At 58.1% G+C, this 456,462-nt stretch carries 435 protein-coding genes, 4 tRNA genes, 6 pseudogenes and 1 riboswitch (2 of these 446 only partly in view); of the genes and pseudogenes, 156 read left to right on the top strand and 289 right to left on the bottom strand.

The genetic code is table 11. From position 1 onward, the window contains the following. The 3 genes in view from QMK58_RS09800 to paaZ are tightly spaced (at most 58 nt apart) and all read left to right on the top strand, a layout consistent with a single transcriptional unit that may run on beyond the window. A protein-coding gene (locus QMK58_RS09800; protein WP_053157061.1) for a cation acetate symporter crosses the window boundary here: on the top strand, positions 1-237 show its 3' end. 1,410 nt of this gene lie to the left of the window's left edge; 237 of the gene's 1,647 nt are visible here — the last part of the coding sequence; its start codon lies beyond the left edge, outside the window; it ends in the stop codon at positions 235-237. 34 nt (positions 238-271) lie between these two features. Further along, the gene (locus QMK58_RS09795; RefSeq protein ID WP_320396192.1) at positions 272-1,525 is read left to right on the top strand and encodes an OprD family porin; all 1,254 of its coding nucleotides are present in this window, start codon (positions 272-274) and stop codon (positions 1,523-1,525) included. A 58-nt stretch (positions 1,526-1,583) separates the two neighbouring features. Continuing rightward, entirely contained in the window at positions 1,584-3,653 is a 2,070-nt protein-coding gene (gene paaZ, locus QMK58_RS09790) for a phenylacetic acid degradation bifunctional protein PaaZ (protein ID WP_053157055.1), read from the top strand. Positions 3,654-3,711: 58 nt separating this feature from the next. On the opposite strand, the gene prmB is transcribed toward paaZ, so the two are convergent. Then, positions 3,712-4,620, bottom strand: coding sequence for a 50S ribosomal protein L3 N(5)-glutamine methyltransferase (gene prmB / locus QMK58_RS09785; RefSeq protein ID WP_053157052.1), 909 nt, complete (start codon positions 4,618-4,620; stop codon positions 3,712-3,714). Positions 4,621-4,859: 239 nt separating this feature from the next. Here prmB and QMK58_RS09780 point away from each other — a divergent pair, with 239 nt between their 5' ends. From QMK58_RS09780 to QMK58_RS09760, 5 genes are all read left to right on the top strand, one after another. Then, entirely contained in the window at positions 4,860-5,450 is a 591-nt protein-coding gene (locus tag QMK58_RS09780; protein ID WP_053157049.1) for a cysteine hydrolase family protein, read from the top strand. A 131-nt stretch (positions 5,451-5,581) separates the two neighbouring features. Next, complete coding sequence (locus tag QMK58_RS09775; RefSeq protein WP_320396191.1) at positions 5,582-5,902, top strand: hypothetical protein; 321 nt, start codon at positions 5,582-5,584, stop codon at positions 5,900-5,902. A 75-nt stretch (positions 5,903-5,977) separates the two neighbouring features. Next, the gene (locus tag QMK58_RS09770) at positions 5,978-6,535 is read left to right on the top strand and encodes a Smr/MutS family protein (RefSeq protein WP_053157045.1); all 558 of its coding nucleotides are present in this window, start codon (positions 5,978-5,980) and stop codon (positions 6,533-6,535) included. Between the two features lie 77 nt (positions 6,536-6,612). Further along, positions 6,613-7,158 carry a GTP cyclohydrolase I FolE gene (folE, locus tag QMK58_RS09765; protein ID WP_003204506.1) on the top strand — a complete coding sequence of 182 codons (546 nt, stop codon included), beginning with the start codon at positions 6,613-6,615 and terminating at the stop codon, positions 7,156-7,158. A 104-nt stretch (positions 7,159-7,262) separates the two neighbouring features. Beyond that, positions 7,263-7,634, top strand: a complete 372-nt coding sequence (locus tag QMK58_RS09760) for a glutathione S-transferase N-terminal domain-containing protein (RefSeq protein WP_053157042.1) — start codon at positions 7,263-7,265, stop codon at positions 7,632-7,634. Positions 7,635-7,816: 182 nt separating this feature from the next. Here the strand turns inward: QMK58_RS09760 and QMK58_RS09755 are convergent, their stop codons facing one another. Next, positions 7,817-8,983, bottom strand: a complete 1,167-nt coding sequence (locus QMK58_RS09755; protein ID WP_320396190.1) for a PLP-dependent aminotransferase family protein — start codon at positions 8,981-8,983, stop codon at positions 7,817-7,819. 82 nt (positions 8,984-9,065) lie between these two features. On the opposite strand from QMK58_RS09755, the gene QMK58_RS09750 reads away from it, so the two are divergent. The 3 genes from QMK58_RS09750 to QMK58_RS09740 all read left to right on the top strand — a co-directional run bounded on the left by QMK58_RS09750 (position 9,066) and on the right by QMK58_RS09740 (position 11,833). Next, a complete protein-coding gene (locus tag QMK58_RS09750) occupies positions 9,066-9,512 on the top strand; it encodes a MarR family winged helix-turn-helix transcriptional regulator (RefSeq protein WP_053157036.1) in 447 nt (148 codons plus the stop codon). A gap of 272 nt (positions 9,513-9,784) precedes the next feature. After that, positions 9,785-11,134, top strand: coding sequence for an NCS2 family permease (locus tag QMK58_RS09745; protein WP_053157033.1), 1,350 nt, complete (start codon positions 9,785-9,787; stop codon positions 11,132-11,134). A gap of 72 nt (positions 11,135-11,206) precedes the next feature. After that, positions 11,207-11,833, top strand: a complete 627-nt coding sequence (locus tag QMK58_RS09740; protein WP_053157031.1) for a LysE family translocator — start codon at positions 11,207-11,209, stop codon at positions 11,831-11,833. Between the two features lie 186 nt (positions 11,834-12,019). Here the strand turns inward: QMK58_RS09740 and uraH are convergent, their stop codons facing one another. Then, complete coding sequence (gene uraH / locus QMK58_RS09735; RefSeq protein WP_053157028.1) at positions 12,020-12,373, bottom strand: hydroxyisourate hydrolase; 354 nt, start codon at positions 12,371-12,373, stop codon at positions 12,020-12,022. 435 nt (positions 12,374-12,808) lie between these two features. On the opposite strand from uraH, the gene puuE reads away from it, so the two are divergent. From puuE to QMK58_RS09695, 8 genes are all read left to right on the top strand, one after another. Beyond that, positions 12,809-13,735, top strand: coding sequence for an allantoinase PuuE (gene puuE, locus QMK58_RS09730; protein ID WP_053157025.1), 927 nt, complete (start codon positions 12,809-12,811; stop codon positions 13,733-13,735). Next, positions 13,732-14,247: a 2-oxo-4-hydroxy-4-carboxy-5-ureidoimidazoline decarboxylase gene (gene uraD / locus QMK58_RS09725; protein WP_320396189.1), complete on the top strand. Its 516-nt coding sequence runs from the start codon at positions 13,732-13,734 to the stop codon at positions 14,245-14,247. Before puuE ends, uraD begins: the two co-directional genes overlap by 4 nt. An 86-nt stretch (positions 14,248-14,333) precedes the next feature. Further along, positions 14,334-15,329 carry an allantoicase gene (alc, locus tag QMK58_RS09720; protein WP_053157019.1) on the top strand — a complete coding sequence of 332 codons (996 nt, stop codon included), beginning with the start codon at positions 14,334-14,336 and terminating at the stop codon, positions 15,327-15,329. Between the two features lie 123 nt (positions 15,330-15,452). Continuing rightward, positions 15,453-15,956, top strand: a complete 504-nt coding sequence (locus tag QMK58_RS09715; protein ID WP_053157016.1) for an ureidoglycolate lyase — start codon at positions 15,453-15,455, stop codon at positions 15,954-15,956. A gap of 50 nt (positions 15,957-16,006) precedes the next feature. Further along, positions 16,007-17,311 (top strand): urate hydroxylase PuuD, encoded by a 1,305-nt coding sequence (locus tag QMK58_RS09710; RefSeq protein ID WP_053157013.1) that lies wholly within the window; start codon positions 16,007-16,009, stop codon positions 17,309-17,311. A 148-nt stretch (positions 17,312-17,459) separates the two neighbouring features. Further along, a complete protein-coding gene (locus tag QMK58_RS09705) occupies positions 17,460-18,818 on the top strand; it encodes a nucleobase:cation symporter-2 family protein (protein ID WP_053157010.1) in 1,359 nt (452 codons plus the stop codon). Between the two features lie 168 nt (positions 18,819-18,986). Next, a complete protein-coding gene (locus QMK58_RS09700) occupies positions 18,987-19,772 on the top strand; it encodes an outer membrane protein OmpK (RefSeq protein WP_053157005.1) in 786 nt (261 codons plus the stop codon). 378 nt (positions 19,773-20,150) lie between these two features. Beyond that, complete coding sequence (locus QMK58_RS09695) at positions 20,151-20,936, top strand: outer membrane protein OmpK (RefSeq protein WP_053157002.1); 786 nt, start codon at positions 20,151-20,153, stop codon at positions 20,934-20,936. Positions 20,937-20,983: 47 nt separating this feature from the next. Here the strand turns inward: QMK58_RS09695 and QMK58_RS09690 are convergent, their stop codons facing one another. The 3 genes from QMK58_RS09690 to QMK58_RS09680 form a co-directional block, all read right to left on the bottom strand. Further along, entirely contained in the window at positions 20,984-23,524 is a 2,541-nt protein-coding gene (locus tag QMK58_RS09690) for an RHS repeat-associated core domain-containing protein (protein WP_320396188.1), read from the bottom strand. A gap of 264 nt (positions 23,525-23,788) precedes the next feature. Further along, entirely contained in the window at positions 23,789-24,958 is a 1,170-nt protein-coding gene (locus QMK58_RS09685) for a patatin-like phospholipase family protein (RefSeq protein ID WP_053156996.1), read from the bottom strand. Positions 24,959-25,046: 88 nt separating this feature from the next. Beyond that, entirely contained in the window at positions 25,047-25,979 is a 933-nt protein-coding gene (locus tag QMK58_RS09680; protein ID WP_053156993.1) for a lipid A biosynthesis lauroyl acyltransferase, read from the bottom strand. Positions 25,980-26,097: 118 nt separating this feature from the next. On the opposite strand from QMK58_RS09680, the gene minC reads away from it, so the two are divergent. The 9 genes from minC (at position 26,098) to QMK58_RS09635 (ending at position 35,082) form a co-directional block, all read left to right on the top strand. Further along, entirely contained in the window at positions 26,098-26,835 is a 738-nt protein-coding gene (minC, locus tag QMK58_RS09675; protein ID WP_053157096.1) for a septum site-determining protein MinC, read from the top strand. Between the two features lie 201 nt (positions 26,836-27,036). Continuing rightward, on the top strand, positions 27,037-27,849 hold the full coding sequence (minD, locus tag QMK58_RS09670) for a septum site-determining protein MinD (RefSeq protein WP_008056976.1): 813 nt from the start codon (positions 27,037-27,039) through the stop codon (positions 27,847-27,849). A 3-nt stretch (positions 27,850-27,852) separates the two neighbouring features. Further along, positions 27,853-28,107 (top strand): cell division topological specificity factor MinE, encoded by a 255-nt coding sequence (gene minE / locus QMK58_RS09665; RefSeq protein ID WP_007974947.1) that lies wholly within the window; start codon positions 27,853-27,855, stop codon positions 28,105-28,107. Between the two features lie 191 nt (positions 28,108-28,298). Next, positions 28,299-28,934 carry an RluA family pseudouridine synthase gene (locus QMK58_RS09660; protein WP_053156990.1) on the top strand — a complete coding sequence of 212 codons (636 nt, stop codon included), beginning with the start codon at positions 28,299-28,301 and terminating at the stop codon, positions 28,932-28,934. 156 nt (positions 28,935-29,090) lie between these two features. Continuing rightward, positions 29,091-29,933: a lipopolysaccharide kinase InaA family protein gene (locus tag QMK58_RS09655; protein WP_053156987.1), complete on the top strand. Its 843-nt coding sequence runs from the start codon at positions 29,091-29,093 to the stop codon at positions 29,931-29,933. Between the two features lie 104 nt (positions 29,934-30,037). After that, positions 30,038-31,129 (top strand): hypothetical protein, encoded by a 1,092-nt coding sequence (locus QMK58_RS09650; RefSeq protein ID WP_053156984.1) that lies wholly within the window; start codon positions 30,038-30,040, stop codon positions 31,127-31,129. A 97-nt stretch (positions 31,130-31,226) separates the two neighbouring features. After that, positions 31,227-32,516 carry a M18 family aminopeptidase gene (locus QMK58_RS09645; protein WP_053156979.1) on the top strand — a complete coding sequence of 430 codons (1,290 nt, stop codon included), beginning with the start codon at positions 31,227-31,229 and terminating at the stop codon, positions 32,514-32,516. Positions 32,517-32,670: 154 nt separating this feature from the next. Beyond that, complete coding sequence (locus QMK58_RS09640; protein WP_172681805.1) at positions 32,671-32,847, top strand: hypothetical protein; 177 nt, start codon at positions 32,671-32,673, stop codon at positions 32,845-32,847. 78 nt (positions 32,848-32,925) lie between these two features. Continuing rightward, positions 32,926-35,082 carry a mechanosensitive ion channel family protein gene (locus QMK58_RS09635; protein WP_053156973.1) on the top strand — a complete coding sequence of 719 codons (2,157 nt, stop codon included), beginning with the start codon at positions 32,926-32,928 and terminating at the stop codon, positions 35,080-35,082. Between the two features lie 102 nt (positions 35,083-35,184). Here the strand turns inward: QMK58_RS09635 and QMK58_RS09630 are convergent, their stop codons facing one another. Next, positions 35,185-35,898: a UTRA domain-containing protein gene (locus tag QMK58_RS09630; protein WP_053156970.1), complete on the bottom strand. Its 714-nt coding sequence runs from the start codon at positions 35,896-35,898 to the stop codon at positions 35,185-35,187. Between the two features lie 353 nt (positions 35,899-36,251). Between QMK58_RS09630 and QMK58_RS09625 the strand changes: the two genes are divergently transcribed. From QMK58_RS09625 to QMK58_RS09600, 6 genes are all read left to right on the top strand, one after another. Next, positions 36,252-37,316, top strand: coding sequence for an ABC transporter substrate-binding protein (locus QMK58_RS09625; protein ID WP_053156967.1), 1,065 nt, complete (start codon positions 36,252-36,254; stop codon positions 37,314-37,316). Positions 37,317-37,451: 135 nt separating this feature from the next. Next, a complete protein-coding gene (locus QMK58_RS09620) occupies positions 37,452-38,258 on the top strand; it encodes an alkaline phosphatase family protein (protein ID WP_053156965.1) in 807 nt (268 codons plus the stop codon). Positions 38,259-38,263: 5 nt separating this feature from the next. After that, positions 38,264-39,100 carry an ABC transporter permease gene (locus QMK58_RS09615; protein WP_172681804.1) on the top strand — a complete coding sequence of 279 codons (837 nt, stop codon included), beginning with the start codon at positions 38,264-38,266 and terminating at the stop codon, positions 39,098-39,100. Continuing rightward, a complete protein-coding gene (locus QMK58_RS09610; RefSeq protein ID WP_053156960.1) occupies positions 39,087-39,887 on the top strand; it encodes an ABC transporter permease in 801 nt (266 codons plus the stop codon). The genes QMK58_RS09615 and QMK58_RS09610 overlap by 14 nt, the downstream gene beginning before the upstream one ends. Continuing rightward, on the top strand, positions 39,884-40,873 hold the full coding sequence (locus QMK58_RS09605) for an ABC transporter ATP-binding protein (protein WP_053156957.1): 990 nt from the start codon (positions 39,884-39,886) through the stop codon (positions 40,871-40,873). The genes QMK58_RS09610 and QMK58_RS09605 overlap by 4 nt, the downstream gene beginning before the upstream one ends. Before the next feature lie 34 nt (positions 40,874-40,907). Next, positions 40,908-41,561 carry an HAD family hydrolase gene (locus QMK58_RS09600; protein WP_053156955.1) on the top strand — a complete coding sequence of 218 codons (654 nt, stop codon included), beginning with the start codon at positions 40,908-40,910 and terminating at the stop codon, positions 41,559-41,561. Positions 41,562-41,672: 111 nt separating this feature from the next. Here the strand turns inward: QMK58_RS09600 and QMK58_RS09595 are convergent, their stop codons facing one another. Further along, complete coding sequence (locus QMK58_RS09595; protein WP_053156952.1) at positions 41,673-42,635, bottom strand: zinc-binding dehydrogenase; 963 nt, start codon at positions 42,633-42,635, stop codon at positions 41,673-41,675. A 138-nt stretch (positions 42,636-42,773) separates the two neighbouring features. Here QMK58_RS09595 and QMK58_RS09590 point away from each other — a divergent pair, with 138 nt between their 5' ends. Continuing rightward, positions 42,774-44,855: a carboxy terminal-processing peptidase gene (locus tag QMK58_RS09590; RefSeq protein ID WP_172681811.1), complete on the top strand. Its 2,082-nt coding sequence runs from the start codon at positions 42,774-42,776 to the stop codon at positions 44,853-44,855. Between the two features lie 221 nt (positions 44,856-45,076). On the opposite strand, the gene QMK58_RS09585 is transcribed toward QMK58_RS09590, so the two are convergent. From QMK58_RS09585 to QMK58_RS09545, 9 genes are all read right to left on the bottom strand, one after another. Beyond that, the gene (locus QMK58_RS09585; protein ID WP_053156946.1) at positions 45,077-45,508 is read right to left on the bottom strand and encodes a sel1 repeat family protein; all 432 of its coding nucleotides are present in this window, start codon (positions 45,506-45,508) and stop codon (positions 45,077-45,079) included. Then, a complete protein-coding gene (locus QMK58_RS09580; protein WP_007898892.1) occupies positions 45,509-45,880 on the bottom strand; it encodes a hypothetical protein in 372 nt (123 codons plus the stop codon). Next, positions 45,877-46,218, bottom strand: a complete 342-nt coding sequence (locus QMK58_RS09575; protein WP_320396187.1) for a helix-turn-helix transcriptional regulator — start codon at positions 46,216-46,218, stop codon at positions 45,877-45,879. The genes QMK58_RS09580 and QMK58_RS09575 overlap by 4 nt, the downstream gene beginning before the upstream one ends. Positions 46,219-46,332: 114 nt before the next feature. Beyond that, positions 46,333-46,788, bottom strand: coding sequence for a YkvA family protein (locus QMK58_RS09570; protein ID WP_053156941.1), 456 nt, complete (start codon positions 46,786-46,788; stop codon positions 46,333-46,335). 293 nt (positions 46,789-47,081) lie between these two features. Then, a complete protein-coding gene (locus QMK58_RS09565; protein ID WP_053156940.1) occupies positions 47,082-47,798 on the bottom strand; it encodes an FKBP-type peptidyl-prolyl cis-trans isomerase in 717 nt (238 codons plus the stop codon). A 476-nt stretch (positions 47,799-48,274) separates the two neighbouring features. Further along, positions 48,275-48,351: transfer RNA gene (locus QMK58_RS09560), tRNA-Asp, on the bottom strand. 19 nt (positions 48,352-48,370) lie between these two features. After that, positions 48,371-48,446 (bottom strand) — tRNA-Val (locus tag QMK58_RS09555). A gap of 199 nt (positions 48,447-48,645) precedes the next feature. Next, positions 48,646-48,722 (bottom strand) — tRNA-Asp (locus QMK58_RS09550). A 19-nt stretch (positions 48,723-48,741) separates the two neighbouring features. Next, positions 48,742-48,817 (bottom strand) — tRNA-Val (locus QMK58_RS09545). A 160-nt stretch (positions 48,818-48,977) separates the two neighbouring features. Here QMK58_RS09545 and rdgC point away from each other — a divergent pair. From rdgC to sugE, 3 genes are all read left to right on the top strand, one after another. Beyond that, a complete protein-coding gene (rdgC, locus tag QMK58_RS09540; RefSeq protein ID WP_053156939.1) occupies positions 48,978-49,898 on the top strand; it encodes a recombination-associated protein RdgC in 921 nt (306 codons plus the stop codon). Positions 49,899-50,080: 182 nt separating this feature from the next. Continuing rightward, on the top strand, positions 50,081-51,046 hold the full coding sequence (locus tag QMK58_RS09535; RefSeq protein WP_320396186.1) for a bile acid:sodium symporter family protein: 966 nt from the start codon (positions 50,081-50,083) through the stop codon (positions 51,044-51,046). Between the two features lie 119 nt (positions 51,047-51,165). Next, positions 51,166-51,480: a quaternary ammonium compound efflux SMR transporter SugE gene (sugE, locus tag QMK58_RS09530; RefSeq protein ID WP_027922462.1), complete on the top strand. Its 315-nt coding sequence runs from the start codon at positions 51,166-51,168 to the stop codon at positions 51,478-51,480. A gap of 96 nt (positions 51,481-51,576) precedes the next feature. Here sugE and QMK58_RS09525 read toward each other — a convergent pair whose 3' ends face one another. Continuing rightward, complete coding sequence (locus QMK58_RS09525) at positions 51,577-53,451, bottom strand: MFS transporter (protein ID WP_320396185.1); 1,875 nt, start codon at positions 53,449-53,451, stop codon at positions 51,577-51,579. Positions 53,452-53,544: 93 nt separating this feature from the next. Continuing rightward, complete coding sequence (locus QMK58_RS09520) at positions 53,545-54,696, bottom strand: TDT family transporter (RefSeq protein WP_320396184.1); 1,152 nt, start codon at positions 54,694-54,696, stop codon at positions 53,545-53,547. Between the two features lie 413 nt (positions 54,697-55,109). Here QMK58_RS09520 and QMK58_RS09515 point away from each other — a divergent pair, with 413 nt between their 5' ends. After that, the gene (locus QMK58_RS09515; RefSeq protein WP_320396183.1) at positions 55,110-58,580 is read left to right on the top strand and encodes a NahK/ErcS family hybrid sensor histidine kinase/response regulator; all 3,471 of its coding nucleotides are present in this window, start codon (positions 55,110-55,112) and stop codon (positions 58,578-58,580) included. A gap of 72 nt (positions 58,581-58,652) precedes the next feature. Here the strand turns inward: QMK58_RS09515 and rmuC are convergent, their stop codons facing one another. Beyond that, the gene (rmuC, locus tag QMK58_RS09510) at positions 58,653-60,017 is read right to left on the bottom strand and encodes a DNA recombination protein RmuC (protein ID WP_320396523.1); all 1,365 of its coding nucleotides are present in this window, start codon (positions 60,015-60,017) and stop codon (positions 58,653-58,655) included. A gap of 175 nt (positions 60,018-60,192) precedes the next feature. Further along, positions 60,193-60,516 carry a hypothetical protein gene (locus QMK58_RS09505; RefSeq protein ID WP_082344436.1) on the bottom strand — a complete coding sequence of 108 codons (324 nt, stop codon included), beginning with the start codon at positions 60,514-60,516 and terminating at the stop codon, positions 60,193-60,195. Between the two features lie 975 nt (positions 60,517-61,491). Here QMK58_RS09505 and QMK58_RS09500 point away from each other — a divergent pair. The 3 genes from QMK58_RS09500 to QMK58_RS09490 all read left to right on the top strand — a co-directional run bounded on the left by QMK58_RS09500 (position 61,492) and on the right by QMK58_RS09490 (position 63,906). Continuing rightward, positions 61,492-61,716: a hypothetical protein gene (locus QMK58_RS09500; RefSeq protein ID WP_007898912.1), complete on the top strand. Its 225-nt coding sequence runs from the start codon at positions 61,492-61,494 to the stop codon at positions 61,714-61,716. Between the two features lie 273 nt (positions 61,717-61,989). Next, on the top strand, positions 61,990-62,472 hold the full coding sequence (locus QMK58_RS09495; RefSeq protein WP_034146385.1) for a hypothetical protein: 483 nt from the start codon (positions 61,990-61,992) through the stop codon (positions 62,470-62,472). Between the two features lie 147 nt (positions 62,473-62,619). Continuing rightward, positions 62,620-63,906, top strand: a complete 1,287-nt coding sequence (locus tag QMK58_RS09490; RefSeq protein WP_053156914.1) for an OmpP1/FadL family transporter — start codon at positions 62,620-62,622, stop codon at positions 63,904-63,906. 89 nt (positions 63,907-63,995) lie between these two features. On the opposite strand, the gene QMK58_RS09485 is transcribed toward QMK58_RS09490, so the two are convergent. From QMK58_RS09485 to cobO, 14 genes are all read right to left on the bottom strand, one after another. Further along, a complete protein-coding gene (locus QMK58_RS09485; RefSeq protein ID WP_053156911.1) occupies positions 63,996-64,547 on the bottom strand; it encodes a glutathione peroxidase in 552 nt (183 codons plus the stop codon). Positions 64,548-64,603: 56 nt separating this feature from the next. Next, positions 64,604-64,726 carry a hypothetical protein gene (locus tag QMK58_RS09480; RefSeq protein WP_256220596.1) on the bottom strand — a complete coding sequence of 41 codons (123 nt, stop codon included), beginning with the start codon at positions 64,724-64,726 and terminating at the stop codon, positions 64,604-64,606. Then, the gene (locus QMK58_RS09475; RefSeq protein ID WP_053156908.1) at positions 64,723-65,931 is read right to left on the bottom strand and encodes an MFS transporter; all 1,209 of its coding nucleotides are present in this window, start codon (positions 65,929-65,931) and stop codon (positions 64,723-64,725) included. The genes QMK58_RS09480 and QMK58_RS09475 overlap by 4 nt, the downstream gene beginning before the upstream one ends. Positions 65,932-65,983: 52 nt before the next feature. After that, positions 65,984-66,388, bottom strand: coding sequence for a MarR family winged helix-turn-helix transcriptional regulator (locus QMK58_RS09470; protein WP_053156905.1), 405 nt, complete (start codon positions 66,386-66,388; stop codon positions 65,984-65,986). Positions 66,389-66,442: 54 nt separating this feature from the next. Next, a complete protein-coding gene (locus QMK58_RS09465; RefSeq protein ID WP_053156902.1) occupies positions 66,443-67,174 on the bottom strand; it encodes an adenosylcobinamide-GDP ribazoletransferase in 732 nt (243 codons plus the stop codon). Between the two features lie 2 nt (positions 67,175-67,176). Further along, the gene (cobC, locus tag QMK58_RS09460; protein WP_053156899.1) at positions 67,177-67,752 is read right to left on the bottom strand and encodes an alpha-ribazole phosphatase family protein; all 576 of its coding nucleotides are present in this window, start codon (positions 67,750-67,752) and stop codon (positions 67,177-67,179) included. Continuing rightward, positions 67,749-68,804, bottom strand: coding sequence for a nicotinate-nucleotide--dimethylbenzimidazole phosphoribosyltransferase (cobT, locus tag QMK58_RS09455; RefSeq protein WP_053156896.1), 1,056 nt, complete (start codon positions 68,802-68,804; stop codon positions 67,749-67,751). The genes cobC and cobT overlap by 4 nt, the downstream gene beginning before the upstream one ends. After that, positions 68,801-69,322 carry a bifunctional adenosylcobinamide kinase/adenosylcobinamide-phosphate guanylyltransferase gene (cobU, locus tag QMK58_RS09450; protein ID WP_320396182.1) on the bottom strand — a complete coding sequence of 174 codons (522 nt, stop codon included), beginning with the start codon at positions 69,320-69,322 and terminating at the stop codon, positions 68,801-68,803. The genes cobT and cobU overlap by 4 nt, the downstream gene beginning before the upstream one ends. Positions 69,323-69,444: 122 nt before the next feature. Then, the gene (locus tag QMK58_RS09445) at positions 69,445-70,896 is read right to left on the bottom strand and encodes a cobyric acid synthase (protein ID WP_320396181.1); all 1,452 of its coding nucleotides are present in this window, start codon (positions 70,894-70,896) and stop codon (positions 69,445-69,447) included. Next, complete coding sequence (gene cobD / locus QMK58_RS09440; protein WP_053156891.1) at positions 70,893-71,885, bottom strand: threonine-phosphate decarboxylase CobD; 993 nt, start codon at positions 71,883-71,885, stop codon at positions 70,893-70,895. The genes QMK58_RS09445 and cobD overlap by 4 nt, the downstream gene beginning before the upstream one ends. Beyond that, positions 71,878-72,786, bottom strand: a complete 909-nt coding sequence (gene cbiB, locus QMK58_RS09435; RefSeq protein WP_053156888.1) for an adenosylcobinamide-phosphate synthase CbiB — start codon at positions 72,784-72,786, stop codon at positions 71,878-71,880. The genes cobD and cbiB overlap by 8 nt, the downstream gene beginning before the upstream one ends. After that, on the bottom strand, positions 72,783-73,433 hold the full coding sequence (gene bluB / locus QMK58_RS09430) for a 5,6-dimethylbenzimidazole synthase (protein WP_053156885.1): 651 nt from the start codon (positions 73,431-73,433) through the stop codon (positions 72,783-72,785). Before bluB ends, cbiB begins: the two co-directional genes overlap by 4 nt. Then, a complete protein-coding gene (locus QMK58_RS09425; protein WP_053156881.1) occupies positions 73,430-74,812 on the bottom strand; it encodes a cobyrinate a,c-diamide synthase in 1,383 nt (460 codons plus the stop codon). The genes bluB and QMK58_RS09425 overlap by 4 nt, the downstream gene beginning before the upstream one ends. Beyond that, positions 74,809-75,420 carry a cob(I)yrinic acid a,c-diamide adenosyltransferase gene (cobO, locus tag QMK58_RS09420; RefSeq protein ID WP_053156879.1) on the bottom strand — a complete coding sequence of 204 codons (612 nt, stop codon included), beginning with the start codon at positions 75,418-75,420 and terminating at the stop codon, positions 74,809-74,811. Before cobO ends, QMK58_RS09425 begins: the two co-directional genes overlap by 4 nt. An 81-nt stretch (positions 75,421-75,501) precedes the next feature. Beyond that, positions 75,502-75,736: riboswitch (cobalamin riboswitch) on the bottom strand. A gap of 137 nt (positions 75,737-75,873) precedes the next feature. Here cobO and QMK58_RS09415 point away from each other — a divergent pair. After that, positions 75,874-77,187: a PQQ-dependent sugar dehydrogenase gene (locus QMK58_RS09415; RefSeq protein WP_053156876.1), complete on the top strand. Its 1,314-nt coding sequence runs from the start codon at positions 75,874-75,876 to the stop codon at positions 77,185-77,187. 92 nt (positions 77,188-77,279) lie between these two features. Here QMK58_RS09415 and QMK58_RS09410 read toward each other — a convergent pair whose 3' ends face one another. From QMK58_RS09410 to QMK58_RS09385, 6 genes are all read right to left on the bottom strand, one after another. Then, the gene (locus QMK58_RS09410; protein WP_320396180.1) at positions 77,280-77,933 is read right to left on the bottom strand and encodes an O-methyltransferase; all 654 of its coding nucleotides are present in this window, start codon (positions 77,931-77,933) and stop codon (positions 77,280-77,282) included. A gap of 18 nt (positions 77,934-77,951) precedes the next feature. Further along, positions 77,952-78,488 (bottom strand): C40 family peptidase, encoded by a 537-nt coding sequence (locus tag QMK58_RS09405; RefSeq protein WP_053156870.1) that lies wholly within the window; start codon positions 78,486-78,488, stop codon positions 77,952-77,954. Between the two features lie 166 nt (positions 78,489-78,654). Further along, positions 78,655-79,302, bottom strand: a complete 648-nt coding sequence (locus QMK58_RS09400; protein ID WP_053156867.1) for a C40 family peptidase — start codon at positions 79,300-79,302, stop codon at positions 78,655-78,657. A gap of 223 nt (positions 79,303-79,525) precedes the next feature. Beyond that, positions 79,526-80,230 (bottom strand): DnaA regulatory inactivator Hda, encoded by a 705-nt coding sequence (hda, locus tag QMK58_RS09395; RefSeq protein ID WP_038979708.1) that lies wholly within the window; start codon positions 80,228-80,230, stop codon positions 79,526-79,528. A 183-nt stretch (positions 80,231-80,413) separates the two neighbouring features. Beyond that, positions 80,414-81,481, bottom strand: a complete 1,068-nt coding sequence (locus tag QMK58_RS09390) for an AI-2E family transporter (RefSeq protein ID WP_053156864.1) — start codon at positions 81,479-81,481, stop codon at positions 80,414-80,416. Positions 81,482-81,518: 37 nt separating this feature from the next. After that, on the bottom strand, positions 81,519-82,580 hold the full coding sequence (locus QMK58_RS09385) for a DUF2066 domain-containing protein (RefSeq protein ID WP_053156861.1): 1,062 nt from the start codon (positions 82,578-82,580) through the stop codon (positions 81,519-81,521). A gap of 384 nt (positions 82,581-82,964) precedes the next feature. Here QMK58_RS09385 and purM point away from each other — a divergent pair, with 384 nt between their 5' ends. The 6 genes from purM (at position 82,965) to QMK58_RS28925 (ending at position 86,975) form a co-directional block, all read left to right on the top strand. Next, entirely contained in the window at positions 82,965-84,023 is a 1,059-nt protein-coding gene (gene purM, locus QMK58_RS09380) for a phosphoribosylformylglycinamidine cyclo-ligase (RefSeq protein ID WP_053156858.1), read from the top strand. Beyond that, entirely contained in the window at positions 84,023-84,673 is a 651-nt protein-coding gene (gene purN / locus QMK58_RS09375) for a phosphoribosylglycinamide formyltransferase (protein WP_053156855.1), read from the top strand. Before purM ends, purN begins: the two co-directional genes overlap by 1 nt. An 8-nt stretch (positions 84,674-84,681) precedes the next feature. After that, complete coding sequence (locus QMK58_RS09370) at positions 84,682-85,395, top strand: DUF3108 domain-containing protein (protein ID WP_053156852.1); 714 nt, start codon at positions 84,682-84,684, stop codon at positions 85,393-85,395. A 442-nt stretch (positions 85,396-85,837) separates the two neighbouring features. Next, positions 85,838-86,320, top strand: coding sequence for an Hcp family type VI secretion system effector (locus tag QMK58_RS09365; protein ID WP_320396522.1), 483 nt, complete (start codon positions 85,838-85,840; stop codon positions 86,318-86,320). A 128-nt stretch (positions 86,321-86,448) separates the two neighbouring features. Beyond that, positions 86,449-86,781 carry a DUF4225 domain-containing protein gene (locus tag QMK58_RS09360; RefSeq protein WP_256220594.1) on the top strand — a complete coding sequence of 111 codons (333 nt, stop codon included), beginning with the start codon at positions 86,449-86,451 and terminating at the stop codon, positions 86,779-86,781. Then, positions 86,688-86,975, top strand: a complete 288-nt coding sequence (locus QMK58_RS28925; RefSeq protein ID WP_371259773.1) for a DUF4225 domain-containing protein — start codon at positions 86,688-86,690, stop codon at positions 86,973-86,975. The genes QMK58_RS09360 and QMK58_RS28925 overlap by 94 nt, the downstream gene beginning before the upstream one ends. Positions 86,976-86,997: 22 nt before the next feature. Here the strand turns inward: QMK58_RS28925 and QMK58_RS09355 are convergent, their stop codons facing one another. Further along, complete coding sequence (locus tag QMK58_RS09355; protein ID WP_082344435.1) at positions 86,998-87,207, bottom strand: hypothetical protein; 210 nt, start codon at positions 87,205-87,207, stop codon at positions 86,998-87,000. 166 nt (positions 87,208-87,373) lie between these two features. Between QMK58_RS09355 and QMK58_RS09350 the strand changes: the two are divergent. After that, positions 87,374-87,763: pseudogene (locus QMK58_RS09350) on the top strand (DUF3108 domain-containing protein); the annotation flags it as partial. A gap of 660 nt (positions 87,764-88,423) precedes the next feature. On the opposite strand, the gene QMK58_RS09345 reads toward QMK58_RS09350, so the two are convergent. Continuing rightward, positions 88,424-88,639, bottom strand: a complete 216-nt coding sequence (locus QMK58_RS09345) for a hypothetical protein (RefSeq protein ID WP_156322317.1) — start codon at positions 88,637-88,639, stop codon at positions 88,424-88,426. Between QMK58_RS09345 and QMK58_RS09340 the strand changes: the two genes are divergently transcribed. Then, positions 88,638-89,054 carry an OsmC family protein gene (locus QMK58_RS09340; RefSeq protein WP_053156847.1) on the top strand — a complete coding sequence of 139 codons (417 nt, stop codon included), beginning with the start codon at positions 88,638-88,640 and terminating at the stop codon, positions 89,052-89,054. The two genes, QMK58_RS09345 and QMK58_RS09340, sit on opposite strands and share 2 nt — an antisense overlap. A 62-nt stretch (positions 89,055-89,116) precedes the next feature. After that, positions 89,117-89,977, top strand: a complete 861-nt coding sequence (locus tag QMK58_RS09335; RefSeq protein WP_320396179.1) for a pirin family protein — start codon at positions 89,117-89,119, stop codon at positions 89,975-89,977. Between the two features lie 99 nt (positions 89,978-90,076). Here QMK58_RS09335 and QMK58_RS09330 read toward each other — a convergent pair whose 3' ends face one another. From QMK58_RS09330 to QMK58_RS09315, 4 genes are all read right to left on the bottom strand, one after another. Next, positions 90,077-90,805 (bottom strand): dienelactone hydrolase family protein, encoded by a 729-nt coding sequence (locus QMK58_RS09330; RefSeq protein ID WP_320396178.1) that lies wholly within the window; start codon positions 90,803-90,805, stop codon positions 90,077-90,079. A gap of 68 nt (positions 90,806-90,873) precedes the next feature. Beyond that, a complete protein-coding gene (gene htpG / locus QMK58_RS09325) occupies positions 90,874-92,778 on the bottom strand; it encodes a molecular chaperone HtpG (protein WP_053157090.1) in 1,905 nt (634 codons plus the stop codon). Between the two features lie 81 nt (positions 92,779-92,859). After that, positions 92,860-93,312: a PaaI family thioesterase gene (locus QMK58_RS09320; protein WP_053156839.1), complete on the bottom strand. Its 453-nt coding sequence runs from the start codon at positions 93,310-93,312 to the stop codon at positions 92,860-92,862. Next, entirely contained in the window at positions 93,309-93,785 is a 477-nt protein-coding gene (locus QMK58_RS09315; RefSeq protein ID WP_053156836.1) for a PaaI family thioesterase, read from the bottom strand. The genes QMK58_RS09320 and QMK58_RS09315 overlap by 4 nt, the downstream gene beginning before the upstream one ends. A gap of 158 nt (positions 93,786-93,943) precedes the next feature. Here QMK58_RS09315 and QMK58_RS09310 point away from each other — a divergent pair, with 158 nt between their 5' ends. Continuing rightward, entirely contained in the window at positions 93,944-94,180 is a 237-nt protein-coding gene (locus QMK58_RS09310; RefSeq protein WP_053156833.1) for a hypothetical protein, read from the top strand. A gap of 80 nt (positions 94,181-94,260) precedes the next feature. Here QMK58_RS09310 and QMK58_RS09305 read toward each other — a convergent pair whose 3' ends face one another. From QMK58_RS09305 to sdhC, 12 genes are all read right to left on the bottom strand, one after another. Continuing rightward, positions 94,261-94,662, bottom strand: a complete 402-nt coding sequence (locus QMK58_RS09305; protein WP_053156830.1) for an MAPEG family protein — start codon at positions 94,660-94,662, stop codon at positions 94,261-94,263. Then, positions 94,662-95,399: a DUF599 domain-containing protein gene (locus QMK58_RS09300; protein WP_053156826.1), complete on the bottom strand. Its 738-nt coding sequence runs from the start codon at positions 95,397-95,399 to the stop codon at positions 94,662-94,664. The genes QMK58_RS09305 and QMK58_RS09300 overlap by 1 nt, the downstream gene beginning before the upstream one ends. Positions 95,400-95,673: 274 nt before the next feature. Continuing rightward, positions 95,674-96,987 carry a branched-chain amino acid transport system II carrier protein gene (gene brnQ, locus QMK58_RS09295; RefSeq protein WP_053156823.1) on the bottom strand — a complete coding sequence of 438 codons (1,314 nt, stop codon included), beginning with the start codon at positions 96,985-96,987 and terminating at the stop codon, positions 95,674-95,676. Positions 96,988-97,360: 373 nt separating this feature from the next. After that, positions 97,361-98,242, bottom strand: coding sequence for a succinate--CoA ligase subunit alpha (sucD, locus tag QMK58_RS09290; RefSeq protein ID WP_053156820.1), 882 nt, complete (start codon positions 98,240-98,242; stop codon positions 97,361-97,363). Next, positions 98,242-99,408, bottom strand: a complete 1,167-nt coding sequence (sucC, locus tag QMK58_RS09285) for an ADP-forming succinate--CoA ligase subunit beta (protein WP_007919879.1) — start codon at positions 99,406-99,408, stop codon at positions 98,242-98,244. The genes sucD and sucC overlap by 1 nt, the downstream gene beginning before the upstream one ends. A gap of 196 nt (positions 99,409-99,604) precedes the next feature. Then, positions 99,605-101,041 (bottom strand): dihydrolipoyl dehydrogenase, encoded by a 1,437-nt coding sequence (gene lpdA, locus QMK58_RS09280; RefSeq protein WP_053156817.1) that lies wholly within the window; start codon positions 101,039-101,041, stop codon positions 99,605-99,607. Positions 101,042-101,139: 98 nt separating this feature from the next. Continuing rightward, entirely contained in the window at positions 101,140-102,360 is a 1,221-nt protein-coding gene (odhB, locus tag QMK58_RS09275; protein ID WP_320396177.1) for a 2-oxoglutarate dehydrogenase complex dihydrolipoyllysine-residue succinyltransferase, read from the bottom strand. A gap of 42 nt (positions 102,361-102,402) precedes the next feature. After that, on the bottom strand, positions 102,403-105,234 hold the full coding sequence (locus QMK58_RS09270; RefSeq protein WP_053156810.1) for a 2-oxoglutarate dehydrogenase E1 component: 2,832 nt from the start codon (positions 105,232-105,234) through the stop codon (positions 102,403-102,405). Between the two features lie 252 nt (positions 105,235-105,486). Then, a complete protein-coding gene (locus tag QMK58_RS09265; RefSeq protein ID WP_008063297.1) occupies positions 105,487-106,191 on the bottom strand; it encodes a succinate dehydrogenase iron-sulfur subunit in 705 nt (234 codons plus the stop codon). 11 nt (positions 106,192-106,202) lie between these two features. Continuing rightward, positions 106,203-107,975, bottom strand: coding sequence for a succinate dehydrogenase flavoprotein subunit (sdhA, locus tag QMK58_RS09260; protein ID WP_053156807.1), 1,773 nt, complete (start codon positions 107,973-107,975; stop codon positions 106,203-106,205). Positions 107,976-107,978: 3 nt separating this feature from the next. After that, a complete protein-coding gene (gene sdhD / locus QMK58_RS09255; protein WP_053156804.1) occupies positions 107,979-108,347 on the bottom strand; it encodes a succinate dehydrogenase, hydrophobic membrane anchor protein in 369 nt (122 codons plus the stop codon). After that, positions 108,341-108,715 carry a succinate dehydrogenase, cytochrome b556 subunit gene (sdhC, locus tag QMK58_RS09250; protein ID WP_032829628.1) on the bottom strand — a complete coding sequence of 125 codons (375 nt, stop codon included), beginning with the start codon at positions 108,713-108,715 and terminating at the stop codon, positions 108,341-108,343. Before sdhC ends, sdhD begins: the two co-directional genes overlap by 7 nt. 364 nt (positions 108,716-109,079) lie before the next feature. Between sdhC and gltA the strand changes: the two genes are divergently transcribed. Next, the gene (gene gltA / locus QMK58_RS09245; protein WP_053156800.1) at positions 109,080-110,369 is read left to right on the top strand and encodes a citrate synthase; all 1,290 of its coding nucleotides are present in this window, start codon (positions 109,080-109,082) and stop codon (positions 110,367-110,369) included. 714 nt (positions 110,370-111,083) lie between these two features. Here the strand turns inward: gltA and QMK58_RS09240 are convergent. From QMK58_RS09240 to QMK58_RS09230, 3 genes are all read right to left on the bottom strand, one after another. Continuing rightward, entirely contained in the window at positions 111,084-112,742 is a 1,659-nt protein-coding gene (locus tag QMK58_RS09240; RefSeq protein ID WP_053156796.1) for a cation acetate symporter, read from the bottom strand. Then, the gene (locus QMK58_RS09235) at positions 112,739-113,050 is read right to left on the bottom strand and encodes a DUF485 domain-containing protein (RefSeq protein ID WP_053156791.1); all 312 of its coding nucleotides are present in this window, start codon (positions 113,048-113,050) and stop codon (positions 112,739-112,741) included. Before QMK58_RS09235 ends, QMK58_RS09240 begins: the two co-directional genes overlap by 4 nt. A gap of 284 nt (positions 113,051-113,334) precedes the next feature. Next, complete coding sequence (locus QMK58_RS09230; RefSeq protein ID WP_320396176.1) at positions 113,335-114,186, bottom strand: glycine betaine ABC transporter substrate-binding protein; 852 nt, start codon at positions 114,184-114,186, stop codon at positions 113,335-113,337. 287 nt (positions 114,187-114,473) lie between these two features. Here QMK58_RS09230 and QMK58_RS09225 point away from each other — a divergent pair, with 287 nt between their 5' ends. Beyond that, the gene (locus tag QMK58_RS09225; protein WP_053156786.1) at positions 114,474-116,069 is read left to right on the top strand and encodes a beta (1-6) glucans synthase; all 1,596 of its coding nucleotides are present in this window, start codon (positions 114,474-114,476) and stop codon (positions 116,067-116,069) included. A gap of 126 nt (positions 116,070-116,195) precedes the next feature. Here the strand turns inward: QMK58_RS09225 and QMK58_RS09220 are convergent, their stop codons facing one another. Then, a complete protein-coding gene (locus QMK58_RS09220) occupies positions 116,196-116,564 on the bottom strand; it encodes a hypothetical protein (protein WP_053156783.1) in 369 nt (122 codons plus the stop codon). Between the two features lie 226 nt (positions 116,565-116,790). On the opposite strand from QMK58_RS09220, the gene QMK58_RS09215 reads away from it, so the two are divergent. Then, a complete protein-coding gene (locus tag QMK58_RS09215; protein ID WP_053156778.1) occupies positions 116,791-118,089 on the top strand; it encodes a serine/threonine protein kinase in 1,299 nt (432 codons plus the stop codon). Beyond that, positions 118,082-118,870: a VacJ family lipoprotein gene (locus QMK58_RS09210; protein ID WP_053156775.1), complete on the top strand. Its 789-nt coding sequence runs from the start codon at positions 118,082-118,084 to the stop codon at positions 118,868-118,870. Before QMK58_RS09215 ends, QMK58_RS09210 begins: the two co-directional genes overlap by 8 nt. A gap of 134 nt (positions 118,871-119,004) precedes the next feature. Here QMK58_RS09210 and QMK58_RS09205 read toward each other — a convergent pair whose 3' ends face one another. Continuing rightward, positions 119,005-119,919 (bottom strand): DUF808 domain-containing protein, encoded by a 915-nt coding sequence (locus QMK58_RS09205; RefSeq protein WP_053156772.1) that lies wholly within the window; start codon positions 119,917-119,919, stop codon positions 119,005-119,007. Positions 119,920-120,053: 134 nt separating this feature from the next. On the opposite strand from QMK58_RS09205, the gene QMK58_RS09200 reads away from it, so the two are divergent. Beyond that, complete coding sequence (locus QMK58_RS09200; protein ID WP_053156767.1) at positions 120,054-120,659, top strand: TetR/AcrR family transcriptional regulator; 606 nt, start codon at positions 120,054-120,056, stop codon at positions 120,657-120,659. A gap of 135 nt (positions 120,660-120,794) precedes the next feature. Here the strand turns inward: QMK58_RS09200 and QMK58_RS09195 are convergent, their stop codons facing one another. After that, complete coding sequence (locus QMK58_RS09195; protein WP_053156764.1) at positions 120,795-121,235, bottom strand: GlcG/HbpS family heme-binding protein; 441 nt, start codon at positions 121,233-121,235, stop codon at positions 120,795-120,797. A gap of 268 nt (positions 121,236-121,503) precedes the next feature. On the opposite strand from QMK58_RS09195, the gene gcl reads away from it, so the two are divergent. The 8 genes from gcl to QMK58_RS09155 all read left to right on the top strand — a co-directional run bounded on the left by gcl (position 121,504) and on the right by QMK58_RS09155 (position 131,153). After that, entirely contained in the window at positions 121,504-123,279 is a 1,776-nt protein-coding gene (gcl, locus tag QMK58_RS09190) for a glyoxylate carboligase (protein WP_053156761.1), read from the top strand. Between the two features lie 137 nt (positions 123,280-123,416). Next, on the top strand, positions 123,417-124,199 hold the full coding sequence (hyi, locus tag QMK58_RS09185) for a hydroxypyruvate isomerase (protein WP_053156758.1): 783 nt from the start codon (positions 123,417-123,419) through the stop codon (positions 124,197-124,199). A 123-nt stretch (positions 124,200-124,322) separates the two neighbouring features. Further along, the gene (locus QMK58_RS09180) at positions 124,323-125,210 is read left to right on the top strand and encodes a 2-hydroxy-3-oxopropionate reductase (protein WP_320396175.1); all 888 of its coding nucleotides are present in this window, start codon (positions 124,323-124,325) and stop codon (positions 125,208-125,210) included. Positions 125,211-125,387: 177 nt separating this feature from the next. Then, a complete protein-coding gene (locus tag QMK58_RS09175; protein WP_320396174.1) occupies positions 125,388-126,662 on the top strand; it encodes a glycerate kinase in 1,275 nt (424 codons plus the stop codon). Next, positions 126,659-128,074, top strand: a complete 1,416-nt coding sequence (pyk, locus tag QMK58_RS09170; RefSeq protein WP_320396173.1) for a pyruvate kinase — start codon at positions 126,659-126,661, stop codon at positions 128,072-128,074. Before QMK58_RS09175 ends, pyk begins: the two co-directional genes overlap by 4 nt. Before the next feature lie 148 nt (positions 128,075-128,222). Beyond that, positions 128,223-129,137 carry an urea transporter gene (locus tag QMK58_RS09165; RefSeq protein WP_320396172.1) on the top strand — a complete coding sequence of 305 codons (915 nt, stop codon included), beginning with the start codon at positions 128,223-128,225 and terminating at the stop codon, positions 129,135-129,137. A 21-nt stretch (positions 129,138-129,158) separates the two neighbouring features. Beyond that, positions 129,159-129,983 (top strand): ion transporter, encoded by an 825-nt coding sequence (locus QMK58_RS09160; RefSeq protein WP_053156743.1) that lies wholly within the window; start codon positions 129,159-129,161, stop codon positions 129,981-129,983. Between the two features lie 171 nt (positions 129,984-130,154). After that, entirely contained in the window at positions 130,155-131,153 is a 999-nt protein-coding gene (locus QMK58_RS09155; RefSeq protein ID WP_053157084.1) for a sulfate ABC transporter substrate-binding protein, read from the top strand. A gap of 180 nt (positions 131,154-131,333) precedes the next feature. Here QMK58_RS09155 and QMK58_RS09150 read toward each other — a convergent pair whose 3' ends face one another. After that, the gene (locus tag QMK58_RS09150; protein ID WP_053156740.1) at positions 131,334-131,777 is read right to left on the bottom strand and encodes a hypothetical protein; all 444 of its coding nucleotides are present in this window, start codon (positions 131,775-131,777) and stop codon (positions 131,334-131,336) included. A gap of 308 nt (positions 131,778-132,085) precedes the next feature. On the opposite strand from QMK58_RS09150, the gene QMK58_RS09145 reads away from it, so the two are divergent. Beyond that, positions 132,086-133,291, top strand: coding sequence for an MFS transporter (locus QMK58_RS09145; RefSeq protein WP_053156737.1), 1,206 nt, complete (start codon positions 132,086-132,088; stop codon positions 133,289-133,291). 177 nt (positions 133,292-133,468) lie between these two features. Here QMK58_RS09145 and phnP read toward each other — a convergent pair whose 3' ends face one another. The 23 genes from phnP to ccmA form a co-directional block, all read right to left on the bottom strand. Then, positions 133,469-134,218: a phosphonate metabolism protein PhnP gene (gene phnP / locus QMK58_RS09140; protein WP_320396171.1), complete on the bottom strand. Its 750-nt coding sequence runs from the start codon at positions 134,216-134,218 to the stop codon at positions 133,469-133,471. Continuing rightward, a complete protein-coding gene (gene phnN / locus QMK58_RS09135) occupies positions 134,209-134,778 on the bottom strand; it encodes a phosphonate metabolism protein/1,5-bisphosphokinase (PRPP-forming) PhnN (protein ID WP_053156732.1) in 570 nt (189 codons plus the stop codon). The genes phnP and phnN overlap by 10 nt, the downstream gene beginning before the upstream one ends. Then, positions 134,778-135,923 (bottom strand): alpha-D-ribose 1-methylphosphonate 5-triphosphate diphosphatase, encoded by a 1,146-nt coding sequence (locus QMK58_RS09130; protein ID WP_053156729.1) that lies wholly within the window; start codon positions 135,921-135,923, stop codon positions 134,778-134,780. Before QMK58_RS09130 ends, phnN begins: the two co-directional genes overlap by 1 nt. Beyond that, positions 135,913-136,632, bottom strand: coding sequence for a phosphonate C-P lyase system protein PhnL (gene phnL / locus QMK58_RS09125; protein WP_320396170.1), 720 nt, complete (start codon positions 136,630-136,632; stop codon positions 135,913-135,915). Before phnL ends, QMK58_RS09130 begins: the two co-directional genes overlap by 11 nt. 28 nt (positions 136,633-136,660) lie before the next feature. Next, positions 136,661-137,467 (bottom strand): phosphonate C-P lyase system protein PhnK, encoded by an 807-nt coding sequence (gene phnK / locus QMK58_RS09120; RefSeq protein ID WP_320396169.1) that lies wholly within the window; start codon positions 137,465-137,467, stop codon positions 136,661-136,663. Further along, entirely contained in the window at positions 137,464-138,336 is an 873-nt protein-coding gene (locus tag QMK58_RS09115; protein ID WP_053156719.1) for an alpha-D-ribose 1-methylphosphonate 5-phosphate C-P-lyase PhnJ, read from the bottom strand. The genes phnK and QMK58_RS09115 overlap by 4 nt, the downstream gene beginning before the upstream one ends. Then, positions 138,329-139,405, bottom strand: a complete 1,077-nt coding sequence (locus tag QMK58_RS09110; protein WP_053156716.1) for a carbon-phosphorus lyase complex subunit PhnI — start codon at positions 139,403-139,405, stop codon at positions 138,329-138,331. The genes QMK58_RS09115 and QMK58_RS09110 overlap by 8 nt, the downstream gene beginning before the upstream one ends. After that, positions 139,405-139,995, bottom strand: a complete 591-nt coding sequence (gene phnH / locus QMK58_RS09105) for a phosphonate C-P lyase system protein PhnH (protein ID WP_320396168.1) — start codon at positions 139,993-139,995, stop codon at positions 139,405-139,407. The genes QMK58_RS09110 and phnH overlap by 1 nt, the downstream gene beginning before the upstream one ends. After that, positions 139,995-140,444 carry a phosphonate C-P lyase system protein PhnG gene (phnG, locus tag QMK58_RS09100; protein ID WP_053156711.1) on the bottom strand — a complete coding sequence of 150 codons (450 nt, stop codon included), beginning with the start codon at positions 140,442-140,444 and terminating at the stop codon, positions 139,995-139,997. The genes phnH and phnG overlap by 1 nt, the downstream gene beginning before the upstream one ends. 11 nt (positions 140,445-140,455) lie before the next feature. Further along, positions 140,456-141,160, bottom strand: a complete 705-nt coding sequence (gene phnF, locus QMK58_RS09095) for a phosphonate metabolism transcriptional regulator PhnF (protein WP_172681803.1) — start codon at positions 141,158-141,160, stop codon at positions 140,456-140,458. A 39-nt stretch (positions 141,161-141,199) separates the two neighbouring features. Then, a complete protein-coding gene (gene phnE, locus QMK58_RS09090; RefSeq protein ID WP_053156703.1) occupies positions 141,200-141,982 on the bottom strand; it encodes a phosphonate ABC transporter, permease protein PhnE in 783 nt (260 codons plus the stop codon). A 149-nt stretch (positions 141,983-142,131) separates the two neighbouring features. Next, positions 142,132-143,145: a phosphonate ABC transporter substrate-binding protein gene (gene phnD, locus QMK58_RS09085; RefSeq protein ID WP_053156701.1), complete on the bottom strand. Its 1,014-nt coding sequence runs from the start codon at positions 143,143-143,145 to the stop codon at positions 142,132-142,134. A 43-nt stretch (positions 143,146-143,188) separates the two neighbouring features. Then, positions 143,189-144,022: a phosphonate ABC transporter ATP-binding protein gene (gene phnC, locus QMK58_RS09080; RefSeq protein WP_320396167.1), complete on the bottom strand. Its 834-nt coding sequence runs from the start codon at positions 144,020-144,022 to the stop codon at positions 143,189-143,191. Between the two features lie 937 nt (positions 144,023-144,959). Continuing rightward, a complete protein-coding gene (locus tag QMK58_RS09075; protein ID WP_053156696.1) occupies positions 144,960-145,367 on the bottom strand; it encodes a hypothetical protein in 408 nt (135 codons plus the stop codon). Positions 145,368-145,381: 14 nt separating this feature from the next. Beyond that, positions 145,382-146,584, bottom strand: a complete 1,203-nt coding sequence (gene ccmI / locus QMK58_RS09070) for a c-type cytochrome biogenesis protein CcmI (RefSeq protein ID WP_053156694.1) — start codon at positions 146,582-146,584, stop codon at positions 145,382-145,384. Next, a complete protein-coding gene (locus tag QMK58_RS09065; RefSeq protein ID WP_053156691.1) occupies positions 146,581-147,051 on the bottom strand; it encodes a cytochrome c-type biogenesis protein in 471 nt (156 codons plus the stop codon). The genes ccmI and QMK58_RS09065 overlap by 4 nt, the downstream gene beginning before the upstream one ends. Then, positions 147,048-147,584 (bottom strand): DsbE family thiol:disulfide interchange protein, encoded by a 537-nt coding sequence (locus QMK58_RS09060; protein ID WP_053156687.1) that lies wholly within the window; start codon positions 147,582-147,584, stop codon positions 147,048-147,050. The genes QMK58_RS09065 and QMK58_RS09060 overlap by 4 nt, the downstream gene beginning before the upstream one ends. Then, entirely contained in the window at positions 147,581-149,569 is a 1,989-nt protein-coding gene (locus QMK58_RS09055) for a heme lyase CcmF/NrfE family subunit (protein WP_053156684.1), read from the bottom strand. Before QMK58_RS09055 ends, QMK58_RS09060 begins: the two co-directional genes overlap by 4 nt. Before the next feature lie 3 nt (positions 149,570-149,572). Then, the gene (gene ccmE / locus QMK58_RS09050; RefSeq protein WP_053156681.1) at positions 149,573-150,028 is read right to left on the bottom strand and encodes a cytochrome c maturation protein CcmE; all 456 of its coding nucleotides are present in this window, start codon (positions 150,026-150,028) and stop codon (positions 149,573-149,575) included. Beyond that, positions 150,025-150,201 carry a heme exporter protein CcmD gene (gene ccmD, locus QMK58_RS09045; protein WP_007980758.1) on the bottom strand — a complete coding sequence of 59 codons (177 nt, stop codon included), beginning with the start codon at positions 150,199-150,201 and terminating at the stop codon, positions 150,025-150,027. The genes ccmE and ccmD overlap by 4 nt, the downstream gene beginning before the upstream one ends. Next, the gene (locus QMK58_RS09040) at positions 150,198-150,953 is read right to left on the bottom strand and encodes a heme ABC transporter permease (RefSeq protein WP_053156678.1); all 756 of its coding nucleotides are present in this window, start codon (positions 150,951-150,953) and stop codon (positions 150,198-150,200) included. Before QMK58_RS09040 ends, ccmD begins: the two co-directional genes overlap by 4 nt. A gap of 73 nt (positions 150,954-151,026) precedes the next feature. Beyond that, positions 151,027-151,695, bottom strand: coding sequence for a heme exporter protein CcmB (gene ccmB / locus QMK58_RS09035; RefSeq protein WP_007980754.1), 669 nt, complete (start codon positions 151,693-151,695; stop codon positions 151,027-151,029). Then, on the bottom strand, positions 151,692-152,327 hold the full coding sequence (gene ccmA / locus QMK58_RS09030; protein ID WP_053156674.1) for a cytochrome c biogenesis heme-transporting ATPase CcmA: 636 nt from the start codon (positions 152,325-152,327) through the stop codon (positions 151,692-151,694). Before ccmA ends, ccmB begins: the two co-directional genes overlap by 4 nt. A gap of 198 nt (positions 152,328-152,525) precedes the next feature. Between ccmA and QMK58_RS09025 the strand changes: the two genes are divergently transcribed. Together QMK58_RS09025 and QMK58_RS09020 are read left to right on the top strand one after the other, a co-directional pair. Next, positions 152,526-154,100 (top strand): flagellar hook-length control protein FliK, encoded by a 1,575-nt coding sequence (locus tag QMK58_RS09025; protein ID WP_320396166.1) that lies wholly within the window; start codon positions 152,526-152,528, stop codon positions 154,098-154,100. Continuing rightward, positions 154,097-154,426 (top strand): EscU/YscU/HrcU family type III secretion system export apparatus switch protein, encoded by a 330-nt coding sequence (locus QMK58_RS09020; protein WP_053156668.1) that lies wholly within the window; start codon positions 154,097-154,099, stop codon positions 154,424-154,426. The genes QMK58_RS09025 and QMK58_RS09020 overlap by 4 nt, the downstream gene beginning before the upstream one ends. A gap of 85 nt (positions 154,427-154,511) precedes the next feature. On the opposite strand, the pseudogene QMK58_RS09015 reads toward QMK58_RS09020, so the two are convergent. From QMK58_RS09015 to QMK58_RS08745, 55 genes and pseudogenes are all read right to left on the bottom strand, one after another. Continuing rightward, positions 154,512-155,003, bottom strand: a pseudogene (locus tag QMK58_RS09015) (hypothetical protein); the annotation flags it as partial. 356 nt (positions 155,004-155,359) lie between these two features. Further along, the gene (locus tag QMK58_RS09010) at positions 155,360-155,752 is read right to left on the bottom strand and encodes a DUF2802 domain-containing protein (RefSeq protein ID WP_053156665.1); all 393 of its coding nucleotides are present in this window, start codon (positions 155,750-155,752) and stop codon (positions 155,360-155,362) included. Continuing rightward, positions 155,753-156,238 carry a chemotaxis protein CheW gene (locus QMK58_RS09005; RefSeq protein ID WP_007946765.1) on the bottom strand — a complete coding sequence of 162 codons (486 nt, stop codon included), beginning with the start codon at positions 156,236-156,238 and terminating at the stop codon, positions 155,753-155,755. Between the two features lie 76 nt (positions 156,239-156,314). Further along, positions 156,315-157,271 (bottom strand): CheW domain-containing protein, encoded by a 957-nt coding sequence (locus QMK58_RS09000; RefSeq protein ID WP_053156662.1) that lies wholly within the window; start codon positions 157,269-157,271, stop codon positions 156,315-156,317. 120 nt (positions 157,272-157,391) lie between these two features. Continuing rightward, positions 157,392-158,180 (bottom strand): ParA family protein, encoded by a 789-nt coding sequence (locus QMK58_RS08995; protein ID WP_053156657.1) that lies wholly within the window; start codon positions 158,178-158,180, stop codon positions 157,392-157,394. 43 nt (positions 158,181-158,223) lie between these two features. Next, a complete protein-coding gene (gene motD / locus QMK58_RS08990) occupies positions 158,224-159,114 on the bottom strand; it encodes a flagellar motor protein MotD (RefSeq protein ID WP_053156653.1) in 891 nt (296 codons plus the stop codon). Positions 159,115-159,129: 15 nt separating this feature from the next. Continuing rightward, positions 159,130-159,870 (bottom strand): flagellar motor protein, encoded by a 741-nt coding sequence (locus QMK58_RS08985; protein WP_053156650.1) that lies wholly within the window; start codon positions 159,868-159,870, stop codon positions 159,130-159,132. After that, positions 159,870-161,006: a chemotaxis response regulator protein-glutamate methylesterase gene (locus tag QMK58_RS08980; RefSeq protein ID WP_320396165.1), complete on the bottom strand. Its 1,137-nt coding sequence runs from the start codon at positions 161,004-161,006 to the stop codon at positions 159,870-159,872. Before QMK58_RS08980 ends, QMK58_RS08985 begins: the two co-directional genes overlap by 1 nt. Positions 161,007-161,055: 49 nt before the next feature. Further along, complete coding sequence (locus QMK58_RS08975) at positions 161,056-163,302, bottom strand: chemotaxis protein CheA (RefSeq protein WP_053156643.1); 2,247 nt, start codon at positions 163,300-163,302, stop codon at positions 161,056-161,058. Between the two features lie 54 nt (positions 163,303-163,356). Further along, positions 163,357-164,145, bottom strand: coding sequence for a protein phosphatase CheZ (locus QMK58_RS08970; protein ID WP_053156640.1), 789 nt, complete (start codon positions 164,143-164,145; stop codon positions 163,357-163,359). 19 nt (positions 164,146-164,164) lie between these two features. Next, positions 164,165-164,536, bottom strand: coding sequence for a chemotaxis response regulator CheY (locus tag QMK58_RS08965; RefSeq protein WP_003183998.1), 372 nt, complete (start codon positions 164,534-164,536; stop codon positions 164,165-164,167). Between the two features lie 167 nt (positions 164,537-164,703). Next, positions 164,704-165,444, bottom strand: a complete 741-nt coding sequence (gene fliA / locus QMK58_RS08960; protein WP_018925059.1) for an RNA polymerase sigma factor FliA — start codon at positions 165,442-165,444, stop codon at positions 164,704-164,706. Then, positions 165,441-166,271, bottom strand: coding sequence for a flagellar synthesis regulator FleN (gene fleN, locus QMK58_RS08955; RefSeq protein ID WP_007975361.1), 831 nt, complete (start codon positions 166,269-166,271; stop codon positions 165,441-165,443). The genes fliA and fleN overlap by 4 nt, the downstream gene beginning before the upstream one ends. Positions 166,272-166,387: 116 nt before the next feature. Further along, positions 166,388-167,713: a flagellar biosynthesis protein FlhF gene (flhF, locus tag QMK58_RS08950; RefSeq protein ID WP_053156636.1), complete on the bottom strand. Its 1,326-nt coding sequence runs from the start codon at positions 167,711-167,713 to the stop codon at positions 166,388-166,390. Between the two features lie 11 nt (positions 167,714-167,724). After that, complete coding sequence (gene flhA / locus QMK58_RS08945; protein ID WP_053156633.1) at positions 167,725-169,854, bottom strand: flagellar biosynthesis protein FlhA; 2,130 nt, start codon at positions 169,852-169,854, stop codon at positions 167,725-167,727. Between the two features lie 261 nt (positions 169,855-170,115). Continuing rightward, positions 170,116-171,255 (bottom strand): flagellar biosynthesis protein FlhB, encoded by a 1,140-nt coding sequence (flhB, locus tag QMK58_RS08940; protein ID WP_053156630.1) that lies wholly within the window; start codon positions 171,253-171,255, stop codon positions 170,116-170,118. A gap of 3 nt (positions 171,256-171,258) precedes the next feature. Continuing rightward, positions 171,259-172,044 (bottom strand): flagellar biosynthetic protein FliR, encoded by a 786-nt coding sequence (gene fliR, locus QMK58_RS08935; RefSeq protein WP_053156627.1) that lies wholly within the window; start codon positions 172,042-172,044, stop codon positions 171,259-171,261. Between the two features lie 3 nt (positions 172,045-172,047). Continuing rightward, complete coding sequence (gene fliQ, locus QMK58_RS08930; RefSeq protein ID WP_008077662.1) at positions 172,048-172,317, bottom strand: flagellar biosynthesis protein FliQ; 270 nt, start codon at positions 172,315-172,317, stop codon at positions 172,048-172,050. Further along, positions 172,314-173,072 carry a flagellar type III secretion system pore protein FliP gene (fliP, locus tag QMK58_RS08925; RefSeq protein WP_053156624.1) on the bottom strand — a complete coding sequence of 253 codons (759 nt, stop codon included), beginning with the start codon at positions 173,070-173,072 and terminating at the stop codon, positions 172,314-172,316. Before fliP ends, fliQ begins: the two co-directional genes overlap by 4 nt. Next, positions 173,072-173,518, bottom strand: a complete 447-nt coding sequence (gene fliO, locus QMK58_RS08920) for a flagellar biosynthetic protein FliO (RefSeq protein WP_320396164.1) — start codon at positions 173,516-173,518, stop codon at positions 173,072-173,074. Before fliO ends, fliP begins: the two co-directional genes overlap by 1 nt. Beyond that, complete coding sequence (gene fliN / locus QMK58_RS08915; protein WP_053156620.1) at positions 173,519-173,962, bottom strand: flagellar motor switch protein FliN; 444 nt, start codon at positions 173,960-173,962, stop codon at positions 173,519-173,521. Positions 173,963-174,029: 67 nt separating this feature from the next. Beyond that, positions 174,030-174,998, bottom strand: coding sequence for a flagellar motor switch protein FliM (gene fliM / locus QMK58_RS08910; protein ID WP_053156617.1), 969 nt, complete (start codon positions 174,996-174,998; stop codon positions 174,030-174,032). A 9-nt stretch (positions 174,999-175,007) separates the two neighbouring features. Then, positions 175,008-175,511, bottom strand: coding sequence for a flagellar basal body-associated protein FliL (fliL, locus tag QMK58_RS08905; protein ID WP_320396163.1), 504 nt, complete (start codon positions 175,509-175,511; stop codon positions 175,008-175,010). 185 nt (positions 175,512-175,696) lie between these two features. Then, the gene (locus QMK58_RS08900; protein WP_053156612.1) at positions 175,697-177,031 is read right to left on the bottom strand and encodes a flagellar hook-length control protein FliK; all 1,335 of its coding nucleotides are present in this window, start codon (positions 177,029-177,031) and stop codon (positions 175,697-175,699) included. A gap of 101 nt (positions 177,032-177,132) precedes the next feature. Then, positions 177,133-177,483, bottom strand: a complete 351-nt coding sequence (locus tag QMK58_RS08895) for an Hpt domain-containing protein (protein ID WP_320396162.1) — start codon at positions 177,481-177,483, stop codon at positions 177,133-177,135. Between the two features lie 30 nt (positions 177,484-177,513). Next, the gene (locus QMK58_RS08890) at positions 177,514-179,220 is read right to left on the bottom strand and encodes a fused response regulator/phosphatase (RefSeq protein WP_053156608.1); all 1,707 of its coding nucleotides are present in this window, start codon (positions 179,218-179,220) and stop codon (positions 177,514-177,516) included. Between the two features lie 5 nt (positions 179,221-179,225). Beyond that, positions 179,226-179,525 (bottom strand): STAS domain-containing protein, encoded by a 300-nt coding sequence (locus QMK58_RS08885; protein ID WP_053156606.1) that lies wholly within the window; start codon positions 179,523-179,525, stop codon positions 179,226-179,228. Positions 179,526-179,695: 170 nt separating this feature from the next. Then, positions 179,696-180,145: a flagellar export protein FliJ gene (fliJ, locus tag QMK58_RS08880; RefSeq protein ID WP_053156603.1), complete on the bottom strand. Its 450-nt coding sequence runs from the start codon at positions 180,143-180,145 to the stop codon at positions 179,696-179,698. Positions 180,146-180,151: 6 nt separating this feature from the next. Continuing rightward, entirely contained in the window at positions 180,152-181,510 is a 1,359-nt protein-coding gene (fliI, locus tag QMK58_RS08875; protein ID WP_053156600.1) for a flagellar protein export ATPase FliI, read from the bottom strand. Next, complete coding sequence (fliH, locus tag QMK58_RS08870) at positions 181,500-182,303, bottom strand: flagellar assembly protein FliH (RefSeq protein WP_053156597.1); 804 nt, start codon at positions 182,301-182,303, stop codon at positions 181,500-181,502. Before fliH ends, fliI begins: the two co-directional genes overlap by 11 nt. 4 nt (positions 182,304-182,307) lie before the next feature. Continuing rightward, complete coding sequence (gene fliG / locus QMK58_RS08865; RefSeq protein ID WP_053156594.1) at positions 182,308-183,327, bottom strand: flagellar motor switch protein FliG; 1,020 nt, start codon at positions 183,325-183,327, stop codon at positions 182,308-182,310. Beyond that, complete coding sequence (gene fliF, locus QMK58_RS08860) at positions 183,320-185,107, bottom strand: flagellar basal-body MS-ring/collar protein FliF (protein WP_053156589.1); 1,788 nt, start codon at positions 185,105-185,107, stop codon at positions 183,320-183,322. Before fliF ends, fliG begins: the two co-directional genes overlap by 8 nt. A gap of 16 nt (positions 185,108-185,123) precedes the next feature. Beyond that, positions 185,124-185,453: a flagellar hook-basal body complex protein FliE gene (gene fliE / locus QMK58_RS08855; RefSeq protein WP_053156587.1), complete on the bottom strand. Its 330-nt coding sequence runs from the start codon at positions 185,451-185,453 to the stop codon at positions 185,124-185,126. A 233-nt stretch (positions 185,454-185,686) separates the two neighbouring features. Further along, positions 185,687-187,072, bottom strand: a complete 1,386-nt coding sequence (locus QMK58_RS08850; protein WP_320396161.1) for a sigma-54 dependent transcriptional regulator — start codon at positions 187,070-187,072, stop codon at positions 185,687-185,689. A gap of 5 nt (positions 187,073-187,077) precedes the next feature. Next, positions 187,078-188,271: a sensor histidine kinase gene (locus QMK58_RS08845; RefSeq protein WP_172681809.1), complete on the bottom strand. Its 1,194-nt coding sequence runs from the start codon at positions 188,269-188,271 to the stop codon at positions 187,078-187,080. Positions 188,272-188,399: 128 nt separating this feature from the next. Then, on the bottom strand, positions 188,400-189,875 hold the full coding sequence (locus tag QMK58_RS08840; protein WP_053156578.1) for a sigma-54 dependent transcriptional regulator: 1,476 nt from the start codon (positions 189,873-189,875) through the stop codon (positions 188,400-188,402). Between the two features lie 175 nt (positions 189,876-190,050). Continuing rightward, the gene (gene fliT / locus QMK58_RS08835) at positions 190,051-190,347 is read right to left on the bottom strand and encodes a flagellar protein FliT (RefSeq protein WP_053157081.1); all 297 of its coding nucleotides are present in this window, start codon (positions 190,345-190,347) and stop codon (positions 190,051-190,053) included. Between the two features lie 17 nt (positions 190,348-190,364). Beyond that, entirely contained in the window at positions 190,365-190,760 is a 396-nt protein-coding gene (fliS, locus tag QMK58_RS08830; RefSeq protein WP_053156575.1) for a flagellar export chaperone FliS, read from the bottom strand. Positions 190,761-190,891: 131 nt separating this feature from the next. Beyond that, positions 190,892-192,256 carry a flagellar filament capping protein FliD gene (fliD, locus tag QMK58_RS08825; RefSeq protein WP_053156572.1) on the bottom strand — a complete coding sequence of 455 codons (1,365 nt, stop codon included), beginning with the start codon at positions 192,254-192,256 and terminating at the stop codon, positions 190,892-190,894. Between the two features lie 81 nt (positions 192,257-192,337). Further along, positions 192,338-192,682 carry a flagellar protein FlaG gene (locus QMK58_RS08820; RefSeq protein ID WP_053156571.1) on the bottom strand — a complete coding sequence of 115 codons (345 nt, stop codon included), beginning with the start codon at positions 192,680-192,682 and terminating at the stop codon, positions 192,338-192,340. Between the two features lie 73 nt (positions 192,683-192,755). Then, entirely contained in the window at positions 192,756-194,519 is a 1,764-nt protein-coding gene (locus QMK58_RS08815; protein WP_320396160.1) for a flagellin, read from the bottom strand. A 241-nt stretch (positions 194,520-194,760) separates the two neighbouring features. Continuing rightward, entirely contained in the window at positions 194,761-195,687 is a 927-nt protein-coding gene (locus QMK58_RS08810; RefSeq protein WP_320396159.1) for a ketoacyl-ACP synthase III, read from the bottom strand. A 348-nt stretch (positions 195,688-196,035) separates the two neighbouring features. Then, on the bottom strand, positions 196,036-197,625 hold the full coding sequence (locus QMK58_RS08805) for a flagellar hook-associated protein 3 (RefSeq protein ID WP_053156564.1): 1,590 nt from the start codon (positions 197,623-197,625) through the stop codon (positions 196,036-196,038). 14 nt (positions 197,626-197,639) lie between these two features. Then, positions 197,640-199,664, bottom strand: a complete 2,025-nt coding sequence (gene flgK, locus QMK58_RS08800; RefSeq protein ID WP_320396158.1) for a flagellar hook-associated protein FlgK — start codon at positions 199,662-199,664, stop codon at positions 197,640-197,642. A 10-nt stretch (positions 199,665-199,674) separates the two neighbouring features. Beyond that, positions 199,675-200,961: a flagellar assembly peptidoglycan hydrolase FlgJ gene (gene flgJ, locus QMK58_RS08795; RefSeq protein ID WP_053156559.1), complete on the bottom strand. Its 1,287-nt coding sequence runs from the start codon at positions 200,959-200,961 to the stop codon at positions 199,675-199,677. Between the two features lie 11 nt (positions 200,962-200,972). Continuing rightward, on the bottom strand, positions 200,973-202,046 hold the full coding sequence (locus QMK58_RS08790; RefSeq protein WP_256220598.1) for a flagellar basal body P-ring protein FlgI: 1,074 nt from the start codon (positions 202,044-202,046) through the stop codon (positions 200,973-200,975). Between the two features lie 54 nt (positions 202,047-202,100). Continuing rightward, on the bottom strand, positions 202,101-202,796 hold the full coding sequence (gene flgH, locus QMK58_RS08785) for a flagellar basal body L-ring protein FlgH (RefSeq protein WP_053156556.1): 696 nt from the start codon (positions 202,794-202,796) through the stop codon (positions 202,101-202,103). A 52-nt stretch (positions 202,797-202,848) separates the two neighbouring features. Beyond that, on the bottom strand, positions 202,849-203,634 hold the full coding sequence (gene flgG / locus QMK58_RS08780; RefSeq protein ID WP_053156553.1) for a flagellar basal-body rod protein FlgG: 786 nt from the start codon (positions 203,632-203,634) through the stop codon (positions 202,849-202,851). Between the two features lie 45 nt (positions 203,635-203,679). Continuing rightward, entirely contained in the window at positions 203,680-204,420 is a 741-nt protein-coding gene (locus QMK58_RS08775) for a flagellar basal body rod protein FlgF (RefSeq protein ID WP_053156550.1), read from the bottom strand. A 203-nt stretch (positions 204,421-204,623) separates the two neighbouring features. Next, on the bottom strand, positions 204,624-205,220 hold the full coding sequence (locus tag QMK58_RS08770; protein WP_053156547.1) for a cytochrome c3 family protein: 597 nt from the start codon (positions 205,218-205,220) through the stop codon (positions 204,624-204,626). Between the two features lie 9 nt (positions 205,221-205,229). Next, positions 205,230-205,721 carry a nitrate reductase cytochrome c-type subunit gene (locus QMK58_RS08765; protein WP_053156543.1) on the bottom strand — a complete coding sequence of 164 codons (492 nt, stop codon included), beginning with the start codon at positions 205,719-205,721 and terminating at the stop codon, positions 205,230-205,232. A gap of 11 nt (positions 205,722-205,732) precedes the next feature. After that, positions 205,733-208,237: a nitrate reductase catalytic subunit NapA gene (napA, locus tag QMK58_RS08760; protein ID WP_053156540.1), complete on the bottom strand. Its 2,505-nt coding sequence runs from the start codon at positions 208,235-208,237 to the stop codon at positions 205,733-205,735. Beyond that, positions 208,228-208,494, bottom strand: a complete 267-nt coding sequence (locus QMK58_RS08755) for a chaperone NapD (protein ID WP_053156535.1) — start codon at positions 208,492-208,494, stop codon at positions 208,228-208,230. Before QMK58_RS08755 ends, napA begins: the two co-directional genes overlap by 10 nt. 39 nt (positions 208,495-208,533) lie before the next feature. Continuing rightward, positions 208,534-208,701 (bottom strand): periplasmic nitrate reductase, NapE protein, encoded by a 168-nt coding sequence (locus QMK58_RS08750; RefSeq protein WP_172681808.1) that lies wholly within the window; start codon positions 208,699-208,701, stop codon positions 208,534-208,536. A 129-nt stretch (positions 208,702-208,830) separates the two neighbouring features. Then, positions 208,831-210,402 (bottom strand): sigma-54-dependent transcriptional regulator, encoded by a 1,572-nt coding sequence (locus QMK58_RS08745; RefSeq protein WP_053156529.1) that lies wholly within the window; start codon positions 210,400-210,402, stop codon positions 208,831-208,833. Positions 210,403-210,763: 361 nt separating this feature from the next. On the opposite strand from QMK58_RS08745, the gene phhA reads away from it, so the two are divergent. The 6 genes from phhA to QMK58_RS08715 all read left to right on the top strand — a co-directional run bounded on the left by phhA (position 210,764) and on the right by QMK58_RS08715 (position 215,113). Then, positions 210,764-211,555 carry a phenylalanine 4-monooxygenase gene (phhA, locus tag QMK58_RS08740; protein ID WP_053156525.1) on the top strand — a complete coding sequence of 264 codons (792 nt, stop codon included), beginning with the start codon at positions 210,764-210,766 and terminating at the stop codon, positions 211,553-211,555. Between the two features lie 104 nt (positions 211,556-211,659). After that, positions 211,660-212,016, top strand: a complete 357-nt coding sequence (locus tag QMK58_RS08735; protein ID WP_053156522.1) for a 4a-hydroxytetrahydrobiopterin dehydratase — start codon at positions 211,660-211,662, stop codon at positions 212,014-212,016. Continuing rightward, positions 212,016-213,209, top strand: coding sequence for an amino acid aminotransferase (locus tag QMK58_RS08730; protein WP_053156519.1), 1,194 nt, complete (start codon positions 212,016-212,018; stop codon positions 213,207-213,209). The genes QMK58_RS08735 and QMK58_RS08730 overlap by 1 nt, the downstream gene beginning before the upstream one ends. Positions 213,210-213,422: 213 nt before the next feature. Beyond that, positions 213,423-213,554 carry a hypothetical protein gene (locus QMK58_RS08725; RefSeq protein ID WP_256220589.1) on the top strand — a complete coding sequence of 44 codons (132 nt, stop codon included), beginning with the start codon at positions 213,423-213,425 and terminating at the stop codon, positions 213,552-213,554. A gap of 73 nt (positions 213,555-213,627) precedes the next feature. Beyond that, a complete protein-coding gene (locus QMK58_RS08720; protein ID WP_053156516.1) occupies positions 213,628-213,813 on the top strand; it encodes a hypothetical protein in 186 nt (61 codons plus the stop codon). A gap of 100 nt (positions 213,814-213,913) precedes the next feature. Next, complete coding sequence (locus tag QMK58_RS08715; RefSeq protein WP_053156514.1) at positions 213,914-215,113, top strand: MFS transporter; 1,200 nt, start codon at positions 213,914-213,916, stop codon at positions 215,111-215,113. Here QMK58_RS08715 and arfB read toward each other — a convergent pair. The 11 genes and pseudogenes from arfB to QMK58_RS08660 form a co-directional block, all read right to left on the bottom strand. Further along, positions 215,110-215,523, bottom strand: coding sequence for an alternative ribosome rescue aminoacyl-tRNA hydrolase ArfB (gene arfB, locus QMK58_RS08710; RefSeq protein WP_008021374.1), 414 nt, complete (start codon positions 215,521-215,523; stop codon positions 215,110-215,112). The two genes, QMK58_RS08715 and arfB, sit on opposite strands and share 4 nt — an antisense overlap. A 605-nt stretch (positions 215,524-216,128) precedes the next feature. Continuing rightward, the gene (locus tag QMK58_RS08705; RefSeq protein ID WP_256220588.1) at positions 216,129-216,578 is read right to left on the bottom strand and encodes a DUF4225 domain-containing protein; all 450 of its coding nucleotides are present in this window, start codon (positions 216,576-216,578) and stop codon (positions 216,129-216,131) included. 80 nt (positions 216,579-216,658) lie between these two features. Next, positions 216,659-217,159 (bottom strand): Hcp family type VI secretion system effector, encoded by a 501-nt coding sequence (locus QMK58_RS08700; RefSeq protein WP_053156511.1) that lies wholly within the window; start codon positions 217,157-217,159, stop codon positions 216,659-216,661. Positions 217,160-217,960: 801 nt separating this feature from the next. Beyond that, positions 217,961-218,638, bottom strand: a complete 678-nt coding sequence (locus QMK58_RS08695) for a DUF4225 domain-containing protein (RefSeq protein ID WP_320396157.1) — start codon at positions 218,636-218,638, stop codon at positions 217,961-217,963. Next, a pseudogene (locus QMK58_RS08690) lies at positions 218,635-219,125 on the bottom strand (Hcp family type VI secretion system effector). The gene QMK58_RS08695 and the pseudogene QMK58_RS08690 overlap by 4 nt, the downstream one beginning before the upstream one ends. A gap of 138 nt (positions 219,126-219,263) precedes the next feature. Further along, on the bottom strand, positions 219,264-220,685 hold the full coding sequence (locus tag QMK58_RS08685; protein ID WP_053156506.1) for an amino acid permease: 1,422 nt from the start codon (positions 220,683-220,685) through the stop codon (positions 219,264-219,266). An 851-nt stretch (positions 220,686-221,536) separates the two neighbouring features. Next, complete coding sequence (gene rluB / locus QMK58_RS08680) at positions 221,537-222,757, bottom strand: 23S rRNA pseudouridine(2605) synthase RluB (protein WP_053156504.1); 1,221 nt, start codon at positions 222,755-222,757, stop codon at positions 221,537-221,539. A gap of 276 nt (positions 222,758-223,033) precedes the next feature. After that, positions 223,034-224,023 (bottom strand): SMC-Scp complex subunit ScpB, encoded by a 990-nt coding sequence (scpB, locus tag QMK58_RS08675; protein ID WP_053156500.1) that lies wholly within the window; start codon positions 224,021-224,023, stop codon positions 223,034-223,036. 11 nt (positions 224,024-224,034) lie between these two features. Continuing rightward, on the bottom strand, positions 224,035-224,733 hold the full coding sequence (locus tag QMK58_RS08670; RefSeq protein ID WP_172681807.1) for a segregation and condensation protein A: 699 nt from the start codon (positions 224,731-224,733) through the stop codon (positions 224,035-224,037). Between the two features lie 120 nt (positions 224,734-224,853). Next, on the bottom strand, positions 224,854-225,483 hold the full coding sequence (locus tag QMK58_RS08665; protein ID WP_156322316.1) for an L-threonylcarbamoyladenylate synthase: 630 nt from the start codon (positions 225,481-225,483) through the stop codon (positions 224,854-224,856). A 13-nt stretch (positions 225,484-225,496) separates the two neighbouring features. Beyond that, the gene (locus tag QMK58_RS08660; RefSeq protein WP_053156490.1) at positions 225,497-226,360 is read right to left on the bottom strand and encodes a PHP domain-containing protein; all 864 of its coding nucleotides are present in this window, start codon (positions 226,358-226,360) and stop codon (positions 225,497-225,499) included. 87 nt (positions 226,361-226,447) lie between these two features. Here QMK58_RS08660 and QMK58_RS08655 point away from each other — a divergent pair, with 87 nt between their 5' ends. The 6 genes from QMK58_RS08655 to QMK58_RS08630 all read left to right on the top strand — a co-directional run bounded on the left by QMK58_RS08655 (position 226,448) and on the right by QMK58_RS08630 (position 230,742). Then, positions 226,448-227,044 (top strand): septation protein A, encoded by a 597-nt coding sequence (locus QMK58_RS08655; protein ID WP_053156487.1) that lies wholly within the window; start codon positions 226,448-226,450, stop codon positions 227,042-227,044. 1 nt (position 227,045) lies between these two features. After that, positions 227,046-227,345 (top strand): YciI family protein, encoded by a 300-nt coding sequence (locus tag QMK58_RS08650; RefSeq protein WP_053156484.1) that lies wholly within the window; start codon positions 227,046-227,048, stop codon positions 227,343-227,345. 110 nt (positions 227,346-227,455) lie between these two features. Next, positions 227,456-227,869, top strand: coding sequence for a translation initiation factor 2 (locus QMK58_RS08645; protein WP_053156480.1), 414 nt, complete (start codon positions 227,456-227,458; stop codon positions 227,867-227,869). Positions 227,870-227,876: 7 nt separating this feature from the next. Continuing rightward, positions 227,877-228,554 (top strand): response regulator transcription factor, encoded by a 678-nt coding sequence (locus tag QMK58_RS08640; protein WP_320396156.1) that lies wholly within the window; start codon positions 227,877-227,879, stop codon positions 228,552-228,554. Between the two features lie 215 nt (positions 228,555-228,769). Beyond that, positions 228,770-229,219 carry a Spy/CpxP family protein refolding chaperone gene (locus QMK58_RS08635; RefSeq protein WP_053156475.1) on the top strand — a complete coding sequence of 150 codons (450 nt, stop codon included), beginning with the start codon at positions 228,770-228,772 and terminating at the stop codon, positions 229,217-229,219. 179 nt (positions 229,220-229,398) lie between these two features. Next, a complete protein-coding gene (locus QMK58_RS08630) occupies positions 229,399-230,742 on the top strand; it encodes a sensor histidine kinase (RefSeq protein ID WP_053156470.1) in 1,344 nt (447 codons plus the stop codon). A gap of 34 nt (positions 230,743-230,776) precedes the next feature. Here the strand turns inward: QMK58_RS08630 and QMK58_RS08625 are convergent, their stop codons facing one another. Then, positions 230,777-231,346 carry an NAD(P)H nitroreductase gene (locus QMK58_RS08625; RefSeq protein WP_053156467.1) on the bottom strand — a complete coding sequence of 190 codons (570 nt, stop codon included), beginning with the start codon at positions 231,344-231,346 and terminating at the stop codon, positions 230,777-230,779. 120 nt (positions 231,347-231,466) lie between these two features. Between QMK58_RS08625 and QMK58_RS08620 the strand changes: the two genes are divergently transcribed. Next, positions 231,467-232,921 (top strand): TrkH family potassium uptake protein, encoded by a 1,455-nt coding sequence (locus QMK58_RS08620; protein WP_053156464.1) that lies wholly within the window; start codon positions 231,467-231,469, stop codon positions 232,919-232,921. Here QMK58_RS08620 and QMK58_RS08615 read toward each other — a convergent pair. Then, entirely contained in the window at positions 232,878-233,939 is a 1,062-nt protein-coding gene (locus QMK58_RS08615) for an AraC family transcriptional regulator (RefSeq protein WP_082344434.1), read from the bottom strand. The two genes, QMK58_RS08620 and QMK58_RS08615, sit on opposite strands and share 44 nt — an antisense overlap. Positions 233,940-234,101: 162 nt before the next feature. On the opposite strand from QMK58_RS08615, the gene QMK58_RS08610 reads away from it, so the two are divergent. Together QMK58_RS08610 and QMK58_RS08605 are read left to right on the top strand one after the other, a co-directional pair. Continuing rightward, positions 234,102-234,413, top strand: coding sequence for a DUF962 domain-containing protein (locus QMK58_RS08610; RefSeq protein WP_053156458.1), 312 nt, complete (start codon positions 234,102-234,104; stop codon positions 234,411-234,413). A gap of 24 nt (positions 234,414-234,437) precedes the next feature. Beyond that, positions 234,438-235,028: a phosphohydrolase gene (locus QMK58_RS08605; protein ID WP_320396155.1), complete on the top strand. Its 591-nt coding sequence runs from the start codon at positions 234,438-234,440 to the stop codon at positions 235,026-235,028. Between the two features lie 75 nt (positions 235,029-235,103). On the opposite strand, the gene QMK58_RS08600 is transcribed toward QMK58_RS08605, so the two are convergent. After that, positions 235,104-235,919, bottom strand: coding sequence for a UDP-2,3-diacylglucosamine diphosphatase (locus QMK58_RS08600; RefSeq protein WP_320396154.1), 816 nt, complete (start codon positions 235,917-235,919; stop codon positions 235,104-235,106). A gap of 134 nt (positions 235,920-236,053) precedes the next feature. Here QMK58_RS08600 and QMK58_RS08595 point away from each other — a divergent pair, with 134 nt between their 5' ends. Together QMK58_RS08595 and QMK58_RS08590 are read left to right on the top strand one after the other, a co-directional pair. Next, the gene (locus tag QMK58_RS08595; protein ID WP_053156451.1) at positions 236,054-236,818 is read left to right on the top strand and encodes a helix-turn-helix transcriptional regulator; all 765 of its coding nucleotides are present in this window, start codon (positions 236,054-236,056) and stop codon (positions 236,816-236,818) included. 159 nt (positions 236,819-236,977) lie between these two features. Continuing rightward, a complete protein-coding gene (locus QMK58_RS08590) occupies positions 236,978-237,871 on the top strand; it encodes a DMT family transporter (protein WP_053156448.1) in 894 nt (297 codons plus the stop codon). Here QMK58_RS08590 and QMK58_RS08585 read toward each other — a convergent pair. From QMK58_RS08585 to recQ, 4 genes are all read right to left on the bottom strand, one after another. Continuing rightward, positions 237,865-238,152, bottom strand: a complete 288-nt coding sequence (locus QMK58_RS08585; RefSeq protein WP_053156445.1) for a SelT/SelW/SelH family protein — start codon at positions 238,150-238,152, stop codon at positions 237,865-237,867. The two genes, QMK58_RS08590 and QMK58_RS08585, sit on opposite strands and share 7 nt — an antisense overlap. 33 nt (positions 238,153-238,185) lie before the next feature. Further along, complete coding sequence (locus tag QMK58_RS08580) at positions 238,186-239,466, bottom strand: hypothetical protein (RefSeq protein ID WP_320396153.1); 1,281 nt, start codon at positions 239,464-239,466, stop codon at positions 238,186-238,188. Positions 239,467-239,593: 127 nt separating this feature from the next. Continuing rightward, positions 239,594-240,028 carry a MarR family transcriptional regulator gene (locus QMK58_RS08575; RefSeq protein ID WP_053156439.1) on the bottom strand — a complete coding sequence of 145 codons (435 nt, stop codon included), beginning with the start codon at positions 240,026-240,028 and terminating at the stop codon, positions 239,594-239,596. Between the two features lie 119 nt (positions 240,029-240,147). Next, complete coding sequence (gene recQ, locus QMK58_RS08570) at positions 240,148-242,274, bottom strand: DNA helicase RecQ (RefSeq protein ID WP_320396152.1); 2,127 nt, start codon at positions 242,272-242,274, stop codon at positions 240,148-240,150. 364 nt (positions 242,275-242,638) lie between these two features. On the opposite strand from recQ, the gene QMK58_RS08565 reads away from it, so the two are divergent. From QMK58_RS08565 to lapD, 4 genes are all read left to right on the top strand, one after another. After that, a complete protein-coding gene (locus tag QMK58_RS08565) occupies positions 242,639-243,226 on the top strand; it encodes a YecA family protein (protein ID WP_053156432.1) in 588 nt (195 codons plus the stop codon). A 10-nt stretch (positions 243,227-243,236) separates the two neighbouring features. Further along, complete coding sequence (locus tag QMK58_RS08560; protein ID WP_053156429.1) at positions 243,237-243,632, top strand: YbaN family protein; 396 nt, start codon at positions 243,237-243,239, stop codon at positions 243,630-243,632. A 102-nt stretch (positions 243,633-243,734) separates the two neighbouring features. Continuing rightward, on the top strand, positions 243,735-244,442 hold the full coding sequence (gene lapG / locus QMK58_RS08555; RefSeq protein ID WP_053156426.1) for a cysteine protease LapG: 708 nt from the start codon (positions 243,735-243,737) through the stop codon (positions 244,440-244,442). Positions 244,443-244,465: 23 nt separating this feature from the next. Next, positions 244,466-246,406, top strand: coding sequence for a cyclic di-GMP receptor LapD (gene lapD, locus QMK58_RS08550; RefSeq protein WP_320396151.1), 1,941 nt, complete (start codon positions 244,466-244,468; stop codon positions 246,404-246,406). Positions 246,407-246,526: 120 nt separating this feature from the next. On the opposite strand, the gene QMK58_RS08545 is transcribed toward lapD, so the two are convergent. After that, positions 246,527-253,657, bottom strand: a complete 7,131-nt coding sequence (locus QMK58_RS08545; RefSeq protein WP_320396150.1) for a retention module-containing protein — start codon at positions 253,655-253,657, stop codon at positions 246,527-246,529. Between the two features lie 590 nt (positions 253,658-254,247). Between QMK58_RS08545 and QMK58_RS08540 the strand changes: the two genes are divergently transcribed. The 3 genes from QMK58_RS08540 to QMK58_RS08530 are packed head-to-tail and all read left to right on the top strand — an operon-like array spanning position 254,248 to position 259,161. Next, positions 254,248-255,606, top strand: coding sequence for a TolC family outer membrane protein (locus QMK58_RS08540; RefSeq protein ID WP_053156402.1), 1,359 nt, complete (start codon positions 254,248-254,250; stop codon positions 255,604-255,606). Positions 255,607-255,624: 18 nt separating this feature from the next. Beyond that, positions 255,625-257,784 (top strand): type I secretion system permease/ATPase, encoded by a 2,160-nt coding sequence (locus QMK58_RS08535; RefSeq protein WP_320396149.1) that lies wholly within the window; start codon positions 255,625-255,627, stop codon positions 257,782-257,784. Positions 257,785-257,793: 9 nt separating this feature from the next. Next, a complete protein-coding gene (locus tag QMK58_RS08530) occupies positions 257,794-259,161 on the top strand; it encodes an HlyD family type I secretion periplasmic adaptor subunit (RefSeq protein WP_053156398.1) in 1,368 nt (455 codons plus the stop codon). A gap of 67 nt (positions 259,162-259,228) precedes the next feature. Here the strand turns inward: QMK58_RS08530 and QMK58_RS08525 are convergent, their stop codons facing one another. Together QMK58_RS08525 and QMK58_RS08520 are read right to left on the bottom strand one after the other, a co-directional pair. After that, on the bottom strand, positions 259,229-259,822 hold the full coding sequence (locus QMK58_RS08525) for a tRNA-uridine aminocarboxypropyltransferase (RefSeq protein ID WP_053156395.1): 594 nt from the start codon (positions 259,820-259,822) through the stop codon (positions 259,229-259,231). A 5-nt stretch (positions 259,823-259,827) separates the two neighbouring features. After that, positions 259,828-260,721 (bottom strand): LysR family transcriptional regulator, encoded by an 894-nt coding sequence (locus QMK58_RS08520; protein ID WP_053156392.1) that lies wholly within the window; start codon positions 260,719-260,721, stop codon positions 259,828-259,830. A 343-nt stretch (positions 260,722-261,064) separates the two neighbouring features. Here QMK58_RS08520 and speB point away from each other — a divergent pair, with 343 nt between their 5' ends. From speB to QMK58_RS08495, 5 genes are all read left to right on the top strand, one after another. Then, entirely contained in the window at positions 261,065-262,015 is a 951-nt protein-coding gene (speB, locus tag QMK58_RS08515) for an agmatinase (protein WP_047532133.1), read from the top strand. Positions 262,016-262,024: 9 nt separating this feature from the next. Then, positions 262,025-262,447 carry a YybH family protein gene (locus QMK58_RS08510; protein ID WP_053156388.1) on the top strand — a complete coding sequence of 141 codons (423 nt, stop codon included), beginning with the start codon at positions 262,025-262,027 and terminating at the stop codon, positions 262,445-262,447. 54 nt (positions 262,448-262,501) lie between these two features. Then, the gene (locus tag QMK58_RS08505) at positions 262,502-264,013 is read left to right on the top strand and encodes a purine-cytosine permease family protein (RefSeq protein WP_053156385.1); all 1,512 of its coding nucleotides are present in this window, start codon (positions 262,502-262,504) and stop codon (positions 264,011-264,013) included. A gap of 128 nt (positions 264,014-264,141) precedes the next feature. After that, positions 264,142-265,521: a sodium:solute symporter gene (locus QMK58_RS08500; RefSeq protein WP_053156382.1), complete on the top strand. Its 1,380-nt coding sequence runs from the start codon at positions 264,142-264,144 to the stop codon at positions 265,519-265,521. Between the two features lie 158 nt (positions 265,522-265,679). After that, positions 265,680-265,931: an acyl carrier protein gene (locus tag QMK58_RS08495; RefSeq protein ID WP_053156378.1), complete on the top strand. Its 252-nt coding sequence runs from the start codon at positions 265,680-265,682 to the stop codon at positions 265,929-265,931. Between the two features lie 138 nt (positions 265,932-266,069). Here the strand turns inward: QMK58_RS08495 and QMK58_RS08490 are convergent, their stop codons facing one another. Then, positions 266,070-266,198, bottom strand: coding sequence for a PA1414 family protein (locus QMK58_RS08490; protein WP_007914492.1), 129 nt, complete (start codon positions 266,196-266,198; stop codon positions 266,070-266,072). Between the two features lie 136 nt (positions 266,199-266,334). Next, a complete protein-coding gene (gene ptrR, locus QMK58_RS08485; RefSeq protein WP_053156374.1) occupies positions 266,335-267,228 on the bottom strand; it encodes a putrescine utilization regulator PtrR in 894 nt (297 codons plus the stop codon). A gap of 104 nt (positions 267,229-267,332) precedes the next feature. Here ptrR and QMK58_RS08480 point away from each other — a divergent pair, with 104 nt between their 5' ends. Beyond that, positions 267,333-268,514 (top strand): MFS transporter, encoded by a 1,182-nt coding sequence (locus QMK58_RS08480; protein ID WP_320396148.1) that lies wholly within the window; start codon positions 267,333-267,335, stop codon positions 268,512-268,514. Here QMK58_RS08480 and QMK58_RS08475 read toward each other — a convergent pair. Together QMK58_RS08475 and QMK58_RS08470 are read right to left on the bottom strand one after the other, a co-directional pair. Next, positions 268,459-269,391, bottom strand: coding sequence for a DMT family transporter (locus QMK58_RS08475; RefSeq protein ID WP_053156368.1), 933 nt, complete (start codon positions 269,389-269,391; stop codon positions 268,459-268,461). The genes QMK58_RS08480 and QMK58_RS08475 overlap by 56 nt on opposite strands. A gap of 180 nt (positions 269,392-269,571) precedes the next feature. Then, positions 269,572-270,408 carry a S1 RNA-binding domain-containing protein gene (locus QMK58_RS08470; RefSeq protein WP_053156365.1) on the bottom strand — a complete coding sequence of 279 codons (837 nt, stop codon included), beginning with the start codon at positions 270,406-270,408 and terminating at the stop codon, positions 269,572-269,574. Positions 270,409-270,759: 351 nt separating this feature from the next. On the opposite strand from QMK58_RS08470, the gene QMK58_RS08465 reads away from it, so the two are divergent. The 3 genes from QMK58_RS08465 to QMK58_RS08455 all read left to right on the top strand — a co-directional run bounded on the left by QMK58_RS08465 (position 270,760) and on the right by QMK58_RS08455 (position 272,825). Next, on the top strand, positions 270,760-270,948 hold the full coding sequence (locus QMK58_RS08465) for a hypothetical protein (RefSeq protein WP_015096330.1): 189 nt from the start codon (positions 270,760-270,762) through the stop codon (positions 270,946-270,948). A gap of 207 nt (positions 270,949-271,155) precedes the next feature. Next, complete coding sequence (locus tag QMK58_RS08460; RefSeq protein ID WP_053156362.1) at positions 271,156-271,878, top strand: TorF family putative porin; 723 nt, start codon at positions 271,156-271,158, stop codon at positions 271,876-271,878. 77 nt (positions 271,879-271,955) lie between these two features. Continuing rightward, positions 271,956-272,825: a DUF6279 family lipoprotein gene (locus QMK58_RS08455; protein WP_053156359.1), complete on the top strand. Its 870-nt coding sequence runs from the start codon at positions 271,956-271,958 to the stop codon at positions 272,823-272,825. Positions 272,826-272,911: 86 nt separating this feature from the next. Here the strand turns inward: QMK58_RS08455 and QMK58_RS08450 are convergent, their stop codons facing one another. After that, positions 272,912-273,301 (bottom strand): hypothetical protein, encoded by a 390-nt coding sequence (locus QMK58_RS08450; RefSeq protein ID WP_053156356.1) that lies wholly within the window; start codon positions 273,299-273,301, stop codon positions 272,912-272,914. A gap of 174 nt (positions 273,302-273,475) precedes the next feature. On the opposite strand from QMK58_RS08450, the gene QMK58_RS08445 reads away from it, so the two are divergent. Both QMK58_RS08445 and QMK58_RS08440 read left to right on the top strand, forming a co-directional pair. Next, entirely contained in the window at positions 273,476-274,219 is a 744-nt protein-coding gene (locus QMK58_RS08445; RefSeq protein WP_053156353.1) for a DUF899 domain-containing protein, read from the top strand. A gap of 148 nt (positions 274,220-274,367) precedes the next feature. Beyond that, positions 274,368-274,643, top strand: a complete 276-nt coding sequence (locus QMK58_RS08440; protein WP_053156350.1) for a hypothetical protein — start codon at positions 274,368-274,370, stop codon at positions 274,641-274,643. 66 nt (positions 274,644-274,709) lie between these two features. Here QMK58_RS08440 and QMK58_RS08435 read toward each other — a convergent pair whose 3' ends face one another. Continuing rightward, positions 274,710-276,050: a DEAD/DEAH box helicase gene (locus QMK58_RS08435; protein WP_053156346.1), complete on the bottom strand. Its 1,341-nt coding sequence runs from the start codon at positions 276,048-276,050 to the stop codon at positions 274,710-274,712. 191 nt (positions 276,051-276,241) lie between these two features. Here QMK58_RS08435 and QMK58_RS08430 point away from each other — a divergent pair, with 191 nt between their 5' ends. Beyond that, on the top strand, positions 276,242-277,540 hold the full coding sequence (locus QMK58_RS08430; protein ID WP_320396147.1) for a mechanosensitive ion channel family protein: 1,299 nt from the start codon (positions 276,242-276,244) through the stop codon (positions 277,538-277,540). A 78-nt stretch (positions 277,541-277,618) separates the two neighbouring features. On the opposite strand, the gene QMK58_RS08425 is transcribed toward QMK58_RS08430, so the two are convergent. The 3 genes from QMK58_RS08425 to QMK58_RS08415 all read right to left on the bottom strand — a co-directional run bounded on the left by QMK58_RS08425 (position 277,619) and on the right by QMK58_RS08415 (position 279,969). After that, entirely contained in the window at positions 277,619-278,485 is an 867-nt protein-coding gene (locus tag QMK58_RS08425; RefSeq protein WP_053156340.1) for a carboxylate/amino acid/amine transporter, read from the bottom strand. Positions 278,486-278,825: 340 nt separating this feature from the next. Further along, positions 278,826-279,425, bottom strand: a complete 600-nt coding sequence (locus QMK58_RS08420; RefSeq protein WP_053156337.1) for an FMN-dependent NADH-azoreductase — start codon at positions 279,423-279,425, stop codon at positions 278,826-278,828. A gap of 229 nt (positions 279,426-279,654) precedes the next feature. Next, entirely contained in the window at positions 279,655-279,969 is a 315-nt protein-coding gene (locus QMK58_RS08415; RefSeq protein ID WP_053156334.1) for a hypothetical protein, read from the bottom strand. A gap of 49 nt (positions 279,970-280,018) precedes the next feature. Between QMK58_RS08415 and QMK58_RS08410 the strand changes: the two genes are divergently transcribed. From QMK58_RS08410 to aqpZ, 5 genes are all read left to right on the top strand, one after another. Next, positions 280,019-280,942, top strand: a complete 924-nt coding sequence (locus QMK58_RS08410) for a LysR family transcriptional regulator (RefSeq protein ID WP_053156331.1) — start codon at positions 280,019-280,021, stop codon at positions 280,940-280,942. Between the two features lie 14 nt (positions 280,943-280,956). Further along, complete coding sequence (locus tag QMK58_RS08405) at positions 280,957-281,760, top strand: alpha/beta hydrolase (RefSeq protein WP_320396146.1); 804 nt, start codon at positions 280,957-280,959, stop codon at positions 281,758-281,760. A 3-nt stretch (positions 281,761-281,763) separates the two neighbouring features. Further along, entirely contained in the window at positions 281,764-282,321 is a 558-nt protein-coding gene (locus QMK58_RS08400) for a peptidylprolyl isomerase (RefSeq protein ID WP_053156325.1), read from the top strand. A gap of 93 nt (positions 282,322-282,414) precedes the next feature. After that, entirely contained in the window at positions 282,415-284,247 is a 1,833-nt protein-coding gene (locus QMK58_RS08395) for an ABC transporter ATP-binding protein (RefSeq protein ID WP_053156419.1), read from the top strand. Between the two features lie 298 nt (positions 284,248-284,545). Continuing rightward, entirely contained in the window at positions 284,546-285,244 is a 699-nt protein-coding gene (gene aqpZ, locus QMK58_RS08390) for an aquaporin Z (protein ID WP_053156322.1), read from the top strand. Positions 285,245-285,256: 12 nt separating this feature from the next. Here the strand turns inward: aqpZ and QMK58_RS08385 are convergent, their stop codons facing one another. Next, entirely contained in the window at positions 285,257-286,381 is a 1,125-nt protein-coding gene (locus tag QMK58_RS08385; RefSeq protein ID WP_320396145.1) for a GNAT family N-acetyltransferase, read from the bottom strand. 283 nt (positions 286,382-286,664) lie between these two features. Between QMK58_RS08385 and QMK58_RS08380 the strand changes: the two genes are divergently transcribed. Further along, positions 286,665-287,987: a putative porin gene (locus QMK58_RS08380; protein ID WP_053156315.1), complete on the top strand. Its 1,323-nt coding sequence runs from the start codon at positions 286,665-286,667 to the stop codon at positions 287,985-287,987. Between the two features lie 229 nt (positions 287,988-288,216). Here QMK58_RS08380 and QMK58_RS08375 read toward each other — a convergent pair whose 3' ends face one another. From QMK58_RS08375 to aceK, 3 genes are all read right to left on the bottom strand, one after another. After that, positions 288,217-289,338: a beta-ketoacyl-ACP synthase III gene (locus tag QMK58_RS08375; RefSeq protein WP_053156312.1), complete on the bottom strand. Its 1,122-nt coding sequence runs from the start codon at positions 289,336-289,338 to the stop codon at positions 288,217-288,219. A gap of 319 nt (positions 289,339-289,657) precedes the next feature. Next, positions 289,658-293,569 carry an ATP-dependent RNA helicase HrpA gene (gene hrpA / locus QMK58_RS08370; protein ID WP_053156308.1) on the bottom strand — a complete coding sequence of 1,304 codons (3,912 nt, stop codon included), beginning with the start codon at positions 293,567-293,569 and terminating at the stop codon, positions 289,658-289,660. A gap of 170 nt (positions 293,570-293,739) precedes the next feature. After that, positions 293,740-295,458 carry a bifunctional isocitrate dehydrogenase kinase/phosphatase gene (aceK, locus tag QMK58_RS08365; RefSeq protein ID WP_053156305.1) on the bottom strand — a complete coding sequence of 573 codons (1,719 nt, stop codon included), beginning with the start codon at positions 295,456-295,458 and terminating at the stop codon, positions 293,740-293,742. Between the two features lie 159 nt (positions 295,459-295,617). On the opposite strand from aceK, the pseudogene QMK58_RS08360 reads away from it, so the two are divergent. Together QMK58_RS08360 and QMK58_RS08355 are read left to right on the top strand one after the other, a co-directional pair. Further along, positions 295,618-295,923, top strand: a pseudogene (locus tag QMK58_RS08360) (EamA family transporter); the annotation flags it as partial. Between the two features lie 54 nt (positions 295,924-295,977). Next, positions 295,978-297,591, top strand: a complete 1,614-nt coding sequence (locus QMK58_RS08355) for a recombinase family protein (RefSeq protein WP_320396144.1) — start codon at positions 295,978-295,980, stop codon at positions 297,589-297,591. Positions 297,592-297,679: 88 nt separating this feature from the next. Here the strand turns inward: QMK58_RS08355 and QMK58_RS08350 are convergent, their stop codons facing one another. From QMK58_RS08350 to QMK58_RS08315, 8 genes are all read right to left on the bottom strand, one after another. Beyond that, entirely contained in the window at positions 297,680-298,600 is a 921-nt protein-coding gene (locus QMK58_RS08350) for a DUF6236 family protein (protein ID WP_320396143.1), read from the bottom strand. Positions 298,601-298,753: 153 nt separating this feature from the next. Then, positions 298,754-298,972: a hypothetical protein gene (locus tag QMK58_RS08345; RefSeq protein WP_320396142.1), complete on the bottom strand. Its 219-nt coding sequence runs from the start codon at positions 298,970-298,972 to the stop codon at positions 298,754-298,756. Beyond that, positions 298,962-299,189, bottom strand: a complete 228-nt coding sequence (locus QMK58_RS08340) for a hypothetical protein (protein WP_320396141.1) — start codon at positions 299,187-299,189, stop codon at positions 298,962-298,964. Before QMK58_RS08340 ends, QMK58_RS08345 begins: the two co-directional genes overlap by 11 nt. A 327-nt stretch (positions 299,190-299,516) precedes the next feature. Then, positions 299,517-300,071 carry a tyrosine-type recombinase/integrase gene (locus tag QMK58_RS08335; RefSeq protein ID WP_320396140.1) on the bottom strand — a complete coding sequence of 185 codons (555 nt, stop codon included), beginning with the start codon at positions 300,069-300,071 and terminating at the stop codon, positions 299,517-299,519. Positions 300,072-300,544: 473 nt separating this feature from the next. Next, positions 300,545-300,964: a hypothetical protein gene (locus QMK58_RS08330; protein WP_320396139.1), complete on the bottom strand. Its 420-nt coding sequence runs from the start codon at positions 300,962-300,964 to the stop codon at positions 300,545-300,547. 92 nt (positions 300,965-301,056) lie between these two features. Then, on the bottom strand, positions 301,057-302,589 hold the full coding sequence (locus QMK58_RS08325) for a hypothetical protein (protein WP_320396138.1): 1,533 nt from the start codon (positions 302,587-302,589) through the stop codon (positions 301,057-301,059). 523 nt (positions 302,590-303,112) lie between these two features. After that, entirely contained in the window at positions 303,113-303,646 is a 534-nt protein-coding gene (locus QMK58_RS08320) for a hypothetical protein (RefSeq protein WP_320396137.1), read from the bottom strand. 17 nt (positions 303,647-303,663) lie between these two features. Beyond that, positions 303,664-304,173 carry a hypothetical protein gene (locus tag QMK58_RS08315; protein ID WP_320396136.1) on the bottom strand — a complete coding sequence of 170 codons (510 nt, stop codon included), beginning with the start codon at positions 304,171-304,173 and terminating at the stop codon, positions 303,664-303,666. Positions 304,174-305,004: 831 nt separating this feature from the next. Here QMK58_RS08315 and QMK58_RS08310 point away from each other — a divergent pair. Then, positions 305,005-305,610: pseudogene (locus QMK58_RS08310) on the top strand (DMT family transporter); the annotation flags it as partial. Between the two features lie 104 nt (positions 305,611-305,714). On the opposite strand, the gene QMK58_RS08305 reads toward QMK58_RS08310, so the two are convergent. From QMK58_RS08305 to QMK58_RS08280, 6 genes are all read right to left on the bottom strand, one after another. Then, a complete protein-coding gene (locus tag QMK58_RS08305; RefSeq protein WP_053156295.1) occupies positions 305,715-307,295 on the bottom strand; it encodes an aldehyde dehydrogenase (NADP(+)) in 1,581 nt (526 codons plus the stop codon). Between the two features lie 121 nt (positions 307,296-307,416). Further along, on the bottom strand, positions 307,417-308,412 hold the full coding sequence (gene araD1 / locus QMK58_RS08300) for an AraD1 family protein (protein WP_053156292.1): 996 nt from the start codon (positions 308,410-308,412) through the stop codon (positions 307,417-307,419). Between the two features lie 52 nt (positions 308,413-308,464). Beyond that, the gene (locus tag QMK58_RS08295; RefSeq protein WP_015096352.1) at positions 308,465-309,640 is read right to left on the bottom strand and encodes an L-rhamnonate dehydratase; all 1,176 of its coding nucleotides are present in this window, start codon (positions 309,638-309,640) and stop codon (positions 308,465-308,467) included. A gap of 320 nt (positions 309,641-309,960) precedes the next feature. After that, positions 309,961-310,965 (bottom strand): 4-hydroxythreonine-4-phosphate dehydrogenase PdxA, encoded by a 1,005-nt coding sequence (locus tag QMK58_RS08290; protein ID WP_053156286.1) that lies wholly within the window; start codon positions 310,963-310,965, stop codon positions 309,961-309,963. Then, a complete protein-coding gene (locus tag QMK58_RS08285; RefSeq protein WP_082344433.1) occupies positions 310,962-311,933 on the bottom strand; it encodes an amidohydrolase family protein in 972 nt (323 codons plus the stop codon). The genes QMK58_RS08290 and QMK58_RS08285 overlap by 4 nt, the downstream gene beginning before the upstream one ends. After that, positions 311,926-313,263: an MFS transporter gene (locus QMK58_RS08280; RefSeq protein ID WP_053156282.1), complete on the bottom strand. Its 1,338-nt coding sequence runs from the start codon at positions 313,261-313,263 to the stop codon at positions 311,926-311,928. Before QMK58_RS08280 ends, QMK58_RS08285 begins: the two co-directional genes overlap by 8 nt. Positions 313,264-313,710: 447 nt before the next feature. On the opposite strand from QMK58_RS08280, the gene QMK58_RS08275 reads away from it, so the two are divergent. The 6 genes from QMK58_RS08275 (at position 313,711) to QMK58_RS08250 (ending at position 318,995) form a co-directional block, all read left to right on the top strand. After that, positions 313,711-314,724 (top strand): tripartite tricarboxylate transporter substrate binding protein, encoded by a 1,014-nt coding sequence (locus QMK58_RS08275; protein ID WP_320396135.1) that lies wholly within the window; start codon positions 313,711-313,713, stop codon positions 314,722-314,724. Positions 314,725-314,775: 51 nt separating this feature from the next. Continuing rightward, a complete protein-coding gene (locus QMK58_RS08270) occupies positions 314,776-315,309 on the top strand; it encodes a tripartite tricarboxylate transporter TctB family protein (RefSeq protein WP_053156276.1) in 534 nt (177 codons plus the stop codon). Further along, positions 315,306-316,835 (top strand): tripartite tricarboxylate transporter permease, encoded by a 1,530-nt coding sequence (locus tag QMK58_RS08265; RefSeq protein WP_053156273.1) that lies wholly within the window; start codon positions 315,306-315,308, stop codon positions 316,833-316,835. Before QMK58_RS08270 ends, QMK58_RS08265 begins: the two co-directional genes overlap by 4 nt. A gap of 69 nt (positions 316,836-316,904) precedes the next feature. Next, the gene (locus QMK58_RS08260) at positions 316,905-317,846 is read left to right on the top strand and encodes a LysR family transcriptional regulator (RefSeq protein WP_053156270.1); all 942 of its coding nucleotides are present in this window, start codon (positions 316,905-316,907) and stop codon (positions 317,844-317,846) included. A 238-nt stretch (positions 317,847-318,084) separates the two neighbouring features. Then, positions 318,085-318,648, top strand: coding sequence for an SUMF1/EgtB/PvdO family nonheme iron enzyme (locus QMK58_RS08255; protein ID WP_320396134.1), 564 nt, complete (start codon positions 318,085-318,087; stop codon positions 318,646-318,648). An 11-nt stretch (positions 318,649-318,659) separates the two neighbouring features. Beyond that, a complete protein-coding gene (locus QMK58_RS08250) occupies positions 318,660-318,995 on the top strand; it encodes a formylglycine-generating enzyme family protein (RefSeq protein WP_320396133.1) in 336 nt (111 codons plus the stop codon). A 341-nt stretch (positions 318,996-319,336) separates the two neighbouring features. Here QMK58_RS08250 and QMK58_RS08245 read toward each other — a convergent pair. The 3 genes and pseudogenes from QMK58_RS08245 to cysK all read right to left on the bottom strand — a co-directional run. Continuing rightward, positions 319,337-319,594 (bottom strand): annotated as a pseudogene (locus QMK58_RS08245) (type VI secretion system tip protein VgrG); the annotation flags it as partial. 449 nt (positions 319,595-320,043) lie between these two features. Continuing rightward, positions 320,044-320,982, bottom strand: coding sequence for an aspartyl/asparaginyl beta-hydroxylase domain-containing protein (locus QMK58_RS08240; RefSeq protein WP_053156265.1), 939 nt, complete (start codon positions 320,980-320,982; stop codon positions 320,044-320,046). A gap of 226 nt (positions 320,983-321,208) precedes the next feature. Beyond that, positions 321,209-322,183: a cysteine synthase A gene (gene cysK, locus QMK58_RS08235; protein WP_053156261.1), complete on the bottom strand. Its 975-nt coding sequence runs from the start codon at positions 322,181-322,183 to the stop codon at positions 321,209-321,211. 137 nt (positions 322,184-322,320) lie between these two features. On the opposite strand from cysK, the gene QMK58_RS08230 reads away from it, so the two are divergent. Then, positions 322,321-323,397, top strand: a complete 1,077-nt coding sequence (locus QMK58_RS08230) for a DUF748 domain-containing protein (protein ID WP_053156258.1) — start codon at positions 322,321-322,323, stop codon at positions 323,395-323,397. Here QMK58_RS08230 and QMK58_RS08225 read toward each other — a convergent pair. Then, the gene (locus QMK58_RS08225; protein WP_320396132.1) at positions 323,394-323,894 is read right to left on the bottom strand and encodes a DUF2442 domain-containing protein; all 501 of its coding nucleotides are present in this window, start codon (positions 323,892-323,894) and stop codon (positions 323,394-323,396) included. The genes QMK58_RS08230 and QMK58_RS08225 overlap by 4 nt on opposite strands. Continuing rightward, positions 323,882-324,112: a DUF4160 domain-containing protein gene (locus QMK58_RS08220; RefSeq protein ID WP_320396131.1), complete on the bottom strand. Its 231-nt coding sequence runs from the start codon at positions 324,110-324,112 to the stop codon at positions 323,882-323,884. Before QMK58_RS08220 ends, QMK58_RS08225 begins: the two co-directional genes overlap by 13 nt. A 204-nt stretch (positions 324,113-324,316) precedes the next feature. Here QMK58_RS08220 and QMK58_RS08215 point away from each other — a divergent pair, with 204 nt between their 5' ends. Next, positions 324,317-325,162 (top strand): AAA family ATPase, encoded by an 846-nt coding sequence (locus tag QMK58_RS08215; protein ID WP_053156248.1) that lies wholly within the window; start codon positions 324,317-324,319, stop codon positions 325,160-325,162. Positions 325,163-325,173: 11 nt separating this feature from the next. Then, positions 325,174-326,352, top strand: coding sequence for a vWA domain-containing protein (locus QMK58_RS08210; RefSeq protein ID WP_053156245.1), 1,179 nt, complete (start codon positions 325,174-325,176; stop codon positions 326,350-326,352). 100 nt (positions 326,353-326,452) lie between these two features. Here the strand turns inward: QMK58_RS08210 and QMK58_RS08205 are convergent, their stop codons facing one another. From QMK58_RS08205 to QMK58_RS08190, 4 genes are all read right to left on the bottom strand, one after another. After that, positions 326,453-327,373: a biotin-dependent carboxyltransferase family protein gene (locus tag QMK58_RS08205; RefSeq protein WP_320396130.1), complete on the bottom strand. Its 921-nt coding sequence runs from the start codon at positions 327,371-327,373 to the stop codon at positions 326,453-326,455. Then, positions 327,370-328,074 (bottom strand): 5-oxoprolinase subunit PxpB, encoded by a 705-nt coding sequence (pxpB, locus tag QMK58_RS08200; RefSeq protein ID WP_053156239.1) that lies wholly within the window; start codon positions 328,072-328,074, stop codon positions 327,370-327,372. Before pxpB ends, QMK58_RS08205 begins: the two co-directional genes overlap by 4 nt. After that, the gene (locus QMK58_RS08195; RefSeq protein WP_320396129.1) at positions 328,071-328,823 is read right to left on the bottom strand and encodes a 5-oxoprolinase subunit PxpA; all 753 of its coding nucleotides are present in this window, start codon (positions 328,821-328,823) and stop codon (positions 328,071-328,073) included. Before QMK58_RS08195 ends, pxpB begins: the two co-directional genes overlap by 4 nt. Positions 328,824-328,889: 66 nt before the next feature. Beyond that, a complete protein-coding gene (locus QMK58_RS08190; protein ID WP_053156234.1) occupies positions 328,890-330,176 on the bottom strand; it encodes an MFS transporter in 1,287 nt (428 codons plus the stop codon). A 146-nt stretch (positions 330,177-330,322) separates the two neighbouring features. On the opposite strand from QMK58_RS08190, the gene QMK58_RS08185 reads away from it, so the two are divergent. Then, positions 330,323-331,237: a LysR family transcriptional regulator gene (locus tag QMK58_RS08185; RefSeq protein WP_053156231.1), complete on the top strand. Its 915-nt coding sequence runs from the start codon at positions 330,323-330,325 to the stop codon at positions 331,235-331,237. A 68-nt stretch (positions 331,238-331,305) separates the two neighbouring features. Here QMK58_RS08185 and QMK58_RS08180 read toward each other — a convergent pair whose 3' ends face one another. Genes QMK58_RS08180 through QMK58_RS08170 form a run of 3 tightly spaced genes read right to left on the bottom strand, consistent with a single transcriptional unit; the run spans position 331,306 to position 333,167 of the window. Continuing rightward, a complete protein-coding gene (locus QMK58_RS08180) occupies positions 331,306-331,848 on the bottom strand; it encodes a DUF2937 family protein (protein ID WP_053156228.1) in 543 nt (180 codons plus the stop codon). 12 nt (positions 331,849-331,860) lie between these two features. Continuing rightward, the gene (locus tag QMK58_RS08175; RefSeq protein ID WP_053156224.1) at positions 331,861-332,637 is read right to left on the bottom strand and encodes a class II glutamine amidotransferase; all 777 of its coding nucleotides are present in this window, start codon (positions 332,635-332,637) and stop codon (positions 331,861-331,863) included. 32 nt (positions 332,638-332,669) lie between these two features. Continuing rightward, positions 332,670-333,167: a hypothetical protein gene (locus QMK58_RS08170; protein ID WP_053156221.1), complete on the bottom strand. Its 498-nt coding sequence runs from the start codon at positions 333,165-333,167 to the stop codon at positions 332,670-332,672. A gap of 103 nt (positions 333,168-333,270) precedes the next feature. Here QMK58_RS08170 and QMK58_RS08165 point away from each other — a divergent pair, with 103 nt between their 5' ends. Continuing rightward, entirely contained in the window at positions 333,271-335,325 is a 2,055-nt protein-coding gene (locus QMK58_RS08165; RefSeq protein ID WP_320396128.1) for a S9 family peptidase, read from the top strand. Between the two features lie 141 nt (positions 335,326-335,466). Continuing rightward, positions 335,467-335,940, top strand: a complete 474-nt coding sequence (locus QMK58_RS08160; RefSeq protein WP_053156214.1) for a cyclic nucleotide-binding domain-containing protein — start codon at positions 335,467-335,469, stop codon at positions 335,938-335,940. On the opposite strand, the gene QMK58_RS08155 is transcribed toward QMK58_RS08160, so the two are convergent. Further along, positions 335,937-336,227, bottom strand: coding sequence for a hypothetical protein (locus tag QMK58_RS08155; RefSeq protein ID WP_320396127.1), 291 nt, complete (start codon positions 336,225-336,227; stop codon positions 335,937-335,939). The two genes, QMK58_RS08160 and QMK58_RS08155, sit on opposite strands and share 4 nt — an antisense overlap. Positions 336,228-336,322: 95 nt before the next feature. Between QMK58_RS08155 and QMK58_RS08150 the strand changes: the two genes are divergently transcribed. Together QMK58_RS08150 and QMK58_RS08145 are read left to right on the top strand one after the other, a co-directional pair. Then, a complete protein-coding gene (locus QMK58_RS08150; RefSeq protein WP_053156208.1) occupies positions 336,323-337,009 on the top strand; it encodes a spermidine synthase in 687 nt (228 codons plus the stop codon). 49 nt (positions 337,010-337,058) lie between these two features. After that, the gene (locus QMK58_RS08145) at positions 337,059-337,430 is read left to right on the top strand and encodes a YajD family HNH nuclease (protein WP_053156205.1); all 372 of its coding nucleotides are present in this window, start codon (positions 337,059-337,061) and stop codon (positions 337,428-337,430) included. Between the two features lie 126 nt (positions 337,431-337,556). Here QMK58_RS08145 and QMK58_RS08140 read toward each other — a convergent pair whose 3' ends face one another. Beyond that, a complete protein-coding gene (locus QMK58_RS08140; RefSeq protein ID WP_053161666.1) occupies positions 337,557-338,126 on the bottom strand; it encodes an elongation factor P in 570 nt (189 codons plus the stop codon). Between the two features lie 48 nt (positions 338,127-338,174). Beyond that, entirely contained in the window at positions 338,175-339,317 is a 1,143-nt protein-coding gene (earP, locus tag QMK58_RS08135; RefSeq protein ID WP_320396126.1) for an elongation factor P maturation arginine rhamnosyltransferase EarP, read from the bottom strand. A gap of 124 nt (positions 339,318-339,441) precedes the next feature. Here earP and QMK58_RS08130 point away from each other — a divergent pair, with 124 nt between their 5' ends. Then, the gene (locus QMK58_RS08130; RefSeq protein WP_053161670.1) at positions 339,442-339,852 is read left to right on the top strand and encodes a hypothetical protein; all 411 of its coding nucleotides are present in this window, start codon (positions 339,442-339,444) and stop codon (positions 339,850-339,852) included. A 2-nt stretch (positions 339,853-339,854) separates the two neighbouring features. Next, positions 339,855-340,337, top strand: coding sequence for a GreA/GreB family elongation factor (locus QMK58_RS08125; protein ID WP_053161672.1), 483 nt, complete (start codon positions 339,855-339,857; stop codon positions 340,335-340,337). A 6-nt stretch (positions 340,338-340,343) separates the two neighbouring features. On the opposite strand, the gene cysB is transcribed toward QMK58_RS08125, so the two are convergent. From cysB to QMK58_RS08100, 5 genes are all read right to left on the bottom strand, one after another. Continuing rightward, on the bottom strand, positions 340,344-341,318 hold the full coding sequence (gene cysB / locus QMK58_RS08120; RefSeq protein ID WP_053161674.1) for an HTH-type transcriptional regulator CysB: 975 nt from the start codon (positions 341,316-341,318) through the stop codon (positions 340,344-340,346). A gap of 113 nt (positions 341,319-341,431) precedes the next feature. Continuing rightward, complete coding sequence (locus QMK58_RS08115; protein ID WP_053161676.1) at positions 341,432-341,935, bottom strand: universal stress protein; 504 nt, start codon at positions 341,933-341,935, stop codon at positions 341,432-341,434. A gap of 95 nt (positions 341,936-342,030) precedes the next feature. Beyond that, a complete protein-coding gene (locus tag QMK58_RS08110) occupies positions 342,031-342,936 on the bottom strand; it encodes a 5'-nucleotidase (protein ID WP_053161677.1) in 906 nt (301 codons plus the stop codon). Positions 342,937-342,962: 26 nt separating this feature from the next. Beyond that, entirely contained in the window at positions 342,963-343,916 is a 954-nt protein-coding gene (locus QMK58_RS08105; protein ID WP_172681849.1) for a putative 2-dehydropantoate 2-reductase, read from the bottom strand. Next, entirely contained in the window at positions 343,913-344,299 is a 387-nt protein-coding gene (locus QMK58_RS08100; protein WP_053161682.1) for a thioredoxin, read from the bottom strand. The genes QMK58_RS08105 and QMK58_RS08100 overlap by 4 nt, the downstream gene beginning before the upstream one ends. Here QMK58_RS08100 and QMK58_RS08095 point away from each other — a divergent pair. Both QMK58_RS08095 and QMK58_RS08090 read left to right on the top strand, forming a co-directional pair. Further along, positions 344,298-344,741: a PilZ domain-containing protein gene (locus QMK58_RS08095; RefSeq protein WP_053161684.1), complete on the top strand. Its 444-nt coding sequence runs from the start codon at positions 344,298-344,300 to the stop codon at positions 344,739-344,741. The genes QMK58_RS08100 and QMK58_RS08095 overlap by 2 nt on opposite strands. A gap of 128 nt (positions 344,742-344,869) precedes the next feature. Next, on the top strand, positions 344,870-345,946 hold the full coding sequence (locus tag QMK58_RS08090) for a 3-deoxy-7-phosphoheptulonate synthase (RefSeq protein ID WP_053161686.1): 1,077 nt from the start codon (positions 344,870-344,872) through the stop codon (positions 345,944-345,946). Positions 345,947-346,018: 72 nt separating this feature from the next. Here QMK58_RS08090 and QMK58_RS08085 read toward each other — a convergent pair whose 3' ends face one another. Further along, positions 346,019-346,306 (bottom strand): GNAT family N-acetyltransferase, encoded by a 288-nt coding sequence (locus QMK58_RS08085; protein WP_008057026.1) that lies wholly within the window; start codon positions 346,304-346,306, stop codon positions 346,019-346,021. A gap of 639 nt (positions 346,307-346,945) precedes the next feature. Here QMK58_RS08085 and oprI point away from each other — a divergent pair. Next, a complete protein-coding gene (gene oprI, locus QMK58_RS08080; protein WP_003183784.1) occupies positions 346,946-347,197 on the top strand; it encodes an outer membrane lipoprotei OprI in 252 nt (83 codons plus the stop codon). Positions 347,198-347,320: 123 nt separating this feature from the next. On the opposite strand, the gene QMK58_RS08075 is transcribed toward oprI, so the two are convergent. From QMK58_RS08075 to QMK58_RS08065, 3 genes are all read right to left on the bottom strand, one after another. After that, positions 347,321-348,292 (bottom strand): L,D-transpeptidase family protein, encoded by a 972-nt coding sequence (locus tag QMK58_RS08075; RefSeq protein ID WP_053161688.1) that lies wholly within the window; start codon positions 348,290-348,292, stop codon positions 347,321-347,323. A gap of 1,195 nt (positions 348,293-349,487) precedes the next feature. Then, the gene (locus QMK58_RS08070) at positions 349,488-349,781 is read right to left on the bottom strand and encodes a hypothetical protein (protein WP_053161691.1); all 294 of its coding nucleotides are present in this window, start codon (positions 349,779-349,781) and stop codon (positions 349,488-349,490) included. A 56-nt stretch (positions 349,782-349,837) separates the two neighbouring features. Then, on the bottom strand, positions 349,838-350,443 hold the full coding sequence (locus tag QMK58_RS08065; RefSeq protein ID WP_053161693.1) for an arylesterase: 606 nt from the start codon (positions 350,441-350,443) through the stop codon (positions 349,838-349,840). A gap of 10 nt (positions 350,444-350,453) precedes the next feature. Between QMK58_RS08065 and QMK58_RS08060 the strand changes: the two genes are divergently transcribed. From QMK58_RS08060 to greB, 3 genes are read left to right on the top strand one after another with little or no spacing between them, the layout of a single operon-like run. After that, entirely contained in the window at positions 350,454-351,137 is a 684-nt protein-coding gene (locus QMK58_RS08060) for an ABC transporter ATP-binding protein (RefSeq protein WP_053161695.1), read from the top strand. Further along, a complete protein-coding gene (locus QMK58_RS08055; RefSeq protein ID WP_320396125.1) occupies positions 351,137-353,641 on the top strand; it encodes an ABC transporter permease in 2,505 nt (834 codons plus the stop codon). Before QMK58_RS08060 ends, QMK58_RS08055 begins: the two co-directional genes overlap by 1 nt. A 34-nt stretch (positions 353,642-353,675) precedes the next feature. Continuing rightward, positions 353,676-354,173 carry a transcription elongation factor GreB gene (gene greB, locus QMK58_RS08050; protein WP_017339816.1) on the top strand — a complete coding sequence of 166 codons (498 nt, stop codon included), beginning with the start codon at positions 353,676-353,678 and terminating at the stop codon, positions 354,171-354,173. A 2-nt stretch (positions 354,174-354,175) separates the two neighbouring features. Here greB and QMK58_RS08045 read toward each other — a convergent pair whose 3' ends face one another. The 3 genes from QMK58_RS08045 to QMK58_RS08035 all read right to left on the bottom strand — a co-directional run bounded on the left by QMK58_RS08045 (position 354,176) and on the right by QMK58_RS08035 (position 356,692). Continuing rightward, positions 354,176-354,484 (bottom strand): hypothetical protein, encoded by a 309-nt coding sequence (locus QMK58_RS08045; RefSeq protein WP_053161699.1) that lies wholly within the window; start codon positions 354,482-354,484, stop codon positions 354,176-354,178. A 248-nt stretch (positions 354,485-354,732) separates the two neighbouring features. Beyond that, positions 354,733-355,167, bottom strand: coding sequence for a DoxX family protein (locus QMK58_RS08040; RefSeq protein ID WP_320396124.1), 435 nt, complete (start codon positions 355,165-355,167; stop codon positions 354,733-354,735). Between the two features lie 103 nt (positions 355,168-355,270). Next, a complete protein-coding gene (locus QMK58_RS08035; RefSeq protein WP_320396123.1) occupies positions 355,271-356,692 on the bottom strand; it encodes a transglycosylase SLT domain-containing protein in 1,422 nt (473 codons plus the stop codon). A 260-nt stretch (positions 356,693-356,952) separates the two neighbouring features. Between QMK58_RS08035 and QMK58_RS08030 the strand changes: the two genes are divergently transcribed. The 3 genes from QMK58_RS08030 to QMK58_RS08020 all read left to right on the top strand — a co-directional run bounded on the left by QMK58_RS08030 (position 356,953) and on the right by QMK58_RS08020 (position 359,946). Further along, the gene (locus QMK58_RS08030; protein WP_053161705.1) at positions 356,953-357,762 is read left to right on the top strand and encodes a TatD family hydrolase; all 810 of its coding nucleotides are present in this window, start codon (positions 356,953-356,955) and stop codon (positions 357,760-357,762) included. A gap of 180 nt (positions 357,763-357,942) precedes the next feature. Next, a complete protein-coding gene (locus QMK58_RS08025) occupies positions 357,943-359,424 on the top strand; it encodes a methyl-accepting chemotaxis protein (protein ID WP_053161707.1) in 1,482 nt (493 codons plus the stop codon). A gap of 156 nt (positions 359,425-359,580) precedes the next feature. Then, positions 359,581-359,946, top strand: coding sequence for an Mpo1-like protein (locus tag QMK58_RS08020; RefSeq protein ID WP_053161709.1), 366 nt, complete (start codon positions 359,581-359,583; stop codon positions 359,944-359,946). Here the strand turns inward: QMK58_RS08020 and QMK58_RS08015 are convergent, their stop codons facing one another. The 3 genes from QMK58_RS08015 to QMK58_RS08005 form a co-directional block, all read right to left on the bottom strand. Next, positions 359,947-360,744 carry an acyl-CoA thioesterase gene (locus QMK58_RS08015; RefSeq protein ID WP_053161710.1) on the bottom strand — a complete coding sequence of 266 codons (798 nt, stop codon included), beginning with the start codon at positions 360,742-360,744 and terminating at the stop codon, positions 359,947-359,949. Positions 360,745-360,968: 224 nt separating this feature from the next. Further along, the gene (locus QMK58_RS08010) at positions 360,969-361,727 is read right to left on the bottom strand and encodes a CHAD domain-containing protein (protein WP_053161712.1); all 759 of its coding nucleotides are present in this window, start codon (positions 361,725-361,727) and stop codon (positions 360,969-360,971) included. A 117-nt stretch (positions 361,728-361,844) separates the two neighbouring features. Then, positions 361,845-362,123 carry a hypothetical protein gene (locus QMK58_RS08005; RefSeq protein ID WP_053161714.1) on the bottom strand — a complete coding sequence of 93 codons (279 nt, stop codon included), beginning with the start codon at positions 362,121-362,123 and terminating at the stop codon, positions 361,845-361,847. A gap of 222 nt (positions 362,124-362,345) precedes the next feature. Between QMK58_RS08005 and QMK58_RS08000 the strand changes: the two genes are divergently transcribed. Continuing rightward, positions 362,346-363,392: a patatin-like phospholipase family protein gene (locus QMK58_RS08000; protein WP_053161716.1), complete on the top strand. Its 1,047-nt coding sequence runs from the start codon at positions 362,346-362,348 to the stop codon at positions 363,390-363,392. A gap of 35 nt (positions 363,393-363,427) precedes the next feature. On the opposite strand, the gene QMK58_RS07995 is transcribed toward QMK58_RS08000, so the two are convergent. The 6 genes from QMK58_RS07995 to kdpF form a co-directional block, all read right to left on the bottom strand. Beyond that, on the bottom strand, positions 363,428-364,126 hold the full coding sequence (locus QMK58_RS07995; RefSeq protein WP_320396122.1) for a response regulator: 699 nt from the start codon (positions 364,124-364,126) through the stop codon (positions 363,428-363,430). A 48-nt stretch (positions 364,127-364,174) separates the two neighbouring features. Continuing rightward, positions 364,175-366,826: a sensor histidine kinase gene (locus QMK58_RS07990; RefSeq protein ID WP_053161720.1), complete on the bottom strand. Its 2,652-nt coding sequence runs from the start codon at positions 366,824-366,826 to the stop codon at positions 364,175-364,177. 131 nt (positions 366,827-366,957) lie between these two features. After that, a complete protein-coding gene (kdpC, locus tag QMK58_RS07985) occupies positions 366,958-367,503 on the bottom strand; it encodes a potassium-transporting ATPase subunit KdpC (RefSeq protein WP_053161722.1) in 546 nt (181 codons plus the stop codon). 143 nt (positions 367,504-367,646) lie between these two features. After that, positions 367,647-369,704, bottom strand: a complete 2,058-nt coding sequence (kdpB, locus tag QMK58_RS07980) for a potassium-transporting ATPase subunit KdpB (RefSeq protein ID WP_053161723.1) — start codon at positions 369,702-369,704, stop codon at positions 367,647-367,649. Positions 369,705-369,714: 10 nt separating this feature from the next. Continuing rightward, complete coding sequence (gene kdpA / locus QMK58_RS07975) at positions 369,715-371,409, bottom strand: potassium-transporting ATPase subunit KdpA (RefSeq protein ID WP_320396121.1); 1,695 nt, start codon at positions 371,407-371,409, stop codon at positions 369,715-369,717. A gap of 8 nt (positions 371,410-371,417) precedes the next feature. Further along, on the bottom strand, positions 371,418-371,507 hold the full coding sequence (gene kdpF / locus QMK58_RS07970) for a K(+)-transporting ATPase subunit F (protein ID WP_007963673.1): 90 nt from the start codon (positions 371,505-371,507) through the stop codon (positions 371,418-371,420). Positions 371,508-371,702: 195 nt separating this feature from the next. Here kdpF and rfbC point away from each other — a divergent pair, with 195 nt between their 5' ends. The 3 genes from rfbC to QMK58_RS07955 all read left to right on the top strand — a co-directional run bounded on the left by rfbC (position 371,703) and on the right by QMK58_RS07955 (position 373,404). Beyond that, a complete protein-coding gene (gene rfbC, locus QMK58_RS07965; protein WP_053161728.1) occupies positions 371,703-372,248 on the top strand; it encodes a dTDP-4-dehydrorhamnose 3,5-epimerase in 546 nt (181 codons plus the stop codon). 240 nt (positions 372,249-372,488) lie between these two features. Next, a complete protein-coding gene (locus tag QMK58_RS07960) occupies positions 372,489-372,656 on the top strand; it encodes a DUF2897 family protein (protein WP_079246726.1) in 168 nt (55 codons plus the stop codon). Between the two features lie 190 nt (positions 372,657-372,846). Then, the gene (locus tag QMK58_RS07955; protein WP_053161730.1) at positions 372,847-373,404 is read left to right on the top strand and encodes a TetR/AcrR family transcriptional regulator; all 558 of its coding nucleotides are present in this window, start codon (positions 372,847-372,849) and stop codon (positions 373,402-373,404) included. On the opposite strand, the gene fabF is transcribed toward QMK58_RS07955, so the two are convergent. The 37 genes from fabF to mtnA form a co-directional block, all read right to left on the bottom strand. Next, positions 373,401-374,675, bottom strand: coding sequence for a beta-ketoacyl-ACP synthase II (gene fabF / locus QMK58_RS07950; protein WP_053161731.1), 1,275 nt, complete (start codon positions 374,673-374,675; stop codon positions 373,401-373,403). The genes QMK58_RS07955 and fabF overlap by 4 nt on opposite strands. 32 nt (positions 374,676-374,707) lie before the next feature. After that, positions 374,708-375,502 (bottom strand): SDR family NAD(P)-dependent oxidoreductase, encoded by a 795-nt coding sequence (locus QMK58_RS07945; protein ID WP_053161733.1) that lies wholly within the window; start codon positions 375,500-375,502, stop codon positions 374,708-374,710. 463 nt (positions 375,503-375,965) lie between these two features. Further along, positions 375,966-376,298: a ComEA family DNA-binding protein gene (locus QMK58_RS07940; protein ID WP_053161735.1), complete on the bottom strand. Its 333-nt coding sequence runs from the start codon at positions 376,296-376,298 to the stop codon at positions 375,966-375,968. 500 nt (positions 376,299-376,798) lie between these two features. After that, on the bottom strand, positions 376,799-377,824 hold the full coding sequence (locus QMK58_RS07935; protein WP_320396120.1) for an acyltransferase: 1,026 nt from the start codon (positions 377,822-377,824) through the stop codon (positions 376,799-376,801). 451 nt (positions 377,825-378,275) lie between these two features. Further along, positions 378,276-378,758 carry an acyltransferase gene (locus tag QMK58_RS07930; RefSeq protein ID WP_053161738.1) on the bottom strand — a complete coding sequence of 161 codons (483 nt, stop codon included), beginning with the start codon at positions 378,756-378,758 and terminating at the stop codon, positions 378,276-378,278. 214 nt (positions 378,759-378,972) lie between these two features. After that, entirely contained in the window at positions 378,973-380,970 is a 1,998-nt protein-coding gene (locus QMK58_RS07925) for a polysaccharide biosynthesis protein (RefSeq protein ID WP_172681850.1), read from the bottom strand. A gap of 201 nt (positions 380,971-381,171) precedes the next feature. Next, positions 381,172-381,732: a sugar transferase gene (locus QMK58_RS07920; protein WP_053161740.1), complete on the bottom strand. Its 561-nt coding sequence runs from the start codon at positions 381,730-381,732 to the stop codon at positions 381,172-381,174. A gap of 31 nt (positions 381,733-381,763) precedes the next feature. Next, positions 381,764-382,849 carry an acyltransferase gene (locus QMK58_RS07915; RefSeq protein ID WP_320396119.1) on the bottom strand — a complete coding sequence of 362 codons (1,086 nt, stop codon included), beginning with the start codon at positions 382,847-382,849 and terminating at the stop codon, positions 381,764-381,766. A 20-nt stretch (positions 382,850-382,869) separates the two neighbouring features. After that, positions 382,870-383,649 (bottom strand): NAD-dependent epimerase/dehydratase family protein, encoded by a 780-nt coding sequence (locus QMK58_RS07910; protein WP_320396521.1) that lies wholly within the window; start codon positions 383,647-383,649, stop codon positions 382,870-382,872. 378 nt (positions 383,650-384,027) lie between these two features. Then, positions 384,028-384,972, bottom strand: a complete 945-nt coding sequence (locus QMK58_RS07905; RefSeq protein ID WP_320396118.1) for a DUF1972 domain-containing protein — start codon at positions 384,970-384,972, stop codon at positions 384,028-384,030. Continuing rightward, entirely contained in the window at positions 384,962-385,522 is a 561-nt protein-coding gene (locus QMK58_RS07900; RefSeq protein WP_320396117.1) for a glycosyltransferase family 4 protein, read from the bottom strand. The genes QMK58_RS07905 and QMK58_RS07900 overlap by 11 nt, the downstream gene beginning before the upstream one ends. Before the next feature lie 66 nt (positions 385,523-385,588). Continuing rightward, on the bottom strand, positions 385,589-386,056 hold the full coding sequence (locus QMK58_RS07895; protein WP_320396116.1) for a hypothetical protein: 468 nt from the start codon (positions 386,054-386,056) through the stop codon (positions 385,589-385,591). After that, positions 386,053-386,760: an acyltransferase gene (locus QMK58_RS07890; protein ID WP_053161750.1), complete on the bottom strand. Its 708-nt coding sequence runs from the start codon at positions 386,758-386,760 to the stop codon at positions 386,053-386,055. Before QMK58_RS07890 ends, QMK58_RS07895 begins: the two co-directional genes overlap by 4 nt. 10 nt (positions 386,761-386,770) lie before the next feature. Next, positions 386,771-387,619: a hypothetical protein gene (locus QMK58_RS07885; RefSeq protein WP_320396115.1), complete on the bottom strand. Its 849-nt coding sequence runs from the start codon at positions 387,617-387,619 to the stop codon at positions 386,771-386,773. Then, on the bottom strand, positions 387,567-388,826 hold the full coding sequence (locus tag QMK58_RS07880) for a hypothetical protein (RefSeq protein ID WP_053161755.1): 1,260 nt from the start codon (positions 388,824-388,826) through the stop codon (positions 387,567-387,569). Before QMK58_RS07880 ends, QMK58_RS07885 begins: the two co-directional genes overlap by 53 nt. 56 nt (positions 388,827-388,882) lie before the next feature. After that, positions 388,883-389,704, bottom strand: a complete 822-nt coding sequence (locus QMK58_RS07875; protein WP_320396114.1) for a hypothetical protein — start codon at positions 389,702-389,704, stop codon at positions 388,883-388,885. Positions 389,705-389,979: 275 nt separating this feature from the next. Next, entirely contained in the window at positions 389,980-390,339 is a 360-nt protein-coding gene (locus tag QMK58_RS07870) for a hypothetical protein (RefSeq protein ID WP_320396113.1), read from the bottom strand. Positions 390,340-390,364: 25 nt separating this feature from the next. Beyond that, the gene (locus tag QMK58_RS07865) at positions 390,365-390,952 is read right to left on the bottom strand and encodes a hypothetical protein (protein ID WP_320396112.1); all 588 of its coding nucleotides are present in this window, start codon (positions 390,950-390,952) and stop codon (positions 390,365-390,367) included. A 369-nt stretch (positions 390,953-391,321) separates the two neighbouring features. Further along, on the bottom strand, positions 391,322-391,612 hold the full coding sequence (locus QMK58_RS07860; protein WP_320396111.1) for a hypothetical protein: 291 nt from the start codon (positions 391,610-391,612) through the stop codon (positions 391,322-391,324). A 3-nt stretch (positions 391,613-391,615) separates the two neighbouring features. Continuing rightward, positions 391,616-392,743, bottom strand: coding sequence for a DegT/DnrJ/EryC1/StrS family aminotransferase (locus QMK58_RS07855; RefSeq protein ID WP_320396110.1), 1,128 nt, complete (start codon positions 392,741-392,743; stop codon positions 391,616-391,618). Between the two features lie 577 nt (positions 392,744-393,320). Beyond that, positions 393,321-393,731, bottom strand: coding sequence for a sugar 3,4-ketoisomerase (locus QMK58_RS07850; protein ID WP_053161763.1), 411 nt, complete (start codon positions 393,729-393,731; stop codon positions 393,321-393,323). 155 nt (positions 393,732-393,886) lie between these two features. Further along, the gene (locus QMK58_RS07845) at positions 393,887-394,375 is read right to left on the bottom strand and encodes a transcription termination/antitermination NusG family protein (RefSeq protein ID WP_172681852.1); all 489 of its coding nucleotides are present in this window, start codon (positions 394,373-394,375) and stop codon (positions 393,887-393,889) included. Positions 394,376-394,644: 269 nt separating this feature from the next. Next, positions 394,645-395,709, bottom strand: a complete 1,065-nt coding sequence (locus QMK58_RS07840) for a Wzz/FepE/Etk N-terminal domain-containing protein (RefSeq protein WP_053161765.1) — start codon at positions 395,707-395,709, stop codon at positions 394,645-394,647. A gap of 115 nt (positions 395,710-395,824) precedes the next feature. Beyond that, entirely contained in the window at positions 395,825-396,715 is an 891-nt protein-coding gene (gene rfbA / locus QMK58_RS07835) for a glucose-1-phosphate thymidylyltransferase RfbA (RefSeq protein ID WP_053162102.1), read from the bottom strand. After that, complete coding sequence (gene rfbD / locus QMK58_RS07830) at positions 396,715-397,608, bottom strand: dTDP-4-dehydrorhamnose reductase (protein ID WP_320396109.1); 894 nt, start codon at positions 397,606-397,608, stop codon at positions 396,715-396,717. Before rfbD ends, rfbA begins: the two co-directional genes overlap by 1 nt. After that, positions 397,605-398,681, bottom strand: coding sequence for a dTDP-glucose 4,6-dehydratase (gene rfbB / locus QMK58_RS07825; RefSeq protein WP_053162104.1), 1,077 nt, complete (start codon positions 398,679-398,681; stop codon positions 397,605-397,607). The genes rfbD and rfbB overlap by 4 nt, the downstream gene beginning before the upstream one ends. A 225-nt stretch (positions 398,682-398,906) precedes the next feature. Continuing rightward, positions 398,907-399,146, bottom strand: a complete 240-nt coding sequence (locus QMK58_RS07820; RefSeq protein WP_053161769.1) for a lipopolysaccharide assembly protein LapA domain-containing protein — start codon at positions 399,144-399,146, stop codon at positions 398,907-398,909. Between the two features lie 27 nt (positions 399,147-399,173). Beyond that, entirely contained in the window at positions 399,174-399,470 is a 297-nt protein-coding gene (ihfB, locus tag QMK58_RS07815) for an integration host factor subunit beta (protein WP_003369729.1), read from the bottom strand. A gap of 149 nt (positions 399,471-399,619) precedes the next feature. Further along, the gene (locus tag QMK58_RS07810; RefSeq protein WP_082344540.1) at positions 399,620-399,898 is read right to left on the bottom strand and encodes a hypothetical protein; all 279 of its coding nucleotides are present in this window, start codon (positions 399,896-399,898) and stop codon (positions 399,620-399,622) included. A 212-nt stretch (positions 399,899-400,110) separates the two neighbouring features. Further along, positions 400,111-401,805 carry a 30S ribosomal protein S1 gene (rpsA, locus tag QMK58_RS07805; RefSeq protein WP_047527094.1) on the bottom strand — a complete coding sequence of 565 codons (1,695 nt, stop codon included), beginning with the start codon at positions 401,803-401,805 and terminating at the stop codon, positions 400,111-400,113. 120 nt (positions 401,806-401,925) lie between these two features. Continuing rightward, complete coding sequence (gene cmk / locus QMK58_RS07800; RefSeq protein ID WP_053161771.1) at positions 401,926-402,615, bottom strand: (d)CMP kinase; 690 nt, start codon at positions 402,613-402,615, stop codon at positions 401,926-401,928. After that, positions 402,612-404,819, bottom strand: coding sequence for a bifunctional prephenate dehydrogenase/3-phosphoshikimate 1-carboxyvinyltransferase (locus tag QMK58_RS07795; protein WP_053162105.1), 2,208 nt, complete (start codon positions 404,817-404,819; stop codon positions 402,612-402,614). The genes cmk and QMK58_RS07795 overlap by 4 nt, the downstream gene beginning before the upstream one ends. 28 nt (positions 404,820-404,847) lie before the next feature. Next, entirely contained in the window at positions 404,848-405,960 is a 1,113-nt protein-coding gene (gene hisC / locus QMK58_RS07790; RefSeq protein ID WP_053161773.1) for a histidinol-phosphate transaminase, read from the bottom strand. A 12-nt stretch (positions 405,961-405,972) separates the two neighbouring features. Next, positions 405,973-407,067 (bottom strand): prephenate dehydratase, encoded by a 1,095-nt coding sequence (gene pheA, locus QMK58_RS07785; protein WP_027620100.1) that lies wholly within the window; start codon positions 407,065-407,067, stop codon positions 405,973-405,975. Next, the gene (gene serC / locus QMK58_RS07780) at positions 407,067-408,152 is read right to left on the bottom strand and encodes a 3-phosphoserine/phosphohydroxythreonine transaminase (RefSeq protein WP_053161775.1); all 1,086 of its coding nucleotides are present in this window, start codon (positions 408,150-408,152) and stop codon (positions 407,067-407,069) included. Before serC ends, pheA begins: the two co-directional genes overlap by 1 nt. Positions 408,153-408,400: 248 nt before the next feature. Continuing rightward, a complete protein-coding gene (gene gyrA / locus QMK58_RS07775; RefSeq protein WP_053161777.1) occupies positions 408,401-411,055 on the bottom strand; it encodes a DNA gyrase subunit A in 2,655 nt (884 codons plus the stop codon). A gap of 373 nt (positions 411,056-411,428) precedes the next feature. Continuing rightward, complete coding sequence (gene mtnA, locus QMK58_RS07770; protein ID WP_053161779.1) at positions 411,429-412,505, bottom strand: S-methyl-5-thioribose-1-phosphate isomerase; 1,077 nt, start codon at positions 412,503-412,505, stop codon at positions 411,429-411,431. Positions 412,506-412,612: 107 nt separating this feature from the next. Between mtnA and QMK58_RS07765 the strand changes: the two genes are divergently transcribed. The 5 genes from QMK58_RS07765 (at position 412,613) to QMK58_RS07745 (ending at position 417,525) form a co-directional block, all read left to right on the top strand. After that, entirely contained in the window at positions 412,613-413,947 is a 1,335-nt protein-coding gene (locus QMK58_RS07765; RefSeq protein ID WP_320396108.1) for a TRZ/ATZ family hydrolase, read from the top strand. Positions 413,948-414,006: 59 nt separating this feature from the next. Continuing rightward, positions 414,007-414,705, top strand: a complete 699-nt coding sequence (ubiG, locus tag QMK58_RS07760; RefSeq protein ID WP_053161783.1) for a bifunctional 2-polyprenyl-6-hydroxyphenol methylase/3-demethylubiquinol 3-O-methyltransferase UbiG — start codon at positions 414,007-414,009, stop codon at positions 414,703-414,705. A gap of 4 nt (positions 414,706-414,709) precedes the next feature. After that, complete coding sequence (mupP, locus tag QMK58_RS07755) at positions 414,710-415,381, top strand: N-acetylmuramic acid 6-phosphate phosphatase MupP (protein WP_053161785.1); 672 nt, start codon at positions 414,710-414,712, stop codon at positions 415,379-415,381. Positions 415,382-415,486: 105 nt separating this feature from the next. Next, positions 415,487-416,227 carry a YciK family oxidoreductase gene (locus QMK58_RS07750; RefSeq protein ID WP_320396107.1) on the top strand — a complete coding sequence of 247 codons (741 nt, stop codon included), beginning with the start codon at positions 415,487-415,489 and terminating at the stop codon, positions 416,225-416,227. 371 nt (positions 416,228-416,598) lie between these two features. After that, complete coding sequence (locus QMK58_RS07745; RefSeq protein ID WP_053161788.1) at positions 416,599-417,525, top strand: GGDEF domain-containing protein; 927 nt, start codon at positions 416,599-416,601, stop codon at positions 417,523-417,525. Positions 417,526-417,658: 133 nt separating this feature from the next. On the opposite strand, the gene QMK58_RS07740 is transcribed toward QMK58_RS07745, so the two are convergent. The 7 genes from QMK58_RS07740 to QMK58_RS07710 form a co-directional block, all read right to left on the bottom strand. After that, positions 417,659-418,420: a TenA family transcriptional regulator gene (locus QMK58_RS07740; RefSeq protein WP_371259830.1), complete on the bottom strand. Its 762-nt coding sequence runs from the start codon at positions 418,418-418,420 to the stop codon at positions 417,659-417,661. Positions 418,421-418,498: 78 nt separating this feature from the next. After that, entirely contained in the window at positions 418,499-420,958 is a 2,460-nt protein-coding gene (locus QMK58_RS07735; RefSeq protein ID WP_053161792.1) for an EAL domain-containing protein, read from the bottom strand. A 164-nt stretch (positions 420,959-421,122) separates the two neighbouring features. Then, a complete protein-coding gene (locus QMK58_RS07730) occupies positions 421,123-422,940 on the bottom strand; it encodes an ABC transporter ATP-binding protein (protein ID WP_053161794.1) in 1,818 nt (605 codons plus the stop codon). Then, the gene (locus QMK58_RS07725; RefSeq protein WP_053161796.1) at positions 422,933-423,568 is read right to left on the bottom strand and encodes a DsbA family protein; all 636 of its coding nucleotides are present in this window, start codon (positions 423,566-423,568) and stop codon (positions 422,933-422,935) included. The genes QMK58_RS07730 and QMK58_RS07725 overlap by 8 nt, the downstream gene beginning before the upstream one ends. A 3-nt stretch (positions 423,569-423,571) precedes the next feature. Then, positions 423,572-424,513, bottom strand: coding sequence for a rhodanese-related sulfurtransferase (locus QMK58_RS07720; RefSeq protein WP_053161798.1), 942 nt, complete (start codon positions 424,511-424,513; stop codon positions 423,572-423,574). 178 nt (positions 424,514-424,691) lie between these two features. Then, positions 424,692-424,991, bottom strand: a complete 300-nt coding sequence (locus tag QMK58_RS07715; RefSeq protein ID WP_053161799.1) for a BolA family protein — start codon at positions 424,989-424,991, stop codon at positions 424,692-424,694. Positions 424,992-425,003: 12 nt separating this feature from the next. Then, positions 425,004-425,528 carry a DUF2059 domain-containing protein gene (locus tag QMK58_RS07710; RefSeq protein ID WP_053161801.1) on the bottom strand — a complete coding sequence of 175 codons (525 nt, stop codon included), beginning with the start codon at positions 425,526-425,528 and terminating at the stop codon, positions 425,004-425,006. 193 nt (positions 425,529-425,721) lie between these two features. On the opposite strand from QMK58_RS07710, the gene QMK58_RS07705 reads away from it, so the two are divergent. Beyond that, positions 425,722-427,116 carry a class II fumarate hydratase gene (locus QMK58_RS07705; protein ID WP_053161803.1) on the top strand — a complete coding sequence of 465 codons (1,395 nt, stop codon included), beginning with the start codon at positions 425,722-425,724 and terminating at the stop codon, positions 427,114-427,116. A gap of 94 nt (positions 427,117-427,210) precedes the next feature. Here QMK58_RS07705 and QMK58_RS07700 read toward each other — a convergent pair whose 3' ends face one another. The 3 genes from QMK58_RS07700 to pap form a co-directional block, all read right to left on the bottom strand. Then, positions 427,211-428,164, bottom strand: coding sequence for a DMT family transporter (locus QMK58_RS07700; RefSeq protein ID WP_053161805.1), 954 nt, complete (start codon positions 428,162-428,164; stop codon positions 427,211-427,213). Positions 428,165-428,426: 262 nt separating this feature from the next. Further along, the gene (locus QMK58_RS07695; RefSeq protein ID WP_053161806.1) at positions 428,427-429,611 is read right to left on the bottom strand and encodes a thiolase family protein; all 1,185 of its coding nucleotides are present in this window, start codon (positions 429,609-429,611) and stop codon (positions 428,427-428,429) included. Between the two features lie 111 nt (positions 429,612-429,722). Beyond that, positions 429,723-431,237 carry a polyphosphate:AMP phosphotransferase gene (pap, locus tag QMK58_RS07690; RefSeq protein ID WP_053161808.1) on the bottom strand — a complete coding sequence of 505 codons (1,515 nt, stop codon included), beginning with the start codon at positions 431,235-431,237 and terminating at the stop codon, positions 429,723-429,725. 160 nt (positions 431,238-431,397) lie between these two features. Here pap and mnmC point away from each other — a divergent pair, with 160 nt between their 5' ends. Then, positions 431,398-433,377 carry a bifunctional tRNA (5-methylaminomethyl-2-thiouridine)(34)-methyltransferase MnmD/FAD-dependent 5-carboxymethylaminomethyl-2-thiouridine(34) oxidoreductase MnmC gene (mnmC, locus tag QMK58_RS07685; RefSeq protein WP_320396106.1) on the top strand — a complete coding sequence of 660 codons (1,980 nt, stop codon included), beginning with the start codon at positions 431,398-431,400 and terminating at the stop codon, positions 433,375-433,377. 5 nt (positions 433,378-433,382) lie between these two features. Here the strand turns inward: mnmC and QMK58_RS07680 are convergent, their stop codons facing one another. Then, positions 433,383-438,227, bottom strand: a complete 4,845-nt coding sequence (locus QMK58_RS07680) for an NEL-type E3 ubiquitin ligase domain-containing protein (RefSeq protein ID WP_320396105.1) — start codon at positions 438,225-438,227, stop codon at positions 433,383-433,385. Positions 438,228-438,523: 296 nt separating this feature from the next. Here QMK58_RS07680 and QMK58_RS07675 point away from each other — a divergent pair, with 296 nt between their 5' ends. The 4 genes from QMK58_RS07675 to QMK58_RS07660 all read left to right on the top strand — a co-directional run bounded on the left by QMK58_RS07675 (position 438,524) and on the right by QMK58_RS07660 (position 443,783). Beyond that, positions 438,524-440,296, top strand: a complete 1,773-nt coding sequence (locus QMK58_RS07675; protein WP_053161814.1) for an N-acetylglutaminylglutamine amidotransferase — start codon at positions 438,524-438,526, stop codon at positions 440,294-440,296. Positions 440,297-440,299: 3 nt separating this feature from the next. Next, positions 440,300-442,048, top strand: coding sequence for an N-acetylglutaminylglutamine synthetase (gene ngg / locus QMK58_RS07670; protein WP_320396104.1), 1,749 nt, complete (start codon positions 440,300-440,302; stop codon positions 442,046-442,048). Positions 442,049-442,204: 156 nt separating this feature from the next. Next, positions 442,205-443,395, top strand: a complete 1,191-nt coding sequence (locus tag QMK58_RS07665) for an osmoprotectant NAGGN system M42 family peptidase (RefSeq protein WP_053161817.1) — start codon at positions 442,205-442,207, stop codon at positions 443,393-443,395. Between the two features lie 160 nt (positions 443,396-443,555). Beyond that, a complete protein-coding gene (locus QMK58_RS07660) occupies positions 443,556-443,783 on the top strand; it encodes a YheU family protein (protein ID WP_053161819.1) in 228 nt (75 codons plus the stop codon). Positions 443,784-443,788: 5 nt separating this feature from the next. On the opposite strand, the gene csrA is transcribed toward QMK58_RS07660, so the two are convergent. From csrA to QMK58_RS07645, 3 genes are all read right to left on the bottom strand, one after another. Further along, the gene (csrA, locus tag QMK58_RS07655) at positions 443,789-443,974 is read right to left on the bottom strand and encodes a carbon storage regulator CsrA (protein ID WP_053161821.1); all 186 of its coding nucleotides are present in this window, start codon (positions 443,972-443,974) and stop codon (positions 443,789-443,791) included. 154 nt (positions 443,975-444,128) lie between these two features. Further along, the gene (locus QMK58_RS07650) at positions 444,129-444,461 is read right to left on the bottom strand and encodes a YnfA family protein (protein WP_053161822.1); all 333 of its coding nucleotides are present in this window, start codon (positions 444,459-444,461) and stop codon (positions 444,129-444,131) included. Between the two features lie 64 nt (positions 444,462-444,525). Continuing rightward, a complete protein-coding gene (locus QMK58_RS07645) occupies positions 444,526-445,341 on the bottom strand; it encodes an SDR family oxidoreductase (protein ID WP_053161824.1) in 816 nt (271 codons plus the stop codon). 287 nt (positions 445,342-445,628) lie between these two features. On the opposite strand from QMK58_RS07645, the gene QMK58_RS07640 reads away from it, so the two are divergent. Next, a complete protein-coding gene (locus QMK58_RS07640; RefSeq protein ID WP_018606531.1) occupies positions 445,629-445,781 on the top strand; it encodes a DUF3309 family protein in 153 nt (50 codons plus the stop codon). A 59-nt stretch (positions 445,782-445,840) separates the two neighbouring features. On the opposite strand, the gene QMK58_RS07635 is transcribed toward QMK58_RS07640, so the two are convergent. The 10 genes from QMK58_RS07635 to QMK58_RS07590 all read right to left on the bottom strand — a co-directional run bounded on the left by QMK58_RS07635 (position 445,841) and on the right by QMK58_RS07590 (position 455,395). Next, positions 445,841-447,934, bottom strand: coding sequence for an LTA synthase family protein (locus tag QMK58_RS07635; protein ID WP_320396103.1), 2,094 nt, complete (start codon positions 447,932-447,934; stop codon positions 445,841-445,843). 376 nt (positions 447,935-448,310) lie between these two features. Then, complete coding sequence (locus QMK58_RS07630; protein ID WP_320396102.1) at positions 448,311-448,916, bottom strand: START domain-containing protein; 606 nt, start codon at positions 448,914-448,916, stop codon at positions 448,311-448,313. A gap of 41 nt (positions 448,917-448,957) precedes the next feature. After that, a complete protein-coding gene (locus tag QMK58_RS07625) occupies positions 448,958-449,212 on the bottom strand; it encodes a YkgJ family cysteine cluster protein (RefSeq protein WP_053161832.1) in 255 nt (84 codons plus the stop codon). A gap of 165 nt (positions 449,213-449,377) precedes the next feature. After that, positions 449,378-449,854 carry a hypothetical protein gene (locus QMK58_RS07620; RefSeq protein ID WP_053161834.1) on the bottom strand — a complete coding sequence of 159 codons (477 nt, stop codon included), beginning with the start codon at positions 449,852-449,854 and terminating at the stop codon, positions 449,378-449,380. Between the two features lie 87 nt (positions 449,855-449,941). Continuing rightward, complete coding sequence (locus tag QMK58_RS07615; RefSeq protein ID WP_053161835.1) at positions 449,942-451,381, bottom strand: PLP-dependent aminotransferase family protein; 1,440 nt, start codon at positions 451,379-451,381, stop codon at positions 449,942-449,944. Between the two features lie 201 nt (positions 451,382-451,582). Further along, positions 451,583-452,395 carry an OmpA family protein gene (locus QMK58_RS07610; protein WP_053161837.1) on the bottom strand — a complete coding sequence of 271 codons (813 nt, stop codon included), beginning with the start codon at positions 452,393-452,395 and terminating at the stop codon, positions 451,583-451,585. Beyond that, entirely contained in the window at positions 452,392-452,748 is a 357-nt protein-coding gene (locus QMK58_RS07605; protein ID WP_053161840.1) for a DUF4398 domain-containing protein, read from the bottom strand. Before QMK58_RS07605 ends, QMK58_RS07610 begins: the two co-directional genes overlap by 4 nt. A gap of 9 nt (positions 452,749-452,757) precedes the next feature. Then, a complete protein-coding gene (locus QMK58_RS07600) occupies positions 452,758-453,585 on the bottom strand; it encodes a substrate-binding periplasmic protein (protein WP_320396101.1) in 828 nt (275 codons plus the stop codon). Positions 453,586-453,713: 128 nt separating this feature from the next. After that, positions 453,714-454,643 carry an electron transfer flavoprotein subunit alpha/FixB family protein gene (locus QMK58_RS07595; protein ID WP_053161844.1) on the bottom strand — a complete coding sequence of 310 codons (930 nt, stop codon included), beginning with the start codon at positions 454,641-454,643 and terminating at the stop codon, positions 453,714-453,716. 2 nt (positions 454,644-454,645) lie between these two features. After that, the gene (locus QMK58_RS07590; RefSeq protein ID WP_053161846.1) at positions 454,646-455,395 is read right to left on the bottom strand and encodes an electron transfer flavoprotein subunit beta/FixA family protein; all 750 of its coding nucleotides are present in this window, start codon (positions 455,393-455,395) and stop codon (positions 454,646-454,648) included. Positions 455,396-455,942: 547 nt separating this feature from the next. On the opposite strand from QMK58_RS07590, the gene QMK58_RS07585 reads away from it, so the two are divergent. Then, positions 455,943-456,462: the 5' portion of an electron transfer flavoprotein-ubiquinone oxidoreductase gene (locus QMK58_RS07585; RefSeq protein WP_053161848.1), read on the top strand. The gene runs 1,145 nt beyond the window's last position; the window shows 520 of its 1,665 coding nt (coding positions 1-520); it begins with the start codon at positions 455,943-455,945; the stop codon falls past the right edge of the window.

Raw genomic sequence — 456,462 nt, 5'->3', positions numbered from 1 at the left:
GCGATTGTCCTGCTGATCCTCAGCCCGGCGGTGTGGGTCAACGTGATGCATCACGATAAGGCGCTGTTCCCCTACTCCAACCCGGCGCTGTTTTCCATGAGCCTGGCGTTCTTCAGTGCCTGGCTGTTTTCCGTCACGGACAAATCACCCCGTGCCGTCCTGGAGCGTGGTCGTTATCTGGCGCAGTTCATCCGTTCGATGACTGGCATTGGTGCCTCTGGCGCCAGCAAACACTGAATAACGACCGATGAGTTGGCAGGGAATAAAAATAATGAAACCCGCATGCACCGCACGTTGTGAATCACTGTTTTCGCTGGCCGTCGTATTGAGCCTGCCCATGATCGCGCCCTGCGCCATGGCCGATTTCATCGACGACAGCAAAGCCCGCATCGATATGCGTAACCTCTACATCAATCGCGACTTCCGTCAGGACAACGCGCCGCAGTCCAAGGCTGAAGAATGGACCCAGGGATTTACCGCGCGCATCGAATCCGGATTCACCGATGGCGTGTTCGGTATCGGCCTGGACGCATTGGGAGAACTGGGGCTGAAACTCGACTCCAGCCCCGATCGCCGCGGCACCGGTTCGCTGCCATTTGGCTCGCAAAGCCACGAGCCCGACGACGAGTACAGCGAACTGGGCCTGACCGGCAAAATGCGGGTATCCAAAAGCGTGTTGAAACTCGGCACCTTGCAACCCTTGCTGCCGGTAGCGACCTACAACGACACACGCTTGTTGAGCTCGACCTTTGAGGGCGGCTTGTTGACCAGTCAGGACATCAATGGCCTGACCCTCAATGCCGGACGCCTGACCAAGGCCAACCTGCGGGACTCTTCCAGCAACGATGACATCGGCTACGCCGCCGCCAGCAGCGATCACTTCGACTTCGGCGGCGGCAGTTACGCGTTCAGCCCGCAACTGAACCTGAGCTACTACTACGGCAAGCTCGAACAGATCTACCGTCAGCAATTCGTCGGTCTGGTGCACACCCAAGCGCTGGGCAATGGCTTCAACCTGCGCAGCGACCTGCGTTATTTCGACAGCCGCGGCGACGGTGCGCAAAAGGCCGGGGGCATCGACAACCGCAACTTCAACAGCATGTTCACCCTGTCCCAGGGTGCCCACAAAGTCAGTGCGGCCTACCAGCAATTGTCCGGCGACAGCGCCTTTCCGTTCTTGAACGGGGGCGATCCGTACGTCGTCAATCTGGTGACCTTCAACACCTTTACCCGCGCCGACGAAGACTCGTGGCAACTGCGTTACGACTATGACTTCGCGGCGCAAGGCATTCCCGGCCTGACCTTCATGACCCGCTACACCGACGGTCGCCACGTCAAATCGGGGACCGTCGACAACGGTCGCGAGTGGGAACGCGACACCGATATCAGTTACGTGATCCAGAGCGGCCCGTTCAAAGACGTCAGCCTGCGCTGGCGCAACGTGACCTTCCGCTCCGGCAACGGTTTGAGTACCGCCATCGATGAGAACCGACTGATCGTCGGTTACACCGTGGCGCTTTGGTAATCCCTGAATCGCACGGCTGCGGCCGCGCCAACACTTTTCATCTCCAGGAGCAATCGTGATGTCCTCCTCACCTACACTGCATGCCCCTACCCTGCAGAGTTTCATCGCTGGCCGCTGGATCGGCCAGCAAGGCGCACAAGTACTGCGCAGCGCCATCGACGGCCATGAAATCGCCCGTACCCACGAAGAGCGCCCGGACTTCGCCGAAGCCATCGAGCACGGTCGTCGCCAGGGCATCAGCGGCTTGATGGCGCTGGACTTCCAGCAGCGCGCACAGCGTCTGAAGGCCCTGGCCCTGTACCTGAGCGAGCGCAAAGAACAGCTCTACGCGATTTCCCACCACAGCGGCGCCACCCGCGCCGACAGCTGGATCGACATCGAAGGCGGCAACAGCACACTGTTCACCTACGCCAGCCTCGGTTCCCGTGAACTGCCGTCGGGTAACGTCGTCCACGAAGGTCCGGCGATGCAGCTGAGCAAACTGGGCACTTTCGCCGGCACGCACATCCTGGTGCCACGCGGCGGCCTGGCCGTGCACATCAATGCGTTCAACTTCCCGATCTGGGGCATGCTGGAAAAGTTCGCGCCAAGCTTCCTCGCGGGCATGCCGTGCATCGTCAAGCCGGCCAGCGCCACCAGCTACCTGACTGAAGCCGTGGTCCGTCTGATGGACGAATCCGGCCTGTTGCCGGCAGGCAGCCTGCAACTGATCATCGGCGGCACCGGCGACCTGCTCGACCGCCTGCAAGGCCAGGACGTGGTGACCTTCACCGGTTCCGCCGACACCGCGGCCAAGCTGCGGGTCAACCCGAACCTGATCCGCAATTCGGTACCGTTCAACGCCGAAGCCGACTCGCTGAACTGCGCGATCCTCGCCCCGGACGTGACCCCGGACGACGAAGAATTCGAGCTGTTCATCAAGGAAGTCGCCCGGGAAATGACCACCAAGGCCGGGCAGAAATGCACCGCCATCCGCCGCGCCATCGTCCCGGCCAAGCACATCGACGCCGTGGCTACCCGCCTGCGCGATCGCCTGGCCAAAGTCGTGGTCGGCGACCCGTCGGTGGAAGGCGTGCGCATGGGCGCGCTGGCTTCCCACGATCAGCAGAAAGACGTGACCGAACGTCTGGAATCCCTGTTGCAGAGCAGCGACATGCTGTTCGGTGCCCGCGACGGTTTCGAACCGCGTGGTGTAAATGTCGACAAAGGTGCGTTCTTTGCCCCGACCCTGTTGCAGGCCCGCGACCCGCACGCCGAAGGCGGTGCCCACGACATCGAAGCATTCGGCCCGGTCAGCACCCTGATGGCCTACGATGATCTGGACGAAGCCTTGGCCCTGGCCGCACGCGGCAAAGGCAGCCTGGTCGCGAGTTTGATCACCAAAGACCCGCAAATCGCCGCCAAAGCCATTCCGGTAGCGGCTGCTCTGCACGGTCGTCTGTTGGTGCTGGATCGCGAATCGGCAGGTGAATCCACCGGCCACGGCTCGCCACTGCCACAACTCAAGCACGGCGGCCCGGGTCGTGCCGGCGGCGGTGAAGAACTCGGCGGTCTGCGTGCGGTGAAGCACTACCTGCAACGTGCCGCGGTACAGGGTTCGCCGACCATGCTGGCAGCGGTCACCGGTGAATTCGTCCGTGGCGCCAAAGTGATCGAGACCGAAGTCCATCCGTTCCGTCGCTACTTCCAGGACCTGCAGATCGGCGAGTCACTGCTGACCCACCGTCGCACCGTGACCGAAGCGGACCTGGTGAACTTTGGCTGCCTGTCGGGCGACCACTTCTACATGCACTTCGATGACATCGCAGCCAAGGAATCACAGTTCGGCAAGCGTATTGCCCACGGTTACTTCGTGCTGTCGGCAGCGGCGGGTCTGTTCGTCTCCCCCGGCGTCGGCCCGGTGCTGGCCAACTACGGTCTGGACACCTTGCGTTTCATCAACCCGGTGGGCATCGGCGACACCATCCAGGCGCGCCTGACCTGCAAGCGCAAGATCGATCAGGGCAAGAAGAGCCCACAAGGCATCCCGCAAGGGGTGGTGGCGTGGGACGTGGAAGTCACCAACCAGTTGGGAGAGTTGGTGGCCAGCTATGACATCCTGACGCTGGTGGTCAAGCGCGAGGACTAAGCCCGCCTCAGAGATCGTTCCCACGCCGTGGGAACGATCCTTCTACGCGGAACGGCGATTAAACCCGTGAAGCAAACAACGCCTGATGATCGCGGCACTGTTCCGCGCTCAGCATAAACACGCCATGCCCACCGCGCTCGAAATCCAGCCAGGCGAAATCGACTTCCGGGTACAACGCCTCGACATGCACCTGACTGTTGCCCACTTCGACAATCAACAAGCCCTTCTCCGTCAGATGATCCGCCGCTTCGGCGAGCATGCGTCGCACCAGGTTCAAACCGTCATCACCGCAGGCCAGGCCCAGTTCCGGTTCATGCTGGTATTCGTCCGGCATGTCGGCAAAGTCTTCGGAATCGACATAAGGCGGGTTCGACACGATCAGGTCGAAACGCTGGCCCGGCAAACCGTCGAAGCCATCGCCCTGAACGGTGTACACGCGCTCATCGACACCATGACGCTCGATGTTCTGATTGGCCACTTCCAGCGCTTCGAACGACAGGTCGGCCAGCACCACTTCGGCCTTCTGGAACTCGTAGGCACAGGCGATACCGATGCAGCCGGAGCCGGTGCACAGGTCGAGAATCCGTGCAGGCTCGGTGGCCAGCCACGGCGTGAAGCGGTTTTCGATCAGTTCGCCAATCGGCGAGCGCGGGATCAGCACGCGCTCATCGACAATGAACGACAGGCCACAGAACCAGGCCTCACCCAGCAGGTAAGCGGTCGGCACGCGCTCTTCGATACGGCGCTTGAGCAACAGTTGCAGGTGAACCAGTTCGTCTTCTTCCAGGTTGCAGTCGAGATAGCTGTCGGCGATTTCCCACGGCAATTGCAAGGCACCCAACACCAGTTGACGGGCTTCGTCCCAGGCATTGTCGGTGCCATGGCCGAAAAACAGATCCTCCCCATGGAAGCGGCTGACGGCCCAACGGATATGGTCACGCAGGGTACGAAGGCGGGAAGTGATCACGACGGTTAACTCCAGAAAAATCGATGGGCGATTCTACCAGCCAAACGTCGCGTCGACGACGCAGGAAAGACGCCGGCGAGAATGTAGGACTAATCTCTTTTTTAAGCGTGGTATTGAACAAATCGGGATACTTGACAACGCTGCACGCCAGTAACGACGGTGCCTACGATGGTAGCGATTCACAGAAGCGCTCAGCCAGAGGACAATGTCGCAAAAGCCCCACTCGAAGGAGCCCCAGAATGTCCGTTCCAAAAACGATGTTTCAACTCAGCGGCCGCGGTTACGCAGCAGCCAACCTGAGCCACGCAACCCTCGTCATCATCGATGCCCAGAAAGAATACCTGAGTGGCCCCCTGGCCCTGAGCGGCATGGATGAAGCGGTTGCGAACATCAAGCAATTGCTCGCCGCTGCCCGTGCTGCCGGCCGCCCAATCGTGCACGTACGCCACCTGGGCACGCTCGGTGGCATGTTCAACCCGCAAGGCGTCGGCGGTGAATTCATTCCCGGTCTTGAGCCAGAGAGCGACGAAACCGTCATCGGCAAACTGCTGCCGAGCGCATTTCACGGCACCGAACTGGCCAAGCGCCTGGAAGACCTCGGTGCCCTTGACCTGATCGTTTGCGGTTTCATGAGCCATTCGAGTGTCAGCACAACAGTCCGTGCGGCGAAAAACCTGGGTTTCCGCTGCACCCTGGTGGAAGACGCCTGCGCCACCCGCGACCTGCCTTACAAGGGCGGCGTCCTGAGCGCAGAGCACGTTCACCAGACCGAAATGGCGATCATGGGGGACAACTTCGCTACCCTCGCCCTGACTCGCGAGTTGATCTGATCGACGTTCAATGAGCGGTCTGCACCACCGCTCATCCGCAAAAACCTCTCATTCGCCGTAATTGTCTTAGCCTCAGGAACATCCCGGTCAACTCCCGGTCGAAGGGCCGATACCCATTGAGGAAGGTCGGAATGAAGATATCCGATGGTTTTGACGCTCGCCGCTTGCGGCCCAAAGGCCAAAGCAACTGGCGTTTTCGAATCGCCGCGACGTTCGCGGCGTTGCTGGCGATGTGCGGTGTACTGCTCACCATGGCCGGCATTGCCGGCCTGCTGGGTCAGGTGCCAGGCCTGGGCGAGCTCAACAGCAACCGGGCCGGTGCGGCCGTGGTTATAGTGATCGGCCTGTTTGTCCTGTACATCGGCGTCTGGCTGTGGCGCCGTTGCCGTCGTCGTGCACGGCAATCGATGGCGTTGAACATTTCTCCGCACCTGATGAAAAAACACGACTGAGCCATCGCAGCGCTGTTTTGTCGCGCCCGATTCGCTGCGAGTTGGGTAAACTGGCCGCCCTTCGCGGAGGCTGACATGCAAGACGACGATTTTTCCCTGTTCAAAAGTGCGATCCAAGGCGTCAAGCCGATCAAGCACGATCGCGCCGAAACCGGCAAACCCAAAGCTGACCGCGCGCAGATCGCCAAGCTGCGCCGGGCCGCCACCGTGCGCACAGATGCCACCACCGTCGACGGGCTGTCCGATCAGTTCGTCATCGACGTCGGCCCCGAGGACGAGCTGATGTGGGCGCGTGATGGCGTTCAGGAAAGCCAGATGCGCAAGCTCAAGATCGGCCAGATTCCGTTCGAAGGCAGCCTCGACCTGCACGGCATGAACGTGGAAAAGGCCCGGGAAACCCTTTGGGCATTCCTCGCCGAAGCCACCAAGTTCGAAATCCGCTGCGTGCGCGTCACCCATGGCAAAGCCGTGCGTCTGGACGGCAAACGCCCGATGATCAAAAGCCACGTCAACACCTGGCTGCGCCAGCATCCGCAAGTGCTCGGCTTTACTTCGTGCCAGGCCAGACATGGCGGTGCCGGTGCGGTGTATGTAATGCTGAAAAGAACCATGATGGAAGGTCGCGACGAGTAAAGCTGATGCATCGCGCTTGCAGCGCCGTGTTTGCCACCGTACCCTTGCCCTTTGCGTAAAATCCCACAGGTAGTTTCATGTCCCTGGAACAGAATTACACCGCGATCCTTGGCCAATTGGGCGAGGACGTCTCCCGCGAGGGCCTGCTCGACACGCCAAAACGTGCCGCCAAAGCCATGCAGTACCTCTGCCGCGGCTATGAACAAACGCTGGAAGAAGTCACCAACGGTGCCTTGTTCAGCTCCGACAACAGCGAAATGGTGCTGGTCAAGGACATCGAGTTGTACTCGTTGTGCGAACACCACCTGCTGCCGTTCATCGGCAAGGCGCACGTTGCCTACATTCCGAGCGGCAAGGTTTTGGGCCTGTCGAAAGTCGCGCGGATCGTCGACATGTACGCCCGCCGCCTGCAGATCCAGGAAAACCTCAGCCGCCAGATCGCCGACGCGGTCCAGCAGGTCACCGGTGCCCTGGGTGTTGCGGTGGTGATCGAGGCCAAGCACATGTGCATGATGATGCGCGGTGTGGAAAAGCAGAATTCGTCGATGATCACCTCGGTGATGCTCGGTGAGTTCCGCGAAAACGCCGCGACCCGCAGCGAATTCCTCAGCCTCATCAAGTAATTCGCCGCACGAAGAAAACCGGCATTCATCGCCGGTTTTTTTTCGTCTGCAAAAAATCAGGTAAGCTGCGCGCCTTTCTTCATTAGCACCGTGAGGCTTTCAACGTGTTCGTAAAAGCGCTTCGTGTCGGCCTTGGCCAACTGATCATCTTCATCGACTTCCTGACTCGCCCAGGCAAAAAGAAGCGTCCCGCCGCGGCCCAGGCTCAAGTCGAATCCGCTGCCAAGGGCCTGACCCTGTATCAATTCCACGCCTGCCCGTTCTGCGTGAAAACCCGCCGCACCCTGCGCCGCCTGAACGTGCCGGTGGCGTTGCGTGACGCCAAGAACAACGAGCTGGATCGCCAGGCACTGCTGGAGCAAGGCGGCAAGATCAAGGTGCCGTGCCTGCGGATCGAAGAGAACGGACAGACCACCTGGATGTATGAGTCCAAGGTGATCATTGATTATCTGGACAAGCGGTTCGCGGCAGCCTGAGGTTTTGCGGTGTCCTTGCGGACGCAATCGCCAGCAAGCCGACTCCTACAAAGTGGCGGCGCATGCAAGTTTCGTGGCCGCTGCCCGGCCCTGTGGGAGGCGGCTTGCTGGCGATGAGGCCGGTCCAGACACCATAAAACCCAGACAAAAATAAACCGGCCCTTGCGCCGGTTTATTCGTTTTCAGGCGGCTTGCGACGCTTGCGCCTGACGCACAACGCCCGCCAATCGCCCAAGCCCTTCATCGAGCCGTGCCGGATCGATATGGCTGAAGTTCAACCGCAGATACCCGTGATGGTTGTCCGGCTCAGGGAAAAATGGCTCACCCGGCATGAACGCCACATCATTGGCCAACGCATCATCGAGTAAAAGCCGCGTGTCTATCGGTTGCTTGAGTTTCAACCAGAAAAACAATCCACCCTGCGGCACATCCCAGTCCGCCAGATCGGAAAAGTGCGTCTCCAGCGCCACCTGAAACGCATCCCGCCGCCGTCGGTAAAAATCGCGCAACTCACTACGGTGCTGCTGATATTTCTCGCTGCCGATCCATTGCAGCGCCTGCCACTGACCGACCCGATTGGTGTGCAAGTCCGCCGACTGCTTGAGCTTGAGCAAATGCGGGAACAGGTCGGGGCTGGCGATCAGGAAGCCGACCCGCAAACCCGGCAGCAGGGTTTTCGACACGGTGCCGGTGTAGATCCAGCTGGCTTTCTTCAGACGGCTGACAATCGGCGTGGCGTTGGCGCCATCGAAGGTCAGCTCCCGGTAAGGTTCGTCTTCAATCAGGGTAACGCTGAACTCATCGAGCAAAGCCGCCACGGCATCGCGCCTGGCCTCGCTGTAACGCACGGCCGACGGATTCTGGAACGTCGGGATCAGATAGATAAACGCCGGGCGGTGTTTTTCCAGGCGAATGCGCAACTGCTCGAGGTTCGGGCCATCGGCCTCCAGTGGCACGGTCAGGCAATCGGCACCGAACAACTGGAAAATCTGCAACGCCGCCAGATACGTCGGCGCCTCCAGAAGGATTTCCGTTCCTTTGTCGATGTACAGCTTGGCGGCCAGGTCCAGGGTTTGCTGGGAGCCGCTGACCACCAGCACCTGACTTGCCTCACATGGCACACCCAGGGCCCGCGCCTCTGCCGCCAAAGCCTCGCGCAGCGCCGGCTCACCTTCGCTCATGCCATATTGGCCAATGGAAACCGGCATGTCGGCCCATTCGACCTTCGGCAACATGGCTTCGGCCGGCAAGCCACCAGCAAACGACATCATCTGCGGACGCTGGGCAGCAGCAAGGATTTCACGGATCAAAGAACTTTTAAGGCGCGAGACACGTTCGGAAAAAGCCATGGTGGTCACCGGTAGCTTGGCATGAGGAAAATGAGTCAAACTTGTTGACTGAAATTACGACAGCTCGAATGGAAACGTCAACATGCTTGACCTTAAAAATCCAATTTCCCAGCAACAGGCCATGGAAGCGTTTTTCTTCGGCTATCAGGCCTTCACCGCCAAGGCCGATGAAATGCTCGAACGCCGAGGCTTGAGCCGAGTGCATCAACGCATCGTGTTTTTTATCGCCCGCTATCCGAACCTGAGCGTCAAGGAGTTGCTGGCGTTGCTCGGCGTGAGCAAGCAGGCGTTGAACATGCCGTTGCGACAATTGCTGGAGATGCATCTGGTGGAGAGCATTGCGTCCGAGACGGACAAGCGTAAGCGCTTGCTCGAGCTGACCGATGAAGGCGCACGATTTGAGCAGGCGTTGCGGCGTGAGCAGGTGAAGTTGTTGGAGCGGGTGTTCGCCGAGGCTGGGGAGATGGCAGTGAACGGGTGGTTGGCGGTGAATCTGGCCCTTGGGAAAAGTCAGGCAGTTGTTGGCTGACTGTCCTGGCCCTATCGCCAGCAGGCTGGCTCCCACTGTGGGAGCCAGCCTGCCGGCGATGAGGCCCTCGATGGCGATATATCCCTATCGCCAAACTTTTCGTAAACAAAATCAAAAACATTATTTGCTTTCTTTGTATACAAAAGCATAATCCACTTCGTGCGAGTTCCTGACCAACAGGTCAACAAATTCGCAAGTGCCTCAAAGGGCCGCTGCCACCCTCATGGGTCCGGCCCTGGAAATAAAAATAAAACTCTTGAGGAGTACTCGCTGTGGAAAGCCGCAAATCCGAAGCATCGACGCTGGATCTTTCGCCGCCAGCACGCAATGGCTTGCTGGAACGCCTGTTCAAACTCAGCTTGCATGGCACCACGGTGAAGACCGAGCTGATTGCCGGTCTGACAACCTTCATCACCATGGCCTACATCATTTTCGTCAACCCCAACATCATGGCTGACGCCGGGATCGATCATGGCGCGGCGTTTGTCGCCACCTGCATCGCCGCTGCTCTGGGTTGCCTGTTGATGGGCCTGTACGCCAACTGGCCGGTCGGTTTGGCACCGGGCATGGGCTTGAACGCGTTTTTCACTTACACCGTCGTCGGCACCATGGGCTACAACTGGGAAACCGCACTCGGCGCGGTGTTTGTGTCCGGTGTGTTGTTCATGATCCTGACCTTCTCGCGCATCCGCGAGTGGCTGCTCAACAGCATCCCGGTCAGTCTGCGCTTTGCGATGGGTGCCGGCGTGGGTCTGTTCCTGGGGCTGATCGGCCTGAAAACCGCTGGCATCGTCGTCGATAGCCCGGCCACACTGATCAAGCTCGGTTCCCTGCGCGAGCCTGGCCCGCTGTTGGCTGCCGTATGTTTCCTGATGATCGCGATCCTCAGCTATCACAAAGTGTTTGGCGCGATCCTCATCAGCATCATCACTGTGACCCTGGCCGGCTGGGGCCTGGGCCTGGTGCACTACGAGGGCATCATGTCGGCCCCGCCGAGCCTGGCTCCGACCTGGATGGCCATGAACGTTGCGGGTGTATTCAACATCAGCATGGTCAGCGTGGTCCTGGCATTCCTTTTCGTGCACATGTTCGACACCGCCGGCACCCTGATGGGCGTTGCCCAGCGCGCCAACCTGGTGGGCGCTGACGGCAAGATCGAAAACCTCTCCCGCGCAATGAAAGCCGACAGTGCATCCAGCGTGTTTGGTGCAGTGGTCGGTGTGCCGCCAGTCACCAGCTATGTGGAAAGTGCGGCCGGTGTCGCGGCGGGTGGTCGGACTGGTCTTACCGCAGTGACCGTAGGTGTGCTATTTATTGCAGCCATGTTCTTCGCACCGCTGGCCGGCATGATCCCTGCCTACGCCACCGCCGGCGCGTTGATTTATGTAGCGATGCTGATGATGGGCGGCATGGCCCACATCGAGTGGGACGAAGCCACCGACAGCATTCCGGCGATCGTGACCGCAATCATGATGCCGCTGACCTTTTCGGTCGCCGACGGCATCGCGCTGGGCTTCATCACTTACGTGGCGATGAAGGCCGGCACCGGCAAGTACAAGGAAATTTCGGTGAGCCTGTGGGTGCTCTGCGCGATCTTCATCGCCAAGTTCATCTTCTTGTAAACCACACGCCGTACACGCTTGGAAACAGCCTCACCCCGTCGGGTGAGGCTTTTGTGCAAATGGAGGAAAGTGATGAGTCTGGAAACCTGGCTGCTGTTCAGCGGCGCTGCGCTGATAGTGATCCTGATCCCGGGGCCGCTGTCGTTGTTGATGATCAGCAACAGTCTGAATTACGGGTTGCGCCGTTCCTATCCGGCGTTTCTCGGTGGGGTTTCGGCTTCGATCTGCCTGCTGAGTGCTTCGGCGCTGGGCCTGGGCGCCCTGCTGCTGGCTTCGGAACAACTGTTCAGCGCCCTGAAGATCCTTGGCGCGCTGTACCTGTTCTATCTTGCATGGCAGAGCTGGCAGCAATCGCGCCTGCCTTCCCACGGCGCCGAAGTCCCTCAGGCGGCGCCGGTGCCACGTTTTCGTGCACTGTTCGGCCGGGCATTCATGCTGGGCGCGAGCAATCCGAAGGACATTCTGTTCTTTGCCGCTTTCCTGCCGCAGTTCTTGAGTGCTGAACAGCCGTTCTTGCCGCAGTTGCTGGTGATGATCGTCACATGGACACTGCTGGATCTGGCCTGCAAGCTGGCTTATGGCCTCGGCGCCCATGGTGCAGCGCGGTATCTGCGCAGTGGTAAGGGCCAGAGCTGGTTCAACCGGATCAGTGCCGGGTTGTTCAGCGGTGCGGGTGCGGCGTCTCTGTTGAGCCGCTAACCGCAAGAGCAAAAGATCGCAGCCTTCGGCAGCTCCTACATGGTTTGTGTGAACCTGTAGGAGCCGCCGAAGGCTGCGATCTTTTCACATTCATCAAGACGAAAAAAAGCCCGCAGTGTGAGCGGGCGAAAAACCAAAGAAGCTATATGCGCAGTCGCTTCCAGGGTGAGGCAGCTGCTTGGGGGATCAGCTGCCGCGGTACGTGGAATAGCTGTAAGGCGAAATCAGCAGTGGCACATGGTAGTGATCCTGCTCGGCAGAGATGCCGAAACGCAGCACCACCACATCCAGGAACGCCGGTTCCGGCAACTGAACGCCACGGGCGCGGTAGTAATCGCCCGCGTGGAACTGAACCTGATAGACCCCGGTGCGATAGTCATCGCCCTGCAGCAGCGGTGCATCGACACGGCCATCGCTGTTGGTTGTCGCGCTGGCGACCAATTCCAGCCGAGAACCTTCAACACGGTACAACTCGACTTTGATCGAGCTGCCCGGGCAACCGTGTGCTGCGTCCAAAACGTGTGTAGTCAAACGTCCCATTGATTCTGCGCGCCTGCCTGCGTGGAGCAGTCAGACTTCGCGCCTCCCGAAGTCAAAGTGAAAAGGAGACCGCACCGATTCGGAGCACGAAAAGCTGCGGCGAGCGACTGATTAAGACACTTTTCAAAAAAATTGTACACAATAAAAACGACATTTTTCGTCCTTCTCCCGCCCTCCAACGGATTTTCGCCAATTCAACGCAAAACCCCGCAGAATATGCCTCATCAAATCATTAACTGACGGGTCAGGCAGGTTTCTTGCAGACGCCTGCCAATAACAGCAAAAGATGACAGTCGGTGAAAAATGCGAAAATTCGGGCTTACAAAGTGAATATAAAGTTGTATACAATCATCCCATTGCAGTGACGCCAGCCTTTCATTCAAACCCCGGGCGCGTCACACCAACCGTTTTCACCGAACAAGAAGGAAGACTGCAGTGAGCGCTGACTACCCACGCGACCTGGTCGGTTACGGCAGTAACCCTCCCCATCCACACTGGCCGGGCAACGCCCGCATCGCCCTGTCGTTCGTGCTCAATTACGAAGAAGGCGGCGAGCGCAATATCCTGCACGGCGATAAAGAGTCCGAAGCCTTCCTCTCGGAAATGGTTTCTGCGCAGCCGCTACAAGGCGCGCGCAACATGAGCATGGAATCCCTATACGAGTATGGCAGCCGTACCGGCGTCTGGCGGATCCTGAAACTGTTCAAGGAATTCGACATTCCGTTGACCGTCTTCGCCGTGGCCATGGCCGCCCAGCGCCATCCAGACGTGATCCGCGCCATGGTCGATGCCGGTCACGAGATCTGCAGCCACGGCTATCGCTGGATCGACTACCAGTACATGGACGAAGCCCAGGAACGCGAGCACATGCTCGAAGCGATCCGCATCCTCACCGAAATCACCGGCGAACGCCCGCTGGGCTGGTACACCGGCCGCACCGGCCCGAATACCCGTCGCCTGGTGATGGAAGAAGGCGGTTTCCTCTACGACAGCGATACCTACGACGACGACCTGCCCTACTGGGAACCGAACAACCCGACCGGCAAGCCGCACCTGGTGATCCCGTACACCCTGGACACCAACGACATGCGCTTCACCCAAGTCCAGGGCTTCAACAAGGGCGACGACTTCTTCGAATACCTCAAAGACGCGTTCGACGTGCTGTACGCCGAAGGCAGCGACGCCCCGAAGATGCTGTCGATCGGCCTGCACTGCCGCCTGATCGGCCGTCCGGCGCGTCTGGCTTCGCTCAAGCGCTTTATCGAATACGCTAAAAGTCATGAACAGGTGTGGTTCAGCCGTCGCGTCGACATCGCGCGCCACTGGCAAGAAACCCACCCGTACACAGGGGCTGCCCAATGAGCACCTTTCAAACCGTAAAACCCTCGACCCTGAGCCGCGACGCCTTCGTCGCCGCTTTCGCCGACATCTACGAACACTCGCCATGGGTGGCCGAGAAGGCCTTCGACCTGGGCCAGGACCCTTCGATCGACGAGATCGAAACCCTGCACCAGCGCATGAGCGACATCCTGTTGAGCGCCGATCACGAAAGCCAGCTTGAGCTGGTCGTCGCTCACCCGGACCTGGCAGGCCGTGCGGCCGTCCAGGGCCAATTGACCGAAGCCAGCACCAATGAACAGGCTGGCGCCGGTATTCACCAATGCACGGCCGAAGAGTTCCAACGCTTCACCGAGCTGAACGACGCCTACAAAGCCAAGTTCAAGTTTCCCTTCATCATGGCGGTAAAAGGCAGCAACCGGCATCAGATCCTCGCAGCGTTCGAAACGCGCATTCACAACTCGGTCGAGACCGAATTCAAATGCGCGCTGGCGGAGATCAACAAGATCGCCCTGTTCCGATTACTGACCCTATAGCAAGCCTTGCCCGAGTGTTAAAAACGCGAAAACACCCAGGGCACTGCAAGCATCCCAAGCCACTTATTTAAAGGCAGACAAGAAGAATGAAAGCTTACGCCGTACCTTTCGAGAAGTTCGTCAACCTGGCCGACGCCCGCCTGGGCACCAAAATCATCTCGGTCACCGATGACTGGTTCGCAGACGCCAACCGTCTGTTCCAACCGACCCCGGCCGTATGGAAGGAGGGCGTGTTCGATGACAACGGCAAGTGGATGGACGGCTGGGAGTCGCGCCGCAAGCGCTTCGAAGGCTTCGACAGCGCAGTGATCCGCCTGGGCGTACCGGGTTCGATCAAGGGCGTCGACATCGACACTTCATTCTTCACCGGCAACTTCCCGCCATCGGCATCCCTGGAAGCCTGCTTCCTGGCCGAAGGCGAGCCGAACGAAAACACCCAGTGGACTGAAGTGCTGTCCGCCGTCGAGCTGCAAGGCAACAGCCACCACTTCCACGAAATCAACAACGACCAGGCGTTCAGCCACCTGCGCTTCAACATCTACCCGGACGGTGGTGTTGCCCGTCTGCGCGTGTACGGCATTCCGTTCCGCGACTGGTCCGCTGTCGGTGACAACGAGCAAGTCGACCTGGCCGCAGCCCTCAACGGCGGCCGCGCCCTCGCCTGCTCCGATGAACACTTCGGTCGCATGAGCAACATCCTCAACCCGGGCCGTGGCATCAACATGGGCGACGGCTGGGAAACCGCACGTCGTCGTACGCCAGGCAATGACTGGGTCATCGTCGCGCTGGGTCACCCGGGCGAGATCGAGAAAATAATCGTCGACACCCTGCACTTCAAAGGCAACTACCCGGACACTTGCTCGATCCAGGGCGCGTTCGTGAAGGGCGGTACCGACAGCCAGATCGAAACCCAATCGCTGTTCTGGCGCGAACTGCTGCCAAGCCAGAAGCTGGAAATGCACGCCGAACACACCTTCGCCGAGCAGATCAAGGCACTGGGCCCGATCACCCACATCCGCCTGAACGTGTTCCCGGACGGTGGTGTGAGCCGCCTGCGCGTTTTGGGCAAGGTCGCTAAATAAGCGCTGATGGAAAACCTGTAGGAGCCGGCTTGCTGGCGATGGCGCCCTTACCGACGCCATCGCCGGCAAGCCGGGCTCCTACAAAAGCTGCACACCAACACATTTGAGATTAAGTAGAACAGCATGCGCACATTAACGATTGAACCGCTGACCAAAGAAGCCTTCGCCCCTTTCGGTGACGTAATCGAAACCGACGGTAGCGATCACTTCATGATCAACAACGGTTCGACCATGCGCTTCCATAAACTGGCCGTGGTCGAAACCGCAACGCCAGAGGACAATGCGATCATCAGCATCTTCCGCGCCGACGCACAGGACATGCCGCTGACCGTTTGCATGCTGGAGCGCCATCCGCTGGGCAGCCAGGCTTTCATTCCGCTGCTCGGCAACCCCTTTCTGATCGTGGTCGCGCCCGTTGGCGATGCACCTGTATCAGGCTTGGTCCGCGCCTTCGTCACCAACGGCAGGCAGGGCATCAATTACCATCGCGGCGTTTGGCACCACCCGGTGCTGACGATCGAAAAGCGGGATGACTTCCTGGTGGTTGATCGCAGTGGCACAGGCAATAACTGCGATGAGCATTTTTTCAAAGAGGAAGAGCGTTTGGTCCTCGCCCCCCACCAATAAGAGAAGGTCTGATCACTCGACGACAGAGTGACAGGCGAGAGGTAAAGACTGTGGAAGCACATCTGTTGGAATGGCTGAACCTGAGCGTGCGCTGGGTTCATATGATTACTGGCGTGGCCTGGATCGGCGCATCGTTCTACTTCGTCTGGCTGGAAAACAACCTCAATCGGGTCAACCCGAAAAGTGGTCTGGCCGGTGACTTGTGGGCGATCCACGGCGGCGGTATCTACCACCTGGAAAAATACAAACTGGCTCCACCGACCATGCCGGACAACCTGCACTGGTTCAAATGGGAAGCCTACTTCACCTGGATGTCGGGTATCGCGCTGCTGTGCGTGGTGTTCTACTCCAACCCGACGCTCTACCTGCTGGCTCCGGGCAGCACCCTGAGCGGTCCTGAAGGCGTGGCCATCGGTATCGGCTCGCTGTTCATCGGCTGGTTCATCTACTCCTTCCTCTGCGACTCGGCCCTGGGCAAACGCCCTGCCCTGCTTGGCGCCATCCTGTTCGTTCTGATCATCGCCGCAGCCTATGGCTTCAGCAAAGTGTTCAGCGGTCGCGGTGCGTACCTGCACGTTGGCGCGATCATCGGCACCATCATGGTCGGTAACGTGTTCCGCATCATCATGCCGGCGCAACGCGCACTGGTAGCGGCCATCGCCGAGAACCGCACGCCGGACCCGGCACTGCCGGCCAAAGGCCTGCTGCGTTCGCGTCACAACAACTACTTCACCTTGCCCGTGCTGTTCATCATGATCAGCAACCACTTCCCGAGCACCTACGGCAGCCAGTACAACTGGTTGATCCTGGCCGGGATCGCGGTGCTGGCGGTGTTGGTGCGTCACTACTTCAACACCCGTCACGACAGCCACAAGTTTGCCTGGACCCTGCCGGTGGCAGCGGTGGGCATGATCTGCCTGGCTTATGTGTCCGGTCCGAAGCCGATGTCCAGCGCTCCTGAAGTGGCCAAGGCACCTGCTGCGATCGAATACCAACCGCTGCCGGAAACTGCAGTGGGCGGTGGTTTGAAGCCTGCCCAAGCCAAACCAGCAGAAGCTGCCGCTGCTGCACCAGCACAAGCGTCCAACGCCGGCCCCGGCTTCGACAAAGTCCACAGCGTGATCCAGGAGCGTTGCGCGGTTTGCCATTCGGCCAAACCGACCAGCCCATTGTTCAGCGCGGCTCCGGCCGGTGTGATGTTCGACACCCCCGAGCAGATCCGCCAGAACGCCGCGCGTATTCAGGCTCAAGCCGTCGCCAGTCAGATCATGCCACTGGGCAACATCACGCAGATGACCCAGCAGGAACGTGACCTGATCGGTGCCTGGATTGTGCAGGGAGCTCCGACCAACTGATCGTTGAAAGCATCGCCAGCAAGCCGGCTACTACGGGTTTACGTCGTTCGCAAACCCCAACCTGTAGGAGCCGGCTTGCTGGCGATCAACCGCGCAGCGGTTGCCTGATGCACAAAATCACAAGAATAAAAAAGATCCGAGGTGTTGCATGTCCGAGCTCTCCAAAGCGCGCATCCCCGACGCACCCGCCATTCAGCGTTTGCCCCTTTTGCAGCTGATCCTGGTCGGTCTGCAACATGTTCTGCTGATGTACGGGGGTGCCATCGCGGTGCCGCTGATCATCGGACAGGCCGCAGGCCTTAGTCGTGAAGAAATCGCCTTCCTGATCAACGCCGACCTGCTGGTCGCCGGGATCGCCACTATCGTTCAATCCCTCGGCATCGGCCCAATGGGCATTCGCATGCCAGTCATGATGGGCGCCAGTTTCGCCGCCGTCGGCAGCATGGTCGCCATGGCCGGTATGCCCGGTATCGGTCTGCAAGGGATCTTCGGCGCAACCATCGCCGCCGGGTTCTTCGGCATGCTCATCGCGCCGTTCATGTCCAAAGTCGTTCGCTTCTTCCCACCTCTGGTCACCGGCACAGTCATCACCTCGATCGGTTTGTCGCTGTTCCCCGTGGCTGTGAATTGGGCCGGTGGCGGTGCGAGCGCCGCCCAATTCGGCTCACCGATTTACTTGGCCATTGCCGCACTGGTTCTCGGCACCATCCTGCTGGTGCATCGCTTCATGCGCGGTTTCTGGGTCAACATTTCCGTACTGATCGGCATGTGCCTGGGCTACGTGCTTTGCGGTCTGATCGGGATGGTTGATCTGAGTGGCATGGACCAGGCGCCATGGCTGCAATTCGTCACACCGCTGCACTTCGGCATGCCGAAATTCGAACTCGCGCCAATCCTCTCGATGTGCCTGGTGGTGGTCATCATTTTCGTCGAGTCCACCGGAATGTTCCTCGCGCTGGGCAAGATCACCGGCCAGGAAGTCTGCCCGCGGATGCTGCGTCGCGGCTTGCTCTGCGATGCCGGCGCTTCGTTCTTCGCCGGTTTTTTCAACACCTTCACCCACTCCTCCTTCGCCCAGAACATCGGCCTGGTGCAAATGACCGGCGTGCGCTGCCGTTCGGTGACCATCGTCGCCGGCGGATTGCTGATCGTGCTGAGCCTGCTGCCGAAAGCCGCCTTCCTGGTGGCGTCGATTCCACCGGCGGTATTGGGTGGTGCGGCCATTGCGATGTTCGGCATGGTCGCGGCCACCGGGATCAAGATCCTGCAAGAAGCCGACATCGGTGACCGTCGCAACCAATTGCTGGTGGCGGTGAGCATCGGCATGGGCCTGATCCCAGTGGTACGCCCGGAGTTTTTCGCACACTTGCCGGTGTGGATGAGCCCGATTACCCACAGCGGCATCGCCATGGCCACTATCAGTGCACTGGTGCTGAACCTGCTGTTCAACATCCTTGGCGGCGCTGAACGCGCGGCCATCAATGAGTGCCAAGCCCACACGCATTAATTCATTAGGCAATGACCCCTGTAGGAGCGAGCTTGCTCGCGATGGATTCAAGAACAGCGCGTTTTTCCAGATAACACGCGTAATCGTTTACGACCATCGCGAGCAGGCTCGCTCCTACAGGGGCGGCGGTGCCTGCGCCTGAAAAATAAAAACAAGAGGGAGCAACAGATGATTCGGACACAAACCAACTTGCTGTTGAGTGCCGGCCTGCTGGCCGCGAGTCAAGCCATGGCCGGCGATTTATTGCTGTGGCAGACCAACAGCCTGAGCTATCTGTACGGCAAGGACTTTGCGGTGAACCCGTCGATCCAGCAGACGATCACCTTCGAACACGCCGACCGCTGGAAGTACGGCGATAACTTCATGTTCATCGACAGTACCTACTACAACGGCGAGAAAGACCGGAACAAGGGCGTTCACGCCTATTACGGCGAATTCAGCCCGCGCCTCTCCTTTGGCAAGATCCTCGACCGCCGCTTCGAATTCGGCCCGATCAAGGACGTGCTGCTGGCCATGACCTACGAGAACGGCGAAGACGACACCGAGGCCTACCTGATCGGCCCCGGGTTCGACCTTGCGATTGCGGGCTTCAATTTTTTCACCTTGAACTTCTATAACCGCCAGACCGAGGGCTCGCGCCCCGGTGACGATGTCTGGCAGATCACTCCGGCCTGGTCCTACACCCTTCCATTGGGCAATTCGAACCTGCTGATCGATGGCTACATCGACTGGGTCGTGGATAACGACGAGAACTCACACGGCACCTATCACGCCAACGTGCACTTCAACCCGCAGATCAAATACGACCTGGGCAAAGCCCTCGGCTGGCGCGAAAAACAGATCTATGTCGGCGCCGAGTACAGCTACTGGAAAGACAAGTACGGCATCGAAAACACTAACAATTTCGACACCAATGAAAACACCACCAGCCTGCTGGTGAAGGTGCATTTCTAAGATGACCCGCAACCGTGCCCCAAACCTGTCGTCGGTGCGCTGTTGCGGGGCACTTGAGACCTGGCCAAGGAGTCAGTATTCTCCGCGACCGCCTGAATCCGCTTTAAAAAAAAGCCCGGATATAATTCCTGACCAGAAAGCCAACTTATCCCGGCTCTGGACGGTACCAAGGCACTCCAATACCCCTCTCAATCGACTGTTCTTGAGCCGTCGAACGGGAGTTTTTTTGCTTTCTGAAAGCCTTGGCGCAGCTCTTGCTTACTGCATTAAAGCTGACCGATTGGATGATTTTTTACCGCTACAGAAAAAGGCGCCACACCAGAGCGCAGACCTTAAAAAAATAAACGTGGAACACACCTACATTTTGGGAGCAACCGAATGAAACGTACGTGCACTAGCCTGATGCTGGCGGGATCAATGCTGGCCGGGGGCCAAGCCATGGCCGGCGAATGGCTGCAATGGCAGGACAACAGCCTGACCTACCTTTACGGCAAAGACTTCCAGGTCAACCCGCGCATCCAGCAGACGGTGACCTTCGAGCACGCCGATGGCTGGAAATACGGCGACAACTTCTTCTTCATCGACAAGATCTTCTACAACGGCAAGGAAGACGCTTTCGCCGGTGAGAACACTCACTACGGCGAATTCCAGCCGCGCCTGTCGTTCAACAAAATCTTCGACCAGAAGTTCGAGTTCGGTCCGATCAAAGACGTGCTGCTGGCCATGACCTACGAGTTCGGCGAAGACGACACCGAGTCGTACCTGGTCGGTCCAGGCTTCGACCTGGCCATCCCGGGCTTCGATTACTTCCAGCTGAACTTCTACAACCGTCACACCGAAGGCGACCGCCCGGGTGACGATGTCTGGCAAGTCACACCTGTATGGTCCTACACCGTTCCAGTGGGCGATTCGAACATCCTGATCGACGGCTACATGGACTGGGTCGTCGACAACGATGTGAACGACAAAGGCGAATACCACGCCAACCTGCACTTCAACCCACAGGTCAAATATGACCTGGGCAAGGCGCTGAATCTGGGCGCCAAGCAACTGTACGTCGGTGTCGAGTATGACTACTGGAAAAACAAGTACGGGATTGAAGACAGCCAGGGCTTCAAGACTGATCAGAGTGTGACCAGCTTCCTGGTCAAGGTTCATTTCTGATGATTCTTTGATCGTTCTGCGCCTCACTAATGAGGCGCAGCTCGGTTTTATCGCGAAGCCATACTCAGCACTTCTCCCGGAAACCGCGTGTAGGACCTTCTTTTGCTGACAACCGAAGGAGGTTCAACTGACTTCAACCCCCTATCCACCATTGGTATGGGTCTCACGCTAACAAAACGCTTGGATACAGACTTTTCTGGAGTAATTTCCACGCTCAAATACTGATAAATTGCAGCTGTTGTTAGCGCGCCACTCAAACCAACCTGTATCTCGAGCAGCCTCTCTTTATGGGTATTTTCTCGTGTGATAATTGACGGCACGTCATGCACCTCAATAGCGAGTGTCCCTCCATTCCTGGAAAGATAGTTCCGCACAGATTTAGACTTTTCTTCATTCCCTGAAACTTCTGCTCCCAAATCGGCGAGACTCACATTATTCCCCCGCAAATCACGCAAGACTACTGCGCCTCTGACCAGAGTGGGCTGACCGGCCGCCGAATTAAATACCTCAATGTACCTTCTAGGCCAAAGCTCCATTGTTCGGCTTGACGGGTTATGCTGAAGCATATCCGCCTTAAAGCTCCAAGACTGATTTTTTGAAAAATCATTAAGCGTTATTCTTTCCTTCCATCTTAAGTTCGGCATTTCCTGAAATACGCCTAGCACACTATCTTTCCAATCCGGCTTATAGGAAAGCTCAATATTGGCGACAATGTTATTCCCGACAGCCTCATCTGAATTCAGATCAGAATAAGAAAATTGCAATTTTTCAAGCTTCCATTTTCCAATTTTCTCAGGCAACTTCAAATTCACGTCCCCCCCTGTCAGTCCTTGCTCATCTTTCAACGACACAGGGCGATTATTTACCATTAAAAACAGGTTCAAACCGTCTACGCTGCCGATAGGATCCGCACTCGCCCACCGCTGCAACCACGGTGCGTAATACCGAAACCCATAGCAATAAAGCCCCGTCGCATCCCGTTCTTTACCCGAGTAGCGAATCGTCTTGTACTTGACCTCGTTGTCACTGCCACCCGCCCACAACGCCGTCCCGCCAAACGGGTAATAGACTTCCTGACTCAGCAGCGCTCCCTGCTCATCCAGTTCCAGCGTGCAGGAGTTAAGGTGGTCGCTCAGGCAATAACGCAGTTGGTCGTTACGTACTCCACTGGGCAGTTTTTCAACCCAGTGCAAGGCCTGTACATGGCTGAGCCCCGCCTCGACACTCAGCACATGCCGCTCTTCACCAGTAGCCGTATCTCTATGGATTTCCAGCCCTGGCAAATAACGAACTTCAGCACGCAGCGTGCGACGAGAAGCCTCCGTGAGTCGGACTTTTCTCAGTCGATGCCCGGGACTGTCGTAGAAATAACACTCGGTATCGTCAGATCCATCTTCACGCCGGACCATCGTCACGCGACTCAACTGATTACGAATGCCCCAACTCATTTCCTGGCCGCGCAACAGCTCCCGCTGATTGCCGTTGGAATCAAAGCCATCCGCCAGATTGCCTTCTTGCGCAACGCTGCGATTGCTGTCGGTCGAGGTAAACATCTCGAAGGTTTCCACACCGCTATGGTGACGGGTTTGCAGATTCCCGGCGGCGTCGTAATTGAAGGTCTGGGTGTAATTGCGCAACTGGTTGGGATCCAGCGGCGTGGTTTTCCAGGCAGGCAATGCAGGGCCATAAGCGGGCTGGCTCACTTCCCGGCCGGTGGCTTCGACCAGTTGATAAAGGCTGTCATAACGATAGCGGTTGATCGGGTCGATGCGCTGTTGATTGAAATAGCGTGTCAACGCCACCTTGTCTTCGACACTAGAAATGTTGCCAACCGGATAATAGGCATATTCGAGGTGCTGAAGCGGCGTGCCTCGGGCATCGCAAGACAGCAATCCGATCAGCCGCCCATCTTCAGGCGCGTATCGGGCTGTGGTTACGACACCATTAGCGGCTCGTTCACGCTCAATCCTGCCAACGGCATCGTAACGGATGTCACCCACCAGCACTTGAGGAGGGCCAGATGCGTCAGCCAACCTCAGTCGGGTTTCCTGCAACTCACCGGCCTGGTTGTAAGCGAATGCCCTGAGGTTAACCTTGGCGTCCGTATGGCAGAGCATTTCCCCTGCAGGCCCATACTGTTGAGCCGTCCTGAAAACATCCTTCTCCAGGCGAGCATCAGCAGATTCGGAAGACCAATCCACCGGGGCCAGATCGAGCAAAAAACGGGTCTCTTCCGCCAGAAGCAAACCACCCACACCATATTCACAAAGGCTACGCCTGCCCGCCGGATGGTCATGACGGATCGATTGGCCGCACTGGTTATGCACCGCGAACTCATCACCCGCCCCTGCGTAAGCAAAACGCTCGGAGACGCTCGGCGACTCATCCTTCATCTGCTCCGTCACGGTCGTGGGACGCTGAAGCTCATCGTACTCAGTGTGCCGCTGACTCCCACGACCGTCCCAGAATGAGCGCGCCATACCGGCCTGATCCAGCAAGCTCAGTTGCCAACCGGCATCGACGCTATCCACCAGCAGCGGCTGATTCTGTAGATCGCGCGTCCTGGCGAGGTTCGGTTTTGGCGTCATGCCCCACAATCGTGGATCCCAGGAAGCCACCTGCCGTCCGGCAGCGTCAAAGTGATTGCGGGTGATGCGAGTTTCCACGGAGGACGGGGTAAGCGGATGACGAAAATACGCGACACTTCGCACAGCCAAACCGCGCGAATCCACCACCGACACGCTCGGTGTGTGAGCATCAATCCATTGCGCAGGCGCCATCTTCGAACCCTCTGCCAAAGGGGTTCAATCTGATGGAAATACCTGACGACATCTACTGTCAGATCTGACAGTTCAAACAGTCTCTGCCACCGAGAGCCCGAGAAACCGGCACAACTCCCCGCGCTTGGCCAACGCATCGCGTCGCCCCAGCTCGATCAATTCGCTGCAATACCCCGATTCGAACAACAGATAGCTCAACACCCCTGCCCCGCTAGTCTTGGTCGCACCCGGCCCGCGCAGAAAAAGGCGCAAAGCCGCCGGCAGCTCCTGGCGATGGCGTGCGGCAATCTCGTCGATTGGCTGGCTCGGTGAAATCACCAATACGTCCACCGGTGCCACGCCCAATGCGCGGGTCGGCGTGCCGTCGGGTATCAGGTGACTGAACTGGTTCAGGCGTTGCAGCAATTCGATATCGCTTTCCAGGCTGTCAATGAACGTACTGTTGAGCATGTGCCCGCCGATCTGCGCCAGGGTGGGCTGCTGACCGGTGCAGGTGCGCTGCAAGGGTTGCTCAGGGTCGACGCCACGCGGGTTGCCGCTGACACCCACCACCAGCACCCGACTGGCACCCAGGTGCAGCGCTGGGCTGATCGGCGCCGATTGGCGTACGGCGCCATCACCGAAGTACTCCTCACCGATTTTCACCGGGGCGAACAACAGTGGAATGGCTGAACTGGCGAGCAAATGCTCAACGGACAACCGCGTGGGAACGCCGATCCGACGATGACGCAACCAGGCGTCAATCTTGCCGCCACCCTGATAGAAGGTGACGGCTTGACCAGACTCATAGCCGAATGCAGTCACCGCCACGGCCTGCAATTGCTGTTGCGCGATGGCTTCGGCGATGCCGTTCATGTGTAACTTTTCGTTGAGCAAATCCCGCAGCGGCGAACTGTTGAGCAACGCCACCGGCACTTGGGCGCCGATGCCCAACAAGCTATGACTGACAAATCGAGTGGCCTGACGGATTACCCCGGGCCAGTCGCTGCGCAACACCCGATGACTGCGAAAGCCCTGCCAGAACGCCGTCAAACGTTCGATGGCACCGCGAAAGTCCATCGCCCCGCTGGCGAGGCTGACGGCATTGATCGCACCTGCCGAGGTGCCGACAATCACCGGAAACGGATTGCTCGCACCCGGCGGCAGCAATTCCGCAATCGCCGCCAGTACACCCACCTGATAGGCCGCCCGAGCCCCGCCGCCGGAAAGAATCAAACCCGTGACCGGTTCGCTTGGACTCATGCGCAACTCTCCATGGTGCTTGATGGGGTTTCGTTGTTTCGACCTCTTCCCCTGTAGGAGCGAGCTCGCTCCTACAGGGTCTCGGCATTCAACCGCGCTTGGCGTACAACTTGGGTTCGCCCGGCGGACGGCTCTTGAAGCGGCGATGGGCCCACAGGTATTGCTCGGGGTGCTCGCGCAGAACACTTTCGATCCATTGGTTGATGCGCAGGCAATCGTCCTCTTCGGTTTCGCCGGGGAAGCCTTCGAGAGGGGCATGGATCACCAGGCGATAACCACTACCGTCGGCCAGACGCTCCTGGGTGAAAGGCACCACCAACGCCTTGCCCAACCGCGCAAACTTGCTGGTGGCCGTCACTGTAGCGGCCTGAATGCCGAACAGCGGAACGAAGATGCTTTGTTTGGCGCCGTAGTCCTGATCCGGTGCGTACCAGATCGCTCGGCCCGAACGCAGCAACTTGAGCATGCCGCGCACGTCCTCGCGCTCTACAGCCAGCGAGTCGAGGTTATGCCGTTCACGCCCCTGGCGCTGGACGTAGTCAAACAGCGGGTTCTTGTGCTCGCGGTACATGCCATCGATGGTGTGCTTCTGACCAAGTAGCGCCGCACCAATTTCCAGCGTGGTGAAATGCAGCGCCATCAGAATTACGCCCTTGCCCTCGCGCTGGGCCTTCTGCAGATGCTCCAGTCCCTCGATGTGAGCCAGGCTCGCCAGGCGCTTGCGCGACCACCACCAGCTCATCGCCATCTCGAAAAAGGCGATGCCCGTAGAGGCGAAGTTTTCCTTGAGCAGACGTTTGCGCTCGGCAGCGGTCTTTTCAGGAAAGCACAGTTCCAGATTGCGCTTGGCGATGCGCCGTCTGTCGCCGGCCACTCGATACATCAGAGCGCCCAGGACACGACCGATCCACAGCAATGCCGGATACGGCAACTGAACGATCAGCCACAAAAGCCCCAGACCACACCACAGCGGCCAGAAACGTGGAGCTAGAAATGCTTTTTGAAAACGCGGGCGGTCCATTAAAGCTTCCGGAATGACAATGGCCGCGCATTCTACATCGTTCGACCCGGCTTGCGGCCTGCGGGCGTTCTCGTTATAAGTCTCGGCACTTTTAGTGACAAGTCGTTGTATGCCGACCATGAGCCAAACCGAACCGCTAGACCAAGATCCCGTGTTCCAGTTGAAGGGCAGCATGCTGGCCATTACGGTGCTGGAACTGGCCCGTAACGACCTGGAAAGCCTTGATCGGCAACTGGCCGCCAAGGTTGCCCAAGCGCCCAACTTCTTCAGCAACGCGCCGCTGGTACTGGCCCTGGACAAGCTCCCGGCCAACGAAGGTGCTATCGACCTGCCAGGGCTGATGCGCGTTTGTCGCCAGCATGGTCTGCGTACCCTGGCGATCCGTGCCAGCCGCATCGAAGACATCGCCGCCGCCATCGCAGTCGACTTGCCGGTGCTGCCCCCGTCCGGTGCACGGGAGCGCCCATTGGACCTGGCGGAGGGCGAACCGAAGAAAAAACCGGAAAAACCGCCCGAGCCCACCATCAAGCCGACAAAAATCATCACCTCGCCCGTACGGGGTGGCCAGCAGATTTACGCCCAGGGCTGCGATCTTGTGGTCATCTCCTCGGTCAGTCCGGGGGCGGAACTTCTCGCCGATGGCAACATCCATGTATACGGCCCGATGCGTGGTCGCGTGCTGGCTGGGGTCAAGGGCGACAAGAAGGCCAGGATTTTCTGCCAGCAAATGAGCGCTGAACTCATCTCGATTGCAGGTCATTACAAGGTTTCCGAAGATCTGCGCCGCGACCCTTTGTGGGGTTCGGGCGTGCAGGTCAGCCTGTCGGGCGATGTGTTGAACATCATTCGGCTTTAACGGATACTGCCGCATTTTCCAAGCATCTCTGAAACGTAGCGAAAACGGCTCAAACGAAGTAGGAAAAAGGCCGAAAGCAGTGTTTACCGGGGGTAAACGCCGCTCAAAACCGGATTCCAGCCAAGGCTGTCCGACTGCAGTAGTTTTTCAAGAGATGTTTTTCAGGGGCTAAAAGTCCTTTTTCCTTAGGGGTGAAACACCTTGGCCAAGATTCTCGTGGTTACATCCGGCAAGGGTGGTGTGGGTAAGACCACCACCAGTGCCGCTATCGGTACCGGCCTCGCTCTGCGCGGCCACAAAACAGTGATCGTCGACTTCGACGTGGGCCTGCGTAACCTCGACCTGATCATGGGTTGCGAGCGCCGCGTGGTGTATGACTTCGTCAACGTGGTCAACGGCGAAGCCAACCTGCAACAGGCCCTGATCAAAGACAAGCGTCTGGAAAACCTCTACGTCCTGGCCGCCAGCCAGACCCGCGACAAAGACGCGCTGACTGTCGAAGGCGTGGAAAAAGTCCTGATGCAACTCAAGGAAGACTTTGAGTTCGTGGTCTGCGACTCCCCGGCCGGCATCGAGAAAGGTGCCCACCTGGCCATGTACTTCGCCGATGAAGCGATCGTCGTGACCAACCCGGAAGTCTCCTCGGTACGTGACTCGGACCGCATGCTCGGCCTGCTGGCCAGCAAGTCCCGTCGCGCCGAACGCGGCGAAGACCCGATCAAGGAACACCTGCTGATTACCCGTTACCACCCTGAACGTGTGAGCAAAGGCGAAATGCTCGGCGTGGAAGACGTCAAGGAAATCCTCTCGGTGGCCCTGCTCGGCGTGATCCCTGAATCCCAGGCGGTGCTCAAGGCATCCAACCAGGGCGTTCCGGTGATTCTCGACGACCAGAGCGATGCCGGCCAGGCCTACAGCGATACCGTAGACCGCCTGTTGGGCAAAACCGTGGAACATCGTTTCCTCGACGTACAGAAGAAGGGATTCTTCGAGCGCCTGTTTGGAGGCAACTAAGCAATGAACCTTTTTGACTTCTTTCGTGCCAACAAAAAGCAAAGCACCGCGTCGGTAGCGAAAGAGCGTCTACAGATCATCGTGGCGCACGAACGCGGCCAACGCAGCACCCCGGACTACCTGCCAGCCTTGCAGAAGGAACTGGTCGAGGTGATTCGCAAGTACGTCAATATCGGGTCCGATGACGTGCACGTCGCACTGGAAAGCCAGGGCAGCTGCTCGATTCTGGAACTCAATATCACCCTGCCAGATCGCTGAGTCGATCCGGCTGGAGCCACGGCGGCTCGATCATTTGGGCGCCCCTTTTTTGTAGGAGCCGGCTTGCCGGCGATGCAAACAGCGCGTTGTAACTCTTACAACGCATTGATGCCATCGCTGGCAAGCCAGCTCCTACAAGCAGGGCGTCAAATGATCGAACCGCCGTTGGCGTTTGTTACGAGGCTGTTTTAATGCCGCTGTCCAATATCCATATCCTCCATGAGGACGCCGCCGTACTGGTGGTGAACAAACCAACCCTGTTGCTCTCCGTCCCTGGCCGGGCTGATGACAACAAGGACTGCCTGATTACCCGTCTGCAGGAAAACGGCTACCCGGAAGCGCGAATCGTCCACCGGCTTGACTGGGAGACTTCCGGCATCATCCTGCTGGCCCGCGACCCGGACACCCATCGCGAACTATCCCGGCAATTTCACGACCGTGAAACCGAAAAGGCCTACACCGCCCTGTGCTGGGGTCAACCGGAACTGGACAGCGGCAGTATCGACCTGCCCCTGCGCTACGACCCGCCGACCAAACCACGTCACGTGGTCGATCATGAGTTCGGCAAACATGCCCTGACGTTCTGGCGAGTACTGGAGCGTTGCGGCGATTGGTGCCGTGTCGAGCTGACTCCGATTACCGGCCGCTCCCACCAGTTGCGCGTGCACATGTTATCCATTGGCCATCCGCTGCTGGGCGACGGTCTCTATGCCCATGAGCAAGCATTGGCTGCCTGGCCGCGCCTGTGTCTGCATGCGAGCATGCTCAGCTTCACGCACCCGCAAAGTGGCGAACGCTTGCGCTTCGAGTGCCCCGCGCCTTTTTGATTAGCACTTGAGCCCTACCCGCAAACGCCCTTCCATTGAAGGGCGTTTTGATTGGCCAGGACTGACTGCCAAAAATGAAAACGGCGTGAAAAAATTGTCATAATTTTGTAATAATACGTAAAATGATGGCATCCAGACATCACGCAGGATGCCCTAGTGTTCAGCAGTAAAACGCTTCAATGCCATTACCCCGTCACCTTCGTTTTCGGCAACACCACCCTTCATTTGAGTGAACAGCCCAGCTGCGAAGCGCGGTTGGCTTTCGAACAACTCATCAAAAAACGACGCGCGCAAAAACTCAATCGTGCAAGCGCACCGCTGGCCATCGGTAAGAAGCCGTTATTTGCGAAAGTCCAGCCGCTGGATTCATTCAAGGCGAAAGTCCGGGTAACCTTGGGCAAAGCGCAACGCAATGGTCGATTCGACTGGCCACTTGAAGAACTGATCAATACTCATGAAGCGCAGCGTCGAGGCGTGGAAATGCCACCGCTGGAAGGCTTTGGATATACCAGAAACAGACTGGGTCTAACCCAGGAATACTTCATTATCACTCGCCTGCTCAATGACTATATCGACGGCGCGCAATGGCTCAAACGCCATCCTCAATACGTCGAAACCTTCATTCGCAGTGCATTCGAACTGTTGCACTCCCTGTCCCGAAAAAACATCACGCACATGGATTTCTGGGTGGGCAACGTCATGATCCCGGAAAAGTCGCAGCACTCGCTGAAAGCCATTGACTTCGAAAACTGTTTCGCCGGACAGACCGCTCACTTCAGCGAAACGCTAGGCTTCCAGCTAGGTTTTTTTTACAGTCGAGAGATCTACAAACTCATTACCGAAGCCGACTATGATCGCCTGGTAGATGAATATATCCGAAAGTTTCCGGATCTCTCACGGCGCAAATTCGACGAAATCTACCACCCAAGCAAACATGAACATGTCGGACGCAAGCAACGTCGAGACATATTCCTCCATGGCAACCTGATCACCGGTTGAAGGAAGCTCCGGGGCTTTTTCCCTTACAAACTACAAACAGTTGTACACCTGCAATGCAACAGGCAGATACGCTAAACTCCGGCATTCGCTGCCAGGAGCTGCTTATGCATGAAGCACTGAGTCCCCTCAAAAAGTCACCATCCCAGTTGCTTTACCTCATCTACGGCAACCAGGATGTGTACCGGCGCGAAGCCAAATTCAGCATGCTCACGGCACTCTCGCACCTCAAGCGTGGGGAATCGCTGTGCATCCGGATCATGACGGATCGCCCGCAGGACTACGACGGCTGGCCGGTCGATGTCATTACTCTGAGCGATCAGACCATGATCGACTGGCAGGGTGAAAACGGCTACCACCATCGACGCAAGGCCTGCGCCATCGCGCAGGGGCTGAAACTGGCTGAAAAGACGCTGTTCGTCGACACCGATACGCTGTTTCTGGAGTCGCCCCATTGCGTCTTCGAGCGTATCGAGCCGGGCCAGTATGTAATGGACCGTTTCGAATACGACTGGCATTACGTCTGCGAGCGCCCGGACTACATCAAGCTCGGCCGCTGCCTGCAAGCTTACGGGATCTCATCCGAAAACAGCTTCAAGCTTTACAACAGCGGTCTGTGCGGTGTCACGAGCAGCGATACGCCGCTGCTCGAGGAAACGATCAGGCTGATCGATGAATGGACTGTGGACACTTTCGACATCCATACCATCGAGCAAATCGCCCTGTCATTCGCAATGCGCGACAAGCCGGTTCGGGAAGCGAAAAAATTCGTTTATCACTACTTCGCCGAAAAACGCTTCTTCCATGCGATGCAGAAGCATTTTTTCACCCGCCATGGTGAACAGTTCCGTGCCGAGCTTGCGATTCTTTGCACGGAAGTACCACGTTGCAAACCTATCCCGTCACCATGGCAGCGCCTGCGCATCAAATGGAAGTTGCGCAATAAACGCGATGGCATGAAAAAAGTCGGTCGCCACCTGTTGTACGGAAGCGCTGCCCCCGACCATCCATATTACGAAGTGTGCCGCCATGAATGGTGGGAGTCTGCCTCCCGAGAAATTCTGCGCTGGGATGAACAACAGCAGAAAAGGTTCTTCGGCCCGGAAAAGGATCGCTGGCCAAAACACCTGCCCAAGCCAACCAAGGCCGCCGACGAACAGACCATCATCGCCTACCTGCGCGAGCGAATGAAACAGTAACCGACTCGAGACACGTGCGCTAAACGGTTGCGAAAGCTCTTGCCCAATGCCCCGGGCCAATGCGTTAAACTGGCACCATTGCTGTCTGGAGCTATTTATGCGCGAAGAGTTGAACCAAGGCCTGATCGATTTTCTCAAGGCCTCCCCTACCCCTTTCCATGCCACCGCCAGCCTGGTTCAGCGACTGGAAGCGGCAGGCTATCAACGCCTCGACGAACGCGAACCGTGGCACACCGAAGCCAATGGTCGCTATTACGTCACCCGTAACGACTCTTCAATTGTCGCGATCAAAATGGGCCGCCACTCGCCGCTGCACGATGGCATTCGCCTGGTCGGCGCCCACACCGACAGCCCATGCCTGCGCGTCAAGCCACAGCCAGAGCTGCAACGGCAGGGATTCTGGCAATTGGGCGTCGAAGTCTATGGCGGTGCGCTGCTGGCCCCGTGGTTCGACCGCGACCTGTCCCTGGCGGGCCGCGTGACCTTCCGCCGTGATGGCAAGGTCGAGAGTCAGTTGATCGACTTCAAAGCCCCCATCGCGATCATTCCGAACCTGGCCATCCATCTCAATCGTGAGGCCAACATGGGTTGGGCGATCAATGCCCAGACCGAGCTGCCACCGATACTCGCGCAATTTGCCGGTGACGAACGCGTGGACTTCCGCGCTGTGCTCACTGATCAACTGGCCCGTGAGCACGGTTTGAACGCTGACGTGGTGCTTGATTACGAGCTGAGCTTCTACGACACCCAAAGTGCCGCGGTGATCGGCCTGCACGGTGACTTCATCGCCGGTGCGCGCCTCGACAACCTGTTGTCGTGCTACGCCGGCCTGCAAGCGCTGCTCACGGCCGATACCGACGAAACCTGCGTGCTGGTCTGCAACGACCACGAAGAAGTCGGCTCGTGCTCGGCCTGCGGTGCCGATGGCCCGATGCTCGAACAAACCCTGCGTCGCCTGCTGCCTGAAGGTGACGAATTCGTACGCACCATTCAGAAATCCCTGCTGGTTTCGGCCGACAACGCCCACGGTGTACACCCCAACTACGCCGACAAGCATGACGCCAACCATGGCCCGAAACTCAACGCCGGCCCGGTGATCAAGGTCAACAGCAACCAGCGCTACGCCACCAATAGTGAAACCGCTGGCTTTTTCCGCCACCTGTGCATGGCTGAAGAAGTACCGGTGCAAAGTTTCGTGGTGCGCAGCGACATGGGTTGCGGCTCGACCATCGGCCCGATCACTGCCAGCCACCTGGGCGTTCGCACCGTAGACATCGGTTTGCCGACGTTTGCGATGCACTCGATCCGTGAACTGTGCGGCAGCCACGACCTGGCTCACCTGGTCAAAGTGCTGAGCGCGTTCTACGCCTGCCAAGAGTTGCCGTAATACCTGTAGGAGCTGCCGTAGGCTGCGATCTTTTGATTTTGTTGTTCCGATAAAGATCAAAAGATCGCAGCCTACGGCAGCTCCTGCACACATCATCACCCGTTGTTTAAAAGCCACCTAGACTTTCAAATATACCTTCGACAAGGCTGTCTTCATGATCTCGATGTCTACCTTTCAAGCCATGCTGATCCCGATTCTTGCCGGGATGCTCATGCTGGCTATCGGCTTCAACTTTCGCGACAAAAATGCCGGCGTGTTCGCCATGTGGATCGGCATGCTAACGATTCTGGCCACGGTCATTTTCAAGATCCTCGCCAAACTCAACGAATAAATCCTCCCACCCGGCTCGCATTGATTTAGACGGGCTCGTACACTCGGTCGATCCGCTCCTTGCGAGGTTGACCGCCTAGTGTTCGCTCGTCTTTTCGCCCTGCCCTGCTTCTTCCTTGTCTGCCTGATGACGCTGCTGCCGATGGCGCCTGCCAATGCGGTCGGTTTGCCCGGCCTGCTCAACAGCCAGGCCAAGGCCCAGCCCGAAGCACAGGAGCCGCTGGGGCAATCCCTGGATGAAGTGATCAAGTCACTGGAGAACGATCAGCAGCGAACCAAGCTGCTGGCGGACCTGAAAAAACTTCGGGACGCCACCAAAAAAGCCCAGCCTGTCGCCGAAGAAGGCGTACTGGGTTTGATTGGTGGAACCCTGGCCGATCTCGAGAAGAAACTGTCAGGTGAGGACAGTCCTCTGACTCGCTGGTCCAGCGAGCTCGATCTGGCCAGTGAAGAGCTGAGCGCACTGGCACTCCCGGCCAATGAGTGGCTGCCCGTGTTTTTTGCCTTTGCCATGATTCTGATGGTCTGGAGCCTTTTGGCTGCCGCATTGATCTGGCTCAGCCATCGCGTGCGCATGCGCTTTGGCCTGACCGAAGAGTTGCCGCAGCACCCAAAGGCCCTGGACATGTTGCGCTTTGCGTTGCGCAAGCTCGGTCCGTGGCTGGTCGCCCTGGTCATCACGGTCTACATGAGTTACGCCCTGCCCTCGTCCCTGGGTAAAAGCCTGGCCATGGTGCTCGCTTATGCACTGGTAGTCGGCACCTGCTTCTCGGCGATCTGCGTGATTGCCTTTTCCCTGCTCGACGGCCCGCACCGCCACCGTGCCTTGTATATCCTGCGGCACCAGGCCTTTCGGCCTTTGTGGTTGATCGGCAGCTTCGCCGCTTTTGGTGAAGCCCTGAGCGATCCGCGATTGATCGACAGCCTCGGCAGCCATCTGGCGCATACCGCCGCAACCATCGCCAACGTCCTGGCCGCATTATCCACGGGCTTGTTCATCTTGCGTTTCCGCCGACCCATTGCCCATTTGATCCGCAATCAGCCGCTGTCACGACGTCTGACCCGCCGAGCCCTGAATGACACCCTCTCGATTCTCGGCACCTTCTGGTACGTGCCTGCCCTTGTGCTGGTAGGTATCTCACTGTTCGCCACATTCATTTCGGCGGGCGATACCAGCACAGCACTGCGTCAATCGCTTATCTGCACGGTGTTGCTGGTGCTGTGCATGGTCATCAACGGACTCGTGCGCCGCCATGCCTTGAAGCCGCAGCGCGGCATCAAGCGTCATGCGTTTTATTCCGAACGCCTGAAAAACTTCTTCTACACCATCGCGCATATGCTCGTATGGCTGAGCTTCATCGAACTCGGCCTGCGGGTCTGGGGCATGTCGTTGATCCGCTTCACCGAAGGCGACGGCCATGAAGTCAGCGTTAAGCTGTTCAGCCTCGCCGGTACGTTGCTATTCGCTTGGCTGATCTGGATTCTCAGCGACACTGCGGTGCATCACGCCCTGACCCGATCGCGCAAAGGCCTTGCCAATGCCCGCGCGCAAACGATGATGCCGCTGATCCGCAACGTGCTGTTCGTGGCAATTTTCATCATCGCGCTGATCGTTGCCCTGGCGAACATGGGCATGAACGTCACGCCACTGCTGGCCGGTGCCGGCGTGATCGGCCTGGCCATCGGTTTTGGTGCCCAGTCGCTGGTAGCTGATCTGATCACCGGTTTGTTCATCATCATTGAAGACTCCCTGGCCATCGACGATTACGTGGATGTCGGCGGCCACCTCGGTACTGTCGAGGGCCTGACCATCCGCACCGTGCGCCTGCGTGATATCGATGGCATCGTCCACACCATTCCATTCAGCGAAATCAAAAGCATCAAGAATTACTCGCGAGAATTCGGCTACGCGATTTTCCGGGTAGCGGTGCCGGCCAACATGGACATCGATAACGCAATCAAAATGATGCGCGACGTCGGCCAGAAGATGCGTACCGACCCGCTGCAGCGACGCAATATCTGGTCGCCACTGGAGTTTCAGGGCGTGGAAAGCTTCGAATCCGGCAATGCGATACTTCGCGCCCGGTTCAAGACGGCGCCGATCAAGCAATGGGAGGTATCGCGAGCGTTCAACCTGTCACTCAAACGGCACATGGATGAAGCCGGACTGGATCTGGCGACACCGCGGATGAGTATTCAGGTGATCACGGCCGGTGGCGGTCCGCAGAATGAGTAACGCTGTAGGAGCTGGCTTGCCAGCGATGACGGTTTAACGTCCAACGAAGAGGTTGAATGTTATGGCCTCATCGCTGGCAAGCCAGCTCCTACAAAAGCAGCGTCAGACCACATCGACACCGACATGAATCGCATCATGCCGCCAGAACTCCAGATCGCAGTCGATCAAGCGTTCATGCTGGTCATAGTTGACCCGGGCGATCCGCAGGCCGGGGCTGCCGACCGACACTTTCAATGCCGCCGCCGCGTCCACCGACAACGCCGTCGGTACAATTTCAAACCGCACCCGCCCGTAATGCAAATCGTAGTGCCGTGCATACAGCTCGGTGATCGATTGATTCAAATCGAAATCGAGAATCCCCGGAAAATACTGCGGATTGAGGTAATGCTCCACGTATAGCACCAGTCGCCCATCGATACGCCGTGAACGGCAAACCTGGATTACGCTCGACAGCGCCGGCAATTGCAGCCAGGCACAGACTGCCGCCGACGCTGGCTGCAAGCGCGCCGAAATCACTTCCGTTGACGGTTCACGCCCCTGCGCACTGACCATCGCGTGAAAGTGACTGCGCTGCATCAGGTTGTACGCCAGACGCGGAGGCGACACGAACCAGCCCCGGCGCTCTTCGCGATAAATCTGCCCTTGCGATTCCAACTGCAACAACGCTTCGCGCACCGTGATGCGCGTGGTGCCGAACAACTCGCTGAGTTTACGCTCGGCCGGCAACTTGCTGCCGGGCGCCAGCAAGCCATGGTCGAGTTGCTCCTGAAGCACTTGGCCGATGGCTGTCACCGCTTTTGTTGCCTCATCGCGCATCAACGTTACCTATCTGGACTAGACCAGCACTGTTTCGGGGCGGAACCGCACTGAGATCGGGGTTCATTTAATAGGGTGCAAGCGTAGGCAGTGCAGATGACCGAGAGATGACAAAGCCGCCCGACGGTCGCATCAAGGACCTGCAATAGATCGGCCAAGTCCCTTGTACTCCGGGGCCTTGGCCATGGTCTACGCTTAGCTGGCCCCTAGTGATACCTGGCGATAAGAGTCCTGCCCGGACGACGAGCGACATCAAAGTGTCATCCAGGCTCCTTAGATTGGCTCAGGTATTGCTGACCTAGACCAACACGAACCGCAATCGCATCGTTGAATACGACCCAAGGAGCTTCGGAATGAAAAAGCTTTTCCTGGCATCACTGTTAGGCTCGACCATCGCAATGTGCACCGCCGCCATGGCGGCAGATGACTTGAAAACCCTGGAAGCCGCTGCGAAAGCGGAAGGCGCCGTCAACAGCGTTGGTATGCCTGACGACTGGGCAAACTGGGCCGGCACCTGGAAAGACCTGAGCGACAAATACGGCCTCAAGCACATCGATACCGACATGAGCTCGGCCCAGGAAATCGCCAAGTTCGCAGCCGAAAAAGATAACGCCAGCGCCGACATCGGTGATGTGGGCGCCGCGTTCGGTCCGATCGCGGTCAAGCAAGGCGTGGTCCAGCCATACAAGCCTTCGACCTGGGATCAGGTGCCCGCCTGGGCCAAGGACAAGGATGGCAACTGGGCGCTGGCCTACACCGGGACCATCGCATTCATCGTCAACAAGAAGCTTCTGCACGGCTCCGAAGCACCGACCAAATGGGCTGACCTCAAGACCGGCAAATACAAGGTTTCCATCGGCGACGTGAGCACCGCTGCACAGGCAGCCAATGGTGTTCTGGCGGCGGCACTGGCCAACGGCGGCGATGAGAAGAACCTTCAGCCAGCTTTGCTGATGTTCGCTGACATCGCCAAGCAAGGTCGCCTGTCGATGGCCAACCCGACCATCGCCACCATGGAAAAAGGTGAAATCGAAGTCGGCGTGGTCTGGGACTTCAACGGTTTGAGCTACAAGGCCAAGATGGCCAACCCCGATGACTACGTGGTACTGATCCCGTCCGACGGCTCGGTGATTTCCGGCTACACCACCATCATCAACAAGTACGCAAAAAACCCGAACGCCGCCAAGCTGACCCGCGAATACATCTTCAGCGACGCCGGCCAGATCAACCTCGCCAAAGGCAACGCCCGTCCGATCCGGGCCGAGCACCTGACCCTGCCAGCCGAGGTGCAGGCCAAACTGCTGCCTAACGAGCAGTACAAGAAGGTCACGCCGATCAAAGACGCGGACGCATGGGAAAAGACCTCCAAGGCCCTTCCTCAGAAGTGGCAGGAAGAAGTCATTATCAACATGCAGTAATGCTGCATCTGTAGGAGCCGGCTTGCTGGCGATCCAGACACTGCGGTCTGTTTGATCACCGCGGCGATGCATTCGCCAGCAAGTCGGCTCCTACAGGCTTGACGATTTTTCACGTTTTGCGGAGTCCCATTCCCCATGAAGCACAACGTCATCCTTGTCGTGCTCGACGGCCTCAACTACGAGGTCGCCCGCCACGCCATGGGACACCTGCAGGCCTACGTCGGCGCAGGACGCGCAGCACTCTACAAACTGCAGTGCGAACTGCCGGCCCTGTCACGGCCGCTGTACGAATGCATCCTGACCGGTGTCACCCCAATCGACAGCGGCATCGTCCACAACCATGTCTCGCGCCTGTCCAATCAACGCAGCATCTACCATTACGCCACCGAGGCCGGTCTGACGACTGCGGCGGCGGCCTACCACTGGGTCAGCGAGCTGTATAACCGTTCGCCTTTCGTGGCTGCGCGGGACCGTCATACCGACGATCCGACACTGCCGATCCAGCACGGGCATTTCTATTGGAGCGATCACTACCCGGACGCGCACCTGTTCGCCGACGCCGAGAACCTGCGCCTGCGCCATGCTCCGAACTTCTTGCTGATCCATCCCATGAACATCGACGACGCCGGGCACAAGCACGGCCTCGACACCCCGCAGTACCGCAACAGCGCCCGATCGGCCGACATTATTCTGGCCGACTACCTGCAAGGCTGGCTCGACGCCGGTTATCAGGTATTGGTGACCGCCGACCACGGCATGAACAACGACCGCTCCCACAATGGCTTGCTCCCGGAGGAGCGCGAAGTGCCGTTGTTTGTCCTCGGGGATGCCTTCAGTTTCGATGCCGAGGCCGAACCGAAGCAGACCGACATCTGCGGTACTGTTTGCGAACTGTTGGGTGTGCCCCACGACAAACCGGTCTGCCGGGAGCTTGTGAAGTGAGTCCCATGACCCGCAGCAAATACCTGGCAGCCCTGTGCCTGGTACCTTTTGCACTGTTCTTTATCGTGTTCGAAATCGCCCCGCTGATCTGGGTCATGGTCAACAGCCTGGAATCGGAAGAGTTCGGCTGGGGCCTGGCTAATTTCACCAGGATCTTCAGTTCAAAGTTTTACCTGCAGGCGATCCAGTACAGTCTCGAGATCAGCCTCTGGTCCAGCGTGTTCGGGATCATCATCGCAGTGCTCGGCGCTTATTCTCTGCGCCGGGTCGATTCGAAGCTGCGCAATTTCGTCAACGCTTTCGCCAACATGACCAGCAACTTCGCCGGCGTGCCCCTGGCCTTCGCATTCATCATCCTGCTCGGTTTCAACGGCAGCTTCACCATCATGCTCAAGCAGGCCGGAATCATTCAGGATTTCAACCTGTACTCGAAAACCGGGCTGATCATTCTCTACACCTATTTCCAGATACCACTCGGCGTGTTGCTGCTCTATCCAGCCTTTGATGCCCTGCGCGAGGACTGGCGCGAGTCCGCCGCGCTGCTCGGTGCCAGCGGCTGGCAGTTCTGGCGGCACATCGGCCTGCCGGTGCTGACCCCGGCGTTGCTCGGCACCTTCGTGATTCTGCTGGCCAACGCCCTTGGGGCTTACGCCACGGTGTACGCCCTGACCACCGGTAACTTCAACGTGCTGCCGATCCGAATCGCGGCGATGGTCTCGGGGGACATTTCACTGGACCCGAATCTGGCCAGTGCCCTGGCCGTGGTGCTGGTGGCCTTGATGACCCTGGTAACCATCGTGCATCAGTTGCTGCTGAAGAGGAGCTACCATGTCTCGCGCTGAACTGGGGCCTGCCGGCGTCTACCACCGCATCGTGGTGTATCTGCTGTTTGCGATCCTGCTAATGCCACTGCTCGGCACGCTGATCTACTCGGTCGCCAGCAGTTGGTCGGCGACCATCCTGCCCAGCGGATTCACCTTCAAGTGGTATGTCCAGTTGTGGAGCGATCCGCGCTTTCTGCATGCGTTCGGTCAATCATTGCTGGTCTGCGTTGGCGCGCTGATTCTGTCGGTGGTGCTGATTCTGCCGCTGCTGTTCGTCGTGCACTACCACTTCCCGAAACTCGACGTGCTGATGAATATCCTGATTTTGCTGCCCTTCGCCGTACCGCCCGTAGTGTCATCGGTTGGACTGTTGCAGCTCTACGGATCGGGGCCTTTCGCAATGGTGGGTACACCGTGGATCCTGATCGGTTGTTACTTCACGGTGGCTTTGCCGTTCATGTACCGGGCGATCACCAATAACCTGCAGGCGATCAACCTGCGCGACTTGATGGACGCCGCCCAATTGCTCGGTGCCAGCACCTTCCAGGCGGCTTTCCTGGTGGTGTTGCCCAATTTGCGCAAGGGCCTGATGGTCGCCCTGCTGCTGTCGTTCTCGTTTCTGTTTGGTGAATTCGTGTTCGCCAACATCCTCGTCGGCACCCGCTACGAAACCCTGCAGGTCTATCTCAATAACATGCGCAACAGCAGCGGCCATTTCACCAGTGCGCTGGTGATTTCCTACTTCTTCTTTGTGCTGGTTCTGACCTGGATCGCCAATATCTTGAACAGGGACAAAAGCGAATGAGCTATGTCAGCGTCCAACATCTTCAGAAAAATTACGCGGGCACCACGGTGTTCAGCGACATCAATTGCGAAATACAAAAAGGCGAATTTGTCACCCTGCTCGGCCCATCCGGCTGCGGCAAGTCGACGCTGCTGCGCTGCATTGCCGGTCTGACTTCGGTCGATGGCGGCAAAATCCTGCTCGATGATCTCGATCTCGTGCCGTTGAGCCCGCAAAAACGCGGAATCGGCATGGTGTTCCAGAGCTATGCGCTGTTCCCCAACATGACCGTGGAGCAGAACGTCGCCTTCGGTCTGCGCATGCAAAAGGTCAATGCCGATGACAGCCAGAAACGCGTCGCCGAAGTGCTCAGACTGGTGGAGCTCAATGAGTTCGCCGCGCGTTACCCTCATCAGCTCTCGGGCGGCCAGTGCCAACGCGTCGCCCTCGCCCGCTCGTTGGTGACCCGACCACGCCTGTTGCTGCTGGATGAGCCGCTGTCGGCCCTGGATGCGCGAATTCGCAAACACTTGCGCGAACAAATCCGTCAGATTCAGCGCGAGCTGGGCCTGACCACGATTTTCGTCACACACGATCAGGAAGAAGCCCTGACGATGTCTGACCGGATTTTCCTGATGAATCAGGGAAAGATCGTACAAAGCGGCGATGCTGAAACCCTCTACACTGCCCCCGTGGATGTGTTCGCGGCAGGCTTCATCGGCAACTACAACCTGCTGGACGCCGACAGTGCCTCGAAACTGCTGCAACGACCGATCAGCAAGCGCATCGCGATTCGCCCGGAGGCCATCGAGTTGAGTCTTAACGGCGAACTGGACGCGCAAGTGCGCAGCCATAGCTTGCTGGGTAACGTGATTCGCTACCGGGTAGAAGCCCGGGGCGTGGAATTGGTCGTGGACGTACTCAATCGCTCGGCGGCCGACCTGCATCCCGACGGTCAGCGCCTGGCGCTTTCCATCGATCCGACGGCCCTGTGTGAGGTAGCCTGATGACTTTGCTGACGCTGAAGAGAGAACTGCACTGATGGCCCTGGCAATTTTTGATCTGGACGAAACCCTGATCCACGGCGACTGTGCTTCGCTGTGGAGCGAACAAATGGTCCGCCTCGGCTGGGTCGACGGTGAATCGTTCCTGAGTCGCGACAAGGAATTGATGGACGCCTACGGCCGGGGCCACCTGGCGATGGAGGACTACATGGCCTTCAGCCTGGAACCGTTGATCGGACGTACCCCCGCCGAAGTAGAGCATTTGGTTGGGCCTTGGGTTGAAGACTTCATCGAACCGATCATTTTCAGCGACGCCACCAAAACCATTGCGGCGCACCGCAAGGCTGGTGACCGGATTCTGGTGATCTCCGCTTCGGGCACCCACCTGGTCGGCCCCATCGCCGAGCGCCTGGGTATCGACGAGATCCTCGGCATCGAACTGGAAGTCGCCCACGGGGTTTACAGCGGCCATACCGTCGGCACCCTGACCTACCGCGAAGGCAAGATCACCCGTTTGCTGGAATGGCTGGATGCAGAAGAGGAAAACCTTGAAGGCGCGAGTTTCTATTCCGACTCACGCAATGATCTACCGCTGTTGCTGAAGGTGGATTACCCGCATGTGGTCAACCCTGATCCGGTGTTGCTCGAGCACGCCGAAAAAGCTGGCTGGCCGATCCATCACTGGAAGTAACCCGAAACCTGTAGGAGCTGGCTTGCCAGCGAAAGCGGTGTGTCATTCAACGATCCATTGACTGACACGACGTCTTCGCGGGCAAGCCGCGCTCCTACAGGTCCAGTGTTGTCAGCTCAGGCTTTCATCAATCACCAACACCACTTTCCCCGCCACGTTGTTACTCGCCAACTCGGCAAACGCGGCCTCCGCATCCTTGATCGCAAAAGTCCTGGCCAATTGCGGACTCAACCGCCCTTCGGCAAACAACGGCCAGACATGCTGGCTCAAATCACTGAACAGATCAGCCTTGAACTGATCATCGCGAGTGCGCAAGGTTGAGCCCAGCAATTGCACACGCTTGGCCAGCACCTGAGCAAGATCGAGCTTGGCCTCGCGCCCGCCCATCAATCCGATCAGCACCCAACGCCCGTCCTGAGCCAGGAGTTTGAGGTTCAGCGACGCGTAATTGCCGCCCACCGGGTCGAGGATCACATCGAACGGTCCGAGATCCCTGAGACTTTCCAGATCACCGTTGCGCACCACACCGCCCTGCGCCCCCAGTGCCTCGCAATACGCCAGACGCTCTGCGGACCCGACGCTGACCCAACACGGGTTACCAAACGCCTTGCACAGCTGAATGGCCGCTGAACCGATTCCACTTGCCCCGGCGTGCAGCAGAACTTTCTGACCGGGTTTGAGCGCAGCCAGTTGAAACAAATTCAGCCAGACTGTTGCATAAACCTCAGGCAATGCCGCCGCCTCGATCAATGTCATTGCGTCGGGAACCGGCAGCACATGCCGCCCGTCGACAACCACCTCTTCGGCCATCCCACCCCCGGCCAGCAAGGCGCAAACCCGATCGCCCACCTTCCATGACGTTCCCGGGCCGACCTCGCTGATCACCCCCGAACACTCTAGACCGAGCACTTGGCTTGCCCCTGGCGGGGGCGGATAAAGGCCTGCTTTCTGCAACAAATCGGCGCGATTGAGACCTGCTGCCGACACTCGAATGCGAACTTGCCCTACATCGCACGTAGGACTCGGCTCATCAACCCACACCACTTGACCGTCAACGCCTTGCAATGCTTTCACAGTGCCTCCATAGTGAGTCTGGACTGAGCCCGAAGCTATAGCGCCGGGCTTTTTGCATTATGCGACCGGCTCCCAAAGAACCGGCGACTTCAAAGACGGCCTAATATGCGTTATCAATTGTCCCCGCGTCGAATCAGCATGAAGCATTTGTTCCCCAGCACCGCCCTCGCCTTATTCATTGGTATCGGCTTGCTGCCGATGTCGAGCAATACATTCGCAGCCAATAGCTGGGACAAGCTTCAGCCCGATCGTGACGAAGTGATCGCCAGCCTGAACGTCGTGGAGTTGCTCAAGCGCCACCACTACAGCAAGCCACCACTCGATGACGCGCGCTCGGTGATCATCTACGACAGCTACCTCAAGCTGCTGGATCCGTCGCGCAGCTATTTCATGGCCAGCGACATTGCCGAATTCGACAAGTGGAAGACGCAGTTCGACGACTTCCTCAAAAGCGGCGACCTCAACGCCGGCTTCACCATCTACAAGCGCTATCTGGACCGCGTCAAGGCGCGTCTGGACTTCGCCCTTGCCGAGCTGAACAAAGGCGTCGACAAGATCGACTTCACCACCAAGGAAACCTTGCTGATCGACCGCAAGGACGCCTCGTGGCTCAAGTCCACCGCAGAGCTCGATGACCTGTGGCGCAAACGCGTCAAGGACGAAGTCCTGCGCATGAAGATCGCCGGCAAAGACTCCAAGCAGATCCAGGAAACCCTGACCAAGCGCTACAAGAACCAGTTGGCGCGCCTGGACCAGACTCGCGCGGAAGACATCTTCCAGGCGTACATCAACACCTTCGCCATGTCCTACGACCCGCACACCAACTATCTGTCGCCGGATAACGCGGAAAACTTCGACATCAACATGAGCCTGTCCCTGGAAGGCATCGGCGCGGTGTTGCAGAGCGACAACGACCAGGTGAAAGTCGTGCGCCTGGTGCCGGCAGGCCCTGCCGACAAGACCAAGCAGGTTGCTCCGGCCGACAAGATCATCGGCGTTGCCCAGGGCAACAAAGAAATGGTCGATGTGGTGGGCTGGCGTCTGGACGAAGTGGTCAAGCTGATCCGTGGCCCGAAAGGCACCGTGGTCCGCCTGGAAGTGATCCCGGCCAGCAATGCGCCGAACGACCAGACCAGCAAGATCGTGCCGATCACTCGCGAAGCGGTAAAACTTGAAGACCAGGCCGTGAAGAAGTCGGTGCTGAACCTGAAACAGGACGGCAAGGACTACAAGCTCGGCGTCATCGAGATCCCGGCCTTCTACCTGGACTTCAAAGCCTTTCGCGCTGGCGACCCGGATTACAAGAGCACCACCCGCGACGTCAAGAAGCTGCTGACCGAGTTGCAGAAAGACAAAGTCGACGGCGTCGTCATCGACCTGCGCAACAATGGCGGCGGTTCCTTGCAAGAGGCCACCGAGCTGACCAGCCTGTTCATCGACAAAGGGCCGACCGTGCTCGTGCGTAACGCCGATGGGCGCGTCGATGTACTTGAAGATGAAAACCCGGGGGCGTTCTACAAGGGCCCGATGGCGTTGCTGGTCAACCGCTTGTCCGCCTCGGCTTCGGAGATTTTCGCCGGCGCCATGCAGGACTATCACCGCGCATTGATCATCGGCGGCCAGACCTTCGGCAAAGGCACCGTGCAGACCATTCAGCCGCTCAACCATGGCGAACTGAAGCTGACCCTGGCCAAGTTTTACCGGGTTTCCGGCCAGAGCACTCAGCATCAAGGCGTCTTGCCGGACATCGACTACCCGTCGATCATCGACACCAAGGAAATCGGTGAAAGTGCCCTGCCGGAAGCCATGCCGTGGGACACCATCCGCGCCGCCATCAAGCCAGCGGCCGACCCGTTCAAGCCGTACCTTTCGCAGCTCAAATCCGAGCATGACGTACGTACAGCCAAGGACGCGGAGTTCGTGTTCATCCGCGACAAACTGGCACTGGCGCAGAAGCTGATGTCCGAGAAAACCGTCAGCCTCAACGAAGCCGAACGTCGTGCCCAACACGCCGACATCGAAGCCAAGCAACTGGTCATGGAAAACATCCGTCGCAAGGCCAAGGGCGAAGAACCGCTCAAAGAGCTGAAGAAAGAAGACGAGGATGCGATCGCGGCCGAGGATGACAAGACCAAGCCAGAAGACGATGCCTACCTGAGCGAAACCGGGCGGATCCTGCTGGACTACCTGAAACTCAATACGGCAGTGGCCAAGCACTAACGGCAATTGATGTCGACGCTCCTCGGAGCGTCATCAAATAATCATCGTTGTGCTGTGTAATACGGGACTGGGCGTGCTTTTGATATCAAAGGCACCCCCGGTCTTTTTTTTGCCAGAAATCGCCATGCCCCCACCGAACAGCTGAGTGCTTGAGCTCAATCCTGGCTCAGCGGTTTGCACAGCCTGCTCCAGCCGATCAGCAGCCTTTCTGAACAGACCGGTTAGAGAGGGGGCACTGATTTCAGGTCATCGTCGGAGCAGAAAGTTTGCAGCTCTTTCAATTTGATTGGCGCCAAGGGATGTCCGGCCTTTGCAGCCAACGCCCAGAACCGCGCCGCCTCACCCGGATCCGGTGCCTTGGCCGGCGTCCCCGCCAAGCTGATCACGCCCATCTGATAAGCCGCCTTGCCATCCCCCGCCAGGGCCGCCAGACGCAACAAGCGCACCCCTTCCTCACGAGCACCGAGGCCAACACCGCGAAAGGTCAGGATGTGCCCATAGAAGCTCTGAGCGCCGACATCACCCAGATTGGCCATACGGGCGAACTGGCCTTCGAGCCAGCGCCAGCCTCGCGGCTGACGAACCAACCACGACCAGTGAAACAGCCTGCGCGCGAGCCAATAGCCGGCTCGTGCCTTTAATTGCAGAAACACTCAGGCCTCTGCCGATTCCGGGTATTCGTATTCAAATACCCGCACCACTTCCGACGCATGCCAGGACGCTGCGGCAACGCCGTCGGAGGGACCTGAAAAACGCCCCAGGCGCTCGACACACTCGAAGAAACCGGTACGCGGCAAACGGCTGGCACCCTGGCTGATCACCAACGAACTGCGCAGCGGCTGTTCGGCCCGGGCATCGAGCGCCGCCAAATGCTCAAGGGCTGCCGTCAGGGTTTGCATGGCTGGGGTCGGCAACTGCAAACGCTCCAGCAGTGCCCGATAAGTCAGGAGATGGCGCTGACGGCGCGCCTGATCCAGCTCCCCCAGCAATCCGTCCCAATGTTGACGACTGATGCGTACGCTCACGATTCATCCCTCCACCCTGGCACCGTCAACTCCCAGGCCAGGCTGCGGCGAATCGCGGCGTCGGGCAGACGCTCGCCACTCTCGATCAAGGCCAGATAAGACGGGCTGATGCCTACCGTGCGGGCCAGCGCCTCAATGGCGATGCCCTTCCCTTCGCGCAAACTGCGTAGTTCTTCCAGGCCCGGAAGAACCTGATCGGGTGCTGCCTTTTGAAGCTTCGAGACTTCAGGCGACGGTTGCTCCTTGATGCCTGCCGCTTTGAGTAAAGCCTGATACTGAGCCCATGGCAGAACCGCATATTCGGGTTCGCCTTCGCGTGTAATTATCTGAATATCCATGACTACCCCGTAGGACAACAACACTTAGCGAGTCGGCACTTTTCCCTAGAAGTGTAATCCTAACAGCGGCCAAGGTCGCGGGGGGCATCAATCTATGGGCGAGACGGGGTCAGCTCATTTTTTTTTCGGGCCTTGAAGGTGCAACTGCTCCGGGTTGTCGGGCAGGCGCTCGACCACTGCGAGCTTCTCTGGCCCCTGACGCTTGCGCCAGGCGCGGAAGGCATTGAGTTCATCGTCGAGCACTTTCATCAACCAGGCCAGCACGGCAATGTCATCGATCATGCCGAACAGCGGCAGAAAGTCCGGTATGGCGTCGACCGGACTGAGGAAATACATCAGACCGGCGACGACCGAAACCAGGGCCTTCGGGCTTATGGCACGATATTCACCACGCCAATAAGCCAGACAGAGCGCCTGCAACAAGCGCAGGTCATCCTTGATCTTGCCCAGGCGATTGCCTTGGCTAGCGCCTTTGCTGGCTACGGCGAACAACAAAGTCGGCAAACGCCCGCGTGCGAGCAGGCGCCCGGCCAATGGCAGGAAACGAGCGAAACTCCAGGGTGCTTTCATCATTCCTCCCGTTGAAATGTTATCCACACAAATTGTGGATAACCTTGTGAACAGAGCTGATTTTCAGGGCTGCAAGCCCCGTTTCACAAGGCCCCGGCTCAGATCGGGCGTTTTTTGCCCATCGAAAAAATCCCATAATTTCATTGACTTGGCACGCCGAGGCAGCTAGCCCCGTTGCCTACATTGGCTATGACTCTCGCTTGGGACATCTGTTCGCTTTGTTTACCTGCGCTGAACGCCAGATGCAACAACGCCCCGCATGAGCGAGGCGTTGTACTTGAAGCAGTCGCTGATTATTTGGCAGCGGCGTCTTCTTTCGTCGGATCCTTGATCGCCAGCAGTTCCAGGTCGAACACCAGCACCGAGTTGGCTGGGATCGCCGGGCTCGGGCTTTGTGCGCCGTACGCCAGGTCCGCAGGGATGTACAGTTTGTACTTCTCGCCAACGTGCATCAGTTGCAGGCCTTCGACCCAACCCGGGATCACACCACTGACCGGCAGATCGATCGGGCTGCCGCGCTCGACGGAGCTGTCGAATACGGTGCCGTTGGTCAGCTTGCCGGTGTAGTGAACGGTCACTACGTCAGTCGGCTTTGGCTGAGCGCCTTCGGCTTTCTGCACAACCTCGTACTGCAGACCCGACGCAGTGGTCGTCACGCCGGCTTTCTTGCCGTTTTCTTCGAGGAATTTCTTGCCGGCAGCTGCCGACTCTTCGCTCATTTTGGCCATGCGCTCTTCAGCACGCTTTTGCAACGCGGCGAACGCTTCAACCAGTTCCTCATCTTTGAGCTTCTGCTCTTTCTTGCCGACGGCGTCTTCGATGCCCTGGGCTACAGCTTTGGAATCCAGGTCATCCATGCCTTCCTGAGCCAGGCTCTTGCCCATGTTCAGGCCGATTCCGTAGGAAGCTTTTTGCGCCGGAGTTTTCAGCTCTACGCTGGTCTGCGAGTCACAACCCGCGAGTACCAGGCTAACCAGGGCTACCGCCGCCGCCAACCGATGCTGTTTCATGCTATTTCCTTGTTCATGCGCCTAAAGGGCAATCGAGTAAAGCCGCGAGCTTATCAGGCCGCCACGACCAATGGCTACCGGCATGAGAGCTGAAAAGCTCCGATAAGTTCAGGTGTTTAAACGCATTTCAGGAATCGGGTAATGAAGTTTCATTCATCTTCCCCTCATGCAGGCAATTTCTGAACCTGCAACATATTGCGTAATGGCCTCCTGCCGCTCTTTGGACGCACAGGCATAAAAGAATGACAACTGGACAAGGACGCTCATCTTGCGCTCGATTTTCAGCCTGCCGGGCTTGCTGGCAGTTCTGCCCGGGCGTCGACCCAGCGCGGGAACCAGATGCCTGGCGTCAGCTTTGAGTTTTTCGCGAGCAGGTTCGCCCCTACACAGGAAAGCCAAACACCAGACAGCAAAAAGCCCGCATTTAGCGGGCTTTCTGTGGTGACCTGGCGTTCAGTGGTCCAGGTAACCGAATATGGCGCAGCGGACGGGACTCGAACCCGCGACCCCCGGCGTGACAGGCCGGTATTCTAACCGACTGAACTACCGCTGCGCGTAGCGTTGAAAGTAAATGGTGGGTGATGACGGGATCGAACCGCCGACATTCTGCTTGTAAGGCAGACGCTCTCCCAGCTGAGCTAATCACCCTTTACCTTCGTTGCGGGGCACATTATGCCACAGGTTTTTATAAAGTGTTGATTTAATTGAAGTTTTTTTCAAATAAATCTAAAAACCGGTGAAACGATGCGACCCGCAGGAACAACATACAAACTTGGAGCAGAAAAAAACCCGCGTTAGCGGGCTTTTCCGTGGTGACCTGGCGTTCAGCGTTCCAGGTTACCGAATATGGCGCAGCGGACGGGACTCGAACCCGCGACCCCCGGCGTGACAGGCCGGTATTCTAACCGACTGAACTACCGCTGCGCGTAACACTGAAAACGAATGGTGGGTGATGACGGGATCGAACCGCCGACATTCTGCTTGTAAGGCAGACGCTCTCCCAGCTGAGCTAATCACCCTTCGCTTCGGTGTGGCGCGCATTCTACGGAGCGACCCCACCTCTGGCAAGCACTTTTTTAAATAATTTTCTTAGCCCTTCCAAAGGCTTAGAGAAAGGTTGGCCTATGGCACGGCGAAGACAATAATGCCCCCCTTTGCATATAAGGAGAGACTTACCCCATGTGGTTCAAAAACCTGCTTATCTATCGCCTGACCCAAGATCTGCCTGTTGATGCCGAGGCGTTGGAAACTGCACTGGCCACCAAACAGGCGCGTCCATGTGCAAGCCAGGAGTTGACCACCTACGGTTTCGTCGCGCCGTTCGGCAAAGGCGAAGATGCTCCGCTGGTGCATGTCAGCGGCGACTTCCTGCTGGTTTCCGCGCGCAAAGAAGAACGCATCCTGCCGGGCAGCGTCGTGCGTGACGCGGTCAAGGAAAAGGTCGAAGAGATCGAGGCCGAGCAAATGCGCAAGGTCTATAAGAAGGAACGCGATCAGATCAAGGATGAAATTATCCAGGCCTTCCTGCCTCGCGCCTTTATCCGCCGCTCGTCGACCTTCGCTGCCATCGCGCCGAAGCAAGGTTTGATCCTGGTCAACTCGGCCAGCCCGAAACGGGCCGAAGACTTGCTGTCGACGCTGCGTGAAGTGATCGGCACCTTGCCGGTGCGCCCACTGACCGTGAAGATGTCTCCAACCGCGACCATGACCGAGTGGGTCACCACTCAGAAAGCCGCGGATGACTTCTTTGTGCTGGACGAATGCGAACTGCGTGACACACACGAAGACGGCGGCATCGTGCGCTGCAAACGTCAGGACCTGACCAGCGAAGAAATCCAGCTGCACCTGAGCACCGGCAAAGTCGTGACTCAATTGTCGTTGGCCTGGCAGGACAAACTGTCGTTCGTTCTCGACGACAAAATGGTGGTCAAGCGCCTGAAGTTCGAAGACCTGCTGCAAGACCAGGCAGAACAGGACGGTGGTGATGAAGCCCTGGGTCAACTGGATGCCAGCTTCACCCTGATGATGCTGACCTTCGGCGACTTCCTGCCGGCGCTGGTTGAGGCGTTGGGCGGGGAAGAGACGCCACAGGGCATCTGATTGCCTTGATCGGCGGCGCTTGGAAAAGATCGCAGCCTTCGGCAACTCCTACGTTGATTCGGTTGGCCGCAAATAATGCGGATTGACCTGATTCCTGTAGGAGCTGCCGCAGGCTGCGATCTTTTTTTGTAAGCCGCGTATGCTTAGCTCCCTAACGCTTTCACTCTAATAAGGAACAAGCCATGCGCGCACTGGCTGCTTTAAGTCGTTTTGTCGGCAACACTTTCGCTTACTGGGTTCTGATTTTCGCCGTCGTGGCCTTCTTGCAACCGGCATGGTTCATCGGCCTCAAAGGCGCCATCGTGCCCTTGCTGGGGCTGGTGATGTTCGGCATGGGCCTGACCCTCAAACTCGAAGACTTCGCCGAAGTCGCCCGCCATCCATGGCGCGTGGCACTGGGCGTGGTTGCGCATTTCGTGATCATGCCCGGAGTAGCGTGGCTGCTCTGCCAGGCGTTTCATTTACCGCCGGAAATCGCTGTCGGTGTGATTCTGGTCGGCTGCTGCCCGAGCGGTACTTCTTCTAACGTAATGACCTGGCTAGCGCGCGGGGATCTGGCGCTGTCGGTGGCGATTGCCGCGGTCACTACACTCCTCGCTCCATTGCTGACACCCGCGCTGATCTGGCTGCTGGCTTCGGCCTGGTTGCCGGTGTCTTTCATGGAGCTGTTCTGGTCGATCCTGCAAGTGGTGTTGCTGCCGATCGTGTTGGGTGTGGTTGCCCAGCGCGTGCTCGGCGACAAGGTTCGTCATGCGGTGGACGTATTGCCGTTGGTGTCCGTGGTCAGCATCGTGATCATTGTTACCGCCGTGGTCGCCGCCAGCCAGGCGAAGATCGCTGAGTCCGGCCTGCTGATCATGGCCGTGGTCATGCTGCACAATAGCTTTGGCTATCTGCTGGGTTACTTCACTGGCCGTGTATTCAAGCTGCCATTGGCGCAGCGAAAATCCCTGGCACTGGAAGTCGGCATGCAGAACTCCGGATTGGGCGCCGCGTTGGCCAGCGCACACTTTTCACCACTGGCGGCGGTACCGAGCGCGCTGTTCAGCGTCTGGCACAATATTTCCGGGGCGTTACTCTCAACGTATTTCCGCCGCATGAGCGAAAAAGAAGATCGCGAAGTCGCTGCGCGGCAAGCGACTGACTGATTCGCGAACTTGATCCCCGGGTTAATGCTGGGCACTATATTGCGCAACGCGAGGACGACCTCGCGGCTCAATCGAGTCATTAATCTGGGGACGACCCCGTCAATCGATGGAGGTCTCTCTTGTCCTGGATCATTCTGTTTTTCGCCGGTCTGTTCGAAGTGGGCTGGGCCGTCGGCCTGAAATACACCGACGGCTTCAGCCGCCCGCTCCCCACTGCACTGACCGTGGCGGCCATGGCCATCAGCCTTGGCTTGCTGGGCCTGGCCATGAAGGAACTGCCGCTGGGCACGGCCTATGCGATCTGGACCGGGGTCGGCGCTGTCGGCACGGTGATCGCCGGGATCATTCTGTTTGGCGAGTCGATGGCGTTGTTTCGGTTGGCCAGTGTGGCGTTGATTATTGCCGGGTTGGTTGGGCTCAAGGTCAGCGCTTAGGCCACTGACGCTATCGCTGGCAGGCTAGCTCCCACATCGGAATGCATTCCCCTGTGGGAGCTAGCCTGCTAGCGATGAGGTCCGCACAGACACCTGTTATCTGACTGCCCCACGCAACTCACCGACCAATGCCTGCAACTTCGCCGGCTCTGCTGCATTAACCGCCACTGCCGGGCCTGCCACCAGCGTCACCCGTGACCACAATCGGCGAAACACCCCTTTGCCCGGATCACGACTGAAAAAACTCCCCCACAACCCCTGCAAGGCCAACGGAATCACCGGCACCGACGTCTCTTCGAGAATCCGCGTGAGACCGCCTTTGAACTCATTGATCTCGCCATCAGCCGTCAACTTGCCCTCAGGGAAGATGCACACCAGCTCCCCATCCTTCAGATAACGGGCAATACGCGTGAAGGCCTGTTCGTAGATCTGGATGTCTTCATGACGCCCGGCGATAGGAATCGTCCCCGCCGTGCGAAAGATGAAATTGAGCACCGGCAGATTGTAGATCTTGTAATACATCACAAAGCGAATAGGCCGACGCTCCGCGCCGCCAATCAACAGCGCATCGACGAACGACACGTGGTTACACACCAATAACGCGGCACCTTCGTCCGGAATCAGATCCAGATTGCGATGCTCCACGCGGTACATGGAATGGCTCAGCAGCCAGATCATGAAACGCATGGTGAATTCGGGGACGATCTTGAATATGTAGGCGTTGACGCCGATGTTCAGTAACGACACCACCAGGAACAGCTGCGGGATCGACAGCTTGGCGATACTCAGCAAAACGATCGAAACAATCGCCGAGACCACCATGAACAGTGCATTGAGAATGTTGTTCGCGGCAATCACCCGCGCCCGCTCGTTCTCGGCGGTACGCGACTGGATCAACGCATACAACGGCACAATATAGAATCCACCGAACACACCCAGACCCAGGATGTCGAACAGCACCAGCCAGGTGTGGCCGAAGCCGAGAATCTCGATCCAGCCGTGCCCCGTTGCACTGTCCGGAATCCCACCGGAATGCCACCACAACAGCAAGCCAAAAACGGTCAGACCGAACGATCCGAAGGGCACCAATCCGATCTCGACTTTGCGCCCGGAAAGCTTCTCGCAAAGCATCGAGCCCATCGCAATGCCTACGGAGAACACGGTCAGAATCAGGGTGACCACGGTCTCGTCACCGTGCATCCACTCCTTGGCATACGCCGGGATCTGCGTCAGGTAAATCGCCCCGACAAACCAGAACCACGAGTTGCCGACAATTGAACGAGACACTGCCGGGGTTTGCCCCAGGCCCAGTTTCAGCGTGACCCAGGACTGGCTGAAAATATTCCAGTTCAGGCGCATTTCCGGCGTGGCGGCTGCGGCGCGGGGAATGCTGCGACTGGCCAGGTAACCGAGCACGGCGATACCAATGATTGCGGTGGAAACGATGGGGGCGTAATGCCCGGACGACATCATGATCCCGGCGCCGATGGTGCCGGCGAGGATCGCCAGGAATGTGCCCATTTCCACCAGGCCATTGCCACCGACCAATTCATCTTCGCGCAAGGCCTGAGGCAAGATCGAATACTTCACCGGCCCGAACAGTGCCGAGTGGGTGCCCATGGCGAACAGCGCCACCAGCATCAGCGACAGGTGATCAAACAGGAAGCCGACCGCTCCGACCGCCATGATGGCGATCTCACCGAGCTTGATCAGGCGGATCAACGCATCTTTGGCGAATTTTTCCCCGAACTGTCCGGCCAGGGCCGAAAACAGAAAAAACGGCAGAATAAACAGCAGTGCGCACAGGTTGACCCAGATCGAGCGATCACCCTCGATGGACAACTTGTACAAAATGGCCAGGATCAACGACTGCTTGAAGACGTTGTCGTTGAATGCTCCCAGGGACTGGGTAATGAAGAACGGCAGGAAGCGCCGGGTGCGCAGCAAGGTGAACTGTGAGGGGTGACTCATTCCATGTGTCTCTGATGTGGGTAAGAGTGGCCTGGATTCTTTACAGGATTATCAAACGTCGATCCAGGCCACACATTACCCAATCTTTGCGGCTTATTTCTTTAATCCGGCAATGCATGGCGATACAAACAACTCTCCGCGCCATGCGCCCAACACCGTTCGCTTGCCAACGATCAGCCACATGACCGCCAGTAACGTCACCAGTATGCAACCCGCAACACTGAAAAACGTCAGGTTCAAGGTGCTGGCCAGTTTCAATGTCGCCAGTGAGTAGACACCCAACGGGAAGGTGAACCCCCACCAGCCGAGGTTGAACGGAATCCCGTCGCGCAGATAACGCACGGTGATCAGCACCGCCATCAGCATCCACCACAAGCCGAAGCCCCACAGCGTAATCCCGGCCACCAGCCCCAACCCGGCAGCGACTTCCCCGACACCCGGCATCCCATTGGCCGCGAAAATCAGCGGCGCATCGCCTCCGAGCAACAACATACCCAACGCCCCGGTGCCGATAGGACCGAGCGCCAGCCAACTCGACGCTGCCATGTTTTCATGGGGCAATTTATGCAGGGCCATTCGCAGCAGAAGAATTGTCAGAATGCTGAACGCCACCGGCAGGGAAAATGCCCACAGCACGTAGCTGGTCACCAACACCACCAGTTGCGAATGTGCGTCGGCCAAATGCGGTGCCAGCAATCCACCGCTGGCCGCCGCCACTTCGGCCGCGACCACAGGAAGCAACCAGACTGCGGTCATCTGATCAATGCTGTGCTCCTGACGGGTGAACATCATGTAAGGAATAAGCACGCCGCAGGCCACAGACATTGCCACATCCAGCCACCACAACACCTCAGCCACGTGAATCACGCTATCGCCCCAGCGTGGCAATCCGAACACCAGAAAACCGTTGATGATGGTCGCCAACCCCATCGGGATCGTGCCGAAAAACATCGAAACCGTGGAGTGGCCGAAAATTCTCCGCGCCTCGTCAAAAAACAGTACCCAACGCGCCGCATAGACCGCGGTGAACACCAGGAACAATACGATGTTGAACAGCCAGAGTGCTTCGGCGATGGCGTACAGGCCGGGCATCGCAACGGGCAGTTGCGCCAGCGCCAACGCCAGTACGCCGGTGCCCATGGTGGCGGCGAACCAGTTCGGGGTGAATTGGCGAATCACTTCGCGCGGGTGCTGCAAGTGGCTGAAAGGCTTTATTCCGGGCTTGATGCTATTGGCGCATGTCATGACGAACTCCTGTCCTCACGTGAGGTAGAGCCCATGTTAGATTCGAATAGAATATCTATATAACGGGTAATATCTCTATATGTTATCTGTTTTGCAGATATTCTCCCGAAACTCACTCCTACATACACAGGCTGAACGCAGGCGCAGCAGGCGTGCCACGCGATAACGGACAGCACAATCAGCGCTGCTGCGTAGCCGCTTTCGCGTACAGGCTCGCTGCCACATTGGATCGCGTTTAATGGTGGGAGAGAGCTCGCTCGCGATGAGGCCTGCCCAAACAGCGAAAATCTCCCTCATTTCAACCTGCGACACCCCGCCACGCCACGACCTTGGTCGACACTGACTAACCGGGGCGGCCGTGCGAGACTGTCAGTCCGGGCGGGAGGCCCGGAAGTCTTTTGCCGGGAGTTTCCATGTCGTTGTCCACCGGGCTGATCGCCGCCGTCGCCCTGGCCTATATGGCCATCATGTTCGCCATCGCCTTCTACGGCGACCGTCGCAGCGCGCCCTTGCCGCCGCGAGTGCGGGCGTGGGTGTACAGCCTGTCGCTGGCAGTCTATTGCACCAGCTGGACCTTTTTCGGCGCAGTGGGTCAGGCCGCCGAACAACTCTGGTCATTCCTGCCGATCTACCTCGGGCCGATCCTGCTGTTGCTCGGCGCGCCGTGGGTCCTGCAAAAAATGGTGATGATCAGCAAGCAGGAGAACATCACCTCCATCGCTGACTTCATCGCCGCCCGCTATGGCAAATCCCAGTCATTGGCGGTGGTGGTCGCGCTGATCTGCCTGGTCGGCGTGCTGCCTTACATCGCCCTGCAGCTCAAAGGCATCGTGCTCGGGGTGAATCTGCTGATCGGCGCCGGGGCCGACGCGATGGGAACCCGCGCCCAGGACACCGCGCTTATCGTGTCGCTGGTACTGGCGCTGTTCACCATCGTTTTCGGTACCCGCAACCTCGACGCCACGGAGCACCACCGCGGCATGGTGCTGGCGATTGCCTTCGAATCACTGGTCAAGCTGTTCGCCTTTCTCGCTGTCGGCGCGTTCGTCACCTACGGCCTCTACGACGGTTTCGACGATCTGTTCGACCAGGCGATGCTCGCGCCGCGCCTTGAAGAGTATTGGAAGGAAACCATCAACTGGCCGTCGATGGTGGTACAGACCGGCGTCGCGATGATGGCAATCATCTGCCTGCCACGGCAGTTCCATGTCACGGTCGTGGAGAACATCGACCCACAGGATCTGCGCCTGGCCAAATGGGTGTTCCCAGCCTACCTCGCACTGGCGGCATTGTTCGTTGTGCCTATCGCCCTCGCCGGTCAAATGATGCTGCCCAGCTCGGTGTTGCCGGATTCGTTTGTCATCAGCCTGCCGCTGGCCCAGGCGCATCCGGCACTGGCCTTGCTGGCGTTTATCGGTGGCGCTTCCGCCGCTACCGGCATGGTGATCGTGGCCAGCGTGGCGCTGTCGACCATGGTCTCCAATGACATGCTGCTGCCATGGCTGCTGCGGCGTAACAATGCCGAGCGACCATTCGAAGTGTTTCGCCAGTGGATGCTGTCGGTACGACGGGTCAGCATCGTAGTCATTTTGCTGCTGGCCTACGTCAGTTATCGGCTGCTGGGTTCTACCGCGAGCCTGGCGACCATCGGTCAGATCGCCTTCGCCGCAGTGACCCAATTGGCCCCGGCCATGCTCGGCGCCTTGTACTGGAAACAGGCCAACCGCCGTGGCGTATTTGCCGGTCTCGCTGCCGGTACGTTCCTGTGGTTCTACACTTTGGTTCTGCCAATTGCCGCCCACAGCCTTGGTCTGTCACTGAACACTTTCCCGGGCCTGGCATGGCTTCACTCAAATCCGATGAACCTGCCGATTACCCCGCTGACCCAAGGCGTAGTGCTGTCCCTGGCGGGCAACTTCACGCTGTTCGCCTGGGTCTCGGTATTGTCACGCACCCGGGTTTCCGAACACTGGCAGGCTGGGCGCTTCATCGGCCAGGAGATCAGCGCCCGCCCCAGCGCCCGCTCCCTGCTGTCGGTGCAAATCGATGATCTGTTACAACTGGCCGCACGTTTCGTTGGCGAGGAACGTGCTCGACAGAGCTTCATCCGCTTTGCCTATCGTCAGGGCAAAGGTTTCAATCCCAACCAGAATGCCGACGGTGAGTGGATCGCCCACACCGAACGCTTGCTGGCAGGCGTGCTCGGCGCATCTTCGACTCGCGCCGTCGTAAAAGCCGCCATCGAAGGTCGTGAAATGCAACTGGAGGACGTTGTAAGAATCGCCGACGAAGCCTCGGAGGTGCTGCAATTCAACCGCGCCCTGTTGCAAGGGGCGATCGAGAACATCACCCAGGGCATCAGCGTGGTCGATCAGTCTCTGAAACTGGTGGCCTGGAACCGTCGCTATCTGGAGTTATTCGACTATCCGGACGGTTTGATCAGCGTCGGCCGGCCGATTGCCGACATCATTCGCCACAACGCCGAGCGCGGACTGTGCGGCCCCGGCGAAGCGGAAGTGCATGTCGCCCGACGCCTGCACTGGATGCGCCAAGGTCGCGCGCACACGTCCGAGCGACTGTTCCCCAACGGTCGGGTGATCGAGCTGATCGGCAACCCGATGCCCGGTGGCGGCTTTGTCATGAGCTTCACTGACATCACCCCGTTCCGCGAGGCTGAGCAGGCACTGACCGAAGCCAACGAGAGCCTCGAGCAGCGAGTCACCGAGCGCACCCAGGAACTGTCGCAACTCAACGTCGCCCTGACCGAAGCCAAGGGCAATGCCGAGGCGGCGAACCAGTCTAAAACCCGTTTCCTTGCAGCAGTCAGCCATGACTTGATGCAACCGTTGAACGCAGCGCGGCTGTTCTCCGCTGCGCTCTCCCATCAGGACGACGGCCTGTCGCTCGACACGCAGAAACTGGTGGCGCATCTGGACAGCTCACTGCGTTCGGCCGAGGACTTGATCAGCGACCTGTTGGATATTTCCCGCCTGGAAAACGGCAAGATCAATCCGGACCGCAAGCCTTTTGTCCTCAACGAACTGTTTGACACCCTCGGAGCGGAGTTCAAGGCGCTGGCGCAGGAGCAAGGACTGATCTTCCGCGTTCGTGGCAGCGCACTGCGTGTCGACAGCGACATCAAACTGCTGCGACGGATTCTGCAGAACTTCCTGACCAATGCTTTCCGCTATGCCAAAGGCCCTGTATTACTGGGCGTACGTCGACATAAAGAAGCATTGTGCCTTGAAGTCTGGGACCGTGGCCCGGGCATTCCGGAAGATAAGCAGCAAGTGATTTTCGAAGAATTCAAGCGCCTCGACAGCCATCAGACCCGCGCTGAAAAAGGACTCGGCCTGGGCTTGGCAATTGCCGACGGACTGTGCCGGGTCCTCGGTCACACCCTGCGCGTGCGCTCCTGGCCGGGGCGCGGCAGCGTGTTCAGCGTGAGCGTGCCATTGGCCCTTGCACAAACGGCGATGCCGACCCAAGTCACCGAACTCAATGGCAAATTGCTGAACGGCGCTCAGGTGCTGTGTGTCGACAACGAAGACAGCATCCTGATCGGCATGAACAGTTTGCTCTCGCGCTGGGGCTGCCAGGTCTGGACCGCGCGCAACCGTGAGGAATGCTCAACGTTGCTTGATGAGGGCGTGCGTCCGCATCTGGCGCTGGTGGATTACCATCTGGATCACGGCGACACCGGGACCGAACTGATGGCCTGGTTACGCACCCGATTGGGCGAGCCGGTGCCAGGGGTGGTGATCAGCGCCGATGGGCGTCCGGAGACGGTGGCGCAGGTGCATGCGGCGGGGCTGGATTACCTGCCAAAACCGGTGAAGCCTGCGGCGTTGAGGGCGTTGTTGAGTCGGCATTTGCCGTTGTAACGATCGCAGCCTGCGGCAGCTCCTACATAGATCGGCACTGTAGGAGCTGCCGCAGGCTGCGATCTTTTGATTTTATTCTGGCAACTCGACCAAGCCATCCACATCCGTCATCGCCCGCTCCAGCAAGTCTGCCGGCAGGCTTTTGCTCGCACGGGCACCCAGCAACTTGAGCTGCTCACTGCGACTGACCAGATTGCCGCGGCCTTCTGTCAGTTTGTTGCGAGCCGAGCTGTAGGCCTTGTCCAATTGCTGCAAGCGATTGCCGACCTCATCCAGATCCTGAATGAACAGCACGAACTTGTCGTACAGCCATCCGGCTCGTTCAGCGATTTCCCGGGCATTCTGGCTCTGACGTTCCTGTTTCCACAAACTGTCGATCACCCGCAGGGTCGCCAACAACGTGGTTGGGCTGACAATCACGATATTGCGGTCAAACGCTTCCTGAAACAGCGTGGGCTCAGCCTGCAACGCGGCCGAAAACGCCGCTTCGATCGGCACGAACAGCAAAACGAAATCCAGACTGTGCAAGCCGTCGAGTCGCTTGTAATCCTTGCCGGCCAACCCCTTTACGTGATTACGCAACGACAGCACATGCTGCTTGATCGCAATCTGTCCTATGGCCTCGTCTTCGGCCGCGACGTATTGCTGGTAGGCGGTGAGACTGACTTTCGAGTCGACCACCACCTGCTTGTCGCCCGGCAGATAGATGATAACGTCTGGCTGGAATCGCTCGCCGTCCGGCCCCTTGAGATTGACCTGGGTCTGGTACTCGCGGCCTTTTTCCAGCCCGGCATGTTCCAGTACCCGCTCCAGGATCAGCTCACCCCAGTTGCCTTGGGTTTTCTGCCCTTTCAAGGCGCGAGTCAGGTTAGTCGCTTCGTCGCTCAAGCGCAGGTTCAGCTGCTGCAAGCGCTCAAGCTCCTTGGCCAGGGAGAAACGTTCACGGGCCTCTGCCTGATAGCTTTCTTCGACGCGTTTTTCGAAGGACTGGATGCGCTCCTTCAATGGATCGAGCAATTGCCCCAGGCGTTGCTGACTGGTTTCGGCAAAACGCTGCTCACGCTCATCGAAGATTTTCCCCGCCAATTCCGCGAACTGAGCACGCAGTTCGTCTCGCGAGCCTTGCAGGTCGTTGAGGCGTTGCTGATGGCTGTCCTGTTGTTCACGCAACTCGGCGCTCAGCGAAGCTGTCTGTGCATCCAGACGACGCAACTCGGCTTCTTTGCCGGCTCGCTCGATATTCCAGGCGTGGGCGGCGTCCCGAGCATCGTCTCGTTCTACCTGCAGTAATTCGACTTCCCGGCGCAAGGCGGCCAGGTCTGCCTGCTTGGCAGCATTGGCCTGAGTCAAATCACCGATTTCATCGCGACTCGATTCAAGTTGCGCGCTCAGTCCATCCTGGGCCAATTGCGACATGGCCAATCGCTCCTGCAGCAGTGTGACCTCTGCCTGCGCAGTACCGGCTCGTCGCTGAAGTTGCCAGGCCAATACCAGCAACGGCAGCGCAGCACCCGCCAAACCAAGCAATGCGCTGGTCAAGTCCATCGCCATAGTCACTCCTGCCATCCGGATAAAGCCTGAAGGTTAACCAAGGCATCAGGTCTTGGACAGCTCAGTCTTCAATCAGCCCCAGTTCCTGTTGAGCACGCCGATCGCCTGCCCGAGCGGCCTGACGCAGAAGGTCCTGGCCGATCCGGCGGTCCCGGGCATTTCCACATTCACGGCACATCAACTGGCCGAGGCGGCTTTGCGCGGCCACGACGCCTTCACGAGCCGGCTGCTTGAGCAAACGCCCGGCGATGTGTTTGACGTTAGTGTTTTCACCCAGCCGCGGGCTGTCCAAAAGCCACTCGGCTACCCGCATCGAGAAGCGTTTGGTAGGAGGACCAGAAGGAGGTGCGGAGGATGTGGAATCAGAGGTTGAACGAAACTTCATAAAGCACTGTGGGGTAGATCGGAAGGCGCGCAACTTTACTCTCTTTTTCTTACAGGTAAAGCTGAAAATAACCCGGCACGCCCGTGCTAGAGCAAGCGCTCGGGACAATCCACAGAAGCTGTGGATAACTCAGTGGACAACCACCCGTGAACTCCCGCAAAGCCCTGTGGAATGGGGCTTGCAGTCAAACTGACGATTTTTTCACCAGTAAAAAAAAGCGATGTTTTTCATTGACTTAAATTTTGGATACAGGCAGCCATGCTGCTTGAACGTGAGATGACAGCACAGTGACAAACTGCGCAACTAATGTGCACAAGTGCCTTTGCGACGGTTATATCGATGCACTTTTTCGGCGCATTTTGACGCCAGACCTGGGGATAAATGCCTGTATCTGCGGATTCCCATGTTACAGCTTCGGTTACCGGCAGTCGGATTTCGTAGAGTTTCCGGGGGCCTTGACCGCTCGCTGGCAGGGTACAAAGGCCTGCCCTGAAGTCATCTGCGACTCTTTTTTGCTAACACACTTCCCTTCTCCGGTTCAATCCGTTAGTATCCGCGGCGTTAGTACCAAGCTGAAAGTCAATTCTGGTCGAACAAATCCCCCCGGTCAGCCTTCTCCATGGAAGCTTTCACCGAACAAGCGGGATCGGCCACCTCGATGGTTTCCAGGTATATCTTGCGCCAACACTTCCTTTGAATCGAAAGCAAAGGGTGTTGCCAAGCGCTATTACTCTGACCGAACCAACCTGCAAATTGATCAGGATCTTCACCCCGGGCCCAGAACCTTTGCCCTTGATGTGTTGCCTGCCCTCCTAAGTACCTACCTGCCGGCCCAAGCGCGCAAAAATTCATAGCGCTTCAAACTGGCTGCTTTGTTCCAGTCGGGTTCTTCGTTCGACCAATGGTGGTCGACGTTACTGGAACGTTTTAACGTTGCACGGTTCTTATCCGTGTCATTTGCAGGAACACCCAACAATGTCTACTCAAATCCATACACAGGATGCCATCCGCACCCTAACCAATGCTTTTGCACCAATGAACTGCCTGATCATGGCCGCTCGCAAAGGCTGCTTCAGTTTCACTCTGGTGAACGAACACGGCATCGCCCGCCACAGCGAGCGCCTGTACCCCGATCAATACTCCAGCGCCGAGCCGCTGCAGGCCGTAATCGAGCGTACCCGTCAGGCACTGGTTGCCTGATACCAGAACGCTGATAGCCAAAGGCCCCGCTAATAAAAAGCGGGGCTTTTTTATTGCCCGATATTTCCCATTGACAGGGTTCAGGCTAAGTACAAACCGGTATAACGATTATAACTGGCAGCCAGAAATATTTTAAAAACAGAACTTTACGGCGCGAATATGACACTACACTTCAACTCAAGCGGCTTGACCCGCTTGCGGCGATCCTGAGTAGATTCACTGCTGCCAAAGCCCCTTCAGGTTTCGCCGCCCATTTAAGGTTTCGAGGGTTTTATGGGTATCGCTGCCAGCGAACTGTGCCGTTATGTCATTCGTCCTACCCTGATCTACCTGGGACGTCATAGCGCTACTGCCGAATCCCTGCTGCTGGGCATCGCCGCCAGTCAGTCTGCCCTTGGATCCGCCCTGCATGACCGCCGTGGTCACGGCCTGTACCGAATCGCCGAGCCCCGCCACCAGGCTCTCTGGGATCACTACCTGGCGCTGGACCCGGAGCGCGCAAGCCTGGTCCGCGGGCTGGCCAGCCAACACGCCTTTCTGAGCGGCCCGCACCTCGAATTGACCGTCAACCTGCGTTACGCCACTGCCATCGCCTGGCTGCTGGTGGAAGAACAAAACACTCCCCTTCCCGAAGCTGATGACTTGTTGGGTATGGCCAGAATTTGGCGCCAGACATTTCATCCCCAGGGTCGTCTGCGTGATTTCACCTGCGCATGGCAAACCTGTGTTTCACCCCTGAATCAGGTCGCCTGCTGAAAAAATTTGTATCCAAAGATCGCGCAACGCGTCGGCATTTTGGTCGGATTGTCCTACAAAACCGCTCTAAATCAAGCATTACAGCCTATGGCGCTGGGACGAAAATGTTGGTAATTTTCGCCCCGGTGATCACCAGGAGTTCTAATAATGAAAAAAGTAATGCTCAAATCCACCATTAGCCTCGCCGTTGCCATGGCATCCACCCAGATCTTTGCGAGTGGCTTTGCCCTTAACGAGCAGAGCATCAGCGCAATGGGGACTGGTTTTGCAGGGCGCTCTTCATCTGCCGACGATGCAAGTACAGTATTTGGCAACCCTGCCGGTATGGCCCGCCTCAATGGCCAGCAAATCACTGGCGGTATTGCAGCGATCGACGCCTCGACCGACATCAGCGATACCAGCGGTCGCTCAACCGGGACCAACAAAGGCGACATGGTTCCGTTCACCGCAGTACCGATGGGTTTCTACACCAATAAACTCAACGATGAATGGGCTGTCGGCTTTGGTGTCTATGCTCCGTTCGGGCTGGTCACCGACTACGAAAGCGGCTTTCAGGGCCGTGCTTTCGGCAGCAAGAGCGAAGTCAAAGTCATCACTTTCCAGCCAACCGTCAGCTACGCGTTCAACGATAAAGTATCGATTGGTTTCGGCCCTACCATCAACCGGATCTCCGGCACCCTGGAATCGGACATTGCTCTCCCTGTCCGCGGGACTGGCGACAACAATATCCAGATCAAGGGCGACGATACGGCCTGGGGCTTCAACGCCGGTATCCTGGTGCAAGCCACCGACACCACGCGCCTGGGTCTGACCTATCACTCGAAAGTGAAGTACGAGCTCGATGGCCACACCGAAGTGACGGCCGGCACCAACGTGCCACCACAGTTACTCAGAAGCAACCGTTACGATGCCTCGCTGAAGATCGATACACCTGAGTCCTGGGACCTTTCCATGACTCAAGATATCAATGAGGCCTGGAAGCTCTATGCCGGTGCCACCTGGACTCGCTGGAGCCGCCTGAAAGACATCACGGTCAACAACGAAGGTGTAACCGCCGCTGGCGGTGGTGCCCTCGCCCCACAAATCGTGGGCTCCATCAAGGAAGACCAGAACTGGCATGACACCTGGGCCTACGCCGTGGGTACTTCCTACCAGTTGAACAAGCAGTGGGTACTGCGTACCGGTCTGACCTTTGACCAGTCGCCCACCAACAACACTGATCGCTCGCCACGCATTCCTACTGGCGACCGGACGATCTTCAGCATCGGTGCTGGCTTCAGCCCAACCGACGACTGGACCATTGATGTGGCTTACTCCTACCTTCAGGAAGAAGATGTCACTGTCAAACGCTCCAACGCTTTGGGTCAGTCCTACAACGCGAAGTACGAAAACAGTGCAAACGGTTTTGGTGTCGGTGCGACCTACCGCTTCTGATGATTGCCGGCGAGCCTGAACCGCTCGCCGACAGCATCAAAAAAGCCCCGCTCTCTTGTAAAGAGGCGGGGCTTTTTAGTGGGCGTTTATCAAGGTTTCGACGCCAGGGCTTTCTCCACCGCCGCGATGAACTCGGGATCATCCGGCTTGGTCAGGCTGGAGAAGCTGGCGATAACCTTACCCTGGCGATCGACCACGTACTTATAGAAATTCCACTTCGGCGCACTGCTCTGTTCGGCAAGCACTTTGAACAGGTGCGTCGCCTCGTCGCCACGAACCTTCTGCGGCTCGGTCATGGTGAAGGTCACGCCGTAATTCACGTAGCAGACCTTGGCGGTTTCGGCTCCATCCCCGGATTCCTGCTTGAAATCATTGGACGGCACGCCGATCACTTCCAGGCCTTGATCCTTGAAACGCTGATTCAGTGCCTCCAGGCTTTTGAATTGCGGAGCAAAGCCACAGAAGCTCGCGGTATTGACCACCACCAGCGGCTTGCCGGCGAAGCGCTCGCACAGGTCGATCGTTTCCTTGGCCCGCAGCTTCGGTAACGAGCCTTGCAACAGATCCGGACATCCTGCCGCTTGAGCCCACCCGGTAAACGCGATCAGTAACGCGGGAACTGCCAGCCAGCGTATCGGCATATCGGGATATCCTTGAAAAGTCGTCAGGGTTGGACGTTACTCGCCCCCACATCCCGCTAGCAAGTCCCCATACCCAACTGCATCAAGGCCAACCCGCCCTGCTGCCAGCCCCACCACACGGCGGCGAGCAGCATCGCGCCAACAGCAAAAATCGTGATCCGTGGCCAAAGACTGTTCATGTCGCACTCATACTGGTTTGAAGACGCTCCACCGGACGCTCACGCACCGGCCAATTCAGCGCAGCGGCAACGAGACTCAAGAGAATCGCCACCTGCCAGATCAAGTCATAGCTCCCTGTGCGGTCGTACACCACCCCGCCCAACCAGCCGCCGAGGAACGAGCCGAGCTGGTGAAACAGGAAAACAATCCCACCGAGCATGGACAGGTTCCGCACGCCAAACAAGGTGGCGACCGTACCGTTGGTCAACGGCACCGTCGACAACCACAGGAACCCCATGGCCATACCGAACAGATACGCGCTAGTGGTCGTCACCGGCGCCCACAGGAACAGTGCGATGACCACTGCCCGCAACAGATACAACCCCGTGAGCAAACGCGGTTTGGACATGCGTCCGCCCAGCCAGCCGGCAGTGTAGGTTCCGAAAATATTGAACAGGCCGATCAGTGCCAGCACCGTCGTCCCAACCGTGGCCGGCAAATGTTGATCCACGAGATAGGCCGGCAGGTGCACACCGATAAACACGACTTGAAAGCCGCACACAAAGAAGCCGAACGCCAGCAACCAGAAACCCGAATGGGAACAGGCTTCACGCAACGCTTCACCCAGGGTTTGTTCATGCCCCAGCACTGGCAGAGGTTTGTCCTTGAGCATCGTCACCAGCGGCACGATCAACGCTACCAGCAGACCCAGCGCCAGCAACGCGGCCGACCAACCCAGCCAACCGATCAAACCCAAGGTACCGGGCAGCATGGCGAACTGGCCGAACGAGCCGGCAGCACTGGCAATCCCCATGCCCATGCTGCGTTTTTCCGGCGGCACCGCACGGCCGACCACACCCAGAATCACCGAGAACGAGGTGCCGGACAGGCCAATCCCGATCAGCAGGCCTGCACTCAGGGACAGGGTCGCCGGTGAGTCGGAAAGTCCCATGCAAATCAACCCTGCCGCGTACAGGACGCCCCCGATCAGCACGACTTTCGCCGCACCGAAGCGGTCGGCGAGCGCACCGGTAAACGGTTGTGCCAGGCCCCATATCAGATTCTGCAAGGCGATGGCAAAGGCAAAGACCTCACGCCCCCAGCCGAACTCGGCGCTCATGGGCGCCAGAAAAAGCCCGAAACCGTGTCGCACACCCAGTGACAACGCAAGGATCAGCGCACTTCCCAACAAAACCCAACCGCACGTACGCCACATCGATGTCATCTTGTTCTCCGGTAGCGGGTATATACCCGCTTAAGATCGGAAAAAACCGGCATCAAGCCAGTTCATCCAACAGTTTCAGCAAAATTTCCTGCTTCTCGACACCCAAGCGATCAATTAAACGCTGTTGCGCCGCTTCCCACGCTGGCAAGGCTGCTTTCAACCGATCGGCACCCGCTTGGGTCAACACGACGATACGATTGCGCATGTCCTCGCCTTCGACCAGCGTCACCAGGCCTTCGCCTTCCAGAACGCGCAAATTACGTCCCAGGGTGCTGCGATCCAGCCCCATTGCCTCGGCCAGCACGGAAATACTCGGCTGATTCAGGCGTTGCAGATTGCACAGCAAAGAATACTGCGCAACGTTGATCCCGAAGCCATCGAGAGCGCCGTCGTAGTGCCTGCTGACGCCACGAGCGGCGCGACGCAGATTGATGCATAAACATTGGGAATCGAGCATGGTGCGTGTATATACCCGCGAGTGGGTTAAATCAAGTTACAGATTGCAAAATTATCAAGCCAGGGCTAAGCCTACCAGCACTGCAACTTCCAGCAACTCCAGCATTGCGCCAGCCGTGTCACCGGTCGTACCGCCCAGTCGTCGCAGCATTATTTGGCGCAGCCAGACAAAACCCAATATCGCCAGCACCACCGCCACAACGCCGTTCAATCCGGCGATCACCACGCATACCACTGCGCTAAGTGCCAACACCTGCTTGCCTGCGGAGCGCGGCAGATGATCCGCCAGCGCCTGCCCCAGACCACCAGGACGCACGTAAGGCGTCGTCAGGAACACGCCCAGCAAGGCACTGCGACCGATCAACGGAACAATCAGCAACGCCAACGTCTGCTGCTGTTCGATCAACGCCAGTAGCGCTGCGAATTTCAGCAGCAATACCAACACCAGCGTGACCACGGCGATCGGCCCGCTACGGGGGTCTTTCATGATGATCAAGGTGCGCTCTCGGTCGCCGAAACCACCCAGCCATGCATCGGCGCTATCGGCCAGGCCGTCCAGATGCAGCGCACCGCTGAGCAACACCCAAACGGTGAGTAACAAAGCCCCATGCAGTAACAGCGGCGTGCCGAGCAGCAGCCCGTTCACCGCCCACAGAAACGCACCGAAGAGCAGACCGACCAGCGGGTAAAACAACAGGGATCGACCCAATTGTTCAGGCTCGGGCATACCAGGAAGGCGAATCGGCAGGCTACTGAGAAATTGCAGGGCGATCCAGAACGGCAACATGGTCAGACTCTTTCTTCCAGCAAGCCGCGGGACGTCACCGCCAGCGAGAACAATGCGCCATGCCCGACTTCAACACTGAGCAACTGCTCACGAGGCAAGCCCCGGGCCTGAGCCAGCAATAACCGCATGACACCGCCATGGCTGATCAGCAGCACCCGCTCGCCGGCGCACGAAGCGTGCAACCGCTCCACCGCCGTGAGCACTCGCGCGGAAAAATCAGCAACAGGTTCACCCCGAGGCGGTGTGAACGCGTAAGGATCAGCCCAGAACCGGCCCAGGCCCTCAGCATCGGTTTCCATCAACGCCGCAGCGCTTTGCCCTTCCCAGTCGCCGAAGTGCAGCTCTTGCAGATCTTTGTACAGCTCGACCGGCACCGCCAACTGCGCACCGAGTTCTTGCGCGAATCGCGCACAACGCTGCAACGGTGAACTGATCAAGCGATCCCAAGGGCCCTGCGCGACCACCGCTGCACGCATCTGCGTCCAGCCCTTTTCGGTCAGGGCGTCATCGAGACTGCCGCGCAGGCCGCCGCCGAGTTCGGTTTCGCCATGCCGCAGCAGGTCCAGGCGCAGGGTCATGCTGGACGATCCGCCACAGCTGCTTCGGCAAAGGTCGCCATCTGCCCGTGCAGGTCGCACGCCAGGCGCAACAGCGGCACCGCGAGCGCTGCGCCGCTGCCTTCGCCCAGACGCAGGCCGAGGTCGAGCAGCGGCTCAGCCTGCAGGGTTTCCAGAACATGCCGATGCCCCGGTTCCGCACCACGATGACCGAACAACAGCCACTGGCGACATTCCGGATTCAAGCGCACCGCCACCAACGCCGCGACGCTGCAAATGAAACCGTCCACCAGCACCGCGATACCTTCCTGGGCACATGCCAGATAAGCGCCCACCAGCGCGGCAATCTCAAAACCACCCAGGTTGAAAAGCGTCTGCAACGCATCGCCACGCTGCGCGCCATGCAACGCCAAGGCCTGCTCGATGACGTGCGCCTTATGGCTGACACCGGCTGCATTCAACCCGGTTCCCGGCCCGGTCAAATGCGTCACCGGGCAATCGAGCAACGCACACGCCAGTGCACTGGCGGCCGTGGTGTTGCCGATGCCCATTTCGCCGCCGATAAAAAGCTGCGCGCCTGTCGCTTTGGCCCGTTGCGCACTGTCGCGCCCGGCCTGCAGAGCAAGTTCACCCTGAGTCACGGTCATCGCCGAACCCTGCACAAAATTCGCCGTGCCCGGGCCGATGTTCAAGTGCCGCACTCCCGGCAGATTCAATGAAGGCGTGATTGTCCCGAGATCGATCACCTCGAGCGACGCGCCCAACTGCCGCGCCAAAACGCTGATCGCCGCCCCACCGCCGACAAAATTGTGCAGCATTTGCCCGGTGACTTCCTGGGGAAACGCCGACACCCCTTCGGCAACGACGCCATGGTCACCGGCAAAAATCGCAATCCACAGCTGATCCAGACTCGGCTTGACCTGTCTCTGCAAACCCGCCAACTGAATCGCCACCGACTCCAGCTGACCGAGGGAACCGGCCGGTTTGGTCAGTTGCTGCTGCCGGGCCTGCGCCTGTTCCATCACTTGGGCGTCAATGGGCGTGCACGGATTGAGCCACCAGGTTTGGGTCATAACGCAGTTCCTTTCAAAGTCAGAGGCAGGCCGGCGACGGTCAGGATGACGCGGTCACAGCGCTCGGCCAGGGCTTGATGCAGCCAACCGGCTTCATCGACATAGCGGCGAGTCAATTCGCCCAGCGGCACGACACCCATTCCGGTTTCGTTGCTGACAAAAATGATTTCACCCGGCAACGACGTCAGGCAGTCCAGCAAAGCGTCGCGCTCGGCGATCAAACGCTGCGCATCGTCCTGCATCAGTAGATTGGTCAGCCACAACGTCAGGCAATCCACTAGCAGACAGCGTTCGGCGCTCGCGTTTTCGTGCAGCACCCGGGCCAGATCCAGCGGCTCTTCGATCAATGCCCATTCGACAGGGCGACGGGCGCGGTGATGGGCCACACGTTGATTCATTTCACCGTCCAGCGGCTGGCTGGTGGCGATGTACGTCACGGCCAGATTGCTGTCGATGGCGAGCTTTTCAGCTAGACGACTTTTGCCGGAGCGAGCGCCGCCGAGGATCAGTTGGAGCATGGTGCCGTCCTGAAAAATCATTGTTGAGGCGACTGGCCTCTTCGCGGGCAAGCCCGCTCCTATAGGGTTCGAGGTGCTCTCTGTGGGAGCGGGTTTACCCGCGAGGAGGTCCTGAAGGCATCTCAAATCCCGCAGAGCTGACGCAGCAAGTCGGTATCCAGATGCTTCTCCACCAGATCCGCCAGCCGCTCGATATCCCGTTCACGCAAGCCGTGGTAATCCACCTCCTGCACATCCTGCAAACCGGCCCAACGCAGCAGCGCGCTGCACGCCGCCGGTGACTCGAACAGGCCGTGCAGGTAAGTGCCGAAAATCTGCCCATCGAGACTTTGCGCACCGTCGCAACGCCCGTCATCGAGCAATACCCCCGCATTTTCCAGCGCCGGCCCGGTGGTCACGCCTGCATGAATTTCATAACCCGAGACCGGCGCATCTTCCAGCGCCAGGCGACCGCGTACATTGCGCAGCTGCTTGTGTTCTTCGAGCACCGTTTCAAACGCCAGCAATCCCAAACCGGCACTGGAACCCGGCGCGCCTTCCAGGCCCAGCGGGTCGTGCACTTGCTCACCGAGCATTTGCAGGCCACCGCAAATCCCCAGCACCTTGCCGCCGTAACGCAGATGTCGGGCGATGGCGTTTTCCCAGCCATTGGCCCGCAAAAACGCGAGATCGCTGCGTACGCTTTTCGATCCGGGAAGAATGATCAGATCGGCCGGTGGCATTGCCTGGCCCGGACCGATGAATTGCAGATCGACTTGCGGATGCAGGCGCAACGGATCGAAATCGGTGTGATTGCTGATGCGCGGCAACACCGGCACCACCACTTTCAACACTTGCTCGGCCTTGTCGGTCTGGCGCTGGTCAATGCCATCCTCAGCTTCCAGGTGCAGGTCCATCACGTAGGGCAGAACGCCGATCACCGGTTTGCCGGTGCGTTCTTCCAGCCAGTCGAGACCCGGTTGCAGCAAGGCAATGTCGCCACGAAAACGGTTGATGATGAAACCTTTGATTCGCCCCTGCTCGCTCGGCGACAAAAGTTCAAGGGTGCCTACCAGATGCGCGAACACGCCACCACGATTGATGTCGGCAATCAGCACCACCGGGCAATCCACCGCTTCGGCAAAGCCCATGTTGGCGATGTCGCCGGCCCTCAGATTGATTTCGGCTGGCGAGCCCGCGCCTTCGACCATCACCACCGGATACACCGTCCTCAAGCGTTCGTGGGACGCCAGCACCGCTTGCATGGCGATGGTCTTGTAGTCGTGATAGGCGACGGCATTCATGCTTGTGACAGCGCGACCATGAATAATCACCTGCGCGCCGGTGTCGCTGTTCGGCTTGAGCAGCACCGGGTTCATGTCGGTGTGTGGCTCAAGATTAGCCGCCTGGGCCTGCACCGCTTGCGCACGACCAATCTCGCCACCGTCAGCGGTCACCGCACTGTTGAGCGCCATGTTCTGTGGCTTGAACGGAACGACACTGACACCCTGACGCGTAACCCAGCGGCACAGTGCGGTTACCAGCGTACTCTTGCCGGCATCCGAGGTGGTGCCCTGCACCATCAACGTGGTCATGCAGTTTCCTTGGCGAACGCTTCGAATGCCGCAGCCAGGCGAGTCCAATCGGATTCGTCGCCCGGCAAGCCGAAACGCAGGCTGCTGTTGTGAGTGAACAGGCGCAGCAGAATGCCGCGCCTGGCCATGAATTCGTGAAGGGCCTGGGCTTGATCAGTGATCAGCCACTGGAACAAGGCGCAGCCGCCCTGAGCCTTGAAACCGTGTTGTTCCAGCAACGAAGCGAGGCGCTCTCTGGCCTTTTCAGCGCGTGCTCGCTGGCGCACATGGCCTTCGGTATCACGCAAGCATGCCTGCCCGACTATCCGCGTCGGCCCGCTCACCGCCCAAGGCCCCACTTGTTCGGCGAGCAGCTTGAGCAACTTGCGCTCCGCCAGCACGAAACCCAATCGCACCCCGGCCAGGCCGAAGAACTTGCCGAACGAACGCAGCACGATCAATCCCACCTGATGGGCAAACGGCGCCAGACTCAGCTGCGGCGTGTTGTCCATGAACGCTTCATCCACCACCAGCCACCCGCCGCGCTGGGCCAGCCGCGCGTGCCAGTCCAGCAAACGCCCCGGTGTCAGATTCAAACCCGTGGGATTGTTTGGATTGACCACCACCAGCACGTCGAGGCTGTCAATGAAGAAGTCGACTTCCTGCTCCACCACTTCGCGCACGATGTAACCATTGCGGCGCCACGCTTCGGCATGTTCGGCATAACAAGGCGACAGCACGCCGACCTTGCCGGCGCGACGCAGGCGCGGCAGCAGTTGAATGGCCATTTGCGAACCGGCCACCGGCAGTGCCTGTAACGTGCCGTAGTAATCACACGCAGCCTGCTCCAGCCCGTCGTCGGCTTCCGGTAGACGCGCCCAGGAGCGCAACGGAATGTCCGGTACAGGAAACGGCCAGGGCGCCAGACCGGTCGACAGGTCCAGCCATTCGGATTCGTCTATGCCATATTCGAGCGCGGCCTTGCGCAGCCTTCCACCGTGCTCAAGCATAAAATTCAGCCCCTATGCAGAGAATCAGCAGCCATAACCATACCCCGCGCTGGACCAATTGCCAGCCCCGGTCAATGGAGTCGGCATCCGCCGGCGGACCTTCGCCCAGCTGAGGACGCTGATGCAGTTCACCGTGATAAATCGCCGCCCCGCCCAATTCGACTCCCAGCGCTCCCGCCCCCGCCGCCATCACCGGACCGGCATTCGGGCTGTCCCAGGTCGGGCCTTGCGTACGCCAGCATTTCAGCGACAGGCGGGTTTTACCCAGCAACGCGTAAGTCATTGCCACCAGCCTTGCCGGAATGTAATTGAGGACGTCGTCAATCTTCGCCGCCGCCCAGCCAAAACGCTCAAAGCGCTCATTACGATAGCCCCACATCGCATCCAGCGTGTTGCTCAAACGGTAGAGCACCACCCCCGGCACACCGGCCACGGCAAACCAGAACAAGGCAGCGAACACCGCGTCGCTCCCGTTTTCCAGCACTGATTCGGTGGCGGCGCGGGCGACTTCGGTTTTATCCAGATCGCTGGTCTGGCGGCTGACCAGATAGCCCACACGCGCGCGGGCTTCTTCAAGATCATCACTGCGCAGTGCTTTGGCTACCGGCTCGACGTGTTCGCCGAGGCTGCGCATGCCGAGCGCGCAATAGAGCGCGAGTATCTCGACGATCCAGCCAACATAAGGCGCCCAGGAAAATGCCGTAGCCAGTAATGTCAGTGGCACCACAGCGATCATCCACGCGGTGACGCCATGGCTGCGCCAGCCGCGCCCCCCACTGTTGAAACGTTGCTCGATGCGGTCGGCAAAACGGCCGAACGCCACCAGCGGATGCCAGCGTTTGGGTTCACCCAGCAGCGCATCCAGCGCAACCGCGGCGACACTCAACAACGCCACACTCATTGACTCACTCCCCAGTAATTTTCGTACAACAGTTCACTCAGCGGGCGCGCCTGCGCCCAGCCTTCGAGCACCAGCATCGGCGCTGGATAGAATTCCTTGACCGGCCCCAGGCACAGCACCGCCAGCGGTTTCGCACCGGGCGGCAAGTTCAACAGATCCGCCAGGGCTTGCGGTTCGAACAATGACACCCAGCCCATGCCCAATCCCTCGGCACGGGACGCCAGCCAGAGGTTCTGGATCGCGCAGGACAACGACGCCATGTCCATTTCCGGCAAGGTGCGACGACCGAAGACATGCCGCTCGCGGTCGTCGGTCAGCGCGGCGACCAGCACTTCGGCGCAATCGTCGATACCTTCGACCTTGAGCTTCATGAACTCGTCGCTGCGCTCACCGAGGGCTTGGGCGGTGCGGATGCGCTCTTCTTCCACCAGTTGCTGAATCTGCCGGCGCAAGGCGCGATCGCTGATGCGGATGAAACGCCACGGTTGCATCAGGCCTACGCTCGGCGCCTGATGCGCGGCTTCGAGCAGACGTCGAAGCAGCTCCGGCTCGACCGTACCGCCGCCGAAGTGACGCATGTCGCGGCGTTCGGCGATGGCACGGTAGACGGCTGCGCGTTCGGTTTCAGAGAAGGTGTTGTCAGTCATGACCGCTTCGCTGGCAAGCCAGCTCCTACAGGATAGAGGTGGTCCCTTGTAGGAGCTGGCTTGCCAGCGAAGGCGTCCTGAAGGTCGGGCGCAAAAAGCGCGGCAATCGCTGAGGGATTGGACGGAAAATAAAAGTGCACATAAGAAGCGGTCATCCGCCCCTCACGATAAACCGCCTCGGCTCCGCGACCGCCATTCGGGCTCAAACCCCGGGCAATCGGCACCAACTCAGTGGTGGTCAGCGAGTGATGATACGTGTGTCCGCGCAACGACCCTTCCGGCAGCTCGACCGCTTGCAACGCCAGCGCGGCAAGGCGTTTTTGCATCACGGCATCACCGGCCAGCAAGCCAACCAGTTCAGCGCGAGTACCGTCGACATCGGTCAACGAATCGAGCAGATAAAGCATGCCGCCACACTCGGCAAGCAATGGCTTGCCTGCCCCGTGGTGTGCGCGGATCGCGTCAAGCATCGCGGTGTTTTTCGACAGCGCAACATGGTGCAACTCCGGATATCCGCCCGGCAGATAGAGACTGTCCACCTCCGGCAACACGCTATCGCGGATCGGCGAGAAGAATGACAACTCGGCGCCCATCGCCCGCAACAGGTCCAGGCTCGCGCCGTAGGTGAACGCAAAAGCTTCGTCCCGAGCCACGGCGATGCGTACACCGGCCAGCAACGGTTCGACGTCAATAACGTCCGGCGCCGCGAACGCCACGGCGGGCGGCAGCGCCACCTCGCAACTGCTGGCCAAGGCATCGGCGGCCGCATCGAGGCGCACATCGAGATCGTTCAACTCGCTGGCCTGCACCAGGCCAAGGTGCCGACTCGGCAATTCGATCCCGGTTTCCCGGGACAAGGCGCCGTACCAGCGCAACCCTTCAGTCAGGCTGCCTTCAAGCAACTGCGCATGACGCAACGTGCCGACACGGTTGGCCAGGACCCCGGCAAACGGCAGGTCCGTTTGATACCGCGCCAGCCCCAACGCCAGTGCGCCGAAGGTCTGAGCCATGGCGGTGCCGTCGATCACCCCCAGCACCGGTACACCGAAGTGCCGCGCCAGGTCGGCGCTGGACGGTGTACCGTCGAACAGGCCCATGACACCTTCGATCAGAATAAGATCAGCTTCGCCGGCGGCTTCCCACAGCAGACGACGGCTTTCCTGCTCGCCGACCATCCACATATCCAGTTGATAAACCGGCGCACCGCTGGCGCGCTCGAGAATCATCGGATCGAGAAAGTCTGGCCCGCATTTGAATACACGAACCTTGCGCCCCTGATTGCGATGCAAACGGGCGAGCGCGGCAGTGACAGTGGTCTTGCCCTGACCGGAAGCCGGCGCGGCGATCAGTACCGCCGGGCAATGACGAGGTTGATTCACAGCTCGACGCCTTTTTGCGCTTTGATTCCAGCCTGGAAGGCGTGTTTGAGCATGCCCATTTCAGTCACGGTGTCGCCCATCTCGATCATTTCCGGCTTGGCGGCGCGACCAGTCACGATCACATGCTGCATCGGCGGCCGCGCCTGCAAATCGCTGAGCACCTGATCGAGATCGAGATAGCCGTGTTTGAGGGCGATGTTCAATTCATCCAGCACCACCAGGCCGATGGACGGATCGCGCAGCAGTTCGCGGGACACTTCCCAGGCAGCCTCGGCCGCGGCGATGTCGCGCTGGCGATCCTGGGTTTCCCAAGTGAAACCCTCGCCCATCACGTGGAAGCGCACTTGTTGCGGGAAACGCCGGAAGAACAACTCTTCGCCCGTGCTGTTGCGCCCCTTGATGAACTGCACCACGCCGCATTGCATGCCGTGACCCATGGCTCGCGCCAGCATGCCGAACGCCGAACTGCTCTTGCCCTTGCCGTTGCCGGTCAACACCAGCAACAGGCCGCATTCATTCGGGGAACTGGCGATGCGCTCATCGATCACCGCTTTTTTGCGCTGCATGCGCGCCAGATGGCGCTCATCACGTTCGGGGGTATCAGTCATGGGGAAGCTCTCCGTTGAGGCTGGAATAACGGCGGGCAGGCACAAGAATAGAAGGCAACAAGCCTGGCATCGCCCACCGTGATGCCGTTGGATGAATCAGGCCGGTCTCCGGGCTCATGAGCGGTTTGCACCCGACTGCGCGCCTTCCCATATCGACATATCGATACAGTGGCTCAAGGCGCAGCCTTCACTCATTTACCGTTGCGGGGGCAGCGCCGGGATCATGACCTTCAACCCTTTGAAGAACTCATTCACCGGCTTCCCTGTTTCACTCTGTCGACACAAGCCACAGAGCACCTGAAACAAGCCGCGAAGGTTAGAGGGTTGGGAATGGAGCGTCAATTAAAGCCGGGCGGCCGGGCAGGAATATCGCAAGCCCACGGCTGAAGGTTGAACCATCGAAAGGCAGCGCTTCTCTATGATTAGAACAAGGCATTCATAGGGACGATCAGCATGCGCACCTCCCCGTTCGTTTTCGTTATCGCCCTCGCTGGAGGGCTCACCGCTTGTGGCGAGACCTCCAGGCTGCAAGTATCCGACGGCACCGGCCCCTCGCCCCAACTGCCCGAACCCAATAAAACCCTGGTCCCGACGGTGAACATCGCGCCCGCCATCGGCTGGCCTGCCGGTGCCAAACCCGTCGCCGCCGCAGGCACTCAAGTAGCCGCTTTTGCCGAAGACCTTGATCACCCGCGCTGGCTCTATGTATTGCCCAACGGCGACGTGCTGGTGGCCGAAACCAACGCCCCGCCCAAACCCGACGATGGCAAAGGCGTCAAAGGCTGGGTCATGAAAAAAGTGATGGGCCGCGCCGGAGCCGGCGTGCCGAGCCCGAATCGCATCACCCTGCTGCGGGACAAGGATCACGACGGTATTGCGGAAACCCGCAGCGTGTTTCTGGAAAATCTCAATTCACCGTTTGGCATGACGCTGGTCGGCAACGACCTGTACGTGGCCGATACGGACCGCTTGCTGCGTTTTCACTATGAGAACGGCGATATGACGATCAAGTCGTCGCCGATCAAAGTGGTCGACTTGCCGGGCGGCCCCCTAAATCACCACTGGACCAAAAATGTCATCGCCAGCAAGGATGGCAGCAAGTTGTACGTGACCGTGGGCTCCAACAGTAACGTCGCGGAAAATGGCATGGACAAGGAGCAAGGACGCGCCGCGATCTGGGAAGTGGATCGCGCCACCGGCAACCACCGGATTTTTGCTTCGGGTTTGCGTAATCCCAACGGCATGGCCTGGGAACCACAAAGTGGCGCGCTGTGGACCGCGGTCAACGAGCGCGATGAAATCGGCAGCGACCTGGTGCCGGACTACATCACCTCGGTGCAGGACGGCGCGTTCTACGGCTGGCCGTTCAGCTACTACGGTCAACACATCGATATTCGCGTCGAGCCGCAGAATCCGGATCTTGTCGCCAAAGCTCTCAAGCCAGACTATGCCGTCGGCCCGCACACCGCCTCGCTGGGCCTGACGTTTGCCGAAAACAGCAAACTGCCAGCACCGTTCACTCAAGGTGCTTTCATCGGACAGCACGGCTCGTGGAACCGCAAGCCGCACAGTGGTTACAAAGTGATTTTCGTGCCATTCAATGCCGGCAAACCGGCCGGGCAGCCGGTTGATGTCCTTTCCGGGTTCCTCAATGACGAGGAAAAGGCCATGGGTCGACCCGTGGGCGTGGTGATTGATCAGCAGGGGGATTTGTTGGTGGCCGACGATGTAGGGAACAAGATTTGGCGGGTGTCGACTGCAAAATAGACAGCAAAAGATCGCAGCCTTCGCCAGCTCCTACATTGATTGGCGCACGTCCTGTAGGCGCTGCCGAAGGCTGCGATCTTTCCTGCTGATGACTACCGTTTACGGCAGAGTGTCAATCCATCGCCTATCGGCAACAGGGATAGATCCACTCTCGAGTCATCTTTCAACGCTCGATTAAGCGCCTGGATCGCACGGGTGTCTTCGCTCTCGGGATTTGCCTCGAGAACTCGGCCACTCCACAGGGTGTTATCGAACACCGCCAGCCCACCGACCCGCAACAGACGCAGCGCATGCTCCAGGTAGGCGGGATAGTTGGCCTTGTCGGCATCGATGAAAATCAGATCGAATTGACCTGGCTGGCCCAGCTTGCCAAGCGTCTCCAGCGCAGGCGCCAGACGCAGGTCGATTCGCCCGGTCAGCCCTGCCTCGAGCCAGTAACGGCGGGCGGTGGCATTGTAATCGCCGGGAATGTCGCAACAGATCAGTGAGCCGTCATCCGGCAATGCCGCCGCCATGCACAGGGCGCTGTAACCGGTGAAAGTGCCGATTTCCAGCACATGCCTGGCGCCGGTGAGTTTCACCAGCAGCGCGAGAAACTGCCCTTGCTCCGGTGCCACTTGCCATCGCGCCATGGGCATTGCCTGGGTTTCGTCGCGCAAACGCTTGAGTAGCGGCGTTTCGCGCAAGGAAACATCGAGCAGGTATTGGTACAAACCATCGTCGAGATTGAGCGTGCGAGCGGTCATGTCCACAACCTCAGGCGATTATGGATTGCGCGCCAGATGCTCCGGCTGCAGAACGCGCTTGGCGCTGAGGTAGGCTTTCTGCCAATAAGCCTTGGACAAACTGTCGAGCTTCACAGTACCGCCGGTGGCGGGTGCATGGACGAAGCGCCCCTCGCCAACATAGATCCCGGCATGATTGACCTGGGAAGCACCATTGGTGGCGAAGAAGATCAGGTCACCGGTTTGCAGACCCTCCTTACCGACACTGGCCGCTTGTATCGTGATCATCTCGCGGGTGGTGCGCGGCAAGGAAATACCGGCAACGTCACGGTACACGTAGCCAATCAGACCACTGCAATCAAATCCCGAATCCGGCGTGTTGCCACCCCAGCGATAAGGTGTGCCCACAAGACCGAGCGCGCGGAACAGCACGTCTTCCGCTTCAGGCGAAAAAGCTTGGGATGGACCGAATACGAGGGGCGCGCGAACCACCGGCGCTGGCGGCGGTGTGCGACTGGCGCAGGCGCTGAGCAGCGCTGCGAGGAAGATGATTGCGAGGCGGGCCGACGTCGTCATAAGCAGAACATCCTGATCTGGCTGCGGCTTTTTTCTGCGGGGAGCGCAGAAAAGAAAACCGCCTGCGCGTGACGCAGGCGGTTTGCCATCATTAGTAGATCAGAATTTTAGCGGCTATCCGGCAAACTTCAAGTAAGACTTTAAGTTCACCTTACAAAATGTCTGCTTATTTACGCGCAGTGACGATTGGCGATGCGTTTGGTGCCATTGCCAGGGCTCGTTTGGCTTCGATGAAGGTCTTGCTCCAGTAGCTGTCCCCCAGGCTATCGATCCGCACGCCACCGCTACGACGGCTGCTCGAATGGATGAACTGGTTGTCGCCGAGGTAGATTCCGGCGTGACTGACGCGACCGCGACGGCCGTTGGTAGCGAAGAACAACAGGTCGCCCGGCTCAAGCTTGCTGCGCGAGACCAGAGGGGCGTCCACGTTGATCATTTCGCGAGTGGAACGCGGCAGGTTCATGCCCGCTTCTTCGCGGAACAGGTAACCGATGAAGCCACTGCAATCGAAACCGGCTTCAGAGGTGCCGCCGAAACGGTAACGGGTACCGATCAGGGACATGCCACGCTCAAGGATGCTGTCTGCCAGAACCGGCAATTGATACGACTTGCCACCAGCGAAGTCGGCGAGTTCTTTTTCGTTCGCCTTCTCTTCCTGTTCCAGCGTTTCCTGATAAAGAGCGGAAGTCTGGGTTGTAGCGGAGTTCTTGACCTGCTGTTGCGATGCTTGCTGACTCACTGGAGTGTGAGCAGCGCAACCGAACAACAGGGTAACGAGTGCGAGGGGCACGAGGGGTGCAAAGCGATTTAGCATGGGCACGACCGTGGCTGATAGATGTAAAGAAGCCGAGACTATGCCCGCTATCAACCTCATTTGCAAATTCAATCGATCTTTATGTGACTTCTCGGTTTCTCGTTAGCATCTAAGCGCTTAAGCCCATTTTGAATGTAACGCGCTGCCTGAGACCCGACAGGAAAGCGTGTTTTCTGGCGCCTTAAATATGCCAAACCCGCTAAACCTCTCGGTTTTAGCGGGTTTACCAGCCCAGGGTTTCTTTCAAAAACGGGATGGTCAGCTTGCGCTGAGCCTGAAGCGAGGCCTGATCGAGGCGCTCAAGCAGTTCGAAAAGTGCACTCATGCTGCGAGTGCCCCGGGTCAAAATGAAATGCCCCACTTCGTCGGTCAGATGCAGCCCGCGACGGGAAGCACGCAATTGCAGTGCACGCAATTTGTCTTCATCGGACAGGGGACGCATCTGAAAGATCAACGCCAGGGTCAAGCGGGATTTGAGATCCGCCAGTTTCACCGGCAACTCTCGGGGTGAAGTCGACGCAGCAATCAGCAGACGTCGGCCGCTGTCACGCAAGCGATTGAACAGATGGAACAACGCCTCTTCCCAGTCCGCCTTGCCAGCGACCGCCTGTAAATCATCCAGGCAGACCAGTTCGTACTGTTCGAGGTTATCGAGAATTTCAATGCCACGGTCCAGCAGCTCGGCCAGCGGCAGGTATACCGCCCGCTCCCCCAACTGCTCGAAACGCAGACAGGCCGCTTGCAGCAGGTGCGTACGCCCTACCCCGTCCTTGCCCCAAAGGTAGATCAGGCTTTCGGTCCAGCCGGCGTCGGCTTCGCAGAGCCGCTCGACATAGCCGAGTGCAGCGGCGTTGGCGCCTGGGTAATAGTTGATAAAGGTGGCGTCATCACGCAGACGCACACCTAGGGGCAGCTGAATCGGTTTCATGCTGACTGAACAGTTCCAAAGGAACCGTTAGTGGCCTCTGTGTAAAGTTTGCGAAGTTTATACCCGTGGCGCTGGACGCACAATGCGACAGACCATAAGCAAAATCAAAGGTTTGCGTTAACGCTACAGTTTTATGACAGTTTGTTCGGCGGTCAGTGCGACCGCCACCCACTCATCTTCTCGTCAAGGCTCCTCGCCATTGGCATAGATGTCCGAGTCCTTGTACAAATCATGGGCATGACGTACCAGCACCATGATCACTGCCGCCACCGGTAGCGCCAGCAACACACCGGTAAAGCCGAACAGCTCTCCGCCAGCCAGAATCGCAAAAATCACTGCCACTGGGTGCAAACCGATACGGTCGCCGACCAGCAACGGCGTCAGCACCATGCCCTCCAGCGCCTGACCGATCATGAAGACCGCTACGATTCCCAGCATGGGATACAAATCCCCGCCGAATTGAAACAGGCCGGCGATCAATGCCGCTCCGATGCCGATGATGAAACCCATATACGGCACGATTGCCGCCAGACCGGCAATCAGACCAATCAGCAATCCCAACTCCAGGCCGACCAGCATCAGGCCTGCCGCGTAAATCACGCCCAACGCCACCATGACCAACAATTGCCCGCGTACGAACGCCCCGAGCACTTCGTGACATTCGCCTGCCAGGGACACAGCACGCTCCTCGCGATCGCGAGGTAACAGGCCGCGGATTTTGGCCATCATCACGTCCCAGTCCCGCAACAGGTAAAAACTCACCACCGGAATAAGCACCAGGTTCGCCAGCAAACCTATCAACGCCAGCCCCGAGGCCGTCGCCTGGCTCAACACCACGCCGACAATGTCAGTGGTCTGACCCATGTGCTCGCTGATCGCCGCCTTGAGCTTGTCGAACTTCCAGAACCCGTCTGACAAGCCGAATTTCGATTGCGCCCATGGCAATGCGGTGTGCTGCAACCAATCGAGCATTTGCGGCGCCAGTTCATACAAACGGAACAACTGCCTGGCGAGCATTGGCACCAGCACCAATAGCAGTGCAGTAAAAATCAGGGTGAACACTGCAAACACAGTAATCACGCCCCAGGTCCGGGAAAGACCGGCGCTCTCCAGGCGATCCACCAGCGGATCGAACAGATAGGCCAACAGCAGCGCCACCAGGAACGGCGTCAGAATCGGATGCAACAACCAGACAAACACGCAAAGCAGGACCACCCCACCCAGCCAGAACCAACGCCGAGAATCGGCCATGTACCACTCCTGCTTCTATATAAGGAACGAAAACGATTTACCAACGAAAACGCAATTGCGGTGTCGGTGCGACAGGGGCTGGCGCTGCGGCAGGTGCCGCGCCTCCAGCCACAGGCTGGGCGGAAACTACTGGCGCCGGTGCGGGTTCGACCGGCATTTCCTGCAATCTCGCCAGCGACATCTGCGCCTTCAATTGTTCGACACTGCCATTTACCCGATAAAGTATCCGGTCACCATCAACACCTTGCAGCCGCCCGCCAAATGGCTCAAGCAAACGCCCAAGCGCGGCGTATCGCTCAAGATTCATGCCCTGCACTTCTACCAACTGCTGACCTGAAGCCCCAGGCTTGGCGACGAAACGGGGCGCCAGACGCTGATTGACCGCCAGCATCACCGCATCGGCCAAAGCCGCCTGATCGGCGCCCTGCACAGTGCCGGCCTCTTTCTGATCACCAAGCCACAGCCGCCAATTGGCTTGCCACTGGCCACCTTCCTCACGGGCATGCACCGCCAGCAAGGCGTCTGCGTTGTATCGTTCCGAAGCACCGCGCAACGGCGCCGGGTCAGTGCCTTCCAGATTCGGTGCCGTGGCGATGATCTGTTCATTCAAGTCCGCCAATGGCAAGCGCAATGGCAATCCACGATGCTGTGCGGCCCGTCGCAGCGGTGTTGCGCTGGCCTGACCATCGCCGACAAGGCTGGAACCCTCAGTCGAATCATTCAGCCACCAACCCAGAATCGACGGCCGATTGGCACCCCACATGGGCAAACCGGCACGGCGCAGAGCTTGCTCAGTCGTGCCCGGATCGAAATCGACTTTCAACACTTCCGGCGGACCGGCTTCAAAACCGTACTGACTGATGATTTGTTGCGGATCCTTGCGAACCGCCGCCAACCCCGGACTCTGCGCAGCCTTGGGATCGCCGGTCAGGCGTACCACCAGCGTATCCAGCGCACGCTGAGTCGCCTGCTCGCGCTCCTCGGGCGACTGACCATTGACTGGTTCACGCACTTGATAGAGGCCTTTGACGGTTTCGGCATGACCCACAAGGCTGAACAATGACAAACAGCCCACAAACAAGAATTTACAAAAACGCATGGACGATTCCTGACGACAAGAGCGGCTTGGAACAGACCGCATGAGAACAATCGGGCAAGGCTGTGACCCTCGACCGACGCCAAACATTCACACGCCCTGGGTAAGTTTTTCGCACTGCCATAACGATAGACGGTTAATCGCGATACCTTACAGCCATGAAGGATGCCAATGACACGGCTCAATCACGGTTTTTTTTAAGCAGATATGCCCCTGCTGTCGGCGTGAGGATGGTCGCTGCCGCTCAAGCCTGATAAAATCGCGCGCCTTCGCAGACCGGCAACAGCCGGGCAGTGTCCGAATAGCGCGCATGGCTCTTGCCTACGCAGTTCGGCGGTCCCGCTGGACTCGGTCGTTACCCAGAAATCCCCCCTAAAGGCCTGGATCATGAGCAAGCAACCCTCCCTGAGCTACAAGGACGCCGGTGTAGACATCGACGCCGGTGAAGCATTGGTCGAACGCATCAAGAGCGTCGCCAAGCGCACTGCGCGCCCGGAAGTCATGGGCGGCCTGGGCGGTTTTGGCGCCCTCTGCGAAATCCCGGCCGGCTACAAGCAGCCTGTGCTGGTTTCCGGTACTGACGGTGTCGGCACCAAGCTGCGCCTGGCACTGAACCTCAACAAGCACGACAGCATCGGTATCGATCTGGTCGCCATGTGCGTGAATGACCTGGTGGTCTGCGGCGCCGAGCCACTGTTCTTCCTCGACTACTACGCCACCGGCAAACTCAACGTCGAAACCGCGACCCAGGTCGTAACCGGCATCGGTGCTGGCTGCGAGCTGTCCGGTTGCTCACTGGTTGGCGGTGAGACTGCAGAAATGCCTGGCATGTACGAAGGCGAAGACTACGACCTGGCCGGCTTCTGCGTCGGCGTCGTGGAAAAATCCGAGATCATCGACGGATCCAAAGTCGCAGCCGGCGATGCCCTGCTCGCCCTGCCGTCTTCCGGCCCGCACTCCAACGGCTACTCGCTGATCCGCAAGATCATCGAAGTGTCCGGTGCCGACATCGAAAACACCCAGCTCGACGGCAAGCCACTGACCGACCTGCTGATGGCGCCAACCCGTATCTACGTCAAGCCGCTGCTCAAGCTGATCAAGGAAACCGGCGCAGTCAAAGCCATGGCCCACATCACCGGTGGCGGCCTGCTGGACAACATCCCGCGCGTCCTGCCTAAAGGTGCACAGGCGGTGGTTGACGTGGCGAGCTGGACCCGCCCGGCGGTGTTCGACTGGCTGCAAGAGAAAGGCAACGTCGATGAAAACGAAATGCACCGCGTCCTGAACTGCGGCGTCGGCATGGTCATCTGCGTGGCTCAAGAGCACGTTGAAACCGCCCTGAACGTCCTGCGTGAAGCCGGCGAGCAGCCATGGGTCATCGGTCAGATCTCCACCGCTGCCGAAGGCGCGGCTCAGGTCGAATTGAAGAACCTCAAGGCTCACTGATGCCTAAGACCTGTGATGTCGTGGTGCTGCTCTCCGGCACCGGCAGTAACTTGCAGGCCTTGATCGACAGCACGCGGACCGGCGACAGCCCGGTCCGCATCGCTGCGGTGATTTCCAACCGCGCCGACGCTTACGGCCTGCAACGCGCCAGGGATGCGGGTATCGACACTCGCACCCTGGATCACAAGGCCTTCGAAGGTCGCGAGGCCTTCGATGCCGCGCTGATCGAACTGATCGACGCCTTCAACCCCAAACTCGTTGTACTGGCCGGTTTCATGCGCATTCTCAGCGCTGGATTCGTGCGCCACTATCAGGGTCGCCTGCTCAATATCCACCCGTCGCTGCTACCCAAATACAAAGGGCTACATACTCATCAGCGCGCGCTGGAGGCCGGCGACGCCGAGCATGGCTGCTCCGTGCACTTCGTCACCGAGGAACTCGATGGCGGACCACTGGTCGTACAAGCAGTAATACCGGTAGAGTTGCATGACTCGCCGCAGAGCCTGGCGCAGCGGGTCCATGTACAGGAACACCTGATTTACCCGATGGCGGTACGCTGGTTTGCCGAAGGTCGTCTAGCCCTCGGCGAACAAGGTGCTTTACTGGATGGACAGTTACTCGCGGCCAGTGGCCACTTGATTCGACCCTAGGAGATTTTATGCGTCGCGCCCTGCTCTTCGCTTGCGCCTTGCTTGCCTTACCCTTCGCACAGGCTGCAGACCTACAACCGTTCTCCGCCAGCTACACCGCCGACTGGAAACAACTGCCCATGAGCGGCACTGCCGAGCGAAGCCTCGAAAGCCTGGGTGGCGGCAAGTGGAAGCTGAGCTTCAAGGCATCAATGATGATTGCCAGCCTGTCCGAAGAAAGCACTCTGACCGTGGACAAGGACACTTTTCTGCCGCAGTCGTATCACTTCGAACGCGGTGGCCTGGGTAAAGCCAAGAAAGCCGACCTGGATTTCGACTGGACCACCAAGATGGTCACCGGCACCGATCGTGGTGACCCGGTCAAGATTGCGCTCAACCGTGGCATGCTCGACAAATCCACTTACCAGTTGGCGCTGCAGCATGACGTAGCTGCCGGCAAGAAAAGCATGAGCTATCAAGTGGTCGATGATGGTGAAGTCGATACCTATGACTTCCGCGTGCTGGGTTCGGAAAAAGTCGACACCAAGGCTGGCCAGATCGAGGCAATCAAGGTCGAACGCGTGCGCGACCCGACACAAAGCAAGCGCATCACCGTGCTGTGGTTCGCCAAGGATTGGGACTACTTGCTGGTCCGCCTGCAACAGGTCGAAACCGACGGCAAGGAGTACAACATCATGCTCCTGAACGGTACGGTCAACGGCAAGACTGTCAAAGGCAGCTGATTCGGATCGACATGTAAAACACCGCCATTGCGGCAACGTAGTTTGCGTAAGCAATTAAACCCCTGCGAGCTTCTCCGAAAATCCGATGCCAGACCTCTGGCATCGGATTTTTTTCTGCTGAACAGGACCCGCTCGCCCTCGGCAACTCTTTAGCCCATACGACATTAATACCCGCACTTCATATATCCCCGCTGAAAAACCTTCGAACACAAGAATATAGATACTTTAAGAAACCAGATTTAAGTACCGGGAATTTTTTAGTACACAAACTCTTAGATCTTCCCTGACGCCTTAATCCTACAAGCCACGTCGTAATTTCCCACAGCAATTTCTTAATCTAAAACAAAACGGGTGAAATATTGCATTTTCAGAAACAGCCTAAAGCCAGGATCAACACTTCTCCTATAATCTGGCGCTCCCAATAAATTAAGGAGCGACCTTAATTGCGAGCCATAGCTACATGAGTATTACCGGTAAGCGTCAAGGGAAGATTTCTGCCGGCTGCTCAGGCCAAAGTTCTATCGGCAATAAGTGCCAATTCGGTCATCAGGACGAAATCATGGTGCTGGCTTTTTCGAATGATATGGTTGCAGGCAATGACGGAAGCATTACCGGTGGTCGCGGTAAACACATGCCTATCATGATAACCAAAGCCATCGACAAATCATCACCACTGCTGGCGAGCGCACTGCATGGTGGTGAAGAATTGGACTGCACCATCAACTTATACAGGACTGCCTCGACTGGAGGGCAAGAACGGTATTATTCCATTCGCCTCACAGGGGCGCGCATTGCACAAATCAGTCAGCAGGTACCCCATGCAATTCGCATGAATGATGCCGAGCCGCAAGAGTTGGTATCTATTCGACATAGAGATATTGTTTGGGCGCACATTCCGGGAGCAACAAGCGCTTACAGTAGCTGAATGAATGATAACGAATGAAACTTCCTGTGATATTCATGACGTGACCAGAGCGGCGTCAGAATTGGTTGCAGCTGGCTGCAGCATAGGCATGGCGCACATCGGAAATTATTCAGGCCGTTGATGAGGGCGTGATAAGCGCATGGGAAGGGCTGCGGCAGATCGGGGCTGAACATGCGGAGCTAATATCCAAGTCACTTTTTTATACTCAAAACGGCATCAATATTCTAGCAGGAGGCGCACAGATTAAAGCAGGGGTAGTGGTTACAGGTGCATCCTGGGGAGTCGGAGTTATACCTGGCGCACTTCTAGTCAGTCATGGGGCTAACAATATCGCCGAAGGTGCGGCCAATATTATAACGGCCCAGACATGCCTGCCACTCAAGGACCTATTCGGCGCGGCTATCAGGCGTTATTTAGGGATAGCTACAGCGGCAATATGGCGTACTACACAACAGACTTGATCTTGTCGGGTTACGGAATGTTCAGAGTTGTGCGAAAACCAGGCTCTGTACAGTTTTTTCGATTTGACCCTATTAGTAATGAGCGGAGCTATCAGCAAACTGGGAGGCTGGCTTTGCTCTTTGAAGGATTAGTTGACTCGATCACATTGAGCGCCATTCACGAAGAAAACCAATCAACACTTAATAATCCATAATACTGGATGATGCGCTGCTATTTTATGTCATGCCGCGCATTCTTGGAATGTAAAAGCGCAAGCCAAGCAATACTATAAACACATAGGTTGTTAAATAAGCAATTTTCAAGGCTCGATCTTCAAGCGGGATTATCTCAGTAATTACCCAGACCACCATTCCCATGACCGGAATTGAACACCCTAAAACCAAGAGAGTGACTGCGATATGGTATCGAATATTTTCAAGATTCATTAGCCATCATATCCAACCGATGTGAGCATCGAGATTAATACGGCCTTGCAAAACAAATAAACACTTCTTCGGACGACACCAGAAAAGCATTTGTAATTGAATTTGACTGGCGGCGATGACTGAACTGATTGGCTGTCCGAAGAAAAACACCCTGACCGCCGACAAGGGCACCGGTAGCGGCGACGCGGTCAATATTGCCCTCAACCGCGGCATGCTCGACAAATCCACCTACCAGCTGGAGCTGCAGCATGACGTGGCCGCCGGCAAGAAAAGCATGAGCTATCAGGTCGTCGATGATGGCGAAGTCGATACCTACGACTTCCGCGTGCTGGGTTCGGAAAAAGTCGAAACCAAGGCTGGCCAGATCGATGCGATCAAGGTCGAGGTCGAGCGCGTGCGCGACCCAACACAAAGCAAGCGCATCACCGTGCTGTGGTTCGCCAAGGATTGGGATTACCTGCTGGTTCGCCTGCAACAGGTCGAGACCGATGGCAGGGAGTACAACATCATGCTCCTGGACGGCGCGGTGAACGGCAACTCGGTTAAGGGCAGTTGAACGAAGCCCCGCGAATGCGGTAATGCTGTTCACTTTACGTTGGAGGGCTCCAGGTGGATATTTGGATTAGGTGTATATCCATTCCTGCGGTAACGGCCACCTATGGTTTTGCTCTTACAGCGAGTCACTTGGAAAAGCCTGCGCAGAACCTCCACTCGGCCTCTCGATATAGGGCAAGAAAATCAAAAAGCCAAAGCCAAAGCGAGGCGGCCTGACAGCCGACCTGATTGCAGGTCTGTGCGCGATCCAATTGTAGGAGCGCGCCTGCTCCAGGCGGCGTTCCGACGATGGACTTCCAGACAACGCAGTCATCCAGACAGGGCGCTTTATCGTTGGCGACCATCGCGAGCAAGCTCGCTCCTACAGGGAAACGTGTTCACTAGAAACAGGTCGGCTGTCAGGCCGCCTCGCTTTGCTTTTGATCGTGGCGCCCCGTTAAACCACGATGGCCGAACGCAGGCATTGCGTAGTGGGTAAACCGGCAGGACGCCGGTTTAGCCGCGCTGGGCCATGGATGGCCCATCGCGGCGACCCACGGAGCAATGCCGGAGAGAGGGCATGCCGAGCCTAGAGGCACCGAGTGGTGGGGCAAGAGCCTTTTGGTTCCTTTTTGGCGTTTGAAAAAGGGACTCGCCGTAAGGGCGAAACCATAAGTGGCCGTTACCGCAGCAATGGATATCCCCCCAATCCAGTTTTTAACAACCCCATGCTTAAGTGAACAGCATTGCGCAAATGCTTTTTTTTGAAGATCAAAAGATCGCAGCCTGCCCCAGCTCCTACAGGAGGAATGCGGAACGCACGCGCGGTGTAATGCTCTATACCTTCAAGGTCTTTCTTGATCGAATGACTTTTCCTGCTGCCTGCGAGGTTTCCCATGACTGTCACCGTCAACACCGTTTCTGCTGAAGGCTTGCGCCATACCGTCCAGATCGATGACCACGAACTCTTTGCCGATGCCCCGCCATCGGCAGGCGGAGAAGGTTCGGCGCCGGAGCCGCACGATTACTTCGATGCCGCGCTGGGCGCCTGCAAGGCCCTGACCTTGAAGATGTACGCGAAGAAAAAGGACATTCCGCTGACCGGCGTTGGCGTGGAGGTCAAACGTGACAACAGTGAAGAACAGAAAGGTAAATATGCCCTGCATGTGAAACTGACCCTCAAGGGCGTGCTCACCGACGCCCAGCGTGAAGAGCTGCACCGGGTGGCCGACCGCTGCCCGGTGCACAAGCTGATGACCACCAGCGAAGTCAGCATCGAGACCCATCTGTCCGAAGGTGCCTTCAGCCAGTAGCGGCAAGGGCAACGCAAGCGGGTTATGCTCGACGGCATCACCCGCTCAGCCTGGAACGCACCATGAACACTCCGCTCGTGATCCGCCCCCGCGCCGAAGATGTCGAAGGCCAGCCGATTCTCCGCCCGCTGCCATCGGCCAAGTGTCGCAGCGTCGGGCCATTCGTGTTTTTCGACCACATGTTGGAGACCCGTTATCCGCCCGGCAAAGGCATGAACATCCGCCAGCATCCGCACATTGGCCTCTCCACTTTGACCTACCTGTTCCAGGGGCAGATTCAGCACAAGGATAGCCTGGGCTCCGATCAGGTAGTGAATGCCGGTGATGTCAGCTGGATGACCGCCGGCAGCGCCATTGCTCACGTCGAACGTACCCCTGAGGCGCTTCAAAGCAGCGGCTTCACGATGCATGGCCTGCAGATTTGGCTGGCATCACCCAAAGAACATGAACAGGGTCCCGGCCATTACAGCCACCATCGCGCATCCACGCTTCCGGTCAGCGACAACCTCGGTGTGAAAATCCGCCTGATTGCCGGCTCAGGCTTTTGCCTGGAATCGCCAGTACCGGTGCTTTCACCTACGTTGTACGCTGAGCTGCACCTGCAAACAGCGACGACAATGCTGATTCCCACCGAGCACGAAGAACGCGCGCTATATGTATTGAGTGGTGAGGTGCAACTGGATGGCGAGCCAATAGAACCGCACTCGCTGGTGGTGCTGCCTGCCGGAGTAGAAATGACCCTGTTCGCTGAAAGCGACAGTCATGTCGTTCTGTTCGGCGGTGCACCGCTGGACGGGCCACGACGGATCAACTGGAATTTTGTCGCAAGCGATCCGGCAGCCATCGACGAGGCGCGCCGTCGCTGGGCGGCCGGGGATTGGCCGACAGTTCCGGGGGAGGTGGAGCGGATCGAATTGCCTTAGGATAAAAAGCAAAAGATCGCAGCCTTCGGCCACTCCTACAGGAATCACGTCATTCTGTAGGAGCTGCCGAAGGCTGCGATCTTTTGACCTCAAAGCTAATCAGCCCTTGAACACTTCATCCAGCAAGTTATGCATTGAGGTAAACGCTCGAGCGGCGATTTTAGCGTCGTACATCATCATCCCCGCAACGTTGGCATGCGGATCGGTGAACGAGTGGAAGGCACCGCCATAACTCAGCAACTGCCAATCCACACCCGCCGCATTCATCTCATCTTCAAAGGCTGGCAACTGCTCCTTCGGCACCAATGGATCGGAAGCACCGTGCAGCACCAGCACTTTACCCTTGATGTTGTTCGCATCAGCCGGATTCGGCGTATCGAGAGTGCCGTGGAACGACACAGCCGCCTTGACCGGAGCACCGGTACGCGCCAACTCCAAAGCACAGCAACCGCCGAAGCAGAACCCGAAAGTCGCCAGTTTCGACGTATCAACGGCCGCTTCACCCTGGCTTTGCAGCTGTTCGAACGCCACCTGCATGCGTTTGCGCAGCAACGGACGGTCATCTTTCAACGGCATCATCGCCGCGGCCGCTTCATCGTTGTTGGTCGGACGAACCGATTGACCGTAGAGGTCCGCGATCAGCACCACGTAGCCCTTGGCCGCCACCGACCTGGCAATCTCTTCAGCGCCGGCGCTGACGCCCATCCAGTTCGGCGCCATCAACAGACCCGGAGTCGGACCTTTTTGGTCGGCATCGAAAGCCAGACGGCTTTCGTACTCCCGCCCATCAATCTGATAGGCAACGGAACGTACAGTGATTTGGCTCATTTATGACTCCTGATTGTTGAACACCAGAATAAAAAAAACCCGCCGAAGCGGGTTTTTCTGCAACACAGTTAAGCTGATAGTTCGACCAGCAGCTTGTTCAGACGGCGCACGTAGGCCGCCGGGTCTTTCAAGCTGTCGCCGGCAGCCAGAGCGGCCTGATCGAAGAGGATGTGCGACAGATCGCCGAAGCGCTCGTCGCTCTGCTCGTTGTCGAGCTTCTCGATCAGCGGGTGAGTCGGGTTGAATTCGAAGATCGGCTTCGAATCCGGAACCTTCTGACCGCTGGCTTCGAGGATCTGACGCATTTGCAGACCCAGGTCCTGTTCACCGATGGCCAGAATTGCCGGGGAGTCGGTCAGACGATGGGAAACCCGCACTTCAGCAACGGATTCGCCCAAGGCGGTTTTCAGACGCTCGACCAGACCTTCTTTGGCCTTGGCGACTTCTTGCGCAGCCTTCTTGTCCTCTTCCGAGTCCAGGTTGCCCAGGTCCAGGTCACCGCGCGCCACGTCGACAAAGCTCTTGCCGTCGAAATCGCTGAGGTAGCTCATCAGCCACTCGTCGATGCGATCGGTCAGCAGCAGCACTTCGATGCCTTTCTTGCGGAAGACTTCCAGGTGCGGACTGTTTTTGACTTGCGCGTAGGTTTCGCCGGTCAGGTAGTAAATCTTGTCCTGACCTTCCTTGGCGCGTGCCAGATAGTCAGCCAGGCCGACAACCTGCTCGCCATCATCGCCGTTGGTCGAGGCGAAACGCAGCAGACCGGCGATTTTCTCTTTGTTGGCGAAGTCTTCTGCCGGGCCTTCTTTCATGACCTGGCCGAAGTTTTTCCAGAAGCCTTTGTATTGCTCGGGCTCGTTCTTCGCCAGCTTTTCCAGCATGTCCAGAACGCGCTTGGTCAGCGCCGACTTCATGGAGTCGATGATCGGGTCTTTCTGCAGGATTTCCCGGGACACGTTCAACGACAGATCGTTGGAGTCGACCACGCCCTTGATGAAGCGCAGGTACAACGGCAGGAAGGACTCAGCCTGATCCATGACGAACACACGCTGCACGTACAGCTTCAGGCCTTTCGGCGCTTCACGCTGGTACAGATCGAACGGGGCACGGGCCGGCACGTACAGCAGCGAACTGTATTCGAGCTTGCCTTCGACCTTGTTGTGGCTCCAGCTCAGCGGGTTTTCGAAGTCGTGAGCGATGTGCTTGTAGAACTCCTGGTATTCCTCGTCCTTGACCTCGGTACGCGGACGGGTCCACAGAGCGCTGGCGCGGTTGACGGTTTCCCATTCAACGGCAGGCTTCTCTTCGCCTTCAGCAGCTGCCACTTCTTTCGGCAACTCGATTGGCAACGCGATGTGGTCGGAGTACTTCTTGATGATGTTGCGCAGGCGCCAGCCATCGGCGAACTCGTCTTCGCCGGATTTCAGGTGCAGGACGATGCGCGTGCCACGGTCGGCCTTTTCGACGGTAGCGACTTCAAAGTCGCCTTCGCCTTTGGACGACCAGTGCACACCTTCGCTGGCAGCAGCGCCGGCGCGACGGCTGTACACGTCGACCTTGTCGGCAACGATGAAAGCGGAATAGAAGCCGACACCAAACTGACCGATCAGGTGTGAATCTTTCTTCTGGTCGCCGCTCAGGTGCTTCATGAAATCGGCGGTGCCGGACTTGGCGATGGTACCCAGATGGGTGATCGCGTCTTCGCGGCTCATGCCGATACCGTTGTCTTCGAGGGTGACGGTTTTAGCGTCCTTGTCGAAGCTCACACGGATTTTCAGTTCGGCGCCACCTTCCAGCAGCTCTGGTTTGGCCAGGGCTTCGAAACGTAATTTATCGACAGCGTCAGAGGCGTTCGAGATCAATTCGCGAAGGAAAATTTCCTTGTTGGAATACAGCGAATGGATCATGAGGTGCAACAGTTGCTTCACCTCGGTCTGGAAGCCCAGGGTTTCCTTTTGAGTTTCCACACTCATGGTCATCAAACTCCAATCAGATGGCATAAACCGCGACCCGAATGATCGACGGCGGGTTGTCCTCAGAGTTTGGGGCACCGATCAGGATTTCAAGGGCTCCTCGAGTTTGAAATGGGCGCGGGCGGTGGCAATGGGTTCGGCTTCGGTGCTTTGCCAGGCGGTAATCGCCACATTGGCGACTCTGCGGCCCTGGCGACATACCTGGCAACGGGCCCAGGTATCGCGAAATTGCCCGGCCCGAAGGTAGTCCAGGGAGAAGTCGATGATCTTCGGCACACCGGGCGATCCGGTCGCGACCAGCAGATGCAACGCGGCGGACAACTCCATGAAACCGGCGATTACTCCGCCATGAATGGCCGGCAATAAAGGATTACCAATATTGTCTTTGTTGGCCGGCAGACGAAAAAGCAGTTCATCCCCCACCCGTGAGCATTCGACGCCGATCAGCGTGGCGTACGGAATCAGCTGCAACAGCGAACTGTAGTCCCCCTGCTCATGGGCCGCTTGCAGTTGCGCCTGAAAGCTAATGGTCATTTCACTCCTCCGGCGATGGCGCCACCGAAGCCTTTGGTGCCTTTAATGCCCTTGCCCATGCGCATGAATGTGCCGACCACATGGGCGATGGGATGCTCCGGGTCGTCCTGATAAGCGAAGCCGCGGGCAAAGATCACATCGGTGGTCACCCGGTAGCACTGGGCAAAACCGTAGACATTTTTATGAGGCTCGGCGGCGTGCATGTAATCAATGCGCAGGTCGAGCGTCGGGCAGACTTCGAATTCTGGCAGTACGCAGAGCGTAGACATGCCGCAAGCCGTGTCCATCAACGAGGTCAAGGCGCCGCCATGAATGACGCCGGTTTCAGGATTGCCGACGATTTGCGGGCTGTATGGCAGCACAACGGTGAGGCCTTCGTGGCTGGCGCTGTGAACTCGCAATCCAAGTACCTGACAATGCCGCAACGCCGATAGGAATCGCCTGGCGCGCTCAAAAACGGGGTTTTCAGCCATTTGATAAAGACTCTTGTTAGTGTTGGCCCAGTGCAGTGAAAGTCCCGGTAAAAGTTCCGCGTTAGAACAAACTTATATATCTGCACAAATTGTGGAACTTAACCCGAACGCCTGCGCTCTTAAAGCCAGTAGATATTTTCCATAAGGAGAAACACCCCATGCGTAAGACTTTAGCTATTGCCTTGATGTTGACCGCTTCCCTCGGTCTCGCTGCCTGCGATAAAAAATCCGAGGACAAAGCTCAAGATGCCGCCAAACATGCTGAGCAGGCTCAGCAAGACATGAACAAAGCTCAGGATAAAGTGAACGACGCTGCGAAAGAAAACGCCGAAGCTGCCAAAGCTCAGGCTGAATCGAACGAAGCAGCGGCTAAAGAGGCCGCCCCTAAAAACTAAAACAGTTTTTAGCGCGACAAAAGAAAACCCGCCAAGTGCGGGTTTTCTTTTGTCCGGAGTTTTTTGTTGCATCGTTAGCGCTAGAGCAAAATCGTTCGAAAAGTCGGACTAATCATCAGTAACAACGAACAGACCAATCCCACCAGCCAAACAAGACTGCGCTGCCAAGCCAGATCTTTCCAGTAACACGCCAGGTAGATCACTCGCGAAATCACGAAGATGATCGCCAGCAAATCGATGAGCCATCCTGCCGTTTGAGTGGTATGCGCCATCAACACACCCACGGCGAATAACAAGAAAGCTTCGAAACTGTTCTGGTGGGCCGCCACCGCGCGCGCACCCAACCCCGTGAGTTGCGCCTGCTGTTGGCGTGGCTGGTGATTGTTGTAACCACCCTGCTCTTTCATCGCCTTGCTCACGGGCATACGCGCCACGAAGATCAGCAACGCCGAGATAAACACGCACCAGAACGGAATACTCATCAAGCCGCCTCTTTACTCACATCGGGCAAGGGTGCCTCTGTAGGGGTATAGACCATCACGTCGAGAACGTCAGAGTGAAACTCGCGGCGATACAACACGAACACCACACCGGCGCTCATCAACATGAACAACCAGGGGCTGACAAACCAGGCCAGCATCGTCATGCCGAAGTAGTAGGAGCGCAGCCCGAAGTTGAACTGGTTGGCGGCCATCGAAATAACCCGCGCCGCCCGGGAGGCGAAGGCTTTGCGTTCCTGTTCGGAAACATGACGCTCACCGACCATCGGCGCCGAACCGACCAGAATCGCCGCGAAGTTGTACTGGCGCATGCACCAGCTGAAGGTGAAGAACGCATAGACAAACACCAGCGCCAGGCACAGCAACTTGATCTCCGACATGCCTTGGGACGCCTGTTGCACCATTGGAATATCCGCCAGCAATGACACTGCACGCTCGGAAGCGCCGAGCACCGTGAGAATGCCCGCCAGGATGATCAACGTGCTGGAAGCAAAAAATGACGCGTTGCGCTCAAGGTTACCGATCACGCTGGCATCAGCAATGCGGTTGTCTCGCAGCAGCATGCGACGCATCCAGTCTTCGCGGTACAGGTGCAGGACGCTGGCCAGACACGCCGTGTCGCGGCCCTTCCACGTCGCATAGCGGGTGTAACCGCCCCAGCAGATGACAAACCAGATAGCGGCAAGAATGTGGATCAGGTTGGCTTGGATAAACGACATGCAGGTCCTTGTGATGTGTTAACGGCGTACATAAAGCCTGTAGGAGCGAGCTTGCTCGCGATGGTCGCAAACCATGGCACGTGATTTCTGGATAAACGCGTTACTCTCGGGTTCTTCGCGAGCAAGCTCGCCCCTACAATCGATTCGGCAATGCTTCGACGTTAGCGCAACGCAAAAGACACCGCATCCCTCACAAAAAAAATGCCCCGTATCAATCGATACGGGGCATTTCTGTATTGGCTTGTCAGGCCGGCTAGCGGCCGGCCTTTGAGGCTTAAGCCAACGCTTCGGCGCGCTTGCCCAACAGACGATCACAGACCACGGCGACCACCAGCGTCATCACCGATGGCACCAGCCATGCCAGACCTTGCTCGCTCAGCGGCAAATGGGTCAGTTGAGTCGGCATCCAGTCAGCCAGACCGGCCCCCTTCAGGGCATCGATCAAGCCGAAGATGAACGACACCAGCATCACTGGGCCAAGGATGCGACTCTGCTCATGCCAGAAGTCCTTGCAGAAGCTCAACGCCACCAGAACGATGCACGGTGGATAGATCGCGGTGAGCACCGGGATCGAGAACGCAATCAGTTTGGTCAGGCCCAGGTTGGACACCAGCAGCGAGAATGCCGCGAGGATGATCACCAGTGTCTTGTAGGACAGCGGCAACACACGGCTGAAATACTCGGCACAGGCGCAGGTCAGGCCGACCGCTGTCACCAGGCACGCCAAAGAGATCAGCACGGCAAGGAAGCCGCTGCCCAACGAACCAAAGGTATGTTGCACGTAAGCATGCAATACCACTGCGCCATTGGTAGCGCCAGCGGCCACTTCGTGGCTGCCCGAACCCAGGCGGAACAGACTGACATACACCAGTGCCAACCCGACACCGGCGATCAGGCCGGCGATGATCGCATAACGGGTGATCAGTGCTGGCGACTCGACGCCACGGGAGCGGATGGCGTTGACAATGACAATGCCGAACACCAGTGCGCCCAAGGTATCCATGGTCAGATAACCATTGATGAACCCTTGGGAGAACGGTGCCGCAACGTACTCAGGCGTGGCTTGACCAATATCACCCGCCGGCAAGGCGAATGCAGCAATGCCCAGAACGGCGAGCGCGATGATCTTCAGCGGGGCGAGGAAACGGCCTACAGTGTCCAGCAGGCGGCCCGGATAGAGCGAGATGAAGAACACCAACAGAAAGTACACCGAACTGTAGAGGAACAGCGCCAACGGGCTCTCGCCGGTCAAAGGCGCCAGCCCCACTTCGAACGATACGGTCGCAGTGCGCGGTGTCGCGAACAGCGGACCCACAGCGAGGTAGCAGGCGGCTGCCAACAGGCCACCGGCGACTTTACCGATCGGGCTGCTCAGCGCATCCATGGCACCACCGACCTTGGCCAGCGCCACAACGGTGATCACTGGCAGACCGACTGCCGTGACCAGGAAACCCAGCGCCGCCATCCAGACATGAGGTCCGGACTGCAAACCGACGATAGGCGGGAAGATGATGTTGCCGGCCCCGACGAACAGGGCAAACGTCATAAAACCAAGTGCCAGGATGTCCTGGCCTTTCAACACTTTCATTAAGGAAATACCACACTACTGAATCGGAATTTAGAGAGGGATTTCCCTATGGGTGAGGGAAATGCTGTCGGTCCGTATGGGACCAACCCTTTTAGCGCGTTGCCGCCTTGTGGGCTGCGGACGCAAAAATGGCGCGTAGCCTAACGAATTTGACCGATAAACGCACTGTTACGGGGCGAACATTCCGATCTGCGACACTTCGATGTCGCGTTTATGCATTAAAAGATCAAAAGATCGCTGCCTGCGGTAGCTCCTACGGGAAATGCGATCCAATGTAGGAGCTGCCACAGGCTGCGATCTTTTGATCTTCAAAAACGACAAAGGCCACCCGAAGGTGGCCTTTGTTTGGTGAAGCGTCAGCTAAGCGCGAGGCTTACTTGACAGCCCAACCGGTCAGCTCGGACAAAGCCTTGCCGATGTCTGCCAGCGAACGCACGGTTTTAACGCCTGCGTCTTCCAGGGCAGCAAACTTCTCGTCTGCAGTGCCTTTGCCGCCAGAGATGATTGCGCCAGCATGGCCCATGCGCTTGCCCGGAGGAGCAGTCACACCAGCGATGTAGGAAACAACCGGCTTGGTCACGTGTGCCTTGATGTAGGCAGCCGCTTCTTCTTCAGCCGAACCGCCGATCTCGCCGATCATCACGATCGCTTCGGTCTTCGGGTCTTCCTGGAACAGCTTCAGGATGTCGATGAAGTTCGAACCCGGGATCGGGTCACCACCGATGCCGACGCAAGTCGACTGACCGAAACCGGCGTCAGTAGTCTGCTTCACAGCTTCGTAGGTCAGGGTGCCGGAACGGGAAACGATACCGACCTTGCCTGGCAAGTGAATGTGACCTGGCATGATGCCGATCTTGCATTCGCCTGGGGTGATCACGCCTGGGCAGTTAGGGCCGATCAGGACTACGCCCAGCTCGTCGCACTTAACTTTAGCGTCCAGCATGTCCAGGGTAGGAATGCCTTCGGTGATGCAGACGATCAGCTTGATGCCGCCGAAAGCAGCTTCCAGGATCGAATCTTTGCAGAAAGGAGCCGGAACGTAGATCACGCTGGCGGTAGCGCCAGTGGCAGCTACTGCGTCTTTAACGGTGTTGAACACTGGCAGACCCAGGTGCTCGGTGCCGCCTTTGCCTGGAGTTACGCCACCAACCATCTTGGTGCCGTATTCGATGGCTTGCTGGGTGTGGAAACTACCTTGCGAACCGGTAATACCCTGGCAGATAACTTTGGTGTCTTTATTGATCAGGACGCTCATTATTTGCCCTCCGCAGCTTTAACAACTTGTTGAGCAGCGTCGGTCAGGCTGGTAGCAGCGATGATGTTCAAACCGCTTTCTGCCAGTACTTTAGCGCCCAGCTCAGCGTTGTTGCCTTCAAGGCGAACAACAACCGGGATTTTCACGCCGACTTCTTTCACGGCGCCGATGATGCCTTCGGCAATCATGTCGCAACGAACGATGCCGCCGAAGATGTTGACCAGTACTGCAGCGACGTTAGTGTCGGACAGAATGATCTTGAACGCTTCGGTAACGCGCTCTTTGGTAGCACCGCCGCCCACGTCGAGGAAGTTGGCTGGCTTGCCGCCATGCAGGTTGACGATGTCCATGGTACCCATGGCCAGGCCAGCACCGTTGACCATGCAACCGATGTTGCCTTCCAGTGCTACGTAGTTCAGTTCGAACTTGGCAGCGTGCGCTTCGCGCGGATCGTCTTGCGACGGATCGTGGAAAGTTTTCAGCTTAGGCTGACGGTACATGGCGTTGGCGTCGATGTTGATCTTGGCGTCGAGGCAATGCAGATCGCCATCAGCCTTGATCACCAGCGGGTTCACTTCCAGCAGAGCCAGGTCGTGATCCTTGAACAGTTTGGCCAGACCTACGAAGATCTTGGCGAACTGAGCAACTTGCTTGCCTTCCAGGCCCAGCTGGAATGCCAGCTCGCGACCCTGGAATGGCTGAGCGCCAACCAGTGGATCGATAGTGGCTTTCAGAATTTTTTCTGGAGTGTCGTGAGCGATTTTCTCGATGTCCACGCCACCTTCGGTGGAAGCCATGAACACGATACGACGGCTCGAACGGTCAACGACAGCGCCCAGGTACAGCTCTTTAGCGATATCAGTGCACGATTCAACCAGGATCTTGGTGACTGGCTGACCATTGGCGTCAGTCTGGTAAGTCACCAGACGCTTGCCCAGCCACTGCTGTGCGAAGGCTTTGGCGTCTTCTTTGCTGCGAACCAGCTTTACGCCGCCCGCTTTACCGCGACCACCGGCGTGGACCTGGGCTTTGACAACCCACTCGCTGCCGCCGATTTTGTCGCAAGCTTCTGCTGCTGCTTCCGGGGTGTCTACTGCGTAACCGGTGGAAACTGGCAGGCCGTATTCAGCGAACAGCTGCTTACCCTGATACTCGTGAAGATTCATGCTTATTACCGTCTTCGTTAGGTACTGCGCATTCGGTGCTGCACTCATTCAAGTGCCGCACCACCTGTGACTGCTGCTTGCGTAGCCTTTCCGGACAACCGGTGCAGCTACGCAAGACTGCGTCCAGCGGATATTCCGCGGTGAGTCTTGCATGCAAGGCTCACGACGGGCCATTCCGCCGTGGTTTCTTATTGTCTTAACGCTTCTTGCGGTTGGCGATGTGGATGGCGCCGCCATTCACTGCCAAAGCAGCTTCGTGCAAGGCTTCAGACAGGGTCGGATGGGAGAAAACCATCATGCCCAGGTCTTCAGCGCTGGTGCCGAATTCCATACCGATCGCGCCCTGCTGAACCAGTTCGGCAGCGCTTGGGCCAATCACGTGGACGCCCAGTACGCGGTCTGTCTTGGCATCTGCGATGACCTTGACGAAACCACCGGTATCGTTGGCAGCCATGGCACGGCCGGAGGCTGCGAACGGGAAGGTGCCGACGTTAACTTCAACGCCTTCAGCTTTCAAGGCCTGCTCGGTTTTACCGACCCACGCGATTTCCGGGTGAGTATAAATAACCGAAGGGATCAGATCATAGTTCATCTGAGCCTTGTGACCCTTGATGCGCTCGACAACCATGATGCCTTCTTCCGACGCCTTGTGCGCCAGCATCATGCCGCGAACCACGTCGCCGATGGCGTAAACGCCCGGCACGGTGGTAGCGCAGTGATCGTCGACGTGCACGAAACCGCGCTCGTCCAGGGTCACGCCGCAGTCGGCAGCCAGCAGATCAGTGGTCACCGGGCGGCGACCAACGGCTACGATCAGCTTGTCGAAAGTGATGTTCTGTTCGCCTTTGGCATCGGTGTAGTTCACCACGACTTCGTCGCCGTTCACTTTCGAACCGGTCACGCGAGCGCCCAGCTTGATGTCCAGACCCTGTTTGGTCAGGGTTTTCAGCGCTTCCTTGGAAACAGCGGCATCGGCTGCCATCAGGAAGGTGTCCAGGGCTTCCAGGACAGTGACTTCTGCACCCAGACGCGACCAGACCGAACCCAGCTCCAGACCGATCACGCCAGCGCCGATCACGCCCAGACGCTTAGGCACGGATTGGAATTCCAGGGCGCCGGTCGAATCGACGATCACATTCTGGTCAACCGGTGCTGGCGGAATGTCGATCGGACGCGAACCTGGAGCCAGGATGACGTTTTCGGCCTCGATGATTTCTACCGAGCCATCAGGCTTGGTGACTTCAACTTTTTTGCCGGCCAGCAGCTTGCCGTGACCCTGGATGGAGGTCACACCGTTGGCTTTGAACAGGGTCGCAACGCCGGAGGTCAGGCCTTTGACGATGTTGGCCTTGCGGCCCACCATTGCTGGCACGTCCATGGTCACGCCAGCGTGGTTGATACCGTGGATCGCGAAACCGTCCTGGGCTTCGTGGAATTTCCACGAGCTGTCCAGCAGGGCTTTGGATGGAATGCAGCCGACGTTCAGGCAAGTACCGCCCAGAGCCAGTTTACCTTCCTTGTCGGTGTACTTCTCGATGCAGGCCGTCGAAAGACCAAGCTGAGCGGCCTTGATGGCAGCCACGTAACCGCCAGGGCCCGCGCCGATCACTACTACGTCAAATTTCTGCGACATTCAAAAAATCCTCTTTAGCGAAAAGCTTCAAGCCGCAAGCTGCAAGCCAGGCAGCGGGTTTTCCGACAGCCTGGACTTGCAGCTCATGGCTGCTTCTATCAGATATCCAGCAACAGACGAGCCGGATCTTCCAGCAGGTTCTTGATGGTCACCAGGAAGGTCACAGCTTCTTTGCCATCGATCAGACGGTGATCGTAGGACAGTGCCAGGTACATCATCGGACGGATAACGACCTGGCCGTTGATGGCCATTGGACGCTGGATGATGTTGTGCATGCCCAGGATGGCGGCTTGTGGCGGGTTGACGATCGGGGTCGACATCATCGAACCGAAAGTACCGCCGTTGGTGATGGTGAACGTACCACCGGTCATTTCGTCCATCGACAGTTTGCCGTCGCGGGCTTTCTTGCCGAAGGTGGCGATGCCGCCTTCGATTTCAGCCAGGCTCATCAGTTCGGCGTTACGCAGAACCGGTACAACCAGGCCGCGATCGCTGGAAACTGCAACGCCGACGTCAGCGTAGCCGTGGTAAACGATGTCGCCGCCGTCGATCGAAGCGTTGACAGCCGGGAAGCGTTTCAGCGCTTCGGTGGCCGCTTTCACGAAGAACGACATGAAGCCCAGGCGCACGCCATTGTGGGACTTCTCGAACAGGTCCTTGTACTTCGAACGCAGGGCCATGACTTCGGTCATGTCGACTTCGTTGAAAGTGGTCAGCATCGCCATGTTCGACTGAGCTTCAACCAGACGCTTGGCCACGGTGGCACGAACGCGGGTCATCGGCACGCGCTTCTCGATGCGGTCGCCAGCAGCGAACACCGGAGCAGCAGCGGCAGGTGCAGCCGCCTTGGCAGGCGCGGCAGCCGGAGTGGCTTTCTTGGCAGCAACAGCTGCAACCACGTCTTCCTTGGTCACACGACCGCCTTTGCCAGTGCCGGCAACGGAAGCGATGTTGATGCCATTTTCTTCAGCCAGCTTGCGAGCAGCCGGTGCAGCAACAGGATCGTCTTCGCCTTCGGCAGCTGGAGCAGCAGCCTGTGCAGCAGCCGGAGCCGCGGCAGCAGCTGGAGCGGCAGAAGCGCCGCCCGCTTCGATGGAACCCAGTACCTGGGCAGAAAGAACGGTAGCGCCCTCTTCGGCCACGATGGCGCCCAGGACGCCGTCGGCTTCTGCCAACACTTCCAGCACAACCTTGTCGGTCTCGATGTCTACGATCAGGTCGTCACGCTTTACAGCGTCGCCTGGTTTTTTGTGCCAGGTGGCAACGGTGCCATCGGCAACCGATTCCGGGAAAGTGGGGGCCTTGATTTCGATAGCCATTGTCTGTGAGTCCTTAAATTCGGTTTCAGGTGCGCGAAGGCGTTAAACAGTAAAGGCCGCTTGCAGCAATTGTTCCTGCTGCTCGGCGTGCATCGAGGCGTAACCGCATGCCGGTGCAGCAGAAGCCTCGCGGCCCGCGTACTCAAGTACGAGAGACTTGTCGAGGTTGCTGATGCTTCGACGCATGTGGTGTTGGCTGCAGTACCACGCACCCTGGTTCATCGGCTCTTCCTGACACCAAACGGCAGCTTTGACGTTGGTATAAGGCGCCAGGACTTCTTTCAAGTCGTCCTCAGGGAATGGGTACAGCTGCTCGATACGCACGATGGCGATATCGTCACGGCCTTCGGCACGGCGTTTTTCCAGCAGGTCGTAGTAGACCTTGCCGCTACACAGAACAACGCGCTCGACCTTTTTCGGGTCCAGGGCATCGATTTCCGGGATAACGGTCTGGAACGAACCTTCGGCCAGATCTTCCAGGGTCGAAATGGCCAGCTTGTGACGCAACAACGACTTCGGAGTCAAAACGATCAACGGCTTGCGCAGCGGGCGAATCACCTGACGACGCAGCAAGTGGTAGATCTGTGCCGGCGTAGTCGGTACCGCGACCTGAATGTTGTGCTCGGCGCACAGTTGCAGGTAACGCTCCAGACGAGCCGAGGAGTGCTCTGGCCCCTGACCTTCATAACCGTGCGGCAGCAGCATGGTCAGACCGCACAGACGGCCCCACTTGTGCTCGCCACTGGTGATGAACTGGTCGATAACCACTTGGGCACCGTTGGCGAAGTCGCCGAACTGGGCCTCCCAGATCACCAGCGCATCCGGCGTGGTGGTCGAGTAGCCGTATTCGAACGCCAGCACCGCTTCTTCGGACAGGAACGAGTCGTACAGGTCAAAACGCGGCTGACCGTCGTACAGGTTCTGCAACGGGATGTAGGTGCCCGCGTCTTTCTGGTTGTGCAGCACAGCATGACGGTGCGAGAACGTACCCCGGCCGATGTCCTGGCCGGTCATGCGGATCGGGTGACCTTCGAACGCCAGGGTCGCGTACGCCATGGTTTCGGCGTAACCCCAGTTGATCGGCAGGCCGCCGGCTTGCATCTTCTGACGGTCTTCGTAGATCTTCGCAACCTGGCGCTGAACCACGAAGCCTTCCGGAATTTCCAGCAGCTTGGCGGACAGTTCCTGCAGGGTCTTCAGATCAAAGCGAGTGTCGTGACGCGCGGTCCAGGCGTGGCCCAGATACGGACGCCAGTCCACGAACAACTCTTTGTTCGGCTCTTTGACCAGGCTTTTCACAACGTGCAGACCGTTGTCCAGCGCGCTGCGGTATTCGTCGACTTTCGCCTGAACACGCTCTGCGTCCAGCACACCGCCCTGGGTCAGACGATCGGCATACAGCTCACGGGTGGTGCGCTGTTTGGTGATCTGCTGATACATGATCGGCTGGGTACCGCTAGGTTCGTCGGCCTCGTTGTGGCCGCGACGACGGTAGCAGACCAGGTCGATCACCACGTCACGCTTGAATTGCATGCGGTAGTCGATGGCCAGCTGGGTCACGAACAATACGGCTTCCGGATCATCACCATTCACATGGAGGATCGGCGCCTGGATCATTTTCGCAACGTCGGTCGCGTACTCGGTGGAGCGCGAGTCCAGCGGGTTGCTGATGGTGAAACCGACCTGGTTGTTGATCACGATGTGCACGGTACCGCCGGTCTTGAAACCGCGGGTCTGCGACATCTGGAAGGTTTCCATGACCACGCCCTGACCGGCGAAAGCCGCGTCACCGTGGATGGAGATCGGCAGAACCTTCTCACCGGTTGGATCGTTGCGACGATCCTGACGGGCGCGTACCGAACCCTCGACCACCGGGGAAACGATTTCCAGGTGGGACGGGTTGAACGCCATCGCCAGGTGAACTTCACCGCCGGTGGTCATCACGTTGGACGAGAAGCCCTGGTGGTATTTAACGTCACCCGAACCCAGCTCGACCTTCTTCTTGCCTTCGAACTCGTCGAACAGCTCGCGCGGGTTCTTGCCGAAGGTGTTGACCAGTACGTTCAGACGGCCACGGTGGGCCATGCCGATGACGATTTCCTTGGTGCCGTAGGAACCGGAACGCTGGATCAGCTCGTCGAGCATCGGAATCAGGCTTTCGCCGCCTTCCAGGCCAAAACGCTTGGTACCCGGGTATTTGGTGCCCAGGTATTTTTCCAGGCCTTCACCGGCAGTCACGCGCTCAAGCAGGTGGCTCTTGATGTCGGCGGAGTACGTCGGACGGCCGCGCACGCTTTCCAGACGCTGCTGGAACCACTGGCGCTGCTCGGAATCGGTAATGTGCGTGAATTCAGCGCCGATGGTGCGGCAATATGTCTGCTGCAACGCTTCGTGAATTTCGCGTAGGCTCGCTTCCTCTTTGCCGATGAACAGGTCGCCGGCACGGAAGGTCGTATCAAGATCGGCATTGGTCAAGCCGTAATGATTGATCGACAGGTCTGCAGGTGCAGGACGCTGCCACAGCCCCAGCGGATCAAGCTGGGCTGCCTGGTGGCCACGCATACGGTAGGCCTGGATCAATCGCAGCACTTCAACTTGCTTCTTCTCGTGCTCACTGCTCACGCTGCCGGCGGAAACCGGTTGGGCGCGGCGCTGGTTCTTTGCCAGCAGGACGAAATGATCGCGAATTGTCGAGTGCGAAACATCGGTGGCAGAGTTGCCGTCAGCAGGCAACTTCTGGAAGTAGGTGCGCCACTCTTCTGGCACAGCGTTAGGGTCGTGCAGGTAGAGCTCGTAGAGCTCTTCCACATAGGCAGCGTTACTACCGGATAGGTAGGCGCTGTTCCACATGCGCTGCATCACGCTTTCTTGCATGCTTGGTCACCCTCGGTTAGGGGAACACCACCGGTGTCGACACAGAGCAAGCTTGCAGAAGTCCGAATGCAGCGACCAAAACAAGCCACTAGGATCACACTGATAGTCCGGGTACCAGCCCGGATGCCCCTGCTTGTCTCATTTCTTCAAAATAAGAGCCCAGCCTTTTAAGCTGCTGCTCAGGTTAAAACTACGGCGCCGGTTGAAGCCTGCGCCGTAGCATCTACGGGTACAACGGGTACAGCAGCTGAATCACACGCCGCTAGACAGCAACATGTTACGGATGTGACCGATGGCCTTAGTCGGGTTCAGGCCTTTCGGACATACGTTGACGCAGTTCATGATCCCGCGGCAGCGGAATACGCTGAACGGGTCATCCAGCGAAGCCAGACGCTCGGACGTCTTGGTGTCACGGCTGTCTGCCAGGAAGCGATACGCTTGCAGCAGAGCAGCTGGACCCAGGAATTTGTCCGGGTTCCACCAGAAGGACGGGCAAGAGGTCGAGCAGCAAGCGCACAGGATGCACTCGTACAGACCGTCGAGCTTTTCACGCTCTTCAGGGGACTGCAGACGCTCGATGGCCGGAGCCGGCGTGTCGTTCTGCAGGTAGGGCTTAACCTTCTCGTATTGCTTGTAGAAGATGCTCATATCGACGACCAGGTCACGGATAACCGGCAAACCTGGCAGAGGACGAACGATCAACTTGTTGCCTTTCACGACAGCAGACAACGGTGTGACGCAGGCCAGACCGTTTTTGCCGTTGATGTTCATGCCATCGGAACCGCAAACACCTTCACGGCAAGAGCGACGATAGGAGAAACCTTCGTCCTGCTCTTTGATCAGGGCCAGCACGTCCAGCACCATCAGGTCTTTACCACCGGTATCAACCTGGAATTCCTGCATGAACGGCGCGGCGTCCTGATCAGGGTTGTAACGATAAACGCTGACTTGCAACATGGCGGCCACCCTTAATAAGTCCGAATCTTAGGTTCAAAAGTCGGAACAGTCTTCGGCGAGAAGTTCACAGCACGCTTGGTCACGCGCTTGTCACCCGGGAAGTACAGGGTGTGGCACAGCCAGTTTTCGTCGTCACGGTCTTCGAAGTCTTCACGGGCGTGAGCACCGCGGGACTCTTTACGTACTTCTGCAGCGATGGCGGTAGCTTCTGCCACTTCCAGCAGGTTCTGCAGCTCAAGCGCTTCGATACGTGCAGTGTTGAACGCCTGCGACTTATCGTTGATCTTGACGTTGGCGATGCGCTTGCGCAGGTCAGCCAGCTGGGCAATACCCTTCTGCATGTATTCGCCGGTACGGAATACACCGAAGTAGTTCTGCATGCAGTTCTGCAGCTCGCGACGCAGGGTAGCCACGTCTTCGCCTTCAGTACGGCTGTTCAGTGCGTTCAGGCGCGACAGGGCAGCTTCGATATCGGCTTCGGTAGCGTCGTCGTATTCGATGCCGTCGGTCAGTGCTTTTTCCAGGTGCAGGCCGGCAGCGCGGCCGAACACCACCAGGTCGAGCAACGAGTTGCCGCCCAGACGGTTGGCACCGTGAACCGATACGCAAGCCACTTCACCCACTGCGAACAGACCCGGGATGATGGTGTCAACGCCTTCGGCGTCCTGTGTGATCGCCTGACCATGAATGTTGGTGGCAACGCCGCCCATCATATAGTGGCAGGTCGGAACAACCGGAACCGGCGCAACAACCGGGTCAACGTGCGCGAAAGTCTTCGACAGTTCGCAGATGCCTGGCAGACGGCTATGCAGCACTTCCTCGCCCAGGTGGTCGAGTTTGAGCATTACGTGGTCGCCATTCGGACCGCAACCGTTGCCGGCGATGATTTCTTTAACCATCGAACGAGCAACCACGTCACGACCGGCAAGGTCTTTGGCGTTCGGAGCATAACGCTCCATGAAACGCTCGCCGTGCTTGTTGATCAGGTATCCACCTTCACCACGGCAACCTTCGGTGACCAGTACACCGGCGCCGGCGATGCCGGTCGGGTGGAACTGCCACATTTCGATGTCTTGCACCGGAACGCCAGCACGCAGTGCCATACCAACGCCGTCACCGGTGTTGATCAGGGCGTTGGTGGTCGAAGCGTAGATACGACCTGCACCGCCGGTAGCCAGTACGGTGGCCTTGGCACGGATGTAGGTGGTTTCGCCGGTTTCGATGCAGATGGCGATCACGCCGACGAACTCGCCTTCGCCGTTCTTCACCAGATCGACAGCGTAGTACTCGTTCAGGAACACGGTACCGGCTTTCAGGTTGCCCTGATAAAGGGTGTGCAGCAGAGCGTGACCGGTACGGTCGGACGCAGCGCAGGTACGCGCAGCCTGGCCGCCTTTACCGTAGTCCTTGGACTGACCACCGAATGGACGCTGGTAGATACGACCTTGCTCGGTACGCGAGAACGGCATACCCATGTGATCCAGCTCGTAAACGGCAGCCGGGCCTTCCTGACACATGTATTCGATAGCGTCCTGGTCACCGATGTAGTCGGAACCCTTGACGGTATCGTACATGTGCCAGCGCCAGTCATCGTTCGGGTCAGCGGACGCGATGGCACAGGTGATGCCGCCCTGGGCGGAAACAGTGTGCGAACGGGTCGGGAAAACCTTGGTGATCACGGCAGTCTTGTGACCGCCCTGTGCCAGTTGCAGCGCTGCGCGCATGCCGGCACCGCCACCACCAATAATGATGGCGTCGAAAGAAATCGTTGGAATGTTAGCCATGAATCAGATACCCCAGAGAATCTGCACGCCCCAGACGAAGTAAGCGAACATCGCAACGCCGCAGACTGCCTGGAAAAGGAAACGTATAGCCGTCGCGGACTTGCCGAACGCCATTGGCGTCAGGTAGTCGGTCGCGATGGTCCACATGCCGACCCAGGCGTGAGCGCCGAGGGCAACGAGGGCCAGGAGGCTGAAGATACGCATTCCGTTATGGGCGAACAGTTCATGCCACTGGGCGTAATCGATGCCAGGGTTGGCCGCGATGTATCCGATCAGGAAGATGAAGTAAGCCGCGAGAACGACCGCAGACACACGTTGCGCCATCCAGTCATAGAGGCCCGAACGCGAGAGGTTCGTGACGTTAGTTACCATATCCAAACTCCTGCCAGAACGATTACCACCACGGAAACGGCGATAACGATTTTCGAGCCCAGCTTGCCGCCTTCCAGCGTCTCACCGATGCCCATGTCCATGATCAAATGGCGCACACCGGCTACCAGATGATAAAGCAGAGCGGACAGGATGCCCCATGTCACTAGCTTGGCTAGCGGACTGGTCAGACACGCTTTCACCTGACCGAAGCCTTCCTCAGAGCTCAGCGACTTGTCCAATGCATAAAGCATGATGGCAAGGCACACGAAGAGGATGACACCGGAAATACGGTGAAGGATGGACGTGTAAGCAGTGACTGGGAGTTTGATGGTCCTTAGGTCTAGGTTTACAGGTCGTTGGCTTTTCACGGCTTTTTTTTCACACTGAAGAGCCCCTAACAATCAGGGCAAAGTTGTTGGGGAGTGCACTGGTCAGGTAACCACCACCCAGGGATGCGACCCCCAATGAAAGCAAGCCCAAAAGCCCTTGGCGGTCGGTGGCCGAGTATAGACAGTTAGGCTACTAATGACAACGCGTTCACCTTCCCCTAATAGCTGATTGCACAAGTTGGATAAAAGGCGTAAATGGCAGTCAATTTCGAGGAAAAAGTACGGTTAAAGCCTTTAGCAGCAAGACTTTAGGCAAATTGACATTCAAATTTATCTCACTATAGTGGTGCGGGCCCTGCGTGGGGGGTCTGTCTGATGATTTCAAGCATAAATAGGAGGCCACATGGCTGACAAAAAAGCGCAGTTGATCATCGAGGGCGCAGCCCCCGTCGAGCTGCCCATTTTAACCGGCACCGTTGGTCCCGATGTTATCGATGTTCGGGGTCTGACGGCCACGGGCCGCTTCACCTTTGACCCAGGCTTCATGTCGACCGCTTCTTGCGAGTCGAAGATCACCTATATTGACGGTGACAATGGCATTTTGTTGCATCGCGGCTATCCGATCGAGCAGTTGGCTGAAAAGTCGGACTACCTGGAAACCTGCTATCTGCTGCTCAACGGCGAACTGCCGACCGCAGAACAGAAGGCCCAGTTCGTCAGCACCGTGAAGAACCACACCATGGTTCACGAGCAGCTGAAGACTTTCTTCAACGGCTTCCGTCGCGACGCTCACCCGATGGCCGTAATGTGCGGCGTAGTCGGCGCCCTCTCGGCGTTCTACCACGACTCCCTGGACATCAATAACCCGCAGCATCGCGAAATTTCCGCGATCCGCCTGGTTGCCAAGATGCCTACCCTGGCAGCGATGGTTTACAAGTACTCCATGGGCCAACCCATGATGTACCCGCGCAACGACCTGTCGTACGCGGAAAACTTCCTGCACATGATGTTCAACACCCCGTGCGAGATCAAACCGATCAGCCCGGTACTCGCCAAGGCCATGGACCGGATCTTCATCCTCCACGCCGACCACGAGCAGAACGCTTCGACCTCCACCGTACGTCTGGCTGGCTCTTCGGGCGCCAACCCGTTCGCCTGTATCGCCGCCGGTATCGCTGCACTGTGGGGCCCTGCCCATGGCGGCGCCAACGAAGCCGTACTGACCATGCTCGATGAAATCGGCGATGTTTCGAACATCGACAAGTTCATTGCCAAGGCCAAGGACAAGAACGATCCGTTCAAACTGATGGGCTTCGGTCACCGCGTTTACAAAAACCGCGACCCACGCGCCACCGTGATGAAGCAGACCTGCGACGAAGTGCTGCGCGAACTGGGGATCAACAACGATCCGCAACTCGAACTGGCCATGCGCCTGGAAGAGATCGCTCTGACCGACCCGTACTTCATCGAACGCTCGCTGTACCCGAACGTCGACTTCTACTCGGGGATCATCCTCAAGGCGATCGGCATTCCAACCAGCATGTTCACCGTAATCTTCGCCCTGGCGCGGACCGTCGGCTGGATCTCCCACTGGAAAGAAATGCTCTCCAGCCCGTACAAGATCGGCCGCCCGCGCCAGCTGTACACCGGCTACGAGTCGCGTGACATCACCAAGCTGGAAGACCGTAAGTAAGATCTGTCTTGCTGTAGCGTGTTGAGTTGTACCGGAGACGGCCTCTGCTTTTTATATAAAGAGCAGGAGGCCGTTTTTGTTTGTGCGCCTTTTTCGCAATTGGTTCTTTGCTCGGGTACATATCCGTTTTTTCTGTAACGGCCACTTAGGGTTCCGCCCTTACGGCGGGTCACTTGGAAAAACGGAACGCCGCCCGGCCCCAAGTAACCAAGGGCTCTTGCCCCTGACATTCGGTGCCTCGCCGTGGCTCGGCATTCCCTCGCTCCGGTCCTGCTCCGTGGGCCCGCCGCCATCGGCCATCCATGGCCGGGGGCGGCTAACCCGGCATCCATGCCGGGTTGCCCACTGCGCAGAACCTCCTCTCGGCCTCACGAGGGAGCCTGCACCGCAACAGCGTCCGAGGCGGCCTACCGGCCGGCCTGGTTCTGATGTGTACGCGCCCTCCCTGTAGGAGCTGTCGAGTGCAACGAGGCTGCGATCTTTTGACTCTGTTTTTTAAAGGCAAGATCAAAAGATCGCTGCCTTCGGCAGCTCGGAGTGATACATCCGCGAAATCTGGCCGGCAGGCAGGCCGCCATCGCTGGCAAGCCAGCTCCTACAGTAAATCGGCTACATCCACCAAATTCAGGCCGATTACCGCCCAATAAAAAAATGCCCCGATCTCTCGACCGGGGCATTCCATTCAACACATCTTAAACAGTCAAACCCAAACGCTTAGTGCGAAACCGCCCCACTCGCGCCCAGGCCAGTCTGCGAACGAACAAACTGCGGGAAAAACAGCGCCCGCTCATTGTCAGCCGCCGTCGACTTGTCAGTGATCGAGAAGAACCAGATACCGACAAAGGCAATCATCATCGAGAACAGCGCCGGGTACTCATACGGGAAGATAGCCTTCTCGTGATGCAGGATCTGCACCCAGATGGTCGGACCAAGCACCATCAAACCGACCGCACTGATCAGCCCCATCCAGCCGCCGATCATCGCACCGCGAGTGGTCAGCTTTTTCCAGTACATGGAAAGCAGCAGCACCGGGAAGTTGCAGCTCGCCGCGATGGAGAATGCCAGGCCGACCATGAACGCAATGTTCTGGCTCTCGAACAGGATACCCAGACCAATTGCCAGCACCGCCAAGGCGATGGTGGTGATCTTCGAGACGCGAATCTCATCCTTCTCGTTGGCTTTGCCTTTCTTGATCACGCTGGCGTACAGGTCGTGGGACACCGCCGAAGCACCGGCCAGAGTCAGACCAGCTACCACTGCCAGAATGGTCGCGAACGCCACCGCCGAGATGAAGCCCAGGAAGATACTGCCACCGACCGCGTTGGCCAGGTGCACCGCCGCCATGTTGTTGCCGCCCAACAGCGCGCCAGCAGCATCTTTGAAGGCCGGGTTGGTGCTGACCAGCAGGATCGCGCCGAAGCCAATGATGAAGGTCAGGATGTAGAAGTAACCAATGAAACCAGTTGCATACAACACGCTCTTGCGAGCTTCTTTAGCGTCACTCACGGTGAAGAAGCGCATCAGGATGTGTGGCAGGCCAGCGGTACCGAACATCAGGGCCAGACCAAGGGAGAACGCCGAGATCGGATCTTTCACCAGGCCGCCCGGGCTCATGATCGCTTCAGCTTTGGGGTGAACCTTGATCGCTTCGGAGAACAGCATGTTGAAGTCGAAGTTAACGTGCTTCATCACCATCAGCGCCATGAACGAAGCGCCGGACAGCAGCAGGACTGCCTTGATGATCTGCACCCAGGTGGTCGCCAGCATGCCGCCGAACAACACGTACATGCACATCAGGATACCGACCAGGATCACTGCAACGTGGTAGTCGAGACCGAACAGCAGCTGAATCAGCTTGCCGGCACCCACCATTTGCGCGATCAGGTAGAACGCCACCACCACCAGCGAACCGCACGCGGACAGCGAGCGAATCTGGGTTTGGCCCAGGCGATAGGACGCCACGTCGGCAAAGGTGTACTTGCCCAGGTTCCGCAAGCGCTCGGCGATCAGGAACAGAATGATCGGCCAGCCCACCAGGAAGCCGATCGAGTAGATCAGACCGTCGTAGCCGGAGGTGAACACCAGCGCGGAAATGCCCAGGAAGGATGCTGCCGACATGTAGTCACCGGCAATCGCCAGACCGTTCTGGAAACCGGTGATCTTGCCGCCAGCGGCGTAGTAGTCGGAGGCCGAGTTGTTTTTCTTGGACGCCCAGTAAGTGATGCACAAGGTTGCGCCGACGAACGCCACGAACATAAGGATCGCGGCGACGTTCAGCGGTTGTTTCTGCACGGCGCCGGTCAGGGCGTCAGCCGCCCAGGCGCCCGGTGCGAAGGCTGCGATGCTCAACAGAGCCATTAGACGCCGGATCATTGCTGAGCCTCCTTGAGAATCGCATTGTTCAGGTCGTCGAATTCGCCGTTGGCGCGTCGCACGTAAATAGCGGTCAGGACGAAGGCCGAGATAATCAGCCCGACACCGATCGGTATACCCCAGGTAATCGATGACTCAGGGCTGATTTTCGCCCCCAGCACATGCGGCCCGTAGGCAATCAAAAGGATGAATCCGGAGTAAAGCCCTAGCATGATCGCCGAAAGAATCCAGGCGAATCGTTCCCTCTTGCTAACCAGCTCCTTGAAGCGCGGGCTGTTTTGAATCGAGAGGTAAATGCTGTCGTTCATTGTTTTTATCCTCGCAGCACAGATTTAGTTGGAACGGTATCCACTCTATGCGGCTGCGGGGCAGGTTCCAGACGACCTTAGTCTTAGAACGCCATGACATATCTGCCAATTGTAGGAGCGAGCTTGCTCGCGATGAATTTGGAGGCACCGAGTTTTTCCCGGCGGCACGCGTTAACGTTCACGCCCATCGCGAGCAAGCTTGCTCCTACAGAAAAGAAAAAGGGCCACTAGGCATAGAATGCCCAGCGACCCTGGAAGAGACTGACCTGAAGCATCAACTCAGATTATTTAGTCCAATCAGCCACGCGCTCCGGGTGTTTAGCGACCCAGTCCTTCGCCGCCGCTTCAGGTTTGGCACCATCCTGAATCGCCAGCATGACTTCGCCGATTTCGTCTTTCGACGCCCACTGGAAGTGCTTCAGGAACTTGGCCACTTCCGGTGCTTTGGTTGCCAGCTCTTTGCTGCCGATGCTGTTGACGGTTTCAGCAGCGCCATACACGCCTTTCGGGTCTTCCAGGAAACGCAGTTTCCACTTGGCGAACATCCAGTGCGGCACCCAACCGGTCACGGCGATGGATTCGTTTTTCTTCTCGGCGCGAGTCAGCTCGGCAATCATGCCGGCGCCGGAACTGGCCTTGAGTTGATAACCGGTCAGGTCGTAATCCTTGATGGCCTGCTCGGTCTTGAGCATTACGCCTGAACCGGCGTCGATACCAACGATGCGGTTCTTGAAGGTGTCATCGGTTTTCAAGTCGCCGACTGTCTTGGCTTTCACATACTCCGGTACGATCAAACCGATTTTCGCGTCTTTGAAGTTGGGGCCGTAATCGACAACCTGATCCTTGTTCTTGGTCCAGTAATCGCCGTGTGTCACTGGCAGCCACGCCGATAGCATGGCGTCGAGCTTGCCGGTCGCCACGCCTTGCCACATGATCCCGGTGGCGACGGCCTGCAGCTTCACGTCATAACCGAGCTTCTGTTTGATCACTTCGGCGGCCACGTGAGTGGTCGCAACGCTGTCGGACCAGCCGTCAACATAACCGATGCTCAGGGTCTTGCTCTCGGCATTGGCGAATGTGGAGCCAACCGCAAGTACCAGAGCGGCACTCGCGCCTAAAAGTCGTCGCATCTTCATCGTTACTTCCCCGAAAGTGCTGCGCTCGACGGGTGCCGAGCCGCGTCAACGTATAGTTATCGTGCACAGCGCCCCCATCACGCCTCACTGCAAACTCGCTCGAACATCAGCGGAGCACTGACACTCCGATCATCAACCTCGCGCCAATGACGACCTGCTCTGCCAGCGACCTCAAAGCAACGAGAAACGACATCAGAACGCCATTAACCCTGAGCACGACAAACACTCCGGCCGATCCGCCCGAACTTTGCATGTCAAAATCATGCAGGCCCCCAAGCACGCGGTAAATGCAGGTAACATGCGCCGCTTTGCTCCCACACGGTCTGACCATGTCCGCGACTCCTCGATTCCCTTTTGCTGCTTATTTTTTCGCTTGCCTGCTGGGTCTGTTCGCGCTCTGCGGCTTTTGGTACGGGCTTGGCAAACCGGTGATTTTGCCGGACGTGGCCAGCGCGACGCACAAGCTGCAGTGCGCCTCCTACACGCCATTCGATAAAGACCAATCACCGTTCGATGTGCCGTTCAATTTGCGTCCCGAGCGCATGGACGCTGACCTCGCGCTGCTGTCCAAGAGCTTCGAATGCATTCGTACCTACTCCATGACCGGCCTCGAAGCGTTGCCGGATCTGGCGCGCAAGCATGGCTTGAAGTTGATGATCGGCGCCTGGGTGAACAGCAATCCGGTGGACACGGAAAAAGAGGTCGATATGCTGATCGCCTCGGCCAACGCCAACGCCGACGTGGTGAGCGCGGTGATCGTCGGCAACGAAGCCCTGCTGCGCAAGGAAGTTACCGGACCACAACTGGCCAAGCTGATCAACAAAGTCAAAAGCCAGGTCAAACAACCCGTCACTTATGCCGACGTCTGGGAGTTCTGGCTCAAGCATCCGCAAATCGCCCCCGCCGTGGACTTCCTGACCATCCACTTGCTGCCGTACTGGGAAGATGATCCATCGAACATCGATGCCGCCCTGCAACATGTGGCCGAGGTACGCCAGGTGTTCGGCAACAAGTTCGCGCCCAAGGACGTGATGATTGGCGAAACCGGCTGGCCGAGTGAGGGCCGCCAGCGTGAAACCGCGCTGCCGAGCCGGGTTAACGAAGCCAAATTCATTCGTGGCTTTGTCACCATGGCCGAGCAGCAAGGCTGGCATTACAACCTGATCGAAGCTTTCGACCAGCCGTGGAAACGCGCCAGCGAAGGTGCAGTCGGCGGTTACTGGGGATTGTTCGATGCCGACCGCCAGGACAAAGGCGTGCTGGCCGGGCCGGTGACGAACGTGCCGTACTGGTCGCAATGGCTGGTGGTGGGTGGTTTGATTTTCATCGGCACGCTGCTGCTTGGCGGTCGGGTTCGTAGCACGCGCGCGGCTTTGATACTCCCGCTTTTCGGTGCACTCGCCGCCTGCTCGCTGGGTGCCTGGGGCGACCTGGCGCGGGTCACCACTCGCTTCAACAGTGAATGGTTGTGGGTCGGTTTGCTGACCGTGTTGAATCTGCTGATCATTGCCCATGCGGCGCTTACGCTGAGCTCACGCACCGGATGGCGTGAAAGCGCTTTCAACTTTTTGGAGCGCCACGCTGGATGGCTCGTCGCAGCTTCCGGTTTTGCGGCGGCAGTGATGATGCTCGAACTGGTGCTCGACCCGCGTTATCGCAGCTTCCCGAGTGTCGCGTTTGTCGTGCCAGCACTCGTCTACCTATGCCGCCCGGTGAGCGTGCAGCGTCGGGAGATTGCGCTGCTGACCTTCATTATCGGGGCCAGCATTGCACCGCAGTTGTTTCGTGAAGGGCTGCAGAATCAGCAGGCTTGGGGTTGGGCGTTGGTGAGTGTGTTGATGGTGGCGGCGTTGTGGCGTTGCCTGCGAGTTCGCAAGGCTTGAATTAACAGCGAAGCGTACGGCCCCATCGCGAGCAAGCTTGCTCCTACATTTGATTTTTGTCGCACGCCAATTTTGCGTTCGCTGAAGATCTACTGTAGGAGCGAGCCTGCTCGCGATGGCAATCTATCAGGCGCTACGAGACGCCCGAACCAACCGCAACCCCGCAACCACCACCGCAAACACCGCCAAGGTCGTGTTGTACAACGCCAGCGCGGGTAACCCGAACACCAGCGCCAGTACCGCCAGCCACCACCCTGCCCGCCCCGGCACAACGAAACCGATAATCGCAGCCGCCAATGCAGCCCATCCCAGGACGGCGAAGTGAATCATCAACCCCAGATTCGAACGTACCTGACATTCCCAACGGCTTGTCTCGTCAACGCAAATGCCAACCCATTGCGCATCCTCCATGAAGCCATAACGCGCGCCATAACTGGCGGCCAGCCAGACAGGCAGCAAAACAAGCAGCAGGATCACGGGCAGGCGACGGGACATGTAGCACTCCAATTGACGAAAAAACGGCGGCCAGCTTAATCGCACACAAACGATTCGCAAGCTATAACAACTGTTAACTGGTCATTCAATCGCTGCAAAGTGTATCGTCCAGCTACTATTACTTCGAAATCCGCCCTGTTTGGTGCCGATGCATGGCACTTAGGCGCAAACCCTGTGGTCATAGCCTGCGAAATTCAATCGGCACCTTCTTCTAAGGGATCTAGTCATGCTCCGTTCCTTGCGCTTCGCCGCCCTCTTTGGCGGCCTTATATTGAGTGCGTCCGCACTGGCGGTCGATATAGACGCTGCCAGTTATGGCTATCCCCTCACCAATCCGTTCGAAGCGACCATCGCCACGACACCACCGGACCTGCGTCCCGAATTGCCGCTGGACGAAGACATCGATCAGTCGACACGCAGCATCACCCTGCGCCCCGAGCGGGCGTTTGAACTGCCGGACAACTTCTGGCCAGTGAAGAGCCTCAATTACCGCATCGCCACCCAGGACCATGCCGCTCCACTGATTTTCCTGATTGCCGGCACCGGCGCACGCTATGACAGCAGCCACAACGAATACCTGAAGAAGCTCTACTACAAAGCTGGTTATCACGTGGTGCAGCTGTCTTCGCCGACCAGCTTCGATTTCATCAGCGCCGCTTCGCGCTTTGCTACACCTGGCGTCACCAAGGAAGACGCCGAGGATATGTATCGGGTGATGCAGGCCGTACGGGCACAAAACCCGAACCTGCCGGTCACCGATTACTACCTGACCGGTTACAGCCTGGGTGCTCTGGATGCCGCCTTTGTAGCGCACCTGGACGAAACCCGCCGCAGCTTCAACTTCAAGAAAGTCCTGTTGCTCAACCCGCCGGTGAACCTCTACACCTCCATCACCAACCTCGACAAGCTGGTGCAAACCGAGGTGAAGGGCATCAACAACAGCACTACCTTTTATGAGCTGGTACTGAACAAACTGACCCGCTACTTCCAGCAGAAGGGCTACATCGACCTCAACGATGCCCTGCTTTACGATTTCCAGCAGTCCAAACAGCATCTGACCAACGAACAGATGGCCATGCTGATTGGCACATCGTTTCGCTTTTCGGCTGCCGACATCGCATTTACCTCGGACCTGATCAACCGCCGCGGCCTGATCACGCCGCCCAAGTTCCCGATTACCGAAGGCACCAGCCTCACGCCGTTCCTCAAGCGTGCGCTGCAATGCGACTTCGATTGCTACATCACCGAACAGGTGATCCCTATGTGGCGCGCCCGCACCGACGGTGGCAGCCTGCTGCAACTGATTGACCAGGTCAGTTTGTATGCGCTGAAAGACTATCTGCACAACAGCCCGAAAATCGCCGTCATGCACAATGCCGATGACGTGATCCTCGGCCCGGGCGACTTGGGCTTCCTGCGCGAGACGTTTGGCAAACGCTTGACTGTTTATCCACTGGGCGGCCATTGCGGCAACCTTAATTACCGCGTCAACAGCGACGCCATGCTGGAGTTCTTCCGTGGCTAAATATCTCCTGCTTCTCGCCGCGTTACTCTGTGCAAACATCGCCAATGCCGATAACAGCAAGGCCAACGCCCCCACCGTGGTCGACAGTGACGGCTTCAAGGAACCATTGAGCAAGCTGAAGATCAACCCGGGCCTCGATCAGCGCGAATTCGAACGCTCGACGCTCAACGCGCTGAACATCTACGACCCGCTGGAAGAGTGGAACCGTCGCGTTTACCACTTCAACTATCGCTTTGACGAGTGGGTGTTCCTGCCCGTCGTCAACGGCTATCGCTATATCACTCCGAGCTTCCTGCGCACCGGCGTCAGCAACTTTTTCAACAACCTTGGCGATGTACCAAACCTGTTGAACAGCCTGCTGCAGTTCAAGGGTGAGCGCTCGATGGAAACCACTGCGCGACTGCTGCTCAACACCACCATCGGCATTGCCGGCCTGTGGGACCCGGCAACTGCCATGGGCTTGCCGCGTCAGAACGAAGACTTTGGCCAGACACTGGGCTTCTACGGTGTACCAGGCGGTGCCTACTTCGTATTACCCATCCTTGGACCGTCGAACCTGCGGGACACGGGCGGCCTGATCGTGGACTTCAGCGCGGATTCGGCGATCAACTTTCTCAACGTATCCGAAGTCAGCTCCAACCATCCGGAAGTCTGGATCCTGCGCGGCATCGACAAGCGCAACCAGACCAGCTTCCGCTACGGTCAGCTGAACTCACCGTTCGAATATGAAAAAGTGCGTTACGTGTATACGGAGTCTCGCAAGTTGCAGGTTGCCGAGTAAGTCCGGCGCCCAAAAAACAAAAACAGTGTGGGAGCGAGCCTGCTCGCGATGACGGTGTGACAGACAACCTTTTTGGTGACTGACACGCCCTCTTCTCGAGCAGGCTCACTCCCACATTTGTTATGTGATTGCTTTCAGCCTTTCAGGGCTTTCCAGATTTTGCTTGCGACCATCACACCGGCCAGCACCACTGCACCCGCGACAATACCCGCCGCCGCATTCAGCAACATCGGCACGATAAACCCTGCCCCGCCCGCCCCCGCGCTGACACTTTCAATCCAGTGATGCACCACAGGCACACCATGGGTCAGGATCCCCCCGCCGACCAGGAACATCGCGGCCGTGCCGATCACCGACAGACTTTTCATCATGTAAGGCGCTGCCCGCAGGATCGCGCCGCCGATGCTTTTCGCCATCTGTCCGGGCTTCTGCGTCAGCCACAGCCCCAGATCGTCGAGTTTGACGATGCCCGCCACCAGGCCATAGACGCCGACCGTCATGACGATTGCGATGCCCGACAGCACGATTACTTGCTGGGACAGCGGCGCATCGGCCACGGTGCCGAGGGTGATCGCAATAATTTCCGCCGAAAGAATGAAGTCGGTGCGCACGGCGCCTTTGATCTTGTCCTTCTCGAAGGCCACCAGGTCGGTGGCAGGATCGGCCACCGCCTCGACCAGCTGCGCATGCTCGGCGGCGTCCTCGGCCTTGCTGTGCAGGAATTTGTGGGCGAGCTTTTCGAAACCTTCGAAGCACAGGTAAGCGCCACCGACCATCAGCAACGGCGTGACCAGCCACGGAACGAATGCGCTGATGGCCAATGCCGACGGCACCAGGATCAGCTTATTGATGAACGACCCCTTGGCGACCGCCCAGACCACCGGGATCTCCCGTTCGGCGCGCACGCCGCTGACTTGCTGGGCATTGAGCGCCAGATCGTCGCCGAGCACCCCGGCAGTCTTCTTGGCGGCCATTTTGGTCATCAACGATACATCGTCCAGTACGGTGGCGATGTCGTCGATCAGCACCAGCAAACTGCTTCCTGCCATGGGTCAGGTTTCCTTCTTCGATAAATGCGATGCAGCATAGCGCGGCGCAACAGGCTATGGTGCATTCTTGAGCGCCGCGCGAGCCCGGTGATACCATGCGCAACCGCCAGAACAGGCAAGGAACCACCGGCTTTATGAGCACAATCCGCGAGCGCAACAAACAACTGATCCTGCGTGCCGCCAGTGAAGAATTCGCCGACAAAGGCTTCGCTGCGACCAAAACCAGCGACATCGCAGCCAAGGCGGGATTGCCCAAGCCCAACGTCTATTACTATTTCAAATCCAAGGAAAACCTCTACCGCGAGGTCCTGGAAAGTATCATCGAGCCGATTCTCCAGGCGTCCACGCCCTTCAATCCGGACGGTGTTCCCAGCGAAGTGCTCAGCGGCTACATTCGCTCGAAAATCCGCATTTCCCGCGACCTGCCTTTCGCCTCCAAGGTGTTCGCCAGCGAAATCATGCACGGCGCACCGCACCTGAGCACCGACCTCGTCGAACAGCTCAACGGCCAGGCCAAACACAATATCGAGTGTATCCAGACCTGGATCGATCGCGGGCAAATCGCCCCCATCGACCCCAACCACCTGATGTTCAGCATCTGGGCCGCGACCCAGACCTACGCTGATTTCGACTGGCAGATCACGGCTATCACTGGCAAGGCAAAGCTGGACGAAGAAGATTATGAAGCGGCGGCGCAGACGATTATTCGGTTGGTGCTCAAAGGATGTGAGCCGGATTGATCCATCGCTGTGTCTTCATCGCTAGCAGGCTAGCTCCCACACTGGATCCTTGTGAACACAAAATTTGTGTAAGACAAACATCCCCCTGTGGGAGCCAGCCTGCTGGCGATGACGGTAGATCAATCAATAAAAAACTTAAGCAACCACCCCCGCATCCGCCCGCAACCCCAACACCTCAATCGCAGTGATCGCACACTGCTCATCAACATCGGACAAATCCCCGCTGATCCCCAACGCCCCCAGCACATTGCCCGCCTGATCGCGGATCAACACCCCTCCCGGTGCCGGCACGACGCTGCCCTGCCCCAGGCTGTTCAACGCCGCGATAAACGCCGGACGTTGTTGCGCATCCAGCGCCAGCAGACGTGAACCCTTGCCCAGCGCGATCGCGCCCCAGGCTTTGCCGATGGCGACGTGCGGGCGCAGGAGGCTCGCGCCGTCTTCGCGCTGCAGGGTGATCAGATGCCCGCCGGCATCCAGTACTGCGATGGTCAAGGGTGCCGCGCAGATTGCACGCCCTGCGGTGATGGCTTCGTTGACCAGGTTGACTGCGACTTTCAAGGTTAAAGCGCTCATGGTGCCGTCCTCATTTTGTTTTTCGGAAAGCCGTTGAGCTGCGCTTTTACGTCGCAGCCCGATGCAACAAATAGAACACAATGAATTATTTTTTTGTATACAATAATTATCGAAAAGCGCGACATGCGACGAAAAGCCACAGCAGAACGGGCTTCAGACGAATGAAACGAGCGCTTGAGAAAATGGATTGACCTGCGCCGTCCGCCGTGAATACACTCTGCGCAAAGCCACTTGTATACAATTACAAAACGTAAAGAGGCACAAAACCATGAGCAAAATGAGAGCAATCGAAGCCGCCGTTCTGGTGATGCGCCGTGAAGGGGTTGATACCGCTTTTGGCATCCCGGGTGCCGCCATCAACCCGTTGTACAACGCCCTGCAAAAGGTCGGCGGCATCGATCATGTCCTTGCTCGCCACGTTGAAGGCGCCTCGCACATGGCCGAGGGCTACACCCGCACCAAGGCTGGCAACATCGGCGTGTGCATCGGGACTTCCGGCCCTGCCGGTACTGACATGGTCACCGGGCTCTACAGCGCCTCGGCCGACTCGATTCCAATCCTCTGCATTACCGGCCAGGCACCCCGCGCCCGTATGCACAAGGAAGACTTCCAGGCTGTCGACATCACCAGCATCGTCAAGCCCGTCACCAAGTGGGCAACCACGGTTCTCGAACCGGGCCAAGTGCCCTACGCGTTCCAGAAAGCTTTCTTCGAAATGCGCTCCGGCCGTCCAGGCCCGGTGCTGATCGACCTGCCGTTCGACGTGCAGATGGCCGAAATCGAATTCGACATCGACGCTTACCAGCCACTGCCGCTGGCCAAGCCGACCGCCAGCCGCGTTCAAGTCGAGAAGGCTCTGGCCTTGCTGGATCAGGCTGAACGCCCATTGCTGGTGGCCGGTGGAGGCATCATCAATGCCGACGCCAGCGATCTGTTGGTCGAGTTCGCCGAACTGACCGGTATTCCGGTGATCCCGACCCTGATGGGCTGGGGCACCATCCCGGACGATCACCCGCTGATGGTGGGCATGGTTGGCTTGCAGACTTCGCACCGCTACGGTAACGCCACCATGCTGAAGTCCGACGTGGTGCTGGGTATAGGTAACCGCTGGGCCAACCGTCACACCGGCTCGGTGGATGTGTACACCGAAGGCCGCAAGTTCATTCACGTCGATATCGAAGGCACTCAGATCGGCCGCGTGTTCACCCCGGACCTGGGCATCGTGTCCGACGCTGCCGCCGCGCTGACCGTGTTCATCGAAGTCGCTCGCGAATGGCAAGCCGCCGGTAAGCTGAAGAACCGCAGCGCCTGGCTGCAAGACTGCCAGCAGCGTAAAGCCAGCCTGCAGCGCAAGACTCACTTCGACAACGTGCCGGTCAAGCCGCAACGCGTTTACGAAGAAATGAACCAGGTGTTCGGCAAAGACACCTGTTACGTCAGCACCATCGGTCTGTCACAGATTGCCGGCGCGCAGTTCCTGCACGTCTACAAGCCGCGTCACTGGATCAACTGCGGTCAGGCAGGCCCGTTGGGCTGGACCATTCCGGCAGCACTGGGTGTGGTCAAGGCCGATCCCAACCGTAAAGTCGTGGCCCTGTCGGGGGACTATGACTTCCAGTTCATGATCGAAGAATTGGCCGTAGGCGCGCAGTTCAAGCTGCCGTACATTCATGTAGTCGTGAACAACTCGTACCTGGGACTGATCCGTCAGGCACAGCGCGGTTTCGACATGGACTACTGCGTGCAGCTGTCCTTCGATAACCTGAACGCGCCGGAACTCAACGGCTACGGTGTCGATCACGTCGCAGTGGCCGAAGGCCTCGGCTGCAAGGCACTGCGTGTGTTCGAACCGGCTCAGATCCAGCCTGCCCTGCGCAAGGCTCAGGAGCTGATCGAAGAGTTCAAGGTGCCGGTGATCGTCGAGATTATCCTGGAGCGTGTGACCAACATTTCCATGGGTACCGAGATCAACGCCGTCAACGAATTCGAAGACCTGGCGCTGGTCGGCAACGACGCACCGACGGCGATTTCGTTGCTTGATTAATAGCTGCTCGCTCCCTCTGTAGGAGCCGGCTTGCTGGCGATAGCGGAGTATCAATCGACATTGATATGACTGAGATAACGTCATCGCCAGCAAGCCGGCTCCTACAAGGGGGCCTTACATATTTACGGGAGACCACCATGCCGCGTTTCGCAGCCAACCTGTCCATGCTGTTCACTGAACAGGACTTTCTCGCCCGTTTTGAAGCGGCCGCCAAGGCCGGCTTCAGTGGTGTCGAATACCTGTTCCCGTACGACTTCAGCTCCGCCGAAATCAAGGCCCAGCTTGATGCCCACGGTCTGACTCAAGTGCTGTTCAACCTGCCGGCCGGTGATTGGGCCAAGGGCGAGCGCGGTATCGCGTGCCTGCCGGACCGTATCGAAGAGTTCCGCGCCGGTGTCGATCTGGCCATCGCTTACGCACAAGTGCTGGGCAACACCCAGGTCAACTGCCTGGCCGGTATTCGTCCGCAGGGTTTTGACGATGCCACCGTCGAGAAAACCTTCGTCGACAACCTCAAGTTTGCCGCCGACAAGCTGCAAGCGGCAGGTATCAAACTGGTGATGGAAGCAATCAACACGCGTGACATTCCGGGTTTCTACCTGAACAACACGGCGCAAGCCCTGTCGATTCGCGAGCAGGTCGGCAGCGCCAACCTGTTCCTGCAATACGACATCTACCACATGCAAATCATGGAAGGTGATCTGGCGCGCACCCTGCAATCGCACCTGGCCGAGATCAACCACGTGCAACTCGCGGACAACCCGGGGCGCAACGAACCAGGCACCGGTGAAATCAACTACCGCTTCCTGTTCGAACACCTGGACCGCATTGGTTATCAGGGTTGGGTCGGTTGCGAATACAAGCCGCTGACCACCACTGAAGCAGGCCTGGGCTGGCTGAAAACCCACAACGCGATCTAACACAAATCCCTGTAGGAGCCGGCTTGCCGGCGATGGCATCACCGCGGTGTATCAGACAGACCGTGTCGCCTGGATCGCCAGCAAGCCGGCTCCTACAAAAACAAATACAACGAGGATTTTCTCATGGCTAAAATCGGATTTATCGGCACCGGCATCATGGGCCACCCAATGGCGGCGAACCTGCAGAAAGCCGGTCACAGCCTGTTCCTGTCGGCGCACCACGACGCCGCCCCTGCCGACCTGGTCGCCGCTGGCGCCGTCGCACTGGCGAACCCGCGCGAAGTGGCACAGGAAGCCGAATTCATCATCGTCATGGTGCCGGATACCCCGCAGGTCGATGACGTGCTGTTCCGAGCCGACGGCATCGCTGCTGGCGTAGGCAAAGGTAAAGTCGTGATCGACATGAGCTCGATCTCGCCAACCGCCACCAAAGCCTTTGCTGCCAGGATCAACGAAAAAGGCGCGCAATACCTCGACGCCCCGGTATCCGGTGGTGAAGTCGGCGCCAAGGCCGCGACCCTGAGCATCATGGTCGGTGGCGACGCCGATGCCTTCGAACGCGCCCTGCCGCTGTTCCAGGCCATGGGCAAGAACATCACCCTGGTCGGCGGCAATGGCGACGGTCAAACCGCGAAAGTGGCGAACCAGATCATCGTTGCGCTGAATATCCAGGCCGTGGCCGAAGCCCTGCTGTTTGCTTCGAAAAACGGTGCCGATCCAGCCAAGGTGCGCGAAGCACTGATGGGCGGTTTCGCTTCGTCGAAGATCCTCGAAGTGCACGGCGAGCGCATGATCAAGGGCACCTTCGACCCAGGTTTCCGCATCAGCCTGCACCAGAAGGACCTGAATCTGGCCCTGCAAGGTGCCAAGGAACTGAACATCAACCTGCCGAACACCGCCAACACTCAGCAAGTGTTCAGCACCTGCGCGGCCATCGGTGGCAGTAACTGGGACCACTCGGCGCTGATCAAGGGCCTGGAACACATGGCGAACTTCTCGATTCGCAAGTAGGAGCAAGCTTGCTCGCGACAAAATCGCCTCGGTGTATCTGAAGCACCGAGGCGCCTGGATCGCTGGCAAGCCAGCGCCTACAGAACCAGATGAAACCCTGTCGGCGCTGGCCTGCGAGCGATCTATTCAGCACTGCTCCAACGTCAATCCCAAAAACAAGAATTCCGGGAGTCCGTCATGTCGGTCGATCCGCAACAATTGCTGCGCGAGCTGTTTGCCACAGCCATCGACGCGGCGCACCCGCAGCAAGTCCTCGAAGCCCATTTGCCTGCCGACCGCAGCGGTCGCGTGATCGTCATTGGCGCCGGCAAAGCCGCAGCTGCCATGGCCCAAGTGGTTGAGCGCTGCTGGCAGGGTGAAGTGTCCGGCCTGGTGGTGACCCGTTATGGTCACGGCGCACCGTGCGAAAAAATCGAAGTGGTCGAAGCCGCTCACCCCGTTCCCGATGCAGCCGGCCTGGCCGTCGCCAAACGCGTGCTGGAACTGGTCAGCGACCTGAACGAAAGCGATCGCGTGATTTTCCTGCTCTCGGGCGGTGGCTCTGCCCTGCTGGCACTGCCGGCCGAAGGCATCACCCTGGCCGACAAGCAGTCCATCAACAAAGCCCTGCTCAAGTCCGGCGCGACCATCGGCGAGATGAACTGCGTGCGCAAGCACCTCTCGGCGATCAAGGGTGGGCGTCTGGGCAAAGCCTGCTGGCCTGCCACTGTTTATACCTATGCGATTTCCGATGTACCGGGCGACCTCGCCACGGTCATCGCCTCCGGCCCGACCGTGGCCGACCCAAGCACCTCCGCCGAAGCGTTGGCGATCCTCAAGCGCTACAACATCGAAGTGCCAGCCACCGTGCGCAACTGGCTGCAAAGCCCGGAATCGGAGACGGTCAAGCCCGGCGATCCGAGTCTGGCGCGCAGCCACTTCCAGTTGATTGCCCGCCCACAGCAATCGCTTGAAGCCGCGGCGGTGAAGTGCCGTCAGGCCGGTTTCAGCCCGCTGATCCTGGGTGACCTGGAAGGCGAGTCGCGAGACGTGGCGAAGGTCCATGCCGGTATCGCGCGGCAGATCGTCCTGCACGGTCAACCGCTGGCCGCACCTTGCGTGATTCTCTCGGGCGGTGAAACCACCGTGACCGTGCGCGGCAATGGCCGTGGCGGACGCAACGCCGAGTTCCTGCTGAGCCTGACCGACAGCCTCAAAGGTCTGCCCGGCGTCTACGCGCTGGCCGGCGACACCGACGGCATCGACGGCTCCGAAGACAACGCCGGCGCGATCATGACCCCAGACAGCTACGCCCGCGCCGCCGCCCTGGGTTTGAGCACCAGCGACGAGTTGGACAACAACAATGGCTACGGCTATTTCGAGGCGCTCGACGCGCTGATCGTCACCGAGCCGACCCGCACCAACGTCAACGATTTCCGCGCCATTCTGATCCTCGAGAGCCCAACATCATGACGCCTGATAAAAAGGTCAAAATCCTCGCCACCCTTGGCCCGGCCATCAACGGAATCGACGACATCCGTGAGCTGGTGCAGGCCGGGGTGAACATCTTTCGCCTGAATTTCAGTCATGGCGATCATGCCGACCATGCCCAGCGTTTTCAGTGGATCCGTGAAGTCGAGCGTCAGCTGAATTATCCGCTGGGTATCCTGATGGATCTGCAAGGTCCGAAACTGCGGGTTGGCAAATTCGCTGAAGGCAAGATCCAACTGGTGCGAGGTCAGGCTTTGCGCCTGGATCTGGACGCCACACCGGGCGATGAACGCCGGGTCAACCTGCCGCACCCGGAAATCATCGCCGCGCTGGAGCCGGGCATGGACCTGCTGCTGGACGACGGCAAGCTGCGCCTGCGTGTGGTCACCAAATACGCCGACGCCATCGACACCACGGTGCTCAATGGCGGCGAACTGTCGGACCGCAAAGGCGTGAACGTACCGCAAGCGGTGCTCGACCTCAGCCCATTGACTGCCAAGGACCGCCGTGACCTGAGCTTCGGTCTGGAGTTGGGTGTGGACTGGGTGGCGCTGTCATTCGTGCAACGTCCGGACGACATTCGCGAAGCCCGTACGCTGATCGGCGACAAGGCGTTCCTGATGGCGAAAATCGAGAAGCCGTCGGCTGTCGAACAACTGCGCGAGATCGCCCAATTGAGCGACGCGATCATGGTCGCTCGCGGTGACCTGGGCGTGGAAGTGCCGGCCGAAAGCGTGCCGCAAATCCAGAAGAACATCATCAGCACCTGCCGCGAGCTGGGCAAACCGGTGGTGGTCGCCACTCAGATGCTGGAGTCGATGCGCTTCTCACCGGCTCCAACCCGCGCCGAGGTAACCGATGTGGCCAACGCCGTGGCCGAAGGTGCGGACGCGGTGATGCTGTCGGCGGAAACCGCGTCCGGCGAATACCCGCTCGAAGCCGTGCAGATGATGAGCAAGATCATCCGCCAGGTGGAAAACGGTCCGGACTATCAGGCGCAACTGGATGTCAGCCGGCCAAAAGCCGAGGCGACTGTTTCCGATGCGATCAGCTGCGCGATTCGCCGCATCAGCAATGTGCTGCCGGTGGCGGTGCTGGTGAACTACAGCGAATCGGGTACTTCCAGCCTGCGTGCAGCGCGGGAACGGCCGACGGTGCCGATCCTCAATCTGACGCCAAATCTGCAAACCGCACGCCGACTGACTGTGGCGTGGGGCGTGCATTCGGTGGTCAATGATCGCCTGCGTCAAGTGGACGAAGTGTGCTCGACGGCACTGGAGATTGCTCAGGCCCAGGGCATGGCCCAGCGCGGCGATACATTATTGATCACTGCCGGTGTGCCCTTTGGTCAACCGGGATCGACTAACTCATTGCGTATCGAGACGTTGATCTAGAGCGCCCATACCGGCCTCATCGCCAGCAGGCTGGCTCCCACATTGGTTTTGTGTCGATCACGGAATCAAGACTGAACAGAGATTCAGTGTGGGAGCCAGCCTGCTGGCGATGGAGGTGACTCGGTTTCACCGACCTTTCAGAACTGCCATGCCTGCCAACCACTTCAACACCCACTGCCCCGACTGGGCCGAGGCTTTGCTCAACGGCTTCAGTCAAATATTCCTCCAGCGCAATCCGCTGTGTGGATTGCTGATTCTTTCGGCCATCCTGTTCACCGCGCCCGCCTTGCTGGGCGGCGCATTACTCGGCGGCGTCGCCGGGCTGCTCACCGCGCAACGTCGCAACTATGCCAAGACTGATCGTCAAGCCGGGTTGTACAGCTACAACGGCGTATTGCTCGGACTTTTGCTGAGCCTGTATTTCCCTTGGTCGGCCATGATGCCGCCGCTGATTCTGGCTGCTGGCGGCCTGAGCGCGATGATCACGCAACAGTGGCTCAAGCGCGTGCGGGTCAGCCAATACCTGCCCGCCTACACCACACCCTTCGTCGTGCTGAGCTGGATGCTGCTGTGCTTCGCCGCTCCCTCGACAGACGCTCGCTTGATCGAAGTCAGCACGCTGAACATGCTCGCCGCGCCACTCAAAGGCATCGGCCAGGTGATGTTCCTGGGTCATCCGCTGGCCGGGGCGATGATTGTCGCGGGTTTGCTGATCGCCGATCGCCGCGCATTCTGTTGGGCGCTGTTGGCGTCTGTCGCCGGCATCGGCTGGAGCCTGTTGCAACACGACTTCTATACCGCGCTGCTCGGCCTCGGTGGCTATAACGCCGTGCTCGCCGCCCTTGCCCTCAGCTCGCAGCGCCAACAGCCGTGGCTGCCGCTGGTTGGCATAGTGCTAGCGCTGGTGCTGACACCGATGTTTGCCGCCATCGGTCTGCCAACCCTGACTGCGCCGTTCATTCTTGCCTGCTGGCTGGTGCGCTGCGTGGTTCAAATGTTTGCCAAGGCCCCTGTCAGCCATACGCCTTGCACTCTGGAGGAGAATCAACCTAGGCTGCGCTGATCATCGAGTCAGGCGCAATCCATGGACAGCAACAAAAACTGGCGTGAAGACCTTTACGTCATGATTTTCCAAAGCGACACCCAGGCTGGCCGGCGTTTCGACGGCATTTTACTGTTGATCATCCTCGCCAGCCTGGTAATCGTGATGCTCGACAGCATCGACAGCATTCACAAAAACTACGCCGATGTACTCGCCTATATCGAATGGGGTTTCACGGTCATCTTCCTTGGCGAGTACATCCTGCGCCTTTACTGCTCGCCCAAGCCCCTGCGCTATGCCTTCAGCTTTTATGGACTGGTGGACTTGCTCGCAATCGTGCCCGGTATCCTTGCGCTGTATTACGCCGATGCGCAGTACCTGCTGATTATCCGGATCATCCGGATGCTGCGGATTTTCCGCGTGCTCAAGCTCAGCCCTTATCTCAAGCAAGCCAACTACCTGATGTCGGCGCTGCGCGGCAGCAAGCAGAAAATCGTGGTGTTTCTGGTCAGCGTCTGCACCCTGGTGACAGTATTCGGCACCCTGATGTATGTGATTGAAGGCCCGGAACACGGTTTCACCAGCATACCCAAAGGCATCTACTGGGCGATCGTGACCCTGACGACCGTGGGTTTCGGCGACATCGTGCCCAAGACACCCCTGGGCCAGGTGATCTCGTCGCTGGTGATGATCACCGGTTATTCGATCATCGCGGTACCCACCGGCATTTTCACCGCCGAACTGGCCAACGCGATGCGTGGCGAACAGTTGCAACACGATTGCCCTGTGTGCCGGAAAAACAGTCACGAACACGGTGCCGCGTTCTGTTCCCGGTGCGGCAATGCATTGTTTAAAAAACTGGAATAAGCAAAGAGCTTTTTAATCTTTAAAGGACTATCCGTCCCCGGCTATAGTCGCTGGCTGGAATAAAAGACTAATAACCCGTAGGAGCTGCCGCAGGCTGCGATCTTTTGATCTTTGAAGGCAAAATCAAAAGATCGCAGCCTGCGGCAGCTCCTGCACAACAAGGAATGCGCAGTGAAAAAACTCTTTGGCGCCTCACTTCTGGCCGCTGGCCTGGCATTGACCAGCGTGGCTCAGGCCGCACCGACCCTGCTTAACGTTTCCTACGACGTGATGCGCGATTTCTACAAGGACTACAACACTGCGTTCCAAAAGCACTGGCAAGCCGAACACAACGAAAACATCACCTTGCAGATGTCCTTCGGCGGTTCCAGCAAACAGGCGCGTTCGGTTATCGACGGCCTGCCGGCTGACGTGATCACCATGAACATGGCGACCGACATCAATGCACTTGCCGACAACGGCAAACTGGTCCCGGAAAACTGGGTGACGCGCCTGCCGAACAACAGCGCACCGTTCACCTCGGCCACCGTGTTCATCGTCCGCAAAGGCAACCCGAAAGCCCTGAAAGACTGGCCCGACCTGCTCAAGGATGGCGTGCAAGTCATCGTCCCGAACCCGAAAACCTCGGGCAATGGTCGCTACACCTACTTGTCGGCCTGGGGCTATGTGCTGAAAAACGGCGGCGATGAAAGCAAGGCCAAGGACTTCGTCGGCAAGCTGTTCAAGCAAGCGCCGGTCCTGGACACCGGTGGCCGCGCCGCCACTACCACTTTCATGACCAATCAGATAGGCGACGTGCTGGTGACCTTCGAAAACGAAGCGGAAATGATTGCCCGCGAGTTCGGCCGCGATCAGTTCGAAGTCATCTACCCAAGCGTCTCCGCCGAAGCCGAGCCGCCGGTGTCGGTGGTCGACAAAACCGTCGACAAGAAAGGCACCCGCGCCGCTGCCGAGGAATACCTGAAGTACCTATGGTCGCCGCAAGGTCAGGAGATCGCCGCCGCCAACTACCTGCGTCCGCGTGACCCGGCCGTGTTGGCGAAATACACCGACCGCTTCCCGAAAGTCGACTTCCTGTCGGTTGAAAAGACCTTCGGCGACTGGCGCACCGTGCAGAAGACCCACTTCAATGACGGTGGCGTTTTCGATCAGATCTACACCGGTCAGTAAGCGCAGATCGGCATAAAAAAAGGCGGCCTGCACAGGCCGCCTTTTTCATGGATACAACCTGACCCCTGTAGGAGCGAGCATGCTCGCGAAGATCGCAAACGATAACGCTTGAAACCAGACAGCCCGCGACGCCCTTGGCTTTTTCGCGAGCATGCTCGCTCCTACAGGGCTCGGTGTCTTTTAGCTCAGGCTCCCGCAAAAAATATTCTGGTTGCCGTCGGCCGGACTTTCCCGCACCACCAACGAATAGCCTCCCGCCCGAAGCGTCTCGTAGGCGACCGGTGCGCTTTTCCAGAAATACTGGTGCGATGCCGCAGAATAGAACCGCGCATTCGGGCCGTCGTTCATGTCATACACCGGTTTGGCACCCAGATTCGCACAGCTTCCCGAGTAGATGTAGGCCTGCAAACGACCCGGCAAGGCACTGCCCATGCTTTCGCCGCTGACAGCGAACCAGAACACCGTGGCATTACCGTCGGCCATCATGATAGGCCGGGCGATATTCCCGGCGTTGATGGGTGTAGCGTTGAGGGGAACGTTGGTGACTTGACTGTCGGGCACTGTCGAGCACCCGCAGATCGATCCAATCGCTACCACCAACGCCAGCGAAGATACGATTTTCATCGTGATACTCCCGCTATAAGGATGCGTTGAAGTGATCCCCCTGTTGATTTTAGTTGCCAGGCAAAGGTGGGCATTTCTTCGGATGGCCGGTCACACATCGTTCGAAAGAGAAACATAAGCATGCTATCGAACAAGATGTAAGTGAATGTATCATTCCTGTTCAACGCCTCTGTCGCGAGGCTGACCCTCTCGCGCTCGTTCATCACGCCTTGCACAACGCAATGACCGGTAGCACGCCAATCACTCTTCCGCCGTTTCAGTCAGGCTTCCAGCCTGCGCGCATTCCCTTCTGCTCAGCGAGACACGTCATGAATCCAGCAACCCAGGTGCCCCATGGCACCGCGACAATGACCCCAGGCATGGTGCTGCTGTTCGCCTTCTGCTGCGGCGCCATTGTGGCCAACATCTACTACGCACAGCCGATCATCGGTCTGATTGCCCCGGACATTGGACTGACCAACACCATGGCCAGCCTGATTGTTTCGCTGACCCAGATCGGTTATGCGCTGGGCCTGTTTTTCCTGGTGCCGCTGGGCGATTTGCTGGAGAACCGTCGGCTGATGATCATCACCACAATAGTGGCGATTGCCAGCCTGCTGGGTGCAGCGTTCACCGATCAGCCCAATGTGTTCTTGTTGATTTCGCTGCTGGTGGGGTTCAGTTCGGTGTCGGTGCAGATCCTGATTCCACTGGCCGCGAACCTGGCGCCGGAAGCGTCTCGCGGCCGCATCGTCGGCGGCATCATGGGCGGCTTGTTACTGGGGATTCTGTTGGCCCGTCCGGTATCCAGCGTGGTAGCCGATCATTTCGGCTGGCGTGCCATGTTCGTGATCGCCGCGGCGTTGATGGCAGCGATCAGCATCATCCTGGCCGTGACCATTCCAAAGCGCCAACCCGATCACAGTGCATCCTATGGCCAACTGCTGGGGTCGCTATGGACGCTGTTGCGCAAGCAACCGGTGCTGCGCCAGCGTGCGTTTTACCAAGGCTGCATGTTCGCCACGTTCAGTCTGTTCTGGACTGCGGTGCCGCTGGAACTGGCGCGTAATCATGGCTTGTCGCAAAGCCAGATCGCGATTTTCGCCCTGGTCGGGGCCATCGGTGCCATCGCCGCGCCCATTGCCGGTCGCCTCGCCGATGCCGGTCACACCCGCACGGCTTCATTGCTGGCCCTGCTGTTCGCCAGTCTGAGTTTCTTGCCTGCGTTCATCCACCCGGCCTACAGCGTAATCGGCCTGGCCGTGACCGGCGTAGTGCTCGACTTCTGCGTGCAAATGAACATGGTCCTCGGCCAACGCGCGGTCTACGCCCTCGATTCCAAAAGCCGCAGCCGCCTGAATGCGCTGTACATGACCAGCATCTTCATCGGTGGCGCCTTCGGTTCTTCAGTGGCCAGCGCGGTGTACGAGCACGGTGGCTGGTTGTGGATCGTGATCGTTGGCAGTGCGTTTCCCCTGTTGGCGTTGTTGCGATTCTTGAGTTTTTCGCAGAAAGACTCCTTGGCGACGGCGTAGCCCCCTAACGAGGAGCGGCTTTTGACATCCGAAATCGGCATCGGAATCGTATCGCCGGCGGTCACTGCGCCGGGAATATCTGGATCTGGAATCAAAATCAAAAGATCGCAGGCTGCGCCAGCTCCTACGTTGGTCGTGCATATGGCCCTGTAGGAGCTGGCGCAGCCTGCGATCTTTTTACAGCACACACCCATCAAACCCGACACTGACATTGCCCGGCAGCTCTTCGCGATGCTCGATCAACCATGCATCGAGCGTATGCCCGACGTGGGTCAATACCGCTGACGTCGGCTGCAACTCCTCGATGCACTGCAAGGCCAGGTTCAGGTCATTGTGATTGCGCGGCGCCTGGGGTTGCGGCGGCATCGAGCAGTCCAGCACGAGCAAATCCAACGTCTGACGTTGCAGCCAGGCCGTCGTATGCGGGGGCAATCCCACGGTGTCAGTGAGGTAGGCAATCCGCCGCCCCTCGCCTTCCAGCAAATAGCCCAGAGTCGGTCTGGAGTGCAGCAACGGCAGCGCGGTAACGGTCAGCGTGCCGAAGGAGCGTGTTTCAAAGGGCTCGAACGGCTGGCTGAAATCGAGAATGCCGGGGTGCTTGTAGAGGTCGGCCAGGCCCTCCGGGTCCACGGGACCATGGACCGGAATGACCAGCCCCTGCCCCCAGCGCAGGTGCAACAAGCCCTGGGCGTGATCAGCGTGGTAGTGGGTCTGGAAAATGCCGTTAAAGCTGCGTGGCGCAAAACGTTCGCACACGTCTGGCAGACCACTGTCGATCAACCAGCGTTGATCGCCACACTCGATCAGCGCACTGCATGGTCGACGCTGCAAGCGCTGATCATGACGCGCCCGGTCGCAAGCCACGCACTCGCAGCCATAGACCGGAACCTGTCGCGCATCGCCGGTACCGAGCAACATCAGGCGCATGCGCAAGGCTCATCGATGCAGGCAAGCAAACGATCCACTGTGTTCTCCAGCGCCCCGGAGTTATCGAGTACGTGCAGCGTCGGGTCATTGTCGGCGAGTACGCGCTGGTTGAACCGGGCATTGCGTGCCAGTCGTGAGTCTATTTCCGCTATGGACTCTCGCCCTCGTGCCAGCAGGCGCTCACACAACACGGCCTGTTCCACGGTCAACAGCACCACAAGCATGTGCGGGTAGCGCTCACGGGCATTCTGCAAATGCCCGCGTGAGCCGTTGACCAGCACATCCTGCCCCGACTTCAGCCAGTCGTCGATTTCCCGCGGGATGCCATAGGACAAGCCATTGGCGTGCCAGCTCAGGGCAAACGCGCCCTGAGCTTCCATCTCGGTGAACTGCTGCGGGCTGACGCCCATTGCGGCCTCGCCCACCGCCTCGGCCGAACGGGTGATGACCCGCCGCACGATACGGCAGCCGCGTTCGGCCAATCGTTCGCGTGCTGCATCCAACAGGCTGTCCTTGCCCGCCCCTGAGGGTCCGATGAGATAGATCAACCTGCCCGCCATCAAAACACCCTCTTCGCTTTTCGCCATACTTGCTGGACCACCGGCATACCGTCCTGACTGCGCGCCTGCACCAGATCAGCGCGCAAGCCAGGCGCAATTTCGCCCCGATCATTCAATCCCGCCGCCCGTGCCGGGTTCAGGCTGACCATGCGCACCGCATCAGCCAGGCCGATGCGATTGTTCTGGGCCGCCAGCGCGAACGTCGATTGCAACAGACTCGCCGGGTAGTAATCGCTGGACAGGATATCCAGCAAGCCTTCGGCAGCCAGATCCGCGGCGGCCACGTTACCCGAGTGCGATCCGCCGCGCACGATGTTCGGTGCGCCCATCAACACTTGCATGTCCCGCTCCCTGCAACCGCGTGCCGCCTCGACCGTGGTCGGGAACTCGGCGATGGTCATGCCGTAGCGCGCCGACTCTTCGACGTGGGCCAGGGTCGCGTCATCATGGCTGGCCACCGACAGGCCAAGGGCCTGGCAATGTTCGACAATCGCCGCACGATAACGATCACTGTATTGCCGGGAGTTGGCCATTTGCAGGGTGATGAACTCATCCATCTGCGTCGTCGTCAGGTGGTACTTGCCCATGTAGTACTCACGGTACTTGGACTCCAGCACGAATTGGCGCTGACCCGGCGAGTGGTCCATGACCGACACCAGTTGCACCAGCGGGTTTTCCACCAGATCGCGAAACACGCTGAGGGTGTCCGGGTGGCACAGCTCGCAGCGCAAGTGCAGACGATGTTCGGCGCGGGTCAGCCCGGCATCCGAGGCCTTGGAGATGGCATCGAGCATCGCCGGCAATTTCTGCATGCGATTGCCCTTGGGGTTCACGTCGCCGATGGACACGGCATCGAACACCGTGGTGATGCCCGCCGCGATGATCTGCGCATCGTGGCTGAGCACTGCCGGCACCGACGGCCAATCCACACCGGGACGTGGGGTCATGTGGCGCTCCAGGTTGTCGGTGTGCAACTCCACCAGACCGGGCAGCAGGTAATCACCGTGCAGATCCTGTGCCTGGGGCAAGCGGCTCGGACCTTCGGCGACCTCGGCAATCAACCCGTCGCGCAGCACCACGGTGCCGTAGAACACACGGTCCGCGGTGACCAGTTGGGCATTGCTGAGGATCTGTTCAACGGGCATCGGCGTATTCCTCTTGGCTGACTGCGGCTGGGGTCATGTCGAGATGGCGATCGGCAACCGCCTCGCGGGCGATGCGATCGTGGAAGATGCCGATCAGTGCGGCACCCGCGCTTTTCGCTTCGTTCATCAGTTCCAGCACCACCTGGCGATTGTTGTCGTCGAGTGATGCGGTCGGCTCGTCGAGCAACATCACCGGCCACGCCACCATGAAGCCGCGAGCGATGTTGACTCGTTGCTGCTCGCCACCGGAAAACGTACCGGGCGCAAGTTGCCAGAGCCGTTGCGGAATGTTCAGGCGGCTGAGCAGCAATTCGGCACGCAATTGCGCCTGATCTTTCGACCAGCCCCGGGCCAGCGCTGGCTCCATGACCACGTCCAGGCACGCGACCCGCGGGATCACTCGCAAAAACTGGCTGACATAACCCAACGTGCGCTGACGCACTTGCAGGATGTCCCGGGGCTCGGCGCCCACCAGCTCCAGCCATTGGCCATCGTGCTGCACGCGAATGCTGCCGCCCGCAGGCAAGTAGTTGCCGTACAAGGTGCGCAGCAAGGTACTTTTACCGGCACCGGACTGACCGTGCAGCACCAGGCATTCACCGGCCGCCACACTGAAATCGATCCCGCGCAGTACATTGAGGACCACGCCGTGCTGCTGGTGCAGGGTGAAAGTTTTCGAGAGGTCACGGACCTCGATCAAGGTATTCATCGCTCGGATTCCACTATTGAACGGGGCTTCACGGCTGCAACACCGAAGACACCAGCAGTTGCGAATAAGGGTGCTGAGGGTCGTCGAGGATCTGGTCGGTCAGCCCGGTTTCCACCACCCGCGAGCGGCGCATCACCATCAAGCGGTCGGCCAGCAGCCGCGCCACCGCCAGGTCATGGGTGACAATCACCACGGCCAGATCCAGTTCACGCACCAGCCCACGCAGCAGGTCGAGTAAGCGCGCCTGCACCGAGACGTCGAGGCCGCCGGTCGGCTCGTCCATGAACACCAGCCGTGGACTGGACACCAGATTGCGGGCGATTTGCAGGCGCTGCTGCATGCCGCCAGAAAAGGTCCGGGGCAAATCGTCGATGCGCTGCGGATCGATTTCCACCTGACTCAACCAGTCGAGACCGGCCCCGCGCAGCTGCTGATAATTGCGCACGCCCTGGGCCATCAGGCGTTCGCCGATGTTGGCGCCAGCGGACACGCCCATGCGCAGACCGTCCCTCGGATTCTGTTCGACAAAGCCCCATTCGGTGCGCAGAAGCGTGCGGCGCTCGGCTTCGCTGGCGCTGTACAGGTCCAGCCATTGGTCCTGTTTGTCGCGGTAACCGATGTTGCCGCGCTGCGGCGGCAAGCGCCCGCTGAGCAACGAGAGCAACGTGGATTTGCCCGAGCCGGACTCGCCGACAATCCCCAGCACTTCACCGGGGTACAGGTCGAAACTGACGTCCTGGCAGCCCTTTTCCGGGCCGTACAACAGCGACAAATCACGCACTCGCAACAGCGGTTCAGTGGACACGGACACATCGTTTTTCAGCGCATGCTTCATTGGCCCTGCTCCTGCTGGCTGACGCGCTGGGCGCAGTAATAAGTGTCGGAACAGACGAAGCTTTGGGTGCCGGCGTCGTCGAGAATCAACTCATCGAGGAACGATTCACGGCTGCCACAAATGGCGCAGCACGCTTCCCATTTCTGCGCTTCGAAGGGGTGATCCTCGAAGTCGAGGCTGGTGACCCGGGTGTACGGCGGCACCGCGTACAGGCGCTTCTCGCGGCCGGCGCCGAACAGCATCAGCGCCGGGCTCATGTCGAGTTTCGGGTTGTCGAATTTGGGAATCGGCGACGGGTCCATCACGTAGCGCTCGTCGACCATCACCGGGTAGGCGTACGCGGTGGCGATGTGGCCGAAGGTGGCGATGTCTTCGTAGAGTTTGACGTGCATGACCCCGTAATCGTTGAGGGCGTGCATGGTCCGGGTCTCGGTTTCCGACGGCTCGATAAAGCGCAGCGGCTCGGGAATCGGCACTTGATAAACCATGATCTGATCGGCATGCAGCGCAGTTTCCGGGATGCGGTGACGGGTCTGGATCACCGTCGCGTCCGGCGTACTTTCGGTGGTGGCGACGCCTGCGGTGCGGGCGAAGAAGCGGCGGATCGATACGGCGTTGGTGGTGTCGTCCGCGCCCTGATCGATAACCTTTAGCACGTCATCGTCACCGAGAATCGCGGCGGTCAACTGCATGCCACCGGTGCCCCAACCGTAAGGCAACGGCATCTCGCGACCACCGAACGGCACCTGATAGCCAGGGATCGCCACGGCCTTGAGCAAGGCGCGACGAATCATGCGTTTGGTCTGTTCATCAAGGTAGGCAAAGTTGTACGCCGCGTCGCGCACGGGTGCCTGGTTCAGGTCATTCATGGTTTTGGCCCTCGGCAGGCTTGCGCAGTTTGCGGATCAGTTCCAGTTCGGCCTGGAAGTCGACGTAGTGAGGCAGCTTGAGGTGCGAGACAAAACCGGCGGCCTCGACGTTGTCGCAGTGCATCAGCACAAACTCTTCCTGCTGGGCCGGGGACACGATCTCTTCGTTGTACTCGTCGGCGCGCAACGCACGGTCCACCAGCGCCATGCCCATGGCCTTGCGCTCGGCGTGTCCGAAGGCCAAACCGTAGCCGCGAGTGAACTGCGCCAACTCCGTGGCCGAGCCGACGAACTGGTTGACCATCTCGCACTCGGTGACTTCGATGCTGCCCAGATTGATCGGAAAACCCAGCTCTTCAGGGTCGATCCAGACCTCGACTTCGCCGATGCGGATTTCACCCGCGAACGGGTGGTTGCGGCCATAACCGCGCTGGGTCGAATAACCCAGCGCCAACAGGAAACCTTCGTCGCCCCGGGCCAGTGCTTGCAGGCGTTGAGCGCGACAGGCGGGCAATTCCAGCGGGTCGCGGGTGATGTCGGCCACGCGTTCGCCGTTGTCGGACTCGTTCTTGATCAGGCCTTCCTGCGCCAGCAAACCGAGGACTCGCGGGCACGCTTGGAGACTGGCATTCGGGGTCACTTGCGGCCCCGGGTATTCGCCTTCGGCCAGCAACGCGAAGTCCAGCAGACGATGGGTGTAGTCGAAGGTCGGACCCAGCAGTTGTCCACCCGGCACGTCCTTGAAGGTGGCGGACAAGCGCCGACTCAGTTGCATGTTCTGGGTATCGATCGGCAGGCTCGGGCTGAAGCGCGGCAACGTGGTGCGGTAGGCCCGCAGCAGGAAGATCGCTTCCACCAGATCCCCCGCCGCCTGCTTGATCGCCAGCGCAGCGAGCTCTTCGTCGTACAGCGAGCCTTCACTCATCACCCGCGCCACCGCCAGCGGCAGTTGCTGGCGAATCTGCTCGACACCGAGCTCAGTGACCGCGGTATCGCCCCGACGTTTTTTTGCCAGCAGACGGTGGGCATTGTCGATGGCCTGTTCGCCACCCTTGACGGCTACGTACATCAGGCTCGCTCCTCTGCGATGCGGGTGCTGCGCGGCAGGCCGACCAGGTCGTGGCCGGCGGTGAAAAACAGGTCAAGCCCACGGGGGAATTCGTTGCGCCGTTCGCGTTCGCGCCAGAAGCCTTCGGCCACCGGCAGCGCGACGCCGTGTTCGCTTTCGATCCCCGGTCCGCGCCACGTCCGCCCTGCCCCGCCGTCGAGGCGTGGCAGCTGAATGAGCAAGGTGCAGGACTGGTCGGGATAACGATCATTGCCGGTATCGAAACCGCTCAGGTCGAGCAGATCCTCGGAGGCGAGCAATGCGAACCGCGCTTCTTCACGCTTGGCGGTCAACGGGCAACCACCGTGGAACGCCAGATTGGCGCGGATCAGCGGCGTGTCGAAGGACGGCGCCAGCCACAGCGGCGTGTCGACATCCAGCAACGCCAGACACAGCGCATAGGTTGCGGGGGCCAAGCCTTCGAGTCTCGGCGAGGCGTATAACGTCTGGATCAAACCGGGACCGGCCAGGGCCTTGAGCGCCGTGCGAAATCCACGCTGGGCATCCAGCACCGGGTCGCTGAAGGCCGGTTGCAACAGCTGTGCGCTCATCAGTTTTCTCCTCGCACGAGGGTGAAGAATTCGACTTTGGTGGCGGCGGTTTCCGCCTCTTTCTGTGCCCGGCGCTCGGCCTGCGCTGCCGCCAGAGGCGTGATCATGTCGGCCAGCCAATGGCGCTGTTGCGCGCCCTGCAAATGCGCGTCGGCCAGTGCAGCCAGTTCGGCGTGGACCTTGTCGCGGCCTGCCAGGTAGCTGTAACCGGTACGGCCATCGGCCAGGCGCACCACGCAACGGGTGACGCTCATTTCGCCGACATTGAACGGCGCGCCGTTACCGCCCATGCGACCACGGACCAGGGTCATGCCGATTTCCGGGGCGCGGATCAGTTGGTAATCGATGTCGCGCAGCGCATTTTCGAAGGGCTGTAATTCATCGCGACGAGCGCAGGCGAGTACGCCGATCCAGTGTTGCCGTTCGGCGTGCTGAGCAAGGTTGGTCATTGAGTTCTCCATCAGGTCACGACCTGGTACTGGAAGCGATCCGAACGGCTGGTGGACTGGGCCAGCTCCACCGCACGGCCGTCGCGGTCGCGGGAAAGGGTGAACACGCTCAGCGCCGGCAAATGCCGGGGCATGAGCAGCAGCGCGGCTTCTTCGCGGTTGGGTAATCGGGCGCCGATCAGGCTCTGGGTACGGGTCAGCGGCAGGTCCCGTTCGCTCAGGTATTTGCGCAGAGAGCCGCCGCAGTAGTCGGCCAGCAGCGGTGCGTGACTGGCGCAGTAGCGATGGCGGATCAGGCTGACCGGTTGGTTGTCGAGTTTGCGCAAGGTCTGCAATTCGATCATCGGCGCCATCTCGGCGATGCCCAGATGCTGCGCTTCTTCACGGCTGGCAAAGCAGTAGCGACGCTTGAGCAGCACTGCCTCGACGCCATGTCCCTGGGCTGACAGCGACTGGCTGTAGGCGCTGTCGGCGGTCATCGAGTAAATCAGCGGCCGCTCCAGCACCTGGGTGCCTTTGCCCTGAAGGCGCAACAGGCTGCCTTCGAACACCAGTTCATCGATGGCGCGGCGCAAGGTGTGGCGATTGACACCGAAGCGCTCGGCCAACATCACTTCGCCCGGCAGGAAATCCCCGGCGCGGTACTCCGCCAGCTCCCGCCGCAGGATATCGGCCAATTCGCGGTACACCGGTTCATCTTGTCTAGACAACTGCATGCTTTAAAAAAAGCGCCCAAGGGCACCCCTCCGAAAAAGTCAGATGAACTGCTTGCGCAAGCGCTGCGACAGGATGTCGATCAAGCTGACCACGACGATAATCACCAGCAGCACCGCGCAGGTCTGTGTGAACTGGAAGGCGCGGATGTTCTCCCACAGGATCACCCCGATCCCGCCGGCCCCGACCATTCCCACCACCGTCGCCGAACGCACGTTGGCCTCGAAGCGATACAGCGCGTAGGACACCCACAGCGGCATCACCTGCGGGATCACGCCGTAGATCACTTCCTGCAAGGCGCTGGCACCGGTGGCGCGAACGCCTTCCACCGGGCCCGGATCTATCGCCTCGACAGCTTCGGCGAACAATTTGGCGAGTACCCCGGTGGTGCTGATCCACAGCGCCAATACCCCGGCAAACGGACCCAGCCCGACGGCCACCACGAACAACATGGCGAACACCATTTCGTTGATTGAGCGGAACGCATCCATCACCCGGCGCAGCGGTTGGTGGATCCACCACGGTGTGATGTTTTCCGAACAGAGGATGCCCAGCGGCACCGAGCAGACAATCGCCAGCACCGTGCCCCACAGGGCGATTTGTACGGTGACGAGCATTTCCTTGAGGTACATGCGCCATTCATGGAAATCCGGCGGGAAGAAGTCCCCGGCGAAGGTCGCCATGTTTCCCGAGTCGCGGTACAGCGTCATCGGGTTCATTTCGGCGCCGTGCCAGGCCCAGGCCAGCAGGACCAGGAACAGGCCCCAACCGGCGTATTGCGGCCAGGTACGCTTGCCGACAGCTTCAGCGTGCAGAGTGGTCATGAGGGTTCTCTAGATTGCGTAATGCAGAACCTGTAGGAGCGAGCCTGCTCGCGATGGTCGTCAACGATGACGCGGGAAACCGGGAGAAACGCGGTGTCCTTATGTTCATCGTCGGAACGCCGCCCGGAGCCGGCTCGCTCCTACAGGGGTTAGCCGTTGGCTGCGGATTTTTTGTCGGCGGTTTTATCGAGCACGGTGATGCGCTCTTGCAGCTTGGCCAGTTCGGCGTCGATGTCGGCCAGTTTCTTGGCCTTGTCCGCCGCCTCAAGCTTGGTGTCCGCACTGATCGTGGTCCGTTGCTTGAACAATTCGAGCTGGCGAATCGGCAGCAACTGGTCGTCGCTGGATGTCAGGAACTTGCCCAATTGCATGCCCTTGAGCACCGCTTTCTCTTCGTCGGTATCGCCGTAGCTGAAAATGAAATCGCGGATCTTGGTTTTCTCGCTGTCACTCAGCGCTTTGCTCCACACCAACGGGTCGGCGGGGATCAGCGGCGACTTCCAGATCACCTTCAGCAGCGCAGCTTTATCAGGCTGGGTGACCTCCAGGCGATCCCAGCTCTCGGTGTTGAAGGTCGCCACATCCAGCTGCCCCTTGGCCACACTCAAGGCGTTGACCTCATGGCTGGAGTTGAGCGTGCGCTTGAACGCGGTGGCCGCATCGACATGGTTCTTGGCGAACACGTAATAGCCCGGTACGAGGTAGCCGGACGTCGAGTTCGGATCACCGTTGCCGAAGGTCAGGTTTTTGGCGTTTTTCAGCATGTCGTCGACCGAGTTGATCGGACTGTCCTTGCGTGCGATCAACACGCTCCAGTAACCGGCAGCGCCACTGGCTGCAGCGGTCTGGGCGAAGATTTCGCCGTTGGAACGGTCCACGGCTTCGATGGCGGCCTTGTTGCCCAGCCAGGCGACATCGACCTTGTTGAAACGCATGCCCTGGATCAGACCCGCATAGTCAGAGGCAAACGTGGCATTGATCTTCAGGCCGGTCTGTTTGTGCATGTCATCAAGGAATGGCTGCCAGATGCTCTTGAGGTTTTGCGAAGACTCGGTGGACATGATGCCGAAGTTGATGGCTTTTTCTTCAGCCTGGGCAGTGCCCATCAAGCAACCGGTGAGCAGAGCTGCACCCGCAAAAACGCGACCGATACGGTTCAACATGGAAAGGCTTCCTGAGAGTGAACGGTTAAGGAATACGCAGTGATCAAACACGCGCCAGCACCAGCCGGGGCGCTGATTCGTTGTGACGCAGTGGCTCGGAGCACATGAGGCTGGTGTCGATATCGGCCCCGTACAAATCGTTGAGGAACGCGCCACTGAGCTCGGTACCCGGGCCATCGAAATGAATCCGGCCGGCCTTCAGTGCTACCGCGCGTGGGCAATAGCGGGTGGCGTAGTCGACCTGATGCAGGGTCACCACCACGGTCTTGCCGTCGCGGCGATTGATGTCGGCGAGGATTTCCATAACCTTGCGCGCCGATTCCGGATCCAGAGAGGCGATCGGCTCGTCCGCAAGGATGACTTCGGCACGTTGGGTCAGTGCACGGGCAATCGCCACGCGTTGCTGCTGCCCACCGGACAGGGTCGAGGCCCGCTGTGCGGCGAGGTCAGCCAGGCCGACGCGGGCCAGGGACTCCATGGCGAACTGTTTTTCCTCGGCATTGAACAGGCCCAGGTTGCCACGCCAGCGCGGCATGCGCCCCAGGCAACCGAGCAGCACGTTGTCGAGCACGCTCAGGCGGTTGACCAGGTTGAACTGCTGGAAGATATAGCCGATGTCGGCGCGCAGGCGGCGCACCTTGCCATTGAGCCGACCCGACGCCTGCACCTCGCGGCCCAGCACCTTGACGCTGCCGCCGTTGTTTTTATCGCAGCAAGCCAGGCCCGCGAGATGGCGCAACAAGGTGGATTTGCCGGAGCCGGACGCGCCGATCAGCGCGACCATCTCACCGGCCGCGATGGTCAGTTCGAGGTCAACCAGTGCAGTTTTACGCGCAAAGGTCTTGTTCAGATGATCGACATGGATAGCTGCGTTCATGGGCATCTCTGTCTGGTTGAACAGCCGTCCGTGGCCGTATTTGAGTTCAACAGACTTTAGGCACGGGGCATGTCAGCCCTATGACTTGCACATTTCACTGGGTGAATCATTTGATGAAGGTTTTGTGAAAGGTTGAGCTGGAGGGCTGGCGCGTTTGGTCGCGGTTGTGACCGGATTGGGTGTCCACTGGGGCACCCTGCAGCCTTAATTCAGGCTGGTATTCGCCCTGGTTTTTCATGAGGGGCATCTACCGCAATCGCGTCCGAGGCGGCCTACTGGCCGGCCTGGTTCTGATGCGTGCGTATTTCCCTGTAGGAGCTGTCGAGTGCAACGAGGCTGCGATCTTTTGACTCTGTTTTTTACAGGCAAGATCAAAAGATCGCAGCCTTCGGCAGCTCCAGCGGAGTGATACATCCGCGAGATCAGGTCAGCTGGCAGGCCGCCATCGCTGGCAAGCCAGCTCCTACAATTGATCAGCGTACACCCACGCTCTTCACCACTCATCAGGCCGAGCGTTAGCTCGCCTTCCGCTTTTGATCCACCCGCCCCCTCGGGAGGCTGAGTGGAGGTGTTTATCCGGGGATTGGCGCGCAGCGCCGTTCGACGCAGTCGAACTCATTGCATGTAGGTCGTAGCGAAGCAGACCGGAGGGCAATGCCCCCGGATGAATGCCGGAGCGAAGGAACGCCGAGCCTCAGCGAGGGGCCGTACGTAAGGGGCGAGCGTTTTTTGCTTACTTTTTTAGGCGCTTGTAAAAAAGTGAGTCGCCGTAAGGGCGAAACCATAAGCCGTCGTTACCGCAGCAATGGATATGTACCCGGTCAACCAAAGTCAGGCCGCCTTCGCGAGCAAGCCCATTCCCACAGAGTTCACACGCGGCCCGAAAAACACTGTTCAACGCCCACAAAAAAGGCGACCCGAAGGTCGCCTGTCTGCGTTACTGCTCGAACTGCCGTCCCAATCCACCCGGCACCCCGTGGATATCCGTCTCCTCCCAAGGCCCTTTCGGACTGATCGAACGGCTCCAGCCATTATCCCAACGGTAGTAAGTCCGCTGGCGATAGAAGGTATTGGGCTGGTCATCAAGCACATAGACCCCCATCTTCTGATCCCAATGACTGTTCCCACCCGGCGGCGGCGCGAAGCTGGCGGAGGTGCGCGGCAACGGCTTGGCCGGTTTGGCCGGGATGCTCGGTTTGCTCGGAGTGGGCGACGTCGATGGCGTAGGGCTTGGCTGCGACGGCGGGATCGGTGCCGGAGTCGGCTGCTCCGGCGGCCGCTGGACCGCACAAGCACTTAACCCCAAAACAGCGCTGAGCAGGGCAATACGAGCAATGGCGGTCATGGTGGCGTTTCCTGTTATTTGTCCGGGCTGTCGATGGTCAGTGTTTGCGGCGCGGTGGTGCTGCTGGCCAGCGGCTGGCTGCGACCGATCCATTCGCCGGCGGTCGGTTTGCCGGCACGGGAAACGCGTGCAACCAGTTGGACTTCAGGGAAGTTCGACAGTTTCAATTGCGGCATCATCGCATCGGCATCACCCAGTTCGACGGTTACCGGCAGATCGGCCACGGTCATGCGCTTGACCGCCAGCGGAGCCGGAGGACCGGAAATCGCCCGGGCGAAGATGAAGACGCTGTCGCCGGGCTGGACCTTGCCTTTGAGTTCGGCCGCCAGATCGACGCTGACCTTGAGCACTGCCGAGGCCTTTGCCGCCGGTGCTTGCGCGACCTTGCCGCCGCTGGCCACCAGCTTCTCGGTGGCGCGGGTAATCCCGCCTTGCAGGGCTTCGCGGGAATTGTCTTGCGGTGGCAATTGCGCCAGCAGGCGGTTCCAGTAATCGATGGCGTCCTGATAACGCTCGCTTTCAAAAGCGGCAATGCCGAGCAGGCCAAGGCTGGTGACTTCATTCGGATCAGCCTTGAGTGCTTCATCGGTCAGGGCCTGGACCTTGTCCGACCACTTCTTTCCGTCGGCAAAGTACTGGGCCTGAGCCCATTGGCCGAGCAGTTCAGGCTCACGACCCGCCAGGTTTACGGTGCGTTCGAACATCTTCGCCGCCTCCGCAGGCCGATCCTGGGCCATGTAGGTACGACCGAGGAAATATACGCCTTCGGCAGAATCCGGTTGAGCGGCAACCGTGCGCTCCAGGCGCTTGGTCATCTCTTCCATCGATTGCGGCGCATGGGCGAATTCACGGGTCAGCTCGACTTTGTCGCTGGCACCAAAATGCAGGTACAGCCCAAGGCCCAGGACGGGCACCAGAATCGCTGCGAGCAACGGCAAGGGTTTGCCCAGACGCGATACCCGAGGTGCCTCGACGCCCTCGGTATCCGCCAGCAACTCGCGGGCGGCTTCGGCGCGGCCGGTGTCCATTTGCGCCGCATCCAGTACGCCTTCTTCCTGCTGAGCCTGCAACTCAGCCACGCGCTCCTGATAAAGCGCGACGTTCAGGGCGGTACGATCCTCTTCGAGCTGGGCACGACGACTGCGCAGAACCGGAATCAACAGAAAACTCAGGGCAACCAGAAGCAGCAGACCTGCAGCGAGCCAGAAATCAATCATTCTTGGTTTTTATCCAACAGGTTGTCGAGGCGCGAACGTTCCTCGGGAGACAGCTCATCCTGGATGTCGGCGCGCTGCACGCGACGACGGCGGACGATCACCGCAATAATCACCACACCACCGAGCAACAGGCCGGCGGGGCCGAACCAGAGCAATGCGGTCTTGGCATTCAACGCCGGTTTGTAGCGGACGAAATCACCGTAGCGATCGACCATGAAGTCGATGATCTGCTGGTTGTCCTTGCCCTCGCCGAGCATGCGAAAAATCTCTTTGCGCAAGTCAGCGGCAATCGGTGCGTTGGAGTCGGCAATGTCCTGGTTCTGGCACTTTGGGCAACGCAGTTCTTTGGTCAGCTCGCGAAAACGCTCGCGATCACCTTCCTTGGCGAACTCATAGGTGTCGATGGCCGCGTGGGCCATGCCGGCCATGCTCAAGCCGAGAATGGCGGCAGCGATCCAGCGCTTCATGGCTTGGCCTCGTCGACCAGCGCCTGATACTTCGCCGCCAGTTTTTCGCGCCAGACCTGTTCGTCGATCACGCCGACGAACTTGTCGCGGATGATGCCCTTGGCGTCGATGAAGAAGGTTTCCGGAGCACCGTAGACACCGAGGTTCAGGCCCAATGAGCCTTCATCGTCTCGAATGTCCAAGACGTACGGGTTGTGGAAGTCTGCCAGCCACTTCAAGGCATCGGCATTGACGTCCTTGTAGTTGATGCCATAGATCACCACGCCCTGCCCGGCCAGTTTGTTCAGCACCGGGTGCTCGACCCGGCAGGAAATGCACCAGGTGCCCCACACGTTGACCAGCGCCGGTTTTCCGAGAATATCGGCCTTGGTCAGGGTCTTTTCACCCTGCACCGCTGGCAGCGAAAACTCTGGGAACGGCTTGCCGATCATCGCCGAAGGCAGCTCGGCCGGGTCCAGGTACAGACCGCGATAAAGGAACACCGCCACCACCAGAAAAATCGCCAGCGGCAACACCATCAACCAACGTTTCATGCAGTCGCTCCCGACAGGCCCAGCGCTTCACGCACACGGCTTTTCACCTTGACCCGATAACGACGATCCAGCGCCGCCAGCAATCCACCCAGACCTGTCAGCAGACCGCCGAACCAGATCCAGCGCACGAACGGTTTGACGTGCACGCGCACGGCCCACGCGCCATCGCCCAACGGTTCGCCAAGGGCGACATAGAGGTCACGGGTGAAACCTGCGTCGATCCCGGCTTCGGTCATCACCGAGTTTTGCACGGTGTAGAGGCGTTTTTCCGGGTGCAGCACGCTGATTTCCTTGCCATCGCGGATCACGCGAACGGTGCCCTTGTCCGAGGTGAAGTTCGGGCCTTCGTAATGCTTGGCGCCTTCGAACACGAACTGATAACCGCCCAGGTCCATGGATTCGCCCGGCGCCAGACGCAGGTCGCGCTCGGCACTGTTCTGGCTGGACAACACGACACCCAACGCACACACGGCAATGCCCAGGTGCGCAACCTGCATGCCCCAATAGCTGCGGGTCAGGGTTGGCAGGCCTTTGATCAGGCCTTTGTGGCGCGTCTTGTCGAAGATGTCACGCACACCGGCCAGCAACACCCAGGCCGCGAGCATGAAGGTCGCAAGCACCGCCCAGTTGAAATCGCCGTAGGCGACGCCCGCTACGACCGCGAGCGCAGCGCTGCCGAGCAGCACTGGCGTAAGCATGCTCACCAGCCATTTCACCGGTGTGTCTTTCCAGCGCACGATCACGCCGACCGCCATCACCATCATCAGCAGCGCCATCAACGGAATGAACAGTGCGTTGAAGTACGGCGGACCGACGGACAGCTTGGCGCCGGTCATGGCATCGAGAATCAGCGGGTACAAGGTGCCGAGCAGGATCATCGAAGCCGCTACCACCAGCACCAGATTGTTGCCCAGCAGCAGGGTTTCCCGAGACCACAGGTTGAAGCCGACCTGACTCTTGACCACCGGTGCGCGCAGGGCGAACAGCGTCAGCGAACCGCCGACCACGAAGAGCAGGAAAATCAGGATGAACACGCCGCGCTCCGGGTCGGAGGCAAACGCATGCACCGACGTCAGCACGCCGGAACGCACGAGGAAGGTGCCCAGCAGGCTCAACGAAAACGCGGCGATGGCCAGCAACACGGTCCAGCTTTTGAACACACCACGTTTTTCCGTGACCGCCAACGAGTGAATCAGCGCGGTGCCCACCAGCCATGGCATGAACGAGGCGTTTTCCACCGGGTCCCAGAACCACCAGCCGCCCCAGCCGAGTTCGTAGTACGCCCACCACGAACCGAGGGTGATACCGATGCCGAGGAACGCCCAGGCCACGATGGTCCACGGACGCGACCAGCGCGCCCATGCGGCGTCCAGGCGACCGCCCATCAGTGCGGCAATGGCGAAAGCGAAGGCCACCGAGAAACCGACGTAGCCCATGTACAGCATCGGCGGGTGAACGATCAGTCCGATGTCTTGCAGCAACGGATTGAGGTCGGCGCCGTCGGTCGGCATTTGCGGCAGGATGCGCTTGAACGGGTTCGAGGTGAGGATCAGGAACAGCAGGAAACCGGTGCTGATCATGCCCATCACCGCCAGCACGCGGGCCAGCATGACTTGCGGCAATTGCCGGGAGAACACTGACACTGCGAAGGTCCAGCCGCCAAGAATCAACGCCCACAGCAACAAGGACCCTTCGTGGGCACCCCACACGGCGCTGAATTTGTAGTACCACGGCAGCGCGCTGTTGGAGTTGTTGGCCACGTAAGCCACGGAGAAGTCGTCGACCATGAAGGCATACGTCAGGCAACCGAAAGCGAACAGCAAAAACGCGAACTGCCCCCACGCGGCCGGCTGGGCCAGGCTCATCCAGAAACGATCACCGCGCCAGGCACCGACCAATGGCACCACGGCCTGAACCAACGCAAAACACAGCGCCAGGATCATGGCCAGGTGGCCCAGCTCCGGGATAAAAATTCCAGCGGTCATCGGTTAGCCCTCTTTCGCAGGAGTAGGTGCCGACTGGCCACTGTCTTTCAGGGCCTTGGTCACTTCCGGCGGCATGTACTTTTCATCGTGTTTGGCCAGCACTTCATCGGCCACCACCACGCCTTCAGCATTGAGTTTGCCCAAGGCGACGATGCCCTGCCCTTCGCGGAACAGATCCGGCAGGATGCCACGATAGGTGATGGTCACGGATTTGTTGAAGTCGGTGACGACAAACCTCACGTCCAGCGAGTCGCCGGAGCGCTGCAGGGAACCTGCCTCGACCATGCCGCCGGCACGAATGCGCGTGTCTTGCGGGGCTTCGCCGTTGGCGATCTGGGTCGGCGTGTAAAACAGGTTGATGTTCTGCTGCAGGGCGCTCAGGGCCAGGCCGACGGCAGCGCCGACCCCGACCAGAATCGCGAGAATGATGATAAGACGCTTTTTGCGCAGCGGATTCACTTGCCGTTCTCCCGGCGCAGACGACGCGCCTCTTGTTGCAGATACCGCTTGCGGGCCAGGATCGGCGCCGCCACGTTGAGGGCCAATACCGCCAGGCAGATGCCATAGGCTGACCAGACATACAGGCCATGATGGCCCATGGCGATGAAGTCGCCGAATGAAGCAAAACTCATCGAACGACCTCCAGGCTGTTTTCCACTTCGGCTTTTACCCAACTGGCCCGCGCTTCGCGCTTGAGCACTTCGAGGCGCATGCGCAGCAGCAACACCGCGCCGAAGAAACAATAGAAACCCAACGCCGTCAGCAGCAACGGCAGCCACATCTCGGCGGGCATCGCCGGTTTTTCCGTGAGGGTGAAGGTCGCGCCCTGGTGCAGGGTGTTCCACCACTCCACCGAGTACTTGATGATCGGGATGTTGATCACGCCGACAATCGCCAGCACCGCGCAAGCCTTGGCCGCGCTGTCACGATTGCTGATGGCGTTGCCCAGCGCAATAAGACCGAAGTACAGGAAAAGCAGAATCAGCATGGACGTCAGTCGTGCATCCCAGACCCACCACGAGCCCCACGTCGGCTTGCCCCAGATCGCCCCGGTGACCAGCGCCAAGGCGGTCATCCAGGCCCCGACCGGCGCAGCGCACTGCAGGGCGACGTCGGCCATTTTCATTTTCCACACCAGGCCGACGATGCCGCACACCGCCAGCATCACGTAGATGGACTGGGCCAGCATCGCGGCCGGGACATGGATATAGATGATGCGGTAGCTGTTTTGCTGCCATTTTTCCGGCGGCGCGAAGGCCAGGCCCCAGACCACGCCAACGCCGATCAGCAGCAACGCCGCGACGCTCAGCCATGGCAGCATTTTGCCGCTGATGCCGTAAAACCATTTGGGCGAGCCGAGCTTGTGAAACCACGTCCAGTTCATACTGTTTCCATCACGGTTGCTCTTTACTGTGAAGAGCCTGGGTCTTTGCTGATCAAAAAATGATCAGACCTCATTATTCGCCGACGCTGATCTTCAGGCCAGCAGCTATTGCAAAAGGTGTCAGGGTTATCGCCAAAGCGGTCAGGCTACCAAGCCACAGCAGATAACCGGTTGCCGGCATGCCCTGCAAGGCAGCCTGCAAGGCGCCACTGCCCAGGATCAACACCGGGATGTACAACGGCAGAATCAGCAACGCCAGCAACAGGCCGCCGCGCTTCAAACCGACCGTCAGCGCCGCGCCCACTGCACCGAGCAGGCTCAGCACCGGTGTACCGAGCAACAACGAAAGCAGCAACACCGGCAGACAGGCGGCAGGCAAACCGAGCATCAACGCCAGCAAGGGCGCGAGCAAAACCAGTGCCAGGCCGGAAAACGCCCAGTGTGCCAGCACTTTGGCCAAAACCAGAAGAGCCAAGGGGTGCGGCGAAAGGACCCACTGTTCAAGCGATCCATCCTCGAAATCACTGCGAAAAAGCCCGTCCAGCGAGAGCAAAACCGATAAAAGGGCTGCGACCCAGACCAGCCCCGGAGACAAGGTTTGCAACAATTGAGACTCGGGTCCGACCGCCAACGGGAACAGCGAAACGACGATGGCGAAAAATACCAACGGATTGGCCAGCTCCGCCGGACGGCGAAACAACAAGCGAGCCTCACGGGCGACCAACAGGCCGAAAACACTCATACGACCCAGCTCCCCAGATCGATGTCGCGATAACCGGCCGGCATCCGGCTCAATGTGTGGTGTGTGGTCAGGACCACCATACCGCCGCGCTCGCAGTGGGTCGCCAGGTGTTCTTCAAGTTGCGCCACGCCTTGCTTGTCGAGGGCGGTGAACGGCTCGTCGAGAATCCACAACGGTGGACAGTCCAGATACAAACGCGCCAATGCGACGCGGCGCTGCTGACCGGCGGACAAGGTATGGCACGGCACATCCTCGAAACCGCGCAGGCCGACAGCCGCCAGCGCCTGCCAGATCGCCTCGTGGGTCGCCCGATGATGCAAGGCGCACAGCCAGCTCAGGTTCTCTTCCGGCGTCAGCAGGTCTTTGATCCCGGCAGCATGGCCGATCCACAACAGGTTGCGCGCCAGCTCGGTGCGTTGCTCGTTCAGCGGCTGGCCGTTGAGCAACACTTGACCGGCCGTCGGCTGCATCAGCCCCGAGAGCAGGCGCAACAGGCTGGTCTTGCCGCTGCCGTTGGGGCCGCTGATTTGCATCATTTCGCCACTGGCCAGTCTCAAATCGAGATTTTCGAAGAGCAGCCGAAGGTCTCGCTCGCAGGCAAGGGCAACGGTTTGCAGGACAGGACTGGTCAAGGGTTCACGGCCTTATACGGTTCAAGTCGGCGCTGGCGCGGCCGTTAAAGAGATGCAGCATAGATGCAACGACGTCTTGTTCTAGAGAGCTGCGTCAAACAATTGCAAAGTTTCCGCCATTTTTGGATACAACGGCGCGGCATTATACATGCCATGCCTTACTCTAAAGAGCGCATTTTCCTCAGGTTGTGACCGCGTATGACAGGCGAAATGAACATTCCCCCGCTGCCGCAGACCACTGCGACGACTACGCGCGCCCAGGCATTCAGCGGTGAGTTGCTCAAGCTGCTGACGCCACTGGAGGGTTTGATTAGCGCAGGCCAGACCGCTCGGGCCGAAGTCCTGTCGCTCAAGCAGGCCGACCAGGCTTTCCAGATGTTGCTCAAACTCACCCTCGACAGCGGTCGGCAGACCACGGTGCAGACCACCAGCAATCAACCGTTGGCGCAAGGGTCCAGCCTGCTCGTCACCCAGCCTTCAGCGGGCAATCTGGCGGTCAGCGTGCAACAGGCCATCGCCTCCAGTGTCGCCACCCTCACCCGCATCGACACTGCGCAATTGCCGGCCGGGACGTTACTGCAGGGCAAGGTGCTGACCTCTCAAGCGCTGCCGCAACTACCGGGGCAGCCGGCCGTGTTTCGTTCGATGGTCAGCCTGCTCAACACCGCCCTGAGTGGCAGCACCCTGACCATCGACAGCCCGCAACCGTTGCGCATCGACACCTTGCTCAGTGCCCAGGTGCAGGACGGCCAGACGCTGAAATTCGTACCGCTGAGCAGTCGCCAGGAACAGTTGGCCGTGACCCAGCAATTGGTCAGCCAGCAAAGTCGCCAAGGCTCGCTGGATGGATTGCTCAAGCTCCTGCAAAACCTGGCGCCCTCCGAGCAGACCTCCAGCGGCCTGCGCGCAGCCGTCGACAAACTGCTCGCCGGCCTGCCCGATGTGCATCAACTCAGTACGCCCAAAGGGCTCGCGTTAGCCTTGGCCAGCAGCGGCGCATTCCTCGAGTCGAAACTGCTGAGCGGCCAGAATCCAGCACTGGCACCGGACATGAAAGGCGATCTGCTCAAACTGATCGGGCAACTGACGCCGGGGTTGCCGACGAGCACTAATCTCGGCGCAATCATCGCCGCCAACACCCTGGCCCAGGCAATGCCGAGTTTCGTGCGCAATGCCCTCGGCATGCTCGGCCAGGTCAGCGCCAAACCATTGCCGACCAGTTTCCCTTTGCCCGAGCGCTTGCTGCAAAGCACCGAGGGCGAAGGCAATCTCGAACACCTGCTGCGTCTGGCAGCCGCCGCTGTTTCACGCCTGCAAAGCCACCAGCTCTCAAGCCTGGAACAGACCGGCGTCACCGCCGACGGACGGCTGATGAGCACCTGGCAGCTGGAAATCCCGATGCGCAATCTGCAAGACATCGTGCCCCTGCAGCTCAAGTTCCAGCGCGAAGACGCCCCCGCGAAAGAACAACCAAAAGAGCGTCGCGAAGAACACGAGCCCAAACAACAGTTGTGGCGTGTGGAACTGGCCTTCGCCATGGAGCCGCTGGGACCGTTGCAGATCCAGGCACACCTGATCAAAGGCAGCCTGTTTGGCCAGCTCTGGGCCGAGCGCCCGTACACCGCCAGCCTGATCGAAAGCAATCTGGCCGGTCTGCGCGACCGCTTGCTGGCTGCCGGACTCAACGTCGGCGATCTGGATTGCCACCTCGGCACACCGCCCCAAGGCCCACAAACCTGCCTCGAACAACGCTGGGTCGACGAAACCGCATGAACAATTCAAACGCGCCACGCCAGGCCATCGCCCTCAAGTACGACGGCACCCACGCCCCGACCCTCACCGCCAAGGGCGACGAAGAACTGGCGGAAGAAATCCTGCGCATCGCCCGCGACTGCGAAGTGCCGATCTACGAGAACGCCGAGCTGGTGAGGTTATTGGCGCGAATGGAATTGGGGGACAGCATTCCGCAGGAACTCTATCTGACGATTGCCGAGATCATTGCGTTTGCGTGGAACTTGAAAGGGAAGTTTGCGGCGGGGCAGGATCCGGATGGGGCGATGGTCGAGAAGGATGTCACCGAGCGTGGGGATGATTATTGAGTTTTTGAGGATGCCATCGTCGGAACGCCGCCCAGAGCAGGCTCGCTCCTACAGGTTGTCAGTTCTTGTGCGGCTTGTGCATCAACTACGCAACCGGAACATCCTTGAACAAACGCAAAAGCCTGAGACTGCGTCCGAGAATCAAACCATTGATCAGACCCGCTCCCAGTGTTGAGAAAATGACTCTCGAAACTTCATTGACCAACTCCGGATACATGGCGACCTGATAACCGTCATAGTAACGCCACATGAAGTAGCCCCAATACACAACCAACACTTTGATTGTTCCATCCAGCACCAGGCTTTCCCCCTCGCGCTTAACCTCGTTATACGAATAAAACCGCAATGCCACGGCCCAGCCCGCAAACAGGCCGAGTGCATAGACCGCGAGCGCACTAGCGATCCCTTGGGAAAGGTTCAGCGAAGTCAGGGATACAACTACAAATATCGCTGGCATGAACATCAGCGATCTTTTCGACATACGATGCTTGAAGCAGGCAATGACACCGTAATAAGTCAGTATCAGAAAAACCGCGTAAACCCACAGCGGCGCACCACGTAAAATGTCGGACATAGTCCTTCCTTGGTCTCGCGTTGATCAGAACTGATCGCTGAATTGAGACAAACAAGCTACCGGCGTCACTCAGTGCTCACAAGCCGGCTGATTCCGTAACATTCATAGGCAGGAGATGACGACATCGTAGTCCCTTTCTGAGGACCAAAGAGGTGGAAAGGAAATAATCGGGCGTGGGGAAGACTACTGAGATTTCGAGGACGCCATCGCGAGCAAGCTCGCTTGTATGTTTAGACTTGAAGGAGCGAGCAGGCTCCGGGCGGTGTTCCGACGATGGAGTAATGAGCGCCGCGTTTTTCCCGGAAGCCCGCGTCATCGTTGAAATCCATCGCGAGCATGCTCGCTCCTACAGGTTTCTGTCAGTTCTTGTGCATCTTGCTCATCAACTCCGCCTCTGCCTGGGTCAAGCCGCAGGACTGGGTCAGTTCGTCGACGCTGGCGCCCATCCCGACCAGTCGCGCCGCCTGGGCGAACGACAGGCTGGTGGGATCGCGCTGTTCCAGCTGGACGAGTTTGTTCGGCAAGGGCGCGACGATGGTCCGCAGTTCGTGCAGGTCTTCGCCCATGCGTACATTGCTGTTCTGATAGTCGTCAATGCGCTTGGCCAGGTCCTTGATGCGCTGATCACGCAGCGCATCCCCCTGGGCTTGCTGCGCGGCGATGAGCTTTTGTCCGCGAATATACGCCAGGAACATCGCCAGGGTGCCTGCCCAGAACAGGAACAGGACGATGACCGCCACCTCGAGAATCAATCAGATGTTCTCCAGGTCCGACCATTCTTCTTCGCTCATCATCTTGTCCAGCTCGACCAGGATGAGCAATTCATTGTTCTTGTTGCAAACGCCCTGGATGAACTTGGCAGACTCTTCGTTACCCACGTTCGGCGCGGTTTCGATTTCCGACTGACGCAGGTAAACCACTTCGGCCACGCTGTCGACCATGATCCCGACCACCTGCTTGTCAGCTTCGATGATGACGATGCGGGTGTTGTCGCTGATTTCGGCATTCATCAGGCCGAAGCGCTGGCGGGTGTCGATCACGGTGACGACGTTGCCGCGCAGGTTGATGATGCCCAGCACGTAGCTCGGGGCACCCGGGACCGGGGCAATTTCGGTGTAGCGCAGGACTTCCTGGACGCGCATCACGTTGATGCCGTAGGTCTCGTTGTCCAGCTTGAAGGTGACCCATTGCAGGATCGGATCTTCGGAACCTTTTGCCGCCGTTGCCTTGTCATTCATACCCTGACCCCTCAAGAAACCGCCCTGGCGGTGTGTGTTCTGTGCAACATCATCAGAGTGACGTCGCCTGTTTTGTTTATTTGACTGATGTCGGTTTGTGGCCCGGCTTGCTGCCGGACATGTGCCGGGCGCCGCCGCTGGCGATCAATTCGGCCAGTGAGGCGACATCGAGCAAAGCGCACATGTGCTCAATCACCGTGCCGGCGAGCCATGGCCGCTGACCTCGGTGACTTCTCCATTTGATTTCGTTCGGATTCAGGCGCAACGAGCGACTGACCTGGTGCACAGCCAGCCCCCACTCGTAGCCCTGAACGGAAATGACGTATTGCAGGCCCTGCTTGAAATCGTCGCGATATCGATCGGGCATGACCCAACGCGCGGTATCCAGCACCTTGAGGTTGCCCGCCTGACTGGGCAGGATGCCAAGGAACCACTCCGGCTGGCCGAACAGCGGCGTGAGCTCGTGACCGGTCAGGGAATAGATCGAACCCAGGCACACCAGCGGCACCGCCAGGGTCAACCCTGCGACGTCGAACAGCAGGCATTCGAAGGGTTCGGCCGCCCAGGCAGGACGTCCGTCGGTTTCTACCGGGGGCGGCGTGTTGCTCGGCGGCAGATGAACTTCGACGACGGGTTCTACCAGGACTTGCTGCGATTGCGTGGGCAGCGGTTCCTGGGCCTCAGGCGCGTCGACGACTGGCTCGGACAAGGTTGGCAGCAACGGCGCGATAGTCGATACCGACACCATGGCGGGTGCAGGCGCGTCGACCACGGCAACGAGCGCTTTGACTACCGGCGCAACCGCCACCGTGTTTTTCTGCGCATCCCGGGCCTGTTCTTCAAGCACGGCTGCCTGGAATTCATCCAGCACGCCCTGCTCTTCAATGGTTTTTACTGCTGCGACGACTTCCACGACTTCGGGAATTGCCGAAATGTCTGGCGAAAACTCTTCGGTCGCGTCTTGCAGCAGGTTGTCCAGATACGACTGCAACGCCCGCTGTGGACGCGATGTGATCTTGATCGGCCGGTTCACTGGAACGTTCCCACTGTAGGAGCTGCCGCAGGCTGCGATCTTTTAGCGATATCAAGAGCGCCGCCAAGCAAGATCAAAAGATCGCGGCCTGCGGCAGCTCCTACACAGATTGAGTTCATATCAAGCCACCTGCGCGACGAGTTGCGCCGCCAGCAGGTGCTTGAGCAATGCACGGTACGCGAGCACGCCGCGGCTCTTGCCGTCAAACTGCGAAGGCGTCAAGCCGGCGCGGCTGGCATCACGCAGGCGCGTGTCGACCGGGATGTAGCCTTGCCAGATTTCCTCGGGGAATTTGTCGCGCAGGACCCGCAGCGTTCCAAGGGAGGCTTGCGTGCGGCGGTCGAACAAGGTCGGGACGATACTGAACGGCAACGCCTGTTTGCGTGAACGATTGATCATCGCCAACGTATTGACCATGCGCTCAAGACCCTTGACCGCCAGGTGTTCGGTTTGCACCGGGATTACCAGCTGCTGGCTCGCGGCCAAGGCATTGACCATCAGCACCCCGAGCAGCGGCGGGCTGTCGATGATCGCGTAATCGAAGTCCTGCCATAACTGCGCCAGGCTCTTGGCAATCACCAGACCCAGACCACTCTGGCCCGGCGACTGGCGCTCAAGGGTCGCCAGCGCGGTACTGGAAGGTAAAAGCGAGATTCGCTCGTCACTGGTCGACAGCAACAGTTGCCCTGGCAAACCCTGCGGCACGCTGCCTTTGTGCAGGAACAGATCGTAGTTGCTGTGTTCCAGAGTGTCGGGATCGTAACCGAAATAGCTGGTCATCGAGCCGTGGGGGTCGAGATCGACCACAACCACGCGCTTGCCCGCCTCGGCCAGTAAACCGGCTAAAGCGATGGAGGAAGTGGTTTTACCAACACCACCCTTTTGATTGGCGACTGCCCAGACTCTCATTCGAATGATTCCTCCCGGCCAAGTGGATCGGCCGAGAAATAGCTCAACGTGTTAATACGGGTGACGGAGATTTGACGGCGCTCTCTCGTACCGGCGACTTGACGGTGGTCGGTGCAGTTTGTGTGCCAGCACGCTTCAGCGCGGCGTCCGGTTGCGCTTTGGCGGTTCCGGTGGCGGTCAGGCTGCGGCGCACATCCAGGTTGCGCGAGACCACCAGCACAACGCGGCGGTTGCGCGCCCGGCCTTCGCTCGTAGCGTTATTGGCCACTGGCTGGAATTCACCGTAACCCACCGACGCCAGGCGCCCAGGGTGTACCCCCTGCATCGCAAGCATGCGCACGATGCTCGCCGAGCGGGCAGACGACAGCTCCCAATTGGTCGGGTACTGCGCGGTGCGGATCGGTTGGTCATCGGTAAAGCCTTCAACATGAATCGGGTTGTCGAACGGCTTCAGAATCGCCGCGACCTTGTCGATGATGTTGAACGCAATGTCGCTGGGCATGGCATCGCCACTGCCGAACAACAGGCTGGAGTTGAGCTCGATCTCGACCCATAACTCGTTGCCGCGCACGGTCATCTGATGGGAACTGATCAGATCGCCGAACGCTGCGCTGATGTCGTCGGCGATGCTTTTGAGCGGATCGCTGGCACCGGCCACACCGGCGTCGACCTCGTCGCTGTCCTTGACCAAAGGTTTGGCCGGTGTGACGGTCTTCGGTCGCTCGTCGCCAATCGGGATCGGCTTGAGCGCGCGATCGGTGTCGCTGAAGACGCCGATCAATGCCTCGGAAATGATCTTGTACTTGCCTTCATTGACCGACGAGATGGAGTACATCACCACGAAGAAGGCGAACAGCAAAGTGATGAAGTCGGCGTAGGACACCAGCCAACGCTCATGGTTTACGTGCTCTTCATGCTGGCGACGACGAGCCATAGTCCTTTACCCCCATCAATCCATGAAGCCTTGGAGCTTCAATTCAATGGATCGAGGGTTTTCACCTTCGGCGATCGACAGGATGCCTTCGAGCAACATTTCGCGGTAACGCGACTGGCGCAACGCGATGGACTTGAGCTTGGCGGCAATCGGCAACAGCACCAGGTTGGCACTGGCCACACCGTAGATGGTGGCAACAAAAGCCACGGCAATGCCGTTGCCCAATTGCGAAGGATCGCCGAGGTTACCCATCACATGAATCAGGCCCATGACCGCGCCGATGATGCCGATAGTCGGCGCATAGCCGCCCATGCTTTCAAACACTTTGGCCGCTTCGACATCGCGGCTTTCCTGGGTGTAGAAATCCACTTCGAGAATGCTGCGGATGGCCTCTGGCTCAGCGCCGTCGACCAACAATTGCAAGCCTTTGCGCGAGTAATTATCCGGTTCGGCGTCGGCGATGCCTTCCAGGCCCAGCAGGCCTTCCTTGCGCGCCGTCAAACTCCAGTTCACCACGCGGTCGATGCCACCGGCGAGGTCGACGCGCGGCGGAAACAGGATCCACGCCAGAATCTGCATCGCACGCTTGAAGGCGCTCATCGGCGATTGCAGCAGCGCAGCACCGACGGTCCCACCCAGTACGATCAAGGCCGCCGGGCCGTTGGCCAACGCGCCGAGATGTCCGCCTTCGAGGTAGTTGCCGCCAATGATGGCGACGAACGCCATGATGATGCCGATCAGGCTCAGAACATCCATCAGACGCACGCCTCGACGATGTGCCGGCCGATCTCGTCCAGGCTGTACACCGCGTCGGCGAGTTCAGCTTTGACGATGGCCATCGGCATGCCGTAGATCACGCAACTGGCTTCGTCCTGAGCCCAGATCGTACTGCCGCCCTGCTTGAGCAGGCGCGCGCCTTCGCGGCCGTCGGCACCCATGCCGGTCAACACAACCGCCAGAACTTTGTCACCGTAGGTCTTGGCCGCCGAACCGAACGTGATGTCCACGCACGGCTTGTAATTCAGACGTTCGTCGCCCGGGAGGATTTTCACCGCGCCCCGACCATCGACCATCATCTGTTTGCCGCCCGGCGCCAGCAGCGCCAGGCCAGGTCGCAGGATGTCGCCATCCTCGGCTTCCTTGACGCTGATGCGGCAGAGCTTGTCCAGACGCTCGGCGAAGGCTTTGGTGAACGCGGCCGGCATGTGCTGGATCAACACGATCGGTGCCGGGAAGTTGGCCGGCAATTGGGTCAAGACCCGCTGCAGGGCAACCGGCCCGCCCGTGGACGTACCGATGGCCAGCAGTTTGTAGGCTTTGCGTTTGGGCGCTGGCGACGACGGCGCAGGCGCATGGGAACGCGCAGGGACCGGTGTCGGGACCGGGCGTGCAGGCACGCTGCTGGCGTAACTGCCAATGCTCGAAGGCGCAGGGGCCGGGGCCGGGGCCGGGGCGTGCACTGGCGCCGGAGCACTGTAGGTGCTGACACGACGGTTGCTGCGCGAGATGCTCAGGATCTTTTCGCACAGCAGTTGCTTGACCTTCTCGGGGTTGCGCGAGATGTCTTCGAAATTTTTCGGCAGAAAATCCACAGCGCCGGCATCCAGCGCATCGAGGGTCACCCGGGCGCCTTCATGGGTCAGCGAAGAGAACATCAACACCGGGGTCGGGCAGCGTTGCATGATGTGCCGCACGGCGGTGATGCCGTCCATCATCGGCATCTCGTAGTCCATGGTGATCACGTCGGGCTTGAGGGCCAACGCTTGATCAATCGCCTCTTTGCCGTTGGTTGCGGTGCCGACGACCTGGATATTGGAATCCGCTGAAAGAATTTCCGAGACGCGGCGGCGGAAAAAACCCGAATCATCCACCACCAGGACTTTGACTGCCATAAACACTCCATTAGATGGAGCGAAGCTCGGTCGCCCCGCCCCACCAGAATCAAATACGCCGTGTGGCGTAACGCTTGAGCATGCTCGGGACATCGAGGATCAGCGCGATGCGACCGTCACCGGTAATGGTGGCGCCCGACATGCCCGGCGTTCCCTGAAGCATTTTGCCCAATGGCTTGATGACCACTTCTTCCTGGCCCACCAGTTGATCGACGACGAAGCCGATCCGCTGAGTGCCCACCGAAAGGATCACCACATGGCCTTCGCGCTGCTCTTCGTGAGCGGCGGAACTGACCAGCCAGCGCTTGAGGTAGAACAATGGCAAGGCCTTGTCCCGTACGATCACCACTTCCTGGCCATCGACGACGTTGGTGGTCGACAGGTCAAGGTGGAAGATCTCGTTGACGTTCACCAGCGGGAACGCAAACGCCTGGTTGCCAAGCATCACCATCAGCGTCGGCATGATCGCGAGGGTCAGTGGCACCTTGATGACGATTTTCGAGCCCTGGCCCTTGGCCGAGTAGATATTGATCGAACCGTTGAGCTGGGAAATCTTGGTTTTCACCACGTCCATGCCCACGCCGCGACCCGACACGTCGGAAATCTCGGTCTTGGTCGAGAAGCCCGGGGCGAAGATCAGGTTGTAGCACTCGGTATCGCTCAGGCGATCGGCCGCGTCCTTGTCCATCACGCCACGTTTTACCGCGATGGAACGCAGGACGTTCGGGTCCATGCCTTTGCCGTCATCGGAGATCGACAGCAGGATGTGATCGCCTTCCTGCTCGGCGGCCAGAACCACCTTGCCGCCACGTGCCTTGCCCGAGGCTTCGCGTTCTTCCGGCGACTCGATGCCGTGGTCGACCGCGTTGCGCACCAAGTGGACCAATGGGTCGGCCAGGGCTTCGACGAGGTTCTTGTCGAGGTCGGTTTCTTCGCCGACCAGCTCCAGGTTGATCTCTTTCTTGAGCTGCCGAGCCAGGTCGCGAACCAGGCGCGGGAAGCGCCCGAAGACTTTCTTGATCGGTTGCATCCGGGTCTTCATGACCGCGGTTTGCAGGTCGGCCGTCACCACATCGAGGTTCGACACCGCCTTGGACATGGCTTCATCGGCGCTGTTGGCACCCAGGCGTACCAGGCGGTTACGCACCAGCACCAACTCGCCGACCATGTTCATGATTTCGTCGAGACGCGCGGTATCGACCCGCACGGTGGTCTCGGCTTCGCTGGCCGTTTTTTCCGCCGGCGGCGCGGCGACAGCGCGGGCCGGCGCCGGTGCTGCGGCAGGCGCTTGGGCTTTCGGTTCCGGGGCCTTGGCTACAGGCGTGGGCGCGGCGGCTTTGACTGCCGGGGCCGCGACGGACGCACTCGCCCCGCTCACCACCTTCGCGGTGCCGACTTCGCTGAACTTGCCTTTGCCATGCAGCTCGTCGAGCAGCGATTCGAACTCGTGGTCGGTGATCAGATCGCTACCGGCCGCTACAGCGCTTGGCGCTGCGGGCACGGGCACCGAGGCAATCGCCGATTCCAGCGCTTCGACGGCAAAGTTACCCTTGCCGTGCAGCTGATCGAGCAGCGCTTCGAATTCTTCATCGGTAATGTCGGAGCTGTCGCCAGCGGCTTTCGGCGCTGGTGGCGCAACAGGCGCTGGCGCGATTGCGTCGACGGCGAACTGGCCTTTACCGTGCAATTGATCGAGCAGGGACTCGAACTCGGCATCGGTGATTTCATCGCTTGCCGCGGCATTGCCGGCCGAGACTGGAGCAGCCGCCGGCGCCTCGGCCTGTGCCTTGACGGCGTTCAGCGAATCCAGCAGTTGTTCGAATTCGTTGTCGGTGATGTCACCCGATTCGCTTTGAGGAGCGCCAACCACTTCGGCGACGGGGGCAGGCGCCGCCTCGTCAGCTGCCTGAGGTTCTGCCAGACGCGCCAGTGCGGCGAGCAATTGAGGTGTGGCGGCCGTGATCGGGCAGCGCTCGCGGACTTCGCTGAACATACCGTTCACCGCGTCCAGTGCTTCGAGCACCACGTCCATCAACTCCGAATCGACGCGACGCTCACCCTTGCGCAAGATGTCGAACACGTTCTCGGCGATGTGGCAGCACTCCACCAGCTCGTTGAGCTGGAGGAAGCCGGCGCCCCCTTTTACAGTGTGAAAACCGCGAAAAATTGCATTGAGCAAATCCGCATCATCCGGACGGCTTTCCAGCTCGACCAGTTGTTCGGACAGTTGCTCTAGAATCTCGCCGGCCTCAACCAGGAAATCCTGAAGGATCTCTTCATCGGCGCCGAAGCTCATGTAGGGGGGTGCTCCTAAAGGTCAAAAAACCCAAAAACCTAAAATGCTAAAACGCTAGAACCCTAGGCTGGATAACAAATCGTCCACATCGTCCTGACCGGACACAACGTCTTCTCTTTTATCGGCATGAATCTGCGGACCTTCACCCTGAGAGAGATGTTTTTGTGGATCTTTTTCTGCAAGCATCGCGGCACGGTCATGTTCGATGCCCGCAAAGCGGTCCACCTGACTGGCCATCAGCACGAGCTTGAGCAAGTTGCTTTCAACTTCGGTGACCAACTGGGTCACGCGCTTGATCACCTGCCCCGTGAGGTCCTGGTAATCCTGGGCGAGCAGGATGTCGTTAAGGTTGCTCGACACCGCACGACTATCGACACTGCTGCGCGACAGAAAACCGTCGACCCGTCGTGCCAGCTCGCGAAATTCTTCGGCCCCGACTTCGCGACGCATGAAGCGCCCCCAGTCCGTGCTCAAGGCCTGGGCTTCATCACCCAGGCTGTTGACCAGTGGCGTGGCGCTTTCGACCAGGTCCATGGTGCGATTGGCCGCGGCTTCGGTCAGCTTCACAACGTAGCCCAGACGCTCGGCGGCGTCGGTGATCTGGGACACTTCTGCGGCTTGCGGCATGTGCGGGTCAATCTGAAAATTGACGATCGCGCTATGCAGCTCGCGGGTGAGCTTGCCCACCTCCTGATACAGGCCGCGATCACGGGTCTGATTGAGCTCATGGATCAATTGCACAGCGTCGCCGAACTTGCCTTTTTCAAGGCTTGCGACCAATTCGACGGCGTGTTTTTTCAGGGTCGATTCAAAATCGCCCAATGAAGATTCGTTATTCCCCATAGCTCCCCCGTGGCGCCGTTCAACCGATGCGTTCGAAAATCTTCTCGATTTTTTCTTTCAACGCCTGGGCTGTGAAGGGTTTGACCACATAGCCGTTAACGCCGGCCTGGGCCGCTTCGATGATCTGCTCACGCTTGGCTTCAGCGGTTACCATCAACACCGGCAGGTGCTTGAGCTTTTCATCGGCACGCACGTGGCGCAGCAGATCGATGCCGGTCATGCCCGGCATGTTCCAGTCCGTTACCAGAAAGTCGATGCTTCCGCTGTTGAGCACCGGAATGGCGGTAGTGCCATCATCGGCCTCGACGGTGTTGGTGAACCCAAGGTCACGCAGCAGGTTCTTGATGATCCGCCGCATCGTTGAGAAGTCATCAACGATGAGGATTTTCATGTTCTTGTCCAATTCGACCTCCAAGCAGTCTTAAACGCGCCCAGCACCTGGACGCGCCATTTCATTCAATCCGGCAAAGCACTCAATGACTGTCTGGAGCACAACAGATCGAGACCGGTGCAGTTCAACGCCACACCAGCTCCATTCGCAGTGTCCCCACACTGCCTTCAGCGCGCTCGCCACTCCCCCAAACGCCCCCGCAAACGGGCCGCGCACTGGCTGTGTAACTGGCTGACCCGAGATTCGCTGACCCCCAGGACCTCCCCGATTTCCTTGAGATTCAACTCTTCGTCGTAGTACAGCGCCAACACCAGTCGCTCACGCTCCGGCAAATTGGCAATCGCGTCCGCCAGCGCTGCCTGGAAGCGTTCATCTTCCAGATCGCGAGACGGCTCGAGATGAGCACTCGCGCCATCCTCGTGCAGCCCCTCATGTTCGCCGTCCTGCAACAGGTCGTCGAAACTGAATAACCGGCTACCCAGGGTGTCGTTCAAAATTCCGTAATAATCATCGAGACTCAATTGGAGTTCGGCCGCAACCTCGTGATCTTTAGCGTCACGGCCGGTTTTAGCTTCAATCGAGCGAATCGCGTCGCTGACCATGCGCGTATTGCGGTGAACCGAACGGGGTGCCCAGTCTCCCTTGCGCACTTCATCGAGCATCGCGCCGCGGATTCGTATGCCCGCGTACGTCTCGAAACTGGCGCCTTTGCTGGCGTCGTATTTGGTCGAGACTTCAAGCAGACCGATCATCCCGGCCTGGATCAAGTCTTCGACCTGGACACTGGCCGGCAGACGCGCCAGCAAGTGGTAGGCAATGCGTTTGACCAGCGGCGCGTAACGCTCGATCAGCTCGTACTGCGCATCGCGGGCCGATTGCTTGTAGAGGTTGTAGCCGCTGGCGGTCATAACACCGGTCCTGCCGTTTGTTGCACGAGGCGCTCGACGAAAAACTCCAGGTGCCCACGCGGGTTGGCGGGCAGCGGCCAGGTGTCGACCTTCTGCGCGATCGCCTTGAACGCCAGCGAGCATTTGGAACGCGGGAAGGCTTCATATACGGCGCGTTGCTTCTGCACAGCCTTGCGCACGCTTTCGTCATAAGGCACGGCGCCGACGTATTGCAGCGCGACGTCGAGGAAGCGGTCGGTGACCTTGGTCAACTTGGCGAACAGGTTGCGCCCTTCCTGCGGACTCTGGGCCATGTTGGCCAGGACGCGGAAACGGTTCATGCCGTAGTCGCGGTTGAGCAACTTGATCAAGGCGTAGGCATCGGTGATGGATGTCGGCTCGTCGCAGACCACCAGCAACACTTCCTGAGCGGCGCGAACGAAGCTGACGACCGACTCACCGATACCGGCGGCGGTATCGATCACCAGCACATCGAGATTGTCGCCGATATCACTGAATGCCTGGATCAGGCCGGCGTGTTGAGCCGGGCTCAAGTGAACCATGCTCTGGGTGCCGGACGCCGCCGGAACGATGCGAATGCCACCGGGGCCCTGCAACAGAACGTCGCGCAGCTCGCAGCGGCCTTCGATCACGTCGGCCAGGGTACGTTTGGGTGTCAGGCCCAGCAGAACGTCGACGTTCGCCAGCCCCAGGTCGGCGTCCAGCAACATGACGCGCCGGCCTAGTTCCGCCAAGGCCAGCGACAAGTTCACTGACACATTAGTTTTCCCGACGCCACCTTTGCCGCCGGTCACCGCGATCACCTGTACAGGATGCATGCTGCCCATGTTATTCCATTACCTTGTCTTGCATAGACGGAGGCCACATTACTGGCTGCGCGTTCACAAACGGAACAATGCATGGCAGACCATCGATGTAGGTACAAAAACTATTCATTTTCACCTCAGCCTACCTGCTTGGTGGGGCTGTGGTAGATGTCAGCGAACATGTCAGCCATGGCTTCTTCGCTGGGTTCTTCCTGCATTTGCACGCTAACGGCGCGACTGACCAGTTGATGACGACGCGGCAGATGCAAATCATCCGGAATCCGCGGGCCATCGGTCAGATACGCGACCGGCAATTCATGGCTGATGGCTAGACTCAACACTTCGCCCAGACTTGCCGTTTCATCCAGTTTAGTCAGGATGCAGCCAGCGAGCCCGCAGCGCTTGTAACTATGATAAGCGGCGGTTAGAACCTGTTTTTGGCTAGTGGTTGCCAGGACCAGATAATTTTTTGAGCGGATGCCACGGCCAGCCAGGCTTTCAAGCTGCATGCGCAGCGCCGGGTCGCTGGCCTGAAGGCCTGCGGTATCGATCAGCACCACACGCTTGCGCATCAGAGGCTCCAGCGCCTGCACCAGGGACTGCCCCGGATCGACATGGGTTACCGGTACATTGAGGATGCGGCCAAGCGTGCGCAGCTGCTCCTGGGCGCCGATGCGAAAACTGTCCATGCTGACCAGCGCAATGTTCTGCGCGCCGTATTTGAGCACGTAGCGGGCTGCCAGCTTGGCCAGAGTGGTGGTCTTGCCCATGCCGGCCGGGCCGACCATGGCAATCACGCCACCTTCTTCCAGAGGCTCGATTTCCGGCGTCACGATCATTCGCGCCAGGTGCGCCAGCAACATGCGCCAGGCCTGACGAGGCTCCTGAATTTCAGTAATCATGGCCAGCAGATCACGCGACAACGGGCCGGACAGGCCAATGCGCTGCAGACGCCGCCACAGGTTCGCCTGGCCCGGGCTGCTGCCTTGCAGCTGATTCCACGCCAGCGAGCCGAGCTGTACTTCCATCAATTCACGCAGACTGTTGAGCTCAAACCGCATCGAGTCGAACACCCGAGCATCGATACCGGCTGCTGGAGCAGGCGCTGGTGCAGGGTGACGAGGCTCGGCCAGTGTCGGTTCAATCAACGGCTCGGCAGCGGTCAGCGGCAAGCCGGCGAACAACTGAAGGTTGGTGCTGTCGTCGCGCTCGCCTTCGCTGCGCAGGCTCAGTTCGGCCTGGGCGGTGACGATCCGCGACTGGGTCTTGCGCAGCTCATCCTCGAGCTCGAGGTTCGGCACACGCGGCGCCAGCGCCGACAACTTGTAATCCAGCGCGGCAGTCAGCTCGACGCCGCCGGCGATTCGGCGGTTGCCGATGATCGCAGCATCAGCGCCCAGCTCATCACGAACCAGCTTCATGGCCTGACGCATATCGGCGGCGAAAAAACGCTTAACTTGCATAAACCACTACCTCAGCCGTTGGGCCCTACTGTCGCAACGATGGTCACTTGCTTGTTGTCAGGGATTTCCTGATAAGCCAACACGTGCAAACCCGGGACTGCGAGCCGGCCAAATCGCGAGAGCATCGCGCGAACCGGACCGGCTACCAGCAGAATCACCGGTTGACCTTGCATCTCCTGGCGCTGCGCTGCATCGATCAACGAGCGCTGCAGCTTTTCAGCCATGCTTGGCTCCAGCAGAACCCCCTCTTCCGAGCCCTGCCCTGCCTTCTGCAGACTATTGAGCAATATCTGTTCCAACCTTGGCTCCAGCGTGATCACCGGAAGCTCGGAGTCAGTGCCTACAATGCTTTGGACGATGGCGCGAGAGACACCGACACGCACCGCAGCCACCAGGGCGGCGGTATCTTGACTCTTGGCCGCATTATTGGCGATGGCTTCGGCAATGCTGCGGATGTCGCGTACCGGCACCTGTTCAGCCAACAACGCTTGCAACACCTTGAGCAGTTGCGACAGCGACACCACTCCCGGCACCAGCTCTTCGGCCAGTTTTGGCGAGCTGCGGGCCAACAATTGCATGAGCTGCTGCACTTCTTCGTGGCCGATCAGCTCACTGGAATGCTTGTAGAGAATCTGGTTCAAGTGGGTGGCCACTACAGTACTGGCATCGACCACTGTATACCCTAACGATTGCGCTTGCGCACGCTGGCTGATTTCGATCCAGACCGCCTCCAGGCCAAAAGCCGGGTCTTTGGCGGTAATACCGTTGAGCGTGCCATAGACCTGCCCCGGATTGATCGCCAATTCGCGATCCGGGTAAATTTCCGCTTCCGCCAGGATCACCCCCATCAACGTCAGGCGATAGGCACTCGGCGCCAGGTCGAGGTTGTCGCGAATATGCACAGTCGGCATAAGGAAACCCAGGTCCTGGGACAGCTTCTTGCGCACGCCCTTGATCCGTGCGAGCAGCTGACCGCCCTGGTTGCGATCCACCAGTGGAATCAGGCGGTAACCCACTTCCAGGCCGATCATGTCGATAGGCGTCACATCGTCCCAACCAAGCTCTTTGGTTTCCTGGGCCCGCGCTGGCGATGGCAGCAATTCCTGCTGGCGTTTGATCTCTTGCAGCGCCTGCACCTTGGCACCGTTCTGCTTCTTCCAGAACAGATAGGCACCGCCCGCCGCAAGGGCTGCCATGCTCAGGAAGGAAAAGTGCGGCATGCCGGGGACGAGCCCCATGACCGCCATCAAACCCGCCGATACCGCCAACGCCTTGGGCGAGGCGAACATCTGGCGATTGATCTGTTTGCCCATGTCTTCCGAACCGGAAGCACGGGTCACCATGATGGCGGCCGCCGTGGACAACAACAGTGATGGCAATTGCGCCACCAAACCGTCACCGATGGTCAGCAGCGCATACACCTTGCCGGCGTCGCCGAAGGACATGCCGTGCTGGAAGATACCGACCGCCATGCCGCCGATCAGGTTGATGAACAGAATCAGCAAGCCGGCGATGGCATCACCGCGCACGAACTTGCTGGCACCGTCCATGGAACCGTAGAACTCGGCTTCCTGGGCGACTTCCGAACGACGGGCCTTGGCCTGCGCCTGATCGATCAGGCCGGCGTTGAGGTCGGCGTCGATCGCCATCTGTTTGCCGGGCATCGCATCGAGGGTGAAACGCGCGCTCACCTCGGAAATCCGCCCGGCACCCTTGGTCACCACGACGAAGTTGATGATCATCAGGATCGCGAAGACCACGATACCCACGACATAGTTGCCGCCGATCACCACCTCACCGAAGGCCTGAATCACCTTGCCGGCGGCCGCATGGCCATCCTGCCCGTGGAGCATCACCACCCGCGTGGACGCCACGTTCAACGCCAGGCGCAACAGCGTCGCCACCAGCAGAATGGTCGGGAACACCGCAAAATCAAGCGGTCGCAGGGCGTATACGCAAACCAGCAAGACCACAATCGACAACGCAATGTTGAACGTGAAGAACACGTCGAGCAGGAACGGCGGTATCGGCAACATCATCATCGCCAGCATGACCAGCAGCAACAGCGGCACACCCAAATTGCCCCGACTGAGGTCGGCGACGTTTGTGCGAGCTGCGCTGATTAACTGAGAGCGATCCACCGGTATTCCCCGTTCCTTTGAAGCAAAACATTGACGCCTGAAGCGGGCGCAGGGCGGCTACTGCAAGAAGCTTTCCAACTTTTGCGGGAGGTTGAAATAGAGAGGTTTAACCGCGATTTTCTTTGCCTGAACAGACGCCTTCGCCGGCTAGCCGGCTCCTACAGAAAGCGTGGGCAAGATCTACGCAACATCCAACGCAATCAACACAACCCTGTAGGAGCTGGCTTGCCAGCGAAGGCGTCGGCACAAGCACTGCAGACCTCAGGAATCGCGGCGCAGGTCCGGCGGAATCGGCAAGTCATCCTTGAGCGGATCAGGTCGTTTACCTTTACCCGCGCGGTACTGGCGGATCTGATAGACGTAAGCCAATACCTGGGCAACCGCGAGATAGAGCCCGCCGGGAATTTCCTGCTCCAACTCCGTGGAGTAGTAAATCGACCGCGCCAGCGCTGGTGACTCCAGCAGCAGAATCTCGTTGGCCGTGGCAATCTCGCGAATTTTCAGGGCCAGGAAATCGCTGCCCTTGGCGATCAGCATGGGCGCCCCACCCTTGTCCGGATCGTACTTGAGCGCTACCGCGTAATGGGTCGGGTTGGTAATGACCACGTCGGCGTCGGGAACCGCCGCCATCATCCGGCGCTGGGACATTTCACGCTGCAACTGGCGAATCCGCTGCTTGACCTCTGGCCGCCCCTCCTGATCCTTGTGCTCGTCACGCACTTCCTGCTTGGTCATCTTGAGTTTCTTGATGCTTTCCCAGATCTGGATCGGCACGTCGACAGCGGCAATGATGAACAGCCCGCAAGCCATCCACAGCGTGCTCCAGCCGACCACTTGCAGGCTGTGAATGATCGCGCGATCCAGCGGTTCATGGGCGATGCGCAGCAAGTCGTCGATGTCCGCCGACAGCACCAGCAGGGCCACGAACAGCACGATGAAAAACTTTGCCAGGGCTTTGAGCAATTCGGCCACGGCTTTGGCCGAGAACATTCGCTTGAGCCCGGCGCCGGGGTTCATCCGGCTGAACTTGGGCGCCATGGTGCCTGCGGAAAACAGCCAGCCACCGAGGGAAATCGGGCCGATCAAAGCGGCCAGCAGCAAGGTAATCATCACCGGTTGAATCGCCAGCAAGGCAATCTGCCCCGAGTGCAGCAGGTAGCTACCCATGGAACGCGGATCCAGCAGCACCTCCCGCGACAGGGTGAAATTCAGGCGCATCAGGTCCATCAATTCCTGGGCCAGCGCCCCGCCGAACACCAGCAATGCGCCGGAACCGGCGAGCATGATCGCCAGCGTATTAAGCTCCTTGGAACGGGCAATCTCACCCTTTTCACGGGCGTCCTTTTTCTTTTTCTCCGTGGGGTCTTCTGTCTTGTCCTGACCGCTTTCGCTCTCAGCCATGACTCAGCGCGCCTTCGCCAGTTCGCGTAAAAACTGCAGGGCCTCGGTGGCCAGCGGCTGATACTGATTGAGGATGTCCGCCAGACCGACCCAGACGATGAACAGGCCGAGCACCAGAGTCAGCGGGAAGCCGATGGAGAAAATATTCAGTTGCGGCGCCGCGCGTGTCATCACGCCGAAGGCGATGTTGACCACCAGCAACGCGGTGATCGCCGGCAACACCAGCAACAGTGCCGCGCCCAGCACCCAGCCCAGTTTGCCGGCCAGTTCCCAGTAATGATTGACCATCAAGCCGCTCCCGACCGGCAACGTAGTGAAGCTTTCGGTCAGAACTTCGAACACCACCAGATGGCCGTTCATCGCCAGGAACATCAGCGTCACCAGCATCGTGAAGAACTGCCCGATCACCGCCACCGACACGCCGTTGGTGGGGTCGACCATCGAGGCGAAGCCCATGCCCATCTGGATCGCGACGATCTGCCCCGCCACCACGAACGCCTGGAAAAACAGTTGCAGAGAGAACCCCAGGATCGCACCGACGAGAATCTGCTCGGCGATCAGCAACAATCCGCTCAAATCCAGTGCGTTCACCGGTGGCATGGGCGGCAGGTTGGGAGCAATGACCACAGTAATGGCCAGGGCGAAATAAAGACGGATGCGTTTGGGCACCAGCGAGGTGCCGAACACCGGCATCACCATCAGCAATGCGCCGATGCGAAACAGCGGCAGCATGAAGGTCGCGACCCAGGTGCTGATCTGAGTGTCGGTCAGCTGAAGCAGGGAAGGCATGGCTTAGCCGATGACCATCGGAATGTTGTGGTACAGCTGGATGATGTATTCCATGAAGGTCTGCACCAGCCAGGGTCCGGCGACGATCAGCGTCACCAGCATCACCAACAGGCGCGGCAGAAAACTCAAGGTCTGTTCGTTGATCTGGGTGGCGGCCTGGAACATCGCCACCAGCAACCCCACGAGCAGACTCGGAATCACCAGCACCGCCACCATCATGGTGGTCAGCCACAGCGCTTCGCGAAAGATATCGACCGCAACTTCAGGCGTCATGGCGAGACACCGCCGAAACTGCTGGCCAATGTACCAATGATCAACGCCCAGCCATCCACCAGCACGAACAGCATGATCTTGAACGGCAGGGAAATGATCAGCGGCGAGAGCATCATCATACCCATCGCCATCAGCACACTGGCCACGACCAGGTCGATGATCAGAAACGGAATGAAGATCATGAAGCCGATCTGGAAAGCGGTCTTCAGTTCGGACGTCACGAAAGCCGGCACCAGGATGGTCAACGGCGCCTGGTCCGGCGTGGCAATGTCGGTGCGTTTGGACAGACGCATGAACAACTCCAGATCACTGCTGCGGGTCTGGGCGAGCATGAAGTCCTTGATCGGCACCTGGGCCTTGGCGACGGCATCCTGCGCCGTGAGTTTTTCCGCCAGGTAAGGCTGCAAGGCGTCCTGGTTCACCCTATCGAAGACCGGCGCCATGATGAACAGCGTCAGGAACAGTGCCATGCCCGTGAGGATCTGGTTCGACGGCGTCTGCTGCAGGCCAAGGGCCTGACGCAGGATCGAGAAGACGATGATGATCCGGGTGAAACTGGTCATCAGCATGACGAACGCCGGGATGAAACTCAGCGCGGTCATGATCAGCAGGATTTGCAGGCTGACCGAGTACTCCTGAGCGCCTTCGGCGTTGGTTCCCAACGTGATCGCCGGGATCGACAATGGATCGGCGGCGAACGCCAGCGGCGCAGCCAGCATCAGGGCCAGCGTCAGGACGATGCGTAACGCACCCATTACTTCTTATCCTTGTGATCTTTGCCCAGGATCTCCAGCAGGCGCTGGGCAAATTCCGGAGTCGTTTTTTCAGTCCCGTCCGGCACTTTCACCGGTTCTTTGAGCACGTGCAGCGCGGTGATGGTGCCGGGGCTCAGGCCAAGCAGAATCTGCTCGTTGCCGACCTGTACCAGCATCAGCCGGTCACGCGGACCCAGGGCGCGGGAACCGATCAGTTCGATGACCTGGCCTTTACCGGCCGGTCCGGCCTGTTGCACCCGGCGCAGCAGCCAGGCCAGGAAGAAGATCAGCCCCAGCACCAACAGCAATCCAAACACCAATTGCGTGAGTTGCCCGGCCACACCGCTGTTGACCGTCGGCGCAGCTGCGGCGGTGGCCGTAGCGACCGGCTCGGCCGCCAGCGCGCTCATCGGCAAGGCCAGAAGAACTCCCAGAACCTTTTTCACTCAGCGCAGCTTCTTGATGCGTTCGCTTGGGCTGATCACGTCGGTCAGGCGGATGCCGAACTTCTCGTTGACCACTACGACTTCGCCATGGGCGATCAGGGTGCCGTTGACCAGCACGTCCAACGGCTCACCGGCCAGACGATCGAGCTCGATCACCGAGCCCTGGTTGAGTTGCAGCAGGTTGCGGATGTTGATGTCGGTGCTGCCCACTTCCATGGAAATCGATACCGGGATATCCAGGATCACGTCCAGGTTCGGACCTTCGAGACTGACCGGCTCGTTGTTTTTCGGCACGCTGCCAAACTCTTCCATTGGCAGACGGTTGGACGACGAAAGCCCGGCATCGGCTGCCAGCAAGGCATCGATATCGGCCTGCGCGTCACCGGTTTCTTCCAGGGCTGCCGCCCACTCGTCGGCCAGAGCCTGGTCGTCTTGGGTGTTCATATTGTCAGTGTCCTCGGCGAGCAAAAAATCAGAATTCGGTTAACTGCGAATGTGTAAGAAGCACCGCTCAACGGCGCTCGATCGGCTCGATCACTTGCAACGCCAGGTTGCCTTTGTGCGACCCCATCTTGACCTTGAAGGCCGGTACGCCATTGGCGCGCATGACCATGTCTTCCGGCATGTCGACCGGGATGATGTCCCCCGGCTGCATGTGCAGGATGTCGCGCAGCTTGAGCTGACGACGAGCCACGGTGGCGCCGATTGGCACATCGACGTCCAGCACGTCCTGGCGCAGGGCGTTGACCCAGCGCTCGTCCTGATCATCGAGGTCGGACTGAAAGCCGGCGTCGAGCATTTCGCGCACCGGCTCGATCATCGAGTACGGCATGGTCACGTGCAGGTCACCGCCACCACCATCGAGTTCGATGTGGAAGGTCGACACCACAATGGCTTCGCTCGGGCCGACGATGTTGGCCATGGCCGGGTTCACTTCCGAGTTGATGTACTCGAAGTTCACTTCCATGATCGCCTGCCAGGCTTCCTTCAGATCGACGAACGCCTGCTCCAGCACCATGCGCACCACACGCAGCTCGGTCGGCGTGAACTCACGACCTTCGATCTTCGCGTGGCGGCCATCGCCGCCGAAGAAGTTGTCCACCAGTTTGAACACCAGCTTGGCGTCCAGAATGAACAGCGCAGTGCCGCGCAGGGGTTTGATCTTGACCAGATTGAGGCTGGTCGGCACGTACAGCGAGTGCACGTATTCGCCGAACTTCATCACCTGCACACCACCGACCGCCACGTCCGCCGAGCGGCGCAACATGTTGAACATGCTGATGCGCGTATAGCGGGCGAAACGTTCGTTGATCATTTCCAGCGTCGGCATGCGTCCACGGACGATGCGATCCTGGCTGGTCAGGTCATAGCTTTTGACGGTGCCGGGTTCGGCAGCGTTTTCGGTCTGTACCAGACCATCGTCGACGCCATGCAACAGCGCATCGATCTCATCCTGGGACAGCAGGTCCTGCACGGCCATGTCGTGTTCCTACTGCAGTACGAAATTAGTGAAAAGCAACTGTTCGATCACCACTTTGCCCAGCTCTTTCTGCGCCACTTCCTGGACGCTGGCCGTGGCTTTCTGACGCAGCATTTCCTGACCGACCGGCGAGGCGAGGGTCGAGAAATCCTGACCGGAGAACAGCATCACCAGGTTATTGCGGATCACCGGCATGTGGACCTTGAGCGCGTCCAGATCAGCCTGATTGCGGCCGAGCATGGTGATGCTCACCTGCATGTAGCGCTGACGACCGTTCTGGTTGAAGTTGGCCACGAAAGCGGGCGCCATCGATTCGAAAATCGCTGGCTGCTTGCCCACGGTGGCGGTTTCAGCCACGGCGGCGGTCGGCTTGTTCTGAGCGCTGTGCATGAAGTACCAGGTCGCACCCACGGACACACCGATCGCCAGCAGCAGGGCCACCACGATCGCGATGATCAGTTTGAGTTTGCCTTTGGTCGCGGGGTCTTTTACTGCTGCGTCGCTCTTCGCCATGCCAATAATCCGTCACTATTCGGGTTTTCACAGTCGCACGGATAGGCAAGAGCAAGTGTTATGCCATGTAGGAGCGAGCTTGCTCGCGAAAGACGTGAGAGCGCCGCGTTTTTCCAGATGGCACTCGTCATCGTTAACGTCCATCGCGAGCAAGCTCGCTCCTACAAGGTTGGGCGTTGTGTTCGTCAGGCGTAGTAGTCAACCGCGCTGGAGCCGATCACGCTGGTGGTGGTTGCGGCGACTTCGGCGACGCTTGGGGTGAGACTCTCGTCCACGCCGTCAAGTCGACCGCCATTGGCGTCAGCTCGTCCGCTCCGGGCCTGCTGATTCTGCCCCTGATCCTGCGAACCGCGATTCTGGTCGGACACGTTGACGTCAACCTGCCCCATGCCCTGCTGCACGAACATGTCCCGCAAGCGATGCATCTGGCTGTCCAGCGCTTCACGGACACCGGGATGGGCGCTCATGAAGGTCACTTGGGTCTGCTGATCCGGAACCATGTTCACCCGGATATCCAGACGCCCAAGTTCGGCAGGCTGCAACTGAATGTCAGCCGCCTTGAGATTGGCGCTGGACAGGTACATGACCCGATTCACCACCTCTTCGGTCCAACCGCTTTGGTGCATGGCAATCGGCTGGTTGACCGGCAAGGCGTTGGCGGTTTTCGGCGTGGCAGCCTGGGTCAACGCGGCCAGACGATTGGCAAAATCGTCGACCCGGGTATCGCTGGTGGCAGCCTTGAGGTCCTTGAGACCGTCATCGATCAAGCCGCTGAATGCCTTGTCGCCACCCTGGCTGGTGCTGTCCTTGTCGGCCTGCACGTCCAGCATGTTCGCCATGCCCGTGGCGAAATTCTGTGCCGAGGTCAACTCACCGTCAGCCTGTGCTTCTGCTGACGTCGACGCCCCCTTCGCCTGAGCCTGACTGGACGCGGACAGATGCCCACTCTGCTCCATCGCCAGGCGCAACGCCGGCAATGCGTCGAGCGGGTCCGCTTGCGGGTCGAAATCCGCGTCGGCGGCAAGGGCTGTCGTCGCCGCAGTCGAGACCGCTGAGTCTAACGGGGCCTCCTGCGCGGCATCCTCCGCTGGCAGCGCTGCAGGCACTATCGCTTGAGCGACCTGCAATGCAGGATCAAGCGCTGGATCGACGGGCAACACATCGGCAACCGGAGATTGACCTGCCTCTGGAGCCTCATCAGTGGACGTCGTGCCGTCAGCCTGCGCCGATTGATCGGCAGGCAAAGATTTGCCGTTATCGGCAAGCGCTGGCTGTGCAGCGGCAGATTTGTCGTCGCTGCTGTCTTTTTTACCAGGGCCATCCGCCGCCTTATCGCGCATCGGCCTGGCTGAGCCATCGCCCATCGCTGAAGGTTTGTTCTGCGCTTGATTGGCATACACATGAGCGAAGCTGGCCGCCTTGCCCCCGGGCTCGACGGTCGGCGCCGGGCTATTGGCGGACGCGGTTTGCGCCTTGGTCTGCGCGGCGGCCTGAAGCAAGGTGTTGGGGGTGACAGGCATGAAACGGTCTCCGCTGCACGGGGCTCGTAGATACAGTTGGAAGAGTTAGCTGCAAGGGTTGAGCCAGTTTTGCTCGAACACGACGAACAGCAGAAACGGCTTCAAATTTCCGAAAGGCAACGCTGCAGCTCAGCTTCATAAAGGGGCCGTACGAAAGCGAACTCATCGTGAATTTCTGCGACCAGTGCTTTCAAGTCCACCGATGGCATGTCCTGAGCACTGGATTCGAGCGTGCCGCATAACGCCGCGAGATGGATGGCCCCCATGTTGCCGCTGCTGCCTTTGAGGCTGTGAGCGGTTTCAATGAGCTGCACAATGTCGCCTGATTTTTGCAGGTGGTCTAAACGCTCTTCGCAATCAGCAAGAAAAGTATCCAGCAACGTCGAATACTCCTCCTCCATGACTTCCTGCAACGCGGCCAAGATGTCGAGATCTAGATGCTTATCAGCCACTTGCTCACTCCTTGATCAAGAATGCGGGGATTATGCCTGAGCGCTCCAGAAAAATTCCACGCGGGCACTTCGTCCATCGTCGGTCCAACGAGCGTTTCTGCCCAATTGGCGGATCAGACTGACCCCGCGACCCGACAGACGGACCTCATCCAGCGGCCGCTCCATCACCCGCGCCACATCGAACCCCTTGCCGCTGTCCTCGACGTGTATGGCCAGATGACCGCCCTCGCCTTCGGGGTTTACCTGCAAGTGCACCCGGATGAAACCGTCCTGCAGCGTCTCCAGGCGTGCACTGCGCTCTTGATAATAGCGCGCAAAACCCGAGGCATTGCGTTTCAGGCTCGAGTCCAGGCCCAACACGCCATGTTCCAGCGCATTGGAGTACAGCTCCGCCAGCACGCTGTACAGCGCCCCGCTCTGAGCCCGCAGGCCATGCACCTCCAGCAGCAACTGCAACAGATAGGGCAACGGATTGAAGCGTTTGAGCGTCGCGGCGCGAAACTCGAAGCTGGCTGACCAATCCAGCGGACAGGATTGGCCACTGTCGGAATACACCAGTGCCGGCAGGTTTGTCTGCGCAGGTTCCAGCAGACTGATCTCGACCATGCTCACATCGTCGCGGGACTCACCGCCAAAATCCCGCAGTGCCTGCTCGATCTCTTCGAACACTGCATCTGGCTGACGATTGGCCGCGAACACCTGCTGCAAGCGCTCCACGCCAAACAGCTGATCATTGGCATCACAGGTATCGACCACCCCGTCGGACAGCAGGAAAACCCGATCGCCGATGGCCATGGGATAAACCTCTGACCGGTCATCGAACGACTCCGGCCCCAGCACCCCGAGCGGCAGATGCCGTGCCGTCAGTGGCGTTCGCTCGCCGTCGGCCATGCGGTGCAGGTATCCGTCCGGCATGCCGCCATTCCAGACCTCCACCGAGCGCCGCTGGATACTCAGGCACAGCAAAGTGGCGCAACAGAACATGTCCACTGGCAGGATGCGTTTGAGCTTGGCGTTCATCTCGCGCAGGGTTTGCGAGAATCCGTAACCCTTGGCCGTCATGCCATAAAAGACTTCGGCCAGGGGCATGGCACCCACCGCAGCGGGCAAACCGTGGCCGGTGAAATCGCCGAGCAGCACATGCATGTCGCCGGAAGGGGTATAGGCGGCCAGTAACAGGTCGCCATTGAACAGCGCATAGGGCGACTGCAAATAGCGGATATTGGCAGCGGCATTCAGGCAACCGGAGTGCGCAACCTTGTCGAACACGGCTTTGGCCACGCGCTGCTCGTTGAGCAGGTATTGGTGATGCCTGGCGATCTGGTCACGCTGCTGCAGCACCGTAGTCTGCAGCCGTCGCAATCGATCCATCGCCTTGATCTTGGCTGCGAGGATCACCTGGTTATAGGGTTTCGCCAGAAAGTCGTCGCCTCCCGCCTCCAGGCAGCGGGCCAGGGCCTCGCTCTCGGACAACGACGTGAGAAAGATGATCGGCACCAGGTTTTCCCCGGACAACGCCTTGATCTGCCGGGCCGCCTCGAAGCCATCCATCACCGGCATCATGGCATCCATCAACACCAGATGCGGCTGCTGCTGGCGGAAGATGTCGACAGCTTGCGCACCGTCGGCGGCTGTCAATACCGCGTGCCCCTGCCGACGCAGAATGCTCGACAACAGCATGCGATCGGCAGCGCTGTCTTCGGCGATCAGGATCGTGAGCGGCTCAGAGGGCTGCACGGGGATCAACTGATGTCGAACAGCTTGTCGAAGTTGGAGATGGCGAGGATCTTTCGCACATCCGGGGTGCTGTTGATCACTTGAATGTCAGAGTCGTCACCGCCGGCGTGGTCGCGCAGCAAGAGCAACATGCCCAATGCGGAACTGTCGAGGTAGGTGGCCTCCTTGAGGTCGACGACGACCGCTGACAGTGTTTTATCTTCGTAGGATTCACGAAATTCTTGATGCTTGGCGAAATCGAATCGTCCTTTGATCGATATCGTCAGTTTTTGCCCATCCGGGGAGATTTCTGAAACGACTGGCATGGCATGGCTTCCTTGTCGCTGGGGAACCTCGTTGTACAAGGTTTAGCATTGGCTAGAGGTTGGGGCAAGTTACGCCATCAGGATCAAAAGCTCGCACCCTTCGCCGGCGCCTGCCAAATCGAAACTGCATGCGCTCAATGTAGGAGCTGCGATCTTTTTAAACCCTACAATCAATACGGATTGTCCCGCGGCAAGCGCTGAGACAATTCATCCATCAACTTTTGCTCGCGCCGATCTTCCAGCGCCCTTGCCTCATCGGCATAACGCTGCACCAGCTTGCGCAAACCTTCGACCCGGGCAAACGCCTGCTGCCAGGTTTCCCGGGCCTTGTTCAGATTGTTCTGATGCCAGGCGAGGCTTTGACGCTGCTGGTCGATGGCCGTCCCCAGTTGCGCGAGAAAGCCCTGATAGCCCAGCAACCATTGGCCGGAGACGCCACCGCTGCCGCGCACGATCCATTGTTCCTGATAATCCAGACGAAAGGCTTCGAGGTCGGCGAGTTTGCTTTCTGCCAGCCGCACCTGCCCCTGGAAATGCCCCAGACGCTGCACCGCGGTTTTCTCGGCTTTTTCGGCCATTTCCACCACGGGGGCCAAACGCCCTGCACGAGTCTGGGCCATGACCGGTTAACCGCCCGCCGCTGGCGCGAAGATCGAGGCGAGATACGCTTCGCTTTCGCCCAGGCTGATGCTGTCGTTGAGGCCCTGGCGCAGGTATTTGACCAATTGCGGCTGCAGGGAAATCGCCAGATCGGTCTCGCGGTCGCCACCGGCGACGTAAGCGCCGACGCTGATCAGGTCGCGGCTCTGCTGATAGCGCGACCACAACTGCTTGAAGTATTGCGCGCGCATCATGTGTTCCGGCGAAACCACGGCCGGCATCACCCGGCTGATGGAGGCCTCGATATCGATGGCAGGGTAATGCCCTTCTTCGGCCAGTCGCCGGGACAGCACGATGTGACCGTCGAGCACGCCTCGCGCTGAGTCGGCTATCGGATCCTGCTGGTCATCGCCCTCGGACAGCACGGTGTAGAACGCGGTGATCGAGCCACCGCCCTTCTCCGCATTACCCGCCCGCTCCACCAGTTTCGGCAGCTTGGCGAACACCGACGGCGGATAGCCCTTGGTCGCGGGCGGCTCGCCGATGGCCAGGGCGATTTCCCGCTGGGCCTGGGCAAAACGGGTCAGCGAATCCATGAGCAGCAAGACATTCTTGCCCTTGTCGCGGAAATACTCGGCGATTCGCGTGCAATACATCGCGGCGCGCAGACGCATCAACGGCGCATCGTCCGCCGGGGACGCCACCACCACCGAACGCTTGAGCCCTTCTTCACCGAGGATGTGCTCGATGAACTCTTTGACTTCACGACCCCGCTCACCGATCAGCCCGACGACGATGATGTCGGCCTCGGTGAAGCGCGTCATCATCCCCAATAACACGGATTTACCGACACCGGTACCGGCGAACAGCCCGAGCCGCTGACCACGACCGACCGTCAGCATGCCGTTGATGCAGCGAATGCCCACATCCAGCGGCTCGCTGATCGGCTCGCGTTTGAGCGGGTTGATCGTCGGGCCGTCCATCGGCACCCAGTCTTCGGCTTTCATTCCGCCCTTGCCGTCCAGCGCACGCCCGGCACCGTCGAGCACACGCCCCAGCATGCTCATGCCCATCGGCAGCCGGCCACTGTCAGACAGCGGCACCACGCGGGCGCCGGGCGCAATGCCGGCAACGCTGCCGACGGGCATCAGAAAGACTTTGTTGCCGGAGAAACCCATGACTTCGGCTTCAACCTGCACCGGGTGATAGCTGTCATCGTTGATGACCATGCAGCGGCTGCCCATGGCGGCGCGCAGGCCTTCGGCTTCGAGGGTCAGGCCGACCATGCGCAGCAGGCGCCCCTCGAGGATCGGTGCGCCGGCCAGTGTCGTGGCCTCGGCGTAACTGCTCAGGCGCTTGGCAAAGCTGGTGCGGTCAAGGCGCATCAGGTGCATCCGGTTCAGGCGCGACCGCCGGTTTGGCTGTTGCCGTCAAATCGACGCTCAAGTCAGGCGCGGCCGGGTGCAGCGCCTGTTCGTGCAACTGATCGAGCAGCTTGTCCATGACCCGCGCGACCCGGGTTTCCACGGTAGCGTCGATGCGACTGTGCTCGGTCTCGACCCGGCAACCACCCGGCAACAGCGACTCATCCTCGACAATGCGCCAGGTTTCCTCATGGCGTTCGCGCAGGGCTTTGACCTGGGCGAAATCCTGCGGATTGATGTACAGCCGCACATTGTTCGCACCCAGCGGCAATAGCTTGAGCGCGTCGCGCATCACGTGTTCGAGTTGCGTCGAATCGATCGCCAGTTCGCGCTGGATCACTTGCCGAGTGATGTGCTGCACAAGATCGACCAAGGATTTTTCAATCAGCGTGTCCTGTTCGGCGATAGGCTCGAACAGGCGCGACATCAGTTGCTCCAGGGCCGAGACTTTCGCCGTCAGAGCCACGTCCGCTTCCTGACGGACCTTGAGCGTGGCGCTGTGAAAGCCTTCCTTTTCGCCCACGGCGAAGCCTTCGTTGTAGGCTTCCTGGCGGATGCTTTCGAGCTCTTCGAGGGTCAGTGGCTGGACTTCCTCCAGCGGCACTTCCTCCATTTCCGGCGGCTCGGGTTCCGGCTCCGGCTGCGGTTCAGGCTCGGGTGCCGGCGGATCGAAACTGGGCAACGCCCAGGTATCGAAACCACTGACAACCCCGGCCCGAATCAGCTCAGAGTGCACTTCATCATGCTTGGCCATGGGGTCAGATCATTTCCTCGCCGCCCTTGCCACCGAGCACGATTTCTCCGGCTTCGGCCATACGGCGGGCGATGGTGAGGATTTCCTTCTGCGCGGTTTCGACATCGCTGACGCGCACAGGGCCTTTGGCTTCCAGGTCGTCGCGCAACAGTTCGGCTGCACGCTTGGACATGTTCTTGAAGATCTTTTCCTTGACGCCTTCGTCCGAGCCTTTGAGCGCGAGCACCAGCACGTCCGAGGACACCTCGCGCAGCAACGCCTGAATGCCGCGATCGTCGACATCGGCCAGGTTGTTGAACACGAACATGAGGTCTTCGATCTGGCCGGACAGGTCTTCGTCGACTTCGCGGATCGAGTCCATGAGCTGGCCTTCGATCGAGCTGTCGAGGAAGTTCATGATGTCCGCTGCGCGCTTGATGCCGCCCAGGTTGGTGCGCGAGGCATTCGAGTTGCCGGAGAACTGCTTCTCGAGAATCTGGTTGAGTTCTTTCAGGGCTGCCGGCTGCACCGTGTTCAGCGATGAAACCCGCAGAATGATGTCCAGGCGCACCTTATGGTCGAAGTTGCCCAGCACTTCACCGGCCTGGTCCGGATCGAGGTAGGCCACCACGATCGCCTGGATCTGTGGGTGCTCGTAGCGGATCACGTCGGCGACGGCACGTGGCTCCATCCATTTCAGGCTGTCGAGGCCGCTGGTGTTGCCGCCGAGCAGGATGCGGTCGATCAGGCCGTTGGCCTTGTCTTCGCCCAACGCCTGGGTGAGCATCTTGCGCACGTAATCGTCGGAGCCGACGCCCAGGCTGGTCTGGTCGCCGACGATGTCGACGAACTCTCGCATGACCTGCTCGACCTGCTCGCGATGCACATTGCCCATCTGCGCCATGGCCATGCCCACACGCTGAACCTCTTTGGGCCCCATGTGGCGCAGCACTTGGGCAGCGTCGGTTGAGCCCAGTGACAGCAACAGGATCGCGGCTTTGTCGACCTTGTTGAGTTTGACGGTAGCGGCTCGGTTATCACTCATCTGCGTTAATCCACTCTTTCACGACCTGGGCCACGCGACCCGGGTCTTCAGCCACCAGACTCTTGATTGCGTTCAACTGAGCGTCATAGCCTTCGCTTGGGCTCGGCAGCAGAATGCTTTGCGGGCCGCCGAGGCTGACACGGTCGTTGGCCAGTTCGCCATCCAGACCGCCCATGCCACCCAGTTCGACATCGCTGCCGATGCCGGCCAGTTGCTTGTCTTTGCCGCCACCGGTGATGTTGTTGAGCACCGGACGCAGCACGCCGAACACCAGCACCAGAATGAACAGCACACCCAGCAGTTGCTTGACGATGTCCCAGAACCACGGCTGGGAATAGAACGCAGCTTCGGCAATCACCTCTCCGCGCTCCGCGGAGAACGGCATGTTGATCACGCTGACACTGTCGCCACGGCTGGCATCGAAACCGACCGCATCCTGAACCAGCCGCGTGAAGCGCGCCAATTGATCGGCGCTCCAGGGCGCGCGGCTGGTTTCACCGTTGGCCGGGTTGATCACGACCTGATCGTCGACCACGACCGACACCGACAGGCGATTCAATCGACCCTGCTGTTGCTTGGTGTGGCTGATCGAACGATCCAGCTCGAAGTTCCTGGTCGATTGCTGACGCTTGTCCGCCGGATACGGCGCGAGCATCGGCTGGCCGGTGGCCGGATCCATGATTTGCTGACCGTTGGCATCGATCAGCGGCTGACCTGGTTGCACCATGCCCGCCGACGCCGTGGCGCCACCGGTGGTTTGCGGCGCGGAGGCCGGCGCCGGTGGCTGATTGCTCAGGGCACCCGGCACCCCTTGCGGGCCATTGCTGGCGGTGCGTTGTTCGTTGACCGACTGCTCGCTGCGCAACGCCGGTTGGTCCGGGTTGAACTGCTCGGAGGTCGATTCGACGGCGCTGAAATCCACGTCGGCCGAGACTTCGGCTTTGTAGCGATCATTGCCCAGCACCGGCTGCAGAATATTGTGCACACGCTGGGTAAGCATGCTTTCCATGCGACGGCTGTAATCGAATTGCTTGCCGGCCATGGTCAGTTCGGAGTTTTCCGCCTGATCGGAGAGCAGGTTGCCCTTCTGGTCGACCACGGTGATCTGCGACTTGCTCAGTTCAGGGACGCTGGTCGCCACCAGGTTGATGATCGCCACGACCTGCCCCGGCTCCAGCGAACGACCGGAATACAACTCAACCAGAACCGAAGCACTGGGCTTGCGTTCGTCGCGCACGAACACCGAACTCTTCGGAATCGCCAGATGCACACGGGCACCCTTGACGTTGTTCAGGCTGGAAATGGTGCGGGCCAGTTCGCCTTCGAGACCACGACGATAACGGGTCGCCTCCATGAACTGGCTGGTCCCCAGGCCTTGCTCCTTGTCGAGAATCTCAAAGCCGATGTTGCCATCGCTGGGCGTGACACCAGCGCCCGCGAGCTTGAGCCGCGCACGGGACAAGTCTTCGGCCTTGACCAACAACGCGCCGGAGTTCGGTTCGACGGTGTAGGGAATATCGGCCGAGGCCAGGGTATCCATGACCTGTTTGGCGTCCATACCGGCAAGGCTGCCGTACAGAGGCCGATAGTCCGGCTGCTGGGACCACAACACCACGGCAAAACCAATCGCCACGCTCGCTGCCAGGCCAACCAACAGGCCTACCTGACGCAACACGGTCATCTCGGAGAGGTTTTCCAGAAAGGACAACCCGAACAGCGGCGGCTTGCCGTCGTTTGAGGTGGACTTGGCCGGAACGTTATCGGCGACTGCTTCTGCCATGACTCAATCTCGTCCTTTAAACCGGCATCTGCATGATGTCTTGGTAGGCCTGAACCAGCTTGTTGCGCACTTGGGTCAGCGCCTGGAATGAGACGCTGGCTTTCTGCGAGGAAACCATCACGTCCGTCAGGTCGACACCGCTTTTACCGATTTCGAAAGCGCTGGCCAACTGAGTAGAAGCCTGCTGGGTGTCGTTCACTTTATTGACGGCCTGACCGAGCATGTCGGAAAAGCTGCTGCCCGCCAGTTCCGGGACGGCGGCAGTCGATTTCGGCGCAGACATGGCATCCATTTGCATGGCGCGCATATCCAGCATCAATCGATTAAATTCGATACCTTGGCTCATGATCTACTCTCTTGGGCGACCCGCAATTTTTTGACACTCACGCGGCGGGCACTGAGGTGTTAGCAACAAGGGTGCCAGCTCCATGACCTCACCTAACAAAAGCCCTTTCCAGACATCTCACCCCCTGTAGGAGCTGGCTTGCCAGCGAAAGCGGCGTCACAGCCACCATCGATTCGCCGGCAAGCCTGCTCCTACAGGATCGGATGTGGTGAACAGGGTTGTTCGCCAGACCCTCAGGTCGCGAACAGGTAAGCCTCTACATCCATGCCGGCATCGCGCATTTGCGCCAGCTTGTAGCGCAGGGTTCGCGGGCTGATGCCCAGGCGCTGCGCCGCCTCTTTGCGGCGACCGCGCTCGGTGCGCAAGGTGTCGATGATCATCTGGAATTCACGGCGACGCAGGTCGTCACCCAAGGCACCGACTGATTCAGGCTCGCTTTGCGAGGCACGAACAGGCTCCGCCGACGCAACGGGCAACGGCGCGCAGGCCACCACCCCGACCAGACAAAAATCCTGCGGCTGAATCAACCCGCCCTGCTGAAGAATCAAGGCGCGCTGGATCGCGTTGTCCAACTCCCGCACGTTCCCCGGCCACGGATAACCGACCAGACACGCCTGAGCCTCGGGCGACAGCCGCGCTGGCGCGTGCTTCATTTTATTGACGTGCTTGGCCAGCAGACGCTCGGCCAGCGGCAGGATATCGGCGGTGCGCTCGCGCAGAGGCCGCCAGGCCAAAGGGAACACCGACAGACGATAGAAAAGATCTTCACGGAAGCGCCCCGACGCAACCTCTGCCGCCAGATCCCGATTGGTCGTGGCAACCACGCGGATATCCAGACTGATCGGCTTGCGCCCACCCACCCGCTCAACTTCGCGCTCCTGAAGCACCCGCAGCAACTTGGCTTGAAGCCCCAGGGGCATTTCGGAAATTTCATCGAGCAGCAGCGTCCCGCCGTCAGCCTGTTCGAACTTGCCCGCCTGCGCGGCGATGGCGCCGGTGAAAGAACCCTTTTCGTGGCCGAACAAGGTGGCTTCGAGCATGTTGTCCGGTATCGCTGCGCAGTTGATCGCCACAAACGGCTGATTGGCGCGATGGGAATGCTGATGGATGTACCGCGCCAGCACTTCCTTGCCGGTCCCCGACTCACCGGAAATCAACACCGTGGAATCGCTGCGCGCCACACGCGCCGCCAGTTCCAGCAACTGGGTGCTGGCCGGCTCGAACGCAATCGGGCCGTCATGGTCAGACACACCCAGATTGCCCAGGGCGTGACGCGCCACCAGGTCGAGCAGCGCCTTGGGCTCGAACGGCTTGACCAGATAGTCCGCCGCGCCCTGGCGCATCGCGTCGACTGCGCGCTCCACCGCACCATGGGCGGTCATCAGCAACACCGGCAATTGCGGCTGGCGTGCCCGTAGCAAGCCGAGCAATTGATGCCCGTCCATGCCCGGCATGTTGACGTCGCTGAGCACCAGACTGAAAGCCTCGCTGCCCACCGCCACCAACGCCTCTTCCGCCGAGCCCACAGCCTGGTAATCATGCCCCGCCAGCAACAGCGTATCCGCCAGTGCTTCGCGCAAAGCGCGGTCGTCCTCAACCAGTAAAACCTTGATGCCCATGCCCGTCACTCCACTCCCTGGGTGCCGCTGAACAACGGCAGAATCACTTGCGCGCAAGTACCGCGACCGAGTCGCGAACGCAGGCGCAATTCTCCCTGATGCGCACGCGCCACGGCCTTGACCACGGTCAGCCCAAGGCCCGTTCCGTTGGTCTTGGTGGTGAAGAACGGCTCACCCAGACGCGCCAGCACGGCGTCGTCGATACCGCTGCCGCTGTCGCTGACACTCAGGCACAGACTGCTGCCACGGGTGTAGAGATGAACCTTCAGACGCAAATCGCCGGCGCTGGCCTGAATGGCGTTTTCGATCAAGTTCAGGATCGCGCCGACCAGGGTGTCGCGATTGCACAGCAACTCCCCGCAATGACTGTCGCACTGCCAACGGATCGGCAGATCCTGCACCTGAGTCAGCGCGGCAGCCTGCAGCGACTGCATCAACTGGCCAGGGGTCACGCGATCAGTCAACGGCAGCTCGCCACGAGCGAACACCAGCATGTCGCGCACCTGATGCTCCAGCTCGTGCAAGCGCTCCTTGAGACGCCCGGCAAAGCGCTGCTGGGTCGCGACCGGCAACTCCTGTTCGGTCAAATGGCTCGCATACAGCAACGCCGCCGACAACGGCGTGCGAATCTGATGGGCCAGTGAAGCGACCATGCGCCCCAGGGACGACAAACGCTCGTGGCGCGCCAGTTGATCCTGCAGGTGGCGGGTTTCGGTCAGGTCATTGAGCAGCACCAACTGACCGGGCTCGGCATCCAGCGAGCGCGTGGCTATCGACAGGCGCCGACCATCCTTGAGGGAGACTTCATGCCCGTCGTCTTCGCGCGGCGCAAAGCAGCGGGCGATGACATGACGCCACAACTCGCCTTCGAGCGGCAGGCCGAGCAGCTCGCAAGCCGCCGGATTGGCCTCGCGCACGATGCCTTGGGCATCGATGACAATGACGCCGCCAGGCAACAGATCAAGCAGGTTTTGCAGACGGTTGGCCAGGCGTTCCTTTTCGGCCAACTCCTGCATGCGTTGCGCGCTGACCACCGCCAACTCGCCCTTGAGCTCGGTGACCCGGGCTTCCAGCATGCTGTAGGAATCGGTTAATTGACTGGACATCTGATTGAACAGTGCGAACGCCTGCTCAAGCCCCATCCGGCTCGCCTGCTCGACGGACGACGATGACTCCGAAGCATCAGGAACAGGAGACATCTGGGCGGCTTGGGGCATTGTGCTCTCTCGCTTGGTTGACCGTCAGTGAAACGGAACGTTGCGAGGGACGTAGCAATACCCGTGCCTAAAAAAAATCGCTTACAAATGAACAAGTTGAAAAACGGGCGTCAATCATCCGCCTGTTCATCACCGTCACGACGGCTCATGCCGTACTTGCGCATCTTCTCCACCAGGGTGGTTCGACGGATGCGCAGGCGCTCAGCGGCACGCGCCACGATGCCATTGGCATCATCCAGCGCCTGCTGAATCAGCCCTTGCTCGAGCCCGCCCAGATAGTCTTTGAGGTCCAGACCTTCCGGCGGCAGCATGGCGCCGGCGTTGAAGTCCTGGGCATGCCCATTGATGGCCACGCGCTCTTCGAGATCGCTGCGCAGGCTGTCGACCATCTGCTCGTCTTCGTCGTCGACGTAGCGGAATTTCTTCGGCAATTCGACCACACCGATGACGCCATAGGGGTGCATGATCGCCATGCGCTCCACCAGGTTGGCCAGCTCGCGGACGTTGCCCGGCCAGCCATGGCGGCACAGGGACATGATGGCGGCTGAGTTGAAACGGATCGAACCACGCTTCTCGTGCTCCATGCGCGAGATCAACTCGTTCATCAGCAGCGGTATGTCTTCGACGCGCTCGCGCAGCGGCGCCATCTCGATCGGGAACACGTTCAGGCGGTAGTACAGGTCTTCGCGGAAGGTGCCGATCTCGATCATGCTTTCGAGATTCTTGTGGGTGGCGGCGATGATGCGCACGTCGACGCTCTGGGTCTTGTTGCTGCCCACGCGCTCGAAGGTGCGTTCCTGCAATACGCGCAGCAGCTTGACCTGCATTGGCAGCGGCATGTCGCCGATTTCATCGAGGAACAGCGTGCCGCCATTGGCCAGCTCGAAACGCCCGGCACGACTGGTGATAGCACCAGTGAACGCGCCCTTCTCGTGACCGAACAATTCGCTTTCCAGCAACTCGGCCGGGATCGCCCCGCAGTTGACCGGCACGAACGGCGCTTCGCGGCGCTTGGAATGGTAATGCAGGTTACGCGCAACCACTTCCTTGCCGGTCCCGGACTCGCCGAGGATCAACACGCTGGCATCGGTGTCGGCCACTTGCTGCATCATCTGACGGACATGCTGAATCGCCCGGCTGGTGCCGACAAGGCTACGAAACAGATTGGGTTCGCGATGACGACCGCGCTCACGGGCCTGGTCATACATTTCGCGATAGACCTGGGCACGGTGCAGCGAATCGAGCAGCTTGCTGTAGCTGGGCGGCATTTCGAGGGTCGACAGCACGCGACGACGCTGGTCTTCAGGCAGGTCAATGGAAGAATTATCGCCCATCAGCAAAACCGGAAGGAACTCATCCCAGGTTGCGAGTGTCTTTAACAAGCCCACAACTGCGCCAGGCGCATTGACCGTGCCGATCAGGACACAGATGACTTCACGACTTGACGACAAAGAGCCGACGGCCTGCTGCCAGTCATGGCTGCCGCAAGGCAAATTTTCTTCACCGAGAAAATTCAAGATCACCGCCAGGTCGCGGCGGCGGACGCTATCGTCATCAATCAGCAGAATTTTGGTTTCACGCCACATGCAATAGCAACTTCCCTAGTCAACTCAATGCCCAAAATGCTGGGGCAAGCTAAACGCTTGCAGGCCTGATATGCCTGAAGACGACTGAAACCTGGAACCAGCCACACTAGTTAAGTCAAAAAACCGTGCACAGTCAAATTTATGGCGCACATATCTGGATTAACCGCGGGATTAATTAACCAAACAGATGGTAAACCTTTGCCGCGCTCTTCGCTTGGTTCATCTGCGACATCTCTTCGACTATCGCCTGACGCTCGCCCATTGTCGCCGTCAATAAATCTTTGTACACCGCCAATAATCCTTCCAGATTGCTGCGAACAGCGTCTTCATCGACGGGTGCTTCGCTGAGTACTTCTTCGACGCATTCCCGGCAAGCTGCATCCAGTTCGCCGATGGCGTCCCAGTTGCGCTCGGCCAGGGCATCGACCAAGGCTTCACGGGTTTGTTCGATCCGTTGGAGTGCTTGACTCATGACGTCATCCTCGGCCATCAGGCCTGTGGGGTGCCGATTGCATCCCAGCCGCTTTTCACGGTAACGAGCAGGCTCACGACCTCGTCGATGATTTGCGGGTCATTGCCGGCGTTGGCTTGCACCAATCTCGCATTCATATATTCGTAGAGACTGTCGAGCTGTTCGATCGAGGCTGGATCTTCGGCCTTCTCCGCATCCAGACCCTGGCGCAGACCGGTGATGATGTCGATTGCCTTGGTGATCAACAGGCACTTCTGGGCGATATCCCCGCGAGCCAGTGCACCCTTGGCCTGAGCCAGTCGATCCAGACCACCTTCAAGCAGCATCTGAATCAGACGATGAGGACTGGCCTCGGATATCTGAGCGTGGGAATTGACCTTCTGATACTGACGAAGGGCTCTCATAGGATTCATGTTGCTACCTCGTAACAGGCTACAGGCGAAAAAACTCTCTGTTCATTTTGTCGACTGCGTGGCATAAAACTTTAATTCGGCCAAAAAGCCGAGGCCATCCGGCATCAATTCCCGAGGTTTTCCCTCATGGATCAATCCGACTTCGGATTATTCAACGAGTTGAGCGTTGTCATGATGCTCGAACTACTGGCGTTGAGCTTGGCGATCAGGGTATCCATCGCCGTGTACTTGGCCGTCAGGGACGTCTGCATACTTTCCATGCGACGATCAAGGTCCGACTGCTGGGTGGTCAGGTCGGTCAACTTGGTGTTCAGATCGGTGACACGCGAGGCCAGAAGCCCGGCGGTCCCTACATAAGCGTCAGTCGCCTTGTTCATGCGGGTGATCAAACCGTCGTCGCCGGTGAAAAGCTTCGCGATATCACCAGAGCTCTTGACCACCGCTTTTTCCCACGCCTTGTCATCCAGGCTCAAGAGCCCGGTTTTCTGGTCGGTGGTCACGCCGATCTGTGCCAGTCCGGTCATGCTGGTCGAACCCGAACTGTTGACCAGCTCGCTGCGCAGGCTCGCCACCAGCTGACGCATCGATGCGTCCCCCGTGAGGGCGCCTGACGTGGTGGTCGAGGCATCGCCCGTGGCGGTGACTTTGGTCTGGGTATTGATGCTGGTCATCAAGGCGTTGTAGGCCGTGACGAACGACTGCACCGAAGTCTTCAGGGTGGCAGAGTTACTTTCCACATTGACTGTGATCGGCTTGTCTTTGTCACTGGCAAGCAGATCCAGGGTCACACCACTGATGGCGGAAGTCACTTTGTTGGTCGTGGACTCCAGCGCGATGCCGTCGATGGTGTACTTGGCGTTCTTCGCCGCCACGCCAGTGTCGTAGCCTTGGGCCAGTTCGGAGTTGCCACTGAGGGTAATGTCGGTGCCTGCGCCCGTGGTGGTGGAACCAACAACCAGGCGCGCACCATTGGCATCACTCAGAATGTTGGCGCTGATACCCTGGGCCGAAAGCTGGGTATTGATCGATTCGCGCACCTGGCTCAGGGTCGCGCCACCCGGAATCGACACATCGTAGCTTTTGCCGGACTGGGTAATGGTCAGCGTCTGCGCTTCATCAGTGGTGTTGGCCTTGCCCGTTGCACCACCCGCAAACAACTTGCTGGTGACTTTCGAGGACGTAGCCAGATCCTGCACGACGACGGTGTACTTGCCGCTGGACGCGCCATCGCCCAGGGTGACCTTGACGTTCTTGTCTTCGGACGAAGTACCCGCCAAGCCGTTGAAGGCAGACACGTTGTTCAATTTGCTGATTGCGGTGCGGTATGCCTCCAGCGCGCCCTTCACCGAGCCGACTGCCGACAACTGAATCGTGGTGTCTTTTTGCTGGTTGGTAATCTGGGTTTGCTTGGGGGCTTTTTCGGCCGCGACCAGGGCTTTGACAATGCCCTGGGTATCGAAGCCCGAACCCACGCCGGTAATCGTTGAACTCGCCATCTGCTTTCTCCTTGTCCTGTGGCTGCCGTTTTATTGGCGAATAGCGCCTTAACGGCAGTCAGAAACACATTTCATGCCAGATCAGGCCTTGGTATCAAACAGCAGGCTGCTGGCATCACTCAGGTTTTGTGCAAGTTTCAGCGCCGTCTCTGACGGAATCTGCCGAATCACTTCGCCACTTTCGGTTGCTATCACCTTGACCACGACACGACCGGTCGAGTCATCGATGGAAAAATCCAGGTTGCGCTGAGTCGATTGAACGAACTCGCGAATATCGGTTACAGCCTTCTCCAGGGCAACTCGCCGGGTCTCGTCCGCAGGCGCGGAGTCTTTCTCGACCACAGGCTGCGCCTGAATGACAGAGGCGCTGCCAGCCTGGGTTGCACCGGCAGGGTAATGCGCGTTCAGCTTAATGCTCATATCCATGACATCACCTCAAAACTGAAAAAAACGAAAGGGCACGTAAACGCGCCCTTCCGTTAATCAACCGATACCGAGATTACTGAAGCAGCTTCAGAACAGCGGATGGCAGTTGGTTAGCCTGGGACAGGATCGCGGTGGACGCCTGTTGCAGGGTTTGTTGCTTGGTCAGTTCAGCGGCTTCGGAAGCGAAGTCGGCGTCCTGTACGCGGCTACGAGCTGCGGTGGAGTTTTCCGAGATGCTTTGCAGGTTGGCAACGGTGCTGGTGAAACGGTTTTGCACCGCACCCAGTTGCGAACGCTGAGTGTCGATCTGCTGGATCGCGCCGTCCAGGGCCTGGATGGTCTGCTGGGCGCTAGCCGAAGTCAGAACGCTCAGGTCGGCAACGGTGGTTTCCATTTTGATGGCTTTGGTGGTCGCGGCGGCAGCAGTGGTCAGACCCAAAGTGCTCAGGCCGTTACCCGAGCTACCATCAGCGATGGTGATGTCTTTGGTGGAGAACAACTGCAGGGAGTTGTCGGTCTTGTTGACGCTGGCGGTAACGCCAGTGCTTGCGCTGTTGATCGACGAAACGATGTCAGCCATGGTCGAACCAGCAGTGAATTTCACTTCGGTACCGTTCAGGCTTACCGAGGTAGCAGCGGTCAGCTTGGCTTCAGTGGTGCCAGCGGACAGGCCCAGCTTGGCCAGTGCACCTGCGCCGCCGTTGGCAGCTGCGCCAGTGCCGTTACCCAGCTTGATTGCTTTGCCGTCTGTGGAAGTCAGTTGCAGACGACCGTCGGTTACCTCAGCGGTTACACCGAACTTATCAGTTAGGTTGGCAGCGTCGATTTTATCCGCGATATCGGTGAGTTCGTCGCCGATAGCGAAAGTAACGTTCTTACCATTGATGTTGATTTCAGCTGCGGCAGTCAGTGCGCCCGGGACAGCTGGGGTGGTGGTAGGGACACCACCAGTTACAGCACCGCCGCTCAGACCGGAAGTCGTGGTGCCGCCGATGTTGATCGCAGCGCCAGATGCCGATGTCAGGACGAGAGCCGTGCCGCCACCGTTTTTGGCAGCGGTGATGTCAGTATTACCTGCGGTAGTCAGAGCGTTTTGGATAGCGAGAAGAGTTGTATCGATGTCATCGGCAGTAGTGGTGTTGACAGTAGCGCCGTTGATATCAAAGGTTTCGTTAGCAGTTGGCGCAGCGAAAGCGGTACCGGTCAGGACACGCGGAGAGGTAGTGGTGGTAGCTGGAGTACCGCCTGGCAGAGTGATCGCGTTACCAGTCACACCAGCCGACAGAGTAGTAGTCGCGCCAGCTACAGTAGCCTCGCTGAAAGTACCTTTCAGGCCGGTAGCGCTGATGTCGCTCATGCCGAACGAGATGGTCTGGTTGGCGTCGGAACCGATCTGGAAGCCAACGTTCTGGAAAGTACCGTCCAGCAGGTTACGACCACCGAAAGTGGTGGTAGCAGCGATACGGGTCAGTTCACCAACCTTGGCAGTGAATTCCTGTTGCAGGGAATCACGGTCAGCGGCGCTTTTGTCACCGTTCGCGGAGTTCAGGGCCAGCTCACGCAGACGCTGCAGAATGTTGGTCGACTCTTGCATCGCGCCTTCAGCGGTCTGGGCGATGGAAGTACCGTTGTTGGCGTTGTTGATCGCAACGGTCATGCCTTTGACCTGGGAGGTCAGACGGTTGGCGATCTGCATGCCGGCAGCGTCGTCTTTGGCGCTGTTGATTTTCAGGCCGGAAGACAAGCGGGTCATCGAAGTGCCCAGAGCATCGCCGGCTTTGTTCAGGTTACGCTGAACGGTCAACGACGTAATGTTGGTGTTTACTGATAAAGCCATGACGAATTCCTCGTTGGTTGGGTACTGCGGCTTCCGGCCCTGGCAACCGCCGGGTATGGCCTAGAGAACCTTCGTAATGGTTATCGTCGTGAAAGCAGGTTGCTTGAGGGCTTTTTTGAATTTTTTTACTAGCAACGTGCCACTCCTTGGGTTTCAAGGCCCTGCGCTAATACCCCAGAACGAAAAAACGCCCATGACCGTTGGTCATGGGCGTTTTCTTTGGCGTTGGATAACTAACGCGTCAGGAGCGATGAATCAGCGCCGATCCCCAAGACAGGCCCACACCGAAACCACTGATCGCCACACGCCGCCAGGTGGAGTCGAACATGTGTTTTTCCAGCAGCAACGGAATGCTCGACGACACGGTATTCCCGGTCTCAACCATGTCCTTGATGAACTTCTCCGGCTCACCTTCGAATCGCCGCGCCACGGCATCGACGATGGCCGCACTGCCTTGGTGAATGCAGAAGGCGTCGACATCCTGGGACGTCAGACCGGACTCATTGAGCAATTCGTGCAAGTGCGCCGGCACTTTGAGCAGGGCGAAGTTGAACACCTGACGCCCGTTCATGTAGAACACGCCATCGGTCACCTTCAGGTGCGGTGCACCCGAACCGTCGGTACCGAATTTGGCCTTGCCCAGCTGCCAGACCGCCTCTTCACCCATCCAGGTCGCTGTGGCGGCGTCGCCGAACAGCATGGTGGTGTTGCGGTCTTCCGGGTCGACGATCTTCGAATACGGGTCTGCGGTGATCAGCAGGCCGTTCTTCAGGCCAGCGGCTTCCATGAAGCCCTTGATGGCGTAGATGCCGTAAACGTAACCGGAGCAGCCCAGGGAAATATCAAAGGCGGCGACCCGGGTGGACAGGCCGAGCTTGTCCTGAACGATGGCGGAGGTGTGCGGCAGGCCCTCTTCGTCACCATTCTGGGTAACGACGATCAGCACGTCGATGGATTGACGGTCGAGCTGAGGGTTGTTGGCGAACAGCGCATTGGCCGCTTCTACACACAGGTCCGAGGTTTCCTGAGTAGCATCCTTGCGCGGCAGGAACGCCGAACCGATTTTCCCGAGGATGAACTCTTCATCCTTCTCGAACTTCGCGCCCTGAGCATAGTTATCCAGCCCGCTCGCAGGCACGTAGCTGGCAATGCTTTTTATGCCAATCATTGTGGCTTCCCAATACTAAATAGCTGGAGATCACCGCTCGCAAGACCGAGAGGTACGACAATACTGGATTTCACCGAGCGAAAAAAATACGGCACAGACGCTCCAGAAACCCTGAAAACACGCCCGGCAAGGGTCATCCCCCTGCCCATCCTTTTTTACACAATACAGTGAAGATGCGCTTTATGACTCTCAGGTCACGCATTATGCGTGGCTGGCACTAAACGTCCAGCCACAAACAAGCGATCCACCACACTTTGGCAGACAAAAAACCGAGAAGTGAGCGAAACGCGATAGCGAAGGAGAGAGGCGACATTGCCGGCATCCTGGATGCCGGCAATCTGGAAGGGATCAAAGCTTGTTGAACAGGCTCAGTTGGGCGATTTTCACAAACGCCAGTTGCGAGGCCTGCAGCAAGGACTGCTGAAAGGCCAGGTCGATCGATGCAGTCGCCACATCGGTATTACCGATCGCTGCCTGCATGCTCGCATTTGTCAGATCAAGGCTGGTATTTTCGGTAGTGGCGAAATCCACGGAATTCAACCGCGCACCGATTGCACCCTGCACGCTCAGAACCTGCTCACTGGAATTGGCCAGGTTGCCGATGGCCGAGTTCAAAGCGTCCTTGAGCTTGATCTGCTGCATGACACTTTCATCAGAAGGCGTTTCCAGAACCTGGCGCAGCTGGCTCAACGTGTCGAGGGCACTTTGGGTCTTATGGCCACTCGCCCCCACTACGAACTGATCGTCCGCTTGCGGAGCGCCGGTAAAGTCGAGCTTTACCCCGGCAACCGTGATCGAGCCAGCGGTGAGCGCACCGCCACCGATCGACTGGCTGTTCGCCCCCATAGGCTGGGCATAGACCTTGTAATTGGTGGCGTCGGTAAACTTGACCACCACGCCGGTATTCGGGAACCCGTTCACGTAGGCTGCCGGGTCCGCAATGCCGGAGCCTGTGACCACTGCCGTGGAATCATTGCTCGGGGTCCGGGAAGCGTTGAAGCTGTCGGGCTTGCTGCCCAACGCGAACACGTGATCCTTGACCTCTTCGTCAGGGGTCATGGGCAAGTTGGTGACCGGGTCGACGGGCGCCTTGAGGCGCAGGGTGATATCGAATTGCACGCCGCGCAGGCTGATGCTCGAGCCGCCTTCTTTGTTCGCGTCGAATACACCATTACCAGGCAGTTCTGAAGTGATGTCATTGCCATCCTTGTCGGCGACGGTGTAATGCGTGCTGTCGACAAACTTCAGTTCGTAGGGCTCACCGGCAGTGAAGTTCTTGGTGTACGCCGCATTGGAGTTCATCAAGCCGGCAGACACCGAAACGGTGCCATCATTGGGCTTGGACGGATCCAGAATGGCCTGGGTACGTCCCGAGTTGGTCGCCGACTCCAGGATACTTTTACCCGTGTCATTGACGGTGATCGACAAGGTATTGGACACCTGCAGACTCAGCTGAGTGTCATCACCCTGATAGGTATAGGTGCCGTCGTTGTTACGCACATAAGGAGCTGTAGACGACTTCGAACCCGCGAACATGTAATTGCCCGAAGGGTCTTTGCTGTTGAGCAGGCTCAGTACGTTGGCTTCGATCTCGCCAAGCTCGGCGGCAATGGACTTGCGATCTGCATCGCTCTTGCCGCCGTCACCGGCACTCAACGCCAGTTCGCGAGCACGCTGCAAGGCGGTATTGATGTTATCCAGTACGCTCTCTTCATTGGCCAACGAATACTTGATACTGCCCATGTTCGCACTGTACTGCCCCAACATGTCCTTCTGCTGCTGCAACATCAGCAACTGCGCCGCGCCAACCGGATCATCGCCCGCGCTCTGAATCCGCACGCCGGAAGTGATCTGCTCCTGAGTCTTCACAATCGAGGAAAAGTTGTTCTGGTACTTGGCCGCACTTGTCTCAAAATACTGGGCGGTGGAAATGCGCATCGTCGAAGACTCCCTTAAAGACTGTTGATCAGCGTGCTGAACGTTTCTTGCGCGGCCTTGATGATCTGCGACGACGCGGTGTAGTACTGCTGAAACTTGACCAGGTCGGCGGCCTCATCGTCCAGGTTGACCTGGGACACCGAGGCGACCTCCGATTTGGCGCGGGACAGGATCGCCCCGGTGGCGGAGCTGTCGCCCAAGGCCTGGCTGGCCTTGGCACCGACCTGCTCGACCAGGCGACTGTAGGCGGTGGTCATGCTCATGCCGGCGTTGCCGCCTGTCACGCCCACGGTGGCCTTGGTCTGCAAACCCAACAGTTCGTTGGCGTTGCGGTTGTCTTTCTTGCCGTCGACGTTGAACGCGACTTCGTACTTGTCGTTCTTCGAAGGCGAGCCGCTGACGGTCGTGTTGAACGAAAACGATTGGCCGGCAATCGGTGCGCCGGACGCGTCGAGCATCGGAACGTTGATCGTCAGATCATTGCTTTGGCCTGGCACGATGGTGCCCTGGCCGATGCTCTTCCCTGTGGCGTCGAACACTTCGTAGCCTTGACTGCCACCCACCGCTTCCTTGAAGGCGAGTGTCACCGGCATGGAGTTCTTGATGCCCGCTTGCAGGTCTGCCAGGTCGGTGCCGCTGTAGATGTCCAACGGCATGGACAGCGCCGGCGGGGTCAATGCACCGGTGCCGCCGTTGCTCGTACTGCTGTTGGCAACCAGCGGTCCGGCAAACGCGAGCTTGTTCGAGTCGGTCAGCTGGGTGGTGATGGCGCTCGCCGCGCCACGGGTCGGGCTCACTTTGAAGGTGTCACCGGCCTGCAGAGCACCGCCATTGAGGTCCAGCTTGAAGCCATCGATCTCTGCCGCCGGGGTCAGGTCGAAAGAGCCCATGTCCTTGCCGTCGGAACGCTTGACGGTGTACTTGTCCGCAGCGGTAAAGGTCACTGCGTAATCGAAGGTGGTCAGTGCGCTGGAGTTGCTGATGGTGACGTCCAGATTGCCCGAGCCGGCGCTGTTGTTCGACGACGCCAGGCTGCGCTGGCTGATCGCCGCGGCGCTGTTGATGCTGGAGAACAACGAAGCACCGAATTCGCCGTTGGCGTCGAGGCCCTGGCCCAACTGGCTGTTGATCTTGTCGGCCACCACCAGGGCGGTGCGCCCCAGATCATTCATTGCCGGCGCAAGCACGTCTTCGCGATAACGCAGCAGGCCACCGATCTTGCCGCCGCTGATGACCGAGGTGACGTCACTGGAGGACGACGGCGAGTTGACTACGATCGACACCTGGCTCTTGTCGATCCCTGTGCGGGCAGTGGAAAGCGTATTCGCCGTGTTGCCCAGCACCAACGACTGGCCGTTGCCCAGGGATACGTTGTAGCTGCCGTTTTGCTCCTGGACCGTCACCCCGACCAGTTCGTTGAGTGTACGAACGGCTTCGTTTCGAGCGTCCAGCAGGTTGCTCGGGCCGCTGCCGGTCGAGCTGCTGGCCTGGGAAATCTGCTGGTTCAACGATGCAATCGACGTCGTCAGCTGATTGACCTTATCGGTCAGTGTCGTCAACTGACTGTTGATCCCTTCGCTCTGTTGTTGCATCTGCGACGCGAGGGCGTTGAAACGGTTGCTCAAGGTTTGCGCGTTGGTCAGCAGCAACTGCCGCGAAGCGGTGTCGTTCGGCGTGCCTGCGGAGGTTTGAACCGCAGCGAAGAAGCTGCTCAATACCGCGCTGATCCCCGTGGTCTTGTCGGAGAACAGCTTGTCGAGCGGACTGACCTGCTCGAGATAGGCGTTGGCATCGCTGTTGAGCGAGGTACTGGTTTGCAACTGATTGTCGAGGTAGGCGTTATACACCCGACGCACATCGGCCAGGGTCGTGCCGCTGCCGATAAACACGCCGCCATTCAGGTTCGACGTATTGCTGCTCTGAACTGTTTGCTGACGTGAATAGCCAGCCGTGTTGGCGTTGGCAATGTTGTTGCCGACAGTCGCCAACGACACCTGACTGGCGTTAAGCCCGGACATTCCGATGTTGAGCAAACTCATGGTTCAAACCTTATAAATTCGTTGAAACGCTCGCCGCAGCGTAGTTTTGGTAACTCGTCATCTGCCTGGCTATCTGCGAAATCTTGCTTGCGTAGTCCGGGTCGGTTGCGTAACCGGCTTTTTGCAACTCGCGTACAAACTGTTCCGGGTTATCGGCCGACTTCACGACATCTTGATAGCGATTATTGGTCTGCAAGAGCGTCACAAGGTCGTGGAAACTGTCCTTGTAAGAGTCATAGGAACGGAACTGCGCCGTCTCCTTGACCATCTCGCCATTTCTGAATTCGCTGGTGATCGCCCGCGCCGAATTGCCCTGCCAACTGTTGCCGGCCTTGATGCCGAAAAGGTTGTGGCTGCTGCTGCCGTCCTGAGCACGCATGACCGACTTGCCCCAGCCAGTTTCGAGAGCGGCCTGGGCGACCAGATAACGAGGATCGACACCAATGCGGGCGGCGGCTTCCTTGGCCATCGGCAACATGGTGTTGACGAACTGGTCGGCGGAGCTGAAGGCTTTCTTCGCCGGCGCCAAAGGAATCTGCGCCATGGCGCGACCGTAGATCTGCATGCCGCCGCCGGAGGCTTGCTGCGCATTGGCCAGCCAGTCGCCGTTGTACAACGGACCGGTTCCGCCAGTAGGGGTGGTGCGTTGTGGCAGCCGGGTTGCGTTGACCGGTGCTGCGGCAGTTGTCGCAGAAGGCACCAGCCCGGCGAGCAAGCGATCGGCCAATTTCGGCGGCAGCGCCAGGCGTCGCTGATTGATCAGTGCCATGTCATTGCGATGGGCGCCCTCGCCCGCTTCCTGCGGCGTATGCAGCGAGCGCGACGCCCACAACGGACGCTGGCCGTTGACCCGCGACAACGGCCCGTTGAGCGCGACCGTGCCGGCAGCCACCGGCGTTACCGCTGCCGCTTTCGCGGCCTCTTGCTTGGCAGCCGACGCGGCGGCAGCCTCGCCCGGGGCCAGCGGTTTGTTCTTCGACATCTGGCGCATCAGCACGTCCGCCAGACCAATACCGCCGCCCTCGCGGGACATGGAAACGGCCAGTTGCTGGTCGTACATTTCCTGGTATTGCTTGGCGGCTGGCGTGTTGAGCGGATTGTCCTGGCCCAGCGCTTCGGTCGCCGAGCGCATGGATTTGAGCATTTCCCCGAGGAACAGCGACTCAAACTCCTGCGCCACCTTGCGCAGGTTGCCGTCGCTGTTCTTGTCGCCGACCTTGAGCTGGTTCAGTCGATTAAGGTCCGAGTAAGCGCCCGAATCACTGCTGCTGACCAGACCGCTCTTGTGCATGTCCATGCGCGCCGTCCTCAGATCACGATCAGGTCGGCTTGCAGCGCGCCAGCCTGTTTCAGGGCTTCAAGGATCGCCATCAAGTCACCCGGCGCCGCGCCGACCTGGTTCACCGCACGCACGATTTCGTCGAGGGTGGTGCCCGGGCCGAACTTGAACATCGGCTTGGCTTCCTGCTGGGCGTTGACCTTCGAACGCGGAACCACGGCCGTGGTGCCATTGGACAGAGGGCCGGGCTGGCTGACGATCGGGTCTTCGGTGATGGTCACGGTCAGGCTGCCGTGGGTCACGGCGGCCGGGGACACCTTGACGTTCTGGCCGATCACGATGGTGCCGGTGCGGGAGTTGATGATGACTTTCGCCACCGCCTGGCCCGGATCGATTTCCAGGTTTTCCAGGATCGACAGGTAGTCAACGCGCTGGCTTGGATCGAGCGGCGCCGTAACACGCACCGAACCACCGTCGATGGCCTGGGCCACGCCAGGGCCGAGCATGTCATTGATCTTGTCGACGATGCGCTTGGCCGTGGTGAAGTCGGAACGGTTGAGGTTCAAGGTCAGGCTGTTGCCCTGGTTGAAACCGCTCGGTACCGCACGTTCAACCGACGCACCGCCAGGGATGCGACCGGCCGACGGAACGTTGACGGTGATCTTCGAGCCGTCGCGACCTTCGGCATCGAAACCGCCAACCACCAGGTTGCCCTGGGCCACTGCGTAGACATTGCCGTCGATACCCTTGAGTGGCGTCAGCAGCAAGGTGCCACCGCGCAGGCTCTTGGAGTTACCGATGGACGACACGGTGATGTCGACCTGCTGCCCCGGCTTGGCGAACGCCGGCAGATCAGCGCTGATCGACACCGCCGCGACGTTCTTCAACTGCACGTTGCCCGAACCCGGTGGCACCTTGATGCCGAACTGCGAGAGCATGTTGTTGAAGGTCTGCAGGGTGAACGGGGTTTGCGTCGTCTGGTCACCGGTGCCGTTAAGCCCGACCACCAGGCCGTAACCGATCAATTGGTTGGAACGCACGCCGGAAATGCTGGCGATGTCCTTCAGGCGCTCGGCTTGAGCGTTGAAAGCTGCGGACAGCATCAGGGCGGCCACCAGAAGGTGTTTAAAGTTCAACGTGCTCAACTGGAAAGCCACCTAGAAAGGAAACAGCGGGCTGAGGAAGAAACGGTCGAACCAGCCTGGCTGACTCGCATCGGCAAACGAACCGGTGCCCGAGTAGGTGATGCGCGCATCGGCGACACGGGTCGACGACACAGTGTTGTCGGTGGCGATATCGTCAGCACGAACGAGACCGGCAATCCGCACCAGTTCGTCACCGGTGTTGAGGGTCATCCACTTCTCGCCGCGTACCGCGATGATGCCGTTGGGCAGCACATCGGCGACGGTCACGGTGATCGAACCGGTCAGGGTGTTGCCCTGCGCGGCCTTGCTGTCGCCCTTGGTCGCGCGGTCGCCGCTGTAGCCCACATCGAGGCTCAGGTCGCCACTGCCGATCGGATCGTTGGTGCTCAGGCCACCGCCAAAGAACGAGGTCAGGCCGATGTCGGTCTTGCTGTTCTTGCCGATCTGCGAGTTCGCGTTTTTGCTGGCCTGGGTTTTTTCGTTGAGCGTAATGGTGATGATGTCGCCCACCCGGTACGCCTTGCGGTCGCTGTACAGGTTCTGTTCAAAACCGGCCTGATAGATCGAACCATTGTTCGCCGCAGACGGCAACGGCGTGCGCGGCAACACCGGAGCGTAATAAGGGTCATTGGGCTTGGGCGGCACAGGCACGCAGCCTGCGAGCGCGGTGATCCCACTCAGTGCCAGAACAAATGCATAGCGATTCATGACCCTACCTCACGGTGCTGCAGGCGACCTCATGGCCGCCTCATAGACTTGATTACAGATTCTGCGTTACGAACGAGAGCATCTGGTCGGCGGTGGAGATCACCTTGGAGTTCATCTCGTAGGCACGTTGAGTGGTGATCATGTTGACCATCTCTTCAACGGTGCTGACGTTGGACGTTTCCAGGGTGTTCTGCAGCGTGGTGCCGAAACCGGCCAGGCCCGGCGTGCCGACTTGTGGTGCGCCACTGGCGGCGGTTTCCAGGAACAGGTTGTTACCCACCGCTTGCAGGCCGGCCGGGTTGATGAAGTCGGCGGTTTGCAGGTTGCCGATCACTTGGGACGCAGCGTTGCCAGGTACGGTGACGGACACGGTGCCGTCGCGACCGACCGTGAAAGTCTGGGCATCGTTCGGAATCACAATCGCCGGTTCCAGGGCAAAGCCACTGGCGTTGACGATCTGGCCGTTGGAGTCCAGGTGGAAGGTACCGTCACGGGTATAGGACGTGGTGCCGTCCGGTTGCAGGATCTGGAAGAAACCACGACCGTCGATGGCCATGTCCAGCGGCTGCTCGGTGGTTTGCAGGCTGCCGGCGGTGAAGTTTTTCTGGGTGCCGACGATGCGCACACCGGTACCCAGTTGCAGACCCGACGGCAGTTCGCTGTCCTGGGTCGACTGGGCGCCTGGCTGACGCTTGATCTGGTAGAGCAAGTCCTGGAACTCGGCGCGGTCACGTTTGAAACCCGTGGTCGACACGTTGGCCAGGTTGTTGGAAATGGTAGTCAGGTTGGTGTCCTGGGCAGACAGACCTGTTTTGGCAACCCATAGAGCCGGAAGCATTCGATTCTCCTCGTGCGCCTGTTTTACGGCGCGACGTTCTGGTAATTAGCTGATCTGCAAGACCCGAGCCATGGCCTGGTCATCTTCTTTGGCGGTGTTCATCATCTTGATATGCAGCTCGAACTGCTTGGCCAGGGCCAGCACCGAGGTCATCTCTTCCACGGCATTGACGTTGCTCGCCTCGAGGAACCCGGACACCAGCTTGACGTTGGCATCGGCTTGCGCCGGCTGTCCGTCCCTGGTGTGGATTGAACCGTCCAGGCCTTTGGTCATGTTCTTGAAGTCCGGGTTGACCAGCTTGATGCGGTCGACTTCCGCCATCACGCGAGGGCCTTCGCCCATCGCACGGATGCTGATGGTGCCGTCTTCGCCCACTTCGATCTGCTGCTCGGGCGGCACGGCAATCGGCCCGCCATTGCCCATGACCGGCATGCCGTTGCCGGCGCGCAGCACGCCCAGGGCATCAACGTTCAGGCTGCCGGTGCGCACGTAGCTTTCGCCACCGTCTGGATTCTGCACGGCGATCCAGCCATTGCCTTGCACGGCAACGTCGAGGTCGCGGCCGGTCTCCACCAACGCACCGGGGGAGAAATCCGTGGCCGGGCGTTCAGACAGGGCAAACGCACGCGCCGGAAAGCTGTCACCGAACACCGGCATCGAACGCGCCTGTTCCAGGTCTTTCTGGAAGCCGTTGGTGGAGATGTTCGCGAGGTTGTTGGCATGCGCCTTTTGCGCCAGTGCATTCTGGCTGGCGCCGGTCATTGCCACATAAAGGTACTTGTCCACACTCTTTCCTCTGCATGCCGGACGGTTGCCGCCCCAACCTGTGTTGCGCAGGTTGTAGCAATTTGCAGACCAACTTTCGCGCAGCGACTCAAACCCCTTTGAAACACGGGGTTTGAGGCTAGTCAGAGGAAAAATGAACACGGTATCGAAGACGAAAAACCGGCGCGCTTCTGCCGTTTGGCGGCAACACCAATAAACGCTGGCTACCAGCCTTTTACGCCACTCATATCGGGCAACTTGTGGGCAATGCCCTTGTGACAATCGATACACGTTGCCTGGCCGCTGGCCAATGACGTGGAATGCATGTTGGCCGCACGTTTGCTCTGGCGAGTGAAGTCCATGAACTCGAAGTTATGGCAGTTGCGACACTCTCGGGAGTCGTTGGCCTTGAGCCGCGCCCACTCATGTTCGGCCAGTTCCCGGCGCATGCCGAGAAACTTGTCCCGGGTGCTGATCGTGCCGAACAGCTTGCCCCAGACTTCCTTGGACGCCTGCATCTTGCGCGCGATCTTGTGCGTCCACTCGTGGGGGACGTGACAGTCCGGACACGTGGCGCGCACGCCCGAGCGATTGGTGTAGTGAATGGTTTCCTGCAACTCGACAAACACGTTGTCGCGCATTTCGTGGCAGGACGTGCAGAACTTCTCGGTGTTGGTCGCTTCCAGCGCAGTGTTGAACCCACCCCAGAAAATCACCCCGGCGATAAACCCGCCAAGGGTCAGGAAGCCCAGGCTGTAATGCACGCTGGGCCGACGCAATACACCCCAATAATCCTTGAGCAAGGCAAGCAACGATTTCATGGCCTCTCCTCAAGGTTTCGGCTGGCGATTGATTTCGTCTTGCAGCACCTGGTCGATATTCTTGAAACTGTTGTTCACCAGTGGCTTCACGTCTTTCTGCGGTACGTGACACTGGTTGCAGAAGTACCGGCGCGGCGACACCGCCGCCAGTGCCTGGCCGTCACGGTCCATGTAGTGCGTGATGCTGATCATCGGCGCCTGGGTGCGCGCACTGTTGGCGCGACTGTGGCAGGTCAGGCACTTGTTGCTGTTCATGTCGATGGCATAGCCGCGAATGCTGTGGGGGATGGTGGGCGGTTGCTCGGGGTAATTGCGCTCTCGCTTGAGGTCCTTGTTCTCGTCTTCGGCAATGGGCGGTGCCGGCAGCTCCTGGGTCAGGGTCCCACCGACTCGCCGGCCATCCGGCGCCGGTGCATCCAGCGGGTAACCGGGGTCGGCCGCAAATGTCGCGGGCAGCCAGATCAGCAGCGCGGCAAGCAGGGACAGCGAACGAACATTCATCAAAGCGCTCCTTATGCCGTCTTGATCAACTCAATCCTGATCGCGCATTTTTTGTAATCGGTCTGCTTGGAGATAGGGTCCGTCGCATCGAGCGTAACTTTGTTGATCAGCCTGTTGGCGTCGAAGAACGGCACGAACACCAGGCCCTGTGGCGGTTTGTTGCGCCCACGGGTTTCAATTCGGGCACGCATCTCGCCGCGCCGACTGATCAGCTTCACTTCGCTGCCACGCCGGGCATTCAAGGCCTTGGCATCGGCCGGGTGCATGTAGACCAGCGCATCGGGTACCGCTTTGTAGAGTTCTTCGACACGCTGGGTCATGGTCCCGGTGTGCCAATGCTCAAGCACCCGTCCGGTGCTCAACCAGAACGGGAAGTCCGCGTCCGGGGCTTCCGCAGGCGGCTCGTAAGGCAGCGCGAAGATAATTGCTCTCTTGTCGGGGTAGCCGTAGAACTGCACGCCACTGCCCTTCTCGACATAGGGGTCGTAGCCTTCGCGAAAGCGCCACAGCGTTTCCTTGCCTTCGACGACAGGCCAGCGCAAGCCTCGCTCGGAGTGATAACGATCAAAGGGTGCAAGGTCATGACCATGCCCTCGGCCGAACTGGGCATATTCCTCGAACAGGCCTTTTTGCAGGTAGAAACCGAAGTCCTTGGCTTCGTCGTTCTGATAGCCCGCCGCCATTTGCTCCACGGGGAACTGATCGACCTGGCCGTTCTTGAACAGCACCTCGTACAGGGTCTTGCCCTTGAATTGCGGCGAGCTATCCAGCAACTCCGCCGGCCAGACTTCGTCGGTTTTAAAGCGCTTGGAAAACTCGACCAGTTGCCAGAGGTCTGACTTGGCGTCGCCCGGTGCCGAAACCAGCTGATGCCAGAACTGCGTACGCCGCTCCGCGTTGCCGTAAGCGCCCTCCTTCTCCACCCACATGGCCGTGGGCAATATCAGATCCGCTGCCTGCGCCGAAACGGTGGGGTACACATCCGACACCACCACGAAGTTCTCGGGGTTGCGCCACCCCGGCAACACTTCCTGCATGATGTTGGGCCCGGCCTGCATGTTGTTGCTGGCCATGGTCCAGTACACATTGAGCACACCGTCTTTAAGCATGCGGCTCTGCTGCACGGCATGGAACCCGACCTTTTCCTTGATGGTGCCCGCCGGCAGTTTCCAGATTTTCTCCGCGGTGGCACGGTGCGCCGGGTTGGTGACCACCAGGTCGGCCGGCAGCCGATGGGAGAACGTGCCCACTTCCCGCGCCGTCCCGCAAGCCGAAGGCTGGCCCGTCAGCGAGAAAGGACTGTTGCCCGGTTCGCTGATTTTCCCGGTCAGCAGGTGAATGTTGTAGATCAGGTTGTTGGCCCACACGCCCCGGGTGTGTTGGTTGAAGCCCATGGTCCAGAACGAAACCACCTTGCGTTTGGGGTCGGCATACAGTTCGGCCAATGCCTTGAGGCGCTCGGCCGGCACCCCGGTTTCCTTCGCGGTGCGCTCCAGTGTGTAGGGTTTGACGAACGCGGCGAACTGCTCGAAGTCGATGTCGGTCCAGGTGTTCGCCTTGTCGGCGTTCTTGGCCTTCATCTCCAGCGGATTATCAGGGCGCAAACCGTAGCCGATGTCATCCGTGCCTTTGGCGAACTTGGTGTGTCTGCTGACGAAGTCCTGGTTGACCGAACCGCTTTCAATGATGTGGTTGGCGATGTAGTTGAGAATCAGCAAGTCCGTCTGCGGTTTGAACACCATCGGAATGTCGGCCAGTTCAAAACTGCGATGTTCGAACGTGGAGAGCACGGCCACTTTGACATTCGGCTGGCTCAAACGGCGATCGGTGACCCGACTCCAAAGAATCGGGTGCATTTCCGCCATGTTGGAACCCCACAGGACGAATGCATCGGTGACTTCGATATCGTCATAGCAGCCCATCGGTTCATCGATACCAAAGGTGCGCATAAACCCCATGACCGCCGAAGCCATGCAATGACGCGCATTGGGGTCGATGTTGTTGGAGCGGAATCCGGCCTTCATCAACTTGTTGGCCGCATACCCTTCCCAAACAGTCCATTGTCCGGACCCGAACATGGCGACCGATTCCCCGCCTTTGTTCTTCAGTGCCTCCTTGTACTTCAACTCCATTACATCGAACGCCTGCTTCCAGGACACCGGCTGAAACTCGCCCTGCTTGTCATATTGCCCGTTGGTCATGCGCAACAGCGGCTGTGTCAAACGATCGACGCCGTACATGATCTTGGATAAAAAGTAGCCTTTGACACAATTCAACCCGCGATTGACCTCGGCTTTTACATCGCCATGGGTTGCCACCACCTTGTTGTCCTTGGTCGCGACCATGACGCTGCATCCGGTACCGCAAAAACGACAGGGCGCCTTGTTCCACTCCAGGGAAATCATGTCCTGTTCGGTAATCAGGTTAGTGGCAGAGGTAAACACCGGGAGGCCCGCCGCCGCTGCCGCGATCCCGGCCGCCTGGGCTTTGACAAACTCGCGCCGAGTCATAGGCATGGGCTTTCTCCCGTTACATCGAGAATCTCGTGATAGACCAGTGCGGCATTGAGCACGCCTGGCAAGCGGTTGATCTGATCGATTCGCTGCAGAATCTGGCTTTCGTGTTCGGTTTCCAACACAACCACCAGTTTGCCAGCGGGACTTTCCTGATGAAGTTCAACGCCCTTGAGCAAACGCAGGTTGGCTTTAACTGCCTCGAACAAGGCAGGACGGGCATGAACGACCAGACTGGCGATGTGCAGCGACTTTTCCATGACCCGTACTCCCTGTTGAGATAGAGATTGGAATGCCGATCAGTTAGGAGGGCCTGGCGGGCCGAGGAGCATTTGCAGAAACCAGACAAAAAAACCGTATCCACCGACGATCGCCACTGACAACAGTGGAAATAGAACAATGATCAGGAAATAGAACAGGCGAGTTTCTTTGCGAAGTCGCTGGGTAGAGTCATCCATTGATGGCATGGTCAGCACTCCTGCCAAACTGTGAGGAGAAGCCTAGATGGCTAAATCGACAAGTTCCATGATTCAGATCAATGGCAGAAGTTTTGGCACTTTAAATGAGAAGTTAAAGCGCCGGATAAATATTCTTGTTCAAGAATCTTTTAAACGATCAAGTTTGCCGATCTCATATTCACGCAACTTGTTGGCAATCGTTGTGTGAGATACACCCAAGCGCTTGCCGAGCAATCGACTACTGGCATGTTCTGAATAAAGCCGTTCCAGCACCGCTTTTTCAAAACGCCCGACTATTTCATCCAGCCCGCCTTCGAGCGAGAAGTCACCCAACGGTTGACGCACGCCGTAATCCGGCAGACGGATATGTTCAGCCTTGACCGTGCCGCCCTCGCACAGGGAAACCGCCTGGAACAGCACGTTTTCCAGTTGGCGCACGTTGCCCGGCCAATGGTAATGACTGAGTCGATCCATGGCCGCCGGCGCCAGTTTGGGTAATGGGCAACCGATCTGCCGACTGGCCTGATCGAGGAAGTGCTCCACCAAGGGCGTCAACCCGTCCAGGCATTCACGCAGCGGCGGGATGTGCAGCGACAGCACGTTCAAGCGATGGTACAGGTCCTGGCGGAACTCGCCGCGAGCACACAGTTCGGACAAATCGACCTGGGTCGCGCAGATCACCCGCACATCCAGATAAACCTCTTCATCACTGCCTACACGCCGGAAGCACCCGTCCTGCAGGAAGCGCAGCAATTTCACCTGCAAGCGCGGGCTCATTTCCCCTACTCCGTCGAGAAAAAGCGTACCGCCCGCCGTCAGCTCCAACAGCCCGAGCTTGCCCTCGGCTCGCGCACCTTCAAAGGCACCGGGGCCGTAGCCGAACAGTTCGGTCTCGGCCATCGACTCCGGCAGGCCTGCGCAGTTGAGCGCCATCAATGGCGATTGCCCACGGGGGCTGGCCAGATGGCAGGCTCGCGCCAGCAGTTCTTTGCCCGTGCCGGTTTCGCCTTCTATCAACAGCGGCGCATCCAGCGGCGCCATACGCCTAGCTTCTCGGACCACGGCGGCCATTACTTTCGAACTTTGAAAGATACTGTCGAAGCCTCGCAATTCCTGCTTGCGCACGTTGTAGATGCGCTCGCCCACGCGGTCGGCTCGGTGCAGCGTGAGCACCGCGCCGGCCATGGCTTCGCTGTCGTCGTGCTCTGATTGCAGTGGCGCGATGTCGGCCAGAAACACGTCACCCTTGACCTTGACCCGCAGCCCGTTGATCCGCGATTTGTTGGCGCGCACCAGTTCCGGCAAGTCGAAGTCTTCGGCGTAGCGCGACAGCGGAATCCCCGGCACCTCGTCGACCCTGACACCCAGTAGCTGCGCGGCCGCACGGTTGGCCGCAACGATAGAGCCGCCCATGTCGATCGACAGCACCGGAAACTCCAGCGCCCCGAGCAACGCATTGAGTTCCATGTGCCGACGCTCGCTGGGCATCAGCCCTACACGCTTGACGCCAAACACTCCGGCAATCGACTCGAACTTCGGACGCAGTGCCTGGAATTGAATGTTGATCAGGTTCGGACAATGCAGATAGATAGCGTTGCCGTGCTCGCCGCCCACTTCACCGCGGGCCACGTTGATTCCGTACTCCACCAGCAGGTTGAGAATGTCGCGCAGGATGCCGATGCGGTTTTGGCAGTGGACTTTGATACGCATGTAAAAGACCTGGATCTGAATGAAAGGGGTGGCATTGAACCTGTAGGAGCCGGCTTGCTGGCGATGACACCCCCAAGGACGCTATCGCCAGCAAGCCGGCTCCTACAAAGCCCCCAGGCAAGCATTTTTCTGTCGGGGCGCTCAGATAGTCGTCAAGATTATGTGACAGGTACAGCGCTTTTCAAACCCGAAAATCTCAGCAACTACGCGACGACCACCGATTCGTAACGAAAACTTTACGATTTTTGAGGATTTTTCCCACACAGTTCGCCGACCACCTGCTGCATCGACGCAATCCTTGGGGTATTTCTAGGTCCATAGCAGCACATAACAAGAACGAATCCCCTAGCAGGAGAGCAGCATGAAGCAGACGCAATACGTGGCCCGCGAGCCCGATGCGCAAGGTTTTATCGACTACCCCGCCGAAGAACACGCGGTGTGGAACACGCTGATCACTCGCCAACTGAAAGTGATTGAAGGGCGTGCGTGCCAGGAGTACCTGGACGGTATCGAAAAACTCGGTCTGCCCCACGACCGCATTCCACAACTGGGCGAAATCAACAAAGTCCTCGGTGAAACCACCGGCTGGCAAGTTGCCCGTGTGCCAGCGCTGATCCCTTTCCAGACCTTTTTTGAATTGCTCGCCAGCAAGCAGTTTCCAGTCGCGACCTTTATTCGTACCCGCGAGGAACTGGATTACCTGCAAGAGCCGGACATTTTCCACGAGATCTTTGGCCACTGCCCGCTGCTGACCAACCCGTGGTTCGCCGAATTCACTCACACCTACGGCAAGCTGGGGCTGCAAGCGACCAAGGAAGAGCGCGTGTACCTGGCGCGCCTGTACTGGATGACCATCGAATTCGGTCTGGTCGACACTCCGCAAGGCCAACGCATCTACGGCGGCGGCATTCTGTCCTCACCAAAAGAGACCGTGTATTGCCTGTCGGATGAGCCTGAACATCAGGCCTTCGATCCGCTTGAATGCATGCGTACGCCTTACCGCATCGACATCTTGCAGCCTCTGTATTTCGCGCTGCCCAATCTCAAGCGCCTGTTCGACCTCGCTCACGAAGACATCATGGGCATGGTCAAGCAAGCGATGCAGATGGGTCTGCGCGCACCGAAATTTCCGCCAAAACCAAAAGCCGCGTGATCCGCCGCTTTTAGAATCAAGTGAGCCTGTCAGAAACCATCGCTTTGCATTAGCGTGGTAGCACTGAGGGCCGATTTCCCAACATTCGATTTCAGGAACACACCATGACCGCACTCACTCAAGCCCATTGCGAAGCCTGCCGCGCCGATGCTCCACAAGTCAGCGACGAAGAACTGCCGGTATTGATCAAGCAGATCCCGGATTGGAACATCGAAGTTCGCGACGGCATCATGCAGCTGGAAAAAATCTTCCTGTTCAAGAACTTCAAACACGCTCTGGCATTCACCAACGCCGTCGGTGAAATCTCCGAGGCCGAAGGTCACCACCCGGGCCTGCTGACCGAGTGGGGCAAAGTCACCGTGACCTGGTGGAGCCACTCGATCAAGGGTCTGCACCGCAACGACTTCATCATGGCCGCGCGCACTGACATCGTTGCCAAGGACGCCGAGGGCCGCAAGTAATGCACTTCGACGCCATCGGCCGCGTGCCCGGCGACCCGATTCTGGGTCTGATGGAGGCCTACGCGCAGGATCCGAACCCACGCAAGTTTGACCTTGGCGTGGGTGTCTATAAGGATGCCCAGGGCCTGACGCCGATTCCTCAGTCAGTGAAACTGGCCGAAGCACGGCTGGTCGAGCGTCAGACCACCAAAACCTACATCGGCGGTCACGGCGAACCGGCGTTCGGCAAGGCGATCAACGAACTGGTGCTCGGCGCCGACTCGACCTTGATCGCCGAGCAACGTGCCGGCGCTACCCAGACACCGGGCGGCACCGGGGCCTTGCGCCTGAGCGCAGACTTTATCGCCCAATGCCTCCCGGGCCGCGGCGTGTGGCTGAGCAATCCGACCTGGCCGATCCACGAAACCATTTTCGCAGCGGCCAAGGTCAAGGTCAGTCATTACCCGTACGTGGGCAGCGATAACCGGCTCGACGTTGAGGGAATGCTGGCGGTACTCAACGAAATCCCCAAAGGCGACGTGGTATTGCTGCACGCCTGCTGCCACAACCCGACCGGGTTCGATCTGTCCCATGAGGATTGGCGCCGGGTGCTGGAAGTGGTGCGCAAACGCGAACTGCTGCCGCTGATCGACTTCGCCTACCAAGGCTTCGGCGATGGCCTGGAACAGGATGCCTGGTCGACCCGGTTGTTCGCCGCCGAGTTGCCGGAAGTGCTGATTACCAGTTCCTGCTCGAAGAACTTCGGCCTGTACCGCGACCGTACTGGTGCGCTGATTGTCTGCGCGAAAAACGCCGACAAACTCACCGACATCCGCAGCCAACTGGCCAACATCGCCCGCAACTTGTGGTCGACCCCGCCGGATCATGGCGCCGCCGTCGTGGCGACCATCCTTGGCGCCCCGGAGCTGAAAAGCCTCTGGGCCGACGAAGTGGAAAGCATGCGCTTGCGCATCGCTCAACTGCGCAGCGGCCTGGTGGAAGCGCTTGAGCCGCATGGCCTACGCGAGCGTTTTGCGCACATCGGGGTACAGCGCGGAATGTTTTCATATACCGGCCTGTCGACGGAGCAGGTGAAAAACCTGCGCGACCACCACAGCGTGTACATGGTCAGCTCCGGTCGCGCCAACGTCGCGGGGATTGATGCCACGCGCCTGGATCTGCTGGCCGAGGCGATTGCCAAGGTTTGCAAATAACCTACAAACACTGCAACACCTTCTGTGGGAGCCAGCCTGCTGGCTCCCACAGAAGGTGTTGTGTTGATCCTTCAGACCTGTCTAGACAACCCCTTCCGTCGAAACAAATAGATATAAAAGTCTGTTTGTCATTTCTCTTGCTGTATCCTGCCCAGGCTTTTTAAAAGCGCGGATCTACCAGATCTATCAACAGACTTAGCGAGGAGCGCAACCATGCACGAGATTCCTAATCTCCCCTTCCCAAGCCTGCACGAACCTGAGCAGACGACCACGCAGCAAGCCGGCGCCCAACAGCCCGAGCCGAAAGAAGCCACTGACAGCCGCCAGGCTGACAGAGAAGACTGAAACACCCGCCGTACAGACCGTGTGGAAAGCGCTAACATGCGCTTTCCACACTGCCTGAACCGAGACCCTGTCCATGACCGATGAATTTAGCGAAGCCCAGGCCAGCGTCCTGATCGGCACCGCCGAGAAAATGATCGAGATCTGGAATCGCCTTTCCCCCGAGAAACAAGCCGCTTTGCTCGCCCGATTTGGTACCCAGGAAAACGCGTTGGCCGCCCTGGTCACTACGCAACTGGTCGCGCCCGCCAAGTCCGAGTGACACCGCCCGGCAAATAGTTTTACTTTTTCCCAACCCACGAACGCTGGCACCGTTATCATAAGCAGCCTATCTAATCCTGCTTTCCCGTGGACCTTTACCCATGTCTGAAAACCAGCGCCCCCTGGCGGTCACGCTGCAAGTTGTATCCATCGTCCTGTTTACCTTTATCGGCTATTTGAACATCGGCATCCCCCTGGCCGTATTGCCCGGTTACGTCCATAGCGACCTGGGCTTCGGTGCCGTGATCGCGGGGCTGGTGATCAGTGTGCAATACCTGGCCACCCTGCTCAGCCGCCCGTATGCCGGGAAAATCATCGACAACAAGGGCAGCAAACTCGCAGTGATGTATGGCTTGGCCGGTTGCGGACTGAGCGGTGTGTTCATGTTGATTTCGGCATGGACGCAAAGCCTGCCGATGCTCAGCCTGATCTGCTTGTTGATCGGCCGTCTGGTACTCGGTAGCGCGGAGAGCCTGGTGGGTTCCGGTTCGATTGGCTGGGGCATCGGCCGGGTGGGCGCGGCGAACACCGCCAAGGTGATTTCCTGGAATGGCATCGCCAGTTACGGCGCACTGGCAATCGGCGCGCCGCTCGGCGTGTGGCTGGTCAGTCAGTTGGGCTTGTGGAGCATGGGCGTGAGCATTGTACTGTTGGCCGTTATTGGCCTGCTGCTGGCCTGGCCGAAAACCGCCGCGCCGATCGTTGTCGGTGAACGTTTGCCGTTCATGCATGTGCTCGGCCGCGTATTGCCCCATGGCTGCGGCCTGGCGCTGGGTTCGATCGGCTTCGGCACCATCGCCACCTTCATCACCCTGTATTACGCCACGCAACACTGGGACAACGCGGTGCTGTGCCTGAGCCTGTTCGGTGCCAGCTTCATCGGCGCGCGCTTGCTGTTCGGCAACCTGATCAACCGCCTCGGCGGCTTTCGCGTCGCCATTGCCTGCCTGTCGGTGGAAACCCTGGGATTGCTGTTGCTGTGGCTGGCACCGGATGCCCATTGGGCACTGGCGGGTGCGGCGCTGAGCGGCTTCGGCTTTTCGCTGGTGTTTCCGGCACTGGGCGTGGAGGCGGTCAACCTGGTGCCGGCGTCCAGCCGTGGCGCAGCCGTCGGCGCCTATTCGCTGTTCATCGACTTGTCGCTGGGGATCACCGGGCCGCTGGCCGGGGCGATTGCGGCCGGGTTCGGGTTCGCTTCGATCTTCCTGTTCGCTGCCTTCGCCGCCTTGAGCGGATTGATGCTGAGCCTTTACCTGTACCGGCAGGCGCCAAAGCAACGCGAAACGCGGGATGTCCGTTAGAAATCGACCTTGCCGCGCCCGGCCTTGATGTTACCGCGCTTGGATTTGGATTCGAGACGACGGGTCTTCGAGCCGAGGGTCGGCTTGGTCGGACGGCGCTTCTTCTCGACCTTGGTGGCACTGAGGATCAACTCGGTCAGCCGCAACAACGCATCGGCGCGGTTCTGCTCCTGCGTCCGGTACTGCTGGGCCTTGATGATCAACACACCGTCGCTGGTGATGCGACTATCGCGCAGCGCCAGCAGCCGCTCCTTGTAGAACTCGGGCAAGGACGACGCCGGAATGTCGAAGCGCAGGTGCACCGCGCTGGAGACCTTGTTGACGTTCTGCCCACCGGCGCCTTGGGCGCGAATGGCCGTCAACTCGATCTCGGCATCCGGCAGATGCACGTTGTTGGAAATCACCAGCATGGAAAAGCGTCCGTGTTCGAGGGCGTTCAGGATACCGCGAATGACGTTCGCAATAGCGGTCATCATGGCGAATCGCTAACATCGGGCCTCGCTGCCAGTCAAATTCATTTACAAATATTGCTCTTAGCCTAGTGAAGAAACGTTTAATTGTTTCGAATAGCCATACTAATCTAGTGGCTCACATCAGCAGGACATGATGATCAATGAACTTTGAAAACATTCGATACTACATCTCAGTGACGTTTTTAGTTTTAGGCTGCTCTGGACTACCAGCTGGAATTATTGCATTCGGAATAAGAAAAATAATTCACATAGATGAAAACCACCTAGACGCCACCTACCTGACAACATATATAATCCTCGTCATTCCTGGTTTGATAATCTACACCCCAAGAATGCGTGGCGTAATATAAGCGAAACTCACACCCTATCACACCACTTCACGACACACATAAGAAGCCTACTCTGAAAGTATCGAATCTATCGTAAAAGCATCAACCATCACTTCAAAAGACAAAGCCAACCTCCCCATTTGATGACAAGCTCGCTCGTAATTAATTGGATCACGCCTGAACAACTCCACCGAACCGGGCTTTGACACCGACCTAAACACCCCAACTACAGAAAGAAACAAGTCCGTTGAGTAGTAAACCATGCCCCCCCCGTTCTTCATCCAACATATCCCTATAAAAATATCTAATAGGCCCAACCGTGCCTAGAGCATTCGGCCCGCGATAAATATTCCCCAAACCTTCGTAGATATTATTAACTCCATGCCCAACCATGAGTCCGCCCGGTATCGAACCAAACCCTGTCGAGCCTACGAAAATCGCGCCCCCTGTCCTCACCTGCATCACCCCTGCCACAACCCCAACACCATTTTGTAGATAGAAACGCGCCTTCGCCGATAAGTCCTCATATTCAGCTGTTATTTCCTGCACGGCTTGCCACGCACTAATAGCCCCTTCATCAACCGCCTGAATTATTTCATCAACATAGGCAGAGACAATCGAGCCAAATCGAAGTCGCGCAAAGCCATCAGGAATATGCGCCATGCCTATGCTGCAACCAACTGCAACCAACTGCAACCAGATCGGAAGCCGATCTGGTTACATCATGAATATCGCAAGGGTCCTCATTCACCTTCATTCCCCCAAGAACTATAGGCACTGGTAGCCCCTGGAACATGCGCCCAGGCAATGTCCCTATAACGAATGGACACTAGCTCTTGCGGCTCAGCGTCATTCATGCGAATTGCGTGGGGAACCTGCAAGCTGATATGAGCGATACGCGCACCTGACAGGTGTATTGAATAGTACCGTTCCTGGCCGCCAACCGAAGAGGTTCGATAAAAATTGATCTTGCAATCAACTTCTTCACCCTCATGCAGCGCACTTGCCAGCAATGGTGATGACTTATCGATACCTTTGGTTATCATGATCGGCATGTGCTTGCCACGCCCACCTGTCACGCTGCCGTCATTACCCGCAAGCATTTCACGTGAATAAGCCAGCACCAGGATTTCATCCTGGTGTCCGATCTGGCATTTGTTGCCGAGAGAATCAAGACCGGAGCAACCGGCAGAAATCAAACCTTGGCGCTTTCCGGTAATGCTCATATAGCTGTGGCTGGCCATACACCCCTCCTTTGTGTTCGGAGAGGCAGCCTAAGACAAAAAGTGAAATATCGGTTGTAGGCTGTTTCTGAATTTGCTGTATGAACCCAGAAACAATCAACCCGACGCATGGCCGGGTTGTTTGTCGAAGCGAGACGCTTACTTCACAGCAGGGGCAGCGCTATTCAATTCGCGTTGCGCAGTGCGCTTGTTCCTGATGCCGTAGCAGATCCACATGAACACCAGCCAAACCGGAATCGCATACACCCAGCGACACGTTTTGCGGAATCAGGTAGTTCAGCAGTAGCGCGATCAGGGTCACGGCAGCTGAGGTCAGGAGGAAAACATGATGAAAGCCATGACCATTACCAGACCCATGACACCATTCGGGGAGAAATCACCGTGGGACCACAGATAACGGCTTGTCATGGAAAACCGGGCAACCAGGCATCGCCAACAGTTAAATTCGTTTACAATAACTGCTCTTGCGTCTACTGATGAAAAGTTGATTTGTCTTGAGTAACCGTACTAATCTTTGGGACTTTATCAGAAGGATATGATAGCTAATGAATCTTGAAAACATTCGATATTACATCTCGGTTACACTTTTAGTTCTGGCCTGCTCCGTCCTTCCTTCTGGAATTATCATGCTCGGGATAAAAGAAATAATTCATTTAGATAAAAGCCACCTAAACATCATCCACGCAACAACATACACACTCCTTGTAATTATCGGTTTAAAGCTCTACACTCCAAGAATGCGGGGCGTGATATAATTAGTACTGAGATTTAGTTAAAACAGCAGCCTCCTGTTTACAGAACCTACTCTGACAGCATCGATTTCATCGTAAGAGCATCAACCAAAACCTCAAAAGATAAAGCCAATTTCCCCATCTGATGATAAGCCCTCTCATAATTAATTGGATCACGCCTGAACAACTCAACCGATCCTGGCTTTGAAACCGGTCTAAACACACCGATAGCAGAAAGAAGCAAGTCCACGGAGAAGTAAAACATGTCCCCCTCGCTATCATCGAATATGGCCCTATAGCCCCCCCTAACAGGCCCAACCGTGCTTGGAGCATCCGGTCCGCGATAAATATTCCCCAAACCTTCATAGATATTATTAACACCATGCCCCACCATCAGCCCCCCCGGAACAGCACCTAGTGCTCCTGGGCTGCCAATGACCAAAACACCCGTCCTGATCTGCATCGCCCCAGCCACAACCCCAACACCATTTTGAAGATAAAAGCGCGCCTTAGATGACAAGCCCTCGTATTCGGCTCTTATTTCCTCCAACGCTTGCCAAGCGCTAATAACCCCCTCATCAACCGCCTGAATAACTTCATCAACATAGGCAGAAACCATCGAACCAAATCGAAGTCGCGCAAAGCCATCAGGAATATGCGCCAGGCCTATGCTGCATCCAAGTGCAACCAGATCGGAAGCCGACCTGGTGACGTCGTGAATATCGCAAGCCCCTTCATTCACCCTCATTCCCCCCAAGTACTATAAGCACTTGTGGCGCCTGGAACATGCGCCCAGGCAATGTCCCTATAACGAATGGACACTAGCTCTTGCGGCTCAGCGTCATTCATGCGAATCGCGTGGGGAACCTGCAAGCTGATATGAGCGATACGCGCCCCGGTCAGGTGTATTGAGTAATACCGTTCCCGACCGCCCACCGAAGAGGTTCGATAAAATTGATCTTGCAATCAACCTCTTCTCCCTCATGCAGCGCACTGGCCAGCAAGGGTGACGACTTGTCGATGCCTTTGGTAATCATGATAGGAAGGTGCTTGCCGCGCCCACCTGTCACGCTGCCGTCATTACCCGCAAGCATTTCACGTGAATAAGCCAGCACCAGGATTTCATCCTGGTGTCCGATCTGGAATTTGTTACCGAGAGAATCAAGACCGGAGCAACCGGCAGAAATCAAACCTTGGCGCTTTCCGGTAATGCTCATATAGCTGTGGCTGGCCATACACCCCTCCTTTGTGTTCGGAGAGGCAGCCTAAGACAAAAAGTGAAATATCGGTTGTAGGCTGTTTCTGAATTTGCTGTATGAACCCAGAAACAATCAACCCGGCGCATGGCCGGGTTGTTTGTCGAAGCGAGACGCTTACTTCACAGCAGGGGCAGCGCTATTCAACACGCGTTGCGCACTGCGCTTGTTCTTGATGCCGTAGCAGACCCACATGAACACCAGCCACACCGGAATCGCGTACACCGATGTCTGGATCCCCGGAATCAACAGCATCACGCCGAGGATGAACACCACGAACGCCAGGCAGACATAGTTGCCGTACGGGTACCACAGGGCCTTGAACAGCGGCGTCTGTTTGGTCTTGTTCATGTGCTGGCGGAACTTGAAGTGCGAGAAGCTGATCATCGCCCAGTTGATCACCAGGGTGGCTACCACCAGCGACATCAGCAGTTCCAGAGCGTTTTGCGGGATCAGGTAGTTCAGCAGTACCGCGATCAGGGTCACGGCGGCCGAGGCCAGGATCGAACGCACCGGCACGCCGCGCTTGTCGATCTTCGCCAGGCCCTTCGGCGCATCACCCTGCTCGGCCATGCCCAGCAGCATGCGGCTGTTGCAGTAGGTGCCGCTGTTGTACACCGACAGCGCCGCGGTCAGGACCACGAAGTTGAGGATGTGCGCGGCAGTATTGCTGCCCAGCATCGAGAATACTTGCACGAACGGGCTGCCGCTGTAGGAATCACCCGAGGCGTTGAGGGTGGTCAGCAGGCTGTCCCATGGCGTCAACGACAGCAGGATCACCAGGGCACCGATGTAGAAAATCAGGATCCGATAGATCACCTGGTTGATGGCTTTCGGGATCACGGTTTTCGGTTTGTCGGCTTCGGCTGCGGTGAAACCGAGCATTTCCAGGCCACCGAAGGAAAACATGATGAACGCCATGGCCATCACCAGACCGCTGACACCGTTCGGGAAGAAGCCACCGTGGGCCCACAGGTTGCTGACCGCTGCTTGCGGGCCGCCATTACCGCTGACCAGCAGGTAGCTGCCCAGGGCAATCATGCCGACGATCGCCACGACCTTGATGATCGCGAACCAGAACTCGGCCTCGCCAAACACTTTGACGTTGGCCAGGTTGATGGCGTTGATCAGCACGAAGAAGCCCGCTGCCGAGACCCAGGTCGGAATGTCCGGCGCCCAGTAGTGGATGTACTTGCCGACGGCTGTCAGCTCGGACATGCCCACCAGAATGTACAGAATCCAGCAGTTCCAGCCAGACAGGAAACCGGCAAAGCCGCCCCAGTACTTGTGCGCGAAGTGGCTGAAGGAACCGGCCACTGGATCTTCGACGATCATTTCGCCCAGCTGGCGCATGATCATGAAGGCGATAAAGCCGCAGATGGCGTAACCAAGGATCATCGAAGGACCGGCGGATTTCAGTACCCCGGCCGAGCCGAGAAACAAACCGGTACCAATCGCGCCACCGAGGGCGATCAGTTGAATGTGGCGATTTTTCAGGCCGCGTTTCAGCTCGCCTGATTGCGGGTTTTGTCCACTCATGAAAAGGGTCTCACGCAAGGTTTGATGATGTTCAGAAAACGTTGCTGCTTGGCAAAGACATCAAGCGGCACCGATCAAACCCCAGCGCAGGCACCAGGAGTTCAGCGTATTTACAACGGTCATACGTCACCTGTTTGTTTTTATCTGTGACGAAATCGAACCCGATACGCTTGTGGCGCAGCGGAGTGAACAAGGCGGATAGCCTTGAGGTTTGCGCAGATGCGCAGGAGGTCACAGGTAAAACGCGGCGCATTGTACACCTGTAACCCCCTGCTGCCAGACCCGCTGGACAAGCGTGTCTATGGCCGGGATTGCCTGTGTCCGCCCCGAGAGGCTCGGGCGGCTGCAAATACGGGGTCTGACCCTTGCGGATCATTGACGCAGGCGGCAGAAAAAATGCACCTCGCGGAGAACGGGAAACGGATTGCGGCGTTCATTGCGCCTCCTTTTTGTTATGCACCTGCACGACAGGCATGGCGCGCATGACACCCTGACTGGAGCGGTGAAACAAGCGGGCTAGAGGGCTGGAAGGAGGTTTGAAGGCTTTGACATGTAAGAGTTTTCTTACGGAGCTAAGCCATTGGCCAATTTACGGGGTTACCCCGGAGATTTTGTCAGGATTTCTTTACGCGGCGTAAATTCTTGTTTCCACACTGGATTGCGCGGCGAGGCCACTGACGCCATCGCGAGCAAGCTCGCTCCTACAGCGGACCGAAGTGCTTGATGGAAATATGATGCCTTGCAGGAGCGAGCCTGATCGCAAAGGCGCCCTCAATAACAACACAGTCATAAAAGCCGGTCCAAAAAAAAGCCAACCCGAAGGTTGGCGTTTTCATGAAGCGCTCAGCCGATTACTCCGGCTTGCGACGACCAAAGCCCGGACGCTGACCGGAGCCGGCCGGTGCGCCACGGCGTTTGCCCGAAGGCTTGTCACCGTCGACCAGGCTGATGCCCGGACGCTTCGACGCCGGCTTGGCCGGGCGCTTGGTATCGGCCGGACGATCCGCCACCGGCGTACCACGGCTCTCACCACGCTCGGTGCGGCCATTGGCCGGACGCGGTGTGCGTGGGCCGCGCTCGCCGTCCTGACGGGCGGCTGGTTTGCGGGCTGGACGCTCGCCTTCGATCTGCGGCTCACGATTTGCACGTGGCGCAACTGGAGCAGCCGGGCCACCAGCAGCGGGACGCAAGGTACGCACGCGCTCGGTCTTGCCCATTGGACGCGACGATTTACGCTGCATCCGGTCCAGCTTGTCTTTGCTCTTGGCGTTCATCTGCGGCATCGCGACCGGCGTCAGGCCGACCTCGGCACTCAGAATGTCGACTTCGTACTGGCTCATTTCGCGCCAGCGACCCATCGGCAGGTCAGAGTTGAGGAACACCGGACCGAAACGCACACGCTTCAGACGGCTCACCACCAGGCCCTGGGATTCCCACAGGCGACGCACTTCGCGGTTACGACCTTCCATCACCACGCAGTGATACCAGTGGTTGAAACCTTCGCCGCCTGGCGCCTGCTTGATGTCGGTGAACTTGGCCGGGCCGTCTTCAAGGACTACACCAGCCTTCAAACGCTCGATCATCTCGTCATCGACTTCGCCACGCACACGTACCGCGTATTCACGGTCCATTTCGTAGGAAGGGTGCATCAGGCGGTTGGCCAGCTCACCGTCGGTGGTGAACATCAGCAGACCGGTGGTGTTGATGTCCAGACGACCGATGTTGATCCAGCGACCCTCTTTAGGGCGCGGCATCTTGTCGAACACGGTCGGACGGCCTTCCGGGTCGACGCGGGTGCAGATTTCGCCATCGGGCTTGTTGTACATGATCACGCGGCGGACCGACTCGGCGGCCTCTTCGCGCTTGATCACCTTGCCATCGATGGTGATGGCGTCGTGCATGTCGACACGTTGACCAAGGGTGGCGTCTTTGCCGTTGACCTTGATGCGGCCATGACTGATCCAAGCTTCCACGTCACGGCGCGAGCCGACGCCGATACGGGCGAGGACTTTCTGCAGTTTTTCGCCTGCTGGGCCGATTTCCTGGTCGTCTTTCTGGTCTTTGATACTCATCTGGGCACCTCCCGGTGTGGTCTGTTCAGGCGTTGCCTGAAGCGATGTAAATCTGGGTTCCTGGGCGAGGGATCGCCGAAGGGTCGCGAATCATACGCGCATGAGGGCGTTTGCGCATCAGAGACTAGCTGATCGAGGCAAGGTTATTTGTTTTTCCGCCGGTCGGTGATCGCGAGCCTTTGTAGGAGCCGGCTTGCTGGCGATGGCATCACCGCGGTCCTTCACAGACACCGCGTTGGCCGCATCGCCAGCAAGCCGGCTCCTACAGGGTTGTGGTCAGTCTTCGAATTCGCGGCGTTCGGCTTCGATGGCTTCGGCCAGTGCCCGGGCTTCGGCCTCTTCGTCCGAAAGCTCTGGCTCGGGTTTCGGTTGTTCGAGGGCGGCAACGGCGGCCAGGAGTTTTTCCCGGGCCTCGGCAACGCCGAGGATGTCGTCTTCCTGCTCCGGTTCAATTTCCGGGGCTGGCTCGCCTTCCGGTTCAGGCTTGGGCTGTGCCACTTCGACGTCTGGTTCGACATCCGAAGTTTCCGAATCGAATTCAGGCGACACACTGTCACGCAACAAATCATCGAAGTCGGTCTTGATCCCCTCCTCCATACTGTCCAGTTCCTGAAGCAGCGTATGGAAACTGGTTTCTTCCTTTGGCTCTCCAGGCTCGGGGCTGGCATCGGCCAGCGCTTGCAGAGCGGCGGGCACCGGCGCGTCGTCGAAATCGAGCACCGGATCGGGTTCCAGTTCGCGCAGTTCGGCCAGCGGCGGCAGGTCGTCGAGGTTCTTCAGGTTGAAGTGATCGAGAAACGCTTTGGTGGTGGCGAACATTGCCGGTTTGCCGGGCACGTCTCGGTAACCGACGATGCGGATCCACTCGCGCTCCATGAGCGTCTTGACGATGTTGCTGTTGACCGCCACGCCCCGCACGTCTTCGATTTCACCCCGGGTGATCGGCTGGCGATAGGCAATCAGCGCCATGGTTTCGAGCATGGCCCGGGAGTAGCGTTGCGGACGTTCTTCCCACAGACGCCCGACCCACGGCGAGAATTTTTCGCGGATTTGCAGGCGATACCCCGAGGCCACTTCCTTGAGTTCGAAAGCACGGCCGTCGCAGGACTTGGCCAAAATCGTCAGGGCCTTCTTGAACACCGGTGGCTCCGGCCGCTCGGCTTCTTCAAAGAGTTCGAACAGGCTTTCCAGGGATTGCGGCTTTCCCGAGGCCAACAGAAAGGCTTCAAGCAATGGCGCCAGCTCGCGGGGTTCACTCAGGTTCATGATTCAACTCGTTATTCGGCTCGGGCCCGCACGTGGATCGCTGCGAACGGCTCATTCTGCACCAGCTCGACCAAAGATTCCTTGACCAGTTCGAGAATCGCCATAAAGGTCACGACCACCCCCAAGCGTCCCTCTTCAGCGGTGAACAGCTCGACAAACGGCACGAAACCGCCGCCCTTGAGCCGCTCCAGAACATCGCTCATGCGTTCGCGCGTCGACAGCGCCTCGCGGCTGACCTGATGGCTTTCGAACATGTCGCCACGGCGCAGGACCTCGGCCATGGACAGCAACAGCTCCGACAGGCGCACATCGGGCAACAGCTTGCGTGCCCGGGCTTCAGGGGCGTCGAGCCTGGGCACCACCACATCACGACCGACTCGACTGAGGCCATCGATGCCTTCGGCTGCCGCCTTGAAGCGTTCGTATTCCTGCAAGCGGCGGATCAGTTCGGCGCGCGGATCGTCTTCTTCTTCCTCAATGGTTTCAGCCCGTGGCAACAGCATTCGCGACTTGATTTCGGCCAGCATCGCGGCCATCACCAGGTACTCAGCCGCCAGTTCGAGGCGCACCGACTGCATCAACTCGACATAGCCCATGTACTGGCGGGTGATTTCCGCCACCGGAATGTCGAGGATGTTGATGTTCTGCTTGCGAATCAGGTACAGCAGCAGGTCGAGCGGGCCTTCAAAAGCTTCGAGAAAGACTTCCAGCGCATCCGGCGGGATGTACAGGTCCAGCGGCATTTCCAGGACCGCCTGGCCATAGACCATGGCGAAGGGCAGTTCTTGCTGGGCACCGGCCTGACTGTCGACGGGCTCTACAGCAGACATCTACGCCTCGGCCATGAAAGGCGCAGGGTCGCCGCAACCGACACGAATGACTTCAGGCTCGCCGTCGGCAAGGTTGATCACGGTAGACGCCTTGATACCACCGAAACCGCCGTCGATGATCAGGTCAACCTGATGTTCCAGGATCTGACGCATTTCGTAAGGGTCGGTCAACGGGTCGGTATCACCGGGCATGATCAGGGTCACGCTCATCAGCGGCTCACCGAGCTCTTCAAGCAGCGCCAGGGCAATCGGATGGCTCGGGACACGCAGGCCGATGGTGCGCTTTTTCGGATGCAGCAGCAGCCGCGGAACTTCGCGGGTGGCATTGAGAATGAAGGTATACGGCCCCGGCAGGTGCGCCTTGAGCAGACGGAATGTGCCGGTATCGATTTTGGCAAACAGGCCGAGTTGTGACAGATCGCAGCAAATCAGCGCAAAGTTATGCTTTTCATCCAGCCCGCGCAAACGGCGCACGCGCTCGACGGCGACTTTATCGCCGATCTGGCAACCAATGGCGTAGGACGAGTCAGTAGGATAAACCACCACCCCGCCGCTGCGAATGATCTCGACCGCCTGTTTGATCAGGCGCGCTTGCGGGTTTTCCGGATGAATCTGGAAAAATTGACTCACATTCTCTACCTGTTCAGACGGCGGCAATAACTGGGTCATGTTTGAATCGACACCAAAGTGGCGGCAAATCCTCTGGGAGCGGGCGATATTCACCGATCTCTGACCAGCCCCCCGGGCCATGGAAATCACTGCCGGCGCTGACCAGCAGACCGAACTCACGGGCCAGAATGGCCAGGCTGCCCACTTGCTCGGCAGGCTGATAACCATTGACCACTTCGATGGCATGGCCCCCTGCTTGAATATAGTCGGCAATCAGGCGACGACGCTTGCTGCGGGTGAATTCGTAGTGCCAAGGATGGGCAAGACTGACCCAGGCCTTGGCCGCGCGCAGGGTTTCGACAGTGTCTTCCAGCGTCGGCCAGTGTTGCTTGACGTCGCCCAGTTTGCCGGCGCCCAGCCATTTGCGAAATGCTTCGGCGCGATCCTTGACGTAACCTTCGCGCACCATCCAGTCGGCAAAGTGCGGGCGGGCCGGTGCGTTGCCGCTGTCGCCCAGTTCCTGTTGTATTGACCGGGCACCTTCCAGCGCCCCCGGCATGCCTTTGAGCGCTAGTTTTCGGCTGATTTCTTCGGATCGCAACCAGCGGCCATCGTGCAATCTGGCGATCGCTTCGACCAGCGGCGCGGCGTTGACGTCGAAACCATAGCCGAGCACGTGGATGGTCGCGCCGCCCCAGGTGCAGGACAATTCGACGCCGTTGACCAGTTGCATCCCCAGCGCATTCGCCGTTTCCCGGGCTTCGGCGAGGCCTTCGAGGGTGTCGTGATCGGTCAAGGCCAGGACTCGCACGCCTTTCTCGAACGCACGCGCGACCAGAACCGCAGGCGCCAGGGCGCCATCGGAGGCCGTGCTATGGCAGTGCAAATCAACATTCACAGGGCTTTGTAACCTCAAATCAGCTGGCGCTATCGCGCGCCCATATGTTTGTTATTATGCCGCCACATCCTGCTTCTGGCTGCCACTGTGAAACAATTCATCGATTTCATCCCGCTCCTGCTGTTTTTCATCGTCTTCAAAATCGATCCACGGGTCGTCGACATTGCCGGCCACGAGGTAACTGTAGGCGGTATTTACAGCGCCACGGCAATGCTGATCATCAGTTCGCTGGTGGTGTATGGCACGCTGTTCATCAAACAGCGCAAGCTGGAGAAGAGCCAATGGCTGACGCTGATTGCCTGCCTGGTCTTCGGCAGCCTGACCCTGGCCTTCCACAGCGAGACCTTCCTGAAATGGAAAGCCCCGGTGGTCAACTGGCTGTTTGCGCTGGCGTTCATCGGCAGTCACTTCATCGGTGACAGCCTGCTGATCAAGCGCATCATGGGTCACGCGCTGACCCTGCCGGAGCCGGTCTGGACGCGCCTGAACATCGCCTGGATCGTATTCTTCCTGTTTTGCGGTGCCGCCAACCTGTTTGTCGCGTTCACCTTCCAGAGCTACTGGGTCGACTTCAAGGTCTTCGGCAGCCTGGGCATGACTTTGCTGTTCCTGGTCGGCCAGGGCATTTACCTGTCCCGCCATCTGCACGATGCCGATACCACAACGCCTAAAACCGAGGACTGACATGCTTTACGCAATCATTGCCACAGACGTCGCCAACTCCCTGGAAGCCCGCCTGGCCGCACGGCCTGCACACCTGGAGCGCCTGCAGGCGCTCAAAGGTGAAGGTCGCATCGTATTGGCCGGTCCACACCCGGCGATCGACAGCAATGATCCAGGTGCAGCAGGTTTTACCGGCAGCCTGATCGTCGCCGAATTCGATTCCCTGAGCGCCGCACAAGCCTGGGCCGACGCGGATCCGTACATCGCCGCAGGCGTCTACGCCAACGTTCTGGTCAAGCCGTTCAAGCAAGTCCTGCCGTAACCCCCCTCTACGCGGTGAACCTTATTGGTTCATCGCGTTCTCAATCGCTCATTATTCTCGTTTGCCGGCCGACAACTTGCCCAATACTCGTATTGGAATCAGGAGTCGCGATGCGCAAGGGTCCGTTGTGTCTGATGTTGGTCACGTTGTCGATCGTGGCACCCGCCCACGGTGAAGAAAGCACCGAGGGCGGCAATTCCACGCCGCTGTCCCTGAGCGCCGGCAGCCAGATCAATGAGTTGCAGCAACGCTTGAAAGACAGCGAGCGGCAACGGGAAGAACTGAGCAAACAACTGCAAAATGCCGATGGCGAACGCGAAAGCGCTCAACTGGCCCGGATGCGCCAAGAGAACCAGCGCCTGAAGCTGCAACTCAAGGAAACCCAGGCCGGCAGTTCAATTCCGCGCTTGCTGACCGATCAGCAACAATGGTTCGTGATCGGCGCCGGTGTAGCGCTATTGGCGCTGCTCTGCGGTATCTTCGCCAGTGGGGCAAGTCGAAAACGTCGACAATGGCTAAATTGAGTGAGTCATGAGCGAGCTGTTACTGATTGATGATGACCAGGAGCTGTGTGAGCTCCTGAGCAGTTGGCTGAGCCAGGAAGGATTTCAGGTTCGCGCCTGCCACGATGGCCAAAGTGCCCGACGTGCGCTGGCGCAAACCTCCCCGGCGGCCGTGGTGCTGGATGTGATGTTGCCCGACGGCAGCGGCCTGGAACTGCTCAAGCAATTGCGCAGCGATCATCCGGACCTGCCGGTGCTGATGCTCTCGGCCCGGGGCGAACCGTTGGACCGCATCCTCGGCCTGGAACTCGGCGCCGACGATTACCTGGCCAAACCCTGCGATCCGCGTGAACTGACCGCCCGCCTGCGTGCGGTGTTGCGCCGCAGCCATCCGGCGGCGGTGTCCAGCCAGATGGAACTGGGCGACCTGTGTTTCAGCCCGGTGCGCGGCGTGGTCAGCATCGACCAACAGGAATACATCCTCACCGTCTCTGAAAGTCGCCTGCTCGAAGCCTTGCTCAAGCAACCCGGCGAGCCTCTGGACAAGCAGGAACTGGCGCAAATCGCCCTCGGCCGCAAGCTGACCCTGTACGACCGCAGCCTGGACATGCACGTCAGCAACCTGCGCAAAAAAATCGGCCCGCACGCCGATGGCCGACCGCGCATCGTTGCCCTTCGCAGTCGCGGTTACTACTACAGCCTCTGACGAAACACGCCCCCTGTAGGAACCGGCTTGCCAGCGAAGCTTTCGGTGGCCTCAAGGCCCCTTCGCCAGCAAGCCGGCTCCTACAGGGTTGTTTTGTCAGGGACATAGAAAACCATCTTTACCCAAGCCTTACACTCCGCTGACCGCCGCTGACCTTGATCTCCGTAATCTGCACTCATCCGGAACGTACCGGGAACGAGACAAGGAGATACACCATGCGCAAGACTCTAATCGCTCTGATGTTCGCTGCCGCTCTGCCGACCGTTGCCATGGCCATGCCCGAAGGCGCAGGCCCGATGGATGGCTCGATGGACGGTTCGCGCCACGGCGGTCAGATGCACGGCATGCACGGCAAAGGCCCGTACAGCCAGCTGGACCTGAGCCGCGAACAGCGCGAGCAGATCCGCAAGATCATGGGCGAGCAGATGCACGAGCGTAAGCAAGTGGTCGACAAATACCTGGAGAAACTCTCGCCAGCGGATCAGAAAGCCTTGAAAGACGAGATGGCCGCGAACCATAAGAAAGCAGAAGCGGATGTGCGCGCCCTGCTGAAGCCGGACCAACAGAAGAAGTTTGACGAAATCCAGAAAAAGCAGGCTGAACGTCGCGCTGAATGGGCTGAATTCAAAGCGTGGAAAGCGCAACAACCGCAAAAGGCGCAATAATGCGTTAAACCCGGACCCGACGGCTACACGCCGTTGGGTCTGACAGCTTCAGAAAAAGGAACTGTAGGAGCGAGCTTGCTCGCGATGGCGTTTTTTCAGTCACATCGATATTGAATGTGCCGACGCTATCGCGAGCAAGCTCGCTCCTGCATTGGAATGTGTTTGCTTGAGGATTTTCTGTGCGTTCATTGTTCTGGCGTATTCTGGCCAGCTTCTGGCTGGCCATCGCTCTGGTCGCGGGGCTGTCCATTCTGCTCGGGCACATGCTCAATCAGGACGCATGGATTCTCAGCCGCCACCCGGGCCTCAACACCTTGGCCGAACAGTGGACGCAAACCTACGAATCCCAGGGTGAGGAAGCCGCTCAGGACCTTCTTCAGCAACGCAAACGCCAGTACCACATCGACGTTCAGGTGCTCAACGAAAGTGGCGACCCGGTGGTGCGCGGTACGTTCCCGCGTCGCGCCGCAGCGTTCGAAGCGCGGCAAAACAATGAAGACCGACGCCTGCCATGGCGGCGCCTGACCGATGAATTCACCAGCGAAAAAACCGGTGACACCTACCTGCTGATCTACCGCATCCCCCACCCCGAACTGGACGCCTGGCACCGTGAGAGCCTGCTTTGGCCGTTGAGCGCATTGGGTATCGCGTTGGTGGTACTGACCCTGTTCAGTCTGCTGGTGACCTTTTCCATCACCCGCCCACTGAGCCGTCTGCGTGGCGCGGTGCATGACCTTGGCCAAACCACCTATCAGCAAAACAGCCTGGTGAAACTGGCCAACCGCCGCGATGAATTTGGCGTGCTGGCCAACGACTTCAACCGCATGGGTGCACGCCTGCAAAGCCTGATCGGCAGCCAGCGGCAATTACTGCGCGATGTGTCCCACGAACTGCGTTCCCCCCTCGCCCGCCTGCGCATCGCCCTGGCGTTAGCCGAACGGGCCAACCCACAGGAACGCGAACAACTCTGGCCCCGCCTGACCCGCGAATGCGATCGCCTCGAAGCGCTGATCAGCGAAATCCTGGTGTTGGCGCGGGTCGATTCCGACAACGCGAGTGCGGAAGAGGTGGACCTCAATGCCTTGCTCAATACGCTGCAAAAGGATGCGCAACTGGGCTCGCCAGATCAGTTGGTTCATCTCGAAGCCGAGCAGCAACTGAACCTCAAGGGTTGGCCGACCATGATCGAACGGGCGGTGGACAATCTTTTGCGCAATGCATTGCGCTTCAACCCGGTGGGGGGGCTACCGATTGAGATGCAGGCGTTGCGCCATGGCGATCGCATTGTGGTAACCGTGCGCGACCATGGGCCAGGGGTTAACGCCGAGCACCTGAATCAGCTCGGTGAGCCGTTCTACCGCGCTCCGGGCCAGACGGCGGGTGGCCATGGCCTGGGGCTGGCCATTGCGCGCCGTGCTGCGGAACGGCATGGCGGCACCCTGGTGCTGGCCAATCACCCTGAGGGCGGGTTTATTGCGAGCCTGGAGTTGCCGTTAGTGCCCGGAGCCATCGCTGCGTTGTAAGCGCCGTGGCGATGCAAAAAAGATCTGTTGATCTTTAGGCTTTATTACCGGGCCAGGCGCTGACGAACTCGGCCAAGTCGACCTTCTCGGCCACTCGCGGTTCTTTCTGCGGTGTACCGAGATACAGGAAAGCAATCACCTCCTCCCCTTCTGCCAATCCCAAACCTTTGGCCACATGCGGCGAATAGGCCAGGTCACCGGTACGCCATACCGCCCCTATACCCTGTGCGTACGCCGCCAGCAAAATCCCGTGCGCCGCACAACCCGCCGCCAACAGTTGCTCGGACTTCGGGTATTTGACGTGATCCTGCACGCGAGCAATCACCACCACCACCAATGGCGCCCGCAACGGACCGTTGCGCGCTTTGTCGATGGCCGCTTCGGAGACTTCGCTGTCCTGCAGTTTCGCCGCTTCAGCAAGCAACTCGCCCATCTGCTCACGCGCCGCACCCTCCACCGTCAGGAAGCGCCAGGGTTGCAAATGGCCGTGGTCCGGTGCCCGCATGGCGGCGGCAAACAGCACTTCACGCTGCTCGGCGGTCGGTGCCGGATCAAGCAATCGTGGAACGGAAACACGGTTGAGCAAAGCGTCGAGAGCCTGCATCGGCCACCTCCTGAAAAATTTGTGCGGCTATTCTAGCTGTAACTACCATCGCAGTGCGGTTTACATGGCCTGCCCCGCGGGTAGAATGGCGCCCTTCCTCATTTCAGCCGAGCGGACCTCATGGCGTTGCCGACCTTACGGATCATTGGTTTCATCATCGGCATCTTCCTGATTACGCTGGCAATCGCCATGGTCGTACCCATGGCCACGCTGGTCATCTTTGATCGCACCAGCGACCTGCCCTCGTTTCTCTGGGCCAGCATGATCACCTTTGTCGCCGGTTTGGCGCTGGTGATTCCGGGGCGCCCCGAACACATACATTTACGCCCGCGCGACATGTACCTGCTGACCGTGAGCAGTTGGCTGGTGGTGTGCATCTTTGCTGCGCTGCCGTTTCTATTGACTCAGCACATCAGCTACACCGACTCCTTCTTTGAAAGCATGTCCGGCATTACCGCCACCGGTGCGACCGTGCTCAACGGCCTGGACACCATGTCCCCCGGCATCCTGATGTGGCGCTCGTTGCTGCACTGGATCGGCGGCATCGGCTTTATCGGCATGGCGGTCGCGATTCTGCCGCTGTTGCGTATCGGTGGCATGCGGCTGTTCCAGACCGAATCGTCGGACCGTTCGGAAAAAGTCATGCCCCGTTCGCACATGGTGGCGCGCCTGATCGTGGCAGCCTATGTCGGCATTACCATTTTCGGCAGCCTGGCGTTCTGGTGGGCCGGGATGAGCCCGTTCGATGCGATCAACCACGCGATGTCGGCGATTTCCACCGGCGGTTTCTCCACCTCCGACCAGTCTTTGGCCAAGTGGCCGGAGCCTGCGGTGCATTGGGTGGCGATCGTCATCATGATTCTCGGTGCCCTGCCGTTCACCCTGTACGTCGCCATGTTGCGGGGCAACCGTCGGGCTCTGATCAAGGACCAACAGGTGCAGGGTTTGCTCGGTATGTTGCTGGTGACCTGGCTGGTGCTCGGCACCTGGTACTGGTGGACCACCCAGATGCATTGGCTGGACGCGCTGCGGCATGTGGCGCTGAACGTGACGTCAGTCGTAACCACGACCGGCTTTGCGCTGGGGGACTACAGCCTGTGGGGTAATTTCTCGTTGATGCTGTTCTTTTATCTGGGCTTTGTCGGCGGTTGCTCGGGATCGACCGCTGGCGGGATCAAGATTTTCCGCTTCCAGGTCGCCTATATCCTGCTCAAGGCCAACCTTAACCAGCTGATTCACCCGAGGGCGGTGATCAAGCAAAAGTACAACGGCCACCGGCTCGATGAAGAGATCGTGCGGTCGATCCTGACCTTTTCGTTCTTTTTCGCCATCACCATCTGCGTGATCGCACTGCTGCTGTCGCTGCTCGGCGTGGACTGGATGACCGCTTTGACCGGCGCGGCCAGCACCGTATCCGGCGTCGGCCCGGGCTTGGGCGAAACCATCGGCCCGGCAGGCAACTTCGCCACCCTGCCGGACGCCGCCAAATGGATTCTCTCGTTCGGCATGCTGCTGGGCCGACTGGAGATCATTACTGTGTTTGTGCTGTGTATTCCGGCATTTTGGCGTCATTGATCGCCGCAGGTGCCTGCAATAGCCGCATCCGGTACTCGCCGGGCGTGGCGTCGAACCAGCGGCGGAAGGCGCGGAAGAAATTGCTCGGATCGGCGAAACCCAGCAGATAGGCAATTTCCAGCAAGGTCATGTTCGGTTGCGCCAGATACTGCTCGGCCAATTCGCGTCGGGTATCGTCGAGCAACACCTGGAAGCTCGTGCCCTCTTCCTGCAAACGACGCTGCAAGGTTCGCTGGGACAAATGCAGCGTCTGCGCCACGGCGTCGCGCTTGGGTTCCCCTTGAGGCAACAGACGACACAACACCTGCCGCGCCTTGTGGGTCACGCGGGTTTCCGAGAAGCGCGCCAGGTATTCACCGGCAAAACGGTCATGCAGTAACGCCATGGCCTCGTTGGCCGTCGGTAACGGTGCTTCCATGTCCGAACGCTCGAAGATCAGCGCATCGTACGGTGCGTTGAACACCAGAGGCGCATGAAAGGCCTGCTTGTAAGGTTCCAGATTGGCCGGTTGATCACCCTGAACCAACACTTTGCGCGGCTGCAATGTCCGCCCCGTTAGCCAGCCGCACAGGGCCAGCGCGCAGGCCAGCGAAGCTTCTGCACTTTGTCGGGTAGGCGGTAGATGATCACCATGCACCGTCAGAATCAGCGCGTAGCCATCATCAAGCAGTTTGAAACTCAGGTCGGCACTTTCGGCGATAATGCGCTGAAAACGCACCAGACGCCGGAAGCCCTCGGCCAGGGTCTGACTGGACATCAAGGCGTAGCCTGCCACGTGGAATTGCGCAGGCCGCACCACCTTGCCCATGTTCAGGCCGATCGCCGGGTTACCCGACAAATCGACCGCGCGCTGCCACAGCCGCGTCATGGAATCCTGCGGGAAGCGCGCATCCGGATCATCCAGTGCCGCGTAGTCGAGCCCTAGCTGCTTGAACAAAACCCGACAATCCAGGCCGTCCATTTCCAGTGCTTTGACAATTCCCATCGCCCAGCTTGCAGAAGTCGTTCGTTCGCTCATGGCGTTTTCTGTCTTGGTGAGCCGTCTCGTCGCGGCTGATTTCCGAAAGGATACTAAAGTGGCGCCTATTGTCACTGGCTGATACCAATGATCACTTTAGACTCAAATAAGCTACCCGCAGAACAAGTTGCCGTCAGAACAATAACCACAGAGATCGCAGTCGTGGATAACATCAAGCGTTTCAACAGCTTCGCTGAGTTCTATCCGTACTACCTCAGCGAACACAGCGACAGTACTTGTCGACGATTGCATTTTATCGGCACAACCCTGGTCATTTTCATTCTGGCGCTGACCATCGGTCGTGGTGCGTGGATGCTGTTGTGGGCCCTGCCGCTGGCGGGTTACAGCTTCGCCTGGGTCGGGCACTTTTTCTTCGAGAAGAACCGCCCGGCCACCTTTCAACATCCCCTCTATAGCCTGCTCGGTGACTTCGTGATGTACCGGGACATGATTCTGGGGCGCGTTCCGTTCTAGTCATACGCCGCGGGAGACCTGCCGATGAATGCCAATGCCCGTTTCACCCACATGAAGGATGGCACGGAGGAAGACTGGGCGATCATCGCGGCAGACTTCAGTGCTTACGCCCGACAATTGCCGACCCGGATTGTGGCGCACCTGAAGTTGCTGGAGGGTGACTTTGGCGGGTTCCCGGTGGATCGCCTCACACACTCCCTGCAAACCGCCACCCGCGCCTGGCGCGATGGCCGCGACGAAGAGTACGTGGTTTGCGCCCTTCTTCACGATATCGGCGACACCCTGGGTTCCTTTAACCACCCGGACATTGCTGCGGCGATCCTCAAGCCATTCGTCAGCGCCGAAAACTTGTGGATGGTGGAGAAACACGGGATTTTCCAGGGTTACTATTTCTTCCATCACCTGGGCATGGACCGGCACCTACGCGAGCAATTCAAGGACCATCCGCAATATCAGGCGACGGCCGAATTCTGCGCAAAGTACGATGCCGCGGCGTTTGATCCAGAATACGATACGCTGCCGCTGAGCTTCTTCGAGCCGATGATGGAGCGGTTGTTTGCGCAGCCGAAGAATTCCATCTACAAGGCGGCGATGGAAGAACAATCGCCAGCCTGAAGTTAAAAGATCGCAGCCTGCGGCAGCTTCTACAATCACGACTCTCTGTAGGAGTTGCCGCAGGCTGCGATCTTTTCAAGCCAGTTCTTCGACTTTCGAAGCCTTCAACTGCACCTCCCGCACCTGGGCATCGGCCAACCGATACAACTCGATCGTGCCATCCCAGTGCTCGATCAGCGCCGTGCACGATTCCACCCAATCCCCGCAATTGAGGTAATCCACCCCGCCCACCTTGCGGATCTCCGCATGGTGAATGTGCCCACACACCACGCCATGCAGTTCGCGTTTGACGCACTCATGGGCGATGGCTTCTTCGAAGTCGCTGATAAAACTGACCGCGGTTTTGACCTTGTGCTTGAGGTACGCCGACAGCGACCAGTAACCGTAGCCATAACGCGCCCGCCAGTGGTTTAGCCAGCGATTGAGGGTCAGGGTGAACTCGTAGGCCCAGTCGCCGAGGAACGCCAGCCAGCGGTGGTAACGGGTGATCACATCGAACTGGTCGCCGTGAATCACCAGCAGATGCCGGCCATCGGCGGTGACATGCACGGCCTCGTCGACCAGCTGGATATTGCCCAGTATCAGCTTCGAATAACGGCGCAGGAATTCGTCGTGGTTGCCGGTGACATAAATCACCTCGGTGCCGCGCTTGCTCATGGTCAGCAAGCGTCGGATCACATTGGTGTGCGCCTGGGGCCAGTACATGCCACCGCGCAGTTTCCAGCCATCGATGATGTCGCCGACCAGGTAAACCTTGTCCGCGTGGTAGCCCTTGAGAAATTGCGAAAGGTGTTCAGCCTGACAATCCCGCGTACCCAGATGCACGTCGGAAATCCACAAAGTCCGCACGCGTTGCTTACGGGTGGGTTTGGCGAGCTCGGCGCTGGTCATGGGCAACCCTCTGGCAATTTTTGGCCAGTCTGCGCCGGAGCGGTTAATGGTCCATGACAGCGCCAAGTCAGTCCTGTGACGGCGTTTGCATGCTCACTCGGTGTAGACTGGCGGCCTGACCCGGGAGAACTGCGATGAGACCGATCCTCACGCTACGCCAGTACAGCCACGACCTGATCGTTCACAGCCACGAACACGCGCAACTGGTGTTCGGGCTGTCGGGCGCGCTGGATTTCGAGGTCGGCGGCCATGGCAGTCAGGTGGTTCAGCAGAGCTTCGTGGTGATACCGTCCGGCGCCCATCATGCTTGCGGTAGCGCCAATGGCAGCCGTTGCCTGGTGTTGGACGTGCCCAGCGAGCAATGGGTGGCGCAGTCGCTGGGTGATCACGCCGATTCGAGCCGACGCCTGCTCGACAATGCCGGTCGGCTGGCACTGGATGCCGGGCAAAGCCAATTGGTGCATTGGCTGGCGAACAGCCCGGTCGATGATCCGCTGATTGCGCAACAGGGCGCGGTCTTGCTGCTGGCCAGTCTCAACAAGGTCGGGCCTGAAGCCATCGGCGGTCGGCGCCTGCCCTACGCCGCGCTGAATGCGCACATCGATCAGTACGCAGCCTATCCTTTGCAAGTCGCCGACCTGGCGCGTGTGGCCGGGCTGTCCAATGCTCGCTTGCACGCGCGATTCGTGGCCGAATGCGGGCAGACACCGATGGACTACATTCGCAGCCGCCGCCTGCACATCGCCGTGGACTTACTGCGCACCTCAGCGCTGCCCATTGGCGAAATTGCCTGTCGGGTCGGGTATAGCTCGCAGAGTGCGTTTGCGGCGGCGGTGCTACGGGAGTTCGGCGCCTCGCCCGGGAAACTGCGGCGCGAGGCTGGCGACAAAAAACGCTAGTTTGCCGACAGACACCACGGGGCCGCACGGTTCAATGTAGGAGCTGCCGGAGGCTCGGTCCGCGCTCGGGCGATCTTTTGACCTTGTTTTTTTCAAGATCAAGATCAAAAGATCGCAACCTCCGTCAGCGCCTACATGATTTTACTGTTAAGGATTGCAATGACTCCCCGTACCGCCCTTGGCGCCCTGCATATTGGTGCACTGATGTTTGGCCTGACCGGCGTGTTCGGCAAACTCGCTGCCGCTTCACCGGCGATCATCGTTTTTGGTCGTGCTGCATTCGCCGTATTGGCCCTGGCATTTTTTGCCCGGTTTGCCAGCCAGACACGCTGGCAAAAACTCGAAGCCGTGGACTGGCGCCGCCTGTTGCTCAGCGGTCTGTTGCTGGCCGGGCACTGGGTGAGTTTCTTCATTGCGGTGAAAGTTGCGGGCGTTGCAATCGCAACATTGGGTTTTGCCAGTTTCCCGGCGTTTACCGTAATTCTCGAAGGACTGATTTTCCGCGAGCGCATCCGTGCCAATGAAATCCTGCTGGTGGTGCTTGTCAGCATTGGCCTGGTGCTGGTCACGCCGGACTTCGATCTGGCCAGCGGCGCCACCACGGGCCTGCTTTGGGCGGTGGCTTCCGGCTTGCTCTTCTCACTGCTGTCGCTGACCAACCGCGCCAGCTCCGGGCGAGTACCGCCCGTGCAAGCCGCCTTGTGTCAGAACGTGGTGGTTGCCCTGTGCCTGCTACCAGTGGCAGCACCGCAATTGAGCGAAGTGCGTGCCCTCGACTGGCTGTGGATCGGTCTGCTCGGCGTATTCTGCACCGGTGTCGCCCACAGCCTGTTTGTCGCCAGTCTCGCCGTGATCAAGGCTCGCACCGCCGCCGTGGTGTTTGCCCTGGAGCCGGTTTACGGCATTACCGTGGCGTGGCTGTTGTTCGATGAAAACCCGACCCTGCGCATGCTGCTCGGCGGTGGTTTGATTATCGTGGCGATCGTAGTGTCCAGCAGGCTCTCAAGTGGCTCCCCCAACCAAGCCACTGCCACTCAGGCTTCGTCTCACTGAGTCCGGTCGCTGTGCCCCAGGTCGCGGTCCGGATCGATCTGATCACGGACCCGCTGCTTGAGGACCTTGGCTTCAGGAAAACCACCGTCCGCCTTACGCTCCCAGATCTGCACATCGCCGCAGAAAATATGAAAGACCCCGCCCGTGCCCGGCACCAGGGAGACTTTGCCCAAATCATCACCAAAGGTACTGAGCAGTTCCTGGGCCAGCCATGCCGCGCGCAACAGCCATTGGCATTGGGTGCAATAGGTGATGATGATTTCCGGTTTGCTGGTGGTCATGACGAGGCGAAACTCCAGGATCTGAGGACGCCGTCATGATAGCCCGGCTTGCTGGTTCCGGGCTGTACGCTTGGGGTCGTCCCGTGGCTGCGAATCAGGCTCCAATACCCATTCCATTGTTGCTTCGATCTCGTTCAAGGCGGCAGGCCTGGCACTTTCATACGGATTGATCAGCTCCCAACTTGAGTTCATGGACAGGTCCTCAGGCTCAAGCCGGTATGGTTCCTCAGGCACATCTTCGGGCGGGGCCGCAGCGGCCATCGTTGTATCAACGACGGGAGCGAAATACGCGAGCTGCGGATAACGCGCAGGGGCGTCCTGAAGCATGTGCTCCTGATCCACTGGAATCTCGCCATGCTGCGCGCAAGCCGATTGCATCGCGCGATCGGCCCCCCGCAGATCAACCATCGACTCAGCTTCTGATGGCTGCTCGGTCGAGGGCTCGGATCGAGATAAACGACGCTGACGAAGCAACAACCAGCCCAGTACCAGCAACACCGCCAGCAGTGGCAACCTGGCAGCCTGCAACCAGTCAGTGTCGGATTCTTCAACAACTTCCAAAGCGGGGGAAACCGGCTCAGCCTGCGCACTCTTGAGCGCCACCAGCCGGGACTGCAGCTGCGCCAGCTGTTTTTGCTGAACCGAAATCTCCTTGTCCTGGCCCCGAAGCTTTGCATTGAGCTCATCGACAGTGATTTGCAGCTGACGGTTTTGCAGGATACTGGCCGCTAATTGCTCGGCAGCGGGGACTGCGTCGGGTGCTGAAGCTGATTGAACGGACTCGGATTTCAGCGACGGCTGGACTGGCGCCGGCGGAGCCACGACGGCCGGTTGCACGCTGGGGAAGGCAGAGGAAGGACTGAAAACCGGCTCATCCGTCGCGGGCACAATCTCCGGTGAACCCGGCGGATCGATCAACAGCGTGTACTCGCGCACCAATCGGCCATTGGTCTGATTGACCTGCACGAGGAAGTTCAGGAACGGCTCATTCACCGGTTTGCTGGACGTCACCTGGATCAGCCTGCGATTGCCCCGCAAGACCGGAGTGAATGTCAGGTTGTCGAGAAACACTGCCCGATCGACCCCTGCGCGCCTGAACTCGTCGGCCGTCGCCAGCGTGGCCGAAAGCTCGCCCTCTTCAAGCCCGGCGACATCCACGAGCGTAATCTCGGCACGCAATGGTTGATTCAACGCCGAATGAAGGGCGATATCACCCAAGCCCAACGCGGGCGCCAACGCCGGGTAAGTGACAGCGGCGAGAGCAAGCATTACTCGGGAACAACTGCATAAAACCAATCGCCAGCGCTTGAGCATGAGCATCCTTTGGAAAACGAGAACCGACCCGCACGTATTCGCACATCCGGTACGAACACGATATTGCCAAGTAGTTCTTATAGTCCGCGTGACGCTGCTTCTCTCAAGCCTGACGGTCAGTTATGCCTCAAGATTTTTCAAGGTTGGCCAGTATGTGGCCGTGAACCCGCATGCACACCTTGAGATCCGCTTCTTCCACGCCTTCGAACAATTCGTGACGAAGCTGATTGGCGATGGTTTCAATTTGTTCGATCAGGGGACGCGCCGGCGCGCAGAGGACGATTTTTTTTGCCCGACGATCTTCCAGAACCGCCTGCCGTTGCACCAGTCCCTGCCCTTCGAGGCTATCGAGCAACCGGGCCAGAGTCGGTCCTTCGACACCGACACTTTGCGCCAGCTCACGTTGGGTCGGTGCGTCGTTGAAACGGGCCAGATGCAGCAGCACCAGCCAACGCGCCTGGGACAGCCCCAGGCCAGCCAGGCGACGGTCCAGTTCGGCACGCCAGCCGCGAGACATCTGGGCCAGTTGCATACCAAATCGGTGGGGTTCGGTTAACGGCATAAAAGACTCATGATCAGACTAAAATAGAGAAATACTAATTATTAGTCAGCTAAGCATGAGCCTTGGCACGAAGCAAGGCTTGATCGTTAGTGAATCGTTACATCAGCTGTACTAATCACTCAAATTTCGAATTCAGACTGCAAGGCTGCACGAACGCAATACAAAACCCCTTCCGGCACCCTGCCGGCAAACAGCGCCGCAATCTCGGAAACCGGCGGCAACTCGCCCTCGCCATCAAGGAAAGCGTCCTGGACTTCACCCATGAGGTCTTCAGGCAGATCCAGCGCCTGCTCCAGCGACAACTGCTGCTTGCCGATCGCTTCGGCCAGCATGGTGTAGACGTTCTTCTCCGAGCACTGCAACTGACCGGCAATCTGCAACGGCGTCATGCCGGCCCGGGCCAGTGTGATCAGTTCGTGGCGCACGTCGGCCACGACCTTCGGGGCCTCGACCTGACCACCGAGGACTTCGAGGAAGGCCTCGCCATAGCGTTCCAGTTTGCGCGCGCCAACGCCGCTGACCGTGGCCATTTCTGCCAGGGAAGTCGGCTGGCTGCGCAGCATTTCCAGCAGGGTCGAGTCAGGGAAGATGACGTACGGCGGTACGCCATGCTCCTCGGCGAGTTTGCGACGCAAGGCACGCAAGGCCTCCCATTGCTCGCGTTCCTCCCCACGGACCAGTTGACTGGCCTGGCTCTTGCTGCTTTTAGCGGTGGTTTGCGCCTTGAGGTCGCGACGCAATTCCAGGGTCACTTCGCCCTTGAGTAGCGGCCGACAGGTATCGCTCAAGCGCAGGCCGCCATACCCTTCATGGTCGACGTCAGCCAGACCGCGCGCCACCAACTGTCGGAACAACGAGCGCCATTCGCTCTCGGCCCTCGCCTTGCCGACCCCGAACACCGACAGGTGCTGATGACCGAAGCTGCGGACCTTCTCGTTGTCCTTGCCCAACAACACGTCCACCAGATGCCCGACGCCATAGCGCTGGCCGGTGCGGTAAATCGCCGAGAGCGCCTGACGCGCCGGCTCGGTGGCGTCCCAGGTCTGCACGCCATCGACACAGTTATCGCAGTGACCGCAAGGTTCGGGCATGTCCTCGTCGAAGTAGGCCAGCAAGGTCTGGCGGCGGCAGCGGGTTTCCTCGCACAGCGACAGCATCGCGTCGAGCTTGTGCTGCTCCAGGCGCTTGTGACGCTCGTCGCCTTCGGAGTTCTGCAACATCTGTTTGAGCATCACCACGTCTTGCAGGCCGTAGGCCATCCACGCGTCCGCCGGCAAGCCGTCACGGCCGCCGCGACCGGTTTCCTGGTAATAGGCCTCAAGGGATTTCGGCAAATCGAGGTGCGCGACAAACCGCACGTTGGGTTTATCGATGCCCATGCCGAATGCGACGGTGGCGACCATGATCAGGCCTTCCTCGTTGAGGAAGCGCTTCTGGTGATAGGCGCGCAAATCGTTCGGCAGGCCGGCGTGGTACGGCAGCGCCGGAAAGCCTTGTTCGCTGAGGAAAGCTGCGACTTCCTCGACCTTTTTCCGAGACAGGCAGTAAACGATGCCCGCATCGCTGCGCCGTTCGGCGAGGAACGCCAGCAACTGCTTGCGCGGCTGTTCCTTGGGCACGATGCGATAGAAAATATTGGGGCGGTCGAAACTCGACAGAAAGCGCTCGGCATCCTGCAAATGCAGACGGGTGACGATTTCTTCCCGGGTGCGCTTGTCTGCCGTGGCGGTCAAGGCAATACGCGGTACGTCGGGGAACAATTGCGCCAATTGCCCCAGTTGCAGGTATTCCGGACGGAAGTCGTGGCCCCATTGCGATACGCAGTGGGCTTCGTCGATGGCGAACAAGGCGATATTCAACCCTTGGAGGAACGACAACATGCGCGGCTGGACCAGGCGCTCGGGGGCGAGATACAGCATTTTCACTTCCCCGCGCTTGATGCGGGCCGCGAGATCGCGCTGCTGCTCGGCACTCAGCGTGGAGTTCAACGCCGCGGCGGCCACACCCAGTTCTTCGAGAGTGGCAACCTGATCGTCCATCAACGCAATCAGCGGCGACACCACCACCGCCAGGCCTTCTCGCAGCAGCGCCGGGACCTGGAAGCACAGGGACTTGCCGCCACCGGTAGGCATCAAAACCAGGGCATCGCCGCCGCTGGCCACGCGCTCAATGATTGCACCCTGGCGGCCACGGAAACTGTCGTAGCCGAAGATGTCCTTGAGGACGCGTTGAGCCTGTTCGAGCATAAAAACTCCAAAAATCACCGAAACATCCCTGCAAGGCTGGTTCAGAACCCGCAACGCTGCACCAAAAAAGAGTAAGGGCGCGTTGCATGACGCTTCACATCTGAGCCATGACGCCAGCAGGGCATCACAAAACGCGCGAGTATACCCGAGCGCTGTCCGGCAAAGGGTGCCGCTGATAAGTCAAACCTGATCCGGCAGGAGCTGGCGAAGGCTGCAATCTTTTGATTTTGTTTTTCAAGATCAAAAGATCGCAGCCTTCGGCAGCTCCTACATTAATAGGGAGGCAAATATGCCGCGCGGCTGGCCCAAGCGCTCAAGAAGGCCTAGAATTCCCGCATCGAACATTCCCCAAGGTAGTCCTTTAATGTCCTTCGCTGAGCAACTAACCCGCCTGCAAGTCTTCCTCGACGCCGACGAACTGCATGACGAGGCGCTGGACTACGTGGCCGCACACGGCTATCTCACCGCGCTTTCGATCTGTTCCGAAGACGTTCCTGATCGCGAATGGATCGATGCGCTCTTCGCCGAAGAGCCGCATTACAGCAGCGAAGCTCAACGCGAAGAGATCGAAGCCACCCTGATCGGCCTCAAGGCCCACATCGCCCGTCAACTGGCCTCCGATGAAGAGTTCGAGTTGCCATGCGACCTGGACCTGGGCGAAGAGCCGGATGATTCCGACCTGCGCGGCTGGTGCATCGGTTTCATGGAAGGCGTGTTCCTGCGCGAAGCAGCCTGGTTCGAGAGCGCCGAAGAAGAAGTCAGCGAAATGCTGCTGCCGATCATGGTCGGCTCGGGCCTGTTCGACGAACAGCCAGAGTTCGAAGACATCGCCAAGGATGCCAACCTGATGGACGACATGATCGTGCAGATCCCGGAAGCCCTGACTGCGCTGTACCTGCTGTGCAACGCACCAGACGAAAAACCGGCGATCCTCAAGCCACGCCACCATTAAGGTCCTGCCTATGGACAACCCCATAGGCAACCGCCCCCTGATGTTGCGCTACGTGCTGCTGGCCATCGGCTGGCTGAGCGTAGCGTTGGGGGTGATTGGTATTTTCCTGCCCGTACTGCCCACCACCCCCTTCCTGTTGCTCGCGGCCGCCTGTTTCGCCCGCAGTTCACCGCGTTTCTATCATTGGCTGGTGGAACATCCGCGGCTCGGGCCATGGATTCGCGACTACCTCGACGGCAACGGTATTCCGCTCAAGGGCAAGGTCTACGCCATCGGCCTGATGTGGGTGAGCATTCTGTTTTCCTGCTATCTGGTGCCGATGCCATGGGCGCGGGGGTTTATGCTGACCAGTGCACTGTTGGTGACGATTTATATCTTGCGGCAGAAGACTTTGCGCAAGTCCTGAGTTTCGGGGTCGATGTTCACACGCACACCCATTACTCAACAGACCGAGCGCTAGCTACAAACTCCACCTAGACTTCACCAATCTGCATTTGAGCAGCCCGACATGCCCCGCAGTCCGCGTAGTCAAGGATGGCCAGCGCTCCGACTCCGGTTCGGCGGGTGGCTGCTGCTGGCCAGTTGCTTTTTCACTGCCCTGCAAACTGTCCAGGCCGACTGGGATTTCGCGCAAATCCTGCGTTCCGTCGAAAAACGCTACGGCCCTCTCGGCCCCGCCCGTGGTCGGATCGAGGCGTGGGGCCAAATGCTCCAAGGCGAACGAGGCGCACCTGAGCGCGAGCAACTGACTGCGGTCAATCGTTTCTTCAATCAGCAGTTGACCTTTCAAGACGACACGCGCATCTGGCATCAGACCGACTACTGGGCCACCCCCGTCGAAGCCCTGAACAAGGGTGCTGCCGACTGCGAGGACTATGCCCTGGCCAAATATTTCAGCCTGCGCCAACTCGGCGTCCCCAGCGAAAAACTGCGCATTACTTATGTCAAAGCCTTGAACCAGAACCAGGCACACATGGTGCTGACCTATTACAGCAGCCCGACGTCCGAACCGCTGGTGCTGGACAACCTGATCGGCGAAATCCGCCCCGCCTCCCAGCGCAAAGACCTGTTGCCGGTATATGCCTTCAACGCCGAAGGCCTGTACCTGCCGGGCAAGAACGGCGGCCAGCGCAGCAGCGATTCGAAAAAACTGTCGCGCTGGCAGGACGTGCTGAAAAAGATGCAGGCCGAAGGGTTCGATGTCGGCGATGGCTAGCCGCAACAGCAAGGAGCAATTTCATGACATTGCGCAAACAGTTGTTTCTGGCCATCTGCCTGTTCCTGCTGGTGGCGTTCAGTGGCAGTTTTTTTGTCAGCCTGGAAACCTCGCGTGAGCAGACGCTCAGCCAGCTGCGCGCCCACGCTCAGGATGCGGCCACTGCCCTGGGGTTGTCCCTGACGACGCAAATCGATGACCCGGCAATGGTCGAGCTGATGGTCAGCTCGATTTTCGACAGCGGTTATTTCAGCACCATCCGCATTGTCGACATCAAGAATGACCAAGCGTTGGTGGAGCGCAGCACGTCCACGCCAATCGACGGTGTTCCGCGCTGGTTCGTCAGGCTGGTCCATCTGCGCCCCGAAGGTGGCGATGCGCTGATCATGCGCGGCTGGGAGCAAGTGGCGCGGGTTGAAGTCCTGAGCAATCCGCAGTTTGCCCTGGCCAAACTTTGGGACAGCACCCTCGGCAGCCTGATCTGGTTGCTGTTGTGCGGATTGCTCAGTGCCGTGTTCGGAGGATGGCTGTTGCGCCGGCAGCTGCGGCCGCTCGACAATATGGTCAAGCAAGCCGAAGCCATCAGCAAACGCGAATTTCTCAGCCTGCCGAAGCTGCCCCGCACGCCGGAATTGAAACGGGTGGTGTTGGCCATGAACCAGATGGTCGAAAAGCTCAAGGCCCTGTTCACCGAAGAGGCTGCGCGCAGTGAAAAACTTCAGGCCCAAGCGTATCTGGATAGCCTGACGGGGCTGGCAAACCGGCGTTTGCTCGATGAACAACTGGCAGTTCGCTTGCTGCCGGGCGAACAAAGTCGCGACGGTCATTTGCTGATGTTGCGCATCAACGATTTGGTCGGACTCAACCAACGCCTTGGCGGTCAGCGCACCGATGCACTGATCGGTGCCGTCGCTGAGTTGCTCACCCGTTTGACGCAATTACCGGAACGGCGGACCTGGCTGGCAGCACGCAATCGCGGAGGTGAATTCAGCCTGTTGGCCCCCGGGCTGAACAACGACGAGGCCGCACACCTCGCCGCTGAGGTCAGCGCCTCCCTGGAAAACCTGCGCCTGACCGCTGCCAGTGACTGCACGCCCGTCGCCCATCTGGGCATCGTCACCTACCGGCCCGGCGAGCCGGCGAGTGACGTATGGCTACGGCTTGATCAGGCATTGACCGAAGCACGGCAGCACCCCGAACGACCCTGGATACATCTGAGCCGGGGCGACTCGGCGATCAATCACACTCAACACGACTGGCGCACCTGGATCGACGACGCGCTGATACACGGTAAGTTAAAGCTGTACTTCCAACCGGTCGTGCAATGCGCCGACACCAGCCAGGTATTGCATCACAAAGTGCTGGCGCGCTTGCTCGACCCACAGGGGGAGGCGATTGCGGCCGGGCATTTCCTGCCGTGGATCGAACGCTTCGGCTGGTCGGCAAGGTTCGACATGGCGATGCTCGAAGCTACGCTGGATTACCTGGTGATCAACCGCTGGCCGCTGGCATTGAGCCTGTCCGGGAGCACCCTGAGTGATCAGACACAGTTCAGGGAAATCCTCGACCTGCTCGATTCCCTCCCCGAGCTTGCACCGCTGCTGACCCTGGAAATCGACGAGCGCCAACTGCCCTCCCCCGAACAACTGGAGAGTCTGAGCCATAGCCTGCTCAAAACCGGTTACCGCCTCGGCCTGCAGCATTTTGGCGGCCGCTTCAGCCAGATCGGCAATCTCACCCAGTTGGGACTGGCCTATCTGAAAATCGACGGCACCTATGTTCGCAGCATCGACGAGCAACCGGACAAACGCCTGTTCATCGACGCCATGTTCCGCGCAACCAACAGCATTGATCTGCCGTTGATTGCCGAAATGGTCGAGACCAGTGGGGAACTGGCGGTAATCAAGGAATTGGGTGTGTTCGGCGCCATGGGACGACTGATAGGGCCACCCGAACCCATGTGACCGAAAGTAGGTGACCCTATAGGGTGGCGAGCCTGCTCGCGAAAGCGGTTTCACATTCAACACTGTCGTTGATTGAACCACCGCCATCACGAGCAGGCTCGCTCCCCCCGGGATCTCGGATTACACGGTATCGACCTTCAAAGAATGATCGTTGAGCATGCCGGTGATGATGGTCGCCGTGTCAGGCCCGGCTACCAGTCCGCCGGCACCCGGCGTCACCCCGTAGTGGCTGGCCAGGTCCACGCCCGCGAGGTCGATGGTCTGGTTTGGCGCAGCGCCGGCCATGGCGCTGACGTCGATGCTGGTCAGGACCGAGGCACCACTGCCGGTGACGGTGAAGTGCAGGTAGTCGTCGAGCGACGCCGTGGTGCCGTTTTCACCTTGCAGCAGTTGCGACAGGTCGAGCTTGTCGGTACCGGGGGTGAAGTCCGTGATCAGGTCGTGACCGCTGTTGCCCTTGAGCCATTGGAAGGTGTCGGCGCCGCTGCCGCCGGTGAGGGTGTTGGTGCCCAGGCCGCCGATCAGGAAGTCGTCTCCACCCTCGCCCCTGAGTATGTCGTTGCCCAGGCCGCCAGTGATGATATTGCTGTTGTTGTCGCCGGTCAGGGTGTCGTTGAAGTTCGAACCGGCGAGGTTTTCGATACCGCTCAGGGTGTCCGAACCCGCGCCAACGGTGTTCTGCGCGCCGGTCAAACCAAGATTGACGGTGACCCCGGCAGTGGCGTGGGCGTAGCTCGCAGTGTCGATGCCGGTGCCGCCGTCGAGCAGGTCGTTGCCCGTGCCGCTGTAGAGCAAGTCGTTGCCAGCTTCGCCGTGCATCTCGTTATTGCCTGAGCCTGCGGTGAGCACGTCGTTGCCGTCGCCGGCATTAAGGATATTGTCGCCAGTCCCGGCTACCAACGTGTCGTGCCCGATTGTGCCAGTGAGGGTGTGGCCGTCCTGATAGCTGATGTTCACGTTGGCCGTGTCGCTACCGCCGTGGTTGTCGCTGGCGCTGTAGGTGCCTTGGTAGTCCGGGGTGCTGTCATGGCCTCCGGCGTAGTTGAGGGTCATGGTCAGCTGGTAGTTCTCGGAGCCATTGCCGCCGCTACCGCCGTTGGGAATGTTGACGATGTGGATCTGGTAAGCCCCGCCTGAAGTCGCCGTAATGGTCTCGCCATCAGCGACAGACGTATAGGCCCCGCCATTGACCGAGTACTCCATCGTGATATGACCGCTGGCCAGGTTGTGGTCCAGGTTCAGGGTTTCGCCCTGCTTGAGGTTGACGGTGATACGGTCCTCGTCATTGGTGCTGTTGCTGCTGACCGACCCCAGCGTTCCACTGACCACCAGCATGGCGGTCATGGCCGCGGTATTGGCGACGAAGGCGCTGCGATCGATCGTGACGGCCCGGACATTGCCGCCGGTAAAGCTGAAGTTCGAGTTGGTCCCGGTAAAGTCCGCACCCTTCGATACCCAGCCGGTGTTGAACGAGATTGGACCTGCCGAGAGTTGATCGTCGTTGGAATCGGTGTCGTTGGCCAACAACAACTCGCCCGGTACCACGATAGTGCCCGACAGCACGTTGGTGATGATGTGGTCATCCACCGCGACCGGCGCCGCGTTCGGAATGACTTTGACCGTCAGCGTTGAGCTGGCCAGGTCGCCGTCATTGTCGCTGGCGGTGAAGCCGATGTTTTCAGTGATGACCGTTGAAGTGGTTTTCTGCGAGGTGTAGCTGTACTCACCAGTATCGAGGTTTACCACCAGGGTGCCGCCATTGCTGGTGGCAATACTGATGCTGTTGTTCACCGTGTTGAACGTGCCGTGGTTGGTGACGCTACTGGCGGTCAGCGAACCCTGATTGTTGTTGCCTTTAGGGTCATAGGTGTAGGTGATGCCGTCCACCACGACGGATTTGATGAAGCCGCCGTCGGCGCCAAAAGTGCCGCCCTCCATCAGCGTGCCGGTGACTGGCGCACCGATCACGGTGCCCGAGAGCACTGAGTTGAGCTGATTGAGATCGGTCACCAGGACCGCGTTGGTATCGGTATGGGAACTGCCGTCATACGCCAGCGGATCGAGGTTGGCGTTACTCACACCGCTGCCCAGTCCGATCGCATAGTTCTTGATGTTGTTGGCCTCGAGGAAGGCTTTGAGTGCAGCTTCATCCGCCGCGCCAATGTCACCTTCGTTGGGTTTGCCATCGGAAAAGAAGTAGCCGATGTTTTGTGCCCCGGTCAACTTGCCGGAGGTGGCGAACGCAGTTTTCATGGTCGCCACAGCAGCATCGTAGTTGGTGCCGCCGCCCGCGCTGAGGCCGGCAAGCAGGGTCTTCGCTGTCGCCACATCGACCCACACCGAGGTCCTGTCGGTCGCATTGCTGCTGAAGGTGACGAGCTGTACTTTGACGTCGCCCAGATCGTCGTACTTGTCCAGCAAGGCACTGATTGCCTGCTTGGCCAATGCCAGACGCGACAGGCCTTGCACACCGGAGTTGTCGACCATGCTGCCGGAGATGTCGAGCACGATCAGCAGGTTCGAATCGATTTCCACCGCCGCCACGGAGCGTTCTGCCGCCGCCGCCTTGGGCACGTCATCGACGATGTTGACCACGATGGTGCTGGTGGTGCTGTTTCCACCTGCATCGGTGGCTTTGTAGGTGAAAGTTTCGCTCAGGGTGTTAGGACCATCGTTGGCGCCCGGTGCGGTTTTCGGTGCCGAGGTCAGTGTGTAGGTATAGGTGCCGTCCGAGTTGAGCACGATTTGCCCGTAAGCCCCGGTACCGCTGCCGACCAGCGTATAAGTGATGGCGCCCGCAGCTCCGGTGACCGAACCGACCAGAGTGCCCGATCCGGTTTCCCCGGTATTGCCCGGATCGCTTCCGACGACAGAGCCCGCCGCCAGATCCTGGCCGTCCCTGGTCAGGTCGAGGGCTTTTTCGTAGACCGTGACGTCGGTGTCGCTGAGCGCTTTGATGTTGCTGTTGCAGACATCAATGGTGATGGTGGTGGTGCTCAGATCGCCATCACCATCGCGCACGGTGTAGGTAAAGGTGTCGGTAGCGCCCGCAGCGCCGACCGAGTTCGGATTACTGTGATAGACCGCGTTGCCGTTGGCATCGAGGGTCAGGTAACCGTAGTTGCCGTCGATCTGGCTGTTGAGCCCGCCCACGGCCGCCGTCGAGGTATTGCTGCCGAAGCGCACGCCGATCACCGCGCCCAGACCATCTGCACCGCCGGTGTCGTTATCCAGCACATTGCCGCTGACGGTACCGCCCTCCACCACCGAGTCCACGTCCGGTCTGGCGGTGGGCACGTCATCGACGATGTTGACCACGATGGTGCTGGTGACGATGTTGCCCAGCGAGTCGGTGGCCTGATAGGTGAAGGTTTCGTGGGTGACGTTCGGCCCGTCATTGGCGTTCGGCGTGGTGCTCGACGGGGACGTCAGGGTGTAGGTGTAAGTGCCGTTGGAGCTGAGCACGATTTGCCCATGAGCCCCGGCGCCGCTGCCGACCAGCGCGTAGGTGAGTGCGCCCACGGCGCCACTGACCGAGCCGACCAACGTGCCGCTGGCGGTTTCCCCGGTGTTGCCCGGCTGACTGCCGACGACCGTACCGGCGGCCAGGTCCTGGCCATCCTTGACCAGGTCGAGGGCTTTTTCGTAGACCGTGACGTCGGTGTCGCTGAGCGCTTTCAGGCAACTGTTGTACACGTCGATGGTGATGGTGGTGGTGCTTTCATCGCCGTCGGCATCGCGCACGGTGTAAGTGAACACATCCACCGCGCCGGGGCCGCTCACCGTGTTCGGAGTGCTGTGATAGACCGCGTTGCCATTGGCATCGAGGGTCAGGTAACCGTAAGTGCCGTTGATCTGGCTGTTGAGGCCGCCGATGGCCGAGGTCGATGTGTCGCTGCCGAAGCGCACGCCGACGACCGCACCGCTGGCTGCCGGGCCATCCGCACCGCCGATGTCATTGTCCAGCACATTACCGCTGACCGTACCGCCTTCCCTTACCGAATCAGCGTCCGCTTTGGCGGTGGGCACGTCATCGACGATGTTGACCACGATGGTGCTGGTGACGATGTTGCCCAGCGAGTCGGTGGCCTGATAGGTGAAGGTTTCGTGGGTGACGTTCGGCCCGTCATTGGCGTTCGGCGTGGTGCTCGACGGGGACGTCAGGGTGTAGGTGTAGGTGCCGTTGGAGCTGAGCACGATTTGCCCATGAGCCCCGGCGCCGCTGCCGACCAGCGCGTAGGTGAGTGCGCCCACGGCGCCACTGACCGAGCCGACCAACGTGCCGCTGGCGGTTTCCCCGGTGTTGCCCGGCTGACTGCCGACGACCGTACCGGCGGCCAGGTCCTGGCCATCCTTGACCAGGTCGAGGGCTTTTTCGTAGACCGTGACGTCGGTGTCGCTGAGCGCTTTCAGGCAACTGTTGTACACGTCGATGGTGATGGTGGTGGTGCTTTCATCGCCGTCGGCATCGCGCACGGTGTAAGTGAACACATCCACCGCGCCGGGGCCGCTCACCGCGTTCGGAGTGCTGTGATAGACCGCGTTGCCATTGGCATCGAGGGTCAGGTAACCGTAAGTGCCGTTGATCTGGCTGTTGAGGCCGCCGATGGCCGAGGTCGATGTGTCGCTGCCGAAGCGCACGCCGACGACCGCACCGCTGGCTGCCGGGCCATCCGCACCGCCGATGTCATTGTCCAGCACATTACCGCTGACCGTACCGCCCTCCCTTACCGAATCAGCGTCCGCTTTGGCGGTGGGCACGTCATCGACGATGTTGACGTCAAGTGTGCCATTGGCGGTGGTGCCGTTGTCATCGACGACGGTCACGGCGAAAGGCTCGGAAATACTGTTGGTACCGTCGGCAGTCGGGTGAGTCTCGTTATCGGCCAGGGTGTAGCTGTAGCTCACCACCCCGGTGACTGGATCAAATCCGGTGATGGTCAGCGTACTGCCCAGCGGCGTGGTGATCGATTGTGGGAAGCCCACGCTCACGCCACCGGTAACCACGGCGATGCCGCCGACAGTCAAGGTCTGCACGCCGTCCAGTGCGGTGATGGTGAAGGTGCCGCTTTGGGTCAGCGCTGGCGTGTTGGGGCTGGTGCCGTCACTGAGGTTTTTCTCGTAGACGTTCAGTTCGCCGCCGTTGGTGCTCAGGCCATCGATGGTTACGACGTCGTCATTGTTATGGATGTTCAACACCAGGTTCGCCGTGCTGGTGTCGCCATCGGCATCAGTGATGGTGTAGGTGAAACTCTCGGTGCCGTTACCACCGCCATGCAGGTTTTTGAAGTCGGCGTCAGTGGTGTTGAGCGTGTAGGTGTAGGTACCGTTGGCATTCAGCACCAGGGTGCCGTAGGTGCCGGTGAAGGTTCCCGCCGTGATCGGGCCGGTGTTTTCTCCGACGGTGACACGGTCAGCGCCTTGCACATCGTTGGTCAACACGTTGCCGTTGAGGGTCAGCAGGGTTTCCGAGGCCGTACTGGCGTTGCTGTCGTTCACGCCTTGCGGCAGGTCGTCGACGATGTTCACACCAATGCTGCCATTGGCGGTGGTGCCGTTGTCATCGACCACGGTGACTGCGAACTGCTCGGAGAGAATGTTTGTACCATTGGCCGTCGCGTGTGCTTCATTGTCGACGAGGGTGTAGCTGTAACTGACGACACCGGTCGTGGCGTCGAACCCGGTGATGGTCAGGGTGCTGCCCAAGGGTGTGGTGATCGATTGCGGGAATCCGGCGCTCACGCCAGCGGTGACCACGGCGATGCCACCGATGGTCAAGGTCTGCACACCATCCAGTGCGGTGATGGTGAAGGTACCGTTTTGGGTCAGGGCTGGTGCGTCGGGGCTGCTGCCGTCACTGAGGTTTTTCTCGTAGACGGTGAGTTCGCCGCCGCCCGCGTTCAAGCCACCAAGGGTGACCGAATCATCGTTATTGTGAATTTGCAGCACCAGATTCGCGGTGCTGGAATCGCCATCGGCATCCGTCAGCGTGTAGGTGAATGTTTCCGTGCCATCGCCACCGCCGTGCAAGGCCTTGAAGTCCGCATCACTGGTGTTGAGGGTGTAGGTGTACGTGCCATTGGCATTCAGGACCAATGTGCCGTAAGTGCCGACGAAGGTGCCGGGCGTGATCGGACCGGAGTTTTCGCCAACCGGTACACGGTCGGCGCCCTGGGTGTCGTTGGTCAATACGTTGCCGTTGAGGGTCAGCAGCGTCTCCGAGGCGACACCATTGCCATCATCCACCGCTTTGGGCACGTCGTCGGTGATGTTGATGTCCAGGGAACCGGTGGCGGTGTCGCCATTGCTGTCGCCGGCCACCACGGTGAATTGTTCACCGACGCTGTTGGCGCCATCACCGCTCGCGTGGGTTTCGCTGCCGTTGAGGGTATAGCTGTAGCTGACAACGCCCGTCGCCGGATTGTAACCGGTGATGGTCAGCGTGCTGCCCAGCGGCGTGGTGATCGACTGCGGGAAACCGGCGGCAACACCACCGCTGATTACATTGATTCCTCCGATGCTCAGACTGTTCAGCCCATCCGGCGCCGAAATGGTGAAGGTACCGGATTGGGTCAGTGCACCGACATTTCTGGCCGAGCCGTCGTCCAGATTGGCCTCGTTGACGGTCACCTCCCCGCCCGCCAGCGACAGACCGTCGAGGGTGACGGGATTGTTCGGCCCCTCAGGCACCACGACAGGTGGCAGGATCACAGGCGCATCGGCCGCCGCGATCGCGTTGTCTGGATCACCGTCATGACGTTCTTCGGGGAATTGCGGAATGCCGTTGAAACCGGCCGTGGGAAAACCGATGACGGGATCGACCCGCCCGCCCACTTCTTCGAGCAAGACAAAACTGTGCCCCCCGCCCTGCGCCCCACCCGGCGCGGTCATCGTTGGACCGGCAGCGGTGGCCTCAGCGGTTTGGGTCGGGTCATCGCCGGCCGCAATGGCTTTTTGCAGCTGTTCGACATCGGTCAGTTGCGCCTGACTCGGCGCCACCGGCTCAGAGGTATCGACATGGGATATCTGATTCTCCAGCATTTGACTCGTCATCTGCTGGCTGCTGCCGCGCCCGAGCGTCAGCTCCTGGCCATTTTGCAGCTGCACCGCCACCGCGCCTTCAGCGCCAGTGATCAACTGATCGCCGGCGAACAAGCGATCGCCCTCGACCACGGTGCGCCGGGTGCCGTCACTCGCCACCGCGGACACCTGACCAATAACCTTACTGACGATTCCGATGAGCGTAGCCATCTGCACTTCCTCCGCTGCCAACTGCTGTCGGCACCCTGGTTTGTGCGAAGAACGTGCTATGGCTCAGCGGGTAGCCTGACGAATTGTCTGCCGGTGCCGTTTACGTACACAAAGCAAGCCGTGGCCCCGGCGACAATCTCGACCAACCATTTCACTCACCGCGATGTTTATGGTTCGGGAAAAAGCCTATGCAATCAATGGCATTGGATCCCTGTTCCGTAACAACCTGCTGTAAGTGATGCGTAACGATCCTGAAACACCCAAATGACAAAAAACCGTCACATCCAGATCGCTCGCGCCCCTCCCCTTTCAGCACTTCCCCGCCCTGTATCGATAAGTGGACTGGAACTATTTTCCAGTTCTGACGAGCGCCCTAAAGCTCGCAATTCAGGGGCTTTCGGAGTGAACAATGTGCTGGATTTCGCAAGTCTCATAAGTTTTTTTTGGCATAACCGCTATGAAAAAAATTTCTTAGCTAAGCTCCAGAATGTTCTTAGCTCTGTTGTTACAAGCTTGAAACGGTTTTACCTATAAATGTCGTCAAATATTTGGCGACTGATAAGCACCATCAGGAATCAGGGAGATGCACCATGCGCCTATTAACCCCCCTCTGCAGCGCGGTTCTTCTGGCGATGGCCTGCACATCCCAGGCGCAGGCGATGTCGCTGACCGAAGCGATCCAGAGCACCATCGCGACCCACCCGGAATTGGCGTCGCGCGTGGACAGCCGTCTGTCGGCTGATGAAGACGTCAAAGTCGCCAAAGGGGGGTTTTATCCATCCGTTGATCTAAATGCGGCGTACGGGCGCGGGTACAGCGACAACACCAACACCCGCGCCTTCGGCAATCACCACACGGAAATCCTCAATTACACCCAGTCAGAGCTGCGCCTGCGGCAAATGCTTTTCGACGGGTTCAACACCGCCAATGAAGTGGAACGTACCAAAGGTGTAGTCAACTCTCGGGCCTATTACGCTCAAGGCACTGCTCAGGATCTGGCGCTGCGTACCACCGAGGTTTACCTTGAAGTACTCAAGCGCCGTGAACTGGTGAGTCTGGCCAAGAACAACCTGCAAGCGCACTTGCGGGTCAACGATCAGATCGGCCTGCGCACCCAGCGCGGCATCGGCAGTACCGCTGATGCCGATCAGTCCACCGCTCGCCGGGCACTGGCAGAAAACAACCTCGACACCGCCGAAGTCGATCTGGCCGATGCCGAGTCGAACTTCTACGCCGTGGTCGGGCGTTTGCCCGATGAGCTGGAAGCCCCGCCATCGATCCGCGGCGAAGTGCCCACCTCCCTGCCGGACGCCCAGCAGAGCATGGTGGAAAACAACCCTTACCTGAAATCCGCCCAGGCGGATGTGCAATCGGCCGAAAGTCAGTACGAAGTCGCCAAGTCGCCGTTCTACCCGCGCTTCGACGCCGAAGCCGCTGTGGGCGCGAACAACAACATTGCCGGCGAAGAAGGCCACGACAACGAATGGCGGGTCGGTGTGGTGATGAACTACAACCTGTTCCGCGGCGGCAGCGACAAGGCGCGCCTGCAGTCCGACGCGCACAAGATCAACCAGGCGATGGACATCCGTAACAACGCCCTGCGCCAGCTCAACGAGAACATTCACCTGGCCTGGAACGCCATGGTCAACGCCAAGAAACAAACCCCGACCGCCCGCGAATACGCCGACACCAGCAAACGGGTACGCATGGCTTATCAGGATCAGTTCGGCCTCGGCCAGCGCACTCTGCTCGACCTGCTGGACAGTGAAAACGAGCTCTATAATGCCAACCGTCGCTACACAGAAGTACGCTACACCGAGGAGTATTCGATGTACCGCGTGCTGGCGAACATGGGCCAGTTGTTGAGCAAGCAACGGGTGGTATTGCCCGCCGACGCGATTGCCCAGACCGAAGTGAAGAACGAAGCCCGTTTACCCGAAATGAAGTAGTGCCCCGGAGCGACCAATGTGACCAGCATGGAACCCGGCAATACTGGTGTCGATCCGCGCCTGAGTTTCGATGACCCGCTCCTCGACGGTCTGTTGATCCTCTGCAAACTCCATGGCGCGACCGTCAGTCGTGCCAGCCTCAGTGCCGGGCTGCCAATGGCACACCAACGCCTGAGCCTGGACCTGCTGCCCCGCGCAGCGGCCCGGGCCGGCCTGCAGGCGCGCTTGCTGCGCCGCGAACTCAAAAACATCTCCCCGCTCAACCTGCCCGTGATGCTGCTGCTCAACAATGGCCGCACAGCCGTCCTGCGCCGTTATGGCGAGGACGGTCGGGTGCTGATCCTGCCCAGTGAAGCGGACGGCGGGGAACAATGGATCAGCCCGCAAGAGCTGGAGGAACATTACGCAGGCCAGGCGTTGTTCGCCCGGCCGCGGCACGAACTTGAAGACCTGCGTTCGCCACTGGTGCCGCGGGTCCAGGCCTGGTTTCGCGACACCCTGAAACTGTCGAAATGGCTGTACAGCGACGCGATTCTGGCGAGTTTCCTGATCAACCTGCTGGGCTTGATGGTGCCGCTGTTCGTGATGCAAACCTACGACCGCGTGGTGCCGAACCAGGCGACATCAACGCTGTGGGTGCTGTCCATCGGTCTGTTGATCGGCACCGGTTTTGAACTGGTGTTGCGGGTAGTGCGAGCGCATTTGCTCGATACCGCCGGCAAGAAAACCGACGTGATTCTCTCGGCAACCCTGTTCGAGCGCATCACCGGCATGGCGATGAAAGCGCGACCGGCAACCATCGGCGGATTTGCCCAAAGCATCCATGACTTCCAGGGCCTGCGCGAGTTTCTCACCGCCGTGACCCTGACCAGCCTGATCGACCTGCCGTTTGCCCTTTTGATGCTGGTGGTGATCGGCCTGCTTGGCGGTTGGCTGGTGGTGATTCCGGTCTTGGCATTTCCCATCACCATCATCTTTGCCATGGTGATTCAGACACGCCTGCGCGATACCGTGCAAAAAAGCCTGAGCCTGGGCGCTGAGCGCCAGGCATTGCTGATCGAAACCCTCAGCGGCCTGGAAACCCTCAAGGCCTGCAGCGCCGAAAGCGAGCGTCAGCACAAATGGGAAAGCACCCACGGCGCCCTCACCCGCCTCGACAGCCACGCGCGCAACCTCTCCGCCCTGGCCACCAACGGTACGTTGTTCATCCAGCAGTTCTGCGGCATGGCGACGATCGTTGCCGGGGTCTACAGCATCATCGCCGGCAACCTCAGTGTCGGTGCACTGGTGGCGACCTACATGCTCGGCAGTCGAGTACTCGCGCCACTGGGGCAAATCGCCGGTCTGATCACCCGTTATCAGCAAGCACAACTGACCATGAAAAGCACCGATGCGCTGATGAGCCTGCCTCAGGAGCGCGATGCCCGGCAACGGCCGCTTGAACGCACCCAACTGCAAGGTGCGCTGGATGTCGTGGGCGTGACCTTTCACTACAACGGCCAAAGCGCCCCGGCGCTGGCCAATGTCAGCTTCAGCGTCAAACCCGGTGAACGCATCGGCATCATCGGGCGCAGCGGTTCGGGCAAAAGCACCCTGGCGCGTCTGGTGATGGGTTTCTACGAACCGGAAGAGGGTCAACTGCTGCTCGATGGCCTGGACCTGCGACAACTGGACGTCGCCGACCTGCGCCATCAGATCGGCTACGTCGCCCACGACCTGCCGCTGCTGGCCGGCAGCCTGCGCGACAACCTGACCCTCGGCGCACGCTACATCAGCGACGCCCGCATGCTGGAAGTGGCAGAACTGACCGGTGTCACCGAACTGGCTCGCCAACATCCGCAAGGCTTCGACCGGCCGGTGGGTGAACGTGGGCAACTGTTATCGGGCGGCCAGCGTCAGGCCGTGTTGCTCGCGCGTGCTTTGCTGCTCGATCCGCCGATCATGCTGCTCGACGAACCCACCAGTGCCATGGACAACAGCAGCGAAGACGCTCTTCGGCAAAAACTCCACAGCTGGGTCCAGGGTAAAACCGTCTTGCTGGTGACTCACCGCACGTCGATGCTCAGCCTGGTGGATCGGCTGATCGTCCTGGACAACGGACGGATCGTGGCCGATGGTCCAAAAGAAGCGGTCATCGATGCACTGCGCAAGGGCCGTGTCGGCTCTTCAGCTGTCTAGGAGTCGCCCATGTCTGCCGATCAGCCTGTACCGTCGAACGATCGCGGCTACTTCGACAGTTTCAACAAAAGTGCCGAGACCGAGTTCATGCCGGAAACCGCCGGCGCCGCATTGCAAGACTCCCCGCGCTGGTCGCGGATCACCGTATGGCTGGCTGCCGGGTTGATTGTCAGTGCCGTGGTCTGGGCCAAATTCGCGGTGCTTCAGGAAGTGACCATGGGCGAAGGCAAGGCGATACCGTCGAGCAAGGTCCAGGTGATCCAGAACCTTGAAGGCGGGATCGTCAGCGAGATTTTCGTGCGCGAAGGGCAAATGGTGAGCAAGGGCGACACCCTGCTGCGTCTTGATGACACGCGCTACCTGTCAAACAAAGGCGAAAGCGAAGCCGATCGTTATGCGCTCACCGCGCAGGTTGAACGCCTGTCTGCCGAAGCCGAAGGCCGACCCTTCAAGCTGTCAGAAGAAGTGATCGCCAAGGCCCCGCAAGTGGCCGAAGACGAGCGTTCGCTGTACGAGCAACGGCAACGTCGACTGGCCAGCGAACAGCGCACTTTGAGCGAACAATTGCGGCAGAAAACCCAGGAGCTGGCGGAGTTTCGTTCCAAGGCCGGGCAATTCAGTTCGAGCCTGTCGCTGGTCAATCAAGAGATGAACATGTCCGAGCCACTGGTCAAGACCGGCGCTGTGTCGCCGGTGGAGATCCTGCGACTCAAACGCAGCGCCGTGGAAATTCGCGGCTCGCTGAATGCAACGACGCTGGCCATTCCCCGGGCGGAATCGGCGATTGCCGAGATCCGCAGCAAGATCGACGAGTCGGAACAAACCTTCCGCTCGGAAGCGGCCAAAGAGCTCAATGAGAAACGTACCGACCTGTCAAAAATCACGGCAACCAGCATCGCCATCGACGACCGAGTAACCCGGACCACCGTGGTCTCACCGGTCAAGGGCATCATCAAAGTGCTGAAGGTCAATACCATCGGTGGTGTGGTCCAGCCGGGCAGTGACATGGTGGAAATCGTGCCGCTCGAAGACAACCTGCTGATCGAGGCCAAGGTTCGACCACAGGACGTGGCGTTCCTGCACCCGGGCCAGAAAGCCATGGTCAAGTTCAGCGCCTACGACTACACGATCTACGGCGGCTTGAGCGCCAAACTGGAATTGATCGGCGCCGACACCATCACCGATGACAAGGGCAACAGCTTCTACCTGATCCAAGTGCGCACCGATAAAAACCACTTGGGCGGGGACGTGAAACCGCTGCTGATCATTCCAGGGATGGTGGCGACGGTGGACATCATTACCGGGGAGAAGACGGTGCTCGATTACTTGCTCAAACCGGTACTGAAGGCGCGGACCGAGGCGATGCGGGAAAGGTAGGCCTGACTCAATCCTGACTTGCAAGGCTGTTGTGGCGAGGGAGCTTGCTCCCTCGCCACAAAGAACTTCATTGCTTGTGATTCTTGCGGTAAACCTCCTCCCCCATCGCCGCAATCTGCCCCTCGATCAACGCCTCGAACGGTTTCAACAACGGTGCAAACGTGGTCGGAACCTCGAGGGTTTCCAACGCCTGCACAATCGCCTCCACCGTCGACAAGGCCCCTGGCCCCGGTGCCTTGCGCAGCCGATAACGGGACACACCACCCTCGGCCAGCGTCACCCTCGGCAACGCCGCCAACAGCGGATTGAGGTGCAGCATCTTGCGCGCCTTGCGCCACGTGCCGTCGGGGACCACCAGCAACAGCGGATCTTCAGTCCCGGCATAACCCTGCATCGGTTGAGCGTCCTCGCCGGGAAACAACAACCGCGCCCGATACCCTGGCTGATTCAACAACGCGGGCAAATCCTCGAACACCTCCCCCACGATCAACTCGGCATTCTTCAATCCAAGCGCCGCCAGACGCGCCGTATTCAACGCATGGTTCACTTCACCCGGATGCTGCAACAGCAGTACTCGGGTGCGGCTGTCGAGGCTTGGAATCAACGGGCACAGACAGTGGGTTTGCGGGCGCAGGCAGCGTGGACATTGGATTCTGGACATCGTCTTCAGGCCTGATTCAGTTGAGCTTTAAGCAGATCGCGAAAGGTCTGGATCAACGGCTCGCGGCTACGGCCCCGGCGCACAATCATCGAGAATGGCGCCTGATAACCGAAGGTCGCCGGCAGCAACACCCGCAAGTCCCCCTTGTCAGCCCAGGCCTGGGCGTAGTGCTCAGGCAAATAGCCAATGTAGGCGCCGGACAGCACCAGAATCAACTGCGCCTCCATACTCTCCACGGTCGCGGCGCTGTGCTTGAAACCGTGGCGTGCCAGTTCGGCCTGGCTCCAATAGCCGCGACCGACCATGCGTTGCTGAGTAATAACCTGCTCGGGAATGCGCCGCTCGTTGAACAGCGGATGCCGCGTGCTGCAATACAACCAGTGTTGTTCACGGTACAGCGGCATGTACACCAGACCGCTCATGCGGGTGGAGAACGCACCGATGGCAAGGTCCAGGCGGTTGTCCTGCACGCCAAGCTGCAATTCGTAAGGGCTCATGACCGACAGGTGCAAATGCACGGCTGGGTGCTCCTGGCTGTAGGCGCCGATGGCTTCGGCGAACGGCAAGGCCTTGTCGCTGACGGTCGAGTCGATCACGCCCAGGTTCAACGTCCCGCGCAATTCGCCCTTGAGGGCGGCGGCGTATTGCTCGAAGCCTTCGAGTTCACCCAACAGACGCAGGGTCTCCTGATGGAACAGCTCACCCTTGCTGGTCAGGCTGAAACCGCCACGACCGCGATGGCAGAGCACCAGGCCGAGGGCCGATTCGAGCTGGCTCATGTAGGTGCTGATCGCCGATGTCGATAGGTTGAGCTCATGCTGGGCGTTAGCGAATCCCTGATGGCGTACCACGCTGACGAAGATGCGCAATAGTTTGAGGTCGGGTAAAGCGTTGGCCATCGGTGGCTCCGTAACCTGTTCAGTGAGTCCGCGCTGTGGGATGGGCGGTTGCTGCGCAACCGATCACCAGCAAGCCGGCTCCTACAGTAATAACCAATACCTCGGGCCGACGCCGACCTGTAGGAGCCGGCTTGCTGGCGATCGGTCCACCCGTGCAACGCATCGCTCAAGCCGAGAAGTCTATCCCGGCCCTCACCATTAGTTTAGAAAAATCTGAACTAAGTATTTGCCCGTAGCGATTCTTCCCGGCCACTACATTTCGCAGAATCCGCACAAATCGGTGCCCGTACCTTCCGTTAACGGCGCAACCAATAAATAAAACAACGACGATGAGGCCCTACCCGTGGACAAGATTCTTCACCAACCACTGGGCGGCAACGAAATGCCGCGCTTCGGCGGCATCGCCACCATGATGCGACTCCCCCACTTGAACACCGCTGCCGGTCTGGACGCTGCCTTTGTAGGCGTGCCACTGGACATCGGTACTTCGCTGCGCCCCGGCACCCGTTTCGGACCTCGCGAAATCCGCGCCGAGTCGGTGATGATCCGCCCGTACAACATGGCCACCGGCGCTGCTCCGTTCGACTCGCTGTCGGTTGCCGACATCGGCGACATCGCGATCAACACCTTCAACCTGCTGGATGCCGTACGGATCATCGAAGAATCCTACGACAATATCCTCGAACACGATGTGATTCCGCTGACCCTGGGCGGCGACCACACCATCACTTTGCCGATCCTGCGTGCCATCCATAAAAAGCATGGCAAGGTCGGCCTGGTGCACATCGACGCCCACGCCGATGTTAACGATCACATGTTCGGCGAGAAAATCGCCCACGGCACCACTTTCCGCCGCGCCGTTGAAGAAGGCCTGTTGGACCCGGACCGTGTCGTACAGATCGGCCTGCGCGCCCAGGGCTACACCGCCGACGACTTCAACTGGAGCCGCAACCAGGGTTTCCGCGTCGTTCAGGCCGAAGAGTGCTGGCACAAATCCCTGGCGCCACTGATGGCCGAAGTTCGCGAGAAAGTCGGCGGCGGCCCGGTGTACCTGAGCTTCGACATCGACGGCATCGACCCGGCCTGGGCCCCTGGCACGGGAACCCCGGAAATCGGTGGTCTGACGACCATTCAGGCGATCGAGATCGTTCGTGGCTGCCAAGGCCTCGACCTGGTCGGTTGCGATCTGGTAGAAGTCTCGCCCGCTTATGACACCACCGGCAACACCTCGCTGCTGGCCGCCAACCTGCTGTACGAAATGCTCTGCGTACTGCCTGGTGTGGTCCACCGCTGAGGATCGGTCATGAACGAACGTGATCAGGTTCTGAAAGCCGCCGCCGACCTGGTGGCGGCGTTTGCCCGTAACGATCGCGAAGCCTACTTCGGCGCATTCAGCGCCGATGCCAGCTTCGTTTTCTACACCCTCGATCAGCCCCTGCTATCGCGCGACGCCTATCAGGCGATGTGGGACGGCTGGCGCTCCGAGGATGGCTTCGAGGTGCTTTCGTGCACCTCAAGCAACGCCTTCGTGAGCCTTCAGGGTGACGTGGCGATTTTCATCCATGACGTGGCCACCGAGCTGCGCATGCAAGGGGAGCGGCACTTTAGCCAGGAGCGCGAGACGATTGTTTTCAAGAAACAAGCGTCTGGCCAAGAACAACAAGGCCTATGGCTGGCCTGCCACGAACATTTGTCCGCCATGCCGGAAGGGCTGCCACCCCCTTAGCCAAACAGGTGACGCTCACACACGATGGGCGCGCCTTTATGATCGGAGCAGATCATGAATAACAAAAACAACGAAAAAAGCCTTAGCAGCATCGAAACAAACGGGGTCGAACAGATCCCGGACCATGAACGTACCGCCCGTCCCGGTGACTTGTTTCGCCTGATCTTCGGCGGCGCCAACACCTTTGCCACCGCCGTGCTCGGCAGTTTCCCGGTGCTGTTCGGCCTGTCTTTTCAGGCCGGGGTCTGGGCGATTGTGCTGGGCGTGGTGCTCGGTTCGTTGATCCTGGCGCCGATGGGCCTGTTCGGGCCGATCAACGGCACCAACAACGCCGTGTCTTCCGGTGCACACTTCGGCGTGCACGGGCGAATCGTCGGGTCCTTCCTGTCGCTGTTGACTGCTATCGCGTTCTTCTCGCTCTCTGTATGGAGTTCGGGCGATGCGCTGGTGGGCGGTGCCAAACGCCTGATCGACCTGCCGGAAACCGACCTGACCCTGGGCCTGGCCTACGGTTTGTTCGCGTTGCTGGTACTGACTGTATGCATCTATGGCTTTCGCTTCATGTTGTGGGTCAACCGCATTGCGGTGTGGGCGGCCAGCCTGCTGTTCCTGCTGGGTGTTTTCGCTTTCGCTCCTGCATTCGACAGCCAGTACGCCGGCACCGTGGCCATGGGTCAGGCCGGTTTCTGGGCAGCCTTTATCGGTGCCGCACTGGTCGCGATGAGCAACCCGATCTCCTTCGGCGCGTTCCTCGGCGACTGGTCCCGTTACATCCCGCGTGAAACGCCGAAAGGCCGGATCATGGTATCGGTGATCGCAGCACAACTGGCCACGCTGATTCCGTTCCTGTTCGGTCTGGTCACCGCCACGATCGTTGCGGTCAAGGCACCGGACTACATCGCGGCCAACAACTATGTTGGCGGGCTGCTGGCCGTTTCGCCGAGCTGGTTTTTCCTGCCAGTGTGCCTGATTGCGGTGATTGGTGGCATGTCCACCGGCACCACCTCGCTGTACGGCACCGGGCTGGACATGTCCAGCGTGTTCCCACGGGTGCTGTCGCGGGTCAAGGCCACGCTGCTGATCGGTGTGATGTCGATTGCCTTCATCTTCATCGGGCGCTTCGCGGCGAACCTGGTGCAGAGCGTGTCCACCTTCGCCGTGCTGATCATCACCTGCACCACTCCGTGGATGGTGATCATGATCATCGGCCTGCTGGTGCGTCGCGGCTTCTACTGCCCGGATGACCTGCAAGTGTTCACCCGCGGCGAAAAGGGTGGCCGTTACTGGTTCACCCACGGCTGGAACTGGCGTGGCCTCGGCGCCTGGATCCCAAGCGCGGCCGTCGGCCTGTGCTTCGTGAATCTGCCGGGGCAGTTTGTCGGACCACTGGGCGAAATGGCCGGCGGCATCGACATCAGCCTGCCGGTGACTCTGGGCCTGGCTTCGCTGGTGTACCTGGCGCTGCTGAGCCTGTTCCCGGAATCGAGCGCAGTGTTCGGCCCGAACGATGCACGCAGCAAGAGCACGGATTCGCTCGCTAAACCGGCGATGCGCCAAGCCGCCTGATTTTTTGAAGACAGGGCCATGAGGTGACCTCTGTGGCGAGGGAGCTTGCTCCCTCGCCACAAGAACTACCCCATAGCCATAACGCAACTTTGTTTCACCATAAAAAAGACAATCGGAGACACGCCATCATGGCTTTGGATTTATTCGTCGTACTCATCTACGCCGCCGCGATGCTGATACTCGGCTACTACGGCATGCGCAAGGCCAAGACCAACGAAGACTTTTTAGTTGCCGGTCGCAACCTCGGCCCTAGCCTGTACATGGGCACCATGGCCGCCACCGTTCTGGGCGGCGCGTCCACTGTGGGCACCGTGCGTCTGGGCTACGTGCATGGCATCTCCGGTTTCTGGCTGTGCGCGGCCCTCGGTTGCGGGATCGTGGCACTGAACCTGTTCCTCGCCAAACCGCTGTTGAAACTGAAGATCTACACCGTTACCCAGGTCCTGGAAAAACGCTACAACCCGATGGCCCGCTCCGCGAGCGCGATCATCATGCTGGCGTACGCGCTGATGATCGGCGTGACCTCGATCCTGGCAATCGGCACCGTCCTGCAAGTGCTGTTTGGTCTGCCGTTCTGGATTTCGGTGCTGCTCGGTGGCGGCGTGGTCGTGATCTACTCGGCAATTGGCGGTATGTGGTCCCTGACCCTGACCGACATCGTCCAGTTCATCATCAAGACCGTTGGCCTGATGTTTATCCTGTTGCCAATCTGCCTGTACCGCGTCGGCGGCTGGGATGAGTTGGTTCTGAAACTGCCGGCGGCAAGCTTCAGCTTCACCACCATCGGCTGGGACACCATCATCACCTACTTCATGATCTACTTCTTCGGGATCCTGATCGGCCAGGACATCTGGCAACGGGTATTCACCGTCAAGACCGCCAAAGTGGCTCAGGTTGCCGGAACCGCTGCCGGTATCTACTGCATCATCTACGGCCTGGCCTGCGCCCTGATCGGCATGGCGGCGCACGTTCTGATCCCGGATCTGGACAACGTCAACAACGCCTTCGCCGCCATCGTCAAACTGTCCCTGCCAGACGGTATTCGTGGCCTGGTGATCGCTGCCGCACTGGCGGCCATGATGTCCACCGCCAGCGCCGGCCTGCTGGCCGCTGCCACTACCCTGACCGAAGACTTGCTGCCGAAACTGCGTGGCGGCAAACAGTCGAGTCTGGCGATCAACCGCCTGTTCACCCTGTTGACCGGTATCGTGGTATTGGGCATCGCTCTGATCGTGAACGACGTGATCAGCGCCCTGACCCTGGCCTACAACCTGCTGGTGGGCGGCATGCTGATCCCGCTGATGGGTGCCATCTTCTGGAAACGCGCCACCACCGCCGGCGCTATCGCCAGCATGGGCATGGGCTTCGCCACTGCGCTGCTGTTCATGTTCAAGGACGGTCTGGATGCCAACACCCCGATCTACTACAGCCTTGGCGTAGGTCTGGTGAGCTTCGTGGTCGTCAGCCTGATGTCCCGTCGCCCGGCTGTATTGGCGAGCGCTGCGTGAGCTGACCTGACAACTTGATGCTTTCTTCGACGGGTGTGGCGTCGGTTGCCACACCCGTTTTTTTTCGTCTGGAGAAACCCTCCAGCGGCTAAAGCCTGCTGTACTCATCACAAGGATAAAAAAGGCAGGGAGAACAACAACGCCCTCGAAGAACCCTCATGAACAGAGCTGCCGTCCGTGCCGTGGTGCATCGCTACATCAGCCGCCTGCTGGAAAATCAGCAAGACTTCGACGACAACGCCAACCTGGCGCAGTTGGGACTGGATAAGGAAGATATCGAGGAGCTGATCTTCCATCTCGAAGATGAGCTGGGCGTGACGGCGTTTACTGCCGAAGAAGACCGGATGCTGAAGAATGCCAGGACGGCGAATGATTTGAGTCAGTTCTTGATGGAGATCGGGCGGCATTGAATGCCGCGCCCAGTGAAATATCAGAGCGCCAGGATCGCAACCTTCGGCGCTCCTACGGATTCACGCGCAACCGCAACACTTGCACAACGCCCTGCAGGCGCCGCCGCAGGCTGCGATCTTTCCCAAACCCTGACGCGATCACCGACGTCGCTGCTGACGCCGACGCTGTTCGTCGTCAGTGCGAATAGGCACAGGTTGCAGAGGCGGTTCGATCAACCCGAGTGCAACACCCAGGTCGTGCAGCCAGTTTTGGATTTTCTCTTTCATGGTGCCCCCCTTCAGGGTAGTGCCGAGCGGCCAAAATTCTGTAGCCCCTTCGCACTGATAATAGTCCGAAGTCCCAAGCAATGCTCGCCCAACGTCGCAATGATCTGTTACTGAATCCATCACAATCACCCGGCGTTCAGGCAATGGCCTGTGCCGGCGACATTGCCGGCGGAAAAACCGCCTGCTGTTGTTCGATCCATGCGTTCAAGTTGGCCCCCAGCATGCCCTTGCGCCACATCAGCCAGGTGGTCGCACTGGCAAACGGTTCGGCCAAGGGGTGCACGGCCACGCTTTCACGGCCCGGCAGGCTGGCAAGCATCGACTCAGACATCAACGCCACGCCTGAACCGGCAATCACACAGGCCAGCATTCCCGGATAGGATTCTATCTCCATTGCCCGGCCCATCGCCGCATGGTCATGGGCGAACCAGGCTTCCAGGCGCATCCGGTAAGAGCAGCCCTGGCGAAAGGTGAACACCGAACGCCCTTCCACATCCAGCGCACTGCGCACGGGCGGATGATCGGCCTCGCTGATCAGCACCAGCCGCTCTTCACACAACGGCACGCCGTCAAGTCCGGCAAACTCCAGCGGACCATCCACCAGCGCCGCATCAAGCCGACCGGTCAGCAAGCCTTCAAGCAATTCGCCACTGGGTCCGGACTGCACTTGCAGGTTCACCGCCGGATACAGCCGGTGATACCGCGCCAGCAGCGCCGGCAAGTGAATCGCCGCCGTGCTGTACATGGTGCCGAGTACAAAATCGCCCGCTGGCTGACCGCCCTGCACCGCTGCACTGGCTTCGTCATGCAGGGCGAACAGTTTGACGGTGTAATCCAGCAAGACTTTTCCCGCAGGCGACAACTGCAAACGCTGACGCTCACGCCGGAACAGTTCGACACCCAGTTGCTCCTCCAGCTGCTTGAGCCGGGTAGACAGGTTCGACGGCACCCGATGCAGCCGTTCGGCAGCACGGGTGATCGAGCCCTCCTGCGCCACGGCCTGGAAGATGCGCAATTGGCTGAATTCCACGACATTCTCCTAATCAGAACAACTTACTCAATATTATTCATTTTTAAAGAAAGTCAATCAGTCCTAGCCTGACGGTCATTGATCCTTGAACTGGAATCCAGACCATGTCTCCTCTGATTCGCTTATCCGCCAGTTTTATCGCGCTGATGATGGCGATGGGCATTGGGCGCTTCGCCTTGACGCCGCAGCTGCCTCACCTGCTGAGCGAAGGCCAGATCGACCTGACCGCTGCCGGCTTGATCGCTGCCGCCAATTACCTCGGTTACTTCATTGGCGCAGTAGACGCGATGTTCTCGCGGCGCCCGGAGCAGGTTCGCCGACGATTGCTTGGCGGGCTATGGCTGTGTGTAGTGCTGACCCTCGCTTCGTTCTGGGCCAACGGTTTCTGGTCGCATCTGTTGCTGCGTTTCGGTACAGGCGTCGCCAGCGCTTGGGTGCTGGTTATGATTACCGCACTGAGCCAACCGCTGGCGGCGGCTGCCGGGCGTCCACGACTGGGTGCTCTGGTCTTTGCCGGTCCGGGCCTGGGGATTTTGCTGACTGGCTTGTTGGCGCTGGGATCGAACCTGCTGGGCCAGACTTCCGCTACGTTGTGGCTGATTTATGCGGCCGTCGGCTTGGTGATGTTGCTGGTGATCCTGCCGTTCCTCCCGCAACCGAAGGCTAATGTGGCGCCTCCCCCCAACCCCGTCAGTTGCAGTCACCCAGGCATCGCTCGCCTGGGTCTGATCTACGGCTTGTACGGTTTGGGCTACATCATTCCGGCCACTTTCCTGTCGCAGATGGCCAACACGCAGTTTCACGGACAATGGCAGGCGGACCTGTTCTGGCCCTGCTTCGGCCTGGCGGCAGCGAGCGGTGTGTTGCTGGTCAGTTTGCGGCGGCAAAAACCAGGTGCCACACGCCACTGGTTGACGGCGACATTGTGGCTGCAAGCGGCGGGCGTGTTCGCCTGCCTGCTGGGCAATGGACCGGGCCTGGCGCTGGGCGTGATCCTCTGTGGCACACCGTTCCTGGCCTGCATGCAATTGGTGATGCAGCGCTCCCGGGAGCTGGCGCCCCACGCCACCCAACGCAACGCCGGGCTGTTGACTGCGTGTTTCGCCGTGGGCCAACTCAGCGGGCCGTTGCTGGCGGCACTGAGCAGTCATTTCAGCGGTGGTCTGCAGCCGGCGCTGATGTTCGCCGGCAGCGGCTTGCTGATTGCCGGTGGTCTGTCCCTGGCGTCGGTCAGTGCTGCCCGAGGGCTTTGCGCAAACGACGGCGCACCCACTGCTCAGCGCTGACAAAGGTAATGCCCAGCAGTACCAATACGGCGCCGACGACGAAGTTGACGCTCAGGTCCTCGCCGAGCAGCACCACACCGAACGTGACGCCGAAGAGCGGCGTCATGAACGAGAACACCGCAAGATTCGCCGCCAGATATCGACGCAGCAGCCAGAACCACACCAGATAACTGAAAAACGACACTACGATGCCCTGAAACAACACGCTGGCCACCGCCACGGTGGTCAAGTTGACGTGGGTAATCTGCCCACTGAGCAATGCGATCAATAGCAGCCCGACGAAGCCGACGATCAACTGGTAAAACAGCGTCAACGTGACAGGTGCTTCCGACAGCCGAGATGCACGCACAACCACTGTCGTAGCGCCCCAGGCGGCGCCGGCGAGCACGCCCAGCGCATCGCCCATCAACATGCGGCGATCGAGATTATCCCAGGAGACACCCCCGGCAAAGGCGATCGCAATCCCGACGAACGCGAGGATAATCCCCAACCATTGCAAGGGTCTCAACCGCTCACTGGGCAACAGCCAATGCACGCCTAGCGCAGTGAAGATTGGCGCCGTGTAGAGAAACACCGACATGTGCGCCGCGGTCGTCAGTTGCAGACCTTCGGAAATGAAGAAGAACTCCACACCGAACAGCGCGCCAGCCAACAGCCCACCGCGCCAGGTAGAAGCGACCTGATCCCAACCGCCCTTCCAACAGATCAACAATCCTACGAGCAAAGCTGACATGCCTGACCGCGCTGCCGCCTGCATCACCGGTGCAATGTCCGGAGCTGCCCACTTGATCATCACCTGCTGAACGCCCCAGACCAGGCACAACCCGACCATCACTTGCAGGGCAAAGCCATCGGCGCTACGCCGGGTGGCAGTCACTGAAACACCTCGACTTCACAATCCATGACAGAGACTCGACAGTAAAAACAAAAACCCCGGCCTTCTGATTCCGGGGTCAACAATCAAGGATGCCAACCGTAGGAGCTGCCGCAGGCTGCGATCTTTTGATTCTGATGACTAAACAGCAACGATCGCAGCCTGCGGCAGCTCCTACGGGGATCAGCTTAGTTCGATGCGATCGGCATGAATGACGATCTGGCCATTCTTGTACAGCGCACCAATGGCCTTTTTGAAGTTGCCCTTGCTGACACCGAACATGCTGCTGATCAATACCGGATCGCTCTTGTCGCTGATCGCCAAGCTGCCGTTGTTTTCGCGCAACTTGGCGAGGATCTTCGAGTTAAGGCTGGTCGCCGCTTCCTGGCCGACCGGTTGCAGGCTCAGGCTGATCTTGCCATCGGCACGCACTTCCTTGATGAAACCCTTCTCTTCCTTGCCGGCACGCATGAACTTGAAGATTTCGTTCTTGTGAATCAAGCCCCAGTGCTTGTTATTGATGATCGCCTTGAAGCCCATGTCAGTGGCTTCGGCAACCAGCAAATCGACCTCCTGGCCCGCGGTGTAGTTGGCCGGGGTCTTGTCCAGATAGCGGTCCAGGCGCGCAGTCGCGGTGATGCGGCGGGTGTGCTTGTCGAGGTAGACGTGCACCACCACGTACTCGCCGGCCGTCATCTGACGCTTCTCTTCGGAGTACGGCAGCAACAAATCCTTGGGCAGCCCCCAATCCAGGAATACCCCGATGCTGTTGACTTCAACAACTTTCAAACTGGCAAATTCACCGACTTGAACTTTCGGTTTTTCCGTCGTTGCGATGAGTTTGTCATCGCTGTCCAGATAAATAAAAACGTTGAGCCAGTCTTCATCTTCGCTGGGAATATCTTTGGGGATATAACGATTGGGCAAAAGAATTTCGCCATCCGCCCCACCGTCCAGATATAAACCGAAGTTAGTGTGTTTAACCACTTGCAAACTGTTGTAACGCCCGACTAAAGCCATGTCCAATACCCTCATTGCGTGGGCGGCATTCTACCCGGTTTTAACCGCTTCGTTGGGCGCTCGGCCCGGTGGCACGCGAAATTCCTCTGCGAGCCTTGGTTTTCCGGGGTTTGGGTTGTGCGACTGCCCGCTCGTCAGTCCGATTGGGGCAATTATGCCAAGCCCCGGCAGGCGCAACACTGCATTTTTTTTAGCAGTGAATTTAGTTAAAACAGCGACTTAGGGGAATAATTCGAAGATTGGCCAACTCTTTATTCCAGATAGGCCATCAGTCGATGCAGGGGATATTCGCCAAGCAATTATCCGGTGTTTCCTGTACGATGCATGGCCAAGTTAATTTTCTACAGGTTAATGGCCGCCATGCGCGTAAAAGCATCCACCAGCAAAGCAAAGCCAGCTCCAGCCGTCGAAACCAGCGAATCGATCAACAGCCAGATTGCTGCGTTCCTCAAGTCCGGCGGTGAAATCCAGCAAATTGCCAAAGGCGTCAGCGGCCAGACGTTCGGCCCGTCCAAGCAGATCACCTTGGGCAAAAAGTAATACCCCTCGCGTCACCTGGTCCTCAAGCGCTTTGAAGCTCGAAGCGCTTGGACTGGAACCCCTCTTGCATCACCTCTTGCTGCAACCCATCGTTTAAAAATCGACGAACGGCCCTTTATGCCGATCATTCGCCGGTATCCTTGCACGCGTCTGGATCAAGCGTTTCAGCCGATTTTTCATCGGCACCCGCTGCTCAAGGAGTGACGCATGCTCAAATTTTCCTGTTTATCGCTTCTGTTCGTCGGCTTGCTGGCCAGTTCACTGGCGCACGCCCAGATCTTTCAGCGCGAACTGGGTGATTTCGACCTCAAGCTCGGCACCAGCCCCAGTCGCAGCATGGCCCAGGGTCTGGTCAAACCCAATGCTGTCGGCTCGTTCCACGGTGGCCTGGACCTGAGCCACGACAGCGGCTTTTACGTTGGCCAATGGGCGCCGAGCATGGGCATCAGTCCTGGCAAAAACCTTGAGATCGATTCCTACGTCGGTTTTAAACAGCCCTTCGACCAAACCCTGGGTTACGAAGTCGGCATGATCCGCTACAGCTACCCTGAAGTCGAAACCCTGAACAGCCAGGAGCTTTTCGGTGGGCTGACCTTGCTGGGCAGCCGTTTTGGCGTTGCGTTCAGCAATGACCCGGACAAACAAAACAACACCCTTTTTGCGGACCTGGGCGGTAATCAACCGTTCGGCATCGGTGTCAGCATGAAATACACCACTCACCAACTCAATGCACCGGTCGCGGTGGATGGCGGGTATGTAGGCAGTTTTACCGATTGGTCGCTGAAATTGTCCCGCCCGTTCATGGGCATCGATCTGGACCTGATCTACAGTGATTCAAGCCTGCGGGGCAGCGATTGCCCGGCCTACTCCGGTCACAACAGTCAGTGCGACGCACTGGTCACCCTCAAGGCTGTGCACGCGTTCTATTGATCGGCTGAACTGCCGGGCTCATCCTGCGTTCACATGAGAATCAGTTCCCGAAGGCAGGCTTTCGCAAGGACTCGCCCATGTCTCGCTGGCTCGCACATATGGCAATTGCGCTCACCGTCACCCTCGCGCTGGGCGCATGCAGTCGCATGGGCCTGGCTTACCGCAACCTCGATGTAATCATCCCCTGGACACTCAGCGATTACCTGGACATGAACGGCGAGCAAAAGAGCTGGCTGGATGAGCGCCTGAAAGAACACCTGAGTTGGCACTGCAGCACTCAACTGCCGGGTTACCTCGATTGGCTGGACCGGTTGCAATCAATGGTCGCCGACAACCAGGTCACTGATGCCGCGCTGCAAGCCCGAGCCAATGAAGCTCGGCAAGCGATTGCCGAAACCGCTTTGGAAATTACCCCTTCAGCCATACAGCTATTGCAAGGGCTGGATGACAAGCAAGTTGCAGAAATGAACGATGCCTTCGCCAAAGACCAGCGCAAACGCCAGGAGCAGTACCTCAAGCCGCCCCTCGCCCAGCAAATCAAGGAACGAGCCGAACGCATGGAGAAGCGCCTTGACGACTGGATGGGGCCGCTTGGTTCAGCGCAGAAACAGCGTGTCGTGACGTGGTCCAATGCACTTGGCGAACAAAACACCCAATGGATCGCCAACCGTGTCCACTGGCAGAAACAGTTCAGCGCGGCCGTGGCGCAACGCCAAAGTCCGGAATTCCCACAGAGAATCGAGACGCTACTGGTCAATCGCGAACGCTTATGGACACCGGCCTACCGCGAGGCCTTTGCCACCACGGAAGCCCAGGCGCGGGCGCTGTTCGTCGACTTGATGGCTGAGAGCACGCCGACGCAACGGCAACGGTTACTGACGAAGATTGAGGGTGTGAAGAAAGATTTCAGTGATTTGAAGTGCCTGAAAGCGGCCAAACAAAGTTGAAAGATCAGCAGATCGCAGCCTTCGGCAGCTCCTACGGATCAATCGTAGGAGCTGCCAAAGGCTGCGATCTGCTGATGTTTGAAGTGTTAGGCAATCTGCGCCCTCGACGCCACTTCATCAAATGTCACCTCATCCAGCGCATCCTCCTGCTCATCCAACACCTGGCGAGGATGATCATTGCCCGGAATGCTGCTGTCGATCAGGCTCAAGAGGCTCGATCCGCGCGGCGTCAAAATATAATTCGAACCTGTACCGCCCTGTTCTTCAGGCCGAGGTTCAATGTAGCCCCGCTCCAGTAACAGCTTTTCGTATTCACCTGCCACCGCTTTGAGATGGTCCAGGTTCTCTGTCTGCTCACCTTCGGTCGCTTTTTGCGCCACATACTGCTCGGCATACGGCCTTGGGGTAAAGCTGGCTTCACCATGCTGCACTTCATGCAGCAGGCGCTCGATCAAATCCCAGTTATAAGTCGTCATCCTGCAACCTCCGGTGCCCACGAGTGAGGGCCTTCATAGCTTGTGACCGATGCAGCCCGTAGCCGTTCAGCCGAGGTTTTTACCGAGACCGACCGGCGGTCTGTCGAATTGAACGCGGGTCAAACGACTAGGCTGTGTAAGTCCACTCCCAGCCCCACGCAGGAGAACAACACCATGAACATTCAGAATCATCCCGTCGTGTCGCGGGAAGAATGGCTAGCCGCCCGCAAACAGCACCTGGCCCACGAAAAAGCCTTCACCAAGGAAAGGGACAGACTCAGCGCCGAACGCCGAGCACTGCCTTGGGTAAAAATCGACAAGGACTACCACTTTCAGGGACCGAACGGAGAGTTGAAACTGGCTGATCTTTTCGGCGGTCGCAGCCAGTTGGTCATTTACCACTTCATGTTTGCCGAAGGCTGGGACGAAGGTTGCCCTGGCTGTTCCTTCCTCTCGGACCATATCGACGGCGCCAATCAGCATCTGGCTCATCATGATGTGGCCGTGGTGGCGGTGTCCCACGCACCGTTCGCCGAGTTCCAGGCCTTCAAGCGACGCATGGGGTGGAAATTCGACTGGCTCTCGTCAGAAGGTTGCGATTTCAACTACGACTTTGGCGTAACAGCAAGGGCCGAAGACGTCGCCGCGGGAAAGGCTACCTACAACTACGAAAAAACTGACGGTGCCGAAGAAGAGCTCCCGGGTCTCAGCGTGTTTTATCGCAAAGAAGCCGGGGATATCTTCCACACCTATTCAACCTATGCCCGAGGTTTGGACATGCTGGTCGGTACTTACAACTATCTCGACCTGACGCCGAAGGGGCGCAATGAAGAAGAGATCATGGAATGGGTGCGGCATCACGACAAGTATGAGGACAAGGCGTCGGCGGGTTGCTGCCATGGTGGCGGCCAGGTTTGAAACCGAGTCGCGGCGGATCGCGAGCATGCTCGCTCCTACAAGTGTGTGGGCGGACTTTCGGCGCGGTCCTCAACCCCTTGACTGAACTTTCCATCGTCGTTAGCGCTCAACCGGTTAACCCGCCTTAACCGGAACTGAGGCCTGCCCCATGAAATCACTATTGAAGTTCACCCTCGCCGCCACCTTGATCTGTGCCTTGCCTGCCTGGGCTTGCACTCCCGAAGAGGCTACGCAAAAACGCGAACAGCTGGCCCGGGAAGTGACCAAGCTGACAGAACAGAATCCGGCAAAGGCCAAAGAGATCAACGATGAATTGCAGAAGATGGATTTGGGAACCGCGGCCAAGGATTTGCCGGACAAGTGCCAGTTGATCGATCAGCGTTTGAAAGAGTTGGATACGGCGGAGAAAAAAACCGAGAGCTGATGATTACAATCTTTTAAATAAAAAAACCGGACAATGTCCGGTTTTTCTATCAGCAGGTACCGCGCGTTACTCGGCTGCCGGCGCTTCCGGCTTGCGGCGCTTGAGCGGGGCCATGCCGTCGCTGCTCACCAGGGAGTCGCTTTTCGGCCGGTTGGCGCTCTTGCGCTTGGTCGGGGTCTTGGCGGCGGTTTTCTTCTTGTCGCCCTTCGCGTCGGTCTTTTTCTTCTTCACGCCGACGGCTTTACCCGAGGCTTTGACCTTTTTCGGTCCGCCGTAGGTGCCTTTGACTTCCTTGATGGTGCGACGCTCGAAGCTTTGCTTGAGGTAGCGCTCGATGCTCGACATCAGGTTCCAGTCGCCATGGCAGATCAACGAGATCGCCAGGCCATCGTTACCGGCGCGACCGGTACGACCGATGCGGTGAACGTATTCGTCGCCGCTGCGCGGCATGTCGAAGTTGATCACCAGGTCCAGGCCGTCCACGTCCAGACCGCGAGCGGCAACGTCGGTGGCCACCAGGATCTTCACACCGCCCTGTTTCAGACGATCGATCGCCAGCTTGCGATCTTTCTGGTCTTTCTCGCCGTGCAGCACGAACGCTTTGTATTCCTGCGCCACCAGACGTCCGTAGATACGGTCAGCCATGGCCCGGGTGTTGGTGAAGACGATGGCCTTCTGGTAGGTCTCGTTGGCCAGCAGCCAGTTCACAATCTGCTCTTTGTGCTGGTTGTGGTCAGCGGTGATGATTTGCTGGCGAGTGGTTTCGTTTAGCTGGCTGACCGCATTGAGCTGCAAGTGCTCAGGGTTGTTCAGGACCTTGGCAATCATCTCGCGCAGACCCGAACCACCGGTGGTGGCGGAGAACAGCATGGTCTGCTGACGATTGGTGCACTCGTCGACCAGACGCTGCACGTCATCGGCAAAGCCCATGTCGAGCATGCGGTCGGCTTCGTCGAGTACCAGTACTTCAACTTCCTTCAGGTCGAGGTTGCCGGCGTTCAGTTGCTCGATCATCCGGCCCGGCGTACCGATCAGGATGTCCGGCACCTTGCGCAGCATGGCGGCCTGGACCTTGAAATCTTCGCCGCCAGTGATCAGGCCGGACTTGATGAAGGTGAACTGCGAGAAGCGTTCAACTTCTTTCAAGGTCTGCTGGGCCAGCTCACGGGTCGGCAACAGGATCAGGGTCTTGATGCTGACGCGAACCTTGGCCGGGCCGATCAGGCGGTTGAGGATCGGCAAAACGAATGCAGCGGTCTTGCCGCTACCGGTTTGCGCTGTCACCCGCAGGTCACGCCCTTGGAGCGCCAGCGGAATAGCCGCGGCTTGCACAGGCGTTGGCTCGACAAATTTCAGCTCGGCCACGGCTTTGAGCAGGCGTTCGTGCAGGGCGAATTGGGAAAACACGGGTGCTACCTCGAAGAAATACAAAAAAACAGCTGCATAGGGTAACGGTTTCGAGCGCTTAGGCCGAGTTTCTTTGTGCAAAAGGCAGTAAACAGTGGTTTTTTTGTTGCCTGTTTTGTCACCACCGGTAATACAAAGCGTCTTAAATGCTCTAATCACCTCTCTGCCTTACAGAAGAATCGTGCTTGCCCATGGAAATCAAACAGCTCTGGCTCAACGCCCAAGAACTCTGGAGTGCGCTGGAAAACCACCCGCGCGTGTACTGCGCACTGGCACTGCTGGTGCTGCTGAGCATCGCCCTGGTACTCGGACGAGTGGCGCGTTACCTCATTCTGCACGGCGTCAAATTGCTCGGTCGCCAACCGGCGATGTTCTGGCTCAATGACTTTCTCGAAAACAAAGTGTTCCATCGTCTGGCACAGGTTGTGCCCTCGCTGGTGATCCAGTTCGGTTTGAACCTGATCCCCGAGCTGAACAAGGCCACCCTGAATTTCCTCGGCAACGTCGCCCTCGCCTTCACCTTTCTGTTTCTGCTGCTGGCGGTCAGCGCCCTGCTCAATGCCTTGCTGGACATCTACGCGCGTACCGAACACGCCCGCACCCGCTCGATCAAAGGCTATGTGCAGCTGACGAAAATGGTCTTGTACATCTTCGGCTCAATCATCATCGTCGCCACCTTGATCGACCGCTCACCGTTGTTGCTGCTGTCAGGCCTGGGGGCGATGTCGGCGGTAATTCTGTTGGTCTACAAGGACACCCTGCTGTCGTTCGTGGCCAGCGTGCAGTTGACCAGCAACGACATGTTGCGGGTGGGCGACTGGATCGAAATGCCCCAGGTCGGCGCCGATGGCGATGTGGTGGACATCACCCTGCACACGGTCAAGGTGCAGAATTTCGACAAGACCATCGTGTCCATCCCCACTTGGCGCCTGATGTCCGAGTCGTTCAAGAACTGGCGCGGCATGCAGGCTTCCGGGGGACGCCGGATCAAGCGCAGCCTGTTCATCGACGCCAGCGGTGTGCGCTTTTTACGCGATGAAGAAGAATTCAAGCTCTCGCAGGTCCACCTGCTGACCGACTACATGACCCGCAAACAGGCCGAACTCCGGGCCTGGAACGAAGCTCAGGGCAACGTCGCGGCGATGTCGGCCAACCGCCGCCGGATGACCAACATCGGCACCTTCCGCGCCTATGCGCTGGCTTATCTGAAGAGCCATGCGGACATCCAGCCGAACATGACCTGCATGGTTCGACAAATGCAGACCACGGCCCAAGGCATTCCACTGGAAATCTACTGCTTTACCCGCACCACGGCATGGGCCGATTACGAGCGCATTCAAGGGGATATTTTTGATTACTTGCTGGCGGTGCTGCCGGAGTTCGGCTTGAGCCTGTATCAGCAACCGAGCGGAACGGATTTGCGTTCCGGGCTACTGCCGGCGGTGTTGGGCGCGAGCCACATTCCCGAGCAGGAAAAACGCTTGATGTAATCCACACCCCTTTAGGAGCTGCCGAAGGCTGCGATCTTTTGATGTTCAAGATCAAAAGATCGCAGGCTGCGCCAGCTCCTACACCAGGCTTGCTTCTCGCCTGATGCCCAACCGACTGATCCACACCGCCATCAAAATCACCGAACCACCCAGCAACAACCGCCCCAGCTCCTCATGCTGATTCCAGATCAGCAGATTGATCAACAGCCCCACCGGCACATGCAAATTGTTCATCACCGCCAACGTGCCGCCGCTGACCAGGCACGCCCCCTTGTTCCACCAGTACAGCCCCAACGCAGTGGAAACCAGGCCGAGGAACAGCAACACGCCCCATTGCAGCGGTGCTTCGGGCAGGAAGTTCTGCTTGCCGAACAGCAAAAACGCCGGCAATGCCACCGCCAGCGCACCGAGGTAAAAGTAGCCGAAGCGCCGGTAATGCGGCAGATCGCTCGGATGCCGCGCGACCAGGTGTTTGTACAGTACCTGCCCGGCGGCATAGGTGAAGTTGGCCAGTTGCAGCAACAGGAAGCCCATGAAGAAGTCCGGGTTGATCCGGTCAAAGCGAATCACCGCCGCCCCCGCCACTGCCACCAGGGCCGCGATCAAGGCCCAGGGATTGAAACGGCGATTGAGTGCGTCTTCGATCAAGGTCACGTGCAACGGCGTGAGGATGGTGAACAGCAAGACTTCCGGCACCGTCAGCACGCGAAAGCTCAGGTACAGGCAGACGTAGGTCACGCCGAACTGTAACGCACCGATCAGCAACATGCCGCGCATGAACGCCGGTTCCACCGAACGCCAGCGGGTCAGTGGAATGAACACCAGCCCCGCCAGCAGCACGCGCACCAGCACGGCGAAGTAACTGTCGACATGACCGGCCAGGTATTCGCCGATCAAGCTGAAGGAAAACGCCTGGATCAGCGTGACAAAAAGTAGATAGCCCATGCTCGCCTCATTTCGATTGGCGGCGACGATAGCGGGTTTTGCTGCTGATCGCGAACCCCCAAACAATACAAACCCTGTAGCAGCCGGCTTGCTGGCGTTGAGGGCGTGTCAGCCAACGATGATATTGCCTGACACCCCGCTATCGCCGGCAAGCCGGCTCCTACGGGTTCTGTGGTGTTTTGCGCAATCGCAGGCAAAAAAAAGCCCGATCTCGCTAAAGCGTTCAATCGGGCTGGAGCACTCAGGAGCAACAAGTGCGAAGGGAGGTCGATGCGCGTACAGGCTTGAAGGGTTGCGCCAGGTCACTAGACCATCGAGCGATTATCTGGCGATTAACAGATCAGGCCACCAGGGAAAGCTTGGCGTTCGCCTGGTTCAGGCCTTTCTCCTGGAAGTCGCCCCCCAGGTTCATGCCTTCAGCGTGGATGAACGTCACATCGTGAATGCCGATGAAGCCCATCACCTGACGCAGGTACGGTTCCTGATGATCGGCAGTGCTGCCAGCGTAGATCCCGCCGCGGGCAGTCAGCACGTAGGCGCGCTTGCCGCTGAGCAGGCCTTGCGGTCCGGTTTCGGTGTATTTGAAGGTCACGCCGGCACGCAGTACATGGTCGAGCCAGGCTTTCAGGGTGCTGGGAATCGCAAAGTTGTACATCGGCGCAGCCATCACAAGCACGTCGGTGGCGAGCAATTCGTCGGTCAACTGGTTGGAGCGTTCCAGAGCGACCTGCTCTATGTCATTGCGCTGCTCGGCGGGTTTCATCCAGCCGCCCAACAAGTTGATATCCAGGTGCGGTACCGGGTTGACGGCCAGGTCACGCACGGTGATCTGGTCGTTCGGGTGCGCGGCTTGCCACTGTTTGACGAAGGTCTGGGTCAGCTGACGGGAAACCGAGTCTTGCTGACGGGCACTGCTTTCGATGATCAGAACGCGGGACATTGGATGTAGCCTCCATCTGAGAATGCTGTAGGTCGATGGAGTGAAGGTTAAACAGAGTCATATCGATGAAAAAGCGCAAATAACTGCTATAACCCATCAATAAATTCGTTTATAAGCAACCCATGTCCTATGCCCTTCGTAAGAGCGAGCATGCTCTCGCGAGGGTATACAGACACCGTGATATCGATTGACCCACCGTATCGCGAGCAAGCTCGCTCCTGCAGAAGGGCTATTTCGGGGTGCAGGTCAGTTCGATACGCAGCTTGATAATGTTGCGGCTGAATTTGGCGGTTGCTGTTTTATGTTTGCCGGCCGCCACATCGAATTTGCGTGTGCGCGGGGCTTCCGGGCCATTGCTGAAAACCGCCTTGCAGCTCGCATCGACATCGCCGTAGTTGGCCACCCGAATCGAGCCGATATCGCTATCGGTATCGAAGGTTTCGTAGTCGATCTTCATGTCGTTGAGTTTTTTGTTCACATCGATCGGATAAGCAAACGCCATCAACGGCAACATCGCCAGCAGCACGCAACAGACTTTCTTCATTCGGCAGGCTCCAATAAGGGCTGCCAGCTTAGGACAAGAGGAGCTCAACATGAAAGCGCCCCGCGTGACCCTTGATCAATGGCGAACGCTTCAAGCCGTGGTCGATCACGGTGGCTTCGCCCAGGCCGCCGAGGCTTTGCATCGCTCGCAATCGTCGGTCAGCTACACCGTGGCGCGCATGCAGGACCAGCTCGGCGTGCCATTGCTACGCATTGATGGCCGCAAAGCAGTACTGACCGAAGCCGGCGGCGTGTTGTTGCGTCGCTCGCGGCAATTAGTGAAACAGGCCAGCCAACTGGAAGACCTCGCCCACCATATGGAGCAAGGCTGGGAGGCTGAAGTGCGCCTGGTGGTTGATGCCGCTTACCCGAGCGCCCGCCTCGTGCGTGCGTTGACTGCGTTCATGCCGCAAAGCCGTGGCTGCCGCGTGCGCCTGCGTGAAGAAGTGCTGTCGGGCGTGGAGGAAGTGCTGCTCGAAGGTGTGGCGGACCTGGCCATCACGGGCTTCAGCATTCCCGGTTACCTGGGGGCGGAATTGAGCGACGTCGAATTCGTCGCGGTGGCCCACCCGGAGCACCACCTGCACCGCCTCAACCGCGAGCTGAACTTCCAGGATCTGGAAAGCCAGATGCAAGTGGTGATCCGCGACTCCGGCCGCCAGCAACCTCGGGACGTTGGCTGGCTCGGCGCCGAGCAGCGCTGGACGGTCGGCAGCCTGGCCACCGCCGCGACGTTCGTCAGCAGCGGTCTGGGTTTTGCCTGGCTGCCCCGGCACATGATCGAGCGGGAATTGAAGGAAGGGACGCTCAAGCTGCTACCGTTGGATCAGGGCGCAAGCCGCAACCCGAGCTTCTACCTGTACTCGAACAAGGACAAACCGCTGGGGCCGGCCACGCAAATTCTCATCGAACTGCTGCGTACCTTCGACACCGCGCCGCTGGATGCACCGTTCGCCGCCCCTGAACAAGCCTGACACGGAGTGTATGCATGGCCTATTTCGAACACGAAGGTTGCAACCTGCACTATGAGGAATATGGCCACGGCGCGCCGCTGCTGCTGGTCCATGGACTCGGTTCCAGCACGCTGGACTGGGAGAAGCAGATCCCGGCGCTTTCGACCCGCTATCGGGTCATCGTCCCGGATGTGCGAGGCCACGGTCGCTCGGACAAACCCCGGGAGCGCTACAGTATTGCCGGGTTCAGCGCTGATCTGATTGCCCTGATGGAGCATCTGAACCTGGGTCCGATCCATTATGTGGGCTTATCCATGGGCGGCATGATCGGCTTTCAACTGGGTGCGGATCAGCCACAACTGCTCAAGAGCCTGTGCATCGTCAACAGTGCGCCGCAGGTCAAACTGCGTACCCGCGACGATTACTGGCAGTGGTTCAAGCGCTGGAGCCTGATGCATGTGTTGAGCCTGGGCACCATCGGCAAGGCACTGGGAAGCAAACTGTTCCCGAAACCCGAGCAGGCCGACTTGCGGCAAAAGATGGCCGAGCGCTGGGCAAAAAACGACAAACATGCTTATCTCGCCAGTTTCAATGCCATTGTGGGCTGGGGGGTTCAGGAACGACTTTCGAAGGTATCCTGTCCAACGCTCATCGTCAGCGCCGACCGTGATTACACACCGGTTTCGCTGAAGGAAAACTACGTAAAACTGCTGCCTGATGCGCGGTTGGTGGTCATTGACGATTCTCGCCACGCCACGCCATTGGATCAGCCGGAAGCATTCAACCAGACGCTGCTCGAGTTCCTCACCGCAGTCGACACCACCACTCAGGATCATTGACCCATGCTGAAAAAAATCGCCCTCGCCGCTGGCTCCGTTCTGTTTGCCGCCAACCTGATGGCCGCGACGCCTGCAACAGCGCCGCACGTTCTGCTGGAGACCACCAACGGCCAGATCGAAATCGAACTGGACGCGGTCAAGGCCCCGATCAGTACCAAGAACTTCCTTGAGTACGTCGACAAAGGCTTCTACAACAACACGATTTTCCACCGAGTAATCCCGGGCTTCATGGTTCAGGGCGGCGGATTCACTCAACAGATGCAACAAAAAGACACCAGCGCACCGATCAAGAACGAATCGAAAAACGGCCTGCACAATGTGCGCGGCACCTTGTCCATGGCCCGTACTTCGGTGCCTGATTCGGCCACCAGCCAGTTCTTCATCAACGTCAAGGACAACGACTTCCTCGACCAGGGTGATGGCTACGCGGTATTCGGCAAAGTGGTCAAAGGCATGGACGTGGTGGACATCATCGTCAACTCGCCAACCACCACGCGTGGCGGCATGAAAGACGTACCGGCCGACCCGGTATTCATCAAGTCGGCCAAGCGCATCGACTGAGACTAAGCTGGACAAGGACGTCCGAGCCGTTGCCGGTGCTGCCGGCAACGCTCAAACCGTTTAAAGGAGAGCCCCTTTGTGGGCGAAAAACCGATGCTTTATCGCCGTTTTGAAAAACTGATCGATATTTTCCGTGATGCACCGACGGCGTCCCCGCCGGACCGGGTCTTCCCTTTTTATACCTATTACCTCAAGCAGGTGTGGCCAAGCTTTGCCGCCCTGTTGATCGTCGGACTGTTCGGTGCCTTGATCGAAGTGGCGCTGTTCAGCTACCTGAGCCGCATCATCGACCTGGCACAGGGCGAGCCGAACGTTAACCTGTTCAAGGAACACGGCCTGGAACTGGCCTGGATGGTGGTCGTTGCATTGGTCCTGCGCCCCATTTTCGTAGGTCTTCATGACCTGCTGGTGCACCAGACCCTGAGCCCCAGCATGACCAGCATGATTCGCTGGCAGAATCACAGCTACGTGCTCAAACAGAGCCTGAATTTTTTCCAGAACGACTTCGCCGGGCGCATCGCCCAGCGCATCATGCAAACCGGTAACTCACTCCGCGATTCCGCCGTTCAGGCCGTGGACGCACTGTGGCATGTGCTGATCTACGCCATCAGCTCGCTGGTGCTGTTCGCCGAAGCCGACTGGCGCCTGATGATCCCGTTGCTGACCTGGATCATCGCCTTCATCGGTGCCCTCTATTACTTCGTGCCACGGGTCAAGGACCGCTCGGTGCTGGCGTCCGACGCACGTTCCAAACTGATGGGGCGGATTGTCGACGGCTACACCAACATCACCACCCTGAAACTGTTCGCCCACACCAACTTCGAGCAACAATACGCCCGCGAAGCGATCAAGGAACAAACCGAAAAAGCCCAACTGGCGGGCCGCGTCGTCACCAGCATGGACGTGGTCATCACCAGCATCAACGGCTTGCTGATCGTCAGCACCACGGGGTTGGCCCTGTGGCTGTGGACGCAGTCGCTGATCACTGTGGGCGCAATTGCCCTGGCCACTGGCCTGGTGATCCGCATCGTCAACATGTCCGGCTGGATCATGTGGGTGGTGACCGGCATTTTCGAAAACATCGGCATGGTTCAGGACGGCTTGCAGAGCATTTCGCAACCGGTGTCCGTCACCGATCGCGATCAGGCCAAACCCCTGGCCGTGGCCCGTGGAGAAGTACGCTTCGAACACGTCGATTTTCACTATGGCAAGCAGAGCGGGATCATCGGCGACCTCAATCTGACCATCAAGCCCGGGGAAAAAATCGGCTTGATCGGTCCATCCGGTGCGGGTAAGTCGACGCTGGTAAACCTGCTGCTGCGCCTCTACGACGTCGAAGGCGGACGCATCCTGATCGATGGCCAGAACATCGCTGACGTCAGCCAGGAAAGCCTGCGTGAACGCATCGGCATGATCACCCAGGACACGTCGTTGCTGCACCGTTCGATCCGCGACAATTTGCTGTATGGCAAACCCGACGCCACTGATGCCGAACTCTGGGAAGCGGTACACAAGGCCCGAGCCGACGGGTTCATCCCGTCGCTCTCGGACGCCGAAGGCCGTAGCGGTTTCGATGCCCATGTCGGTGAGCGCGGGGTGAAGCTTTCCGGTGGTCAGCGCCAGCGCATCGCCATCGCCCGGGTGCTGCTCAAGGATGCGCCGATCCTGATCATGGACGAGGCCACCTCGGCACTGGATTCAGAGGTTGAAGCAGCGATCCAGGAAAGCCTCGAAACCCTGATGCAGGGCAAAACCGTGATCGCCATCGCCCATCGGCTCTCGACCATCGCCCGGATGGACCGGTTGGTGGTGCTGGAAAACGGCAAGATCGCCGAGACCGGCAGCCACGCCGAACTGCTCGCCCATGGCGGTTTGTATGCGCGGTTGTGGCAGCACCAGACCGGTGGGTTTGTCGGGATCGATTGAGTTTGCGGTGGCCCCAAAACCTGCAGGAGCGAGCCTGCTCGCGATAGCGATGGACCCGACGACCTGGCTGTTTACTGACACTGCGCCATCGCGAGCAGGCTTGCTCCTACAAAGGTCGCGTGATGTCTGAGGAACCTTTAGAACCGCCAGAACCTGTCAACAACGGGCCCTGGCGTTTTTTTATGCTCGCTGGAATTCTGAAAAAACCGTGCTGTACTCACTTCAACATTCTGGAGGTGGTTCTGCAGTCCATCGGCTGGATGCACAAGGCGGCATAATCTCGATAGGGCACTCTCTCATGTCTCTGTTCAAACGTTCGGCTACAGAGTTGGTAGGCACGTTCTGGCTGGTGTTGGGTGGTTGCGGCAGTGCGGTACTGGCCGCAGCTTTTCCGGACGTGGGGATCGGTCTGCTGGGTGTGTCCTTCGCATTCGGTCTGACGGTGCTGACCATGGCGTTTGCCATCGGCCATATTTCCGGTTGTCACCTCAACCCGGCGGTGTCGCTGGGCCTGGTGGTCGGCGGACGCTTTCCGGCCAAGGAACTGCCGGCCTACATCATCGCCCAGGTGATTGGCGGGGTAATCGCAGCCGCCCTTCTGTACTTCATCGCCAGCGGCAAGCCAGGCTTTGAACTGGCCTCCGGCCTGGCGTCCAACGGCTATGGCGAACATTCCCCTGGCGGCTACTCGATGGCGGCGGGCTTCGTCTGTGAATTGGTGATGACCGCGATGTTCATCCTGATCATCCTCGGTGCCACCGACAAACGTGCGCCGGCTGGCCTTGCACCGATTGCCATCGGCCTGGGGCTGACGCTGATCCACCTGATCTCGATCCCGGTGACCAACACCTCGGTCAACCCGGCGCGCAGCACCGGTCCGGCGCTGATTGTCGGTGGCTGGGCGATTCAACAACTCTGGATGTTCTGGATCGCCCCATTGCTCGGTGCGGTAGTCGGCGGTGTGCTGTATCGCTGGTTGGGCAAAGAAGAGAACTGACCGCTAACATGATCAGCCTTGCCGGTAAGGCAGGGCTGATCTCGCTTCTTCTGCGTAACCCAGTACGCCAAGCCGCTCCTGCGCCAGAAAATCCTTCACCGCCGCTTTCAAACCCGGATGACGCAAGTAGTGCCAGGAGTGCGTAATCACCGGTTCGAATCCGCGAATCAGCTTGTGCTCACCCTGCGCCCCGGCATCGAAACGCTGGAAACCGTTGGCGATCGCATAGTCCATGCCCTGGTAGAAACAGGTCTCGAAATGCAGCCGATCGAACTCCGCCAGGCATCCCCAGTAGCGTCCGTAAAAGCTGTCGCCCCCCACCAGACTGAACGCCATCGCCACCGGACGTGAGCCCTGCCTGGCCAGCACTACCCGAATCGATTCCGGCATACGCTCGGCCAACAGACTAAAAAATTCCCGGGTCAGATAAGGCGTTTGCCGACGCACCGCGTACGTATTGGCGTAGCAGGCATAAACAAAATCCCACTGCGCCTCGCTCAGTTCCCGCCCTTCGAGCCATTCAAAATCGAAACCCTGCCCCACCACCTGTTCACGTTCCTTGCGCATCTGCTTGCGTTTGCGCGAACTCAAGGCATCGAGGAAATCCTGAAAATCCCGATAACCGCGGTTCTGCCAGTGGTACTGACAGCCGATGCGTTGCAACCAGCCGGGCTGCTCACTCAAGGCGGTATCGGTGAACGGGTCGGTGAAATTGATGTGGGCACTGGAGAGCTGTTCGATTTCGAGGTAGCCCGGCAAGCTTTTCAATAATTCAAAACCGTCCTCGACCGTGGCGGCCAACAGACGTGGCCCACTGACCGGGCTGAACGGTACGGCGGTCAGCAACTTGGGGTAATAGTCGATGCCGGCACGCTCACAGGCATCGGCCCAGGCGTGATCAAACACGTACTCGCCGTAAGAGTGCCATTTACGGTAACTGGGCAGCGCCGCGATCAGGCGATCACCGTCCATGTGCAACAGATGCTCAGGCTGCCAGCCGGAATGCGGACCGACGCTGCCACTGTCCTCGAGCGCGCTCAAAAAAGCATGACGCAGAAAAGGCTGCGTCTCGGGCACCAGGGTATCCCACGTCTGCGGGGCGATTTCTGACAGTCTTTGCAGGCGTTGCAACGGCATCACCGTCCTCACTCTTTTATGGTGCGAAAGCCTTGCGAGTATCGCTTATCGCTCCCCGTTGCACACGGGCATTTGGACGAAGGCGCTCTAACTCAAGGGTTCACGATGACTTCGTATCGTCATCGACATGCCATCACATTGCCACTGCTTTGTAATAAACCATCGCGATACTGGCGCCTGTTTTTAGAGCGTCGGGTTCTAACCCGGCCACTGTTTTCCGTCCATCAATGGTCGGTTGTGCCCTGGATGATTCAGTCATCCACTCTCATCTTCGGAGATTGATATGCGTCTTGCTTCCACGAAAACTGCGGCGGCCCTCTGTGGCAGCCTGATGCTGGCCATGAGTGTTTCGGCCAACGCCGCAGTCGACGCCAAACTGCTCGACATGCTCAAGGCTAACGGCTCGATTACCAACGCGCAGTACAGCGAACTGCAGGCCGAACTGGCCCGGGACCAGAAAGATCAGCAAATTGCCCGTCAGGCTCAACAAGAGACCAATGAGCAAATCGCCGCGACCGCGAAGAAAACCGACGCCCTGAGCACCTTCGACCAGAAACTGGCGTGGGCCGCCAAGACCCAATTCAAGGGTGACGTGCGTTTCCGTCAGGAAAACGTGCACAACGACGGCGTTTCGAACAACAAAGACCAGGATCGCCAGCGCATTCGTGCCCGCCTGGGTGCGTTCACCGAGATCAACCCGCAAGTCGACACCGGTATTCGTATCGCCACCGGTAGCAGCGACGATGCGCGCTCGACCAACCAGGACCTGAACAACTACTTCGACAAGAAGCAGATCTGGCTCGACCTGGGCTACGTCGATTACCACCCCGACGCCATCAAGAACCTGCACCTGATCGGCGGCAAGATGCTGCAGCCGTGGGTGAGCATGGGCGACATCATCTGGGACAGCGACATCAACCCGGAAGGTCTGGCCGTCACTTACAAATATCCACTGGGTAACACCGAACTGTTCGGTAGCGCCGGTCACTACACCCTCAAGGACAACGTTGATGGTGAGGGTGTGCAGTTCAAACACGACTTGCGTCTGTACGCTGGCCAGTTGGGTGCGCGCTTCGCCATTACCGACAACCTGAAAATGACCTTGGGCGGCAGTATCTACGCCTACGACAACGATGACAGTAGCGCCTGCCCTACCACCGGCAGCGTCACCGCACCGTGCGCGCTGGCCGTCAACGGCAACAGCCCGGGCGAGCAGTTCAAGCTGTACGAAGGTTTTGGTCAGCTGGAAATCGGTGGTCTGCCAATGCCACTCTCGCTGTACGGCCAGATCGTCAACAACGACGATGCCAGCAACGATCAGGACATGGGCTGGCTGGCTGGCGTCAAGACCAAGTTCTACGGCTTCGGCGTGGACTACAACTACCGCGACGTGCAGCGTAACGCAGTGGTCGGCGCGTTCACCGACTCCGACTTTGCCAACGGCTACACCGGATCACGCGGCAGCAAGCTGAAAGTAAGCTACGAACTGGACAAGAACTTCACCCTGGGCGCGACGTACTTCATGGCTAACTCTGACTACACCAACGCGACCCTCAAGGACTCCGACATCAACACCCTGCAACTGGATGCTGAAGCGAAGTTCTGATTCACCCCGCTACACGCCTCCGGCAAGGATGCCTGAGCCCCTTTTACAGCCTGGTGTTGATGTATCGGTCCCCATCATCCTCCGATACTTCATCGCCGGGCTGTTTGTTTTTTGGCTTTACCCACATACAAAAAAGATCGCAGCCTGCGGCAGCTCCTACCTTGATCGATAAACTCGATCCCGTGGGAGCTGCCGCAGGCTGCGATCTTTTTTAGTTACAGCAACACGATCAGCGCTTGCGCAGCAACACGCTACCAATCGAGTATCCGGCGCCGAACGAGCTGAGCACCGCCAGCGAGCCGGCAGCCAGATCATCCTGGTTCTTGTGGAACGCAATCACCGAACCTGCGGAGCTGGTGTTGGCGTAGGTGTCGAGAATCACCGGCGCTTCCTGTTCGGTGGCGTCGCGGCCGAGCAGTTTCCTGACGATCAGGTGATTCATGCTCAGGTTGGCCTGGTGCAGCCAGAAACGCTTCACGTCACTGATGTTGAGCTGGTTTTCTTCCAGATGCGCCGCGATCAGCTCGGCCACCATTGGGCAGACTTCCTTGAACACCTTGCGGCCTTCCTGCACGAACAATTTGTCCTTGGCACCGATGCCCTCTTCCGCCGCGCGGTTGAGGAAGCCGAAGTTGTTGCGGATGTTGTTGGAGAACTTGGTCAGCAACTTGGTGCTGACAATATCGAACTGATGCTTGGACGTCGCAAGGTCAGCACGCTCGATGATCACGGCAGTGGCCGCATCGCCGAAGATGAAGTGGCTGTCGCGGTCACGGAAGTTCAGGTGACCAGTGCAAACTTCAGGGTTGACCATCAGGATCGCCCGGGCCTGGCCCAGCTTCACGCTGTTGGCGGCGGTCTGGATGCCGAAGGTCGCCGAGGAGCACGCCACGTTCATGTCAAAGCCGAAGCCCTGAATGCCCAGCGCTTCCTGAACTTCGATGGCAATCGCCGGATAAGCGCGTTGCAGGTTGGAGCAGGCGACGATCACGCCGTCGATGTCCGCCGCGGTCTTGCCGGCACGTTGCAAGGCTTGCTCGGCAGCGCCGATGGCCATTTGGCAAAGGACCGACCACTCGTCGTTGGAACGCTCCGGCAGGCGCGGTGCCATACGCTGCGGGTCGAGGATGCCTTCCTTGTCCATGACAAAGCGGCTCTTGATGCCGGACGCTTTTTCGATGAAGGCTGCGCTGGACTCGGTCAACGCCTGGACTTCACCACGTGCGATGGCGTCGGCGTTATCGGTGTTGAATTGCGCCACATAGGTATTGAAAGACTGCACCAGCTCTTCGTTGGAGATGCTGCTGGCCGGGGTGTACAGGCCGGTGCCGCTGATGACGACGTTATGCATGGTCGTGTCTCTAATCTGTTCAGGCAGAAAGCATTGGCACCGACGTACCAACACACAAGGGGTCTATTCCCATCCGGGGAGGCAAACCTGGCATCGCTTTATTCCGGCCTGCCCGCAGCGTGAAGGCTCAAAACCGCGGGGCCGGCGTTTATAGGCGCGAAGTTTGCCATAAACCTTGGGTTTTCGCCCTATTTGCGAGATGACTTGACCTGAAACGGCGTTTCGGAATGGGGATGGCTAACCTGTAGGAGCCGGCTTGCTGGCGAAAGCGCCTTGAAGAACGCCATCGCCAGCAAGCCGGCTCCTACAGGGGGCCGTGTCAGGGTTCGACCTGGGTCCACTGCTTGCTCAGGCGTTTGTCGGAGATCGGGACCTTGGTCCCCAACTGCTGGGCGAACAATGAAACCCGGTACTCCTCGAGCCACCAGCGATACAGTTCCAACTGCGGATCGCGCTTGCCTTCCTGGGCATGCTTGTTGGCGCGGGTCTGGTATTGCGTCCACAGGCCGGACAATTCGCCGCTCCAGACCCTGTCCCGCTGCACCTGGGCACCGATTTTTTCGAAGCGCTGTTCGATGGCTTTGAGATAACGCGGCAATTCCTTGAGCCACTGCATCGGCGTTTCCCGGACAAACCCCGGATACACCAGATGGCTGAGTTGTTGTTTGATGTCGTTCAGGGCCACGGCTTGCGCCAGGTCGATCTTGCCTTTGAAGCGTTTTTGCAGACCGTGCCACAGCTTGAGGATTTCCAGCGTCAGCTTCGCCACGCGTTCGGCGTGCTCGGTCCAGGCGCTACGCTTGCGCTCGGCCAGCGATGCCAAACCGGCGCCGTCACGGGGTAATGGGTCTTCACCTTCAAGAATGCAGCTGTCGAGGCTGGCCAGCAGAATGTCTTCCACCAACGCATCGACACGTCCCATGTCGCGGTACAGCAGGCCCAATTCGGTCAAGCCCGGTAACTTGCCACGCAGGAACTTGGCAGGCTCGGCCAGTTGCTGCATCAGCAGGCGTTGCAACGCACGACGATGCTGGAACTCGGCTTCGGCTGGCGTCGAGAAGCGGCCTTCCTTGACCGTACCGCCCTCTTCCACCAAGGCCGGATAAACCGTCATCGACAGCCCGGCAATCTTCTGCTGGGTTTTCTCGGCCACGGCAGCGAACACTTTCGGCTCGACCGGTTGCTGGCTTTTCGCGGTTTGCGGTACCGCCAAAGCAGCCTGGCTGGCTTCGACAAAGCGGGCCGTCAGTTCAGCCAGATCACGGCCCTCGCCGAGGAACTTGCCCTGTGCATCGACGATTTCCAGGTTCATCCGCAGATGGCTTTCGACCTGCTGCGCCGCTTCGCTCCAGGCTTCATCGCTGACACGAGCGCCGGTCATGCGCAGCAGCTCACGGCCCAACGCCTGGGGCAGCGAGCCCTCGGCAAAGGTCATGCGCTGCAACGCCGCTTTGACGAAATCGGGTACCGGCACGAAATTCTTGCGCAGGGCTTTGGGCAGGTTTCGCACCAGGGCAATGCACTTGGCTTCGATCAAACCCGGCACCAGCCATTCCAGGCGCTCCGGCGGCAGCATCGGCAACAGTGGTGCCGGCACGCGCAAGGTCACGCCGTCACGTGGATGGTTCGGTTCGAAGTGGTAGCTCAAGGCCAATTCCAGATCGCCGATGTGCAGGGTGTCCGGGTAATGCTGGGCGGTGACTTCACTGGCTTCGCGGGCCAGTACGTCCTCTTCGCGCATGATCAGCAGCTGCGGGTCTTTCTGGCTGTTGATTCGGTACCAACTGTCGAAGGTCGCGGTCTGGTGGATCTCCGCCGGAAGCCTTGCATCGTAGAAGGCATACAGGGTTTCTTCGTCGGCGAGAATGTCGCGGCGACGGGCCTTGGCTTCCAGCTCGTCGAGTTGTTCCAGCAGTTGCTTGTTGGCGGTCAGACACTTGGCACGGGACTGAATTTCGCCACGCACCAGCGCTTCACGAATAAACAACTCGCGGGACACCCCCGGGTCGACCGGGCCGTAGTGCACGGGACGACGACCGACCACGATCAAGCCGAACAGGGTGATCTGCTCGAACGCAACCACCTGGCCGCGCTTCTTCTCCCAATGCGGCTCGAAGTGGTTTTTCTTGATCAGGTGCCCGGCCAGCGGTTCGATCCAGTCGGCGTCGATCTTCGCCACCATACGTGCGTAGAGCTTGGTGGTTTCCACCAGTTCGGCGGTCATCAGCCACTGCGGGCGCTTCTTGCCGATGCCCGACGACGGATGAATCCAGAAGCGCCGCTGACGCGCACCGAGGTAATCGCCATCTTCAGTTTTCTGGCCGATCTGGCTGAGCAGGCCCACCAATACCGCTTTGTGCAGTTTCGGGTAATCCGCCGGCTCTTTATTGAGGCTCAACTGCATGTCGCGGCAGATCAGGCTCAACTGGCGATGGGAGTCACGCCATTCACGCAAGCGCAGGTAATTGAGGAAATTCTTGCGGCACCAATTGCGCAGTGGACTGGCCGTCAGCGCCTGGCGCTGCTCTTCAAAACCACGCCACAGATTGACCAGCCCGGCGAAATCCGAATCGGTGTCTTTCCATTGAGCATGGGCCTGATCCGCCGCTTGCTGGCGTTCCGGCGGTCGCTCGCGCGGGTCCTGGATCGACATGGCGCTGGCGACGATCAGCACTTCCTGCAAGCTGCCAAGCCTGGCCGCTTCAATCAGCATGCGCCCCATGCGCGGGTCCACCGGCAGCCGCGCCAACTGACGACCGAGCGGGGTAAGCTGGCTGTTGCGGTCCACTGCCGAGAGCTCCTGCAGCAGGTTGTAACCGTCGCTGATCGCCTTGCCATCCGGCGGTTCGATGAACGGAAACGCGGTGACCTCGCCGAGACGCAGGTGCAGCATCTGCAAAATAACGGCGGCGAGGTTGGTACGCAGGATTTCCGGATCGGTAAATTCCGGGCGCCCGAGGAAATCTTCTTCGCTGTAGAGGCGGATGCAGATACCCGGTTCGACCCGTCCGCAGCGCCCCTTACGCTGGTTGGCGCTGGCTTGTGAAACCGCTTCGATGGGCAGGCGCTGGACCTTGGCGCGGTAGCTGTAGCGACTGATGCGTGCGGTGCCGCTGTCGATCACGTAACGGATGCCCGGCACGGTCAGCGAGGTTTCCGCGACGTTGGTCGCCAGCACCACGCGACGCCCAGGGTGGGACTGGAAAATCCGTTGTTGCTCGGCCGGCGACAGTCGAGCGTACAACGGCAGAATCTCGGTGTGCTTGAGCTGGGCCTTGCGCAGCATGTCTGCCGCGTCACGAATTTCACGCTCGCCCGGCAGGAACACCAGCACGTCACCGGGACTGCGGCGTTCGCTGCGCTCAAACGCGGCGATTTCATCGAGGGTGGCGAGGATCGCCTGATCCACCGTCAGGTCGTCCTCGACGCGGTTGCCCTCTTCGTCCTGCTCAAGCGTCAGCGGTCGATACCAGGTGTCCACCGGGAAGGTGCGGCCAGACACCTCGACAATCGGCGCATCGTCGAAGTGCCTGGAGAACCGCTCCAGGTCGATGGTTGCCGAGGTGATGATGACTTTCAGGTCCGGGCGACGCGGCAACAGGGTTTTCAGGTAGCCGAGCAGAAAGTCGATATTGAGGCTGCGTTCGTGGGCTTCGTCGACGATGATCGTGTCGTAGCGTTCCAGGTAGCGGTCGTTCTGGGTTTCTGCCAGCAGAATGCCGTCGGTCATCAGTTTGATCAGGGTGTTGGAATCGCTCTGATCCTCGAACCGCACCTGATAGCCGACCAAGGCGCCCAATGGCGTGCCCAATTCTTCGGCTACGCGACTGGCTACGCTGCGCGCAGCAATCCGGCGCGGCTGGGTGTGGCCGATCAGGCCGTGTTGACCGCGACCGATTTCCAGGCAGATCTTCGGCAACTGGGTGGTTTTACCCGAGCCGGTTTCGCCAGCGATGATCAGCACCTGATGCTTTTCCAGCGCCTTCTTGATTTCGTCGCGCTTGGCGGCGATGGGCAGGCTGTCGTCGTAACGGATTACCGGCAGGCTAGCCTTGCGCGCCAGCACCTGATCGCAGGACGCCTGCATCCGCGCCACCCACTGGGCCAGCTTGGCCTCGTCGGGTTTCTTGCGCAGCTCAAGCAACTGCCGCCGCAGCCGGTGGCGGTCGGCGAGCATGGCGTGATCGAGGTTTTTCAGCAGTTTGTCGATGGAGGGCGATTCGTCGGTCATCGGGTACGCAATTCAGTCGTCTAGTGGCGCAGGGTGCCGATTGTCGCAGATTTGAAGGACGAACGAGATCCCTTGTAGGAGCCGGCTTGCTGGCGAAGGCGTCCGCACTGACGATGCAAGGCTCAGGATTGCCTTCGCCGGCAAGCCGGCTCCTACAGGGGGGGGTGGGGTTATTCGGTATCGTGGCCCTTGCGCCGATACGGAAACACATCAATCACCTTCCCCCCCCGAATCGCCTCCTGCAGGCTTTTCCAGTAATCGGCGTTGTACAACTCGCCATGCAGTTGATCGAACAACCTGCGCTGGCCGAAATCGGCAAACAGAAACGGCGGAAACTCCTCGGGAAATACATCCAGCGGCCCGATCGAATACCACGGCTCGGACGCCATTTCGTCTTCCGGGGTCCGCGGCTGCGGGATATGGCGGAAGTTGGCTTCGGTCAGGAAGCAGATCTCGTCGTAGTCATAAAACACCACCCGGCCGTGGCGGGTGACGCCGAAGTTCTTCAGCAGCATGTCGCCGGGGAAAATGTTCGCTGCCGCCAGTTGTTTGATCGCCAGACCGTAATCTTCGAGCGCCTCGCGTACTTGCGCCTCGTTGGCGTTTTCCAGGTACAGGTTCAGCGGGGTCATGCGTCGCTCGGTCCAGCAGTGGCGGATCAGCACCGTGTCGCCTTCCACCGAGACCGTGGACGGCGCGACTTCCAGCAGTTCTTCCAGGCACGCCGGGTCGAATTTGCTTAGCGGGAAACGGAAATCGGCGAACTCCTGGGTATCGGCCATGCGTCCGACGCGGTCGACGCTTTTCACCAGGCGATACTTCTCGATCACCGTGGCACGGTCCACGTTTTTCGACGGCGAAAAACGGTCCTTGATGATTTTGAACACGGTGTTGAACCCCGGCAGGGTGAACACGCTCATGACCATGCCGCGCACGCCGGGGGCCATGATGAACTGGTCGTCGGTACTGGCCAGGTGATTGATCAATGCCCGGTAGAACTCGGACTTGCCGTGCTTGTAGAAGCCAATCGAGGTGTACAGCTCGGCGATGTGCTTGCCCGGCAGAATGCGCTTGAGGAAGCCGATGAACTCCGCAGGCACCGGCACATCGACCATGAAGTACGAACGGGTGAACGAGAAGATGATCGACACGTCCGCCTCGTCGGTGATCAGCGCATCGATCTGGATGCCGCGACCTTCGAGGTGCAGCAGCGGAATCGCCAGCGGCCATTGCTCATCAGCGGTGTAGATGCGCCCCACCAGGTACGCGCCCTTGTTGCGGTAGAGCACGGAAGAAAACAGTTCGACGCTCAGCTCCGGGTCTTTGCACACCCAGTCCGGAAGGTTCTCGCGCAACTGCGCTTCGAGGCGCTTGAGGTCGCCGGGCAGGTCGGCGTATTCCTCGCTGAAGCGGTAGTCGGCAAAAATGCTCGCGAGCATGCCGGACAATTGCCCATGAGGCTTATAGGTGCGGGTTTGCGCAGCGCGGGCCCGGCGCAGGCTCGGCCGGGTAGTGTGGATGAACATGCAGCCGTCGCTGATCAGGTCATGGCTGAACAGCCCGCAGAAGATCGAGTTGTACCAGGTCTCGGACAGTTCATCGTCGAAACGCAGGTCGATCAGGCTGATGTAGGCGCTTTTTACCAGCGGCCAGCAACTGACGTCCAGGGTGTCGGTATCAAACGCGGTGCGCAGTCGCTCCACCGTTTCACTGACCTTTTCTTCGTACAGATTGATCCGCGCCGCTGACGCCGATTGAGTCTCCTGCCACTTGGCCTGTTCGAAACGGGCCCGGGCGCCGTCGGTGATCTGGCGGAAATGCTCGCGGTAATCGTCAAAGCCATCGAGGATCAAGCGGGCGATATCGGCGGCTGGCCATTGCTGCGGCATGGTGAGACCTCTGCGGGAATTCGAAAGCCTTGAGCTTAGCCAGTGAACCGGGTGCAGGAGAAGCGTAATTTTCCGGGCGAATTAAACGCGCGGTTTTCGGTTGCCATCGATCACACACTCAGCAACACTTTCGCCCCTTCATCAAGGAAGGAACGCGCTGTGAACCCCGTCGATATTTTCCGTTTACTGTCCCTGGCGGCCATTTGGGGTGCGAGTTTTCTGTTCATGCGCATCATCGCTCCGGTGATTGGCAGCATTCCCACCGCTTTTTTCCGTGTATCGATCGCCGCAGCCGGACTGCTGGTGATTCTTGGGTTGATGCGCATCAGTTGGGATTTCAAGGGCAAACTCAAAACCGTGATGCTGCTCGGGGTGATCAACTCCGGGATTCCGGCGACTCTGTATTCGGTAGCCGCACAGGTGCTGCCAGCGGGTTACTCGTCGATTTTCAATGCCACGACACCTAATAAATCGGCAATGTTATGATGAGCGCCTTCCTTCCTTTATAGGCGCTCTGCCATGCCAGTGGCGTACAGCTATATCCGCTTCTCTTCCGCCCAACAGCAGCACGGTGCATCCCTCGCCCGACAACAGGAAATGGTCGGCAAGTGGCTCGTGGCGAACCCCACCTACACACGTAGTGAACTGAGCTTTCAAGACCTTGGGAAATCTGGCTGGAGCGGTGAACACCTCGACAACGCTTTTGGTCGTCTACTGGCGGCTGTTGAGAACGGTGTAATAAAGGCTGGCGATGTGGTGCTGATCGAGGCCATCGACCGGGCTGGGCGTCTGGAGCCTATGGAGATGTTGCCGCTGCTATCCAAGATCGTGAATGCTGGTGTGGACATCGTTTCACTGGACGATGGGATCACTTACAACCGGGCATCTGTGAACAGCAATCACCTGTTCCTGCTGGTGGCGAAAGTCCAGCAGGCTTACAACTACAGCGACAACCTGAGCCGTCGCGTCAAAGACGCATACGCACGCAAAAGGGTAAAGGCAGCCAAGGGCGAGTTTACAGAACGTCGTACGCCGCTCTGGCTGGAGAACACCGGCACGGAAGTTAAGCTGGTGGCCGACCTTGCACCGTTTATTGTCCAGATCTTCCAAGACTACGCAGCAGGGATTGGAGAACGTCGAATCCTGGCCCGGGTTCGTGGAAAACATCCGCTGTTGGAGACTTTGAACCCCACCACTATCAAGAAGTGGCTGAGGAACCCAACGGCGATTGGTCGCTGGCAGCCTTGGCCTGTCGATGGAGTGGAGCAAACGCCCATAGAGGATGTGTACCCGGCTGTTGTATCCAAGGAGCTTTGGTACAGGGTGCAGAAGCAGTTGGAGTCTGGCGCCAAGATCAAGGGTGTATCAAAGGTCTATCTGCTTTCTGGGTTGGTGGTATGTGGCCGCTGCGGCAAGAACTTCGGTGTGGTGGACACCAAGCGCTCCCCTGCTGCAATGCTGTGCATGTCCCGTCACCGACTCGGTGAAGCTGGGTGCACCAACAGCAAATCCATCCCGTATTCAGTGCTGGAGTACATCCTGTCTAACACCTACTACGAACCACTTGAACGGGCTCTGGCTGGGCAACATCTCACCGCTGGCGAGAAGCGTGAGATTGAAATCGAAGGTGAACTGGTCGAGCTGCGAAAGCAGAGTGAGAACGCGGCTGAAGGGTTGGTGAAGTACGGCATGCTGAAGGCAATCACTGACGTACTGGACAAGGTGACGGCCAGCATTCAGGCACTGGAGGAGGAACGCGCACTACTGAAGACTGCACCACCACCGCCATTCATTGCTGTAATCAATGCCCAGTACGACCTACGCGAGAACGACCCTGTAAAGCTCGGTGCACTGCTACGTGGCGCCGGATACAAGATCATCTGTGACGGTGGTGACATCGTTGTAAACGAAGCAGTGAGCAACGTTAACGACCTGCCCGTACAGAAGTTCCAGTACAGCAGATTCAACCGAAAGACTGGCCTGTACGAACTGACAGAAAATGGCTATCCCGTCACGCACCTGCACATGGTTGGCAGTGCTGCTTACGAAAAAATCCGTGCAAGAGACATAGCGGTGTTTGAGAAGACTGGTTGGATGGAGGTTGAAGACAACCTAAGGCCGTACGAGCTGTAATACCCACTCGGCTACACAGAAGCTGGCAGCGATTTCCAAACTCCCGACCCTGCCTACATCATGTAGGCGGGTCAACTGAGTGCGCGGTCTAAAAACTGCCCAACTCTTTGTGCATCCGATAGGCGTATGCGTAAGGGCCGAGGTCCCTTTTGAGGCCGACAAGCTTCGGCTTCGCAGAGACTTTGAATTGGCTCACAACTCCAGCCGTGGCAGCAATCACCTTGCTAGCGCCCGGAAGGATTAAATCCACCCCGGCCTTCAGGGCCGCACCACCAGCCAAAGTAGAAGCAGCTACCATCCTCTCTACGTCGAACGAAAACTCGAAACTCTTATCCGCTAGGACTATTGGGAACTGCCATTCACTGCTTACCTTCAGCAAATCCCTGCACGCCTTGTCGATGTCGCCTTTGGAAAGCTCGATAAATTCGGCAGGATCGTTAGATAGCTTCGCCTTGGATTCCAACCTTTCTAACTCGACCCGCAGGAACAACAGTTCGTCCTTACGTTTTTCCTTGAACTCCAGAATCTCTGGTAAAGGGACGTCACCCTGAGGGATAGGGATACACCGCAGCAACTCGATGCTGAGTGCTTGCGGCTGCGAGATTACGTCACGCTGATAAGAGATTGAGTTCTCTCCTTCTAGCAAGGCCCAAGCTCGCGGCTGTTTTTTGCATAAGTCTTGGTGCGCCATGAGTACACCAGTCAGTATCCCCTGAGCGCCATCCCCCATCACAGTGTAATTAGGACGCTCCAGTACTCCGGCAGATGCCAGATAGTCTTCGTCCACACCGTTTGCAAAATATATCACTTTAGACGACGGCCAGACCAACTTGTCCCAGTAAAGCAGCCCATATCGTAGCTCCTCATGGTGAAGCCAGCTTTGCTTGACGAAAAGCTTGGAGCCGGAAATCTCCATTGGACAGGTCATGACTAGTCCACGAAACATCTGCTCCTTTCGAACTTTTCCCCAGAGTGGGTCGGTCGACTGTCTTTGCTTGGCTTGGCCCATGAACTAATCCTGACTCCAATGGCGGCAGATACCGCAAGTCAAAATGATATCACGCTCAAACTACACGAACTTCTTGATCATTCACTAAAAAAATGGGCTGTCTGAAAAAACTGTGAGGACCATTGCTTCCAGTGATATTCGATTGTCTGAAGCTTACGACTGCCGAAGCCGCAGGATAGCGTCTGTGATGCCCTGAGCATTAGTGTCCAGCGTTTCCAAGGCCGTTACTGCGTTAGCAGCAACACTTCCCACCCCTTTCTCAGCGAGCCACTGGGTCACCTCCTCAATGGCCGCACAGATGGCGTGCTGGTTGTGTAGGAGTAGTGTCAGTGCGTCCGCTGTAGCGATGTTGGCTTCTGAGTTATCCGCCATGACTGCTGGCTACCTCTTCACCGTGTGCTAGCCCCGCTCTTCGCAATGCATCTGCTGCATCCATCAAGACTTTATAGTCGGCCTCTGTTGGCCAGGGTCCGCCAGCGTGAAGACATTGCTCGATCTTCTGATCAAGTTGTTCGTTTGCCTTCTTAAACGCTTCATGGGCTTCGTCGAAAGCGGCCAGTTTGGGCTTGATGGATTCAGGGTGGGTCATAGTGCTACTCCGTGTGAGGTGTGCCCGATGTTAGCAACCTCGCATCACAAAGTTCTACGCTGATGTGCAGTGTTACTTCTTAGCCTTTTTCTAGAAGGCCAGAAATCTGAATTTTCTAAAAATGGGATCGCCTTTCGGAATGCACTAAGCGTTTCTGGCGGGGATAAATATCCAGATGCAGTCTGGAGAATGCTGAAGCTGCGCACTCAGGAGGGCGGTATCAAACCCCTACTCCCTCCCGAAAGGCTACAGGCGGATAGGAAAACCGAATATTGAGGGTGCACGGGCCACTGCATTAGAGTGGCCTATATGGCGCTACAGGAGCTTCTAGAATACAAACTCATGGTACATAGCGGCCACTTCTGCCCGGGTGATGCCGATGTACGCCATTGTCACCGCTGGACTGCTGTGGTTCAGCGTTTTGCATATCATCTCGATGGACACCCCACCGTTGTACATCAGCCAGCCACGGGTCTTGCGCATTGAGTGCGTACCTAGTTGAAGGCTCATCTCATCACCTACAGCCTTGAATGCGGCTGCCACTGCAACACGGCTGACAGCCTTTCCCTTGGCCCGATTGCTATCCACCTCAAACAGAAACGTATGCGTTGGGTGTGCAGTCCTGCGGCGCCCTATGATGGCCTTGGCGGCGCTGTTCAGTTCAATGCTGCGGGTTTTGCCAGTCTTGCTCTCCTTGATTGTCAGGTTGTCGCCTTTCACATCGTCGAAGGTCAGGCTGAGCAAGTCACTGATACGGAGTGCAGTGTTGACGCCGAAACGCCAGATGTCCGCATACAGAGGATTACCCTTGGCGTTAAGCGAAAGCTTGCGGGAGATTGTCTCTGCTTCGCCTGCTGTTTTTACTGCTTCTACGATGTTCATCTACTTTACACTCCGTGTGATTCTTACTCGATGTGTAAATTAGAACATAGACCACTAGGCTATAGCAAGGGTTTTAAAGGGCTGGCTACTTTACACAATAGTATTGTGTCAATTAGGAATGGGATTTGAGAGCTGGCCCTGACTTTTCAGGGGTGGCTGCTGGGGTACACAGAATGTGCGTACCCTTGGCGGCTGGGGATGACGCCTCAAACGTGAGGTGTCCACATCCTGAGCGTTTTGCTCACATTTACTGCGCGTGATGTGGCTCAACTCTGAGCCGCGTTGGGTTTATCGCACGAAAGGGAATGCGGCTTGAGGGCTGTAGCGGTATCGCCCCACAGATAGGGCACTTGAGCAGGATATGGGGTGTGGGGGTAATCTGGCGGGAGGGATATCAGTGGGCGGGGGATTGGTTGCGGGATTAGTTTTGCATTAGATATTTAAGAGGGTATGCAGAGTGGACATACCCCTCCTCATGCTGCTGCCTTACGTGCTTTGTACTCCCGGAACTCCTCCATAGAGAGGAGCGGCAGACCATCCATTCTCTGGAAAGCATTGTGAAACCTCAGATCGTAGTCTTCCGGGGTGATCTTGTACTGCACCCGCATTGCATCTAGGTCGAGGTCAGCGGGCCAGTACTTCATCCTCTGCTGCTCAAACCATCGCTGCACAAAGCCATTGGTGCCAGACATATCTATTGGCCCCAGCGAGCATTTAACCAACCCCTGATCTACAAGGGTCTTCAGGGTTCGCGTCAGGTTGGCTAGATCGAAATCACCATATCCTAAATTATCCTTCAGAACCTCATGGAGCCGTACAGCGTTATAGGGGGGATACATGCCTTGGTCGGCATTGATGTGAGCGAGAGCTTCAAGCACCCGCACCTTGTTCATTGTCATTCTCATTTTGTACACCTTGTAAACGTCACCCTATCGAACAATTCCTTACTGACAAGTAGCTTGGGGCGACATAAAAAAAACCATAACTAAGCAGCAAGAGGTAACGGCTCTGCCACTACTGGTGGGAATTCCAGATAGGCCGGATATCCCTTGAAGCCCCAAGTCAGGTGAACCGTACCCTGCCGCTCTTGCCGGAACAGTTTCATGTACTGCTTACGCCCTCGCTCAATGGCGGTGTGTAGGCTCTCCAGTACACCAGTGCGAGCTGCTTCAATATCCTCAGCAGTACACAGTCCAGTGTGTAATAACGCTTGCCATACTGGCTCTGCATCGGCGTACAGGCCCTCAATGAACTTGTCCCAGGAGCCGAATGCCTTGAACCGCCAATCCTCAGGTGCCAGTACAGTCGGAACCAGTGTGGCGACATCCAGACGCTTCAGCAGGCGAGCCCGTAAGAGTCCTTGTGGAATGTCTGCACCGGCCAAGGCATGGAAGCATTGCGCAGTGAGGTTCTTTGTCAGGAACTCTAGATCGGCATCAATCAGGCGCTTTGCTGGCTTGCCCCACGGCTGCTGCCAGTTCAAGTGAGCCAGTGGTTTCCACTCCATATCCCCCAACGGCAAGAAACTTCTGTGGGCTATACCTTGCTCGTTCTCCGCCTGAGCGATGAACATTCCCAAGACTCGCACCAGACCCGCCATGAACCGGCAGTTATCCCGCTGGCGCTCTGAGGGGGAAGTGTTTGCCATCCGCTCCAGCTCATCCAGATAGACGCACAGTGCAGCACGGGTATATAGCTCCGGCTGGAACACTGATACTGAGTCCTCGCCGCGTTGATATGCATCAAACGCTTGCAGCTCCTCAAGAGGGAAGGTTTCAAGCGTCTCTTTTGTGTAGCGTTGATCTAGCTCCTGTACGGCTTTGCCCTTCTGCTGGCGGTTGTAGATCCGTTGGGCCAAGGTGTTCACCTGATTCATTGCGATAGCAGCAGACTGGGAAAGGTACTCAGTGAACTCTGCTCCCAAGAGTTTGCGGATCTTCTGTGCCACTGCCTTGTTCGTGTCCGTCTTGGATACCTTCCACGCTGACTTCAACTTACTGGCTGGGATCTTCAGGCCAGCATCTGCGGATACTGCTCTATTCCCGTACTCCTGATTGGGGGTGCTCTCGCCAATGAACAGGTTGACGGGGTGCAGAGCTCCCACTGAGCCATCTGTGCCCTTGTGGGCCTGAATGTGGCTGCGGTGGAATACAGACTTCTTCTCGTCCTTGTTCCAGCCGTGACACTTATAGAAGCTGTCATTGAAAGATTTCAGCTCGAACAGGGAGGCTGTAGTGTGGCCTAGCAGTACACCAACTGTACCCGCATCTCTGCAATAGTCGAAGACGTATTTGCCGTGAGTGCTCTTGTACCAGCGGATGAACTGTTCCTCTATGCGGGATACCTTCTTCTCTGCTTTCTTGGCAGAGCGTGCCTTGGCTTGCCTACAGGCATCTTTACAGAAGCGTTTACTCTTGTCCGCCTGCTCCCGCTTCCCCTTGTAGGGATCTTTGCAGCAGTAGCAGATGTAATCGTACTCAGTAGACTTGGCCTTCTTGGCCTTGGTGTTCGTTAACATTCGTTCCGCTCTTTAGGGAATCAAGCCGCATGGCAGCTTCTTCAATCAGTTGTTCAACCATTCGGGTTGGGTTCTTTACGCCTGTGTGCGCCATCAAGCTGAGCAGCTTGGATTGGTGGTCAGGCCGGTACACTGAAACTCTCAAGGGGTGTTCCTCGCATAGTGTTTTCACTGGAAATACGCATAACGGATTGGGCTGGAGCCCTTATGCCATGCGGGTTTGGTCAATTAAGGCGGTCACATTTCTATACTACCTGCGGGCCTTCGCCCGCCTTTCGCCAGACAGCACGATACCGACGCTAATCGTTTGATTGTCGGCTGAGTGGTGTCAGGGGAAGGCGGGCAGTATATAGAAGTTACTGAGCTGGCGCTGCTTTCATTACAGCAAGGTACGACTCAACCATGTGAGCCATAAGGTCGCGAAGCGACATCCCTTGCCGACGTGCATACAGGTTCATGGCGCTGAAGTGTTCAGCGGGGATTGAGAAGTTTAGAGTCCTTGTTCCGACCGATGTCGTGTCTCTCATGCTGCTTCCTGCTTAACTTTGGCTTTAGTCTTGGGTGTGTACGCCTGTAGCAAGTCAGCTAGAGCAAACGCTTCTTCGGCTGCCTTATGCTCTGCATCTGCCTTGGCCTTAGCTTCGGCCTGTTCACGGGCTCTACGAGCAATGGTGAATTCCATCTGGCGTTGAGTCTCGGCAACGTTACTAGCGTAACGCAACTCCGCATACTCTGCTTTCGCAAGTTCAGTCAACTTAGGAAGTTCTGTTGCAATGATCTGATCGGGCTTACGCAAGACGGCACGGAAGTACATGCCATTAGCCCAAGCATCCGTCACCGTGTAACCCTGCTTGATAACTTCTTGCAAGTCCATAATAGTAGCTCTGAGTGGCTGGTCCCGGCAGAAGTCAACATTAGCGGCGAGATCCTTCCAATGCAATCCCTCTGAGCGGGACTGATACTGCGCCTCTTTCTTGGCGATTAGCTGTTGTAAGTCTTCGTCAGAGTGTTTAATGATTTCGGCAACTGCTTGCCCGTATTCGTATTTAGTTGTCATCGGTATATTCCTTATGGTTATTGGTAGCTTTTACGCTTGGCGTCGGCCATGAATTTCGCAAGCTTCTGTGCGGTCTCGGAACGCGTCCTGCCGGACTTCGCTTGAGGTGCGTCTGTGCCTGCCTGTAAGGCTCTGTACTGGGTGATTAGCTGCGCCTCGTACTCAGCAACAGCCATGCCGTGCTTCGCTGCCCCTGCACTCAGTAGAGCGGCCTTTTCGGCTAGAGTGGCGGCAAGTTCAGCCCTGAGTTTGGCAGCCTTGGTCTGGGCCTGAGCAACCTTGCCCCTACTTTGAGCAAGTTGGAACTCTAGCAGAGCAATCTTCTTCGCTCTCGCTCTATAGCCTTCCAAGTCAGAGAGCGTAGTGACCATGCCCGGGGGAAGATTGGCCTCCACAGCATTGAGGTAGTTCAGCTCTGTTTCGGTGGCCTCAATATAGTCTGAAGCCTTACTCTCTAACTTAGTAACAGAGTACGAGAGGATCGCTCCGTTGCTCTTGTCTACTTCCAGATATAGTGTGTCAGCCATTATAGCGTCCCTTCTTGTGTTCGTTGACTAGTGCTCTGTTCTGCTTCCTGAGCCTGATATTGATGTTCAAGTTGCTCTTGGGAGTTTTTGTTATTAGCTCTCCAAACCTTAACTTGGTGAGCGATACAGCAAAACCTACTGTGGGGAGAGCGACTGAAAAAAGCTCGTCGGCAAGACTCACAGCTGTGTTTGCGAAGCGGGCGTTGTGCCATAGTTGGTATCTCTTGTATGTATGGAATGTTTCTATAGGCCAAATATAACCCCGCACTCTGCACAGAGTTCCGGGGGGAAGTGGCTATCAGGTTGTTTGCACTGAATAGTGCTTAGAACACGCCCCCAGAAGTGGGGGCGTGTTGAAATAGTGACCGTCTGAGTTGCGTCCTGACGGCCAAGGACTGGCATTGCGACTACAGAACATGCCGTACTCTATAGCCACTATGGCAACAATCCACTCTAAGGAATGTTAGGTGCCGATCTTCTGCAACTCGGATCAGCAAACAAGTTTGAACAACACAGTTCGGCTAGGATGGACCAGAACTGTGCCGGAGCAGAGGGGAAACTTACGGAGGGCAGTTGCGACTTAGTTCTTTAACTGAGGGGGCAAATAGTACCACATACATTCATATATGTCAAGCGTAAAATCACACTTAAGGCGATATTGCAACACTTATTGCGCGAAAGCTGACGAACGGTAGATGCCTCCAGATGTGGAGCCATGTACAGCGTGACTCTGTGTGAAATCGGAGGGGTGTGGCCCTGCTGGGCTGGCAGATTTCATACTGTGAAGGGCTTTCAGCGGTGCTAACCCATAAACACACTGCCGACCTCTTCCCCTTGATGGGCGTGCTGATCGGCGGGCTGTTTTTCCATGAACGGCTCACCGGCGCCAAACTTGGCGGCGTGTTCCTGGGGTTGTTCGGCGTGGGCGTGCTGACCCGGGCCGGTCCGGTGGCGTTCGATATGGAACTGCTGATGGGGGCCGTCGCCTGCCTGCTTGCGACTACATGCTACGGATTCGCCGGGTTTCTGGCCCGCCGCTGGCTCGATCAGGCCGGTGGTCTGGACAGCCGTTTGTCGGCGCTGGGCAGCATGCTCGGGGCGACGTTGTTTCTGCTGCCGCTGTTCGGCTACAGCGTGATCAGCCAACCACCCGCGAGCTGGGGTGGCTGGAGCGTGTGGCTATCGTTGCTGGGCTTGGGGCTGGGCTGCACGGCGTTTGCCTACATTATCTACTTCCGTCTGCTGACTTCGATTGGTCCGGTGAAATCGATGACCACGACCTTTTTGATCCCGCTGTTCGGTGTGTTGTGGGGCGGGTTGTTTCTTGATGAGCCGTTGTCGATGGCCCATGTGTATGGCGGGATGTTGATTGCGCTGGCGTTGTGGATGGTGTTGAAGCCGACGGCGGTAAAGGTGGCTCAGATAAATGCCAAGTAATTCGGTGGTGTTGCTGATGACGCCATCGCCGGCAAGCCAGCTCCTACAAGGACGCGTATAACCCTGTAGGAGCTGGCTTGCTAGCGATAGCGTCGGCTCAGGCACTACAAAGCTGAATGAGTGACCTCCCCATCCACCAACCGCCGAATCCCCAGCGGATTGCTGTCCTGTAACGCCTCGGGCAACAACGCATCTGGATAATTCTGAAAACACACCGGCCGCAGGAAACGATCAATCGCCAGCGTGCCAACCGACGTGCCACGCGAATCCGAGGTCGCCGGATACGGTCCGCCATGCACCATGGCCTCGCAGACTTCGACCCCGGTCGGATAACCGTTGAGCAGAATTCGCCCGACCTTTTCCTGCAGCAATTCAGCCAGCCAGCGGTACTCCAGTAACTCATCGGCCTCGCCGATCAGCGTTGCCGTCAATTGCCCGCGCAATCCCCGCAACGCCGCCGCAAGTTGCGCCCGACCCTCGACTTCGATGACGAGGGTGGTCGGCCCGAACACCTCTTCCTGCAACAATTCATCGCCCTTGAGCAACAGGCTGACATCGGCCTTGAACACCTGCGGCTGCGCCAGATTTCCGTGTTGTGGCTTACCTGCCAAATGGGTCAGCCCAGGATGTTCGTGCAGCGCCCCCAGGCCTCGGTTGTAGCTGGCCAGTGTTCCAGCGTTGAGCATGGTTTGTGGCGGTTGCTGGTTCATGCTCGCGCAAAACGTTTCCAGGAAGGTGCTGAATTGCGCCGAACGCAAACCAATCACCAGGCCGGGGTTGGTGCAGAACTGACCGCACCCCATCGTCACCGAACCGGCCAGTTGTGCCGCGATCTGTTCACCGCGCCGGGCCAACGCATCGGGCAATAGGAACACCGGGTTGATACTCGACATCTCGGCAAACACCGGGATCGGCTGCGGTCGGTTCGCGGCCATGTGGCTCAGAGCATTGCCGCCCTTGAGCGAACCGGTGAAGCCCACGGCCTGAATCGCCGGGTGCTTGACCAGCCACTCGCCGACACCTCCTCCGTAGATCATGTTGAACACGCCTGCCGGCATTTGCGTGCGCTCGGCGGCGCGAATGATTGCGTCTGCCACCCACTCGGCCGTCGCCATATGCCCGCTGTGAGCCTTGAACACCACCGGGCAACCGGCAGCCAGTGCCGAAGCGGTATCGCCACCGGCGGTGGAGAATGCCAGCGGAAAGTTGCTTGCACCGAACACCGCCACCGGCCCAAGCGCGATGCGGTATTGGCGCAGATCCGGACGCGGCAACGGCTGGCGATCGGGCAATGCCCGATCGATGCGAGCCCCGTAGAAATCCCCGCGCCGCAACACCTTGGCGAACAAACGCAACTGGCCGCTGGTGCGCCCCCGCTCGCCCTGAATTCGTCCGGCCGGCAGCGCCGTTTCACGGCACACGGTGGCGACAAAGTCATCGCCCAGCGCATCGATTTCATCGGCAATGGCATCAAGGAAGGTGGCCCGTTTTTCCGCGCTGAGGTTGCGGTAGATCGGATACGCCGCCGAGGCGGCGTCGGCAGCGGCATTCACCTCGGCTTCGGATGCCTGAAAGAAGAATCCGGGGAGCGGTTCGCCAGTCGTTGCATCGAGGCTTTGCAATTGCGTCGTACCATTGCCACTGCGGCGACCGCCGATGTAGTTGTGTCCGAGTAACGTGGTCATGTCGAAATTCCTTGGTCGATTGCAGACCTGTAGGAGCCGGCTTGCTGGCGATAGCGGTGTGTCAGGCGCTATCAATGTTGATTGATGCGCCGCTATCGCCAGCAAGCCGGCTCCTACAGGGTCAGAGTGTGCGCACCTGGCCGATGGCCAACGGCTGAGCGCTCTCGCCGATGCCGTTGACCAGCGGCGCACCGAACGCGTCGAGGCTGATCTGAAAGCGATCCCCCGGCTGGGTTTTCACCCCGTCGGCAAACGACAGGGTGGCGGTGCCGAAGTAATGCACATGGACATCGCCGGGGCGCAAAAACTGCGCATATTTGAAGTGGTGAAACTCGAGGTTGGCCAGACTGTGGCACATGTTGTCTTCGCCGCTGAGAAACTCTTTCTCCCAGATCGTTTTGCCGTTGCGCTTGATCCGGCTGGTGCCGACCAGATGCCTGGGTAACTCGCCGACACGCAGCTCCGGACCGTAGGAACAGCTGCGCAGCTTGGAATGGGCGAGGTACAGGTAATTGCGCCGCTCCATCACATGGTCGGAGAACTCGTTACCCAGCGCATAACCGACGCGATACGGCTGGCCATCGTCGCCAATCACATAGAGGCCGGTCAGCTCCGGCTCCTCACCAGCGTCCTCGGCAAACGGCGGCACGGGGAAGTCCGCACCGGGGCGCACGACAATGCTGCCATCGCCTTTGTAAAACCATTCCGGCTGCGCGCCGACCTGCCCCGCTTGTGGCTTGCCGCCCTCCAGGCCCCACTTGAACATGCGCATGGTGTCGGTCATGCCGGCTTCGACTTCGCCGTCGTGCTGGTGCATTTTGTCCCGGGTGGCGGCGCTGCCCAGATGCGTCAGGCCGGTGCCGCTGATCAGGCAATGGGCCGGGTCTTCGTGATCCAGCGGTGGCAGGACCTTGCGTTGCTGCAACAGCGTCGCGTAATCCGGGCCGGGTTCGGTGCCGCGCAAGGCCACTTCTTCCTGCAGATTGCGTTGGCCGCGAATCGCCGCCAACGCCAGTTCTCGGGTGCTGCGTGTGTCGCGCACCACCAGAATCTGCGCCCCGGCGACCAGCCCGACCTGACGCTCGCCGTCAGTGTTTTCAAATTGAATCAGGTGCATGTTGTGCCTCCGACAAGTCAGCCGGGCGCCGCCCGAAAGCGGCGCCTGAAGGTCATTCGATGATGTTGAAATCGCTCAGGTATTCATCGGAGATTTCCAGGCCAAGGCCCGGTTTGTTGTCATCGAGCTGGATGTAGCCGTTGACCGGTTGCGGCTCGCCCTTGAACACGTAGTAGAAGAGTTCGTTGCCGACCTCGACGTCGAATACCGGAAAGAACTCGGCCATCGGCGAAGCGGTGGTGGACATGGTCAGGTGGTAGTTGTGCATCTGCCCGGCGTGGGGAATGACTGGCACCGACCAGGCCTCCGCCATGGCGTTGATCTTGCGCGCAGCGGTGATGCCGCCGACGCGGTTGGTGTCGTACTGGATGACGTCGACGGCGCGGCGTTCCAGCAGGTCCTTGAAGCCGTAGGAGGTGAATTCGTGCTCGCCGCCGGAGATCGGCATGATCCCCATTTTCTTCAGTTCGATGTAGCCTTCGATGTCGTCGGCGATCACCGGTTCTTCGAGCCAGCGCGGTTCGAATTCGGCCAGTTTCGGCAGCATGCGGCGGGCATATTCCAGGGTCCAGCCCATGTAGCATTCGAGCATGATGTCAACGTCCGGGCCGGCCAGTTCACGCAAGGCACGCACCTGTTCGATGTTGCGGCGCATGCCCGCCGGGCCGTCTTTGGGGCCGTAACCGAAGCGCATTTTCAACGCGGTGAAACCCTGGCTCAGGTAGCCCTGGGCTTCTTCGAGGAACAGGTCGAGGTTGTCGTTGGCGTAGAGCTTGGACGCGTAGGTCCAGATCTTTTCCTTGGTGCGCCCGCCGAGCAGCTTGAACACCGGTTTGTTCACCGCCTTGCCCATGATGTCCCAGATGGCAATGTCGATGGCCGAGATTGCGGCCATGCCGATGCCTTTGCGGCCCCAGGCATGGCTCTGGCGGTACATTTTCTGCCAGATGTATTCGTTGTCGAACGGATCTTCGCCAATTGCGATCGGCGCCAGATAGGTGTCGATGATTTCCTTGGCCACACGCGGCGCCAGGGCGCAGTTACCGATGCCGACAAGACCGGTGTCGGTCTCGACTTCCACCACCAGCCAGCCGTGGAAACGGAACGAGCCCATGGCGTCGCCGCGCTCGAACAGGATGTCGCTGGCGTTGGTGCAGAAGTGCGCTTGAGGGGGGACGACTTTGCCTTTCCACTCGAAAACTCGGGTACGGATCGCTTTGATTTTCATGAATACAGTTCCTTGGGCTGCCGGCTTTCTTGTCATTGTTGGTCGTGTGCGCAGAGCCTCTGGATGGATGGGCTTTGGCATTCGATGGGCCGACTTTAGCCAGCGCCCGGGGGCTGCGGATAATCACTTATGCGTATCCGGCGATAACCAGGGGTGATCGCAAAAAGCAGTTATCCCGTAGATCGAGTTATCGGGGCAATACCTAAAACTGTAGGAGCTGGCTTGCCAGCAATAGCGGCCCGACAGTCACTTCAAGGGTGTCTGTCAGGCCGTCATCGCTGGTAAGCCAGCTCCTACAAGGGGTTTCGTGGGTCTGAAAGTCAGTAGCGGTTGCCACCCATCCGGCAAGCAATCTCGAACGCCTGGCGAATCGCACCAACATTCGCCTTGCCCTGCCCCGCGATATCAAACGCCGTGCCGTGGGCCGGAGTGGTGATCGGGATCGGCAAACCGCCCTGCACCGTCACGCCGCGAGAGAAACCCATCAGCTTGATCGCGATCTGGCCCTGGTCGTGATACATCGTGACGACCGCGTCGAAGGCGCTGGCATCGCCCTGGACCTTGAGGAAAATCGTATCCGCCGGATACGGCCCTTGCGCCTCAATCCCCAACGTCTGTGCCGAGCGCACGGCCGGGCCGATGATGTCCAGTTCTTCGCGGCCGAACGAGCCGTTATCGCCGTTATGCGGGTTCAACCCACACACGCCGATGCGCGGTTTTTCCAGTCCGTTGCGCTTGAGCGCGGTGTCGATCAACTGGATCGCTTCGATCACCCGCTTTTCGCTGAGCAACCCCGGCACATCCTTCAAGGCCACATGGGACGTCACCCGTGAAGTCCACAGATTGTCGAGCACATTGAATTCACAGAACGGCCCGTGGAAATCCAGCAGCTCGGCAAACCAGTGCAACTCATCGCTGTGCGCCATGCCGGCCATGTGCAGCGAAGTCTTGTTCAACGGCCCGAACAGCACCGCGTCGGTCGTGCCGGCCTCGGTCAGGCGCAGGGCGACTTCCAGGGTATCGAGGCTATAGCGACCGCCAACCACGCTGGCTTCACTGCGCGGGAACTCACCGACCGTGTCGCCGCGAAAGTCGTAGAGCAGTGGCGTGTCATCAACAAAGGAAATTTGCTCCAGCGACTCCACGCGTCGATATGGAAACTCCAGCCCGGCGATGCGCATGCCGCGACGCATTTCCGCTTCGTCGGCGATCAGGATCACGTTGGCCTTGCGGCGCACGTCGGACTCGCCGAGCAGGCGTGCGATCAATTCCGGACCGATGCCCGCAGGGTCACCCAGGACCATCGCGATGGTGGATTTTTTCATGCTTCACTCCTCAAGGGTTCAGGCTGCGCCCGGTCAATGGCGCAAGGCTCGCAGCGATAAACACGCTGCGCGTTGCTGTAGAACAGTCGCTCCTGATCAGCCCAGGGCAGATCGGCGACGATGGATTTGAAACCGCTGTAGATGTCGTCGAACGAGCCGCACAGGCTGTCGACCGGAAAGTTGCTGGCGAACATCGCCCGGTGGCTGCCGAACATGGCGATGACTTCGCGCACGATCCAGGCATTGTCCTTGGCGCGCCACCGCTGGCCGCCCTGCCCCAGGCCAGAAATTTTCACCACGACGTTCGGCCACTGGGCCAGCCGCGCCATTGCCAGGCGCCAGGCGGCCAGGCCTTCGGCGCTGCGGTCATTGGGCAACCCGGCGTGGTTGAGAATCAGCGTGATGCCAGGGAAATCCCGGGCCAGGCGTTCGGCCTCGTGCAGGTTCCACCAAGGCGTCTGCAAATCGAAGTGCAGGCCCAGGCCTTCCAGTGCGGCGTAGCTGCGGCGCCAGTGCTCGTCGCTCATCAGACTGCGCATGTGACCCACTTGCGACGCCGCGGCCGGCCCGCCCGGTTTGTGACGCACGCTGCGCACATGCTTGAAGCGCGCCTGCTCGGTGAGCACATCGATGGCGTCCGGATGATCGAGCCAGGCTTGCGCGACGACCGCATTCGGCACGCCGTAGCGAGCGGCGAGTTGCTCGATGAAACGGGTTTCGCCAATCGGGTCTTCAGGGTTCCATTCGGTCTCGACGTACACCGTTTGCACGATGTTGTGCGGACCTGCATCGGCGAAATAATCCTCGGGAAAATATCGGCGTTTGATCGCGGTGTAATCGCCGTAGCGAAACGGGATGTTGGCCTCGGGCGCGAGCCACGGATGGTCGTTGACGGTGGGGTCCCAGAAGTGATGATGGGCGTCGATGATCGGGCCGTTCCAGGCTTTTTTCAGTAAGAGCTCAGTCATGACGCACCTCGTCGAGGCTGATGAACAACGTCGCCAGCACAAACACTGCCGAACACGCCGCGAAGAACCCGAGCACCGGGGCAAAACCACCGGCCGCTTGCAGAATCACCCCCACCAGAATCGGCACCGCGATGCCGCCGGTGCTGCCGGCCATGTTCATGACGCCGCCGATCAAACCGACTCGCGCCGGGGCTGCCAGCAGCGCCGGGAAGCTCCAGTAGAGACTGCCCCACATCAGGAAAAATGCGGTCATGGCCAACAACGCCACCGCCGCGTAGGGATTGGTCAGGGTCGGCAGCATCAGGAACGCACCCAGAGCGACCAGCCCGGAAAACGCCAGCAGACTTTTGACCGCGACACCTCGGCTGACACCTTTGCGGATCAAACCGTCGCACAGGAAACCACCGGTCAACGAACCCAGCGCACCGCAGATGAAGATCACAAACGTCGCGGCGCCAATGCCCTTGATATCGAAGCCGCGAGCCTGGGCCAGATAGCTCGGCCCCCAGGTCAGCAGACCGAAATACACCATCGCCCAACTGGCCCGTCCGATCAGCAAACCACTCAGGGAACGGGCGGCGATGCCCAGCCCCTTGACCGGCACCCGCGCCGCTTCGGCGGCAGGGGTTGCACGTCCGACATTGATTTTTTCCAGCTCCGCTTCATTGACCTGCGGATGACAGGCCGGGTCATCGCGCAGGTAACGCCGCGCCACCCAGGCCAGCACCAACGTGGCAATCCCGGCGATCACAAAGGCCAGGCGCCAGGAGTCCAGCGACGCGATCAGGTACGCAATGATCAACCCGCCCAGCGCCACGCCCAATGGACTGCCGCTGTCCATCAACACGGCGCCGCGACTGCGTTCGCTCGGGGCCAGCCACAAAGAAATCAGCTTGCCGCCCGAGGGGAACAACGGCGCTTCCGCCGCGCCCAGCGCCACCCGCGCAAACAATAGCGACAAGCCGCCGGTAGCAAACGCTGCCAATACCTGAAAGGTGCCCCACAACCCGGTTGACCAGCTGATGACCCGATGCGGGCCGAAGCGATCGATCAGCCAACCGCCGGGAATCTGCAACAACGCGTACGCCCAGAAAAAGCTGCTGAGGATCAGCCCTTGCAGGCTCGGCGACAGGGAGAATTCGTGGGCGATGGTCGGCATGGCGATGGACAGCGATACCCGGTCAATCAGGTTGACCATGGTCAGAGCGAAGATGATCGCGAAGATCTTCCAGCGTACACCGCTGGCTTTGGCACTGGCTTGCGCGGGAGCAGCGGCCTGCGTCTGGACACTTGCGTCGGGCAGGCTCAGGGAAGCACTGGATCGAGCCATGGTGCGTACCTCGTTTTATTATTGTTGTGCAGATGCAAACGTCGATCTGTAGGAGCCGGCTTGCTGGCGATGGCGGCGCATCAATCAACATTGATGGCGCCTGACACACCGCTATCGCCAGCAAGCCGGCTCCTACAGGATTGGCGTTGTGCCGCGTTTGTTGCGGCGTTGTTGAACACTATCGAAGGCTCACTGATAACCGTCTAATCAAAACTTGAAATCAGGTGATAGCCACGGGTTATGTCATGTCGTGCTTTCAATGACCTTTCAACTCAGATCCTTGTAGGAGCAGGCTCGCTCCCACTGCTATAACCCCAGGCTATCGGTGTATGTATTGTTTTGACTAGACGCCACGCCAGGACCTTCACACACTCAGGCCAGGCTTGCAGCTTTCGAACGTAGACAAGTCACTACTCATAACAACTACAAAAACGAGGCCCTTCCATCATGCGAAATGCATTCGTCCGTAGCACATCCCGTCTGTTTCTTGGTTGCACACTGGTCGCCGCCGGCGCCCTTCCTGCTCTGGCTCACGCCTGGCAACCGGACAAGAACGTCGAAATCGTTGTCGCCGGTGGCCCAGGTGGCGGCACAGACCAGCTCGGTCGGCTGATCCAGTCGATCATCACCACGCACAAGCTGCTCGACGTCAATACCATCGTCCTCAACAAGGGTGGCGGCAATGGCGCCGAAGCCTTCCTCGACATGAAAATGAACAAGGGCGACGCGGAAAAACTGGTGATCGGCACCAACAACATCTACCTGTTGCCGCTGGTCTCCAAGCTCGGTTACCAATGGCAGGAACTGACGCCGATTGCCGCCGTGGCCGAGGACGACTTCATCCTCTGGAGCTATAAAGGCGCGCCGTGGAAGGATGCAAAAAGTTTCTACGAAGCGGTCAAGGCCGATCCCTCCAACCTGCGCATGGGCGGCAGCCAGTCCAAGGACGTCGACCAGACCCTGACCCTGCTGCTCAACCAGACCAACAACGCCAAACTGGTGTACATCCCATTCAAGAGCGGTAGCGAAGCCGCAACGCAACTGGCCGGCAAACACATCGCCGCCAACGTCAACAACCCCAGCGAAAGCATCAGTCAATGGCGCGGAGACCAGATCGAGCCGCTCTGTGTGTTCAGTAAAGAACGCATGAGCTACACCGAAAAAGTCGCCGGCGACAAATCCTGGGCCGATGTACCGACCTGCCATGAACAAGGCCTGGGCATCGACCAATATCGCTTCCCGCGCACCGTGTTCATGCCCGGCGACATCAGCGCCGAACAACGGGCGTTTTATGTCGAGTTGATGCGCAAAGTCACCGAAACGCCTGAGTTCAAGGCCTACGTGAAACAGAACGCACTGGTGCCGACCTTCCTTGAAGGCGAACCACTGACCGCCTACATCGAAAAAGACACCGCCCGCGTCACCCCGGTGTTCAAAGAAGCCGGCTGGCTGAAAAACTAAGTTGTCGCGGCCGCTCGCCTGCGGGCGAGCGTCTCCTGCTGGAGGTATTTCATGTCCCATTCTTCGGATTCACCGGCACTGGTCGGCACCCGCTGGGTCGAACTCGGCCTGACGCTGTTCACCACCCTGATCGGCGCCGTGGTGATGTTCGGCAGTGTTGAACAAGGCATCGGCTGGGGTGATGCCGGCCCCGAGCCGGGTTACTTCCCCTTCTATATCGGCCTGTTGCTGAGCGCCGCGAGCGTGGGCAACGCCGTACTGACGCTGGTGCGCTGGCAGGCCATGAGCGTGGCTTTCGTCAGTCGCGACGCATTCCGGCAAGTGTTGTCGGTGTTCGTACCGATTGCGCTGTTCGTCGCCGCCATGCCGTTCACCGGCATCTACGTGGCCTCGGCGTGTTTCATCGCCTGGTTCATGTGGCGTGACAAGGTTCGCGTCAAGCCGTACGGCAAGTGGATGATTGGCAGCGTATCGCTCGGCGCGGTGCTCGCCAGTTACCTGATTTTCGCGTTGTGGTTCAAGGTGCCGCTGGATGCCGGCCCGATGGGCGACTGGATTGCCCTGGCCGGGAGAAACTTCAAATGAGCGAGTTCGACTCCCTGCTGCAAGGCATGAACCTGATCCTCACCCCAGGCCACATCGGCTTGATGGTGATCGGCGTACTGCTGGGCATTCTGGTCGGCGTCCTGCCCGGCCTCGGCGCCCCCAATGGCGTGGCGCTTTTGCTACCGCTGACGTTCACCATGTCGCCAGTGTCGGCGATCATTTTGCTGTCGTGCATGTATTGGGGCGCGCTGTTTGGCGGCTCGATCACCTCGATTCTGTTCAACATTCCCGGCGAGCCCTCATCGGTGGCGACCACCTTCGACGGTTACCCGATGGCCCGCGAAGGTCGCGCCGCCGAGGCATTGACCGCCGCATTCAGTTCGGCACTGATCGGCGCATTGTGCGGGGTGCTGCTGCTGACGTTCCTGTCGACCAAGATCGCCGCGTTCGCCATGTCTTTCAGTTCGCCGGAGTTCTTCGCGGTGTACCTGTTGGCTTTCTGCACCTTCATCGGCATGAGCAAGAACCCGCCGCTGAAAACTGTGGTGGCGATGATGATCGGTTTCGCCATGGCGGCTGTCGGCATGGACACCGTGTCAGGCAACCTGCGCCTGACCTTCGACCAACCGACCCTGATGACCGGCATCAGCTTTGAAGTGGCGGTGATCGGCCTGTTCGGCATCGGCGAAATCCTCTGCACCGTCGAAGAAGGTCTGGTGTTCCGTGGCGAACATGCACGTATTACACCGATGGTGATCTTGCGCACCTGGGCAAAACTGCCGCGCTACTGGTGGACGATCGTGCGCAGCACCCTGGTCGGTTGCTGGATGGGCATCACCCCCGGCGGCCCAACCGCTGCGTCGTTCATGAGCTACAGCCTGGCACGGCGTTTCTCGAAGAACCGCGACAACTTTGGCAAAGGCGAAATCGAAGGCGTGATCGCACCCGAGACGGCCGACCACGCGGCGGGCACCAGCGCTCTGTTGCCAATGCTGACCCTCGGCATTCCGGGTTCGGCCACCGCCGCGGTCATGCTCGGCGGCTTGATGATCTGGGGGCTGCATCCCGGGCCTACGCTGTTCGTCGAGCAACATGATTTTGTCTGGGGCCTGATCGCCAGCATGTACCTGGGCAACGTGGTGAGCCTGATCGTGGTGTTGGCCACCGTGCCACTATTCGCTTCGATCCTGCGCATTCCGTTCTCGATCATCGCGCCAATCATCATCATGGTCTGCGCCATCGGTGCGTACTCGGTGCACAACTCGTTTTTCGACGTGGTGCTGATGCTGGGCTTCGGCGCGCTGGGTTATCTGTTCAAGAAGCTCGGCTACCCGATTGCGCCGTTGGTGCTGGCTGCGGTTTTGGGCGACAAAGCCGAAGATGCATTCCGTCAATCGATGCTGTTTTCTGACGGGCACCTAGGGATTTTCTGGTCCAACCCGCTGGTGGGCAGCCTGACCACGGCGGCCCTGCTGATGCTGTTCTGGCCGCTGATTTCCAAGGCCTTGGGCCTCTTGATCGGCCTGCGTAAACCACACGTCGCCAAGCCAAAATCGGTGCTGTGACACAGCAATGCTGGCAACGCCTGACATTTGTTGTCAGGCTTGCCGCAGACTTTCTTGCGAGCGCGGCCCATGACCCGAATTCCTGTTGCCAATGTCATCCATAGTCGACTTCGTCTGCGCCAGCTGAGGCTGATGCTGGCGTTGCAGGAATTCGGTTCGTTGCGCCGCGCTGCCGACCACATCGGCATGACTCAACCGGCGGCGACCAAGATGCTCCACGAAGCCGAGGATCTGCTCGGCGTGGAATTGTTCGAACGCCTGCCCCGGGGCATGCGCTCTACCCCGTTCGGGGAAACCGTCATCTACTACGCGCGGATGGTCTTCGCCGAACTGAGCGGCATGCGTGAAGAACTGGTCGCCCTCGAATCCGGCAACCTGGGCCGGGTCGCGGTGGGTGCCATTCCGGCATTGGCCTCGGGGCTGCTGACCCGCACCATCGCCACCTTGAAGAAAAGCCACCCGCGCTTGTCCATGAGCATTCAGGTCGACACCAGCGACGTGCTGGTGCAGGCACTGTTGCAGGATCAACTGGACATCGTGTTGGGACGGATTCCCGCAGGTGCCCGCGCCGAAGAGTTGCTTTTCGACAGTCTCGGCGAAGAAGCCTTGTGCGTGATTGCCGGTGCACAACATCCACTGGCGAAAGCCACGCAACTGAGCTGGGCTGAATTGCAGAACATGACCTGGGTACTGCAACAACACCCAAGTCCGATGCGCGCCATTATCAATCAGGTGTTTCACAACGCCCGCGTCGACATTCCGAGCAGCATCGTCGAGACCACATCGATCATGACCTTGCTGTCGCTGATTCAACAGACCGACATGCTCGGGGTGACGCCGGTTTCAGTGGTCGAGGATTACCCCGGCCGGGATCTGCTGGCGGTGTTGCCGATCAAATTCGAAGCGCGACTGCCGCCGTATGGGCTGATTACCCGCCGACATCGCATCCAGTCTTCGGCGATGCAGGCGTTCATGAATTCGGTGCGGGCCGAGCACACGCTGAGCACATAAGAAGCGCGGGTTACGCCCCGTATCTTTCCAAAAACTCTCCCGGTATCCACATTCGATCCGTTGGATGATCAGACAGCAATAACTAAAGAATATTTACAAACTTCAACAACTTCATAAGATAACTCCGATATTCAAGTAGGACTTTTCCGAAAAACAAGCTAACAGCAAAATCATCCTTTAATGCTTAATACTGAAATAACAACCAATGATAACCTTGCAAGTCTAGCCAAGCCTATACATGCAAGGACCCGTCCATGACCAGACAGGTATTGTTAACAGGTCTCACTCTATTGCCTCACGGGCTGTCAGGCACAAACGTTACCGCTTCCTTTCGCCCGGCAAAGTAGCCCAGATCGCCGCGACCATTGAGCAACAACACCCAGCACTTTCCACCGAAGTTCGCGGCAAGCTGCTGAATACTGTGGTGCTATCACTGGATAACATGGTGTTTGTCGAGGGAGGTGAATTTCAAATGGGGGATTTTGGTTGGCCGTTCGATGATAACCCAACAAATATGTGTGACTGGCCCTGCGGTGTGGAGCCGGAACGGATGGGGCGTATCAGCAGGGATGCTGACGACGACTACGTTCATCTCGTTAAGCTGAGCAGTTACTCCTTTTCGAAATTTCAAGTGACGCTGAGAGATTTCGATCTGTTTTTTATTGCTCAAGGCAAACCATTGTTTGACGCTGAATATCGTGAGCGGGAAAATTTAAAGTTCAAGCGTTTTGCACCTAATCTACCTGCACCAGTAAAAAGCTGGCAGGAAGCCAAGGACTACTGCGGTTGGTTAGGGGGCTAAGTGGGTTTCCCGTGGATCTGCCCACTGAGGCTCAATGGGAATATGCCGCACGTAATCGTGGTCAATGGGTAATGTTCCCCACCGACAATGGCAGCCTGAATTATGGGCGCAACTTTCCCAATCCGGGATCTGGTCGTACTTTCGCAGTTGATAGTTTTGTACCTAACCCCCTTGGGATCTACAACCTCTCTGGAAACGCCACCGATTGGGTGAATGATTGGTACGGAAAAAATTATTACCGTAACTCACCAGTGGAAAATCCTACCGGCCCCGAAACAGGCACACTTCGGATTCGCAGAGGATCGAACTATCCGGAAGAGCCAGTATTCAGCGCGACGCTGGGCTGATGAGCGTATAAAAATGGGTATTTCGCAGGCGATGGCTTCCGCTGTGCTATTCAGTCCGATCAACCGCTATAGAGCGGAAACAATGAGGGCGTTGTGTATGCGTCCTCATTATTGCTCACTGCCTACGCCAAACAATCAAACCTGCCGCTGTTGTGTGCAGCCAACAGTACATCGTCTTTGCGCCAGGCATTGCTCGGCTTCCAGGCCATCACTTCGGACAACAGAACAACCAGCGCCTGCTCTTGTTTTTCGATGAACATTCCGCTCACTCCTGCCACAACCCCTTCCGTCAGCAGGTAAACCATGGGGCCAATGGTTTCCGGTTTCATTAGACCACTACACAGGCGCTTGCCGGACGCACCGACTGACACCTCTTCGATACGCCCATGAAGGCCTTCGCCGTTGTGACCGAACCGGAGAAAGGCCGGCTGACTGAGCAGGCTTTCCAGGTCCAGATCCGGGTACTCGCTGACCAACTCCACCCGGATCGCATACAAGGTGCTGATGCTTTCGACACCGTCAAACGCCAGGACCTTGAAATCGTTGCGTACGGTGGGAATTTTCAGTTCGAAATGCGCGGTATGGGCCGGCGCGAACATAGGCTTGTCCTTAAGCTGAGAGAAGCAGAGAGGAAATGAAACGCAGCATCCAAACCCTCGGTGGTCTGCATGCGAACAGTGCCGAGCACGCTAACAAGGAGGAAAAAAAGTTTATGTAGGAAGCTTCCTGATTTGCCGCACGAACCTTCCGGCACTACAGAATATTATGTCTGCAAACGGCAGGCAGTGAGCACGACAACAGGCAGCTGCAGGCGCGCAGGCACTCACGGATCTCGCACTACGACCATGGGATTACAATCTGGGATATCGGCTTCCTTGCGCCCGAACAGGCAAAGGCAGCGAACCGAAAAAAGAACCCAGGACAAATGTCTCGAGCCTTCTCGGGTTTATGCGGTTTTGCGGAATACGAAAACCAGGCCGGCGACGATCAACATCCTGCGAGCAGGCTCGTCGTCTCCAGCCGGTTGCTTATTCGTTGGATGCAGGGCTCAGGCAAACAACCAATACCCCAACAACCCCAGCACCATTACCGCCAGCACCGGTCGCAATACACGGTAAGCCTCGGGGTAACGGCGCTTCCATCGTTTGACCACACCGCTGATTCTGTCGCTGGAGCACTTGCTCCAGGCGTACGCCTTATTGATCCCGCCGACACGCTCGTCATCAAGATTCTGCGGTGCCGTGGCGCGCCCAAGGAAGCCACTGACGAAACGGTTTATGCCGGTCATCATTCGGCTACTCAGTGGTCGCTCGATGTCGCAAAACAGGATGACCCGGGTCTGCTCGGTTTCGTTCTTGACCCAATGCACATAGGTCTCATCGAACATCACGTCCTCACCATCACGCCAGGCGTAAACCTGACCATCGACGAAAATGCGGCAATCTTCGGAGTTGGGGGTCGACAGACCCAGGTGATAACGCAACGAACCGGCGAATGGATCGCGATGCGGGTTGAGGTGACTGCCACCTGGTAGCAGCGCAAACATCGCGCCCTTCACGTTAGGAATCTTGCTGACAAGTTCCACTGTTTTCGGGCACAGGAGTTCCGCCGATGGCAGTGGTTTGTCATACCACTTGAGGTAGAAACGCTTCCAGCCCTTCTTGAAGAATGAACCGAATCCGGCGTCGTTGTTCTTCTCGGCAGCGCGGATGTAACCCTCATCGAACAGTTCCAACGCTTCGTCGCGTATGGTTTCCCAGTTGTCCTTGAGCACGTCCAGTTCAGGGAACCTGCTGCGGTCGAGGTAAGGTTTTGAAGGCACATTTGAAAACAGGTACATCAAGGCGTTGTAAGGTGCGAACAACGCCGAGTGGTTGACGAACTGACGCAGGACAGGCAACCGCGCCTTGCCACGTAAATGCACATATAGGGTACTGCCAATAAATAGCAGCAATAACGACGCCTTCGCGACGAAGGGTAGGTTCATCTACAACTCCTTGTTAACAATTCAGACTGCAACGCCATTTACCCGACGCTGCCCTTGGCATGATAAACATTGCCAATCACGGAAATAACCGCCTGACTCAACATTCAGTTTTAACAGTTACGCAACAAAGCCACTGTTAATAACACCAAGTACCTGAACGCCAGCTGATCTGAACCTCCTGCTGATGACGAGGGTTTCCCCTCACCATCAGGCCTGCACCAGCCCCTTACTGCTGATTCTCCTGCTCGGTGAACAGATCGCTGAACAGCATGCTGGAGAGATAACGTTCGCCTGAATCCGGCAAGATCACCACGATGGTCTTGCCCTGCATTTCCGGGGTTTCGGCTAAACGCACTGCCACCGCCATTGCTGCGCCACAAGAGATGCCGCACAAAATCCCTTCTTCCTGCATCAACCTCAGGGCCATCGCCTTGGACTCATCGTCGCTGACCAACTCAACGCGATCGACAATCGACAGATCAAGGTTCTTTGGTACAAAACCGGCACCGATGCCCTGGATCTTGTGCGGGCTCGGTTTGATCTCCTCTCCTGCCAGCGCTTGAGTAATCACTGGGGAGACAATCGGTTCCACCGCCACCGAAAGAATCGGTTTGCCCTGGGTATTCTTGATATACCGCGAAACACCCGTGATGGTTCCGCCCGTTCCGACGCCTGCGACCAGCACGTCGACAGCACCATCGGTATCGTTCCAGATTTCGGGGCCCGTGGTCTTTTCGTGGATGGCCGGGTTGGCCGGGTTATCGAACTGAGCCGGCATGAAATACATGGACGGATCGCCAGCAACAATTTCACCCGCTTTCTCAATGGCGCCTTTCATGCCCTTGGCGGGCTCGGTCAGCACCAGTTCAGCTCCCAGAGCCTTGAGCACTTTGCGCCGTTCGATACTCATGGAGGCAGGCATGGTCAGCATCAATTTGTAACCACGGGCGGCAGCCACGAAGGCCAGGCCGATGCCGGTGTTTCCGGAAGTCGGCTCGACGATGGTCATGCCCGGCTTGAGTTTGCCACTGCTTTCAGCGTCCCAGATCATGTTCGCGCCGATCCGGCACTTGACTGAGTACCCCGGGTTACGACCTTCGATCTTGGCCAGGATAGTGACGCCACGCGGGGCGATCCGGTTGATTTGCACCAGCGGTGTATTGCCAATGGAATGGGCGTTGTCAGCGAAAATTCGGCTCATGGCTATGTCCTTGACTCATATCTGCAACATTAAAAACAGGGCATCAAGGTAAGCCTCTTGCCCGTAGGCGTCCAGTCAGGTCGAACGTCCTGTTGTCAGCGCAGTCAATGGCTTTACATCGCCAGAGATTTGCCATCATGAAACGTCGCTACAGCTGGCCCCTGTGGACCTTCGCGGCCCTCGTTGCGCTGCTGATTACCCTGCACTTCGCCCTGCCCTATCTGGTGCGCAACTACCTCAATGAAAAGCTGGCTGACATGGGTGATTACCGGGGGCAAATCGTCGACGTTGACCTGGCACTGTGGCGCGGCGCCTACAAAATCAACGGACTTAGAATCGTCAAGGTCAATGGCAAAGTACCGGTGCCCTTCGTCAATGCGCCGTTGATCGATCTTTCGGTCAGTTGGCATTCCCTGTGGTACGACCACGCGGTCGTTGCCCAAGTACAATTTTTTGACCCCGAAGTGAATTTCGTCGATGGCGGAGCCAACAAGAAAAACTCACAGACCGGTGAAGGCACTGACTGGCGAGCGCAATTGGGCAAATTACTGCCGATCACCCTGGATGAAGTACGGATTCATGACGGTCGACTCACTTTTCGAAATTTCAACTCCAAACCGCCGGTCAACATGAATGCCACGCAGGTCAACGCCAGCATCTTTAACCTGACCAACGTGGTCGACAAAGAAGGCAAGCGCGATGCGCGCTTCGAAGGCAAGGCGCTGCTGCTGGGGCACGCGCCGCTGGAAACCACGGCGACGTTCGATCCTTTGAGCAATTTCGAGGATTTCGAATTCCGGATGAGGGCCACGGATATCCAGCTCAAGCGCATGAACGACTTCGCTGCGGCCTACGGCAAGTTCGACTTCAACGCCGGGCATGGCGATGTGGTGATAGAAGCCAAGGCCGACAAAGGACGCCTTACCGGTTACATCAAGCCTTTGCTGCGCGATGTTGACGTATTCAATTGGCAACAGGACGTGGAAAACAAGGACAAAGGCCTGTTTCGCTCGATCTGGGAAGCTTTGGTCGGTGGTACCGAGACCGTTTTGAAAAACCAGGGCAAAAACCAGTTCGCCACGCGCGTCGAACTCAAAGGCAATGTGCATCAACAAAATATCAGTGCGTTCCAGGCGTTTTTACAGATTTTGCGCAATGGCTTCGTTCAGGCCTTCAATGCGCGGTACGAGCGACCGAAGCCGGAAGCGGGTTAAGGTTTACGCGTAACGACGTAGCGACCTGTTTTCTCCGCTGCCTGGGACTGCTTCATTTGCTGCTGCAGAAAATCCCAACCCAGACACGCCAAGGCCAGTGAACGTGGCACCGCTTCGCGACCGCTGCTGTAGCGGCTGATGCTGCGGGTGCTGACTCCCAGCGCTTCGGCGGCCTGATTGAGCGGCAGCCCGTTGCGGGCACGCCAATCTATAAAAATCCGAGTATTTTCGTCGGACGCATTTTGCGCGAGGGCATCCAGATACAAGGTGTCGGCGCCTATCTGAATATCCGGCTCCGGCCATTCGACGCACCAGCCGTCGTCACCGAGGGAGGCGGCCTCGAAAGCAGTTCCCTGCAATGGCTGCAAGCCGGGAAAAGCCTGCAAGTCATGGCTCAAATCCAGGGTCAGTTGCTGACCGTCGATGAAGGTCAGCGCCAGCCGGTAATCCGACAACGCCTGCACGGCCGACAAACGGGGTCGTTTCATGGGTAACATCGTTTCCATTCCTCCAGCAATTGCGTCTGATGGGCTCTGATCCACGCCAGCGCTTCCTTGATAATCAGCGGCGGTGCCTTGCCGACCATCACTTCGATGGTTCCCAGGCTGAGCATGACGTCCGGCCCGCCACCCGTCAGATGAACATGCGGCGGTGGATGATCCTTTTCGCGCAACTGAATGCGGTACGTATCGCGAAATCGATATTTAGTAGACATGCCCGGCAAGCTATCGCCAATATGGCGATAGCTCAATACTGGCTAGCCGCCGAGACTGAGTCAAGATGTGACGCCCCATTCAGAGACTGAATAAGCCGTCTGCGTTCACAGTCGACCGGGCACCGCGTTATAGTCGGCGCTGACCATTTTATTGCGCCCCGCCCTGCCTCGTTCAGGTCGGCGTTACCGTTCGAGGATTAGCAGATGAAGTTCGAAGGCACCCAGGCCTACGTCGCCACCGATGACCTGAAGCTGGCGGTCAACGCCGCCATCACCCTGGAGCGGCCATTGCTGGTCAAGGGCGAACCGGGCACCGGCAAGACCATGCTCGCCGAGCAACTGGCCGAATCCTTTGGTGCCAAGCTGATCACCTGGCACATCAAATCGACCACCAAGGCCCATCAAGGCCTGTACGAGTATGACGCGGTGAGCCGTCTGCGCGATTCGCAACTGGGCACGGAAAAAGTCCACGACGTTCGCAACTACCTGAAAAAGGGCAAGCTCTGGGAGGCTTTCGAGTCCGAAGAGCGTGTGATCCTGCTGATCGACGAAATCGACAAGGCCGACATCGAGTTCCCGAACGACCTGCTGCAAGAACTCGACAAGATGGAGTTCTACGTTTACGAGATCGACGAAACGATCAAGGCCAAGAAACGCCCGATCATCATCATTACCTCCAACAACGAGAAAGAGCTGCCGGATGCCTTCCTTCGCCGCTGCTTCTTCCACTACATCGCCTTCCCTGACCGCAACACCCTGCAAAAAATCGTCGACGTGCACTACCCGGACATCAAGAAGGACCTGGTCAGCGAAGCGCTGGACGTGTTCTTTGACGTGCGCAAGGTGCCAGGCCTGAAGAAAAAGCCGTCGACCTCCGAGCTCGTCGATTGGCTGAAGCTGCTGATGGCCGACAACATCGGCGAAGCGGTGCTGCGCGAACGTGATCCGACCAAGGCCATCCCGCCGCTGGCCGGTGCCCTGGTCAAGAACGAACAGGACGTGCAACTGCTGGAGCGTCTGGCGTTCATGAGCCGTCGCGGCAGTCGATAAGGGCCAACGCCATGTTGCTCAACCTGTTCAATGAAATGCGCGCAGCCAAGGTGCCGGTCTCGGTGCGTGAGCTGCTGGACCTGATCAACGCGCTGAAACAGCGCGTGACTTTCGCCGACATGGACGAGTTCTATTACCTGGCCAGGGCGATCCTGGTAAAGGACGAAAAGCATTTCGACAAGTTCGATCGCGCTTTCGGCGCCTACTTCAATGGTCTGGAAAAACTCGATGACCACTTGCAGGCGTTGATTCCAGAAGACTGGCTGCGCAAGGAATTCGAGCGCTCGCTGACCGACGAAGAGCGGGCGGCGATCCAGTCCCTCGGTGGCCTGGACAAACTGATCGAAGAGTTCAAGAAACGCCTGGAAGAACAGAAAGAACGCCATGCCGGCGGCAACAAGTGGATCGGCACTGGCGGCACCAGCCCGTTCGGCTCCGGCGGCTTCAACCCAGAAGGTATTCGGGTCGGTGACGCCGGTAAGCGCCAGGGTAAAGCGGTCAAGGTCTGGGACCAGCGCGAGTACAAGAACCTCGACGATTCGGTGGAACTGGGCACCCGCAACATCAAGGTCGCCCTGCGTCGCCTGCGCAAGTTCGCCCGTCAGGGCGCGGCGGAGGAACTGGACATCGATGGCACCATCGACCACACCGCAAAGGACGCCGGGTTGTTGAATATCCAGATGCGTCCGGAGCGACGCAACACGGTCAAATTGTTGCTGCTGTTCGACATCGGCGGCTCGATGGACGCGCACGTAAAAATCTGCGAAGAGCTGTTCTCGGCCTGCAAGACCGAGTTCAAGCATCTGGAGTACTTCTACTTCCACAACTTCATTTATGAATCGGTGTGGAAGAACAACATGCGTCGCACCTCCGAGCGCACTTCGACCATGGACCTGCTGCACAAGTATGGCGCCGACTACAAAGTGATCTTCATCGGTGACGCTGCCATGGCACCGTATGAAATCACCCAGCCGGGCGGCAGTGTCGAGCACTGGAACGAAGAAGCCGGTTACGTTTGGATGCAGCGGTTCAAGGAGAAGTACAAGAAGCTCATCTGGATCAATCCGTACCCGAAAGACACGTGGGGGTATACCTCGTCGACCAACATCGTACGGGATTTGATCGACGACCAGATGTATCCGCTGACCCTTCGGGGGTTGGAGGAAGGGATGCGGTTTTTGTCCAAGTAACACCTCTGTCCTGTAGGAGCTGGCTTGCCAGCGAAGGCGTCCGATCTGTCGCGACAAGGATCAAGATTGCTTTCGCCGGCAAGCCGGCTCCTACAGGGGGTCACCTGAACCGGTGCAGATATTCGACCTGTTCGCGATGCGCCACTTCCTGCACCACCGGCCGCAACCGCACCTGCGCTCCCGGCAGATACTGCGCCAGCCGCGCCAGCGCCAACGGCGTCAACGCCCCCAATCGCGGATAACCGCCAATGGTCTGTCGATCATTGAGCAGCACAATCGGCTGACCGTCCGGTGGCACCTGAACAGCGCCCAACGGGATGCCTTCGGAAATCATCGGTTTTCCCTGGTACTGCAACGCCTTGCCCAACAGACGAATGCCCATCCGGTCGGCTCGGCTGTCGAGGGTCCAGGAAGTGTTGAAGGCATCGAACAGGCTTTGCCCGCTGAACTCGCCAATCTGAGCGCCAAGGACCAGATCCAAAGGCGTATCCAGAGTCAGATCGGGGCGCTGGTCGGCCGTCAGCTCGCGCAACAACATCAGCGAATTGCCCGCACTGCTCAAACTTGCGCCTTTGCTCAAGGCCCGCCCCATGCCATCCAGCCCGCCCAGTTCTTCACGGACCACCGTCGCACTGCTGCCCAACACCCTCGGTGCGTCAAACCCGCCGGGGGCGGCCAGATAGGCGCGAGCGCCGAGCAATGGCTGGGTGAACTGCAAACGCTGGCCTTTGTGCAAGCGGAAACTGCGCCAGGGTGCCAACACCTCGCCATCCACTTGTGCCCCCAGATCCGCCCCGGCCAGCGCCAGCACGCAATCGTCCTCGGCCACGACGGTGAAACCGCCGAGGGTGATTTCGATCACCGTCGCATCCAGTCCGTTACCCAGCATCCAGTTAGCCCACGACATCGAACGCCAATCAGCCGCGCCGCCCTGGGTCACGCCCAGATGCCGCACGCCGAATCGACCGGCATCTTGCAACAGACACAGCGGTGTACTCGCTTCAATTGTCAAACGGCTCATGCCAAGGCCTCCAACGGTGTGTCATCTCCGCCCAGATTGATGAACTCGGCATGGCCGATCGCTTCAAAGCGCACGGTGTCGCCCGGTCGCATCAGGCTGTATCCATCGCGATTTCGATCGAACAATTTCGCCGGGGTACGACCAATCAGGTTCCAGCCACCTGGCGATACCACTGGGTAGGCGGCCGTCTGCCGTTCGGCGATGCCGACACTGCCGGCGGCGACTTTTTTGCGTGGCGTGTTCAAGCGCGGCGTGGCGAGCACTTCTTCCACCAGCCCCATAAAGGCAAATCCGGGCGCAAAACCCAGGGCGAACACCTGATATTCATGTGCGCTGTGACGGCGAATCACCTCCTCCACCGGCAGTCCGCTGCGCTGCGCCAGAAGGTCCAACTCAGGGCCCACGCTCAAGTCGTACCACACCGGCAACACATGGCAGGTGCCGCGAGTGCGCGCGTTGGGCGACAGATCGATTAACGCTTGGGCAATCAATTCCCGCGCTTGATCCGGGCTCAAGGCAGTCAGGTCGTAATGCACCATCAATGTCGTATAGGACGGCACCAGATCGATCAGATGATCAGCGAACGCCGCACGCAGACTTTCGCTGGCGGCGAGCATCCATGGCATGTTGGCTTCGGCGATCTCATCGAACAGACGCACCATCAGGCAATCGAGGGCGACGATTTCTACCCGTATTTTCATGATGTGTGCTGCCGGTTCAGCGCTTCACGGATGCGTTGCACGGCGGCGACCGAATGGGCATTGTCGCCGTGCACGCAGAGGGTGTTGGCTTGCAGATGCAAAGGGCTACCGTCATTGGCGGTGAGGTCGTCGCCACGGGCAATGATCAGCGCCTGTTCGATGATTTCCTCCGGGTCGTGATGCACGGCCCCCGGCGTTTGTCGCGCCACCAACCTGCCGGCGCTATCGTAGGCGCGGTCAGCAAAGGCTTCGAACCACAGGGTCACACCGCACTCATCGCCCAACTGCTGGGCGGCGCTGTTGTCTTTGGTCGCCATCAGCATCAGCGGCAGGTTGCGGTCATAGGACGCTACCGCTTGCAGCACCGCACGCAACTGCGCCGGATTGGCCATCATGTCGTTGTACATCGCGCCGTGAGGTTTTACGTAGCTTACCCGCCCGCCCTGGGCACGGCAGATGCCATCGAGGGCGCCGATCTGGTAATGCACAATGTCTTGTAGTTCCTGGGTGGCATAGGCCATGGAACGTCGCCCGAAACCAACCAGATCCTGATAGGCCGGATGCGCGCCGATCTGCACGCCGTGGCTGAGAGCCAGGCTGACGGTCTTGCGCATGATGCTCGGGTCGCCGGCATGGAAACCGCAAGCGATGTTGGCGCAATCGATGAAGGGCATGACCTCGGCGTCCAGACCCATGGTCCAGCTGCCGAAGCTCTCGCCGATATCGCAGTTCAATAGCAGGCGGCTCACAATGAACACTCCTGTAGGCTTTATTCTTTTTAGCTGCGGGACATTTCTGAGCCCGCAGGTTATCAGTTACTGCGCATCCAGTTGTTTACCACGGGTTTCCGGCAGGCTCAGGGCCGCGAGGATTACCACGCCGTAGGACACTGCCGCAAAGGCACCGATGCCTACACTCAGCGGAACTGTCTGGCTGAGCAGGCCGATCAGCAGCGGAAACAACGCCGCCAGCGCACGGCCGATGTTGTAGCAAAAACCCTGGCCCGAACCGCGAATGCGTGTAGGGAACAACTCGGTCAGAAACGCGCCCATGCCGCTGAAAATCCCCGAGGCGAAGAAACCCAACGGGAAGCCCAGCCACAGCATCACGCCGTTGCTGACCGGCAGTTGCGTGTACAGCAGGACGATGGTGAAGGAGCCGACCGCGAACAGGATGAAGTTCTTTTTTCGTCCGAGGATGTCAGTCAAATAAGCGCTGATAACGTAGCCAACGTAGGATCCAATGATCACCATCGCCAGATAACCGCCGGTGCCGAGTACGCTCAGACCGCGTTCATTCTTCAGAAAAGTCGGCAGCCAGGAAGTGATGGCGTAGTAGCCGCCCAATGCACCGGTGGTCAGCAACGAAGCGCGAAACGTGGTGAAGAGCATGCCGGGAGCAAAGATCTCGTAGAACTTCGACGGATTGCTCGGTTCCTGTTTAGCCTTGGCTTCACGGTAAATTTCCGGATCCTTGACCAACCGGCGAACGAAAATCACGAAAATCGCCGGCACGATGCCAAGGATGAACAGTGCGCGCCAGGCGTCTTCCGGCGGCAGTACCGAGAACAGCAAGGCATACAGAATCGCCGTCAGCCCCCAGCCCAGAGCCCAACCGGATTGCACCATGCCGACAGCCTTGCCACGGTCCTGGGCACGAATCACTTCGCCGATCAGCACCGCGCCGGCCGTCCATTCGCCGCCGAAACCGAAGCCCATCAGGGTCCGTGCAATCAACAGTTGTTCATAGCTCTGGGCAAAGCCGCAGAGGAAGGTGAAAAACGCAAACCACAGCACAGTCAGTTGCAGGGTGCGAACGCGACCGATGCGGTCGGAGAGAATCCCCGCCACCCAGCCACCGATGGCCGAGGCAATCAGGGTGCTGGTATGAATCAGCCCGGCCTGCCCGGTGGTAATGCCCCACATCGCAATCAGGGTTGGCACCACGAAGCTGAGCATCTGCGTGTCCATGCCATCGAGGCCATAGCCGATCTTGCAGCTCCAGAAGGTGCGACGTTCCTGCTGATTGATGTTGCGATACCAGTCGAAAGGTCCCGGCCGGGCCGTTGCTTTCGGGATGGCAGTGGTGTCGGGCGCACTCATGGCAAATCTCCGCGCTGATTTTATTGGTATTGTTCTGAGCCCCGACGACGCCTATCGTGGGAACCGGATGCGTCGATTTTTGGACGCGCGCCCCTGCGGCGTCCAACTAATAAAAACCCGCCTTAGCCATAAGAAATTCTTATCCGATGAATCTGAAGTTTCTCGAGACCTTTGTCTGGGTCGCCCGGCTCAAGAGTTTTCGCCTGACGGCCGACAAGCTCTTCACTACCCAGGCGTCGATTTCCAGCCGTATTGCCGTGCTGGAAAGCGAGTTGGGGGTGAAGTTGTTTCTGCGCGATTCGCGCGGCGTCAGCCTGACGCCCGAAGGCTTGAAAGTGCTCGATTACGCCGAGCAGATGATGGACACCATGCAGGCGCTGAAACAGTCGATCGAAACCCGTTCGAGCAAGGCCGGGCGCGTGCGCATCGGCGTGATGGACACGGTGATCCATACCTGGCTCAGCCCGTTGGTAGCGCAGATGACCGATCACTATCCACGGGTGGAAATCGAGTTGGTGGCCGATACCTCGCTTAACCTCTGCGATCAGCTGCAAAAAGGCTTTCTGGATGTGATCCTGCAAACTGATTTGCTGCGCCATGAAAGCGTGCGCAGCCTGGAACTGGCGAGTCACCCGATGGGCTGGATCGTCGCCAGCAATTCCATCTACAACCGCGAGTATTCTGGCATCGCCGACCTGGCCAATGAGCGGATCATTACCTATTCGAAAAACTCCCATCCGCATCAGGAAGTGCTCGCGCTGATGCAGGCCGCCGGCGTGTTGGCGCCACGGCTGAACTGCGTGAATTCGGTGTCGGCGATTACCCGCTTGTTGCGCGACGGTTTTGGCATCGGCGCCTTGCCGCCGGTGCTGGTGGCCGAGGAACTGGCGCGAGGCGAACTGACCTTGCTCGACATCGATCAACGACCACCGAACTTGCAAGTGGTGGTGTCGTGGCGGGTGGGCGTGGAGTGGGTCGAGGAAATTGTGGCGTTGTGTCAGCAGGTGCTGGAGGGGTATGCGCGGAAGGTGGGTGAGGGCTACATCGTTTTAAATCGCTGAAGATCAAAAGATCTCAGCCTTCGGCAGCTCCTACAGATGAGCGCGCTGCCGAAGGCTGCGATCTTTTCTTACAAACCGCGCAAATCCCGCTCTTCAATCGGCCGGCTCTGGCGCAGACGCTTGCCGCCCAGCACCACCCAGTCGATCAGACGGAACAGGCACTCGATCCCGAACGACAACAGCAACGCGCCGCTCATGCCCCAGATCATCGCCTCCGGAGTCAGCAAGATCTGATAGCTGTAGCCATTCCAGGTTTCCTTGCGAATGTCCGGATCGGCGGCCAGCACCACTTGCAGGAAGCGGATGTACCACGGGCCCTGCATCGCCTGGAACTGCTTGTCCAGCGCCACCTGACGGGTCAGCAGGTTGTTCAGACTGTCGGCATCGCTGCGAAAGATCGGGTCTTCGCTGGCGCGGTAATGAGCCACCAAAGCCTGCATGTCGCCCTTGAAAAACTGGTTGGCAGTGCCCTGAAATCCACTCAACCCGGCCTGGGCCTCAATCAGGTGCGCCTCGACCCGTTTGGCGTAATCGTTGATGAACCCCGGCACCTGGACACCGATCAACAGGCCTGCTGCGAACAACACCAGCCGTAGGTAACTGAGCAACATGGGGAACAATCCTTAGGAAGTCTGGCCCTGACTGACGCATTCACCGCGTCGCCACAGGCTCCATTGACCCGGTTCGTAACGGGTCCAGGTTTCGTTTTCGGTCAACGGTTCGGTAGCGATCACGGTGACCACATCATTGGGTGTTGTTTCGGCCTGAAAATCGACGATCACATCGACATCTTTCAAGCGCGCCGGGCCGAAAGGTGCACGTCGGGTAATCTGCGCCAGTTTGGTCGAGCAATAGCAGAACAGCCAGTCGCCATCACTGAGCAAGCAGTTGAACACACCTTTGCTGCGGTATTCAGCGCACGCTGCTACCAGGTCCGGCAGCAGCTCTTCCACATCGACCGGATCAGGGAACGCCGCACGCACGCGGTTAAGCAAATCACAGAACGCCGACTCGCTGTCGGTATCGCCGACGGGGCGGTAGAAACTGGTAGTCGGCTGAAAATCTGCCAGTTGGCCGTTATGTGCGAAACACCAGTTGCGTCCCCACAGTTCACGGACGAACGGATGGGTGTTGGACAGGCAGACCTTACCGACGTTGGCCTGGCGGATATGCCCGATCACCACTTCGCTCTTGATCGGATAGCGTTGCACCAGGTTGGCGACTTCCGACTCGCAGCTCGCCGCCGGATCCTGGAAAAGCCGCAGCCCGCGACCTTCATAGAAAGCGATACCCCAGCCATCGCGGTGCGGGCCGGTGCGTCCGCCGCGCTGCATCAGCCCGGTGAAGCTGAACACGATATCGGTCGGGACATTGGCGCTCATGCCCAATAACTCACACATGTTCGGGACTCTCGCTCAATGGCAGGGCAAGGTTATAGACGGGGTTCGACGCGCATCCGCTGGGGATTGCTCGGTACAGGTGGACGACCGTAGCGATCATCGCCGGCACCGCCGAACGGATGATCCTCTTCTGGCTCGTCGGCCCGAGCAGCGGCCCTGGCGGCGGCAGACTGTTCTTTGCGAGCGTTGGAAGCACGCTCGATGGGGAAGCGGATCGCTACCATCACCAGATAAAGGCCGAAGGCGATCATGCCGTACATGAACAGATCGGAAATCGCCCGCCACGCGTTGTTGCCGACCTTGAACAGCAGGTCCAGAGCCGTAATGGCGATGGCCGGCGCGACTTTATCCTTCACCGGGTCGATGATGGTCGGGCTGAACAACAGCACCGCCATCAGCAGCCGCAGCGGTTCACGCAGCCAACGCCACATCCAGTGGGTAATGCGCATCCACACCAACAGGCAGCCCAAAGCGGCGAAGGCGTAGAGGCCCCAAGCGATCAGATAGTCGTTCTCGGTCATGGTGTCCATGGCAAGGCAGGCAAAGAGGCGCTTATGATAACGGCTTTTCGTCCGTCAGGCTCCTTCATGTAGGTTGCCAACCCCTATTCAGTACACTTTTCGAGAGCCCTTCATGCCCACATCCGCCAACATTTGCGACGCCCCGATCGCCCACAAGGCTGAAGGCCCCGACCCGTACGCCTGGCTGCAAGAACGCGACACCGAGGCCGTGCTCGACTACCTCAAGGCTGAAAACAGCTATCAGCAAGCACAAACCGCCGATCAGGCCGGGTTGCGCGAAACGCTGTTCGAGGAAATCAAGGGGCGGATTCTCGAGACGGACTTATCCCTTCCTTCGCCTTGGGGGCCGTATCTGTATTACACCCGCACCACGGCGGGCGACGAATATGCCCGGCACTACCGTTGCCCGCGTCCGGCCGATGACAGCCTGACCCTCGACGAAAACCAGGAACAACTGCTCCTGGACCCGAACGAGCTCGCCAACGGCGGCTTCTTTTCGCTTGGCGCGTTCAGCATCAGCCCGGACCATCAGCGTCTTGCGTACAGCATCGACTCCACGGGCGATGAGATTTACACGCTGTTCGTGAAGGAATTATCCAACGGGCGTGTCAGCGAACTGGAATTCCAGGATTGCGACGGCAGCATGACCTGGGCCAACGACAGCCTGACGCTGTTTTTCGGCGAACTGGACGACACGCACCGCCCACACAAACTGTACCGCTATCGTCTGGACGGCACGGCAGCCGAAGAAGTGTTCCATGAGGCTGACGGCCGTTTCTTCATGCATTGCTATCGCTCGAGTTCCGAACAGCAATTGCTGCTGTCCCTGGGCAGCAAGACCACCAGCGAAGTCTGGGTACTCGATGCCAACCAGCCTCAGCAAACCTTTACCTGCATCGCGCCCCGGGTCGAGGACCATGAGTATGACGTCGACCACGGTGCGCTTGACGGACAGTGGACCTGGTTCATACGTACCAACCGCGACGGCATCAACTTCGCCCTGTACACCGCGGTCGATACCGGCGGTGCGCCGTTCGAGGCCGACTGGCAAAACCTGATTGCCCATAGGGACGCCGTGATGATCGACGGGGTAAGCCTGAACACTGGCGCCATGACCTTGAGCCTGCGGATCGGCGGCCTGCCGGTCATTGAAGTTCACCCGCAAGGTCTGTCGCCTTATCGCGTGCAATTACCGGACGCTGCCTACAGCCTGCACGTACAAAACAGCCTGGAATTCGCCAGCGAGCGCATTCGCCTGCGTTATGAAGCACTGAACCGCCCGGCGCAGATCCGTCAGCTGGACCTGGCCTGCGGCGAGCAGACAGTGCTCAAGCAAACCCCGGTGCTCGGCCCGTTCGATGCCGACGCCTATGTCAGCCAACGTCTGTGGGCCACCGCGCCGGACGGTACGCAAGTGCCGATCAGTCTGGTGGTCAGGCGTCAAGACCTTGGTAAACCTGTGCCGCTGTACCTCTACGGCTATGGCGCCTACGGCGAAAGCCTCGATCCATGGTTCTCCCACGCACGCCTGAGCCTGCTGGATCGCGGCATGGCGTTTGCCATAGCGCACGTGCGCGGCGGCGGCGAACTGGGGGAAGCCTGGTATCGAGCCGGCAAACAGGAGCACAAGCACAACACGTTCAGCGATTTCATTGCCTGCGCCGAACACCTGATCACCAAAGGCTTCACCACCGCGCCACAACTGGCGATCAGCGGCGGCAGCGCCGGCGGTCTGCTGATCGGCGCCGTACTCAACCAGCGGCCTGAGTTGTTTGGCGCGGCCATTGCCGAAGTGCCGTTCGTCGACGTACTCAACACCATGCTCGACCCGGATCTGCCATTGACCGTGACGGAATACGACGAGTGGGGCAATCCCGAAGCGCCGGATGTCTATGATCGGATCAAGGCCTACGCCCCGTACGAAAACGTCACCGCGCAAGCCTATCCGGCGACGCTGGTCATCGCCGGCTACAACGACAGTCGCGTTCAATACTGGGAAGCGGCCAAATGGGTGGCGAAATTGCGCGCGACCAAAACCGATAGCAGTCCCCTGCTGCTTAAAACCGAACTCGGCGCCGGGCACGGCGGGATGAGCGGGCGATATCAGGGATTGCGTGACGTATCGCTCGAATACGCATTTTTGTTCAACGTTTTGGGTATCGCCTGAGGAACCTGGTGCGCTGTGTCGGTCTTAATTCAGCACACCAGGTGCCGATACAACACAAAAGCCAATGCAGGAGCGAACCTGCTCGCTCCTGCATTGGCTGCTCCCCCGGAACCATCGACATAACAAAAAGACCGTGACGACATGTCAGAACCCACTCTACTGAATAACGAAATTCGCGACTGGCTGATGGACTGCGGCCTGTTCAATCAACTGCTGCCAGCAGACTTTGCCGCTGCATCGGGCTATTTCAGCATCAGCACCATTGCCCAGGGCGAACAGATTTTCCAGGAGGGCGATGCCGGCAGCTTCATGTGCATCATCCACACCGGCCAGGTCGCGGTGCAGAAAACCACCGCTGACGGGCAACGAGTAACCATCGCTACATTGCGCAGCGGTCGCTCGTTCGGCGAAATGGCCGTCCTCGACGGCGAACGGCGCTCGGCCAGTTGCGTGGCGGCGAGCAATTGTCAGCTGCTCAACCTGGGTAAGGATTCGCTGGAAAAGATGCTCAACGACGCACCGAAAATCGCTGCCAAGATCATCCGCGCCCTCGCCGTTTCCCTCTCAAAACGCTTGCGTATGGCCGATGGGCAATTGCTTTCCCAGCAGGTCTAACCACCCGGTGGCTTGGGTTTCGGTGGATTAGACTCCAGTCCAGGCAGTGGCTGGTCCTTGGCCGGGGGGCTCGGCTTGTTGATGGGCACCAACGGTGGACCGCTGCTACCCGGGCCGACTCTGGGCAATGGCGCCGGGCTGATTTGCGGATACGGCGTGGGTGTTGCGGTGCCAGGTGAACCGGGCATCGCGGCGGGACTGATGGGCATGGTCTGCAACGGTTGGGCCTGCGCTGCAGTTATCGCGAGCGCGGTCAGGGCAATGGCCGTTAGAATGGTGCGCTTCATCAATGACTCCGTTGGCCTTGTTGTCATGAACAGGCTACTCCCAACTGCGTCTGATTGCCCCCCCGAGTTCTGCCAATTTTCTTCAAGTGAGCCCCATGAAACGTTTCGTTCTGCTCGACACCACCCCCATTCCTGAAAACGGCGGTGCCCTGTGCCTGTTCGAATACGGCGAGGATTTCGTCATCAAGATCCAGGGTGGTGACGGCGGGCAATTGATGAACACCCGCATGCACGGCTCCGAAGATGCCCTGGCCGAGATCCCTTGCCGCAAGGTCGCCGGCCGGCCCAATTCGCGCGTGTTGATCGGTGGACTGGGCATGGGCTTTACCCTCGCCTCGGCGCTCAAGCACCTGGGCAAGAGCGCCGAAGTGGTCGTCGCTGAGCTGGTGCCCGGCGTCGTGGAGTGGAACCGAGGCCCATTGGGCGAGAAAGCCGGTAAACCGCTTGAAGACCCTCGCACCGTGATTCGCCTGGAAGACGTGGCCAAGGTCCTGCAAGCCGAGCCGCAGGGCTTCGATGCGATCATGCTCGATGTCGATAACGGCCCCGAAGGCCTGACCCAGAAAGCCAATAGCTGGCTGTACTCCGCCGGCGGCCTGAGCGCCTGCGCCAAAGCCCTGCGACCAAAAGGCGTGCTGGCGGTCTGGTCGGCCAGCGCGGACCGGCAATTTTCCGACAAACTGAAAAAAGCCGGGTTCAAGGCCGAAGAGATGCAAGTCTTCGCGCACGGCAACAAAGGCACCCGCCACACGATCTGGATTGCCGAGAAGCTCAAGGGCTGAGCTAAACTGGCTGCATAACCGTCATTAGTCTTTCTACAAAGGTGAACCCATGAGTTCGTCCACCCCAACCAACACGTCGAAACTGGACCGCATCCTCGCCGACAACCAGCGCGACAAGGAAATGGGATACCGCGACAAGGCCCTGAAAATGTACCCGCACGTGTGCGGCCGCTGTGCCCGTGAGTTTTCCGGCAAGCGTCTGAGCGAACTGACCGTGCACCACCGTGACCACAACCACGACAACAACCCGCAGGACGGATCGAACTGGGAGCTGTTGTGTCTGTACTGCCACGACAACGAACACTCCCGGTATACCGACCAGCAGTATTTCGGCGAAGGTTCGCTGAGCACACCGAAAATCGCCAAGGCGACGCATAACCCGTTTGCGGCGCTGGCGGGCCTGATGAAGAAAGAAGAGTAAATCCCAGCGCCTCGGCGGACCTGTTCGCTAGCAAGCCCGCGCCCACAGGGAGCCTGTGTTGAACTGAAATCCAGGTACAAAAAAGCCCGACTCAGTGGTCGGGCTTTTTCATTCCTCAAGCGGTGCTTATTTGGCACGGCCTTTGTAGGAACCGCCTTCGCGGGTATCGATCTCGATCATGTCGCCGATTTCGATGAAGTCAGCAACCGACAGCTCGGTACCGTTCTTCAGTTTGGCAGGCTTCATCACCTTGCCGGAAGTGTCACCGCGAGCGGAACCTTCGGTGTAGTCAACCTGACGCACGATGGTGGTCGGCAGCTCTACGGATACCAGACGGTCTTCGAAGAACACGGCTTCGCAAACGTCGGTCATGCCTTCTTCGATGAACGGCAGAACGCTTTCGATGTCTTCAGCGTTCAGCTCGTACATGGTGTAGTCAGTGGTGTCCATGAACGTGTAGGCGTCGCCGCTGATGAAGGACAGGGTCGCTTCTTTGCGGTCGAGGATCACGTCGTCCAGTTTGTCGTCGGCGCTGTAAACGATCTCGGTCTTGTAGCCGGTCAGCAGGTTTTTCAGCTTGGTCTTCATGATCGCGCTGTTACGACCCGACTTGGTGAATTCAGCTTTCTGAACCAGCCAAGGATCGTTTTCGAGACGGATCACCATCCCGGGTTTCAGTTCTTTACCAGTTTTCATTACGAATATCCGAATTTGGATGGGATTTACAAAAATCTAGGCCGCGTATCATATCCAATTTCCATAAAACTGTACCAGCGCCGTGGCAAGATCGGCCAGCAAGGCCTGTTCCAGACACCACGTCTCGGCGTGTTTTTCCAGCTCTGGCCAGTGTTTACGTGTGGATTGCCAGTGGTCGGTCATTTTTTCACCCGCGTTCCACGCCCGCCACAGACCGCTGATCGCCTCCCGTGCCGGGGTCGACAAGCCCTTCGTATACAGCTCGAGAAAGGCTTCAAGCTTATCCAGGTGGACATCTTCCTCTTGCTGATAGATGTGCCACAGCAGCGGTCGACCCGCCCATTGCGCACGGACGAAAGAGTCTTCGCCGCGCACGGCATTGAAATCGCAACTCCAGAGCAACAGGTCATATTGGTCCTGCCGAACGAATGGCAGCACCTGCACCGTCAAGGCCTCGCGCCTATGCAGATCACCGGCCGACAGCCCGTCGACCCCGAGCCAGCGTTCGACATCACCGAGAATTCGTCCCTCGGGCACCAACAGATGAGTGGCAGTCGAATCAGCGGCCATTGAATCGAGCCAACTGGCCAGCCCGGTGTTTTCGTAGGCAAACAATGAGATCAATTGTGCGTCAGGTGCGCGATCAATCCCTAAACCCTGCAGGAATTCTCGCTGGGCTTCAGGGCGTTGCTGAAACTGCCGACGTTGCTCAAGCAGATTGCGTTCACGCAACAGGCCACCTGTTCCTTTCTGGAAGCCCGGGAAGAAAAAGAACTTCTGCACGTGCCTGAACTTCACCGAAGGCAAGCCATGGCAGCCGATTACCCAATCCTCGGCGCTCAGGTAGTCAAGGTTCATCCACAACGGCGGCTGTTCCCGTTCGGCCATGGCCTCCATGTAGGCAGCGGGCAATTGACAGGCGAATGCGGCGATCACCACGTCTGCCGCAGCTGTCGGCTGCCACTCGCCCGACCACTGACGGACTTCGACATTCTCCTGCCACTGCTGCGCCGCATGGATATCGATTGCGGGACACAGGCGCTCGAAGGCGCGCAAATCATCGACCCATAACCGTACAGCCAGGCCATGCTCGGCCACCAGTTGACGGGCCAGTCGCCACGTCACGCCAATGTCGCCGAAGTTGTCGACCACGGTACAAAAAATATCCCAGCGGGTATTCATTTCAGGCATTGCAGATTCCCGTTGGCAAATGCGCCGATTGTCCGCATAAATTACCCCGCGCAGAAGAGCCGACGGCGATTAATCTTCATGCGACAATCGTCTCTCGCCCGCGACTATTCGCCAGGAGGCCGCCATGCCCTACCGTTCCACTCCGCGCCGATCCTTCCCGATTCGACTCAATGCCCTGCAACTGACCGCCAGCATTGCCCTCGGCATGTGGCTGGGCTTCATTGCCATTGCGCTGACGAGCTGGCTCGCTTCGCGCCTGTTGTTCAGCGAGCAATTGGCACCGGTCGCGGCCGCAGTGGAGCTGTTGGCCAAACCGCCAGTGGTCGCGCAACCCGTGCCGGACATCGCGCCGCAAAGTCCGCTGTTCGAGCAATATGAGCAGAATCTGCGCAAGAATGAGCAGGCGCAACGGCTCGATCAAGCCCGCAGCAGCAGCCGCAATCTGGCCAATCCGACCTGTCAGTTCTGGTTGCAGCAGGATCGAACCATTCCAAGCGAGAAAAGCCGCGCCAATGTCCTGCAATTCTGCGATTGATCATGAATAAACACACGGTTCACCAACTGATCCTCGACAAGCTGCGCATCGATCTCGACATTGCTGAGCGTGCCGCGCAAACCGCTTACGAAACCGCGACGCACGAAGAAAACATCGCCGAGAACAAGTACGACACACTGGGGCTGGAGGCGTCCTATCTGGCGGCCGGGCAGGCCAGGCGTGTGGAGGAAATTCGCCACTCACTGACGCTTTGCCAAAACCTGACACTGCGTGCGTATGACGACCAACGCGGTATCGAGGTCGGCGCCCTGCTCGGACTGGAAGACGAGAAAGGTCGCGAACAATGGCTGTTTCTGGCGCCGGATGCCGCGGGTCTGAAAGTTGATCTGGTGGGACAGTTGATTACCGTCATCACCCCACGCTCGCCACTGGGCAAAAGCCTGCTGGGCAAGTTCGAGGGCGATGAGGTGGAAATTCTGGTGGAGGGTACTCGGCAACAGTTTGCTGTTACCGAGGTCGTTTGACCGGCATCAGTGCACGGGCAATTCAACACCGTCGAACAGTTCTTCCAGCTCCTGCTTGTTGTGGCAGGCGATGGCTTTGGCCATGACTTCGCGGGTCAGGTGCGGCGCAAACTTCTCGATGAAGTCGCACATGAAACCACGCAGGAAGGTTCCGCGACGGAAACCGATCTTGGTCACACTGGACTCGAACAATTCGCTGGCATCGAGCACCACCAGGTCGCTATCGAGCTTGGTATCGACGGCCATTTTCGCCACGATGCCGACGCCTAGCCCCAGGCGAACGTACGTCTTGATCACGTCGGCATCGGCGGCGGTGAACACCACTTTCGGCGTCAGACCGCGATGACTGAAGGCTTCGTCGAGCTTTGAGCGACCGGTAAAACCGAACACGTAAGTCACGATCGGGTATTCAGCCAGCGCTTCGAGGGTCAGCTTCGACAGCTTGGTCAGCGGATGCCCTTGTGGCACCACCACGCAACGGTTCCAGCGATAGCACGGCATCATCACCAGATCACCGAACAGCTCCAGCGCTTCGGTGGCGATGGCGAAATCCACGGTTCCGTCAGCAGCCATTTCGGCGATTTGCATCGGCGAACCCTGGTGCATGTGCAGGGCAACGTCGGGGTATTGCTTGATGAAATTGCTGATCACTGGCGGCAACGCATATCGCGCCTGGGTGTGAGTGGTGGCAATCGACAGGGTGCCTTTCTTCTCGTTGGAGAACTCCTGGGCGATCTGCTTGATGCTTTCAACCTTGCGCAGAATTTCGCCGGCAGTGGTGATGATGCGCTCACCGGCCGGGGTGACGCGGGTCAGGTGCTTGCCGCTGCGAGCGAATACTTCAACGCCCAGTTCGTCTTCCAGCAAGCGGATCTGTTTACTGATGCCCGGTTGAGAGGTGTAAAGGCTTTGGGCCGTAGCGGAGACGTTGAGGTCGTGGTGCGCCACTTCCCAGATGTAGCGCAGTTGTTGAAGCTTCATATGAATCCCTCAAAGCAGGTAGACGCCACGGGCATCAGCGACGATATATAACTATATTAATGGCTCGAAGAATAAATCTAGAACTTTTTTATCAAATTGCCATTATTCGTGTTCTAGCTATCCCCTTGGCGGCGACGCTGTACCAGCGGCACCAGATAAACAGGGACGGTGGCCAGTTGCAGAACTCGCGCAGCGGTTCGTCCCAAGGGGGTTTCCGCTCCAGCGCCATGGCTGTGACTACCTACGATCAACAAATCCACAGAGAGTTTCTGCGCCTGGTCCAGAATCACCTGCGACGGATCGCCCTGCAGCACCCGCACCGCCTGGATCCGTTCAAGGTCATGTTGGTTCTCTTCCCCGAGTTCTTCGCGGAAACTGTCCAGCACCCGCTGTTCAATGCTCGCGATGACCGTACTCAATCCCTGGCTGTGAAATTCGTTCAACGACTGCTCGTCGAGGTAACTTTGCAGCACCGACTCGGCAAATAATCCCATGGGCTCAACCGCGTGCACCACGTACAAGTTGGCATTGAAGGTTCGAGCCAACTCCAGGGCATGCTGCATCACCACGGGGGCGTACAGACCGAGGTCAGTGGCATACAGCATCGAACGAATCATATGACCTCCTCGAATGCCAACATGGCGGAGATTTGATTCAGCTTAGCAGTGCCTTGGAGAGTGCGACGCCCGGCGTAACGCATTGAACGGTGGGCTTAAACCTTTTGCTCGTTGCTTATGCCGTGGGGCACATGACCGGTGGCGACGACTTCACGTGCCAACTCGCAATGCCCGGCCTGATCGTCGAAAAACACATCGGCAGCGAAGGCTTCGAGAAACGCCGATTTGGTCAGGCCACCGAGAAAAAGCGATTCGTCCAGGCGGATATCCCATTCGCGCAAGGTGCGAATCACCCGCTCATGGGCCGGGGCCGAGCGCGCCGTCACCAGAGCGGTGCGAATCGGGCAGGCGTCGTCCGGGAACTCGCGCTGCAACAAATTGAGCGCGCCGAGGAAGCCTTTGAACGGCCCACCACGCAACGGCTGACGGGCAGATTCACGCTCGCTGGCCTGGAACGCTTCCAGGCCAGCGGACTGATAGATCCGCTCCGAATCATCGGAAAACAGCACCGCGTCACCGTCGAAAGCAATGCGCAATTCGTCGCTGGCCGCGCGACTGGCGCCGCCCGAGAGAATGGTCGCCGCAGCGAAACCGGCGTCCAGCGCACTGCGCACGTCTTCGGCATGGGTCGAGAGAAACAGGTCGCAGCCAAATGCCTTGAGGTACGGATACGGACTGCGGCCGCCGACAAATGCCGCCCGGGATATCGCCAGGCCATAGTGGTGGATCGAATTGAACACCCGCAGCCCGGTGTCGGCGCTGTTGCGCGATACCAGTATCACTTCGACCCGGGCGCGCCCCAGTTGAGTGTTGAGATTCAGGAGTTTCTGCACCAACGGGAAAGCATCGCCAGGTTCGAGGATTTCGTCTTCGTGTTCAATCTGATATTGCCGGTAGGCCTCGACCCCACTGGACAGGTATACCTTGTGGCTTTCGCTGAGGTCGAACAACGCCCGCGAGGAAATCGCCAGCACCAGTTGGTCGTCGTTAGTCTTTGCCATGCCTTTACCCCCTCGGGTCGACCGATTCAACTATTGCGTCGATCAATAAAACTCAAGCTGCGATACAGGGCTTCGATGCGCGGCATCTCACACCCGGCGGCCTTCGCCGCGGCCAGAGGCCGAGCGTAAATGGCGGCCAGTTCCAGCGGCCGCTTGTGCAGGAAATCGTGGTACATGCTCGGCCAGTAGTCGGGCATTTTTTCGGTCACCATGAACAAATGGTCGGCGTACCCGGCTGGTAAGGCGTGACCACAGGCGGTCGCGCCCTGGACCACTTCGGCCATCAGCGCCTTGATCAATTCGCGGCTGTCGCTGTCAGCCATCAGCGGTGTAGTGCTTGCCCCGAGCAGCACCGACAGACCGTTGTACGGAATATTCCAGACAAGTTTTTGCCAGCGCGCCTGATGCAGGTTCGACATGACCTGGGAATCGATCCCGGCGGCGAGGAACAAACCGCTCCCCTCCCCGACTATCGCAGTGCGTGCCGACGCATCGGCAGGCCCGCTGTGGTAACCGATATGCACCGCACCCAGCGCCTGATGGGTGATGACGCCCGGGCTCTCGCGATGGACACAGATATAGCAAAGCCCCCCGAGCACATGCAGAGATTCAGGGAGCAGTTCGCGCAAGCCGTCTTCCACGTCCAGGCCATTTTGCAGCAGCAGCACTTTGGCGCCTGGCGCTGCGATGTGAAGGATGGCCGGTGCCAGATCGGCATTGCTGGTGGTTTTCGCCCCGACCAACAACCAGTCGCAGGGCGGCATGACTTCGGCACTTGAATACGCCTGCACCGGGTTCAGCGTCAGTGCGCCATGCGGTGCACTATTGACGCACAACCCGTGCTCGGCGACCGCACAAAATTCGCTGCGCAGCAGAAAATGCACATCGAAGCCGGCACGCGCCAGCATCACCCCGTAGAAACCGCCGATTGCACCGGTCCCGATAATGCCGATTCTCGGCCTGGCAACTGTCCCCATCAAGGCAATTCCTCTGCTGGGCGACTTAACGCCTGCGCCACGCCAGCATTGAGTTCAGAGCGGGTCAGGCGCGTTTTCAATGCGCCAAAGAATTCACCATCGCGCACGACAAACAGCGCGGGCAAATGAAAAACAGAATAACGTTCGACCGCCCCGCCATTGTCCCCAGCATCGATCCAGCACAGCCGATCCACCGCCAGATCAAGGCCAGGCAGCTGTTCACGGGCAAACCGGCAACTGGCGCAACCGACGCTGGTAAAAATCACCAACGACACGCCGCTCATCGCCAGCAGCCGTTGGTCGGCGTCGAAATCGGTGAGATCCAATTCGACCACTATACTGGGGGAAACAATGTCAGATGGCCGACACATGGAGTCTGTGTTCATGGGACGTTTTATTCCTCACCCTGACGATGTGCCCGTCGAATTAACATTGCTTAAACCCGAGTGTATTTCGCGGCAACAGCTACACACTATCAGCCTGGGGGGCATGGCTTGCAATTACCACCGTGCCTGGCGCCATGGCACAGCGCTTGAAGTACGCATGCCGACGCTGAATCCCGATATGCGTTTTCTGGGCTACGTCGCCTGGTGCCTGCGACGTAAACACGGGTATCTGGTGGGCATTGCCTTTGTCGACGAGCAGATGCTGTTCAGCGCCCGGATGGGCGAGCAGGTCTGCCGGATCGATAGTTTCTGCCGCCTGCATGACGCCCACGACGATTTGCAGGATATTCAGGCGCTGGCGCTGGAATGGGTCCAGGCACATGCCGACGAGTTCTCTCATGAATCGGTGCGCAAGGCGTTTACGCAGCCAGTGCTGGACTAAAACGGTGTCTGCCCATTGTCGAGTCACGGTGTAACGCGCTAAGGTTCGGCTCCCCGACGCGCTTAATTTGCTGTGCTCCGCCGCGCGGGTTCGCTGGCGGCCGGCACCCGTGACCTGACGAGTAAACGATGGCTGATTTACCGATCAACGACCTAAACGTCGCCTCCAACGATACGCTGATCACCCCCGATCAGCTCAAGCGCGATATTCCCCTGAGCGATGCTGCATTGCGCACCGTCACCAAGGGTCGCGAAGTCATTCGCAACATTCTGGATGGCACCGACCATCGCCTGTTCGTCGTCATCGGGCCTTGCTCGATCCACGACATCAAGGCTGCCCACGAATATGCCGAGCGTCTGAAGGCACTCGCTGCCGAAGTGTCCGATACCCTGTATCTGGTCATGCGTGTGTATTTCGAGAAGCCGCGCACCACCGTCGGCTGGAAAGGCTTGATCAATGACCCGTATCTGGACGACTCGTTCAAGATCCAGGACGGTCTGCACATCGGTCGCCAGTTGCTGCTGGATCTGGCTGAAAAAGGCCTGCCGACCGCCACGGAAGCACTCGATCCGATATCCCCGCAATACTTGCAGGACCTGATCAGCTGGTCGGCCATCGGCGCGCGCACCACCGAATCCCAGACTCACCGTGAAATGGCATCCGGCCTGTCCTCGGCAGTCGGCTTCAAGAACGGTACCGACGGCGGTCTGACCGTGGCGATCAACGCCCTGCAATCGGTTTCCAGCCCGCATCGCTTCCTGGGCATCAACCAGGAAGGTGGCGTGTCCATCGTCACCACCAAGGGCAACGCCTACGGTCACGTGGTCCTGCGCGGCGGCAACGGCAAGCCGAACTACGATTCGGTCAGCGTTGCGCTCTGCGAGCAGGCGCTGAACAAGGCGAAGATCAAGCCGAACATCATGGTCGACTGCAGCCACGCCAACTCCAACAAGGACCCGGCCCTGCAACCGCTGGTGATGGAGAACGTCGCCAACCAGATCCTGGAAGGCAACAAGTCGATCATCGGCCTGATGGTCGAGAGTCATCTGAACTGGGGCGCCCAGGCGATCCCGAAAGACCTCGCCGACCTGCAATACGGCGTGTCGATCACTGACGCCTGCATTGACTGGACCGCGACTGAAACCACGTTGCGCAGCATGCACGCCAAGCTCAAGGATGTGTTGCCAAAACGCGATCGCAGCTGATCGCCGTTTGCCGCAGACAAAAAAACGCCGGGCTGAACCCGGCGTTTTTTTATGCGTTCGTTTTACTCCGGGTCACTGGCTCAGCTTGGCCGCGTGCCGCTGGTGACGCTCCATATAGCGCTCGACGTAGGAGCACGAAGGAATGACGGTGTAGCCCATTTCCTCGGCGTACTCCAGCGCCTTCTCGGTCAAGGCTGCTGCTATGCCACGACCACGCAATGCGTTGGGCACGAAGGTGCGATAGATATCCAGGGTCTGTTTCCCCAGATCCATATAGGTCAGATAGGCACGATGACCGTCCACATTGGTCTCGAACTGATGACCAGCCTGGTCATGGTGGATGGACAACGCCTCGCTCATCACTACTCCTCGCGGGTCTGAAATTCTGACCCCTACCTTACCGATGTTTTTCCGGCGAAGGAACATCTACGCCACCCCGTGCCTGAATGGACACCGAGAAGAACCGCACCGATCTCGCGCTGCCGAGCACGTACAAATAGTAGGCACCATTGCCCGAAATGCTCAAGGTACGCTCGTCATTACGCAAGTTGACGGGTGCTGCTCAGGGTCACGCAGGAAAGGCTCGACCCAAGATTGCCAAGGTCGAAAGCCTGAACATTGCCGGATGTTGAGACTTAAGACGAGCGCCCGTTGTTAAAGTCACCTGAATATGGAGAAAGATATGAGAGCTGCTGCGCAAAACCCGAACAAAAGTGTAGACGAACCCATATAGGCAGACTTTAGCCAAGACTGAAAAAAAGAGCACTGGGAATGAGGAACTTTTCCGCAGCGGCTCGCTCAGGATCGGGCCTTGCGGCTGGATATTTTTTAAACATTGCAGTTAAAAGTTGCTCGAAAAAGCATCAACGCCTACAATTTTTTTTGCTTCTTGCTTCATGTCAGTTTTACTTACTACAAGTAATGGGTAGTATGTACGCCGGCTATTTCCTCATGCTGAGGAGATAGCTACTTAATAGAAAGTCCTTGAAGGGGAACACGATGAACAACGTTCTGAAATTCTCTGCTCTGGCTCTGGCCGCAGTTCTGGCTACCGGTTGCAGCAGCGCATCGAAAGAAACCGAAGCACGTCTGACCGCTACTGAAGACGCAGCAGCTCGCTCCCAGGCTCGTGCAGACGAAGCTTACCGTAAAGCTGATGAAGCTCTGGCTGCTGCTCAAAAAGCACAACAGACTGCTGACGAAGCTAACGAGCGTGCTCTGCGCATGCTGGAAAAAGCTAGCCGCAAGTAATAATCCCTCGGGATTGTTATTAAGCCGACCCATTTTTTGGGTCGGCTTTTTTATTGCCTGGTGTTTCTGCGGGCAATAAAAAACCCGCCGACGCGGCCTGCGTCGACGGGTTCCCTTCAAGCCTTACTGCAGTGGATCGAGAGGTGCGCTCGACACCATCGGAGCGGTACCACTCGGCACGCCGATTTCCACCGGCAGGCCGTCTTCGGCAGCGACAACATCGCGCACCACATCCCAGTTCATGCGCAGGTTGTTGGTAATGTCTTCACGCTTGAGCATCGCGTTGATCACGGCAGTATGCTTGTCGACCACCGACGGGTTGCCCTTGTCGTCCAGCGGTGTGTGCGCTTCCAGGTAAACCTTGCCGCCACTGACGCCGAACTTGTAGGAGTCGTTGATGATCCTTACCGACGTGCCGACCGGCACCATGCCCGCCATTTCCAGCACGTTGTTGTTGAACATGCGGAAGCAGCCGTGGCTGGTGCGCATGCCGATGCCGAACTTTTTGTTCGAACCGTGAATCAGGTAGCCCGGCGTACCCAACGTGAATTTGAACGGCCCCAGCGGGTTGTCTGGACCCGCCGGCACGACATTGGGCAGCGGATCACCATCGGCGGCGTGCTCGGCCTTGATCGACGCTGGAGGCGTCCAGGTCGGGTTCGGTGTCTTGGCGGTGATGCTGGTATGGGCAATCGGCGAACCCCAGCCTTCACGACCGATACCCAGCGGGAAGGTGTAGACGACGTTCCGGCCTTTAGGGAAGTAGTAGAGGCGGTATTCGGCGAGGTTGATCACGATGCCTTCACGCGGGCCCGGCGGCAGGATGAAGCGCGTTGGCAGAATGATTTCGGTACCGGCACCCGGCAACCATGGGTCGACACCCGGGTTGGCCGCGACCATTTCCGTGTAACCCAGATCGTAAGTGGTGCCAAGGTCAGCGAAGGTATCTTCGTACTTGGCCTTGATCACTTGCACTTGACCGACGATGTCTTCACCGGGCGGTGGTAGAGGCAGCTCCAAGGCTGCAGCAGGACCGGCCACACACAGGGCGGCAAGGGTCAGGCAGCGGGTGACGGCGGGAAAGCGCGGCAACATCCGGAAAATCCTTCGCATGATCAACAGGGGGTATAAGAACGCGATTGTACACCGCTGTCTGTTATTTCGGGGAGATCGCCCGATTGCAGGCGATGCAAGGCGGTTTTGTGCTGTGGGTTCCTACACACTTCCCGTAGCAGCTGTCGGCGAAGCGAGGCTGCGAGCCGTTGATCTGGTACCTCTGCAAAATCGGCTCGGCTGGCAGGCTGACATCGCTGGCAAGCCAGCTCCTACAGGGATTGGGTATATCCGTAAGGTTCAGGTCGGCTGGCAGGCCGTCTTCGCTGGCAAGCCAGCTCCTACAGGGATTGGGTAAATCCGTAAGGTTCAGGTCGGCTGGCAGGCCGTCTTCGCTGGCAGGCCAGCTCCTACAGGGATTGGGTAATTCCGTAAGGTTCAGGTCGGCGGGCTGGCCGTCTTCGCTGGCAAGCCAGCTCCTACAGGGATTGGGTATATCCGTAAGGTTCAGGTCGGCTGGCAGGCCGTCTTCGCTGGCAGGCCAGCTCCTACAGGGATTGGGTATATCCGTAAGATTCAGGTCGGCTGGCAGGCCGTCTTCGCTGGCAGGCCAGCTCCTACAGGGATTGGGTATAACAGTAAGATTCAGGTCGGCTGGCAGGCCAGCTCCTACAGGGATTGGGTATATCCGTAAGATTCAGGTCGGCTGGCAGGCCGCCATCGCGAGCAGGCTCGCTCCTACAGGGATTGGGGGCATCGGCAAGATTCAGGTCGGCCGGCAGGCCGTCTTCGCTGGCAGGCCAGCTCCTACACGGATTGGGGCATCACCCCCTGCTTTCCACCACTCAACAGGCCGAGCGTTAGCTCGCCTGCAGCTCTTGATCTTGATCCACCCGCCCCTTCGGGAGGCTGAGTGGAGGTGTTCATCCGGGAGTAGGCGCGCAGCGCCGTTCGACGCAGTCGAACACATCGAGAGGAGGTCGAAGCGAAGCCGACCGGAGGCGATGACCCCGGATGAATACCGGAGCGAAGGAACGCCGAGCCTAAGCGAGGGGCCGGACGCTCGGGGCGAGCGTTTTTTTGGTTACTTTTTTTAGGCGCTTGTAAAAAAAGTGACTCGCCGTAAGGGCGAAACCACAAGCCGCCGTTACCGCAGGAATGGATATGTACTCGACCAACCAAAGGCAGGTCGGCTATCAGGCCGCCTGGACTACTGGACTCCTGGACTCCTGACGGATTAAAGCTCAAACCGCAATTCAGGCCAGATCGGTGACGTGCCCCGCTTCTGCGACTCAAGAATCGCCCGACACAACGAACACAACCGCTGATCCTGAAACACCCGCCGATCAACACTCGACCAACGCGGTTGCGCAGGCAACAGACTGCCGCACAGCGTCCGGTCCGCCGACCCGCCCAGTTCCAGCTGACGGGTCACCAGATGCACCCGCACTTCCTGACAGGCGAACAGATCCAGCTGTTCGTCAGGCTCGATCAGTTGATAGGAAAATAGTGACCAGGCGGGACGCGGCATCGGGGGCTCCAAATCGGGGGCGCCACCTTAGCCGAAAGCCTGCTACTAGAAAAGCGTCATAACAGCGGTTTTAGAGTAGGCCAGACATTTTCCAGCAACTTGTCCTGGGCCCCGGCTGCCGGGTGGATGCCGTCGGCCTGCATCAGATCCGGGTGACCACCCACACCGTCGAGAAAAAAGGGCACCAGGGGGATTTTCTTTTCATCGGCCAGATTGCTGTAAACCTCGGCGAAGGCCTGGGTGTAACGCGCACCATAATTGGGTGGCAATTGCATGCCCAGCAGCAACACCTTGGCACCGCTGGCCCGGGAGCTGTCGATCATCGACGCAAGATTTTGTTGCAATTGTGTTGGCAGCAATCCACGCAGGCCGTCATTGCCGCCCAACTCCAGGACAACCAGCTCCGGCTTATGCTCTGCAAGCAGCGCCGGCAGCCGCGCCTGGCCTCCGGCACTGGTGTCGCCACTGATGGACGCGTTGACGACTTTATCGTCGAAACCTTCACGCTTGAGCCGTTGCTCGAGCAACGACACCCACCCCAGCCGGGTATCCAGTCCGAAACCGGCGCTGATACTATCGCCAACGATCAGGACAGTACCCGCCGCTGCGTTCTGGGCCATGCACATCAAGGCCAGGCCAGCACTCAAAAACCACACACGCATCGGATTCTCCATGGGCGCAAGCATTCTCACCGCGAAGAACCTTAGCAAAGTGGTTCCCAGCGCGGAAGGTGAACTGACCATCCTGCACGAACTCAGCCTGGAACTGAACAAGGGCGACAGCCTGGCCATCGTCGGCGCATCCGGTTCCGGCAAATCCACCCTCCTCGGCCTGCTCGCTGGTCTCGACCTGCCCAGCAGTGGTGAAGTGACACTTGCCGGTCAAGGCCTGAGCAAGCTCGACGAGGACCAGCGCGCACGCATTCGCGCCGAGCATGTGGGATTTGTCTTTCAGTCGTTTCAACTGCTCGACAGCCTCAACGCCCTGGAAAACGTCATGCTGCCGCTGGAGCTCGATGGCCGCAAAGACGCCCGCAGCCGCGCCACGGAGTTGCTGCAACGGGTTGGACTCGGTCAACGCCTTACCCACTCGCCACGCCAGCTCTCCGGGGGTGAACAGCAGCGCGTGGCAATCGCCCGGGCGTTTGCCGCCGAGCCCGATGTGCTTTTTGCCGACGAACCCACCGGCAACCTCGACAGCCACACCGGCGAGCGCATCAGCGACCTGCTGTTCGAACTTAACCAGGAACGCGGCACGACTCTGGTGCTGGTGACCCACGACGAACGCCTGGCCCATCGCTGCCGGCGCCTGATCCGACTTGAAGCCGGCCTGCTGGTCGCCCCTCTGGAGCCTTGATGGCACGCCTGCCGCTGTTGCGCCTGTTCAGTCTCGCCATCCGACAATTGCTGCGCGACGCCCGCGCCGGTGAATTGCGCGTATTGTTTTTTGCCCTGCTGGTGGCCGTGGCCGCGAGTACCGCCATCGGTTACTTCGGCGCCCGCCTGAACGGCGCCATGATGTTGCGGGCCACGGAGTTCCTCGGCGCCGACCTGCTGCTCGAGGGCAGCTCACCGGCCCGCCCCGAACAGATAAAAAGCGGCATCGATCTGGGGCTGAAACACGCACAAGTAGTGGAGTTCTCCAGCGTCATCGCCACCGATACCGGCATCCAGTTGTCCAGTATCAAAGCGGCGGACAGCGTCTATCCGCTACGTGGTGAGCTGAAAAGCGCGCCCGCACCGTTCGCCCAGGAAGAGCCCGGCGGCGGGCCGAAACAAGGGGAAGCCTGGGTCGAAGCGCGGCTGCTGACCGCGCTCGACTTGAAGATCGGCGACAGCGTCGATGTCGGGATGAAAACCCTGAAGCTGGCGCGCGTGCTGACTTACGAACCCGACCGCGCCGGCAATTTCTACAGCCTGACACCACGGGTGCTGATCAACCTCGACGACCTTGCCGCCACCGGTGTGGTGCAGCCCGGCAGTCGGGTCAGTTACCGCGAACTCTGGCGCGGCAATGCCGAAGCGCTGGAAACCTATCGGCAATTGATCAAACCCGGACTGGCGGCCAATCAGCGCATCCAGGATGCCCGCGATGGCAACCGGCAGATCGGCGGCGCCTTGGGCAAAGCAGAGCGTTACCTGAACATGGCCAGTCTGGTGGCGGTGTTGCTGGCCGGTGTGGCGGTGGCGCTGTCGGCGACGCGTTTTGCGACCCGCCGTTTCGATGCCAGCGCACTGCTGCGTTGTCTGGGTCTGTCACGCCGGGAAACCCTGGTGTTGTTCAGCCTTCAACTGACCGTGCTCGGACTACTCGCCAGCCTCACCGGCGCCGCAATTGGTTGGCTGGCACAGCTGGGGCTGTTTGCCTTGTTGCATGATTTGCTACCGACCGACGTGCCACCGGGCGGTCTGTTTCCGGCCATCGCCGGGATCGGCACCGGACTCGTGGCGCTGGCCGGTTTCGCCCTGCCGCCGCTGGCTGCCTTGGGTCGGGTACCGCCATTGCGGGTGTTGCGTCGGGACATGCTGCCGATTCCCTCCAGTACGTGGATGGTCTACGGCGCGGCGCTGGGTGCCCTTGCCCTGATCATGTGGCGCCTGAGCCTGGATCTGCTGCTGACCTTCGCATTGCTTGGCGGGGGCGTGGTTGCTGCACTGGTGCTGGGAGGATTGCTGTTGCTGCTGTTGCAAAGTCTGCGACGGATGCTGGCCCGCGCCTCCCTGCCGTGGCGTCTGGGCCTCGGTCAACTGTTGCGTCATCCGCAGGCCGCTGCCGGTCAGTCCCTGGCGTTCGGCCTGATCCTGCTGTCGATGGCGTTGATCGCCCTGCTGCGTGGCGAGCTGCTCGATACCTGGCAAAACCAATTGCCAAAAAACGCTCCAAACTACTTCGCCCTGAACATCCTGCCGGCAGACAAACAAGCCTTCACCGATCGCCTGATTGCCGTGTCAGCACAATCGGCGCCGCTGTACCCGGTGGTGCCGGGGCGCCTGATCAGCATCAACGGCGAGCCCGTGCAGCAAATCGTCACCAAAGAATCAGCGGGTGACCGGGCCATCCAGCGTGACCTGAGCCTGACCTGGGCCGCGGACCTGCCGGCAGGCAACAAACTCACCGCCGGCAACTGGTGGCCGGAGCAACCGCCCGATGAAATCCCCGGCGTATCGGTAGAGGGCAAAGTCGCCGAAAGCCTGAAGCTCAAGCTGGGGGATCATCTGGTCTTTACGGTCGGAGGGGTCAATCGCGAGGCGAAAGTCACCAGCCTGCGAGAAATCAACTGGGACAATTTCCAGCCGAACTTTTTCATGATCTTCCAGCCGGGGACCTTGAAGGATCTGCCAGCGACTTACCTGACCAGTTTTTATCTGTCGGCAGGACATGACCAGCAGATCGTCGACCTGTCTCGGTCGTTCCCTGCAGTGACCATTTTGCAAGTCGAGGCATTGCTGGCGCAGCTGCGCAGCATCCTCGCGCAAGTCACGTTGGCGGTGGAATACGTATTGCTGTTTGTGCTGGCGGCGGGTATGGCGGTGTTGTTTTCCGGTCTGCAAGCGACACTCGATGAACGCATTCGCCAAGGCGCATTACTGCGGGCTCTGGGCGCGGAACGGCAATTGCTGGTCAAGGCGCGACGAATCGAATTCGGTTTGCTGGGGGCGGTCAGCGGGTTGCTGGCAGCGCTGGGTTCGGAACTCGTGAGCCTGGTGCTTTACCGATTTGCATTCGACCTGCCCTGGCATCCGCATCCGTGGCTGCTGGTGTTGCCGCTGATTGGCGCGATACTGATTGGTGGCGCCGGCGTGTTCGGCACCCGCCGGGCGCTGAACGCAAGCCCCCTGACAGTGCTGCGCGAGGGTTGATAAACTCAAGCACTCCTAATCACAAGAAGTCACCATGAGCCGTTATCGCCCTCCCCGCACCGCCGGTACCGCGCTGATCACCCCTGAAGGTGAAGCGCGGATGCGCGCCGAGTTTCATGAGCTCTGGCACGTTCGACGACCGCAAGTAACGCAGTCGGTCAGCGAGGCTGCGGCACAGGGCGATCGCTCGGAGAACGCCGAATACACCTACGGCAAAAAAATGCTGCGCGAGATCGACAGCCGCGTACGCTTTCTCACCAAACGCCTGGAAGCGCTCAAGGTCGTCAGTGAAAAACCCAGCGATCCGAACAAGGTCTATTTCGGTGCCTGGGTCACGATTGAAGACGAGGACGGCAAAGAGTCGCGCTACCGCATTGTCGGGCCGGATGAACTGGACCTCAAACTGGGCCTGATCAGCATCGACTCACCACTGGCTCGCGCCTTGATCGGCAAAGCCCTGGACGCCGAAGTACGGGTCCAGACGCCGACCGGCGAGCAATGCGTATACATCGTGGCTATTGAGTACCCATAACCTCAGCGTCGGGTAATCAACCCTTGCCGGGCAACGCGAGTCAGCTGCCTGATCATTTCAGGCGCATCTTCGAGGCTGGGAGATTGAATCACTGCCAGGTCGAAACTGTCGTTAGCGAACCGCGCCAGGGATTCGCCATCTTCGACAAACTGGATCAGGAACGCAGCAGGACCGCCGGTGCGACGAGGCCAGCCATCGAGATAACGCAACAGCGTCGGCTGATGTTTACCGCCAAGCAGGATTTTTGGATTGCGTTGGGTCAGATGTGCCGTGATCGGCGCGGGACGTATAACGGGGCTTAGTGCATTCATTGTGTCGTGTCTCTGCCTCAAAAGTCTGCATGGCAGGTGAGAGGCAACACCGAACCAGCGCTTTAGCGGTATTTCGAAGCCTGTTTCCAGCTTCTATCGGTAACTGATCGAGTTACCTGGCGCCCCGCAAGTAGCTGTTTAAATCGGCGCATGAGCAGCATCCTAGAGAAGCTGACCGGACGGTGTCAAGAATCACGAACAACAAAAAAAGCCCGCGTAATGCGGGCCTTTTCGTTGCGCCAGAGCGTTCAGCCCGCGATGACGCGATCAGCTGAAAGCTTCCCGGCCCCTTCAATCAATACCGCGATACTGCCACCCAGCAGAGCCAGGGCGAATTCGTAACCGTTGTTGGCCATGAACAGACCATTACTGATGTGTACCGAAAAAATAGCGACCAATGAGAGGAACGTCAGCCCCAATGCCGCCGGGCGCGCCAGCAGGCCGATGATCAAGGCCAGGCCGGCAAAGAACTCGGTACCACCAGCCAGCGTCGCCATCAGGTAACCCGGTGCCAGACCAATGCTCTCCATGTACTGTGCGGTCCCGGCCAGGCCATAACCACCGAATGCCCCGAAAAGCTTCTGCGCCCCGTGGGCTGCGAAGATGATGCCGACGAAAATTCGCAAAACGGTCAGACCGTAGCCAGCGCGGGTGAACAGTACCTTGTTGACCAGTGTGCTCATGCTGTTTCTTCCATAATGAATGTGTGTTGGTTGGCCGCCATATTAATCAGTAAACATCATGTTAAAAGCGCAAAAACCCCGCCATAACAATCAGTTTATTCGATTACTTGCGTAGGGCTACCTTTTGCCCCTGAGGCTCCAACGACTCCCGCTCTCGATCGAACGCCAAGTAATACTTGTTCACGCTATTAACATAGCTGACAGGTCCCATTCCGACCTGCTCCATGGCGATTCGCTCAACCTGGAAGAACCACTGATTCGGATTCAAGCCGCGCCGCCGCGCCTCGGCACGCATACCTTGCACCCGCTCTGGTCCGATGTTGTACGCCGCCAGCACGAAGGCCATGCGTTCACGTTCATTGAGCCTGGAACTGGCAAAGAACTTGCGCCGGATCATCGCAAGGTACTTGGCGCCAGCCTGCACATTGCCGTCGATATCCTGAATATTGTTGACACCTACTCGCTGAGCCGCAGATGGCGTGATCTGCATCAGACCGGTCGGCGCACCACCACTGCGAACGGTGGGCTGCAAGCCGGACTCCTTGAATGCCAGCGCAGCCAGGTTCAGCCAGTCCATGCCTTGAGCGTCAGCGTGTTTTTGCAGTACGGGCCGCAGTTTCTCCAGGCGCTGCCGGTCAGCCTTCGCCAATGGATAGTGAACCTGGTACAGGCGCCGATAAATCCGCAGGAACGCCGCGTCCTGATCCGATGGTTTTTTGTATCCGCTCAGGAAGCGATCGATGCTGGCGCGCAGCATTGATGCATCACGGCGCACGAACCAGAATTCCTCGCCCGGATCCCTGATAAGCACCTGTTTGTCTAATCGCAGTTTCGGCAGGATCTTGCCCCAGCGCTCGGCAATCGGCTGCTCGACGATGGTCAGGTGAAAAATGCCGCCCTGAACCATCTCCAGCACATCCTCGACCGCGAGACTTGGATCGACCCACTCGATCGTCACCGGAGGCAGCTTGTGCAGTGCGAGTTTTTGATTGATTTGACTGACGGCGTCTCCCGCGGCGCTTCCGGTGGGCAAGGCCAGGGTCTTGCCCGAGAGTTGTTCGAGACGGGTATAGCGCCGCTCGCCTTTGATCCCCACCAAGACCAACGGAATATTGCTGGCAAGCGGCTCACTGGTGCTGACGGCATAGCCCGGCTGCAAATCCAGCAGTTCGCCCGGCGCCACCAGGTCACCTTCTCCGCGCTGTAATGCGCCGAGCAGTTGGTCCTTGCCCTTGGGGATAATCTTGAGGGAGATGTCCTGACCGTCGCGAGCATGCCCGTTGAGGTATTGTTCGAACGCGCGCAGGCGATGATATTCGACGCCAATCGCCTGGCCCTGAACTTCGCCGGAACTGTTGCGGCTCTGGTTGACCAGCACCCGCAGTATGCGGCTGTTGCGAATTTCCGGAAGATCTCGAACTTTTGCCGCCGGTACGGCTTGCTGTGGTCCAGGCAGCCGCGCAACCGCCGCCATCGGCAGCAGCAGCGAACAGCACAGCAGAAGCAAAACCGAGGGACGAATCATCCACTCTCCGCAAAGAAAACCAGGCCATGTTCATGTCAAATGGCATCAAGCACGGCGACAAAAACAGAACACAGAAGCACCGGAAAAGCGCAGAATAATGGCACATTGACAGTAGTCGCACCAACGCGTGTGTCCTGCCGCTCAAGATCGCGAATCAAGATCGCGAATCAAGAGACAGCGTTAACCCATTGTAGTTCTTGGCTTTTCTTATAAATCCAAGGCTCTGATATGCTTTTCGGCCTTTGGTCCGAGGTAGCACCATGCAACTCATCGATATCGGCGTCAACCTGACCAACCCCAGCTTTGCCGACAAACACCAGGCTGTTCTCGACCGCGCCTACGCCGCAGGGGTATGCCAACTGGTGCTCACCGGCACGAGTGTCGAGGGCAGTGAGCAGGCTTTGGAGCTTTGCCAACAACTGGATGAAAGCGCCCTGCGCCTGTTCGCCACGGCGGGTATCCACCCCCACTCGGCCAGCGACTGGACTGCCGACAGCGCCCGGCGCCTGCGCAGTCTGTTAAAGGAGCCCACTGTGGTCGCCGTGGGCGAATGCGGTCTGGATTTCAATCGAGACTTCTCACCACGCCCCCAGCAGGAAAAAGTCCTCGAAGAACATCTGGCGATGGCCGTCGAATTGCAGTTGCCCGTATTCCTGCACGAGCGTGATGCCAGTCAGCGCCTACTGGAAATCCTGCGCGACTACCGCGATCAATTGCCCGCCGCCGTGGTGCACTGTTTCACCGGTGAACAGAAAGCATTGTTCAGCTACCTCGATCTGGACTTGCACATCGGCATCACCGGTTGGATCTGCGACGAGCGCCGGGGCACGCACCTGCATCCCTTGGTCAAGGAAATCAAGCGCGGACGTCTGATGCTGGAGAGCGACGCCCCCTATCTGCTTCCGCGCAGCCTGCGCCCCAAACCGAAAAACGGGCGCAATGAGCCGGCATATCTGACCGAGGTGTTGCGAGAGGTCGCACTGCATCGCGGGGAAACCAATGAGGATCTCGCGGCGCATACCACCCTCTGTGCACGCGAATTCTTCGGTTTGCCATCAATCTCCCAGTAATCACCTCCCCCCAGTAGGAGCGAACTTGCCCGCGATAGCGTCCTCACACTCAATACGGATGTGACTGACAGACTGCCATCGTGAGCAAGCGCACTGACCTGCATCAAATTTCGTATCGCTGAGTAGCGGCACAATAATGGCACCTTGCCAATACTGTTTCCGCTATCAGAGAAAACCTCCATGGGTGCCTGGCTTAGCAACATCTCGTTGAAGTACAAATTCTGGGCAGTCAACGCCGTCGCCTTCGTCACCACACTGCTGCTGGTGCTGTTTGCCGTGCATCTCGAACAGCAGGCCCGCAGTCAGGCAGCAAAGGCTTCGGCACAGGAGCAGGCCCGATTGCTCAGCGCCTGGCCTGCCGGGCAGCCGCTGCCCCGGCAAGATAATCTGCTGACATTCAGTCGCGGCCAGATGCCAGCGTTGAATAAACAACCGGTACCGGGACTGAGTGATGCGAAGGGTTGGGTCGACCTCAATTCCATGCCGCTGGTCGGTGACAACCCGTTGATGGGTGCCGAAGTATTCACCCGCTTGGACGGCCAGCAAATAGCGGTTGTCGCCTACGGGCCAAGTCTTCAACAGGTTTTCGCCGAACGCTTCAGCCATTACGCCACGGCGGTGTTAATCCTGATGCTGGCGATGCTCGGCGCATCGCAGCTGTTGATCCGCTTTCTGCTCAGCCAACTCAACACGTTGAAAGATGTGATGCTGCACGTTGAGAAAACCGGGGATTTGTCGGCCCGCGTTCCATTGGCCTGCAACGATGAAGTCGGGCAAATGGCCAATGCCTTCAATGCCATGCAGGCCGGGTATCAGCGGGTGGTCAACACGGTCGCCACTACCGCCCGACAGCTTGACGAAGGTGCCGCCCGATTGGCATCGAGCATGAACGACGTGCGCCAAGGCATGCTCGGCCAGCAAAGCGAAACCGATCAGGCCGCCACCGCGATCAACGAAATGACCGCCACGGTCTATCACATCGCCCAACACGCCGGCGCCACCCGTGACCTGTCGCAATCGGCCGACAGCCTGGCCGGTAGCGGGCAGAAAGTGGTGACTCGGGTTCAAAAGTCGATTGCCGGGTTGTCCACCGGGGTGCAGCAAACTGCCGAGATGATCCAGCGCCTGGCCGAGGACAGCCAGAAGATCAACAGCGTGGTGAACGTGATCCATAGCATCGCCGAGCAAACCAACTTGCTGGCGCTGAACGCTGCCATCGAAGCGGCCCGGGCCGGTGAGATGGGGCGCGGCTTTGCCGTGGTGGCCGATGAAGTGCGCAACCTCGCCAAACGGGTTCAGGCGTCTACTGACGAGATCACCCTCATGGTGTCGGCACTACAGGCGGGAACCCGCGACGCGGTTGACTTCATGCAGGAGAGCTCGTTCAAGGCGGACGAATGCGTGCAACAGGCCCAGGAGGCCGGTGCTGCGCTGGCAGACATCACCGGCGCGGTGGCGCAGATGCGCGAAAGCAATACGCAAATCGCGGTGGCGGCCGAGCAGCAGAGCCAGGTCGCCGAAGAAATGAACCGTTCGGTGGTCAGTATTCGGGATGTGACCGAGCACACCGTGCAACAGACTGTGTGCTCGGCAACTACCAGTAATGAACTGGCCGCCTTGGCTGGGGAACTGAGCAAGGCCATTGGTCAGCTCAAGCTTTGACGGCGCTTCGCGAGCAGGCTCGCGATGGCAATCAGCCCGCCAACATCAATATTGACCATGGCCCCTATCACATCGATAGCCAGCCTTGATTCGCCGCCAGCAATGTCCGGGCCTATTCTTCAATCATGTGTTCAGCATGGATAGAGGATCAGCATCATGGGCAAACGACACCCCAACCTTCCCGCGTGGCAATGGCGCGCGTATCCGAACAATCATCAGCACCCGACAAATCTGGTGTTGCACCTGATTGCGGTGCCGCTGTTCATCGTGGCGTTTGTGCTGATTGTGTCCGGGGTGTTCGGCCTGAACCTGGCGAACGTTGCCATCGGCGTGATCGGTGTGATCGCCGCACTGGGCTTGCAACGTCACGGCCACAGCCTTGAGACGCAAGCCTCCGAGCCGTTCAGTGATCGCAAAGACGCGATGTCGCGCCTGATGGTCGAGCAATTTCTGACCTTCCCACGATTTTTCCTGAGCGGTGGCTGGTGGCGCGCCTGGCGTGAGCGCCACCGTCGTCCTTGATCAGGCAAAAACCGTCACGGTCTGCCGACTCATGGCAATCAACCGACCGTCCGCGCTCCACAACTTCGCGGCGGCATGGCCGTAACCGTCGGCTGCATACTCGGTTTCTACCAGATATTTGCACCAGGCCAGCGCGCTCAGTTCCAGCAAGGGCTGCACGAACTCGATAGTCCACGTCAACGTGCTACCCATCGCCGGCTTTTTCAAAAAGGGCAATACAGCAGGTGGCCAAGCGTCCACCAGCGCCAGAATGTGCGCTTCACTGACCGCCTCTTCCGCCTCATCGCCGCGCAAGCGAACCCATCCGCCCATTTGCCGAGAGGTGCTACCGCTGAACGGCAGTCCGCCGATACTCCAGCGCATCGCCAAATGCCGCATGAATTCCGGGATAACGCCTTCGACAAACGGCAACTCCTGGCATTCGTCCCAATGCTTCATCTCTGGCGCACGCTCAGCGTTAACCGCCACTTCCGATGGGCGCGAGGCGCCGAAGCTGCCCTGGATCAACGTCACCACCTGGCCCCTTTGCATCACTCGGCCCAGTACCTGGCTGACGGCTTTGCCTTCGCGTAACACATCGACTTCAAAGCTGACGGGGACTTCAGGCTCGACCGGGCCCACGAAGGTGATCGCCAGCGAGCGAACCGCACGATCCGTCGGAACCTTTGCGCGCATGGCTTCGAATTGAAGCGCCGCCACCAAGCCACCGAAACTGGCCCGCCCCTGTGCCCAGGAGGCCGGAATAGACAGTTCCTGTGGCTGGCGGCGGACGGCGTCGAGCAATTCGGAAAAACGCATGAAAACCTCAGGAGCGGGAATTGGATGAAGGAATATTAACGATCGGTCAGAGGCCATACAGCACTCATTCCGGCCAAATTGACTGACAGATGAGCCGCACAGTGGTGGACACCACTCTCTGCAGGAGCGAGCTTGCTCGCGATAACAGTGTGTCAGTCACATCGATGTTGGATGTGCCGCCGCCATCGCGAGCAAGCTCGCTTCTACAGGGGGATGCATCGGGTTCAGGATTTGAAGCAGTCAGCGCTGAGTTTATCCAGCACTTTATCGGCGCGGCTTTCGGCCTTGGCCATCGTGGCTTTCCACACGGCGACACAAGGTTGCAAGTCAGCTTCGTGCTCGGCCAGGGCCAGCCACTGAACGCAGTCGTGCCAGTCACCCAAAGCGCCTTGAGCCTCTTTCAACCGAGGCATGGCTTTTTTCGGTAACCGGTTCAGCTCCGGGTAGGCATCGATGCCATAGCGCGAGCGCTTGATCAGCAACCGCAGTCGATGCCGGTCATGGGCCGGATCGTGCAATGCCTTGTCGAGCTTTTTCCATTGTTTGGCCAGCCGCTTTTCGATGTGCTGGCGCAGCCCCTTGAGTAAACCCTGACGTTGGGATGCGCGCAAAAAACGCGGAAAAGCGTCGAGCACGATCAATAGCTGCGACAACTCGATACTGCTCGCCACGGCCGGGTACGCCTCAGCCATCTGAGCCATGCGTCTGCGTCCAGCTTCGGGTTGGCCGTGCTCAAGCAGGTACGCCGCCATGACTTCGCGATCCCGCAACGGCGTGGTCAGGTCACCCACCCGCGATGCCGCCTCCTCCAGCTGCTCGACGCCCGGCAAACCGCGCAACGGCCGCAGCAGGCTGCGCAATCGACGCATCGTTGTTCGCAGGTCATGCAACGCCTCGGGGTCGGTACGGGCATCCAAGCGTGCCTGACAGGCCAGCAGACGAACTTCCAGGCCTAGAACTTGAGCCACCAAGCGATCGATCATGGGTTACTCCGTAAACAGTGCCTTAACCAACTGTAGGAGCTGGCTTGCCGGCGATGGCGAGCTTGAGCTCACTGTGATTGAACATTCTATCGCCGACAAACCAGTGCACAGCTCGTCCTAGCGTCCGGCGCGCGACTCACGAATATAGAAACGGGCCTTCTCGGCTTTCTTGCTGCAACCTTCGAACCCTTCGAATTGCTGTTGGGTCTTGGCCGCGGTCAACAGCGACAAGGCCTTGGAATAGCTGACAGTCCCGGCAAAACCCTCGGCCTTGGCCAGGTCCAACTCATGCCAAGCGGCATCGAGTTGGCTACCGCAACTGTCGCGGTAGGCGGTTTTACCGGCACAACCGGCAAGCGCCAGGGCAATCAGCGGTATACAGATCCAGGCTTTCATCACTCACACCTCAAAGATAGGTCAACAATCGTGCAGTTAAGACGGTCTGGCGCCTAAAAAGTGCCGTTGGTCCGCTTCGCCCACTATAGCGCCGGCGAGAATAACCATGTGCCGCCATGGAGTGTCGAAAAAACGACGCCTTCACCGCTTCGAACGACTTTGCCGATTGAAGCGCGCCCCTCGATGGGTGCATTGTTGAATCTGGTCAGACGAGGGCGATTCATGAAAAAGCGTGTCGCACTGGTGCTGGGCTCGGGTGGAGCCCGAGGGTATGCGCATATTGGTGTCATCGAAGAAATTGAACGGCGCGGTTACGACATCGCCTGCATCGCCGGTTGCTCCATGGGCGCCGTGGTGGGCGGGATCTACGCCGCAGGCAAACTCAATGATTATCGCGACTGGATCGAGAGCCTGGACTATCTCGACGTGTTGCGCCTGGTGGACGTCAGCTTTCGATTGGGGGCGATTCGCGGCGAAAAAGTCTTCGGCCAGATTCGCAAGATCGTCGGTGATATCAACATCGAAGACCTGCGCATTCCCTACACGGCGGTCGCCGCCGACCTTACCAACCAGCAGGAAATCTGGTTCCAGGAAGGCTGCCTGCACCAGGCCATGCGCGCCTCAGCGGCAATTCCGAGCCTGTTCACGCCGGTCATGCAAGGCAATCGCATGCTGGTCGACGGCGGCATTCTCAATCCGCTGCCGATCGTTCCGGTGGTATCGAGTCACTGTGATTTGATCATCGCGGTCAACCTCAACTCCACCAACCAGCGTCACTACCAACTGCCGGTGATCCAGCGTCCCGCCGCGTTCAAAACGCGTTTCGACAGTTTGATCAACTCACTGGGTTCGAAGTTGCCGTTCCGGCGCAAACAGGCCGAACAACTGTTGATTCTGGAACAGGAAGCCTTGAGAGCCGAAGGCGCGAAGCTCAACCCGTGGATCGAGTCCGCCGAACCGGAGGCCCAACAACCCGCTGCAGCTCCAGAATCCTCTGGTGCGCCACGATCCGCGACCGGTTCATTCATCATCGACAACGTTGGCCCGGCGTCGTTGCTGGATCTGATCAACCAGAGTTTCGAGGTGATGCAGACGTCGCTGGCGCAGTACAAGATTGCCGGGTATCCACCGGATATCCTGATCAACGTGCCGAAGCGGGTGTGCCGGTTTTTTGAGTTCTACAAGGCACCGGAATTGATCGCGTTGGGGCGCGAGATTGCGCGCGATACACTGGATCGGTATGAGAATGAGCAGAAGCGCGATGGTTGAAATGCCCGATAGGGCCAGCTCAAACAGTAAAAAAACTAAAGACTGACCTCACTCAACAATCGATACCCCACACCCGCCTCGGTCACGATAAACCGAGGCCGGGTCGGGTCGTCCGCCAGTTTCTGGCGCAAATGGCCCACCACAATCCGCAGGTAATGGGTGTCCTCGGTGTGGGTCGGTCCCCAGATGTCCTTGAGCAGTTGCTGCTGGGTGATCACCCGCCCGGGATGCCGCGCCAGTTGCGCCAGTACGGCGTATTCCTTTCGGGTCAACGCCACCTCGACACCGTCGAGCAATACGCGCCGATAAGCGAGGTCGACGGTCAGCGGGCCGAAGGTCAGCGCAGCTTGCTGAGCCTCGCCCACCGTTGCCTGACGCAATAACGCACGAATCCGCGCCAAAAACTCCTGGATGCCGAACGGTTTGGTCACGTAATCATTGGCGCCGCCATCCAGAGCCTCGACTTTCTGCCCTTCGCTTGCGCGCACTGACAGCACCAGTACCGGTACCTTCGACCACTCGCGTAACTCGCTAAGCACTTGTTGGCCGTCCATGTCCGGCAAACCAAGGTCCAGCACCAGCAGGTCCGGTTTGTTCAAGGCGGCCTGCGCCAGGCCTTCGCTGCCGGTGCCGGCTTCCAGCACTTTGTAACCTTGGGAAGCGAGGCTGATGCGCAGGAATTTGCGGATTTGCGGTTCGTCATCGATGACCAAAATGGTCGCGGTCTGGCTCATGAATTCACATCAACACATAGAAGTGACAAGAGAGTAGCGCAAGCACGATCAGGCTTCACTTTCGTATCCCGGCTGCGCCTGCAGCGGCAGGTGCAAGGTGATGCAGGTGCCACGCCCCTCGATGCCGTCCGCAACACTGATACGACCGCCATGGGCACCGACCATGCCCTGACAAATGGCCAACCCAAGCCCGGTGCCATGCCCGCCACGATCGCCGCGAGCAGCGGTATAGAACATATCGAAAATCTTTGCCCGCTCCGCCTCCGGAATGCCTGGCCCCTCGTCACTGACCGAAAAAAACAGCTCCTTGTCATCAGCCCCGGCATGCAACTGCAGACGTCCGCGAGAGGGCGAGAAACGTGCGGCATTTTCCAGCACGTTGACCAGGGCCTGTTCGATCAGCGCCGCATGCACATACAACAGGGGTAACTCGGCGGGCACCTGCGTGCTGACGTGCAAGGACGACAAGACCGCCCGCAGGCGATTGAGTGAACTGCCGACAATATCGGCCGGCGACACCCAGTCTCGTGACAGTTTCAGTGCACCGTGACCGAGGCGGGTCATGTCCAGCAGATTTTGAATGTAGCGATCCAGGCGCTCGGCTTCATCCCGAGTCCCTTCGAGCAATTCGCGGCGGTCCTCCAGCCCAATCGCCTCGCCAAGGGCCAACAGGCTGTCGATGCTGCCGCGCATTGAGGTCAGTGGTGTGCGCAAATCGTGGGACACCGAGGCCAGCAAGGCACTGCGCAATTGTTCGGTTTCGCCGTGCAGTCGAGCGGCTTCGAGGTCGTCGACCAGTTGCGCACGAGCCAGCGCCTGCGCCAGTGGCTGACTGAGCGCCGTCAACAAACGCCGACGCTGCCCACTCAAGGTCTGGCCCTCTTTGGCGCATACGCCGAGCAGCGCCAACGGGCCATCCTCGACCGACAATGGCCACCACCACCAACGTCCGAACGGCAAAGTGCCAGTGCCTGCGCCAGCCGGCTGATCGTGTTGCCAGGCCCAATCGGCAGCGGCGCGCTCGGCTTCGGTCAGTTCCAGCGGGCCACCGGTCTCGACTATCCAGGCGCTTTGACCGTCGCGGTTGAGCAGGCACAGTTGCAGATCGCTCCAGCCGTTGAGGTGCTGTGCCGCGGCGCTGACCACAGCCTGACGGTCGGTAGCGGCAGTCAGCTTGCGCGACAGGTCGAGCAGTTCGGTGGTCTCTTCCTGGGTGTCGCGCAGTGCCTGCAATTGCCGTCGCTGACGCGCGGCCAGATTACCAGTCAGTGCCGCCATCAACAGGAAAAACAGCAAGGTCAGCACGTCTTCTTCGCGTTGAATGCTCAAGGAAAAATTCGGCGGAATGAACAGGAAGTCATAGGCCAGAAACGACAGCGCCGCACAGGTCAGCGCCGGCCCGATACTGCTGCGCACCGCAACCAGCAGGACAGCGGCGAGGAACACCAACGAGATATTCGGCAACGCCAACACACTCGCCACCGCCGACGCCAGGGCACTGGCCAACACCGTTGCCACCACTGCCAGGGCGTAATCAAACCATACCAACGCCTGCATCGACCGTTGATGAGGCTGATGTTGCTCGTGATCACCGTCGAGAACGTTTATTTCCAGCCCGCGTGCATTGCGCAGCAAACGTGCCGCCAGCCCGCCACCGAACAATCGACGACGCAGACGTGGCCGGGACTGGCCGACCAACACCAGGCTGGCGCGTCGTTCGGCGGCATGCTGGATCAGGGTTTTCGCCACTTCACCTGCCCGCAACAGCACCACCTCTCCGCCCAGACGCTCAGCCAGTTGCTGGGCACTTTGCAGGCGCAGGCGCGATTGCTCGTCACGCACGCTGCCGTTGTCGACATGCACCAGACTCCAGGGCAGATGGCGACGCTGGGCGATGCGACTGGCGTGACGCACCAGCCGCTCGGCCTGGGCATCGCCGTCGACACCCACCAGCAAACGCCCGCGCACGGCCGGCGCGGCTTGACCGAGTTGGCGATAACCCTGGGCCAGATCGTTATCGATCTGAGCGGCCGCGGTTTGCATCGCCAGTTCGCGCAGGGCCGTCAGGTTGGTCTGGGAGAAAAAAGCATCGATCGCAGCACGCGCCTGCTCCGGCACGTAGACCTTGCCGTCGCGCAGCCGCTCAAGCAACTCGCGCGGTGGCAAATCGATCAGCAGCAATTCATAGGCTTCTTGCAGCACCCAGTCGGGCAATGTTTCGCGCACCTGTACGCCGGTGATGCCGCGCACCTGGTCATTGAGGCTTTCCAGGTGCTGGACGTTGACCGTGGTGTACACGTCGATGCCAGCGGCGAGTAGCTCTTGGATGTCTTGCCAGCGTTTTTCGTGACGACTGCCGGGGGCGTTGGTGTGGGCCAGTTCGTCCACCAGCACCAGTTTTGGTTTGGCCGCCAGCAGACCATCGAGGTCCATTTCTTCGAGCGTCACGCCTCGGTATTCCGAGCGCAGCAGGGGCTGCTGAGGCAAGCCGCTGAGCAATGCTTCGGTTTCGGCCCGGCCGTGGGTTTCGACGACCCCGGCAATGATTTTCACCCCTTGGCGCAGTTGGGTGTGCGCCGATTGCAACATGGCGTAGGTCTTGCCGACACCCGGCGCGGCACCGAGAAAAACCTTGAGCCGGCCGCGACCATCGCGGGGCAGATCTGCTAACAGCGCATCGGCGCGGCCGGAGTCGCTCATGTCTGGGGTTCTCGATTTTTTTGATGTTGATGTAGCGATTGTGAGGCCGTCATCGCGAGCAGGTTCGCTCCCACATTTGGAATGCGTACTCCTGTGAGAGCGAGCCAGCTCGCGAATATGGCGCCGTCGATTTACAGGCTTTCCAGCGCCCGATTCAGCTCAAGCACATTCACCACCGGCGGTCCTACAAGGGGCTGCTCAATGTGCTCGTCCAGCAGATTCTGCAAGGTGGCAACCGGCAGATTTCGCGCCGCCGCAACACGCGCCAGTTGATAGGCAATCGCCGCCGGTGGCAAGTGTGGATCGAGGCCGCTGCCGGATGTGGTGACCAGCGCCAACGGCACCGCCCCCTGGCCTGGCACAAGCAGTTTGTTCGCATCATTGATCACACGAACAGCCAGCGCCGGATTGCTCGGTGAAAGATTGCTGGCGCTGCTCGACACGGTGGCAAAGGCGCCCGCCGATGGGCGCGGATGGAACCACGCATCGCCGACGAAATCCTGGGCAATCAACGACGAACCTCGCACCTTGCCCTCGGCATCGTAGACCAGACTGCCATTGGCCTGATCCGGGAATGCAACCTGAGCCACACCCGTGACGACCAAGGGATAGGCAACGCCGGTGATCAGGGTCATCAGGACCAACAGGCTCAGGGCCGGGCGTATCAATGTGGACATGTCAAAATCCTCGAATTGGCAGCAATTACCTGTAGGAGCGAGCTTGTTCGCGATGGATCTGAAAGCGCCGCGTCCTATCACATAGGACGCGTTATCGTTCACTACCTATGCGTGCAAGCTCGTTCCTGCAATGGGGTGTCAGGTCAAACCAGATGCAACGCCGTCAACAGCATGTCGATGGCCTTGATACCCACGAACGGCACCGCAATCCCGCCCAGTCCGTAGATCAACAGATTGCGTCGCAGCAACGCCGCCGCATTCGCCGCCTGCACGCGCACACCGCGCAGTGCCAGCGGAATCAACACCACAATGATCAGGGCGTTGAACACGATCGCCGAGAGAATCGCGCTCTGCGGACTGCTCAAGTGCATCACGTTGAGCACACCGAGTTGCGGGTAGATCGAGGCAAACAACGCCGGCAGGATGGCGAAGTATTTCGCCACGTCGTTGGCGATGGAAAAGGTCGTCAGCGCACCGCGGGTGACCAGCAATTCCTTGCCGATCTGTACCACGTCCAGCAGCTTGGTCGGATCGCTGTCGAGGTCGACCATGTTGGCGGCTTCGCGTGCGGCTTGCGTGCCATCGTTCATCGCCATGCCGACGTCTGCCTGGGCCAGTGCGGGGGCATCGTTGGCGCCATCGCCGCACATCGCTACCAGCCGGCCGTCGTTCTGCTCGTGACGAATGCGCGCCAGTTTTTTCTCCGGCGTGGCTTCGGCCAGCACGTCGTCAACGCCTGCTTCGGCGGCAATGGCGGCGGCCGTCAACGGGTTATCGCCGGTGACCATGACCGTGCGAATCCCCAGCTTGCGCAGCTCGGCGAAACGCTCGCGGATACCGGGCTTGACCACATCCTTGAGGTGTATTGCGCCGAGCAATTTGCCGTCGGCACACACCAGCAACGGAGTACCGCCGCTCTGAGCGATCTTGTCGATTTCCCGGGACAGTGCCGGTGCCAGGTCGGCGCGTTTCAGGCCGACGAAGGCCAGCAACGAATCCACTGCACCTTTACGATAAACCCGGCCCTGATAGTCGACCCCGGACAAGCGAGTCTCGGCACTGAACGGCACGGCTGTCAGCAGATCAGCGCAGGGTTCCGGTTGCGGATGAAGCCCGCGCAGGTACTCGACGATGGATTTACCCTCAGCGGTGTCATCGGCCAGTGAGGCGAACAGCGCACCTTCAGCCAGTTCCCTGGCAGTCACGCCCGGCGCGGCATACACCGCTGAACAACGACGGTTACCAAAGGTGATGGTGCCGGTCTTGTCCAACAGCAGGACGTGCACGTCGCCCGCCGCTTCCACTGCCCGACCTGATTTTGCAATCACGTTCAGGCGCACCAGACGGTCCATCCCGGCGATACCGATGGCCGACAGCAAACCACCGATGGTGGTCGGAATCAGCGTCACCAACAGCGCCACCAGAAACACCAGCGGCAGACTGCCATTCGCGAAATGGGCGAACGGTTGCAGGGTGACGACCACCAGCAGGAAGATCAGGGTCAGGCCGATCAGCAGGATATCGAGCGCCACTTCGTTCGGGGTTTTCTGGCGCTTGGCGCCTTCGACCAGGGCGATCATGCGGTCCAGCGTCGACTCACCGGGGTTGGCGGTGATCTTCACCAGCAGCCAGTCCGAGACCAGCCGCGTATTGCCGGTGACGGCGGAGCGGTCGCCGCCGGACTCGCGGATCACGGGCGCAGATTCACCCGTGATCGCCGCTTCGTTGACCGCTGCGATACCCTCGATCACCTCGCCGTCACCGGGAATCATCTCCCCCGCTTCGACACGTACCACATCGCCTTTTCTCAAGTTGGCGGCAGGCACCACTTGAAAGCTGCCGTTACTGGTTTTACGCCGAGCGCTGAGGCCTTCGCTGCCGGCCTTGAGACTGTCGGCGCGAGCCTTGCCGCGACCTTCGGCCAAGGCTTCGGCGAAATTGGCGAACAACACCGTGAACCATAGCCACACCGCGATTTGTGCAGCGACGAAAGTTGGCACCGCCGCGTCGGGAATGAAGCACAACACCGTGGTCAGGATCGCGGTCAGTTCAACCACCAGCATCACCGGCGCGCGCTTGAGTTGCCGTGGATCGAGTTTGACGAAGGCTTGCACCAGCGCCGGACGCCAGAGGGCCGAAATCGCGGTTTTGGGTTGCTCCGACGCCTTCACGGCTACCGGTTTGATTGCAGGCATATTCATCGTCCAGTCCTCAGAAGCCCATGCTCAGATGTTCAGCGATAGGGCCTAGCGCCAGGGTCGGCAGGAACGTCAGGCCGCCCACCAGCAAAATAGTCACGGTCAATAAAGTCACGAACAGCGGACCATGGGTCGGGAAGCTGTTCTGACCAATCGGGGCGGTTTTCTTCATCGCCAGGCTGCCAGCCAGAGCCAGTACCGGAAGGATGTAGCCGAAGCGGCCGATCAACATACCCAGCCCCAACATCACGTTGTGGAACGGGGTGTTGGCACCAAAACCAGCGAACGCGGAGCCGTTGTTAGCGCTGGCCGAGGTGTAGGCGTAGAGCAACTGGCTGAAACCATGGGCACCGGGGTTGCTCACCGAGGCCACCGGCCCCGGCAGACTGGCGGCGATTGCGCCGAGCACCAGCACGCCAATCGGCATGACCATCAAGGTCAGCACCAACAGTTGCACTTCCCTCGCTTGCAGTTTCTTGCCGAGGTATTCCGGCGTGCGGCCAATCATCAGCCCCGCGAGGAATACCGCGATCAACACGTTGAGCAACATGCCGTAGAGCCCGGCGCCCACGCCACCGAAGATCACTTCGCCGACCATCATGTTGACCATCGCCACCATGCCGCTCAGGGGGTTGAGGCTGTCGTGCATGCCGTTGACCGAACCGTTGGAGGCCGCCGTGGTGGTCACCGACCACAGCACCGTGGCGGTGGTGCCGAAGCGCGATTCCTTGCCTTCGAGCGGCGCGGTCTGTTCAACGGCTACGTTGTCCAAGGTCGGATTCGGTTGATTTTCAGCCCACAGCGACGTCGCTCCGCCAATCAGAAACAGCGCAAGCATGCAGGCGATGATTGCGCGGCTCTGACGCAGGTCTTTTACGTAGTGGCCAAAGGTGAACACCAGCGCCACCGGAATCAAAATGATTGATGCGACTTCGAACAGGTTGCTCCACGCGGTCGGGTTCTCGAACGGATGCGCAGAGTTCACGCCGAAGAACCCTCCACCGTTGGTGCCCAGTTGCTTGATCGCAATCTGGCTCGCGGCCGGACCAAGCGGAATCACCTGATCGACGCCCTGCATCGTCAGCGCATTCACATATTGTGCGAAGGTTTGCGGCACCCCCTGCCAGACCAGATAAAGCGCCAGCAACAGACACAGCGGCAGCAGGCCATAGAGGGTGGCGCGGGTCATGTCGACCCAGAAGTTGCCCAGGGTTTTGGTTGACCTGCGACCGATTCCTCGACACAACGCAACCAGAACAGCGAGCCCGGTGGCCGCGCTGACAAAGTTCTGCACGGTGAGACCGACCATCTGGCTGAGGTAACTCAGGGATGCTTCACCGCTGTAGCCCTGCCAGTTAGTGTTGGTCATGAAGCTGACAGCGGTGTTGAACGCCAGCGTCCATTCCTGGCCCGGCAGGTTTTGTGGATTGAGCGGCAAGTGGCCCTGAAACACCAGGATCGCGAACAACAGCAAGAAGCCTGCAAGGTTGAACGCGAGCAAGGCCAGCGTGTATTTCTGCCAACTCTGTTCGGTTTGCGGATCAACCCCGGCCACCCGATAGCAGCCACGCTCCACCGGTCCCAGAATCGGCGTCAGCCAGGTGCGCTGACCTTCCATGACCTTGTAGTAGAAGCGCCCGAGAAACGGTGCCGGAACCAATACCACCGCGAAAAACCCAAGGATCAGCCAATAGTCATAACTGTGCATGGCCGCTCCTAGTTCCGGTCCGCGCGCAACAGCGCAACCAACAGATAAATGAACAGCCCAGCTGCCAGCAGCAGCGACACCCCGTCCAGAACGCTCATGGAAGATCTCCCAGTCACGGCGTATTGCCGCGTGTGGGGTCATTGTCGGGAGGGAGGGTGTAAAGGTGCGAGATCGAGGGGGGAGGCGGAGAATAAAGAAACCGTAAAAGAGTGAAATCCAGAGTCACCACTCGCTTAGGTGCGCACTTTGCGCAAGAATGTCGGCCATTGATGTCCTTTGCTGGAGAATCACCCATGAATGTAATCACCACCGACCTGCCCGGTGTTCTGATCATCGAACCGAAGGTATTTGGTGATGAAAGAGGCTTCTTTTATGAAAGCTTCAATGCCAAGGCTTTTGAAGATGCGACTGGCCTGAATACTCAATTCGTTCAGGACAATCATTCGCGCTCGCAAAAAGGCGTATTGCGCGGCCTGCACTACCAGCTGGAAAACACTCAAGGCAAATTGGTTAGAGTGACCGTGGGTGAAGTACTCGACGTTGCAGTCGATATCCGCCGCAGCTCGCCACACTTCGGCAAGTGGGTCGCTGTACGACTGTCGGCCGAGAACCATCGCCAGTTATGGGTTCCGGAAGGTTTCGCCCACGGTTTCGTGGTGCTGAGTGATTTCGCCGAATTCCTGTATAAGACCACTGACTACTACACTCCTTCCGCCGAGCGCAGCATTCGTTGGGATGACCCGGACCTGGCCATCGACTGGCAGCTCAGCGAAGTACCGCAACTGTCGGCAAAAGACCAGGCTGCAACGTACTTCAAGGAGGCCGAGGTTTTTTCCTGAAACCCGGATTTCCAGGCTTCAACTGATGGGCCAGTGAACCTCATGCTGGCCGCGCAATTTGCGCGCCGGAGCGCCGATGGATGCAATGTTGCCCAGACGTTGAAAGCCCTTCGGTGAACCTTGAATAACAGGCATAGAATGGTGGTGATTGCGATGGAACTGCGATGAAGCCCCATTACTCAAAGTGGTATGCACAAATGGTCGGCGAACCCTCGCCTGCCTGCTTTCAAGGAGAGTCCTATGCCCTGGTATGCCTGGTTGATTCTGGTCGTTGCCATTGGCTCGATCGTTGGCGGTTTGATGATGCTGCGTGACACAGCCAACAAAGTCGAACTTACCGAAGAGCAACGTAAACGCGTCGCGGAACGCAATGCGGAAATGGACGCCAAGGAAGCGCAGGACCGCTGAACGAAAAACCCGCCAACAATGGCGGGTTTTTTATTGCGCTGCATATTTTGAAAGAATCTCATCATTCGTTGCAGGCTAATCACCGGTTTGGACCAAGATCGAAGCATCTGCATGCTTTTTAGAAGTAGAAGTACAGTCACCATCCAATTTTCATTGGTTAATATGTTGCGCATTGATGTGGAGATATCAGATGCGTTACTCGCAGGACCATAAAGCCCAAACCCACAAACGCATCATCAAGGAAGCTTCGGCGCGATTTCGACGCGACGGTATCGGCGCGACCGGCCTGCAACCGTTGATGAAAGCATTGGGTTTAACTCACGGGGGCTTTTACTCGCACTTCAAGTCCAAGGACGAACTGGTTGAAAAGGCGTTACAAGAAGCCGGCGAGCAGGTAGACGGCTTGTGTGCGCAACTGTTCTCCGAGGAGCAACCCCTCGAAGCTTTTATTGACGCCTACTTGTCCGAATGGCATCAAACCTCACCTCATGAAGGCTGCCCGTTGCTGACCATTTCTTCGGAACTGGGCCTTCGCGGCCAACCGAGCCCAACGAGCGATATGGTGCTCAAGGCTCGACTGGATCAAATCGAAAGTACGCTGGAAGGACAGCATGCCGCCGATCGCAGCATCGTGATCATGTCTACGCTGGTCGGCGCCTTGTTGTTATCGCGCAGCGTCGCTGATGCCGAGTTTGCCCAGCAAATTCTCGACGTCACACGCCGATACCTGAAAAGAACTCAGGATTAATCCCGCCAACGTTTGAACAGCACGCTGGCGTTCACGCCGCCGAATCCGAATCCATTGGACAAGGCATATTCGATCGTCATGGGTCGAGGCTGACCGTGAACGATGTCGACGCCCTCAGCCGCAGGGTCGGGATTTTCGAGATTGAGAGTGGCAGGGACAATCTGATCTCGGATCGCCAGCAGCGTGAATATCGCCTCGATCCCGCCGGCTGCACCGAGTAAATGGCCGGTGGCCGACTTGGTCGACGTGACGGCAATCTTCTTGTCCGAACCAAACAACGACTTGATGGCAGCCAACTCGCCAAGATCCCCTACCGGCGTCGACGTTGCGTGGGCATTGAGATGCTGCACCTGTGTCGCAGCAATGCCCGCCTGAGCCAACGCCAGCGACATGGCCCGGCGAGCACCGCTGCCATCTTCAGGCCCTGCCGTCAGGTGATAGGCGTCGGCGCTGGTGCCATAGCCGACCAACTCTGCCAATGGCTGGGCACCGCGGGCGAGCGCGTGATCCAGAGATTCGATAACCAGCAATCCAGCGCCCTCACCCATGACGAACCCGTCACGCGCGCTGTCGAACGGTCGAGAGGCTCGTTCCGGGGTTTCGTTGTAGCCGCTGGACAAAGCACGCGCCGCCGCAAATCCAGCAAGACTGACCCGGTCGATTGCGGCTTCTGTGCCCCCACAGACCGCAATGTCTGCCTCCCCGGCGCGAATCAAACGCGCGGCATCGCCGATGGCCTGTACTCCGGCTGCGCAAGCGGTAACTGGCGCGCCCAGTGGACCTTTAAAGCCATGTGCTATCGAGACATGGCCGGCCGCCAGATTCACCAGAAAAGAAGGAATGGTGAACGGTGACAAACGTCGCGGTCCACGGCTGTCAGTCGTGCGTACCGCGTCTGCAATCGCGCCGAAACCACCCACTCCGGAACCGATGATCGTCGCCGTGCGCTCCTGGGCACAAGCTTCCAGCGCCTGCCAACCGGCCTGGTTAAGCGCCTGACGAGCAGCCTCCATCGCAAACAGAATGAATCGATCCATTTTCTTCTGTTCTTTAGGCGGTGTTGCTAGGTCCGGGTCAAAACCTGCCTCGGCATCCTCCGCCGAGGTCGGCACTATTCCGCCGACCTTGGCCGGCAAATCGGCACTCACCTCGGCTGGCAAATTCCGCAAACCTGAACGTCCTGCCAACAAACGTCCCCAAACAGCTTCGACACCGCTGCCCAACGGAGACACCAGGCCCATGCCCGTCACAACCACTCGACGATCACTCATACCGCATACACCTCAAGCTAATGGAGGATGCCTCACTTGTAACGTGCGGCAGATGTGCTTTTGGAAAGATTTGGCGCAAGAACCAAGCGCGCGGCAACGAATGCGTCCCAATCGGCTGCGTCCGGCAGGGATGGAATGGTGACCAGTTCACCTTGATCCAGGCCGGCCAGGGCGGCATCGACCATCTCGCCCGCCTCCATAACCATATCTGCCGGAATTTGTGAGGCGTCGATACCGGAGCGCTCCCAGATTTCAGTACGCGTGACACCTGGCAGAACGGCTTGAATCTTGACGCCGGTGCCGTCCAGTTCGGCGTTCAAAGACTGGGTTAGACTCAGTACATAAGCCTTGCTGGCGCTATACGTTGCATTGAAACGCTCGGGAAACAACGCAACCACAGATGCGATGTTGATGATTGTCCCCCGACCGGCCTTTGCAAAACTGGCGGCTGCCGCCGACGCCAATCGCGTGACAGTCGTGACGTTCAATTGAATCATTCGCTCAAGCTGGTCGGTATCGGCATTACCCAACAAGCCATCGGCTGCAATACCGGCATTGTTCAGCAACAGACTGATGCTTGAATCGCTGCGCAATCGCTGCTCAAGCTTCAGCACCTCCTCCTTCTCTATCAGATCCGCCTTGAATACCTCAACCTGGATCCCATACTCGGCGCGCAACTTACTTGCCGTCGCCTCAAGTCGGTCAAAATCTCGGGCGACCAACAACAAATCAAAGCCACGCGCCGCCAATCGCTGCGCATAAACCGCCCCGATACCGGAAGAAGCGCCGGTAACGAGGGCTGTACCTTGGGGCTGGACTGAATTCATGACTGGGCTCCTGTGGAACGCTTGATGAAACCAGGCGCTTGAATCTCAACACGCCTCGCCGAAACGCTAATATATTATAGGCATAATCCAAATTAAATATGATATACGTAATTTTTAAAATGCCGACGGGTGGTGCATCCGCCCAGCGCCCAGCGGAATCGAGAGGAGGAGACATTTACGCCCGCGGCCCTCTGACTCGCCATAAATACGGTTCCGAATACACCGGCCAGAATATGCGAACACGTTCGTTTCAAACCTAACACCTGGACAAGATCCAGTGCATCCCATCATTTCTATGGTCTACCTGGATTCAATAGATTCTTCCGTGTTCCACCATGAACATAGAGCGTTGAAGGTTAACTCCTTTCAGGCGCAACCTCGCACCTCGCTAGCCACAGACGCACCATAGCCTCTCGCACATGCAAAAAGGCCGGACAATGACCGGCCCATAAAGCTGATTAGGTTAGTTCAGCCGAAGTCGCTCGCGATTTTTATCGAGAATGGCTTTGCCAATCCCTTTGACTTCCAGCAATTCGTCGATCGAGGCAAACGGTCCATTGCCTTCACGATAAGCAACAATTGCATTAGCCTTGGCCTCCCCGATACCTGTTAACTCCCTTTGCAACGTCGCTGCATCGGCTGTATTAAGGTCGACCGTTGAAGATTGTGAACCCGCTGTCATTGCCACTACTGGGGGACTTGCCGTCTCTGGCCCGACTGCTGGCGCGGCGTGAGTCGCGATCGAGACACTGGTGAGCAAGGCAAAAAACAGCGAATAAAAGTAACCAATACGCATAGTACGCTCCATAACATCGTTTGAGGAAAGCCGCTTTTCCAAAGCAGCCTCCCAAACTTAGGCGTTGACCGGGTTCTGTCAAAACTGTGTCCGTTACGGAATGTGAATACGCAGAGGTCGAGTCGACGATGTCAATAGGCCCTATGGGCCGCCTTGCGCTCGTGGGTATAGCCAATACCGCTTCTGCGAAGTTGATGGCCAGTCTGGGAATAATCATGATTTTTGATGTCAGCAAGAGTGCTACGCGTGCCCGGTGTTTTCCTCATGAATCTATCAGTCGAAGCGACGAGCAATCGCACCAGTTCGTGGCTGAGTTTTTTTGGTAGCAACAAGATAAGCGAGTCAGCTGGCTCCTCCCCTACTGCCACCCACTGTCTACATCCGCCTGTTATCGTTGCTGAGTCGAAATAGCAACGGAGAACGCGACTCTGGCGCCCAAAATTTAAATAGTCCCAGCAAACAGCAATACCGTTCTATTTTGGAATTTTCAACCCCACTATTTATATAATTTTCCTGAACGGCTGGAATATTCTTGCGGCGTAGACAGGAACAAGGGACAGGAGAAAGATCGAAATAGATAAAACAGGAATCACCCAGAGCATGGATTGTTGTTCGATGAACGAACCATAAATCAGGCTAAATCTATTCATGACAAACACATGAATACAGTAAATACCGAGAGTGCATCCCGACAGCACGCTTAGTGAATGGGAGTATTTACCCATACGCGACCCCATCACGATTAACAATTTAAAAGCAGAAAGTGAAGCAAAAACGACGACCGGAGAAAGATAAGAGTAAAATAACTGATTAGGTGCACCCTCACCAACAGACAAAGCATACGTAAATACAGCGGTTAGAACACTGCAAAAAATAAAAATAACACTCTCTTTCATCACAGAGATCGATCGCCCCTGACTTCCAACTTGATCAAAAGCGAAAGCACCAAGAAAGACGTAACCTACTAACCCAACAAACGATGACAAGCCGTATACACTAGACAAATCACCCATCGCCGGATAAAAATAAGATAACAAAGGAATTACACAGGCGACAACCATCCAAATAACCAGATATAATCTTCTTTCCAGATTGCTGGAATTGATAAATATTTTTGACATAAAAGGGATAAAAAGATAAATCCCTACAAGCGCATACAGATACCATAAGTGATAATAAACTGGGCCCTTAAGTATTGCGATCAAGGAATCAAAAAAACCTCCGTACCCGATACCCATGGTACTTTTCCAGATCGCGTAAAATGCTGACCAAAATAGCAACGGGGGAAATATCCTCAAAAAACGTTTCTTGTAAAAGACCAAAGCGTTTTCTGTCCTGCAAAGTAGCAATGCGCCAGAAATCATCAAGAAAATGGGCACGCATGACCTTACAAAGGAGTCGTAAACATTCGAGTAAATCCAGTTATAATCAAATACAACAACACCGCTTGCTGACACATGTAAAAAAACAACCATCAAGCAAGCAACAACCCTGGCAAAATCAAGACCAACGCTTAAGTTTTTCAATATTACATCCCCTGACAATAACAGGATAAATATAACGAAATTGTGATTCCGGAGGTAATCTGGACCAGTCTAGAAGCTTACTTATAAGGTAATTTACGCGCCCAACTCCATATTCGCTGTGAGCAACAATCCCAAAAGCCACCTCGTATCTTGGAAAAGACGTCCATTCTTAATGTTCCATTTTAGCGCTTGTCTTTTATCCCGCTGCGTTGCTACAACTGTTATGCTTCGGGCAACCAGAAGTTATTTGATGATATCGAACCAGGATGGGTTGTTTTGACCATGGTCTATTCAGACCTCATCAAATACGTATCAATCCTCTACCAACGACCAGGTAACGGATTGGGAATTCGAAGCCTAATTAACATAATTACGGAAATACAACATTACCGTATACTTAGCAAAAAATCGTTACCTTTAAAAGCCGTTTAGCATTGATCAACTTAATCAATCAAACCCGATCGGCGTCTTTCACCAACCCTACAACTTTCGCTGGACAACCAACTACCAAGCAGTTATCCGGAACATCTCTGGTAACTACAGCCCCTGCCGCCACCATGGCATTTGCACCGATGGTGATGCCGGGCAGAATGGTGCAGTTCGCGCCAAGTGATGCTCCTCGTTTCACCGTCGTGCGCAAAAATTTTTCTGGGTAGACCTTGCTGCGCGGAGCCATATCGTTTGTAAAGGTCACATTAGGACCGATAAAAACATCATGTTCGAGTTCCACGCCGTCCCATAGCTGAACGCCGCACTTGATTGTCACCCGATCACCTACGACAACGTCGTTCTCAATAAAAACGTGATCACAGATATTGCAGTCTGCGCCTATTACTGCACCGGGGAGCACGTGAGTGAAGGCCCACACTTTAGTGCGTGCACCTATTTTATTTGATTCACAAAGCGCGCCTGGGTGAACAAAAAAATCATCCATTGCTGTTTCTCCTAAGCAATTAGAATGTCTACACTCATATATGTAGGCTGCTTAAAGGCTTTGTCCCTAGGACATCAAAAGGCTTGTACGCAAGCAGCCCCGACTTTGATCACTACCAACCGCAAGCCAATCCCCCAGCGATCAAAGCGTTTGAGCACGTCGCCGGGCAGCATTCGCTTCGACTGTCTGGGTTTCATCGACTCTGCACGGAGGATTAGGGTTCGAGTCGACGTTGCTGATAGATCCAGTCGACGATTTCTCCATCGGGGGCATAGCCACTAACGGTATCGCGCAGTAACTGACGAACTCTGGCATAGTCATCCAGCTCAACCGCTGCAAGCAATTCAGTTAGCTTGGCCTTCAGCACGTCCCAAGCGAGATAATCTTCATTTGCACTCATGATCATCGGATGCTGGGTTGCTGCCACATTGTCACCAATCAGCAACTCTTCATAAAGCTTTTCGCCGGGACGAAGACCTGTAAATTCAATCGAGATGTCGCCATGGAGGTTCTTGTCCGAACGAATGCTCAAACCGGAAAGGTGAATCATCTTCTCCGCCAACTCGACTATCTTGACCGGCTCCCCCATGTCCAGCACGAACACATCACCACCGCGCCCCATCGACCCAGCTTGAATCACTAGTTGTGCCGCCTCGGGGATGGTCATGAAGTAGCGAGTGATTTTCGGATGAGTGACGGTCAACGGTCCGCCCGATTTGATCTGACTGTGAAACAGTGGAATCACAGAGCCAGAAGAACCAAGCACATTACCGAAACGCACCATAGTGAAACGGGTTTTATTGACTCGAGAGACGTTCCCTTTATCACCGAACAAGATCGGCGCAACCTCCCGACTGAGCGCCTGAAGAGTCAATTCAGCAAGGCGCTTTGTACTACCCATCACATTGGTCGGGCGTACTGCCTTGTCCGTGGAAATCAATACGAAATTAGAAACACCTGCTTCTAACGCAGCCTGCGCTGTATTGAGCGTGCCGATCACGTTATTCAGCACGCCTTCGGCAATATTGTGTTCAACCATAGGAACATGTTTGTAAGCAGCGGCGTGATAAACCGTGCTTACACGCCAGGTGTTCATGATGTCGAGCAACTTAACCTGATTGCGAACGGAACCAAGGATAGGTACAAGACGCAAAGACAATGACTCCCGCGCCAGTCGTCTTTCAAGTTCTGAAAGAATGCTATAGAGATTGAACTCACTATGATCAAACATTAGAAGTACTGTGGGGCGCAGCGCTACGATCTGGCGACAGAGCTCCGAGCCAATCGAACCACCTGCTCCGGTCACAAGGACTACCTGATCCTTAATGCAATGCTCGAGCAAACTAGCTTGTGCTGGTACTGCATCTCTGCCCAAGAGGTCTGCAATATCGACCTCCTGAATATCGTCCACTTTTACTCGACCGCTGGCCAGATCCATGAAACCGGGAACACTACGCACATGCAGAGGAAAGGTTTCCAGGAACTCCAGTACCTCACGACGGCGAGCGCGTGTAGATGATGGAATGGCCAACAGTATTTCCTGAGCCCCCGTGATTTCGATCATTCGCTGAATGTCCCGAGGTTTATACACCTGAAGACCAGAAATTACGTGATTCGAAATACCTTCATCATCGTCAATGAAGGCCACTGGGCGCATAACGCGCCCCATGCGTAGCGCCGCGACCAGTTGGTTCCCAGCGGCCCCGGCGCCATATATCGAAACCTTCGGAAGTCCATCGTCGCGGTTGGTGAACGGGACATGTTGGGTTGCCGAGAACCAGTCACCCAAAAAATACTGACGCATGGCGAGCCTCAACCCCCCGACCATGATCATACTCAGCCACCAATAATTGAAAATGATCGAGCGAGGAACAACAGCTTGGTGATTACTATACCAGTATACAATAAATGATAACGTAAGGGCTGACAGGCTAACGGCTTTGATAACTGTAACTAATGCGTCATTTCCGAAATAACGCATTACGGCTCGGTACATGCCGAAACGCACAAACAGGGGAATGGCAACAATAGGAGCAGAGATAAACAGCCAAGTATGAATCCGAAACGGATTAATCATCTCGTCGATTCCCAAGCGTACGATAAACGCAAGCCATAGGGCAAACCATAAGAGAATTACGTCAGTTATAACTTGCAACAGTCGTTTATAGCTTCTTGGAAGAGCCAACAACCACCAACGCACCTTGTTAATCATCCTTACCAACCTTCATATGCAAACCCATAATCACCACAGCTTAAGCCTCAGGGCTGAACGCTGAACGCTTTTGCAAGATAGCAAAAATATCTTGCCTGCGCTTATCAAAAAACCAAGCGTGCTGAACCCATCGCAACGTCGAAATAGCTTGACTACACCAAAAAAAATCCGTCTATTTTCAGAGTCTGCAAGCGCAGAGTCTCAATGGGATACACCATCGCGACGCACGACTTTGAGAAACGTCAGGCACAATATTTTCAGGTCAAGCCATAAGGATTGCCGGGCCAAATACTCTGCATCAAATTGAACTTTGACGGGAATAGGCAGTTCGTCTCTACCATTAATCTGAGCCCAACCAGTCAGGCCAGGACGAAGCATATGAATACCTTTTTCAGTACGCTGCTGAATCAGGTCCACTTGGTTAAACAATGCGGGGCGGGGACCGACAAAACTCATATTGCCGACCAAAATACTCCATAGCTGTGGAAGTTCGTCCAAGCTGGAGCGCCTGAGAAAACCGCCGATAGGCGTCAGGTACTGATCTGGATCACTTAGAAGATGTGTCGCCACCGCCGGGGTGCCCGTACGCATAGAGCGAAATTTAGGCATCTTAAAAATTGAGTTATTGATACCAACCCTATCCGACCAGTAAAAAACAGGCCCAACAGATGTCAACTTTACAGCAATAGCAACGATTATGATCGGAACAATCAGAACGAGCAACACACAAAGTGCCAATAACAAATCGAGAAACCGCTTCATACACTTCCCTACCTTTTAAACATACTTCGAGTTATAGACGCCGCTTTTTCAACACTGCCCTGGGTGCTTTAAGCAGATTTGCCAATCCGCCCCGGTAACGCATACAGGGCTTCTCAATAAGATGCCAAGAAACCAATGCCGCCAGGAGTGAAAGTGGAAATGCCAAAGTGATCATTTGAACAGGTTGAACAAGTGGAAAATGATGCGCTATGATTTGTTGAATAGGGAAGGCGTAGATATAAACTCCAAAAGAATAATCACCAAGACGGTTATAGAACCTTGACACCTTCGACGTTGCGAACCCAACGAGAAACACAACAAAGCACCAGGCTATTATAAAAGCCTCCAGAAACCAGTTAGATCCATAAAACAAACAACACAGCAGCACGAGGACAATTACTATTGCAAGCTTGTGTCGCATTGAACTCCAAAACTGGAAGAAACTCATTCCTACAACAAATGGCAAACTCCATGTGTGTAAGCTTTTCGTTCTAAACAAGCCTGCTGCCGCTTCGCTATTGAGTACAAAAAATTTGAACAAAATATAAACGACTGTATACACAAATAGAAACCACAGGAAACGACGTGCATTACCCACAATCGAAAAATATCCAAGTACCGCTACGAGTCCGTAAAGTACCACTTCGTAATAAAGCGTCCACAACGAACCATTTACACCGGGATAAACATTATCCTCAAAAACATCCAACAATCCGAACTGAATATTTTTCAACCATAGATTATTAGTGATGTATCCATAGGTAGTTTCGCTTGAAAAATACTCTTTTACAGAAACCTCAGTGTATAGCGGACCAATCACAAACGCTGTGACGCACAATACGACCACCAAGCCTGGATAAATCCGAAGGAACCTTGCGCAAAAAAAATCGACCAGGCCAGACGACCGAGCCCAACTCAACGATATGAAATATCCAGATATCACAAAAAATGTGATAACACCTACCCCGCCGAGCGTGAAACCGAATATTGAAAATAACGGCTCCTTCTCGGAAGGCCCCAGAGACAGAGGGTAAGAATGAGACACAAGTACAAATAATGCGGCCATCATTCTGACAAGGTTAAAACTATTATTATTTTTTGACTCTGTAACAATCAAAATGAAAACCCTACGTGGCTTTATTTATTTTTATTCTTGATAGACCTAAAGTGCTTTGCAGTGATTCCAAGCCCTTCATCTACCGTCTGCGGTGGAGTCCAACCAAGCAAATGTATCGTTTCAGAAATGTCCACTTGGAGTGAACCACACAATCTTGTTGCTATATTCCGCCTAAAAATCAGCGATGCACATAATTTTATAAGCCATTCTGGAATTGGTAACAGAAGGCTATGGCTGTCCAGGAAAAATTTCAGCTTTTTAAGTAACTGCGTCGTGGATAAATCCTCACCATCACTCACAAGAAATATTTTGTTCGAGGCTTTAGGGTGATCCACGCAGTGGAGCACTAGATGTGCAAGATTAAAGGATGACACAAGGCTTCTTTTATTTTTTATCAGACCCAGTGGCAATGGTACTCCCGTCATTAACCAATTCATCATTGACGCGAAGTTGGCTTTGACACCAGGTCCATACACCAGCACAGGTCTGATGATAACAACATCCATAGCAGAGCTTTCTGACATTTTTAGAAGCGCTTGCTCCGCCTCCATCTTGGACACACCGTAGGGGTCTTGAGGCGAAGGTACATCATCAGCACGGAAAGGCACACCAGGACGCGTCGATTCACCATTCACTTTTATAGAGCTTATGTAAATGAACCTTTTGGCTCCGGCCAGTTCAGCCTCTTTTGCCAGACGCAGCGTAGCCTCGACGTTTACCGCGCGAAACGCTGCCAACGGATCGGGATCCGTCTCCGACATGACATGAACCCGAGCAGCGGAATGAATGACTACATCCACCCCGGAAAGCAGTTCAGGCCAGCCATCATAAGTAGCAATATCCCTCACCACACTGATTTGCGGCTGCCATCTACTGGAGCCGGTTTCGCGGTGATGTTGATGAGTTCAAATGACCTTCGATGTCAACAAACACGTGATCCGCACCACACCGAAAATCGGTACTACCTGTCATCAAAATTCTAGAACGCCAAGAACTCATACTTTCCTAGATAGCCAGCCTGTAAAATTTACTTAATAAGCGATTGGAACAACTCATCATATTGAGAGGCAATCCCCTGCCATCTGTACCGTGATTTGGCTACGGCGTGCATTTCATTCCCCAACGAACGGCGCTTTTCCTCGTCTTGAAATAGAGCTTGAACTGAGCTTTCAAGATGACTAGCAGAACTTGAAATACTCGGCCTTATCTTCGGTAGACGCTCGGTTAAATGAAACGTCAAAGGCGATAATGGGCAATCCCAACCACATCGCTTCCACCAACGATGGATTCGTACCGCCAGCACTATGACCATGTACATACAGCGTGCAGTTACTGCGCAACGGTGCCAGCTTCGCAGGGTCATATATCGGATCAAGCAAAAATAAATTTTTAACTGCAGAATAACGCCTTTGCAGCTCCGAACCGTATTCGCTCTGTTTCCAGTTTCCTACAAGAACCAACGGAATCCCATTATCACTGAACGCCTGCAAAATCAAGTGTATATTATTTTCCGGCTCGATACGACACACAGAAAATGCATATGGAGAATTCAGAAAATCGAACTGAACGGCAGCTTCTTCATCGACCGCACTTTTCAAAGCTTGGTCACCACCATAAGCAATAAGCGTACTATCAACTCCATATTCACTAAGTACATAGTCACGAAGGACTTTATTGTCCGTCACAATCCGATCAGCAAACCTGACTGCAAGACGTTCGGAAAACTTCAAAAACTTCTTGATCAGTGGAGACCACTTAGCTCTCTTCCACTCAAAACCATCAATATTAACAATAATTGCTTTTTTGGTGAGCAGGCGTATAACAGGTAACGCAATACAGCCTGAGACACCCAAGATCAACATCACATCGCTTTCACGATATGCTCGCAACATGCTCACAATATCGTACGGAATACTTTGGAAGCCATTCGCCTTTAACTTGATATAGACCAGCTTGGCATTTCCGAACTTTTTAGGGCGCTCTGCATAACTGAAGGCGCTGCAATAAACCGTCATATCATAGGTTTTATCAAGGTTCAGAACCAATTGCTCAGACAGCGATTCCCACCCACCATATTGTGCTGGAAGACCTACAGTTCCTATTATGGCAACTCTATATTGCATTTAACACCTTCAGTATATCGAGCTCGAATTTTTGTTGAGAGAACTGCTTGGATTTGATCTTGGCCTCCCGAGAGAATGCTAGACAGTGCTCTGGGCTTTTAGAAAGAAACAATATTTTCTTTGCAATCTCGTCGGTACGATCAGACGCAAACAAATAGCCCTGCTTTTCGTGCTCAATCAACTCAACCGGTCCTCCCACGGGAGGTACAATACAGGGGATACCGAAAGCCATTGCTTCGAGAATGGTCAGACCAAAGGTCTCAACCCAGCTTTCTGGCTTAGAAAGATTCAACAGGATATTCGACGTTGCGTAAAACGAACTGACGTCCGCAGTAGTTCCGAACAATTTGACATTGGTTGGGACTTTAGTTTCGACAAAAAACTTTTCAATTTCCAACGCACTGGCATTCAATACCAGTGTAAATTTGATATCAGCACTCGACTCCAGAAGAGTGGCCACTTCCAAAAACTCAAAAACCCCCTTATAAGGCTTCTCTTTCAATGAACAAACCATCAACACCTCTTGAAAACAACCATCATAACGTGGCAAATACGTATGCTCGATGCTTGAGCGGAAAAATCAATTTAGCGCGTTATATATGTTACATGCGGAAACTCATACACTGTCAGTGACTGCCATAAAATTCGAAACAAAAATATTCTTTTTCGAGGTATAACGCACTACAGCCCGAAGAAACGTTTTTAACGCTCGAGGTGTAATCGATGTTTCGTGTATGTGGTAAACAACCTTTTTCCCTAAAAGGTATCCCGCCACTGCCGCACCAAATGGCAATAAGGTATTTATATAAAAAACAACATCCTGTTTCCGGTACTTGAACAACTTAAAAAACAGATCGACCTGCGAAAATGAATAACTAACCAAAGTGAAATATTTATTATTGAATCGTCTATACCAGAAACGACTGACAGGCCCTCGGACATCGGATAAAAAACCCTCTCCAGTCCCACCAACGTACAACTCTGTAGTATAACCGCCGTTCTGTGCGACAGACACAACCTGGGATAGTACTTTTGGGCTACCGCTGCGATCGTTCAACAAGTGAAAAAATACAATTTTTTTCATTTGGCATCTATCTCAACGCAGCGCTTCTTGATGAATTTTGCCGGCACTCCGCCATATACAGAGTTCGCTGTGTAAATACCATCCCGAACTAAGGTACCCGCCGCGATAACGCAACCATCTTCGATAATGGCACCATCCAAAATAGTAACCTTGGCTCCTATCCAGCAATTGGCGCCAATTTTTATCCCCTTCCTGTTCACACCTTGCAATCTAATTGGTATTTCCGGATCTGAAAAATTGTGATTTTCGGAATGAAACGAAACGTAATTTCCGATAATGACATCATCCCCAATGGAGATTCCACCGGCGCACCCAAAAAAACAATGGGAACCAATACCTACATTATTACCCACTAAAAGACCGTGACCTATATTACTCACGCTTCCGGTACATTCAATAGTTACGTACTTATTGATTGAGACACCGCTGCCGAAAGTAATGCCGGCTCTAGAAAGTGCGTCAATATAGCATCCTCGATCAATCGACAACCCCTTGGGACTGGTGATCTTGGACGATTCTTTTATGACCGCACTTGGAGCAACAAAATAAGGGGTTAGACGCTTGAACTTAAAGACCCCACTCACCAACATGATCACTTTCGAAAACATAAAACCCAGCAAATAGGTTTGCGAAATATCTCTATCCACATGGATTTTGCGTCCTTTTAAAAGATACGCAAGTTTTTCTAGCACGAAGTGGATCAATTGGAACTCCTCACCTAAAAAAAATGCGCAAGAAAGCTGAATCTTTATAGATTAGCGTCTTTTTAATTGCGGCGAACAAAAGATAAAACCGAAGAGATAAGCGCACAACCAAATTTTGCTTTTCGAATACAATTTTTAGCCCTTTAATCATCTCTTCATACCTGAAACAGGCGCGCTCCGTACTATCCGACGTGAGTTCGGATAGATCATGTTCAATTACCACATCCAAAACATATACATATTTATAGGAGGCTTGATATCGGACAAAAAAATCAGTGTCGGTAACGTAAAACTTCAATCGCTCGTCATAGAATGAAGGCATGTTCAAATAACATGCTCTAGTAACTATCATACCACTATTAATTGCTAGTAGATTTTTTGAAGGGTGGACACCCGCAGCTATTGTCGGCAAAAGCTTCCCTAGAAACAACAGTCGTTTCCCTGGGCTTATCAAAACATTGCCTGTATAAATCTTAGGGAGAAACACACCAATATCGTTGCGCTGCGCCTGTATATTTGAGGCAACATTTAAACAACTGATTAGATCACAAGACTCATAATCCGTATCATCATCAGAAACAAGCAAGTAATCACTACCAGCATCAAACGAAAGCTTTGCAATCTGATTATATATAAAAGACAATCCATTGTTACTACCCGAATACCAACGAACATCCTCATGCTCTAATGCATCCGAATACTCGGGAGTGTTGTTCCAGACGTGCAAGGTGACCAAGAGATTATTGCCACACGCATTTATTTTATTCAACAACGATTGAATGGCGACAGATCTTGCATAGTGCTTTTTATAAAGCACCACTACAATCGACAGCCTGATTAACCCGAAATCTGCGCTCATACATGACCACCAACAAAGTGATTGCAAACAAATATAGTACAACGCTGTTTGTATATGCTTGAAAAAAGAAAGAGCTCAAGTAAAATGGATATATCGCCATTATATACATACCAAAGGCTGCTTCGATCACCGTACCTTCCCGCTTCATCTCGGTGCATGTCTTAACGATTTTACCGTAAAACAAAACCAAAAACAGCATCATGGCCACCCCGAAGACTCCACAACCAGCGATGAGGTTTAGCCAAAAAGAATCGAACCAATGGGCTTGTCCTGGACCGATTTCACCAAGTCCATAACCCAAGGGATGGCTTCCTTGGAACGATAAAACCTCCAGCCATTGCCTAGGTCGATCCAACGCCGAAGGATCATCGGTGAAGCCCAATGTCAAGTAGAGAAAAATAACTAACGAAAGTGAAACAAAGTAACCGTAGCCCAAAACAAGCAATAGGTATTGATTCCTTATATTGTTAGTTAAAACAAGAAAGAAAAACAGGCTAATTAATCCGATCAATGAAGTTCTAACACTACCAAAAATAATGAGAAGCGTAAAAACGAGAAACGTTACAATTAACAAAATCAATTCTACATTTATTTTCCGCCGACTAATGCTTGCAAAGATGACACTCAATACCAGGATTGCACAGTTTAAAACAACCGCTGAAAACTCCAAGGTCCCGGTAAAGAAACCTGCCATACGAGGCAATCCATCTCGCATTGAGTTCGTAGGCTGAAGGACAAAACCCTTCTCAACCAACGGGACCCAATACCAGAACTCGACAGGATCCTTGATCGTAAGAAACTGATAAGCGCCATATATTCCCGTGCACAAAGAACACAATAAAAGCACTCTTAACAACCACCTCAATTTAATATCAAGGGGCTCTCGCTCAAGTAGAAACACCACTATAAAACCCAAAAAGACCGGTACACTGAGCGCACGAAACGAGCGAACAGAGGATTCAGAAAAATCGCCACAAAGTAAAAAAACCGCTGAAAACACACAGACAATTACAACGAGATAGACGTACTTAAAGTGCACGGCTCTTCCTTTAGCCGCTTTGACCACAAGCACTAATATCAACCACCCGAGCAACAAAAAAGAAAGCGCTTCCTTCCAAGCCCCAGTAACACTTAACCCAAGACTCAAAATAAGAAAGTCACTAAAAAAAAGCCCCACAATAATCATTGCACATATAAAACGTCCCATCACTCCCTCTTATAACGTAAAACAAACTCGTAAGTACCAACGCCGAAAAAGACTCATTACTTTGATAACGCACGAGTAAATTGTCTTATAATTAGTTTTACAACAACTCTAATTTTTTGCTGCATCGCCAACGTCGATAAGAGCTTAAAGAACAACTTCTTATCAATTCTCACCAATGCGATTACTGTTTCAATTGGGATCGGCGATTTTATCTTGCGCCCCTCCCTCATGAAATCAATATCCCCTGTCCAAGGCACATACTTTTCCATATCAGAAACTGAAATAGTATCATTGTAGATGCAATTCAAATAGCGTTGCTTCACAACACTGTAACCATTCATCTGCACACACATCAACGCGGCATCCGCATAATCCCGAGGGGCATTGATATCGTTCAAAATGTCAGCCTTCGACTCACTTTTTAGCATGTCCGCTGGCGAATACCCCTGAATAGGGCTTACGAGCCCAATGCACCGCCGACCTTGGATGAGTTGCTCGGCAAAAGCAGTCCCACCTGGAATTGGATAGCTATCAACATAAAAATCTGCCTGAGTCAGTAGCGCCTTATACTCCTCAAAAGGCAAATGAGGCACAACAGAAAATCGATTTCTGTATTTTAGTTTTAACCCCCACCACCAGTAATTCGTAAATAAGTTGGCACCAACGATATGAAAAGTCGAATTTGAATATCCGTCCAGTATCATACTAATGACTGGAGACATACTTAAACCTACACGAGGCTTATATTTCAATGCAGAAGCAGCGCTAAAAAACTTTAAATTATCTTTATCAGTCAGTGAGTGAGTTACTAAACTATTCACTGGCCTATCAACAGGGATACCTAAAAAGCTCTTCTTGCCTATTATTTTTTTCTTCACATCCCGCCGGGCGCCATAACTACTGATTTCAAAATAATAATCAGCGACTGAGCTACCGAACGAAAAAACATGATCCGCATGATTTATGCACAGGAGAAAAAGCTTGCACTACACGAAGCCTGCAATAAACCACAAGCCACGATACTCACAATATCGTCGGGGTGGGACATGCAGCACTACATTGCGATAGTCCGTCAACAACTTAGCAATTTTTTGAGTTTGCGCCATTGGCCTGCCAGCGGCAACCACCTCGTACTGAATGTTAAAAAACTGGTTTAATCTTGCTCATCATTTCTGCTGATGTGCCTCTGGTTATAATAAGATTCTGGCTTGCTATCGTACTCCGAGGCAAGTCTTTTTTTAAATCGAGTATGTCCGCCTATCAAATAACAAGTGCCCTGATATGACATGAACCGTGTCCTTCTCTGGATCGCTGACTTAACGACACATTCTAGCGATTTACCAATTCTTTCGACCAGTTCCGTTTCTATATCAGATGCATCGTTTATCCCCATATCAGCAGCCCAAAAAACTGAGCCATAGATCTGGCTCAACTCCAAGGCTTTGTTCAAATCTTCCTCAGAGAATATTTTTGACTTGAAATAATCAGATAACGATAACATTACTTCATCCACTTTATATAAATTCCATACACGCGATTTAGATAATCTTGTGCAATCGTCGAAACACCATGAAATACATCACAATAAAGTAAAATCCGTAGTTTATCGCGTGCGCCCAAGAAACACCGACAAATCCGAACCACCCGGTTAAATATACAGTCAACAGATAAAAAGTTAGACTGAAAACAATTTCGCTAGCAATAAAAGCTTTAAACATCGCCTTACCTAGCATCATATATGCAAGGATCCAGCTACCAATTTTCAGGGTATCCCCGATCATCTGCCACGCAAACAACTCACGCATGGGGGCAAAATCACGCGTGAATAATAATATTATGATCAGGTCCCTGAGCATATAAATCAATAACCCGCATAGCGCAGCCACTGGCAGGATTATTTTATAACCTTGAAGTATTTCTTGCCGTATCTCGTGATACGTCTTTAACTCAGACAACCGTGGCAGATAGTAAACTCCCAAAGTCGTGGTAACCACCATCAAATATGCACTACTTAGCCTCCATAACGCTTCCCAATATCCTGCGGCTTCAAGGCCAAACTGAACGGAAAGATAATTCCTGATCAGTATGTGACTCATTGGAACCGAGAGCGCGGTTGTCAATGCCATCGCAGTATATTTGGCCAAATCTTAGCGCAAAGTTTCACTCAATGAGACGTACCACGATACTCGAAAATGAACAACTCATTTAATGCAAAGAAATAACGTAGAAGCAAAAGACAACCATTGAAGGACTGCCATGTATAGCAGGGCGCTATAGAGAGCAAACATGAAAACCAACACCCGTGGGTAATGACAAGAGAAAATAAACCTGCCGTTATATTACAAAACATATTTAGCGATTTCTTTTTTCCCATTTAAGATAGACAACAACAAGGTATTTAAAGCCAAAACACCAGCGTTGCACTCAAACCAGGGGAAACCCCCGCTAAAACTATCATTATTGAGAAACTAGTTCGCCAAGGCGACACCAAAACGCTATCGCTGCGCTGGCAAGGTGCCCGCTAGTGCGATCGCGCCAGCGGTCTGCCAGACTTTGTGTTGTGCGGACTCATCGTCCGCGTATTCTGCAGTGTACTTCACAACCCCTGTATTCACCGCACCACTGGCGAATGTAGTGATCATCTGCACTGCGTTCTGAAATTGTCCGATCGCTGCGTACCCGGTAGGGCCTACATAGATGGCTAAAATCTTATTGATACCCAACAGAGTCAACATCTTGACGACAACGGCAATTCCGTTGAGCAAGCTTGTTTTTATAAGCGTCATGCTTTATCGGCCTGTCGGAGCAAAGCTGTTACAAGCATCGACTACAACTCTAGCCTCCTCAATCGTCATTACAGGACTAATTGGAAGGCTGAGGACCTCGTCGTGAATTACTTCAGTTCCAGGGAAACTCAGTCTGTTAAGATCAGGATAAGCCTGTTGCTTGTGCGGCGGAATCGGATAGTGAATTACCGTCTGCACGCCCGCGGCAGCAAGATGCGCCTGCAGAGCAACTCGCTCTTTACAACGTAAAACAAAAAGATGCCAGACATGTCCCAGATAATCATCCGGCTGACCGCATGGAATCGAAGGTAATACGATCGCATCATTTTTTATTTCGTTGTAATAAACATGAGCAATCTCGCGTCTTTTTTGAGTGTCCGCATCCAGATACTTGAGCTTCACATTTAATATCGCAGCTTGGATCTCATCAAGCCTGCTATTTACTCCCTGATAAACATTTCTATACTTTTCGTGTGAACCGTAATTCGCTAACGCCCTTAGAGTATTCGCCAGTTCATCATCATTAGTAGTAATTGCGCCTCCATCACCTAGAGCGCCAAGATTTTTTCCTGGATAAAAACTGAATCCAGATGCATCGCCCCAGTTACCCGCTTTGATGTCTTTATGACTAGCACCGTGGGCCTGTGCGGAGTCCTCAAGCACCAGCAAATTATGCTGCTTAGCGATCCCCATAATCACAGGCATGTCTGCCAGTTGCCCGTAAAGATGGACAGGGATGATTGCTCGGGTTTTAGTGGTTATTGCAGACTTAATGGCATCAGGACTGATATTAAAGGTTTTTCCATCGGGCTCGACCAACACAGGAACCAGACTGTTTTCTGTTATCGCTAGAATTGTTGCGATGTAAGTATTTGCTGGAACAATGACTTCGTCGCCACTTTTGAGTTTCCCAAGAATTTTCCACGCCCGAAGAGTCAGAATCAACGCATCAAGACCATTACCAACACCTATGCAATGCCGAGCCCCACAATACTGAGCGAATGCCTGTTCAAATTGCTTTACGTTATTACCTTGAATGTACCAGCCCGAATCAACGACTTCGGTAATCGCAGAAATCAACTCATCCCGGTATTGAGCGTTTACATTTGCCAAGCTAAGAAAGGAAACCATGGGGAGCCTCAGGTTCAATATGAAAGATTTAGATTTTAATTGTCAGCTTTAACATTGCCATCATTAAGAAATAATCCGAAGCAAGGACTACTCCGACAACTCGAAAAATCACATCACGGCGTCAAATATTCTCAACCAAAAGAACCTCAACTTCCGGCGAATATACAGCTTTTCGGTCTGTTATTGCCTCTTCACCGTCTGCCTGGCATGTTTGTTTTTCCAATAAATGTTCACGTCTAAAAGTTAAACCACACGCAAATAGTCAAACAGGCGAAAAAATTAGAGGTCTAGACTTTACTGGATTGAACCTTCTCCTCCTGGCTTCGACCTCGCCACTCAAAAATGCCATACGATTCTTTGTCAATTGCATGACTTAGTAACGAGTTCGTTGTTGCAGGTGAGGCTTTCATAATGAATTTTCTTAGGAGAAAATTGAACCACGAGAACTGCTCTATGCTAAGAAGAGGACTCAGTTTCTAAAACTGGCTCCACGACTATCGTCTCACTCAACCAGTTCTGCATGTATTTATCACGCCAATGAACGTTAAGCACCATAATTGGCAGCCTGTCTTGTTCATTAATCAGCTTTCAAACTCTGAACATTCAAAAAATTTTGATAATTTCTGATGTAATCACTTTCATCATACGGCTCACTTGCGATGACCAACAAGACACAATCAGGTGTAAAATCGTGCATCTCACGCCACACCATGCTTTCGATAAGAATTCCTTTGGTCGCGCAATCTAACCACACATCTTCTCTTTGAATGCCATTATCCAAGACCATACGACATTTCCCGGATACGCAGATAGCAACTTGTTTGAGGTTCCGATGCGCGTGAAACCCTCGGCTTACACCTGAAGCAGTATGATAAAGATAGTAAATTCGCTTTATCTCAAACGGAATTAGCGCGCCTTGTTCGATAGAAACCAAGCTACCCCGCTCGTCTCCGAGTATTTGAAACTCTATCCATTTTATTAAAGTCATTTTTTGCTATCCTCTAGCAGCTCATACGAAGAATTTTAGCTATGAATGCAAAAAATCATCGCTGAATAAAAAAGCACGCTACCGCCTCAAGATTTTCCGTCATTTCCTGAGAACGAATCATTCGCAATGTCGAGGGTAGAACCACACCCTACCGTTCAGTTTTTGGTCACGCAGAACCGTGGCAAATGAATTTTTTGCTCTCGATTCAAAAAATTAATCAACAAAACGACGCGCTCCATTCCGTCTGAGCAGAGAAAAATTGCATCAAGATCAGAAAACGCTCCGGCTAAAACACGGACCTTGTCTCCTGCGCTGATCTCTTTCTCGGTCAAGCTATCTCCGCGGTTGCTCAACTCATTAACGAGTTCGTCACTGACAGAAAGGGGTTGCCCACCAAATCCGACGATCTTGTGCACTCCGCGTGTTGAACGCAAAGGAGCCCAGTTGGTTTCTCCCGGCAGATAGATAAAAAGGTAGCCAGGAAACAATGACTCAAAAAATGGTTTCTGCCTGGTTGATCCATTCTGCTGGCGAGCAAATTTAGGTCGAGAAACGACGAAGCCCTGACGCACCAGGTTCTCTTCCGCGCGCTCATCCTGCCGAGGCTTGCACTGAATTAGATACCAACTGTTACATGCTCCCATGCCATGCTCTTCCTTTACTACCCGACTCTGGCCCTATGGGATGCCCAAGATCTCGACCGCATACTGCTTTGAAACCCGCTCCTAGTCTCATCGCCGGTGGTGTAAGCGTGGTTATTATGCCCGTTTATGGGTGGACATGTGAGCCCTGTATTCTGGCGCGCTACGCCTGAATAGAGGACTCACATGTCCACAAAAAACATCTTTTTACGCTTGGGGAGGACTGAGAGCCCTGCGCCATGACATAAAAATTTCAATACCAGCAAACCGCCTTAATCCGTGCTTTTTTGAAGATCGCTTCTAGATTGAAGTCGATAATGCCTAACAATTGCAACAAGAGCTCCCAGAATGCCGCCCAAAAGGCCAAATACGACAACCAGTATGCTTTTCTTTTTGATAGGACTGTCTGGCACTTCAATCGAGCCATCCTGCGTATATACGGCAACGCTATTTGGATCTACAACCAGTCCCTTGTAGAAATTTAATTTACTCTGAAGCAATCGCAAATCATTGATAAACGGATCATCGTACCGTCTTGTTTTCAAGTTTTCGATTTCCGCTTTAAGCGCCTTACTGCCACGCATATACATTAGTGGCCCATCCATCGCTCCGATGTCCACTTCTCGCGAGGATTTTGAATTGATAATTGCAGGACTTTCAAGGCCTATGGCTTCAGCGACAAGCAACGCCTCCTGAAGTCTGGTTATTGAGTCTGAGCGCGTACGTTGACTGCTCTCCCGCATATCAGCAATCTGCTGAGCAAGGCTTCTAGCGCGTACATCGGCTTCGCTTTCGGCGTTTTTTATTGTTTCTTCTTTGGCCAGTGCGCCCGCTCGCTCTACAAAAGTCGAGACCCACTCAGCAGCTTTTGCCGGGTCACTGTTGAGTGCAGTAATTGAAAATCTATTATCAGAGTCCTTTCCTTCTTGAACAACAAAAAGAACTTTTAAAAACTGTTGATAGAGTAAAGACTGAGGAGCCTTTCGTTCATCTGGCGTCAATGAAGGCAAATAGTATTTATTGAAAAATTCGCGATGAAGGGACTCACCATCTAATTTTTGCAAAAATATCCCGTATATCTCCTTCACAGAAAAAGGTGCGAGCTCGGTTTCACGCGTCCGCCCATAGTTAAAGTTTGCAATATTACTTTGAGAAGGTGGCAGCACAAATGCTTTCGCTTCATACGTAGTTTTATTGATAAAAAGAAAAGCGGCTGCAGCCGCTGCTCCTAACACAGCAAAACCAATTATCCAAAGTTTCTGCTTCCACAAACCAACCAATAACTCTTTGAAGTCCAGCTCATCTTCGTTGCGCGACTCGGTAGAATTGATCTGCATCTTCACAGCCTTTTAAAGTCATACCGTTTCTTGTTGTGAGCAGCCGAATTGCGACTATCTCTCCTCTAAGAAAACCGGTATTTTTCAATATCTGAATTCTGGACGGGTTAATGTCTCAACGAAAATCTGCATCCAGTATCTTTTTCAAGTACTGTCCATATCCCGTTTTTTTAAGGCTTTCTGCCTGAGTAGCTAACTGCTCAGCCGTTATCCAGGAGTTCGTGTAGGCAATTTCTTCAAGGCAGGCTACTTTCAGCCCCTGACGTTTCTCAATGGTATGCACAAAGTGACTGGCTTCCAGCAGCGAGTCGTGAGTACCAGTATCCAGCCATGCGAAGCCACGGCCGAGCATTTCGACATTGAGAGTCTTTTGTGCAAGATAAGCACTGTTTACGTCGGTGATTTCCAACTCACCTCGCTCAGACGGCTTGATATTTTTGGCTATTTCGACGACCTGGTTGTCGTAGAAGTACAAACCGGTAACCGCGTAGCTGGATTTTGGTTTGAGCGGTTTTTCTTCGATACTCAAAGCACGACCAGCAGTGTCAAACTCGACCACTCCGAAGCGCTCAGGATCGGAAACGTGATAACCGAAAACTGTCGCCCCTTGGGTTTGACTGTTAGCAGAACGCAAGTTGTCCGAGAAATGCTGGCCGTAAAAAATATTATCGCCCAGGATAAGACAGCATGGATCCTTACCGATGAACTCTTCGCCAATAATGAAGGCTTGGGCCAAGCCATCCGGGCTAGGTTGTTCGGCGTACGAGAGCTGAATCCCATACTGACTGCCATCACCCAACAACTTGCGAAAGCACGGCAGGTCCTCAGGAGTAGAGATGATCAGAATTTCGCGCATGCCCGCGAGCATCAGCACTGACAGTGGATAGAAGATCATCGGCTTGTCATAGATCGGCAGCATCTGTTTCGAAACACCGAGAGTCAACGGGTGCAACCGCGTACCAGAGCCACCTGCCAGGATAATGCCTTTGCGATTTGTCGTATTGATCATTTGTTCAGAACTTCCCTAAGCATTCGGGTTACACCAGTTTGCCAATCCAGCAAGTGTAGAGAAAAATTGTCACGTAGCTTCTGCGTATTCAAACGCGAATTCAGAGGTCGTCGCGCAGGTGTTGGATAATCGCTTGTTTCAATTGGGTTGATCGCCCTGACGGCAAGCGGCTCACCGTTGGCTTGGGCAAACCCAATCACATAGCTGGCATAACCGTGCCAGGATACTTCGCCACTGGCCGTCAGGTGATACAAACCCGCTAACTCCGGACGCTGCAGGATCTGCTGAATGGCCAATGCGGTCACGTCAGCAATCAGGTCAGCCCCCGTCGGGGCTCCGACCTGATCGGCTATTACGTTCAAGGTTTCACGATCCTTGGCCAGTCGCAGCATAGTCTTTGCGAAGTTATTACCACGTGCACCATAGACCCAGCTCGTGCGGAAAATCAGATACTTGCAGCCAGACGCGATAATCGCCTGTTCACCAGCCAGTTTGCTGGTGCCGTAGTGATTTACCGGGGAGACTTCATCCGTCTCCTGCCATGGTGTATCGCCCTGACCACTGAATACATAGTCAGTAGAGTAATGAATCAGCCAAGCCCCCAGAATAGCGGCCTCGTCAGCCAGGAGTTGGCTTGCCCGACCGTTGACAAGGTCAGCCAACTCGGTCTCGGATTCAGCTTTATCAACCGCGGTGTAAGCCGCTGCGTTCACGATAATGTCCGGTTTAACCTGCTGGATTGTCGCGCGCAATGCACCGAGATCGGACAAATCACCACATAGACCATCGACTTTATTACGGTCTAACGCAATCAACTCACCAAGCGGCGCAAGGGAGCGCTGTAGCTCCCAGCCCACCTGGCCGTTTTTTCCTAACAGAAGAATTTTCATCCCTTGCTCGAACGATCTGCGTAGTTTTGATCAATCCATTGCTGATAACTGCCGTTCTTGACGTGGGCTACCCATTCAGTGTTCTTCAGGTACCAATCTACGGTCTTACGGATACCTGAATCAAAGGTTTCTTCTGGCGTCCACCCCAGTTCACGCTGAATTTTGCTGGCGTCAATTGCGTAGCGCTGGTCGTGACCCGGGCGATCCTGAACATAAGTAATCAGGCTGGCATGAGGATAGCTAGCGGAGTGGGGACGTAGTTCGTCAAGCAACGCACAGAGGGTTTGCACCACTTCTATGTTTTGCTTTTCGTTGTGGCCGCCGATGTTGTACGTTTCGCCGATCACCCCTTCGGTTACTACTTTGTAAAGCGCTCGTGCGTGGTCTTCGACGTACAGCCAGTCGCGGACCTGATCACCCTTCCCGTAGACCGGTAATGGTTTGCCTTCCAGTGCGTTGAGTATGATCAACGGGATCAATTTCTCGGGGAAGTGACAAGGGCCATAGTTGTTAGAGCAGTTGGTGATCAGAATTGGCAGGCCGTAGGTACGGCTCCAGGCACGAACCAGGTGATCGGAACTAGCCTTGCTGGCCGAGTAAGGTGAACTCGGCTGATACGGGGTTGTTTCAGTGAAGAGGTCTTCCGGCCCGTCAAGATCACCGTAAACTTCATCGGTCGAAATATGGTGAAAGCGAAATGTGGATTTACGCGCATCATCCAGCGTCGCCCAATAGTGGCGAGCAGCTTCCAACAGTGTATAAGTACCAACGATGTTGGTCTGGATGAATTCAGCCGGCCCGGAAATCGAGCGGTCAACATGGGACTCTGCGGCCAGGTGCATGATGGCATCCGGTTGCTGTTCTCGCAGGATACGGTCAATTTCGTCACGATCGCAGATATCGGCACGCTCGAATACATAACGTGCGTTTTGACTGACTTCAGCTAAAGACTCAAGGTTACCCGCATAAGTGAGCTTATCTACGTTAACGACATAGTCAGCAGTGTTGGTAATGATGTGGCGAATGACTGCCGAACCGATAAACCCGGCACCGCCGGTTACTAGGATTTTCACGAGAAACCATACCTTGAGCTTTGACAGGGCCGCCAACAGAGCTCTGTCTAATCCATGAAAACAAAAGCCTACTGAAACATAGAGACCTTTGGCCGAGTCAGCCTGCCCGATATGGGAGCACCATTATCCGACAAGTGCAGCATTTTACAGATTAATGAAGGTTTTACTAATGTACGCAGACAAGCTGTGACTGAAGCTTTCTACGCCGTCCAGTTCATCGTGCGATCATGCAGAGCGCTTTCGTGAAGCCCTCGACGTACTCGCCAGAATCCATGCAAGCGCGGGTCCGATCAGCATACCGATTAGCAGTGCAATGATGATCAACAGCGATACAGGAAGCTGAGGTCCTGCCCAGCCGAGGAACAACAGGGATACTGATTGCTGATTTTCCAGCGCGAAGACAAGCATCAGCAACGCTATCAGCAGGACGAGCAACGTCATCAATACACGCCTGATGTTACGCATTTGCAGACACTCGAATTACGGTGACTATCAAAGCCCCTCCTCCTCATCCTCATTCACCCGATCCCGCAATTCCTTCCCCGGCTTGAAATGAGGAACAAACTTGCCATCCAGGCTGACCGATTGACCGGTCTTCGGATTACGCCCGACCCGTGGCGCACGATAATGCAAGGAAAAACTACCAAACCCCCGAATCTCAATCCGATCCCCAGTGGCCAGACATTGTGACATTTGCTCAAGCATGGTCTTGATGGCCAGCTCCACATCCTTGGATGAAAGCAGCCCTTGATGGGTGACAATTCGTTCGATCAACTCCGACTTCGTCATATTTTTCCCTTCTTTTTCAAGCAGCTAGATCAGCGCTTCAAAGGTTTTAGCACGCCCGAAAGAATTTGAACAGTCCGAGTTTTATCATCTGGCTCCCAATCCAAAAGGCTCAGTGCAGGAGCAGTGAATGACCAGAGGACGAGCTACTTTCATCGGCAAATTACCAGCATTTTACGCGTCAGCAAGCCGGCAGGATTGAATCCGAGGGGAAAACTCTCTCCCTCTTTGACATCATCAGATCTGGCCACAACGCGGTAACCCGCTTCCTCACACTCTTTCGCCGCACGCCTTTGACAGCGCTCCCAGCCTGAACCCAACCCGGAACAATCAACCTCAACTCCACTGACACCATGCACCGCATGAGTTTTTACATTCGTAGTACAGCCCGCCAGTGCCAGTATCGCAATCACGACAATGAGCTTATTCATTCGCATCCTTATGCCTGGCACCCTCACGGAAAGCTCGCCAACCGTAATCCATAGAGTAGCTGCAAAATAACCGATTGATCCGATTAAAGAATCGGACACCTTTCACCTTGATTTGTTTCAAGCGGGCACTGCTCTTGCTCCTTCAATACCGACCAAATTCCAGGCACAAAAAAGGGCGACCAAAGTCGCCCTTTTTTACAGAAAGTCAGAACTTAGTTCTGTTTTTCCGCTTGTGCAGCACGCAGCAGGTCACCCAGAGTGGTGGCTACTGGAGCATCCGTAGCTACTGGCTTGTCGCGCAGGCTCTGGATAGCTTCTTTCTCGTCTTCAACGTCTTTCGACTTGATCGAGAGCTGGATTACGCGGCTCTTGCGATCAACGCTGATGATCTTGGCTTCTACTTCTTCGCCTTCCTTCAGAACGTTGCGCGCGTCTTCAACGCGGTCACGGCTGATTTCGGAGGCTTTCAGAGTCGCTTCGATATCGTCGGCCAGAGTGATGATGGCGCCTTTAGCGTCAACTTCCTTCACGATGCCTTTAACGATGGCGCCTTTGTCGTTCTCTTGAACGTACTCGGAGAACGGATCGCTTTCCAGTTGCTTGATACCCAGGGAGATGCGCTCGCGCTCTGGGTCAACCGACAGGATAACGGTGTCCAGCTCGTCGCCCTTCTTGAAACGGCGTACGGCTTCTTCGCCCACTTCGTTCCAGGAGATGTCGGACAGGTGAACCAGACCGTCGATGCCGCCGTCCAGACCAATGAAGATACCGAAATCGGTGATCGACTTGATGGTGCCGGAGATTTTATCGCCCTTGTTGAACTGGCCAGAGAAATCTTCCCATGGGTTAGATTTGCACTGCTTGATGCCCAGGGAGATACGACGACGCTCTTCGTCGATGTCCAGAACCATAACTTCCACTTCGTCGCCGACTTGTACGACTTTCGAAGGGTGGATGTTCTTGTTGGTCCAGTCCATTTCGGAAACGTGTACCAGACCTTCAACGCCTTCTTCCAGCTCAGCGAAGCAGCCGTAGTCGGTCAGGTTGGTTACACGAGCGGTAACGCGAGTGCTTTCTGGGTAACGGGCTTTGATAGCAACCCATGGATCTTCGCCCAGCTGCTTCAGGCCCAGGGAAACACGATTGCGCTCGCGATCGTACTTCAGAACCTTGACATCGATCTCGTCGCCAACGTTGACGATTTCGGAAGGATGCTTGATGCGCTTCCAAGCCATGTCGGTAATGTGCAGCAGGCCATCGACGCCACCCAGATCGACGAATGCGCCGTAATCGGTGAGGTTCTTGACGATACCTTTGACTTGTTGGCCTTCCTGCAGGGATTCCAGCAGAGCTTCGCGCTCGGCGGAGTTCTCGGCTTCCAGGACGCTGCGACGGGAAACGACAACGTTGTTGCGCTTCTGGTCCAGCTTGATGACCTTGAATTCCAGCTCTTTGCCTTCCAGGTGCGTGGTGTCGCGCACTGGACGGACGTCAACCAGAGAACCTGGCAGGAACGCACGGATGCCGTTAACGTCGACAGTGAAGCCGCCTTTAACCTTACCGTTGATAACGCCCTTGACCACTTCTTCGGCTGCGAAGGCTGCTTCCAGAACAATCCAGCATTCAGCGCGCTTGGCTTTTTCACGGGACAGCTTGGTTTCACCAAAGCCGTCTTCAACCGAGTCCAGAGCAACGTGAACTTCGTCACCGACGTTGATGTTCAGTTCGCCAGCGTCGTTGTAGAACTGCTCAAGCGGGATGAGTGCTTCAGACTTCAGGCCAGCGTGAACGGTTACCCAGCGAGCTTGGTAATCGATATCAACGATAACACCGGTGATGATGGAGCCTGCCTGAAGGTTCAGGGTTTTTAGGCTTTCTTCAAAGAGTTCCGCAAAGCTTTCGCTCATTTTAATTCCTGTTGATGAGGGCGAAGAATACGCCCATCTCCACACCCCAGACGGTGTGGGTTAGTTTCATTTAAAAGAAGCCACCGCAGGACTATGACTGGTCCCCTGCGGCCCTCTTGGTCACCCGGCGATATCGCGAATGGCGATCTCGCTCATGATGCGTTCCAGCACCTGCTCGATGGATAATTCCGTGGAATCCAGCTGTATGGCGTCAGCCGCCGGTTTGAGCGGGGCTACCGCTCGCTGGGTGTCACGCTCATCGCGCGCACGTATCTCATCTAGCAGACTCGACAGACTAACACCCTCGACTTTGCCCTTCAACTGCAAATATCGACGACGCGCTCGCTCCTCGGCACTGGCGGTCAGGAAAATCTTCAGCGGCGCGCCAGGAAAAACCACCGTTCCCATGTCGCGACCATCCGCCACCAGGCCCGGCGCTTCCTGAAAAGCACGCTGACGTTGCAGCAACGCCTCACGCACAGCCGGCAGCGCAGCCACCTGGGAGGCTCCGGAGCCGACACTTTCGGTGCGGATGACATCACTGACTTCATCACCTTCCAGAATGATTCGCTGCAACTGACCTTCGGTCGCTGCAATGAACTGAACATCCAGATGAGCGGCAAGTTTCTTCAGCAATTCTTCGTTGGTCAGATCCACGCCATGGTTATGCGCAGCGAACGCCAGCAGTCGGTACAGCGCACCGGAGTCCAGCAGGTTCCAGCCCAGACGCCTGGCCAGTATCCCGGCTACCGTGCCTTTACCCGAGCCACTTGGCCCATCGATGGTGATGACCGGTGCAATGCTGATCACGACTGTGCCTCTTGCGCAACGCGGATGCCGACCTGCGCGCACAGCGCGAGGAAGTTGGGGAACGACGTCGCGACGTTGGCGCAATCATGGATGCGGATGGGCGCGGTCGCGCGCAGTGAAGCAACGCTGAAGGCCATCGCAATCCGGTGGTCGCCGTGACCATGTACTTCGCCGCCGCCGATCGAGCCACCATCAATGATGATACCGTCCGGGGTTGGCTCGCACTTGACGCCCAGCGCCAGCAGGCCGTCAGCCATGACCTGGATACGGTCCGACTCCTTGACCCGCAGCTCTTCTGCGCCAGTCAGTACGGTACGCCCTTCCGCGCAGGCTGCTGCTACGAACAGTACCGGGAACTCGTCGATTGCCAATGGCACCAGCTCTTCGGGAATTTCGATACCTTTAAGTTTAGCTGCACGTACACGCAGGTCTGCGACCGGTTCGCCACCGACTTCACGCTGGTTTTCCAGAGTAATGTCGGCACCCATCAGTCGCAGGATGTCGATGACACCGGTACGGGTCGGGTTGATGCCAACGTGTTCCAGCACCAGCTCCGAACCTTCGGCGATGGATGCAGCCACCAGGAAGAAGGCCGAAGACGAGATGTCGCCCGGCACTTCGATATGAGTGGCCGTCAGTTTGTTGCCGGACTCAACCGATGCGGTGGCGCCGTCGACGCTGACCGGGTAGCCGAAGCCACGCAGCATGCGTTCGGTGTGGTCGCGGGTCGGCGCAGGCTCGGTCACGGTGGTCGTGCCTTCGGCATACAGACCGGCCAACAGCAGGCAGGATTTAACCTGGGCGCTGGCCATCGGCATGGTGTAGGTCAAACCCTTGAGCTTGTGCCCCCCTCGAATGGTCATCGGCGGACGCCCTTCGGCGGCGGTTTCGATCACGGCACCCATTTCACGCAGTGGATTGGCCACGCGATTCATTGGGCGCTTGGACAGCGAGGCGTCGCCGGTCAGGGTGCTGTCGAAGTTCTGCGCAGCCAGCAGGCCGGACAGCAGACGCATCGAAGTACCGGAGTTACCCAGATAGATCGGGCCCGGCGCAGGCTTCAGGCCATGCAGGCCGACACCGTGAATGGTCACGCGACCGTGGTGCGGACCTTCGATCACGACGCCCATGTCACGGAACGCCTGCAAGGTCGCCAGGGCATCTTCGCCCTCGAGGAAGCCTTCGACTTCAGTGACGCCTTCGGCCAGGGAGCCGAGCATGATCGAACGGTGGGAAATCGATTTGTCACCTGGTACGCGAATCCGACCGGACAGGCGGCCACCAGGTTGAGCCAGGAAAATCAGATCGTTGGAATTCATAGCGTCCACATAGGCCCTGCGGGCCAGGATTTTACTGAAATGCTCGCGGGCAACCCGGGCGCGAGTGAAAACGCCCAACAATTGGTGCCCATCCCCTGCATCGACCGCGTCGCGCAAGGCGTCGAGGTCGCTGCGAAATGTATCGAGTGTGCGCAGTACAGCTTCGCGGTTGGCGAGGAAGATGTCGTGCCACATGACCGGGTCGCTTCCAGCGATTCTTGTGAAATCGCGGAAACCGCCCGCAGCGTAACGGAAGATCTCAAGATTTTCATTGCGCTTGGCCAGTGAATCGACCAAACCGAATGCCAGCAAGTGCGGCAGATGACTGGTTGCCGCCAACACTTCGTCGTGACGCTCGACCTGCATGTGCTCGACATCGGCACCCAGCTCGCGCCACAAACGGTCGACTACTGCCAGGGCTGCAGGATCGGTTTGCGCCAGCGGAGTCAGGATCACTTTATGGCGACGGAACAGATCGGCGTTGGAGGCCTCTACGCCACTTTGCTCGGAACCGGCAATCGGATGCCCGGGAACAAAATTCGACGGCATGCCGCCAAATGCTTGAGTCGCGGCACGTACTACGTTGCCTTTGGCGCTGCCGACGTCAGTCAAAACCGCTTGCCCCAGATCCATGCCGGCCAAACGGCCGAGCATTTTTTCCATGGCAAGAATTGGCACCGCCAACTGAATCACGTCAGCACCTTGGCAAGCTAGCGCCAAATCTTCTTCACAGCGATCCACCACACCCAGCTCAACCGCCAGCTTGCGCGACTGCGGATCGAGATCGACTCCAACCACTTCGCGGCACAGGCCACTTTCACGCAAGCCTTTGGCAAACGAACCGCCGATCAACCCCAGACCGACCACTACCAGGCGGCCGATCACAGGTTCAGCAGACGGCAGTGCAGTGACATCAACCACGAGCCAGAACCTTGGTCAGCGCCTCAAGGAAGCGACTGTTCTCTGCCGGCAGGCCAATGGTGATGCGCAGGTGGTTCGGCATGCCGTAGTTGGCCACCGGACGCACGATCACGCCTTCGCGCAGCAAGCCTTGGAACACCGGGGCTGCGACTTGACCGAGATCGACGCAAATGAAATTGCCTTTGGACGCAATCCAGCTCAGCCCCAGCTCCCGGAAGCCAGCTTCCAGTTGCTGCATGCCGGACTCGTTCAAGTGACGGCTTTGCGCCAGATACTCTTCATCCTTCAACGCCGCACAGGCAGCGGCCAAGGCCAGGCTGTTGACGTTGAACGGCTGGCGCACGCGGTTCAGCACATCGGCGACCACAGGCGTCGACAAGCCATAACCCACACGCAAGGCCGCCAGGCCATAAGCCTTGGAGAAGGTGCGGGAAACCAGCAGGTTCGGATAAGCCGCCAGGAAGTCCAGACCGTCCGGCAGGTCGCTGCCTTCGGCGTATTCAATGTAGGCCTCGTCCAATACAACCAGCACATGCTCCGGAACATCCTGCAGGAATTCGTCCAGCGCTTCGGCGCCGAACCAGGTCCCGGTCGGATTGTTCGGGTTGGCGATGAAGACCACGCGGGTATTGGCATCGATGGCCGCCAGCATTGCTGGCAGGTCGTGCCCCCAATCCTTGGCCGGAACCACTTTGGCCTGTGCGCCGACGGCTTGAGTCGCGATTGGATAAACCGCAAACGCATGCTCACTGAAAACGGCATTCAGGCCCGGCGCCAGGTAGGCGCGCGCAACCAATTCCAGAATGTCGTTGGAGCCGTTACCCAGGGTCACCTGGCTCAGCTCGACTCGGCATTGCTCGGCCAACAGGCTCTTGAGCGCAAAACCGTTGCCGTCCGGATAACGGGTCAGCTCAGCCAGTGCATTGCTAATAGCCGCCAATGCCTTGGGGCTGGCGCCTAGCGGATTTTCGTTGCTTGCCAGTTTGACGATGCTGGCCGGATCGAGATCCAGCTCACGCGCCAGTTCGTCCACGGGCTTGCCGGGAACGTAAGGGGAAAGTTGTTGCACGCCCGGCTGTGCCAGAGCGAGGAAATTGCCACTCATTGCTATCGCCCTTTAAAGAACTGCTTTCGGGTAGGAACCCAGCACTTTGAGTGCCACTGCTTCCTGACTGATCTTTTCCAGCACACCTTTGACCAACGGGTCACGATGGTGGCCGACGAAGTCGATGAAGAACACGTAGGTCCATTTACCGCTGCGCGAAGGACGCGTCTCGATCCGGGTCAGGTCGATGCCGTTGTCGTGAAACGGCACCAGCAACTCGTGAAGCGCACCCGGCTTGTTGCTCATCGAAACGATGATGGACGTCTTGTCGTCGCCAGTCGGAGGCACTTCCTGATTACCGATCATGAGGAAGCGCGTGGAGTTGTCCGGGCGATCCTCGATTTTCTCGGCCAATCGGGTCAGGCCGTACAAGCCCGCCGCCATGTCACCGGCAATTGCCGCCGAGTTCCACTCACCCTTGACCCGCTTGGCCGCTTCGGCGTTGCTGGACACCGCCACGCGCTCGACATTCGGGTAATGGGCGTCCAGCCACTTGCGGCACTGGGCCAGGGACTGGGCGTGGGAGTAGATGCGACTGATGCTGTCGGTCTTGGTGTTTTCTCCGACCAACAGATGATGGTGGATACGTAACTCGACTTCGCCGCAGATCACCATGTCGTGCTCGAGGAAGCTGTCGAGGGTGTGGTTGACCGCGCCTTCAGTGGAGTTTTCCACCGGGACCACGCCAAAATTCACCGCACCGGCCGCCACCTCGCGGAACACTTCGTCAATGGCTGCCATCGGCTTGCTGATCACGGCGTGACCGAAGTGTTTCATGGCCGCCGCCTGGGTGAATGTACCTTCAGGACCAAGGTAAGCCACTTTCAGCGGCTGCTCCAGCGCCAGGCACGAAGACATGATTTCGCGGAACAGCCGCGCCATCTCTTCGTTGCCCAACGGCCCCTGGTTGCGCTCCATGACTCGCTTGAGCACCTGAGCTTCACGCTCAGGACGATAGAACACCGGCACTTCGCCTTCGGCCAGCGAGGCCATCTTTACTCGCGCAACTTCCTGGGCGCAGCGTGCGCGCTCGCTGATCAACTCCAGGACCTTGGTGTCCAGAGCATCAATGCGAACGCGCAGTGCCTTGAGTTCTTGCTCAGACATTAGCCATGTTCCTTCTCGAACTCTGCCATGTACGAAACCAGTGCGTTGACCGCAACGATGTCCACGGCGTTATAGATGGAGGCGCGCATGCCGCCTACCGAACGGTGCCCCTTGAGGTTCAACAGCCCACGCTCGTCGGCACCCACCAGGAACGGCTTGTCCAGACGATCATCTGCCAGGCGGAACGGCACGTTCATCCACGAGCGGTCCGGCTCGTTGATCGGGTTGCTGTAAAGGCCGCTGGCATCGATGAAATCGTAGAGCGTGCGCTTTTTCACTTCATTGAGCTTGCCGATGGCTTCGACACCGCCCTGCTCTTTCAGCCACTCAAACACCAGGCCGGACAAGTACCAGGCCAGGGTTGGCGGGGTGTTGTACATCGAGCCGTTATCGGCCGCGACCTTGTAGTTGAGCATGGTCGGGCAAATGGAACGGGCGTGACCCAGCAGGTCTTCGCGAACGATATTGACCACGACGCCGCTCGGACCGATGTTTTTCTGGGCGCCGGCGTAGATCATGCCGAACCGCGAAACATCCACCGGGCGCGACAGAATGTCCGAAGACATGTCGGCCACCAATGGGACGTCACCGGTTTCCGGAATCCATTGGAATTCAAGACCGCCGATGGTTTCGTTCGGCGCGTAATGGACATAGGCTGCGTCTTTCGACAGCTTCCATTCGTTTTGGCCTGGAATGGCAAAGTAATCGTAGGGCTTGGCGGTCGCAGCCACGTTGACATTGCCGTAGCGCGAAGCTTCTTCGATGGCTTTCTGCGACCAGATACCGGTATCGATATAGTCGGCAGAGCCGTTTTCCGGCAACAGGTTCAGAGGAATCTGAGCAAACTGCTGGCTGGCGCCGCCTTGCAGGAACAGCACTTTATAGTTCGACGGGATATTCAGCAGATCACGCAGATCCTGCTCGGCCTTGGTGGCTATGGACACGAACTCATCACTGCGATGGCTCATTTCCATGACTGACAGACCCTTGCCGTGCCAGTCCAAAAGCTCACCCTGGGCGCGCTTCAGAACAGCTTCGGGAAGCGCCGCAGGACCGGCACAGAAGTTATAGGCTCTCTTGCTCACATCCAATCTCGCTCTGATTTGGTGGTATCACGCAATAATACGGGGTGATCGCTTTTCGCATGGCGCGGAACGATCAACTGTAGGAGCGAGCATGCTCGCGATGTACTTGAGGGCGTCGCGCTTAATCAGTAAACCCGCGCCATCGTTAACGTCCATCGCGAGCATGCTCGCTCCTACAGGGTCATCAATATTCCAAAGGGACAAACAACAAGGGGGCGAATTTTCATCCGCCCCCCCTTTTTACCCGCTTACTCTTGCGGTTCTTCGTCAGCGGCAGCGTCGAGTTGCTGGTCTTCGGCAACGTCGTCGATCACGACTTCACCGACAAACCCTTCACCCTCTTCACCTTCCAGCTCTTCACCCTCGACTTCCGACGGCTCCTGAACCCGCTCCAGACCGACCAGCGTTTCGTCGCTGGCCAGTTTGATCAGGGTCACGCCCTGGGTATTACGACCCAGGCTGGAGACTTCGTCGACACGGGTGCGCACCAGGGTGCCCTGGTCGGAAATCAGCATGATTTCCTCGCCATCGAGCACCTGGACCGCACCGACCAGACGGCCGTTACGCTCGTTGCTGACCATGGCGATAACGCCCTGACCGCCACGTTTGTACTCAGGGAACTCGGTGATCGCCGTGCGCTTGCCGAAGCCACGCGCCGAAGCAGTGAGGATCTGGCTGCCCTCTTCCGGGATCAGCATGGAAATCAGCTTCTGGCCTTCCGGCAGACGCATACCGCGCACACCGCGGGCGGTACGGCCCATGGCGCGAACATCGGATTCCTTGAAGCGAGTCACCTTGCCGCCGTCGGAGAACAGCATGACTTCGCGCTCGCCATCGGTGATGGCCGCGGAAATCAGCACGTCGCCTTCATCCAGTTCCAGCGCGATAAGGCCAACGCTGCGCTGACGACTGAAGGATTCCAGCGGGGTCTTCTTCACGGTGCCGTTAGCGGTGGCCATGAAGATGTAGTGACCTTCGGTGTATTCCTCGACCGGCAGCATGGTGGTGATGTATTCACCATCATCCAGCGGCAGCAGGTTGACCAGCGGACGACCACGGGCAGCACGGGACGCTTCAGGGATTTCGTAGGTTTTCAGCCAGTACACCTTGCCCTTGCTGGAGAACAGCAGCAGCGTGGTGTGGCTGTTCGCAACCAGCAGGTGAGCGATGTAGTCCTCATCCTTGACGCCGGTCGCCGACTTGCCTTTACCGCCACGACGCTGGGCCTGGTACGCAGCCAAGGGCTGGGTCTTGGCGTAGCCACCGTGGGAAATGGTCACGACGCGCTCTTCTTCCGGGATCATGTCACCCAGGGTCAGATCGAGACGGGCATCGAGGATCTCGGTGCGACGCACATCGCCGTATTCGGCGCGGATCACTTCCAGCTCTTCGCGGATCACTTCCATCAGGCGCGTGGCGCTGTTGAGGATGCGGATCAGCTCGCCGATCTGGTTGAGGATCTCTTGATACTCGGCCAGCAGTTTCTCGTGTTCCAGACCGGTCAGACGGTGCAGACGCAGTTCCAGAATGGCTTGTGCCTGCTCTGGCGACAGGAAGTACTTGCCTTCGCGCAGACCGTATTGCGGATCGAGGTTTTCCGGACGGCACGAATCGGCACCGGCGCGTTCAACCATCGCCACCACGGCCGAGGATTCCCAAGGGGTGCTGATCAGCGCTTCCTTGGCTTCCGACGGCGTTGGCGAGGCCTTGATCAGGGCGATGACCGGGTCGATGTTCGACAGGGCAACCGCTTGACCTTCCAGAATGTGACCACGTTCACGCGCTTTGCGCAGTTCGAACACGGTACGGCGGGTAACCACTTCGCGACGGTGACGAACGAAAGCTTCCAGCAGGTCCTTGAGGTTCAGGATCCGCGGACGGCCGTCGATCAGCGCGACGATGTTGATACCGAACACCGCTTGCAGTTGGGTCTGGGCGTAGAGGTTGTTGAGGATCACCTCAGGCACTTCACCGCGACGCAGTTCGATCACGACGCGCATACCGTCCTTGTCGGACTCGTCGCGCAATTCGGTGATGCCTTCGAGCTTCTTCTCTTTGACCAGCTCGGCGATCTTCTCGATCAGACGCGCCTTGTTCAGCTGGTACGGGAGTTCGGTGATGACGATCTGCTGACGGCCACCGACCTTGTCGATGTCTTCGATCATCGAGCGAGCGCGCATGTAAATGCGGCCGCGACCGGTGCGGTAGGCTTCGATGATGCCGGCGCGACCGTTGATGATCGCGGCGGTCGGGAAGTCCGGACCGGGGATGTATTGCATCAGCTCGTCGACAGTCAGCTCGGGATTGTCGATGAGCGCCAGGCAACCGTCGATGACTTCACCGAGGTTGTGCGGCGGAATGTTGGTCGCCATGCCCACGGCGATACCGCTGGAGCCGTTGACCAGCAGGTTGGGAATACGGGTCGGCATGACCGCAGGGATCATTTCGGTGCCGTCGTAGTTCGGCACCCAGTCCACGGTTTCTTTATGCAGGTCGGCCAGCAGCTCGTGCGCCAGCTTGGTCATGCGCACTTCGGTGTATCGCATGGCAGCAGCGTTGTCGCCGTCCACCGAACCGAAGTTGCCCTGGCCGTCTACCAGCAGGTAGCGCAGGGAGAATGGCTGCGCCATCCGAACGATGGTGTCGTACACCGCGGTATCACCGTGCGGGTGATACTTACCGATCACGTCACCGACAACACGGGCAGATTTCTTGTACGGCTTGTTGAAGTCGTTGCCCAACTCGCTCATCGCGAACAGCACACGCCGGTGCACGGGCTTCAAGCCATCGCGCGCATCCGGCAGTGCCCGCCCGACAATTACGCTCATCGCGTAGTCGAGGTAGGACTGCTTCAGCTCGTCTTCGATATTGACCGGGAGGATTTCTTTGGCCAGTTCGCCCATGAGAAGCCTGATTCCTTTTTCTGGTGAAACTTCGTCACATCCATATGGGACCAACGAAGCTCGCCGATACAGGCTGAGTGCCATGCACCGACTTACGACAAATCAACGAGTTATGCCATGGATCTGCGCAGTACGGGTCGCCACTTCGGGCAACCCTGGAAACCGCCGGATGTTATCACAAGAGCCGCCACGCACCTATCCCCCAGACGCGCATGGAGAGTAGTTAGTTGACCGGTGACAGGCTTGAAGGAGACGAGAGAAGCTTAGAGCTTCTTTGAATGCAGATATGAGGCTTGGCTTGCGGATGTTTATTGACTTTCAAGGCCCCATCGCTGGCAAGCCAGCGATGGGGCCTTTCAGACACAACATTCCTTTAATGCAGACGCTTACGGCACATCAACTGCGCCATTTTCGCGGTGTCTGGGCGTTCAACGATGCCTTTTTCAGTGACGATTGCATCAATCAGGTCTGCCGGGGTCACGTCAAACACGGGATTGAAGGCATCGACATCCGCCCCGACCCGCTTGCCGCCAACCTCAAGAAGTTCACGACCGTCACGCTCTTCGATCGGAATGTCGTCGCCGCTGGCCAGTTGCATGTCGATAGTCGAACTCGGCGCCACGACCATGAAGCGCACGCCATGGTGCATGGCGTTGACCGCCAGTTGATAGGTGCCAATCTTGTTCGCCACGTCGCCATTGGCGGTGATCCGGTCGGCTCCGACGATCACCCAGGTAATGCCCTTGGTCTTCATGATGTGGGCGGCAGCGGAGTCGGCGTTGAGGGTCACGGGAATGCCTTCGTTGGCCAGTTCCCACGCAGTCAACCGCGAACCTTGCAACCATGGACGGGTTTCGTCGGCATAAACGCGCTCGACCATGCCCTCGATGAATGCCCCGCGAATCACGCCCAGTGCGGTACCGAAGCCGCCGGTTGCCAGCGCGCCGGTATTGCAGTGGGTCAGGATGGTCTGGGCGTTGCCCTGATGTTTGCGGATCAGGTCCACACCCAACTGCGCCATGGTCAGATTGGCCTCGCGATCACTTTCGTGAATGGCGATGGCTTCAGCTTCCAGCGCCACGAGCGGGTCGGCATTTTCTTTCAAGCGATCAAGCCGGTCGTGCATGCGACCCAGTGCCCAGAACAGGTTGACTGCCGTGGGACGGGAATCGGCCAGCAGCGCAAAATCCTCTTCCAGCGCCGCGTACCAGTCGCCACCCTCGGCAATCCGCTCCCGGGCCGCGAGTACAATGCCATAGGCTGCGCTGATGCCAATCGCCGGGGCACCACGCACCACCATCGAACGAATGGCCTCAGCCACGCCAGCCGCGCTGGTGTAGGCAATCCAGGTTTCCTCGAACGGCAAAATGCGCTGATCCAGCAGATACAGGGCACCGTCACGCCAATCGATGGCCTTAACCTTTTCCGCAGCCAACAGTCGATCGCGCATCCCACACCCCGTACTCAGTAACAAAGCGGCCGATTATAGCGATCCCCCCGCCAAGACGCTCGGGTATACTTCGCCATCCTTTACAAAAGCACTGGAACCCACCTTCGATGCCGAACACTGCCGCTGCGCTCGACCTGTTATTGCTGCCGACCTGGCTGGTACCCGTCGAACCCGCTGGTGTTGTCCTCAAAGAGCATGGCGTGGGCATCCGTGACGGACGCATCGTATTTATCGGCCCACGTTCCGCTGCCCTTAAGCTTAACGCAACCGAAATTCGCGAATTGCCTGACGTGCTGCTCAGCCCCGGCCTGATCAACGCCCACGGGCACGCAGCAATGAGCCTGCTCCGCGGGCTGGCCGATGACCTGCCGCTAATGACCTGGCTGGAAAACCACATCTGGCCTGCGGAAGCCAAATGGGTCGACGAGGGGTTCGTGCGCGATGGCACAGACCTGGCCATTGCCGAGCAGCTCAAGGGCGGTATCACCTGTTTTTCCGACATGTACTTTTTCCCGAAAGTTGCCAGCGAACGCGTGCACAACAGCGGTATCCGCGCGCAGATCGCCATTCCGATCCTCGACTTCCCGATCCCCGGCGCCAGCACCGCGGACGACGCCATTCGTCAGGGTGTCGAACTGTTCGGCGACCTCAAGCACCACGAACGCATCAAGATCACGTTCGGCCCCCATGCGCCCTACACCGTGGGCGATGAAAACCTGGAAAAAATCCGCGTGATCGCCGAGGAGCTGGACGCCTCGATCCACATGCACGTGCACGAGACCGCGTTCGAAGTGCAGCAATCGGTCGAACAGCGCGGTGAACGCCCGCTGGCCCGATTGGCGCGACTGGGCATGCTGGGGCCGCGCTTCCAGGCCGTTCACATGACCCAGATCAGCGATGAAGACCTGCAACTGCTGGTAGAAAGCAACACCCATGTGATTCATTGCCCGGAGTCGAACCTGAAGCTGGCCAGCGGTTTCTGCCCGGTCGAGCGTCTGTGGCAGGCCGGGGTCAATGTCGCAATCGGCACCGATGGCGCGGCCAGCAACAATGACCTCGACCTGCTGGGCGAAACCCGCACCGCCGCCCTGCTGGCCAAGGCCGTCGCCGGTTCCGCCACCGCACTTGACGCCCATCGCGCCCTGCGCATGGCCACACTCAATGGCGCCCGGGCGCTGGGGATCGAGGCCGAGGTCGGCTCGCTGGAAATCGGCAAGGCCGCGGACATCGTGGCATTCGATCTTTCCGGCCTGGCCCAGCAACCGGTGTACGACCCGGTGTCGCAGCTTATATATGCCACCGGCCGGAACTGCGTAAAACACCTTTGGGTCGCAGGCAAACAACTGCTCGACGACCATCGCCTGACACGCATGGATGAAGAGCAACTCAGCGCTACCGCCAAGGCCTGGGGCCAGCGCATCAGCGGCCGCACCGAATCGTAAGCCCCCCGGACCGAACGCCGGGGCAACAGAATTTTTCAAGTTTTTCGAGGACTTAAACCATGAGCAACGTCGACTACGCCGAAATCGCCAAATTCGAGGCCCTGGCCCATCGCTGGTGGGACCGCGAAAGCGAATTCAAACCGCTGCACGACATCAACCCGCTGCGGGTCAACTGGATTGACGAGCGCGTCAACCTGGCCGGCAAGAAGGTCCTCGACGTTGGTTGCGGCGGCGGCATTCTCAGTGAAGCCATGGCGCAGCGAGGCGCAACGGTGACGGGCATCGACATGGGCGAAGCGCCGCTGGCAGTCGCACAACTGCATCAACTGGAGTCCGGCGTGAGCGTCGAGTACCGGCAGATCACCGCCGAAGCCCTGGCCGAGGAGATGCCCGAACAGTTCGACGTAGTCACCTGCCTGGAAATGCTCGAGCACGTTCCAGACCCATCCTCGGTGATCCGCGCCTGCTTTCGCATGGTCAAGCCCGGTGGCCAGGTGTTCCTCTCCACCATCAACCGCAACCCGAAGGCTTATCTGTTCGCCATCGTCGGTGCCGAGTACATCATGAAGCTGTTGCCGCGCGGCACTCACGACTTCAAGAAATTTATCCGCCCTTCCGAACTCGGCGCCTGGAGTCGCATGGCTGGCCTGACCGTCAAGGACATCATCGGTCTGACGTACAACCCTCTCACCAAGCATTACAAACTGGCGGCCGACGTGGACGTCAACTACATGATCCAGACCCTGCGCGAGGAGTAAGCCAATGCCAATCAGAGCAGTTCTTTTCGACATGGACGGCACCCTGCTCGACACCGCGCCGGACTTCATCGCGATTTGTCAGGCCATGCGTGCCGACCGTGGCTTGCCACCCATCAACGATAAACACATCCGTGACGAGATCTCCGGCGGCGCCAAGGCGATGGTCGCAGTGACCTTCGCCATGGACCCGGAATCTCCAGGGTTCGAAGAGTTGCGCCTGGAGTTCCTGGAACGTTATCTCGTGGGTTGCGCCGTTCACAGCAAGTTATTCGACGGCATGGGCGAACTGCTGGCGGATATCGAGAAAGCCAACCTGATCTGGGGCGTGGTCACCAACAAGCCACTGCGCTTCGCTGAACCGATCATGCAACAACTAGGGCTGGCCGAGCGCTCGGCGCTGCTGATCTGCCCGGATCATGTGAAGAACAGCAAACCGGACCCAGAGCCGCTGATCCTTGCCTGCAAGATGCTCGACCTCGATCCGGCCAGCGTGTTGTTTGTGGGCGACGATCTGCGCGATATCGAATCCGGGCGCGATGCCGGCACCAGGACGGCTGCGGTCACGTTCGGCTATATCCACCCGGACGATAATCCGCGGCATTGGGGGGCGGACGTGGTGGTCGATCATCCGCTGGAGTTGCGCAAGGTGCTCGATAGCGCCCTCTGTAGCTGCTGATCAACGTCAAAAGATCGCAGCCTGCGGCAGCTCCTACACCGATCGCCCACGTAGGAGCTGCTGCGGGCTGCGATCTTTCCCAGCTTTTTATGGATTGAGGTTTTTATGTTTGATTATTCCGCCCGCCCCGAGCTGCTCAAGGACCGGGTCATTCTGGTGACTGGCGCCGGTCGCGGCATCGGCGCTGCTGCTGCGAAAACTTACGCCGCGCACGGTGCTACCGTTCTGTTGCTGGGCAAGACCGAAGCCAACCTGACCCAGGTCTACGACGAAATCGAAGCTGCCGGGCATCCACAACCTGCCGTGATCCCGTTCAACCTCGAAACCGCCCTGCCCCATCAGTACGATGAACTGGCCGCGATGATCGAAACCGAGTTCGGCCATCTCGACGGCTTGCTTCACAACGCGTCGATCATCGGCCCGCGCACGCCAATCGAACAGCTCTCCGGCGAAAACTTCATGCGTGTCATGCAAGTCAACGTCAACGCCATGTTCATGCTCACCAGTACACTGTTGCCGCTGCTCAAGCTGTCCCGGGATGCCTCGGTAGTATTCACCTCCAGCAGTGTCGGGCGAAAAGGTCGGGCGTATTGGGGCGCTTACGGCGTTTCGAAATTCGCCACCGAAGGCCTGATGCAAACCCTGGCCGACGAAGTCGACACCGTGGCGCCAGTGCGCTCCAACAGCATCAACCCCGGCGCAACCCGAACCAGCATGCGCGCCCAGGCTTACCCTGGGGAAAACCCGCTGAATAATCCGACGCCCGAAGAGATCATGCCGGTCTACCTGTACCTGATGGGCCCAGACAGTACCGGCGTCAACGGCCAGGCTTTTAACGCTCAGTAAGTGCCGTGTGTCGCTTCCCCCTTGCGGCGAATTTTCGTCGCGGGGGGAGAAATCCCCTGAAACGGGGCTTTTACTGTCAAAGAAATGCCACGCCTGACTGAAGTGGCACTGCCAACTTCATGTATCTAATTGATTTAATTCAAATTTTATTCACTGGAACCGAATGGCACGACTTTCGCTCTAAGTTTGCTCAACAGGCAACGTGAAAGCAGATGGGCAGTGCTTGAGGTGATGAGTTACTCATCTTCAGCAAAGCGGATTAGACTTGTAAGAAATGTCCTACGGGACTGACGGACCAGTACGACGCGCAGCTCAAAGCCGCTCTCACCCAGCTTGTAAGACAGTCTTGCTGCTTAGGGGGCGCACGCCTTATGAAACCACCTTCCCAGACCAACGCAATTGACTTTGATAGCGCCAAATTGCAACGCCTGGGCTTTGGTCAACAGCCTCCCTTTCTGGAGAGGCCGGTCAACCTCGCGCAATTGCGCCAGCAACTGAACGTGCAGCTGCAAACCAGTCTTGAGCCACAACGCATTCTCGGAATTTTCTTTCGCGAAGTTCAGCGCATCGTGCCGCTGGACGCCTTGAGCTATCAACACAAAAGCAGCGACTTGCGCCTGGATTTCGGCCATAGGGGCCATCACTCCATCAGCTATTGCCTCAGCCACGAAGGCGAACACCTGGGTGAGCTGGTTTTTCGTCGCAATCAGCGATTCAGCGAACCGGAACAGGCCCATCTGGAATCGCTGCTGGCCGCGCTGCTCTTCCCGATGCGCAATGCACTTCTTTATCGTGCCGCCACCCAAAGCGCATTGCGCGACCCGCTGACAGACACTGGCAACCGCATCGCCATGGATCAGACCCTGCAACGGGAGATCGAGCTTTCCCGGCGCCACCTGCAACCGTTATCGCTGCTGATGCTGGACATCGACCATTTCAAGCGAGTCAACGACACCTACGGGCACAGTGCCGGTGATGAAGTGCTCAAGGCAGTTGCCGCTTCAATCAAGAACCAACTGCGTAACGTAGACATGGTGTTCCGCTATGGTGGCGAAGAGTTCTTGATTCTGCTGTCAAACACCACCCGCGAAGCCGCGGCGATGGTTGGTGAGCGATTGAGGTTTGCAACGCAAGCTGAGGATTACCAGGTCGATGGACATCCGATCGAACTGACCGTCAGCCTTGGTTGCTCGACCTTGTTACCAGGTGAATCTGCCGACAGCTTGTTGCGACGTGCCGACAGCGCGATGTATGTGGCCAAGCGCGAAGGACGCAATCGGCTGACGATGGCAGGCTGAGCCTTTGGCCTACGCTTTAATCATTGCGGGAGCGAGCCTGCTCGAGAGAGCGATCTGAGATTCAACAATGATGTTGTTTGACAGTCCGCCATCGCGAGCAGGCTCGCCCCCACGGTTGTTTCAAGCGATCGGATCAGCTTTCGGCCAGTTCCGGACGCTCACGGACCACCAACGCTTTTTCCGCGTGCTCCAACTGCATGCAGCGCTCAAGAAACAGGTACATGTAGTCGTAGCTCTTGCACACCGCCTGGCGTAATTCCACCTGCAAGGATTTGCTGGGGTTCATGCCTGCCAATGTGCAGATGATTTCCAGGGCTTCCCATGGATGGGCATCGTCATACTGGGCATGCATCTTCAGCCACTTCATCGCGCGTTTGCGATCTTCCTCGGCAAACGATGCGGCGTAGATGCCATTGGAACAGACCACCGCCGACCATTCGCCGGTCGCCCCTTCAATGGCGTAGTTGGTGGCAGCAATGCCGACAATCAGCGAATCCGCTGAGCTTGTATGCCAGCACCAATGGCTCAGGGCGTGAAGCTCAGGTGCAACCTGTTGCGCCTGCAGATCTTCCAGGCTGACTCCATGAGCGCGGCTCCAGTGCACCCAATAATCGGCATGGTTCAATTCCACGCGAATGTTGCGCATCAGCCAGCGGCGCGCCATGTCCTCGCCAGGATGACGGGCAAAACGGGTCTTGGTGAGGTTTTGTGCCATATACAACGCGAACTGTTCGACCACCGGCCAGCCACCGATCAGGTACTGACGCATGGTCTTCGCACTGAGCTTGTTATCTCGCATGCGTTGATACAGTTCGTGTTCGACAACCCGGCGCTTGCTCTCGCTGCAATCCTGAATCAGGCGCTGGGCCCAAGCGGGATAACTTGCAGCTTCCATGAGGGGTCCGGTTCTGTTGAATGTGTCGATCACTGTCGAGCTCCTTTTGATTGTGATTGTCAGGATCGGCGAGAGATTTCAACGGAACGTGCCAGGCGCCTTTAGCAGCAAAGGCTGAGGCCTGGCAGGACGACTCTGTAAACTGTCGCAGGTAAACGGATGCGGGCGTTCAATCACATACCCTTGAGCATAATCCACCCCGATCTCAAGCAAGGCCTGCTCAATCTGGGGCGTTTCGACAAACTCAGCTATCGTGCGCTTACCCATGACATGGCCGATGTGATTGATCACTTCGACCATGGCTCGGTTAATCGGGTCGTCCAGCATATCCTTTACGAAACTCCCGTCGATCTTCAGGAAGTCTACAGGCAAATGTTTCAGATACGCGAATGAGGACATTCCGGCGCAAAAGTCATCCAGAGAAAAATGGCAACCCAAGCCTTTGAGTTCATTGATGAATCTGATTGCGCTGCCAAGATTTGAAATGGCGCTGGTTTCAGTAATTTCAAAACAAATCATTTCAGGCGGAATCGAATAAGTAACGAACTGTTCCCGCAGGAAGTCGAGAAACGCCTCGTCTCCAATCGTCGTGCCTGACAGATTAATCGCACACATGGCCAACGGCCCCGGGCGCTGCTCGGCCTGGCATTGGGCAATGATTTTGAACACGTTCTGCACGACCCAGCGATCAAGCGAACTCATCAGGCCATAACGCTCAGCGGCAGGAATGAAACTGTCGGGCAGAATCATGCGCCCCGCTTCGTCATGCAAACGCAGCAAAATCTCTATATGCCCGCCGTCCTTGTCAATGTGACCCAGGGGCGCGATCTCCTGGGCATAGAGACAGAAGCGGTCCTCTTCCAATGCCATGTGCAGGCGCTGCACCCAGGCCATTTCGCCGAAGCGCAGGGACAGTTCAGAATCGTCCGGATGATAGACCTGAACCCGGTTACGCCCCTTTTCCTTGGCCATATAACAGGCCATGTCCGCGGTACGTAGCGAGGCTTCCAGCGTGGTCGGACTCTGCGCGACGTGCACCAACCCGATGCTCACAGTGGTCACGAATGGCCGGCCTTTCCAGACGAAATGCAGGTTTTGCACCGTCTGGCGCAGGCTCTCGGCAATTTTTTCAGCGACCTCCAACGAACAGTTTTCCAGCAAGATGCCGAATTCGTCGCCGCCCAGGCGGGCCAGGGTATCGCCTTCGCGCAATCCCGATTGCAACAACGCGCAGATGTGTCGCAACAACTCATCACCCGCCGCATGCCCACAGGTATCGTTGACCAGTTTGAACTGATCCAGATCGAGGAACATCAAGGCATGTCGCCCTGAGTAGCGCGTCAGATTGTGCAGCGCCTGCTCCAGGCGATATTCGAACTCGCGGCGATTGGCAAGGCCGGTCAAGGCATCGTGGGTTGCCTGCCAGGACAGATTGGCGATGTATTGCCGCTCCTGAGTCATGTCGTGCAACACGAGCACCGCTCCGCTGACCTTGCCGGCGTTGCGGATAGGCGCACCGACCAGCGTGACCGACACCGTGCTGCCATCAAGACGCTGAATCAACTTGGAATGCTCGCTACCTCCACTGAGTTGGCCGCTCAAAATGTGCTCGATCAACGTAAAGCCGTCGGCCTGGGCATTGTCATCCAGCAGGTTGAACAATGCTGCCAGCGGCAATCCCGTTGCCTGCTCGGCTTTCCAATGGGTCAACGCCTCAGCGGCCGGGTTCATGTAGGCAATCGCGCCCGAGACATCCGTGGTGATGACTCCGTCGCCAATCGATTGCAGTGTGATCTGCGCCCGGTCCTTCTCCAGTTGCAACGCGTCGGCAAAAGCATGACGTTGCTTGAGCAGTTTATGGGTGCGCATCAGCGCCAGCACGATCAAACCCAGTGCAGTGGCCAGATTCGTCCATAGCAGCAGACGAAGTATCATCCGCGAACCTTCACCCAGCGCATCGCTGAAGGCTTTTGCGGCTGGAGTCACGCCTTCGTTGATGGTGAGAATCTGTTCCTTCCAGCGTTGGATATCGGCTTGCGATGCCCGATTCGCGGTAATGCCCTGATGCATCTCCCGGGCTACATCATCAAGCCGGACCAGATACGAGTCCCCGAGCGTCCAGAGATCAATAGCTTTCTCGAGATAACTGAAGTGCCGGAAATTGAGGTACAGCCAGATCAGGCTGGAGACATCGTCGGGATGATTGCCTCCCTTGAGGATGGCTATGCGCGCTGCTTCGATATCCGGTGGTTGATGGTCCAGGGCCACCCGCAACTCGTGGCCTCCCTGAGGCACCGAAATGGCGTTCTGGTATTTGTGGAAAATCGCCTCATCACGGCTGTCGCCGTAGAGATTGAGGTAATAGATGGCGTCTTTCTGGCCTTTGGACCACAGGCTTTCCCCGGCAACATAGCCACGTACCGCCGACAGCACATAAAGGCTGACGCCACCCAGCAGGGCCTGAAATATCACGACGGCGATAAATGGCCAGACGATGCCCAGCAGCCGTGGCGTTCCGAGTGTCCGCACTTGATTCATGAGGTCCCTTGCTTTAGCACTGCTTGCTCGCCATCCGGGCGAAATCGCTACAGCTAGCCTAGGTCGCGATTGCAGTCCAGGCAAGCGACACACCTTCCCTGAAAGACGCAGCGTGACTGCAAATCACGCGCGTCACGGTGTTTTCCAGTGTATTGACCGTCTGGTTACAACTGCTGCAAATGCCCATAAAGCTTGGCATACAAACCACCATCGGCAATCAGCTGCTGGTGGTCGCCATCCTCGGCGATTTGCCCGCCGTCAAACACCAACACCCGGTCTGCCTGCTTCACGGCAGATAGACGGTGGGCAATGATCAACGTGGTGCGATTGCTCAGGAAACGCGCTAGTGCCTGATGCAGGTTGTATTCGGTGGCGGCATCCAGTGCAGAGGTGGCCTCGTCAAGGATCACCACTTTGGGTTCGGCAAGCACCATCCGCGCAATCGCCAGGCGCTGGCGCTGGCCACCGGACAAACGCACGCCGGAACGCCCGACGATGCTGTCCAGACCGTTGGGCAACTCGCGGACCGTGCCGTGAAGTTGCGCGATTTCCAGGGCTTGCCAGCAAGCCTCATCGCTGCGCTCACGACCCATGGTCAGGTTGGCCCGAATCGTGTCGTTGAACAACGCCGGGTGTTGAAGCACAACCGCGACGTTTTCCCGCACGGTTTCCAGGCCGATCTCTTGCTGGGTCGAGCCGCCAAAGCGAATGGTCCCGGCCAGCGGCGTGTACAAGCCCAGCAGCAATTGCACCAACGTACTCTTGCCACCGCCGCTGGCACCGACAATCGCGACTTTTTCCCCGGGGGCGATGGACAAATTCATCTCGTTCAGGACCAGTTCGTCGCCGTAGCCAAAACTCAACCCCTGCACCTCGAGTCCGACCGTCTGGCGACCGCTGAACGGATCGACGCCCCCCGGGTACTCCGGTTCATCGGCTCGGGACAGCAACTCGTTGATCCGTGACAGCGCGCCGCCGGCGGCGTAGTAGGCATATTGCAGGTTCAGCAATTGTTCCACCGGACCAATCATGAACCACAGGTAGCTGAACACCGCGAGCATCTGGCCGATGGACAGGTCGGAAAACAGCACGGTAAGCATCGCGGCAGCACGAAAAATATCGATACCAAACTGGAACAGCAAACCACTGGCACGGTTTGACGCATCGGTTTTCCACTGCGAGTTCACCGCATAATCACGGACCTCTTTGGCACGCTGACCGAGGCGACCGAGGAAAAACCCTTGGCGATTGCCGGCGCGAACTTCCTGGATTGCATCGAGTGTTTCGGTCAATGCCTGAGTGAAGCGCGAGGTACTGTCGTTCTCGAGTTTTTTCAGGTGCTTGACCCGCTTGCCCAATTGCACCGTGGCGTAGATCACCAACGGATTGAACAACAGAATCAACAGCGCCAGCTTCCAGTGCATCCACATCAGGATGCCGGCGGTTCCGAACAGAGTCAGCATAGCCACAAGGAAGCGACTGAGGGTTTCGCCAACGAATTTGTCCAGAGTATCGAGGTCAGTCACCAAGTGAGTGGTCACCGTGCCACTGCCCAGACTTTCATACTCACCGAGCGAGATGCGTTTGAGTCGTTCGATCAGGCGCAGGCGAATTCGGTAGACGATGTCCTTGGCCAATGCGGCGAACAACCGTGCCTGCACCACGTTGAACAGCAGGGCCGAGCAGCGCAGGGCCAAAGTCACTACCAGCATCAGGCCAATGTAACCGGCGGCTTTTTGCCAAACCTGGGGCAGTGCAAGATTCATGACCTTCAGCGCAGCGTCACCATGCCCCAGCAGCACTTCATCCACCAGCAGCGGCAGGAGTAACGGGATCGGCACGCTGCACAGGGTTGCGAGCACCGCCACGCCGTTGGCGATCCATAGCGACTTTTTATGATGAAGGGCCAGGCGACGGATTTCTGCCCAGCTCAGACGGTCGACACGTTTTGCGCTTGGGACATCGTCAGGCAGATCATGCACAGGCGGCGCGCTCCAGCCAACGGCCAAGAAGCGGGGACAGCACACTGAGCGGTTGATATCCGTTGGTCAGCAGCGCCAATTGGCCATTACGTTCGGCCAACAGGGTCGGAAAACCGGCAATGCCCAAGTCTTGCACCCAGGTGAAATCGGCGTTGGTCGCAGCGTGCATGTCGGCACGGTCGAAAGCGGCCGCGAACTCGATGCGCGGTACGCCAGCCTGCTCTGCCAGTTCCACCAGCACGCTGGCGCGAGTGACATCCCGACCATCGGCGTAAAACGCGTGCTGGATCAGCCGGAGCAGTTTCCATGCGCAATCCGGTGCCAGGCCGCGCGCCGTCACCAGTGCCCGGCAGGCAGGCTCGGTGTCGTAGACAAAACCGTCAGGCAATGCGCCTTCGAGTTTGAACGGTTGGCCGGTGGCCTCCGTGACCGCCTGCCAGTGTTCAAGAATGTAGCGCCGTGTGGTCGGTTCCAGCGCCGCACCGCTGCCGGTGCGCAAACCACCCACGATCAAATGCACTTCAACGCCTGCAGCTTGCGCCTGCTCGACCAATGCGTTGGCGACCGGGGCAAACCCCCAACACCAGGAACACATCGGATCCATCACATAGAGCAGGCGTGCTGACATGGTTCAGGCCTCGGAGGATGCTTGTTTATAGTTGTAGCCGATCGGGTGCGGCTGGTTACGGGCCTTGGCCAGTTCGATCTGCTTTTGCCGATCGATGGCGCTGCGACGGGTTTTTTCGCTCAATTTGTCCCAGCAATGCGGGCAGCTGATACCCGCCACGTAATGCTCCGAAGCGCGATCTTCAACGCTGACCGGCGTACGGCAGGCATGGCACTGATCGTAGTCACCTTCGCTCAGGTCGTGGCGAACGGTCACACGGTTATCGAACACGAAGCAGTCGCCCTGCCATTTGGTTTCTTCCTGCGGCACCTCTTCGAGGTACTTCAGGATGCCGCCCTTGAGGTGATAGACCTCACCGTAGCCTTCGCTGAGCATGTAGCTCGACGCCTTCTCGCAGCGAATACCGCCGGTGCAGAACATCGCGACCTTCTTGTGCACGGCCGGGTCGAAGTTGGCTTTGATGTAGTCGGGAAACTCGCGAAAACTGGTGGTTTTCGGGTCGATGGCGCCTTCGAAGGTGCCAATCGAGACTTCGTAGTCGTTACGGGTGTCGATCAACAACACTTGCGGGTCGCTGATCAGTGCGTTCCAGTCCTGCGGGTCGACGTAAGTGCCGACCTTTTTGTTCGGGTCCACGCCTTCCACGCCGAGGGTGACGATTTCTTTCTTGAGTTTGACTTTGGTGCGGTAGAACGGCTGCTCATCGCAGTACGACTCTTTGTGGTCGATGTCGTCCATGCGCGGGTCGTTCTTGAGCCAGGCCATCAGCCCGTCGATGCCTTCACGGCTGCCGGACACGGTGCCGTTGATGCCTTCTTCGGCAATCAGCAAGGTGCCTTTGATGCCGTTGTCGACCATCGCTTGCAGCAGTGGCTCGCGCAGGGCGACGTAATCTTCCAGGGTGACGAACTTATACAGTGCCGCCACGACAATCTGTTGTGTCATGGGTAAATCTCCAGGTGGCTACCCTCGTAAGGGGTGAACCGGATGCGAAAAAAAACGCGCCGGGTTAGCGGCGCGCTGCATTCTAACAAAAATAACCTTCTCTGTAGGAGCCGGCTTGCTGGCGATAGCGATTTCGAAGACGCCATCGCCAGCAAGCCGGCTCCTACAGGGGGGAGCGTCAGTGTTTGCTGCCGCCGGCACAGGTCGGCGAGGCCGGAGCCGCGTCGATCTGTGCCCATTCATCTGGCGTGTAGGTATGCAGCGCCAACGCATGGAACTCGCCCATCAACTCGCCGAGCGTGCCGTAGACTTTCTGGTGGCGCTTGACCCGGCTCAGGCCGTCGAACTGTGCGCTGACCACCACCGCTTTGTAGTGAGTCTGTAACCCACGGCTGTGCATGTGGCTTTCATCCAGCACTTGCAGATGCTCGGGCTGAAGCAAGGCCAGCGTCGATTCGATGCGTTGTTGCATGGTCATACCGAACTCCGTTTAAGGCTTTTTCTTGGCTGGAGCGGCGGCGCCTTTCGGATCCAGCTCCGTCGTCATGTCCGCCAGCAGCTTGTTGACCACCGGCACTGCGCTTTCCAGCTTCGCCTGAGTCATCTGGGCCGATTGCTGGGTCAGCTGCGGCATTTTTTCCAGGACTTTCTTGCCCAGTGGCGACTTGTAGAAGGCAACCAGATCCTTGAGCTCCGATTCGGTGAAGTTGGTGGTGTAGAGCTTGACCATGTCCGGTTTCAGCTTGTTCCAGCCAATGGCCTGGTCCAGGGCGGCGTTGGCCTTGGCCTGGTAGGTTTCCAGCACGGCTTTCTTCGACTCCGGGGCTTTGGTCTGGGCAAAACGTTGAGCAAACATCTGCTGTACTTGCATGTACACCGGAGTACCCAGTTTGTCAGCGTGCGCCAGGGTCAGGAAAGCCTCGGCACTGGCGTTATGGCTGGCGGTGTCGGCAAAAACCTGGCCGCTGGCGCAGACCAAAGCAACGGCGGTACAGATGGCACGAAGACGAGTCATCGAGTTTCCTTTTTTTAGCTGGCGAGGTCAGACCCCAAGGGCGACCATTCTGCGCCTAAAAAAGTGTGTCGCTCAACCCCAAGCCTTGTCGGACCTGATTTAGAGGGGTTGAATGGGTGAAATCCAGACTGATGGAACCACGGCCGACGATCACGGCCTAAACTGCGCAATTGGACCTACAGGAGTGTGCAAGATGAGCCGTATCGAAACCGACAGCCTCGGCCAGGTTGAAGTCCCGGATGAAGCCTATTGGGGTGCTCAGACGCAACGCTCGCTGATCAACTTCGCCATCGGCAACGAACGCATGCCGCTGGCGGTGCTGCATGCCCTGGCACTGATCAAGAAAGCGGCGGCCCGGGTCAACGATCGCAACGGCGACATCCCGGCCGACATCGCCCGGCTGATCGAACAGGCGGCCGATGAAGTACTCGACGGAGAACACGACGATCAGTTCCCGCTGGTGGTCTGGCAGACCGGCAGCGGCACCCAGAGCAACATGAACGTCAACGAAGTGATCGCCGGGCGCGCCAATGAACTGGCCGGTAACCCACGCGGCGGCAAGTCCCCGGTGCACCCTAACGATCACGTCAATCGCTCCCAGAGCTCCAACGACTGCTTCCCCACTGCTATGCATATCGCAGCTGTCCAGGCCGTGCAGCAACAGTTGTTGCCCGCCATCAGCGAACTGTCGGGCGGGCTGGCCGAGTTGTCCGCCCGTCATATGAAACTGGTCAAGACCGGCCGGACCCACATGATGGATGCGACCCCCATCAGCTTTGGCCAGGAAATCTCGGCTTTCATCGCACAACTGGATTACGCCGAACGGGCGATCCGCAGCGCCCTGCCGGCAGTCTGCGAATTGGCCCAGGGCGGTACAGCCGTCGGCACCGGACTCAACTCCCCCCACGGTTTTGGTGAAGCGATTGCCGCCGAACTGGCCGCCCTCTCCGGCTTTCCATTCGTCACCGCGCCCAACAAATTTGCCGCACTGGCCGGCCATGAACCGCTGACCACACTGTCCGGCGCGTTGAAAACCCTCGCCGTGACGCTGATGAAAATCGCCAATGACTTGCGCCTGCTGGGCTCTGGACCGCGCGCCGGATTTGCCGAAGTGAAGCTGCCGGCCAACGAGCCTGGCAGTTCGATCATGCCGGGAAAGGTCAACCCGACCCAGTGCGAAGCCCTGTCGATGCTGGCCTGTCAGGTCTTGGGAAATGACGTCGCCATTGGTTTTGCGGCCAGTCAGGGTCACCTGCAATTGAACGTGTTCAAACCGGTGATCATCCACAACCTGCTGCAATCGATCCGTCTGCTGGGCGATGGTTGCAGCAACTTTCAGCAACATTGCATTGCCGGCCTGGAGCCGGATGCCGAGAAAATGGCTGAACACCTGGAACGTGGGCTGATGCTGGTGACGGCGCTCAATCCGCACATCGGTTATGACAAATCGGCGGAGATTGCCAAGAAGGCTTACAGCGAAGGGCTGACCTTGCGGGAAGCGGCGCTGCAGCTAGGGTATCTGACCGATGAAGAGTTTGATGCGTGGGTGCGGCCGGAGAATATGCTGGAGGCTGGCGCCAAGGGCTGAGATTTGCAGTGAAGCGAAAAGATCGCAGCCTGCGGCAGCTCCTGCATGTAAATGTTCCCTGTAGGAGCTGCCGCAGGCTGCGATCTTTTGATCTTCAGGCCATCCGTAACTTCCGTGCCTTCAACCCGGCAATCAAAGAAGGCCCCAACGCCACCAGCGCCGAACCCAGCACTACCAGCACCGCCCCGCCATATCCCAGACCATTGATGGTCTCGCCATGCACATAATCCGGCCATAACCAGGCCGCCACGGCGACCGCTGCGAAGGTCACCAACGGCGTAATCGCCAACGTCGCACTGACCCGAGAGGCTTCCCAGTGCGCCAGCGCCTCGGCGAATGCACCATAGGCAATCAGGGTGTTCAAGCAGCACGCCAACAGCAACCAGCCTTGCAACGGGCTCAACTGCAGCGCTTCCAGCGGATGCACCCACGGCGTCAGCAACGCCGCGCAAAACAGGTAGATCACCATCATCACCTGCAGCGAATTCCACACCGTCAGCAATTGCTTCTGGCCCAAGGCATAGAAGGTCCAGACCGTGGACGCCAACAGCACCAGCAGGACACCGGCGGTGTAGTCGGTCAGCGACGTCAGCAGTTCACTCAAACGTTGATTGAAAAACAACGCGAAACCGATCAGCAGCACCAGCAAACCCATCCCCTGCCCCAGGCTGAAACGCTCCTTGAACACAAACACACTGGCGATCAGCAACATGATCGGCCCCATCTGCACCACCAATTGCGCGGTGCCGGGACTGAGCAGGTTCAGGCCCATCAAATACAGCACATAGTTACCTACCAGGCCGAGTACTGCCATCAACACCAGCCAGCCTCCGCGCGGGCCGAGCACTTTGCGGCTGGGCAGACGTCCGGTCACGGCCAGGTATATGAACAGGCACCCTCCAGATACCGCCAGACGAAACCAGGTCACCGTGACCGGGTCCATCACCAGCAGCACTTGTTTGAGTTTGATCGGCAGGATTCCCCACAACAACGCGGTCAACAAGGCCAGAAACAGACCGTAAACCCAGCGACCCGATGAAATGTGCATGTGAACCCCAAAAGCCTGATAGCAAGAAGCGTCATTCTAGGCGCTGCGGCGTGTGGCACACAGGGACAGTTTGGGACTGGCCGTGGATGAAACTGTGCGGGTCGTAATCTTCGTCGGATGCTTTGACCGTGGCGCCCCCATCGCTAGCAGGCTCGCTCCTACAGGTTCTGTGGCGTGCACAATATTTGTGATCACAACAATTCACTGTGGGAGCTAGCCTGCTAGCGATAACTATTGAACAGTCGCTACATATCCGAGGTATTTAACGCACCGCCTCAAACAACCCGGTAGCCCCCATCCCGCCGCCCACGCACATGGTGACGATGCCGTAACGCAGGTTACGTCGCTGCAACTCGCGCACCAGATGCCCGACCTGACGCGAACCGGTCATGCCAAACGGGTGACCAATGGAAATCGAGCCGCCGTTGACGTTGTACTTTTCATTGTCGATTTCCAGCCGGTTGCGGCTGTACAGGCACTGCGAGGCAAACGCTTCGTTGAGTTCCCACAAGTCGATATCGGCAATCTGCAAGCCCTTGGCCTTGAGCAGTTTCGGCACCGAGAACACCGGGCCGATGCCCATTTCATCAGGCTCGCAACCGGCCACCGCAAAACCACGGAAGAACGCTTTCGGCTTGAGCCCCAGTTCCAGGGCCTTCTCCAGACTCATCACCAGGGTCATGGACGCACCATCGGACAGCTGCGAAGAGTTGCCCGCCGTGACCGAACCGTCTTCGGCGAACACCGGTTTCAAACCGGCGAGGCTTTCCAGCGTGGTGTCGGGACGGTTGCAGTCATCACCCTCGACGATGCCGTCGAGGACTTGCACCTGCCCGGAGGCCTTGTCTTCAACGCGATACTTCACCGCCATCGGCACGATCTCATCATCGAACAACCCGGCAGCCTGAGCCCGCGCGGTCCGTTGCTGACTTTGCAGGGCATACAGGTCCTGCTCCTCGCGGCTGACGTTGTAGCGACGCGCGACGATTTCAGCCGTCTGGCCCATCGGGAAGTAGATACCCGGCACCTGCTCCTTGAGCAGCGGGTTGATCAGGTTGTCGGTGTTGACGCTTTTCATCGTCAGGCTGATGGACTCGACGCCACCGGCGACGATGATATCGCTGCAACCCGAGGCAATCTGGTTCGCGGCAATGGCGATCGCCTGCAGGCCTGAAGAACAGAAGCGGTTGAGGGTCATGCCGGCAGTGCCGATGCCCAATCGCGACAACACCGCGACGTTGCGCCCGATATTGAAGCCTTGCGCGCCCTCGTTGGAACCGGCACCGACGATGCAGTCCTCGACGCTCGCCGGGTCGATACCGGTGCGCGCCAACAGTGCGTCGACACAGTGCGCCGCCATGTCATCCGGACGAGTCATGTTGAATTTGCCGCGAAAGGATTTGGCCAGGCCGGTCCGCACGCTGTCGACGATCACCACTTCACGCATGGCATACCTCATTGTTGTTATCGGTTGAGAGTGGACCGAGCATAAGTCCACCTCATTAGCGACCGCGACAATCATTCACCCCGCGTATGCGCAACCATCGCTTCAATCCTTTTATTTGTGCTTCTTTCGCTCATGGCGGTCAGACCTTTCGAACGCTTCTTCCATCGCACGATTGATGGTGCGCAACACCTTTACCCGCGCCCAGCGCTTGTCGTTGGCCTCGATCAGGGTCCAGGGCGAGATTTCGGTGCTGGTACGGTCAACCATGTCGCCGACCGCAACCCGGTAGTCATCCCACTTCTCGCGATTGCGCCAGTCGTCTTCAGTGATCTTGAAGCGCTTAAAGGGGATCTGCTCGCGCTCCTGGAAACGCTCCAGTTGCGTCTGTTTATCGATGGCCAGCCAGAACTTGACGACAATGACCCCGGATTCGGTGACCTGCTCTTCGAAATCGTTGATTTCGCTGTAGGCACGCAGCCAGTCCGCCGGGCTGCAATAACCTTCAATGCGCTCCACCAGCACCCGGCCATACCAGGAACGGTCGAACACGGTGAACTTGCCTCGCGCCGGCAAGTGCCGCCAGAAGCGCCACAGGTACGGCTGCGCCCGCTCCTCATCTGTGGGCGCGGCAATCGGCACGATGTTGTACTGACGCGGATCGAGCGCCGCCGCCACCCGACGGATCGCCCCGCCCTTGCCCGCCGCGTCATTGCCTTCAAACACGGCGACCAGGGCGTGCCGACGCATGCGTTTGTCACGCATCAGCCCGGAAAACCGCGCCTGCTCGGTCACCAACTGTTCTTCGTAATCGTCTTTGTCCAGGCGCAGGTTCAAGTCCAGGGCGTCGAGCAGGTTCACTTGATCGACGCTCGGCAACACCGGGGCGGCGCTGACTTTCTCCGGATGGATCTTCGGCCGCTTCAAGGCGCCATGCAGGCTGTCGAGCAGAATTTTCCCCACCAGCAGGCTGCGATAGCGTGCATCCATCCCGGCGATCACATGCCATGGCGCGTAGTCGCGACTGGTGCGTCGCAAGACCCGCTCACCGAACTTGACGAACCGGTCGTAGGTTTGCGATTGCTGCCAGTCCAGCGGGCTGATGCGCCAGCTATGCAGCGGGTCATCGGCCAACGCCTTGAGCCGCGCCTTCATCTGTTTTTTGGAGAGGTGGAACCAGAATTTGACGATCAGCGCGCCTTCATCGCAGAGCATTTTCTCCAGGCGTTCGGCGGCGTTGATACTTTGGTCGAGCCGTGGGTCCTTGATCTGGCCATGAACTCGCGACTGCAGCATCTGGCTGTACCAGTTACCGAAGAAAATCCCCATGCGCCCCTTGGCCGGAAGCATTCGCCAGTAACGCCAGGCCGGTGGCCGCGCCAGTTCTTCGTCGGTCTGCTGATCGAAGGTGCGGACTTCGATCAGGCGCGGGTCCATCCATTCGTTGAGCAGCTTGACCGTCTCGCCTTTACCGGCGCCTTCGATGCCGTTAATCAGGATGATCACCGGAAAGCGGCTCTGCTGGCGCAGCTCAAATTGCGCTTCGAGCAAGGCCTCGCGCAGGGCCGGCTCTTCGGCGTCGTACGTTTCTTTGTCGATGGCGTGATCGATTTCGGCAGATTCGAACATGAACGGCTCCCTTCCAGATGTGAGCAAGACTAGCGGATTGACCTCTCCAGCGTGGGAGAAATCCCATTTTCATCGCCGACGCCACGCCAGACATTGCCACGGATCAAGCACCGCGCTGGCGATCGGCTAGAATGGCCACCTTGCCGTTGCCGAGCCTGCCATGAAACCAGTATTGCCCCACGCCCAACTCGACTGGGATGACCAGGGTCGCCCGTATTCGCGGGTGTTCGATGATGTGTATTTCTCCGATAAATCGGGTCTGGACGAAACGCGCTACGTGTTTATCGAACAGAACCGTTTGGCCGAGCGCTTCGCCGCGCTGCGGGCTGGCAGGCGTCTGGTCATTGGCGAAACGGGTTTTGGTACGGGTCTGAATTTTCTGTGTGCCTGGCAGGTGTTCGAGCAACACGCCGTGGCGGATGCGAGATTGCATTTTGTCAGTGTCGAAAAGTACCCGCTGAGCCATGACGATCTGCAACGAGCCCTGGCGTTGTGGCCCGAACTGAAGGTATTTGCCGATCAACTGCTGGCGCAGTACGTGGCGATCCATCAAGGCTTCCAGCGCGTGGTGCTGGACAACGGCCGGGTTACCCTGACTCTGCTGATCGGCGATGCACTGGAACAATTGCCGCAACTCGATGCACAGATCGACGCCTGGTTTCTCGATGGATTTGCCCCGGCGAAAAACCCGGACATGTGGACCGCCGAACTGTTCGCCGAGCTGGCGCGCCTGGCCGCTCCCGACTCGACTATCAGCACGTTCACCAGCACCGGATGGGTTCGGCGCCTGCTGAATGCCGCGGGCTTCAAGATGAAACGAACGCCGGGTATCGGCCACAAATGGGAGATCCTGCGCGGTGAGTTTCTCGGCTGGCCGGAGTCAGTCCCCACGCCCACCCAACCAAAACCGTGGTTTTCGCGCCCGACACCTGTGGCTGGCGAGCGCCGCGCCCTCGTGATTGGCGCCGGTCTGGCCGGTTGTGCCAGTGCGGCAAGCCTGGCGGCGCGGGGCTGGCAAGTGACATTGCTGGAGCGTCACGATGCACTGGCGCAGGAGGCTTCGGGCAATCCGCAAGGCGTGCTGTACCTGAAACTGTCGGCCCATGGCACGGCGTTATCGCAACTGATTGTCAGCGGTTTCGGCCACACCCGACGCCTGTTGGAACACTTGCACCGCGGTGTCGATTGGGATGGCTGCGGGGTCCTGCAACTGGCGTTCAATCCCAAGGAAGCCGAGCGTCAGGCGCAATTGGCCGCCGCGTTCCCGCGAGATTTGCTGCATGAGCTGGATCGACAACAAGCCTGCGAACAGGCCGGCGTTGATCTGGCGAGCGGTGGCTTGTTCTACCCGCAGGGCGGCTGGGTTCATCCTCCGGCGCTGTGTCAATGGCAAGCCAGCCATCCCAATGTGCAATTGCTGCGTCACCATGACGTGCTGGAACTGCGCCAAGTCGACGACCAGTGGCAAGCCTTCTCTGGAGATAAGCTGCTCGCCAGCGCACCGGTCGTGGTGCTCGCCGGTGCAGCAGAGATCAAACGTTTCGAGCAAAGCACCGATCTGCCACTCAAGCGCATTCGCGGACAAATCACTCGCCTGATGCAAACCACCGCGAGCCAGGACCTGGCCACGGTGGTCTGCGCAGAAGGTTATGTGGCCCCGGCGCGGCTGGGTGAACACACCCTGGGTGCCAGCTTCGATTTCAACAGCGACGACCTGACACCGACCACCGCCGAACACTTGGGCAATCTGCAGTTACTGGAAGAAATCTCCAGCGATCTGGTCGACCGCTTGCAGGTCGACCAACTGGCTCCCGAAGATCTGCAAGGCCGCGCAGCCTTTCGTTGCACCAGCCCGGACTATCTGCCCATCGTCGGCCCTTTGGCCGACGGTTCCGCCTTCAACCAGGCCTATGCCGCACTAGGCAAGGACGCCCGGCAAGTGCCGGACGCTCCATGCCCATGGCTTGATGGCCTGTACATCAACAGCGGCCACGGTTCTCGAGGCCTGATCACGGCACCACTGTCTGGCGAACTGCTGGCGGCCTGGCTGGAGAACGAACCATTGCCGTTGCCTCGCAGCGTGGCCGAGGCTTGCCACCCCAACCGGTTTGCCTTGCGCCGACTGATTAGAGGCAGCTGAACGGTTCAGCGCTCGGGGATGGCGCAACTGCTCGTATCGACCAGTTTCAAGACATCCCCGGTGAGGCGCTCCAGCAATGTTTTTTCTGCCGTGGCCTGCTCAGTCTTGATGGTATCAATCTGCGTGCGGTAATCGGCATCCGTCATCGTGTCCCTCTGATCAAACACTTTTTGCAGACGATCCTGTAATGGCTCGGTCATTTTGGCAAAGTCCTCCGCAAAACTGCGTTTGAGGTAGTCAATCCAAAAAGGACGTTGCACCAGGAATTTACTCAGCTCAGGCGAATGCTCCGCGCGTTGCACACTGGTTTTGGCCGACGCAAGGTCCTGTTCTGACACGCCACTAAGTGACTTGTAGCGCATGTGTTGAGGTTGGCCGGGTAAATCCAGATCTTTGATCAGCCCGGTGCGATAGGCCAGTCCAACCTCCAGTGGATCGACCTCCGGATGCCTGCTGATGTGCGTCTGGGTAATTTTGTCCAGTTGATCGAGTCGAAAAAGCCCCTTGCCCAGTTTCGTCAGCGAAGCTGCTGCCGACTGCGCACTGCCCAAGGGGCCGGTGATTTTTTCAATTTCTACCGCCACCTCAAGATTGCTGAAATTGAACGCCGCCGAGTCGGTACAGTTGATCGGGTTGGCAGCAAGGTCAAATACCTGCTCGCGCAGCGCCGCATTGCCTTCGGCGGCCTCCAGCACCGACCAGACCCGCCGAGTCATGTCTTCGCGCACATACTGGCTGTCCGCCGTATTCCCCAATTCCGCCAGCAACCGGAAAAGCCCATCGGAACCGGGATCATCCTTGAATGCGGTCCAGATCTTTCCACGTGGCGAATAGGTCACATTGACCTCCTCCGGTAACCAAAGCGCCTTGGCGGTCTGCTCATCCAGACGCGCAATGTCATCCTCCAGAAATCCCATGCCGATACCGACCCGGTCACGGTATGCCTTGAGCTTGACGCGGCTGTCGCTCACTAACGGATTGGTACGCAGATTGATGCTTTGGCTGAAACGGCGAGGAACAGTAAACAGCCAGTCCGGCAGTGTTCCGATGTCGTTATCGCGCAGGTCGACTCGGTCAAGATTGGGCAGCTTCGCCAGCCCCTTGGGAAGCTCGGTGGCACGGGTGTTGCGCAGCATCAACAAGCGCAAATCGAACATTTTGCCAACATCCGGGAGCGTGCCCAAAGGGTTCTTGCTCAGGTTCAATGTCTTCAGCGTGCGCATGGCCGCCAGTTTCTTCAACGTTTGCTCGGTCATGACCAGCTTGTTGTCGGCAAGGCTCAAATACCTCAAGCCGGTCATCAAGGAGATTGATTCGGGCAACAGGGTCAACTGGTTACTGTCCAGCTCCAAGGACTGCACCGACTTGAAGTGTTTGAGAAAGTAGGCCAGGTCATTACCCTGATTCATGTTTTTCAGCGATAGAAGTTCAATGTGATCGAAGTCGATGTCCGGTGACAATGTCGGGAGCTGGCCGACCCGCATTCCGTCCAGCCTCAGCCCCAATACACTGCTCGCCCGCTGCTCGTCTCGCACCACGCCCATTTGCCTCCAGGCATTTTCGATAGCATCGGACACCTGGCAACGACTCTGTCGATACTCATTCAAATCACCTTGCAACTTACGCATTTCGGTGTCGTCGTTGCGCCAGGTTTTTAGCGCTCGACGCAGTTTTTCAAGTTGGCCCTGACGCTGCTGGACGGCTGTTGCTCGACTCAAATGGTCAGTCCCCAGACTGTCGAGCAGGGTGCTGATTTGCGCTTCGGTCTTGAGGGGATAGAGTTTTTTGGCCTTTCGAACCAGACCTGAGGCATGAGAAGAAGCTGCCGGTGGATCGGCCAGTACACAGGTATCGGGCGCCACCCTTTCACCTGGAGGCTTACCCGTCAGCAGACGAGCGCTGCGCGCGCGATCCTCCACGGCTCGGGAAGCCAGCCGATTACGCAACGCCAGGACTTGCGCCGGTCTGTTGGCACCCAGGCTCATGGTGGTCAGTTGTGATTCGGGCAGAGCATGCGCAATAGCCTGGTATAAGGCTTCTGGTCCTTGAAGAACGCTCGCCAGATTCTTGTCATCGCCGTCGAACACCCGATAACCCTCCGCCGACTCCACAATCGTTCGCTTCAGTGCGCTACCTTGCTTGCCAATGCTGCGAAGTACCGGCCCGGTGATCGAGCCGTTACGCAGTTCCAGCAACAGTTCACTGTTCCAGCCAGGCAAATGTTCGAGCAGGGAGAAAGCCAGATTGCGCGTGTCGACATCGGCGATTTCCGGCAGATGAAGTCCACCGATACCCCTGTCGAGTTTCACTTCTGCCAATGCCTCACGAGCACGCTGTGCAAGCCTCATCGGAACGCGCTTGAGGGTCCGCAGGCGCAATCGTTCAACGCTACTGATTTGGTCTATCAGCTCTCGGGCGATGGTGTGCGGCACCTTTGGGAAAGCCTTTCTGAGCAACTCGGCATCGCTGTCATTACCGGTGTCATGTGCTTCATACAGACGCTCAAACAACGGTAATCGATCATTTTTCATTGATGCAGCGAGCTTCTTGGCCAACGCATCGTTTTCCGTCTGATCACTGACCGTTCCTCCGAGCAGGTCCTCCACTTCCTCGGGATACAGCCCGGATACAATCCTTCTGAGCAACTGGCCTTCAGACAATTGCTCTTCGGTGACATCGACCGCAGGTTCCTCGTTAGCAATAAATGCGTCTTTGGGAAAATATTCCTTGGTAATGCCTTCGTCGTTGAGTACTCGAATGTAACGTCCGGTAGGCCACCCCTTCATTGATGGCAATTCATTCATCTGCTCGTCGGTGTGGATAAAAGTCTCTGGATCACCCTGCTCCAATATCGCAATGCAATCTCGAACCCTTTGCTCCAGTCGAAAACGATCGATCGAGTCCTGCAAACGTGCAGGTAGTTGCAAGTTTTCCTCACTCAATCGATGTAGCTCACTCAGAGGGCTTGCGGTCACCTGACGGATTTTCTCCAAGCGACTGTTATCTTGCGCGGCCAGTCGAGAATCGAGCCGTTTCAATACGTAAGCACCGTCGCTCCACTCCTCCGTACGCTCGCCGGGTTGGCGCCAGCCTCCCTGTCCGTTGTGTTCGAGAATCGGCGTGTAAGCATCCTGGCGTGTCGGATGCTTGATCTTCCAGGCCTCTGCAGCCGCGTCGAAATCGACGGCATAAAAGTGTCCGTCGATCTGCACATACTTCTGATGGTCGAACTCGTAGAACCCTTCGGCATCGGCCTTCAGCCCTTTATCCGTAGAAAGCCTGCGTTCGTAGGGTTTGAGATCAGACTTCCACAGGCGTGTTGTGCCATCCGTTTTTTCAATCGGAATGAAAGACTTGAAGAAGTCAGGGTTTGCGCGCGTCACTTTGCTGGCAATCGAGCTCACCACCTTCTGCCCTGCGGCAAAGACAGCCATCTGCGCGAGGCTTTCGACAACATTCAGCAAATGCGTGAGGGCTTCGGTTCGCTCCCCGTGCGCCCAGTCCTCCACGCCCTCATAAACTTCACTGAGAATTTCGACGACCGCCACCGACAACATCAATTGACCAATCACAGGGACAAAAAATGACGCCGCGTTCAACAGTAAAAGACCTCCATCGAGCAATGTCTGGAGGGTCTTTTCTCGTTGGAGTTCGTCGACTTCCGCCGTCGGCACAGCGAGGATCTGCGCATCGAGTTGGGTCTTGTGGACGAAAGCGTTAAAGAAAAAATCGCCGGGACATGTATCGGCCGGCATTGCGGTGAGACTGCCCAGGTTCTTGTTCTTGTCGAAGCGGGTGAAAAAAACCGTCTTGTCATTGCCGGGAAAGTAAAGTTCGCAAAAGCGGTCTTTGTAGACTTTGCTTTGCAGATGAAGGGTCAGATAGGCTTTGAAATCATCGAGCGAGGCATATTCATACAGGGGTCGTCTGGGCTCGTTGGGCATGTAGACAACGCACTTGGCCGAGGGGGCTGTATCGATGGAAACCTTGGTAAAGACCAAGACTCCACACAGGCAAGCATCATGAATTTGCAAGCCTTGCCAAATCACCGGTGCACCATCGAACAGGGTCCCTTTGGCCTTGGCCGCCGGGAGATCCTGTTCAATGACGCTGAGCAACATCGTGTAAACGGTACTGCTGATGTGCTTTTTCAGATAAGCCACATGGGCGGCGACCTGGATGTCCAGCAATTTCAACTGTCGAATATCGGCGGCTGACGAGGCGGTACTGACCGGGTTGCCTGTGGGGTTGGCCGGCAGTGCCAGAACGTCATTCACATGACTCTGGTATTTACCCCCAAGATCGAGTTCGCGACAAAGTTCGGCAAACTTGGCGGGGGTCATGTCAGCACCTTTTTGAGGTTTTGCGTCGACCTTGATCACCGAGTCTTTTGGTAGGCCGCCAGGTGTGGCTTCCTCGGAGGTGAAATTTTCCATAGCGGCGTGCAGCAGGCTGCGTGACCTGGTTACCTTCCCCTTCTCCCAGGCAACCGGCAGCACTCCTGTTGAAGAAAGCACGGCTTTAATGATATCCAGTGTGTCCCGCTCGACATCAACGTCGACCTTCCATTTTTCCTTGAGTAGAAGAGTCAATTGCTCCTTGCAGTATTCGTCCAAGGGTTTGAGCCTTGCGAGCACCTCGGCAGCCTTGGTGTAGGAAACCTGGGACTGTTGCATGGCCGAATTCAAAGCCTGAGCCACGCTCAGCTCCGCCGAAGTCAACCATTCAGGCATTGATTCTTGCAAGGTTTGGGCCGTGTCCAGATCACCCGTATGTTCCAGCAGACTCTCGAGACGTTGTGTTGATGTCAGCGGCACCACAGGGGGTGTCGTGGGGGCAGCAGGTAGCATGAGCAATATCCTTATTGCGATTAGAAGCTTTCAGCCTACGAGGCGCGAACGACAAAAAATAACTCAAATATCGAGTCGGATTGGACGCTGTCCAAGCAGATACTCCTATGTATCACAGCAATAATTACCGCACGCTCCTGGTCCATTTCTGTCTCGCCCGCCCAATCTTCGACATTCGCTGCTTATAACCCATCGATCTAAAACTACGAGCACCCAGCCGGGTCAGTTTCTGAGTACCCGCCATTTGGGCGCGGTATCGATTGACCCTCCCCAACGGAAAAACCGGTAAGGAATTTATGTGCGGATTAGCTGGCGAGTTACGTTTTGATCATCAACCTGCAGACCTTGCAGCTGTTGAACGAATTACCCACCACCTGGCCCCTCGGGGGCCCGACGCCTGGGGCTTTCATAGTCAGGGACCAATTGCCCTGGGCCATCGGCGCCTGAAAATCATGGACCTCTCGGACGGCTCGGCGCAGCCGATGATCGATGCGCAATTGGGCTTGTCACTGGCCTTCAACGGTGCGATCTACAACTTCCCGGAACTGCGCGCAGAGCTTGAAGACCTCGGTTACGCGTTCTATTCCGGTGGTGATACCGAAGTGCTGCTCAAGGGCTATCACGCCTGGGGCGAAGCCTTGCTGCCCAAGCTCAACGGCATGTTTGCCTTTGCCATCTGGGAACGGGATGCCCAACGTCTGTTCATTGCCCGTGACCGTCTTGGCGTAAAACCGTTGTACTTGTCGCGCACCGGCCAGCGCCTGCGTTTTGCCTCGGCTTTGCCGGCGTTGCTCAAGGGCGGCGACATCAACCCGATCCTCGACCCGGTGGCGCTCAATCACTACCTGAATTTTCATGCCGTGGTCCCGGCACCCCGTACCCTGCTGGCGGGCATCGAAAAGTTGCCACCTGCGACCTGGATGCGTATCGAAGCCGATGGCAGCACCCAACAGAAAACCTGGTGGACCCTGCCCTATGGCCCACATGAGGATGAGAAAAACCTCAGCCTTGAAGACTGGCGCGACCGCGTGCTCGACAGCACACGCGACGCTGTTGCCATCCGTCAGCGCGCGGCGGTCGATGTCGGCGTGCTGTTGTCGGGCGGTGTCGATTCAAGTTTGCTCGTGGGTTTGCTGCGCGAGGTCGGCGTGGAAAATCTGTCGACCTTTTCTATCGGTTTCCAGGACGCTGGTGGTGAACGTGGTGACGAATTCCAGTATTCGGACCTGATCGCCCAGCACTACGGCACGCAGCATCATCAGCTGCGTATCGATGAAAAAGAAATCATCGAACAGCTGCCCGCCGCGTTCCGTGCCATGAGCGAGCCGATGGTCAGCCACGACTGCATTGCGTTCTATTTGCTGTCGCGAGAAGTGGCCAAGCATTGCAAGGTGGTGCAGAGCGGCCAGGGTGCCGACGAACTGTTCGCCGGGTACCACTGGTATCCGCAAGTGGACGGTGCCGGCGATCCGTACACCGCTTACCGCGAAGCATTTTTCGACCGCAGCTACGACGATTACGCCGCCACTGTGCAGCCGAAATGGCTGACCGCCAATGACGCTGCCGGCGACTTCGTGAAGGAGCATTTCGCACAGCCTGGCGCCGACGCTGCGGTGGACAAGGCGTTGCGTCTGGACAGCACGGTGATGCTGGTGGACGACCCGGTCAAGCGCGTCGACAACATGACCATGGCCTGGGGCCTGGAGGCGCGCACGCCGTTTCTCGACTATCGACTGGTGGAACTGTCAGCTCGGGTGCCGGGGCAATTCAAACTGCCGGACGGTGGCAAACAGGTGTTGAAGGAAGCGGCGCGGCTGGTGATCCCGAGCGAAGTGATCGACCGCAAGAAAGGTTACTTCCCGGTGCCGGGCCTCAAGCATTTGCAGGGCAACACACTGGACTGGGTACGCGAGCTACTGCTTGATCCGAGTCAGGACCGCGGCTTGTTCAACCCCGCTATGCTCGACCGCCTGCTGACCGATCCCCAAGGTCAACTGACGCCATTGCGCGGCTCGAAGCTGTGGCAACTGGCGGCACTGAACCTGTGGCTCAGCGAACAAGGAATCTGATCGATGAAACCTCACGCTACGGCCATCAGCCAACGCTTGTTGCGCGGTCAGGCACCCTCTTACGAGCGTTTGCAGGCACGTCTGGCCGAAGATCGCTGTGAACTCGGTGCTGCTCCGATCGCCGTGCACTGTGGTTGGGGCCGACTACTGATCGGCCATACCTTCGCCGACGCCGCAAGCCTCGCCGCAGAGTTGCTCAATGAGCAACCCGGCGAGCGGGACATTGCCTTGTATGTCGCCGCGCCTCAGCAAGTATTGGGACTGGAACCCGCCCAGTTGTTTCTCGACCCGTCCGATACCTTGCGCCTTTGGTTCAGTGACTACCGCCAGGCCACACGTGTGTTTCGCGGATTTCGTATTCGTCGCGCACAAAGCGAGGCAGACTGGCAGACGGTCAATCAGCTGTATCAGGCGCGCGGCATGCTGCCGATCGATGCCACATTGCTTACCCCGCGCCACTTGGGCGGCCCGGTGTACTGGTTGGCAGAAGATGAAGACAGTGGTCAGATTATCGGCAGTGTCATGGGGCTCAATCACCAGAAGGCGTTCAACGATCCGGAACACGGCAGCAGCCTGTGGTGCCTGGCTGTTGATCCGCAATGCTCCCGGCCAGGTGTCGGTGAAGTGCTGGTGCGGCATCTGATCGAGCACTTCATGAGTCGCGGTCTCGCGTACCTCGACCTTTCGGTTCTGCATGACAATCGCCAGGCGAAAAACCTCTACAGTAAATTGGGCTTTCGCAACCTCTCGACTTTTGCCATCAAGCGCAAGAACGGGATCAATCAACCATTGTTCCTCGGGCCTGGCCCCGAAGCGCAATTCAATCCCTACGCCCGGATTATCGTCGAGGAAGCGCACCGACGCGGTATCGATGTACAAGTCGACGACGCCGACGCCGGGATGTTCACCCTCAGTCATGGGGGGCGCCGGGTGCGTTGCCGTGAATCTCTCAGCGATCTGACCAGCGCCATCAGCATGACCCTGTGTCAGGACAAAAGCCTGACTCACAGAGTGCTAAAGGCTGCAGGACTGAACCTGCCCTCCCAGCAATTGGCTGGTAACGCCGATGACAATCTGGCCTTTCTCGACGAGCACCAGAGGGTGGTGGTCAAGCCGCTGGATGGCGAACAGGGCCAAGGTGTGGCGGTGGATTTACAAACCATTGAAGAGGTGCAGCAAGCCATCGAGTCCGCCCGCCGTTTCGACAGTCGCGTATTACTGGAAAGCTTTCACGAGGGCCTCGACCTGCGCATTCTGGTGATCGGATTCGAAGTGGTGGCCGCCGCGATTCGTCGGCCGGCCGAAGTAGTGGGTGATGGTCAGCATTCCATCGGTGCGCTGATCGAAGCGCAGAGTCGGCGTCGACAAGCGGCCACCGGCGGTGAGAGCAGGATCCCGCTGGATCACGAAACCCAGCGCACTGTGCAGGCCGCCGGATATGACTACGCCAGTGTTTTGCCGGCGGGCGAGCATTTGTTCGTGCGGCGCACGGCGAACCTGCATACCGGCGGTATTCTTGAGGACGTCACCGCAATCCTGCACCCGGCGTTGGTGGACGCCGCTGTGCGGGCAGCGCGGGCACTGGACATTCCGATGGTTGGCCTCGACCTGATGGTGCCGGCTGCCGATCAACCGGAGTATGTGTTTATCGAGGCCAACGAGCGGGCCGGATTGGCCAATCATGAACCGCAACCGACGGCGGAGCGGTTTGTCGATTTGTTGTTTCCGCACAGCCAGCCGGTGGTCTCTTAGTTTTGTGTGCCTGGACTGGCCCCTTCGCTGGCAAGCCAGCTCCTACATTGGCATGCGCACTCCTCTAGGAGCTGGCTTGCCAGCGAAAGCGGCCTGACAGGCAAAAAACATCCCCTCATCGAAACCATCGATGCGCTCAATTCATCAGGAGTTTCCATGACTAGCAAAATCCCAGAACCCGATCTCGGTTACCTGCAAAAAGTCCTGCTGGAAATGCTCGCCATTCCCAGCCCGACCGGCTTCACCGACACCATCGTGCGCTACGTCGCAGAACGCCTTGAAGAACTCGGCATTCCCTTCGAAATGACTCGGCGTGGCACGATCCGCGCCACGCTCAAAGGCAGGAAAAACAGCCCGGACCGCGCCGTCTCCGCGCACCTGGACACCATCGGCGCGGCTGTGCGTGCTGTGAAGGACAACGGTCGCCTGACCCTGGCGCCGGTCGGCTGCTGGTCCAGCCGGTTTGCCGAAGGCAGCCGCGTCAGCCTGTTCACCGACAACGGCGTGATCCGTGGCAGCGTGTTGCCACTGATGGCCTCCGGGCATGCGTTCAATACCGCCGTGGATGAAATGCCGATCAGTTGGGATCACATCGAATTGCGTCTGGATGCCTATTGCACCACCCGCGCCGATTGCGAATCCCTGGGTATCAGTGTGGGTGACTTTGTCGCCTTCGACCCGCTGCCGGAGTTCACCGAAAGCGGCCATATCAGTGCCCGTCACCTCGACGACAAGGCCGGCGTGGCCGCATTGCTGGCGGCGCTCAAGGCCATCGTCGACAGCGGCGAAGAGCTGATGATCGACTGTCATCCACTGTTCACCATCACCGAGGAAACCGGCAGTGGCGCGGCAGCGGCATTGCCTTGGGACGTCAGCGAATTCGTCGGCATCGACATTGCACCGGTCGCCCCCGGCCAACACTCCAGCGAGCATGCCGTGAGCGTGGCCATGCAGGATTCCGGTGGACCTTATGACTATCACCTGTCCCGGCATTTATTACGCCTGGCCAGTGACAACGAATTACCGGCCCGGCGCGACCTGTTCCGGTATTACTTCAGCGATGCCCATTCGGCGGTCACCGCCGGCCATGACATTCGCACCGCTCTGCTCGCCTTCGGCTGCGACGCCACTCACGGCTACGAACGCACCCACATCGACAGCCTCGCCGCGCTGAGCCGATTGCTCGGTGCCTACATCCTCAGCCCGCCAGTGTTCGCCAGCGACGCGCAACCGGCCAAGGGTTCACTGGACCGCTTCAGTCACCAGATCGAACACGAGACCCAGATGGAAAGCGATACGCGGGTGCCGTCGGTGGACAGTCTGGTGGGGCAGCGGTCGGACGGTTAACAGGTGTAAAAATCGTAGCAGCTGCCGAAGGCTGCGATCTTTTGATGTTTGGCTTCAATGGCGCCGTACAAGATCAAAAGATCGCAGCCTTCGGCAGCTCCTACTGGTGATGTATTGATAACCGCCGTAGCATCGCGCGATTGATTGAACCGAGGTGCCTATGCTGATCCCCCACGACCAACTTGAAGTCGATACCCTGACCCGCCTTATCGAAGATTTCGTGACCCGCGACGGTACCGACAATGGCGACGACACCCCACTGCAAACCCGCGTCCTGCGCGTGCGTCAGGCTTTGACCAAAGGCCAGGCACTGATTGTGTTCGACCCTGAGAGCGAACAATGCCAATTGATGCTCAAGCACGACGTACCCAAACACCTGTTTGACTGACCCCTTCAGTTGCCCTTCTTTTTTGCCACTTTGGTCCGAATACGTTCATACACCTCGGATCGATGCACCGCAACGTCCTGTGGAGCTTCAACGCCAAAACGAATGTTGTTTCCGTTGATCGCAAGTACGCGCACGGAAATGTTGTCACCAATGGAAATGATTTCGCCCACAACGCGGCTGAGTACGAGCATCAGGTATGTCCTTCAAAGGTTACCGGCCCCTGAAGATGCCCGGCTCGCCGCACGCCTTCAATGCATTGGCAGTAAATCAGTCTCGCCCTACAACGCCGGCCTGCTCCGCTGACAGAAAGGTCTGACAGGTTCGTTTAGGTGCAGGAAATCTCTGTCAGGAAGCGGAGAATCGTGGGCCAAACAGGATAATGCTCGCGCCAATCACACACAGCGCTACGCCAATCCAGTCCGATCCCAGCGGGCGAATCCGCTCGACCACCGCCAGCCAGCCGATCGAGGCAATGATGTAGATGCCACCGTAAGCGGCATAGGCGCGACCCGCGTAGGTCGCTTCGACACGGGTCAGCAGCAGCGCGAAGAGCGTGAGGCTGATGAGGGCCGGCACCACCCACCAGGCACTTTTGCCCTGACGCAGCCATATCCAGAAGGCAAAGCACCCGGCAATTTCGAACAGCGCGGCGAGGAAAAACCACAGGTAATTGAGCATGCACGTAACTCGCGAGGATGGCCGATGGCGGCCACCCTAACCAGCGCAATGCACAGGAGCAAGATCAGCTTGCGGTTTGTTTGGACTTGGCGCGCATTTTATCGGCCATGACGGTCATTTCGTTGTAGAGCAACTGCGGGTTCTTCTGCTTGATCGCCCAGGCCATGCGGCCCTGTTCGTGTGGCAGGATCATGAACTCGCCAGCGGCGACCTGCTGATAGATGTAATCGGCGATGTCGGCAGCCGTGATCGGTGAGCTCTCAAGCAACTTGCCGACTTGAGCTTTCATGGCCGGGGTCGGGCCTCGGAAGGAGTCCAGCAGGTTGGTCTGGAAGAACGACGGACATACCACATGCACGCCGACTTCCTGGTGCGCCAGTTCGATCAGCAGGCTTTCCGACAACGCAACTACGCCTGCCTTGGCCACGTTGTAATTGCTCATCGCCGGACCTTGCATCAGCGCAGCCATCGACGCGATGTTGATGATTTTGCCTTTACTCTTTTCCAGCAATGGCAGGAAAGCCTTGCAGCCCTTGACCACACCCATCAGGTTGATCGCGATCTGCCAGTCCCAATCTTCAAGGGACAGCTCATTGAAAAATCCACCTGACGCCACGCCCGCATTGTTGACGATGACATCGATACCGCCGAATTTGACTTCGCAAGCCTGGGCGAACGCGGTCAGCTGGCTATAGTCGCGCACATCGCAGCGCTGGATAAACCCGTCGCCGCCGGCTTCGCGCACCAACGTCAATGTTTCCTGCAAGCCGGGCTCACTGACGTCCGACAATGCCAGTTGCCAGCCTTCACGCGCCCAGCGCAGCGCGATTTCGCGACCCAGGCCAGAGCCCGCGCCAGTAATCATCATGCGATTTTGCATAGCAAACAGCCTTAGTTGTGTCTGGGGAAGATGCACCGAGTGTAGCGAAGGATATGCCCCGACCCACGCTCCATCAGATTGCTGAATGGCCCAGGCAAACCCTGGAAGCGCCCGGGCCAACTAGCACAACAAGAACCGAAATAAGGACATGTCCGAAATACTTTAAAAAACTTGGAATTTTCTTACCCTGACAGCAGTCGGATTTTTTAAGCAGCTCGAATATCTGTCATTCCCGCTGACTGTAATTGGCATGGTCAATCCAAACCCTAATCAACAAGGAAACAGACATGGGCACAATACTTATCATCATTCTGATCCTGTTACTGATCGGTGGTTTGCCGGTCTTCCCGCACTCCAGAAGTTGGGGTTATGGTCCGTCCGGTATCATCGGCGTGGTATTGGTGGTGCTGTTGATCCTGCTCTTGCTCGGCAAAATATGACGATCTGACAGGCAAAAAAAAGAGGCTCTGCAAGAGCCTCTTTTTTATTGCGTCACAACTTAGTCCGGCGTCCCGTCGACCACACCGGCGGTGTTGTCCAGCAGGCTCTTGGTCGCCGTTTGCAAGAACGCCTCGAGTTTGGTTTTCAACTCCGCGGTGCGCGGCGCGTCCGGGATAACCTCGGCACGTGGATTAGCACCCAGTTCGTACTGGTACATCTTCGGCGCCATGTCCTTGTCCCGCGGCAGCACCAGAATCTGGTCGGCGGTAATAATGGCCGTGGTCTGCTCGCTGCCCGAAGGCTTGATCACGCCAAAACCCGGGTCGCCTTCCGGCAGGTTGAGCAGATCTCGACCCCAGCACTGATGGCGCACTTCACCACCGATGCGACCCATGATGGTCGGCACGATGTCGATCTGAGTGCCCACGGTGTGGTCGCGCTGGCCGAATTTTTCCTGGATGCCCGGTGCAATCATCAGCATCGGCACATTGAAGCGCCCCAGGTCCATTTCGGTGATCTGGCGCTCGTTGCCGAAACCGTGGTCACCGACGATGACAAACAACGTTTCCTTGAAGTACGGCTCCTTGCGGGCCTTTTCAAAGAACTGGCCCAAAGCCCAGTCCGAGTAGCGCATGGCGGTCAGGTGTTCGTTCAGGCTGCCACGATCAGTGACGCGCTCGACCGGCAATGGCGTCGGCAACGCGTATGGCGTGTGGTTGGACAGGGTTTGCAGCAAGGCATAGAACGGCTTGCCGTTTTCCCGCGCCTTGAGCTCCACCAGACCACGGTCGAACATGTCCTGGTCGGACACACCCCAGGTCGGATCCGAGAACACCGGGTTAACGAAATCGTTACGGCCGATGAAATTGGTCATGCCCTGGTTGCTGAAGAAACCCGACTGGTTGTCCCACGCGAAATCGCCGTTGTAGACATACACATCGTCGAAGTCACGCACGCTGAGCAACTGCGGCAAGCCCGACAGCTTGTGACTGCCTTCCGGAGTCTGCATCAGGTATTCGAAGCCCGGCAGGTTCGGGAAGCAGGCCATGGTGGCGAACATGCCCTGGTGGGTATGGGTACCGTTGGAGAAGAAACGGTCGAACATCAACCCTTCCTTCGACAGTTTGTCGAGGTACGGCGTGATGTTGCCCGGTGCGCCAAGCGCACCCACCGAGTGCCCCGCCATGCTTTCCATCAGGATCACGACGACGTTCTTGATCGGCAGGGTCTTGTCCGCCGGCGGCGTGTAATCGCGACGGACCGCTGCGGTCTCGCCATCCACCAGCTTGTCATCCGCCATCACCAGCATGTCACGCACGACTTGTTGAGCTTGCGGCTGTGGCAGCGTGGCTTTCCAGATATTGTCGCGATCTTCGGACATGCGGCTCTTGGCGGCGGCAACCAGCGAAAGCGTACCATTGAGACCCAGTTGATTGGCGAAGTTGGAGTCCGTGGTGTAGACGTCACCCCAGCGCATTGGCGGACCTTGACGTAAAGTGCCACGGGCCGCGACCACGCAGATCAGCAAGCAAACCACAAACACACCAACGCGCGCGTACCACGGTGCTATCTGGCGCGTGCCGATACTGCCACCACTGAAAGGACCACGAGGTCGGGTCGCACGGTCGGCGCCCTTGAACGCCATGCTCAGGATCACGGTGCCCACGGCCCATGCCAGGAGGTAGCGGACCACCGGGAAACCGTACCAAAGCATGCTGGCCACGGTTTTCGGATCTTCCTTGACGTACTGGAAGACCAGCCCGTTCAGGCGCTGGTGGAATTCACGGTAGAAATCCATCTCCATCAGGCCCAGGAACAACGCGATGCTGGAGACAAGGGTCAGCCAGAAGCGAAAGAACCCGCGCGCCGCCATGGCCCGGACGCTGAACAGCGCCAGCAACAACGGAATGCTGAGGTAGACCACCAGGCGCAGGTCGAAACGCAGGCCATTGGTGAATGCTTCGAAAAAGGTCGAGGCCGGGGTGTCGAGGATCATCTCGCGGTTGTAGACCAGCAGCGCGACGCGCAGCAGGCTGAACATGACCATCATGACCAGGGCACACAACAGCGTGTAGGCCAGATGCGATTTGACGGTCGGTTGCAGCAGGCGACTAGAAGCTCGCTGCTGATTCAGGGCGTCCGGGATTGCCATGTCGTTTTAGGACCCATTGGAAGTTGAAGTTTCAAAAAAACAGCGGCGCCTTACCCTCTTATGGCCAGTACCTGGCCCCGGGGTTTGCGCGGTGCGCAAATGTTGCACGATCAACGGCAGCATTGCCATTGATAACTACGCTCACTCAAACGCTGCATAGGCGCTGAGCCAACCGCAAGGTCAAAGGATCGCAGTCTGCGGAAGCTCCTGCAGGGATGTGTTCAGCATCCGCAAGAACGCGGGGCGGATTGTCTTGGAGGGTTTGTGAAAAATTCGTGCAACGAATATTCGGATACAAAATAAAGCGCTGTCCAACTCTGAAAAACAGAAACGCCCCGAACCGGTCGGGGCGTTTACAAGCCTGCTCAACGTACCGTTACTTCTCGGCACGTTCCTTCAAGGCTTTCAAGGTATTGAAAGGAGCATCCACCACGAACTTGTTGGCCACCATCGACGGTACGCTGCCACCAGGTTCGGTGTGCACCTGATAGGTCACTTCGACCTGATCGCCCTTGGGCACGAACTTCCAGAAACCCTCGACCCTGTCCACACGGACGAAACCTTTTTCTTCGGGAATGTACTTCGGCACGCCTTCAAGCTTGCGGGTCAGGCTGCCATCGGCGCCTTCGATGGTCGTGACATGCAGCACCGAATCACGGGCAGTGACTGGCCACGGCGTATTGAACTGAGTGTAGGTCCAGGTCTGATCGCCTTCGTGTTTGAGCAATTTCTGGATTTTGCATTCGTGAATCCAGGCGCAAGCGCCCGGTACGTCTTCCTGCAACGCACGCAGTTTGGCCACGGTGGTCTTCATCAGCGCCACCCCCTGGTAAGCCTTGTAATCGGAGCCAGCCACTTCGCTCAGGGACACCTTGATGCCGTCTTCGCTCTTGGCGACTTTCCAGTCCTCGGCCTGTGCAACCGACGTGGCCAGCACGGCCGTCAAACCACACAAAACAGCAATACGATGCAGCGAACCCATAGTCTTATTCCTTATTGTTGAGTTTCCGTTGGTTCAACACATCACGCGGCCGTCATTTGCTCCCACCAGCCGATCAGCCTGATGGCTTCGTCGCTGCTGTTGCCACACACCTCGGGGTCGGCTTCAAACGCCGAGCACACCGCTGGTCGTTCCGGTTGCCCGAAAATCTTGCACAGGTTTTCGTCGGACAATTGCAGGCAGCGTTCACCCGCGGCTTTGCCATTGGGCATTCCGGGAATCGGTGAACTGATGGAAGGGGCAATGCAACAGGCACCACAGCCCTCACGGCATTTCATGACGGCAAGCTCCTCGCGACGAGCAATGTGTTAAAGGACGTGCCACAGAGTACCTGCTAAAACACTTGTTTAAAATTACCCGCAGGCGAGTTTTTCAGCTGAAACGGACGTGACCGGACAGTCTCCGACAAAGCGTCTGATCTGCGGCTCACGGATTGGGACGTGTTACTGCTTGAACTCGAATTCCAGTGCTGCGCCTTCGACTTCATGGCGTTCTTCATTGCGTAGTTGCAACTGCATTTCGTTGCTCAGCAACCGACCGTTGAGTTGAAACGGGCTATTTTTGTCGCCGAACATTTGTGGCAGCAACGGTTCTCGCTTGGGCAGCGGTACGGTACCGACCGGCTTCAACTCTTGAACCATGTCCCGGGGCAGCCTCAAATCCAGTTGAGCAGGTGGAAGCTGAGTTTTCACAACTTCACTGGCCGGCTTCGATTTGGAGGCAATCGGTGGGCGCTTTTTCACAACCTCAGCGCGCTTTTTGACGGGTTCGGCTGTTTTGTCGGGCGTATCGGTATTCTCTTTAACCTGCAAATTGCCGCTGGACGGTACGTCCTGCAAGGAAGCAGCAACGGCGGATGCTGGCTGAATGCTCGCTGACAAGCAGATCAACAGCCAGGCGGCAGGAAAAATCGGTTTCATGGACCCAACGGTGCAAACGGCAGAGAAGCCTATGCTCCCCTGTTGCAACGGACAAGACAAGCGCAGTCGGTAACCGCGCGTTACATGTCACAGACCGCCAGCCGTCTCCTGGCAGAGTTGGGTAGCCAGCATGCCCAGCGTCATCAATGCGCGCTCCGCTTCACGGTTCCACGGGATGCCACAGTTCAGACGGATACAATGATTGAACTGCTCGGTATTACTGAAAATCAGCCCCGGCGCAATACTGATGCCCTGCTGCAATGCCCGGACGTGCAGTTCCTGGGTATTGACCCTTCCCGGCAAACTGACCCAAAGAATGAATCCGCCGGTCGGCCGTGTCATTTGGGTACCTTCCGGAAAATACTGCTGCACGGCCAGTTGGAAGGCGCTGAGGTTTTTCCGGTATTCCTGGCGGATGAAGCGCAGATGTCGATCGTACCCGCCATTTTCCAGATACGCCGCAATACCCATTTGCGTGACACTGCACGCAGAATGCGTGCTGAACGTCTGCAACCGCTGGATTTCCTGCTGATATTTGCCGGCGATCATCCAGCCGATCCGTACGCCCGGCGAAAGGGTTTTGGAGAAACTCGAGCAATAAATCACCCGATCCAGGCGATCATAGGCCTTGAGTGACTTGGTGCGGCCTTGCTCGAACATCAGTTCGCCGTAGATATCGTCCTCGACAATCTGGATATCGAAGTCCGATGCCAGGCGCAGCAGTTGTTTCTGCCGCTCCTCGGGCATGGTGCCTCCCAATGGATTGCTCAGACGCGTGGTCAGCACCAGCGCCTTGATCGACCACTGGTTGGCCGCCAGCTGCAGGGCTTCGAGACTCATACCAGTGGATGGATCGCTAGGGATTTCGATAACTTTCAAGCCCAGCAGATCCGCCAGTTGCAGCAAACCATAATAGGTTGGCGACTCAGCGGCGATCAGGTCACCCGGACGAGTCAAGACACGCAAGGACATCTGCAGGGCATCCACGCAACCGTGGGTGATCACCACTTCCGACGGGTCGACCACCACGCCGGCATCTCGCATGCGGATTGCCACTTGTCGACGCAAGGGTTCGAACCCGGGGCTGAACATGTAGCTGAACGCACGAGGGCTGTGGAATCGGGTGACCTTGGCCAACTGCTGATGCAGTGCCCGCACCGGCAAATAGTCGACACTCGGCACCGCCGCACCCAGCGGAAAAACACCTTCACGACGGGATTCGACCAAGACTTGCTGAATAATACTACTGCGAGTGACAAGCCCCGGTCGTTCGACCCGGGCGATGTCCGGTGTAGGTGCCGTCAGGGCCGGCGTCTGGTGCACGTAGTACCCGGACTGCGGCCGTGCACGGATCAGCCCCTGATCTTCAAGATTGGCGTACGCCTGCAACACTGTTGCATGGCTGACATTGAGCTGCGAGCTCATCTTGCGTACCGACGGCACGCGCTCTCCCGGTTGATAGACCCCACGGCGGATGTCTTCGGCCAGTTGCTGGGCAATACGTTGGTAGAGCAAAAGATTGGTCATGACGCAGCACTCGATTTCACGGGCATTTTATTCTTGTGTGAAACAATACCGGAACAGTTTAGAAGTGTACTGGGACAGTTGTCACAATAGTCGACCGTACAGTGCATTGTCAGCAAAAACTGTACTGTTGTGTGAGCGAATTGGCAGGCGTAAAAAAACCCGGCACTGCATGACAGGCCGGGTTTTCCAGAGACGCAACCCTCAGCGGGCGGCGCCGAGCTGGCCTATTTCGTCGGAGAATACAATTTCTACCCGACGGTTCTGCGCCCTTCCTCGTTCGGAGGCGTTCACATCTACCGGGTACTCATCGCCATAGCCCTCGACTTTAATGCGTTTGTCGTCGATTCCCAGATCCATCAGCAAGTCGGCGACCGATTGCGCACGGTCGCGAGACAGTTTGAGATTCTCCTGCTTGCCGCCGGTACTGTCGGTATAGCCTTCGATGCGAATCACGCGCTTGGGATTGAGTTGCAGGAATTGCACGATTTTCAACACCACGCGATTGGCCGAGGTTTTCAGTTCTGCCTCGCCCGTGTCGAACAGCATGTCACCCAGGGTCATCACCAGTCCGCGATCGGTCTGAGCCGTGGTCAACGCGAGTATCTGCTCCTCGAGCCATTTACCCTGCTGCTGCACGCTAAACAGTTTGGATTCGCGCAAGGCCAATTGCAGACGCTGGCGTTCCAGTTCGAGTTTCGCTGCACGCTCTTCGTTGAGCACCTGATTGGTGTGTTCTCTGGCAATCTCGCTGTAGCGCTGGCTCAAATACGCGTAGTGCACGACATCCGTTCCGCTTCCCCAGTAACTGGACAAGCGATCGGCGCGGGCCAGGGACTCACCGGCGCGAATTACATCCTTGGGGGCGATACGCAGCACATTGGAGTCTTCCTTGACCTTCTGGAAGTCGGTACTGGCTTGCTGGATTGCCGTCTCGCTGCGCTGACCCGCGCACCCGTAAAGACTCGCGCAACCCGCCAGGATCAAACCACAGAGCGCTTTGTTCTTGAGGCTCATTGGGCATCTCCCAATTGCTTGCGCAGACGGGTAATGCGGGTATTGAGCACGTCCAGTTGTTCCTCGCTCTTGAGTGTCAGTACTTTGGCTTCGGCCAGACGCGCATCCAGTTCGGCCTGCTCGGCGCGCATGCGTGCATTCTTGAAGGAATCGTCAGCCATACTGCCCTTGGCGCGGTTGAATTTGTCTTCGGCCAGTTTCATTTCCGGCACATCGTCGGCGTTGGCGCCAACTGCCTTGGCTTGCTCCAGTGCCTGTTCAGTCAGGCGCATTTGTTCATTCGGCGCCGGATCGGCTGCACAACCCGCCAGAGCCAAAAAGGCCAGGGCAGCGAAAAGAGGTCGAATACTCACGAAAAATCCCTACTGTTTTTGGATACTGGCGGGGTGTAGCGGCGCTTGCTTCTGTTGCGCGGTCCAGCGCTCGATATTGCGTTGCAGCACAGCCTCCGTCAGTCCGGACGCGGGCAATTCTGTCATCTTTTTAGCCAGCTGTCCGCGCAACCACGGATCGTTGCAGGCGGAGTTATGGGAAACCGCCAGGAACAGGCCCGGTCTGTCCACCGGTTGCGCACGTGCGATCAGGTCGTTGCCCATGCCAAGTGTCTGCGCCATCGCCATGCCCGAGTAGCGCCCGGCGAGGACAAATTCCACCTCGCCCAAGAGCAATTTTTGCAAAGCCTGGGTCAGATTTGGCGCACGACTGAGGGTCAATTGCTGCTCGGCAAATGTGCCGAATGCCGAAGTCAATCGAGATTTTTCCGACACTGCGCCGGAGTGGCCGTGCAGGTCCTGTGCTTCGTTGTAGACCAGCGTGGAATCCTTGCGGGTCCAGACCAGGTAATCATTTTCCAGCAGTGGCGGATAAATGTAGTCCAGGGTTTCCAGTTCGCTGACTGTCAACGGCGCGTCCGCCAGCATGTCCATCCGCCCACTGCGCACTTCGTCCAGAGCCTGGGAGCGTTTGCCGGCATAAAGCAGCTCGACCTTGATCCCCAACTCCCCCGCCACCTGCTGCAATAAATCAGCGCTGGCTCCGATAAGGTGCTTGGGGTTTTGTGGGTCTTGCCACAGATACGGCGGTGCATCCGGGCTACCGGTGACTACAAGGCGTTCGCACTTTCCTGCGGCAATCGAAAATGCCGGTAATAGCGCCAATCCCAGCAAACTCCAGACAAAACGCAGATCCATGGCAATACACTCCACTCATTCCCGGTTATGTCACCGTAGGAGCCTCTTTGCACTCGACAGCTCCTACAAAAAAGAGCAAAAAAAAGCCCGACCAAAAGGTCGGGCTCTTTATAAGTGAAGCAGCCGGATTAGACCAGCTTCTCCAGCTCAGGGATAGCTTCGAACAGGTCCGCCACCAGGCCGTAATCGGCCACCTGGAAGATCGGCGCTTCTTCGTCCTTGTTGATCGCAACGATCACTTTGGAGTCTTTCATGCCGGCCAGGTGCTGGATCGCGCCGGAGATACCGACGGCGATGTACAGCTGCGGTGCAACGATCTTGCCGGTCTGACCGACCTGCATGTCGTTCGGTACAAAACCTGCGTCGACCGCGGCGCGCGAAGCACCGACGGCAGCGCCCAGCTTGTCGGCCAGGGCGTACAGGTGTTTGAAGTTGTCGCCGTTCTGCATGCCGCGACCGCCGGAAACGACGATCTTGGCAGCGGTCAGTTCCGGACGATCGGACTTGGCCAGTTCTTCGCCAACGAAGCTGGAGATGCCAGCGTCGTGGGCAGCGGCAACGGCTTCTACCGAAGCGGAACCACCTTCAGCAGCCACCGGGTCGAAACCGGTAGCACGCACGGTGATCACTTTCACTGCAGCGTTCGATTGAACGGTAGCGATGGCGTTACCAGCGTAGATTGGGCGCTTGAAGGTGTCAGCGCTTTCTACCGAGATGATCTCGGAGATCTGGTCAACGTCCAGCGCAGCGGCAACGCGCGGCAGGATGTTTTTGCCGTTGGAAGTAGCGGCAGCCAGGATGTGGCTGTAGCCCTTGCCCAACTCTGCTACCAGAGGAGCGACGTTTTCCGGCAGTTGGTGAGCGTAGGCAGCGTTGTCAGCTACCAATACTTTGCTCACACCAGCGATTTTCGCAGCAGCTTCAGCCACGGCACCAATACCCTGGCCAGCAACCAGAACGTGGATGTCACCACCGATTTTGGCGGCAGCAGCAACGGTGTTCAGGGTGGCAGGAGCCACAACCTTGTTGTCGTGCTCAGCGATTACCAAGATAGTCATGATTAGATTACCTTCGCTTCGTTTTTCAGTTTCTCGACCAGTTCAGCCACCGACTTGACCTTGATACCCGCGCTGCGTGCAGCAGGCGCTTCGACTTTCAAGGTTGTGTTGGTGGAGGCGGTGGAAACGCCCAAAGCGTCCGGAGTCAGCACTTCGAGAGGCTTCTTCTTGGCTTTCATGATGTTTGGAAGAGACGCATAACGCGGCTCGTTCAGACGCAGGTCGGTGGTAACGATGGCCGGCAGTTTCAGGGAAACTGTCTGTGCGCCGCCGTCGATTTCACGGGTAACAGCTACGCTGTCGCCGCTGATTTCCACTTTCGAAGCGAACGTGCCCTGACCGTAGCCGCTCAAGGCAGCGAGCATCTGGCCAGTCTGGTTGTTGTCGCTGTCGATGGCTTGTTTGCCAAGGATCACCAGCTGAGGCTGTTCCTTGTCGACAACAGCCTTCAACAGTTTGGCAACGGCCAGGGAAGTCAGATCTTCGGCGGACTCGACGAGGATGGCGCGGTCGGCACCCAGAGCCAGCGCGGTGCGCAGTTGCTCTTGAGCGGTGGTCGGGCCGACGGAGACAACGACGATTTCAGTCGCAACGCCTTTTTCTTTCAGGCGTACAGCTTCTTCAACGGCGATCTCGCAGAACGGGTTCATCGACATCTTGACGTTGGCAAGATCGACGCCGGAATTGTCCGCCTTGACGCGAACTTTCACGTTGTAATCCACAACGCGTTTGACAGCTACAAGAACCTTCATGGATTCCTCGTTACTCTCCGGTGAAAAGAAAGTCGCCTAGGCGAACCTGGCGGTTGATGCTCATCGGGCGCAAGGGCACCTCCAAAAACGCCGGCAAAGGTGTCAAGTGACCATCGCTCATGATCTGGATGACCGTTCGTCAGTGGTGACCGACGAGTCATTCGCTATCGCGGCGTGTAAACTGCGCGCCAAAGCTGCGCTGCATATCACTCTCTACTGCCATCGCCCTGTCTTTAGAGGTGCTCTTGAAGCCACCAGTCAGCCTACGGCGAGCGCAAAACCGACCGTATCTTGACCGGAACGCCTATTCCGGTCAATACGCCAAAATAGCCGTTCATAAGGCGCGTGACTTTGATTTCTCTGGGTTTGAGCCAATTCAAACAAACGTTTGTATTGGACGCTGGGAGTGGTGTAGATATAATGCGCCACCCAGAGAGAAAGGTGGTCAATCGTTTGTCCGCTATCGGCATTACGCCGGGATTCATGGATGCGACACCAAACCTCCAATTAGAAAAAAAACTGTTGAGCCTTGAGTAGGAGATAACCTGTGGAACGCGAATACATGGAATTCGACGTGGTCATCGTCGGTGCCGGCCCCGCTGGTCTTTCCGCCGCCTGCCGCTTGAAGCAGAAGGCTGCTGATGCCGGTAAGGAAATCAGCGTCTGCGTGGTCGAAAAAGGCTCCGAAGTCGGTGCTCACATTCTGTCCGGTGCCGTGTTCGAACCACGCGCCCTGAATGAACTGTTCCCGAACTGGAAAGAACTCGGCGCGCCGCTGAACACGCCAGTCACCCGCGACGACATCTTCGTTCTGAAGAACGCTGAAAGCTCGCAGAAAGTCCCTGACTTCTTTGTGCCCAAGACCATGCACAACGAAGGCAACTACATCATCTCCCTGGGCAACCTGTGCCGCTGGCTGGCCCAGCAGGCCGAGAACCTGGGCGTGGAAATCTACCCGGGCTTCGCCGCTCAGGAAGCGCTGATCGACGAAAACGGCGTGGTGCGCGGGATCATTACCGGTGATCTGGGCGTCGACCGCGAAGGTCACCCCAAGGACGGCCTGTACA

The organism is Pseudomonas sp. P8_241 (assembly GCF_034008315.1).
In the GTDB taxonomy this organism is placed as follows: Bacteria; Pseudomonadota; Gammaproteobacteria; order Pseudomonadales; family Pseudomonadaceae; genus Aquipseudomonas.
This window is presented reverse-complemented; position numbering and strand designations above follow the sequence as displayed.

What these genes read in the sequence shown, in the direction of transcription:
- QMK58_RS07695 (WP_053161806.1), bottom strand. Translation starts at nt 429,611, where the DNA reads ATGCGTGAAGTGGTGATCGTCGACAGCGTGCGGACCGGCCTGGCCAAA.
- QMK58_RS08145 (WP_053156205.1), top strand. Translation starts at nt 337,059, where the DNA reads ATGAGTTCGTCCACCCCAACCAACACGTCGAAACTGGACCGCATCCTC.
- fliH (WP_053156597.1), bottom strand. Translation starts at nt 182,303, where the DNA reads ATGGCCAAGCATGATGAAGTGCACTCTGAGCTGATTCGGGCCGGGGTT.
- uraD (WP_320396189.1), top strand. Translation starts at nt 13,732, where the DNA reads ATGAGCACCTTTCAAACCGTAAAACCCTCGACCCTGAGCCGCGACGCC.
- QMK58_RS09265 (WP_008063297.1), bottom strand. Translation starts at nt 106,191, where the DNA reads ATGTTGCAAGTCAGCGTTTATCGTTACAACCCTGATCAGGACGCCGCG.
- QMK58_RS08705 (WP_256220588.1), bottom strand. Translation starts at nt 216,578, where the DNA reads ATGGCGCATATTCCTGATGGCTTTGCGCGACTTCGATTTGGCTCGATT.
- fliG (WP_053156594.1), bottom strand. Translation starts at nt 183,327, where the DNA reads ATGAGTGATAACCGAGCCGCTACCGTCAAACTCAACAAGGTCGACAAA.
- arfB (WP_008021374.1), bottom strand. Translation starts at nt 215,523, where the DNA reads ATGCTGGTGATTTCCAACAACGTGCATCTGCCGGATGCCGAGATCGAG.
- QMK58_RS08345 (WP_320396142.1), bottom strand. Translation starts at nt 298,972, where the DNA reads ATGGCGGATAACTCAGAAGCCAACATCGCTACAGCGGACGCACTGACA.
- cysB (WP_053161674.1), bottom strand. Translation starts at nt 341,318, where the DNA reads ATGAAGCTTCAACAACTGCGCTACATCTGGGAAGTGGCGCACCACGAC.
- QMK58_RS09205 (WP_053156772.1), bottom strand. Translation starts at nt 119,919, where the DNA reads ATGGCAGGAAGCAGTTTGCTGGTGCTGATCGACGACATCGCCACCGTA.
- QMK58_RS09165 (WP_320396172.1), top strand. Translation starts at nt 128,223, where the DNA reads ATGCCTGCCAACCACTTCAACACCCACTGCCCCGACTGGGCCGAGGCT.
- QMK58_RS08505 (WP_053156385.1), top strand. Translation starts at nt 262,502, where the DNA reads ATGAATAACAAAAACAACGAAAAAAGCCTTAGCAGCATCGAAACAAAC.
- QMK58_RS07700 (WP_053161805.1), bottom strand. Translation starts at nt 428,164, where the DNA reads ATGCACATTTCATCGGGTCGCTGGGTTTACGGTCTGTTTCTGGCCTTG.
- QMK58_RS08580 (WP_320396153.1), bottom strand. Translation starts at nt 239,466, where the DNA reads ATGCTCAAGCGCTGGCGATTGGTTTTATGCAGTTGTTCCCGAGTAATG.
- QMK58_RS08335 (WP_320396140.1), bottom strand. Translation starts at nt 300,071, where the DNA reads ATGAACATCGTAGAAGCAGTAAAAACAGCAGGCGAAGCAGAGACAATC.
- QMK58_RS08745 (WP_053156529.1), bottom strand. Translation starts at nt 210,402, where the DNA reads ATGCGTATCAAAGTCCACTGCCAAAACCGCATCGGCATCCTGCGCGAC.
- kdpC (WP_053161722.1), bottom strand. Translation starts at nt 367,503, where the DNA reads ATGTCCACATTGATACGCCCGGCCCTGAGCCTGTTGGTCCTGATGACC.
- QMK58_RS09405 (WP_053156870.1), bottom strand. Translation starts at nt 78,488, where the DNA reads ATGACGACGTCGGCCCGCCTCGCAATCATCTTCCTCGCAGCGCTGCTC.
- QMK58_RS08325 (WP_320396138.1), bottom strand. Translation starts at nt 302,589, where the DNA reads ATGTTAACGAACACCAAGGCCAAGAAGGCCAAGTCTACTGAGTACGAT.
- QMK58_RS08035 (WP_320396123.1), bottom strand. Translation starts at nt 356,692, where the DNA reads ATGATTCGTCCCTCGGTTTTGCTTCTGCTGTGCTGTTCGCTGCTGCTG.
- QMK58_RS08055 (WP_320396125.1), top strand. Translation starts at nt 351,137, where the DNA reads ATGGCACGCCTGCCGCTGTTGCGCCTGTTCAGTCTCGCCATCCGACAA.
- QMK58_RS08225 (WP_320396132.1), bottom strand. Translation starts at nt 323,894, where the DNA reads ATGTTACCCATGAAACGACCCCGTTTGTCGGCCGTGCAGGCGTTGTCG.
- QMK58_RS08965 (WP_003183998.1), bottom strand. Translation starts at nt 164,536, where the DNA reads ATGAAAATCCTCATCGTTGATGACTTCTCAACGATGCGGCGGATCATC.
- araD1 (WP_053156292.1), bottom strand. Translation starts at nt 308,412, where the DNA reads ATGCACCTGATTCAATTTGAAAACACTGACGGCGAGCGTCAGGTCGGG.
- QMK58_RS08140 (WP_053161666.1), bottom strand. Translation starts at nt 338,126, where the DNA reads ATGAAAACTGGTAAAGAACTGAAACCCGGGATGGTGATCCGTCTCGAA.
- fliA (WP_018925059.1), bottom strand. Translation starts at nt 165,444, where the DNA reads ATGACCGCCAGCGGCTACAACCTCTACAAGCAATCGGCCCGCGATGCG.
- QMK58_RS08210 (WP_053156245.1), top strand. Translation starts at nt 325,174, where the DNA reads ATGTTGCTCAACCTGTTCAATGAAATGCGCGCAGCCAAGGTGCCGGTC.
- QMK58_RS09610 (WP_053156960.1), top strand. Translation starts at nt 39,087, where the DNA reads ATGTCTCGCGCTGAACTGGGGCCTGCCGGCGTCTACCACCGCATCGTG.
- fliN (WP_053156620.1), bottom strand. Translation starts at nt 173,962, where the DNA reads ATGAACACCCAAGACGACCAGGCTCTGGCCGACGAGTGGGCGGCAGCC.
- QMK58_RS09390 (WP_053156864.1), bottom strand. Translation starts at nt 81,481, where the DNA reads ATGGCCGATTCTCGGCGTTGGTTCTGGCTGGGTGGGGTGGTCCTGCTT.
- csrA (WP_053161821.1), bottom strand. Translation starts at nt 443,974, where the DNA reads ATGCTCGTACTCAGCCGCGTTGTGGGCGAAATCATTTCCATTGGTGAC.
- paaZ (WP_053157055.1), top strand. Translation starts at nt 1,584, where the DNA reads ATGTCCTCCTCACCTACACTGCATGCCCCTACCCTGCAGAGTTTCATC.
- phnE (WP_053156703.1), bottom strand. Translation starts at nt 141,982, where the DNA reads ATGACCACTCTGCACGCTGAAGCTGTCGGCAAGCGTACCTGGCCGCAA.
- QMK58_RS08700 (WP_053156511.1), bottom strand. Translation starts at nt 217,159, where the DNA reads ATGGCCAGCCACAGCTATATGAGCATTACCGGAAAGCGCCAAGGTTTG.
- QMK58_RS09345 (WP_156322317.1), bottom strand. Translation starts at nt 88,639, where the DNA reads ATGGGAAACCTCGCAGGCAGCAGGAAAAGTCATTCGATCAAGAAAGAC.
- QMK58_RS08850 (WP_320396161.1), bottom strand. Translation starts at nt 187,072, where the DNA reads ATGGGCATCAAGGTTTTACTGGTTGAGGACGACCGCGCTTTGCGCGAA.
- odhB (WP_320396177.1), bottom strand. Translation starts at nt 102,360, where the DNA reads ATGGCTATCGAAATCAAGGCCCCCACTTTCCCGGAATCGGTTGCCGAT.
- QMK58_RS07710 (WP_053161801.1), bottom strand. Translation starts at nt 425,528, where the DNA reads ATGACTCGTCTTCGTGCCATCTGTACCGCCGTTGCTTTGGTCTGCGCC.
- QMK58_RS08985 (WP_053156650.1), bottom strand. Translation starts at nt 159,870, where the DNA reads ATGGATGTTCTGAGCCTGATCGGCATCATCATGGCGTTCGTCGCCATC.
- QMK58_RS08115 (WP_053161676.1), bottom strand. Translation starts at nt 341,935, where the DNA reads ATGATTCGTTCGATGCTGTATGCCACTGACCTCGGTCTGTACGCCCCC.
- alc (WP_053157019.1), top strand. Translation starts at nt 14,334, where the DNA reads ATGAAAGCTTACGCCGTACCTTTCGAGAAGTTCGTCAACCTGGCCGAC.
- QMK58_RS08395 (WP_053156419.1), top strand. Translation starts at nt 282,415, where the DNA reads ATGCTTTATCGCCGTTTTGAAAAACTGATCGATATTTTCCGTGATGCA.
- QMK58_RS08430 (WP_320396147.1), top strand. Translation starts at nt 276,242, where the DNA reads ATGGAAATCAAACAGCTCTGGCTCAACGCCCAAGAACTCTGGAGTGCG.
- QMK58_RS08590 (WP_053156448.1), top strand. Translation starts at nt 236,978, where the DNA reads ATGACTCCCCGTACCGCCCTTGGCGCCCTGCATATTGGTGCACTGATG.
- QMK58_RS09750 (WP_053157036.1), top strand. Translation starts at nt 9,066, where the DNA reads ATGCTTGACCTTAAAAATCCAATTTCCCAGCAACAGGCCATGGAAGCG.
- QMK58_RS08405 (WP_320396146.1), top strand. Translation starts at nt 280,957, where the DNA reads ATGGCCTATTTCGAACACGAAGGTTGCAACCTGCACTATGAGGAATAT.
- QMK58_RS07860 (WP_320396111.1), bottom strand. Translation starts at nt 391,612, where the DNA reads ATGACGCTTATAAAAACAAGCTTGCTCAACGGAATTGCCGTTGTCGTC.
- QMK58_RS08620 (WP_053156464.1), top strand. Translation starts at nt 231,467, where the DNA reads ATGGCGTTGCCGACCTTACGGATCATTGGTTTCATCATCGGCATCTTC.
- sdhD (WP_053156804.1), bottom strand. Translation starts at nt 108,347, where the DNA reads ATGGTAACTAACGTCACGAACCTCTCGCGTTCGGGCCTCTATGACTGG.
- fliE (WP_053156587.1), bottom strand. Translation starts at nt 185,453, where the DNA reads ATGAGCCAAGGTATCGAATTTAATCGATTGATGCTGGATATGCGCGCC.
- QMK58_RS09175 (WP_320396174.1), top strand. Translation starts at nt 125,388, where the DNA reads ATGTCGGTCGATCCGCAACAATTGCTGCGCGAGCTGTTTGCCACAGCC.
- QMK58_RS08280 (WP_053156282.1), bottom strand. Translation starts at nt 313,263, where the DNA reads ATGGCTCGATCCAGTGCTTCCCTGAGCCTGCCCGACGCAAGTGTCCAG.
- fliI (WP_053156600.1), bottom strand. Translation starts at nt 181,510, where the DNA reads ATGCGCCTTGACCGCACCAGCTTTGCCAAGCGCCTGAGCAGTTACGCC.
- QMK58_RS09470 (WP_053156905.1), bottom strand. Translation starts at nt 66,388, where the DNA reads ATGCTCGATTCCCAATGTTTATGCATCAATCTGCGTCGCGCCGCTCGT.
- QMK58_RS08315 (WP_320396136.1), bottom strand. Translation starts at nt 304,173, where the DNA reads ATGGCTGACACACTATATCTGGAAGTAGACAAGAGCAACGGAGCGATC.
- QMK58_RS08605 (WP_320396155.1), top strand. Translation starts at nt 234,438, where the DNA reads ATGAATGCCAATGCCCGTTTCACCCACATGAAGGATGGCACGGAGGAA.
- gyrA (WP_053161777.1), bottom strand. Translation starts at nt 411,055, where the DNA reads ATGGGCGAACTGGCCAAAGAAATCCTCCCGGTCAATATCGAAGACGAG.
- QMK58_RS08340 (WP_320396141.1), bottom strand. Translation starts at nt 299,189, where the DNA reads ATGACCCACCCTGAATCCATCAAGCCCAAACTGGCCGCTTTCGACGAA.
- QMK58_RS08270 (WP_053156276.1), top strand. Translation starts at nt 314,776, where the DNA reads ATGTCCCATTCTTCGGATTCACCGGCACTGGTCGGCACCCGCTGGGTC.
- fliS (WP_053156575.1), bottom strand. Translation starts at nt 190,760, where the DNA reads ATGAATCCTATGAGAGCCCTTCGTCAGTATCAGAAGGTCAATTCCCAC.
- cbiB (WP_053156888.1), bottom strand. Translation starts at nt 72,786, where the DNA reads ATGAGTGTGGCGTTGTTGAGTGTCGCCGCGGTTGCGCTGGATGCGCTG.
- QMK58_RS09320 (WP_053156839.1), bottom strand. Translation starts at nt 93,312, where the DNA reads ATGACCATTAGCTTTCAGGCGCAACTGCAAGCGGCCCATGAGCAGGGG.
- rfbC (WP_053161728.1), top strand. Translation starts at nt 371,703, where the DNA reads ATGAATGTAATCACCACCGACCTGCCCGGTGTTCTGATCATCGAACCG.
- QMK58_RS09020 (WP_053156668.1), top strand. Translation starts at nt 154,097, where the DNA reads ATGAACAATTCAAACGCGCCACGCCAGGCCATCGCCCTCAAGTACGAC.
- QMK58_RS09620 (WP_053156965.1), top strand. Translation starts at nt 37,452, where the DNA reads ATGAAGCACAACGTCATCCTTGTCGTGCTCGACGGCCTCAACTACGAG.
- earP (WP_320396126.1), bottom strand. Translation starts at nt 339,317, where the DNA reads ATGCCTGAAATGAATACCCGCTGGGATATTTTTTGTACCGTGGTCGAC.
- QMK58_RS09060 (WP_053156687.1), bottom strand. Translation starts at nt 147,584, where the DNA reads ATGAAACGTTGGTTGATGGTGTTGCCGCTGGCGATTTTTCTGGTGGTG.
- QMK58_RS08480 (WP_320396148.1), top strand. Translation starts at nt 267,333, where the DNA reads ATGTCTCCTCTGATTCGCTTATCCGCCAGTTTTATCGCGCTGATGATG.
- QMK58_RS09640 (WP_172681805.1), top strand. Translation starts at nt 32,671, where the DNA reads ATGATCTCGATGTCTACCTTTCAAGCCATGCTGATCCCGATTCTTGCC.
- pxpB (WP_053156239.1), bottom strand. Translation starts at nt 328,074, where the DNA reads ATGAAAATACGGGTAGAAATCGTCGCCCTCGATTGCCTGATGGTGCGT.
- QMK58_RS09775 (WP_320396191.1), top strand. Translation starts at nt 5,582, where the DNA reads ATGAAGATATCCGATGGTTTTGACGCTCGCCGCTTGCGGCCCAAAGGC.
- QMK58_RS09535 (WP_320396186.1), top strand. Translation starts at nt 50,081, where the DNA reads ATGCGCGCACTGGCTGCTTTAAGTCGTTTTGTCGGCAACACTTTCGCT.
- cobD (WP_053156891.1), bottom strand. Translation starts at nt 71,885, where the DNA reads ATGCTTGAGCACGGTGGAAGGCTGCGCAAGGCCGCGCTCGAATATGGC.
- uraH (WP_053157028.1), bottom strand. Translation starts at nt 12,373, where the DNA reads ATGGGACGTTTGACTACACACGTTTTGGACGCAGCACACGGTTGCCCG.
- QMK58_RS07810 (WP_082344540.1), bottom strand. Translation starts at nt 399,898, where the DNA reads ATGAATAAGCTCATTGTCGTGATTGCGATACTGGCACTGGCGGGCTGT.
- QMK58_RS08000 (WP_053161716.1), top strand. Translation starts at nt 362,346, where the DNA reads ATGAAAAAGCGTGTCGCACTGGTGCTGGGCTCGGGTGGAGCCCGAGGG.
- QMK58_RS08770 (WP_053156547.1), bottom strand. Translation starts at nt 205,220, where the DNA reads ATGAAATCGTTGCTTGCCTTGCTCAAGGATTATTGGGGTGTATTGCGT.
- QMK58_RS08645 (WP_053156480.1), top strand. Translation starts at nt 227,456, where the DNA reads ATGCGCAAGGGTCCGTTGTGTCTGATGTTGGTCACGTTGTCGATCGTG.
- QMK58_RS08185 (WP_053156231.1), top strand. Translation starts at nt 330,323, where the DNA reads ATGAATCTGAAGTTTCTCGAGACCTTTGTCTGGGTCGCCCGGCTCAAG.
- QMK58_RS09770 (WP_053157045.1), top strand. Translation starts at nt 5,978, where the DNA reads ATGCAAGACGACGATTTTTCCCTGTTCAAAAGTGCGATCCAAGGCGTC.
- QMK58_RS08585 (WP_053156445.1), bottom strand. Translation starts at nt 238,152, where the DNA reads ATGACCACCAGCAAACCGGAAATCATCATCACCTATTGCACCCAATGC.
- QMK58_RS08150 (WP_053156208.1), top strand. Translation starts at nt 336,323, where the DNA reads ATGAAACGTTTCGTTCTGCTCGACACCACCCCCATTCCTGAAAACGGC.
- QMK58_RS08330 (WP_320396139.1), bottom strand. Translation starts at nt 300,964, where the DNA reads ATGAACAAGGTGCGGGTGCTTGAAGCTCTCGCTCACATCAATGCCGAC.
- QMK58_RS07925 (WP_172681850.1), bottom strand. Translation starts at nt 380,970, where the DNA reads ATGATTAACAAGGTGCGTTGGTGGTTGTTGGCTCTTCCAAGAAGCTAT.
- QMK58_RS07880 (WP_053161755.1), bottom strand. Translation starts at nt 388,826, where the DNA reads ATGGGACGTTTTATATGTGCAATGATTATTGTGGGGCTTTTTTTTAGT.
- QMK58_RS09500 (WP_007898912.1), top strand. Translation starts at nt 61,492, where the DNA reads ATGTCTACTCAAATCCATACACAGGATGCCATCCGCACCCTAACCAAT.
- QMK58_RS07625 (WP_053161832.1), bottom strand. Translation starts at nt 449,212, where the DNA reads ATGAAATGCCGTGAGGGCTGTGGTGCCTGTTGCATTGCCCCTTCCATC.
- QMK58_RS08400 (WP_053156325.1), top strand. Translation starts at nt 281,764, where the DNA reads ATGCTGAAAAAAATCGCCCTCGCCGCTGGCTCCGTTCTGTTTGCCGCC.
- QMK58_RS09075 (WP_053156696.1), bottom strand. Translation starts at nt 145,367, where the DNA reads ATGACCGCCATTGCTCGTATTGCCCTGCTCAGCGCTGTTTTGGGGTTA.
- QMK58_RS08175 (WP_053156224.1), bottom strand. Translation starts at nt 332,637, where the DNA reads ATGTGTGAGTTATTGGGCATGAGCGCCAATGTCCCGACCGATATCGTG.
- QMK58_RS09525 (WP_320396185.1), bottom strand. Translation starts at nt 53,451, where the DNA reads ATGAGTCACCCCTCACAGTTCACCTTGCTGCGCACCCGGCGCTTCCTG.
- QMK58_RS08635 (WP_053156475.1), top strand. Translation starts at nt 228,770, where the DNA reads ATGCGCAAGACTCTAATCGCTCTGATGTTCGCTGCCGCTCTGCCGACC.
- QMK58_RS08100 (WP_053161682.1), bottom strand. Translation starts at nt 344,299, where the DNA reads ATGAACACAGACTCCATGTGTCGGCCATCTGACATTGTTTCCCCCAGT.
- ngg (WP_320396104.1), top strand. Translation starts at nt 440,300, where the DNA reads ATGAAACCTCACGCTACGGCCATCAGCCAACGCTTGTTGCGCGGTCAG.
- QMK58_RS08530 (WP_053156398.1), top strand. Translation starts at nt 257,794, where the DNA reads ATGTCTGCCGATCAGCCTGTACCGTCGAACGATCGCGGCTACTTCGAC.
- kdpB (WP_053161723.1), bottom strand. Translation starts at nt 369,704, where the DNA reads ATGAATATGCCTGCAATCAAACCGGTAGCCGTGAAGGCGTCGGAGCAA.
- QMK58_RS08085 (WP_008057026.1), bottom strand. Translation starts at nt 346,306, where the DNA reads ATGAGCGAGGCGTTGTCCATCCACCATGACCAGGCTGGTCATCAGTTC.
- ubiG (WP_053161783.1), top strand. Translation starts at nt 414,007, where the DNA reads ATGAGCAACGTCGACTACGCCGAAATCGCCAAATTCGAGGCCCTGGCC.
- QMK58_RS08470 (WP_053156365.1), bottom strand. Translation starts at nt 270,408, where the DNA reads ATGGCTTTAGTCGGGCGTTACAACAGTTTGCAAGTGGTTAAACACACT.
- brnQ (WP_053156823.1), bottom strand. Translation starts at nt 96,987, where the DNA reads ATGAAAGTGTTGAAAGGCCAGGACATCCTGGCACTTGGTTTTATGACG.
- flhB (WP_053156630.1), bottom strand. Translation starts at nt 171,255, where the DNA reads ATGGCTGAGAGCGAAAGCGGTCAGGACAAGACAGAAGACCCCACGGAG.
- lapG (WP_053156426.1), top strand. Translation starts at nt 243,735, where the DNA reads ATGCCCCGCAGTCCGCGTAGTCAAGGATGGCCAGCGCTCCGACTCCGG.
- QMK58_RS08355 (WP_320396144.1), top strand. Translation starts at nt 295,978, where the DNA reads ATGCCAGTGGCGTACAGCTATATCCGCTTCTCTTCCGCCCAACAGCAG.
- QMK58_RS08640 (WP_320396156.1), top strand. Translation starts at nt 227,877, where the DNA reads ATGAGCGAGCTGTTACTGATTGATGATGACCAGGAGCTGTGTGAGCTC.
- QMK58_RS08230 (WP_053156258.1), top strand. Translation starts at nt 322,321, where the DNA reads ATGAAACGTCGCTACAGCTGGCCCCTGTGGACCTTCGCGGCCCTCGTT.
- QMK58_RS08425 (WP_053156340.1), bottom strand. Translation starts at nt 278,485, where the DNA reads ATGGGCTATCTACTTTTTGTCACGCTGATCCAGGCGTTTTCCTTCAGC.
- QMK58_RS08575 (WP_053156439.1), bottom strand. Translation starts at nt 240,028, where the DNA reads ATGCCGTTAACCGAACCCCACCGATTTGGTATGCAACTGGCCCAGATG.
- kdpA (WP_320396121.1), bottom strand. Translation starts at nt 371,409, where the DNA reads ATGCACAGTTATGACTATTGGCTGATCCTTGGGTTTTTCGCGGTGGTA.
- QMK58_RS08420 (WP_053156337.1), bottom strand. Translation starts at nt 279,425, where the DNA reads ATGTCCCGCGTTCTGATCATCGAAAGCAGTGCCCGTCAGCAAGACTCG.
- QMK58_RS09740 (WP_053157031.1), top strand. Translation starts at nt 11,207, where the DNA reads ATGAGTCTGGAAACCTGGCTGCTGTTCAGCGGCGCTGCGCTGATAGTG.
- cobC (WP_053156899.1), bottom strand. Translation starts at nt 67,752, where the DNA reads ATGACCCTGCGCCTGGACCTGCTGCGGCATGGCGAAACCGAACTCGGC.
- QMK58_RS07660 (WP_053161819.1), top strand. Translation starts at nt 443,556, where the DNA reads ATGCTGATCCCCCACGACCAACTTGAAGTCGATACCCTGACCCGCCTT.
- QMK58_RS09650 (WP_053156984.1), top strand. Translation starts at nt 30,038, where the DNA reads ATGCATGAAGCACTGAGTCCCCTCAAAAAGTCACCATCCCAGTTGCTT.
- phhA (WP_053156525.1), top strand. Translation starts at nt 210,764, where the DNA reads ATGAAGCAGACGCAATACGTGGCCCGCGAGCCCGATGCGCAAGGTTTT.
- aqpZ (WP_053156322.1), top strand. Translation starts at nt 284,546, where the DNA reads ATGTCTCTGTTCAAACGTTCGGCTACAGAGTTGGTAGGCACGTTCTGG.
- kdpF (WP_007963673.1), bottom strand. Translation starts at nt 371,507, where the DNA reads ATGAGCGTTCTGGACGGGGTGTCGCTGCTGCTGGCAGCTGGGCTGTTC.
- rpsA (WP_047527094.1), bottom strand. Translation starts at nt 401,805, where the DNA reads ATGAGCGAAAGCTTTGCGGAACTCTTTGAAGAAAGCCTAAAAACCCTG.
- QMK58_RS09505 (WP_082344436.1), bottom strand. Translation starts at nt 60,516, where the DNA reads ATGAAGTTTCGTTCAACCTCTGATTCCACATCCTCCGCACCTCCTTCT.
- purM (WP_053156858.1), top strand. Translation starts at nt 82,965, where the DNA reads ATGAGCAAGCAACCCTCCCTGAGCTACAAGGACGCCGGTGTAGACATC.
- QMK58_RS08595 (WP_053156451.1), top strand. Translation starts at nt 236,054, where the DNA reads ATGAGACCGATCCTCACGCTACGCCAGTACAGCCACGACCTGATCGTT.
- QMK58_RS09490 (WP_053156914.1), top strand. Translation starts at nt 62,620, where the DNA reads ATGAAAAAAGTAATGCTCAAATCCACCATTAGCCTCGCCGTTGCCATG.
- QMK58_RS09445 (WP_320396181.1), bottom strand. Translation starts at nt 70,896, where the DNA reads ATGACCACGTTGATGGTGCAGGGCACCACCTCGGATGCCGGCAAGAGT.
- QMK58_RS08110 (WP_053161677.1), bottom strand. Translation starts at nt 342,936, where the DNA reads ATGGCAAAGACTAACGACGACCAACTGGTGCTGGCGATTTCCTCGCGG.
- rfbD (WP_320396109.1), bottom strand. Translation starts at nt 397,608, where the DNA reads ATGAAAATTCTTCTGTTAGGAAAAAACGGCCAGGTGGGCTGGGAGCTA.
- QMK58_RS08010 (WP_053161712.1), bottom strand. Translation starts at nt 361,727, where the DNA reads ATGATCGATCGCTTGGTGGCTCAAGTTCTAGGCCTGGAAGTTCGTCTG.
- QMK58_RS09630 (WP_053156970.1), bottom strand. Translation starts at nt 35,898, where the DNA reads ATGCGCGATGAGGCAACAAAAGCGGTGACAGCCATCGGCCAAGTGCTT.
- folE (WP_003204506.1), top strand. Translation starts at nt 6,613, where the DNA reads ATGTCCCTGGAACAGAATTACACCGCGATCCTTGGCCAATTGGGCGAG.
- QMK58_RS09305 (WP_053156830.1), bottom strand. Translation starts at nt 94,662, where the DNA reads ATGAGTATTCCGTTCTGGTGCGTGTTTATCTCGGCGTTGCTGATCTTC.
- phnD (WP_053156701.1), bottom strand. Translation starts at nt 143,145, where the DNA reads ATGTTGAACCGTATCGGTCGCGTTTTTGCGGGTGCAGCTCTGCTCACC.
- motD (WP_053156653.1), bottom strand. Translation starts at nt 159,114, where the DNA reads ATGGCTCGTCGTCGCCAGCATGAAGAGCACGTAAACCATGAGCGTTGG.
- pap (WP_053161808.1), bottom strand. Translation starts at nt 431,237, where the DNA reads ATGTTCGAATCTGCCGAAATCGATCACGCCATCGACAAAGAAACGTAC.
- QMK58_RS08715 (WP_053156514.1), top strand. Translation starts at nt 213,914, where the DNA reads ATGTCTGAAAACCAGCGCCCCCTGGCGGTCACGCTGCAAGTTGTATCC.
- mnmC (WP_320396106.1), top strand. Translation starts at nt 431,398, where the DNA reads ATGAAACCAGTATTGCCCCACGCCCAACTCGACTGGGATGACCAGGGT.
- phnG (WP_053156711.1), bottom strand. Translation starts at nt 140,444, where the DNA reads ATGACCAACCTTGCTCAGCACGCCGAACGGCAACACTGGATCGGCGTA.
- QMK58_RS09700 (WP_053157005.1), top strand. Translation starts at nt 18,987, where the DNA reads ATGATTCGGACACAAACCAACTTGCTGTTGAGTGCCGGCCTGCTGGCC.
- QMK58_RS09270 (WP_053156810.1), bottom strand. Translation starts at nt 105,234, where the DNA reads ATGCAAGAAAGCGTGATGCAGCGCATGTGGAACAGCGCCTACCTATCC.
- QMK58_RS07680 (WP_320396105.1), bottom strand. Translation starts at nt 438,227, where the DNA reads ATGCTACCTGCTGCCCCCACGACACCCCCTGTGGTGCCGCTGACATCA.
- gltA (WP_053156800.1), top strand. Translation starts at nt 109,080, where the DNA reads ATGGCTGACAAAAAAGCGCAGTTGATCATCGAGGGCGCAGCCCCCGTC.
- QMK58_RS09410 (WP_320396180.1), bottom strand. Translation starts at nt 77,933, where the DNA reads ATGACCGCTCGCACGCTCAATCTCGACGATGGTTTGTACCAATACCTG.
- phnP (WP_320396171.1), bottom strand. Translation starts at nt 134,218, where the DNA reads ATGCGCCTGATGTTGCTCGGTACCGGCGATGCGCGACAGGTTCCGGTC.
- QMK58_RS07940 (WP_053161735.1), bottom strand. Translation starts at nt 376,298, where the DNA reads ATGCGTATTGGTTACTTTTATTCGCTGTTTTTTGCCTTGCTCACCAGT.
- minE (WP_007974947.1), top strand. Translation starts at nt 27,853, where the DNA reads ATGAACCTTTTTGACTTCTTTCGTGCCAACAAAAAGCAAAGCACCGCG.
- QMK58_RS09310 (WP_053156833.1), top strand. Translation starts at nt 93,944, where the DNA reads ATGCGTAAGACTTTAGCTATTGCCTTGATGTTGACCGCTTCCCTCGGT.
- QMK58_RS08030 (WP_053161705.1), top strand. Translation starts at nt 356,953, where the DNA reads ATGCAACTCATCGATATCGGCGTCAACCTGACCAACCCCAGCTTTGCC.
- QMK58_RS09485 (WP_053156911.1), bottom strand. Translation starts at nt 64,547, where the DNA reads ATGCCGATACGCTGGCTGGCAGTTCCCGCGTTACTGATCGCGTTTACC.
- QMK58_RS08180 (WP_053156228.1), bottom strand. Translation starts at nt 331,848, where the DNA reads ATGTTGCTCAGTTACCTACGGCTGGTGTTGTTCGCAGCAGGCCTGTTG.
- QMK58_RS09300 (WP_053156826.1), bottom strand. Translation starts at nt 95,399, where the DNA reads ATGTCGTTTATCCAAGCCAACCTGATCCACATTCTTGCCGCTATCTGG.
- QMK58_RS09690 (WP_320396188.1), bottom strand. Translation starts at nt 23,524, where the DNA reads ATGACGCCAAAACCGAACCTCGCCAGGACGCGCGATCTACAGAATCAG.
- flgK (WP_320396158.1), bottom strand. Translation starts at nt 199,664, where the DNA reads ATGAGTTTGCTCAACATCGGAATGTCCGGGCTTAACGCCAGTCAGGTG.
- fliR (WP_053156627.1), bottom strand. Translation starts at nt 172,044, where the DNA reads ATGCCTTCCCTGCTTCAGCTGACCGACACTCAGATCAGCACCTGGGTC.
- QMK58_RS07675 (WP_053161814.1), top strand. Translation starts at nt 438,524, where the DNA reads ATGTGCGGATTAGCTGGCGAGTTACGTTTTGATCATCAACCTGCAGAC.
- QMK58_RS09660 (WP_053156990.1), top strand. Translation starts at nt 28,299, where the DNA reads ATGCCGCTGTCCAATATCCATATCCTCCATGAGGACGCCGCCGTACTG.
- QMK58_RS08445 (WP_053156353.1), top strand. Translation starts at nt 273,476, where the DNA reads ATGAACATTCAGAATCATCCCGTCGTGTCGCGGGAAGAATGGCTAGCC.
- ccmB (WP_007980754.1), bottom strand. Translation starts at nt 151,695, where the DNA reads ATGAGTGTTTTCGGCCTGTTGGTCGCCCGTGAGGCTCGCTTGTTGTTT.
- cobT (WP_053156896.1), bottom strand. Translation starts at nt 68,804, where the DNA reads ATGACCCAAACCTGGTGGCTCAATCCGTGCACGCCCATTGACGCCCAA.
- QMK58_RS08415 (WP_053156334.1), bottom strand. Translation starts at nt 279,969, where the DNA reads ATGAAGAAAGTCTGTTGCGTGCTGCTGGCGATGTTGCCGTTGATGGCG.
- lapD (WP_320396151.1), top strand. Translation starts at nt 244,466, where the DNA reads ATGACATTGCGCAAACAGTTGTTTCTGGCCATCTGCCTGTTCCTGCTG.
- QMK58_RS08020 (WP_053161709.1), top strand. Translation starts at nt 359,581, where the DNA reads ATGGGCAAACGACACCCCAACCTTCCCGCGTGGCAATGGCGCGCGTAT.
- QMK58_RS07620 (WP_053161834.1), bottom strand. Translation starts at nt 449,854, where the DNA reads ATGAAACCGATTTTTCCTGCCGCCTGGCTGTTGATCTGCTTGTCAGCG.
- rluB (WP_053156504.1), bottom strand. Translation starts at nt 222,757, where the DNA reads ATGAGTATCAAAGACCAGAAAGACGACCAGGAAATCGGCCCAGCAGGC.
- QMK58_RS07865 (WP_320396112.1), bottom strand. Translation starts at nt 390,952, where the DNA reads ATGGCATTGACAACCGCGCTCTCGGTTCCAATGAGTCACATACTGATC.
- QMK58_RS08725 (WP_256220589.1), top strand. Translation starts at nt 213,423, where the DNA reads ATGCACGAGATTCCTAATCTCCCCTTCCCAAGCCTGCACGAACCTGAG.
- QMK58_RS08075 (WP_053161688.1), bottom strand. Translation starts at nt 348,292, where the DNA reads ATGTTGCCGCGCTTTCCCGCCGTCACCCGCTGCCTGACCCTTGCCGCC.
- QMK58_RS08685 (WP_053156506.1), bottom strand. Translation starts at nt 220,685, where the DNA reads ATGAGTGGACAAAACCCGCAATCAGGCGAGCTGAAACGCGGCCTGAAA.
- QMK58_RS07615 (WP_053161835.1), bottom strand. Translation starts at nt 451,381, where the DNA reads ATGACCAATCTTTTGCTCTACCAACGTATTGCCCAGCAACTGGCCGAA.
- gcl (WP_053156761.1), top strand. Translation starts at nt 121,504, where the DNA reads ATGAGCAAAATGAGAGCAATCGAAGCCGCCGTTCTGGTGATGCGCCGT.
- ccmD (WP_007980758.1), bottom strand. Translation starts at nt 150,201, where the DNA reads ATGAGTTTTGCTTCATTCGGCGACTTCATCGCCATGGGCCATCATGGC.
- scpB (WP_053156500.1), bottom strand. Translation starts at nt 224,023, where the DNA reads ATGAACCTGAGTGAACCCCGCGAGCTGGCGCCATTGCTTGAAGCCTTT.
- cysK (WP_053156261.1), bottom strand. Translation starts at nt 322,183, where the DNA reads ATGAGCCGAATTTTCGCTGACAACGCCCATTCCATTGGCAATACACCG.
- QMK58_RS07820 (WP_053161769.1), bottom strand. Translation starts at nt 399,146, where the DNA reads ATGCGTAACATCAGGCGTGTATTGATGACGTTGCTCGTCCTGCTGATA.
- QMK58_RS09240 (WP_053156796.1), bottom strand. Translation starts at nt 112,742, where the DNA reads ATGATCCGGCGTCTAATGGCTCTGTTGAGCATCGCAGCCTTCGCACCG.
- QMK58_RS09335 (WP_320396179.1), top strand. Translation starts at nt 89,117, where the DNA reads ATGAACACTCCGCTCGTGATCCGCCCCCGCGCCGAAGATGTCGAAGGC.
- QMK58_RS08970 (WP_053156640.1), bottom strand. Translation starts at nt 164,145, where the DNA reads ATGGGGAATAACGAATCTTCATTGGGCGATTTTGAATCGACCCTGAAA.
- QMK58_RS08500 (WP_053156382.1), top strand. Translation starts at nt 264,142, where the DNA reads ATGGCTTTGGATTTATTCGTCGTACTCATCTACGCCGCCGCGATGCTG.
- QMK58_RS07645 (WP_053161824.1), bottom strand. Translation starts at nt 445,341, where the DNA reads ATGCAAAATCGCATGATGATTACTGGCGCGGGCTCTGGCCTGGGTCGC.
- QMK58_RS07745 (WP_053161788.1), top strand. Translation starts at nt 416,599, where the DNA reads ATGAAACCACCTTCCCAGACCAACGCAATTGACTTTGATAGCGCCAAA.
- QMK58_RS09110 (WP_053156716.1), bottom strand. Translation starts at nt 139,405, where the DNA reads ATGTACGTAGCCGTCAAGGGTGGCGAACAGGCCATCGACAATGCCCAC.
- QMK58_RS09130 (WP_053156729.1), bottom strand. Translation starts at nt 135,923, where the DNA reads ATGCCCGTTGAACAGATCCTCAGCAATGCCCAACTGGTCACCGCGGAC.
- QMK58_RS08095 (WP_053161684.1), top strand. Translation starts at nt 344,298, where the DNA reads ATGGGACGTTTTATTCCTCACCCTGACGATGTGCCCGTCGAATTAACA.
- QMK58_RS08380 (WP_053156315.1), top strand. Translation starts at nt 286,665, where the DNA reads ATGCGTCTTGCTTCCACGAAAACTGCGGCGGCCCTCTGTGGCAGCCTG.
- QMK58_RS09115 (WP_053156719.1), bottom strand. Translation starts at nt 138,336, where the DNA reads ATGAATGACCTGAACCAGGCACCCGTGCGCGACGCGGCGTACAACTTT.
- QMK58_RS07665 (WP_053161817.1), top strand. Translation starts at nt 442,205, where the DNA reads ATGACTAGCAAAATCCCAGAACCCGATCTCGGTTACCTGCAAAAAGTC.
- QMK58_RS08060 (WP_053161695.1), top strand. Translation starts at nt 350,454, where the DNA reads ATGGGCGCAAGCATTCTCACCGCGAAGAACCTTAGCAAAGTGGTTCCC.
- QMK58_RS09465 (WP_053156902.1), bottom strand. Translation starts at nt 67,174, where the DNA reads ATGTTGCCGTTCTGGATCGCCCTGCAATTTCTCAGTAGCCTGCCGATT.
- QMK58_RS08265 (WP_053156273.1), top strand. Translation starts at nt 315,306, where the DNA reads ATGAGCGAGTTCGACTCCCTGCTGCAAGGCATGAACCTGATCCTCACC.
- QMK58_RS08525 (WP_053156395.1), bottom strand. Translation starts at nt 259,822, where the DNA reads ATGTCCAGAATCCAATGTCCACGCTGCCTGCGCCCGCAAACCCACTGT.
- QMK58_RS09575 (WP_320396187.1), bottom strand. Translation starts at nt 46,218, where the DNA reads ATGGATATTCAGATAATTACACGCGAAGGCGAACCCGAATATGCGGTT.
- QMK58_RS08450 (WP_053156356.1), bottom strand. Translation starts at nt 273,301, where the DNA reads ATGACGACTTATAACTGGGATTTGATCGAGCGCCTGCTGCATGAAGTG.
- QMK58_RS07920 (WP_053161740.1), bottom strand. Translation starts at nt 381,732, where the DNA reads ATGAAGCGGTTTCTCGATTTGTTATTGGCACTTTGTGTGTTGCTCGTT.
- QMK58_RS07955 (WP_053161730.1), top strand. Translation starts at nt 372,847, where the DNA reads ATGCGTTACTCGCAGGACCATAAAGCCCAAACCCACAAACGCATCATC.
- bluB (WP_053156885.1), bottom strand. Translation starts at nt 73,433, where the DNA reads ATGACTGACAACACCTTCTCTGAAACCGAACGCGCAGCCGTCTACCGT.
- QMK58_RS08975 (WP_053156643.1), bottom strand. Translation starts at nt 163,302, where the DNA reads ATGAGCTTCGGCGCCGATGAAGAGATCCTTCAGGATTTCCTGGTTGAG.
- QMK58_RS07635 (WP_320396103.1), bottom strand. Translation starts at nt 447,934, where the DNA reads ATGGCAATCCCGGACGCCCTGAATCAGCAGCGAGCTTCTAGTCGCCTG.
- QMK58_RS08305 (WP_053156295.1), bottom strand. Translation starts at nt 307,295, where the DNA reads ATGACCACGTTACTCGGACACAACTACATCGGCGGTCGCCGCAGTGGC.
- pheA (WP_027620100.1), bottom strand. Translation starts at nt 407,067, where the DNA reads ATGTCTGAGCAAGAACTCAAGGCACTGCGCGTTCGCATTGATGCTCTG.
- QMK58_RS09715 (WP_053157016.1), top strand. Translation starts at nt 15,453, where the DNA reads ATGCGCACATTAACGATTGAACCGCTGACCAAAGAAGCCTTCGCCCCT.
- QMK58_RS09570 (WP_053156941.1), bottom strand. Translation starts at nt 46,788, where the DNA reads ATGAAAGCACCCTGGAGTTTCGCTCGTTTCCTGCCATTGGCCGGGCGC.
- QMK58_RS07600 (WP_320396101.1), bottom strand. Translation starts at nt 453,585, where the DNA reads ATGGATCTGCGTTTTGTCTGGAGTTTGCTGGGATTGGCGCTATTACCG.
- QMK58_RS07610 (WP_053161837.1), bottom strand. Translation starts at nt 452,395, where the DNA reads ATGAGCCTCAAGAACAAAGCGCTCTGTGGTTTGATCCTGGCGGGTTGC.
- QMK58_RS09215 (WP_053156778.1), top strand. Translation starts at nt 116,791, where the DNA reads ATGCTCCGTTCCTTGCGCTTCGCCGCCCTCTTTGGCGGCCTTATATTG.
- QMK58_RS07855 (WP_320396110.1), bottom strand. Translation starts at nt 392,743, where the DNA reads ATGGTTTCCTTTCTTAGCTTGGCAAATGTAAACGCTCAATACCGGGAT.
- hyi (WP_053156758.1), top strand. Translation starts at nt 123,417, where the DNA reads ATGCCGCGTTTCGCAGCCAACCTGTCCATGCTGTTCACTGAACAGGAC.
- hisC (WP_053161773.1), bottom strand. Translation starts at nt 405,960, where the DNA reads ATGAGTGGCAATTTCCTCGCTCTGGCACAGCCGGGCGTGCAACAACTT.
- QMK58_RS07735 (WP_053161792.1), bottom strand. Translation starts at nt 420,958, where the DNA reads ATGAATCAAGTGCGGACACTCGGAACGCCACGGCTGCTGGGCATCGTC.
- QMK58_RS09160 (WP_053156743.1), top strand. Translation starts at nt 129,159, where the DNA reads ATGGACAGCAACAAAAACTGGCGTGAAGACCTTTACGTCATGATTTTC.
- ihfB (WP_003369729.1), bottom strand. Translation starts at nt 399,470, where the DNA reads ATGACGAAGTCGGAGTTGATCGAACGAATTGTCACCCATCAAGGGCTG.
- QMK58_RS09025 (WP_320396166.1), top strand. Translation starts at nt 152,526, where the DNA reads ATGACAGGCGAAATGAACATTCCCCCGCTGCCGCAGACCACTGCGACG.
- QMK58_RS09590 (WP_172681811.1), top strand. Translation starts at nt 42,774, where the DNA reads ATGAAGCATTTGTTCCCCAGCACCGCCCTCGCCTTATTCATTGGTATC.
- QMK58_RS09340 (WP_053156847.1), top strand. Translation starts at nt 88,638, where the DNA reads ATGACTGTCACCGTCAACACCGTTTCTGCTGAAGGCTTGCGCCATACC.
- phnN (WP_053156732.1), bottom strand. Translation starts at nt 134,778, where the DNA reads ATGGCGGGCAGGTTGATCTATCTCATCGGACCCTCAGGGGCGGGCAAG.
- recQ (WP_320396152.1), bottom strand. Translation starts at nt 242,274, where the DNA reads ATGCTCGAACAGGCTCAACGCGTCCTCAAGGACATCTTCGGCTACGAC.
- QMK58_RS08170 (WP_053156221.1), bottom strand. Translation starts at nt 333,167, where the DNA reads ATGGACACCATGACCGAGAACGACTATCTGATCGCTTGGGGCCTCTAC.
- QMK58_RS08240 (WP_053156265.1), bottom strand. Translation starts at nt 320,982, where the DNA reads ATGAACCTACCCTTCGTCGCGAAGGCGTCGTTATTGCTGCTATTTATT.
- QMK58_RS08375 (WP_053156312.1), bottom strand. Translation starts at nt 289,338, where the DNA reads ATGCATAACGTCGTCATCAGCGGCACCGGCCTGTACACCCCGGCCAGC.
- QMK58_RS08625 (WP_053156467.1), bottom strand. Translation starts at nt 231,346, where the DNA reads ATGCAGGCTCTCGACGCTTTGCTCAACCGTGTTTCCGTTCCACGATTG.
- QMK58_RS09150 (WP_053156740.1), bottom strand. Translation starts at nt 131,777, where the DNA reads ATGAAAATCGTATCTTCGCTGGCGTTGGTGGTAGCGATTGGATCGATC.
- QMK58_RS07840 (WP_053161765.1), bottom strand. Translation starts at nt 395,709, where the DNA reads ATGCAGATCAATTCTACCGAGTCGCGCAACGAAGATGAGCTGGACTTC.
- QMK58_RS07595 (WP_053161844.1), bottom strand. Translation starts at nt 454,643, where the DNA reads ATGACTATCTTGGTAATCGCTGAGCACGACAACAAGGTTGTGGCTCCT.
- QMK58_RS08650 (WP_053156484.1), top strand. Translation starts at nt 227,046, where the DNA reads ATGCTTTACGCAATCATTGCCACAGACGTCGCCAACTCCCTGGAAGCC.
- QMK58_RS08295 (WP_015096352.1), bottom strand. Translation starts at nt 309,640, where the DNA reads ATGAAAATCAAAGCGATCCGTACCCGAGTTTTCGAGTGGAAAGGCAAA.
- QMK58_RS08015 (WP_053161710.1), bottom strand. Translation starts at nt 360,744, where the DNA reads ATGCGTTTTTCCGAATTGCTCGACGCCGTCCGCCGCCAGCCACAGGAA.
- QMK58_RS09695 (WP_053157002.1), top strand. Translation starts at nt 20,151, where the DNA reads ATGAAACGTACGTGCACTAGCCTGATGCTGGCGGGATCAATGCTGGCC.
- QMK58_RS07895 (WP_320396116.1), bottom strand. Translation starts at nt 386,056, where the DNA reads ATGAAAAAAATTGTATTTTTTCACTTGTTGAACGATCGCAGCGGTAGC.
- fliP (WP_053156624.1), bottom strand. Translation starts at nt 173,072, where the DNA reads ATGGGTGCGTTACGCATCGTCCTGACGCTGGCCCTGATGCTGGCTGCG.
- QMK58_RS08900 (WP_053156612.1), bottom strand. Translation starts at nt 177,031, where the DNA reads ATGCCTGTCACCCCCAACACCTTGCTTCAGGCCGCCGCGCAGACCAAG.
- QMK58_RS09385 (WP_053156861.1), bottom strand. Translation starts at nt 82,580, where the DNA reads ATGCGTTTTTGTAAATTCTTGTTTGTGGGCTGTTTGTCATTGTTCAGC.
- QMK58_RS28925 (WP_371259773.1), top strand. Translation starts at nt 86,688, where the DNA reads ATGCCTGCCACTCAAGGACCTATTCGGCGCGGCTATCAGGCGTTATTT.
- QMK58_RS09515 (WP_320396183.1), top strand. Translation starts at nt 55,110, where the DNA reads ATGTCGTTGTCCACCGGGCTGATCGCCGCCGTCGCCCTGGCCTATATG.
- QMK58_RS09615 (WP_172681804.1), top strand. Translation starts at nt 38,264, where the DNA reads ATGACCCGCAGCAAATACCTGGCAGCCCTGTGCCTGGTACCTTTTGCA.
- sucD (WP_053156820.1), bottom strand. Translation starts at nt 98,242, where the DNA reads ATGAGCGTCCTGATCAATAAAGACACCAAAGTTATCTGCCAGGGTATT.
- QMK58_RS08845 (WP_172681809.1), bottom strand. Translation starts at nt 188,271, where the DNA reads ATGTCTCCTGTTCCTGATGCTTCGGAGTCATCGTCGTCCGTCGAGCAG.
- QMK58_RS09065 (WP_053156691.1), bottom strand. Translation starts at nt 147,051, where the DNA reads ATGAAGCGCTGGATCGCTGCCGCCATTCTCGGCTTGAGCATGGCCGGC.
- QMK58_RS08125 (WP_053161672.1), top strand. Translation starts at nt 339,855, where the DNA reads ATGAATAAACACACGGTTCACCAACTGATCCTCGACAAGCTGCGCATC.
- fliQ (WP_008077662.1), bottom strand. Translation starts at nt 172,317, where the DNA reads ATGACGCCTGAAGTTGCGGTCGATATCTTTCGCGAAGCGCTGTGGCTG.
- QMK58_RS07590 (WP_053161846.1), bottom strand. Translation starts at nt 455,395, where the DNA reads ATGAAGGTTCTTGTAGCTGTCAAACGCGTTGTGGATTACAACGTGAAA.
- QMK58_RS09475 (WP_053156908.1), bottom strand. Translation starts at nt 65,931, where the DNA reads ATGACATCGATGTGGCGTACGTGCGGTTGGGTTTTGTTGGGAAGTGCG.
- fliT (WP_053157081.1), bottom strand. Translation starts at nt 190,347, where the DNA reads ATGAGTCAAGCACTCCAACGGATCGAACAAACCCGTGAAGCCTTGGTC.
- fabF (WP_053161731.1), bottom strand. Translation starts at nt 374,675, where the DNA reads ATGAGTGATCGTCGAGTGGTTGTGACGGGCATGGGCCTGGTGTCTCCG.
- QMK58_RS09230 (WP_320396176.1), bottom strand. Translation starts at nt 114,186, where the DNA reads ATGAAGATGCGACGACTTTTAGGCGCGAGTGCCGCTCTGGTACTTGCG.
- QMK58_RS09225 (WP_053156786.1), top strand. Translation starts at nt 114,474, where the DNA reads ATGCAGGTAACATGCGCCGCTTTGCTCCCACACGGTCTGACCATGTCC.
- QMK58_RS08545 (WP_320396150.1), bottom strand. Translation starts at nt 253,657, where the DNA reads ATGGCTACGCTCATCGGAATCGTCAGTAAGGTTATTGGTCAGGTGTCC.
- QMK58_RS08735 (WP_053156522.1), top strand. Translation starts at nt 211,660, where the DNA reads ATGACCGCACTCACTCAAGCCCATTGCGAAGCCTGCCGCGCCGATGCT.
- QMK58_RS08980 (WP_320396165.1), bottom strand. Translation starts at nt 161,006, where the DNA reads ATGGCAGTCAAAGTCCTGGTGGTGGATGATTCGGGTTTTTTCCGCCGC.
- QMK58_RS08385 (WP_320396145.1), bottom strand. Translation starts at nt 286,381, where the DNA reads ATGCCGTTGCAACGCCTGCAAAGACTGTCAGAAATCGCCCCGCAGACG.
- QMK58_RS08790 (WP_256220598.1), bottom strand. Translation starts at nt 202,046, where the DNA reads ATGCTGTCCGCAGCTTTCAACGCTCAAGCCGAGCGCCTGAAGGACATC.
- QMK58_RS07995 (WP_320396122.1), bottom strand. Translation starts at nt 364,126, where the DNA reads ATGAGCCAGACCGCGACCATTTTGGTCATCGATGACGAACCGCAAATC.
- QMK58_RS09795 (WP_320396192.1), top strand. Translation starts at nt 272, where the DNA reads ATGAAACCCGCATGCACCGCACGTTGTGAATCACTGTTTTCGCTGGCC.
- QMK58_RS08205 (WP_320396130.1), bottom strand. Translation starts at nt 327,373, where the DNA reads ATGAGCCGTTTGACAATTGAAGCGAGTACACCGCTGTGTCTGTTGCAA.
- QMK58_RS08260 (WP_053156270.1), top strand. Translation starts at nt 316,905, where the DNA reads ATGACCCGAATTCCTGTTGCCAATGTCATCCATAGTCGACTTCGTCTG.
- htpG (WP_053157090.1), bottom strand. Translation starts at nt 92,778, where the DNA reads ATGAGTGTGGAAACTCAAAAGGAAACCCTGGGCTTCCAGACCGAGGTG.
- fliL (WP_320396163.1), bottom strand. Translation starts at nt 175,511, where the DNA reads ATGGCGAAGAGCGACGCAGCAGTAAAAGACCCCGCGACCAAAGGCAAA.
- QMK58_RS08215 (WP_053156248.1), top strand. Translation starts at nt 324,317, where the DNA reads ATGAAGTTCGAAGGCACCCAGGCCTACGTCGCCACCGATGACCTGAAG.
- flgJ (WP_053156559.1), bottom strand. Translation starts at nt 200,961, where the DNA reads ATGGACATGCACAAGAGCGGTCTGGTCAGCAGCAGTGATTCGGGCGCT.
- QMK58_RS09005 (WP_007946765.1), bottom strand. Translation starts at nt 156,238, where the DNA reads ATGAATGACAAGGCAACGGCGGCAAAAGGTTCCGAAGATCCGATCCTG.
- QMK58_RS09200 (WP_053156767.1), top strand. Translation starts at nt 120,054, where the DNA reads ATGAGCACAATCCGCGAGCGCAACAAACAACTGATCCTGCGTGCCGCC.
- QMK58_RS07930 (WP_053161738.1), bottom strand. Translation starts at nt 378,758, where the DNA reads ATGGATGATTTTTTTGTTCACCCAGGCGCGCTTTGTGAATCAAATAAA.
- fliD (WP_053156572.1), bottom strand. Translation starts at nt 192,256, where the DNA reads ATGGCGAGTTCAACGATTACCGGCGTGGGTTCGGGCTTCGATACCCAG.
- phnF (WP_172681803.1), bottom strand. Translation starts at nt 141,160, where the DNA reads ATGCAGTTGTCTAGACAAGATGAACCGGTGTACCGCGAATTGGCCGAT.
- cobO (WP_053156879.1), bottom strand. Translation starts at nt 75,420, where the DNA reads ATGACTGATACCCCCGAACGTGATGAGCGCCATCTGGCGCGCATGCAG.
- QMK58_RS08005 (WP_053161714.1), bottom strand. Translation starts at nt 362,123, where the DNA reads ATGAAAGCCTGGATCTGTATACCGCTGATTGCCCTGGCGCTTGCCGGT.
- QMK58_RS07845 (WP_172681852.1), bottom strand. Translation starts at nt 394,375, where the DNA reads ATGGGAGCATGTAACAGTTGGTATCTAATTCAGTGCAAGCCTCGGCAG.
- QMK58_RS08410 (WP_053156331.1), top strand. Translation starts at nt 280,019, where the DNA reads ATGAAAGCGCCCCGCGTGACCCTTGATCAATGGCGAACGCTTCAAGCC.
- QMK58_RS09400 (WP_053156867.1), bottom strand. Translation starts at nt 79,302, where the DNA reads ATGCTAAATCGCTTTGCACCCCTCGTGCCCCTCGCACTCGTTACCCTG.
- oprI (WP_003183784.1), top strand. Translation starts at nt 346,946, where the DNA reads ATGAACAACGTTCTGAAATTCTCTGCTCTGGCTCTGGCCGCAGTTCTG.
- QMK58_RS08490 (WP_007914492.1), bottom strand. Translation starts at nt 266,198, where the DNA reads ATGAAAGAGAAAATCCAAAACTGGCTGCACGACCTGGGTGTTGCACTC.
- QMK58_RS08275 (WP_320396135.1), top strand. Translation starts at nt 313,711, where the DNA reads ATGCGAAATGCATTCGTCCGTAGCACATCCCGTCTGTTTCTTGGTTGC.
- QMK58_RS08070 (WP_053161691.1), bottom strand. Translation starts at nt 349,781, where the DNA reads ATGCCGCGTCCCGCCTGGTCACTATTTTCCTATCAACTGATCGAGCCT.
- QMK58_RS09315 (WP_053156836.1), bottom strand. Translation starts at nt 93,785, where the DNA reads ATGGCTGAAAACCCCGTTTTTGAGCGCGCCAGGCGATTCCTATCGGCG.
- hda (WP_038979708.1), bottom strand. Translation starts at nt 80,230, where the DNA reads ATGAAACCGATTCAGCTGCCCCTAGGTGTGCGTCTGCGTGATGACGCC.
- QMK58_RS08290 (WP_053156286.1), bottom strand. Translation starts at nt 310,965, where the DNA reads ATGAAAAAATCCACCATCGCGATGGTCCTGGGTGACCCTGCGGGCATC.
- flgH (WP_053156556.1), bottom strand. Translation starts at nt 202,796, where the DNA reads ATGAATCGCTATGCATTTGTTCTGGCACTGAGTGGGATCACCGCGCTC.
- QMK58_RS09645 (WP_053156979.1), top strand. Translation starts at nt 31,227, where the DNA reads ATGCGCGAAGAGTTGAACCAAGGCCTGATCGATTTTCTCAAGGCCTCC.
- fliF (WP_053156589.1), bottom strand. Translation starts at nt 185,107, where the DNA reads ATGGCAGAAGCAGTCGCCGATAACGTTCCGGCCAAGTCCACCTCAAAC.
- QMK58_RS08460 (WP_053156362.1), top strand. Translation starts at nt 271,156, where the DNA reads ATGCTCAAATTTTCCTGTTTATCGCTTCTGTTCGTCGGCTTGCTGGCC.
- QMK58_RS08495 (WP_053156378.1), top strand. Translation starts at nt 265,680, where the DNA reads ATGAACAGAGCTGCCGTCCGTGCCGTGGTGCATCGCTACATCAGCCGC.
- QMK58_RS09370 (WP_053156852.1), top strand. Translation starts at nt 84,682, where the DNA reads ATGCGTCGCGCCCTGCTCTTCGCTTGCGCCTTGCTTGCCTTACCCTTC.
- QMK58_RS09055 (WP_053156684.1), bottom strand. Translation starts at nt 149,569, where the DNA reads ATGACCGCTGGAATTTTTATCCCGGAGCTGGGCCACCTGGCCATGATC.
- QMK58_RS08090 (WP_053161686.1), top strand. Translation starts at nt 344,870, where the DNA reads ATGGCTGATTTACCGATCAACGACCTAAACGTCGCCTCCAACGATACG.
- QMK58_RS09235 (WP_053156791.1), bottom strand. Translation starts at nt 113,050, where the DNA reads ATGAACGACAGCATTTACCTCTCGATTCAAAACAGCCCGCGCTTCAAG.
- QMK58_RS07725 (WP_053161796.1), bottom strand. Translation starts at nt 423,568, where the DNA reads ATGTCAGCACGCCTGCTCTATGTGATGGATCCGATGTGTTCCTGGTGT.
- QMK58_RS08730 (WP_053156519.1), top strand. Translation starts at nt 212,016, where the DNA reads ATGCACTTCGACGCCATCGGCCGCGTGCCCGGCGACCCGATTCTGGGT.
- QMK58_RS08885 (WP_053156606.1), bottom strand. Translation starts at nt 179,525, where the DNA reads ATGCCAGTCGTTTCAGAAATCTCCCCGGATGGGCAAAAACTGACGATA.
- QMK58_RS09705 (WP_053157010.1), top strand. Translation starts at nt 17,460, where the DNA reads ATGTCCGAGCTCTCCAAAGCGCGCATCCCCGACGCACCCGCCATTCAG.
- QMK58_RS08815 (WP_320396160.1), bottom strand. Translation starts at nt 194,519, where the DNA reads ATGGCTTTATCAGTAAACACCAACATTACGTCGTTGACCGTTCAGCGT.
- QMK58_RS09180 (WP_320396175.1), top strand. Translation starts at nt 124,323, where the DNA reads ATGGCTAAAATCGGATTTATCGGCACCGGCATCATGGGCCACCCAATG.
- QMK58_RS08540 (WP_053156402.1), top strand. Translation starts at nt 254,248, where the DNA reads ATGCGCCTATTAACCCCCCTCTGCAGCGCGGTTCTTCTGGCGATGGCC.
- QMK58_RS08810 (WP_320396159.1), bottom strand. Translation starts at nt 195,687, where the DNA reads ATGATTGGCATAAAAAGCATTGCCAGCTACGTGCCTGCGAGCGGGCTG.
- QMK58_RS09480 (WP_256220596.1), bottom strand. Translation starts at nt 64,726, where the DNA reads ATGAACAGTCTTTGGCCACGGATCACGATTTTTGCTGTTGGCGCGATG.
- QMK58_RS09685 (WP_053156996.1), bottom strand. Translation starts at nt 24,958, where the DNA reads ATGAGTCCAAGCGAACCGGTCACGGGTTTGATTCTTTCCGGCGGCGGG.
- QMK58_RS08165 (WP_320396128.1), top strand. Translation starts at nt 333,271, where the DNA reads ATGCCCACATCCGCCAACATTTGCGACGCCCCGATCGCCCACAAGGCT.
- phnK (WP_320396169.1), bottom strand. Translation starts at nt 137,467, where the DNA reads ATGAAGCATGCGCTGAAAAACGATGTGTCCGTGTCCACTGAACCGCTG.
- phnH (WP_320396168.1), bottom strand. Translation starts at nt 139,995, where the DNA reads ATGAGCGCACAGCTGTTGCAACCGGCCTTCAGCGACCCGGTGCTGGAT.
- QMK58_RS08510 (WP_053156388.1), top strand. Translation starts at nt 262,025, where the DNA reads ATGAACGAACGTGATCAGGTTCTGAAAGCCGCCGCCGACCTGGTGGCG.
- QMK58_RS07945 (WP_053161733.1), bottom strand. Translation starts at nt 375,502, where the DNA reads ATGAATTCAGTCCAGCCCCAAGGTACAGCCCTCGTTACCGGCGCTTCT.
- QMK58_RS09040 (WP_053156678.1), bottom strand. Translation starts at nt 150,953, where the DNA reads ATGAACTGGACGTGGTTTCACAAGCTCGGCTCGCCCAAATGGTTTTAC.
- greB (WP_017339816.1), top strand. Translation starts at nt 353,676, where the DNA reads ATGAGCCGTTATCGCCCTCCCCGCACCGCCGGTACCGCGCTGATCACC.
- QMK58_RS08695 (WP_320396157.1), bottom strand. Translation starts at nt 218,638, where the DNA reads ATGAGGGTGAATGAAGGGGCTTGCGATATTCACGACGTCACCAGGTCG.
- cobU (WP_320396182.1), bottom strand. Translation starts at nt 69,322, where the DNA reads ATGCTCCAACTGATCCTCGGCGGCGCTCGCTCCGGCAAAAGTCGTCTA.
- QMK58_RS08130 (WP_053161670.1), top strand. Translation starts at nt 339,442, where the DNA reads ATGCCCTACCGTTCCACTCCGCGCCGATCCTTCCCGATTCGACTCAAT.
- QMK58_RS09625 (WP_053156967.1), top strand. Translation starts at nt 36,252, where the DNA reads ATGAAAAAGCTTTTCCTGGCATCACTGTTAGGCTCGACCATCGCAATG.
- QMK58_RS08820 (WP_053156571.1), bottom strand. Translation starts at nt 192,682, where the DNA reads ATGGATATGAGCATTAAGCTGAACGCGCATTACCCTGCCGGTGCAACC.
- QMK58_RS08995 (WP_053156657.1), bottom strand. Translation starts at nt 158,180, where the DNA reads ATGAGAGTCTGGGCAGTCGCCAATCAAAAGGGTGGTGTTGGTAAAACC.
- QMK58_RS08465 (WP_015096330.1), top strand. Translation starts at nt 270,760, where the DNA reads ATGGCCGCCATGCGCGTAAAAGCATCCACCAGCAAAGCAAAGCCAGCT.
- QMK58_RS08520 (WP_053156392.1), bottom strand. Translation starts at nt 260,721, where the DNA reads ATGGCCAACGCTTTACCCGACCTCAAACTATTGCGCATCTTCGTCAGC.
- aceK (WP_053156305.1), bottom strand. Translation starts at nt 295,458, where the DNA reads ATGCCGCAGCAATGGCCAGCCGCCGATATCGCCCGCTTGATCCTCGAT.
- QMK58_RS09755 (WP_320396190.1), bottom strand. Translation starts at nt 8,983, where the DNA reads ATGGCTTTTTCCGAACGTGTCTCGCGCCTTAAAAGTTCTTTGATCCGT.
- QMK58_RS08350 (WP_320396143.1), bottom strand. Translation starts at nt 298,600, where the DNA reads ATGGGCCAAGCCAAGCAAAGACAGTCGACCGACCCACTCTGGGGAAAA.
- QMK58_RS09145 (WP_053156737.1), top strand. Translation starts at nt 132,086, where the DNA reads ATGAATCCAGCAACCCAGGTGCCCCATGGCACCGCGACAATGACCCCA.
- QMK58_RS09195 (WP_053156764.1), bottom strand. Translation starts at nt 121,235, where the DNA reads ATGAGCGCTTTAACCTTGAAAGTCGCAGTCAACCTGGTCAACGAAGCC.
- QMK58_RS08720 (WP_053156516.1), top strand. Translation starts at nt 213,628, where the DNA reads ATGACCGATGAATTTAGCGAAGCCCAGGCCAGCGTCCTGATCGGCACC.
- QMK58_RS09355 (WP_082344435.1), bottom strand. Translation starts at nt 87,207, where the DNA reads ATGAATCTTGAAAATATTCGATACCATATCGCAGTCACTCTCTTGGTT.
- QMK58_RS09680 (WP_053156993.1), bottom strand. Translation starts at nt 25,979, where the DNA reads ATGGACCGCCCGCGTTTTCAAAAAGCATTTCTAGCTCCACGTTTCTGG.
- QMK58_RS09780 (WP_053157049.1), top strand. Translation starts at nt 4,860, where the DNA reads ATGTCCGTTCCAAAAACGATGTTTCAACTCAGCGGCCGCGGTTACGCA.
- QMK58_RS07905 (WP_320396118.1), bottom strand. Translation starts at nt 384,972, where the DNA reads ATGCAATATAGAGTTGCCATAATAGGAACTGTAGGTCTTCCAGCACAA.
- QMK58_RS08255 (WP_320396134.1), top strand. Translation starts at nt 318,085, where the DNA reads ATGCAAGGACCCGTCCATGACCAGACAGGTATTGTTAACAGGTCTCAC.
- flhF (WP_053156636.1), bottom strand. Translation starts at nt 167,713, where the DNA reads ATGCAAGTTAAGCGTTTTTTCGCCGCCGATATGCGTCAGGCCATGAAG.
- hrpA (WP_053156308.1), bottom strand. Translation starts at nt 293,569, where the DNA reads ATGACCGACGAATCGCCCTCCATCGACAAACTGCTGAAAAACCTCGAT.
- QMK58_RS07885 (WP_320396115.1), bottom strand. Translation starts at nt 387,619, where the DNA reads ATGAGCGCAGATTTCGGGTTAATCAGGCTGTCGATTGTAGTGGTGCTT.
- QMK58_RS08840 (WP_053156578.1), bottom strand. Translation starts at nt 189,875, where the DNA reads ATGTGGCGTGAAACCAAAATTCTGCTGATTGATGACGATAGCGTCCGC.
- QMK58_RS08320 (WP_320396137.1), bottom strand. Translation starts at nt 303,646, where the DNA reads ATGACAACTAAATACGAATACGGGCAAGCAGTTGCCGAAATCATTAAA.
- QMK58_RS07650 (WP_053161822.1), bottom strand. Translation starts at nt 444,461, where the DNA reads ATGCTCAATTACCTGTGGTTTTTCCTCGCCGCGCTGTTCGAAATTGCC.
- QMK58_RS07705 (WP_053161803.1), top strand. Translation starts at nt 425,722, where the DNA reads ATGAGCCGTATCGAAACCGACAGCCTCGGCCAGGTTGAAGTCCCGGAT.
- napA (WP_053156540.1), bottom strand. Translation starts at nt 208,237, where the DNA reads ATGCCTATGACTCGGCGCGAGTTTGTCAAAGCCCAGGCGGCCGGGATC.
- QMK58_RS08040 (WP_320396124.1), bottom strand. Translation starts at nt 355,167, where the DNA reads ATGAGCACACTGGTCAACAAGGTACTGTTCACCCGCGCTGGCTACGGT.
- purN (WP_053156855.1), top strand. Translation starts at nt 84,023, where the DNA reads ATGCCTAAGACCTGTGATGTCGTGGTGCTGCTCTCCGGCACCGGCAGT.
- QMK58_RS09495 (WP_034146385.1), top strand. Translation starts at nt 61,990, where the DNA reads ATGGGTATCGCTGCCAGCGAACTGTGCCGTTATGTCATTCGTCCTACC.
- QMK58_RS09565 (WP_053156940.1), bottom strand. Translation starts at nt 47,798, where the DNA reads ATGAAACAGCATCGGTTGGCGGCGGCGGTAGCCCTGGTTAGCCTGGTA.
- mupP (WP_053161785.1), top strand. Translation starts at nt 414,710, where the DNA reads ATGCCAATCAGAGCAGTTCTTTTCGACATGGACGGCACCCTGCTCGAC.
- QMK58_RS08220 (WP_320396131.1), bottom strand. Translation starts at nt 324,112, where the DNA reads ATGTCTACTAAATATCGATTTCGCGATACGTACCGCATTCAGTTGCGC.
- fliJ (WP_053156603.1), bottom strand. Translation starts at nt 180,145, where the DNA reads ATGGCCCAGACTCGTGCAGGGCGTTTGGCCCCCGTGGTGGAAATGGCC.
- QMK58_RS08025 (WP_053161707.1), top strand. Translation starts at nt 357,943, where the DNA reads ATGGGTGCCTGGCTTAGCAACATCTCGTTGAAGTACAAATTCTGGGCA.
- sucC (WP_007919879.1), bottom strand. Translation starts at nt 99,408, where the DNA reads ATGAATCTTCACGAGTATCAGGGTAAGCAGCTGTTCGCTGAATACGGC.
- sdhA (WP_053156807.1), bottom strand. Translation starts at nt 107,975, where the DNA reads ATGGCTAACATTCCAACGATTTCTTTCGACGCCATCATTATTGGTGGT.
- pyk (WP_320396173.1), top strand. Translation starts at nt 126,659, where the DNA reads ATGACGCCTGATAAAAAGGTCAAAATCCTCGCCACCCTTGGCCCGGCC.
- fleN (WP_007975361.1), bottom strand. Translation starts at nt 166,271, where the DNA reads ATGGGCAGCATGCATCCTGTACAGGTGATCGCGGTGACCGGCGGCAAA.
- QMK58_RS08565 (WP_053156432.1), top strand. Translation starts at nt 242,639, where the DNA reads ATGTCCTTCGCTGAGCAACTAACCCGCCTGCAAGTCTTCCTCGACGCC.
- QMK58_RS07960 (WP_079246726.1), top strand. Translation starts at nt 372,489, where the DNA reads ATGCCCTGGTATGCCTGGTTGATTCTGGTCGTTGCCATTGGCTCGATC.
- QMK58_RS08615 (WP_082344434.1), bottom strand. Translation starts at nt 233,939, where the DNA reads ATGAGCGAACGAACGACTTCTGCAAGCTGGGCGATGGGAATTGTCAAA.
- QMK58_RS08065 (WP_053161693.1), bottom strand. Translation starts at nt 350,443, where the DNA reads ATGCGTGTGTGGTTTTTGAGTGCTGGCCTGGCCTTGATGTGCATGGCC.
- QMK58_RS09605 (WP_053156957.1), top strand. Translation starts at nt 39,884, where the DNA reads ATGAGCTATGTCAGCGTCCAACATCTTCAGAAAAATTACGCGGGCACC.
- minC (WP_053157096.1), top strand. Translation starts at nt 26,098, where the DNA reads ATGAGCCAAACCGAACCGCTAGACCAAGATCCCGTGTTCCAGTTGAAG.
- QMK58_RS08755 (WP_053156535.1), bottom strand. Translation starts at nt 208,494, where the DNA reads ATGGAAAAGTCGCTGCACATCGCCAGTCTGGTCGTTCATGCCCGTCCT.
- ccmI (WP_053156694.1), bottom strand. Translation starts at nt 146,584, where the DNA reads ATGATTGATTTCTGGCTCGCTGCAGGTCTGCTGCTTCTGGTTGCCCTG.
- QMK58_RS08155 (WP_320396127.1), bottom strand. Translation starts at nt 336,227, where the DNA reads ATGAAGCGCACCATTCTAACGGCCATTGCCCTGACCGCGCTCGCGATA.
- QMK58_RS07715 (WP_053161799.1), bottom strand. Translation starts at nt 424,991, where the DNA reads ATGACCATGCAACAACGCATCGAATCGACGCTGGCCTTGCTTCAGCCC.
- QMK58_RS07765 (WP_320396108.1), top strand. Translation starts at nt 412,613, where the DNA reads ATGCCGAACACTGCCGCTGCGCTCGACCTGTTATTGCTGCCGACCTGG.
- QMK58_RS08160 (WP_053156214.1), top strand. Translation starts at nt 335,467, where the DNA reads ATGTCAGAACCCACTCTACTGAATAACGAAATTCGCGACTGGCTGATG.
- QMK58_RS09415 (WP_053156876.1), top strand. Translation starts at nt 75,874, where the DNA reads ATGCGCACCTCCCCGTTCGTTTTCGTTATCGCCCTCGCTGGAGGGCTC.
- rdgC (WP_053156939.1), top strand. Translation starts at nt 48,978, where the DNA reads ATGTGGTTCAAAAACCTGCTTATCTATCGCCTGACCCAAGATCTGCCT.
- QMK58_RS09520 (WP_320396184.1), bottom strand. Translation starts at nt 54,696, where the DNA reads ATGACATGCGCCAATAGCATCAAGCCCGGAATAAAGCCTTTCAGCCAC.
- lpdA (WP_053156817.1), bottom strand. Translation starts at nt 101,041, where the DNA reads ATGTCGCAGAAATTTGACGTAGTAGTGATCGGCGCGGGCCCTGGCGGT.
- QMK58_RS08285 (WP_082344433.1), bottom strand. Translation starts at nt 311,933, where the DNA reads ATGACTGAGCTCTTACTGAAAAAAGCCTGGAACGGCCCGATCATCGAC.
- QMK58_RS07740 (WP_371259830.1), bottom strand. Translation starts at nt 418,420, where the DNA reads ATGGAAGCTGCAAGTTATCCCGCTTGGGCCCAGCGCCTGATTCAGGAT.
- mtnA (WP_053161779.1), bottom strand. Translation starts at nt 412,505, where the DNA reads ATGCGCGATCGACTGTTGGCTGCGGAAAAGGTTAAGGCCATCGATTGG.
- QMK58_RS07750 (WP_320396107.1), top strand. Translation starts at nt 415,487, where the DNA reads ATGTTTGATTATTCCGCCCGCCCCGAGCTGCTCAAGGACCGGGTCATT.
- fliM (WP_053156617.1), bottom strand. Translation starts at nt 174,998, where the DNA reads ATGGCCGTGCAGGACCTGCTGTCCCAGGATGAGATCGATGCGCTGTTG.
- phnL (WP_320396170.1), bottom strand. Translation starts at nt 136,632, where the DNA reads ATGAATACCTTGATCGAGGTCCGTGACCTCTCGAAAACTTTCACCCTG.
- QMK58_RS09220 (WP_053156783.1), bottom strand. Translation starts at nt 116,564, where the DNA reads ATGTCCCGTCGCCTGCCCGTGATCCTGCTGCTTGTTTTGCTGCCTGTC.
- QMK58_RS07850 (WP_053161763.1), bottom strand. Translation starts at nt 393,731, where the DNA reads ATGACTTTAATAAAATGGATAGAGTTTCAAATACTCGGAGACGAGCGG.
- QMK58_RS08750 (WP_172681808.1), bottom strand. Translation starts at nt 208,701, where the DNA reads ATGCCATCAATGGATGACTCTACCCAGCGACTTCGCAAAGAAACTCGC.
- QMK58_RS09600 (WP_053156955.1), top strand. Translation starts at nt 40,908, where the DNA reads ATGGCCCTGGCAATTTTTGATCTGGACGAAACCCTGATCCACGGCGAC.
- phnC (WP_320396167.1), bottom strand. Translation starts at nt 144,022, where the DNA reads ATGAACGCAGCTATCCATGTCGATCATCTGAACAAGACCTTTGCGCGT.
- QMK58_RS07630 (WP_320396102.1), bottom strand. Translation starts at nt 448,916, where the DNA reads ATGGGTTCGCTGCATCGTATTGCTGTTTTGTGTGGTTTGACGGCCGTG.
- flgG (WP_053156553.1), bottom strand. Translation starts at nt 203,634, where the DNA reads ATGCTTCCGGCTCTATGGGTTGCCAAAACAGGTCTGTCTGCCCAGGAC.
- QMK58_RS09330 (WP_320396178.1), bottom strand. Translation starts at nt 90,805, where the DNA reads ATGAGCCAAATCACTGTACGTTCCGTTGCCTATCAGATTGATGGGCGG.
- QMK58_RS08765 (WP_053156543.1), bottom strand. Translation starts at nt 205,721, where the DNA reads ATGAATGTTCGTTCGCTGTCCCTGCTTGCCGCGCTGCTGATCTGGCTG.
- QMK58_RS07640 (WP_018606531.1), top strand. Translation starts at nt 445,629, where the DNA reads ATGGGCACAATACTTATCATCATTCTGATCCTGTTACTGATCGGTGGT.
- QMK58_RS08560 (WP_053156429.1), top strand. Translation starts at nt 243,237, where the DNA reads ATGGACAACCCCATAGGCAACCGCCCCCTGATGTTGCGCTACGTGCTG.
- QMK58_RS08045 (WP_053161699.1), bottom strand. Translation starts at nt 354,484, where the DNA reads ATGAATGCACTAAGCCCCGTTATACGTCCCGCGCCGATCACGGCACAT.
- QMK58_RS08600 (WP_320396154.1), bottom strand. Translation starts at nt 235,919, where the DNA reads ATGACCAGCGCCGAGCTCGCCAAACCCACCCGTAAGCAACGCGTGCGG.
- QMK58_RS08190 (WP_053156234.1), bottom strand. Translation starts at nt 330,176, where the DNA reads ATGAGTGCGCCCGACACCACTGCCATCCCGAAAGCAACGGCCCGGCCG.
- QMK58_RS08805 (WP_053156564.1), bottom strand. Translation starts at nt 197,625, where the DNA reads ATGCGCATTTCCACCGCCCAGTATTTTGAGACAAGTGCGGCCAAGTAC.
- QMK58_RS08440 (WP_053156350.1), top strand. Translation starts at nt 274,368, where the DNA reads ATGAAATCACTATTGAAGTTCACCCTCGCCGCCACCTTGATCTGTGCC.
- QMK58_RS08455 (WP_053156359.1), top strand. Translation starts at nt 271,956, where the DNA reads ATGTCTCGCTGGCTCGCACATATGGCAATTGCGCTCACCGTCACCCTC.
- QMK58_RS07990 (WP_053161720.1), bottom strand. Translation starts at nt 366,826, where the DNA reads ATGAGCGACTCCGGCCGCGCCGATGCGCTGTTAGCAGATCTGCCCCGC.
- QMK58_RS07720 (WP_053161798.1), bottom strand. Translation starts at nt 424,513, where the DNA reads ATGACACAACAGATTGTCGTGGCGGCACTGTATAAGTTCGTCACCCTG.